This is a genomic window from Vibrio sp. D3, assembly GCF_043995865.1.
GTDB lineage: Bacteria > Pseudomonadota > Gammaproteobacteria > Enterobacterales > Vibrionaceae > Vibrio > Vibrio diabolicus.
In genome coordinates, this window is record NZ_CP171887.1 from 2652636 (window position 1) to 3114008 (window position 461373).

A 461373-nucleotide genomic window follows, 5' to 3' on the forward strand; every position below is an offset into this window, starting at 1 on the left:
CGGCTACAACAACGTACATGGCTTCTTTATTCAAGTGAGCCGTGGCCAGAGCCATTTGGTTCCACCGCACTATGTACGTCGCCAAACACTAAAAAATGCCGAACGCTATATCATCCCAGAGCTCAAAGAGCACGAAGACAAAGTACTTAACTCGAAATCGAAAGCGCTGGCACTTGAAAAGCAGCTGTGGGAAGAACTGTTTGATCTATTGATGCCAAATCTGGAGAAGCTGCAGAATTTAGCTTCTGCTCTGTCTCAACTCGATGTACTACAAAACCTAGCAGAGCGTGCAGATTCGTTGGATTACTGCCGACCAACGCTTGTGAAAGACGCTGGCATTCACATTCAAGCGGGTCGTCACCCAGTCGTAGAGCAAGTAACAACAGAACCGTTCATTGCTAACCCAATAGAGCTTAACCCAGCACGTAAAATGTTAATCATCACCGGTCCAAACATGGGTGGTAAATCCACTTACATGCGTCAAACTGCGCTGATTGCATTGATGGCACATATCGGCTCTTATGTACCTGCAGAATCTGCACAAATTGGTTCTTTAGATCGTATATTTACTCGTATTGGAGCGTCAGATGATCTCGCATCTGGTCGTTCTACCTTCATGGTAGAAATGACGGAAACCGCTAATATTCTGCACAATGCAACTAAAAACAGTTTAGTGCTAATGGATGAAATCGGTCGCGGTACCAGTACTTACGATGGCCTATCTTTAGCTTGGGCAAGTGCGGAATGGCTCGCAACACAAATTGGTGCGATGACACTATTTGCAACTCACTACTTCGAATTGACAGAGTTGCCAAACCAACTGCCAAACTTAGCGAACGTTCACTTGGATGCCGTAGAACATGGTGACAGCATTGCCTTTATGCACGCAGTTCAAGAAGGTGCGGCAAGTAAGTCTTACGGCCTAGCTGTTGCGGGCTTAGCCGGCGTACCAAAAACGGTCATCAAAAATGCGCGTAACAAACTATCTCAGCTAGAGCAACTAGGGCAAAACAGTGACGCACCACGTCCAAGTGCAGTAGATGTGGCTAACCAATTGAGTCTAATTCCAGAACCTAGCGAGATCGAACAAGCCTTATCTGGTATTGATCCTGATGATTTGACTCCACGCCAAGCACTTGAAGAGTTGTATCGTTTGAAGAAGATGCTTTAAATCGATTCACTTAAGCGAGCACAAAAGAAAAAAGGCTATGGATAACCATAGCCTTTTGCATATCTACTGAAGTACGGATTATTTAATCATCTTCGACGTTAAATAAGTTTTCCATATTCAAACCTTGCTTGATTAAAACCTCACGAAGACGACGTAAACCTTCTACTTGGATTTGACGTACACGCTCACGTGTCAAACCAATCTCTCGACCAACTTCTTCAAGCGTCGAAGGCTCATAGCCTAGAAGACCAAAACGTCGTGCAAGTACTTCTTTCTGTTTTGGATTCAACTCTTCTAACCAATGAATCAGCGATGATTTGATATCGTCATCTTGAGTCGAGACTTCTGGATCGGAGTTGTTTGCGTCGGGAATAATATCCAACAGCGCTTTTTCACCGTCACCACCGATTGGTGTGTCGACAGAACTGATACGCTCATTGAGACGTAGCATTTTGCTTACATCTTCGACTGGAATATCTAACTGAGCAGCAATTTCTTCTGCGGTAGGTTCGTGATCGAGCTTCTGAGAAAGTTCACGCGCAGTACGCAGATAAATGTTTAGCTCTTTCACGACATGAATAGGTAGACGGATCGTACGAGTTTGGTTCATCAACGCACGTTCGATCGTTTGTCGGATCCACCAGGTCGCATAAGTAGAGAAGCGGAAACCACGCTCTGGATCGAACTTCTCGACCGCACGGATCAAACCAAGGTTACCTTCTTCAATCAGATCGAGTAGTGCTAGGCCGCGATTACTATATCGACGAGAGATCTTGACCACCAAACGTAGGTTACTTTCGATCATACGTTTACGTGCCGCTTCGTCGCCACGCAGAGCTCGTCGAGCATAAAGCACTTCTTCTTCGGCAGTAAGTAGAGGTGAGAAGCCAATTTCACCTAGATACAACTGAGTTGCGTCTAAGCTTTTACTGCTCGCGTCAAATTCTTCACGCGCAGCCGTTTTGCTTTCTGTGGATGATGATTTTTCGAGTTCGTTATCAATGGTCTTCACTGACGCATTGTCAAATGCAAACTCTTCAACTTTGGTTACTGTGTTGCTGATACTCATAACGCCTCCCCCTGGCGAGTTAGCAAGACATGACAACTCAATATGTCGCTAAATGATGTCGCAAGTTGTTTTTCAAAGTTTTAAGGCAAATAGCGTTTTGGATTCACCGATTTACCTTGATAGCGAATTTCAAAGTGTAGCTTGACTGATTTTGCACCTGAACTACCCATGGTGGCGATTTTCTGTCCGCTTTTTACACTTTGTCCTTCTGATACCAGCAGTTTGTCATTATGTGCATAGGCGCTTAAATAATTGTCGTTATGCTTTACTATAATTAAGTTGCCATAACCTCGTAGCGCATTGCCTGAATAAACAACGGTGCCGGCTGCGGTTGAAACGATAGGTTGACCACGCTGTCCTGCGATGTCGATACCTTTATTTCCCTGTTCTCCCGCCGAAAAGCTCTTGATTACTCTCCCTTTTGTTGGCCACAACCACTTAGAAACTTTATCACTCTTCGCCGTAGTAACTGGCGCTTTTTGCTTCACTTTTTGGTTATCTTTTGAACCAACATACTCCTTTGTTTTCGATTGTTCAACCTTCTTTGGAGGCTGTTTTTGTACGACTTTAGGCTTAGTCTCTGTAGGTTTTTGACTAGAGTTTTTACTTGAAGTTTTCGGTTTAGAGGCTGTTGATGTTTTCGTCACTGGGGCTGGTGGCGTCGTAACAACAGGAACCACAACGGGTTCAACTTTTTGGCCATATTTAGGGGCGACATATTTCGGAGCCCAAAGTTTTAGCCTCTGTCCAGGGTAGATGGTGTAAGGCTGAGTTAACTCATTGTAACGGACAAGATCATTTACATCTTTATCTGTGACATAAGCTATGAAGTAAAGTGTATCGCCTTTTTTTACCTCATAATAACTCCCTCTGTAACTTCCTCTTTCAAGGCTTGAATAGTCTTTCTTTAAGCTAGAGACAGGTGCAGGAGAATGCGCTGCACAACCAACTAGTCCTGCAGCAAACACAAAGCTAATACCAATATGACGTAATAACTTACTCACCTATCCCTAACCCTTAAGCTAAATCACCCGCAACCAGAGGTACAAATCGAACCATCTCCACAACAGTAGAGAGATATTCATCTCCCTTACGTTCAATTTTTAGTAACTGTTGCTCCGTATCTCCAACAGGAATCACCATCTTACCGCCATCTTTTAATTGTGCGAGAAGTGCTTGGGGGATCACTTCTGCGGCTGCGGTAACAATGATGGCATCGAAAGGACCACGAGCTTCCCAGCCTTGCCACCCATCAGCATGCTTGGTTGAAACATTGTAGATATCCAATTGTTTCAGACGGCGTTTTGCTTCCCATTGCAACGATTTAATTCGCTCAACGGAGTATACATGGTCAACAATTTGCGCCAGTACTGCGGTTTGATAACCGGAACCCGTTCCGATTTCCAGTACGTGACTCGTTGGCTCTAGTTCGAGTAACTCGGTCATACGAGCAACAATATAAGGTTGAGAAATAGTTTGTCCCTGACCAATCGGTAACGCATTGTTATCGTAGGCTTGGTGCATCATCGCTTGAGAGACAAAGCTTTCTCGTGGTAAGCGTTGGATAGCATCCAGAACTCTTTGGTCTTTGATGCCACTGGAGATAAGAAACGCTATCAACCTGTCAGCATGTGGGTTACTCATTACTTCTCTTCCTTTAACCAACTATCCATTGCACGCAGCGACTCATGAGCAGTGAGATCAACTTGCAGAGGCGTCATTGAAACTCGACCATGTTCAATCGCATAAAAGTCGGTGCCCTCACCCGCATCTTGCTCTTTTCCTGGAGGCCCTAACCAATAAATATCATGACCTCGCGGATCTTTCTGCTTAATCATATTCTCTGCGTGATGACGCGCACCTAAACGCGTGACTTCGATTTCGCCCAGGTTTTCTGCTGGTAAGTCAGGCACGTTTACGTTCAATAACCGATTCGTTGGAATCGGAGACGCTAAATGCTGTTGCACAATTTGACGTGCAATTTTTGCGGCAGATTCGAAATGACGCTTACCCACCAGCGAAAAAGCAACCGACTGAACACCAAGGAAATGCCCTTCCATTGCTGCAGCTACCGTTCCTGAGTAAAGAACGTCATCACCCAAATTTGCACCATGATTGATGCCTGATAAAACAAGATCGGGCAAATCATCTTTCATCAGCTCATTCAGCGCGAAATGTACACAATCTGTAGGCGTTCCTTGCACTGAATAGATATTTGGGGCAATTTCAGTTACGCGCAATGGTTGCTCTAGTGTCAGTGAATTTGAAGCACCTGAACGATTTCGGTCGGGTGCGACAATGGTCACTTCAGCGATATCTCGCAACTCATCAGCAAGTGCATGAATCCCTTGCGCATGTACGCCATCGTCGTTGCTGATTAAGACTCTTAGGGGCTTCGCGTTTAGTGAATCCTGTTCCATTAGTATTCTCTTTCTACTTCAACCTCATTAACTAACTCACGAACGATAGAGGTTGCAAAAGATCCCGCATCCAGTGAGAAAGTCAGCGTAATGTTGTTACCTTCAACCGTCCAAGCTAAATCTTTTGGCTTCAGCGCAATATCGCGACGGTCGTGGCGCATGCGATTACCACGAATCAGCGCCATGAGATCAGGCTCTTCATCTAAGAACGGTTGTTCTAAAGTAAGCGCATCCGCTTGAGTTGGAAGCGCATTATCACCTGCTAGAGCCGCGGTAATTGCCACTTCACCTGCAGCAAATTGTGCTTGTAGATCTGCGATATTGCTTGCATCAACCAACTGAGTGCCAGAACTTGTCTGTGCAATATCACCATCGATGAATTTATCAAACACACCACTTTCTAGACGAGCAGAAACGATACGGTTGAAGATCCACGAACGCGCTGCTGATAAATACATGCTGCGCTTATTTTGATTACGGGTACGAACGTTTTCGCGTCCCCATCGACGTGCTTCTTCAAGGTTGTTGCCATCATTGCCAAAACGCTGACTACCAAAGTAGTTTGGCACACCAACTTGTTTCACTTTTTCAAGGCGTTGCTCTACATCTTCAACGTCAGTCACTTCAGACAAAGTGACAACAAACTCGTTCCCTATTAAGTCTCCAGGACGCAGTTTTTTGTTGTGTCGATCAGTCGCTAAGATCTCAATACTCGGATATTGAGCTAGGAATGCCGAGAAGTCCGGCGTTTCCCCTTTCGGTAAATGGACACTCAGCCATTGTTCCGTCACGGCATGGCGGTCTTTAAGGCCTGCCCAGCTAACGTCTTTCGACTTTACGCCACAAGCTTTCGCCAACTCATTCGCAACAAAACTGGTATTTTCTCCAGTTTTTCGAATGCGCACCATTAGGTGCTCGCCTTCGCCCGTAAAGGCAAAACCTAAATCCTCACGAACCTGAAAATGTTCTGGTTGCGCTTTGATTTTTGCCGATGCAACAGGCTTACCCGTTAGATAAGCCAATGAAGATAAAATATCTGACATGATGTTTTTCCGCTGTTTACACAGCATTAAGGAGCAAGTTGGTTAATTATTGCTTGAACAGAAGCACCACGGCTTCCGTTGCAATGCCTTCTTTGCGTCCAGTAAAACCGAGACGCTCTGTCGTCGTCGCTTTTACGTTAATGTTACTAATATCGGTTTCTAGGTCTTCCGCAATCGCCGCACACATCGCGTCAATATGAGGTGCCATCTTAGGTGCTTGTGCCATGATGGTGACATCGGCATTACCAAGGCGGTAGCCTTGCTCTTTGACACGACGATAAACGTCTTTCAACAATTCGCGGCTATTAGCCCCTTTCCATTTATCGTCGGTATCCGGGAAGTGACGACCAATATCACCCGCAGCAATCGCCCCGAGTAGCGCATCAGTCAAAGCATGAAGTGCAACATCACCATCTGAGTGGGCTACTAAGCCCTGCTCGTAAGGGATAGCAACACCACCGATAATGACCGGGCCTTCACCACCAAATTTATGCACGTCAAAACCGTGACCAATTCGAATCATTTTTTATCCTTTCTTTTTTAGCCGCGCTCACGGCTCAGATAAAACTCGGCTAACGCGAGATCTTCTGGCTGAGTAATTTTTATGTTATTCGCATTACCCTGGACTAAAGCAGGCGTTTCGCCCAACCACTCTAAAGCCGATGCTTCATCCGTGATGGCTATGCCTTGTTCTAATGCGTCAGCCAGTGCTCGAGTCAGTTGTTGAGTTTTAAACATTTGTGGAGTTAATGCATGCCACAATGCTTCTCTCTCTACCGTATGACCGATATCTTGTGCTACGTTTGCTCGCTTCATTGTGTCTCTCACTGGAGATGCGAGGATGCCACCCGTTGGGTGAGCGCAGCAAACATCAATCAAACGGTCAATGTCGGATGTTAATACACATGGCCTTGCAGCGTCGTGGACCAATACCCACTCGCTTTCCAGATGTTCATTGACATAGTTTAGCCCTGAAAGTACGGAATCAGCGCGCTCTTTGCCACCCGCGACTTGAATTACATCGGGATGGTTCGCGATGGTTAACTCAGGAAAATAAGGGTCACCTTCGGTAATGGCGACAACCACTTTCGAAATTCGTGGGTGCGACAGCAACTTTTCTACAGTGTGTTCTAGCACCGCTTTTCCGTCGATCAATAAATATTGCTTAGGGCGGTCAGCCTTCATTCGACTACCGACACCGGCAGCAGGAACAATTGCGACATGCGATGAGTTCACATCCAACATTTTAATGATTTTCCTCACCTATAATGCGGTAGAAAGTCTCGCCATCTTTAACTAAACCAAGCTCATGACGCGCACGTTCTTCAATCGCATCAAGACCTTGCCTTAAGTCATCAATCTCAGCAAACATTTCATTATTGCGAGCTTGTAGCTTGCTGTTCACTTGTTGCTGAACTTCAATTTCATCTTTTACTGTGTAGTAGTCAGACACTCCGTTTTTACCAAACCATAGAGTGTATTGAAGCAAGCCAAACAGTAGCGTAAGGGCTATAACAAAGATTCGCATATCGCTGCTAACATTCTGTACCGGAAGGAATTAGATAAGGTGACATATATAGCATAAATGCGAGGTTGCCTCTAGGGGAGAAAGGGAGACTCACACGCTCCTTACAAGAAATAAGCAGCAAAATGAAACAAAGACATATGAAGCTATTCTTAGCACTCACCAAAGTAAAACCAAGAAATACAAGCCTATAGATACGAAAACACCCCGCAAAATCAGGGTATTTCAAAGCTTCAATCTAAGCGGTTAATCCAATGAAGAACTAAGCTTGAACTTCTTTAAGACCGCTTCTTTGAAACATGGAGGAGCGTGCTCATCGCTCTTAAATAAAAAACGCCCCACCGAAGTGGAGCGTTTCTAGAAAGCTATTTAGCTAAACTTATTCAATTAAGAATTAAGCTTGACCTTTAACTTCTTTAAGACCGTTGAAAGGAGCGCGCTCACCTAGAGCTTCCTCGATACGGATTAGTTGGTTGTACTTAGCAACACGGTCAGAACGGCTCATAGAACCAGTTTTGATTTGACCTGCAGCAGTACCTACCGCTAGATCAGCGATAGTTGCATCTTCAGTTTCGCCAGAACGGTGAGAGATTACTGCTGTGTAACCTGCGTCTTTAGCCATCTTGATTGCAGCTAGAGTCTCAGTTAGAGAACCGATTTGGTTGAACTTGATAAGGATAGAGTTAGCTACGCCTTTCTCGATACCTTCAGCAAGGATCTTAGTGTTAGTAACGAATAGGTCGTCACCTACTAGTTGAAGCTTGTCACCTAGTAGTTCAGTTTGGTGCTTGAAGCCATCCCAGTCAGACTCGTCTAGACCGTCTTCGATAGAAACGATTGGGAATTGGTTAGCTAGCTCAGCTAGGTAGTGGTTGAACTCTTCAGAAGTGAAAGTTTTACCTTCGCCTTTCATGTTGTAGATGCCAGCTTCTTTGTCGAAGAACTCAGATGCTGCACAGTCCATCGCTAGAGTAACGTCTTTACCTAGTTCGTAACCAGCAGCTGCAACAGCTTCTGCGATAACTTCTAGAGCTTCAGCGTTAGATTTAAGGTTAGGAGCGAAACCACCTTCGTCACCAACTGCAGTGCTGTAGCCTTTAGACTTAAGAACTTTAGCTAGGTTGTGGAATACTTCTGCACCGATACGTAGACCTTCTTTAAGAGTCTTAGCACCAACTGGTTGGATCATGAACTCTTGGATGTCAACGTTGTTGTCTGCGTGCTCACCACCGTTGATGATGTTCATCATTGGTAGAGGCATAGAGAACTGACCAGCTGTACCGTTTAGTTCAGCGATGTGCTCGTATAGAGGCATGCCTTTAGCTGCAGCAGCAGCTTTAGCGTTTGCTAGAGAAACAGCTAGGATAGCGTTAGCACCGAATTTAGATTTGTTTTCAGTGCCGTCTAGTTCGATCATTACTGCGTCGATTGCAGCTTGGTCTTTAGCGTCTTTGCCAACTAGAGCTTCAGCGATTGGGCCGTTTACAGCTTCAACTGCTTTAAGAACACCTTTACCTAGGAAACGTGCTTTGTCACCGTCACGTAGCTCAAGAGCTTCGCGAGAACCAGTAGATGCGCCAGATGGAGCTGCCGCCATACCTACGAAACCGCCTTCTAGGTGTACTTCAGCTTCTACAGTTGGGTTACCACGTGAGTCGATGATTTCACGACCTAGAACTTTAACGATCTTAGACATTAATGTTTCCTCTCGTTTCAAATATAAATGTCAATTTTAAAGGGCAGCAGCACAACCTTCGCCGCCGCCCGTATCCTTTTACTTCTCGAATTCGCCGCGTGCGTTTTGGCCCGCAGCTTTAACGAAACCTGCAAACAATGGGTGGCCATCGCGAGGAGTCGATGTGAATTCTGGGTGGAACTGAGCCGCTACAAACCATGGGTGAGCTGGGTTCTCAATCATTTCCACTAACTTCTTGTCCGCTGATAGGCCAGAAACTTTCAGACCTGCTTTTTCGATTTGCGGACGAAGCACATTATTCACTTCGTAACGGTGACGGTGACGTTCATGGATCGTCGCGCTACCGTAAAGTTCACGAGCTTTCGTACCTTTCTCTAGGTGACATAGCTGTGAACCAAGACGCATCGTACCACCTAGGTCAGACTTTTCAGTACGCTCTTCTACGTTACCTGACTCGTCTACCCACTCTGTGATCAAACCTACCACAGGGTACTTAGTCTCTTTGTTAAATTCTGTTGAATGTGCACCTTCCATACCCGCAACGTTACGCGCGTATTCAATTAGTGCAACTTGCATACCCAAACAAATACCTAGGTAAGGCACATTGTTTTCACGTGCATATTGAGCCGCACGGATCTTGCCTTCAATACCACGATCGCCGAAGCCACCTGGAACTAGGATCGCGTCTAAGCCTTCTAGCAGCTCAACGCCTTTTGTTTCGATATCTTGTGAGTCTACATACTTAATTGTGACACTTAGACGGTTTTTCAAGCCAGCGTGTTTAAGCGCTTCGTTCACAGACTTGTATGCATCTGGCAATTCAGTGTATTTACCAACCATACCGATGGTTACTTCACCAGTAGGATTTGCTTCTTCGTAAATAACCTGTTCCCACTCAGAAAGATCAGCTTCAGGAGCTGTGATGCCAAAGCGAGCACACACAAGATCATCTAGACCTTGAGACTTGATCAATTGAGGAATCTTGTAGATAGAATCTACGTCCTTCATTGAAATTACTGCTTTTTCTGGAACATTACAGAATAGTGCGATTTTCTTACGTTCATTCGCTGGAATAACGCGGTCGCTACGGCAAACCAGGATATCTGGCTGAATACCGATAGATAGAAGTTCTTTTACAGAGTGTTGAGTTGGCTTAGTTTTCACTTCGCCCGCTGCCGCTAGGTAAGGAACAAGTGTTAGGTGCATGAACATTGCGCGCTCACGGCCTAGTTCAACGGCTAGCTGACGAATCGCTTCCATAAATGGTAGTGATTCGATATCACCAACGGTACCGCCAACTTCAACGATAGCCACATCATGGCCTTCAGAGCCAGCAATTACACGGTCTTTGATCGCGTTAGTGATGTGAGGGATAACTTGAATAGTTGCGCCTAGGTAGTCACCACGACGTTCTTTACGAAGTACGTCGGCATAAACACGACCTGCAGTGAAGTTGTTACGCTTGGTCATCTTGGTACGGATGAAACGCTCGTAGTGACCAAGGTCAAGGTCAGTCTCTGCGCCATCTTCTGTAACGAACACTTCACCGTGCTGAGTAGGGCTCATTGTGCCCGGGTCAACGTTGATGTAAGGGTCAAGCTTCATCATAGTCACTTTAAGACCACGAGCTTCTAGAATAGCCGCAAGAGATGCTGCTGCAATACCTTTACCTAGAGAGGATACAACCCCGCCAGTAACAAAAATGTAATTTGTCGTCATGTTTAACCTGAAATTGGTTGAATGAGGGAAATGGAGTGCTTCTGGACGGGAGATAAATATACCAGAAGCTCCTTACCGCCACAACGTGAAATCTATCACACCGTAATTTTTTATTTTTTGCTTCAAATCAAAGTGAGCAAAGACAAACCAAAGTCCGTTTTCGTGTTAAGAGGCAAACTGGCCTCATATTGTATATTCCGCTTATTTCCCCCCTATCTCGACTCTTCTCGCTTTACTTCATCCCAGAAATCGTCGAGCTCTGATAAAGAACAATCTGTAAGCGCTTTGCCTGACTGCTGGACCTTTACTTCAACTTGCTTAAAACGTCTCGCAAACTTTAAGTTTGCTTTACCTAGTGCGACTTCTGGATTTTTATCAAGATGGCGTGCCAAATTGACGGTCGCAAATAGCAAATCACCAAGTTCCAACTCCACTTTTTCTTCATCAGGCTGGACTTGTAGCGCTTCTTCCATGACTTCATCAATTTCTTCTCGCACCTTATCGACGACCGGGCCAAGAGATTCCCAGTCAAATCCATATTTCGCACATTTTTTCTGTATCTTTGTAGCACGAGAAAGTGCTGGCAAAGAGTTTGGTATTGAGTCTAGGATACTTTCTTCCGCTTTGCCCACCTGCGCTTTTTCTTTTGCTTTTTCGGCTTCCCAGTTGGCGTTGATTTCCTCGCCCGATTCAAACTCAACATCTGAAAAAACATGCGGATGACGGCGAGTCAATTTTTCATTCACGGTTTCGACGACATCCGAAAAGTCAAACAACCCTTGCTCTTTCGCTAATTGGCTATAAAAAATCACCTGAAACAACAAATCACCCAACTCTTCTTGCAAGTTCGGCCAATCACGGTTTTGAATCGCATCCACCACTTCGTAGGTTTCTTCGATTGTATGCGGAACGATGGTGTCAAAGGTTTGTTTTAAGTCCCAAGGGCAACCGTTTTCTGGGTCACGCAACTTCGCCATAATTTGTTCTAACTGTTCAATTGGATGACTCATTTTTTGTTCCTTTAAACCTTTCTACTAAAGAAAAAGGTGAGCAGCCAAAACCACTCACCTTAAGTTATTTCATTGGTCGGTTTTTACTAAACAGTTGGCTCTTTTAGCAAGGCAGCAAACTTATGAGACTCCTGAGCATGGTTCACCATGTGATGGAGCGAATAAGTGCAGCTAACGCAGATAAAAAGCCAAATGTGACGCAAAAATTAGCCGAGGCGTTTCACCGTCATCACATCCTTAATCTGCTCAACACGCTTCGAAACACGAGAAAGCACCTCAATATTGGTGACTTCTAGGTCAAAGTCCATGATGGCAAGTTGACGTCTGTAATCGACTCGGTTCTTCATACTGGTCACTTTGATCTTTTCGTTGGCGAACAGTGTCGTAATGTCTTTGAGTAGACCACCTCGCTCCATCGCTTCAACACGGACGGTGAGGATGTATGACCCGACGAAGCCGCTGCCCCAGACAGTATCGATGATACGCTCTGGCGCGTGATGGCGCAGTTCTTCTAGCTGTTCACAGTCACTACGGTGTACTGAAATCCCGCGACCTTGCGTGATGTAACCACAGATATCATCACCTGGAATCGGCTGACAGCAACGCGCTAGGTGCGTCATTAGATTATCGACACCTTCTACAACGACGGCGTCTTTTTTCGGTCGGCTTTGCGCTGGTGATTTGTGCTCTGCTTCTTGCAGTTTTTCCAGTGCTTGCTGGTCTTCTTCTTCTGCTGTTGGCTTGTTAACGAGCGCATTAATATGGTTAATGATTTGGTTGATACGCAAATCACCGCTACCAACACCAACGTAAAGCTCATCTGGTGTTTTGACGTTAAACCGTTTGAGAGCGTAATGCTCAGCATCTTTTAACGTTGCGCCAATTTTTGCTAACTCATGTTCAAGAATTTCACGACCCGCTTCGAGGTTCTTCTCACGGCTTTGCTTTCGGAACCAGGCGTTAATTTTGGCACGCGCGCGGCCAGAATGAACGAAGCCTAATGATGGGTTTAACCAGTCTCGCGATGGGTTAGGCTCTTTCTGAGTGATAATCTCAACCTGATCCCCCATATGTAGTTTATGAGTAAACGGTACTATGCGGCCTCCGACTTTGGCGCCAATACAACGGTGTCCCACTTCGGAGTGAATATGGTAGGCAAAATCTAGCGGCGTTGCCCCCATAGGTAAATCGACAACATCGCCACGAGGCGTAAACGCATAGACGCGGTCATCAAAGACTTGGCTACGTAGCTCATCAAGCATTTCGCCAGAATCTGACATTTCTTCTTGCCAATCCAGTAGCTTACGCAGCCACGTGATCTTCTCATCATAACCGCTTCGGCTGCTTGCCCCTTCTTTATATTTCCAGTGCGCTGCAACACCCAGCTCCGACTCTTCATGCATTTGCTTGGTACGAATCTGGATCTCGATGGTTTTGCCTTCTGGCCCTAGAATTACGGTGTGGATCGATTGATAACCGTTTGGTTTAGGGTTAGCAACGTAGTCATCAAACTCGCTCGGTAGGTGCTTGTATTTGGTGTGAACTACACCCAAAGCCGCGTAACAGTCTTGCAGTTTGTCTGCGATGATACGTACTGCTCGAACATCAAACAGCTCATCGAATGCCAAACTCTTCTTCTGCATTTTTCGCCAAATGCTGTAGATGTGCTTAGGTCGACCACTCACTTCGGCGTTAATACCTGACACTTCCATCTCGTGCGTGAGGTCTTCAACAAAGTCTTTGATGTACTGTTCACGAACGATGCGTCGCTCAGAAAGCTGCTTGGCAATTTGTTTGTAAGTTTCCGGCTGTTGGTAGCGGAAAGCGTAATCTTCAATTTCCCATTTCAGCTGACCGATGCCTAATCGGTTTGCTAGCGGCGCATAGATGTTGGCACACTCTTTTGCCGCCGCACGTCGAACTTCATCAGGCGCTTTTTTAACTTCAATAAGGTTACAAATTCGCTCCGCAAGCTTGATAACCACGCAGCGGAAGTCATCCACCATGGCAAGCAGCATGCGGCGTACGTTATCTACCTGAGATGACGCCGCACTGCCTTCCATGTTGACATTGAGTTGGCCAATAGCCGCCATCTCTTCAACGCCATCAATTAATTTTATGATTTCTTTGCTGTATTTCTCTTCCAGAATTTCTCTGTTAAAAGCACCACTTGAAACCAAAGGAAACAGTTGTGCAGCCACTAAGGTGGCCTGATCCATAGACAAGGTGATCAAAATTTCGATCATTTCTCGTCCACGCCACAACAACAGTTCCGCTTGCTCGTTATCGGCTAATACCGTCTGGCAATCTCGATATACTTCGATTAAGCGTGAGGCTGTGTTTTTCTCTTGTCCCAGGCTAGCCACCCAGTTTTCGAGTTCAAACTGTTCATCTTGGTTTAAATGCGCGCTTCTTACCGCAACCATCTCATCATCCTAATTATTATATTCGTGTGGTTTGACTAACACCGTCCAGGTTAGTTCTTTTACCTGCGCGTAAACGCTGGCTTTATGACCACCCACCACAAATAAGGGGCCAAAGTCCTAAAGTTAGGACTTTTCAAACAATGCCATCGATTCTAGATGACTGGTATGAGGGAACATGTCCAGCATACCTAATTTAGTTAATTTATAGCCTTGCTCCATCAAGCTTTGGCTGTCCCTAGCAAGGGTAGCAGGATTACAAGAAACATAAACTACACGCTGTGCGCCAAGCTCAGAAACTTGATCGATGATCCCACTTGCCCCCGCGCGTGCTGGGTCTAACAGCACTTTATCAAACCGTTCTGCCGCCCAGACCTGCCCTTCAAAATCTTGCTCAAGGTTAGCGTGATAAAATTGCGCATTATTGATTTGGTTCAAGGATGCATTATTTGTAGCTTTTTCGACCATCTCTGCAACACCCTCGACCCCAACTACGTGCTTAGCTAACTTCGCAATCGGTAAACTGAAGTTGCCTACGCCGCAGAACAAATCTAACACTCGGTCACTCTTTTGCGGGTCTAACCACTCAACCGCTTGCTTGACCATTTTTTTGTTTACGGCTTGGTTCACTTGAATGAAATTGTTTGGCGCAAAAGGAATTTTCACGCCAACCTCTTGATAAAAAGGCATATCACCTTCAACAAGGTTTAGCTGATCTGTTGCTGGCATTAAGTACAGCGATGCATGATGACGTTTTGCCAGCTCCGTTAGAGCGTTAGTTTCAACCGTTGTCAGAGCACTCAAGTGACGCAACGTAATACACGGCCCATTATCACCAAGTACCAGCTCTACATGGCCCAATTGTTCCGGCTTTTTAAACGCTTTTAGTGCTGAATAAATCTCTGGAAGCAGAACGTTCAGTTCCGGCGCCAACACTGGGCAGTCGGTCACTTGCGCGATTTGCTTACTCTGCTTTTTACGGAAACCAAAATGTAGCTGACGTGTTTTTTTATCGACAAATAAGCTCACTCGCGCACGACGACGATAGGCCAGTGAATCCCCTAATAATGGCGCATCAAGCTCGATATCATTGCCTGAAAATTTTCGCATCAGCTGACGCAGTGTTTGCTGTTTGTACGTCAATTGTTGGTCATAATCTAGATGTTGCAAATCACAGCCGCCACACTCGTGGTAATGCGGACAAAATGGCTCCACGCGAGTGTCACTCGGCTTGAGAATCTTAATCAGTTTACCGCGAGCAAATTTACTTTTTTCTTCCACTAATTGTGTGACGACTTCTTCTCCCGGCAATGCGCCATCAATAAACAGCGGTTTTTTCTTTAGGTAAGCAATACCTGCGCCGTGGTGATCTAAACGCTCCACTTGCACCGCTTGATGACGAGTATTGAGTTGGGTTTTCTTTTTCGGTTGAAAGATGCGTGCCATGCTCTATGCCTGATTTATGTCTAATTGCTCTTCGGCTTCACTATTCTTGATTGCAGCCGTTGTGTGATTCGAGTGACTTGATTATGCTTACCGTTTATTAGGTGACGTCACTTCTTTGCTCAACGCCTTATCGTGCGCTTGAGAAATAATGCGTTATTTTCCCATATCCAGACTCCGATGTAATTAGATAACATGACCAGATATGGCTTACGAGCACGTGTAATTACACTGACTCTCGCTCCCACTCTCATCATTGGTTTATTACTGAGCGGTTTTTTCTCATTTAATCGCTACCAAGACCTTGAGAAACAAGTTATCACCACTGGTAACAGCATCATTGAGCCGTTAGCAATTGCCAGTGAAACTCATCTACTATCAGAAAGCCGAGAGGCGGTACGTCGCTTGATAAGCTACGCCCATCGCAAAAACTCTAAACTGGTTCGTAGTATCGCGGTGTTTGATGAACATCATGAGCTCTTCGTGACATCTAACTTTCACCCTAATTTCGAAGCCTTGATGTTCCCCAAAGATAAACCGATCCCGCAACTGGGCAATTCGGAAATCTACGAAAACTCACTGATATTGCGCGTACCTATTTTGTCAGAGGGTCACTATTTAGCGGAGTTGTCGAACGAAAGCCAAGGAACCAAAGCAATTGGTTATATTGCCGTTGAGTTAGATCTCTCCTCTTTAAGGCTGCAACAGTATCAAGAAGTTTTCTCTGCTTTTTTAGTTCTTATACTTGGTCTTGGCTTGGCAAGTGTGTTTGCTTCACGTCTGATGCACGATGTTACCCAGCCTATCACCCACATGAAGAATGTCGTTGACCGCATTCGCCGTGGTCACCTAGACGTGCGTATCGAAGGTAAAATGCATGGTGAGTTAGACCAACTGAAAAACGGTATTAACGCCATGGCGGTATCGCTATCGGAATATCACGTGGAGATGCAGCACAGTATAGACCAAGCCACATCAGACTTGCGTGAAACGCTTGAGCAGCTAGAGATTCAGAACGTTGAGTTAGATATCGCGAAGAAACGTGCGCAAGAAGCGGCCAGGGTTAAATCTGAGTTCTTGGCGAACATGTCGCACGAACTGCGTACTCCGCTCAATGGGGTTATTGGCTTTACTCGTCAAATGCTTAAAACGCAGCTTTCTAACAGCCAAACTGATTACCTACAGACGATTGAGAAGTCGGCGAACAATCTACTGAACATCATCAATGACATTCTCGACTTCTCGAAACTTGAGGCGGGTAAGCTGGCGCTGGAAAACATTCCGTTTGATTTCCGAGAAAGTTTAGAAGAAGTGATTAACCTACAAGCCACAAGTGCACATGAGAAAGGGTTAGAAATCACCCTAAAAGTGGACCCTAAAATTCCACCGGGTTTAGTTGGGGACCCACTACGTATCCAGCAAATTTTGACGAACTTAGTCGGTAACTCCATCAAGTTTACCGAGCGAGGCAACATTGATGTTAGCGTTGAAATGCGCTCTCAATCTGGGGACTCCGTCGAACTGCAATTCATGGTGCGTGATACCGGCATTGGTATTTCTGAACGTCAGCAAGCGCAATTATTCCAAGCATTTAGCCAAGCGGATGCCAGCATTTCACGTCGCTACGGTGGCACTGGGTTAGGTTTGGTTATCACGCAGAAATTGGTAAGCCAGATGGGTGGCGAGATCAGCTTAACCAGCCGCCTACACCAAGGTTCGACGTTCTGGTTTACGGTGCGCTTGCACTCAACAGAGATGCCAATGAGCGAACTGATTGAAGTGGAGCTTCTAACGGGCAAACAGTTGCTGTTGATTGAACCAAACATGCAAGCCGCATCCGTAACCCAACAGATTCTAAGTCAAGAAGGTATCTTAGTAACCTACCGCTCTTCGCTACCGAAAAACGAAGAACAATATGACTATGTATTACTGAATTTAGCGGCGAATCAAACGCATGATGCAGACGTCATTACACCTTGGATAGAACAAGCGAAACGCATGGCTCCGAGTGTGATCCTAGGGACGCCGAGTACCGAACTGGCACTTGCCGACCAAATTATGACAGAGCATCACGTCCAATGCCTGACGAAGCCGTTGTCTCGCCGTAAACTGCTACAAAGCCTGATTAGCGAACATATCGAATCACCACCAACATTGAGTGCTCCAATTACGCCAAGCGAAGGGGAGCGTTTACCTCTGACGGTGTTAGCGGTGGATGATAACCCAGCGAACTTGAAGCTGATTTCCGCTCTGCTTCGCGAACGAGTAGAAACCGTCACCGCCTGTAGCAATGGCCAGCAAGCGGTGAACCTGGCGACGGAGAAAAAGTACGACTTAATCTTCATGGATATCCAAATGCCACAAATGGATGGTGTGACCGCTTGTCAGCACATTAAAGAGTTGGAGTTAAATAAAGACACGCCAGTGATTGCGGTAACGGCGCATGCCATGGCGGGTGAAAGAGATCGCTTGCTCTCGGCAGGAATGGATGACTACTTGACCAAACCTATTGAAGAGCATGTGCTACAACAGGTTTTGGTTCACTGGAACCCAAATGCTTGTACAGAGAGCATTGGCAAAGTCGCCCCTTCATACGTTGATGAGCCTGAAGGGAGCGCGCCACAATCCGTTTCTTCGCCTCAACAGGATGTGATTATTGATTGGCAAGCTGCCTTAAAACAGAGCGCGAATAAAGAGGATCTCGCCAAAGACATGCTGCGCATGTTGATTGAGTTCATCCCTGAAGTAGAAGCAGTCGTTGACCAAGCTCTGGAGCAAGAAGATATCTCCCGTGATGACCTAATTCATGTCATCCATAAGCTGCACGGCAGTAGCTCATATTGCGGAGTGCCTAGGCTGAAATCACTCTGTGCGACGCTTGAGCAAGCACTGCGCTCAGGGATCAGTCTTGAGGAGGTTGAGCCTGAAATGTTCGAGCTGCAAGATGAAATGATTAAAGTCACAACGACTGCAAAATTATACCTTGAACAGTAATCTGCTCGAGAGACAAGAAAGCCAGAGCATCTGCTCTGGCTTTTTAGTATTTTGTTTAAGACTTACAAGCTAGGATTCAAAAATGACCGTCGCCACAGCGTAATGACGCTCATCGGAAATGGACAGGTGAATGTGGTTAACGCCCATCGCATCCGCTATTTGCTTTGCTGTGCCCGTCAATGCGAGCACTGGTTTTCCAAGCGCATCGTTCGAGATGGAAAAATCGTGAAACGTGACCCCTTTTGCGATCCCTGTCCCCAATGCTTTTGAGGCCGCTTCTTTGACCGCAAAGCGCTTAGCAAGATAACGGCCTTGCAACTTAAGCTGTGAAAAATTCGCCATTTCTTCTTCTGAAAGAATACGCTGAGCAAAAGGCTCACCGCTACGAGCTAACGCTTTTTCAATACGCTCAATTTCTGCAATGTCGGTGCCTAACCCTATAATCGCCATCTAGATAGCCCTATGACTGGCGAGCCTCAATCATCAGTGCTTTCATGTCAGCAACCGCTTTATTTAAACCATCAAATACCGCGCGACCAATGATTGAGTGACCAATGTTGAGTTCGTAAATTTCTGGTAATGCAGCAATTGGGGCGACATTGTGATAAGTCAGGCCATGCCCGGCATTAACAATAATACCTAGATCATGTGCATAACTCGCACCAGCGGCAATCTTCTTCAGTTCAGCTTGTTGTTCGTCTTCTGTCGTCGCATCTGCATAATGGCCAGTATGTAGCTCAATAAACGGAGCACCACACTTTTTCGCAGCTTCAATCTGTTGACGGTCAGCATCAATAAAGAGCGAAACTTTAATGCCTGCATCTGTCAGCTTTTTCGTCGCAGCTTTAATTTTTTCAAGCTGCCCCACAACGTCCAAGCCACCTTCCGTCGTCAGTTCTTCACGTTTTTCAGGCACTAAGCACACAAACTCTGGTTTAGTTTGCAGCGCAATCTCAACCATTTCATCCGTCACTGCCATCTCTAGATTCATGCGCGTTTGAATGGTTTCACGCAGAATACGTACATCACGGTCCAAAATATGGCGACGGTCTTCACGTAAGTGAATTGTGATACCATCCGCGCCTGCACGCTCAGCAATTTCTGCAGCGTGAACAGGATCAGGGTATTTTGTACCACGTGCATTACGTAGAGTGGCAATATGGTCGATATTGACGCCTAAATAAATTGAGCTCATTTTCCGTTACTCCGTGCTCTGGGGGTCTGAATGAAAAATTCACGACTTTTTAAAGGTTTGCCGCCAAGATACGGCTTTAAGGCTATACGTGTAAAGCGTTTTGCCGCTTTTAGCTGCTCTTTAGTGACGAACCGCCGCTCACTGATAGCAATCAGCTCATTCCCTAAAAACGTAAGGTTATCGCGCCTAACCGAAGCTATGAAGCCTTTTTGTTCCCGGTAACGATACGTCATCTCTGGGTCGACGGGCTCGCCAGTACCTGCACAGTGCAAGAAATCCACGCCATACCCCATAGAAGAGAGCAATGCTAACTCAAAACGACGCAGTGCTGGCTCAGGGTTCTCGTTGTGTGCCAACTCTGTTAACGCATGCAAATAATCATGAAATAGCGCTGGCATCGGCACTTCAGCCATCAATATCCGACCAATCAGTTCATTAACGTACATGGCAGAGTAGAGATTAATGCCCGTTAGCGGTAAGCCTAGGCTTATCGGCTCAGCTTGACGCAAAGTCTTCATCGAACCTTTCCCCGACCATTTAAGTAACAGCGGAGTAAAAGGTTGCAATGCGCCTTTTAAGTTCGAACGCTTACTGCGCGCGCCTTTCGCCATTAAAGTCATTCGACCATATTCCTCACTGAATACATCAAGGATTAAGCTCGATTCACTGTAAGGGCGGCGATGTAATACAAAGCAGCGCTGTAAACCTTCGGAAGACAGATTACTCATCTAAGTCATTGTGCCTAAAAAGTGTGAAATAAAAAATAAGGAGCCGAGCGGCTCCTTATTTTAATCGATGTTGGAGCGAAGCATCTTCGCAGCCAAGATTATAAGTCGTCGATATAGCCCAACGAGCGCAGTGCTCGTTCGTCGTCTGCCCAGCCAGATTTCACTTTTACCCATGTTTCCAGGTAAACCTTACGACCGAACAACTCTTCCATATCTAAACGCGCTTCACGACCAATGGTCTTGATCTTCTCGCCACCTTTACCAATCACCATTTTCTTCTGGCCATTACGCTCCACAAGAATCAAGGCATTGATATGGAAACCGTCGGTTTCTGGGTTGTAATCAAAACGTTCAATCTCGACCGTTACCGAGTATGGCAATTCTTCACCCGTGAAACGCATTAACTTTTCACGCACAATTTCAGATGCCATAAAACGCTGGGAGCGATCAGTCACGTATTCTTCTGGGAAGTGGTGCGTTGCTTTAGGTAAGTGATTACGAACGTGCTTACGCAGTACATCAATGTTCTTCCCTTGCTTCGCAGAGATTGGCACAACGTCAACGAAGTCCATCTTCTTAGACATCTCAGCCATGTGTAGCATCACTTCGTTACGATCTTGCACGTTGTCGACTTTATTGACACAAAGCACAACTGGGAAGTTCGATTTTTGAAGCTTAGTCAGCACCATCTCATCGTCTTTAGTCCAATGCGTACCATCGACTAAGAAAAACACTAGGTTTACATCACTTAGAGATGAGTTAGCCGCACGGTTCATCAAACGGTTAATCGCACGCTTTTCTTCGATGTGAAGTCCTGGCGTGTCAACGTAAATCGCTTGGTAATCGCCGTCTGTGTCCACACCCATAATGCGGTGGCGTGTTGTTTGCGGCTTACGTGAGGTGATCGAAATCTTCTGACCCAAGATTTTGTTCAGAAGTGTCGACTTACCTACATTTGGGCGACCAACAATAGCAATAAAGCCACAGTGCTGGTTTTCTGGCGAGCTTGGCTCACCTTGTGATGCGAAAAACGCATCGATATCGAATTCGTTATCAGCCATTTGTTAATTGCTCAAGTGCTGTTTCAGCGGCCGCTTGTTCTGCCTTGCGGCGGCTGGTGCCTTTCCCGATTACAGGCTTGTCTACACCTGCTACTTCACACTCAACCGTAAACTCTTGGTTGTGCGCTTCACCTTTAATATTAGTCACTGTGTACACAGGCAGCGGTTTTCTTCTGCCTTGCAGGAACTCTTGTAGGCGAGTTTTCGGATCTTTTTGTGAGACGCCAGGTTTAATGGCTTCAAGGCGTGAGTTGTACCAACTCAGTACAATGCCTCGCACGACTTCAAGATCGCTGTCTAGGTAAATTGCGCCAATAATGGCTTCAACCGCATCGGCTAAAATAGAGTCTCGGCGGAAACCGCCACTCTTCAATTCACCTGGACCTAATTTTAAATAATCTCCTAGATCGAATTCACGACCCAGTTCCGCCAATGTATGTCCGCGAACCAAAGTAGCACGCATACGGCTCATGTCACCCTCGTTCACTTTCGGGAAACGATGGTACAGATCATCAGCGATGACAAAACTTAAAATTGAATCGCCCAGAAACTCAAGACGTTCATTATGCTTACTGTTGGCGCTGCGGTGAGTCAGCGCCAAGTTGATAAGCCCGGCATCTTGAAACTGGTAGCCGAGCTTTCTCTCTAGTTTATCAATTGGAGAATTCATACTCTCTCGATATAAAATGGTTAGTGAATACCACCGATGCGGTTAAAACGCACACCAGTTGGAATCCATGAAGGTAGAACGCTATCTGCGCCACGATCAAACTCGAAGCTGATCCAAATGGCGACAGCTTTGCCGACTAAGTTTGCTTCAGGAACGAAGCCCCAGTAACGGCTGTCAGCACTGTTGTCACGGTTATCACCCATCACAAAGTACTGACCTTGTGGTACAACCCACTCTGTCGTGCCGCTACGTGGGAAGTATTGCTCCACACGGTTACGAACAAGAGGGTTAACCAAAATATTGTGCTCCACGTTACCCAATTTTTCATCCAGTTGGATCATTGGAATACCGTTCGAGCTAAACTGACTTTCTTCAACATTGCTCAGTTTAACTGGTTTACACGCCGATTCACCTTGGCTTTGCACGCAAAGCTGCTTATCACTTGAATAACGCACTATATCACCAGGCAAACCAACAACACGCTTAATGTAATCCACACTTGGTTGTGGCGGATATTTGAATACCACGATATCACCACGCTCAGGTTTACCTGTTTCAACTAACTGCGTGCGCCATACCGGATCTTTCAAGCCATAGGCGTATTTTTCTACCAAGATAAAGTCACCCACCAACAAAGTCGGCATCATTGAGCCTGATGGGATTTGAAATGGTTCGTAGATAAAAGAACGTAATACTAAAACGAACGCAATCACAGGAAAAATTGAGACGCTATTTTCAACCCACCAAGGCTGACGCTCAACTTTTTGCAAGGTCACTGCATCCAAACCATTAGACGTCTGAGCTTGAATCTCCGCCAGTTTTTCCTGACGCTTTTTCGCGAAAACCAGCTTTTCCAATAGCCAAACCACGCCAGTTACCAAAGTCGCAATAACCAGCATCAGTGAGAATGTATTCGCCATTAAATTCCCTTATCTAAAAATACGAAAGTGAAAGAGCCGAAACCCTTTCACTTATTTTAATATCTAACGTCTTAAGACCGACAAGTGTGAGACAAAGTTCAACTTTAGTCTTTACCTACGTGAAGGATGGCTAGGAACGCTTCTTGAGGCAGCTCAACGTTACCGATCTGCTTCATGCGCTTCTTACCTTCTTTCTGTTTCTTCAGAAGTTTCTTCTTACGACTTACGTCACCGCCGTAACATTTCGCGATTACGTTCTTACGCAGCTGTTTTACAGTTGAACGTGCGATAATGTGGTTACCAATCGCTGCTTGGATTGCGATATCAAACATTTGGCGAGGGATAAATTCTTTCATCTTCTCTACCAGCTGACGACCGCGAGTCTGAGACTGGTCTTTGTGTGTGATCATCGCCAATGCATCAACGGTGTCACCGTTCAGAAGAACGTCTACACGTACCATATTCGAAGCTTCAAAACGCTGGAAGTTGTAATCCAAAGACGCATAACCACGAGATGTCGATTTCAGGCGGTCAAAGAAATCCAGTACCACTTCTGCCATTGGAATATCGTAAGTCACGGCAACCTGGTTACCGTGGTAAACCATATCGACCTGAGTACCACGCTTTTCAACACACAGCGTGATCACGTTACCTAGGTACTCTGAAGGTACCAGGATATTACAACGAGCGATCGGTTCACGAATTTCTTCAATATCATTGATCGCTGGTAGTTTGGCAGGGCTATCAACGTACAGCAGTTCACCATCGGTCTTTTCAACTTCGTAAACTACCGTTGGTGCCGTGGTGATAAGATCTAAGTCGTATTCACGCTCTAGACGCTCTTGGATAATTTCCATGTGCAGCATGCCAAGGAAACCACAACGGAAACCAAAGCCAAGTGCCGCTGAGTTTTCTGGCTCGTAGAATAGCGATGCATCGTTTAGGCTTAATTTGCCCAGCGCATCACGGAAGTTCTCGTAATCGTCAGAAGATACCGGGAACAGACCTGCGTAAACCTGAGGTTTTACTTTCTTAAAACCTGGTAGCGGTTTTTCACAGCCATTCTTAGCCATAGTCAGCGTATCACCAACTGGTGCACCAAGGATGTCTTTAATACCACAAACCACCCAACCTACTTCACCAGTACGAAGGATGTCGGTATCTACTTGTTTTGGCGTAAAAATACCAAGACGGTCTACACCCCAAACTTGACCCGTGCTCATCACTTTGATCTTGTCGTTCTTCTTCAGTTCGCCGTTTTTAATACGTACTAGAGAAACAACGCCAAGGTAGTTATCAAACCATGAGTCAATGATCAGCGCTTGTAGTGGCGCATCTGGATCACCTTCCGGTGCTGGAATCGCTGATACGATGTTCTCTAGAACGTCATCAACACCGATGCCTGTCTTCGCAGAACAGCGGGTTGCTTCCATTGCATCGATGCCAACGATTTCTTCAATTTCTTCTGCCACGCGCTCAGGATCGGCTGCTGGTAGGTCAATCTTGTTCAAGATTGGCACAACCTCTAGATCCATCTCGATCGCGGTGTAACAGTTAGCCAGTGTTTGAGCCTCAACACCTTGACCCGCATCTACAACCAATAACGCACCTTCACAAGCCGCTAGAGAACGTGATACTTCATATGCAAAGTCAACGTGCCCCGGAGTATCGATGAAGTTCAGCTGATACGTCTCACCGTCTTTAGCGGTGTAGTTTAGCGTCACACTCTGAGATTTAATGGTGATACCACGCTCACGTTCAAGATCCATAGAATCCAGAACCTGTGCGGCCATTTCACGATCGGTTAACCCGCCACAAACTTGGATTAGACGGTCTGATAGGGTCGACTTACCATGGTCGATGTGGGCGATAATCGAAAAGTTACGAATGTGCTTCATAGATTTAGGGTGACTAACTCTTTACAAATAGGGACAGTAAGAAACGCCATCTACTGACGGCATTTCAATCAAGTTGGCAGATTCTACCGAATTTCGTTAACGGGCGCACGTAATTTAAAGTACATACCCAAATAACCTTAAGTGGAGGGGGACAGCGCTTACTGGATTGGCTCTCCAAGTACCCTAACAAGGGTAACTTGGCGCTTGGATTCATCCTCTAACGGACGAGAAACACGTTTTGCGATCCACATTCCACCAGCTGCAAATAGTACTGATGCCAATATGATGATACCTTCTCCGCCCGCGGTCAGCGGCGCTAATAGGAAGTGACCAAACATCGCACCGATAATCAAACCAAACAACGGCAGTAAATAAACTGCCATTGCTGATTTTATCAGGCTCGACTCAGGAAAGCCTATCTCGACGACTTGACCTATCTTCACTGATTTATCCGTGCGCAGGTGCCAAGATAAACTCTTGTTACCAATGGCTTTAGTCACAACGCCCGTTCCACAGCTTTTCTGTGAAGAGCAACTACTGCAACTGGTCTGCTGTTCGCAGCTTAAATCAATTTCGTATTGTTTACCGCGACGATGTACGTCTGTCACAGTAGCCAAAGCGGTCATCATTGTTGTTTACTCTTTGTTACATTAAATGTGACAGATTGGGCGATACGTTGTGCTGTGGTCGGCGGAATGTCTCCTACAACGGAGATTTCATGTTGACCGCTCACAAAACTGTGTAGCGTTCTTCTGCCTTGGCGAACCAACTGCCCTTTTAACGAATGCTCATCTTTGTTTGCTACGTAAACAGAGAAGCTAAACAGACCATCAGAATACAGCTGGCTCTCCACCATTTGATTAGTAACGGCCATACGATAGCGGTTGAGCTCGTTCGGCTCGAAACCTTCAGGGATCCAACCTACCTGCCAATTACTGGTCCCAATATCGCCTTTTGGCATGGTGAGAACAGCTGGTAATTGAACATCTTGTAGGCCACTCATTAACTCTGCGATTTTTGGATTCACCGTGTAAGAAATAGTGCGATATTGTTCAAGCATCTCACCATCACGGTCCACAAGGTCGGCACGTAACGGCAATTTACTCTTTTCATCGATCCATAGTACGTATGAATAGCGCAGACCGTCTTTAGGGACGACACGCAGCACTTGTGTTGCTACACCTGCTTCACGAGCTCTACCCACTTTTACATAGTCGTAATACAAGTTTAGCTCATCGATATTGGTGTTGAGCATAGGCATGGTCGGAGCGACCATTTTACCTGACTCTATGGTGAATGGTTCTAAACCCGTTTCGATATAGCTTACTTCTGTGCCACGACGAATCACTTCGCGCACAGGGCCGCTTAAATAAACAAGATGAGCATATTGATCGTCACCATGCGTGGCATGACGATACAGCAACGGCTCAATGCTGTTCTTTTTGATAAGGATATAAGAGAGTTCGTAACTTAAATTCTTACTCGCCTCGCTCATTTGATGCAATAAAGCCTCCGCTGGCTTATCACCAGCAAAGGCTTGAGAAGACATCATACTGAACAGAGCGCAAGCGCTGATCAGAAATTTTTTCATTCAATATCCGGATTCAGATTTGCATCTTGTTGAGATGCATCACTGTTAATTCGTAACTGCAATTCGTAGTCTCGCAGCATAGCATGAACACGCTTACGTTGCTCTTGCATATTTGCTTCACTTACAGAACGCTCAACAGACTCACGAGTTAAACTCACAGGCTCTGCGCTGCCAGCAAACGGAACTGTCTGCAACACAGGCAATTGGTCTGTTTGCGGCGACATTGAATCGCTACCACCGTACTGCTGTACACCTAAAATAACGACAAGCGATACACATGCAGCAACTGCAACTTGACCAAACTGTGTCAACCAACCTGGCAACTGACGTTTTGCTTTTTGCGGTTCTGGTTGCGACTCTTTTGGCGTATCAGCGATTGAGATAACATTTGCACTGTGCGCATCAAACGCACGGTGTGCAGGTTCATCTTCTAACGCTAACGCCACGCTTTCAGCAATATTCCACTCAGGTTTTGCTGGCGCTTCGCCTCGCATCACATCACCGATCAGGTGATAGTTCTGCCAAGCATCACGGCTCTCTTGGTCTTGCTCTAACTCTTGAATTAAAGCCTTATCGACCAATTCTCCATCCATGAGAGCTGAAAGTTTTTCTTTGTCAGCCATTATTTTCACCATAGTTATTACTTGTACTAGCGTTGCAAAAGAGGTCTGATTTTCTTTTCCACCGCCTCACGAGCACGGAAGATACGCGATCGTACCGTTCCTACCGGGCAATCCATCACTTCTGCAATTTCTTCATAACTCAAGCCATCGAGCTCTCGTAAAGTCATTGCGGTTTTTAAATCTTCAGGTAAAGCTTCGATTGCACTGAACACCACCCGTTGCAATTCTTTGGACAACGTTAAGTTCTCAGGGTTCGATATTTCTTTAAGTGCACTACCTGTTTCGTAAAATTCAGCATCTTCAGCATCGACATCTGTCGCTGGAGGTCTACGCCCTTGAGCAACAATGTGATTTTTCGCAGTATTCACTGCAATGCGATACAGCCACGTATAAAACGCACTCTCCCCACGAAAGCTGGGAATAGCTCGGTAAGCTTTAATAAACGCTTCTTGTGCTACATCTGGTACATCGCCAGGATTACTAACGTATCTGGAAATAAGATTACATACCTTGTTCTGGTACTTCGTTACCAGCAGGTTGAATGCTTGCTTATCGCCATTCTGAACTCGCTCAATCAATACTTGATCGGTCAGCTGCTCGTTCATTCGAGCGGATACTCCTATTTGTTATGCCCCTACTCTTCTCAGATATGGGTACTAATTATGCAAAACGTAGTATTGACACCACTGCTTACTTGAGCACTATTGTGACCCTAACGTGAATGAGAAAGTTCCATGGTTTCTCAAGTTTTTTGTCATTGTTTTTTCACAGTGTGATGTCTATACCCAAATGACCACCGTTGCCTGACTTTAGTCTAAGTTTGACAAGCGAGCATCTTGAGGGGAATTGGGTATAATGAATGATCTCTGTCCCAGATTGTGCTGGGTCGAGCATGGAAAAGCAATGGCATTGACAAACTATTACTTTTCATTTGCATGGCTAATGGCTATCTGAACACCGCGTTACAAATATAACTTAGGAAGCATGCTCATGCTCTGCATGAAAAAGAAGAGTGGCTCAGTCACCGCAGTAACACGGATGTCGATAGGTCTCCCAACTTAGCCCTTAGCGACAGGTGTCGCGATAATGGAATGCACATGGTGTGCAAATAATACACAAGGTGACTTTGTTACCTTAGCTTGGGATTATAAAAGTTATATGAACACAAATCGTGAACATGAGTGTGATGTGTTAGTGGTAGGGAGTGGCGCGGCTGGTTTGTCGTTGGCTTTGCGCGTTGCTAACCACTGTAAAGTGATGGTGCTGAGTAAAGGGCCACGCAGCGAAGGGGCGACCTATTATGCCCAGGGTGGTATTGCTGCTGTATTTGATGAGTCAGACACCATTGAGTCACACGTTGAAGATACACAAATCGCCGGCGATGGTATTTGTGACGAAGATACTGTGAGGTTCATTGCTGAACATTCAAAAGAGTGCGTACAGTGGTTGATCGACGGTGGTGTCCCATTTGATCGTGAAGAGGATGATTCTGACGATGAGCCTCGTTACCACTTAACTCGTGAAGGTGGCCATAGCCGTCGTCGTATTCTTCACGCGGCAGATGCAACAGGTATGGCGATGCAAACCTCTCTGCAAGATAACGCTCACAACCATCCAAATATTCATGTTCTCGAACGTCACAATGCGCTGGACTTAATCACCGAAGACAAAATTGGCGGTGATAAAAACAAAGTTATCGGTGCTTATATTTGGAACCGCAACGAAGAGCATGTCGAAACCGTGCGGGCCAAATTTGTGGTTCTCGCTACAGGTGGCGCTTCAAAAGTTTATCAATACACCTCTAACCCAGATGTTTCGTCTGGTGATGGTATTGCCATTGCTTGGCGTGCAGGGTGCCGTGTGGCAAATATGGAGTTTAACCAGTTCCACCCGACGTGTTTATATCACCCAGAAGCACGTAACTTCTTGTTGACTGAAGCGTTACGTGGCGAAGGTGCTTACCTGCGTCGTCCCGATGGTTCTCGCTTTATGCCAGATTTCGATGAGCGTAAAGAGCTTGCTCCGCGTGACGTCGTGGCTCGTGCTATCGACTTCGAAATGAAGCGTTTGGGTGCCGACTGTATGTACCTCGACATTAGTCACAAACCTGCGGACTTTATTACGAAACACTTCCCAACCATTTACTCACGCTTGATGGACTTGGGCATTGATATGACCAAAGAGCCAATCCCAATCGTACCTGCTGCGCACTACACTTGTGGCGGTGTCATGGTGGATAGAAATGGCTGCACCGATCTTAAAAACTTGTATGCGATTGGCGAAGTCAGCTATACAGGGCTGCATGGGGCTAACCGCATGGCATCAAATTCACTTCTCGAATGCGTGGTTTATGCTTGGTCTGCGGCGAAAGATATTCTAAAACATCACACTAACGTGGAGCTTCCTTCACAGGTGCCATGTTGGGATGAAAGTAAAGTGACCAACAGTGATGAAGAAGTGATCATTCAGCACAACTGGCACGAGCTTCGTCTGTTTATGTGGGACTACATGGGCATTGTACGAACTGACAAGCGTTTAGAACGCGCCTTGCGCCGTATCCAACTGTTGCAACAAGAAACGCATGAGTACTACAGCAATTTCCGTGTCTCGAACAACTTATTAGAACTGCGTAACCTTTTACAAGTAGCAGAGCTGATGGTTCGTTGTGCGATGCAGCGTAAAGAGAGTCGAGGTTTGCACTACACGCTTGATTATCCGAACCAACTGGAAAACAGCGGACCAACGATTTTGGTTCCAGCTAAACAGCTTTAATTCGACAAAATAAACTATTACATCAACAGGGAGCATTGGCTCCCTGTTTCATTTCCCACTGGCGTAATACCAAAGATAATTGACGGTAATGCTGATCGTCACAGCTATCACGCCAAATCGTGACGCTACGGCCAGACTGCAATCGAAATGTTATCTTGAATGGCAATGTCGATGTATCGACTCGTTGTAACTGATCCTTTTCAGACTCAAGAGCCGCCGAACATTCACTATACTCAAGGGCCTCAAACCTAACCGAGCCATCGCAATGCACATACCAATAACCCTGACTTGTCGGTTTAACAAAGCCTTGGCTCAGTAGTGCCTTAACAATCATTAATAACAAATAAATCGATAATACGAGAGGGATGCTAGAGAGGGTAACGGCCCAAGTCATCAGTAAGAAAAGTATTACATTGAGAACTCGGGCAGTCAGAGAGGGAGAAGCGGTAAAATTAACGAACTTTGCTGAGGTTATGGGCGACAATTTTATCAACCATTGCAGCATGACCTAAGTTTTCGCTGCGGCCATGCCCCATTATCCAAGTAAACAGATCAGGATCATCGCATTCAAGTAAAGAAACAAAGTCACGCTGCTCTTGTTCACTCAGAGTATCAAAGCACTCTTCAAAAAACGGCATAATTACTACGTCAAGCTCAAGCATGCCTCGACGACAAGCCCATTTAATACGCGCTTTTTCTTCCGGAGTGTACATTCACTATTCCTTCATAGATGTCTTGTTGTTAGTGCGGAGTGTAACAAGGGATGTGCTACGTCACTAGTGTGCGGGTCACAATACGATAGTGAAAGCAGACAAATGTTGATTCGTAAATCGCTCCCCTAGTATCTCAAGGTTATTTGGGTATAACATAGCGGAAAAATATCTTCAAAAGGCATTGTAATTATGGAATGGCAAACTCGTTTTTCAGCACTACCTCTCTCAACTCAAGACGCACTTCCAGAGTTATCTATCTCGCTGCTGGACAATTTCGGCATGATCACCATGGTCGGTGACGATAAAAAATCATACTTACAAGGTCAGGTTACCTGCGATGTCGTTTCTTTAGAACAAGACCAATCAACATTAGGCGCACATTGTGATGCGAAAGGTAAAGTGTGGAGTGTGTTCCGCCTTTTCCATCACCACGATGGCTACGGCATGATCCAACCAAAATCGGCGATTGACGTAGAACTTAGCGAAATAAAAAAATACGCCATTTTCTCTAAAGTAACGATTGAAGCTTCTGATGAAGTTATCTTAGGTGTTGCAGGCGTCAAAGCCGACGAGCTTATTTCTTCAATGAGCAAAACGACTGGCAGCGTTCGCCCTGTTGAAGGCGGCACCGCGGTACAAGTTTCACAAAGCCGCTGGCTACTGATATTAAGTGCGTCAGCTGCGCAACAAGTCGTTGAAAATACAGATGCTGCCCTTACGACAAATGAACTTTGGAATCGTTTCGACATTGAAGCTGGTTTACCATTTGTCTCTGCATCCGCGCAGAATGCTCACATTCCACAAGCACTCAACGTGCAAGCTTTAGGAGGCATTAGCTTCACAAAGGGCTGCTACACAGGACAAGAAACGGTAGCACGAGCTAAGTATCGCGGTACAAATAAACGTGCGATGTACATCGTAAAAGGGGCAACTTCTGCTCCATTTAGTGACGAGCCAATTGAGCTCGAACGCAGCGTGGGTGAAAACTGGCGTTCAGTGGGTGCTTTATTAAACCACTACCAGTTCAGCGACAATCAAGCGATTGGCCTGATCGTACTGCCTAATAATCTCGATGAAGACACTCGTCTTCGTTTGGTTGCTCAACCAGAATGTGAATGGACAATCGAATCACTGCCTTACAGCCTTGATGATGAGTAATACAATCAATACTCCTTTGATGCAATTTCTCACAGACCAACACATTCCGTTTCGTCTGTTACCGCATCAAAGACCAGCAACCACTATTGAGGATGCCGCGCAACAACGCGGCATTCGCCCTTCTCAAATGGTAAAAGCGATCTTGCTACGAGACATGGGTAATCAATATGCTCTCGCCTGTGCGCCTGGTGATCGTAGTGTCGATCCCAAAAAAGTGCGATCGTTACTGCAATGCCGCCGGATGACTTGCGTTGATCAAGCCGACGTTGAGGCCATCACGGGTTACAAAATTGGTACTGTCACTCCACTATTACTCAAACGACACATGCCGATCGTGTTCGATCCTAGCTTACTAGAAGAACAGGAAGTCACGATCAGCAGTGGCGATCGTATGGCTGGACTGGCGCTTTCTATCCAAGATCTTATCCAATTGTGTCAGCCGACCGTAGCTGAGATCTGTCGTTAGTCGTCTAAAAATAATGTAATAGCACGTAGTTTTTCTATCACCACGTGATCTCGCTCATATCTATAAAAATAGACGAGAGAATTTTTAATCACATATAAAACATAAATAGTCACAAAGATAAAACTCGTATATGCTGAATTTGTTGGTTAAGTTTCAAACAAGCACTTAACCAACATAAAGTGAATCAGCTGACTGAATGACAGTATTCATGCCGTCAGCTGTCCACTTTTGTGTAATGCATCTGTGACTATTCGCCCGCTGAAGCGGGCTTTTTTTTGTGCGGAACTTTTTTCTCTTCCTCTTTCTCTAACCGTTATGACGTAAAGTTTGTTCTGTTGGATACCACCTCAATAGAAACAATTAGCAAACAATCATTTTCGTTCTATTCTTAATTCTGTAACAAAACTATTGCTTAATGCGTCACGTAAAAAGGAGTGTATTGTTGTAAGGGTTCCTTGAACGGTGATTTTTTGGGGTAATCCTCACGCTATTTAAGAGATGACACTGTCAAATTGTCTAAGACAACACAAATCTCTGACGCAACACCCTACATCTGTATTTAATACTATGGCTGTCACAATAATTTTCGCGTCCAAAACGTAGAATACCTAGGCTAGGTTAGATAAAAGGAAAGTAAATATGAGACTGTTTAAGCGCTATACACCAAGTATGATTGCTAAACATATAAGTCGTCTTTTTAAAGGAAGAATTTATATTTACGGGGTCGGTAGATTCGAGTTTGATAACGGCAAGTTAATACTGCCGGAGAAAGCAGAGCAACGCCATTTCCGAGCGGTCAAAGAGATCAACCAAGAAATAATGAAACTCCGATGCGCATATGCTTAGCAAAACGTTGATAAAACAAAGGCTGGATTAACCAGCCTTTTGTGTATTTGAAGTTCGCTTTACACCTACTGACGTGCCAGATCAGGCAGATGACCTTTTAGACCAAGCGCACGCTTCATGATCTCATCTTTCGCTCCCGGCAATTGACCCGCTAAACTCAAACCAATGCCACGAACCAGCTTCTTAGCAGGATTCTCTCCAGAGAACAGGTCTCGGAATCCTTGCATTGCAGCGATCATCTTTGCTGCTTCCGCTTTGCGCCAACGCTCATAACCTCTTAGATTGCGTTTGCTGCCAATATCTTGGCCTTGCTTCCATAGCGCTAACACCTCTTGAGCGAGGCTGGCTGCATCTAATAAACCTAAATTCACACCTTGCCCCGCTAGTGGGTGAATGGTATGGGCTGCATCGCCAACCAGCGCGACTCGCTCTACAACAAAATCTCGCGCATAGCGCATTTTCAAAGGAAACGCGGCACGCTCTCCCACAACTTCACATAGACCAAGTCGTGTATCAAATTCGCTCGTCAATGCTTTGTTGAAATCATGCTCACTCATTGCCAATAGCTGCTCTGCACGATTTGGCTCAGTGGACCAAACAATAGAGCACATATCTGGTTGCGACATTGGCAAAAACGCCAATGGCCCTTGAGGAGTAAAAATCTGTCGTGCAATGCTCTTGTGCGGAGCAGCGGTTTTAACATTCGCGACCAGAGCATGATGTCCATAATCCCAATGCGTTAACGGAATATCCATTTGATGACGAAGCCACGAGTTTGCCCCATCGGCTCCGACCACTAACTTAGCCGTCATGGCTTGACCATTGTCGAGCGTCAACCAACTTTCTTGTTCGCCCACCGCTAAGGTCGCGCAACGTGCAGGCATAAACATAGTGACGTTATCGAGCTTTTGGACTTGTTCGAGCAGTGCGAGTTGAATCACTCGATTCTCAACAATATGCCCTAAATCAGGTTGTGCCATGCTTTGTGCATTGAACTCAATACTAGCAAAGCTATCTTGCTCCCACACTTCCATACCGTAGTATGGTGAAGCTCGGCGTTGCTCTATCCCCTGCCAAGCGCCAAGCTTACGCAAGATAGTCTCACTAGAACGGCTCAACGCAGACACACGCACATCAGGTAACTCTTTCAACGACTCATCTGGCACCTTGCCTTCTATTACGGCGACACGCAGGTCACTGTCCTTGAACGCGGCAGCAAGTGCCAACCCAACCATCCCTCCGCCGATGATGGCGATATCTACACTTTGCATCATTGCTTTTTATTACCTAATTCAGTGCGGCCGTTCATCGTTTTACCAAACCAAGCGTATGGCGCAGTAGCGGCTGCTTAAAAATAGAAAGGTTATCCATCGCTGCTAAGGCCGTATTTCGCCCAATTCGCATCGCGGGTAAATCATTTGAAAAAATATGCACTAAGGCACTGGTTAGCCAGATCGTTTCGCTTCGATCTGCCTCTCTACGCTGACTAAAGCGCATCAAGCCTTGATAAAGACCAACATCATCGCTTTGCTGCACGATTTCTTCTGCTAGCGAGACAACGTCGCGAATACCAAGATTAAAACCTTGTCCAGCTATCGGATGCAGCGTTTGCGCCGCATTCCCAACAATCGCAAAACGATGAGAGATATTTTGCTTTCGATGTCGAAGAAGCAATGGGTAACTCGCACGTCGTCCCACTTTTTTCATCGCGCCCAAACGCCAGCCAAAATCTTGTTGTAAACGTTGGAGAAATGCTTGGTCAGATAACTCAAGAACTGCTTGGGCTTCCTCAGGGTGCAGACACCAAACTAAGGACATTCTATTGTCACTCATTGGCAATAAAGCAACAGGGCCATTTTCAGTAAAACGTTCAAAGGCTCGACCTTGATGAGGTTCTTGAGTCACAATATTGGCAATGACAGCCACTTGTTCAAAATCTTGCTCAGAAAGTTCTAGACCAATTTTCTGACAACAAGTCGAAACAGCACCATCGGCTGCCACCAGCAGTTTTGCTTCAAGCTTCCCACCGCTTTTCAACGTAATATGGGTACAGTGTTGCTCGCGCTCGATATCGGTAACAGAGTCAGGGCAAAACAGCGTAATGGATGCGCTGCTATCTAATAATTCTTGATATACGCGACCAACATCGGCTAATTCGACAACATACCCTAGTGCTTCAACGCCAATCTCTTGCTTGGTAATTTCCGTCATCCCAGCATGAGAGCGGTCAGAAACGTGGATATGTTCAATGGGTGTGACAAACGGCTCTATCGAGGTCCAGAGCTGTAGTTGACGCAACAGATTGACAGTACCGTAAGACAATGCGATTGAGCGAGAGTCAAAACCAGGGTGCATATCTGACTGCGCTTTAAAAGGCTCAACGACGGCAATGCGGAGCTTTCCCTGAGACAAATGGTCAATCGCTAATGCCAACGTTGCCCCTGCCATGGCACCACCAGCAATGACTACATCATATTGCTTCATGCTAACCTCTGGACCATCTACAATTAATGAATAGTAGGCTTTTTATCGCTACTTTCAGGGCGAACACCAAACTCAGCATGAATCGTTAGTACGCAAGCTTTGATGTGTTCAATCACTTGTTCTAGCAATTGCGCTTGTTCACCGAGGTCGTCATCTTCATCAATGCCTAATTTGGCAATCTCTTCTAGGTCAGCCAATGCTTCTTTAGCGTCATCTGACGCTTTATTTAGCGCAACACCTGCTAGACCTAACCCAGAAATAAAGTGGTTTACGAAATCGGACACGCTGTCAGCCAATGTGAATAAGCCTTCTTCTCCCGGCTCATCTGGCAATAATAAAGACAGCTCCATCGACGTGCCCGTGAGTTCATTGACAGTAACGGTAAATACGCTTTGAGCAAAAGCTAGCGCAGTAGAAGGCCAACCCATACCATCATTGGTGTAGTCAAACAGAATAGGCTGCCAAGTTTGATCATTAATCGCCAATCCACCACTTAACATGCCGACAAATAAGCCATGTAATTCCGCAGGTGTTACTGCTAGGCTTGCAGATTGCAGTTCAGCAGCAATAGATTGGTATTCAGGAAGGGTGATTTCACTCATAACTTGGCTCATTCTTGCATAATAATGTATTGGTATATCCTACCATCAAGGTTAGTGGTCTGAAACGGCTATCAAATTCAATTTTGAACAGCATTTGCTCAATTTGCCCAATTCCTGTGTGATCTCGTCATCATTTCTCTTTCTGTGATGGGAAATGCTTGAATCTTAATAGCGGTTTTCCTATAGTTTGCTCCTCGGTAGTTGTATGAAGCAACACCTTAGATAGCGCGAATATAGAGTTTATTCATCATGAGCAATCAAGCGATCGACGTTGAAATATTAGGCAAAGTTACACGAGTGAATTGTCCGACAGGACAAGAAGAGTCTCTTGTTGCAGCGGCAAAAGATCTGGATCGCCGATTGAAAGAAATGAGCGAACGTACTAAGGTAACCAATGAAATCCAACTGCTGACCTTCGCTGCATTGAATATTTGTTATGAGTTGCACACCAAGTCATACGAATCAAACGGTCAACAGCAAGAAATTACTGAGCGAATGGAAAAGCTCACTGCGTCTCTTGAGAACGCACTAAGCAAAGTTACGCAAGGACAGCAGTAAATACAAAATTTACCCTGGGGTGTGCGTCAGCAGGATTTAAGTCCCTGAGCCGATAAGCAATACCTAAGGGTTAGTATTTGGTAACTATTGAGCAAGCTCGGCATGCACCGAGAAGCCTACGGTTGTCATTGCTGATCCGCCTTGAACCAGCTGGTTCAAGGGCCACAATCCTCAACGGCACCCTGGGGTATTCTCTCTATGTCAGACCTCTCTCGACAAGACTTCCGCAAACTGATTCGTGAAAAGCGCAACGCATTGTGTAGCGACACGCAATTCCAAGCGGGGATCGACCTTGTCACTCAGTTCTCTCAACTTCCTGAAATCCAGCAAGCGCAGCATATTGCTATTTATCTTTCTGCTGACGGTGAACTTGATACCAAACCGCTCATTGAGTGGTTGTGGCAACAGGGAAAATCGGTTTATCTACCTGTCATCCATCCGTTTTCCAAAGGTCAGTTACTGTTTCTTCTGTACGTAAGTGATGATCAATTGGTCTACAACAAATACGGCATCTTAGAGCCCAAACTGGACATCCGCCACCTCAAGCCCGTTCGTCAACTTGATATCATTTGTACACCTTTGGTTGGATTCGACAGCATCGGCCACCGCTTAGGCATGGGCGGAGGGTATTATGACCGTACCCTGTCTCATTGGTTTATAACCGGAGAAGGTGCCAAGCCTGTTGGTATCGCTCACGACTGCCAACATGTAGAACGCTTACCAATTGAAAGCTGGGACATTCCATTACCTAAGATCGTGACCCCAAGCCGAACATGGCAATGGGAAAGTGGCAAGTAAGCCGCTATAATCACGCCCGCAAACGTTAACGAACATCTATTCAGGAGATTGGCATGACTCAAGATGAAATGAAAAAAGCGGCTGGTTGGGCAGCACTAAAATATGTTGAGAAAGGCAGCATTGTCGGTGTTGGTACTGGCTCTACCGTGAATCACTTCATCGATGCACTAGGCACTATCAAAGACGATATTAAAGGTGCAGTGTCTAGCTCTGTCGCTTCAACTGAGCGCCTTAAAGAGCTTGGTATTGAAGTATACGAGTGTAACGACGTAATGAAGCTGGATGTGTATGTTGATGGCGCAGACGAAATTAACCCAGCACGTGAAATGATCAAAGGCGGCGGCGCGGCTCTGACTCGTGAGAAAATTGTCGCAGCAATCTCTGATAAGTTTGTATGTATTGTTGACGGCACCAAAGCAGTTGACGTACTAGGTCAGTTCCCACTACCTGTAGAAGTGATCCCAATGGCACGCTCTTACGTTGCGCGCGAATTAGTCAAACTGGGCGGTGACCCGGCTTACCGTGAAGGCGTTGTGACTGACAACGGCAACGTAATTTTGGATGTACACAACATGCAGATTACTAACCCGAAAGAAATGGAAGACAAGATCAACGGTATCGCGGGTGTGGTGACTGTGGGTCTTTTTGCTCACCGTGGTGCTGACGTCGTAATCACAGGCACACCAGAAGGCGCAAAAATTGAAGAATAAATAACAGCTCAAATCGACCTATCTGGTTCACTTTTCTGTTATTTCATTACATACGGTGCTGCAAGGCACCGTTTTTTATTCCTTTCTCTAAGAAAATTATCTCTTATTCCGTAATTTTCTTACCCAAAGCAATTTTTTTTTGTTACTTTATTGAACAGAAGACGCACAAGGAAACGTTTGTCCTCCTACAAAACTATCAATTATCCCCTTTTTAATAGTTTTGCCCAATGTGCGCCACATTAGCCCACCTTTCCATTTTAAGGACGAGAAAAAATGGCCAAAGTTTCACTGGAAAAAGAAAAGATTAAGATCCTCTTGTTAGAGGGACTCCACCCTTCTTCAGTTGAAGTTCTTCAAGCAGCTGGTTATACCAACATTGAGTACCATAAAGGTTCCCTTCCGGAAGAAGAATTGATTGAAGCGGTTAAAGACGTGCACTTCATCGGTATTCGCTCCCGTACGAACCTATCCGAAGAGGTAATCAATGCGGCGAATAAACTGGTTGCAATTGGCTGTTTTTGTATCGGTACTAACCAAGTAAACCTAGACGCAGCAGCAAAACGCGGCATTCCAGTGTTTAATGCACCGTTCTCTAACACACGCAGTGTGGCGGAGCTGGTACTTGGTCAAATCCTACTACTTCTGCGTGGCATTCCTGAAAAGAATGCGCTTGCACATCGCGGTATTTGGAAGAAAAGTGCTGACAACTCTTACGAAGCACGTGGCAAACGTCTTGGCATTATCGGATACGGCCACATTGGTACGCAGCTAGGTATTATTGCCGAAAACTTAGGTATGCGCGTTTACTACTACGACATCGAGAACAAATTGTCCCTTGGTAATGCGACGCAAGTACATACCATGAGTGAACTACTAAACAAGTGTGACGTAATTTCTCTGCACGTTCCTGAAACGCCAGAAACAAAAAATATGATGGGTGAAGCTGAGTTTGCTCGCATGAAGCCAGGCTCAATCTTTATTAATGCAGCACGCGGCACTGTCGTGGATATTCCAGCGCTTTGCCATAGTTTAGAAGCGGGTCACATTGCAGGCGCTGCGATTGATGTATTCCCAACAGAACCAAAAACGAATGCCGACCCGTTCGAATCTCCTTTGCAGAAGTTCGATAATGTCATCCTCACTCCACACGTTGGTGGTTCAACGCAAGAAGCACAAGAGAACATCGGTGTTGAGGTCGCCGGAAAACTGGCGAAGTACTCTGACAACGGCTCTACGCTTTCAAGCGTAAACTTCCCAGAGGTGTCACTGCCAGAGCACGGTGGTGAATGCTCTCGCTTGCTTCACATCCATAAAAACCGTCCTGGTATTCTTACTCAGATCAACACCATCTTCGCGGAAGACGGTATTAACATTGCTGCACAGTACCTACAAACAGCCGCTGAAATCGGCTACGTAGTGATCGATGTTGAAACCGAGCGCTCAGAAGAAGCGCTAGCGAAACTGAAAAGTATTGAAGGCACTATCCGTGCTCGTATCCTTCACTAATTTGTGAAGCAGAAATAACAAAGGCAGGGAATACCCTGCCTTTTCTTTTTGCACCCAGTATTACTTCAGCTTGTAAATCACGTCAACTTGATCGCGAATAATCATGGTAGAATCCTGGTAGCTGTTTGCCCCTTCTTTACTGTCCATCGCCATCGAGCGCATTAGAACTGGCTGAACGTGCATCTGTCTGTAATTGATCTGCCAGACATCGCCCAATTTTTTCTCAAAGCCAGTAGCCAGTGACGCTGCTTTTTCTCGCGCATCTTGGATAGCCGCCATGCGTGCCTTTTGCTGATACTCAGCCTGGTTGCTTACCTTAAGTTGAATATTATCAACCTGATTAATCCCTGCTTCTAACGCCATATCGAGGTACTGGTTTAGGTTTTTTAGATCCGTAACCGTCACATCAATGCTACGAGAAGCGCGATAACCAACGAGCTCTGCTTTACCAGATTTAGGGTAGTGGTATTGAGGCGCAAGGTATAAATTCGAGCTGGTAACATTGTCTTTTGATAAGCCAGCATCAGACAGATTTTTCAGAAATTGCTCAACGGTTTTGTCTACTGACTGCTTGGCCTGTTCAGCAGTCATTGTCGTGTCTACCACTTTTACAGAAAACGTCGCCATATCTGGTGTAGCAATAACTTCACCATAACCTGTCGTCGTTACGTGAGCAAATTCAGGCGAGTTCGCCAACACTGAAGCACTAGTAAGGCTGAGTGCAGAAGCCAGCAAAAATGAATACAGTCTCATTCAATAAATCCATCCATACAAAAATAAAGTACTTACTCTCAGCAGAAAGGCTCAAGATTTAGACAAAACTATCACTACTGAGAAAGTGTATGGTTTCATAATAGAAACTTCTGTCGATTATCCAAGCACTCAGAATGACTTCTAACACAACTTTGACTATGTAACATTGGCGTAATTTTTCAACGAAACACTCTGTCGGCAATGAACCCATCGATGCGACAATGAACTTATTGAGGTAAGTGTCGCTGAGCATACCCGACTATCGCGTGTGAGATTTCTTGTAGAACCCCCGTTTCCAGTTGCCAATGATGCCAATAAATCCGATGCGACATTAAAAAACCGGGAGTAACATCAACCAACGCGCCACGCTCTAGCTCGTCGGTAATTTGCAAACGAGGGATTAAGCAATAGGCTACACCAGCTAACGCCACTTTTAGAAACGCTTCAGAGCTGCTGATGTTATGGTGAATGACGCTATCAGGGCTGACATTGAAATGCTCGGTAAGAAAGGTTTTATGTAGGTCATCATATTGATCATACGAAACGGCCGGCGCCTTGGCCAAAGTCTGGTTATTGACGCCTTGAGCAAAGTAACGCTGATAAAACTCCGGACTCGCGACACAAACGTAATCAACACGTCCCAAGTAATCCGCTCTACAGCCAGGTATCGGCTGGGATTCTAAGCTGATCGCCCCCGTCACTTCGCCACTTTTTAGCTTTTCGATGGAACGAGATTCACCGTAGATAGTGAGTTTGAGTTCAACTTGACGCTGCTTCATAACATCTTGCAGTGCAGGCAGTAGCCAAGTAGCAAGGCTATCAGCATTGGTCGCCAAAGAGAGTTGTACAGGTCGAGTACTGGTATCATTCTTGAGCTCGGGCAGAATTTCATGCTCGAGTAAGCGCACTCGACGATAAAGGCCTAATAACTTTTTACCAATCGGCGTTGGCTTGGGTGGTTGACTACGAACCAAAACGGGTTGTGCAAGAAACTTCTCTAATTGTTTAATACGTTGAGAAATCGCTGATTGCGAGACAAATAAATGCTCAGCTGCACGCTCAAAGCTCCCCTGATAAACCACGGCATCTAATGCCTCAATCCATTTATAGTCCAACCCTCTCATCCTGCTCTTCCTCTCCTGATAAAACATCAACCCTTAAATTAGCCTAGCTAATATAATATTAAAATCATTAATTATACTTATTTAGATAAACTCTTTATCTTTCACTCTTCTGAGAATTTATTGGTTATTTTGAAGTGAGGTGAAGTGTGAGCTTGTGGGTTCTATTGCAAGGGTTTGGTTTAGGGGCATCAATGATCATTCCGATCGGCGCACAAAATGCGTATGTCTTAAATCAAGGCATAAAGCGCAATCATCACCTGACGACTGCCACTATTTGTAGCATCCTAGATATGATCTTCATTTCTCTAGGTATCTTTGGTGGTGGTGCGATTCTGTCTCAAAACGAAATCTTACTAACATCGGTGACGCTTGGTGGTATTGCCTTCCTGAGCTTTTATGGATTACTGTCACTTAAGAGCGCGTTTAAGTCAGACAGTGAGTCAGAATCAAAAGGTGAAGTCGTCGCTCGTGGTCGTCGAACGGTCATATTAGGCGCGTTAGCCGTCACTGTACTTAACCCACATTTGTACTTAGATACAGTCGTTATTCTGGGCTCTATTGGTGGGCAGTTTGAAGGCCATGACCGAATTGCTTTTGCACTAGGTACGATGATGGCTTCCTTTGTTTGGTTCTATACCTTGTCGATAGGAGCCGCAAAACTAGGCCCTACCCTATCAAAGCCAAGAGTGAAAAAAGGCATCGACATCGCGGTCGCAGTAATGATGTTCACGATAGCGTATATTTTAGCTAGCGAACTTATTGAAAAGTACTGGTAATCAACAGGACAACATAGACATGGAGTCACTAAAGCGTATCTATGATATCAATAGAGAGCGACTCAACGCGCTCTCTATTCCTTTTAGGGAATGGCAGCATGAAGCCATCTTAGACTTTGACACGGATATAAGAGTTGCGTCCGAGCTTGGATGGACAGGCACGCACACCAAAAGCCTCTTCTTAAAACTTAAAGGACAAGGCTACGCAATTTATCTAACAGAAAAAGACTCTCGCCTCGATGCCAAACAAATAAAAGCCGTCACAGGTAAACGCCCCTCAATTTGTGACGACGATGAAATGGTCGAAGTGTTAGGTTGTTTGCCTGGAGCGGTATGTCCGATTGGCTTACCTGAATATGTCACGCTCATTGTTGATACAACCCTGTATCAACACGAAGAGTTGCTCTACACGCCAGGATTGCCTGAATTCACCTTTGGCTTTGCAGGTAAACATCTAAAACGTCTATTGCTTGCCGGTAATCACATCCTTTATGAGATATAAAAAAGCGAGGCCAATTGGCCTCGCTTTCGAATATCTGCCGCTTGTATTAAGCGTCGATTTTGTTCAGATGAACATCCATTTGTGGGAATGGAATCTCGATACCATTTTCATCCAATGCTTCTTTAATACCTTGCATTGCATCAAAGTATACGCCCCAGTAATCTGCAGTTTTCACCCATGGGCGAACCACAAAGTTTACTGAAGAGTCTGCCAACGTAAGTACGCCTATTGTGATATCAGGATCTTTCAAGATACGCGGATCTTTTTCTAGCGTCTCGCGAATTACTTTCTTCGTTAGTTTAAGATCCGCTTTGTATGACACACCAATCACTAAGTCGACACGTCGCGTTGCATGACGAGAGTAGTTAGTAATTGCACCACCGATTACTGACGAGTTAGGCACAACAACCATCTTGTTGTCTGGTGTTTTTAGAACAGTTTGGAAGATTTGAATTGCTTCAACACTACCCGCTACACCGCCAATTTCTACGTAGTCGCCAGATTTGAATGGACGGAACGCAACAATGAGTACACCAGCTGCAAAGTTTGATAGTGAACCTTGTAGCGCAAGACCAACAGCAAGACCTGCCGCACCGATTACAGCCACGACTGAAGCGGTTTGAACGCCTAATCGACCAAGAGCGGCGATAAGTACGATTACAAATAGCAAGTAACGAACAAGACCGTGAATAAATTCAACGACAGCCTTATCCATGTTTTTCTTTTCTAGTACTTTAGAAACACTACCAGCGACTGCTTTAACGATAATATTACCGATAAACAGAATAAGCAGCGCAGAGATAATGTTCACACCGTACTGAACCAGTAGATCTGAGTTGTTTGTCAGCCAAGTTTCAGCCTGAGTTAGACCATCCGTTAAAGTGGTATCGATACCCACCGATTCACCTGCCATAATTCTTATCCTCAAAAATAAAGATATATAAATCCAATTGCCGTTAATTTATGAACCTTGTTTTTTAAAGGCTCTTTTCTAAAACAACATCCCTATTGCCCCACTGAGCAGTGTCAGATTTTTGGCACAATATCCCAACTTTGACTTTTTTCAAAGTCAGAGTTTCGCAAAGATATGCAAAACAAGACTTTATCAGAGTTTTCTGATATTGGCTTGTTACAGGTTACGCAATGCACTCTTATTTCGCCACTCCTATGACTGATATTCCTATGTTTTTATTTAAAAACGTTAAAGGGGGAACATCCCACCAGAAAATACAACCTGACGCATAAAGATATCAATAGGAAAACAGGGAAAGAAACATAGGGGCAAAATGATAGACATAAAAAAACCCGCTCAAAAAGCGGGTTTTTAAGTAACTTAATCAGTAACGATTATAGTACGTCAACTGCGTTTAGGTCAGCAAATGCTTGCTCTAGACGAGCTACCATTGAAGCTTGACCAGCACGTAGCCATACGCGTGGATCGTAGTACTTCTTGTTTGGTGCATCTTCACCAGTTGGGTTACCGATTTGACCTTGTAGGTAATCGTGGTTTTCAGCTTCGAACTTACGGATACCATCCCAAGTTGCCCACTGTGTATCAGTATCGATGTTCATTTTGATAACACCGTAACCGATAGACTCACGGATTTCTTCTAGAGAAGAACCTGAACCACCGTGGAATACGAAGTTTAGAGAGTTCGCTGGAAGACCGAATTTCTCAGAAACGTGCGCTTGAGAATCACGTAGGATAGTTGGAGTTAGAACAACGTTACCTGGCTTGTACACGCCGTGTACGTTACCGAAAGATGCTGCGATAGTGAAACGGTGGCTGATTGCGCTTAGTTTCTCGTATGCGTATGCAACGTCTTCTGGAGAAGTGTATAGCTCAGACGCATCCATATCAGAGTTGTCAACGCCGTCTTCTTCACCACCAGTACAACCTAGTTCGATTTCTAGAGTCATGTTCATTTTAGCCATGCGCTCTAGGTACTTAGCAGAAATCTCGATGTTCTCTTCTAGAGACTCTTCAGAAAGGTCGATCATGTGAGAAGAGAACAGAGGCTTACCAGTTTGAGCGAAGTACTCTTCACCAGCGTCTAGTAGACCGTCAATCCAAGGAAGTAGTTTCTTAGCAGCGTGGTCAGTGTGTAGGATGACTGGAACACCGTAAGCTTCAGCTACAGCGTGAACGTATTTCGCACCAGCAACAGCACCTAGGATTTGAGCTTCTTGACCTTCAAGTTTTAGACCTTTACCAGCAAAGAAAGCAGCGCCACCGTTAGAGAATTGAACGATAACTGGAGCTTTAACTTTTGCAGCTGCTTCAAGTACTGCGTTTACAGAGTCAGTACCCACACAGTTTACTGCTGGAAGTGCAAAGCTGTTTTCTTTTGCAACTTCAAATACTTTCTGAACGTCATCGCCAGAGATAACACCTGGTTTTACGAAGTCGAAGATCTTAGACATGGATGTAATCCTATTTATCTGTCGTTTTTAAACAAAACTTGTTAAGTTGAAAATCTTGCAAACGTTTGCTCACAACTGAGGCTATTCTAGCAGAGTTCCTCACACGTTGCAGCAAACAAGAAAGCGGGAGAATCACTCCCCCGCTTTGCTTTAATTACTTAGCGCGTGCTTCTAGCATTTCTACTGCTGGAAGAACTTTACCTTCTACGAACTCAAGGAAAGCGCCACCACCTGTAGAGATGTAAGAAACGTCAGCTTTGATACCGAACTTGTCGATAGCTGCTAGCGTGTCACCACCACCTGCAACAGAGAAGCCTTCAGATGCTGCGATAGCTTCTGAGATACCTTTAGTACCTGCTTCGAAGTTCTTGAATTCGAATACGCCTACTGGACCGTTCCATAGGATAGTCTTCGCGTTCTTAAGGATTTCTGCTAGTTCAGCTGTTGAATCTGGGCCAAGGTCGAAGATCATGTCGTCGTCTTGTACTTCAGAAACGTGTTTAATTTCTGCTTCTGCGTTTTCGTCGAATGCTTTCGCACATGCAACGTCAGTTGCTACTGGAATTGCACACTCATCCATTAGCTTCTTAGCAGTGTCTACTAGATCCGCTTCGTATAGAGACTTACCAACGTTGTGGCCAGCAGCTGCGATAAATGTGTTAGCAATACCACCACCAACAACTAGTTGGTCAGCGATTTTAGATAGAGACTCAAGTACAGTTAGCTTAGTAGAAACTTTTGAACCACCTACGATAGCAACCATTGGACGAGCTGGGTTGTCCATTGCTTTACCTAGCGCTTCAAGCTCGTTTGCTAGAAGAGGGCCAGCACAAGCGATAGGTGCGTGCATACCAACACCATGAGTTGACGCTTGAGCGCGGTGAGCCGTACCGAATGCATCCATTACGAATACGTCACATAGTGCTGCGTATTTCTTAGATAGCTCTTCGTCGTTTTTCTTTTCGCCTTTGTTAAAGCGAACGTTTTCTAGAACAACAAGTTCACCAGCGTTTAGCTCTAGGCCATCTAGGTAGTCTTTTGCTAGCTTAACTTCACAATCTAGTGCGTCGTTTAGGTAGTTAACAACTGGTTGTAGAGAGAACTCTTCAGCGTATTCACCTTCAGTTGGGCGACCTAGGTGAGACGTAACCATTACTTTAGCGCCTGCTTCTAGGCAGTGCTTAATAGTTGGAAGAGATGCGATGATACGTGCATCTGAAGTTACTTTACCGTCTTTTACTGGCACGTTTAGGTCAGCACGGATAAATACACGTTTACCTGCAAGATCCAGGTCAGTCATCTTGATTACAGACATGATGTGTCCTCTCAAATATTGATAATTAAAGTTTTTGAAAACTCGGCAACCCTGCCAAGCCTGTTAATTCTTCAAACTGGTTATAGATGATATGGAGATATCATGGATTTATTTCAAGGCTTGAAATAAAAATTCTCCATCACTTCTTCGTCATTACTGCTCCACTTGAGAAGAAGCTTGCATTGCTAAGGCAGTATCCAGCATCCGGTTAGCAAAGCCCCATTCGTTGTCGCACCAAACGAGCATTTTTACGAGTTGCCCGTTACTCACTCTAGTCTGGCTTCCATCTACAATCGCACTATGGGGGTCGTGGTTAAAGTCGATGGAAACGAGTGGCGATTCAGTATAGTCAACAATGTTACGTAATGTACACTGAGATGCGTTAACAATGGTTTGATTTACGTCATTAACTTTCACATTTGTATTAATTGTGACACTTAAATCCATTGCGGTGACGTTAACGGTTGGGACACGAACAGAAATTGCTTCGAATTTGTTGGAAAATTTCGGGAAGATTCTTTCAATCCCCTTATGCAACTTGGTGTCAACCGGAATAATAGATTGGCTCGCTGCGCGGGTACGGCGTAGATCGTTATGGTACGCATCGATTACTTGCTGATCGTTCATGGAAGAGTGAATCGTGGTTATGGTACCGGACTCAATACCGAAGGCTTCGTCTAACACTTTAATGATGGGAACGATACAGTTGGTAGTACAAGAGCCATTGGAGACAACACGGTGCTCGTCTTTCAGAGTTTCGTGGTTCACACCATAGATAATCGTATTATCTATGTCGCTTGCGCCCGGGTGTGAAAACAGCACTTTCTTCGCGCCAGCTTCTATATGCGCTTGCCCATCGGCTTGTGAACCAAACACGCCAGTGCAATCCAAAACAATATCGACTTCTAGATCGCGCCAAGGAAGTAATTCGAGTTCAGAGAGGTGAAGAATGCGAATAGAATCATATTCGCCGCTGTCATGATGAACATGCAAGTGTTCTTGGTCGTGGGAGATTTTTTTACCGAAGCGACCATGACTAGTGTCATATTGCAGTAGGTGCGCCATCGCTTCTGGCTGCGCTAATTCGTTAACCGCCACAACCTTGATCTGCTGATGTTTTCCGCTTTCATACACGGCTCGCAGAACATTACGACCTATACGTCCAAATCCATTGATCGCAACCTTTAGCATTTATCCTTCGCCCTACCAAAAATTTCGTGTCACAGATACTACCTGATCAGGCTGAAAAACGCACCTGTTGAATCATAGTAAAGCAGGATTAAAAAAGGCCGAGACAATGCTCGGCCTTATTACAACAATAATTAAAATGCGACGTCTAAACCTAACCAGTAGCGACGACCATCTTCGACATATCCGTATTCTTCGTAACTGATTTCCTCATCCAGCAAGTTATAGATCGCGCCTTTAATACGAGTATTATCGGTTAACTGGTATGTCACACCAGCGTCCACAAAGGTATAAGCAGGCTCTACAATACTGTTTCTTGATGGGCCAGTAACCGGATCCATTTCTTTACCTCGGTAAGTGACTTTAGCCCAGCTTTCTAGATCTGTTGTTGTTTGCCAAGTTACATCCACATTAAACAAATGCTTTGGTAACTGCTGCAGCGGCATGCCTTTGTATTCACCTGTTTTTTGCTCTGAGTCGGTAAATGTGTAGCTCGAGCTGAGGTAAATGGTTTCCGTTAATGGCGATGCTAAAGTCGCTTCAATACCTTGTGTGACCGCTTCGTCCACGTTAATGCGGTACGTTGGATCTGCACCCCATTGGTTTGGTCCATCTGTACAGATGGTATCTGGACAAACAACACGTGTGATCTTGTCTTTGAACTCATTATGGAACGCAGTCAAAGAGACATCTAAACCAGAGTCACCTTGATACAAGACACTGATTTCTTTGTTTAGCGACGTTTCAGGGTCAAGGTCTGGGTTACCGTAGATATTACCGCCGCCACTGACTTGCGCCCAACCAGGAGTAATTTCACGTAATTGCGGAGAACGGAAACCTGTTGCCACGCCACCTTTCACAGTCCAAGACGGGTCAACTCGCCATACACCATAGACACGCGGACTAAAGTGCGCGCCATAGTTTTCGTCATGATCTAGACGACCACCAAGCGTAACGCTAAACGGATCGGCGATTCTCCATTCATCTTCAATGAAAACAGCCCACTGCGTATTCGATGTTTCGGTCTTCGATGATGCTTTATTGGAAGTAAAATCTTCAAGCTCGGCATGAGTAGCATCCACACCGGTCGTCAGCGTATGGTTTCCAATTCCAGTCACTAAGCTCGACTTGAATGTAGTGTTGGTGATCGTCATCTCGCGAGATTTGTTTTCGCTCTCTTCACGTTGTAAGTAGGTATCTGAGATGCCAACCGAGTCCCAGTCGCCATTGTGACTTAGCGTTACATAATTACGACGATATTCGTTGAGTGAATCCTCACAACCTCTTCGGCAACCCGTCGTTGGTACGGAAAGGCCAACGTTACCGCGACGACTTTGTGCCGATGTGCCACCCTCTAGCTGCACAGAATGGCGGTCATTAATCTGGTAGGTCAGTTTTGAAGAGATACTTTGCATATCTTTATCTTCATAACCGTATTCAATATCGTCTTCTTCTCTTGCGGTATACTGACCGTATACTTGGAGAGATAGATTTTCGGCTAGCGGCCCATTGACGAAGAAATTCGCGCTCTGCTCTCCGCCCGAGCGACTGTTTTCTTGCAGAACCGTGCCTAGCTGAACATTACCTGTCCACTCCATCGCGTCTTTTCGCGTGATCACGTTAATTACACCACCAATCGCATCAGAGCCATAAAGCGTCGACATTGGACCACGGATAACTTCAATTCGCTCAATCGCTTGAAGAGGGGGTAACCAGCCTTGTTCGATACCAGGGCCGTCACTATTTGGGCGAGTTTCACGTGTGCTTTGACGTTTACCATCGACCAGTATCAAAGTGTATTTAGAACCCATACCACGGATACTGATATCGGTAGTGTCACCACCACCTGTTACGACGACACCAGGCACGCTTTTTAGTGCATCAGTCACATCGCGGTAATAACGAGAGTCCAACTCCTCACGCGAAATCACACTAATACTTGCAGGCGCGTCCGCTTGAGATTGCTCATAACTTGATGCAGTTACAACCACTGTTTCCATTTTAGAAACCGCATCATTGGCAAACACATGAGGGACACTGACGAAGGCTAAAATACCAGTTGCAGTAATAACTGGCAGTCTAAGAGTAGACATCTACATCTCCATAATTGATAATGATTATTATTTTCGAAAGTGAATTATTCACAAATAGAATGAGATGCATAGTAAGAGTTATGGAACGGTTCTTCCCATTTATGGAACCCGTGCATAACGCAGTAAGGAGTTAATGAAATATGCACGACTTAGCATCAATTCGAGCCTTTGATGCGCTCAATCAGCATAAGAGTTTGACCGCCGCTGCCAAGGCCCTCAACCAGCCTAAATCAACGCTGAGTCGTCGCTTAGCACAATTAGAAGAAGATTTCGGTCAGGCTCTAACCGCAAGACAAGGTAACCGATTAATTCTGACAAGAGCGGGAGAAATTTTTGCCCACTACAGTCGCCAGATTCTTGAGCTAAGTGAAGAGAGTTATGACGCGCTTCAAGGTTTAACAAACCAAGTTTCAGGGCCGCTACATATTGTTTGTCACACAGCATTAGTTAGAAGTTGGCTAGGTGGTGTGCTCAACGGTTTTCTTGCCGATAATCCTGACGTTAGGGTTCAACTTACCAGTGACTTTTCTGAAGCGCACCATGACCCAGATTTGTTCATCTGGCTCGGTGAGCGTAAAGATCTCGATTGGCGCAAAGAGGTATTAGGCTCATTTCGTTACACGCCCTTTGCCTCTCCAGCTTATCTTGAACAACACGGTTCGATCCTGCACCCCAAAGAGCTTGAAGCGCATCCGTGGATCGATTTTGGCTCGGTACAAGAAAATGGATTGATGCTCACACACCCTCAACACGGTGAGTTCTTTTTAGAGCCATTTGTGAGTCGCTTATACAGCGACAACATCGCAATGCAGATCGACAGCATCGCGAATGGTCATGGTATTGGACTGCTGCCAACTTGGACAGCAAGCGGCTACGAGAAACATCATCCGGGTCGAATCACACCTTGCTTAGAAGGTTGGCTTTCAGAGCCCATCTCCATTAACTGCTATACGCCTGCAGGAAGACCACCACTGCGCTTATCCGTACTTTTAGACTGTATTCACCAAAGCATTCCACAAGGTTGGAAAACCTGACAAAAAACAAAAAAGGCCATCGCAATGATGGCCTTTCCAACTTTAGTATCTAACAGTCGTCCTTTACGTTCGGACTATTGAGACAATCTAGCAGTTACGCTAGCAATTCTTTTGCTGTGTTCACTACGTTTTCAGTCGTGAAGCCAAACATCTCGAATAGCTGACCAGCAGGTGCAGATTCACCAAATGAAGTCATACCGATGATGCGACCGTCGAAACCAACGTACTTGTACCAGAAGTCTGCGATGCCCGCTTCGATAGCGATGCGTGCTGTTACGTCTGATGGCAATACTGCTTCACGGTAAGCAGCGTCTTGCTTGTCAAATGCATCCGTTGATGGCATTGAAACAACGCGTACTTTCTTACCTTCTGCCGTTAGTTGAGTCGCAGCTTCTACTGCTAGCTCAACTTCAGAGCCTGTTGCGATAAGGATAAGCTCTGGCTTGCCTTCGCAATCTTTCAGGATGTAAGCACCTTTCGCGATGTCCGCTACTTGCTCAGCTGTACGATCTTGTTGCGCTAAGTTTTGACGAGAGAAGATAAGTGCTGTTGGTGCATCTTTACGTTCAATCGCTAGTTTCCATGCTACGGCAGACTCAACCTGGTCACACGGACGCCATGTGCTCATGTTTGGCGTTACGCGTAGAGATGCCATTTGCTCAACAGGTTGGTGAGTTGGGCCATCTTCGCCAAGACCGATCGAATCGTGCGTGTACACTTGGATATTCTGAATTTTCATCAGCGCAGCCATACGCATTGCGTTACGAGCGTATTCCATGAACATTAGGAATGTCGCACCGTAAGGAACGAAACCACCGTGCAATGCGATACCGTTGATGATAGCGGTCATACCGAATTCACGTACACCGTAGTGGATGTAGTTGCCAGAGAAGTCATCCGTTTCTAGAGACTTAGAACCAGACCACATGGTCAGGTTAGAAGGCGCTAGGTCAGCAGAACCACCCATAAACTCAGGAAGCATTTGACCAAACGCTTCTAGTGCATTTTGCGATGCTTTACGTGATGCAATATTCGCTGGGTTTGCTTGAAGATCAGCAATGATTTGGTTCGCTTTTTCTTCCCATTCCGCTGGAAGTTCGCCGTTTAGACGACGTTTAAGCTCTGCTGCTTCTGCAGGGTAAGCTGCTGCGTATGCTTCGAACTTTTCATTCCAAGCCGCTTCTTTCGCTGCACCTGTTTCTTTTGCGTCCCACTCAGCGTAAACATCTGCAGGGATTTCAAATGGACCGTACTCCCAACCTAGGTATTCGCGAGCCGCTTGAATCTCATCGTGACCTAATGGCGCACCGTGACAGTCGTGCGAACCAGACTTGTTAGGAGAACCGAAACCGATAATTGTTTTAGTACAGATTAGAGTCGGGCGAGGATCCGCTTTAGCCGCTTCAATCGCTGCGTTGATTGCTTCAGGATCGTGACCGTCTACCGCTGGGATTACGTGCCAGCCGTAAGCTTCGAAACGCTTAGGTGTATCGTCAGAGAACCAACCTTCAACGTGACCGTCGATAGAAATGCCGTTGTCATCCCAAAACGCGATCAGTTTGCCTAGACCTAGCGTACCTGCTAGAGAGCATGCTTCGTGCGAGATGCCTTCCATCAGACAGCCGTCACCCATGAACACATACGTAAAGTGGTCAACGATGTCGTGACCTTCTTTGTTGAACTGTGCCGCTAGTGCTTTCTCTGCGATAGCCATACCAACAGCATTAGTGATGCCTTGGCCAAGAGGACCCGTTGTTGTCTCGATACCAGGCGCGTAGCCGTACTCTGGGTGACCTGGGGTTTTTGAGTGCAATTGACGGAAGTTTTTCAGATCATCAATAGATAGCTCATAACCGCTTAAGTGCAGTAGAGAGTAAATAAGCATTGAGCCGTGACCGTTTGATAGCACGAAGCGGTCGCGGTCGGCCCACTCTGGGTTTGATGGGTTGTGGTTTAGGTGAGAGCGCCAAAGAACTTCAGCGATATCAGCCATACCCATTGGTGCGCCTGGGTGGCCTGAGTTAGCTTGTTGAACACCATCCATGCTTAGAGCACGAATTGCATTGGCAAGATGTTTACGAGACGACATGTCTGCTCCTGAGTACATTAAGCGAAACGAAAAGTAGGTCATAATTCTCTCAAAGCCCTGTTGGGTGTGCAAACGTTTTCCAGTCCAAAACCTCACAAATATTGCACCTTTCGCGCCAAATCGTTCGAAGTTCTTAAAATTATCAATAAATCAGGCAAACGTTTGGTTATAACAAAAACCAAAAAAGAGCTTGTAATTCGAGCAATCAAATTTAGAATAGACGTCTAGATGTAGATACACCTACAAAAATTAGTATTAATTTGCGCTGGAGAGTTTATCATTCCCCAGTTTTAAACCAGATATAGTGGAGCTAACATGGCTAAGCACCTGTTTACTTCTGAGTCAGTATCAGAAGGTCATCCAGATAAAATTGCAGACCAGATTTCTGATGCGGTTCTTGACGCGATTCTAGAGCAAGATCCAAAGGCTCGTGTTGCATGTGAGACTTACGTTAAAACCGGTATGGTAATGGTGGGTGGTGAAATCACGACTTCAGCATGGGTAGACATCGAAGAGTTAACTCGTGAAACCGTTCGTGAAATCGGCTACGTACATTCAGATATGGGCTTTGACGCAGATTCTTGTGCGGTACTAAACACAATCGGTAAACAGTCGCCAGATATCAACCAAGGTGTTGATAAAGCTGACCCTAAAGAACAAGGTGCAGGCGACCAAGGCATTATGTTTGGTTACGCTTGTAACGAAACTGAAGTACTAATGCCAGCGCCAATTACTTACTCTCACCGTCTTGTTCAAAAGCAAGCAGAAGTTCGTAAAAACGGCACACTACCTTGGTTGCGTCCTGATGCAAAATCTCAGGTAACGTTCCAATACGATCAAGGTAACATCGTTGGTATCGACGCGGTTGTTCTTTCAACTCAACACTGTGATTCAATCTCAACTTCAGACCTGCGTGAAGCGGTAATGGAAGAGATCATTAAGCCAGTGCTACCTTCTGAGTGGATCAACAAAGAAACAAACTTCTTCATCAACCCAACTGGTCGCTTCGTAATCGGTGGTCCTATGGGTGACTGTGGTCTAACAGGTCGTAAGATCATCGTAGATACTTACGGCGGCGCAGCTCGTCACGGTGGCGGTGCGTTCTCTGGTAAAGATCCATCAAAAGTTGACCGTAGTGCAGCATACGCAGCACGTTACGTAGCGAAAAACATCGTAGCGGCTGGCATGGCTGACCGTTGTGAGATCCAACTTTCTTACGCAATCGGTGTTGCTGATCCAACGTCTATCATGGTGGAAACGTTCGGTACTGAGAAAGTATCTCACGACATCATCATTGAAGCGGTTCGTCAATTCTTCGACCTACGTCCATACGGTCTACAAGAAATGCTTAACCTTCTTCAACCTATCTACAAGAAGACAGCGGCTTACGGTCACTTCGGTCGTGAAGAATTCCCGTGGGAAGCGACAGACAAAGCTGCACTTCTACGTGATTTCGCTGGCATCAAATAATCAAGCCAAGCAAGAATTAATCAAGCCCTCGCCTCTTGCGGGGGCTTTTTATTTTCAGCAACTTTTATCCAGCCATTTCGACTAATACCGCCCCGCCTCACGAAGTAGTCGTGTTTTTCCCTCACTTTTATACCGAATAAATTTTCAGCAATTATTTGTAAATTATCCCATCTCCGCCAATAGTTAAAATATTGTTAATTCCAATTTAAATAGAGACGTCGGATGCTGACGATGTGGCAGCAACACTTAATAAAGACACGAGTCAGGCATCTTTATGGCCGATACCAAACTAAGCCAATGCTCAGATGTAAACTTGAAAAAGTCGCTTCAAGTTTGACTGAACAAAAACCGCTGTCAGTTGGTATAAGCGGATAATGTGGGAATAAATCAAGGAGGAGTTATGCCTCGAACTGTTAATCCATCGGACTTCCACAACAAGCGAAAGGAAGTGCCAGATAACGAATACGCCAGAACCATACCGTGTAATACGGTCAATCTTTCTGCACCTTTTCATTGGCTCGCATTAGGTCTGCATGATTTCGTGCGAATGCCCCTCATCAGTGCTTTCTATGGCATCTGTTTTATGGCGGCTGCGATAGGTATTGTTTTGCTCGTACAATGGCAAGGCACACACTTGGTCGTCATGCCCAGTTTGATTGTTTACATGTTAATCGGTCCATTTCTCGCGCTCGGCTTGTATGATGCCAGTTGGGAGAGAGAGCGCGGACACAAAGCTAGCTTGTTCCATTCCATGAAAGCGATCGGTCGTAACTCAACATCTCAATGGGCATTCGCCGTGTTACTCGCAGTGTGTATGATATTTTGGATGCGCATTGCCGCTCTACTTCATGCGCTTTACCCTTCTGTTCAAGGGGCATCTTTAAGTGAGTTCCTACCCTTCCTTGTGATAGGATCTTTAGTTGGATTTGTTTTGGCTTGTGTGGTGTTTAGCATTTCAGCCTTTTCTATTCCGCTTATGATGGAGCGTCGCGTAGACATGATGACCGCTGTATTTACCAGCTTTAATGCGGTGAAATCCAACATTCCAGCGATGATTGTTTGGGCAGCGATCATCTGCGGCGGTATTCTTATCGGCTTTGCAACGTACGGGATCGGAATGTTGTTTACCATGCCAATTCTAGGCTACGGTACATGGCACGCTTACCATGCCACCATCAAGAAAAAACACACTCCGTAATTAACTGATGCTATGATCTGGCCCTCGCGAATGCGGGGGCTTTTTTATTTGATTTATCGAGGTGAGTTGTGGATATAGAACTAAGCTATAAAGCCAAGCAAGTGATGGCGGATTGCATCGCGATGGCAGAGCAAGCTTTCAAACGTTCTTTCCCTATTCCAACGGTCACCTTCAACGTCCGCGGGAAAGCGGCAGGAAAAGCCTACCTTCAATTAAATCAAGTTCGCCTAAATCCCGTTTTATTTCGCGAAAACACCCAAGCATTCTTAGATGAAGTCATTCCTCATGAGGTAGCACACCTAATTACCTATCAGGTTTACGGACGAGTTAGACCTCACGGCAAAGAATGGCAAGGTGTCATGGAAGCCGTATTTAAAGTGCCAGCCAAAACCACTCACAGCTTTGAAGTAAAATCCGTTCAAGGTAAAACCTTTGAGTATCGTTGTGGTTGTATGACCTACCCTCTATCGATTCGCCGTCATAATAAAGTGCTGCGCAAAGAGGCGACGTACTCTTGTCAAAAATGCCGCCAACCACTTAACTTCACGGGCGTTCAATTATCGTAATCTATATCTCATAGTGTTACTTGCGTTCCCAAAATAAAGATCGAGTTTATCAAAACCTTCCCTTCGCCATTTATTGTTAACTTACTCATCACTAAAGCTATTTTATGCGTGTTACTATGAATAAAGTCATACTTTATAAAGACTTTAATCATGAAATACCTATTCTCTTTGTTACTTATCGCGCTTTCTAGCACTGCGGTTGCCGCGCCACCAAGCTCATTCTCTGCCGCCAAACGTGAGGCGGTAAAAATTTATCAAGACCATCCAACGAGCTTTTACTGTGGCTGCAACATTCAATGGCAAGGCAAAAAAGGCTCCCCAGATTTAGCCTCTTGCGGTTACCAAGTCCGTAAACAGGAAAAGCGGGCCGCACGAATCGAATGGGAGCATGTGGTACCTGCGTGGCAATTTGGCCACCAGCGTCAATGCTGGCAAGATGGCGGACGTAAAAACTGCAAGAAAAAAGACAAAACCTTTCGCTTGATGGAAGCAGACCTGCACAACCTAACCCCTGCTATTGGTGAAGTAAACGGTGACCGTTCGAACTACAACTTTAGCCAATGGAACGGCGTCGATGGCGTGAGTTATGGTCGCTGTGAGATGCAAGTGAACTTTAAGCAGCGTAAAGTCATGCCACCAGACCGTGCTCGAGGTTCGATTGCTCGTACCTACCTATACATGAGCAAAGAGTACGGCTTTAAATTATCAAAACAGCAAACGCAGTTGATGAGTGCTTGGAACAAAACCTACCCAGTCGATAAATGGGAATGTGAGCGTGACGAGCGCATTGCCAAAGTACAAGGCAATCATAACCCATTTGTTCAAAAAGCCTGTCGCGCACTCTAGTGCTCCTCTACCTTGAAGCGTTTCAATAACTGATATTGAAACGCTTCTTGCCCCTTGTTTTTTCGGTTTAAAGCATCCATGTTAGGGTTTAAGTTTATTCTCTTGCTGGAAATCTCATGCGTATCCCTCGAATTTATCATCCAGAAACCATTCATCAACTTGGCTCACTTGCTTTAAGTGACGACGCAGCAGGCCATATCGGCCGTGTTCTGCGCATGAAAGAAGGCCAAGACGTTCTCCTATTTGACGGCAGCGGCGCAGAATTCCCAGCGGTTATCAGTGAAGTCAGCAAAAAGACGGTTTTGGTTAACATTACCGAGCGTGTAGAAAACAGTATTGAATCCCCTTTAGACCTGCACCTTGGTCAAGTTATTTCACGTGGCGATAAGATGGAGTTCACTATCCAAAAGTCAGTGGAACTTGGCGTCAATACCATCACACCTCTGATTTCCGAACGTTGTGGCGTCAAGCTTGACCAAAAGCGCTTTGAGAAAAAACTCGCGCAATGGCAAAAAATCGCCATCAGTGCCTGTGAGCAGTGTGGACGCAATGTCGTTCCAGAAATTCGTCCAATTATGAGCTTGGAAGAGTGGTGTAAAGAAGAGTACGATGGCTTAAAGCTCAATCTTCATCCTCGTGCTAACTACTCAATCAACACACTGCCAACACCGGTTGAAAAAGTGCGCCTACTAATCGGCCCTGAAGGCGGTTTATCGTCTGAAGAGATCGAGATGACTCGAGAATATCAATTTGAAGAAACGCTACTCGGCCCTCGCGTTCTGCGCACCGAAACAGCGGCTCTGACAGCAATTACAGCCTTACAAGTTCGTTTCGGCGATCTTGGTTAAACGGAGAAAAATAATGATCAAACTCGGCATTGTGATGGACCCAATTTCGTCCATTAACATCAAAAAAGACTCTAGCTTTGCCATGATGCTTGAAGCGCAACGACGCGGCTATGAAATCCACTACATGGAAATGAATGATCTGCATCTCGATCAAGGCGTTGCCATTGCAGATACTAAAGTGGTGGAGCTAAAAGAAGATCCAAACGGTTGGTACGAGTTCAAATCAGAGCAAACGATCGAACTGTCTGAGCTAGACGCTGTACTAATGCGTAAAGATCCTCCGTTTGACACAGAATACATCTACGCGACTTACATCCTTGAGCGTGCAGAAGAACAAGGTGCACTGATCGTTAACAAACCTCAAAGTCTACGTGATTGTAATGAAAAACTGTTTACAGCGTGGTTCCCTGAGCTGACACCAACGACAATCGTGACGCGAAAAGCAGAGAAAATTAAAGAGTTTCGTGAAAAACATGGTGATGTCATCCTAAAACCGCTTGATGGTATGGGCGGCGCATCTATCTTCCGCGTAAAAGAAAACGACCCTAACGTCTCTGTAATCATCGAGACACTTACCAACCACGGTCAAAACTACGCAATGGCGCAAACCTTCGTGCCAGATATCAGCAACGGTGACAAACGTATCTTAGTCGTAGATGGTGAACCAATACCTTACTGTCTAGCTCGTATTCCTGCAAAAGGTGAAACGCGCGGTAACCTTGCAGCTGGTGGCACAGGTGAGGCTCGACCACTAAGCGAGACCGATATTAAGATTGCTCAAACTGTGGCTCCTACACTGAAAGAAAAAGGCCTTATCTTTGTTGGCCTTGACGTAATTGGCGATAAGCTAACGGAAATCAACGTCACCAGCCCAACCTGTATTCGCGAAATTGAAGCGGCTTTTGACATCTCAATCACTGGCAAACTGATGGATGCGATTGAACGTCGAGTAAAAGGCGAATAACTCAAACTGTATTACAGTTAATAGAGAGCGTAGTACATTAACTTAAGCAAACTCATGCACATACCTAGGTGGTAAACTGTATGATTTTTGCTTAAGGGCATTTACGAGAGTTAAGGGTCAATATGAGTATGAATCTCACAAATCACTTTTTAGTTGCCATGCCTGGGATGAAAGATCCGTACTTTCAAAACAGCGTGATCTACGTTTGTGAGCACAACGAAGACGGCGCTATGGGGTTGATGATCAATGCTCCTGTTGATATCACCGTCGGCAACATGCTCAAGCAGGTGGAAGTTCAGCCAGTACACCCGCGCCTATTTGAAGCCAGCCTAGATAGACCAGTCTACAATGGCGGCCCAATCTCGGAAGATCGTGGTTTTATTCTGCATAAACCTAAAGATTACTACGAGTCCAGCGTCCAAATGACCGATGACCTCGCGGTAACCACTTCACGTGATATTCTTTCGGTGTTAGGAACAGAAGCAGAACCAAGTGATTACTTAGTGGCACTTGGCTACTCAGGTTGGAGTGCAGGCCAATTAGAAAATGAGCTGGTCGAAAACTCTTGGCTCACCATTGAAGCGACGCCTGAAATTATCTTTAATACACCAATCAACGAGCGTTGGAAGAAAGCGGTCGAAAAGCTGGGCATCGACCCCAGTCATCTTTCAGCAGACTCTGGGCATGCTTAGTCCGAAATACAGTTACATTAGATAGAGACACCTTATGTCACGCACAATTATGGCTTTTGACTTTGGAACCAAAAGCATTGGTAGCGCTATTGGCCAAGAAATTACTGGTACGGCTTCCCCATTAAAAGCCTTTAAAGCCAATGACGGTATTCCAAATTGGGACGATATCGAAAAGCAAATCAAAGAGTGGCAACCAGATTTGCTAGTGGTCGGTTTACCAACTGATCTTCATGGCAAAGACCTTGAGACCATAACCCCTCGTGCACGAAAATTTGCTAAGCGTCTGCAAGGCCGATACGGCTTACCTGTTGAACTGCATGATGAGCGATTATCTACAGCAGAAGCTCGTGCGGAGTTGTTCAGCATGGGCGGCTACAAAGCCCTATCGAAAGGGAATGTGGACTGCCAGTCAGCGGTGGTGATTCTAGAAAGCTGGTTTGAAGCCCTCTGGGGTGAATAAAACACAATACTCAAAACAAGAAAAGGTTGGCAAGTGCCAACCTTTTTTCGTCTAAACACGCTTAATCCATATAGATCTTAACGTTAGCAAGACTGCCCGTAGAGAATGCTTCGCCACGCTGTGTTTTCAACATCAAGCGCAAATCATTCGCCGAATCGGCACTGTGCAGCGCGTCCTCTTCGCTGATCTTACCTTGCATCACCAACTTATAAAGAGATTGATCGAACGTCAGCATACCAAACTCATTTGAGCGAGCCATGGTTGACTTCAACTCATGCAAATCTCCGCGACGGATCAAATCCGACACACGTGGGCTATTTAGCAAGATCTCAAACACACCATGACGCCCCTGCCCATTTTTATCTCGGATCAGCTGCTGACCAACCACGCCTTTTAGGTTCATCGACAAGTCGAACAAGAATTGTTCTTTTTGATCTTTCGGTACCAAGTGAAGAATGCGCTCTAAAGCTTGGTTGGCATTGTTGGCGTGCAACGTTGCCATACACAAATGGCCCGTTTCGGCGAAAGTCATCGCGTATTCCATTGTTTCACGGCTACGGATCTCGCCAATCAAAATCATATCTGGCGCTTGACGCAGCGAGTTTTTAAGCGCAACTTCATAGCTTTCCGTATCTAACCCAACTTCGCGTTGAGTCACGATACAGCGCTTGTGCTCATGCACGAATTCGATCGGATCTTCGACCGTCAAAATGTGTCCCGTCTTGTTGCTGTTTCGATAGCCCGTCATTGCCGCCATTGTGGTAGATTTACCTGACCCAGTAGCACCAACCACCAGCACCAAACCACGCTTGGCTATCGCTAAATCTTGCAACACTAACGGTAACTTTAATTGCTCAAAGGTGGGAATATTGGTTTCAATACGACGAATCACCGCACCCGGTAATTCCCGTTGAAAAAAGGCACTAACACGGAAGCGGCCACAATCTCTCACAATGGCAAAATTCGACTCACGACTTTTACGAAATTCCTGACGCCGATCTGGCTCCATAGCACTGTCGAGTAATGCCGCTACATCACTCTCGGTGAGTTTTTCACCTTGAGGTCGTAATTCGCCATCCACGCGAAACAAAATTGGCGCACCAACCGTGATGTAAAGATCCGACGCTTTCAGCGCCAGCATACCTTCGAGAAATTTATTTAGATCCATCTTCCGTGTTCACCTACGTATTACGAGAATTGCTGCACTTCTAACCCGATCTTACTATCGACCTCTTCACGAGCGACCATACCTTGTGCCATTAACTGACGAGCATTTTGCTCCATGGTTTGCATGCCGTGAGCCGCACCAGTTTGAATGATCGAATACATCTGCGCGACTTTGTCTTCGCGGATCAAGTTACGAATCGCAGGCGTTGCCATCATGATTTCATGGCATGCAATACGGCCACCACCATTACGTTTCAATAACTTTTGCGCGATAACCGAACGAAGGGATTCAGAAAGCATCGAGCGCACCATGTCTTTATCACTGCCAGGGAACACATCGATAATACGGTCAATGGTTTTTGCCGCTGAGCTAGTGTGTAACGTGCCGAACACTAAGTGCCCCGTTTCCGCCGCCGTTAACGCAAGGCTGATGGTTTCTTTGTCACGCATCTCACCAACCAGAATGACATCCGGGTCTTCACGCAATGCGCTGCGCAGTGCGTTTTGGAAACTATGCGTATCACGGTGTACTTCACGCTGGTTGATCAAACATTTATTGTTGTTGTGAACAAATTCAATCGGATCTTCAATTGTGAGTACGTGCTTGTTGTGATTACGATTAATGTAGTCAACAATGGCTGCTAAGGTCGTCGATTTACCAGAACCTGTTGGGCCAGTAACCAGAACTAAGCCTTTTTCAGCGTTCGCAATTTTTTTGAAGATCTCGGGAGCTTCCAGCTCTTCCAAAGTTGGAATGCTACTTGGAATGGTACGGAATACTGCCGCACAGCCACGAGATTGGTTGAAAGCGTTGACACGGAAACGACCAACGTTATGCAACTCAAAAGAGAAGTCGACTTCGAGTTTTTCTTCGAACTCACTGCGTTGGGCATCGTTCATGATTTCGAAAACCAAACGATGCACTTCTTGGTGTGTAAACGCTGGAATGCCTAGTTTTCTCACATCCCCATCAATACGAACCATTGGTGGGACACCTGCAGAAAGATGTAGATCTGAGGCATTATGTTTTACACTAAAATCCAGTAACTCAGTGATATCCATTTAAAATCCTTAAGTCTAAAGTACAGCTATGAGTAGTATTCAACAAAATATTGAACATATCACCTCTCAAATTCGATATGACGAGCAAAAATGTGGTCGAACTCCAGAGTCAGTGCAACTTCTAGCGGTAAGCAAAACTAAACCTGTCGAGGCAATTCTCGAAGCCCACCAAGCGGGACAAACCGCCTTTGGTGAAAACTACGTCCAAGAGGGCGTCAGTAAAGTTCAGCACTTTGCCGAGCATTATCCAGATAATCGAATCGAATGGCACTTCATTGGCCCGATTCAGTCGAATAAATCGCGACTTGTTGCCGAACATTTCGATTGGGTTCACACCATAGATCGAGCCAAGATTGCTCAACGCCTGAATGATCAGCGTCCAAGTGAACTTAAACCGCTACAAGTTCTGATTCAGGTTAACACCAGTGGTGAAGCATCTAAGTCTGGTGTCACCGAAGCGGAAGTATTCGAGCTGGCAGAGTTGATTTCTCGCCTACCCAACCTCACTTTAAGAGGGTTGATGTCGATTCCTGCCAACGTGTCTGACTACGAATCACAACTTCATGAATTTCATAAGTTGGCCACATTGAAGCAAACACTCGAAGCACAGTTCCCAGAAATCGATACATTATCAATGGGAATGAGTGGTGATATGACCGCTGCAATCGAAGCTGGTAGTACAATGGTTCGTATTGGAACCGCTATTTTCGGCGCGCGAGACTACAGCTAAATCAACAAAACGCTCACTAGCGACATAAATTCGTCGTTAAATTAAAGAGTAAATCGCGCGATCATCTTACTCGCCAATAGGAGCAGTAAGTAACAGCGGCGCCATTATACACCTGAGCGCACAATAAACTCTAAATATCATGATGGAAATCAGACAAATGGAACATAAAAAAATCGCCTTCATTGGTGCTGGCAACATGGTGAGAGCCATTGTTTCTGGCTTGGTTGCTAACGGATACCCAGCGCAAAACATTACCGCGACAGCTCCTTCAGAGGCACGCCGTCTTCCGCTAGAACAAGATTTTGGCATCCGTACCACCAGCGATAACATCCAAGCTGCGACCGAGGCGGATGTGGTGGTATTGTCTGTGAAACCGCAAATGATGGCTGATGTTTGTAAACCACTGCAAGCGATCGATTTCACTAATAAACTGGTGATTTCTATTGCCGCTGGCATCAACTGTTCACGATTGGATGATATGCTAGCCACCAAATTGAACTTGGTTCGTGTTATGCCAAATACGCCATCACAACTTGGGTTGGGCATGAGTGGTTTATTCGCACCAGCCCATGTAACTGAGCAAGACAAAGCTTTTGCCGCAGAGTTAATGGAAGCGGTCGGTAAAGTATGTTGGGTTGAGCAAGAGTCTGGCATCAATAATGTGATTGCCGCAGCTGGCAGTGCTCCGGCATACTTCTTCCTGTTTATGGAGGCGATGCAAGCAGAAGCGATTGCTCAAGGCTTTGATAAAGACACCGCTCGACTATTGGTTCAGCAAGCTGCATTGGGCGCGGCCAGTATGGTGGTTAGCAACCCAGAAACTGAGCTATCGACCCTGCGTGAGAACGTAACATCGAAAGGTGGGACAACGGCAGAAGCACTGCGTACATTCAACGAACATCAACTTTCAGATATTGTTGCTAAAGCCATGCAAGCTGCTGTGGCTCGCGCGGAAGAAATGGAAAAACTGTTTTAATTATTTGGATGAACTCCGTTTAGTATCATCCATCACTTGTTAAGGGTACCTTATGAATTCAATGAGTTTTCTCATCTCAACCCTATTTGACCTGTACATCATGGTCGTAATTTTGCGAATTTGGTTGCAAGCTGCACGCGCAGACTTCTACAACCCATTCTCGCAATTCATAGTAAAAGCGACTCAGCCGGTCATTGGTCCACTACGCCGCATTATCCCATCCGTGGGGAATATTGACCTAGCAACCGTGTTGTTTGCCTACGTGCTGTGTGTGCTTAAATTTGTCGTTCTGATCCTGATAGCCTCTAACGGTTCCGTCTCTTTCAGCGCTGATTTCTTGTTCTTGGGCTTGTTATCATTAATCAAAGCCGCTGGAGGTTTGCTGTTCTGGGTACTATTGATCCGTGCAATTTTGAGCTGGGTAAGCCAAGGTCGCAGCCCTATCGAGTACGTATTCCATCAATTAACCGAGCCAATGTGCGCACCAATCCGTCGTATTATTCCGGCTATTGGTGGTCTTGATTTGAGCGTACTGGTGCTGTTTATCGGCTTGCAGTTCGCGAACTTCTTGATGGGTGATATCATTGGTCCAATTTGGTTCCAATTATAATGTCAGCCGCAGTTTGGCAAGATGGCGAGGACATCATCCTAAAGCTCTATATTCAACCTAAAGCAAGCCGCGATAAAATCGTAGGCTTGCATGGTGAAGAGCTCAAAATCGCCATTACTGCTCCACCTGTCGATGGCAAAGCTAATGCGCACCTAACTAAGTTCTTAGCCAAGCAGTTTAAAATCGCTAAGGGTTTGGTTCACATAGAAAAAGGTGAATTAGGACGGCACAAACAAATTCGGATAGAATCACCTACCCAGATACCGACAGAAATTAAAGCCATCTTATGATGGCTTTTTATTTACAATTTTGTACCACACTTACTAGTACCAATGACTGAGTTCGCATTTTTACCCCGTGACCAAGGTAAAATTGCGGCTATGGTTGTTTTATAACAAGTGCTTTGAGGAAGTAACAATGAGCAAATGGATTACCGCATTACTGATCAGCCTATTGTCGTTACCAAGCTTCGCCGATCAGTTTAAAAATATGAAAGATATCGAAGTACACTATGTCGCGTTTAACTCGACATTCTTAACACCGAAAGTCGCACGTAGCTACGATATCAAGCGTAATGGATACCTCGCTGTGGTTAATATTAGCGTGCTAGATAGAGCTTCATTGGGTAAACCTGCATTAGAAGCAAAAATTGCTGGACGCGCGAAAAACCTCATCGGCCAAACTCAGACCTTGTCCTTTCGTGAAGTCAAAGAAGGCAATGCGATATACTATTTAGCCGAACTGCCAATTACCCACGAAGAAACTTTTACTTTCGATATTGACGTAAAAGCTGGAAACAAAGGCTCTGGTAAGCTTAAATTCACCCAGAAGTTTTATGTTGAAGAGTAATTGGGTTGTGATGATCCAAAAGCTTTTGGATCTAAGCAGGCTAAAAACCACTTATTAGTTAAAGAATATCTAGAGGAGAACGATTTGTTCTCCTCTATCACTATTAAAAGAGATTCCCATGAAAAAAATTGTGCTAGCAACCGGTAACCAAGGCAAAGTTCGTGAAATGGCAGATTTATTGTCTGACTTCGGTTTTGAAGTATTAGCGCAAAGTGAATTCAATGTATCGGAAGTAGCAGAAACGGGTACAACGTTCATTGAAAACGCAATAATTAAAGCTCGCCATGCCGCACAAGAAACAGGGCTTCCTGCGATTGCAGACGACTCTGGCTTAGAAGTCGATTTCTTAAAAGGCGCTCCGGGCATTTACTCTGCACGTTACGCAGGCGAGAACGCATCTGATCAAGAGAATCTAGAAAAATTGCTATCGGCAATGGAAGGCGTACCAGAAGCAGAACGTACAGCACGTTTCCACTGCGTATTAGTCCTCATGCGCCACGAGAACGACCCAACGCCTATCGTCTGCCACGGAAAATGGGAAGGCCGCATTCTAACTGAAGCGCACGGTGAAAATGGCTTTGGCTACGACCCAATCTTCTTTGTTCCTGAAAACAACTGTGCGTCAGCCGAACTTGAACCTGCACGTAAAAAACAACTGTCTCACCGCGGTAAAGCGCTCAAGTCGTTGTTTGCTCAACTGTCTGAGCAAGTGTCTCAGTAATCACGAGCGAATTAGACCATGTTAACGCCCCCAGCACTCAGCTTGTATGTACACATCCCTTGGTGTGTACAAAAGTGCCCGTATTGCGACTTTAACTCTCACGCGCTCAAAACCGAGATTCCAGAAGAAGAGTACATCAGTGCTCTTCTAGAAGATTTAGATACTGACATTCAGAAATACCGCCTTAACGAAGTGCCACGTCCACTGCATTCAATCTTCATTGGTGGTGGTACGCCGAGTTTGATTTCGGCAGAAGGCATCGAGCGTCTACTTAAGGGCATTGAAGCGCGTATTCCGTTTAAGCCAGAAATTGAGATCACCATGGAAGCGAACCCAGGCACCATCGAAGCAGAGCGTTTTGTTGGCTACCGCAAAGCTGGTGTAACGCGTATCTCTATCGGCGTGCAAAGCTTTGAGCAACAGAAGCTTGAGCGTTTGGGGCGCATTCACGGCCAAGACGAAGCCGTCAATGCTGCTAAATTAGCGCACCAAATCGGTTTGAACAGCTTTAACCTCGATCTCATGCACGGCTTACCTGATCAAAACATCGAACAAGCCTTGGCAGATTTGGACAAAGCGATTGAGTTGGCACCGCCGCACCTGTCTTGGTATCAGCTGACCATCGAACCAAACACCATGTTCTACTACAAGCCACCAACGCTACCTGATGATGATGACTTGTGGGATATTTTCGAGCTCGGACACCAAAAACTTGCAGCCGCGGGTTATGTGCAATATGAAATCTCGGGTTACAGTAAGCCGGGCTATCAGTGTCAGCACAACCTCAACTACTGGCGCTTTGGCGATTACCTTGGTATCGGTTGTGGCTCTCATGGCAAACTCAGTTTTACCGACGGACGTATTATTCGAACGACGAAGGTAAAACACCCGCGAGGCTATTTAGCGGCGTATCAAAATATGGTCAAACCTTATCTGCATACAGAACATGTCGTCGCGGATGAAGACCGTCCATTCGAGTTCTTTATGAACCGATTCCGCTTAATGGAAGCATGCCCGAAGCAAGATTACGTGGACACCACAGGCTTGCCGCTCAGTACGATTCAAGAAACCATCGATTGGGCGTTAGAAATGGGCTACTTGAGTGAAACCGCCACTCATTGGCAAATAACTGAAAAAGGGAAGCTCTTCCTTAATGATTTGCTCGAAGCCTTTATGGCCGAAGAAAGCGAAGAGTAAAGCAGCCCAAAAACAAAAAAGCCTCTCAATTGAGAGGCTTTTTATATAGAACATTCAACATTAGAAAATCGAACGGCCAATTCGCTCCGATAGCAATTCAAGCGCCTTAGTACCAGCAAGGGAGTTACCTGAAGGGTCAAGCTCTGGAGACCATACTGCAATGGTCATTTCGCCAGGTACTACCGCGATAATGCCACCACCGACACCAGACTTACCAGGCATGCCAACACGATAAGCAAATTCGCCCGCGCCATCATACAGGCCACACGTTGCTAACAGTGCATTAAGTTGTTTGGTTTGCACGGGAGAAACAACGGGCTTACCCGTTTGTACCGATGTGCCCTTATTTGCCAAATAGCTAAACGTTTTAGCCAAGTCGACACAGCTCATCTTCAGTGCACAAGCGTGGAAGTAGTTTTGCAGCACTGGAATTACTTCATTTTCGAAGTTACCAAACGAGCGCATGAGATAAGCAATCGCCGCATTACGATCACCATGCATCATTTCGGATGCCGCGACGACTTTGTCATACACAATATGAGTATCACCAGAAAGCTGACGTACAAATTCCAATAGGCGCTGACGAGGTGCAGATAAGCGAGTTTGCAACAGATCCGCCACAACTATCGCTCCAGCATTAATAAAAGGATTGCGAGGAATACCTTGCTCCATTTCTAGCTGGATTAGCGAATTAAATGCCTGCCCCGAAGGCTCTTTTCCCACTCGAGACCAAATTTCTTCTTGCTTGTACAAGCACATCGCTAACGTCAAGCTCAATGCTTTTGAAATAGATTGGATAGAGAAAGGTTCATCGGCATCGCCCGCCTTAATAACCTCACCTTCGTTGGTGTATACCGCAATACCTAACTTGTTGCTGGGTACTTTTGCCAGAGCAGGAATGTAATCAGCCACTTTGCCTTGGCCGATTAAAGGGCGCACTTCCGCCAAAATATCTGTCAAAATTTCCACTGTCGGTTTCATTCTCTACCTTCTATTTACAAGAGAACTCGTTGAGCTCAGAGGTAAAAAAAGCCAACGTGTCGTTGGCTTTTCCATAGGGTTCGTTCGACTCAAGTCGATTATGGTTTTACTGCCACAATAATATTGCGGTTGATAGATTGATCAACACGGTGAAGATAACCGATGTAAGGCTCTTCTGAAAGTACCTTCCAGCCTTGCTCTTCAAATAATGCCGCGACATCTTTCCATTTCAATGTAAATTCATTGAAAGACAACACCACTGAACCTTGTTTTTTCAATACCACTTTCCATGCAGGCAGAGCCTCGTTTAAAAGCTCTAGTGGGCTGCGGTTCAGTTTGCTGTCCTTGGCATTTTTGCTGCCGTGCTGCACACCATAAGGCAGATCAGACACCATCACATCAACTGAGTTCTTTTTCACGACTTGATCAGCGATACGAGTATCAGCCGAATACAGCTTCATAAACTGAAGATTGCCTTGGTTGTAATCTTCTTTATTTGCTGCAGCTTCAACCACGAAACCATCCGCCACTTTCTTGCCACCCGCAGTGCGCTTTTCTTTGCTCACTTTGTGCTTAAAGCGGCCATTCTTCATGAACTTAACGATAAAGGTCTGGATCTCTTGCACCCACTTGGCATTGATCTCTACCCCCACCACGTTCAAACCATGGATCAAGCCTTCAAACAAGGTTGTACCTTTACCACACATTGGATCCATTAAGGTCAGTTGTTTACTTCCCGTATTGGACGCACTAATGCCGATATTCACCATCAAGCGAGTAAACTGCTCGTTTGTTTTCCCGGTATAACGCAGAATCTGACTCATGCTTTCCGGGAAAGTATTGAACGCTGGCGCTTGAATTGGTCGAAGTAAACCATCTTCGCGCACTTCAAATAGTGCATAGTAAATCGAAGAGGCTGCGATTCTTCGCGTCTGCTCATCGCTTAGAGCTTCCTGACAAGAAAACACCAACGCTGCAGGTAAGCCAACCTCTTTACTACCAATTTCTGTCACATCCACGCCTTGTGAAGCTAAAATTGCTTTTAGCTCTGAACAGGCAATGGTCATTGCGCTATCAAAGTAAATTCGGTTATGACCCGGATTCGCTAATATCGCGTAATGGTACATCCCATGAACTCCTCTAGTTACGCGATACGCTTATATTTGATATCCCACACACCGTGACCAAGACGGTGACCACGAGCTTCAAACTTCGTTAAAGGACGGTCGTCTGGACGAGGAACGAAATCACCATCTTTAGCAATGTTTTCGAAACCTGGCGCTTGGTGCATAACTTCAATCATGTGCTCTGCGTAGTTTTCCCAGTCTGTCGCCATGTGGAAAATACCTTCATTAGGGATCAGCTTCTCACGAACCATTTCAGCAAAACCTAATTGAACGATGCGACGCTTGTGGTGACGTTTCTTGTGCCAAGGGTCTGGGAAGAACAACTGCAGTGTCGATAAGCTGCCGTTTGGAATCATATGCTCAAACACTTCCACTGCATCATGACACATCACACGCAGGTTAGTAACTCCCGCCTCACGCGCATCCGCAAGACAAGCACCAACACCCGGGCTGTGTACTTCGATACCAATGAAGTTCTTCTCTGGTGCATTCTTTGCCATTTCAACCAATGAAGCACCCATACCAAAACCGATCTCAAGCACTACTGGGTTATCGTTGCCAAACACTTCTTTCCAATCGAGAAGTTCAGCTTTGAAGTCAATACCCATCGTTGGCCAGCATTCATTCATCGCGCTCTCTTGACCTTTAGTCAAACGCCCTTCACGGCGCACAAAGCTGCGGATTTTGCGGATCAGCTTTCCGTCTTCGTTGTATTCGTTAGTGGTTACTTCACTCATTGATTTTGCCTGCACATTGATTAATCAAAGCGGGGATTATCCAAAGAATTTACTGAGGTGCAAGTATTTGTTGAGCTCTTGGCCTATGGCAGCCCAAAAGCAATAGCACACCTCTTTATATCCCTACTGTTTATCCGTTGTACTTCTTGCCCATTATGTGGTGCAATTTTGCACCTAACCAATAATAGAATACAGAGCAAGTCGTGACACCTTTCGCCAATGCCATCCTAGAATGGTATGACGCATATGGAAGAAAAGATCTTCCGTGGCAACAAAATAAGACCGCATACAGTGTCTGGTTGTCTGAAATCATGCTTCAGCAAACTCAGGTCACTACGGTTATTCCGTATTACCAACGTTTCTTAGAGCGTTTTCCAACCGTGCTCGATCTTGCCAATGCTGAGCAAGATGAAGTCCTGCACCTTTGGACTGGCTTAGGGTATTACGCCCGAGCCCGTAACCTTCACAAAGCAGCACAAGAGGTCGCCTCTACATACAATGGTGAGTTTCCTCTTGATATAGAGAAAATGAACGCCTTACCGGGGATTGGCCGCTCTACCGCAGCCGCCGTTTTATCGTCTGTGTATAAACAACCACATGCGATTCTTGATGGCAACGTGAAGCGCACCCTATCCCGCTGTTTCGCAGTCGAAGGATGGCCAGGACAAAAAAAGGTTGAAAACCAGCTGTGGGAAATTGCCGAAACGCATACCCCACAAACGGACGTAGATAAGTATAACCAGGCAATGATGGACATGGGCGCGATGGTCTGCACACGCAGCAAACCCAAATGTAGCCTCTGCCCTGTTGCGGATCTGTGTGTGGCAAAACAACAAGGCAATGTGCTCGACTACCCGGGTAAAAAACCGAAAAAAGACAAGCCAATCAAGCAAACTCGTTTTGTAATGCTTCATCACAACACCGAAAATGGTCATGAAGTGTGGTTAGAACAAAGACCACAAACAGGCATTTGGGGTGGCTTATTTTGCTTCCCACAAACCGAACATGTAGATGTAGAAAGCGACATTGAATTGCTACTGGATCAACGTGGCATTCAAGCCAGCAATATCAAGCAGCAGCAAACACTGATTACCTTTCGCCATACCTTTAGCCATTACCACCTCGATATCACGCCAATTTTGATTGATTTATCAAAGCAACCGGACGTGATAATGGAAGGCAACAAAGGTCTTTGGTATAACTTATCTAAACCTGAAGAAGTCGGTTTAGCCGCGCCAGTAAAACTATTGCTGGAAGCGCTACCCCACGAACTTCGTTAATTGAATACAAGGAGTCATTATGAGCCGCACTGTATTTTGTGCTCGACTAAAAAAAGAAGGCGAAGGTCTAGATTTTCAACTTTACCCTGGTGAACTAGGTAAACGCATTTTCGACAACATCTCGAAAGAAGCGTGGGCTCAGTGGCAACACAAACAAACCATGTTGATCAACGAAAAGAAACTCAACATGATGGATCCAGAGCACCGAAAACTGATCGAAACAGAAATGGTAAACTTCCTCTTTGAAGGAAAAGACGTTCATATCGAAGGTTACACACCGCCGAGCGAATAAAGTCGCTTGAGTTAAAACAATGACATCACAACCACTTGTGGTGTCATTTCTCTATTACCTTCAATAGCCCTGATACTTATGAAAAAAATTGTCTTTATTGCTGCCGCACTTTTAATGGCTGGCTGTAGCCGTGAATTCGTCGAAAAGATTTATGACGTCAACTACGAGCCCACAAACCGTTTTGCCAATAACTTAGCTGAGCTACCTGGACAATTTGAAAAAGATACCGCCGCGTTAGATGCCCTGATCAATAGTTTCTCTGGTAATATTCAAAAGCGCTGGGGTAAAAAAGAAATTAAGTACGCAGGCAAAAGTAATTACGTCAAATATATCGATAACTACCTTAGCCGTGCCGAGGTCGACTTTCGCAAAGGCGTGATCACGATTGAAACCGTATCACCGACCGAGCCCCAAAAGCACCTCAAAGAGGCGATTGTCACTACCTTACTCACGCCAGACGATCCAGCTCACGTCGACTTGTTCTCCTCAAAAGGAATCACGTTAGAAGGGCAACCATTTCTGTATAAACAAGTTGTCGATCAAGACAATAAGCCAATTCAGTGGTCTTGGCGGGCAAACCGATTTGCGGAGTATCTCATCGCAAACAAGATCAAGACCAAAGACGTTGATTTCAAGAAAGCGTATTACGTCGAAATCCCCATGGTTGAAGACCATTTTTCAACACGCAGCTACCAATACGCCGATATCGTGCGCCGAGCTTCTAAGAAATACGATATTCCAGAAGATTTGATATACGCCATTATTAAAACCGAGAGCAGCTTCAACCCGTACGCAGTAAGTTGGGCAAATGCGTATGGCTTAATGCAAGTTGTACCTAAAACCGCCGGTCGGGACGTATTCAAGCTCGTGAAAAAGCGCTCAGGCCAACCAAGCCCGGAATATTTGTTTAATCCAGAAAACAACATCGATACCGGTACTGCGTATTTCTACATCTTAAAAAATCGTTATTTAAGAGAAGTCCATCACCCAACCTCTCTCGAGTACAGTATGATTTCCGCTTACAATGGTGGTACTGGAGGTGTTTTAAACACATTCCATCGCAGCGATCGCAAACGCGCAATGCAAGATCTTAATTCGTTGCAACCCAACCAAGTTTATTGGGCACTAACTAAGAAACATCCGAACGCAGAAGCACGTCGTTACCTAGAAAAAGTTACAAATTTCAAAAAGGAATTTAACTCAAAGCAAACTTTGTAGTGACAGTTGAATAAAAAGCGTTCGAACAAGCACTTTTTTGAAATTATTTAAAAAAAGTGGTTGACGCAAAGCGGGAAAATCCGTTTAATAGCGCTCCGTCGCCCGGATAGCTCAGTCGGTAGAGCAGAGGATTGAAAATCCTCGTGTCGGTGGTTCGATTCCGCCTCCGGGCACCACAATTTGATTTGTTGGTGTCTTAACGAAATGTTATAACACGGACAAAAGCACAAAGAATAAAGCGTGCCGACTTAGCTCAGTAGGTAGAGCAACTGACTTGTAATCAGTAGGTCACCAGTTCGATTCCGGTAGTCGGCACCATTCTTTTGCCTCGATAGCTCAGTCGGTAGAGCAGAGGATTGAAAATCCTCGTGTCGGTGGTTCGATTCCGCCTCGAGGCACCATATTTGGTGCGCTTGCTTAATTTAAATCATTGGCAAGACACAAAACAGAATAGTTCCTCCTTAGCTCAGTTGGTAGAGCGACGGACTGTTAATCCGCAGGTCACTGGTTCGAGTCCAGTAGGAGGAGCCAACTTCAAGAATTTCATATGAATGAGATTCTTAAAACGAAGAGTTCATCTCTTCTAAAAAGAATAAAGTGTGCCGACTTAGCTCAGTAGGTAGAGCAACTGACTTGTAATCAGTAGGTCACCAGTTCGATTCCGGTAGTCGGCACCATTCTTTTGCCTCGATAGCTCAGTCGGTAGAGCAGAGGATTGAAAATCCTCGTGTCGGTGGTTCGATTCCGCCTCGAGGCACCATTATTTGGTGTCATTGCTAAACACGATACACGAATAATTCCTCCTTAGCTCAGTTGGTAGAGCGACGGACTGTTAATCCGCAGGTCACTGGTTCGAGTCCAGTAGGAGGAGCCATTTTTAAAAAGCCGCATCTTTTGATGCGGCTTTTTGGCATCTGCCCTACGCTCATTTCATTCCCCCAGTTTCTCTGTTTCTCTGTTTCTCTGTTTCTCTGTTTCTCTGTTTCTCTGTTTCTAGCATCGCAAAATATTAAGCCCAATCTCTAAAAAACACTTATTTTACGCTAAAAATTTAATCCTCATCATAATTTCAATACGCACTAGTATGCGCTCATATTCATCTTCACTAAGATGCCCGAGTTATTACATTTCTTCTTTTAGCTATGCCTTGCATAGTGATGACACTTTATTTGTGAGCCAAATATGAAACTAAAAACTCAAGCCTATTTATTATCTGCGATCATATTGCTAGCACTCCTAGCACTGACCGCAACGGGTTTATGGACACTTCGCGTCGCAAGTAACCTTGATAACAAAGCTCGGGTTACTGAGTTATTCAAAAGTGCGTACAGCATTCTTACCGAAGTAGAAAAAATGGCTATCGAAGGCAAAATGCCAGAGGACGAAGCGAAATCATTAGCCACTCGCCTACTTCGTAATAATATCTACAAAGACAACGAATACGTTTATGTCGCAGATGAGAACATGATTTTTGTTGCAGCTCCGCTTGACCCTCAATTACATGGCACAAGCTTTCACGACTTTCGTGATGGAGATGGCAACAGCGTCGGCCAACTTATCTTAGATGTTTTGGGGCGCAAAACAGGTCAAATCGTCGAATATACTTGGAGTCAAAAGCAGGCCGACGGAAGCATTGAAGAAAAACACTCTATTGCCGAGAAAACACCACATTGGGGCTGGGTTGTAGGTACAGGGATCGGCTTTAATGAGGTGAATGCTCGCTTCTGGGCTACCGCCCAATGGCAGCTTGTACTGTGTTTAGTTATCGCGGGGAGTATTCTCGGTGGTCTGATAATCTCGATTCGCAAGATGCTCAATCTACTTGGTGGAGAGCCAAACGATGTGCGCAAAGCCGTTCAAGCTGTTGCACAAGGCGACATTCAGACCAGTTTTGATGCAGTGGCGCCGAGAGGAAGTATCTATCGTGCGGTGCAAGATATGAGTCAATCACTAGCCACCATGGTGACAAACCTTGAGAAATCCATGCACGCACTGCGCGCTGAGTTATCTGCCGTAGAATCTCGCTCAAATACGATTGCCGATCTCACCGTATCCCAGCAGCAGTCAACAGCAATGATTGCCACTGCGATGACTGAAATGGCATCTTCAGCCAACCATGTTGCCAACTCGGCAAGTGATACAGCAAACAACACAGACGAAGCCGATAAACAAAGTCAGCATACTCAGAAGCTGATTCACAGTACTGTTGAAAACATTCAAGGTTTAGCTTCTCAATTAAATACTGCAAGTAAAGCGGTCGCCGATCTAGATCAGGATGTAAATAGTATAGTGAAAGTGCTCGATGTAATTGGCGATATTGCAGAGCAAACAAACTTACTCGCACTCAATGCAGCCATTGAAGCAGCACGTGCCGGAGAGCAAGGTCGAGGCTTTGCCGTTGTTGCCGACGAGGTGCGTAACCTGGCAGGCCGAACACAAGACAGCACTAAAGAGATTCAGCATATGATCTCCAACCTGCAAGAAGGTTCCCGTAACGCTATTCACACAATGGAAGTGTGTGCAGAAACCAGTGAGGGTACAGTAACAGAGTCTAAGAATGCCTCTGAAGCTCTGCAGCAAATTGTAACGGCGTTAGAATCTATCACCGCAATGAGTCAGCAGATCGCGACCGCAGCAGCCGAACAAACTCAGGTTAGCGATGATATTGCGCTTCGCGTCAATCTTATCGAGGAAAGCGGAAGCCAGCTCAACTCTGTGGTAACGGAGAGTCAATCAAGCACTCAAAGTTTAGCTTCGCTGGCGGATGAGCTAGAAGGTTGGGTAAACAAGTTCTCTGTAAAGCACTAGGTTAAAGTCAATTGTTTAGTATAAAGCACGTTTTCAAGCGTGCTTTTTTTGTTTTTATCCATTTACTCTACTTTCAAGCTCCTATTTCTCCATTAAAGAAAGCTTAGTTGATGGCGGATCTTTATCAAAAATGCATAAAAACAGCCCACTCCGAGCACATTTTCATCAAACGATATTTTATTTTAATTTTATGGTTGACCTAAGAGCCGAAAAACCGTTTAATACACCTCGTCGCCCGGATAGCTCAGTCGGTAGAGCAGAGGATTGAAAATCCTCGTGTCGGTGGTTCGATTCCGCCTCCGGGCACCACAATTTATTAATTGTTGGTGCTTAGCACGAACAATAGTTAAAGAATATAGTGTGCCGACTTAGCTCAGTAGGTAGAGCAACTGACTTGTAATCAGTAGGTCACCAGTTCGATTCCGGTAGTCGGCACCATTTATTCTTTTAAAAAGACAATTCCTCCTTAGCTCAGTTGGTAGAGCGACGGACTGTTAATCCGCAGGTCACTGGTTCGAGTCCAGTAGGAGGAGCCATTTTTCAGTTAGTAAGTCGATTACTTATTAACGAAAATGTGCCGACTTAGCTCAGTAGGTAGAGCAACTGACTTGTAATCAGTAGGTCACCAGTTCGATTCCGGTAGTCGGCACCACTTATTAAAATTTGTTCCTCCTTAGCTCAGTTGGTAGAGCGACGGACTGTTAATCCGCAGGTCACTGGTTCGAGTCCAGTAGGAGGAGCCATATTAGAAAAAGCCGTATCTCTTGATACGGCTTTTTTGCATTGGTTTAAAGTCAAACTCTTTTCTACTCATGTCACTCAGGAAAGAAAATCAGAGTTTAGATCATTACCTTGAAGGCATCGCTTAACTTAGAGTGGAATATCTGCTCACCAACAACTCTGCTTTCTATCGATAGTCCCACCATAAGCAATGTTCACCAATAAATAATAATCATAGTGATTGGCACACATCTCCCAGAACAAAAAAAGCCAGGTAAAACCCAGCTTTTTGCTTAAATCAACCAACTCAGCTTAAACCACCGAGACAAATATACTTTGTCTCCAAATATTCATCGAGCCCTTGTTTCGCACCTTCTCGGCCAACTCCTGACTCTTTCACTCCACCAAACGGGGCCACCTCAGTAGAAATAATCCCCTCATTGACACCAACCATGCCGTATTCCAGACCTTCGCTGAAAGCAACAATACGCTTGAAGTTATTCGTGTAGAAGTAACAAGCCAAACCATACTCTGTGTCATTCGCCATTCCGAGAACTTGTTCATCATTCTCAAAGGTAATAATAGGTAACACAGGCCCGAATAGCTCTTGCTGAACAATCGACATATGTTGCTTGACGCTATCCAAAAGAACGGGCTCCATAAAGCGCCCAGGGCGTCTCTGCGGAGAGTTGGCAATAGAAGCCCCTTCTTGTACAGCTTGATCGATCACCGCCTCTAGGCGATGTTTAGAAGCCATCGTAATAACAGGGCCTAATGTGACACCTTTCTCTAAACCATTACCAAGCTGTAATTTGCTTAACTTCGACAATACTTTTTCAATAAAAACTTGTTTTACACCTTCATGAACATACAGCCGATTGGTACAAACACATGTTTGCCCTGCATTACGAAACTTCGAAGCGACAAGCCCTTCCGCCGCCGCATCTAAATCTGCATCTTCAAAAACAATAAAAGGTGCATTACCACCTAACTCCATCGAAACCGCTTTGACAGAGTCACTGGCTTGTTTCATCAAAATCTTCCCGACTCGCGTAGAGCCCGTAAAAGAAACTTTCTTAATCCTAGGATCAGTACTTAGTACTAGGCCAAACTCAGCTGCCTGCTCTGATACCACCACAGGAAGCAGTTCTTTTGGGATTCCTGCCTGATAAGCTAATTCAACAACAGCAATTGCAGTAAGAGGGGTAAGCTCAGAGGGTTTAATCAGCATACCACAGCCTGCCGCCAGGGCTGGTGCTGCTTTTCTTGTAATCATCGCAATAGGGAAGTTCCACGGCGTAATTGCAGCGCATACCCCTACAGGCTGGCGAATAGCAGACAGACGTCGATCTGTCGTGGGGGCTGGTATAACTTCGCCATAAGCACGTTTGGCTTCTTCTGAAAACCACTCAACAAAAGAGGCGCCATACATCACCTCCCCTTTACTCTCGGTTAATGGTTTTCCCTGCTCTAAGGTAATAATTGTGGCAATGTCTTCTGCATTATCAAGGAGTAATTGATACCACTTTTTCAAGCGACGAGAGCGCTCTTTAGCACTTAACTTTGCCCAGCGAATTTGCTCGGTTTTACACTTACCAATAATGTCATCTAATTCCTCAAGAGCACTGGGCTTTAGTCGAACTAACTCTTGCTCAGTTGCAGGGTTGATGACCACAATTCCCTCTTCGGAAGACCATTGTTTAAATACGGATTTCAAGGTTTCATTTTTTATTTGTTGCATCATCAAACTTACTCCTACGAGAACTCCTCTTAGGTTAATCGTTACTAGCAAGATCAGCAAAGAAAACAAAGTTTTCTAAAAGACATGAATGTTCGAATGACTTTACTCTCTTAACAGTCTAGACGCTCATTCTCTTCCAATGACTAAATCAGACTAGCGGTAACAAACTCCAGCAATCCATTCTCCTAGGGACTATCCAGAACACTAGAACGATGAATATTTGCGAAGTAGCAGTAGAAAACTCTTATTAGAGAGGAGCGTTAACGAAATACGCAGTGGCAAGAATGCAGACTACGAGCTAGCTTATGCGAATTCTCTGGTCTAATGACCGGCATAACCCATCAGTCCCCAGCATTTACTATAGGCTCGAATCTGTAGAGAAATGGGCAAGATTACATTCAACTAGAATTGTGCAACTTGGTTACAGAGAAAGCTGGTCCTACAGATACCAAAAATCTTAGTCTTTCAAGTGAAGCTTAATATAAGTGGCAGCGGTTCCGGGCTACTAACAGGCCTTTCCGCAGGACTCATTCGATTGAAGGGAAAAATATACTCGCATTAACGAAAAAGCCCCAGTCTTTCGACTGAGGCTTAATATAAGTGGCGGAGTGGACGGGACTCGAACCCGCGACCCCCGGCGTGACAGGCCGGTATTCTAACCAACTGAACTACCACTCCGCAGTGGTATCACTCGCTTGTAATCAGCAAGTGTCCAAAATTTAAAGCCTGGCGATGTCCTACTCTCACATGGGGAAGCCCCACACTACCATCGGCGCTATTTCGTTTCACTTCTGAGTTCGGCATGGAAATCAGGTGGGTCCAAAACGCTATGGTCGCCAAGCAAATTCTTTACGTTTTGTTTTAGGCTTTAATTTAAAGTCTAAAACAAACAATAAATGGTGCTGATACCCAGAATCGAACTGGGGACCTCATCCTTACCAAGGATGCGCTCTACCGACTGAGCCATATCAGCACATTATTTGTGTCCGTAAGGACTAAAAAAGCCCGCTTTTACAAACGGGCTCTCTTAACTTTTGTCTTCAACTTTTTAAAAAGGAGAACACTAAATTTAAAGCCTGGCGATGTCCTACTCTCACATGGGGAAGCCCCACACTACCATCGGCGCTATTTCGTTTCACTTCTGAGTTCGGCATGGAAATCAGGTGGGTCCAAAACGCTATGGTCGCCAAGCAAATTCTTTAATTCGGAAAGCTGTTTCTTAATTCTCGTTCTTACACATTCAATGTTCTTTCATTGAGTCCATCAAAACCCCTTGGGTGTTGTATGGTTAAGCCTCACGGGCAATTAGTACAGGTTAGCTCAACGCCTCACAACGCTTACACACCCTGCCTATCAACGTCGTAGTCTACGACAACCCTTTAGGATACTTAAAGTATCAGGGAGAACTCATCTCAAGGCTCGCTTCCCGCTTAGATGCTTTCAGCGGTTATCGATCCCGAACTTAGCTACCGGGCAATGCGTCTGGCGACACAACCCGAACACCAGAGGTTCGTCCACTCCGGTCCTCTCGTACTAGGAGCAGCCCCTTTCAATTCTCCAACGCCCACGGCAGATAGGGACCGAACTGTCTCACGACGTTCTAAACCCAGCTCGCGTACCACTTTAAATGGCGAACAGCCATACCCTTGGGACCGACTTCAGCCCCAGGATGTGATGAGCCGACATCGAGGTGCCAAACACCGCCGTCGATATGAACTCTTGGGCGGTATCAGCCTGTTATCCCCGGAGTACCTTTTATCCGTTGAGCGATGGCCCTTCCATTCAGAACCACCGGATCACTATGACCTGCTTTCGCACCTGCTCGAATTGTCATTCTCGCAGTCAAGCGGGCTTATGCCATTGCACTAACCTCACGATGTCCAACCGTGATTAGCCCACCTTCGTGCTCCTCCGTTACGCTTTGGGAGGAGACCGCCCCAGTCAAACTACCCACCAGGCACTGTCCGCAACCCCGATGAGGGGTCGACGTTAGAACATCAACACTACAAGGGTGGTATTTCAAGGACGGCTCCACGCAATCTAGCGACTGCGCTTCAAAGCCTCCCACCTATCCTACACATGTAGGGTCAATGTTCAGTGCCAAGCTGTAGTAAAGGTTCACGGGGTCTTTCCGTCTAGCCGCGGGTACACTGCATCTTCACAGCGATTTCAATTTCACTGAGTCTCGGGTGGAGACAGCGTGGCCATCATTACGCCATTCGTGCAGGTCGGAACTTACCCGACAAGGAATTTCGCTACCTTAGGACCGTTATAGTTACGGCCGCCGTTTACCGGGGCTTCGATCAAGAGCTTCGACCGAAGTCTAACCCCATCAATTAACCTTCCGGCACCGGGCAGGCGTCACACCGTATACGTCATCTTGCGATTTTGCACAGTGCTGTGTTTTTAATAAACAGTTGCAGCCACCTGGTATCTGCGACTCTCAATAGCTCCATCCGCGAGGGACTTCACCGTCGAGAGCGTACCTTCTCCCGAAGTTACGGTACCATTTTGCCTAGTTCCTTCACCCGAGTTCTCTCAAGCGCCTTGGTATTCTCTACCCGACCACCTGTGTCGGTTTGGGGTACGATTCCTTACAATCTGAAGCTTAGAGGCTTTTCCTGGAAGCATGGCATCAATGACTTCACACCCGTAGGTGCTCGACGTCGTGTCTCAGCCTTAAAGAGAGCCGGATTTACCTAACTCTCAAGCCTACGCACTTGAACCTGGACAACCGTCGCCAGGCCCACCTAGCCTTCTCCGTCCCCCCATCGCAATTGTAAGAAGTACGGGAATATTAACCCGTTTCCCATCGACTACGCCTTTCGGCCTCGCCTTAGGGGTCGACTTACCCTGCCCCGATTAACGTTGGACAGGAACCCTTGGTCTTCCGGCGAGGAGGTTTTTCACCCCCTTTATCGTTACTCATGTCAGCATTCGCACTTCTGATACGTCCAGCATGCGTTACCACACACCTTCAACCGCTTACAGAACGCTCCCCTACCCAATACTCAAAGAGTATTGCCGCAGCTTCGGTTTACTACTTAGCCCCGTTACATCTTCCGCGCAGGCCGACTCGACCAGTGAGCTATTACGCTTTCTTTAAATGATGGCTGCTTCTAAGCCAACATCCTGGCTGTCTGAGCCTTCCCACATCGTTTCCCACTTAGTAGTAATTTGGGACCTTAGCTGGCGGTCTGGGTTGTTTCCCTCTCCACGACGGACGTTAGCACACCCGCCGTGTGTCTCCCGGATAGTACTTACTGGTATTCGGAGTTTGCAAAGGGTTGGTAAGTCGGGATGACCCCCTAGCCTTAACAGTGCTCTACCCCCAGTAGTATTCGTCCGAGGCGCTACCTAAATAGCTTTCGGGGAGAACCAGCTATCTCCAGGTTTGATTGGCCTTTCACCCCTAGCCACAAGTCATCCGCTAATTTTTCAACATTAGTCGGTTCGGTCCTCCAGTTGATGTTACTCAACCTTCAACCTGCCCATGGCTAGATCACCTGGTTTCGGGTCTATATCCAGAGACTGAACGCCCAGTTAAGACTCGGTTTCCCTACGGCTCCCCTAGATGGTTAACCTTGCCACTGAATATAAGTCGCTGACCCATTATACAAAAGGTACGCAGTCACAGGACAAAGCCTGCTCCTACTGCTTGTACGTACACGGTTTCAGGTTCTATTTCACTCCCCTCACAGGGGTTCTTTTCGCCTTTCCCTCACGGTACTGGTTCACTATCGGTCAGTCAGTAGTATTTAGCCTTGGAGGATGGTCCCCCCATATTCAGACAGGATATCACGTGTCCCGCCCTACTCGATTTCACTGAATGTGCGTTGTCAACTACGGGGCTATCACCCTGTATCGCCGGACTTTCCAGACCGTTCGTCTAACGCCTATAAAGCTTAAGGGCTAGTCCAATTTCGCTCGCCGCTACTTTCGGAATCTCGGTTGATTTCTTTTCCTCGAGGTACTTAGATGTTTCAGTTCCCCCGGTTCGCCTCGTTATGCTATGTATTCACATAACGATACTTACTTATGTAAGTGGGTTTCCCCATTCGGAAATCCCAGACTCAAGTGGTTTTTACTACCTAATCTGGGCTTATCGCAAGTTAATACGTCCTTCATCGCCTCTGACTGCCAAGGCATCCACCGTGTACGCTTAGTCACTTAACCATACAACCCGAAGGAGTTTCGAATTGATGTTAAACAACCAAAGTTGTCTCTCATTATTATTTGAATGAGCGAGAGACATTCGATTTTGCCGGACTCAAATTCCAAGAACACTTGAATGTGTTTTTAGTTGTATTCATAAATGAATACTTTGAGAACTTTACAAACAACAATAAATTGTTGTTTTGTCAGCTTTCCAAATTGTTAAAGAGCTAGATTTTCTGATGAAAACCATTTTTAAAGATTCTTTTTCAAGAACACTTAAAGATGGTGGAGCTATGCGGGATCGAACCGCAGACCTCCTGCGTGCAAGGCAGGCGCTCTCCCAGCTGAGCTATAGCCCCATCAAGGTGTGTCGATACTGTATGCCAATCCCTTAGTAAGGAAATTGGTGGGTCTGAGTGGACTCGAACCACCGACCTCTCGCTTATCAGGCGAACGCTCTAACCACCTGAGCTACAGACCCAGTATCGTCTCTTTACTTTATAAACCGTATCAATCTGTGTGAACACTCATCGCAATAATCATCGTTTAAGGAGGTGATCCAGCGCCAGGTTCCCCTAGCGCTACCTTGTTACGACTTCACCCCAGTCATGAACCACAAAGTGGTAAGCGTCCCCCCGAAGGTTAAACTACCTACTTCTTTTGCAGCCCACTCCCATGGTGTGACGGGCGGTGTGTACAAGGCCCGGGAACGTATTCACCGTGGCATTCTGATCCACGATTACTAGCGATTCCGACTTCATGGAGTCGAGTTGCAGACTCCAATCCGGACTACGACGCACTTTTTGGGATTCGCTCACTCTCGCAAGTTGGCCGCCCTCTGTATGCGCCATTGTAGCACGTGTGTAGCCCTACTCGTAAGGGCCATGATGACTTGACGTCGTCCCCACCTTCCTCCGGTTTATCACCGGCAGTCTCCCTGGAGTTCCCGACATTACTCGCTGGCAAACAAGGATAAGGGTTGCGCTCGTTGCGGGACTTAACCCAACATTTCACAACACGAGCTGACGACAGCCATGCAGCACCTGTCTCAGAGTTCCCGAAGGCACCAATCCATCTCTGGAAAGTTCTCTGGATGTCAAGAGTAGGTAAGGTTCTTCGCGTTGCATCGAATTAAACCACATGCTCCACCGCTTGTGCGGGCCCCCGTCAATTCATTTGAGTTTTAATCTTGCGACCGTACTCCCCAGGCGGTCTACTTAACGCGTTAGCTCCGAAAGCCACGGCTCAAGGCCACAACCTCCAAGTAGACATCGTTTACGGCGTGGACTACCAGGGTATCTAATCCTGTTTGCTCCCCACGCTTTCGCATCTGAGTGTCAGTATCTGTCCAGGGGGCCGCCTTCGCCACCGGTATTCCTTCAGATCTCTACGCATTTCACCGCTACACCTGAAATTCTACCCCCCTCTACAGTACTCTAGTCTGCCAGTTTCAAATGCTATTCCGAGGTTGAGCCCCGGGCTTTCACATCTGACTTAACAAACCACCTGCATGCGCTTTACGCCCAGTAATTCCGATTAACGCTCGCACCCTCCGTATTACCGCGGCTGCTGGCACGGAGTTAGCCGGTGCTTCTTCTGTCGCTAACGTCAAACAACGCCGCTATTAACGACGCCGCCTTCCTCACAACTGAAAGTACTTTACAACCCGAAGGCCTTCTTCATACACGCGGCATGGCTGCATCAGGCTTGCGCCCATTGTGCAATATTCCCCACTGCTGCCTCCCGTAGGAGTCTGGACCGTGTCTCAGTTCCAGTGTGGCTGATCATCCTCTCAGACCAGCTAGGGATCGTTGCCTTGGTGAGCCCTTACCTCACCAACTAGCTAATCCCACCTAGGCATATCCTGACGCGAGAGGCCCGAAGGTCCCCCTCTTTGGCCCGTAGGCATCATGCGGTATTAGCCATCGTTTCCAATGGTTATCCCCCACATCAGGGCAATTTCCTAGGCATTACTCACCCGTCCGCCGCTCGACGCCGTTATCGTCCCCCGAAGGTTCAGATAACTCGTTTCCGCTCGACTTGCATGTGTTAGGCCTGCCGCCAGCGTTCAATCTGAGCCATGATCAAACTCTTCAATTTAAGATTTTGTTCGGCTCAATGAATACTGAACATTACATAAGTAATGTTTGAATTGACTGTGCTGAATCTTTCGATTCAATGGTCACTTCGTTTCATTGAAACCTAATTTGAAACCGAAGTTTCTAATTGGATTATCATCAACGAGTGCCCACACAGATTGATAGGTCTATATTGTTAAAGAGCTTGCTTATCGAGAAGTTTTTCTCTCAAAGCGGAGGTGCATTCTAGCGAGATAATTGAGAGTGTCAAACACTTTTTCAACTAATTTTCGTAGAAGCTTTTCACCTCTTCGACCCTGCTGAAGCCTTGTGGCGTCTGCCGTGTCGATGGATGCGCATTATAGGGAGAAGATTTTCTTTGGCAATACTAAAAGTACATTTTTTCTAAAAAAACATGCCAAGTGGATACTTTCCATCCAACCCAAAAATTACCCCGAAATAACACTCAAGATTTCTACAGCTTACCCACAAAAACCTGTGGATAACTACTCATCACTATCGAAGAAGTAAGAAATGCGTGAACGCGGATTAAGATACTCTTTGATTTTCTCCGGCAATTTAGACGGATGAATCGCGTTAACTATCTTTATATCCTTTGATGCAAGATCAATGATTGGCGCCTGCGTCCTTGGCACTGATGGGTCGTAAACCAATACATTTGGGAATAATAGATGCGATGCATTCACTGAGATAACCAAGCCCACCATATTATTGGAAAGCTGAACCACAGTGCCTGGAGGAAACACGCCCATAAACTTAATCAGGATATTCAGGTTTTCTTCTTTATATAGGTGTTTACAGTTCTTATATAAATGAGAGAGTGCGGTATAAGGAATTTTTTGATCTGAGACTATAGGTGTATGACACAAGTTATCAAATGCGTTAGCTACAGCAATAATTTGAGCAAACTCGTTGATCTCATCTCCTTTCAGACCTTTGGGATAGCCAGACCCATCTCTTAGTTCATGGTGCTGTGCAATCACAACTCTTGCAACTTCGGGAAAACCTTCTATTTGGCTCGCAAGGTCTACTCCATATTTGGTGTGCAACTTTAAGTAGTTAGTTTCTGGTTCCGTCAGCGGTGCTTGCTTTCTTAATATTGCGGTAGGAATTTTTATTTTCCCGATATCGTGGAATAGCGCTGAGAATGAAAGCTCTTTCAACTGTGCAGCTGAGTACCCCTTAGCACGGCCAATCATCATGGCGATAACAGCAACGTTCAACGAATGGAAATAAATATCTTCAAACTCATTTTTACCGTTCATCAGGTGTAGAGTGACATTATCATCACACATTAACTTCTCGACGATATCTTCAATAAGAAGCTTCGCTTCATCAACGGCAGCTGTTGGACGATTACGAATTTTCGTCATGACCGAGCGCATACGCGCAAGAGAGCGCTCAAACTCTTTTTCGCACTGGATAACGCGTCGACGATACGCACTTAACTTTTCTATGCGGTTTTGTTTTTCTTGCCAAAGTTTTTGAGTTTCATGATCTAGCGACGCTTCATTCGTTACTCTATCAGCTTGTATCTGGTCGACTGGAAGTGGTGCCGCATCACTTTGCTCTGGATTAAAGTAAACGAACTTTACACCGAGGTGACGGATCATCTCGACTTGTTCTTGATCTTTAATCTTAAAACTATTGAGTAGAAAAGGGTGATCGTTCCACTTTAGCGGAAGACGGATATGTAATCCGGGTTGAATACGATCGACCGTAAGTTTAATGGCTGCCACTTATTCACTACTGATTTACGTTGCCTAAGAGAGTTAGAATACTAGTAAATTTTGTGAATAAATTCATCAGTAAGTATCAAAACATCAGATGGTCATTTCTAATGACTCATTTAATGAGCAAAAGCAAGCTACTTTAAGGTTCGATCTGCTTTGCGTATTTTAAGCAGAGCCTCGAACGTTGGCTTATCTATTATTTCTTGACCTTTGACTAATCCCATTAATGTTTGTACCGCTACACGGGCCATATCACTGATAGGAAAGTGCACTGCCGACACTGTAGGATAAAGGCTTTCACAAAGGTCGACACTGTCAAAGCTAGTTAAAGAGATTTGCTCCGGTACTGAAATATTGTGCTCGTGTAAGTACTGCATTGCACCGACCGTCATTTCCTCACTGCAAGAAAAGACTGCAGTAACTTCAGGGTGTCGTTGTAAAATTGCAGCCATTGCATCATAACCACTTTGCCGACCATAATTCCCTTCTTCACACCAGCTTTCGTCAATATCGATACCTGCGTCCTTCATCGCGTCAACGTACCCAAGCTTTCTTAATAAACTATTATGACGTTGGGATGGACCGGTAATACAGGCGATTTTTCTATGACCACCAGCTAAAAGATGCTCGACGGCAATACGGCTTGCATGATGATGATTAAAAGTAACGCAACGCTCTTCTATTCCTTCAACATAGCGATCCAGAAGAACGAAAGGCGTAGGCTGTTTTGCTAATTCACGTAAATCATCATCTGACAAATAACGACTATGGAGGACATAGCCATCACAACGCAGATCATTAAAACGCTGAATGGCTTCCTTTTCACCTTCTGCAGAATGATGTCCTTGAGCGGTAATCAGAAACTTTTTATGAATATCCAGCTCAGTCTGAACCTGCTCCATCATCTCTCCAAAGAAGCCCCCCGTATAGTAAGTCACCAATAAGCCAACCATATTACTGGATGAGGTTGCGAGTGAACGAGCAATCGCACTCGGGCGATAATTCAGTTGCGCCATAGCTTGCTCTACTTTTTTTCGAGTTTCTTCGCGAAACTTCCCCTCCCCATTAATGATTCGAGAAACGGTAGAGCGATTTACACCGGCGAGTTCGGCGACATCTTTAATCCTTGCCATAATGCTATTGGGTCCAACTGCAATTGTTATTAAATATCCGTTTGTGTAGAACGGCTGCCAGCAATTCGTAAGGTGCTTATAGGGGGCGAAGCTGGCAGCCTTTAATCATACACCGACCATTTGATTGGTAGAAACGAGCTCAGAGTAATCCGTGACAGCTATACCATGTTGAGCTAACTGTTCTTTTAAAATGGGAGAGGTTAGAACTTGTAACTCTAGCTCTCGCTGAAGTGCATAACCACTCTTTAAAATCAGCGCTTGATCGGCCTCTGCCGGGTGGCACATCACCTCAACCAAATCATAGTCTGTCTTTAGACTCAATAAATGCGCCATCAAACCATCCAAACTTACTTTTTGATCGTAAAACTCATCAGTAAAGACATACCTTGTTGTCATCGATTCTTGACACAAGCCAGTGCCCCGCAGTGGCACTCGGTATTCACTCGCTACCTCTTTAATAACGGGCAAAATTTGAGGGTGAGTATGCGCGTGATGATGGCTATCTAAGTGGCTTAGCTCTAACCCAAGCGATAAAAAATGTTCCACCTGAGCTTTTGCTTCGTCATAAATGACCTGAGTTTCGAAGTCCTGCTTACCCCACAGTTCGTCGTATTTGATAAAATGCGCTCGACCGTTGGTCAAATTAGGGTGCCCAGTTAGAGGCACTCCCGCTGTAAACCTAAGATGAACACCAATTCTCAAGTCTGGATTATGGCGAGCCAACTCTAAAGCATGCTTCTCAGCATCCATACCGACCATCATGGTGGTTGAATGAACAACACCTTGCTGATGAGCTTTTACGATGCCGTTATTTACACCTCTCGTTAAACCAAAATCATCAGCATTAAAAATGACTTTCATTGGCGCCCTTCCTTAGTACTACAACGTCGTTAGTTTAAATTGAGGTAAATACGGAGCGTTCACCGCTAGGATATCATCCAGAATTGACTTGGCACGACCAATGTCTGGCACCAATGGGTTGTTGGTTAATGCCATGAGCGCTTTGTCATAATTACCTTCAACAGCAGCGTCTATTGTCAACTGTTCATATGCTTTGACTTGATAGAGTAATCCTTTGATATTGTTTGACAGCTCACCAACCGCAAGAGGTTTCGCGCCCCAACTACCAATCACCGCGCTACACTCAATCACAGCATCGTCGGGGAGGCCGTTAATCGCTCCGTTATTTAAGACGTTAACAACATGAATACTATTACGATTGTTATAAATTGAATCAACCAAGTTTAGTGATGCATCTGAGTAATAAGCCCCACCCCGCTCTTCTAACTCTTTCGGCTTATGATCGAGATTAGGATCTTGATAGAGCTTGAATAGCGCATTTTCTGTTTCCATTACCTGCTCAGCACGAGTGCCCTTTTCACCCGCGCTTTGTTTCTCTTCAGCGAGCATAGCATCGGTTTGATAGAAATAACGATGGTAAGGACATGGTATCGCCCCTAGCGCTTTTAGAAATGCGGGATCCCACGGTTCTTCCCAGATGTTCTTCATGCTGAAGTTAGCACCATCACCGACTTTCTCTAATACTGTTTGAGTAATATCTTCTCCATTGAGCCATGCTTTGTGCACCCAAACGAGATGGTTTAATCCGGCAAACTCAAGTTGTAGCTCTTTTGGCTCGCACTCCATCATTTCTGCGATCATCATTTCCATCGAAACCGGCACATTACATAAACCAATACTCTTTACTTTGGTGTACTTACTGACGGCTTCAGAGACCAAACCCGCAGGGTTAGTGAAGTTGAGCATCCATGCATTGGGTGCCAACTCTTCAATATCTTTACATATATCAAGAATAACCGGGATGGTTCGCAGTGCTTTAGCAAACCCACCAGGGCCTGTTGTTTCTTGGCCAATGACGTCGTATTTAATTGGAATTCGCTCGTCATTAGCACGAGCAGCAAGGCCACCCACACGGAACTGCGTCATCACAAAGTCCGCATCTTTTATCGCAGCACGACGATCAAAGTCTGCTTTTATCTCAATCTTTGCACCTGCTTTATCAACCATTCGCTGCGCTAGACCTTTGATAATCTCAAGCTTCTCAGCTCCTGACTCAATGTCCACAAAATGAATCTTCTTAACGGGTAAATATTCTAAGCGCTTAATAACCCCTTCAACCAGTTCAGGGGTATAGCTACTACCACCGCCAATAATGGCAAGTTTGATCGCCTCTCTAGACATTTTTCTCCCCTTATTTGTTCGAGATTTTTTTGTTCAGTGCAACGATTTCTACAGCCATTTCTTGAGCCAAAATCGTGGTCATTAAGTGATCTTGAGCATGTACCATCACTAACGTCATCGGGACTTTCCCTTCCCCCTGATCTTCCTCAATCAACTGAGTCTGAATTAAGTGGGCTTTGTTAATGCACTCTCTTGCTTGAGAGAGCTTCTCCTCAGCCGCATCAAAATCTTGTTCTCTAGATAAACGCAACGCCTCGTAGCTCAAACTTCTGGCTTCGCCAGCATTACAGATGATCTCCATCACAACCAATTCTTGTTCCATCATTTTCTCTCCGAAAATCGGGCCGCGGTAATTGCGGCCCATTAAGCACCGTTAAGCAGTAACACCTTCACCTGAAGGTTGCGTCTCATCCTTAGTTTCTTTCGTCGTTGGTAGTTCTTGCTCCAACATTTGCTTCTCAAACATTTTGAAGAATGGGAAGTAGATAATTAGATCAAGAATCAATAAACCAATGACGAGCAATACTGGAGCAAAGGTCCAACCGCTACCCCACGAAGCACCTATCAGTGCTGGTGTTGTCCAAGGCGTTGTAGCGACCCCCATACCCACAAAGCCGACATGCACAGCAAAGTACGCTATCGTAGCGTTGATGACTGGAGCGAAGACGAACGGGATAAACAAGGTCGGGTTCATCACAACTGGGCTACCGAAGATCACAGGTTCATTGATTTGGAAGAAGCCAGGCACCGCACTCATTCGACCAATACTCTTAAGGTGAACAGAACGGCTAAATGACATCAGCATAACAAGAGCAAGTGTTGCACCAGAGCCACCGATAAAGATGTAAAAATCCCAGAAAGGCTGAGTAAATACGTTTGGAATCGGTTCACCTGCAACAAAGGCTTCGATGTTGGCACCAATGTTGGTCAAGAAAATTGGAGAAAGCAGCCCCACAACAATTGCAGCACCATGGATACCCGCAAACCAAAGTAGTTGGCAAAGCAATAGAGCGCCAATAATGGCAGGCAATGAGTTAGACGCACTAATTAAAGGCTTAAAAACTGCCATGACCGCATCTGGAATCAGCATGTCGTACTGGGTTTGCACGAAAAGGCTAAGTGGGTATAAGGTAATGAATATCGCTAAGACTGGTAACAGCACTTCAAATGATCGTGCAATCGCCGGTGGAACTTGCTCTGGCATGCGAATCGTAATATTGTGCTTTTTCATAAAACGGTAGAGCTCTACCGAGAAGAATGCACACATCACTGCGGTGAAGATCCCGGTTCCTCCCATGTGTGACATAGACAACGCGCCATCTTTAGCAGGGGCCGCGATGAGTAAAAAAGACATCAGCGACAATACAGCACTCGTGATCCCATCCATCTTGTAAGCCTTAGCTAAGCTATAAGCAACGCCGAGCGAAACAAAAATGGTCATGATCCCCATCGACATGTTGTAGGGCATCATTATGGTATCAAAATGTGTGGTGGCGAAATCGAGCCAAATTCGACCAAAAGTAAAGGTCGTGTCTTCGGCAAATGGTGGGAATGCAAAAATCAAAATGAAACTACCGACAATAATAAACGGCATTGCAACTATAAAACCGTCTCTCATTGCTCGAACATGGGGCTGATTCCCCACTTTTGCTGCTATAGGGGCTATATGCTTTTCGACTGCGCCTATAATTGCGTCATAAAGCTTCATAGAATCCATCCTTATTTTAGGCAAAAGAATCCCACATCAAATATTTATATTTGATGTACAGTTATCTTTTTTAAATTTAAAACTATGGTTTAGTTAATTAATTCTAATGCTTGCTCTAGTACTTCTTCTCCCTTCATCATTCCATAATGCTGAGGAGAAATCGCATCAATGTTTTTACCATGCTCTTGCGCCGTTTTTCTTAGCTCTTCTAGCTGAAAACGTACTTGAGGCCCGAGAAGACAAACATCGTACTCTTTAATTGCATCTTCAAATGCATTCACTGACATCGCATCAATTTTGCACTCAATTCCTTTACTTTCAGCAGCTTGCTCCATTTTTTTAACAAGCATACTAGTTGACATCCCTGCGCTACAGCATAAAAGGATCTTTTTCATAGCCTTACTCCCGTTGTGTAAATTTCAACCTGCAAAAACTGTAGCAAAAATAACCAAGACAAAAAAGCGCAACCGGTTGCATTATTCGTGAACACAATCCCAATTTAGAAAATACGACCTGTTTTTTAGTAATTATTTAGGTCTAGGATAAAAGTCAGGAAATAAATTAAGACACTACATTAGGTTTCAAATTATCAATATATTACTACTGACAACGTCGTTATTAATTTCTAAAAAGGAATAGAGAATGAAATTTAATAAATTGGCTATTGCAACGCTTGTAAGTGCCGCACTATCACAATACTCATTTGCTCAAACCGACTCTAAAGGCACCATTTATCTAACGTTTGATGATGGACCAATCAATGCTTCTATTGACGTTATTCAAGTACTTAACCAAGAAGATATCAAAGCGACGTTTTACTTTAATGCTTGGCACTTAGACGGAATTGGTGATGAGAATGAAGACCGTTCGCTAGAAGCCTTAAAGCTCGCATTAGACACTGGTCATATTGTCGCGAACCATAGTTACGATCATATGGTTCATAACTGCGTTGATGAGTTTGGACCTAATAGCGCAGCAGAATGTAATGCTACCGGCGACCACCAGCTTAACTCGTACCAAGATCCTGTTTACGATGCCTCAATGTTTACGGAAAACTTATCTGTGTTAGAGAAGTATTTGCCTAACATTACAAGCTACCCGAATTATAAGGCAACAGAGTTTGCTAGACTGCCCTACACCAACGGCTGGCGCGTGACTAAAGACTTCAAAGCAGATGGATTATGTGCAACGTCTGATGACTTTAAACCTTGGGAACCAGGCTACGTTTGTAATATCAACGACCCATCAAACAGTGTGAAAGCCTCAATTGCGGTACAAAACATTCTGGCTAATAAAGGCTATCAAACACATGGTTGGGATGTAGATTGGGCACCTGAAAACTGGGGGATAGCAATGCCAGCCAACAGTCTAACAGAGGCAGAACCTTTCCTAGGTTACGTAGATGCAGCATTGAACAACTGTGCTCCTACCACCATCAACCCGATCAACTCAAAAGCACAAGAGTTTCCATGTGGTACACCACTCCACGCAGACAAGGTCATTATTCTAACGCATGAGTTTTTGTTTGAAGATGGTAAGCGAGGAATGGGTGCAACCAAGAATTTACCTAAATTAGCGGAATTTATCCGACTAGCAAAACAAGCTGGCTATGTATTCGATACGATGGATAACTACACACCAAACTGGCAAGTTGGTCATAGCTACAACGCTGGCGACTACGTCCTACATTTAGGCACCGTTTACCAAGCAGTGACCAGCCATAACGCACAGCAGGACTGGGCACCTTCCCCAACCTCTAGCCTTTGGACCAATGCTGATCCGGCAACAAATTGGGAAGTGAATGTTTCATATAAAGAGGGAGATGTTGTGACGTACTCTGGCAAACGTTATCTCGTCAACGTCCCACACGTCTCTCAAGCCGATTGGACACCTGACTCACAGAACACCTTGTTCACAGCTCTATAAGCTGTTCCCTACTATTATCATGTAGTAGCTTGCGCGAGGTAATACCTCGCGCTTTTTTATTTTTAGAAAAGTAAAAATGGAAAGCAGTAAAGAGTGGACTGACTGGGCCTGGCATTCCTGACGCCACGCTGGATTTGAATTCACAAACCCTATATACAACAAAGCCCCGACTTACGTCGAGGCTTTATCATATGAATTATGGTACCGGTGGGCGGACTTGAACCGCCACGCCCGAAGGCAACGGATTTTGAATTCCTCTTAAGCACTTGTAATTACTTGCATTTAAGAGGATTTCTTTGGATATCAAGGACCATGAAATAGGATTTCATTGGATCTTTGTTGCACACGTAGAGTACAGATTTGAAAAACGCCGTACCGCTCCAATTCACTTTTAGACAGAAACAAGTTAGGTAAATAGATCTAACTTGCTTCATTCAAATTGGAAGAAAAAACTAAGTGAGTGAAATTTACCCCTTTACCGTCCAATGAAGAGATAAACTCATTGACAGACACCTCACCCAAAGTGTCCAACTGATTCAACATCTTATCAAATCTAATTACCTCAACTCCAAATTCCACGTCACGTGCTAGATCACTAGAGCAAAATGAAGTATCGAATGATTTAATTGATGAAAGGACAGTGGCGGCAGCTTTGACTGTTGCAGCTATAAACTGTAGCCAAGTCTGATTCTCATCTCTTTGACCTTCTACACCAAATTGCAAACACAGGTGATCTTCCAGCACAATCAAATCACCATCAATCGCAGCAAAAAGTGTTTCTGCTTTCATGACATCTTGACCACACCGACTTAGTTCAACTAACTCTGTACAGTGTTTTATGATATCTGAGCAAGACAGGAGTGCATCATTAACTACTCTGGTATCCCCCTTGTCTATTCCTTTAGTAAGACCATTACCGGGATATAGGTTTTGGTAGAGTTGCTTTCTATCAAATAATATAGTCCATGGCTTTCGTTTTAATGAATCGTATGACTTTGTAAACAAAACCAGTGTATTAAAGTGATCGACGAAGTGCTCATAGTGTGCGAGATACAACTTGGTTAGGTTATCTTGTTCTGCATTGCTTATCTGTTTTTGCGTATTAAGAAGTTGTTCCGCGGCTTGTTGCGCTCCATGTAATTTACCAATCAGCACTGCCAAAGGGATCGCCAATGATGTAATACCAAGTGGTAGCTTGCTTATTTCCAAAAATGTCGAATATGCTTCGGCAGTAAAGGTCAGTTCATAGTTAATCCAGACTGGAACACCTAAAGCCAGCGCAAATACTATGGGTATAAAAATACAAACCCAAAACAAAGGCTGTCGCTCTAGGCCAGTCTTGGGGTTGAGGGCTAGCCAACCTAACATTTTTTCTAACACGATATTTTCCCTTCTCTGTTAGCATTTGTGATAGTACTTATTGTGTAATGTGATTGGCAAATGAGTGCTAATCCCACATTCGTTAGATCACAAACTAGATATAACCAGGGCTTACCCCAATGTACACCGCGGTATAGTTGCAACTTTCTCCTATCACCTATAAAGACTTGAAATGTAGCACAATAATTACATTTTCTAGTTTTTCCAATTATCAGGAGATAGCATTTAACCTAGTGTACAAACATTGAGCCCAACATTAGGCTAGTGCCCTACAGAGGATGGGTTATTCATGGCAGCATAAAGTTCAGGATGCCTAACAAACTCGCTATCGCCACTCTCGACAGAATATGTCTTATAGTTCAAGCTTTCACTTCCTACCACCCAATACCTATGCAACCGCTCTTCCTGCACACGATGAATAGAGTTTGCTAAAAAACCTTTGTCCTCAACTTTTGATACTAAGCTTATACTGCGAAGAAAACCTAAAGCTCCATCAATCTCATCTAAAGGTATACCCGTCTGTTTTGCTATTGTACCTCGGCACAAATCCACAAAGGTGTTGCTGTTACTACGACTTGCAAGCAAGTACAAGAATAGCTTCAATGCATTACGCTCATGAGTATATCTGTTGTGGATAGCAGCTAGGGAAGGAATTTTCTCTTCATTTTTTACTATCGCTCTCTTGGGCAGCTTACACCACCCTTTGTAAGCACCACCTTCAAACGTATATGTTTTATTTCTAACTCCTGTAGACTTAAGTAAGCCAACAAGTTTTAACTTCTTTAAACCTCTAGATACAAGAGCACGACTTAAGGAACACATTTCGGTCAACTGGTCATATGTCGCTTTAGCTTCGAATACATCTGTAGATCTGTAACCATTATCGCGATTTACCTGCTTTGCAAAGAAGCACAACACTATAAAAACCTTGAGAGCAGCAATGTCATCACTGACTTTGTTACCACTACTGAAGTGCTCACGCATCTTACCCTCAGAAATCCATCGCGAAGGCATTTTCGACCAAAGCATTAAAGTCATAAGATTACTCTCATCAAGTTAACTAAAACAGACACCAGCTCATCTCCTAAAAACACTAACAATAAGATCAAAATCGTTAGTTGAGGTTGAACACTGGCAATTCTTTCCAAACCACTCAAAAATAACTCAAACATTACAATCTCCGATGTATAAGTACCTCGTGTACAGATACTTTTTACATCATGGTTGATTGTCTTTAAATACTTCGAAGTACGATCTTTCTAGAAAATACAGTGATGATTTTTGGCATAAACCATTATTATATAACAACAATTTAAACCTAAAAAAAGTCTCATTAGTTCATGGCAATACTCTATTAGTTCACAGAATACAACAAAACCAGCTCAAAAAACACACAACCAGTAAAGCCTTCAGGTAGTGGAAATACCAGCACAAAACGCAGACAACAAAAAAAAAAGGGAGCAGTCACTCAACGTAACTACTCCCTTCAAAACACCAATTCGGACTACTTCAGCTCATAGAACAGCTCGGTCAAAGCCACTTCACCAACTTGTTCCACTAACTGAGCAACAAAACCATCAAACTCATCAGAAAACCCAATTTTCGCCAAATCATACTCAGCGGAAACTTGATCCAGTGATAGATTACGAACCTTACCCTGATTCTTAGCTCGACGAGCCTTGTCATTCAACGAGGTTACGGCTTTACCTAAATCACTACCAGCAAGCAGTTCAGGATTAGCAAGCAACAAATGACGCGCAGATGGGTAAAGTTTGTCACCGTAGAACATCGGCTTAGATTGCCCCTTTAACTTCTCACGCTCGGTGTGCGCAGCAGACAGCGCTTCCTCTACAGATATGCCAGCCTTTATGCGGTTCATTAACGTACTTTGCGCCACACCTAGCTCTCTAGCCGCTTGGCGCATACTTGAGTACTCAGTGCCGTCTATAACAACTTTCTTGCGGTAGTCACCTTTAGGGCGTGCTTCCAGCTCAAGGGCTTGCTCCAACGTCCAGCCGAACTTGGTAATGCGCTCATTCACCAGTTTAGGATTCAAACCATAGTGACGCGCAGCAGCTGTTCGGGAAGGGAACTCAACTCCCTCAATTTCATAGATATTTTTCATATTGTTATCTCTTTTCAATTTGTTAAGCATAAAACGACACAGAGGCCGCCTGGAATAAGCCAGACGACCTCTGCATGGTTACTACTCGAAATAGGTCTTAAAACGGGGCATCATCGTCTACAGGCGCTTTTTGAGCTACACCCTCGCCGAAGCTGACCTTGGATTTAATCTGCTCATATAGCGCCAGCATATCGCGCACGAGTTCAGCGTTCGGTCTCGGCTGTCCATTGGGCTTCACCCAGTTCTGTTGCTTCCACTTCGGTGCCCATTCAGTAAGAGTGTTCACCACAGTGATGTTCAGACCCAACACTTCAACGGAACCGACACCATTATTAAGCTCTGCTTTAGCACGCTTTAGAGCATGAAAACCAAGTTGTAGTTGCATAGTGGCAGCAGTCCCCTTCAAAGCTTCGGTCACATGCGTTTCACCATTCACCACCGATATTGTTGACGCCTTACCACCTGTACCAAGATGGCAGTTAACAGTGACTTTTTTATCTCCCGATGAGGGCAGATACTTACTCAGATAACTCAAGTCCTCCTGAACTTTCGGCATACCGTTATTACGTGGTCGCTTCGGTGCTTTTCTCTTCAAGCGTTTATTGTTTGCTTTGCGGATTTTGGGAATTGCATCAACCGCCTCCTGATAGCTATTAAAACCTTTAACATTGCCGCCCGGTTTACCGTGAGATAAAGCGCGAGCCTCATCGAAGGTTTTAACAGGTACGATCGCTTCATCAGTAATCGCCAAATAATAATTACAATGTGACTTAGCCATAATAATGCTCCTTAGAATTTTATTGAGTTAGCCGCCGGAATGACGGCTGTGAATTTGAATAAATGTCATTGCGTGTGAGGTTGGCTTTCTTATATCCCCAACGGTGCAATGGTTGATATGTAAAAAAGCCCTTTGAGATAAGGGCTTTCGATAGGTCAATATTTACGATCTCAACGGGCGTTGAGAGCTTCTCGCAGTGAGGAACGAGATTCAGGGTTGAAGAGGATTTCAACTTCGAAGTCAGGAAACTTCGAGACTATTAAGCGAGCTAAACTGATGGTTAGCTCAGTCATCGGTACAGCGCCTTCAATCAATTTGGCGTTCTTAGCACTACGAACAGCGGTCGCTTTGGTTGGATAGCCAATATCGGTCATCCACTCAGCTAATGCTTTGGCGGTGATCTGTTTCTTACTCATACCGCTTTTTTCATGCGCGTAGAAACGCAAGAATAAGCGTGCCATCAAACTGTCAGAGGCCTCATTAGCCTTTAAACGCAAATTTTTATTACTAGCGGTTTCAGCCATTACCAAGCGGTCTTGCCAGTCATACCAATCCTCAGACGTTTTAAGACAATGCACCTTCCGCCAGTGATCAAAGCGCAATCTTGTAAACAGCATCTCATCCACCGACTTGTGTGGCTTGCTTTCAAGCGCAATATGCTTCCGTCCTTTCACGTCAACCATTACCGGATTTAGGAGCTGTCGCTTCTGATCGAACTCCATGTTCTGGTAGATAGACCGCTTCTCTAGCATCAAATCCTTATGCTCTAAGAAGCGCATTCGGTTCGGTGTCAGATAGCTACCATCAACTTTATCGCCGGGCTTACGGGTAAGATACTTGTTCACCATATAAGCACTTTGGTCAGTGACCATCGGATCAACCTTAACGCTACCTTTCGCAAGTATCGGCTCAAAACCTTCACTTTCGATAACGGTGTACTGAGCACGAGTCTTAGCACCGATCAGCTGCTTCGCTTGATGCTTGAGTTCCAGTACTTCACCACAAGTTGGGTCTATACGGTGGTAAAGATCACGGAACCGCCGACAAATAACACCATTAAGATCAATCTCATCCAACTCTGCATTGGTTAAGAATCCATCCGTTGTAACAGACACTACGACCTTATCATCGGGAATGCTGTGAAGCATTTCTCCAAGCAAAGCTCTGGCACTACCTGTCACCCACGCAGCAAAAAACGGATTAGTCAAAGTCGATGGTGGTAGTTGCGTAGAGTAACCAGCTTGGATATCGAACGACCTCTTTGGGCGCAACGATTGAGCTAGCTTTCCATAACAACTATTTAACATCTCCTTGGTCAACTTTTCATCAAAGCTATTTTTAACGAATGACTTACGGCGTTCTCGACCCCAACGCATGAAGTCTTCGAAGATTCGTTTATCATTCTTCCATGGCACTACAAACGCTTGCTTGATGGTAATTTCCGCACCTTGGTTATAAGCAACTTCAAGTTCATGACCAGTGCAGTGCGTCTCACCCGATAGCGGAAATATCAATCCATATTCAGAGCGCACGGCTAAGCTTGGAAATCGAGTATGTTCAGGGAACTTAAACTCCACCCACGCCAGAGCACACTTGTCTCCAAACAGATCATGTAGATCTCGAGTCATGTACATCTGATCGTAATCTAACTCGCGTAAACCAAGCGTAATCGCCGAATAACATGATGGAACATCATAATCTCGCCAAGTATCAATCGGAGTAGGACCAGCGATAAATGACTCGTTGCGACCACCGTGATAACACTGAGTCGCAAAGTTTTCCAACGTCATGCGAGCCGTTACAGGCACATCACGAGTTATCGTTAGCGGTTTACTTCGGTCAGAAGGCCACACTTCTTTAGTCACCTTCTCAAAACCAAACAAGCCACGATAACCGCGCTTATCCTCCAAACTATTCACAAAGGCTTTAACGGCGATACCACCGATGGTGAACGGAACCGAATTTAGACCGAGTGTATTTTGACAGAAGGAAGAAACCCGCTCGAAATGACGAGCACTGATAATTGAATCAGTTATCGCGTATTCGGCAAACTTTTCAGGTTCTGCTTCCAGAAACTCATCCATTCGAGAGATAGAGTACGGCGCTGGAATTTCTACCTTTGGAATCTTCAATAGCTCTCCGACAGAGGCTAGTGACGATCCATTGGGCGAAAGCAGCATGGTGTCGTAGAACGTGATATACAAGGTGTGTCGGTTGCGGGATTTGTCGTGAACATTGAGAGGCTCTTTATCGATACGTCGAGACATGACTTTATCAAGTTCCAGTCCGTATACGTCATCAAGACTCGCCACCGTCTTACGTAAACCTTTGACATGTGTCTTGAGTTGGTCAAAAGCTTGGCTGAAGTTAAACAAATCAGCCGATAGCCAATGAGCACACAAAATGATGTCAGTCGGCCACTTATCAAGTACTTCATCTTCCATCGCTTTTTCGATAGCCTGAACCAAGCATTTGTCCAGTGCCAGCCGTCCCGATTTTTTGGTCGATTCAGGAAACAAGATAATGGTTGATAACTTGCCCTTGAATAGAACAACAAATTGGTAACTCAAGATACGGTTGTAGGTTCCGCATTCAGACTCTACATACTCAGTATCCATCGCTATCACGGGGCGTTCAAAGAACGGTGTTACCTCTCGTCGCTTTCGCTTAGTTTGCTTCTTCTTTTTGGGCTTACGACCCACCAGTGGTTTAACTTTGCGCTTTACGCCATCAAAAGAAGTGGGCTCACTAGGTTGAGCTTCACCCCAAGCACTTACCGCTTCGTCCTCAGTCCAACCGGATGTTGCTAGGTTGTCCATGCTTAAGTCAGAAGACTGCTCTAACCAATCATATGTTTCGTTCATATAACTACTCTCCAGAAACGCAAAAAGACGCTCTAAGGCGTCTTTTTGCAAGGTTTACAATGATGATTATTTAAAGTCTGACCAAGCAATCTTAGGCAGATCATTGCCCTCGCTATACGTCAGCAAGGCTTCAGTAATCGCGTCACGCAAACCTTCGAGGTTGCTGAATTCTTCAGGCGTAAACATAGCAAGCAAATTGTCGCTGTTTACCACCGTCATCAACAATGCACCCGACTTAGGAGAGATGAAAGCACTACCAACCGTATCCGCATGGATCCAGCCACCGCTTTCCAACATGAAGCATTTATTCTTCTCAGGTTTCATCTTCTTCGATACCTGTTTAAAGAGTGCGTCAGCCTCTTCACCAGTTTCAGCAACGATTAGATTGCCTCTTGCACCCAGAATAAGCAGCAGATCTTCAGACGGAAGAACCGTTTTGCCACCAAACACATTCGCTACACCAGAGTTAGTACGCACAAAAATAGAGTTACTCATTTTGATACCTCAAATCATTTAAATTGTTAAAGAGCAATCTGGTTGGACGAACCAAACCAGTTGCCCTCCCGCCCCAAACTTGGGATGCCAATATTCTGCTTTTTTAAGGCATCGCATTTTTCTGGTACAAAAATGCGATTTTCAGGTAACGAATCGTTGCGCAATGAAAACTCCTGAAATAAACAAAGCCCAGAGTGCATAGCACTCTGGGCTTTGTTTTTAGTACGGTACAACTTAAGTTAGATTAACCAACGAGGAGCCAACTTCCGTTCTTGCTCTTCCAACAGTTTCTTCTGCTTCTCAGCCTGCTCATTTTCCCAAGCAATCACATCACTTAACCGGAAACGAATAGGGCTATTTCGGTTGGTCCCCAATTTAAAGAAAGGCGGTAACGAAGCTGGGTTACGGGAACAAGCTGTGGTAATGGACTCTAAGCTACGCTTTTGGCGCTCAGCAAGGTCTTGTTTAGTCAAGATAACATCATTCATTTTTCATTTTCCTTACAGACGTAATTCAGAATTGCCAGACAACAAAGACAAGGCGGTGCTTTGGCTCGCTTCAGCCAATTTAGATTGTTGATGAAAAGCATATCGCTCAGTCGTTGTAATACTCTGGTGAAACAAGCTGGACTGCACTAATCGAGCATCACCAGTGAGCATCAACTGTCTACTGGCGTATGTACGACGTAAGTCATGGATATTAAAAGACTCACTCCCTCCCGTAGACTGCAACACAACGTCGCGAATCTTCTCATGGCAACTACGAGGGTAAGCTATATGCGCACCCTCCTTCACAGCAGAAGGAAAAATCCACTCATTCCATGACAACTCTGCGCAGCTTTTTAATACTTCTCGAGCTGGCTCATTAAGCATCACACGGTACGACTTACCATTTTTAGTCATCGGCAGAGTCAACAATGTAAGGTCGTCACTCAGCATTTCTCGACGGATATCAATGACATTTCCGATGCGAAGTCCTGTAATCAAACTGAACAACAATGCCTTAGACTGAAAGCTGCTAATGCGAATCGCTTCCCGAATATAGATACGCAACTCATCGTCACTTAAAACTCGGTCACGTATATTGTTTTCAGGCCACTTCTTGATACCCTTACACGGGTTTACAACCAAAAGCTCCAGCTCTACAGCAAGTGAAAAAATGCGCGAGAGAAGGGACAAATGACGGTTTACCGTTGAACCTTTAACTTGAGTAGATAGCTCGGTAAGAAATTGCGTAATCTGCAACTTACTGACATCACCTAAAGCTTGATGTGCAAAGATTGGAGCCACTCGGCGCCAACGTGTTTTTACACTCTCGATATCTCGATTTCGGCTTTCCATCATTGGAAGAACATAATCAATGAAGAAGTCACCTATTAAAAGGGATGCAGCTTTGTTGTAATAGCCAAGCTCAATCTTCGAGACACGCTCTCTGGCAATCTTGTCAAAAGTAGAAATGCTCATCTCAGGCCAATGTCCAATCACCTCATTAAAACGCTGACCTTTAAACGTCTTAGAGATGCCTAGAGAGATCGTATTGGCATAGAATGTTACTTGCTGGTACTTCACACCTTCACGTCGCTTAACAATTGGACTCTGTCCAGGTTTAGGGCGAGGGTGTGACTCAAAAATAGATGCGGTAAAAGGAATGGCACGACTAACCACAATTTACTCCTGTGCATAGAAAGTCAAAAACATGCAAAGGATTTTACGGATTAGTCGTGTGTTATCTGGCAGTACAAAATGGCGATTTTCAGGGAGGACACTAAACTTCCTTCTCGATGATATTTCGCAAATACCTCAATAATCGGTCATCGTTAAAGAGCTCTTCCGATTTCTCGCCGTCATCTTTCAACTCATAAGAAACCAAGAACTCGTCTATCAACTCATAAACAAAATCAAATAGCGCATTCACATCCCGCTTAGCCTGTTTTAACAGCGTTGTATTTCTGTTTTTATAGTCACCACACCCCGCAGCTAAATGTTTATAGCGATCATCAACATACTGCTTTCTATCTTGAGGGGTAAACGCGTCCAAACATAGCCGTCTCACGGTTTCCTTTGAGATTGGAAGGTGATATTTGCCCATTTCCGATATCACCTTAGACACCAACTCCCGAACTTTACCTTGAAACTCCATAACTTCTTTCTGTATAGACGACTTCTTAGTCACAGATCTTCGAATCTCGGACACCTTTGCCGCTTTGTTTTCAGCGTCAGCTTTAAGCTTTAGTAACGGAGAAAGCGTCTTTTCACCGGAGAACTTTCGGCGACTTAAGGACATCATTTCGACAATCATTTCTACATCAGATAAAAGAGCATAAATCTTGGACAGAATGCCTTTAAGCTCAGCCGAAAGACCATCAACGTCAGACAAAGAGTCTCTAACTTTAGTCGAAATCTCATCAACTTCAGATAATGTAAAAATATTATCTTCGACAATTTTTTTAGTAGTTTTTAACTTATGGTGCGCTAGGGCTGGAAACAAAAGTTCAGGTAGATGAGGATCTTTTAGGAGCCTGTCATCAAAATCAGGGTATAACTCCGGAACAATCATCGACAAATACAGCGCTTGTACATCTGTATAACCCGCAGATTGTTTAGGTGACGGCAAACCGATACTAGAGCAAAAATCATCATCAACAAACTCGGCGGCATTACATCGAACGTCTTCTATAGCTGCTTTGACGTAATGCCAGACTCCACTACCAGTTAAAACGGTTTCTCGACCATTGATCAATGTGCTCTCTGTTTCAAATGCGCTAGCGTGATACTTCAATCCTTTCTCATCTAAAAGCGCTTTTAACTGTAACTCACACGCTTTGATTCGCTTCTTAAGAACATTAATTTCTTTCTTTTTTCTAGACATCGTTTTAGGCAGGTTCACAATACAACGACTGATAATCCTATCATAAGTCTTGGGTATGTTAGTCCGTGTTATTAATTCCCCAACGGACTAAATGAACACAGAGGAAAAAGCCCGACGAGATAAAGGGAAAGCACTTTCCATCAGTTACGATAAAGAAAAAAGTAGAAGCGATTGCACCTCTACTCGTTCATGTCACCATCTCTGGGTAATCCTAGTACCGAAAAACTCAGTGACCCGTTAGACTCATTAGTCTTAGACATTGACTTCAGTTCGATTTCTACCTTTCCTTTTCGCTTGATACAGTGCTGTATCAGCTTTTTGGATAGCCATATGAAGTGTCTCTCCACTTCCAGTCCAATGTGACACGCCAATTGAAACAGTTAAATTACCTATGCTTGCAAACTGGTGCTGTTCAACATGCTTTCTTAATCTTTCAGCCTTCTCAAATGCATTTTCTACACTCATTTCAGCAAGAAAAGTCATGAACTCTTCCCCACCAGTTCGACATAAAACATCTGTCTTACGCGATTGAGATTTAATCAGGTTAGAAAGTTCTTTTAGAACCTCATCTCCAACACTGTGTCCATAGGTATCATTCACTTTTTTAAAGAAATCAATATCAATAGCCATAATAGAAAGAGGTTTCTTACTTTCTTTAAACCTCTCAAGTGCTTCTTCAAAACCTCTACGATTAGTGAGTCCCGTCATGACATCAGTCAAACTATTGCAATGAAGTTTTTCTATCGTGTTAGAAACATCCTTGGAGGTTTTAACGACTGCTGACTTCAATAAAGACGCTTCAAAAAACCAAGGTTTTATCTTTTTGAAGTCGACAGGCTCAAAGTCTTCCATGTTTGTTCTATTAATAGAACGTGCAAGTTGCCATAGGGGTTTAGATATAGTGGCAGACGTTATCCAAATAAGGATAAAAGTAAAAAGGCTCAAAGGTATCGTACGTGCAAAAACAGAATGGATTTGAGACTCTAATAAGTCAAAGCTAAGAGACTTTGATTTCTCGACGACAACACCCCATCCTGTTGTTTGTACAGGTGCATACCCGGCAAGCACTTTTTCACCGAAATAGTCAACCACTTCAAGACCACCGTCTTTACCTTCAAGAGCCGAGTTAACTCCTTCATTGCCTTCAACAACCTTGCCTATCAAGGTACTGTCTGGGTGGTAGATTATCGTTTTGCTATTATCAACTACGTACAAATACGAACCATCGCTATGGCTATGATCATCAAGGAGAGATTTTAAGACATTGTTATCTTTAAGGTAGATCGTCCCCCCTAAGTACCCAAGATATTCTTTATTAGGAGAGAAAATAGGATAGGAAATGCATAACAAGTAGTTTCCTTTAGGTGAAAGGAATGGTTTGGTAATAAAAGGTTGCACTTTGTTAATGGAGTGTAAGATAGCTTCATCTTTAATTTGTATCCCCTCTGCTTTTGTTATGTTTTTTGAGGTTGAAACGATGAATCCTTCATTATCTACAAGCACTGTAGAGTTAAATAAGTTCGCCTGTTGTTGTAAGCGATTCAGTTCACGCTCTATATAGTCTTTGCTCGTGAAATGTCTTCCCAAAAGCTCAGCAGAGAACTCAACTTGTCGCATAGCAGACTCCGAAAAAACATCCGTAACTTCTGCCATCTTCTTGGCATAAGTATGGTTTGTCTCTAAAGTGTCACGGATAATATGATCGCGTTGAACCTGATAAATTGAGAAAAAAGCATTAATTAATGTTATGGAAACACTAAAAATACAAATGACAAGAATGAGCTTTCTGAGGTTCAGTGTTTCTTTATTGATTCCAAGCATGAATTTGGAGATCTCCTATGTGAGAATCCATTGTTATAGTTTATAAATTATTGCTACTTATAATCCTGACAATGGAAGCAAAATCAAGAAAAAGAAGTAGGTCTCCCTACTTCTTTTTTAATTACAGTTCAAGCTCGTCTAGAACACCTCCCACAAGAGCACCTGCAACAAACCCTATGGCTCCACCGAGAACGACGCCCTGTGGACCATAGCGGGTACCGAGTGTGGCACCGTACTTCGCGAATCGAACGCCTGTTGACGCGCTAGGCTTAAACCAGCGCTGTTGATGGTTAGAGTGAAAATGTGTCTTCGCCATAATGTTTTTTCCTTTCCTATAGATACAGAAAAGGGCGATACCTTTCGATACCGCCCTTGTTGATAAGCCAAATTTAGTGATGGGACTTAATCATCGTCATCATCAGCCATGAAGTCACCGCCGAGCCAACCATCGTCGCCCGGTTCCATGTCGAAGTCCTGACTGAAGCCAGAATCTTCTGTGCCATCATCATAGTCACCTTGGTCTTCTGTCCAACCGCCCATAACGAATACTCCTTCTTAACTGTAATCCATTGCGCCACACGTATCGCATGACCCACCCTTGGTGACCCAACCGGGACAACCTAAAGAGCGACATGAGTAACCTGATGCCATAAGTGGCTTAATGAATGTCACTTGCATTACTTGTTTCCTTTAATTGACGTTGTAGTAAATCTACGTTGTGTAGTATCCCACTGCGCTCGGACAGGATATGTCCAAGACCGCAGAATGAGTGTGAAAATAGTCATCGTCATTGCCCTGCCTTATCCAATGAAAGCTATGCCAAATCTCAGTGCGCGACGGTTTGAAACATTTAAAAATGTTTTGCCCTCAACCTGTCCAAGGGAAACCGTACGCTAGTAGCATGAGCGATAAGAGTGAAAAGCTAGCTTTAAGGCTAGGTGACATATTGACGAGATTGTTTATGGGAGAAGTGCTCTCCCCTGAGCAGTTGGTAGCGGACTATCAGGTAAGCGAGAAAACCCTGAGACGCGATTTCAATGAAAGGCTAGTCAACGCTCCGATTATCCGCACCAATGAGGGTTATCGGTTAGATCCAGTAACTCGAAATAATGGTAATGCGAATACCAACAAGGTACTGCACGATACGGGTTTGTCTGCGCTACTACCGAATCACTACAAGTTCAACGGTCACACTCCCGTTCTGTTTAAGAATCCACGCTCCGAACCCATTGAGAAGTTCGATGCGCAGTTTAGGCAGTTGACCGAAGTTATTACCACTCACTCTGTTATTGACCTTATTTACAATGGCAAAACGTTTGAATCTGTCCATCCCTATCGTTTGGTGAACGACCGTGGTATCTGGTTCCTCGCTGCGACCTACTGTGACCAGCTACATTCGTACCGATTACCGAATATTTCACGGATTCACCGCCGGGAAGATAAATACAAACCGAATCAAAAGGTCCACGAGGAGATACATAAACAAGGGATGGAGTGGCTAACTCCGGATGATGCTGAGGTGCTTGTACAGGTTGATAGGGAAGTAGCTCCACGCTTTCTTGAAGGTATGATTCTTCCCCACCAGCAACTATTGAAAGAACTGAGCGACGGTAGTTTGTTGGTTAGCAGTCGTGTATCAAGATTGAGCGATATCTTGCCCTTGTTGAAGTCTTGGATACCTCAAGTCGAGGTGCTTTCCCCTGTCAGCCTTAAGCTTGAACTTATACGCGATCTCCACGCCACATTGGATCGTTACAAGTAGTTGCCACGTTAATAAATGACGTCCCACCGCGCTATCTAGAAGCACAGCTCCAAGACAACAAAGAACCAAGACATAATGTCGTTTCACTACGCCGCGACCGACCGCCCAAACCATCAACTTGCCACTATGTACCGATTTTAAGCTTACCTATGTGAGATAAGCGAAAGAAACGATTTAGCGAAATCTCAAACCGATACCGCGCAAGGGAAAGCTCGAAATGATGCCGTTTTTGGTCGGGTTGAGACTAACTAATAAATAACTCCGCTAGGAGAAGTAATTTAATAGGGGTATAACCATGATGTCTGATGCACGAACTCTGCTCCAAATCACTCAGTCCAGTCCGTATCTTTACCTAGTTGATATCGCTAACTTGTTGAGCTTCACCGCCGTTGGCTATCTACTGGGTATGATGACTGGATAAACAGAGCCATAAATTGAACTTGTCACTATAGATTCCGGTGACAAGTTCCTTTTGTTACACCTAGCCTGTTTTAACTAGCTTCTGAAAATAGGTGAAAAATTTGAGTAAAAGTTCATTTGTGTCAATCCATTCACGAATATCGTTATAAATCTATCAGTTAGACTAGTGTTTTATAAGTGAAGCATGTTTAATCCGCGTATCGAAACCAAAACAAAATAGGTACAAAAACATGTCTATTTCATTCAATAAAACAGAGCATCTACTTAACGACTGTCAAAGTGAGAAAATTGCCAAGTGTGCGGCAGCAGCTTGGGGACATGAAGCAACAATGGGAACTCAAATGTTTTTCGCAGAGTCGGATCACTACTCGATTCAGATGGCAGAAGAGCATTTGGAAAACCCAGAAAGCCAAGAAGTTATCTTCATTGACTTTCTAGCTTACAGCGACCATGAAAAGTCACGCACATCTGCGGTTGTTTACGAGAAAGAAGACCTCGTAATGCTTTGTCATTGGTTTTCATTTGAGGATGATGAGGAAGAATATTTTGAGCCTGGATACCCTATGACCACTTCCGGATTCTTCAGCTACCTGAACTCTCTACCAAATATAAAGAGACATGTTCACCCATCTGCACTAGATGACAAGTATCAGCTAGGGTTGTCTCTACTGGACGAACTAAGCCAGTAAGTTATATCTAATTCTGTTTGTACTGGGGTAAATTGGATAAGTTGTCATTTCGTATGGCAACGTTGAAAATGACCAAGTTTTCGAGCCAAACTACGAACATAAGATTAAGGTGCGCTCTTGGCGCTGATATTAAGGGAAGCCTTTATCCCTAGTTGCAGAGATAGCATCAGACAAATCATTCTCTCGGTATTTTCTATAGGCTTCCCGTCCCTTACTGCTCCCATTGCTTCGACATAGCAATGGGAGCTTTTAATAACAAAACACCAGTGTAAACCAACCAAAGTCGTTAAAATTAAGACTCCCTTCCTTGGTTTTTCCACCGTCCATTGCAATCCAGCAACTTCATCCCCTCTGAATCCCTAAGGCAACGGATTGGGTAAACGTTGCTAAAACTTGCCCCAATGAAAAAGGCTTCCCATCACGCCATGATTAACATGGAGCAATAGGAAGCCTTAGTGTCACTAGGAAGTGAGTCAACTATTTTATGGTACATACATGGTGCTTTCTACTTGGTTTGTTGCCGATGGACTAATCCACAGTGACTTTTATCTCATCGAACACGCCCATTTCGACGTAGCTGAGAAAGTTGGATTCCCACATCGAGTAGAACTCCATTACCTCACTACTTGTTATCGGCAACTCCGGAACATAGGAAAAACTCGCTGTTCCAGATGAGAAGTTAAAGTCCACCTCTTTAACCAGTTCGGGATAAGGACCACCGCAATACGCAAAGTCAGTGATGTAATCAAAGATCCACTGGTCGTAGAGGCGAACAAGCCTGATTTCAACTGGGTGCCAACCGCCGTTTTCCGAACTGTAGGATGAATCTCGGAAGTTAAACACAACCGATTGGATCATGGGTGTCCATTTGCCTGATTCGCTGATCACTCGGTTTAAAGCATCTTGAAGATCGACACTAACAGGCAGCAGTAATCGCTCAACGTCAAAAGTTAAGTTCATAATAAAATCTCTTTTAGTTTGTCAGGAAAGCACTCTTGTTAAGTGCTCGGTATGAAAGCCTGAATTGGCTTAGTGGGTAAGGATTGATTTGGTTTTGGGGTTATTCAGCTTTGGCTTCAGCGTCCACGAGAGACAGCAACTCATCACGACGTTGCTCGTAGTCTGGCGCTAGAACGTGAAGAAACACTGATTTCTCCGACTGGATGATAAGACCAAGCCCCCTGCAACAAGCAGCCATAAAACCAGCGTTATTCGCTGACTGCCCGGAAAAGACACACTTCATCACAGAACTCTTGAACGGCTTATCACCCTGCACATCTAGTACAGCGGTGATATCTTTAAGTGGGATCCAACTTCGACAATAAAGACCACCTCCTTGATTACCCGATATACGGATATAAAGTTCCTTCTCCCCTTGATGAATAGCAATTTCATAGAACAAATGATTTTCCGTTTTCGGCGATAGCTTTTTCGCTTTGCCTTCGAGCACGATATGAGTGAAATGGTCAACTGGTAACTCTTCCACGACTGTTACTTGTTCATTACCCTCTACGATCTCAGGTTGAACCGTTTCTTGTTTATTGCTTGGTTTACGTGCCATAGGACACCTCCTTTAAGATGGAATAATTCAGGTTTAATTTGGTTTTAAGATTCAGCTTGATCAGCTAACTTGGCGACAGGGAACGTTGGACTGTTCATAGGAGCGCAACAGTACACACCACCACCTTCCATGGTCACTATGGCGACCGCTATAAGCCAAGGACAGTCAGGAGAGTTAAGAATTAGCACCCACTCGCTAAAGTTACTAAGGAACCTTAGAAAATGCTGGTCTTCCTCAGACTCTTCACTCAAGGTTTCGTCGGTATCGGACTCCTCAATCAAGTACAAGGTCGTACCGACCTCATCCCAGAATGCTTTTGTGTTTTCTTCATCACCGAATGGCTCAATCAAGTGTTCGAGCAGTTTTGCTTTCACACCATCAGGCATTGGCAGTGATTGAATGTCTTCAAACTTGTTTACTGTTTTCATCGTGAATTTCCTTATAACTAACGAAAACCAGCTTTCCACTCTCTATCGAGACGTGTCAGATGATTTTCCTTCTAATAATGAAAAAGCCCCTGTTTAGCGATGAGCTAAACAGGGGCTTTTCTAATGTCATTTCTAAATTAACTGGTTAAACCTAACTTCTTCATTCCCAACGTATCTCTGGCTTCGCAGTCACCATATCCGATAAGCGAGAGCCTGTCTCCCTCCGACGTCCAACAGTCAATTTCGAGTAGCGCCTTGTGGATGAAAGGTCAGCGTGATTCAACTGCTTGGCTATGTCGTGTAACGAGACTCCTTGTGACGCCAAAAGCGACCCAACTGTATGGCGAGCACTGTGCAGGGTTAGATTCGCTTTATCACCGGGTATGTCGGGCAGTCCCATCTTAGCTTTGATAGCCTTGAAAGCATGCCTAGGTTGCCCTACTGGTTTACCCTTTTTGCGTCCAGGAAAGAGATACGGATTATTCGCCACATGAGGCACCGACCTCAAAATATCAAGCATGTAGTCACTTAGGAATAAAACGTGACTAGTACCGTTTTTCGTATGTGGAATAGTGAGTGTTTTCTCCTCCCAATTCACATCGGATTTCAAGCGCAAACGCAGTTCCTTATCCCTTGCACCAGTCAAAAACAACAAAGCTAGGTATGCGCCAATACTTTTGTCTTCATGGTTCAGGGCATGACCGATGAACTCCTTTAGCTGTGATTCGGATAAGTACGCAGTTTTAACATTGTCCACTTTTGGTAAGCTAACTTTATCCGCCACCAACGGACAATCCATGAGACGGTATGCGTGTCGATTTAAAGACTTTAACAGTGCCAACACTCTGCAAATAGTGGCTGTCGCATAAGGCTTTCCAGTGGTCTTACTGATCGCTCCCTGCATTTCCATCTGAACTTTAACGATATGAGCAGCAGTGATCTGATTGATTGGAACATGATGTATCGACTTAGCATGGCGAAACCGAGCGACATCATCTTTCCATGTGCGGCGTTGTTTTTGAAGCGGAAGGTAAACAGTTTCGAAAAATCGCTCAAGAGTCATAGAAGAGTCAGCTTTTTCAGTATCACGTTCAATCTTCGGATCAATACCCTCAAGAATCTGCTGGCGATACTCTTTAGCTTTCTTGCGTAAGGTGATTAGGTCAGTGTCATTGAGTCGCCCTAGACCGATAGAGGCTTTGCGACCTGTCACTGGACTAGTGTATCGAAGAAGATAGCGAACTGAACCCTGTCGTTTTCCCACTAAGCAACGAACTCCTACAGGCAGACCAGAGTCTTTCATAGCAGATAGATTAACTTCGTAATCGGTGGATTTAGCGTTGGCAGGATTGGGCTTGAGATTGTTGAGGAAAGTGGTGGTGAGTCGTTGTGATTTGCTCATTCAAACCTCCATTAACTAGATATTCAATTAGTTAATATCTGTTTGAATAGTTGTTTGTTACGGCGACGCGATACGGTTAGAGATATCACAAAGTTACTCAAAACTTCCGTAAAAACAAACTAGAACCAAAACATACAAAGAAAACAGAGAGATTTATTTATGTAAAATTTACGCAGAATGGCATTTAAGCTCAATAACTCTCCTCTCATGCAAAAAAATCTCCCAAAAGTAACGAATGGCAAGGTGTCTTTCAGCCAAAAACACCTTAAAAACATCCAAAATTTCTTTATTAATTTCTTTAAAAAGAATAATTACCTTTTAATTTCAATTAATTACAAAATCACACTTCCGTAAATTTTCCTTTTATTTCATTCTTATATGCATTTATAGTCATTTCAAACTTAACCCAAAAAGAGGTGTCTATGTCAGAATCAATAACCCACAATCAAAAGCTTGATAAGGACTGCGCTAAAAGCATTGTCGAACAACTAGTATCTTTAAATATCCCTAGGTCAGAAATAGCCCGCAGATGTGGGGTCAATCAGTCCAGAATTAATGGATGGGAAAATGGAGAAAAAGCGGGTAGTGAAAATCTTCAAAAACTAAGAGCATTGTTAAACCTCCGCTTACCAAACCTTAAAGCGGAAACATTCCAGGTTTCCAAATGCGTGCGTTTAGCTTTAGCTAAAGAAGATCTAGACCTATTTCTAGTGAAGCAAATGAAAGCCTTTATAGGAGAGCTTCCTTCACTTCCCTTCGAGTTGCGTGAGAAATTCGACAGTGCAGAGTCATTAGAATCATTAAATGAGGTTATCGCGACTCAGTATCACTTGTATGTTTGCAAGGAGGTTGATTCCGACCTCTATTTCACTAAAAGACAAGAACATGTAGTTAACCAAATGGCGCCATACGTAAAACCATTTGGCGTATTACCATCAAGTTACCAAAATACCATGCACTCAGTACTCGAACAGCTTAAAAAAGCGATTCAAGAGGCAGAAGAACAGATAGCAAAGAAACAACATCGAGAACAAGAAAATCAAAAATTCTTCAGAAGCACCGTTGAACATTCGATTTCAAACACTCTACAGAGAAGTTTTGCACTTCATACCAACGCTGAAATAAACCTTGAAAATGTACAGAAAGAGCTTCTTACTCATATACATAAAGCACTAGAGGACTTTCACTTTCAATATTCAGGTTCATATTTCTCCCATCCGCTGTCTGAGCTTGTTCGTACTATGGAGAGAGTTGCCCAGTTTCTCGATGACAGTCAATTTGGACCTAAGTACGGCACAATGCGACTAGATGGTCAGAATATGTATTACTCTGACTCGATTAAAAAACCAGAAGGTTTTATCGAATTTGAAGATATCGAGTTCGCAATTGATTCTGCTAAAAAGCTTCAGGGTAATTTTGAAAAGTTCATCGAAGAACAGCAAGAACGCTACTCCGCTCTTTTCAAACTCAAAGAGAAAGAACTGGAACTCTGTTCCAAGCTGGATAGCGGCAAAGTATTCCGCCAAAAGGACTGTGAGGCTCTAGCATTTGGTAAAGAACTTGGTGTACAAGACGCTCGTCTGAGCAACCTAGCGGTATTTGCAGACAGCATTTTGAAATGTGACAAACTACCAATAGCTTTAAATGGGGAAAAACATGAATTAGAGCTATTAAACGGACTCCAAGAAATGCTCAATGATCTAACGCCAGAGCCAATCATCCATCCCGTTCAAATCGGTGGTCAATTAGTCTTCTCTAAAGAAAGAGAAACCAAAGGAAAGACTTTGATATATTCGTTAAATAATAATGATCTGGTTCTTCTACAAGAAGCTAGCATCTGCAACCAACAAATCTTAACAATACAACCCAAACTAGCAGCAGAAGAATTACTCACTCATATTGATGTCGATATAAGAGATTCAGTTAAACAATCCCTGCTAGAACATGGCTACATGTTCAGCGACGTCGAGGTTCTAGGGTAGAGGCGAAAGCTATAAGCACGCAACTTCACGCGTGCTTATCACTCTGGGAACAGACTCATGGAGTTGGATATCCGTGTAAAAATCCATACTGAACAAGCACTTTTCACATCAATGATGTTTTGAAATTCACAGCCAGACTCAAGAACATACCATTAATAATAACCAGTACAACAGCGGCCTACGGCAAGCTGTTGTACTGGTTATTATATATTTAATATCAAGATCCTATCCAAACCCTAGCTCTCAGTTCATTTCGCAACATTCGCACAATCACCAAATCACAGACCCCCGAAGCAAAGCGAGTCCCTATCTCTCGCATAGAAACTCAACCGCAATCATATAGTTCAGAGCACACCGAGAGCCGAACACTAATCTCGTACAATTACCGCCAGAAGGTACTCTAGTAGTCAATGAACGAGCTTAGAACAGCGATATTCACACCCTGATGATTAGTAGTAGCGATGGAGAATACTGCCATTTATTACACTTTAATGAGGTCGGTAAGTCAGCCTACTAACACCTAACCCATTTTTTCTTGGACTGAGGACTGCGCTTGATTTGATTATTCTTTGATAGCTCATGAATAGCTCTAGAAAAGTCAGACTTTGACAGCCCTAGTTGCTTTTGAAAGCTAGGATCTAAAGCACGAGGAGAGTTCAAAGCATGAAGAAGCTTGTCTTCAGGAGATTTTTGGGGTGTCTGTTGTGGCTTAACAATTGGAACAACGGTGTTCTCTCTAGTTCTGATGCTTTGACAAGGTGCGCCTAATTGCTTGCACTGAAACTCAAATGCTGAAATCAAACTTTCATCGTTACTGTATAGCTCAAAGTGAACAGAGCCCAGTTGCTTTTTATCTAAAGCAAGTAGCACCCTAGACAGATATGCAATGATATAGAAATCGGCTTGGTTCTGACCTGTCGGATAGTCAGATAAGAACAGATACAACGACTTTTCACAAACAAGCTTGACTGAATCTGACTTAGAAAAAACAAAGACTTTATCAACGACCGAAGCATTAATTTTTTCTAGCTCCTTCAGTCCTACATTTTCAGCATCGACGAAAATCATCTTCATAGTTGGTCAAGCTCCATTTGTTCACCACTATAAAGAAGATTACACAGTTGCATATCGATAGCAAATTGAGGTTAATTCATTTGTGTGATTGATTGTAGGTGTATTACCCCAACGCGCTTACAACACACACTGCAAAACCGCCTATCTCAAACCGACTTTTCGACTATCCATCAAAACGATCAGTTACCCCATAGAAACTAAACCAAAACCGCATAGCACCGTAAAGTCACCATGGTCGTACCATGGTTCTTCTCGCTCGAAGCTCTTGAAGATAATGGCTTGCGCGACGGCTGCTTTTAGCATTTGTTGGATTTACTGGGATTCCGTTGCGCACAGAATCGTCATGCGATGAACCATATATGGACCATGGGAGAAATTTTAAGGCAGATAAAGGGAGCTCAATGGTGCGAGAAAAGCGTCGATAACAAGAAAGGAAAACTGAGGTAAGCAACTGAAAAGTAGAACATTTTCAAGCACCTAAAACGACGAAAGGCCGCTATAAAAGCGACCTTTCTATGTATGGTACCGGTGGGCGGACTTGAACCGCCACGCCCGAAGGCAACGGATTTTGAATCCGTCGTGTATACCAATTTCACCACACCGGCATCTTTGGGCTATTGCCCTTTGATGGTTGGCATTATACGGAAGCTTTTGACCTGCGCAAGCAGAAATACCTTAAATAACTATCGTTTGCTGATAATTTCGCCACAAAGTGTGACAAAGCTGTACTGATAAGAAACGTACGCTCCATTTCCTACTACTGATCCAGATGAAAATGGGTATACGTAACTCTTTTTTAAACTCTATTCACTGTAATATCAGAAACATAACCATTCCCAATGCTCGACAAAGCCGTATGGACCATCTCGGCAGCATCTTCCGCTTGCATGAAGTGACTCGTGTCCATCGTGTTGCCGCTTGCCTTCCAGAATTCCGTATCCATTCCACCAGGATAAACCGCGATAATTTTCATTGGCTTTCCTTTTAACTCCAAACGAACCGACTCGATTAATCCTTTGACAGCCCACTTCACAGCACAATACGTAGACTCTTGCGCTTTAGGCTGTTGCGCAGCAGTAGACATAACCATGACCACTTTTATCGGTTGATCTTTGTAACGCTTTACTAACTCTCTTAACACATGAATCGCAGAATTCAGGTTATTATCAATCAGTTTTTGAATCTCTTCCGGCTCCTGCTCTTCCAGTTCGCCAAAATAACCACTTCCTGCACTATGAATGACCATTTCAGGCGGCTGTTTCATCCCATCAAATAGGTGTTTCACATCTTGATGTAATGAGAGGTTGCAAGCTTGATAGCCGACGTTATGAGAGAGTTGTTTAGCTAGTGCGGATAGTTTTTCTGTGTTTCTTCCTATGATATACGTCTCTTTGTCTTCCGCATCATAACGCTTTGCCAGCTCTGCCCCTAAACCGCTACTTGCACCTGTAATTACAATCATGGCTACCTCTTTTCAATCACATACTTTTAATGCATCTATCAATTAAGGTAACAGAATCTTGGTAATTCACACCTCAAGAACACCATTCTTTGAAGCAAGCGGCTTTCTTACTCTCATGATGCATGAAATTCCACGTAGAATGAGGAAGATTTAACCTATGCTTAAGCAAGAATAACTTTCTGAATTTTCTATCGACTTTCGAGTAAGAACCTCATAGGAGCATACGAATGACTGGGTCAAAATGGCAATGGTTACTGAAGCAAATGACGCGTAAACTGTGGGTTCGCACGTCACTTTATGCCTTACTTGCTGTCGCTACTGCCCTAATATCCATTGTTTTAAACCAGTTCATTACTCTGCCTCCTGCAATCAACGTCAGTAAGGATTTGCTTAACAACATATTAAATATCCTCGCGACTTCTATGCTTGCGGTGACCACATTCTCGCTCAATATAATGGTCTCAGCGTACAGTGCCGCTAGTGCAGGGGTAACGCCGCGAGCGACAAAACTGTTGATGGAAGACAGCACAACACAAAATGCTTTGGCGACCTTTCTTGGCTCTTTTCTATTTAGTTTGGTAGGCATTATCGCGCTAGGCATTGGCGCCTATCATCAACAAGCACAAATTTACCTATTCATCGTAACCATCGCCGTGATCGTGATGATCATACTCACCTTGCTACGTTGGATTCAGCACCTTTCCGTACTAGGGAGAGTCAGTGAAACTACCTCCTACGTGGAACAAGCTTTGTTAGATGCGATAAGAAAACGGGGCAAAGAGCGTTGGCTAGGCGCTCACCCATGGAGCCATCCAGAACATAAACCCAGAGGAAGCAAGCCTATTTTCAGCCAAGAAATTGGCTACTTACAGCATGTTGATATGCATCATCTCGATAGTATTGCTGAAGCAAACCAATGCACTATCTATCTTGAACGACAACCAGGAAGCTTTGTGTATGTGAGTCAACCATTGGCTTGGGTTTGTGGAGCGTTGCCAGACGAAAGCGAAGTAACGGCGGCCTTCACGATTCGAACGGAGCGTTCCTATGATCAAGATCCTCGTTTTGGATTAGTCGTTATGGCGGAGATCGCCTCACGAGCTCTCTCCCCTGCAGTGAATGATAACGGTACCGCGATTGACGTTCTTGGGCGTTCTGTACGAGCACTTTCATTATGGGGAGACCTACTCAGTGAGCCGCCTACCAAGACTCGATACCCTAGGCTATTTGTGCCCGCATTAAGCTGCCAAGATTTATTTGATGATGTCTTTTTGCCAATCGCGCACGATGGTGCAGCGCAACTCCAAATACAGATTCGCCTACAAAAAGCCTTGCTGGCTCTTTCTAGTATGCACCCCAAGTTGTTTTTATCACCTGCAACCAAGCTATCAGAAAAAGCTTTAGAGCTCGCCTTGAGCCAGCATTATACCGAAGATGAGAAACACCAACTCTCTCAGCTATCTAATCTAGTTACAGACCAAAAAGCTAATGGTTAAGCAAGTAAAATTCAGTTGAAATAGGTTACCGAAAGGCCTTGTACATCATGATATATATTCATAACACACAGCAGAAAAGTCACTTCGTTTATGCATAATTAAAGACTCTGTGCGTTAGGTCTCTTTTCTCTTGGTGAGGGAATCTATATTCTGACGCACAATTTTTAAGGTAAGTGATGGAATAATGACAACGTCTACAACTCTTCCACCTGCTGGTCTCTTTCGTCGACTTGCAGCGTTGATTTACGACACATTGATTATTATCGCAATTGAAATGATGGCCGCAGGTATTGTTATGGCCATTGTGTTTGCACTAAATGCTGCAGGGCTGTTGAGCTATGGCGAGTACGCAGATGCCGCTGATATGCTCGGGAAGCACCCTGTATTAAGCCCTCTATTTACACTGTATCTTGCGGTTGTGTGGATATACTTCTTTGTCTTCTTCTGGACGCGAGCAGGGCAAACACTTGGGATGCGCGCTTGGAAACTTCGAGTCCGCAATGCCAAAGACGGTGCGCCGATTACAGTCACTCAAGCCCTGATTCGCATTGCAACATCTGGCTTTGGTTTGGCAAACCTGACTGTGCCGATTGATCCCAAGAAACGTGGTTTCCACGACATTTGGGCAAAAACAGAGGTTGTTGTGTTGCCTAAGGCAAACTAACTTATCCGGGAATACAAAAAAGGAAGGCATAATGCCTTCCTTTTACATTTAGTCCGATGAAACATGGTTTATTCGGTGATACTTCAGCTACAGCTTTCTTCTCAGCAGCGCAATCGCAATAGCTAAGAACACCAGGCTCGGGGCCAATGCACCAAACACAGGGGATATGCCATACACCAAGCTTAATGGGCCAAAGAACTCACTGGATATATAAAAAGTAAACCCGGCAACCACGCCCGACAATACCCTTGCCCCCATGGTCACACTTCTGAGTGGACCGAAAACAAACGATAGCGCCATCAACATCATCACGGCAATTGAAAGCGGCTGTGTCAACTTACGCCAAAACGCCAATTCATAGCGAGACGCATCTTGCTCTGATGCTTTCAGATAGGTCACGTAATCATACAAACCGCTCAGTGATAACTCTTCAGGCTTTACCGTCACCACAGCTAGCTTATCTGGAGCCAATGACGTATGCCATTCCATCTGTTCGATGTCTTGCTTCGAAATCACGTTTTCATTTTTCATATCCGTGATTTGTACGTCTCGCATCAACCAATTGTTATCTTGTTGATAGTCGACCTCTTCAGCAAAGATAACCTTTTGTAGATTCTTATCATCATCAAAACGCCACATATTTAAAGCATAAAGCTTGTCGTCTTCAACTTTACCAATGAAGATAAAGTCGTTTGCGTCACGAGCCCAAACTCCAGAACGAACTGAGACAATACTACCTCCCGATATCGCAAACGCACGTAAGTCACGCGCCATCTTTTGTGCTTCTGGAGCGCCCCATTGCCCTAACGTCATGACGATAAGCATAAGTGGCACCGCCGTTTTGAGCACGGATAACCCGATATCCAACTTTGAGAAACCAGCAGCTTGCATCACCACCAGCTCAGAGCTTGACGCCAACATCCCCAAACCAATAAGGGCACCGAGTAATGCCGCCATTGGGAAGAACATTTCGATATCACGCGGCACACTGAGCAACACAAAGTACAACGCATGAGTGAGGTCATACACGCCTCGCCCTACTTTACGTAACTGTTCTACGTATTTGATGATGCCCGATAAGCCAACAAACGTCGCTAAAACCAAGGCAGTGGTAGAGATGATGGTTCTACCGATGTAAAGGTCTAAGATTTTGAACACAGCTTACGCGAGCCTCTTCTTACGGAATTTGTCTTTTATTCGTCGAGCAGCAACGCTGTCCATCATATTGGCCATGATTGCGACAATCAGTAACATCGCATTAATTGGCCACATGCCGATTGCCGCCGGAATGTCACCATCTTCTAATGCAGATTTTGTTGCACTGATCGCCAGGAAATACGCTAGATAAATAAGAATCGCGGGCCCCATTTTGGCAAATCGTCCCTGACGCGGATTCACCGCCGACAAAGGAATAACCAGCATCGTTAAGAGTGGAATACACACAAATAACGAAATTCGCCATTGCAGCTCTGCTTGCGCTTCTGGGTCTGGGTGTCCAATCAAGTCAACCGTTGGGTACGCTTCCCAATCTCGCCCTTTCTTTTTGACCTCACGCTGGCCGATAACGCCTTCGTATTCATCGAATTTTGTGATCATATATTCAACGCGAGTAGGCACACCTTCATAACGCGTGCCTTCTTTCATGGTGATGACCTGACGGCCGTCCGACAGTTCTTTTACTTCACCAGAAGACGAGAACATCACACTCGGCAATACTGAATCTCTCGGGCGCATCTGCGCGACAAAAACGTTGCTCAATGTATTGTCTTTAATGTCATCAATGAACACAACCGATGAACCATCTGGCGTGCCTTGGAATTGCCCTTTCTTTAGCAAGTCAACGCTGTTTTCTGCCGCCACTTGTTCATAAAGTTGCTCTACACGGTCTTGAGACCACGGCGATAACCACAATGCATTAAAAGCCGCCACAGCAGAAGTAATCAGTGCTAAGTACAAGGCCGCTTGTACCAGGAATTTGTTACCAATACCTGTCGCGTTCATCACGACAATTTCGCTCTCTGCATACAGGCGACCAAACGTGATCAATATGCCGATATACAGACTCAAAGGCAGCATTAACAACCCCATTGCTGGCATATTCAAACCAACAATCGAGAAAATCAATCCAGCAGGAATATCCCCATCAGAAGCATCAGCAAGAACACTTATGAATTTCTGGCTTACAAACACCAAAAAAAGTACGAAAAAAATCGCAAATTGGCTCTTGAGTGTTTCGCGGATCAAATATCTAACAATAATCACGCTGAAATTACCTATACAAAACTTGTTTTTTTGGTCGAATCACTATAGTTTCCCGTTGAACCATTTATTTTTTTAAAAATTATAAACTAGATGTTAGTCGCTTAATCAGCTCTGCATGTAAGCCTGGAGCTAAAATTCAACAAGTAAGCGATCATTATCTAACATTTAGAGCAATTTGTCTTCAGGATGTAGGAGTACGCATGGAGTTCAGTGTAAAAAGTGGCAGTCCAGAGAAACAACGTAGCGCATGTATCGTTGTTGGTGTGTTTGAACCACGTCGCCTTTCTCCAGTAGCCGAACAACTTGATAAAATCAGTGACGGTTACATCAGTTCACTACTTCGCCGTGGTGATCTAGAGGGTAAACCTGGTCAGATGCTGCTACTGCATCAAGTACCAGGTGTTTTGTCAGAGCGCGTTTTACTTGTCGGTTGCGGCAAAGAGCGTGAACTTGGCGAGCGCCAGTACAAGGAAATCATTCAAAAGACGATCAGCACACTTAACGAGACAGGCTCAATGGAAGCGGTATGTTTCCTAACTGAACTGCATGTTAAGGGTCGCGATACATACTGGAAAGTACGCCAGGCTGTAGAAGCGACTAAAGATGGTCTATACACATTTAATCAATTCAAGAGCGTGAAACCTGAAACTCGCCGCCCACTGCGCAAGCTTGTTTTCAACGTACCAACGCGTCGTGAATTAAACTTGGGTGAAAAAGCAATCACTCATGGTCTAGCTATCGCATCAGGTGTCAAAGCCTCAAAAGACCTTGGCAACATGCCGCCAAACGTAGCCAATCCAGCTTATCTTGCTTCTCAAGCTCGTCGTCTAGCGGACGATTACGAAACCGTAACCACCAAAATCATTGGTGAGCAAGAGATGGAAAAGCTGGGTATGACCTCTTACCTAGCAGTAGGCCGTGGTTCTAAAAACGAATCTATGATGTCTATCATCGAGTACAAAGGTAACCCTGACTCAGATGCAAAACCTATCGTGCTTGTAGGTAAAGGTCTAACCTTCGATTCAGGCGGTATCTCATTGAAACCGGGCGAAGGTATGGATGAGATGAAGTACGACATGTGTGGTGCGGCATCGGTATTCGGTACAATGAAAGCGCTAGCGAAGCTAAACCTACCAATCAATGTAATTGGTGTTCTAGCAGGCTGTGAAAACATGCCAGGCAGCAACGCTTACCGTCCAGGTGATATCCTAACGACAATGTCTGGTCAAACTGTAGAAGTTCTGAACACGGATGCGGAAGGTCGTCTTGTTCTTTGTGACGCACTGACTTACGTAGAGCGTTTCGAACCAGACTGTGTTGTTGATGTTGCAACGCTAACCGGCGCTTGTGTTATCGCACTAGGTCACCACATCAGTGGCGTTATCTCTAACCACAACCCTCTTTCTCATGAGCTAGTTAACGCTTCAGAGCAAGCAAGTGACCGTGCATGGCGTCTACCAATGGCAGATGAGTACCACGAGCAGTTGAAGAGCCCGTTTGCGGATATGGCAAACATTGGTGGCCGTCCTGCTGGTACTATCACTGCAGGTTGCTTCCTGTCTAAGTTTGCTAAAAAGTACAACTGGGCTCACGTCGATATCGCAGGTACTGCGTGGAAATCAGGCGCAGCGAAAGGCTCAACGGGCCGTCCTGTCTCAATGCTTGTCCAATTCCTTTTGAACCGCAGCGGCCAAGAGACAGAAGAGTAATTTCTGAACAAAATCTAAAAGGGCCGCAAGGCCCTTTTTTATTATCCTAATTTTCTAAAATGAAAATGGGATTTAAGATGGTCTTAGGAAGAGACCCAAGGCAAGTGAGAGAATGATGCAAACTGCAACCTTCTACATCATTAACGAAGAGAGCCCGCAAGCAACGGTGGCTGGCTTTGAAGAGTACATTGTGTTTTTGGCGCAGCACTTTGCCCGCCAAGGCGCTAAAGTGTATTTAAACTGCCAAGACAAACCACACGCCGAGCAGCTCGCTGAAGCCTTTTGGCAAGTTGATGCAGACAAGTTCATGGCACATAACCTCGTAGGCGAAGGACCGAAATACGCCACCAATATTGAGATCGGCCATAACGGTGTAAAGCCGTCTTGGAATCGTCAATTGGTAATTAATTTGGCGGAAAATGAGACAACCTTTGCGAACAAGTTTGCTCAAGTGGTAGACTTCGTGCCCTGCGAAGAAAAAGCTAAACAACTCGCAAGAGAAAGATATAAAATTTACCGTCAAGCAGGTTACCAGCTGCAAACGATCGAAATTCAATATCCTTAACGGTCAATCCTTATAGTTAAGGCGATCTTGTTAAGATCCCTCACTTATAAAGATTGACTAAGATTCAACCATCAACGTATCCATTAAAAGAGCGCTATGGAAAAGACATACAACCCAACTTCAATCGAACAAGCTCTGTATCAGACTTGGGAAGAGAAAGGCTACTTTAAGCCACACGGTGACACTACTAAAGAATCATACAGCATCATGATCCCGCCACCGAACGTCACTGGTAGCCTACACATGGGCCACGCGTTCCAAGATACGATCATGGATACGCTTATCCGTTGTGAACGTATGAAGGGTAAAAACACCCTTTGGCAAGTAGGTACTGACCACGCTGGTATCGCAACTCAGATGGTTGTTGAGCGTAAGATCGCTGCAGAAGAAGGCAAAACAAAACACGATTACGGTCGTGAAGCTTTCATCGACAAAATCTGGGAATGGAAAGGCGAATCTGGCGGCACTATCACTAAGCAGCTTCGTCGTCTTGGCGCATCTGTAGACTGGGACCGTGAGCGCTTTACGATGGACGATGGTCTATCTAACGCCGTTCAAGAAGTATTCGTACGTCTATACGAAGACGATCTAATCTACCGCGGTAAGCGTCTAGTTAACTGGGATCCAAAGCTACACACAGCGATTTCAGATCTAGAAGTAGAGAACAAAGACACTAAAGGCCACATGTGGCACTTCCGCTACCCACTAGCAGATGGTGCTAAAACAGCGGATGGCAAAGACTACATCGTTGTTGCAACGACTCGTCCAGAGACCATGCTAGGCGATACGGGTGTTGCAGTTAACCCAGAAGATCCACGTTACAAAGATCTTATCGGTAAAGAAATCATCCTTCCTATCGTTGATCGTCGCATCCCAATCGTGGGCGATGAGCACGCAGATATGGAAAAAGGTACTGGCTGTGTGAAAATCACACCTGCGCACGACTTCAACGACTACGAAGTTGGTAAGCGCCACCAGCTACCAATGATCAACATTCTGACTTTCGACGCGAACATCCGCGACGCAGCAGAAGTATTCAACACTAACGGCGAAGCAAGCGACGCTTACAGCACTGAGCTACCAGCTAAATACCACGGTATGGAGCGTTTTGCCGCGCGTAAAGCTATCGTTGCTGAATTCGACGAGCTAGGTCTACTTGAAGAAGTAAAAGATCACGATCTACAAGTGCCTTACGGCGACCGTGGTGGCGTGGTTATCGAACCAATGCTAACTGACCAATGGTACGTACGTACTGCGCCTCTAGCGAAAACAGCAGTTGAAGCAGTAGAAAACGGCGACATCCAATTCGTTCCTAAGCAATACGAAAACATGTACTTCTCTTGGATGCGTGACGTTCAAGACTGGTGTATCTCTCGTCAGCTATGGTGGGGTCACCGCATCCCAGCTTGGTACGACAACCAAGGTAATGTTTACGTAGGTCGCACTGAAGAAGAAGTTCGCAAGAACAACAACCTAGAGTCAGTCATTGAACTGCACCAAGACGAAGACGTACTGGATACATGGTTCTCTTCTGCGCTATGGACGTTCGGTACTCAAGGTTGGCCAGAGCAAACTGACGATCTGAAAGTATTCCACCCTTCAGACGTTCTAGTAACTGGTTTCGACATCATCTTCTTCTGGGTTGCCCGCATGATCATGATGACCATGCACTTCGTGAAAGACGAAAATGGAAAACCACAAGTACCATTTAAGACAGTTTACGTTACCGGCCTAATTCGTGACGAAAACGGCGACAAGATGTCGAAGTCGAAAGGTAACGTACTTGACCCAATCGACATGATCGATGGTATCGACCTAGAGTCTCTAGTAGAGAAGCGTTGTGGCAACATGATGCAGCCTCAGCTAGCGAAGAAGATTGAGAAGAACACGCGTAAGACGTTTGAAAACGGTATCGAAGCATACGGTACAGACGCACTGCGTTTCACTCTTGCAGCAATGGCATCAACAGGTCGCGATATCAACTGGGATATGAAGCGTCTTGAAGGTTACCGTAACTTCTGTAACAAACTATGGAACGCAAGCCGTTACGTAATGATGAACACAGAAGAGCAAGATTGTGGTTTTGGTGAAGGTGAGATCGAGTACTCACTAGCAGACAAGTGGATCGAATCTCAGTTTGAACTCGCAGCGAAAGCGTTCAACAACCATATCGACAACTTCCGTCTAGATATGGCTGCGAACACGCTATACGAATTCATCTGGAACCAATTCTGTGACTGGTACCTAGAGCTAACTAAACCCGTTCTATGGAAAGGTACTGAAGCGCAACAGCGTGGTACTCGCCGTACACTAATCACGGTACTTGAGAAGACGCTACGTCTAGCTCACCCTGTGATTCCTTACATCACAGAAACTATCTGGCAAAGCATCAAGCCACTAGTTGACGGTGTTGAGGGCGAGACAATCATGCTACAAACTCTGCCTCAGTTTGACGAAGCAAACTTCCACCAAGAAGCGCTAGACGATATCGAATGGGTGAAAGCGTTCATTACAAGCATCCGTAATCTACGTGCTGAATATGACATCAACCCAGGCAAGCCTCTAGACGTTATGCTGAAAGCAGCGAATGAGAAAGACGCCTCTCGTCTAGAAGCAAGCAAACAAGTATTGATGTCTCTAGCGAAGCTAGAAGCAGTACGCGTGCTTGAAGCTGGCGAAGAAACCCCAGCGTGTGCAACGGCACTGGTTGGTAAGTCTGAGCTGATGATCCCAATGGCGGGTTTGATCGACAAAGATGCAGAGCTTGCTCGTCTAGATGGCGAAATCAAGAAGACGCACGGCGAAATCAAGCGTATCGAAGGCAAACTGGGCAACGAAGGCTTTGTAGCGAAAGCACCTGAAGCGGTTGTTGCTAAAGAGCGTGAGAAGCTTGAAGGCTACAAAGAGACACTAGCTAAGCTAGAAGAGCAGAAGACAACGATCGCTGCACTTTAAGCCTCAGTGAAAGAGAAGAACTAACACTTCTCACTTTGAATCCAAAGGTTGGCCATCATGGTCAACCTTTTTTGTATATCTTTCACCAAAAACCATCATCAATAGCTTTCCCCTATCGCAACAATACTCATCATCCATTAGCATTAATGAGAATTATTATCGATAATGAACTCATCGAAACAAACACGATTGAGTAATTATCATGAAAAAGACACTAACTTTCGCAGCACTGCATTTTACTATCGCATTTAGTGTCGCTTACGTACTCACAGGCGACATTTTAATTGGTAGTTTAATTGCCATGATTGAGCCTTCAGTGAACACCGTAGCCTTCTACTTTCATGAAAAGGCATGGGCAAAAGTCCCAGCACTTAAAGCTCGTCAGTGGATGACCAAATTAAAAACCGCAAGCTTTGCGACCGTGCACTTCAGCGTCGCTTTTACCGTGGTTTACTTACTAACAGGTGATGCATTTGTCGGCGGCGTAATGGCGATGCTAGAGCCGAGTTTGAATACGGTGGCTTACTACTTCCACGAGAAAGTATGGATGCGTAAATCATCAGCAAAAACTCCAGCACCGCAGTTTTGTTTACATCACCACGCTTAAACATGGAGGCTCACTACATCTCCTAACGAGCCAAATGATATTTATCATTGACAAAGTTGCGCACCGCAATTAATTTAATTGCGGTGCGCAACTTTATTTTTAGAGGTAAGTGATAATGAACGCTCGTCAACTCCGACACTACTCCCGTCAAGCCGTCCGATTGCTTGGTATGCTCGATAAACAATGCGGCGATGTCGCTCTTACCCCGGTACAAGCGCACGCATTAGGTGAAATCCAATTGCAGCCATTGACCATCAACCAACTGGCGCAGCAGCTTAGTGTCGACAAGTCCAATGCAAGCCGCACCATTACTGGTTTGATTAAATTAGGTTTGGTTGAGAGCATCGAAAACCCGAAAGATAAACGAAGCCAACTCGTAGTGCTCACAATTCAAGGACAGCAGGCGTTAGCGCAACTAGACCAACAGCAAAACAGCTTTTTTGAGCAGTTGCTTACACAACTTGATGACTGTGAGCAAGAACAACTCAAACTTGGTCTAGAGACTTACCTAAAAGGGCTAACAAAAGTGTGTCAGGCAGAGGAATACACCCTTCGACCTCTTACCAAAGCAGACAATCCGCAAGTGGCAGACGTAATTCGTAAAGTCTCCGCAGAATACGGCTTAACCGCAGACAGAGGTTATGGTGTGGCCGATCCAACGCTTGATGATATGTATTCGGTTTACAATCAATGCGGGGCCGCCTATTGGGTCATTGAACATCGCGGAGAGATCGTTGGTGGCGGTGGCTTTGCCCCTTTAGCTGGCGAGCCAAATGTGTGTGAACTACAAAAGATGTACTTCTTACCTCAAACACGAGGACACGGTTTAGCCAAACGCATCGTCGCATTGAGCTTACAATTGGCGAAACAATTTGGGTATCAGCAGTGCTATTTAGAGACAACTGAATGTCTGAGAGAAGCGGTAAGCTTGTATGAAAAGCTAGGCTTTGAGCATCTCGATGCCCCGCTTGGACAAACTGGGCATGATGCATGTGAAGTCGTAATGCTTAAGATGCTGTAATAGATAATATTATTAGACGTTAAAGCACAACATGGGTAACACAAAGCTCCTGGCTCAAGGCAACAGTGAAGTTTTGGTGCTGCCCATCCAACTCAACAGACAACTGGTAGAGATCATTTGGATCAGGGTCATTAAGATCAGCATACTTTGGCGCTTCGATCTGGAATAAAGCGCTCGCATGCTCCGCTCGGACATCAATAGGAATATGGTAAGTCATGCCATTGAACTTAACCGATGCCGATACTAAACCCGGCGCAAAAGTTTGGTAGTACAAATCCACCTTAAACTCACAACCACCACCGTGGTGCCAAATCTGTTCGGTAGCCACGCGGTCTAAACGTACATTGCGAATGAACTGCAGATACGGTTCTTGCCATACCCCTAAGCGCTCATCACTTTTTTTATATTCATGATCGGACAGAGAGCACAGCTCAGGTTTATCTTCATCAAACAGAAGATCCTCTTCTTCCTCTAAGAACAAGATTTCAAAGCGGTTACGCCCCATTTGCATGAACGGACGAATGTCTTTCTTGTAGACATTTTGAGAACCGTCACAGTCGAACAATGCTACTCCGTTCAAACGCACTTCTGCATGGTAATCCACACCACCCAACACCATTTCTACCGCTGGGAATGCCATCATGGATTCGTCCACTTCAATGTCATGCATCAGGTGCCACTCTTGCTGACGAATTGCTTCTTCTGTCAGTTCAGCTGGCAATACCTGACTCAAAGGAGCAGGGAAAGTAATGTCATCCTGTGGGATAGAAAGGTCCGTCAGTGGAGAGACTTGCCATAAACCGGCGAGTGAGAGTTGCATATACACCTTGAGCTAGATCAATTTTCACGCATTATAGGGAGAAATCCCCTATAAACTCAATGTGAATTATTTATCGCCTCCACATTCGTCAGTTTTTCAAGGTATAAAAAAACCAGCGTTAAACGCTGGTTTTTCCAAAAGTAGTGAGCTTTGATTACTCGTCGTCTTCATCTTCTTCAGGGTAAAGCGCATCTTCGCCTTCGTAGTACGTACCCCAACCGTCGTAGATGATGTCGTATTTTTCTGCCAAGTGAATCAGTTTTTCAACTTGCGCATCAATGGCTTCTGCGTCTAATGCTGATTCCATGGTTGCGTCACAGCAAAGCAACTTGTTGCCATCTTCATCTTCAGTTTCTTCCGCTTCAAGCACTTCAAAGCCCATCTTGAATGCTTCAACTACCGCTTTTTCTAGCGTGTCAAAATCTTCTGCAAACAGGTGGTGCTCGATTTCGTATAGCGAATCTGGATCGCTGCCATCTTCTAGCAATGCTGCAATGATATCGCGAGTCTCTTCCTTTTGAATCTCAATTAATTCTTCTACTGATAGATATTCATCTTCGTGAGACATGTTTTGGCTCCAGATTAGTTACTTGATAGAAACACTATACCCGATACTGAGTATGCTGATCCGGTGAAATATGGCATGGATTGCGATGAAAAGCCACAAACAAACATCATACCACCGCAATTCTTATCGGTTATTTGAATATAAATATTAAACCGACCATGCAAAGAAACAAAAAATTAACAAAAAATGGCATTTTTTAATATTCAGAACATCCTAACTGACACTTAATGCGGTTATTTTCTCTTTCTGTGCGTGTTTATGGCGCTTTCTTGAATACACTCACGTGTAAAACGAAGAAGCATAACGAATAAATTCACTTCAATAATGCATAATTGAGAATAAAAATGCACATTTTATGCACTATGCATGTATTCTTTCTCAATGGGAAAATTAGAATAAAAACGCACGCTCTCCACGTTTCACAAAATAGAATTAAAACCCAAACCAAAACTTCATCATCAAAACAGACAAAACTAAAATCTAAAAAACAATAAAAATTCAGAATATAGGCAAAGCGTAGTGATTTGCATCTTTCTAGGAAGCTTGTCATAACTAACGGCTGGAAAATTTGTAAGGATACAAAATGAGCAAGCTGTACGTTGGATCAGAAGTTGGTCAACTTCGACGAGTTCTATTAAATCGCCCAGAGCGCGCCCTAACCCACTTAACTCCATCAAACTGTCATGAATTACTGTTTGATGATGTTCTTGCTGTAGAAGCGGCAGGTGAAGAGCACGATGCGTTCGCACGCACGCTACGCGATCAAGATGTAGAAGTGCTTCTCCTCCACGATTTACTGGTCGAAACCCTCGCCGTTCCAGAAGCAAAACAGTGGCTGCTAGATACTCAGATTTCTGACTTTCGTTACGGGCCAACCTTTGCGCGAGACCTACGCCAATATTTTTCAGAAATGGATGATGAACACCTTGCCAGCATATTTTTAGGTGGCTTAGCTTACTCAGAGCTGCCGATCACCTCATCTTCTATGCTGCCAAAAATGAAGCGTCCGCTGGATTTTGTTATTGAGCCACTACCTAACCACCTATTTACGCGTGATACCTCATGCTGGGTTTATGGTGGTGTATCGCTCAACCCAATGATGATGCCTGCACGCCAACGTGAGACAAACCACTTACGTGCGATTTATCGTTGGCACCCAATTTTTGCTGGCCAAGACTTTATCAAATACTTCGGTGATGATGATCTGCATTATGATAATGCGAATGTCGAAGGCGGTGATGTGTTGGTTATTGGTAAAGGTGCAGTTCTGATCGGTATGTCTGAGCGCACGACCGCGCAAGGTGTAGAAAACCTTGCAGCGAGCCTGTTTAAGGCAGGACAAGCAACCGAAGTGATTGCGATTGATCTGCCTAAACACCGTTCATGCATGCATTTAGACACCGTTATGACCCATATGGATGTGGACACGTTCTCTGTTTACCCAGAGATCATGCGCAAAGATCTCGACACATGGCGCTTAACACCAAAAGGCAATGGTGAAATGCATGTTGAAGCATCTCATAACTACCTACATGCGATTGAATCTGCTCTTGGCTTAGATCAGCTGAAAATCATTACCACGGGTGGTGACAGTTATGAAGCTGAGCGCGAACAATGGAATGACGCCAATAACGTTCTTACCGTAAAACCGGGCGTTGTGATTGGTTACGAACGCAATGTATACACCAACGAAAAATACGACAAAGCTGGTATCAAAGTACTGACAGTCCCAGGTAACGAGCTTGGCCGTGGCCGTGGTGGCGCCCGCTGCATGAGCTGTCCGATAGAGCGAGACGATATATAACCAATTCGTCCTTTTACATTAAATGAATAAAAACTAAGGTTGATGTGAATGCATCAACCTTTTTTAGTTTTACGTAAAAATAACAATTCACAAATAAAGCATTTATATGCTTTAATGCATTCTATTAATTCAATCACACGTACTAAGGGACGAGCTATGGCTTTCAATTTACGTAACCGCAACTTTTTGAAGCTATTGGATTTCTCAACCAAAGAAATCCAGTTCTTGCTCGAACTGTCTGCAGAGCTAAAAAAAGCAAAATATGCAGGAACAGAGCAGAAGACACTTCAAGGTAAAAACATTGCACTCATCTTTGAGAAATCTTCGACTCGTACCCGATGTGCGTTTGAAGTCGCAGCTTTTGATCAAGGCGCTCAAGTCTCTTACATCGGCCCTTCTGGTTCTCAGATTGGCCATAAAGAATCAATGAAAGACACCGCACGCGTCTTAGGTCGCATGTATGACGGCATCGAATATCGCGGTTTTGGCCAATCCATTGTTGAAGAGCTTGGCACTTATGCTGGTGTTCCAGTGTGGAATGGTTTGACTGATGAGTTCCACCCAACCCAAATCCTTGCCGATTTCCTTACCATGCAAGAGCACGGACGCGGTAAGCAGCTGCATGAAATGACCTTCGCTTACCTAGGCGATGCACGCAACAATATGGGCAACTCGCTCATGGTGGGTGCCGCTAAAATGGGCATGGATATTCGCCTTGTCGCGCCAAAAGCGTTCTGGCCTGAAGAAGATCTGGTGGCAACTTGCCAAACTATCGCGCAGCAAACTGGTGCAAAAATCACATTAACTGAAAGCGTGGAGGAAGGCGTGAAGGGTTGTGACTTCCTTTACACCGATGTTTGGGTATCTATGGGTGAATCCGCTGAGGCATGGGATGAACGTGTGGCTTTAATGACACCATATCAAATCAATATGGAAGTGATTAAACAAACGGGTAATCCACATGTGAAATTTATGCACTGTCTTCCGGCTTTCCACAATGATGAAACTACCGTTGGCAAAGAAGTCGCTGAAAAATACGGCATGAAAGGCCTTGAAGTAACAGAAGAGGTATTTGAGTCAGAATACTCCATCGTATTCGACGAAGCTGAAAACCGTATGCACACTATCAAAGCCGTGATGGTAGCAACATTAGGAAGCTAAACTAGCAAGCAAAAACAGCCGCTAAAAACCATGATGTAATCGCTTGCGCTCACGAAAGTTAAGCGTATAATGCTCGGCAATTTGTCTGAGGATTAAGAAATGACCAAGCTAATTGCCGACATGAAAACGCGATTTGCTCTAGCTAAGCGACTACGCTTACGTGGTGTTATTTTCGTTAATTCTATTGAATTTTAAAACCTCCCCATTTGGGGAGGTTTTTTTATGTCCAAAATTCCTTTCGGCAATTTGGATGTAGTCATCAATGTTATAGGGAAGAAGATCATGGCGAACTCGCTTTACCAGAAGCACATCATCTCTATTCCAGAGCTTTCACGTGAAGAGCTGGAACTTATCGTAGAAACAGCAGGCAGCCTTAAAAAAGCACCTCGACCAGAACTGATTAAAAACAAAGTCGTTGCCAGTTGTTTCTTTGAACCATCAACGCGTACTCGCTTGTCGTTTGAAACAGCGATTCAACGCATTGGTGGTGACGTGATTGGCTTTGATAATGATGGTAATACCTCTCTGGCGAAAAAAGGCGAAACACTCGCAGATTCAGTACAGGTCATCTCTTCTTACGTCGATGCCTTTGTGATGCGCCATCCACAAGAAGGCGCCGCTCGCTTGGCCTCTGAATTCTCAAATGGCGTGCCAGTGATCAACGCTGGTGACGGTGCAAACCAACACCCAACTCAAACGCTACTCGACCTATACACCATCGCGGAAACACAAGGTCGTCTAGACAACTTGAACGTCGCGTTCGTCGGTGACCTAAAATATGGCCGCACGGTGCACTCTCTGACTCAAGCATTAGCGAAGTTTAATAACATCCGCTTCTTCTTTGTTGCACCAGAAGCATTGGCAATGCCAGATTACATCTGCGAAGAGCTAGACGAAGCAGGCATTCAATATAGCCTGCACACAGACATGGAGAGTGTGATTCCTGAACTGGATATTCTGTACATGACGCGCGTACAGAAAGAACGCTTTGATGAATCGGAGTACGCGCACATTAAATCGGCGTATATTTTGACAGCGGCATTACTCGAAGGGGCGCGCGAAAATCTAAAAGTACTCCACCCCCTCCCTCGCGTGGATGAAATCACAACCGATGTTGATAAAACACCTCATGCTTACTTCTTCCAGCAAGCTCAAAATGGCGTATACGCTCGCCAAGCACTGTTGGCGCTTGTTCTAAACGAAACACTGTAATCGAGGAGAAAACCCATGGCTAAAGAAACTCAATTGCAGGTAGAAGCAATCAAAAATGGCACAGTCATCGACCACATCCCTGCGCAAATCGGCATCAAAGTATTAAGACTGTTCGATATGCACAATTCATCACAGCGCGTTACGATTGGTCTGAACTTGCCATCATCAGCACTCGGTCATAAAGATCTACTCAAAATCGAAAATGTGTTTATCAATGAAGAGCAAGCGAGCAAGTTGGCGCTGTATGCTCCTCACGCGACCGTGAATCAAATCGAGAATTATGAAGTGGTGAAAAAGCTCGCGTTAGAGCTTCCTGAGCGCATCAATGATGTCTTCGAATGCCCAAATTCAAACTGTATTTCTCACAATGAGCCAGTAGAAAGCAGCTTTAGCGTGTTCGAGAAGAAACAAGAAATCCGCCTAAAGTGTAAATACTGCGAGAAAGTGTTCTCACGCGAGATCGTAACCGAGCGATAAACACGCCGTACGACTAGGCTGTGATACGTTTAAAATACCCTGCAATGTCGGGGTATTTTGCTCTTTACCTACCACAGGTTTAGAGGCAAACTGAGAATCTTTATTCCCTACAACTGATGGAAAAAATCAAATGACGAAAGTACTTCACACTGAGTCTGCACCAGCAGCAATCGGTCCTTACGTTCAAGGCGTAGATCTAGGTAACATGGTTCTTACTTCAGGCCAAATCCCAGTAAACCCAGCGACAGGTGAAGTGTCTGCTGATATCGCAGAGCAAGCTCGTCAGTCTCTAGAAAACGTAAAGGCTGTGGTTGAATCTTCAGGCCTTAAAGTGTCAGATATCGTGAAGCTAACGGTTTTTGTTAAAGACCTAAACGACTTTGGCACGGTGAACGAAGTTTACGGCAAGTTCTTTGATGAGCACGGCGTAGCAAACTACCCTGCACGCTCTTGTGTAGAAGTGGCTCGCCTACCAAAAGATGTTGGCATCGAGATTGAAGCAATTGCAGTTCGCAAATAATTGCACTTGCTGACAAACATAAAAAAACGGGTAGCTCAGGCTACCCGTTTTTTATTGTCTTTTCGTGATGATATCGCAGTAAAACTTAAGCAGCATTACGCTGTTTGACTTCTTCATCTAACGATTCAAGTTTCTCTTTCATCTGTTCACGACAGATATTTGCTAGCTCGCGAATGCCCTCTTTACCATAGCCTTCAGTACTGATTGGAGGTAGCATTTCAACAATCACATGACCATTGTTCCAACGGTTCAGCTTAATTTTATTCGTCGAGCTACATACGATAGGAATGATTGGTACGCCTGCTCCAATTGCCGCATGAAAAGCACCTGTTTTGAATGGCAGCAAACCACGTCCACGAGAACGCGTGCCTTCAGGGAACATCCACACCGAAACATCACTTTCTTTCATGCTGCTCACTACCTGATCGATAGTACCTTTTGCTTTCGAGCGATTCGCTCTGTCAATCAGGATGTTACCCGTAAGCCAGTAAAGCTGACCAAACAGTGGCATCCAAGCCAAGCTCTTTTTACCTACTGTCACAACTTTCGGGGTCACAGCAGCAGAAACAGTAAACATGTCCCAGTTGTTCTGGTGGTTAGCAATGTAAACATGTTGTCCGCGTGAATACGCATCTTCAGGGATACGCAGCTCTAACTTAATCCCAAATACACGAGACATCTTGGCAAACAAGCGGCCAAAAGTGAAAACGTGCTTAGGGTTTCGGGGGCTTAACAGGCAGTAACCACAACCACCAATAAACATAACAATCGCAAAGATAGCGACAGCAAATACACGTAACAGTGCAATCATTCTTGTTCTCCAGGAACCGGCTTTTGCCAGATACAGCTATTAATTTCTCTCTTTCCATAAAGGATAACTATGGTCATGAGAGTGATATAAAAAAGCCGAAACTCAGGTTTCGGCTCTCTTGATATCCAAGTTACCTGCGGTGCAGTTTAACTTGCCTCGCTCACTCGCTCAATATTTGCGCCAAGTGCAGCCAGTTTATTTTCGATTTTGTCGTAACCGCGGTCGATATGGTAAATACGATCAACGATGGTTTCGCCTTTAGCAATACAGCCCGCAATTACCAAACTAGCCGAAGCTCGTAGGTCGGTTGCCATGACTTGCGCACCACTTAATGACTCAACATCACCACAGATAACGGTGTTGCCTTCAATCTCGGCTTTCGCGCCCATACGCATCAATTCTGGTACGTGCATAAAGCGGTTTTCAAAGATAGTCTCAGTGATCACGCCGCCGCCTTTCGCCATCATGTTTAGTAGCGTAAATTGCGCTTGCATATCGGTCGGGAAGCCTGGATGCGGCGCTGTACGTACACTCACTGCTTTCAGCTCGCGATCGGTCATATCTACTGAAATCCAATCTTCACCCGTTTCGACAAGCGCGCCAGCTTCTTCTAGCTTGGCTAAAACCGCTTCAAGCAAATGAGCGTTAGTGTTACGACATACTACTTTACCGCCAGATACCGCGGCAGCGACAAGGAATGTTCCCGTCTCAATACGGTCGGCAACCACGTTGTGTTTACAACCACCTAGGCGCTCAACACCTTCAATCGTAATCGTATCTGTGCCTGCACCAGAAATTTTTGCACCAAGCTTATTTAGGAAATCCGCGGTGTCTACAATTTCAGGTTCACGCGCCGCGTTGTCTAGCGTTGTAGTGCCTTCAGCAAGTGCTGCAGCACACATGATGGTGATCGTCGCGCCTACGCTGACTTTATCCATCACGATGTGCGCACCTTTTAGACGACCATCAACCTCAGCTTTAACGTAACCATCTTCAAGCGTAATCGTTGCGCCAAGCTGCTCTAGGCCAGAAATATGCAGATCAACAGGACGAGCACCGATAGCACAACCGCCAGGTAGAGAAACCTGACCTTGACCAAATCGCGCTACGAGCGGGCCCAAAGCCCAAATAGAAGCACGCATGGTTTTCACCAAATCATACGGTGCGCAGTATTCAGTAATGCTACTTGGATCGACGTGAACAGAACCATTACGGCTTACTTTCGCGCCTAAACGCTTAAGCAGTTCCATGGTTGTATCGATATCACGAAGGTGTGGCACGTTTGCCACTTCTACAGGCTCTTCCGCCAAGATAGACGCAAATAAAATCGGCAGTGCTGCGTTTTTTGCACCGGAAATGGTCACTTCACCAACGAGTGGTTTATCTGACCCAATAACTCGAAACTTTTCCATCAATAAACCTTAAAGCGACATCAGTTTCTTATCACGAGCCCACTCTTCTGGTGTGAACGCTTTAATTGATAATGCGTGAATGTCGTTACGCTGGATGTATTCCATCAGAGGACCATAAATTAACTGCTGCTTCTTAACGCGGCTCATTCCATCGAAACAAGCATCAACAGCAACCACCTCATAGTGGCTACCTTCACCTTTTACATGCACTTCTTGAAGGTTTAGTGCTTCTTCTAATAACTGTTGTACTTTTGCGCTGTCCACAATTTACCCCTGATAATTCTGTATGTGTTTGGCCACTAAAGATTCAACATTGCTCAGTTGAAACAAAGTGCGCAGTTGCGCCGGCACGAAACTGAGCATTATATGACAGTTTTGCTTTTTTGCATGCTCTAATAAGTGGATTAACATCACCATTCCTGCAGAGTCGACGCGCTCTATCTCTTTTAACGAGCATTCCAGCTCAGCTTGAGCTGGTTGCCATTGCTGAGCATACGCCCACAATGATGGCACTGTATCTCTATCAAGTGCCCCTGTTAGCTTAAGAATGTTTTGATCTAATTGCCACTGAGCGGGAGTCTGGGCCATTATTTCTTCGCCTCAAAGCGAACCGGTTCCGCAGCTAATTTTTCTAGATCTTTCGCGACAGATAAAATGCCTTCTTGACGAATTTTGCTATTCCATTCTGACTGTTTGCTAGAGAGTAAACTAATGCCTTCCGCAATCATATCGAATGCTTCCCACTCACCAGATTTGTTGTCTTTACGCAATTTGAACTCTAGCTTGATGTTTGGACGCGGCGTATCGATGATATCAACTTTAATACTGGTGATACGCTTAGAGTCATCAATGCTAGGCTCAGGACCAAATTCAATTTGTTGGTCACTGTATTGCGTTAGCACTTGGGCATAAGAAGCAATTAAGTACGCGCGAAATGCATCGATAAACTCAAGTACGTCTTCACGTTTCGCTCCTTTTAGGTTTGGACCTAGGAGCTTTAACCCAGCATAGCGGTAGTTGACGTAAGGCATTAGCTCTTCTTCAACAATCACCTTGAGTAAATCTGGGTCTTGTTTGATTTTCGGCTGCTCAGCTTTTAATCTTTCGAACGTGACTTCAGCCACTTGCTTCATCATCTTATAAGGTTCAGTTTTATCCACTTCTGCTGCACTTGTACCAAACGCGCTAAACACAGCACAAACTGAAAGTAATAATCTCGCTAACATAGTTATTCCTTACTTGAATCGTCTGAACCACCTACGCTGTAAAGCACTTGACCAATTAAGTCTTCAAGCACGAGCGCTGATTTGGTGTCTTCGATGGTATCGCCATCGACCAGCATGACTTCATCGTCAAAAACAAAGCCTGGTACTAAACCAATGTATTGCTCACCAATCAAGCCAGACGTCAAAATTTGTACGCTCGACGTTTCTGGGAATTGATTGTATTTGCTATTGATCGATAGAGTTACAACAGGTAATAAGTTATCTGGGTTAAGCGAAATATTGCTTACCCGGCCAATCACAACCCCACCCACTTTTACTGGCGAGCGAACTTTTAAACTACCAATATTATCGAACTCAGCTTTGAGGGTGTAAGTATCACCAGAGCCAATGCTTTTTACGTCAGCAACTTGAAAAATCATCACAAGAATCGCGCAAATTCCCGCTAATACAAAGCTGCCAACCCATAATTCAGTTTTACGTGTTTGTTGCATGATTAATTCCCAAACATCAATGCGGTCAGTACAAAGTCTAGTCCTAGTACTGCTAAAGAAGAATGCACAACAGTGCGCGTAGTTGCTCGGCTGATCCCTTCCGAAGTTGGAATAGCATCATAACCATTAAATAGAGCAACCCAAGTAACCGTAATTGCAAACGCAAAGCACTTGATCATACTGTTACCAATATCCTGTCCTAGTTCAACTGAGGACTGCATCGCTGACCAAAAACTGCCATGGTCAACACCTTTCCAGTCAACACCAACAAGCTGGGCGCCCCAAATACCCACCGCCATGAAAATCATAGCCAGTAATGGCATTGAAATAGCACCAGCCCAAAAACGTGGCGCGATCACTCTTTTCAAAGGATCTACCGCCATCATTTCAAGGCTAGAGAGTTGCTCCGTCGCTTTCATCAAACCTATCTCTGCAGTTAACGCAGAGCCTGCACGACCAGCAAACAGAAGTGCAGTGACAACGGGCCCTAATTCACGTAGCAATGAGAGCGCCACCATTTGACCCAAACTGCCCTCTGCGCCGTAATCCACCAGCACAACATAGCCTTGTAGGCTCAAGACCATACCAATGAACAACCCAGATACGACGATAATCGCCAGAGACTGGACGCCTACGGAATAAAGTTGTTTAACGAGCAGAGGAAAGCTTTTGAGCGGTTGTGGCTTAGTAAACAGTGCCCCAATCAGCATGAAAGTCGCACGACCAAATGCTCCGCAGATGGAGAGCGTTCGTCTACCTAGTGAGGCGACAAAATGCATAAAGTTATCGACCATCAAATAAGTCCTTTTCGATACTTTGAGAAGGGAAGCGAAACGGTACAGGACCATCTGCATCACCTTGTAAGAACTGCTGAACGCGAGGGTCAGGATTCTGATTAAGCTCTTCTGGTGTGCCAAAAGCGATAATTTTGCCATCGGCCATCAGATAAACCCAATCGGCAATACTCATCACTTCAGGCACGTCGTGAGAAACGACTATAGAAGTTAAACCTAACGCTTGATTTAGATTACTAATGAGCTCAACCAAGACACCCATGGTGATTGGGTCTTGTCCGACAAATGGTTCATCGTACATGATTAAATCAGGATCCAGGGCGATCGCACGCGCCAACGCAGCGCGTCTAGCCATGCCACCCGATAGCTCGCTTGGCATCAATTGTGCCGCGCCGCGTAAACCGACGGCTTCAAGCTTAAGCAGCACCATGGTACGAATTAGCTCTTCAGATAAATTCGTATGCTCTCGCAATGGGAAGGCAACGTTATCAAAGACATTCAAATCAGTGAATAAAGCTCCTGATTGAAACAACATGCTCATTTTCTTTCGAGCATGGTAGAGTTTTTTACGCGAGAGAGAGGGAATATTGTCGCCATCAAACCAGATCTCTCCTTGCTCGGGATACAACTGACCACCAATTAAACGCAGCAGTGTTGTTTTACCAATTCCCGATGGTCCCATAATGGCCGTCACTTTGCCCTCAGGAACATGCAGATCAATACCATCAAAGATCTTGCGCTCTCCCCGTGAAAAAGTGAGGTTGTTCACGGTGACTAAATCGTTGTTCGACATATCATCTCTTCTACTGTCGGAGCGTTGCAACTCACGGCATCATCAACCAGACACACAACGGAGTTGAATTTCACGTTTAATAAAGTAACGTCGGTACATTTATTAGGCTGCAATCATAAGCACATTGGCTTTGAATTTAAAGCACTGTTCAATTAAATAAAGTCGAGTATATACCTGCAATTTTTTGTGGATTACGATCAAATCAGCGCAAAGTGTTTAAATCCTAGACAAGAATTGCTGATTTAAATGAACGACATTTGCATACATTTTCGTTACTAACCTTTAATTTATTCGTCGTTTATCTTCCATTTTAGGCCGCAAAAGGTCAAAATTAGCGGTTATTCATTTTACTTATTTAATACTTAGGAATTCTCATGCTCGAAGCCGTAGCGTTGCTTATAGTCGGTCTTGTTTTGCTCGTATGGAGTGCAGATAAACTTGTTTTTGGTTCTGCAGCGATAGCCCGCAACGTCGGTATTTCACCTCTTGTCATCGGCATGACAATCCTTGCGATGGGCTCTTCTGCGCCAGAGATGATGGTTTCTGCAACCGCAGCCTGGGACGGAAAAACCGATACTGCCGTGGGTAACGTTTTAGGCTCAAACATCGCGAACATCGCGTTAATCCTAGGTATTACAGCACTCATCAAGCCTCTGTCGATTAGCTCCGCGGTCATCCGCCGGGAACTGCCATTAATGATTGCAGTAACAGTACTCGCCGGTATTCTGCTTTGGAATAGCCATCTCGGTTTTTATGAAGGTGTCTTATTGTTTGTACTCTTTGGGGCATTTTTATTTGCTATGTTGCAGATCAGCCGCAAAGAACAAAAATCAGGTGATGTTTTTCTTGATGACCAAGAGTCAGAGATCCCAGAAGGCGTCAGCAACCCTAAAGCGATCATGTGGGTGGTTATTGGCCTGATACTGCTTCCTTTGGCAGCAAGCATGCTAGTGGATAACGCGGTGATTATTGCGAAGTATTTTGGCATGAGCGATCTTGTCATCGGTCTGACTATCATTGCCATCGGCACTAGTCTACCTGAGCTCGCAGCATCGCTTGCTGGTGTTTTAAAAGGTGAAGACGACATGGCCGTCGGTAACATTATTGGCTCGAATGTGTTTAATATTCTGGCCGTAATGGGCATTCCTGGCATCATTAATCCATCGGTACTGAGTGAGTACGCGATGGGACGTGACTTCTGGGTCATGTTAGGCGTTTCACTGTTACTTGTCGCGATGTGTTTGGGTAAATCACGCAGTATTAACCGTATTGAAGGTGCAATCTTGTTTGCATGCTTCCTAGGTTATCAAGTGTACTTATTCGCAAACATGGCCGCTTAATTACCACGATAAATAAGTAGAGAACTGATATGTCCAATCAATTTGATTTTCGCGCTGCTGCTAAACAAGTTCTTGATATCGAAGTTGCTGCTCTGCAAGAGCTGGATACCTACTTTGATGATCAATTTGAGAAAGCGTGCGAACTGATCCTTTCCAACAGCGGCAAAGTAGTCGTTATGGGTATTGGCAAGTCAGGCCACATTGGTAACAAGATTGCTGCGACTCTGGCAAGCACGGGGACTTCTGCGTTTTTCGTTCACCCTGGCGAAGCAGCACATGGCGACTTGGGCATGATCAGCCCTGGAGATATTGTGCTCGCAATTTCTAACTCTGGTGAGTCAAACGAAATTCTGTCTCTATTTCCGGTATTAAAACGCCTGAACATCAAGATAATTAGTATGACAGGCAAGCCAGAATCCAATATGGCAAAACTGTCTGACTTGCACCTACAAATTACGGTACCTCAAGAAGCTTGCCCGCTAGGGTTGGCACCGACCAGCAGTACCACGGCCACATTAGTAATGGGAGACGCATTAGCCGTAGCCCTACTCCAAGCGCGTGGTTTTTCTGCCGAAGATTTTGCTCTATCTCATCCAGGTGGCGCGTTAGGGAGAAAACTGCTGCTTAAGTTGTCTGATATTATGCACTTTGGAGAAGCGTTACCTAAAGTTTCTCCAAACGCATTGATTCGCGATGCCCTGCTTGAAATTTCGGAAAAAGGGCTAGGCATGACCGCTATCGTCGATGAACACGATGCTATGCTTGGTATATTCACCGATGGTGATTTACGTCGCACCTTAGACAAACGCATTGATATTCATACGACCGCGATTGGCGAAGTCATGACGACAAATCCAACCACAGCGCACCCTGATATGCTAGCGGTTGAAGGTTTGAACTTGATGCAGAATAAAAATATTAACGCTCTGATTTTATGTAAAGACGAAAAAATTGTGGGTGCACTGAACATGCACGATTTACTAAAAGCTGGCGTGATGTAATATCAGCACAAACATTTAAATCATTTATTACACAAATAAAGGCAATGGTCAGGGAAGTACTGAGCTAAACGATAGGCCTTCATTATATGAGTTTTACTCGCCTTATTTATTTGCTCTTGATCTTCGTTGTCGCATGGTGCGGTTATTACCTACTGACCCCAAAAGGCAACGACGCAATTCAAGTAGCACCAGATTCTGAACTGCCCATGTTCAGTGGTACTGGACTGGAAAACATCACCTATGGTGAAGATGGTGTCCGCAGTTACATCATCCGCTCTACGAACTTAGACCATTATGCTAAGAGTGGAGATACCATTTTTAATAACCCGACTTTGATGGTTTACCGTGAAGGTAGCGTCATTGAATGGAAGGTGACGGCCACAAGAGCCGTGTTAGATGAAGACCAAGTCTTAACGTTATATGACAAGGTCTTAATGCAAAATCTTCTGCCTGGTGCGAGCTTTGATACCATGGCAACAGACAAGTTAGTCATTAATCTAACTAATCGTGATTTTAAAGCCGATCAACAGGTCATGTTGGTTGGGCCACAATTTGAAACTACTGGAGGCGCAATGCAAGGCAACTTAAAGCAGCATACCGCAACTCTGACAGACGAAGTTCAAGGTCGATATGAAACCGTTACACCTTAGCCTACTGGCACTGGTATTGGCGGCGCCTCAAGCGCTGGCACTTAAGTCGGATACTCAACAACCGGTTTACATTAACTCTGACACCCAACAGGTGGATATGAAGAGTAACCAGGTTATCTTTAAAGGCGATGTATCTCTTAAGCAAGGTAGCATCAATATCGATGCTGATAGAATCGTGGTAACGCGCGATCCTAAAACCGAAGCCATCAAACAGATTCAAGCATTTGGTAAACCTGCCAAGTTTTCTCAGCTGATGGACGATGGTAAGACACTGAGTGGTCAAGCTGTGGAGCTGGATTACCGTATTTCTACAGACGAACTGACCATGAAAGGTCAAGCGCAACTGGCACAAGACAACAACACCATTAAAGGTTCTTCGATTCGTTACCAAATTGGTAAACAAAAGCTAGTCGCTGATAGCTCTAAGGAAGAGCGCGTTACGACCATTTTGCAACCCAATCAGATAGAGAACTAATATGGCAGTACTGAGTGCGAAAAACTTGGCGAAAAGCTACAAAAAACGCAAAGTCGTAACCGATGTTAGCTTGGAAGTTGAATCTGGTCAGATTGTTGGGCTGCTAGGCCCAAACGGCGCAGGTAAAACCACCTCGTTTTATATGATTGTCGGCTTGGTGCCACGAGATGAAGGCACCATTACCATTGATGATAAAGACATCAGTATTCTGCCGATGCACAGTCGTTCGCGTCTCGGGATTGGCTACCTTCCGCAAGAAGCGTCGATTTTCCGTAAGCTGTCGGTGGAAGATAACATCATGGCCGTACTCGAAACTCGTCAAGAAATGACACGTGAAGAGCGCCAAGATAAGCTGGAAGATTTGTTGGAAGAATTCCACATTCAGCACATCAGAACCAGTGCGGGTATGGCACTATCGGGGGGTGAGCGACGCAGAGTGGAAATCGCTCGCGCTTTAGCAGCCAACCCTCAATTCATTTTGTTGGATGAACCTTTCGCTGGTGTTGACCCAATCTCGGTTAATGACATCAAGAAAATCATCGAGCATCTACGCGATCGCGGCCTCGGAGTGTTAATCACTGACCATAACGTGCGTGAAACACTGGACGTATGCGAAAAAGCCTATATCGTAAGCCAAGGGCACCTAATTGCATCGGGAACTCCGGCAGAAGTTCTCAATAATGAACAGGTGAAACAAGTTTATCTCGGCGAACAATTCCGTCTATGATTATATTAGGAACGGTAAGATTCTGAGCATTACAAGGTAAGTAACACTGAATGAAACCTTCATTACAACTCAAGCTAGGTCAACAGTTAGCCATGACGCCACAGTTGCAACAAGCGATTCGCTTACTGCAACTGTCGACACTCGATCTTCAACAGGAAATCCAAGAAGCCTTGGATTCAAACCCATTATTGGAAGTTGAAGAAGGCCAAGATGAGCCTCTAGCAAACGGTGAAGATAAATCAGCGGTCGAGACTGCTGATAGCAACAGTGCTAACGAACCAGCAGACATTGACGTTCCAGACAGTTCAGACGTAATTGAGAAATCAGAGATCAGCTCTGAACTTGAAATCGATACCACTTGGGATGACGTCTACAGCGCGAATACCGGTAGCACTGGCTTAGCTCTTGATGATGATATGCCCGTCTACCAAGGCGAAACCACGGAATCATTGCATGACTACCTAATGTGGCAGCTTGACCTGACACCATTCAGTGAAACCGATCGTACGATTGCATTAGCGATTATTGACGCTGTTGACGACTACGGTTACCTAACCCTATCGCCTGAAGAAATTCATGAGAGCTTCGATAACGAAGATATTGAGTTAGACGAAGTAGAAGCCGTTCGTAAACGTATTCAGCAGTTCGATCCGCTCGGTGTGGCATCACGCAACTTACAAGAGTGCCTACTGCTACAGCTAGCGACTTTCCCAGAAGACACACCGTGGCTTGCTGAAGCCAAAATGATTCTTGCGGATCATATTGATCACCTGGGGAACCGTGATTACAAGCTCGTTATTAAAGAGACTAAGCTGAAAGAAGCCGATCTCCGTGAAGTCCTCAAACTTATCCAGCAGTTAGATCCTCGTCCCGGTAGTCGTATCACACCGGATGATACCGAGTACGTAATTCCAGATGTGTCCGTTTTTAAAGACAACGGCAAATGGACCGTTTCTATCAACCCAGATAGCGTTCCAAAATTAAAAGTAAATCAACAATATGCTCAATTAGGCAAAGGCAATAGCGCGGATAGCCAGTACATCCGCAGCAATTTGCAAGAGGCAAAATGGTTAATTAAGAGCTTAGAGAGTAGAAACGAGACGCTACTCAAAGTTGCAAGATGTATTGTTGAACATCAACAAGATTTCTTCGAGTATGGTGAGGAAGCCATGAAGCCAATGGTACTAAATGATGTAGCCTTGGCAGTGGACATGCATGAATCCACGATTTCTCGTGTAACAACACAAAAATTTATGCATACACCACGTGGCATTTTTGAATTGAAGTACTTCTTCTCTAGCCATGTTAGTACTGACAACGGCGGAGAATGTTCGTCAACAGCAATTCGCGCACTCATTAAAAAACTGGTCGCAGCAGAGAATACTGCTAAGCCATTGAGTGATAGCAAGATTGCTGCTCTTCTGGCTGACCAAGGGATTCAGGTCGCGAGACGTACGATAGCCAAATATCGAGAATCCTTGGGAATTGCCCCTTCAAGTCAGCGTAAACGCCTATTATAAGGCACTAACTGAAAAGGAAAGTCTATGCAAATCAATATTCAAGGCCATCACGTTGATCTTACCGATTCAATGCAAGACTATGTAAATTCTAAGTTTCAGAAGCTCGAAAGGTTCTTCGACCATATCAATCAAGTACATGTTGTACTAAAAGTTGAAAAAATCACTCAAATCGCGGAAGCTACGCTTCATATAAATCAAGGCGAAATCCACGCATCAGCTGATGACGAAAATATGTATGCCGCGATCGATTCGCTGGTAGATAAATTGGTTCGCCAACTCAATAAGCACAAAGAAAAACTAAACAGTCATTAATCATGCAACTGAGCGAAATACTGTCATTGGACTGCACCAAGAGTGCGGTCCACTGCACGAGTAAAAAACGCGCCCTTGAAATGATCAGCCGCATCGTGGCTGATCAAACGGGCCAAGATTCTACCGAACTGTTCGAGTGCATGCTCAACAGAGAGAAAATGGGCAGTACTGGTATCGGAAACGGTATTGCGATCCCACACGCTAGAATGCAATCGAGCGACAAGGCTATTGCTGTCTTGCTGCAATGTGATGAAGCAATTGAATTCGATGCGATTGATAATCGACCTGTCGACCTTCTTTTTGCGCTCCTTGTACCAGAAGAACAGTGCAAAGAGCACCTCAAGACTCTATCCTCTATGGCAGAACGTCTGAGCGATAAGCAAGTATTGAAACTACTGCGCAATGCTCAGAGTGATGAAGAACTTTACGACATCATGATTCACCAATAAGCAGGACGGACATCATGCGACTAATCGTGGTTAGCGGGCACTCAGGTGCCGGTAAGAGTATTGCGCTGCGCGTACTGGAAGACTTAGGTTATTACTGTGTTGATAACCTCCCAGTGAATTTGCTGGACGCATTTGTTCACTCTGTTGCTGACAGCAAGCAGAATGTTGCGGTAAGCATTGATATTCGCAATATCCCTAAAAAGCTAAAAGAACTGACTGGTACACTGGAGCAGTTGAAAACAGAGCTTGATGTGACCGTGCTTTTCTTGGACGCCAATAAGGAAACGCTACTCAAACGCTACAGCGAAACACGCCGAATCCACCCTTTATCTTTAGGTGGCACCTCTCTCTCCCTTGACCAAGCCATCGAGCGTGAGAAAGAAATTTTAACGCCACTTAAAGCGCATGCCGATCTTGTACTGAACAGCAGTGGACAATCTTTGCATGAGTTGAGTGAAACCGTGCGTATGCGTGTTGAAGGCAGGGATCGCAAAGGGCTTGTTATGGTATTTGAGTCTTTTGGCTTCAAATATGGCCTGCCTTCCGATGCCGATTACGTATTCGACGTTCGCTTCTTGCCCAACCCACATTGGGAACCAGCGTTGCGCCCTCTTACGGGTTTGGATGCCCCTATCGCCGCATTTTTGGAGCAGCACCAATCGGTGTTAAGTTTGAAATACCAAATTGAAAACTTTATAGAGAATTGGTTACCTCTGCTCGAGAAAAACAACCGCAGCTATTTGACCGTTGCAATAGGTTGTACCGGTGGTAAACACCGTTCGGTGTACTTAACTCAGCAAATCGGTGAGTACTTCGCCAATAAAGGACACCAAGTGCAAATTCGCCATACCTCACTAGAGAAAAACACTAAGGAGTAGCTGTGGAGTTAAGTCGTAAAGTATTGATTCAAAATCGCCTTGGCTTACATGCTCGCGCAGCCGTCAAACTGGTCGAACTGGCCCAGAGCTTTGAAGCGGTCATCACTATCGACAATGAAGAAGACAAAACCGCCACAGCAGACAGCGTAATGGGTTTATTAATGCTTGAGTCTGCTCAAGGACAGTACGTCACAATCCACGCTGCGGGTGAGCAAGCAGAAGAAGCACTGGATGCCGTTTGCCACTTAATCGAAGATAAATTTGATGAAGGCGAGTAATTTACTCGCTTTTTTATTACCTCTCACTCTCCTTCCCCTCACTGCTCCAAGAAATAAATTTGCTTAGTATCATAAGTTGTTATTAAAAGGCGCCTAGAATTAAGTTATTATTCAACGCATTGTAAATATCAGGAATTGGGAGGAATGAATGGCAGAGCAAATTGAATTCGACCAAGCTCACCAAGCCCTCCAAGAAGTCACAGAAGCGCTAGAAAATGGCCGCTTCGTCCATGTTCGTCGTCAGTTACAGGACATGGAACCTGAGGATATCGCTCACCTTTTAGAAGCCTCTCCACGAAAAAGCCGTGAAGTTCTCTGGCAACTCACCGACCCTGAAGACTACGGTGAAATCCTCGACGAACTGAACGAAGACGTCAAAGATAGTCTCGTATCCAAAATGGCACCAGAAGCGCTTGCAGAAGCGACAGAAGGCATGGATACCGATGACGTGGCTTATGTACTGCGTAGCTTGCCAGACAACCTGTCACGCGAAGTCCTGTCGCAAATGGACTCCTCTGACCGTCTGCGTGTCGAAACCGCCCTGTCCTACCCAGAAGACACCGCAGGTGGGCTGATGAACACCGACGTTATCACGATTCGTGGTGACGTAGATGTGGACGTGGTTTTACGTTATCTGCGTATGAAAGGTGAACTACCAGAAGCAACGGATGCACTTTATGTCATTGATGAAGAAAGCAAACTGATTGGTGAACTACCCATTACTCTGCTGATCACGACCCAGCCTGATGTCAAAATTGTCGACATCATGGAAGATGCTGACGAAGCGATCACTGTCGATACCAGTGATTCAGATGTTGCTAGTCTGTTCGAACGTCGTAACTGGGTCTCTGCTCCTGTCGTAGACGAGAATCAGCATCTCGTTGGCCGTATCACTATCGATGACGTAGTTGACGTTATCCGTGAAGATGCCGAGCACTCGATGATGAGTATGGCAGGTATGGACGATGACGAAGATACCTTCGCACCCGTTGTAAAATCAGCTCGCAAACGTAGTATCTGGCTTGGGGCTAACGTGTTGGCCGCACTCGCTGCCGCTTCTGTTTCTAACATGTTTGAAGCCACGCTAGACCAGATGGCGGCCATTGCCGTATTGATGACGATTGTTCCTTCCATGGGTGGTGTCGCTGGTAACCAAACCGTCGCACTAGTGATTCGTGGTCTTGCTCTTGGTCATATCGGTGACTCGAACAAACGAGAACTGTTGATGAAAGAAGCCTCGATCGGTTTACTCAACGGCATCATGTGGGCGCTGATTATTGGCGGCATTGTTGTCGCTTGGAAAGGTAACTGGATGCTAGGGGGAATCATTTCCGCAGCGATGCTGACCAACTTATTGGTCGCTGGGGTTGCCGGAGTAACGATTCCAATCCTCTTAAAGAAAATGAACATCGATCCAGCTTTAGCTGGTGGTATGGCGTTAACGACCGTAACGGATGTAATTGGTTTATCAGTATTCTTAGGGCTTGCCACAATACTGATTACCTAACTGCAAAAACTAAAAAGCCTGATGAACACATCAGGCTTTTTTAATTCTGAATTAGGAAAGCTTACTCACCCGCAACTTTCATCGCATCCAGTAAGATTGAACCCGTTTGAATTTGCGAGCGCGTTTCAACGTCGCTACCTACGGCAACAATCTTATTGAACATGTCTTTTAGATTACCAGCAATGGTAATTTCCGATACTGGGTATTGGATTTCGCCGTTCTCAACCCAAAAGCCTGCAGCACCGCGAGAGTAATCACCTGTTACCACGTTCACGCCTTGTCCCATCACTTCTGTCACTAGAAGACCAGTACCGAGCTCTTTAAGCATTTGTTCGAAGTTTTGGCCTGTCGATTTCACGTACCAGTTGTGGATGCCACCAGCGTGACCTGTCGGCGCCATCTTCATTTTACGTGCGGCATAACTGGTTAACAGGTAAGTCGCTAGCACACCGTCAGTGATGATCTCACGATCTTGAGTGTACACGCCTTCGCTATCGAAGGGGCTTGACGCCAAACCACGTAATACATGTGGACGCTCCGAGATATTGAACCACTCAGGAAGCACTTGCTTACCAAGGTGATCAAGTAGAAAAGAAGATTTACGGTACAGGTTACCACCGCTGATCGCCATAACAAGGTGACCAATCAAGCCAGTTGCAACATCAGCGGCAAACATGATTGGGTATTTACCTGTCTTTAAGCGCTGCGCATCTAAGCGGTTAATCGTATTCTCTGCCGCCTTACGACCCACTGTTTCTGGTGTCCATAAGTCATCGCGATGACGTGCCACTGTGTAGCTGTAATCACGCTCCATTTCGCCATTTTGACCAACGCCAATCACACAACAGCTGGTACTGTGGCGGCTAGACGCATAGCTTGCTAATAAGCCATGGCTGTTACCATACACTTTTACACCGTAGTGGCTATCATAACTCGCGCCATCACTTTGCTTGATTGCACTGTCATAACTTAACGCTTCTTTCTCAGCGGCGATCGCCACATCGGCAGCATAATCGGGATCAGGGGCGTCTGGGTGGAAAAGATCAAGCTCAGGGATCTCTTGCACCATGTATTCTTTGGCTGCGGGCCCTGCAAATGGATCTTCAGATGTGTAATGTGCAATATCCAGCGCCGCAATAACGGTTTGCTCGATAGCAGCTTCACTTAAATCAGACGTGGAAGCACTGCCTTTACGTTGACCTCGGTAAACGGTAATGCCCAGCGCACCATCGCTGTTGAACTCGACATTTTCTACCTCGCCCATGCGAGTAGATACACTTAAACCAGTGCTTTTGGTAATTGCGACTTCGGCGGCGTCAGATTTTGCCGATGCAAGCTTTAAGGCTCTTGCGACGGCTTGCTCTAGCTCGGTACGTTGCTCAGCAACCTGCTGTTTAATATCCATTGTCTTTCACATCTTGTCTTTGATGAACAATAGGATAACAAGAATTTCGCTTTCTCCCCACGATTCTTGTTAAAATAGTCATAATATTAATCAAAACACAGGCAACTGAAATGGCACGTAAGAATCAAAAAGCGCCATGGGAACCAGAAGAAGAGATCATCTGGGTAAGCAAATCCGAGATGAAGCGAGACATGGAAGAACTGCAAAAGCTAGGTGAGGAGCTTGTCGGCCTCAAACCTGCAGTTCTAGAAAAGTTTCCATTGAGCGAAGACCTGCGAGAAGCAATTGCAGACGCACAACGCTTTAAAAACGAAGCACGTCGTCGCCAATTACAACGTATTGGTAAGTTGATGCGTTATGAAGATCCAGAGCCAATCCAAGCGGCGTTGGATAAGATTCGTAACAAGCACTCTCAATTAACAGCGGTATTCCACAAGCTTGAAGCATTGCGTGATCGCGTGGTGGAAGAAGGCGACAAAGCCATTGATGACGTAATGGAAATGTACCCAGAAGCGGATCGTCAGCGTCTACGCCAATTGGCTCGCCAAGCAGCCAAAGAGAAAAAAGCAGGGAAACCAGCAAAAGCGTACCGCGAAATCTTCCAGATCCTAAAAGGTCTCAACGAAGAAGAGTTTTAATTCGACGGCTCGATTCCAACGAGCATTCAATTAACGAAAAAAGCAGACATGATGTCTGCTTTTTTTATCTTTTACTTAAATGTCAGCGTTACACCAAGCGATTAATACGCTCTCCGCGCTCGAAAGCGTCAATGTTCTCAATCAAGATTTCCACTAAACGTTGAATCGAAGAGTCACTGCCCCATGCAACATGCGGTGTCAGTAACAAATTAGGTAAACCCATATTGGCAATCAGCGGATTGCTCTCATCAGCTGGTTCTTGGGTAAAAACATCAAAACCAGCCGCAGCAATTTCTCCCTGTTTTAGGGCATCCACCAGCGCTTGCTCATTCACCAAGCCTCCACGCCCCGTATTAATTAGAATGGCGTTGGGCTTCATTTGTTGCAACTCTGCTTGACCAATCAAATTCTGAGTATGCTTGTTGAGCGGACAGTGCAAAGTCAACGCATCAGAGCGTTTTAACACTTCCTCAAACGGCACATAACCAGGTCGGCATTCTGATGCACCTTTACGCTCAGCAAAGATCACCTGCATGCCTAGCGCATCAGCTAACTGTGCTGTCGCTTGCCCTAAAGCGCCGCTGCCAATAACACCTAGCGTGCTACCACCTATATCCCCGATTGGGTGCGTAAAAAAGCAAAACTGCTTATTACGCTGCCATTCGCCAGCGGCAATATCTTGATGGTAACCAAATAAATTTCGGCGTAAAGCAAACAGCATCGCAATCACGTGCTCGGGCACCGAACGCGTCGCGTAACCACGTACATTGGCAACCGCAATATTATGCTTAGCACAGTAGTCCACATCGACGTTGTTAAAACCAGTCGCGGCAACCGCGATCATCCGCAATTGTGGTAGTTGCTCTAATATATTTTGGTCAAGCAGGACTTTATTGCTAATCACGATATCTGCACCTGCTAACCTTTCTATTACCTGCTCTGGCGCGGTTAAGTCGTACTCACGCCAGTAGTGCTGAAAGCTAGGTCGTGGGATCTCAATATGTTCTGGGATGGTCGCACGGTCCAAAAATACGATGGTCGGCAAAGACATAACAACTCCTTGTTCACGGCTGAAAGACAGGATACATCAACCACAGTAACGAAATAGCGAACTAGAAAGAACCGTTGTTGACTGCGGTTGGCATTAAGGGTGTGGCAACGTTTTATAATCAGGCAATGTACGTTCTGGCGAAAAATAGTTAAAGATCGCCGCCTCGGCTTCAGGATAAAAGTCACAAGGTACAAAAATACTACTCAGCTGATCCGTGGCTGGGTGATAAAAACTTAGCTCCGCAGCGTGCAACTCTAAACGTTCTGAAAACTGATACGCCTCTTCGCTTGCATAAAACTCATCACCCACAATCGCATGACCAATCGCCATCAAATGCACGCGTAACTGATGCGATCGACCAGTAATGGGCAGTAGTCGCACAACGGTCGTATGGGTGCCATCTGGATGCACTTCACGCTTCACCACTTGGAATAAAGTTTGAGATGGCTTGCCGTCGTCGAAGCATACTTTTTGTCGCGGACGATTTGGCCAATCACAAATTAATGGAAGGTCAATATTCCCTTCTTGCGGCTCGACATGCCCCCAAACACGTGCGTAATACACCTTGTGGGTGAGACGATATTGGAACTGCTTTTTTAATGCTCGCTCCGAAGGTTTGTTTTTCGCCAGCAGCATCAACCCTGATGTCGACATATCCAAGCGATGCACTACTTGGATTTCTGGATGCACTTCCTTGAGGCGGCTCCACATGCTGTCGTAATGCTCTGCAAGTCGACCAGGAACAGACAGTAACCCAGATGGCTTATTCACTGCCAGAATGTCGTCATCCTCAAAAACGATATCGACCCAAGGATCGGTGGGAGGGGTATATTCAAGCATTGCCATGGGAGATCTCTACAAAATAAAAACGCCGCGATTATATACCCAAATAGCACCCAAATGCAGGGTGCTGAAGAAAAGTTCAAACCAATAAAACAAAGTCAATCCTTTAGCATAAAAACTAAAAATAGCACGTTGTAAATTTAGTTTGACAACAAGACGCATAACTGAATAGAGTGCTAGATGCACACAGCATGATATTCGCAAAGAATACTTAAAATAAATACATCAAAACACAGCATTTAAAAGATATTACCGTTGCGCAGTATAGGGCGAGCGCTCAGCTTGTCATGTACTGCGGTATGTATCTCTTTAGAAAGATACATAAGATAAAAAGGACAATAAGCAATGGACTCCGCCGTTATAGATAAACCCCAATCCAAACTTTCCTTATTTTTTCGTTCGCTAGGCCCCGGCATATTAATGGCATCTGCTGCGGTCGGTGGCTCTCACCTCGTCGCATCAACCAAAGCTGGTGCGATTTATGGCTGGCAACTGGCGGCGCTGATTCTGCTCGTAAACCTGTTTAAATACCCTTTTTTCCGAGCGGGCGTACAGTACACCATGGGGACAGGGCTCACCTTGGTTGAGGGCTACGCGAAATTAGGTCGGCCTTATCTATGGCTATTTCTATTTCTGAGCGTGGTCTCAGCCGTAATCAATACCGCCGCTTTGTTGATGTTTAGTGCTAGCTTGCTGGGCTACTTCATTCCGTTTTCACTATCAATGGCATCACTCAGTATCATTGTGATTGTCACCTGCCTGATCATATTATTTGCTGGCCATTACAAAGCGCTCGATAAGCTATCTAAGGTGATCATGTCGGTGTTAACCATCGCGACTTTACTCGCCGTTTCTATCGCCTTTGGTAACCCTGTTGAGCAAGTGGCCAACTTCGAGCCACCGTCACCTTGGTCGATTGCGGCAATTGGCTTTATCGTCGTAACAATGGGCTGGATGCCAGCACCGATAGAGATCTCCTGCTTGACCTCTGCGTGGTTAAAACGCCAATCAAGTCAGCAAGAAGTAACATACCGCTCTGCCCTATTTGACTTTAATGTCGGTTATATTGGCACGGCTTTTCTTGCCATTATCTTTGTATCGTTAGGTTCTTTGATGCTCTATGGTTCTGGCGTTGCACTTGAAAGCTCAGGCGTTGGCTTCTCCCATCAATTGGTTGGCTTATATGCGGCGACGATTGGCGAATGGTCTCGTTATTTGATCGCGGTAATTGCGTTTTTCTGTATCTTTGGCAGCACGATTACCGTTATTGATGGCTACTCACGCGTTATTTCTGACTCTCAACGTCTACTGCGCTCACAACCAGACACTAACCCTAAAGCCACATCAGCGATCATGCTGGTGGTCGCCTTACTTGCATTAGGTATTGTGGTTTTCTGGGCTTCTGCGTTATTGCCTATGCTGAACTTTGCGATGATCCTCGCCTTTATGACCACGCCATTCTTTGCTCTGCTAAATTACACATTAGTAAGCAAAACCGAGTTACCTGAGCCTCTGGCTGTTGGACCTAAACTGAAGTGGTTGTCGATTGCAGGCCTGATTTACTTGTTTGGCTTCTTGGCTGTGTTTATCTGGTGGAAGTGGTTGATGTAAATGAGGTAGCTATGAGTGAGTAATGCATTCCGCATAAAGAAACTAAACCGCAAATAAAGAAAAAGGTCTTCAACTGAAGACCTTTTTTTAATGAACAATAAATGCTTACTTAGTTGTGGCTCACCACAATCAAACGTAGCGAGTCGAGCTGCACTTGAGCTTGGTTGATGTAACCAGTGAGCTCCTTAATTTGCGCATCAATGGCTTCAATTTCTTCGTCACGAATATTTGGGTTTACCGCTTTCAGTGCTTGCAAACGCTCAAGTTCTGCATTCAAGCTATGCTGCATATCTTGATGAGCTTGCTTGCGTACTTCCTCAACCTTAGCTTCGATAAGATTGTCCCCCGCTTCGATCAAGCGGTGTACGTCTTTCTGTACCGACGTGACCAACTTGCTGCCTAAGTGACGGTTTACAGGGCTGAGCTGGCGGTTAAAGCTTTCAAATTCCACTTGAGCAGACAAATCATTACCACGCGAGTCCATCATCAAACGGATTGGCGTTTTCGGTAAGAAGCGCGCGATACCACTGCGTTTTGGCGCTTGCGCATCTACCGCGTAAATCAACTCAAGAAGAATAGTCCCGACTGGTAACGCTTTGTTTTTCAGTAGAGATACCGCAGACGTACCCACCCCTTCACTCATCAGAAGATCGATACCACCTTGGATCATTGGGTGCTCCCAACTGATAAAGTGCATGTCTTCACGAGATAAAGCCGTATCACGATCAAACGTGATCGTCGCTCCTTCGTATGGCAGACCTGGGTAGCTTGGTACCATCATGTGCTCAGATGGGGTCACAATCAGTGCGTTTTCACCTTTGTCGTCTTGGTTCAAGCCAATCGTATCAAAAAGAGAAAGTGCGAAGGTGACCAAATTGGTATCGCCGTCGGTTGATTCAATTTTCTCAACGATTTGTTGTGCTTTTTCTCCGCCATTTGAATGCATTTCTAACAGGCGATCACGGCCTTGCTCCAATTGGGATTTCAGCTCTTTATTCATTCTTGCTGACGCTTCAATGATCTCATCTAGCGTGCTGGTGTCACCAGAAGCAAGGATTTCAATCAGATCATCAGAGTACTTATCATAAACGGCACGGCCTGTTGGGCAAGTTTCTGCAAAAGCGTTTAAACCTTCATCAAACCAGCGAGCAAGAATGGCTTGCGAGGTACCTTTCAGGTAAGGAATATGAATGTCGATGTCGCGGTTTTGGCCGATACGGTCCAAACGACCGATACGTTGCTCAAGCAAGTCAGGATTGAACGGCAAGTCAAACATGACTAATTGGTTGGCAAACTGGAAGTTACGACCTTCAGAGCCGATTTCACTACAGATAAGAACCTGTGCACCACCTTCTTCTTGCGCAAAGTAAGCGGCTGCTTTGTCACGCTCAAGGATCGACATACCTTCATGGAAGACGGTCGCACGAATGCCTTCACGCTCACGCAGTGCTTGCTCCAATTGCAGAGCCGTACTTGCACGAGAGGCAATCACCAGAATTTTCTCGCTGCGCTTCTCCTTTACCTTTTCAAGTAACCAATTCACGCGCGAGTCAAACTGCCACCAGCTTGCGTCATCGCCTTCAAATTCTTGGAAAATTTCTTCCGGGTAAAGGTTCTTCATCGCACGTGCTTCCGAACTCATCTTACCGCCGATCATCCCAGCAACACGCATTGACGTGGTGTATTGCGGTGGAATATCCATTGGCATCAGGTGCACGTTACGCGCAGGGAAGCCTTTGATAGCCGCACGTGTGTTACGGAACAGAACTCGTCCCGTACCGTGACGATCCATCAAGTTGTCGATCAACTCTTGGCGCGCTGACGCTTTCGCTTCTTCGTCCGCTTCACTTTCGATAATGCGGAAAAGTGGTTCTACGTCTTGTTCAGACAACAACTCAGTAATCTGGTTTTTCGCTTCATCAGGCAGTTTTTCACCAGAGAAAAGTGAAGTAATCGCATCCGCTACAGGTGCGTATTGCTCTTCTTCCTCGACAAACGCTTCATAATCGTAGAAACGGTCAGGATCCAGCAAACGCAGACGAGCAAAGTGGCTCTCACGACCAAGCTGTTCTGGCGTTGCCGTCAGTAACAACACTCCAGGAGTACGTTCAGCTAAACCTTCTACCACTTGGTATTCACGGCTCGGTTTATCTTGGCTCCACTCAAGGTGATGCGCTTCATCGACAACTAATAGGTCCCATTCGCCTTCCAGTGCTTGTTCAAAACGCTTGCGGCTCTTGCGTAGGAAGTCTAAAGAACACAGCACGTATTGCTGGGTATCAAATGGGTTTTCTGCATCCGCAAAAGCTTCGATACAGCGCTCTTCGTCAAAGATAGAGAAATGCAGATTGAAACGACGCATCATCTCAACCAGCCATTGATGCTGCAGTGTTTCAGGCACCACAATCAAAATACGTTCTGCACGGCCAGACAGCACTTGCTGGTGAATGATCATGCCCGCTTCGATGGTTTTACCCAAACCAACTTCATCCGCCAGTAATACGCGTGGCGCGTGGCGACGGCCAACTTCGTGCGCGATGTAAAGCTGATGAGGGATCAAACCAGCACGCATACCACACAAGCCACGCATTGGGCTCTTATGCTGCTCAAACTGGTTGGTTAGCGCACGGTAACGCAGAACAAAGTTGTCCATTCGGTCGATTTGACCGGCGTACAACTTATCTTGAGGTTTATTAAAACGAATTTGGTTGCTCAGAAAAATCTCACGCAGAACAACGGCGGTTTCTTGCGTGTCTTCACGAGTACCGAAATAGGTGTATAGACCTTCGTCTTCCAGTACTTCTTCAACTTTTAGAGACCAACCTTCTTGGCAGTCGATGACATCACCAACATTAAAGGTGACTCGGGTAACAGGTGCATCGTTACGTGCGTAAACTCGGTTTTCCTCTGACGCTGCAAACATCAATGTCACAGTACGAGCATCCATTGCTACAACGGTACCTAAACCTAAATCGCTTTCCGTATCGCTAATCCAGCGCTGCCCCAAAGCAAATGTCATGAATTGACTACCTCGTTATTAGTTCTTGATTCGTGTTTCTTGTTGGTCTACTCATGCCCGTAGGCATGGATAATAGTTTAGATCTGATTCTGGCTTCTGCTATGCCGATAGCATTCGTCATTCCAGTATGAACTGAGTATTTTTAAGCCAGCTCAACATGATAAATCGGACGTAGCCTATACGCAGAAAAAGGTCGCTAATCTTACTTGAAGCTGTGATTTAGGTCACGCCGAAACCGCATCAAGCGGAAACTTTTTTTCCCAAACTATAAATGCAATCAAATTGTAAAATACTCATGCCAATTATTAAGTTGTAGAACGTAAATATTACGTATACTTCTAGTGAGGGGCGTTTAAAACCATTGCATATGATTTAAGCGCGTTAGTACACGATTAGGATCAACACGGGTTTGCAGTAAGTTGTCTTGCTACTCGGTTGCACACTAACCGACATCAGCCCGACAACCTCTATTGCAAGCAATCAGAGTTAGGCCGCTTCACACCTATTTGAGAACGACCTAACCACTCGCATGCAGAGCCGTATTACGGCAAGGAGACGCTATGGGCGATACCGATCGGAAACTGTTTGTACTTGATACCAACATTCTTCTTCATGAACCCTTTGCCATCTTCTCTTTCCAAGAACACGATGTCGTTATCCCCATGACCGTGTTGGAAGAACTCGACCGAATCAAAGACAGCAAACGCGATGTCGCAAGAGACGCTCGCGTGGCTATTCGCGCTTTGGAAGATTTGTTTAAAGAAGCAACGCCCGATGAAATTTCTGAAGGTATTCCTGTTTCTAAAGACAGCCCCGACCAAGGCACCATTTCCATTTTGGCGGATTTCGAACTGCAGGAAACCGTCAAAGCCTTCGCCGACAAAGCCGGTGACAACCGCATTCTCAATGCGGTGCTTTATCTGCAAAACAAACGAGCACCACGTGAAGTGGTACTGATCACGAAAGACATTAACATGCGTCTGCGCGCCAAAGGCGCTGGCGTACGTTTTGTTGAAGACTACCGAACCGATCAACTGATTGACGACATTCAATACCTCACCAAAGGTTTTCAACTGCGTGAGGGGGACTTCTGGAGTGATATTGAGGAAGTGGAAAGTTATGCGCTGGGCGGAAAAACCTATCACAAGCTCAGTCGTGAACCTTTTGAACCAACCTTTATTAACCAATATGTGATTGATGAAGACAGCGACTTTGCTGGCCGCGTGGAAACCATCAATGAAGACAAATTAACGCTACTCGACCTGAGCCGCGAACGCATGATGCACCGTAAGGCTTGGGACATCACACCAAAAAACATCTACCAAGGAATGGCGTTGGATGCCTTACTTGACCCGGATATTGACCTGGTGATTTTAACCGGTGCCGCTGGTAGTGGTAAAACGCTATTAGCCATGGCAGCAGCACTGGAGCAAACCATTGAAAAAGGCATGTTCGATAAAATTATCGTGACGCGTAACACGCCAGACATCGGTGAATCCATCGGCTTCCTACCCGGCTCAGAAGAGGAGAAAATGATGCCGTGGTTAGCGGCGGTGACCGACACCTTGGAAGCGCTACATAAACACGATCACTGCACTGAAGGCTCATTGAAGTACATCTGCGATAAAGCCAACATTCAGTTTAAATCGATCAACTTTATGCGTGGCCGTTCTATTCAAAATGCGTTTGTGCTGCTTGATGAGTGTCAAAACCTCACCGCTTCACAAATCAAAACCATCATCACCCGCTGCGGCGAAGGAACCAAAATCGTCTGCTCCGGTAACTTGGCGCAGATTGACTCCCATTACCTCACCCCTGTGACCTCTGGTTTGACCTACATGGTTGAACGCTTCAAGAACTTTGAAGGCAGCGCGAATATTCACCTTAACGGCGTGGTTCGTAGCCGCTTGGCAGAGTTTGCCGAAGAGAACCTTTAGTCGACATCGACTCACAAAAACAAAAGAGCGCTCTAATGAGCGCTCTTTTTAAGTCGGTTAGATACGGTTACTCAGTACCACCCACCGTCAGTGAATCCAATTTCAAGGTCGGCTGACCAACGCCAACTGGCACACTTTGTCCAGCTTTACCACATACGCCAACGCCCTTGTCGATACTTAAGTCGTTACCAACCATCGATACTTGCTGCATAGCTTCAATACCAGAGCCAATCAACGTCGCCCCTTTAACTGGGCGCGTAATTTTGCCATTTTCAATTAAGTACGCTTCCGATGCGGAGAACACAAACTTACCCGAAGTAATGTCCACCTGACCGCCACCAAAGTTTGGCGCATACAACCCTTTCTCGACCGTCGAGATGATTTCTTCTGGCGTATGTTCACCTGGTAGCATGTAGGTGTTGGTCATACGCGGCATTGGTAAATGTGCATAAGACTCACGACGACCGTTACCTGTTGGGTTCACACCCATTAACCGCGCGTTTAGCTTGTCTTGCATGTAACCTTTCAGCACGCCATTTTCGATGAGCGTGTTGTACTGGCCATTCACCCCTTCATCATCCACATTCAGTGAACCACGAAGGTCTTTTAATGTACCGTCATCAACAATGGTACACAGTGAAGACGTCACTTGTTGACCCATTTTGCCAGAGAAAACCGAAGATTCCTTACGGTTAAAGTCACCTTCTAAGCCATGACCTACCGCCTCATGTAGCAATACGCCTGGCCAACCTGAGCCCAATACCACTGGCATCATGCCTGCTGGCGCGGCTTCTGCTTCAAGGTTAACCAACGCCATGCGAATCGCTTCGTCTGCATAATGGAAAGCTTGTTTCACACCATTGCTTTCCGTTAAAAAGAAATCGTAACCAAAACGGCCACCGCCACCAGCACTACCTCGTTCACGTCGTTCACCTTTTTGAGCGAGCACGCTAATAGACAAACGTACCAAAGGACGAATATCGCCTGCATAAGTACCGTCTGTTGCCGCAACAAGCATCTGCTCATGCACACCGCTGATGCTGATCGAAACTTCTTTAATCAATGGTTCTTTGGTGCGGATGTAAGCATCTAGAGACTTAAGTAATTCTGTTTTTTGCTGCTTTTCCCATTCAGCTAGTGGATTCACAGCCGCGTAGTACGCTTGGTTCTCCGTACGTTTAAACGCATGAACTTTGCCATTCTGCCCTTGTTGAGCAATACCGCGTGCCGCCATTGCACTCTGCTTCAGACCTTCAGGCTGGATTTGATCAGAGTAGGCAAAGCCGGTTTTTTCACCAGTTACCGCACGGACACCAACACCACAATCAATGTTAAAAGAGCCATCTTTGATGATGCTGTCTTCTAGAACCAGAGACTCGTGCCAGCTGGACTGAAAGTAAATGTCCGCATAATCGATCTGGCGTGTCGCAATGCTGGCAAGCGTGTCAGCAATGTCTTGTTCTGTCAGACCATTTGGGGCAAGGAGTGCCTGTTCTATTTGGTTTGTGCTCATAGTTAGCTCTTTTATTTCCGTCTCAATTCATTTTGAAAGCGACTGTGTTGAGTCAGCGGCATATTCTGCCTTACTTGTTGGCTTTGTGACAAATCTATCTCTGTCACCAATAAGCCTACTTCATCCTGAAGCTGTTTATGGATACGTCCCCAAGGGTCAACGACCATTGAGTGTCCCCATGTTTTTCGTCCACATGGATGCGTTCCAGTTTGTCCGCTCGCCAAAATCCAACATTGTGTCTCAACCGCTCTAGCTCGCAATAGTACTTCCCAGTGAGCTTGCCCCGTCACAGCAGTAAACGCAGCAGGCACCACAATGATATCCGCGCCTTCTTGGCGTAATACTTTATAAAGCTCAGGAAAACGAAGATCGTAACAGATGCTCAATCCAACGCTGCCGATATCGGTTTCCGCCACTACAATTTGATTACCCGCCATAAACGTATCCGACTCACGATAACTACCATAACCATCGGCTACGTCGACATCAAACATATGCAGTTTGTCATAGTGAGCAATGCATTTACCGTGCGGCGGCAATACAAGTGTTGTGGTCGTGACACCTTTTGCGGTTTGAATAGGCATGCTTCCGACAATCAGTGTTAACTGGTTCTTTCTTGCGATTTCAGAGAGCCGCTGTTGTATCATGCCACTCCCAAGTGGCTCTGCATGCTGATGGTACGCTTCGCGGTTGGCAAACAACACCGTATTTTCAGGGGTAAGGACAAGCTTGGCACCTTGCTTACTCGCCAAAGCACACTGTTTTTCAATAAAGTCCAGATTCGCAGTGATATCTGGACCCGATGTCATTTGAATAATGCCAACACGTTCCATGTGTTTCCTCCCTATTCCATTTTAGTCGGTGAGTTATTTCGCCTGTTCACGCAGCTTTTCTGGTAGTTTGTATTCACCTTTACTTCGCGAAATTTCTTTTACCGTTGGTGAGTCTAGTGGGCCTTTCACTTCATAATTGACTTGAGTGAAGACCTCAACCACCGGAGAAATCACTGTTGAGATGGCTAAAACATACAACGCGGTTTGTGGCGCTACTGCAAACGCGGTCAGCATTGGTAGGCCTGATGTGATGTCTGGGGTGAACTTCACTTCCGCATCGACCATTCTGCTGTTCATATTGGCGATGCCGCGGATCTGCATTTCTCCTGCTAACGCATCCATCACGATATCGTTGGTGATAAATACGCCATCTTGGATTTTGCCCGTGCCAGTGATCGAGTTAAACGCCATGCCTTTGTCGAATACGTCGGTAAAGTCGAGCTGCATCTTACGGATGATAGAATCCAAACTGAACAGGCCTAACAAACGTGCCGCACCACTGACTTCACTGATCACGCCTTTACCAAATTCCGTTGAGACATTCCCTTGCAAGGTTTGTGTCTTCATCGACCAAGGCGCGCCGTCCCATTCCATATTGGCGTTGATCTCAAATGGTGCCTGCTGAATACCTGATGTGATACCAAAGCGCTCCATAAGATCCGTGTTGTTATCACCTTTCATTTTCATGGTTAAGTTGGAATGGCTACTCTCTTTTGTCAGATCCCACCAACCGCTCATATCAATGCGGTTTTTGCCGCTGCTAAAGGTGATATTTTTCCACTCCAAACGGTTCTCGCGACGCTGCAAATCAACATTCACCTTCCCCACTTTGTAACCTTGCAACCAAAAATCATCGATGTTCAAAGTTAAGTTTGGCATCTCAGCGTGAAACTGGCGATCAAAATTGGTAATCAAAGGCGCGTTTTGATCCTCACTGGCAAAGAGCGAGCTACGCTCTTTGGTCATCTCTTCAAACCCTGGAATATACAGGTGCAAGTGCTCCAAAGAGACCGATAAGTCATACGGTTTCAGATAGTTAGCCTTACCTTTAACCTCTTGACTGTCCACATCGAGTTGCCAGCTCAAATTCTTTTTGCTTGCGGAGAAGTCCACATCATGAAACTCAATCCCACCAAGCTGCAAGTTTGGCGTTTCAACATCAATCCGTGTCGGCAATGGAATACTCGGCGTCTTCATGCTTGCCAGAACAGATGAGGATTGCTTACCTTCCGAGCCCTGAAGCAGCTCTGCCCACTGGTCTAAATTAAGCTCACCGACACGCACTGATGCATCGTGTCCGACAATAGGGCTGATCCTGAAACCACCTTTGCCGACCATTAAATGAGTCGCCGTCAGAACAGGTACCTCGCCAGTTATATCTATCTCGGTTTGATACTTAGCATTTGGGATCTGTAGTCTTGCTGAAATACTTTCTTGGTTGCCGGATGCCTGCAGTTTTGCTTGCCCGGACTCGCCAACTTGTTTCGCTAGCGGATAGGGATATTGACTCGCTAAACGATTTAGCTGCGCCAACACATCAAGTTGATAGGTGAAGCCTACATCATTAAGTTGTAAGTCAATGTCCATTTGCCACGGCGCATGCCCAGAAACAAGCTTTAACCAACGCTCACCAACATAAGGTTTGAGAGGCTCAACGTCCCAATCCCCTAATGTATTAATCGTCACATTGTAGCCCTGTTCCGCACTCTCACCACGAAAATCGAGGGAGATAGGCTGGGTAAGCAACTCTGCAGACAAACCCGATGTGGTGACCACATCATTATCGAAGTGGATACGCCCTGTGGCTTTCTCCAGCGTCATTGGCGGCGCTTCAATATCGACACGATTTTCTGTTAAATCGGCATAACCCCAAGCACGGGACTCTTTTTCAAAATCAAACGGAATGTTGAGCTGGAACTCAGAGTAAACCGGACCACTCACTTGCAGCGCCGTCAACGCTGCCCCGACCGAGTCCACCAATGGCGTCGCCATCATGTAGTCACGAACTTCATTGCCCGGCGCGCTCGCTTTGGCTTCAATCTCAATGTGCCCACCTTCCGCCAACTCAGGGATTCGCCCAGTAATACGCTTGGCATGAACACCATTTAGCGTGGCGGACTTTGAATCCAAATACATGGCATCATTTTCAAACAGTAAGTCCAGCTGCAGATCCGTGATGGTTGGCCACGCCGTATCAAAGCTAAATTTCGCGTCTTTTAAACCGACCCACGCCTGAAACATGCCATTATGAGCTTTGTAAGGAAAATCCCCTAACTCGCCATACCACAGCAGCTTAGCCGTATTCACTTTACCGCCTTGAATCGCAGTCGATAGGTAATCCGTTAAGTCTTGTCCAAGTGCCAGAGTCGGCAGGTAACGCCATGTTTCACCTGCGTTATAGAGATCTGCTTCAGCATAAAACGATAAAAATGGGCTTTGTTCTTTTGGAAAATCAAGACGGAATGCTCCTAGTACTTGAAGATCTGGTGTCGCTGCCGTCACTTTATCAGACCACAAGCGCCAGCCACTCTCATCTTGTTGCCAGATAATATCGACTTCACCTTGTTTGATATTCAGCGGAGCTTGAAATACGTCACCGTACGGAAATACATCATCAATGACGGTTACTTTCGCTTTGGCTTGATCTAAATCACCAGATACACTGCCCTGTACATGATGGAATCCTGGTAGCAGTTCCCATTGCGTCATCGCAAGCTCATCCAGTTCCGCGGAGTAGCGTAACGTATCTAAGCCACCGTTCATGGACAAGCGAACATCTTCAACTCGGCCTTTCGGTGCCAGTTTGTTGATAAGATCACTGGTCGATTCCGACTCTGGAGCCAATTTGATGAGCGGAATAAGTGCTTCGATATCGAGTTGAGAAAGGTTGAGCGTCCAACCATTCGGTTGCCAATCAAACGCTGCGTCTAATTCCGGCCAAGGGGTGTTGTCGGTTCGGATCCGAAGTGAGTGACCATTTACTTTCCAACCTTGTTTATCTGGTCGAAGATTGAAAATACCTGACTCGATAAACAGCTCATGACGACCGTTTTCATTCCACACCAGCTCAGAAGGCAACAGTTCAACATACGCATCATTCGGTTGGCTGTGTTTCAGCGTCAGCCAAGTGTTTAAGCTGACCTTACCCGACTCAGCACCCGACTCTTCTTGCATGTAAGTGGTTAACCAAGGCGTCACTGAGACATCTTGGGCACTCACGTAAAACTCACCAGACACATCACGCAGCGAACCATGGTCTTTAAAGTTAGCGCTCACTAACAATGAATTCAGACGAACATCGGCAATGTTCACGGTGCCTTCGGCTAAGTGATGCTTGCCTTGGTTGCTCCAACGGAGCTGCTCGATATCTAAACGGCGAGTCTCACCAGATACCGATTTATACCAAATCCGTGAGTCGGTAATGGTGAAGTCTTCAAACTGACGTAAAAGAAGTGAGTCGAGTTGGTCGATGAGCTTCACTTCGCTCTTGTCCACACTCGGTTCCTGCTCTTGACGACTAGAGGTCGGCAGAATGTCTACGGTGTGAATATCCAGAGCAAGGTTATGGATGGTGAGGTCAGCAACCACCGGTTTGAGTTGCAAAAGAGATTGAATGAGATCGAATTCAATTTGGATTTCTTCAACGGCAAAGCGTGCATCCTGAATATTCGGCAGATTCGCTTCTAAACCGATTAGCGCGATCGAGGGGTGATTATTGCGCCACGTCCCTGCGACATTGGCGATAGAAAAGTCAAAACCTGTGTCCTGCTTGACCCAGGTTTTGATCTCATCTTGGAAGTGGTTAAGTTGTGGCAATGTGACGCGCAGTGTGGTTACTAATATGGCTAATAACACCAGTACAGTAACTAAACTCCACGCACAAAAACGCCCAAAACGGTTAACACCAGAATTCACAAATGTTCCAAATTACATCATTACGACGTCAAACTGTTCCTGAATGTACAGGGGCTCAGCCTGAACTCGCACTTGCTTGCCAATAAATACTTCGAGCTCAGCCAATGCATGAGACTCATCACCCAACAGCGCTTCAGCAACAAACGGCGATGCGTACACAACAAAATTATCGGCGTCGTAAGCACGGTTTACACGAGTAATCTCGCGTAATATCTCAAAGCACACGGTTTCAACCGTTTTCACGCTACCACGGCCCTCACAAGTAGGACAGCCAGAACACAAGATATGTTCAATACTTTCTCGTGTGCGCTTACGCGTCATCTCGACTAAGCCGAGCTGAGTAAAGCCGTTGATGTTGGTTTTTACTCGGTCTTTAGCCAGTGCGGTTTCCAATGAGGTAAGCACTCGCTGACGGTGCTCTTCGGATGCCATATCGATAAAGTCAATGATGATAATACCGCCGAGGTTACGTAAACGCAGCTGACGAGCAATAGCTTGCGTTGCCTCAATGTTGGTATTAAAAATGGTCTCTTCAAGATTACGACGACCAACAAATGCACCAGTGTTGATATCGATGGTTGTCATGGCTTCAGTTTGATCGATGATCAAGTAGCCACCCGACTTTAGTTCAACCTTGCGCTCTAAAGAACGCTGAATTTCATTCTCGGTGTCGTACATGTCAAAGATTGGCTTGTCACCTTCGTAAAGCTCAAGCTTGTCTGTTAACTCAGGTACATACTCAGAAGTGAATTCTTTCAGGTTTTCATATTCGAGGCGGGAGTCGACCATGATTTTATCGAGTTCTGTGCCGACAAAATCACGCAGAATGCGCTGGGCTAAACCAAGTTCACCGTAAAGCGTTGAACGCGTTTTGTATTTTGAACGACGCTCCATGACTTTTAGCCACAAGCGCTTAAGAAATGCCGCGTCTTGAGAAAGCTCTTTTTCATCTGCGCCTTCCGCTGCGGTACGAATGATAAAACCACCGTGCTCATCACAGTAATGGTTCACCACTTTTTTCAGACGCTCGCGCTCTTTCTCACTCTCAATACGCTGCGAGACACCAACATGGCTGGCACCCGGCATAAAAACAAGATAACGTGAAGGTAAGGTGATATCCGTCGTTAAACGCGCGCCTTTCGTGCCGAGCGGATCTTTGACCACTTGTACAACAATGTCTTGTCCCTGTCGTACCAGCTCAGAGATATCACGGACTTGAAACTGCTGTTTTTCGTTCTCTGCCACACATTCGGTATGCGGGACAATATCTGACGCATGTAAAAACGCCGCTTTATCTAAACCGATATCGACGAAAGCCGCTTGCATACCTGGCAGTACTCGGCTGACTTTGCCTTTGTATATATTGCCCACAATGCCGCGACGCGATTCGCGCTCGATATGTATTTCTTGTAGTACTCCACCTTCAATCATGGCCACACGAGTTTCACTCGGGGTCACGTTAAGCAGCAATTCTGCACTCATGTGCACACCTCAAAACAATTATAAAAATTCTTGAATTAGCTGATCGGTTTCGAACAAAGGTAAGCCTACTACAGCGTGATAACTGCCTTCGATTCGGGTGACAAATCGCCCTCCGAGTCCCTGAATACCATAACTTCCAGCTTTATCGCATGGCTCTCCTGACTGCCAATATTGTTCGATTTCTTCGTGAGTCAGTTGTTTGAACCACACGTCAGTGGTGACGACCACTGAATGTTGTTGTTCCGATGATACGACGCTCACCGCAGTCATCACTTGATGACGACGACCGGATAAGTCAGTAAGCATACGCTTTGAATCTTCAAAACTTTTTGGTTTTTCTAGCACACGGTCATCGCATACTACGACCGTGTCAGAGCCCAATACAACGGAATCAGGCTTAGCTAATGCTAAGCCTGCCTGAGCTTTTTCCAAAGAAAGACGCAGCACGTACTCTCGTGCCTGCTCATGAGCCTGTTTAGCTTCCTCAATATCAGGCAATACGATCTCAAAGTCATAACCTAGTTGAGCAAGCAGCTCTTTTCTTCTCGGAGAACCCGAAGCGAGAACGAGAGATAAGCTTTTCTTCACCGCTTTACCTTACGTGCCATGCACGACGAACTCGTCGCATTAATAAAAACATCCATGGCCAAAGTATACAGTTTATTGCCGCCGTCCACAGAGATAATGGATTAAATACTACGTCCTGGTTCAAATATTCCCCACAGAATATCAAAACTTCCAATAACGCAGTAAAAAAGGCAATTAAAATCGACTGTTGCCACAATGCCATGTTACGAATCAACAGGAAATTCAACGCCACCAGATAGATGACAATCGACATCATCATGCCGCGAATTCCAAGCGTTGAACCGATCAAGATATCCCATAATAAGCCCAGTACTAGCGCGGTTCCAACGTTCACTCGGTGCGGCAGTGCCAACACCCAATAACACGTTACAAGGAACAACCATGATGGACGTAAAACATCTAACACACCTGGCCACGGAATGGTTTGCAACACCAGCGCAACGAAGAAACTGACACCAATCACCATTCGGCTACTCACTACATTATTGGCCATCAGTTACCTCTTGTTCTTCTTGCTCTAACCCTTCTTCCACATTGGATCGCAGCACTTTGTGTTGACGATCTTCATTCGGCCAAATCAGCAAGAGGTAACGTAAACGATCAAACTCTACAACTGGCTCAGCCTTGATTGCCGCAAATTCTTGGCGCGTATCGTGATCCACATTGGTAACCGTCGCGACTGGGTACCCTTCTGGGTAAATCCCACCTAGGCCGGATGTCACCAGTAGATCGCCAACCTGAATATCAGTACTGGTTGGAATGTGCTCCAGTTGGATTTCATCCATTTCACCATTGCCCGACGCGATCACTCGAATATCGTTACGGATCACCTGGACAGGAATCGCATTTTTCGCATCCGTTAGCAACAGAACACGTGCGTTGTGCGCTGCGACAAACGTGACCTGACCAACAATGCCTTTTTCGTTGATCACTGGCTGTCCGACGTACACACCGTCTATTTGTCCTTTATCAATCACCACTTGATGACGATAAGGTGAAGTATCAACCGCCATCACTTCAGTTACGACTTTCTTTTCATCCCTAACAAATGAAGAACCTAACAATTTGCGTAGACGTTGGTTTTCTTCTTTATATTGATCGAGCAAGATCAGCTCGCTTTTCAGGCGTAGCACTTCTCGCTTTAAGTTGCGATTGCCTTCAACTAATGCCTGACGAGTATTAAAACGTTCAAATACGCCATCGAACATGCTGCGAGGCAAATTGGCTGCGTATTGAATGGGCGCAACCATACTGTTCAATAAGTATCGGACGTTGGAAAACGTATCTAGACGACTATCAGCCAGCATTAAGCTCGCCGACACGATGACAGCAAAAAACAGACGTAATTGCAGAGACGGACCTCTGCCAAAAATCGGTTTCATCTTGTTTTTGACCTGATTGCTTCCATGATTATTGAGCCTTACTTGGCAACCTAAAAATACTTAAATAAATACTTTTAGGTATGGAGCATGTTTGAATTACAGAGAGAGCAGAAATGAAGGTGAAGCCCGACATGAGCTTCACCTAAACCTTTATTCTTCAGAGAACAGATCGCCACCGTGCATGTCGATCATTTCTAGTGCTTTACCGCCACCACGCGCAACACACGTTAGTGGATCTTCCGCTATAACCACAGGGATACCGGTTTCTTCCATTAATAGACGATCGAGATCTTTCAGTAGCGCGCCACCACCAGTCAGAACCATGCCGTTTTCAGAAATGTCTGAAGCAAGCTCTGGTGGACACTGCTCTAGTGCAACCATGACTGCTGATACGATGCCAGATAGCGGCTCTTGAAGCGCTTCTAGGATCTCGTTTGAGTTCAGGCTAAAGCTGCGTGGCACACCCTCAGCAAGATTGCGACCGCGAACTTCAATCTCTTGAACTTCATCGCCAGGGTAAGCAGAACCGATTTCGTGTTTGATCTTTTCAGCCGTTGCTTCACCAATCAAGCTGCCGTAGTTACGACGTACGTAGTTGATCACGGCTTCATCAAAGCGGTCACCACCGATACGTACAGATGATGAGTAAACCACACCGTTTAGAGAGATAACGGCAACTTCAGTTGTACCACCACCGATATCGACCACCATTGAACCTGTCGGCTCAGACACGCGCAGACCAGCACCAATTGCTGCTGCCATTGGCTCGTCGATTAGGTAAACTTCACGCGCACCAGCACCGAGGGCTGATTCACGAATTGCGCGACGCTCAACTTGGGTAGAACCACAAGGAACACAAACAAGAACACGTGGGCTTGGCTTTAGGATGCTGTTATCGTGCACTTGCTTGATAAAGTGCTGAAGCATTTTTTCGGTTACATAGAAATCAGCAATTACGCCGTCTTTCATTGGGCGGATAGCGGAAATGTTGCCAGGTGTACGACCAAGCATCTGTTTTGCTGCGTGACCGACTGCAGCAACGCTTTTTGCAGAACCTACACGATCTTGACGAATAGCAACTACAGAAGGTTCATCAAGGACAATTCCTTGCCCTTTTACGTAAATTAGAGTGTTGGCTGTACCTAAATCGATAGATAGATCGTTAGAAAACATGCCACGAAGTTTCTTAAACATACTCTTCGCTCATCCTGCAAAAATATAGAAGACAAAAATTGCTCTAAATGTACCAATGCCTCGCTGTCACAGCAAGGTATTGGTACACAAACATGAGCAGAAAGCCTCAATTTCTTGCAGTTTCCTAACTTAAGGGCAAAAACCTAAGTTGTTACTGTCCGGTTAACCCTGGCTCACCACGGTAAATCACGCGATCGTTACCACGATGAATACCGAAGGTAACAACCGAGGAAGGGTTTTCTTCTCCCGCTTTGTCATTATCCCAGTTGTACTTGAGCCAAGGTAAACCATTTTTTGAATCATCAAGGTCTAACCAAACGCGCGTTTGCTGACGGTATGGTTCAGCTTGAGTTGCAGTAACAGAGCGAGAAGAACCAGAAGCAACTTCTCCACCAGCTCCTAACGTGACTGCTTTGGGAGTAGCACCAGCACCTGTTGGCCAAATATGCGTTTCAGCAGCTGTAACACCTTTAACCTCGGTTTGACTATCGTTCGGGTTAGCAATGAAACGGCTGACATTCCAGTATTCAACTCGAAGTGGTACTCGCAATGTCGTACCTTGGTTACCGCCTACATCATCTAGATCAACTCGACCAAAGCGGATGTCGGGTTGCGGAGCCAAAACTGAATCACTCTCGATTACCGTCACAGGATCCTTACTAGCACTTGAGCCTGTGATTGAAATTAATGTGTCCTTACCTTGCTCAAACAAGTTAAAAGGTCCATCAGGGTAATGGGCTCCATTTCCCTTAGCTACAAACAAACCATCACTACTTGAGCCCGTATAAATACCTACACTTCTAGAATCCGCGAGCGACTTACCAGAGCTTTCCTTCCATGTTCCGCTGTACGTCTTCACAGAAGAGAAACGAGACGTGTATGCCCCATTCTCATATAGGTTGAACTTAGCCAACAAAGAATCATCAAAATATGTGTAGTTAGTTAAAGCACCTTTACCCGCATTTAGAGCCTCAACATAAAACTTACTCACTCCAAACGGCTGATTCATATAAGCAAAGCTCTGCGCGTTGGGATAATCCCAGTCCACACTTTCATCTGGGTAAACTTTAAAGTATTTAGGGTAGAATCGACCAATGACGCCTTTCGCGGGCTCAATCACAAATGCTTTACTACCCAAGTAGACTTCTGGTGGCGTTACTGTAAACTCAAACGCCCCAACCTCGGAGACACTTTGCTCAATTGAATCTTTTGCATTTGTTGGCGTGTCATGATTATACACATCCTTACCTAAAACCCCGGTTGACAAAGCGCCAGCCGTTGGATAAGTCACTTTATGAGCGACAGATAGCCCTTCTTGCTGATAGTTTTTCGCCAATGCTCCGCCAAATTGATGAGCTGTTACGAACATATTGAAAGGTTCACCAGCAGCAACAAAACCTTGAGAACAAGAACCTGAGCTACATTGTCCCCCATCGGTTGACAGCGTCAGATATGCAGGGAAACTAACAAAGCTATTCTGGCCCAAGGAGTCACTTTCATCTTTAATTCTTGCCTTCAGCGCAACCTTGCCAGCTTCAGGGTATCTCAGGTTAAAGTACGCTTTACCTTGGTTATTAAAATAAACATCTGCGATATCAACATCAGTTGTTCCAACACTAACTTCATCACTGAACTTACCATCTCGTTTTTTGAAAGAAACGTAAGCTGGTACTGATACTGCGTTACTTGTCGGCTCTATTCTTTCGATAGACAGCTGAACATCTCGATTTTCGCCGTTACCACCTTGCTGACTTGGCAAGCTACAAAACTCTAAATATGGTGAGCTTTGGTTGCTATATAATGCATCTCCGTCATTGTTAAAGAATGGCTTACCTGCGACTTTATCCGGCACAGTGACCCCTAATGCAGCAGAGTTAAACAAGATATTACAGTTTTGTTCAGATAGCGGACCACCAGCGATACGACACTTCGCACCGTCAAAACCAAACTGCGGAACCGAGCTACTTGCAATCCCAAGTTTTGCGGAGCCTGATTGGAATGCTTGTAACTTCAATGACACTGAGTCAGAGAACGTAACATGATCGCCACCTTCCCATGCTACAAGAGAATCAGATTGAGGTAATAAGGAGACCGTCACTGGATCAACAACAGCTCCTGGATTCGCATTCAATATTGAAGAAGGATAAGTTTTTGAACAAGATTCATCCATGCAGGCACGAAGCGTAACTTCAGATGCCTGACAAATACTTCCTGTCCCTGCGTAATCAAACTCAAAGTGATGAATACCGTCCGTAATTTTTTGGTATTTATCAGCACAAACTTGGAAGTTATCCATGTCGTGAGTATTAGTATAATCACCAGTAGAGGCTGTAACCGATATACGGAAATTTTCCGGAGTATAATTAAAACCTCCCTCAGTTAAGACATCAAAGTCGCGAATAACCATACTCCACTGCCCATTCTTGATTTTTCGTTGAACAGAAAGTGTAATAACGCCAGATTTTCGTGAATTTAAAATAACTTTATAGCGATGGCGCTTATTTTTACGATTATCTAAATCACCATTAAATTGCTGACCTTTAATGTATTTATATCCGCGTAACCATTTCCCATCACTATCTTTTAAACCAGCGCCCCGAATACCAACATTGTTAGGAATACCATTGCGAGCTAGATTTTCTCCACCTTCTCGATAAAAGTTACCGTACTCATCGATACCAATACCCAACCAACCACCAGCAAAGCCCTCAACATCTTGTGAGACTTCGTGTGAGTGGTTTTTTCTCAATTTCATACCGTAGCCTAGTGGACCACCAAACGCTCCTGTTTGGGGAGGAACATTAGCATCAGAAATCACGAGAGCTACACCGTCGGCACCATTACGAGAGCTACCATACGCATAGTGATCAAACTCTATTTCTAGATAATTCTCTTTGGATGGGAACAAGTAATTGTATGCCGAAGCCGTAGCTTGACGAGCACGATTATCATTTAACCTGAAGCGCCCATTAATTACTTGTGGCTTAACACTGCTGCCGTAACCAATAACAGACCAGTTATCTACATTAGATGAGCTAAACGTTTCCATAGGTAATAGATTACACTGTTGGACTGGAGGCTGAACTGGACAAGAGTAATCTGGCTTCTTAATAACTACACCGTTTTTCATGGTTAGATGTCGAGACGTCACTGAGCCATGAACAGTTATTGGGTTCTCAAAACTAATGCGATTTGCTAATACAAAGCCATAAAAATCAGGGTTGCGAGTTTTGAAAATTATGTTCGCATCAGGAGCATAAATCGTTACATAGTAATGAGTAGTTATCGCAATAGGGTTATTGAAGATTACAGAATCCCCACTGACATTGATTTTCGACTGGTTGAAAAAAGTGTACTTACCATGCCCAGTATGACTCCATTGCCCGAGAGTTACCTCTGCATCTTCGGGAATCACTAGGCGCACATCATCATTTGTCCCGACCTCCATAACTAATTTCTTGATATTAGTTTGATTTGGAAGAATGACTTTCACTTGATCATAAGGTGAGTTGTATTGATTTACATCTAGCGTATCTAAATTCGATGTGACTTGAATTTCGATCCCTGTTTTTCCATCAACTGAATACGTATTAGCTCGACAAAGACTATTTTTAGAACAAATCTGTCCTATATTTTCAGCAGTAATACGTAATGAACCATCGCCAAAGTTGGTAGCCACGCCCAGTGGTTCATTCGCTTTTCGGCTTTCTAGGTAGCCATCTTTATTACCCACATCACAGCCAGCATCTGAGTCACACATTGGCTCCATATATAAGCGATCTTGAGCATCCAATTGACTCACCGTATCAAAGCCCGCCAGAATAAATTTTGATTGTCTCGGAGTTGGCATTGAGCTTGAGTAGCGAAATAGATCTTGTTTATCTGTAACGGTATAGTAAGTCTTGTAGTCTTCTGACCAACCTAACGCACGCGCAGATTTGTTTGGCACAACAAGAGTGTTATTTGTAACGCCTTTCATACCTTGAATCGGTTCTGGGAAATACTGACAGACATTATCAGGTATTTCAGGCTCAACAGGGTTAGGTTCGTCACCACCACCACAATCTACGTTGCTTGGGCTGCCAGAATGAACAAGGGAAAGTTTACCATTTTTCAAATCAACGCCAGATTGGGTTTCAATAAGTAGCCAGTGACTCTCACTAGCAAACTTGCGGTAATACTTCAGGGTCGCAGATGATACAGAGTAGTCAATACGAATATTATAACGCTGACCTTCTAACAAGTTTGGTTCATAAAAGTAATGATTTGAATTGGAAAGACGGTCCGTTGTGTACCAAAGAACTTCATCAGGGTGATTACCATTGTGTTCAAGAAGCACATAACTATTATGCGCAGGACCTACAACATCAAAAGTAACTTCAAAGCTTTTATTCCCCCAAAACTCACACGTCCCAGCGAAAGCAGGAAATACAAGTAAGCAAGCAATGGTAGCCACTACCAAATTAACCAGTTTTTTCATTATTATTTACTCCCTAACCCAAATCTCTTGTTGTCGCTGTACTTGTGCAACCCCGGAACCACAAATTGCTGTGGCTTGCACTCTAAATAGAGATTCAGCTTCAGAGGTACCTGCATTAAAGGTACCAATGTTTGAACATGTCATAGCACGTAATTGACAACTAGTGCCTTGTGTAACATTTGGTGTAGCGCCACTTACCGTATTGGCACAAAAATCGGCCACATCTGGAGTAGTGTCGTTTAAAGGATAGAGCTGGGTTAGTGCCCACTCATTGGCAGATTGCGCAATAAACCAAGCTTTCGTTCCTAAGAATTCTCTGGTTAACGTACTTTGGTTTGACCAACTCACCTTCATTAAAGATGCGGCTAGATAGCCCATCACAATGATGACGAACAATACGACGATCAGGACATTACCTTGCAGAGCTTTTTTACGGAACATTGAGCACCTGTACGTCTTGTTGGTAAACACTACGCTCCCCATTTTGAGTGAACTCTAAATTGATATGCACGATACCGCCACGTTGAAGTGTTGGCTCGAGGTAATGCATATCGCTAACGGAAGTATCTACACTGTCCGCGACCGTAATATCATTCCGTGTGATTCGACCATTGTCGAAGCAGTAACGTACTTCAGAGTTATCTTGATAGATATAATGACGGCTCGAAATGGAAGACCCGCCAATCGTACTAGCTGCACCACTGACAATAAAAACATCACCAGTTTTCGCTAGATTGCCAACCGCCAAACTCTGAGGAGAGGCAGATTGCAAATCTTCATAGCGACTTGGATTGATCACCATCCAACGATCCGCTGGAATAGGATTCAATGTAGAGTCATTGCCTAACAGAAACTCTAAATTGTTATTCGTCAGCGTGTAAAAACCAGAATATTCAATCGGCATAAACTCCAAGCAATTGGTAGTTCCGGTAGGGACATGAAAGCTGTTTGGGACTGCGTGACGAATTTCTCGCGACATTTTCTCTAGCACAAACTGCGCTTGCGTTTGCATTCGTTGGCGATCAATCGTGTCTGCGTATCCCTTCATACCTAGCTGTACGTAACCCGCAATACCAAGCATGATGAAGCTGCCGATTACGATGGTGACGATCATTTCCATTAAGGTGAAACCACGAACTTTCATCAGTAGTTACCTCTTATTGCAGTCAGTGTCAGGGGTTGAGTGTTACTAGCAAAAATCGTAATCGTGACTTTTTTATAGTTAGTGATTCCTGTCGGTGGTGTAGCAGTCAGATTGTCATATACCACGCCGACTTCAACTCGGAAGTTTCGATATTTATTCTCGCTGCTTCCCCCCAAAACATCTGAGATATTACCCCGGCTGGTCCCTTGGCATTGAGCAACTGTCGTTGGTGTACTCCAACAACCGATGTAATCATCAACATCGTCAAAGTTTTCGGGAATAGACTCACCAGAGTCAGGACCAAGATTGGCCGGTAGGGTGCAGGAAGTCGAGTTCTCCCCACAACGTAATAGGCCACCATCAAAGTCGCTGTTCTCATCAAAACCACGCGCCAAAATTTGCGACATAAAACTTTGTCCGAGCGCGGTTGCTCGGGTTTGGTAATGTGGCATTGCAGAGTCGCGAATTTGAGGTACAAGAAAGGAGGTAAACGCCACCATCGCAATACCCATTAAAACAATCGCGATGATCATTTCTATTAACGTCATGCCACTAGATTTCTTCATGAGCATGTACCTTTAGAAACATAACCTTGAGAATTAATTTCAACTTGGCAGCGGCTTCGACCATGTTTATCTTCAATCAGGATTGAAACCCCACCACTCGCTGAGTTTATTGGATTACCCAATAAATCAAACTCGATTGGATTAGTTACAGCATTGGTCAGTGAAAACTTTGCGGATTTATCAACAACTATGTCACTACGAGTGTCTCTTTCCTTGCTAGCCAGGCCGCATGCAGCACTAGACCCTATGCAAGTACTCGTAATCGACAAACAAAAGTTAGTGTAGCTAGAGTCCTCTCCAGCTTTATAGCTACTAGGTAGGCACCTTTCAGGATAAGACTTGTTTGGGATGCTGATATTCGACTGCATACGATTCACCTGTACTTGGCGAATCACAGAAATCACGCGTTCTTGTAATGCATATGCAGAGAAACTGCTAGAGCCCATAAAACGGCTGGCTGCAAAAAGTGAAAGGATAGAGAGGAGAACAATCACGAGGATTAACTCCATTAAAGTGAACCCTAATGCAGAGCTGCGAATTTTCATAACCCAACCTTAGGCTTAGAACAAGCGAAATAAGTATACGATGAAATTATGAGATTAATGATAGGTTTATAATTTTTCGATTCGAAATGTGAACAGACGAACAAATAACCAATATCTAGTTATTTTGCCCTTTTGAACGGCCAATCTCTTCTTCTATTCGATCGTAAGTTTCTTTGTTGCTTAGCGTCTCAGAAACATGCTCAGCGGTTTGCTTAGTTTGCTCCCACTTCGCTTCGTAAGTTTCTGGTTCAAAGCTGATAAATCTTGGCAATACCACATAACCGATCACACCCAAGATAATCAGCACAACCACAAACTCTATTGCACTAAGACCCGATGATTTACGCATATGAACTATTCCGAGATTAATCAAAATAAAGAGATAAAGGCCAGACTAGCTGGCCTTCTTCATCTATTGCGTACAGTGATCATCATTTTCTGTTAGCTCTGCTTTACCCGCAGTATTTTCATTTTCAGCTCCGTAGTACACAACACATGCTTTCGTGTAACCTGCAATGCCCACGGCAGCAGCAGACACTGCTTTACCACCATTTGATGGAGTGTAGCTATCGATAGCTTTAATAAACTCAAAATCTTCATTTGAGCCTTTATCACCTAGACCTTCAACCATTCTCGTTAAGTTATCTACAGTTGGTGTCGGGTAGCCGTTTGAAGTATCAACATTACCACCAGCGGCACTTACAGGGCCAGATGACGATTCAATACCTTCAATAGCAGCTTTACCATAAATAATACCAGACGCGCCATTAATCGCACCAGCAAGCCCTTCTAAAGTTGCGTTGCGAGCATCATCTTGCAGGTTAAGGAAACGTGGTGCTGCAGTGACCGCTAGAATACCTAGGATTACAATTACCACTACCAATTCGATAAGGGTGAAACCACCTTGTCTTTTCATTGTTTACTCTCTCTATGTAAGCATGCAGTACAACTGCAAAGTTTCGTTTAGGTCACGCGACCATTTTGGATATTGTCAAAACGGTTTGGGGCAGCAACGTTCACTAAAACTGACCGTGAAGTGGATACTGTATCTACCGCTTGAGCAGAATGACGATTCGCCATTATTCAGTTCATGCTGCAATGAGAAAAACACATTATTGTTTACCCTCTATTACAGCGTCTTACTTATGGTAATGATTGCATTATACCGACTTTCATTACCAATTATAGTGATTAGGTGTCAAAAAATTCACTCCGCCGACATTTCGACGTCTATTTTCAGTTGATTAGCTGTTGAAATAACTACAATCGACTGACCATTTTCATAAGTATAGTCACAGACATAACGATCAGTTTTGATGGCTCCACTGATATCTATTAACTTATTGGTCATTATTTTACGTTGTGGATAATGCACTGCTAGCCAATAACCACAATCTAAAACACCTTGTTGAGTAAAGGGAGATACTAGCCCGCCCTCAGTCATGGTGAGGTTAAAACCATCCATCAGCATATGTTCTGGCTCGCCTTTTACGAGCCAAGCTTGACGATAACGCTGAACACTATCTTGCATCCAAACTCTCGCCAACTTCGCTCCAGTAACTTGCGCCTGCTCGGCAACAGGACGTAATTTGACCGCCAAGCCAACAGCAATGATGGTAGCAATTACCCCAAAAACGATTAGCGTCGCTCGACTTTGATTTTCAACCACCTATTAGCCGCCTTTGATGATGTCTAGCATTCCCCACATTGGCAGGAAGATACCCAGTGCCAGCACCATGACCATGCCTGCGACAATCACCAAAAGTAGCGGTTCTATTCTTGCGGTCAGTGTTTTTAGATCGTAATCAACTTCTCTATCGTAAAAATCCGACACTTCCAGCAGCAGCTCATCAATACGACCAGTTTCTTCCCCTACTGCAATCATCTGAATCACCAAAGGGGTAAAGATTTTACTGTTGATAGCGGTAACCGAGATGGTGCTACCCGCTTCAATCGCGGATTTCATCTCAAGAATTCGATTTTCTAAAAAGCGGTTCCCCAGGGCTTCCCCGGCTAAAGCTAAAGACTGGTTAAGTGGAACGCCTGACTTAAGCATCAACGAGAAGGTTCTGGCAAAACGGGAAAGCTGCGCGCGATTAACGATATCGCCCACAATTGGCAGCCGAAGCCGAAACTTATCGAACTTTTCCCGACCATCAGCCGTCGCCACCCAGGCTCTGAAAACCGCAAACGCGCCAATCATTACCACAATCAACAACACCCAATAATTAACAAAGAAATTAGAAGTAGCGATCAAAATACGCGTCGGCAGTGGTAACTCAACACCAAAGCGCGTAAACATCGATGCAAACTCAGGGATCACCAAGATGTTCAATATAAACATGGCGATGGTAATAAAGATAATCACAAACGTCGGATAACGCATCGCCGCTTTGATACGTTTGCGAGTCTCGAGTTCCTGCTCGTAGTAATTCGCCAGTTGCAATAGTGCTTGATCGAGTCGACCCGTATTCTCACCTACGTTGATCATAGAAACGAACAGTGGGCTGAATACTTTGCTGTGTTGCTGCATCGCAGAAGACAAACCTCGGCCATTACTCAGTTCAGAAACGACATCTTCCAGTGCCTCTTTGAGCTGTTTGTTTTCACAATTTTGCAGCAGGCCACGCATAGAACGCAGCAACGGTACGCCCGCTTTAGTTAAGCTAAACAACTGGCGAGAGAAAAGAATGATCACTTCCAATGGAATGGCTGGCACAAATAGCTTAGACAAGCTCATTTGGCTTTTTGCCGACTCTTTCTCTAACCGCACATTGAGCGGGATGATCCCTTTGTTCATCAACGCTTCCGCTGCAGCTTCTGAGTTCACTGCCTCGATTTTGCCGTTAGTGGATGAGCCGTCTAGAGTACGACCTTGATAACGAAAAGTTGGCATTCACTTACCTATATGAAAATGGGTTCATTCTTACCAGAAGCGTCACCTTCACCTAGGGTCATCACTTCATCCAAGCTGACGGTGCCTTGCAGCGCCAGTTCCATCGCCGAGGCAAGCAGCGGCTTATAGTTTTCTGAGCGACGCGCGGCTTGGGCAAAGCCAACCGCATCATTGGCGCGCAATTTATCCATCATTTCTTGCTCAAGTTCGAGCATTTCAAACACACCAATTCGGCCTCGATAGCCAGTCAAGTTACAGTTTTGACAGCCTGCACCTTTATAAAAAGTGGTGCCCACTTGGTTTGGAAAACGCCCAGCTAGCCACTGTTGGCGTGACTCGTCTAGATGGTCTTCTGTTTTGCAATCTGGACAAACACGGCGAACAAGACGCTGCGCCACCACGGCTCTGACCGCACTGGCAACCAAGTAACCCGGTGCGCCCATATCAATCATGCGTAAGGCACTGTCAACCGCGTCGTTAGTGTGAAGAGTGCTCAATACTAAGTGACCCGTTAGTGCAGCTCGCAGACCAATTTCTACCGTCTCTTGGTCACGCATCTCACCGACGAGAATAATGTCCGGGTCTTGACGTAAAAAGGTTCGAAGCACACGCGAGAAAGTCAGATCGATCTTACTGTTTACCTGTACCTGAGTGATGCGAGGCAGACGGTATTCGACCGGATCCTCTGCTGTAATGATCTTTTTCCCTGGCTCGTTGAGCTCACTTAATGCGCCGTAAAGCGTGGTGGTTTTACCTGAACCTGTCGGCCCCGTCACCAAGATCATGCCGTGCGGACGAGCCAACTGTCGACGTAAACGAGCAAGCAAATCTGGCGGCAAACCTGACTCTTCTAATGGACGCAAACCAGCAGACTGGTTAAGCAGACGCATGACTACGGACTCCCCGTATTGCGTTGGTAGCGTCGACATACGAATATCGATTGATTGACCACGCACTTTGATATTGAATCGGCCATCTTGCGGCAAGCGCTTCTCAGAGATGTCTAGGTGCGCCATCAACTTCAATCGAAGAACCAAAGCCGATGCGATATTCACTTCATTCAGGATGGTTTCATGCAGTACACCATCAATACGCTGACGTAAGCGCAAAATCTGATCGTCTGGCTCAATATGAATATCCGATGCCCCGACTTGTACCGCATCTTCAAACATGGAATTAACCAGCTTTACAACGGTAACTTCCTCACTGTCGGTTCCATCAATACCGTAATCGAAGCTTTGCTCGTCTTTATGCTCTTCATGCAACTGTTCCGCGAAAGAAGCGATCTCTTTAGTGCGGCGATAATAGCGGTCAAAGCTTGAAATGAGTTGGCGCTCTGAAGCCACAATGAACTCAAGGTTGTATTCACCTAGCAAATTCATCAGTGACTCTTGGATGAACAAATCTGCAGGGTCACTCATAGCAACGCGCAACGTGTCCCCATTTCGAGCAACGACCATCGCACGTAAGCGACGTGCGTGTACCTCTGGTAGAATCTGTACCGCTTCCGCATCCACAGGGGCACGACCAAGATCGATCAATGGCAAACCAAGTTGTTGGGACAAGAAGTCCAACATTTGCTTCTCAGTAATAAAGCCGAGATCAATTAACGCATCGCCTAGCTTCTGCCCGGTACTACGTTGTGCGTTTAGTGCTTGCTGGATTTGCTCTTCAGAGACGATGCCTTCTTCAACCAGAAGATCGCCTAAGCGTTTTCTCAACTGAATTTTCATTGTGCATTCTCCAGCTGTTTCAAGATGCTCAAACGGTCGCGGATAAACGCTTGCGATTGATTCGAAATGCCAACTTTACCCAGAGCTTGGTTGTAAGAGTTGATCGCGGCGGTAAACGTCAGCGCGCGCTCTTGTTGAATCGCTAAACCTAGCCACCAGCGCGCATTTTCCGGCTCACGTTGAGTAAGGAGTTGATAACTCTCAAGCGCAATATCATTCTGCTTGTGTTTTTGTGCCAATGCCGCACGCATCGCCAAGTAATCTCGACTTGGTATTGGAGGCAAATGCACAAGCGGACTCAGCGCCGCTTCAGGTTGATTAGCTTTCACTAACAACTTAGACAAGGCCAAACGAAGTACTTGGTTGTTCGTGTCAAGGTTGATGCCTTCTTGGATAATCTCATACGCTTTACGCGTGTCGCCTTTGCCAAAGTACAACGCCGATAATTTTTGACGCGTGTCTGCATTCATTGGCTCATAACGTAACGCCTCAGCATAAGCGGACAACGCCGTTTGCATATCATTAGCATCCAGTGCTTTTTCCGCTCGGCTAACCGCTTTAAGAGATAATTGGCGGTGCGTCAGCTCAACCTGCTCAATACGCATTGAACTGTTTTCTGCTGTCGTGCGGGTTACGTGATTAGATTGCTCATCGCTTGGCATCGTTGCCACTTGCGCGAGTAGCAATGCATCTTCAGAGACCGCATTTACCTCCGCTCTTGGGGTGAACCTATCAGTATCTGGCATATGAAGCTGTTGTTGCGCAGCCGGTTGTGTCACTGGCTTCGTGTAAACCACATGGGCTGTTTCGGGCGTCATTTTACTCGTTGGCGAATGAGTACGCTCTGATGATGTGATTGACGAAGCATTCACTGACGACGATGGCATGGTTTCTGTTTGAACTGGTGAAAGCTCGCCTGAAGGGATAGGACCGCGAGAGACCGCCCAGCCGCCCACCGCAAGGCTTAACGAGAAACCGGCAACGAGCCAAAGCCAAGGTTTACTGCGTGAAACGTTGGGAATGTCCGCACGAGTAAGCTCTGACGGTGATGTTTTTTCAGCGAGTTCTGATAATGCTTTATTGATGGCACTCAAGGTTGACTCCATCCCCAAAATACGGGTGTTTTAAACTTAGGTTTACGGGCATCAAACGTATCGTGCATAGCTGCGTAAACGTGATGATTTTTTAATAGTGTGCAACGATCATTAAATGCCGCAAGCAACGACTTGTGGCTAATTTGGTTGATCAAACGTGGAATCCCCATGGATGAACGCCAAATCGCTTTTTTCTGCTCAATAGAAAAAATGTGCGCTCCATTGCCTGCCTTCTCTAAACGATTATTGATGTAAGCCACGCCTTCATCTATAGAAAGGGGACGCAGCTGACAACTAAACGTAATACGTTGACGAAACTGCCTTAGCTCGTGGCTGGCTAACCGCTCATCCAACTCAGGTTGCCCGAATAATACCAGTTGAATGAGTTTATCTTGTTCCGTTTCTAGGTTACCGAACAGACGCAATGTTTCTAACGCTTGTGGAGAAAGAGCTTGCGCTTCATCGACGATCAAGACGGTTTTCTTTCCCGCAGAATGCACTTGAATCAGGTGTTCTTGAATGAGAGAAACAATACGTAGCGGGTCATCGTTCTCGATGCCTAACTCTCTGGCGACAGCAAACTGCAACTGCTCTCCATTCAAAACTGGATTAGGTAAGTAAATCAGCTCGACTTCAGATTCAATCTGCTCAATTAACTTACGACACACCATGGTTTTTCCGGTGCCGACTTCTCCCGTCACCTTAATCACCCCTTCTCCCATTTGCACAGCGGCTAAAATGGTTTGGATCGCCTCATAGTGAGGGACTAACCCCAAGAACATTTCTGTGTTTGGGGTTAACGAAAAAGGCTGAACTCGAAATCCAAAATGTGACAAGTACATACTCGAATCACAAACTCATTGAAAAACGGAACCTTTCCCCGCGCTTATTGCGCATCTGGGAACCACTCTTGCAGCAGATCACGAGAGCGCTCTAGCTCTTTCTGCCAAGAGTTCACACCAACTACGGTCGGTTTTAGCAAGATGACCAATTCTGTTTTCTCAGTCACGTTATTTACGTTGCGGAACAAATGCCCCAATGCGGGCACATCGCCCAAGAACGGGACTTTAGAAACAAGCTCACGATTTTGCTGTTTCATCAAACCGCCGATAACCACAACATCGCCATCTTTAGCACGAATAACCGAGTCTGATTCACGAATAGAGCTTTTTGCCAATGGCAATTGGATGTTTTGGAACTCACCGCCCAAGTTCAATTTCTTCACTTCTTCCGAGACTTCAATAACCGCAGGGTGAACATGCAGGAACACATTGCCTTTGTTATCAATTTGCGGAGTCACATCGAGAGAGATACCTGAGAAGAATGGTGTTAATTCCACTTCTGGAACGGCATTTGAATTTTCACCGTTGCCTGCATTGCTCGATAGCTCGGTAACAAAGTACTCATCGGTACCCACTTTGATGACCGACTTTTGGTTGTTGGCAGCGGTAATACGAGGGCTCGAAAGAACGTTCAAGTCACCTTGTGTAGACATAAAACTCAACACAGCATTGAAGTTGCCATCAGAGATAGTCACGTTGGTTTGGCCGCCCAATAGCGTGCCAATCGCATCCAACGGTGGTAATGCCGACGCAGGGCGGTTCACTACGACACTACCCGAGTTACCAATTGACGCCGATAAGTTCGACCAGTTGATGCCTTGTTGGTAGCCATCATTCAACGTCACTTCTAGAATTTTAGCTTCAAGAATGACCTGACGCTGCATGCGCTCCTGCGATACACCTAAGAACTCACGGACTTCTCGAATATCATCTGGAAACGCTCGAACCGTAATCACTCCTGCTTGTGGTGTTACGACAACACTTTGTCCTTTGCCTGAACCAATTAGATTCGCAACGGCTTGCTGCAGCATAGGCCAGAAGTCACTTTCAGTGATGGTTTCGATGCGTGTACCGCCCGTAGAAGTCGTCGAGCTATCGCCGCTGTTACTTCCATTGTCAGAGTCTGATGAGTCAGAACTGTCTGAGCTACCGCCAGAATTAGACGTACCAGCCGAGGTCACTGAGCCCGTGACAATGCTCGTCAATGATCGACCAGAGCGTTTGAACTGGAGGTAATCAACAGGAATGGTTACCGTACGCATACCAGCAGGGTAGATTTGAATAACTTTGCCAGACTTCACCACATCATAGCCATACATGTTCTGTACAACGCTCAGGACTTCATCCAACGTAACATCTGACAAGTTGACGGTGATATTACCTTGTACCGCTGGATGAATCGCCACGCTGTACTCAGTGCCTTTGACTAGAGAGGCAAAAAAGCTTCGTGCATCGACCGCATTCGCTTGAATACGGAAACGCTTCGAGGTGCCTTGCTCTGAAGCAACATTCGAGTCTAAGTTAGGCATCAGGTCCGCTTCGACAGAAGAAGGAATTTCTTCTAACGTGCGGCTGTTCGCTTGATTGATAGATTCATTGAGCGCTTCTTTGACTTCCACTGGGTCACGGTGACCCATTGAACATCCCATTAAAGAAGCAATCGTTATTCCTACAACTAATTTGCGCATATCTGATCAGGCTCTGGTTATTATTTTTTTACGTTTAAACCAAAAAGCTCTAGGTCCCACTGACGGTTACCACGCTTTAAAGTTACAAATTCACTATTAATGCTCGCGACGCGATAACCCTTAAATAGCTCGCCTTTTTCAACAAGCTTGTTATCCATAATCGCGACACAAGCAGTACTTGGCTTACACACAATACTGTTGAGCGTAGGCAGTCGGTACTGTTTTGCTTTTGGTTTCGCTGACGTTTCAACCGCAGGCTTTTCCCAGCCAAGTGGTGCCGTTGGATCTTGGTTCGCCCAAGCGGTTCCTGCCGCAGCCATGACAAGTAATGAGATGATGAGTTTTTTAACCACCAATAAACTCCTCTCGAGATCCTAGTGTGTAGACTTCCAACACAAGCTTCGCTTTCGGGTACTCTTCGACTTTGTAACTAAAGCTGCGCCAATAATAACTGGCAGGAAGGCTCTCCAACTTATTTAGGTAATTGGCAATAGAAAAGTAGTCGCCAGTCAGCTCCATGCGTACAGGGTGTACGTAGTAACCAGAGTATTGCGATGCTTCTTTATCTTCCGTAATTGGCTCAGATGGCAAAGTTTGCAAAGACAAAAGGTGAATGCCACTTTGCTGCTCTAATACATTTTCCAGCAGCTCAGCCATTTGCGAAGGTGTAATAAGGTGTTCGATGATCTCCGCTAGCTGCATCGAAAGGTGCTGACTTTCTGTTAGCAGGTTAGATATCGAGCGATCAATCTCAGCGTTTGGATCTTTCTTCAGCTGCGCTTGAATACGTAGCGTGTCGATTTCAATCTTTTGATTGGCTTGCTTTAAATTGCTTAGTTGCCTCTCATTACTGATGATCTCGTTAAGCTTTGGTTCCAGTACCAGCGTAAAAAGCAACATGATCACGACAACTAAACCACACAGCGCGATAAGCACTTTTTCACGCGCGCTCATTTCGCCAAAGCGCTCTTCTAATGAGAGCCAGAATTCGTTCATTTCTCTTTATCCTCGCGCGTTTTTAGCTCAAACGTCACAATATCCTTATCATTTCGGCCAATTTTGACGTCGTCAAATGTCCGGCCAACCAAGCTAATCTCAGTTTTAAATTGGTTAACCCAACTTGGTACTGAGCTCGGCTTTTTCGCCAGTCCCTTCAGATCTAAGGTATGGTTATTGATTCGAATTTCGGACAAAGAAATTTCTTGGTTTCCTAGCTTAGCTAATGATTGCATCACGCCAGAGTAACCCGTGCGCTGCGAGTCATCGTATTTCCCGACGGCTTTAAGCGAGTCTCGCTTCGCCTTGACTTCACGCTCTAAGCGGGCTTTAGCTGCCAGCTTATTATTGTCGGGCTGATGCTTACGTAGCTTGACTTGATAGCGTTCAAGCTCTGACTTCATGATATCGCCTTTGCTTTTTACAATAGCAATTTCATCTTCTAAACCACTGCTCTGCCAAGTCACATAGCCGTAAGAGAGTAGAATGGCCGCAGCCGAGACACCCCAAGATAACGCGATATTTCTTAGTGTCAGGAGCTCTTTTTTCGGCTTTAAGTAATCAGGGTATAAGTTAACGCGTCGAGTATTAGAAGCCGCAGCAGCATCTGCTAAAACGTGTCCTGATAACTCATGTTCTGGTGGTAATAACGGAGAAACTTTAGTGCTTAAACGGTAGTTCAGAGACTGAACAAGCTCACTCTCATCCTCCTCATCACAACATACTTTCAATTGATGCAGCTGCACATGGCGCAACTGAGAAGAAAGATAATCAATCGAACGTTGCAGTTCTAACGAGAGGCTATCCATCTGTAACTCGCTAGACGGAACCCCCGTTAACGGTGGCGTCACACTGCGAATCGAACGATGGAACGCGATAGTATTTTCGACAAAAGCGCTAATACGGAAGTGACCACGCACACTGCGTTGTAATAATAGGAAGTTACCTAGTTCACCTGCGGTCTCTCCCCAAATGTCGTCTTCAGGAAGAATAGCTTCTAATGGCAACTGGGCGCGACTGGCCAGTAACACGATCTTATCCAACATTTTTCGTGATAAGACGTAAGCTTGCACTTTGGTTGAATTGGGTAACTCTACCGCATCTGCAATGATGTCAACGGCACGCTCAGAGATCAGTTCTTTCAACAAAAACGGTAATGCTGCAGGCCATTCTTGGCGCGGCATGACAGGTTTGTCAATTTGATACATCTGATAATAGTTATGAGAAAGGACAACCGTCAGAGAATCATACGCACTCGCAGCAACGCTCAATGCTTGCTCTACGGCTTTCTCCCAATTGGATTCAGAAATATCAAATTGGTATGGGCGGCCACTTTTTATTGAAGATGATAAATAAACGGCGTCTGGCTGAATAACCAAAAAGCAGGAACGACCACCACCAGATGATCGTTTGAGCTTGTCGAGTAGTGCTTTGAAATCCATGATTATTATCTTTATTTTTTACGCCAGCGATTTCGTCTTCCCAATTTCACTTGGGATTCTGATTGAGAACTTGGCAATGCTTGTGGACGAGGAAGAAACTGCTGCTCTGCAGAAAAGTAGCGCCCTTGCCCACCATAAACCCCGAGCTCAATTAACGTGTTGAGCTCGTTTTGATTCTCAATTCCCACTGCTATGATTTTAGTTTTACTGTTTGCCGCGGCACCTAGCATGCTGCGGACAAATAGCTGGTTCTCATGTCGCTGGTCGATTTTTGCTACTAAACTGCGATGAAGTTTAAGGTAACGAATATCCACTTCTTTTAAATAGTGAGTGCTGACGATGGTTCGTCCAGCCTGCCCAACCATTAAGTGGCACCCTAAACCGGCCAGCATTTTAGCGACTGGTCGCATAAAGTCTAAGTGTCTTACAAATTGTGCTTCAACAAACTCAAAACTGAGACACTTTCTCTGTTCACGTGACAACTGTAAGAGTTCATCACGAAACCATTTAAAGTACTCTCGGTTAGAAAAAGGCGTTACATTCAAATTGAGCGCATACGATCTTGAGTTATCAAAATTATCCTTAAATTCTCTTAAGAATTTATTAATAACTGACTTATCCATTTGCGCTTCATAACCAACCTGTCTGATCGCAGAAATAAACCGAGACGCTTTAACAATGCCATTCTCAGGATCGCGAATCCGACATGTTAACTCTTCATATAATGATTTTTTATGCGTTGCGTCACTTATTGGGTGCACAGATTGTGCGTAGAGTATCACATTTTCTGGTGTAAGTGCTGTGTCAAATAACGTTCTCCACCTCACACTTCCGCGAGCTTCTTCATCGTGGTTCCATTTTTTGAAGCGACTCCAATTATTGTTATTTTGTAGTTGCGCACTACGCAAAGCTGTCTCTGCCTCATCGATGATTTGGCTGTGTCGCTCACCCTCTTTATAAGTAGTGATGCCTATATGGCACCAGTTGTCTGGGTCGAGTGGCTCTGGCGGCATTAATTTTTCTAACTGGCGAATGCATTGTGATGCCAAATTAGCCACATCTTTAGCACTTTGATGCGGCAGAAATAACGCAAAATCAGCATCGTAATAACGAGAAAATACAACATCAGGGTATCGCTGAACTAAGTTGGATAATAAACTCCCAACTTCAACAATAAACTCATCCGTAATTTGCTTATCTTGCTCTTCTTCAACCAGTTTCCAGTCTTGAATACGTACTAGCAACACGGCGCCGCGAGCCCCACTTTCTAGTAACGCCGATTCCAGTTTGCTATCAAACAGCACTCGATTGGCGGTACCTGTTAACTTATCAAGGAAGGTTTGAGTTCGAATAAAGGTATCAAATCGGCTTCGCTCTTGACGCGCATCTTGTAACTCTTCAATTAATACATCGAGCGCTTCACTGGCAGTATAAGGCCATTCTTTTTTGTCACCTTTTGCATACTGCTCTACCCGACCAGCAAGGATCATCCTGCCTCGCTCTTCGAGCATTTCAGAGCCTTCTAATTGCTCCTTAAGCCACGCAACGCCGCGCATTAAACAGAAGATGATCAAGATAACGGCAAGCGTGATCGACCAAAGCGCCTGCATTGAGTAGCTGTAACCTAAGTAAGGCGGGATCGCTTTAAAATGAATCGTGTAATCTTGATTGTGAGTCAGTTGGTATTCTGTCTCAAACAAGACTGACGCTTCCATTTGATGAGAAGTATCTTTGAAGCGATAAACAACCGCATTGTTGGTCGACAATGTCATTTCGACAATATTGGAAGCCTGCAGCATTTTCGGCATCCAGCGCTGCATAGAATAAGCAGCGTCAGGATCTTCCATCTCCTTGTCGACCACCTCTACGATCCCTTCTAAATAATGGGTGAGATATTCCTGCCCAAGACGTTTAAAAGAGAGGGTGCCACCGACAAACAAGATAAACATGGCGCAGATGACGATCATGGTGACAAAAGCCACCAGCCGTGTGCTTAACTTAAGAGTTGGGGTATACCTCATGAATACCAAATTCCTTTTTTATTCATCATATACCTTATTGAAATATTTATACTTGATAAGAGTTCATCAAACAATCGGATTCGTCTGATAGTGAGAGGCTGGAGCATAAAGAACATCACACTCATTGATAAGTTTTATTGTTACGCCTAACCTTGCTGAGATAAGCCTTTGAGATCATTAGATAGCGACAATAAAAAAGACCGCGATATTCGCGGCCTTTTCGATTCAAGCATAAGCAGAATTTAGAACGGAATATCGTCGTCAAAATCCATTGGTGGCTCATTGTACTGCTGCTGTGGTTGCTGCGGAGCCTGCTGTTGTTGCTGTTGCTGAGGCGCATTGTACTGCTGCTGAGCTGGTTGTTGAGGCTGACCCCATCCACCTTGCTGCTGCTGTTGACCGCCCATTGGTGCGCCGCCACCTTGACCACGACCGCCAAGCATTTGCATCACGCCGTTGAAGCCTTGAACAACGACTTCAGTTGAGTAGCGATCTTGACCGCTTTGGTCTTGCCATTTACGAGTTTGCAGTTGGCCTTCAATGTATACTTGAGAACCTTTACGCAAGTACTCACCTGCTACTTCCGCAAGTTTGCCGAACAACACAACACGGTGCCATTCCGTTTTTTCGCGCTGTTCGCCAGTCGCTTTATCACGCCATGAATCAGAAGTCGCAATAGTAATGTTAGCTACTGCACCGCCGTTCGGCATGTAACGAATTTCAGGGTCGTTACCTAGATTCCCCACCAAAATAACTTTGTTAATTCCACGGCTGGCCATGATGTGCTCCGTTTCACTCTGGATATATAAAATTTTAGCGCATTAGAATAGCACGCTTTAATGTTTTGATTAAAGTCTAATACCATTGTGATCTAATGAGTCACCTACTAGAACCCAAATCGCATTTCAACTTACGCATGTAGCATTTTTGATTCGCTTTGCAGACATCGTTTCGTGAAGCTTTGAATTCGAACGCATTTATTCAGTAAAGCTATGGTTATAACCTCTCTTTAATGCCAACTTATGGCCTTTATTGAACACTGGGAGATTTGAACACGTGAGAAAGTCGGCTTACGCAAGAAAGCTATTTCTGATCAGTATGGAAGATAATGCGCAAAAAAAGGTGGCAGCACTCGAAAAGTACATTGATATGAGCATCCCGGTGATTTCAACCGAAGCACTCATGGAAGCTAAGCCACAGCATCGTAATAAAATCCTACTGATCGACTTCAGTGAACATAAATCACTCGTTCAATCGATCAAAAACTTACCGCTGGTATGGAAGAACTTTGAAACCGTTGTGTTCAATGTCCCTAAAAGGCTGACCACGGATGAGCTGCTTTCATTTGGTCAATTAAAGGGGCTGTTCTATTCCGAAGATACGCTAGAGCAAATTGGAGAAGGATTAAAAGGCATTGTTAACGGTCAAAACTGGCTGCCGCGTAATGTAACCAGTCAACTTTTACACTATTACCGTAACGTCATTAACACTCATACTGCCCCAGCCACGGTAGACCTAACCATTCGCGAGCTGCAAGTACTGCGTTGCTTGCAAGCTGGCGCTTCAAACAGCCAAATGGCCGAGGAATTATTTGTCAGTGAATTCACCATCAAATCGCACTTGTATCAGATATTCAAAAAGCTATCAGTGAAGAATCGCGTTCAGGCAATCGCGTGGGCAGATCAAAACTTAATGTCATAATGCGATGCCGCGACTCTTATGACTAAAATGACGAGTCGCTCATCTTTTTTCCGCACTAAGTCTCACACTTTTTCCTACTTTATTCATGATTCATTGACGGCTCTCGTGTTAAAGTTATGCGCAGATTCTTGATAATAACGAGATAGGATATTCCCCCAATGATTAAAAAATGTCTGTTCCCTGCTGCAGGCTATGGCACTCGCTTCTTACCGGCAACGAAATCTATGCCAAAAGAGATGATGCCAGTCGTGAATAAACCGCTTATTGAATACGGCGTTGAAGAAGCAATTCAAGCTGGTATGAACGGCATGTGTATTGTGACAGGTCGTGGCAAACACTCTATCATGGACCACTTTGATAAGAACTACGAACTGGAACACCAGATTAGCGGTACCAATAAAGAAGAGCTATTGGTAGATATCCGTGAAATCATTGAATCTGCAAACTTCACTTACATCCGTCAACGCGAGATGAAAGGCTTAGGCCACGCGATTTTGACCGGGCGTGAACTGGTGGGTGACGAACCATTTGCCGTCGTTCTTGCTGATGACCTTTGTGTCAACGAAGAAGAAGGCGTGCTAGCTCAAATGGTGGCGCTATTTAAACAGTTTCGTTGTTCTATCGTTGCCGTACAAGAAGTCCCAGAAGATGAGACTCACAAATACGGCGTTATCTCTGGTGAAATGATCAAAGATGACATCTACCGCGTAGACGACATGGTAGAAAAACCAGAGAAAGGCACGGCACCAAGCAACCTTGCGATCATTGGTCGCTACATTCTGACCCCTGATATTTTCGAACTGATTGAAAACACAGAGCCAGGTAAAGGTGGTGAAATTCAAATCACTGACGCGCTACTTAAACAAGCAAAAGCGGGCTGTGTCTTGGCTTACAAATTCAAAGGCAAACGCTTTGACTGTGGTAGTGTTGAAGGTTACATCGAAGCAACCAACTACTGTTTTAAAAACCTTTATCTAAAAGATGAAAAAGCCTCAGAGTTAGGTAAACACACAACACAAAAAGCGGTATAAAGCATCGTCGTAGTACGAAATTATTGTTTCTAAAGCCCAGCATTATGTTGGGCTTTTATTTTTACTGTTTTTTTATCCAGTAATTTTCTTTGCACATTTCTCACACTATGTAATACTTGCCCCACTTGGTTATACATAGAGCAAAAACGATGGATAAAATAGAAGTTCGCGGTGCCCGAACCCATAACCTCAAAGACATTAATCTTACAATCCCTCGCGATAAACTGATTGTCATTACTGGACTAAGTGGCTCCGGTAAATCCTCTCTCGCTTTCGATACATTGTATGCAGAAGGCCAACGACGCTACGTAGAGTCTCTCTCTGCCTACGCTCGTCAGTTTTTGTCTCTGATGGAAAAACCCGATGTCGACCATATTGAAGGGTTATCACCCGCTATTTCTATTGAACAGAAATCTACTTCTCATAACCCGCGTTCAACCGTCGGTACAATTACCGAAGTCTACGACTACTTGCGTCTGTTGTATGCTCGTGTAGGCGAACCACGCTGTCCAACGCACCATGCCCCTCTTGCCGCACAAACCATCAGTCAAATGGTGGACAAAGTTCTAGAGATGCCAGAAGGCAGCAAAATGATGCTGTTGGCACCCATTGTCAAAGAGCGTAAAGGTGAGCATGTTAAAACGCTTGAGAACCTGGCAGCTCAGGGCTTTATTCGTGCGCGTATTGATGGAGAAACTTGCGATCTATCTGATCCTCCAACGCTAGAGCTACATAAAAAGCACACCATTGAAGTCGTGGTCGACCGCTTTAAAGTTCGTCCCGATCTGCAACAGCGCTTAGCCGAATCTTTTGAGACAACGCTCGAGTTATCAGGCGGAATTGCGGTTGTCGCGCCAATGGATGGAGACGGTGAAGAGATTATTTTCTCCGCCAACTTCGCTTGTCCACAATGTGGTTACAGCATGCAAGAGTTAGAGCCGCGACTTTTCTCATTCAACAACCCTGCTGGTGCATGTGGCACTTGTGATGGTTTGGGTGTGCAGCAATACTTCGATCCAAGCCGAGTAATTCAAGATGATTCATTAAGCTTGGCACAAGGTGCGATTCGCGGTTGGGATCAAAAGAACTATTACTACTTCCAAATGCTCACGTCATTGGCTGATCATTATGGTTTTGATCTCCATGCCCCTTTTAATTCTCTGCCAAAGAAAACGCAAGATGTCATTCTAAAGGGCTCAGGTCGTACTGAGATTGAGTTTAAATACATCAACGATCGTGGCGATATTCGCGTTAAACGCCATCCATTCGAAGGTATTCTGAATACCCTAGAACGTCGCTATCGTGATACAGAATCCAACTCTGTCCGTGAAGAGCTTGCGAAGTACATCTCCACTAAATCTTGTTCAAGCTGTGGCGGTACTCGTCTACGCCTTGAAGCACGTAACGTGTTTATTGCTGATACGACACTGCCTGAGATTGTTGAACTCAGCATTGCTGACGCATTGGAATTCTTCCATTCCTTGAAACTGGAAGGTCAACGCGCCCAAATCGCTGAAAAAGTGATGAAGGAAATCAACGACCGCCTGCAATTCTTAGTTAACGTCGGTTTGAACTACCTAAACTTATCACGCAGTGCTGAAACTTTATCAGGCGGTGAAGCTCAACGTATTCGTTTAGCGAGCCAAATTGGTGCTGGTTTAGTAGGGGTGATGTACGTTCTGGATGAGCCATCGATTGGTCTCCACCAGCGTGATAATGAACGCTTATTAAAAACGCTCACTCATTTGCGTGATTTAGGTAACACCGTACTTGTGGTAGAGCACGATGAAGATGCGATTCGCTGTGCGGATCATGTCATAGATATCGGTCCTGGTGCTGGCGTACATGGTGGTAATGTTGTTGCGGAAGGCACCATGGAAGAGATAATCGCGAACCCGAATTCTCTGACAGGTCAGTACTTAAGTGGCGTTAAAGAAATCGCAGTACCGAAAGATCGCACGCCGCGAGATCCGAAAAAAACGGTTGAGCTCTTAGGCGCAACAGGTAATAACCTTAAAAACGTTAATCTTTCAATTCCTGTTGGGTTATTCAGCTGTATTACAGGGGTATCTGGCTCAGGTAAATCAACGCTGATTAATGATACTTTCTTTAAAATTGCGCATACCCAACTTAACGGAGCGACAACAGCTCAGCCTTCACCTTATAAATCAATTAAAGGTCTAGAGCACTTCGATAAAGTCATCGATATCGATCAAAGCCCAATTGGCCGTACACCTCGCTCTAACCCTGCAACCTATACGGGGATCTTTACCCCAATCCGTGAACTGTTTGCAGGCACACAGGAGTCGCGTTCTCGCGGTTACAAGCCTGGACGTTTTAGCTTTAACGTACGCGGTGGTCGTTGTGAGGCCTGTCAGGGTGATGGTGTCATTAAAGTTGAAATGCATTTCCTACCAGACGTTTATGTGCCATGTGATGTATGTAAAGGTAAGCGCTACAACCGTGAAACACTTGAAGTACGTTACAAAGGCAAAACCATTGATGAAGTGCTAGAAATGACGGTCGAAGACGCCCGAACGTTCTTTGAACCCGTACCTGCTATAGCACGTAAGCTACAGACTCTAATGGATGTTGGCTTGTCTTACATTCGCCTAGGTCAAGCGGCAACGACACTCTCCGGTGGTGAAGCTCAGCGTGTGAAACTAGCGAGAGAGCTATCCAAGCGTGATACAGGAAAAACCTTGTACATTTTGGATGAACCAACAACCGGCCTGCACTTCCATGATATCCAGCAGTTGCTCACTGTATTGCACAGACTTCGCGACCACGGAAATACTGTCGTGGTGATCGAGCATAACCTAGATGTCATTAAGACTGCGGACTGGATTATCGATCTAGGACCTGAAGGGGGACAGGGTGGAGGCGAGATAATCGCTCAAGGCACACCTGAAGATGTGTCGCAAATCGAGGGTTCGCACACAGCTCACTTCCTTAAGCCTATGTTGAAGTAGAAAAAACAGGTAAAGTACCGAGACCAGCAAGTGCTGGTCTTTTTTCATTCAAAACAACGCAATAACTATGGCTACTATACATGTAAGTGGAACAAAGCTTTCTCCCGAAAAAGTACAGGTTCCCCTCAATCGCAAGTTTCTCATTGCCTTGGCAACACTATTTGTGTTGGCAATGCACTTTTTCATGCCCAACCCCGGCGGTTCAGGACTTTCACTTTCCTTCAATGCGACAACTTGGATTGCTTTTAGCTTTGCATTAGGCATTGGGTGCTACCAACTCGCGAATAATCGAGCGCTACGTTACTCAAAATTAACCATCGGCTTGTTCATTAGTGCTCTTATCATGACGGTGCCCATTCTGTACCCAAATGCGAATAGCAGTTTGGCAGCCAACAAGCTCATTGGTCTGTGGTGTGGCGTCCTGTTTTTTATTGTCTTACAACAATTTCATTTCAGTAATAAACATCGCCAACGCCTGTTATGGTTCATTGTCCTTGCGGTTGTTATCGAAGCCATTTTTGGTCTGACACAATATCTGTATCTCAAACCAGGCAATCCGTTTGGCTACGACACGATGGCCAATCGTCCTTATGGTATTTTCCAACAGCCTAATGTAATGGCCAGTTTTCTTGCGACAGGATTGGTGATTGCCAGCTATTTACTTGCACGTCAGCCCTACAAATACGACCGTAAGTTAAGCGATGTTTATCTTCTCTATGCCGTGCCAGTTTTAACCTTACCACTAATTGTGGCGTTGGCTTCACGCACTGGTTGGTTAGCCTCGGTCATCGCCGTTTTGTTGGTCATCCCATACATGTATCGCTTTGCGACCAAAGGGCGCTTTATCCGCTGGGTTACGTCGCTTGTCACTGGGCTCGCACTCTCAGTCGTTGTCATGTATCTTGCCTTTCCTGATGGAAGTGGGTTAGCCGCAGAAAAAGTAAACATGGAGTCTCCTCGAGCGTATACTTTTCCGCAAACATTAGACATGGTGATTGAAAAGCCTTTTACTGGCTATGGATATGGCAAGTTTGAATCTGAGTACATGCTGTATACGGCTCGTCAACATGCCCTAAATGAGAATTACCCAGCTGGTTTGCCAGCCATGGATCATCCGCATAACGAGCTACTTTACTGGGGAGTAGAAGGTGGTTTGCTGCCAATACTCGGCATCTTCTTAGCGATGGCACTGGTACTGTATCGAATCTATCAAGCCAAACGCGGAACTCGTCTTGCGTTGCTGGCCTTGTTTATACCTATCGTATTGCACTCACAACTGGAATACCCTTTCTACCACTCTCTCGTACATTGGTTGATCTTCGTTATCCTGCTGTACTGGGTCGATCAGCGCGTCTCTCGTTATCGACAAGTCGGCTTTAGTAATGTGACCAAAAGCTTGCTGCGAGTCTTTAGTTTGGTACTTCCCGTTACGTTTACGTTTTACATGGTAAGCGCATTGCATACGAACTATGTATTGACGAAGTTTGAGACCACTAGGCCAACTAACCCTGATATTCTGAATCAAGTCAGTAACCCTGTAGTTTGGAAAGACAGGTTTGATTGGGATGTCTATAGCACGTTTTTAAACATTGGGCTGTACCAACAAGACGCAACCTTGATTCAGCCTTATATCGATTGGTCGCTAAAAATCATCAAAGATAAGCCTCGCCCTGCATTTTATAATAATTTGATTTTGGCCTACCAAGGCTTAGATGACTCAAGTAAAGCGGAGCAAATCAGAGCTGAAGCGCAGTTTTTGTTCCCGAAGATTGATTTCAGTGACGTCAATTACCGACCACCTTCTCAAGCAATCTCTGCCTCACCAGCACCCACTTCAGGTGCAGAGTAATAAGTACAAAAAAGCGAAGGGATGACCTTCGCTTTTCTTTATCTCATTGCGGTATAGCTTTATTCAGTGAGTGACTCTTCTAACGCTTTTAAGCACAGTGCAACGTTTTCAGGTCGAGCGCCGTAACCCATTAAGCCAATACGCCACGCTTTACCAGCTAATGCCCCGAGGCCTGCACCAATTTCTAGGTTATAGGTTTCTAGCAAGTGAGCACGAACTTTTGCTTCATCAATTCCTTCAGGCACGTAAATCGCATTTAATTGCGGCAAACGATGGGCTTCGTCCACAACAAATTCAAAACCTAGCTTTTGTAGGCCATTTTTGAGTTTTTCATGCATCAGTTGATGACGAGCCCAAGCGTTTTCTAATCCTTCATTTTTCAGTATCAATAAAGCTTCATGAAGCGCATACAAGCTATTAACTGGCGCCGTATGATGGTAACTACGCTTACCTTCTCCACTCCAATACCCCAATACTAAACTCTGATCGAGGAACCAACTCTGTACTGGTGTTGTTCTTGCTTGAATCTTCTCAATCGCGGCAGGAGAAAACGTCACTGGTGAGAGCCCTGGTACACATGACAAACATTTTTGACTGCCAGAGTAAACCGCATCCAGTTGCCATTCATCCACTTTTAACGGCACACCACCAAGTGACGTCACCGCATCAACAATAGATAATGCATTATGCTGTTTCGCCAGCTTACCCAATGCTTGAGCATCACTGACTGCACCAGTTGAGGTTTCCGCATGCACAAAAGCAAGAATTTTTGTATCTGGGTGCTGTTCGAGTGCTTGCTCGACTTTATCAATGGAAACAGGCGTCCCCCATTCATCATCGACGATAACAACTTCACCACCAGCACGGACGACATTTTCGCGCATGCGTTCACCAAATACACCGTTACGGCAGACGATCACTTTATCGCCTTCCTCGATTAAGTTTACAAAGCAGGTTTCCATCCCTGCACTACCTGGCGCTGAAACCGCAATAGTGAACTCATTGTCAGTTTGAAAGGCATACTTCAATAGCTGCTTGAGCTCATCCATCATACCGATAAACAGAGGATCAAGGTGACCTACGGTAGGACGGCTTAGCGCTTGTAACACTTGAGGATAAATATCAGAAGGACCAGGTCCCATTAAAATACGGTGAGGCGGAATAAAGCTTTGGATCGACATGTCAGCTCCTTGATTATCTTTTATCCTGAGCATTCTAAAAGTTCTATTCAATAACATGGCTCAGGTGTAGGGTTCTTCACCCTAATAGATTTTTCCTCTATCAGCAATTAGCCGTAAGTATGGAGGTCAAACCAGTGTCACAAAATCGTTAATAAAAAACACCATAAAGGTTGAAATATTGATTGACATTAAGGCCTCAAAACCGTTCAATGTTTGAGCTTTATGTAGAAGAGGAGCGCTACCCAGGTAGATGATTTGTGGAACCGCAATTCCAACACCAATCATTGAGGGGGAGTAGTGCCGAGGTAAGTCAAAGTTGCAGGATTTGACTTGTCGGTTGAATTGGGCTGAATCCCATCAACTGTCATCAGCGCAGTCTGATGAAGGGCTTCTGAGGGTAAATTTTTCAAATAGCATTCTAAATACCTCTCTTTTTGCTCTGTTCCTTTTCTCACTAAACATTGGATGTACAATTTTTTAGGAAGTCGTGGGAGAACGCAGTGAGCGCATTTAACGTAGCTAAATTCGGTGGAACCAGTGTTGCCAACTTTGAGGCAATGAGTCGTTGCGCCACCATTATCGAAAACAATCCAAATACTCGCCTGGTCGTGAGCAGCGCTTGCTCTGGCGTCACCAACCTATTGGTAGAACTCGCCAATGGTGTACAGGATCAAACGCACCGTACTGAGCTGCTGCAAAATCTGGCCAACATTCATGACGCCATTTTAACTCAGCTCGAAGACAGCACGAAAACTGCTGCCGAGGTGTATGGCATATTAGATACCGTAACCAGCCTGGCCGAGGCTGCATCTATCCAAGCTAGTGCGAAGTTAACCGATCATTTGGTCGCATGTGGCGAACTCATGTCGACGCATATTCTAACTCAGTTAATGTGTGAGCGAGGCATTCAAGCTGTGCGCTTTGATATCCGCGATGTGCTGCGTACTGATGACAACTTTGGTCGCGCGGAGCCAAACATTGAAGCAATTTCGACGCTTGCGCAAGATAAACTCATACCACTTTGCCAACAATCCGTTGTTGTTACTCAAGGCTTCATAGGATCTGACGAAGCCGGTAATACAACAACACTAGGTCGAGGAGGCAGCGATTATAGCGCCGCCTTAATTGCTGAGAGCGTCAAAGCGGCAGGGTTAGAAATCTGGACTGATGTTCCGGGCATCTACACAACAGACCCGCGAATTGCGCCAAAAGCCTCACCAATTCCCGAGATCAGCTTTAGTGAAGCTTCAGAAATGGCTAACTTTGGCGCTAAAATCCTTCACCCTTCTACGCTAGTACCCGCATTGCGCCACGACATTCCGGTATTTGTAGGGTCATCGAAAGAGCCAGAAAAAGGGGGAACTTGGATTCGCCACCAAGTCGAAAGCTCACCGTTGTTCCGTGCGCTAGCTTTGCGTTGTAACCAAACTATGGTAACGCTACGCAGCGCCAACATGTTCCACGCATACGGCTTCTTAGCAAAGGTCTTTGAGATCCTTGCAAAGCATAAGATCTCTGTCGATTTGATCACGACATCTGAAATCAGTGTATCGTTAACACTTGATCAAACCGATACATCCGGCGGCGCGCCGCAGCTGCCGCAAGCTGTACGAGAAGAGTTAGAAGAGCTATGTAAGGTAGAAGTTGAACATGACCTATGCCTCGTTGCTCTCATTGGTAACAACATGAGTGAGAGTAAAGGCTACGCGAAACAGGTTTTTGGCACGCTAGAAGACTTTAACCTACGCATGATTTGTTATGGCGCTAGCCCTCACAACTTATGCTTCTTGCTCCATGAATCGGTATCGAAACAAGCCATACAAAAACTCCACACTGAGTTGTTTGAGAAGTAAGTTCAACTCAATAAAACAAAGGGCTGCGTATCTGCAGCCCTTTGTCGTTTCATTAGTTGTTACATTTGGACGAGGTAAACATCAATTTAACCGTTAATGTTTGGCCCTAACCATTTTTCAGCCTCGATCCTATCCCACCCCTTACGATCGGCGTAACTCTCTAGCTGATCTTCTTGGATCTGTGCGATCGCAAAGTAACGTGAGTCAGGATGAGAGAAATACCAACCAGAGACTGACGCGCCCGGATACATTGCATAGCTGGAGGTTAGAGTCATGCCAATATTCTCTTCCACATTAAGTAGCTCCCAAAGCGGTCCTTTTTCAGTATGCTCAGGGCACGCTGGATAACCTGGTGCAGGGCGAATACCTTGGTATTTTTCACGAATGAGATCATCGTTAGATAAATCTTCATCCGCAGCATAACCCCAAATTTCTTTACGGACACGCTCATGCAGATACTCAGCAAACGCTTCGGCTAGGCGATCCGCCACCGCTTGAATCATAATTGCGTTGTAATCATCTCCCTGTGCTTTGTATTCATCAGCAAGCTCTCGTTCACCAATACCACCAGTGACAGCAAATGCCCCTATCCAATCATGTTTACCCGACTCTTTAGGTGCGATGTAGTCGGATAAACAATAGTTGAATCCTTTTGGTTTCTCGGTCTGTTGTCGCAAGTTACGTAATACTTTCACAACGTCGGTACGAGTTTCATCAGCATAAACTTCAATGTCGTCCCCCACGCTCGCAGCAGGGAATAAGCCACACATTCCACGCGCTTTTAACAGGCCTTCTCGCTCAACTCGATCAAGTAACTCGTTGGCATCTTCGAATAAACGTTTTGCTTCTTCACCAACTTCTTCATGTTGGAAAATTGTTGGATACTTACCCACAAGTGACCAAGTCATAAAGAATGGTGTCCAATCGATGTATTGACGTAATATAGCCACATCAAAATCATCGAAGATATGAATGCCAGGCTTAACAGGCACTGGAGGAGTGTAAGCTTCCCAATCGATCGCAACTTTATTCGCTCGAGCCGCTTCTAATGTCACTGGTTTGGTTCTCGGTTTCTTTCGATGATGTTGATCACGTACTCGTTCGTAATCAGCTTCAAGTTTTTCAACAAATTCAGGGCGACGTTCATCTGACAATAGAGAAGTACATACGCCCACCGCACGTGAGGCGTTATTCACGTAAACAACTGGATGCTTGTAATTTTGCTCAATCTTAACTGCTGTATGGGCTTTTGACGTTGTTGCGCCACCGATGAGAAGAGGTAAGTTAAAGTCGAGACGCTCCATCTCTTTTGCAACATGCACCATTTCGTCTAATGAAGGCGTGATCAACCCTGATAAACCAATAATATCGACGTTTTCTTCTTGCGCTACTTTTAAGATCTTTTCGCAAGGAACCATGACACCAAGATCGATGATTTCGTAGTTATTGCACTGCAATACAACGCCAACGATATTTTTCCCGATATCGTGTACATCACCTTTGACCGTCGCTAGTAAGATCTTACCGTTTGTTTGTCCCACCTGCTTTTCTGCATTGATGTAGGGCTCGAGATGCGCTACTGCTTGCTTCATCACTCGGGCAGATTTTACGACCTGAGGAAGGAACATTTTACCTTCACCAAACAAGTCTCCGACGACGTTCATCCCATCCATTAGTGGGCCTTCAATCACCTCTAATGGCTTTGAAGCATTGACACGAGCCTCTTCGGTATCATCAACGATAAACTCGGTTATTCCTTTCACTAACGCGTGTTCTAAACGCTTTTCAACAGGCCAAGTTCTCCACTCAAGTGCAGAGGCATCCTCCTCTTTACCTACCCCTTTGCCTGCGTATTCCGCCGCGATATCTAACAACCTCTCAGTGGCATCATCGCGACGGTTAAGAACGACATCTTCCACAGCCTCACGCAGCGTTTCCGGCACGTTATCGTAGATTTCTAACTGACCCGCATTCACGATCCCCATATCCATACCATTCTTAAAACAGTGGTAGAGGAATACCGCATGAATCGCCTCACGAACATAGTTATTCCCTCGGAAAGAGAACGAGACGTTAGAAACCCCACCCGAGATCATCGCGTGTGGTAAATCACGTTTGATATCGCCAACGGCTTCAATGAAATCCACCGCGTAGTTATTATGCTCATCGATACCCGTAGCAATGGCAAAAATGTTTGGGTCAAAGATGATGTCTTCTGGTGGAAAGCCCACTTCATCAACGAGAATTCGGTAAGCGTTGGTACAAATTTCTACTTTGCGCTCACGTGTATCTGCTTGCCCAATCTCATCAAACGCCATCACAATAACAGCCGCACCGTAACGGCGAATCAACTTAGCTTGTTCAACGAATTTCTCTTTACCTTCTTTGAGAGAGATCGAGTTAACAATGCCTTTGCCTTGGATGCACTTAAGACCGGCTTCAATAACCTCCCACTTGGAAGAGTCGACCATGATTGGTACTTTTGAGATTTCAGGTTCCGACGCACAAAGATTTAAAAATCGAACCATACAAGCTTGTGCATCCAACATGCCTTCGTCCATGTTGATATCGATAATTTGAGCGCCATTTTCAACTTGTTGACGAGCCACATCGAGCGCTTCGTCGTACAGCTCTTCTTTAATCAAGCGCTTAAAACGCGCAGAACCGGTTACATTCGTACGCTCACCGACATTGATAAATAAAGAGTCTTTATCAATAGCGAGTGGCTCCAGGCCAGACAAGCGACAAGCGACGGGAAGGTCAGGTAATTGACGAGGGACGATATTTTCAACCGCGAGTGCCATTTGGCGAATGTGCTCAGGAGTTGTACCACAGCACCCACCAATCAAGTTTAAAAAGCCACTTTGAGCCCACTCTTGAACATGCTTAGCCATATCTTCTGGTGATAAATCGTATTCGCCGAATGCATTCGGAAGCCCGGCATTTGGGTGAGCGGAAACAAAAGATTCTGATATACGCGAAAGCTCTTCAACATAAGGACGAAGCTCATCTGGGCCCAGCGCACAGTTCAAACCAAACGAAATCGGTTTAACATGACGTAATGAGTTGTAAAACGCTTCTGTAGTTTGACCTGATAATGTTCTACCGGAAGCATCAGTAATAGTCCCCGAGATCATCACAGGTAACTCAATACCAATCTCTTCAAACACACTTTCAACAGCAAATGAACAAGCCTTAGCGTTAAGAGTATCGAAGATAGTCTCGATAAGAATAAGGTCAGAACCACCTTTAATCAGCGCTCGAGTCGATTCAGAGTAAGCCTCAACTAACTCGTCGAAAGAGACATTTCGATATCCGGGGTCATTTACATCAGGAGAAATAGAACAAGTTCGGTTCGTCGGCCCTAAAACCCCTGCGACATAACGCGGTTTATCGGGTGTTTTTGCGGTCCATTCGTCTGCAACTTCACGTGCAAGCTTGGCAGCAGCAAAGTTAATTTCTTCACTTAGGCTTTCCATCTCGTAGTCAGCCATCGCAATGGTTGTTGCGTTAAACGTGTTGGTTTCGAGAATATCAGCACCCGCTTCTAAATATGCAGCGTGAATTTCCTTGATAAGTTGAGGCTGACTTAGAACCAACAGGTCGTTGTTACCTTTTAGATCACAATGCCAATCCGCAAAGCGCGTTCCTCGATAGTCTTGCTCTTCAAGTTTGTATCCCTGAATCATGGTTCCCATACCACCATCAATCAAAAGAATACGTTGCTTCAATTGAGCTTCAATCTGTTGTCTTACATTACTTCCCACAGTACAACCTCATTCCTTTAGTTATCATTCCATCCTATCACACAAATTTCAGGAGTCTAGACGTCTAAACGTGGAATTAATGATTATTTTATCTCCTTCTTAACTTACAAAATAATCGCGAAAAAATGTTTGCTATTTAAGCAGCATCAGTCGAGAATCCCATTCATAAAATGTTACAAATAGAGAGCTCTATGTCGGTCTATCATACTTTATGTTTTCTATCCGCAGCTGCGATGCTAATTGCTTTTGTAAACAGCAAGATAGGAAAGATGCAAACCACCATTGCGATTACCGCAGGTTCAATGGTGCTTTCACTTCTAATCTTAATTGCGGGCCAAAACAACTGGTTCCACCTCACCGAAATTGCGACAGAAACAGTCACAAGGATCAACTTTGAAGATTTCTTGCTCAAAGGCATTCTTGGCTTCTTACTATTTGCGGGTGGATTAGGCATCAAACTCCCGAACCTTAAGGATCAAAAATGGGAAATTACCGTTTTGGCTCTCGGAGCCACCCTGTTTTCCACTTTCTTTATCGGGTTTGCGCTCTACGGATTCTGTCAGTTAATTGGCATCCAATTTGATTTAGTCTACTGCTTACTTTTCGGTGCACTTATATCGCCAACTGACCCAATCGCTGTACTGGCTATAGTTAAAAAGCTCGACGCTCCCAAACGTATCTCCACCCAGATTGAAGGAGAGTCGCTCTTCAATGACGGCTTCGGTTTGGTTATCTTTGTCACTCTATTTACGATTGCATTTGGTACTGAGGCACCAACTGTAGGTAGTGTCACCTTACTCTTCATCCAAGAAGCTATCGGTGGTATCACTTATGGTTTCGTACTCGGTTTGCTATTCCACTACTTGATCAGTGCCACCGATGATCACTCAATGGAGTTATTACTTACCATTGGTGTCCCAACGGCAGGTTACGCATTTGCTGAATACATCCATGTATCAGGACCATTAGCGATGGTTGTATCTGGTATTATGATTGGCAACTGGACACGTTTTATTGGCTTTTCGAAAGAGAGTGAAGACCACCTTGACCACTTTTGGGAGCTTGTTGATGAGTTCTTGAATGGCGTGTTATTCCTACTGATCGGTATGTCGATGCTGCTATTTGAATTCCACAAAGAAGACTGGATCATGATGGCTATTTCAGTCCCTCTTGTACTAGCAGCTCGCTATCTAAGTGTATTTCTTTCTTACATAGGCTTTAAACGTTACAGAAAATATAATCCATGGTCAGTGCGTATTTTGACGTGGGGCGGTTTACGCGGAGGCCTGGCGCTAGCGATGGCACTTTCTATTCCATCTGGTATTTGGGTGATTCAAGATAAGTTAATCGATGTAAAAGAGATTATTCTTGTAATGACCTACTCCGTCGTTGTTTTCTCTATCCTCATTCAAGGCTCAACAATCACCCCAATGATTGAAAAAGCAAAAGATGAAGAGAAGAAAATGGAAGAGAACAACCAAGCAATAACTACTCCGGAGCATACGGAGCCAGTGGACTCTTAAAGACACGTAACTTAATAGATAAAAAAGCAGCTATCTAGCTGCTTTTTTCATATCTAGTCTTCGGACTCCCCTTCAAGAATAGAACGCTTGTTACTCTTTGATATACAGTTAAATATTCGAATAATCGTCACGCTACTGTTTCATAGATACTAACTATTACCGATAGATAATATTCATAGACGAATCTTTTAGTTTAAGCATTTTCATCTATATCACTTCTCTTCCCTTGGCAACATAGGCTCCTCGCAAACATCAAAGCTAAGCTTTCACAATACTTTGCAATGAGCGAGTTTGTATTTTTATGAGAAAGAGACATTTAGGATGATTGCGAATCACTATCCAAACGGACTAGAACCCCCACCAAACTAAGGTCTGAGCTGGTACTCAGATTGCTCAAAAAAGCCTTAACAGAAGTTTAGAGTCCTCATACTTGATCTCAGCGACACTGAACTTATATTCAAAGTTGTTCTGTTTTCGAGATAGAAACAAAGCGACACCTCGAACGACTAAGTTCTGTCACATAGCGAGAGAGGAGCCTGCCTCTCGATGCAAGGTTTCAATATGGAAATGGGGTTAAGGTAAGTCGGGTAACCAAAACGAAAAAAGCCCCAGTCTTTCGACTGAGGCTTAATATAAGTGGCGGAGTGGACGGGACTCGAACCCGCGACCCCCGGCGTGACAGGCCGGTATTCTAACCAACTGAACTACCACTCCGCAGTGGTATCACCCGCTTGCAATCAGCAAGTGTCCAAAATTTAAAGCCTGGCGATGTCCTACTCTCACATGGGGAAGCCCCACACTACCATCGGCGCTATTTCGTTTCACTTCTGAGTTCGGCATGGAAATCAGGTGGGTCCAAAACGCTATGGTCGCCAAGCAAATTCTTTAATTCGGAAAGCTGTTTCTTAATTCTCGTTCTTACACATTCAATGTTCTTTCATTGAGTCCATCAAAACCCCTTGGGTGTTGTATGGTTAAGCCTCACGGGCAATTAGTACAGGTTAGCTCAACGCCTCACAACGCTTACACACCCTGCCTATCAACGTCGTAGTCTACGACAACCCTTTAGGATACTTAAAGTATCAGGGAGAACTCATCTCAAGGCTCGCTTCCCGCTTAGATGCTTTCAGCGGTTATCGATCCCGAACTTAGCTACCGGGCAATGCGTCTGGCGACACAACCCGAACACCAGAGGTTCGTCCACTCCGGTCCTCTCGTACTAGGAGCAGCCCCTTTCAATTCTCCAACGCCCACGGCAGATAGGGACCGAACTGTCTCACGACGTTCTAAACCCAGCTCGCGTACCACTTTAAATGGCGAACAGCCATACCCTTGGGACCGACTTCAGCCCCAGGATGTGATGAGCCGACATCGAGGTGCCAAACACCGCCGTCGATATGAACTCTTGGGCGGTATCAGCCTGTTATCCCCGGAGTACCTTTTATCCGTTGAGCGATGGCCCTTCCATTCAGAACCACCGGATCACTATGACCTGCTTTCGCACCTGCTCGAATTGTCATTCTCGCAGTCAAGCGGGCTTATGCCATTGCACTAACCTCACGATGTCCAACCGTGATTAGCCCACCTTCGTGCTCCTCCGTTACGCTTTGGGAGGAGACCGCCCCAGTCAAACTACCCACCAGGCACTGTCCGCAACCCCGATAAGGGGTCGACGTTAGAACATCAACACTACAAGGGTGGTATTTCAAGGACGGCTCCACGCAATCTAGCGACTGCGCTTCAAAGCCTCCCACCTATCCTACACATGTAGGGTCAATGTTCAGTGCCAAGCTGTAGTAAAGGTTCACGGGGTCTTTCCGTCTAGCCGCGGGTACACTGCATCTTCACAGCGATTTCAATTTCACTGAGTCTCGGGTGGAGACAGCGTGGCCATCATTACGCCATTCGTGCAGGTCGGAACTTACCCGACAAGGAATTTCGCTACCTTAGGACCGTTATAGTTACGGCCGCCGTTTACCGGGGCTTCGATCAAGAGCTTCGACCGAAGTCTAACCCCATCAATTAACCTTCCGGCACCGGGCAGGCGTCACACCGTATACGTCATCTTGCGATTTTGCACAGTGCTGTGTTTTTAATAAACAGTTGCAGCCACCTGGTATCTGCGACTCTCAATAGCTCCATCCGCGAGGGACTTCACCGTCGAGAGCGTACCTTCTCCCGAAGTTACGGTACCATTTTGCCTAGTTCCTTCACCCGAGTTCTCTCAAGCGCCTTGGTATTCTCTACCCGACCACCTGTGTCGGTTTGGGGTACGATTCCTTACAATCTGAAGCTTAGAGGCTTTTCCTGGAAGCATGGCATCAATGACTTCACACCCGTAGGTGCTCGACGTCGTGTCTCAGCCTTAAAGAGAGCCGGATTTACCTAACTCTCAAGCCTACGCACTTGAACCTGGACAACCGTCGCCAGGCCCACCTAGCCTTCTCCGTCCCCCCATCGCAATTGTAAGAAGTACGGGAATATTAACCCGTTTCCCATCGACTACGCCTTTCGGCCTCGCCTTAGGGGTCGACTTACCCTGCCCCGATTAACGTTGGACAGGAACCCTTGGTCTTCCGGCGAGGAGGTTTTTCACCCCCTTTATCGTTACTCATGTCAGCATTCGCACTTCTGATACGTCCAGCATGCGTTACCACACACCTTCAACCGCTTACAGAACGCTCCCCTACCCAATACTCAAAGAGTATTGCCGCAGCTTCGGTTTACTACTTAGCCCCGTTACATCTTCCGCGCAGGCCGACTCGACCAGTGAGCTATTACGCTTTCTTTAAATGATGGCTGCTTCTAAGCCAACATCCTGGCTGTCTGAGCCTTCCCACATCGTTTCCCACTTAGTAGTAATTTGGGACCTTAGCTGGCGGTCTGGGTTGTTTCCCTCTCCACGACGGACGTTAGCACCGCCGTGTGTCTCCCGGATAGTACTTACTGGTATTCGGAGTTTGCAAAGGGTTGGTAAGTCGGGATGACCCCCTAGCCTTAACAGTGCTCTACCCCCAGTAGTATTCGTCCGAGGCGCTACCTAAATAGCTTTCGGGGAGAACCAGCTATCTCCAGGTTTGATTGGCCTTTCACCCCTAGCCACAAGTCATCCGCTAATTTTTCAACATTAGTCGGTTCGGTCCTCCAGTTGATGTTACTCAACCTTCAACCTGCCCATGGCTAGATCACCTGGTTTCGGGTCTATATCCAGAGACTGAACGCCCAGTTAAGACTCGGTTTCCCTACGGCTCCCCTAGATGGTTAACCTTGCCACTGAATATAAGTCGCTGACCCATTATACAAAAGGTACGCAGTCACAGGACAAAGCCTGCTCCTACTGCTTGTACGTACACGGTTTCAGGTTCTATTTCACTCCCCTCACAGGGGTTCTTTTCGCCTTTCCCTCACGGTACTGGTTCACTATCGGTCAGTCAGTAGTATTTAGCCTTGGAGGATGGTCCCCCCATATTCAGACAGGATATCACGTGTCCCGCCCTACTCGATTTCACTGAATATGCGTCGTCAGTTACGGGGCTATCACCCTGTATCGCCAAGCTTTCCAGCTTGTTCACCTGACGCCTATAAAGCTTAAGGGCTAGTCCAATTTCGCTCGCCGCTACTTTCGGAATCTCGGTTGATTTCTTTTCCTCGGGGTACTTAGATGTTTCAGTTCCCCCGGTTCGCCTCGTTATGCTATGTATTCACATAACGATACTTACTTATGTAAGTGGGTTTCCCCATTCGGAAATCCCAGACTCAAGTGGTTTTTACTACCTAATCTGGGCTTATCGCAAGTTAATACGTCCTTCATCGCCTCTGACTGCCAAGGCATCCACCGTGTACGCTTAGTCACTTAACCATACAACCCGAAGGAGTTTCGAGTTGATGTTCAAATCACCAAAGTTGTCTCTCATTATTTGAATGAGCGAGAGACATTCGATTTTGCCGGACTCAAATATGTTTTGCTTTCGCAAAACCCAAGAACACTTGAATGTGTTTTTAGTTGTATTCATAAATGAATACTTTGAGAACTTTACAAACAACAATAAATTGTTGTTTTGTCAGCTTTCCAAATTGTTAAAGAGCTAATCACTTCTAATGAAGTAACCATTTTTAAAAGCACTCATTGAATGCGCTTAAAGATGGTGGAGCTATGCGGGATCGAACCGCAGACCTCCTGCGTGCAAGGCAGGCGCTCTCCCAGCTGAGCTATAGCCCCATCAAGGTGTCGATACTGTAGCCAATCCCTTAGTAAGGAAATTGGTGGGTCTGAGTGGACTCGAACCACCGACCTCTCGCTTATCAGGCGAACGCTCTAACCACCTGAGCTACAGACCCAGTATCGTCTCTTTACTTTATAAACCGTATCAATCTGTGTGGACACTCATCGCAATAATCATCGTATAAGGAGGTGATCCAGCGCCAGGTTCCCCTAGCGCTACCTTGTTACGACTTCACCCCAGTCATGAACCACAAAGTGGTAAGCGTCCCCCCGAAGGTTAAACTACCTACTTCTTTTGCAGCCCACTCCCATGGTGTGACGGGCGGTGTGTACAAGGCCCGGGAACGTATTCACCGTGGCATTCTGATCCACGATTACTAGCGATTCCGACTTCATGGAGTCGAGTTGCAGACTCCAATCCGGACTACGACGCACTTTTTGGGATTCGCTCACTTTCGCAAGTTGGCCGCCCTCTGTATGCGCCATTGTAGCACGTGTGTAGCCCTACTCGTAAGGGCCATGATGACTTGACGTCGTCCCCACCTTCCTCCGGTTTATCACCGGCAGTCTCCCTGGAGTTCCCGACATTACTCGCTGGCAAACAAGGATAAGGGTTGCGCTCGTTGCGGGACTTAACCCAACATTTCACAACACGAGCTGACGACAGCCATGCAGCACCTGTCTCAGAGTTCCCGAAGGCACCAATCCATTTCTGGAAAGTTCTCTGGATGTCAAGAGTAGGTAAGGTTCTTCGCGTTGCATCGAATTAAACCACATGCTCCACCGCTTGTGCGGGCCCCCGTCAATTCATTTGAGTTTTAATCTTGCGACCGTACTCCCCAGGCGGTCTACTTAACGCGTTAGCTCCGAAAGCCACGGCTCAAGGCCACAACCTCCAAGTAGACATCGTTTACGGCGTGGACTACCAGGGTATCTAATCCTGTTTGCTCCCCACGCTTTCGCATCTGAGTGTCAGTATCTGTCCAGGGGGCCGCCTTCGCCACCGGTATTCCTTCAGATCTCTACGCATTTCACCGCTACACCTGAAATTCTACCCCCCTCTACAGTACTCTAGTCTGCCAGTTTCAAATGCTATTCCGAGGTTGAGCCCCGGGCTTTCACATCTGACTTAACAAACCACCTGCATGCGCTTTACGCCCAGTAATTCCGATTAACGCTCGCACCCTCCGTATTACCGCGGCTGCTGGCACGGAGTTAGCCGGTGCTTCTTCTGTCGCTAACGTCAAACAACGCCGCTATTAACGACGCCGCCTTCCTCACGACTGAAAGTACTTTACAACCCGAAGGCCTTCTTCATACACGCGGCATGGCTGCATCAGGCTTGCGCCCATTGTGCAATATTCCCCACTGCTGCCTCCCGTAGGAGTCTGGACCGTGTCTCAGTTCCAGTGTGGCTGATCATCCTCTCAGACCAGCTAGGGATCGTCGCCTTGGTGAGCCCTTACCTCACCAACTAGCTAATCCCACCTAGGCATATCCTGACGCGAGAGGCCCGAAGGTCCCCCTCTTTGGCCCGTAGGCATCATGCGGTATTAGCCATCGTTTCCAATGGTTATCCCCCACATCAGGGCAATTTCCTAGGCATTACTCACCCGTCCGCCGCTCGACGCCGTTATCGTTCCCCGAAGGTTCAGATAACTCGTTTCCGCTCGACTTGCATGTGTTAGGCCTGCCGCCAGCGTTCAATCTGAGCCATGATCAAACTCTTCAATTTAAAGTTTTGTTCGGCTCAATGAATACTGAACATTACATAAAGTAATGTTTGAATTGACTGTGCTGAATCCGAAGATTCAATGGTCACTTCGTATCATTGAAACCTAATTTGATACCGAAGTATCGAATTGGATTATCATCAACGAGTGCCCACACAGATTGATAGGTCTATATTGTTAAAGAGCTTGGCTTTCAGTACTTTAGCACTTAAGCGAGGTGCGTATAATACGCTTTCCACTTTGAAAGTCAACATAAAACTCTAAAAAGATTAGAACTTTATGGTGACTTGCTTAAATCTTAAGCAAGTGCAAAATAAAGCCTGGCGATGTCCTACTCTCACATGGGGAAGCCCCACACTACCATCGGCGCTATTTCGTTTCACTTCTGAGTTCGGCATGGAAGTCAGGTGGGTCCAAAACGCTATGGTCGCCAAGCAAATTCTTTAATTCGGAAAGCTGTGTTTCTTAATTCTCGTTCTTACACATTCAATGTTCTTTCATTGAGTCCATCAAAACCCCTTGGGTGTTGTATGGTTAAGCCTCACGGGCAATTAGTACAGGTTAGCTCAACGCCTCACAACGCTTACACACCCTGCCTATCAACGTCGTAGTCTACGACAACCCTTTAGGATACTTAAAGTATCAGGGAGAACTCATCTCAAGGCTCGCTTCCCGCTTAGATGCTTTCAGCGGTTATCGATCCCGAACTTAGCTACCGGGCAATGCGTCTGGCGACACAACCCGAACACCAGAGGTTCGTCCACTCCGGTCCTCTCGTACTAGGAGCAGCCCCTTTCAATTCTCCAACGCCCACGGCAGATAGGGACCGAACTGTCTCACGACGTTCTAAACCCAGCTCGCGTACCACTTTAAATGGCGAACAGCCATACCCTTGGGACCGACTTCAGCCCCAGGATGTGATGAGCCGACATCGAGGTGCCAAACACCGCCGTCGATATGAACTCTTGGGCGGTATCAGCCTGTTATCCCCGGAGTACCTTTTATCCGTTGAGCGATGGCCCTTCCATTCAGAACCACCGGATCACTATGACCTGCTTTCGCACCTGCTCGAATTGTCATTCTCGCAGTCAAGCGGGCTTATGCCATTGCACTAACCTCACGATGTCCAACCGTGATTAGCCCACCTTCGTGCTCCTCCGTTACGCTTTGGGAGGAGACCGCCCCAGTCAAACTACCCACCAGGCACTGTCCGCAACCCCGATAAGGGGTCGACGTTAGAACATCAACACTACAAGGGTGGTATTTCAAGGACGGCTCCACGCAATCTAGCGACTGCGCTTCAAAGCCTCCCACCTATCCTACACATGTAGGGTCAATGTTCAGTGCCAAGCTGTAGTAAAGGTTCACGGGGTCTTTCCGTCTAGCCGCGGGTACACTGCATCTTCACAGCGATTTCAATTTCACTGAGTCTCGGGTGGAGACAGCGTGGCCATCATTACGCCAGTGCAGGTCGGAACTTACCCGACAAGGAATTTCGCTACCTTAGGACCGTTATAGTTACGGCCGCCGTTTACCGGGGCTTCGATCAAGAGCTTCGACCGAAGTCTAACCCCATCAATTAACCTTCCGGCACCGGGCAGGCGTCACACCGTATACGTCATCTTGCGATTTTGCACAGTGCTGTGTTTTTAATAAACAGTTGCAGCCACCTGGTATCTGCGACTCTCAATAGCTCCATCCGCGAGGGACTTCACCGTCGAGAGCGTACCTTCTCCCGAAGTTACGGTACCATTTTGCCTAGTTCCTTCACCCGAGTTCTCTCAAGCGCCTTGGTATTCTCTACCCGACCACCTGTGTCGGTTTGGGGTACGATTCCTTACAATCTGAAGCTTAGAGGCTTTTCCTGGAAGCATGGCATCAATGACTTCACATCCGTAGATGCTCGACGTCGTGTCTCAGCCTTAAAGAGAGCCGGATTTACCTAACTCTCAAGCCTACGCACTTGAACCTGGACAACCGTCGCCAGGCCCACCTAGCCTTCTCCGTCCCCCCATCGCAATTGTAAGAAGTACGGGAATATTAACCCGTTTCCCATCGACTACGCCTTTCGGCCTCGCCTTAGGGGTCGACTTACCCTGCCCCGATTAACGTTGGACAGGAACCCTTGGTCTTCCGGCGAGGAGGTTTTTCACCCCCTTTATCGTTACTCATGTCAGCATTCGCACTTCTGATACGTCCAGCATGCGTTACCACACACCTTCAACCGCTTACAGAACGCTCCCCTACCCAATACTCAAAGAGTATTGCCGCAGCTTCGGTTTACTACTTAGCCCCGTTACATCTTCCGCGCAGGCCGACTCGACCAGTGAGCTATTACGCTTTCTTTAAATGATGGCTGCTTCTAAGCCAACATCCTGGCTGTCTGAGCCTTCCCACATCGTTTCCCACTTAGTAGTAATTTGGGACCTTAGCTGGCGGTCTGGGTTGTTTCCCTCTCCACGACGGACGTTAGCACCCGCCGTGTGTCTCCCGGATAGTACTTACTGGTATTCGGAGTTTGCAAAGGGTTGGTAAGTCGGGATGACCCCCTAGCCTTAACAGTGCTCTACCCCCAGTAGTATTCGTCCGAGGCGCTACCTAAATAGCTTTCGGGGAGAACCAGCTATCTCCAGGTTTGATTGGCCTTTCACCCCTAGCCACAAGTCATCCGCTAATTTTTCAACATTAGTCGGTTCGGTCCTCCAGTTGATGTTACTCAACCTTCAACCTGCCCATGGCTAGATCACCTGGTTTCGGGTCTATATCCAGAGACTGAACGCCCAGTTAAGACTCGGTTTCCCTACGGCTCCCCTAGATGGTTAACCTTGCCACTGAATATAAGTCGCTGACCCATTATACAAAAGGTACGCAGTCACAGGACAAAGCCTGCTCCTACTGCTTGTACGTACACGGTTTCAGGTTCTATTTCACTCCCCTCACAGGGGTTCTTTTCGCCTTTCCCTCACGGTACTGGTTCACTATCGGTCAGTCAGTAGTATTTAGCCTTGGAGGATGGTCCCCCCATATTCAGACAGGATATCACGTGTCCCGCCCTACTCGATTTCACTGAATATACGTCGTCAGTTACGGGGCTATCACCCTGTATCGCCAAGCTTTCCAGCTTGTTCACCTGACGCCTATAAAGCTTAAGGGCTAGTCCAATTTCGCTCGCCGCTACTTTCGGAATCTCGGTTGATTTCTTTTCCTCGGGGTACTTAGATGTTTCAGTTCCCCCGGTTCGCCTCGTTATGCTATGTATTCACATAACGATACTTACTTATGTAAGTGGGTTTCCCCATTCGGAAATCCCAGACTCAAGTGGTTTTTACTACCTAATCTGGGCTTATCGCAAGTTAATACGTCCTTCATCGCCTCTGACTGCCAAGGCATCCACCGTGTACGCTTAGTCACTTAACCATACAACCCGAAGGAGTTTCGAGTTGATGTTCAAATCACCAAAGTTGTCTCTCATTATTTGAATGAGCGAGAGACATTCGATTTTGCCGGACTCAAATATGTTTTGCTTTCGCAAAACCCAAGAACACTTGAATGTGTTTTTAGTTGTATTCATAAATGAATACTTTGAGAACTTTACAAACAACAATAAATTGTTGTTTTGTCAGCTTTCCAAATTGTTAAAGAGCTAATTACTTCAAAGAAGTAACCATTTTTAAAAGCACTCATTGAATGCACTTAAAGATGGTATCCCGTAGGGGAGTCGAACCCCTGTTACCGCCGTGAAAGGGCGGTGTCCTAGGCCTCTAGACGAACGGGACACTAAGTTGAACATCTTGGGGGATGTTCTATCTCTTAAACTTCATAAACCGTATCAATCTGTGTGAACACTCATCGCAATAATCATCGTATAAGGAGGTGATCCAGCGCCAGGTTCCCCTAGCGCTACCTTGTTACGACTTCACCCCAGTCATGAACCACAAAGTGGTAAGCGTCCCCCCGAAGGTTAAACTACCTACTTCTTTTGCAGCCCACTCCCATGGTGTGACGGGCGGTGTGTACAAGGCCCGGGAACGTATTCACCGTGGCATTCTGATCCACGATTACTAGCGATTCCGACTTCATGGAGTCGAGTTGCAGACTCCAATCCGGACTACGACGCACTTTTTGGGATTCGCTCACTTTCGCAAGTTGGCTGCCCTCTGTATGCGCCATTGTAGCACGTGTGTAGCCCTACTCGTAAGGGCCATGATGACTTGACGTCGTCCCCACCTTCCTCCGGTTTATCACCGGCAGTCTCCCTGGAGTTCCCGACATTACTCGCTGGCAAACAAGGATAAGGGTTGCGCTCGTTGCGGGACTTAACCCAACATTTCACAACACGAGCTGACGACAGCCATGCAGCACCTGTCTCAGAGTTCCCGAAGGCACCAATCCATTTCTGGAAAGTTCTCTGGATGTCAAGAGTAGGTAAGGTTCTTCGCGTTGCATCGAATTAAACCACATGCTCCACCGCTTGTGCGGGCCCCCGTCAATTCATTTGAGTTTTAATCTTGCGACCGTACTCCCCAGGCGGTCTACTTAACGCGTTAGCTCCGAAAGCCACGGCTCAAGGCCACAACCTCCAAGTAGACATCGTTTACGGCGTGGACTACCAGGGTATCTAATCCTGTTTGCTCCCCACGCTTTCGCATCTGAGTGTCAGTATCTGTCCAGGGGGCCGCCTTCGCCACCGGTATTCCTTCAGATCTCTACGCATTTCACCGCTACACCTGAAATTCTACCCCCCTCTACAGTACTCTAGTCTGCCAGTTTCAAATGCTATTCCGAGGTTGAGCCCCGGGCTTTCACATCTGACTTAACAAACCACCTGCATGCGCTTTACGCCCAGTAATTCCGATTAACGCTCGCACCCTCCGTATTACCGCGGCTGCTGGCACGGAGTTAGCCGGTGCTTCTTCTGTCGCTAACGTCAAACAACGCCGCTATTAACGACGCCGCCTTCCTCACGACTGAAAGTACTTTACAACCCGAAGGCCTTCTTCATACACGCGGCATGGCTGCATCAGGCTTGCGCCCATTGTGCAATATTCCCCACTGCTGCCTCCCGTAGGAGTCTGGACCGTGTCTCAGTTCCAGTGTGGCTGATCATCTTCTCAGACCAGCTAGGGATCGTCGCCTTGGTGAGCCCTTACCTCACCAACTAGCTAATCCCACCTAGGCATATCCTGACGCGAGAGGCCCGAAGGTCCCCCTCTTTGGCCCGTAGGCATCATGCGGTATTAGCCATCGTTTCCAATGGTTATCCCCCACATCAGGGCAATTTCCTAGGCATTACTCACCCGTCCGCCGCTCGACGCCGTTATCGTCCCCCGAAGGTTCAGATAACTCGTTTCCGCTCGACTTGCATGTGTTAGGCCTGCCGCCAGCGTTCAATCTGAGCCATGATCAAACTCTTCAATTTAAGATTTTGTTCGGCTCAATGAATACTGAACATTACATAACGTAATGTTTGAATTGACTGTGCTGAATCCGAAGATTCAATGGTCACTTCGTTTCATTGAAACCTAATTTGAAGCCGAAGCTTCTAATTGGATTATCATCAACGAGTGCCCACACAGATTGATAGGTCTATATTGTTAAAGAGCAACTCTTCTTTGTGATTGACATCACTTCGGAAGAGGCGACCATTCTAGCGAGATAATTTATTGTGTCAAACACTTTTTCAAATTATTTCGTTTTTCTTTTCAGCCTTGCCGACTTTGCTTAAACCCTTGTGAGCCCTTGCCCTGTCGACGAGGAGGCATTATAGAGATCGCGCTCACATTGGCAAGCGTTATTTTTCAAAAATTGCAAAAATAATGATTAAGCGATGAGTTTTCGATCAAAGCTTTATTTATTCAACTTTACCCCAAGAACTCGCACAACTTATCCACAGAGTTATTCTATAAAGCGTGTTTTTCAGGTGCTATAAATAAAGAAAGCTGCTTTATTGCAGCTTTCTTTATTTACTCTAAACTCTATTTAAAGAGCATTATGGCTATATGCCAGACCCATCTTGTTCAGAACCATCATCTTCGTGTAGGCCACATTCTCGCTTTAAGCCAAAGAATCGAGTTTCTTCCTCTGACATTCCCGGCTCCCATTTACGAGTGGTATGTGTATCACCAACTGAAAGGTAACCTTCATCCCACAATGGGTGGTATTTAAGGCCGTGTTGTTCTAAGTAGTAATGAACGTCTTTATTAGTCCAATCAATTACTGGTAGAAATTTAAACACACCGTTCTGAATTGATAGAATCGGTAAACCTGCACGAGATTTACTTTGCTCTCGACGCAGTCCAGAGAACCACGTTCCAACATTAAGCTCTTTTAGCGCTCGACGCATTGGCTCCACTTTATTGAGCTTGTTGTATTTTTCAATTCCCTCTACACCCTGCTCCCATAACTTTCCATATCGAGCCTCTTGCCAATTCGCACTTTCTTTCGCTCGATAAACTTTTAAGTTTAGGTTGAGAGCATCTGTCAGCTCATCAATGAATTGATAGGTTTCAGCAAACAGGTATCCTGTATCGGTTAGAATGACGGGGATATCCGCTTTGACTTGAGTCACTAAATGAAGCATAACCGCGGCTTGAATACCAAAACTAGAAGAAACCGCAAACTCGCCCTCTAGATTTTCTAAAGCCCACTTTACTCTATCTTGTGCCGAAAGCTTTTCGAGCTCGACATTAATTTGAGCAAGACGGAGGATTTGCTCCGTCTTTGTTAATGTCAATAACTCTGTAAGCTCAAGCCTGGATGCTACAGAATCAAGCATGAAAGTCCCTCTTTGATACGAGCACTTCTTGGATAATACCAGCACGAATTGTGAAATCGCCGAAGGCTTCGCCTTCTTCACGCTCTTTCGACCATCGAGCCACCAGCAGATCAATCTCTTCTAAGATTTGCTTATCCGTGATGTTCTCTTTGTACATTTTTGGTACTCGAGTACCAGCACGGTTACCACCTAAATGTAGGTTGTAACGACCTGGCGCTTTACCAACTAAACCAATTTCAGCCAACATGGCGCGACCACAACCGTTTGGACATCCAGTTACACGCAAAATGATGTTGTCATTTTCTGGTAGGTTGTGCTTTTCCAAAATCCCCTCCACATCAGTAACAAACTGAGGAAGAAAACGCTCTGCCTCTGCCATTGCTAACGGACACGTTGGAAAGGCAACACACGCCATTGAATTTTTGCGCTGCTCACTGATATTGTCATCCATCAAGCCATGTTCACGAGCGATCTTTTCGATCTTCGCTTTTTCGCTTTTAGGTACCCCCGCAACAATTAAGTTCTGGTTGGCAGTCATACGGAAATCGCCTTTATGGATTTTGGCAATTTCAGCAACCCCCGTCTTAAGTGGTTTACCTGGAAAGTCTAATAAGCGACCGTTTTCGATGAAAAGCGCTAAATGATATTTACCATCAATTCCTTCTACCCAACCAATACGGTCACCACGCTCAGTAAACTCGTACGGGCGGCTTGCTTCAAACTGAATGCCTGCTCGCTTTTCGACTTCGGCTTTAAAGACATCAGTACCTACACGGTCAAGTGTGTATTTGGTTTTGGCATTCTTACGGTTTGAGCGATTACCCCAATCACGCTGAGTGGTAACCACCGCCGCTGCAACATCAAGCGTTTTCTCTAATGGGATGAAACCTAAGTCGTCAGCGCGGCGCGGATAAGTTGACGTATCACCATGTGTCATCGCTAGGCCGCCGCCAACTAAAACGTTAAAGCCTACCAACTTGCCGTTATCCGCAATTGCTACGAAGTTAAGATCATTGGCATGCACGTCTACGTCATTTTGCGGTGGGATCACCACCGTCGTTTTAAACTTACGCGGTAAATAGTTTTTACCCAGAATAGGCTCATCTTCTTCAGTGCTTTCTACTTTCTCACCGTCCAGCCAAATCTCAGCGTAAGCACGTGTTTTTGGAAGCAGGTGTTCACTGATCTTCTTCGCCCATTCATAAGCTTCTTGATGAAGTTCTGATTCGACCGGGTTAGTGGTACACAACACGTTACGGTTTACATCACCCGCGGTTGCAATCGAATCAATGCCAATACTGTTGAGCGTTTGATGCATCAACTTAATATTCGGTTTTAATACCCCATGAAACTGGAACGTTTGGCGAGTCGTCAGACGAATACTTCCATATAAAGAGTGCTCCGTTGCGAACTTGTCGATCGCTAACCATTGCGTTGGCGTGATGATGCCTCCAGGCATACGAGCACGAAGCATCACATTATGTAATGGTTCCAGTTTTTGCTTTGTGCGTTCATTACGGATATCACGATCGTCTTGTTGATACATACCGTGGAAACGAATTAACTGGAAGTTGTCGGCAGTAAAGCCACCAGTAATACGGTCCTGTAAATCTTGCTCAATGGTGCCACGTAATAAGTTACTTTCTCGCTTCAGGCGCTCGTTATCAGATAGCGGCCCTAACTCTTCACCTAATACAACCTGCTTATTATTGTCCGTAGAAAAAGTCATTAGTACACATCCCTCTGATAACGTTTCGCTTTACGTAGGTCATTAATAAATTGTTCCGCATCGTCACGCGGCATCTTGCCTTCTTGTTCAGCAACGATAACCAGTGCGTCGTGCACATCTTTTGCCATACGAGTGGCATCACCGCAGACATAGATATAAGCGCCTTCTTGGATCCACTGCCACACTTGAGCGGCGTTTTCTAAGATGCGATGTTGTACGTAAACTTTTTCTACTTGGTCACGACTAAAAGCAACATCCAATCGGCTTAGTACTCCTGACTTGAGGTACTTTTGCCATTCAACTTGGTATAAGAAGTCTTGAGTGAAAGTACGATCACCAAAGAACAACCAGTTTTTGCCTTCAGCATCGCGGTTTTCACGTTCCTGAATAAAGCTACGGAATGGTGCGATCCCTGTGCCTGGACCAACCATGATAATTGGAGTGCTATCATCTTCCGGCAGTTTAAAGTTGTTGTTATGCTCAACAAATACTTTAACTTCATCTCCCTCTTCGAGACGCTGTGCTAAGAAACTAGACGCACCACCATATCGTTTTTCGTCGTTTTGTTCGTACTCAACCAAAGCAACCGTTAGGTGTACTTCTTCATCGACCTCTTCTTGGCTTGATGCAATAGAGTAAAGGCGAGGAGTAAGACGACGAAGCAAACTAATCAACTCATCTGCGGTTAACTTGGTTTTCTTCTCTGCCAATACATCAACAATTTGAGTATTTGCAGAGTACTCGCGAAGTTTATCTTTATCGTCAACCAGCTTTTGTAGCTTCTTGCTACCGGATAACTCGGCAAACTTTGTAATGAGCTGTGGGTTAGATGTTGTGATTTCATATTTACTCACGAGAGCACTATGGATTGACAAGCTTTCGCCATCAACATCAACGGTTTCAACCCCAGACAAACCGACCTTACCAAGAATGGCATTAGCAAGTTCTGAGCTATTTTCAAACCACACACCTAGCGCATCACCAGGCTGATACGTTAAGCCCGAGCCTTCTAAGTCGATTTCTATATGACGAACGTCTTTTCCAGAATCACGGCCCGTGATTTTTTGACTGGTCAGTAACGTCGTTGTGTATGGGTTTTGTTTATTGTAAGGAGAGTGCGCAGTCGCCGCCTGACCCACTGGAAGTTGAACCACATCCGCTTCAGTGCCAGAAGAAAGCGTATCTTTTACCTTACCTAACGCATTCTTACGCCATTCAGCTGCTGGTGCTTCATAATCCACATCGCAATCAAGACGATCGATAAATGGGGTCGCACCTAACTTTGATAGGTAAGCGTCGAAGTCTTTACCGGTTTGGCAGAAGAATTCGTAGCTCGAGTCACCCAGAGCAATAACGCCATATTGAAGGTTTGACAGCTTAGGAGCTTTCTTAGATTGCAAAAACTCGTGTAGCTCTATAGCGTTATCTGGTGCTTCGCCTTCGCCGTTCGTTGATGCCACAATAATGACATGCGTTTCTTTGGCTAAGTTTTTACCTTTGTAATCACTTGCATCAAAAAGTTCGACAGCAATTCCTTCTGCTTTTGCTTCCTGTTCTAGAGCTTCAGCAACGCCTTTAGCGTTGCCAGTTTGGGAAGCAAAAATAATACTCAACTTACCTGCAGGCTTCGCTGATACGGCTGCCGTCGCTTGTGCAATTGGCGTTACCGCTGTATTTGGTTGATTTTGAGCTAATCCCCAAAAATACCCACTGACCCAAGCAAGTTGCTGTGAAGACAACTCAGAGACAGTTTGTTGGAGTGAGCTAATTTGTTGGTCATTCAGAGGGCTTGCGATTGGAGGAGTTCCTCCTTGCCCATTATTATCTTCAGACACATTCTTGTGAGAATACTCATTCTTTTGAAAAGACATTATCACGACATCCCTATTCATTGCGTGACGATAGAGTACCCACTCTCCTTAATAACAAGAAAGAATAGAAGTGAATGTTTTATAACTTTTTGGAAGTAAGAACGACTTACTTTTTGCTCATCGATCTTCAATGCGGACTTGTTGAAAGCCTACTGCCATTGCCGATTTTGACGCTGCATCCAAATCTTCATAAAGACATTCTTCACCATGACTGTCCGTCAGAAAAACAAAACCACCGCGCGCATGTCTGAACTCCACAACCCAGCCACCCTCTTGGATTGCAGGTTCAATAATCGCTTCGACAAGCTGGTTTTCACGGAATAGATGTCTTAGTTCGTTTATTGTCATCGCTATCCCTGCTTTAACTTTCACATTGCTCCTAGGTAAGCATGGTCTAAGTCAGCAAAATAGGCAGAAAATTCGATTGGATATAATGAAGTGATATAAAAAAACGCCGCTTATAAAGCGACGTTTTAAAAAAATCGAGTATCTAATCTGGCTGCATTTAGAATGCGTATTCTGCACTCACAAAAAAGCCGTTAGCAAAAATAAACTCTTTCCCTAGATCCGACATGAATTTCTCGGACTCCAAATCAATCACGCGGTAACCACCACGAAAAGCCAGTTGAGCTTTTTCGAGCGGTACATGGTATTGAACACCGGCCATGAAATCAGTGCTTTTGATACCTTTGTTGTCACCAAAGTTTATCTCACCAATCACATCAAAATTTGTGTCCGGAACTTGAATCTCTGCGTAACCGTACCAAGCCCAAATCAGCTCATCAAACTCTTCTATACGCTTGTTTGAGCCAGCATCAATGTATTTAGTGTCACTTAAATTACTGAATGTAACACCCGCATCAAAATGCAATAAATCATGCTCCAGAACTTGGTAGTACATGGTGAAATCGAGCTTATCGAACCCCATGTAATCCGCATCAACACTTGAGTAGCGAAGGCGCGCATTAGGAACGTATTTAACATCATGTTCAATCGCCGCGTAAAATGCGCCTGTTGTGCTGCTATCTCGTCTTACTTCATTTACTTTAGTGTCAGCAGCCCAGATCTCTGCGCCGACTTTCGTCGATACAGAATAATCTGCAAAAACAGGAAAAGATACTGCCAACGATAATGCTGTTAAAGCGATGGTCGCTTTATTTGTCATGTAGTGTGTACTCCGAGATAGCTGATGTTCACGTTGAAGACGTGAGAGGAAATATACCATACTCTCACGTCTCTCTATCAACTAAATCATGTCACTCGTTATTTATAGCGGGGCTGGGCAACGTAATTCTTGAAGAACCAAACACCCAATGCAATCACGATTAACCATGGCAATAGTTTGAGTACCGCTCCGACCATTCCCAGTAAAAACATCACAACTAACGCAATACCGGTTGCTGCGAATACGGTCATCATTGTGATACCGGTAACCAATAGGGTCGCCGCAAAGACTAAAATAAAGATTAGCTCTAACATAATCACTTCTTCATTTGTTTTTAATAAACAGAGCAGTTTCCATACCAACTTACCAAGATGACGATAACACAATGATTTTTATTCAAAAATAAAGCCAGAGGCATTTCTGCACTCTGGCTTACTTGTTCTTTAGTTGGTGATTTTAGCCAACCACTGGTGAATTTTACACATTCAATTCTTTTGGAATCTTCGCTAACGCGTCTTGCAGCACTTCTAAACCAGAACCCGGCTTGTGCGCATTTTCACTGATATGACGACGCCATTGACGAGCACCTGGCATGCTTTGGAATAAACCTAACATATGACGGGTAATATGACCAAGGTACGCACCTTTCGCTAATTGCGCTTCAATGTATGGGTACATTTCTTCAACAATTTCGCTGCGTTTCTTCACTGGAGCATTAGAGCCAAATAACTCTTGATCTACCGATGCCAGCAGATATGGGCTTTGGTAAGCCTCACGACCAATCATCACACCATCAAGATGCTGAAGATGTTCTTTGGCTTCTTCTAGTGACTTTACACCACCGTTAATAGCAATGGTTAAGTGAGAAAAATCTTGCTTCAATTGGTAAGCTCGTGGGTAATCCAATGGTGGGATCTCACGGTTTTCTTTCGGACTAAGACCACTTAACCAAGCTTTACGCGCGTGGATAGTGAACTGCTCACAGCCCCCCTTTTCTGAGACAATAGAAACAAAATCCGTTAGGAACTCGTAAGAATCTTGATCATCAATACCAATACGAGTCTTGACTGTCACAGGAATATCAACCACGTCCTTCATTGCAGCGACACAATCCGAAACCAACTGTGGTTCCGCCATTAGGCAAGCACCAAAGCGACCGTTTTGTACACGGTCAGACGGGCAACCCACATTGAGGTTAACCTCATCGTAGCCACGCTCTTGAGCCAGTTTGGCACACTTTGCCAAGTCTTCTGGGTTTGAACCACCCAACTGAAGGGCCAACGGATGCTCTTCTTCGTTGTAAGCCAGGAAATCTCCTTTTCCATGAATGATCGCACCTGTCGTCACCATTTCAGTGTACAGCAGGGTTTCTTTGGTCATTAAGCGATGGAAGTAGCGACAATGACGATCGGTCCAGTCGAGCATTGGTGCTACGGAGAGCCTGCAAGAATGAGTCATGATATAAACACCCGTTTTTATGTTGCCAAGGTCGAGCGCAGCAGTACGCTCAAAAAATAAGTCGGGTATTGTATACCCAAGCACCTCTAGGTGCTAGTTTCAACGAGAATGATTTGGTTGGCTGGCTAGCCAAATGCTTAGGAATATGCAGCAGTAATACGAATTCGTCACTCGTTGATTCATTCTGTGATGACTATTCCGACTTCACACCACCACCGACTTGCTTTAATTCATGATTTTCGTTCTGATAGTGGGTAAAATGAAGCATTTCTAAACGAACTTCGTATAGAAATGATTTATCATAGAGCACGTCCGATAGTTATGGTGAAAGGTTTGAACCCAACAATCATTGAACAAATTGAAAGTATCTGCGCAGAGCGTGGAGTACGATTGACTCCGCAACGCCGACGCGTATTTGAACTCATTTGTTCTAATCGCCGCGCCTCAAGTGCGTATGAGCTATTGGAGCAACTAAAAGAGAGTGAGCCTCAGGCTAAGCCTCCCACTGTTTATCGAGCATTAGATTTTCTCCTAGAGCAAGGCTTCATCCACCGAGTGGAATCGACAAATAGCTTTATTACTTGTTGTTCTTTCAATACTCAGCAGCACTTTTTCCAATTACTAATTTGCGATAAATGTGGTGATGTCGTTGAACTCGAAGATGAGACGCTGATATCCTTGTTAGCCGAAAACGCCGAGAAGCATGGATTCAAACTGACCAACCAAGTTATTGAAACTCATGGTGAATGCCAGGCCTGTTCCTCCGAGACGAAAGAAAAAGTATAGAAGAACGTTATGCGCGCTGAATTTGTAAACCCGTTTTTAGCTTCTTTAATGAACGTGCTAAAAACCATGGCTTCTCTTGAGCTGAAGCCACAAAAACCGCGAATCAAAAAAGATGAGATCGCACGAGGTGACGTTTCTGGTCTGATTGGCATGGTAGGTCCACAAACTCGTGGTTCAATGTCGATTACCTTTGATGAAGCGCTAGCTCTAGAAATCATGCAGAACATGCTTGGTGAGCGTCCAAATGGACTCAATGAAGAGGTCACCGATATGGTGGGTGAGATCACCAACATGGTTACTGGTGGTGCGAAACGCATTCTGGCGGAAAGTGGTTTTGATTTTGATATGGCAACACCGGTAGTGGTTTCTGGCCGAGGCCATACGATTCGCCACAAGTGTGAGGGCTCAATCATCATCATGCCTTTCTCTTCCCAATGGGGAAATGCCTTTATCGAAATTTGCTTCGAATAAAAGAGAAAAAATAGGTTGGCACTGGCCAACCTATTTTGTTTTTGCCTCAGGCAATAAAAAAGGTCAGCATTTGCTGACCTTTTCTTTATCTATTCAAACCAAACATTAAGCTTTGAACGCTTTAAATGCGTTGATTAGACCATTTGTTGAGCTGTCATGCGAGCTGATTTGAGACTCGTCTGCAAGCTCAGGTAGGATTTGGTTAGCCAGTTGTTTACCTAGCTCTACGCCCCATTGGTCAAAGCTGAAGATATTCCAGATAACACCTTGTACGAAGATTTTGTGTTCGTACATTGCGATCAAGTTACCCAGCGTACGAGGCGTGATTTGCTTCACTAGGATAGAGTTTGTTGGACGGTTACCTTCAAACACTTTGAATGGCGCGATCGCTGCCACTTCTTCAGCGTTCTTACCTGCTTTCACCAACTCTTCTTTCACTGTTTCTTCATTCTTACCAAACGCTAGAGCTTCAGTTTGCGCGAAGAAGTTAGACATCAGTTTTTGGTGATGATCGCTAGCTGGGTTGTGGCTAATTGCAGGTGCAATGAAGTCACATGGGATCAGCTTAGTGCCTTGGTGAATTAGCTGGTAGAACGCGTGCTGACCGTTGGTACCTGGTTCCCCCCAAATAATAGGGCCCGTTTGGTAAGTCACGGCATTGCCTTCACGGTCAACGTATTTACCGTTTGATTCCATGTTACCTTGTTGGAAGTACGCCGCGAAACGGTGCATGTACTGATCGTAAGGTAAGATAGCTTCTGATTCCGCACCGTGGAAGTTGTTGTACCAAATACCGATAAGCGCAAGGATCACAGGGATGTTGCTTTCTAGGTCTGTTGATACGAAGTGCTTGTCCATCTCGTGAGCACCTTCAAGCAGCTCAACGAAGTTGTCGTAACCTACCGCTAATGCGATTGATAAACCGATTGCAGACCATAGTGAGTAACGGCCACCAACCCAGTCCCAGAATTCGAACATGTTCGCGGTATCGATACCGAATTCAGACACGGCTGTCGCGTTCGTTGAAAGCGCAGCAAAATGCTTAGCCACGTGCGCTTGATCACCCGCAGACTCTAGGAACCAATCACGAGCAGTGTGCGCGTTAGTCATGGTTTCTTGCGTTGTGAACGTCTTAGACGCGATCAAGAATAGCGTCGTTTCTGGGTTAACTTTCTTCAACGTTTCAACGATGTGAGTACCATCAACGTTAGATACGAAGTGAAGGTTTAGATGATTTTTGTATGGTGCTAGAGCTTCCGTCACCATGTAAGGACCAAGGTCAGAACCACCGATACCGATGTTCACGATATCTGTAATTGCTTTACCTGTGTAACCTTTCCACTCACCGCCGATAACGCGTTCAGTGAATGATTTCATTTTTTCTAGAACCGCGTTCACTGCTGGCATTACGTCTTCGCCGTCTACCATTACTGGTGTATTCGCGCGGTTACGTAGTGCAGTGTGAAGAACAGCGCGACCTTCTGTTTGGTTGATCGCTTCGCCACTGAACATCGCTTCAATTGCAGATTTCAGCTCAGTCTCGTTCGCAAGAGCGAACAGGTGCTTCAGAGTTTCCTCATTGATGAGGTTCTTTGAGTAATCGACTAGGATGTCTGAGCCGAAACGTGCAGAGTATTTGTCGAAACGCGCTGCGTCTTGAGCAAATAACTCTTTAAGATCCATATCTTGTGCAGATTCGAAATGCGCAGTTAGCGCTTTCCAAGCTTGTGTTTGCGTTGGATTGATATTTTTCAACATGGTCTTTATCCCGATGTTACAGTAGGTTCCATTCCTTACAGTCTAGCGAAAACTGTGGAATCCCCGATTTAGCAAATAGAATATTAATTAGATGTTTGGGCGAATTGCCACAAAACAAGTCTTTGTAATTTTTTTTCAGGTGCCAATTATGACTGAGAGTATTTACACTCACATTGAGTTAGGTCACGTTCCCTGCCCTGAAAATGAACAATTCATTTACGATGACAAGAATCATATCACTTACTAATGACAGGCTCTAATTGGAATAGGATAGACGCCAATTTATAAATTTCCAAAGGAACACGTATGTGGGCACAAAAAACACTGCAGTTAAAAGCGAGAAGCCGCGGTTTTCACCTAATAACTGATGAAATTGAACAACAATTACCACAAATAAACGAGCTTTCAGTAGGTTTATTACACCTATTTATTCAACATACCTCCGCCAGTTTGACCTTAAATGAGAATGCTGATCCAACCGTGCGTATGGATATGGAAGCGCACTTCAATAAGTTTGTGCCAGAGCGTGCTCCTTATTATCAGCATACCTATGAAGGTGATGACGACATGCCAGCACACATTAAAGCATCCCTACTTGGCAGTAGTGTGACGATACCAATCCAAAATGGTCGATTAGCTTTAGGAACATGGCAGGGCATTTACTTGGGTGAGCACCGAGACTTTGGCGGCGGCCGCCGCGTTATTGCTACGATTAACGGTGAGTAGATAAAACAAAGGCTAACCTTAGGTTAGCCTTTCGCTGTTTATTTTGAGTACTCCATCTCGACGCGAGGCGTTAGCTTAGTCACGAGTTCATACGCAATGGTACCAATGTGACCCGCCACTTCTTCTACTGGGAGCTCTTTCCCCCAAAGAATCGCTTCGTCGCTGACTTTATCCGTTGCATCTGGTCCCAAATCGACCGTCAGCATATCCATAGAAACTCGACCTGCGATAGGTACTTTACGACCATTTACCCAAACCGGAGTGCCGTTCGGGGCACTTCTTGGGTAACCGTCGCCATACCCTACTGCGATGACACCGACTTTTGTATCTCGCTTACTGGTCCACATACCGCCGTAGCCAACACTTTCGCCCTTCTTAACTACACGTACCGCAATAAGATGGGATTTAAGTGTCATCACGGGTTGATACCCCAGATCTTGTGCGGTCTTGTCATCAAATGGCGATACACCATACATGATGATGCCCGGACGAACCCAATCCAAATGGCTTTGAGGCCATGCCAACAACCCCGCAGATGCCGCAAGTGAACGCTCCCCCTGACAACCAGAGGTCAACGACTTAAACAGCTCAATCTGTTGGGGAGTGATATGGCTATCCAGCTCATCTGCACAGCCAAAGTGACTCATGTAACGTAACGGCTTGGCAACGTTTGGACACTCTTTCAACCGCGTGACAAACTCATCATATTGCTCAGGGCGAACGCCAAGACGGTGCATCCCACTGTCAATCTTAAGCCACACGACAACCGGAGTTTCAAGGTCGGCTTGCTCCAAAGCGATAAGCTGCTCTTCACAATGCACCACGGTTTGGATGTTGTTCGTCACAAGAACAGGTAAGTCACCTGGAGAGTAAAAACCTTCTAGCAATAGAATCGGCTTTACCACGCCACAAGCGCGCAGTTGCAACGCTTCTTCAATGCGCGCAACACCAAAGGCATCCGCATGGTTGGCATGTTTTGCAACGTGACGTAATCCGTGACCATAGCCATTGGCCTTCACTACAGCCATCACTTTACTTTGGGGCGCTTGCGCTTTCACGCGCTGTAAGTTGTGCTGCAACGCAGACAAATCAATGCACGCCTTGGCCGCTTTCATATAGCTCATGGGGTTACTCATCATCAATATCGAATGCAGGACCCGCGTAGTTGTCAAAGCGCGAGTGTTGACCTTGGAAGGTGAGACGCACAGAGCCGATAGGGCCGTTACGTTGCTTACCAATGATGATTTCTGCCGTGCCTTTGTATGGGCTATCTGGATGATACACCTCGTCACGGTAGATGAACATGATCAAGTCGGCATCCTGCTCGATAGAGCCCGACTCACGCAAGTCCGAGTTTACTGGGCGTTTATCTGAACGTTGCTCTAGGGAACGGTTAAGCTGAGACAGCGCCACGACGGGCACATTCAGCTCTTTTGCCAGCGCTTTCAGAGAGCGCGATATCTCCGCAATTTCCAGCGTACGGTTATCAGAGAGTGCAGGCACGCGCATAAGCTGAAGGTAGTCGACCATGATCATCGACAGACCGCCATGTTCACGTGCGATACGGCGAGCGCGTGAACGCACTTCGGTCGGAGTTAGACCGGAGCTGTCATCAATGTACATGTTTTTCTTCTGCATCAAGATACCCATAGTAGAAGAAATACGCGCCCAGTCTTCGTCATCCAACTGACCCGTACGGATCTTGGTTTGGTCAACGCGAGACAAAGAGGCCAACATACGCATCATCAACTGCTCGGCTGGCATCTCTAGCGAGAAAATAAGCACAGGTTTCTCTTGTTGCATGGCCGCATTTTCACACAAGTTCATCGCAAAGGTCGTTTTACCCATCGATGGACGCGCCGCGACAATCACCAAATCAGAACCTTGCAAACCTGCGGTTTTCTTATTGAGGTCAGTGAAACCTGTGTCGACACCCGTTACACCATCTTGCGGCGTTTTATATAACAACTCGATACGTTCTAACGTCTTTTCGAGGATGTTATCGACATTTTGTGGCCCTTCGTTTTCACTGGTTCGTGACTCAGCGATGGCGAAAACTTTACTCTCCGCCATATCAATCAGATCTTCCGAACTTCGACCTTGAGGATCGTAACCCGCATCCGCAATCTCATTCGCGACACCGATCAAACCACGGACGATCGCACGCTCGGCAACAATATCAGCGTACGCATTAATGTTAGCGGCACTTGGCGTGTTTTTCGCCAAATCTGCAAGGTAAGCAAAACCGCCCACATCTTCTAATTGCTCGTGACGTTCCAGGTATTCCGATAAAGTAATAAGATCGAGAGGCTTGCCCGCTTCAAGAATTGTTTTTACACCTTCAAAAATTAGGCGATGCGGACGACTATAGAAATCACTGCTTACAACACGTTCGGCAACGGTGTCCCAACGTTCATTGTCCAGTAAGAGACCACCAATTACTGATTGCTCGGCTTCTAGTGAGTGAGGTGGCACTTTGATTGCGTCGACCTGACTGTCTGAAGGTTTGCGATTTCTGTTTTCCGCCATGACTTTGCTCGATAACTACTATTGACCCACGATTATAACCTTAACCTAACTGAGATGCTTCCCCGAAGCGACAATTACTTGTTAAGAAATCAACATGCGAACCGCACAAGTAATAGCCTGGTTCTTCCGCCCAGCTCTAATAAAAATTAACCTACCATTGACCCAACAAAATATCTGTATCAGTATCATGCCCCTCCTTTTTAATTACGTTCGAGGTTGATGTGTCCCGATACTGGTTACTTAGCTTTAGCTTACTATGCGCTAGTGCATCGTATGCTGACGAATCAGTACAGCCAGAGCAAAATATTGATGTGCCCGACCCATTAAAAACCGAGGTGGAGTTCGGCTATCAAGCTCACACAGGTAACACGGACTCTCGTTCCCTGAATGCTCGTTTGAGTGCTGAATATACGTCAGGTCGACACCGTTCTAATGGTGAATGGAAGTACTACAACTTGTACAAAGACGGTGAAGAAGACAAACGCTCATCCACCTACGCCCTACAGAGTGACTACAAGTTAGGTCCTAAAACGTATTTGTATGGCAGCTTTAAAGGGGTGGATTCTCGTTACAGTGCCTATTTTAAAGACTACACCTTATCAGGTGGTTTGGGTTACCAGTTTTCCTACACTGAAAACTTCATTTTAGAGGTAGAAGTCGGTCCTGGTTTTCGTTATCAAGAACCAAATTTAGATGAGATAGATGATGACGACATTGTCTTTCCCGATATCGTTCGAGAAGGCATTTTTCGAGGGAATATCAATACGACTTGGCACGCATTAGATAATCTGAGTTTCGCGGCTGATATTACGTTGGTAACAGGTAAAAGTAACACTCGGGCCGATAGTGAACTCAGCGTGACCAATGATATTACTGAAGATATTGCACTGAAGCTGGCACACTCTCGTCAGTATCACGATAAAGTGCCTGAAGGCTTAAGCAAAGCGGATAGCGTATTTTCCGTTAATTTACTCTTCGCTTTTTAACCCGTTTTTTCTCCCAGTTTTAGAAATAAAAAAAGCACCTCCGAAGAGGTGCTTTTTAGTATTTCGTCTTGATACTGAATTACTCAGCAGCAACAACTTGTAGGTTCACAGTTGCGAAAACTTCAGAGTGAAGTTGAACGCTGATCTCGAACTCACCAGTTGTACGTAGAGCACCTTCAGGAAGGCGAACTTCGCTCTTAGCAACTTCAACGCCTGCAGCTGTGATAGCATCAGCGATGTCACGAGTACCGATAGAACCGAATAGTTTGCCTTCGTCACCTGCTTTAGAAGCGATAACTACAGCTTCTAGAGCGTTAACTTTCTCTGCGCGAGCTTCTGCAGCAGCTAGTTGCTCAGCAACTTTAGCTTCTAGTTCAGCACGACGAGCTTCAAACATTTCAACGTTAGCTTTAGTTGCCATAACTGCTTTACCTTGTGGGATAAGGAAGTTACGGGCGTAGCCAGATTTAACGTTTGCAGTATCGCCAAGACCACCTAGGTTACCAATTTTATCAAGTAGAATAACTTGCATTGCTTAATCCTCTTTCTTAATAAAATGAACCGATTACTGATGCTTGTCAGTGTACGGTAGTAGAGCTAGGTAGCGTGAACGCTTGATAGCACGTGCTAGTTGACGCTGGTACTTAGCGCTTGTACCAGTGATACGGCTAGGTACGATTTTACCAGCTTCAGTGATGTAGTTTTTAAGAGTTGCTACGTCTTTGTAATCAATCTCTTGTACGCCTTCTGCAGTGAAACGGCAGAATTTACGACGACGGAAGAAACGAGCCATGGGCTATCTCCTGATCTTAAATTTGAGTAATGTTGTCGGCGTGTAACACTAATTTTCCCACGCCATTTCGGCCGGTTTGATAAGTGACAAAACCACTTACCTTAATGTTACTGCCTTGAACTAAATTCTGAGTTAGTGCTTGTGACCCAAGCCCGCTGACGACTACCGGCATACGACAATAAACTTGTCGAGGTAAGTCAGCTTCGATAATAGTAGAGCGATGCTCCAGCCAAAACCGACAGTGTTCAATGCCACCAGGGCTTTTACTACGAATGGGCGGTTTGGCTATGGTGCCGCTCAGCTCCATTCGATTGGCCATAAGAAAACTTACTCAGCAGCTTCTGACTTAGCTTCAGGCTTAGCTTCAGAACGCTCTTCACGACGTGGAGCACGCTCTTCTTTTTGCTTAAGCATGATAGATTGCTCAGTGATCGCTGCTTTAGTACGCATGATCATGTTACGTAGAACTGCATCGTTGAAACGGAAAGCAGTTTCTAGCTCATCAATTACAGCTTGGTCAGCTTCAACGTTCATAAGAACGTAGTGAGCTTTGTGAAGCTTGTTGATTGGGTAAGCCAGTTGACGACGGCCCCAGTCTTCTAGACGGTGGATTTTACCGCCAGCTTCAGTGATTGAACCAGTGTAACGCTCGATCATGCCAGCAACTTGCTCGCTTTGATCTGGGTGCACCATGAATACGATTTCGTAATGACGCATTGGTTGCTCCTTACGGATTATTCAGCTTCCACAAATGGCTCAGTCGTCCAGAGGAAGCAAGGAACTAAAGATAATTGACTGAGTTTAAGGAGCACGAATAGTACAGAAAGGGCGCAAAATAGGCAAGTGATTATTTGCTCAACGCAGGGGATATTTTATTTCATCCAACGCTAGAAATAACAAAGGCTGCCAATAAAGTGACAGCCTTTAAAATCAGGGCATTATCGCGCGTATATCAGAACTTATTTTACTTCAGCCAGTTCCGTGCGCATTTGGTCGATCACTTGTTTGTAATCTGGCTGACCGAAAATCGCCGAGCCTGCAACAAACATGTCTGCGCCCGCTTCTGCGATTTCACGAATGTTGTCAACCTTCACACCGCCATCAATTTCTAAACGGATATCGCGACCAGACTCATCGATCATCTTACGAACTGCACGCAGTTTATCTAGCGTGTGAGGAATGAATGATTGACCACCAAAGCCAGGGTTTACCGACATCAGTAGAATCATGTCGACTTTGTCCATGATGAACTCAAGGCTCGCAAGTGGCGTTGCTGGGTTTAGTACCACGCCAGCCTGACAGCCGTGCTCTTTAATTAACTGCAGTGTACGGTCTACATGATCGGAAGCTTCCACATGGAATGTAATCATCGACGCACCCGCTTTTGCGAAATCAGGAATAATGCGATCAACCGGTTTCACCATTAGGTGAACATCGATTGGCGCTGTGATGCCGTAATCGCGTAGTGCTTTGCACACAGGCGCACCAAAAGTCAGGTTTGGTACATAGTGGTTATCCATAACGTCGAAATGCACCACATCCGCACCCGCTGCGAGTACTTTCTCCACATCTTCACCGAGACGAGCAAAATCTGCCGATAAAATGGATGGAGCAATAAGAAAATCTTTCATACCTGACCTCAGTAGTAATGAGCAAACAATCTGCGCGCAATTCTACCGAAGCTAGTGGGGAGATCCACTATTTAGATTTAATAGTGTGAGAACTAAGAGCTTGGTTGATCCATCTCAGGGGCATGAAAAAGCGCAAGCAGCTCATCGACTTTATTACGACCACTGCCATTACGGCTAATGGTGCGCTTCACTTTTACTACATTGAGATCCGCACCGTGATACAACCGACGCGTCAGCGTAGTGTCGTGGTTAGAAATCAAAACCGGAATACCACGCTCAGTCGCCGTTCTTTCAGCAATGTCGGCTAATGCAGCCTGGTCATCCAACGTGAAACCATTACCTGCGTATGAGGTGAAATTTGCCGTGTTTGAAAGCGGTGCATAAGGAGGATCGCAATAGACCACACTCCCCTTACGTGCTCGGCGAAAAGTTTCTGGATAACCTTCACAAACGAACGTGGCTTTCTTGGCTTTTTCGGCAAAAAACTCCAATTCCGCCTCTGGGAAGTAAGGCTTTTTATATGAACCGAACGGAACGTTAAAACCGCCTTTTTTGTTGTAACGGCATAAACCATTAAAACCAAAGCGGTTCATGTACAAAAACGCTAAAGAGCGGTACATCACGTCATCGGTTTTATTAAACTCAGCGCGAATGTGTAAGTAGGCTTCTTTACGGTTATTCTCGGCAACAAACCAACGCTTCGCTTCAGAGATGTACTCTTCCGGGCGCTCTTTTAGTAGGTTGTACAGATTGATCAAATCTGGATTGATATCTGCCAGTAGGTAATGGTCATAGTCGGTATTCAGAAACACTGAGCCCGCACCAACAAAAGGTTCAACTAGCTTTCGAGCCGGTGGTAAATGACGTTGGATGTCTTCAACCAGTCCGTATTTTCCTCCTGCCCATTTAAGAAAGGCTCGTTGCTTTTTCATCTACTGCTCTATCTATCGACCAAAAATTAAGGCTGCGGAATGTAACATATTTTTCAGCGAAGCTCAGGTTTATTTCACGCGATCAATTTCGCGATGAACCTGACGGAGTGATTTTGCCCAAGGACTCACCGACTTAACCGAATCAGGCAAGCTTGCAACGGCATCGCGAGCCATTTGAATTGTCGGATAATCTTGGTATGTGATGATATACCACTCGGTGTCATTGCGAACGGTAGGATAAATTCGTACTTGATTATTCAGCTGATGCTCATCGAGGAAGGCTTGTACATCCTCCAGTGACGTCATAGCAGCAAGCTGCAGTGTATAGGCTCTTGGTGATAGTGCTTTTAATTCTTCGCGAGCAAATGAAAACTTAACCACAGGCTGCTTCGCACCGTCTTCTCCTGACCGAGCAGAAGTTTGCGTCATACCTTGATTTGGTTTTACGACTTTTATTAGGGGTGAGCTGGTTTCATCAGTGGCGTCTTGCTTCTCAACGCCTATGACATCATCAATCGCTTTTGTGTCTGCTGAATCAGCTTTACCTTCAAGCAATGCATCGACCACATTCGACTCAATCACCACTCTCTGTTGATTATCATCACTGCCAACGCTCGCCACTTCTTCCGTTACTGCTGGCGGTAATGAATCAGAATCATCAATCGCGCCAGAGCCATCAAGGCTACTGCTAGTGTCATCAGTCACAGATTGTAGTGAAGACTGCGCAGCACTGATTCCTGAATCTTCAAAAGTTGGAATAGCCGTTTGCTCTAAACTACCAGCAATTTGCTGCGCTTTATCATCAGGGCTTGGTTGATTATACATCCACCAATAGCCACCAGCAGCAAGCAACAGTAATGCTAATACCACTAACGCAATATTCAGCGGTGAACCGACAATCGAGCGGATAATGATCCTTTTTTCCACTTTCATCTCTCCTAACGCCATGATGTCACCCGGTACTGGGTCAACTTTTTTAAATGCATCTCGAACCCGCTTCTCCGCCTCATCATCAACATAGCGCGCAACAAGTGATTCAAAGAAACGACGGGCTTCCACTTCGGACAACATATCAATATCAAGCTCAACAGGCTTTATCTCTTGTCCGTAACTGAGACGTGACAGCAATCCTTCTAAGCGCCCAGACTGCGTAAATAATAAGACATTGATGGTCCAATTCGGCTTATGATGCGCCTCTAAAACCAGCATCCAAAGCTCAGAAACGAGCGTCTCACTTAATAAATGCGCATCATCAACCACAATCGCGATATCACAAGGCTCATCACCCAATAGTCTTTCGAGGCTATCAAGTAAAGGTTCTTGCTGATTAAACAATGCGTCCGAAACCAGTTGACTCAAAATAAGGATGCGGCGCTGCACATCATCTTGATTAGAATGACAAAGTAACAAACATTGATTCTTGTTACTGGCACCCACTTCAAGGTATCGCTGCGCTAACCAAGATTTTCCATAACCATCATGACCATTAATCGCAATGAAATTGGAACCAAAATTAGTCAGCAATCCCAACCTATCAAGCAACTCGATTTGAGAATCTAGTTCCAGAACGTGAGCAACACTCATCTAATAACCTTAATACACTACAAGAATGACGCCCAAAGGCGCCATTACAAGGTTAAATATCGCGACCGAAGTCTATCGCCTGTTTGAGTACGTCTTGTGTCGTATCAGCAATGACCTCGGCACTGCCAATGCCTGTAGGCAAAACCAATCGTAATTGACCAGAGAGGACTTTTTTATCTCGCATCATATGTTTGAGGAAGTCATCGAAGCTCATACTTTCTGGAGTATGAACAGGCAGTTTGGCACGACGCAAAATCGCAACAATACGCTCAAATTGCTCTGCTGAGATAAGACCGCGCAGATGCGAAGTTTTGGCCGCCATAACCGTGCCAGCAGAAACCGCTTCACCATGCAGCCAATTGCCGTAGCCAAGCTCAGCTTCAATCGCATGACCAAAGGTGTGACCTAAGTTGAGCAGAGCGCGGATGCCCGATTCTTTCTCATCCAGAGCCACCACTTCCGCTTTTATTTCACAGCAACGTGCAATGGCATAAGTTAGCGCTTCTTCATCCAACGCGTACAAGCGTTCAAGGTTTTCTTCCAACCATACAAAAAAGTCTGCATCGTAAATGATGCCGTACTTAATGACTTCTGCGATACCTGCTGCGAATTCACGCTCAGGCAACGTCGATAAACAGTTGGTATCGATGATCACGGCTTTAGGTTGGTAAAACGCACCTATCATGTTCTTACCCAACGGATGGTTAACCGCGGTTTTTCCACCCACCGAAGAATCCACTTGAGATAGTAATGTCGTTGGTATTTGAATAAAGTCGACCCCACGCTGGTAACAGGCAGAAGCAAAACCCACAAGGTCGCCAATAACGCCACCACCTAACGCGATGATCACAACATCACGAGCGTAATTCCCCTCGAGGAGGAAGTTCATCACTTGGTTAAACACATCCAAGTTTTTGTACTGTTCGCCGTCAGGCAATTCTAACAAGGATGCACTACAACCGAGCTGCTCGAGTTGCTTTAAAATTTTGTCAGCATACAAAGGCGCCACTGTGACATTACTGATCACAACAACTTTTTGTTTTGCATTTTTGTTTGAGAGAACTTGAGAGAGGTACGCCGGGTCCTCAAATAACCCGGCGCCAATAGAGATTGGGTAGCTACGCTCAGCTAGGTTGACCGTAATCCGTTCCATCGGTTTGCTCCAATTAAAAAAAAGATAAAAACTTATCTCTCTTCTAGCATTTTTACGATCTGGTTGGCTACCACTTTTGCACTCTGATCGTCAGTGCGAACAGTGTAATCCGCTACTTCTTCATACAGAGGATTACGTTCTTCAGCTAATTGCTCCAATACTTCGCGAGGGTTGTCCGTTTGAAGTAGAGGACGCTTCTTGTCACGGTTTGTGCGCGCAAGTTGCTTTTCAATCGTCGTTTCTAAGTAAACAACAACACCACGTGCCGAAAGACGATTACGGTTTTCTTTGCTCTTAACAGAGCCACCGCCAGTCGCAAGCACGATGCCTTGCTCTTGTGTTAGGTCTTCAAGTACCGCTTCTTCACGCTTGCGGAAGCCTTCTTCACCTTCTACATCAAAAACCCAAGAGATGTCTGCACCAGTGCGTTCTTCGATCACTGTATCGGAGTCAACAAACTCCATATGCAGTTGCTGTGCTAGATGTCTACCAATTGTACTTTTGCCGGCGCCCATTGGGCCAACAAGGAAAATATTACGTTTCTCAGCCATGTTTAGCAGTAATTTACAACATTGATTCAATAAGATCGCCACAAGAAAACACAGCTAAATCGCTGTTCTACAAGGCTTGTGGCACCAGTTCCTCACAGATAATTCGTGATAAGACCCGAAATTATCCAAGCATGGTGCCACTATTGCAACTTTATTTTTGATTTAATCAGTTTTTCACGAGGTAGAACTACTGAATCACCACCTTAGGGGTGACGAAAATTAACAGCTCACTTTTGCCAACATTTTCATAACTTCGACGGAAAAGCGCACCTAATAGTGGCAGATCGCCTAACAAAGGCACTTTGTCCACCGAGTTAGTAATGCTGTGCTGGAAAATACCACCAAGAACGACGGTTTCACCGTTATTTACTAACACTTGCGTCCCGATACGCTGAGTATCAATCGCAACGGCTTCACCAGTGCCTGTTTTCACGACTTGTCCAGGTCTATCTTGCGTAACGCTTAAGTCCAACACAAGACGGTTATCCGGTGTAATTTGTGGCGTCACCTTCAAACTCAATACTGCTTTTTTGAACGTTACCGTCGTGGCACCACTTGATGAGGACTCTAGATAAGGTATCTCGGTACCTTGCTCAATATAGGCAGGCTTCTTATTAGTAGTGATCAAACGTGGGCTTGAGATAATCTCAGCTTTGGACTCTTGTTGCAGCGCAGAAAGCTCGAGGTCTAACAAGGTGTCTGAGCCTAATTTTGCAACCTGAAAAGCAATGCTGGTCGCGTTTGGACTGGTTGCAGCTAAGTTTACGTTTAGGAAGTCATCGATACCTACTCCATCACCGTCACCACCGTCTTCTCCTTCACCACCACCGTTATATAAACCGATCGTGGCAAGGTTGTTTTCGATAGAACCACCAACCGTGTTATTGCCATTAATAGAGGTAAAGCCCCAGCGAATTCCCAACTCGTCCATGTTGCCTTCATTGATGGTCACAATACGCGCTTCAATTTGAACCTGCTTCACCGGGATATCCAAAGATTCAATAATTTCTCGAATCACTTCAATGTTTTCAGGTAGCTCACGAATCAATAACGAGTTAGTCCGCTCATCAATGGTCATACTGCCTCGCTCAGACAACATACTGATGTTCCCTTCTCCGTTGATCATCTCTGCAATATCTGATGCTTTAGCGAAGTTTACCTTGATGATTTCAGACGAAAGCTCTCCCATCGTTTGTTCTAGCTGCTGCTTTTCGAGTTGCTGTTTTTCGCGCAGATCAAGCTCATCTGTTGGAGCAACCAGAATCACGTTGCCATCAACACGCTTATCTAACCCCTTAACTTGCAAAATAATATCCAGCACTTGCTGCCACGGAACACCATCAAGACGAAGTGTGAGGTTACCTTCTACGGAGTCTGAAACAACCAAGTTGAACTGGTTGTAGTCGGCAATCAGCTGTAACACGTTACGTACAGGAATATCTTGGAAGTTAATCGAAATGAGCTTGCCTTCTTTTTCTAGAATGCTTTTATCCGGAGCTTTCTCATTGGGTTTGATCTTAGCCACTTTGATTTCCAAGAATCGCCCCGTTAAACGGTAATCATGCGTATATTCTTCATTGATGTGCGCAACCAAGCGCGTAGTTGAGGTATCGCGAAACACCTCTACGCTTTCAACCACAGTCGAGAAATCTTTTACGTCTAGGAGATACAGTTGCTCGTCTTTTACCGAAGTATTAAGCAAATCGATACTTAACCCTTCCTGTACGCGTTTGACATCAACAATCGCGGCAGGTGACGCCAGTTCAACGACAATAACGGCGTCTTTATCTTTATTAGTGCGAAAATCGATACTCTTTAAGGCATTAGACGATACTTCTTCTGCTGCCACTAAAGGGGCTAAAAATACAAACAACCATAAGGAGAAGAGCCCAGTTAGTATCCTTGGTGTACGTGTTAATCCTTGTCTCATTTTCATTACTCAATATCAAAAATAAATGGGGCTATCTCAAAGCCAACTTAACTTTACGCTTCTGCCAACACCCTAAGCCGTCGGGCAACGTTTCATTAATTAACAAATAGGAATGGCTGACATGGGTCACTTTGCCATTGTTGCGTCCGAGGTATTGCCCCGGCTTCACTTTATAAACGGTGCCATTGGGTGCCTGAACGAGACCAGAAACCGTATTACCCATGCCCATAACTCCTTTCAAACGTAATTGGCTTAATGGGAATTTTTCTAATTTGCCAGTGCGCCTTCTTGAAGGCGGTTGCCAGCAATCTTTTCTTGCAACGGGCTGAGTGGCGATCGTGGCTTCTTTTGGTAACTCAAAGGGCGCACGCTGTACTTCAGGTGCGTACGTGACGGCAACATACTTATCTGCAGGCTTAAGTTTCTCGACATCTTGACGCGCCTGACTCTCCACCCCTCGAATAAAATCCGTTAATGACTCATCATTCGCCTGACATCCAAGGAGCAGAGACCCCATCAGCACCAACAACAAATGCTTACTTGTCATTGTTCGTCTCCTCTGGCTTAAACTGATAGGTATTGGCTCGTACCCTAAAGTGCAGAGTTTCACTTTCTTGGCTGACACGCTGCCAAGTCACATCTTTAAACGTGATGATTCGAGGTAGCGTTGCTATCGCCTGAGAAAAATGTCCGATGTCATGAAAATCTCCCGTTAACTCAATGTTTAAAGGAAGACGATAGAGGAAATGCTCTGATTGCTTTTCACCCCAGTCGATACGGGTAAAGGTCAACTTATTGTCGATACCGAGTTCATTCACCGAAGCGAGCATCGTAGCCAACTCTTTTTGCGCGGGCAGTTGTTGTAGCAATAACTCGTAACGCGTGGTGAGTTCATCCAATTGAGATTGAAGCTGAGGCAATGCAGCTACTTTGTTCGCTTTGATCTTCAGTGCTACCTTGAGCGTCTGCTCCTGCTGGACCAAGTTATTCAATTGCTCTTCTTTTGGCTTAAGGTAAAACCAATAGCCAAAACCTTGAATGAGGAAAATCAGCAGCGCGATAACCACAAGCTGAGGCAACAATGGCCACTCTGCCATTTCATCTATTTCGAGATCCTGCCAATCAACCATGCTGGGCCTCCACTTTCTTCTCCGGCACTTTGAACATGAAAGACACTTTGAACGTTTGGAACTCTTTTCCAAAACGCGCTTTTCCGTGAACGATGGAGTGCATTTCTACATCATTCAACTTGGCCGAACGCTCCATGTTGTCCAGCATCGTGGCAAGTTTTGGAGTGCTATCAGAGATCCCTGAGATCTCAATTTCCAGATCATTCATTTTGATCTTGTCGACATATACACCTTCAGGAATGACGGCTGGCATCAAGTTCATAAACTCGGTCGTTTTGTTTCTACCGTTTTGTAACCCTTCAACCACTTTTAAACGTTCGAGGATTTTGCTGTGCTCTTGCTCGGCGATTTTCATTGCTTCAATACGCTGGTCGAGCTCAGCAATGTAGTGAGTAAGGTAATCAAGCCGCTCCTGCTGCTGATCTTGTTGGTACTCAAAAAACTTTCCAATACCCCATTGAATACCAATGGCGACCAACATGCCTAACGCGACCAAGCTAATGAAACGACGTCGGTGCTCTTCTCTTTGGTTCTCTCGCCAAGGAAGTAAATTAATGCGATAAAGCACGCGCACCTCCTAGCCAATGAATGCCACGAATCGCGAGTCCTGCGGCTGTAGAGAAATGCTGCCAATCCGCGGCACGACGCTTACGTTTGGACACCTTCATCTCAAATAGCCCTAGCGGGTTTAGCAATTCACACTCTAGTGACAGTTGCTGAGATAACTCTTCCGCGAGCATTGGTGTCGAAGCTCCTTCCCCTGATAACCAGATACCTTTGATATTTTGCGAGCCATTAATTGAAGTGTAGAGCTGCATCTGACGTTTCACCCGTTCCACAATTTGGCGATTAAACAGCTCTGTTTTCTCCTGAGCATCATCGGACATCAAATCATCTTGAACAGGGCTGTTTGCTCCGCGTGTGCCGCAAGCAAACTCTTTGTGAAACAGCTCACCTTGTTCGGTAAACATGGTAAAGGAGCTCGATGAGGTGCCAATATCGAGTAAGCAGTACTTATTTTTGTCAGGAAAGCGATCGGCAGTGAGCTTCCAGATATGACCAAGACTTTGTGAATGCACGTCCACTAAAACGGGTTTTAGTCCGGATTTTTGTAATGCATCCACGCGACTATCGACCACATCTTTTCTTGTCGCAAACACTTGATAGTTATCAGTCCCACGCAACCCATCTTCGGCACGAAGACGGACAAAGTCTAAACTCAGCTCTTCGACAGGGAATGGCGATTGATGAGAAAATGCCTGAATCACAGCAAACTCAACTTCGCTATCTTCAAGGTTTTGTTCTATTTGCAGCTTTTTACTGATCACCGAATTATCAGGCACTGAAATTGCGACCTTTTTAGCACCAAAAGGCAGTCCTTTTTTAATCAGCTTTAGGGTCTTTACAATTTCTTGATGATTTATAGTGTTATTTTCAGCGACAATACCTTCCTTTAGTAATATTTCTTTGTAACCCAACAGAGCGTAATTGTTGCCTGTGGGTTTAAGTACTACGGCTTTGAGGCTGTTATGGCCTATGTCGATGCCGGTAACGATTAGCTTATCCATCTCTTACTCTCGCTCCGAAATTTCTTCGTGCAAAGGTTGTTATTAGCACCCAAATAAGAGTTAATATCTCTATGTGCTAAATTTTTGACCTAAGAGTACAAGGGTTTGCCGTTACACAGCCTCAACCAATCAGGGATTCTCCGGTGAAGTTCATAAAGCGTTTATTATTTTTAACATTGATTTGCATAATTCTTGGAGTCACCACAATATTTGGCTTCTATCAGTACGTGAAGCCTGAATTGCCAGATGTTGCAACTCTAAAAGACGTTGAATTACAAACACCTATGCAGGTGTTTAGTCAAGACGGGAAGCTGATCGCACAGTTCGGTGAAAAGCGTCGTATTCCTGTTACTTATGATGAAATTCCTCAAGACTTAATTCATGCGCTGATCGCAACCGAAGATAGCCGTTTTTACGAACACCCAGGTATCGATCCTATCGGCATCACTCGTGCAGCCGTTGTAGTTGCGATTTCAGGTTCCGCTAAGCAGGGCGCAAGTACCATTACGCAACAGCTAGCGCGTAACTTCTTCTTATCTAATGAGAAGAAGATCATGCGTAAGATTAAAGAGATTTTCATTGCTATCCACATTGAGCAGCTTCTGAGTAAGCAAGAAATCATGGAACTTTATGTCAATAAAATCTTCCTTGGTTACCGCTCATATGGTTTTGGTGCGGCCGCTCAAGTTTACTTTGGTAAGAGCCTTGATGAATTGACGTTAAGCGAACTTGCGACACTCGCAGGGATGCCAAAAGCGCCATCAACGATGAACCCAATTTACTCTCTTGAGCGTGCGACAAAACGCCGTAACGTCGTGTTAATGCGAATGCTTGATGAAAAATACATCACGCAAGAACAGTATGACGAAGCACGCAACGAACCTATCGTGGCGCGTTACCACAGTGCTGAAATTGAACTTTCCGCTCCTTATGTGGCGGAACTAGCTCGTGCATGGGCCGTGAAAGAGTACGGTGAAGAAGAAGCTTATACCTCTGGCTTGAATATCTACATGACGGTGGACTCTAAACTGCAAGATGCCGCGAATACATCCGTGGTAAATAATCTGCTGTCATACGATGAACGTCACGGCTACCGCGGTGCGGAGAAAGTGCTTTGGAAAGAAGGTGAAACCGCTTGGAACAGCGAGCAAATAGAAAAGCACCTTAAGAAGCAACCAACTTATGGTGACCTTTACCCTGCCGTCGTGACAAAAGTCGATGATAAAACTGCGCAAGTTTGGGTTAAAAACCATGAAGAGCAGACTATTCCTTGGACTGGAATGCATTGGGCACGTAAATACATCACCGAAAACCGCCAAGGCTCAACGCCAAAATCAGCGCATGATGTGCTAGCGACGGGTCAACAAGTTTGGGTTCGCGAAGTGAGCGAACCCAATGAAGATGACAACACGACACAAAGCTGGAAACTGAGCCAAGTGCCAACAGCGAACACCGCGTTTGTCGCGATGAACCCGGAAAATGGTGCGATATTATCGTTAGTGGGTGGTTTTAACTTTGTTCATAGTAAGTTTAACCGTGCCACTATGTCAGTGCGTCAGGTTGGCTCAAGTATCAAACCATTTATCTACTCAGCAGCAATTGACAAGGGACTTACCCTAGCCACTCTGATCAACGATGCGCCGATTAACAAATGGGACGCAGGTTCTGGTTCGGCTTGGCGACCTAAAAACTCACCACCAACCTATGGCGGTCCAACTCGCCTTCGCCTCGGCTTAGCTCAGTCAAAGAACGTGATGGCAGTGCGTACGCTGCGTGAAGTAGGCCTTGATGAAACTCGTCAGTACCTTACTCGTTTTGGTTTTGATATTAACCAAGTACCACGTTCAGAGACCATCGCGCTCGGTGCTGGTAGCTTAACACCAATGAAAGTGGCACAAGGCTACTCTGTATTTGCGAACGGAGGTTATTACGTCGAACCGTTCTACGTAGAACGCGTGGAAGATGCATTCGGTGAAGTGCTGTTTAAAGCGAATCCAAAGATCGTTTGTCATAAGGATTGCCCACAAATGAGCGCTCAGCCAGACAATCGCTATGCCGATGAGTTTGGCGAACAAGACGTCGCGATTGATGGTTTGGCAACAGACAACGCACTGGAAAATGATGAACCTCAATATGCTCCACAAGTTATCTCTGAGCAAAACGCATTCTTGATGCGTGAGATGATGTACAGCAACATTTGGGGTGGTGGTAACTGGCGTGAAGGTACGGGGTGGAACGGTACTGGCTGGCGTGCACAAAAACTGGGGCGTCGTGATATCGGTGGTAAAACGGGTACAACGAATGACTCCAAAGATGCTTGGTACAACGGCTATGGTCCTGGTGTTGTTGCCATTGCTTGGGTTGGTTTTGATGATCACTCACGCGCCCTTGGTCGCACAACGGTTAATAGCAACCTAGGCAAAGGCCAAATTTCCGGTGCTGAATCGGGTGCGAAAACCGCAGAACCCGCTTGGATTGACTTTATGCGCGTTGCACTAGAAGAAACACCTGAGCAAAGTAAAAATATTCCAGATAACATCATTCGTGTTCGTATTGATCGCAACACTGGCATGCTAACGCACAAAGTAGACAGCACATCGATGTTCGAATACTTTGAAAAAGGCACTGAGCCTACCGAATACGCTGGAGACCGTTTGGAAGACAGTATTTATTCTTCCGGCTCTGGCGCAGAAGAGCTGTTCTAAATCACTAAAGCAAAAGGGAGAGCATTCGCTCTCCCTTTTTTATGTCGGCTTTTACGCCGCGGCGTTCAATGAAGGATAAGAAGCCAATACTTCTTTAATCTTCGCCGCCAAAGCTTCAAACCTTGCACGCAGTGGTGAACCCGGGCGATATACAAGGACTATATTGCGCGAAGGCGTAGGGTTAACGGCTGGTACATAGCACACGCCATCTTTTTGCTTCTCATTGGGGATAGAAAGCTGAGGCAATAACGTAATTCCAGCACCAGCAGCGACCATATTCCGCAGTGTCTCCAAACTGGTTGCCTTAAAGCGTTCATCGTCTTTCGCTCCGGCAGCAAAACAGAAACCTAACGCTTGATCACGCAGACAGTGACCGTCTCCTAGCGCTAAAACGGTTTTACCATTCAACTCCAACATATCAACATGGTCGAGAGAGGCCCACTCATGATCACATGGCACCGCAACGCTTAACGGCTCGTTATACACTTCGATTTCTTTAAAAGGTGCCGTTTCATCAACCGAAGCCAAGACCAAGCAGTCCAATTTACCCTCTTCTAATTGACGCACCAACTGATGTGTTTGAGCTTCGTGCAGGAACAGCTCCAGTTCAGGAAATGCTTCTTTTATCTGCGGCAGAATTTTGGGTAGTAGATACGGACCTACCGTCGGGATGAAACCGATATGCATAGGCCCAGTCATTGCTCCGCTCTGACCACTCGCCATATCTTTAAAAGTTTTCACTTCACTTAAGATACGCTTAGCTTGCTCCACCAACTGCAACCCTGAATCGGTAAACAAAACGCGACGGCTGCTTCGCTCTAAAAGCGTGGTACCGAGTTCATCCTCTAGCTTACGAATTTGTCCACTCAATGTTGGTTGGCTAACAAAACATGCTTCTGCCGCTTTGCGAAAGTGCTTATGTTCCGCAAGTGCAACTAAGTACTCAAAATCTCGAATATTCATAACTCACAATTCGCTTCTTTTAACAATAGCTAATACCTATCAAAACCATAACACCAAACGATTAGAGCTATCAAAGGATTTTTACAATAATGGGCTCAACAGAACGAAACAGAGCAAAGAAAAACGCTAAGCTCTATACGCATAATTTAAAATAGTTAAAGGAAATCATTATGTTTGTATCTAAAGAAGGTCAACAAGTCCCTCAAGTTACTTTTCCAGTTCGTCAAGGTGACTCTTGGATGAATGTAACGACTGATGAGCTATTTAAAGGTAAGACCGTTATCGTATTTAGCTTACCGGGTGCATTTACTCCAACCTGTTCATCAAGCCATCTACCTCGTTACAACGAATTGTTCCCTGTATTTAAAGAGCACGGAGTGGATGAGATTATTTGTGTCTCGGTCAATGATACGTTCGTGATGAATGCATGGAAACAAGACCAAGAAGCAGAAAACATTACCTTCATCCCGGATGGTAATGGTGAATTCACCGATGGCATGGGTATGTTAGTGGATAAAAACGACATCGGCTTTGGCAAACGTTCATGGCGTTACAGCATGCTAGTAAAAGATGGCGTAGTGGAAAAAATGTTCATTGAGCCAAACGAACCAGGCGACCCATTCAAAGTGTCAGACGCAGACACCATGCTGAACTACATTGCGCCAGACTACAAAACGCAAGAGTCCATCACGGTATTCACTAAGCCAGGCTGCCCTTTCTGTATGAAAGCGAAACAAAACCTGATTGACCACGGTCTTCAATATGAAGAAGTGATTCTGGGTAAAGACGCAACGACAGTTAGTCTACGAGCTATATCTGGTCGCACGACTGTTCCACAAGTCTTTATCGGTGGCAAGCACATCGGCGGTAGCGAAGAGCTAGAAGCGTATCTAGGCTAAGCTGTCCATAGCCTACACCCTCGGTCTCCGGTGCCTTTGGCTCGGAGGCCAACCCTAACTCACTTCTTCTACTAGTCTAGATAAGTAGTCGTCTACCGATAAGGTGACTCCTTATACAGATTCAACGACCCAATTCACTCTCCAAGCTCAATGTAGCTAGCTTGGCTTAAAAACAAAAAGCGAGAGTTCACGATGAAACAAGTTAATGTCGACGTAGCGATTATTGGTGGTGGTACTGCTGGTCTTGGCGCTTATCGAGCAGCAAAAGCTCATACTAATAGCGTAGTAATGATTGAAGGCGGCCCTTACGGAACAACCTGTGCTCGCGTCGGTTGCATGCCCTCTAAGCTGTTGATTGCGGCCGCAGAAAGTGCCCACCAAATCGAAAAAGCGCCTGGATTTGGGATCCATCCGCAAGGTGAAATACGCATTAACGGACAAGAAGTTATGGATCGTGTAAAACGCGAACGTGATCGTTTTGTTGGCTTTGTGCTTGAAAGCGTCGATGATATTCCCGCAGAAGACAAACTATCGGGCTACGCGAAGTTTGCCGATGACCATACGCTTATCATAGATGACCATACTCAGGTCACCGCAAAACGGATTGTGATCGCGACGGGCTCTCGTCCTGCTTATCCAGCAGCTTGGAATGAGTTGGGTGACCGTCTCGTAATTAATGATGATGTCTTTGGTTGGGATGATTTGCCTGAGTCCGTTGCGGTATTTGGCCCCGGAGTGATCGGACTTGAACTCGGTCAAGCATTGCACCGCCTAGGGGTGAAAGTGAAGCTCTTTGGTCTTGGTGGTCAAGTTGGTCCACTGACAGATCCAGAGGTGATGGCTTACGCAGATAAAACTTTTAAAGAAGAGTTCTATCTTGATGCCGATGTAAAAGTAGAAAGCATGAAGCGCATACCATCATCGAATGCAGCAGGCGCAGACAAAGTTGAAATCCAATTCATTAACCACGACGGTGAATTAGAAACCTTTATTGTTGATTACGTTTTAGCAGCCACTGGACGACGTCCTAACGTAGATAAGCTAGCGTTCGAGAACACCAATATTGCCCTCGATGAACGCGGTGTACCAACCGCAGATCACTACACATTGCAAACCTCCGTAGAGAGTATTTTTATTGCGGGTGATGCAAGTAACCAAGTTCCATTGCTGCACGAGGCCGCTGATCAAGGTCGCATTGCTGGTGATAATGCAGGTCGCTTCCCGGATATTCGTGCAGGTCTGCGTCGTTCGCCAATTTCAGCTGTATTCTCCGATCCGCAAATAGCTATGGTCGGTGAAACTTTCAAACAACTGGAAACTCGCTTAGGAAGCTGTGGTTGTTTTGTTACTGGTGAAGTCTCGTTTGAGAATCAAGGACGTTCGCGTGTCATGCTACGAAACAAAGGGATGTTACATGTCTATGGCGAGCAAGGTACTGGACGCTTTTTAGGTGCAGAGATGATGGGGCCTAACGCAGAACACCTCGCGCATCTTTTGGCTTGGGCACACCAAAATAGAATGACGGTTTCTGAGATGCTAGATATGCCCTTCTATCATCCAGTGATCGAAGAGGGTGTCCGCACCGCTCTACGTGATTTGAATGCAAAACTACACTTAGGGCCAGAAATGGTGAAACATTGCCTTGACTGTGGGCCTGGTTGCTAACTCTTTCATGCTCAATCGAGCCAGTCTTTACATACCAAGCAAAACAGAAAGCCTCGTGATTAACGAGGCTTTCTGCTGACTACTTTGAGGCGATTACATAAGTACTACACAGCCATCATTGCGTAACGACTTACCATGATGATCGCGACTACACCGATCGTAAAAAAACCACCAGCGATACTCAGTGCAAATTTCAATTCTGTCGACATGATTATTTTTCCTATTAAAGACTGACAGCGCACCATACATCAATCACGTGCCACATAAGCTCTACGAAGCTAACTTTCCATTTTTGGTTGTGTTCCTGCGCTCTAAGCTGCGACAAAAAACGCTTTCTCTCTTTGTGTTGGGTATATAATCTGAAGCAACACTGATGCCTTGGAAAACACTATGACTTGTCGCCGCTGCGAGGAACATTGGTTTTGGAAAAAGCTTGGGCGTTGCCAACGATGCTTGGATCAGTTAACGGTGCTTTCGGTACTGTGCTGGATTGTGTGGTGGTTTGCGTTCAAAGATGATCCACAAAGCATCGAGTCGATCGCTTTGATCTTTGCTGGTTTCGCTTTCAATATTTTATTGTTTTTGCATTTATGGATGCGTTTTGTCATCTTGCCGTGGCAACGTCGGCGAGGACGAAAAGAGACGGATAAAAAAGAGTAAAGTGGCAGATAGAAAAAAGCCCCAAAACCAATATCAGTTCTGGGGCTCTCTTAGATTCTTCTAAGAAAAAGCAGTGGTACTTTAATAGACCGAGCTTCCTCTCAAAGGTTCCAAATTTTTTCGATTTTTTTAGCAAATACTGATGTAAGTGAATCAGAAAATAACTATGTCATTGAATGCTAATAAAATCACTCCGAAATTTCAGCTCATGCCACATACGATTTTTGGATCACTTGCTCCATTAAATTGATCTCTAGCGCCACTTCATCACACGCGTGCTGACGTGGACACTGATCGCAATCTTTCAAGACTTTTTCTGGCAACAGCGACTTCGATGTTGGTAAGAAGCTCTGCTTCATAAAGAACTCTGGCGTTCGAGTGAGGACAAAGACCTTCTTGATCGCCATTTGACGTGCTTTCTCAACCAAGTGATTTACGATTGCACTACCCTGCCCTTGACCTTGCCAGCCTGCTTCGATACCAAGAGAGCGTATTTCAGCCAACCCTGAGTCATACACATATAGAGAAGCGCAACCTGTCACTTCACCATGATGCTCTGCCACCGCGAAGGAGCCAATATCTCTCACGAGCTCATTACGAGAGCGGGGTAGATTCTCACCGAGGTTCGCCCAATAAGCCACCATGCCCTCTAGTGTTTCAATGTCCGTCAAACGTGCAGGACGCACTTTCACTGCCGAGCTGTCACGCTGGCTCAGACGTTTATCCGCTTGCTCTACCGCATAAGCGACTTGGTGAGGCGAAACGCCACCCAGCGCACAACGTTTTTCCAAACAAGACTCTATCGTCAGAATGTCATACACATCATCTTCAATCACCTCAGAGAAGGCTTTTAGCTCTTGCAGAGACAATTCTTCCAGCGCACAGCCTTTGTCAATTGCCCCTACCACCGCTACGCCCACAATATGGTGCGCCTCACGGAATGGGATGCCTTTCGCCACTAAGTAATCAGCTAACTCAGTCGCATTCGCATACCCTTGCTTCGCAGCTTCAAGCGTACGCTCACCATTCACTTTAATGCCATCAAAACACAGCGCTGCCATTTCCATGCAATCATTCCATGTGTCTAACGCATCAAACAACCCTTCTTTATCTTCTTGCATGTCTTTGTTGTACGCCAATGGTAAGGCTTTCACTGTCATCATCATGCTCGATAATGCGCCATAGACACGCCCTGTCTTACCACGGATCAACTCAAGTGCATCCGGATTTTTCTTCTGTGGCATCAATGACGAACCAGACGTCACCGTATCCGCTAACTCAATAAAGTTAGACTCCCCTGAGTTGTAGAAGATCATATCTTCTGCAAGACGAGAAAGGTGCAACATAGAAATCGAGGCCACCGACATCAGTTCCATCACATGATCACGATCCGAAACCGAATCGAGTGAATTACGCGTAGCGCGGTGGAAACCAAGGTTATGAGCTAATTGTTCACGATCAATCGGATAAGCCGTGCCAGCTAAAGCACCCGAGCCAAGTGGACAAGTGTCGAGGCGCTGTAAGGCATCATTCAGACGAGAGTAGTCACGCTCGAACATTTCAACATAAGCCAAACACCAGTGAGCAAAGGTGACAGGTTGAGCGCGCTGAAGATGAGTATAGCCAGGCAATACAGTGCCTTGGTGCTGCTTAGCAACATGAACCATTTGCGATTGCAGACGATCTAAAGCAATCAACAGTTGCTGGCCTTGCTGACGACACCAAAGTTTTAGGTCTGTCGCTACTTGGTCATTACGAGAACGCCCAGTGTGGAGTTTTTTACCTAAATCTCCCACTTTACTAATCAGCTGCTGTTCAACCCACGAGTGGATATCTTCTGCATCTGAGCGAAGAATTTGATGAGGATCTTCCATCACTTCTAACTTCAGCTCGTTTAAAGCAAGTTCCAGCTTTTGCTGTTCTTCTGCCGATAGAACATCTACAGAAAGCAGAGCTTTAGACCATGCGATTGAACCTACGATGTCTTGCTCAGCCAATCGGTAGTCAAAACGCAACGAATCGTTAAACTCTTTAAATCTAGTGTCTGCCGCTTGGGTAAATCTTCCGCCCCATAATGCCATTGCGTTTCTCCTGATGACTATTGCTTACTCTAACGTTCTCGAATGAGTAGTAACCAATTTGATGGTCATTTGCTCACTTTTTCTTATGGGTCAACGTTACGGCAATTTCGACAAAAAATAAAGTATAAATTCAATATTTTTACATATATATTCAAACGAAATATATTTGTATCTTTGTGCTCATAGACGTAAGCCAACAAAAAAGACCTGCTATCCAATAGCAGGTCTTTACTCAATCCGAGATGTGGAGAGATTATTTTTTCTGGCTGTTCAACGCACGGATACGGCTTGATAGCGAGTAAAGACGGATGAAACCACCCGCATGGCTTTGGTCGTAAACCTCATCTTCACCAAACGTAGCGAACTCTTCTGAGTACAAGCTGTTGTCAGAACGTTTTTGCGTTACCGTGGCTTGGCCTTTGTAGAGCTTAACAACCACTTCGCCATTCACGTCTTGCGCTAGCTCTTCTGAAGCGGCAAGGATCGACTTACATAGTGGCGTAAACCAACGGCCATCGTACACAAGGTGAGACGCTTTTAGACCCAGCTCTTCACGGAATTCGAATGATGATTTGTCTAGCACGAGCTGTTCAACGGCACGCAGCGCTTCCATCATGATGGTGCCTCCCGGTGTTTCGTAGCAGCCACGAGATTTCATTCCTACTAGACGGTTTTCAACGATATCGATACGACCAACACCGTGCTTCGCACCTTTTTCGTTTAGATAAACCAACGCGTTGTATGGTGTCATCGCTTCGCCATCAACTTCGACCACCTCACCTTTTTCTACTTTCAGCGTGACGTATTCCGCTTCGTTTGGTGCTTGCTCTGGGTCTACAGTCCATACCCAGCAATCTTCGTTTGGTGCGTTCCACGTATCTTCTAGGACGCCACCTTCAGTAGAAATGTGCCATGCGTTTGCATCACGTGAGTAGATCTTAGTAAGAGACGCTGAACAAGGAATGTTACGCTCAGCTAGGTAATCCAAACATTCTTCACGGCTCACTAGGTCCCATTCACGCCAAGGGGCAATCACTTGTAGATCTGGTGCTAGTGCTGCGAATGCGCCTTCGAAACGAACTTGGTCATTACCTTTACCTGTACAGCCGTGACACAATGCGTCCGCGCCCACTTTACGTGCGACTTCAACCTGTGCTTTAGCAATAATTGGACGCGCCATTGATGTACCCAGCAGGTACTTACCTTCATAGTACGCGCCGGTTTTTAGCGTTGGGTAAATGTAGTCTGCGACCATTTCTTCTTTCAAGTCAGCGATGTAACACTCAGAAGCACCAGAGGCTTTTGCTTTCGCTTCAATGCCTTCTAGCTCTTCTGCGCCTTGACCAACATCGGCAACGAAAGCAACGACTTCACAATCGTAGTTCTCTTTTAGCCACGGGATAATTACTGAGGTATCTAGACCGCCTGAGTATGCGACTACCACTTTATTTACGTTCACTTTGCTCATCTTTCTTCTCCAAACTTAACTGGCGCTGCGCTCGGCGGTCAGTGCCAACTACTACTTCCTAATATTGAATTCTTTTGCTGATGCTTATTGAGGCAAAAATTGCGTTCCAATACTTTCACCAGCGAATAGCTGTACTAATTTTTCTGGGTAACGCCAGGTCGCGACTTCGATAGGGCGACCAAGATCATTGGCCGCCTCCAAAGCAGCTTTAACTTTGACGATCATGCCGTCTGTGATCACTTGCCCTTTGATCAATGCATCGGCTTCTTGCTCAGATAGCGTTTTGATCAAATGCCCTTTGCCATCGAGTACGCCACTCACATCTGACAACAGGACTAATTCAGCATCGAGAGCACCTGCCACCGCGACTGCGGCTTGGTCAGCATTCACATTCATCATCTGGCCATCTGTGGTTAAGCCAATTGAACTGATGATCGGCAGTGCGCCTGTGTTTAGTACCGCTTGTAATAGCGTTGAATCACCCGGTGATGCTTTACCTACCGCGCCGAGTTCTGGGTCAAGTTCTTCAACAAGACACAAACCACCATCCGCAAGGCTAAGACCCACAGCGTTAAGACCGTCCGCAATCGCTTGACCTTGAAGCAGCTTGTTTGCGGTACCTGCAAGCGCGCCTGCAATCACCGGAATTTGATCGTAAGGCGTTACGCGTAAACCGTTTTTCTTTACGGTTTCAAGCTGAAGCTTTGCCATCAACTCATCAACTAGGTAGCCACCGCCATGAACGATGGCGATTTGTCGCTGTGCCGATTTTTGGTAAGCCGCAATGGCACCAAAAAGTTGGCTTAAGGTTTGAGTGCAAGATAGAGCTGCACCGCCTAGCTTAATGACTAAAGGAGCTTGATTGGTTTGCGTCATCGCATTTCCCTCTTTCAACGACTACAGCAACGCTGTCAGTTCTGGGTAACCATAATGAATATTGAGACATTGCATCGCTTGACTTGATGCACCTTTGAGTAGATTGTCGATGGCTGAAATCACAATGATGTGTTCGCCTTGTACCTTCCAGCCGATATCGCAGAAAGGGGTATTTTCGACATCCTGAATACGTGGAATGCCATCGCCTTTTAAACGCACGGCTGGCTTTCCTAGATAAGCTTGTTCAAATGCTTGAGCGACTTGTTGCTCTGTAACGCCTGATGCTAGCTTCATCGTGATCGTGGCAAGAATGCCGCGTTTAAAGTTGCCTAGGTGCGGAGTAAAAATCACATCGCAACCTAAGTGCTGAGCAATTTCTGGTTGGTGACGATGAGTAAATACACCATAAGGTTGCAAGCTCACTTCACAGAAACTGTTCACCATAGAAGCTTTACGCCCAGCTCCGGACACACCGCTGGTCGCGTTAATGACAGGCCATTGATTGGTATCCACTAATGCATTTTCGAGTAGAGGTTTGATGGCTAACTGCGAAGCAGTCGGGTAGCAACCTGCTACAGCAACTAAGGGAGCAGTTTGAATTGATTCCTGGTTCCACTCTGCTAAGCCGTATGCAGCTTTATCTAGCCAGTTATTATGTTGATGCTCGAAGCCATAAAAGGTGTTGTAAAAACCTTCACTTTGGACGCGGAATGCCCCCGATAAATCGAATACCTGACAGCCTGCCTCCAAGAAAGTTGGGGCTAGATCGTGGCTCACCTCATGAGCCGTTGCTAAAAACACCACATCCGATTCTTGAGCGATTTGCAGTGGATCCGTTAGTGGCGAGACCGGCATATCAATGATGCCTGCTAACTTACCGTGCAGCTGCGCAATATTCTTTCCTGCATCAACACTGTTGGCGGAGACGTATAAACCTGATAGCGTGAGTTGTGGGTGTTTATTAACCATTAACGCTAACTCTGCGCCGGTGTAACCGCTGGCTCCAATAATCGTGGTTTTTAGCATTGTGTGACATCCATATACTTAAAGGCTTAAATGACTATTCATATTTAATTTTTGCTTTATTTTGATTTTTTATTCATTAAATATGATTTAATATGTGTTTTACATTTTTGTGGTCTGTCTGTCAACAGGAGATTTGAAGAATCCATGCAATTACCAACTTTTCTAGAGGTCTATGAAGGACTCATCAGCACCTCTTCTATCAGCTCCACGGATCCGAGCTGGGATCAGGGCAATGCAAAAGTCATCGAAAAACTCGCATCTTGGTTTAAAGATCTGGGTTTTAGCGTTGAAGTGATCGAGGTCGAGCCAGGCAAGCACAATATGATTGCACGTATGGGTGAGGGTGAAGGCGGCCTTTTACTTGCGGGCCATAGTGATACCGTGCCATTCGATCAAGGACGATGGAATTTTGATCCACATAAACTGACTGAAAAAGACAACCGCTTTTACGGTTTAGGCACGGCAGACATGAAGGGCTTTTTTGCCTTTATTTACGAAGCCGTCAAAAAAGTCGACTGGAGTAAGCAAACCAAGCCGCTATACGTATTAGCCACTTGTGACGAAGAAACCACCATGTTGGGTGCACGACATTTCACCGTAAACGCCCCTTTTAAGCCGGATTACTGCATTATTGGTGAGCCCACCAGCCTCGTTCCTATTCGCGGCCACAAAGGTCATGTGGCGAATGCAATTCGGGTCACGGGTAAGTCAGGCCATTCATCCGATCCTGCCTTAGGCGTTAACGCGATTGAGATCATGCATGAAGTGATGTTTGCCATGATGCAACTGCGCGATAAATTGGTGAAAGAATACCACCATCCGGGTTTTGCCATTCCAAGCCCTACCCTAAACCTTGGACACATTCACGGTGGTGACAGCGCTAACCGTATTTGTGGTTGCTGTGAGCTGCACTATGATGTTCGCCCACTACCAGGGATCAGCCTGGATGGCCTAGAAAATATGCTGCGCGGAGCATTAAAAGAAGTCGAAGCAAAGTGGCCTGGACGCTTGGAGATAATTCCCTTACATGAACCAATTCCGGGTTACGAATGCCAACATGACCACCCATTTATCGGTGGTGTTGAAGAGATCTGCCAAACCAGTTCAGAAACCGTGAACTACTGTACTGAGGCGCCCTTCTTACAACAGCTCTGTCCAACCTTAGTTCTCGGCCCCGGTTCAATTGACCAAGCGCACCAACCGGATGAGTTTCTCTCATTTGATTTTATCGATCCCACAATTGATGTGCTTTCAAAGGCAATGGTCAAGTATTGCTGTTAATACACGAATAAACTCAAAAGTCAGTGCAGCTCGATTGAGCTGCATCTTTTTATCTTCACAATTTAGCGCTAGCCTTAACACTTCTTTAACTTGTTATTTTGTAATTAATTTTCACTTCTTATTCTACAGCTGCCGTAAATTTGCTCTAAATCAGGAGACAGCGGAATAATTGCAAACTTAGTCTGCTTTATTTGACTATAACTGGTGCTTTTCGCTAGATTGGAGTCTTAACAAGGACAATGGATGTAGTTTTTTTACGAGGCAGGACGACAATGAACGAGAAATACGCCGCACTCAAAAGTAATGTGCGCATGTTAGGCCACTTATTGGGTAACACCATTCGCGATGCCCATGGCGAAGAAATCTTCGAGAAAGTGGAAACCATTCGTAAATTATCCAAATCAGCTCAAGCAGGAAATCAAGCAGACAGGGACAGCTTGATCGAAGAAATCAAACATTTACCTGATGAGCAACTAACGCCCGTTACCCGTGCGTTTAACCAATTTCTAAATCTCACCAATATTGCTGAGCAATACCACACGATTTCACGCCACTGTGAAGAACACATCTGTGAACCAGACGCGATTAACTCGCTGTTTTCTAAACTGGTACAAAACGATGTGAGCAAACTGGACACTGCGCAAGCGGTTCGTGATCTGAATATTGAATTGGTATTGACGGCTCACCCAACGGAAATCACGCGTCGCACGATGATCAACAAATTGGTCAAGATCAACGAGTGCTTATCAAAGTTGGAACTGAGTGATCTTTCTTCTAAAGAGCGCAAGAAAACCGAGCGTCGTTTAGAGCAACTGATCGCGCAAAGCTGGCATTCAGACGTAATTCGACAACAGCGCCCTACTCCGCTGGATGAAGCAAAATGGGGTTTTGCGGTCGTTGAAAACTCACTGTGGGAAGCAGTGCCAGACTTCTTACGTGAAATGCACGATCGCTTGAAATCTTACTTGGGTGAAGGTTTACCAATTGATGCTCGCCCTGTGCACTTCTCTTCTTGGATGGGGGGTGACCGCGACGGTAACCCGTTTGTCACTCATAGCGTGACACGTGAAGTATTGCTTCTGTCTCGTTGGAAAGCCGCAGATCTTTATCTCAATGACATCAACGAGTTGATCAGTGAACTGTCTATGACGGTTTCAAACGATCAAGTTCGTGAACTTGCTGGCGAAGATCAGCACGAACCATATCGTGCGATCCTGAAACAACTTCGCTCACTATTGAACGAAACCAAAGATATTCTCGATGCTAAAATCCATGGTCAAAAACTGGCCGTTAAAGCTCCGTTGCAAAAAGTCGAGCAACTTTGGGAACCTCTGTATGCCTGTTACCAGTCGCTAAATGAATGTGGCATGGGTGTGATCGCAAATGGCTCTCTACTAGATACATTGCGCCGCGTAAAAGCATTTGGTATTCATCTTGTTCGCCTTGATATCCGCCAAGAGAGCACGCGTCATTCAGACGTATTGTCTGAATTAACCCGCTACTTAGGCATTGGTGATTACGAACAATGGAGCGAGCAAGATAAGATTGCTTTCCTAACCAACGAACTCGCATCTAAGCGTCCTCTTCTGCCTCGTGATTGGGAACCATCAGAACCTGTCAAAGAGGTTTTGGACACCTGTAAGATTATTGCAGCACAACCGCGTGAAGCATTCGGTGCCTACGTTATTTCTATGGCACGCACTGCATCGGATGTGTTAGCAGTCCACCTACTTCTGCAAGAAGCTGGCTGCCCATATCGTATGGATGTTTGCCCATTATTCGAGACGCTAGACGACTTGAACAATGCAGAATCGGTCATCAAACAGCTGATGGGTATCGACCTATACCGTGGCTTTATCCAAAACCACCAAATGGTCATGATTGGTTACTCTGACTCAGCGAAAGATGCGGGTGTCATGTCTGCAGGCTGGGCTCAGTACCATGCGATGGAATCGTTAGTAAAAGTGGCGGAAGAAGAAGGTGTTGAACTGACTCTATTCCACGGTCGTGGCGGTACAGTAGGCCGCGGTGGCGCGCCAGCACACGCTGCACTTCTGTCTCAACCACCAAAAAGCTTGAAAGGTGGTTTGCGCGTAACAGAACAGGGCGAGATGATCCGCTTTAAACTCGGTCTCCCAGACGTCGCCGTAAACAGTTTTAACCTTTACGCGAGCGCGATTCTAGAAGCCAACCTATTGCCACCACCAGAGCCAAAACAAGAATGGCGCGACTTAATGGAAGTGCTATCAGAAGTTAGCTGCGAGTCTTATCGCAACGTAGTTCGCGGCGAGCCTGATTTTGTGCCTTACTTCCGTCAAGCGACACCAGAACTCGAGCTCGGTAAGTTGCCACTTGGCTCTCGTCCTGCAAAACGTAATCCGAAGGGCGGAGTGGAAAGCTTACGTGCAATCCCATGGATCTTCTCGTGGAGCCAAAATCGTTTGGTACTTCCAGCATGGTTAGGTGCGGGTGAAGCGATTCAATACTCCATCGATAAAGGTCACCAAGCGCTGCTCGAAGAGATGTGTCGTGAATGGCCGTTCTTCTCGACTCGCCTTGGCATGCTAGAAATGGTGTACTCGAAGTGTAATATCGATATTTCTCGCTATTACGATGAGCGATTGGTGGATGAATCACTCCGTCCACTCGGTGAAAAGCTTCGCGCTCAGCTTCAAGAAGATATCAAAGCAGTACTGAATGTAGAGAACAACGAAAACTTGATGCAGCATGACCCTTGGGGACTCGAATCGATTCGCTTGCGCAACATCTACGTTGAGCCATTGAACATGCTACAAGCCGAGTTGCTATACCGTACACGCCAAACCGAAGAAGCATCTGCAAACCTAGAAGAAGCGCTAATGGTGACAATTGCTGGTATTGCAGCTGGCATGCGCAACACAGGCTAATCGCTTCATTTGTAATAAAAAAGCTGAGCAAGTGCTCAGCTTTTTTTTGGCGCTGGATAATTGCGCAACCAAAAGGCAGTTTAATAAACTATAAAAAACCCAAAAATTACCACACAAAAAGAATAAAAAACCACAAGTTAACACTATTGATTATTATGTTAGTTTTTTAGGGTAATTTTGTCCTACTATTCCACTTCATGCTTATTATTTATATACTACTTGCCTGCTGAGAGCTCATAAATCCAATCATACCAGCTCCAGCCATGATGGGACTCCCCATCTCTCTAGGTGATAAACGGCTTTAAGGTGACAGGACCAACATTGTTGGTGCTACTTATACATTAAAAAACTCAAGTGCCAGAAAGAGCACAGCTGAAAGTATAAGTAGCTTGTTTACAAGTTTATTGACCATTTGGATTGAAGACATGTCATTACCACACGTAATCTTAACTGTTCTTAGCACTCGCGACGCAACCGGTTACGATATCACTAAAGAATTCTCTGCTAGCATCGGTTACTTCTGGAAAGCAAGCCACCAACAAGTGTACCGTGAACTCAATAAAATGGCCGAGAAAGAGCTGGTTACTTGCGTATTAGAACCCCAAGAAGGCAAACCAGACCGTAAGGTTTACTCCATCACAGATGCTGGTCGCAGCGCTTTAGGAGAATGGTTTGATCAACCAACTGCACACCCGACTGTTCGTGATGAATTTTCAGCGAAATTGATGGCATGTGCCGTTCAACCATCAACACCTTTCCGTGATCAACTCGCCGAACTGGTTGAAGAGTCTCGCAAACTGGTTTCTCACTACAAAGAAATTGAAGCGGCTTACTACGCAACGCCGTCAACTTTAGACAAACAAGCTCGCCTAGAGCGTTTAACGCTTCGTCGTAACCTACTGTTACGTGAAACGTGGATCACGTGGGCTGAAGAAGTCCTAACAGAACTTGAAGTGATTGGTTAATTTCCTTTTACTTTGATACAACGAAAAAGGCTTGCCACTCGGCAAGCCTTTTGTCTTTTTGAAACCCGGTCGATTTATGCACCTACTGCAACGCGAGGACGAACGCCTAGCGTATGACATAAAGCGTAAGTCATCTCTGCACGGTTTAGGGTGTAGAAGTGGAAATCCTTAACGCCTTCACGACTAAGTACGCGCACCATATCAATAGCTTGGCTAGCTCCTACAAGCTGACGAGTCACCGGATCATCATCCAAGCCTTCGAACTGTTTACTCATCCAGCCTGGTACTTTCACATTGTTCTGCGCAGCAAAGCGAGAGGCTTGCTTAAAGTTCGACACTGGCAAAATACCAGGAACAATTTCCACATCAATTCCTGCCGCCACACAGCGATCGCGGAAACGAAGGTAAGACTCAACATCAAAAAAGAACTGAGTAATTGCACGGTTTGCGCCTGCATCAACCTTACGTTTTAGGTTCAATAAGTCAGACTGCGCACTTTTAGCTTCAGGGTGAACCTCAGGAAACGCGGCTACTGAGATATCAAAATCGTGACGTGATTTCAGCAGCTCAACCAGATCCGAGGCATACATGTCAGGCGCACCGCCACCAGGAGGAATATCACCACGCAGAGCAACGATATTTTCAATACCATTATTCCAGTAATCATCGGCAATATTAATTAACTCTTCGCGAGTCGCATCAATACAAGTGAGGTGAGGAGCAGCAACCAATCCGGTTGTTGCTTTGATTTCTTTAATGATGGAGTGCGTTCTGTCACGCTCGCCAGAGTTAGCGCCGTAAGTCACAGAAACAAATTTAGGTTGGAGCGTTTTAAGACGGTGCACTGAATTCCAGAGTGTCTCTTCCATCTTCGCGCTGCTTGGTGGAAAAAACTCAAATGATACATTGATGTTGTCTGACAACTCAGCAATATTCTGGTTCAAGGCGTCAATATGGCCTGCGTGCGTGTATCCCATCTTACTCTCCCTGTGGCACTCCGCCACGAAAACAAATTCCTTAAATCGACGTTTAGACGTCTATATGTCTACAGAATGTATTGAATACGATTTAATGTCAACCTTGTAATTATGAATTTTTCTCAAGTTAATAATGAGGATAGTTCAAGTTATTACTTGAACGTTATTTCACCACTTATCACAAGCCGATACTTCAGTATGGCACTGAAGGAAAAATAAAAAACCCTGGTCGGGTTCCAGGGTTTTAGGTATCTCGCAACTTTAGAATAAACCGGCTAATCGGTTGAGGTCGGATTGAATCGCGCCGGCTGTCACTTCTCTTCCTGCGCCAGGCCCTCGAATAACGAGTGGGTTATCTTTGTACCACTTACTTTCAATGGCAAAAATGTTGTCGCACGGCAGTAGGTTGGCGAGCGCATGTTCACGAGATAACGCTTCTACTCCCACCGTCGCTTTACCATTTTTTTCTAAACGAGCAACGTAGCGAAGCACTTGGTCGTTTCTCTGTGCTTTTGTCAGGCGCTCTTGCAGTATTTCACTCAACAGCCCTCCGTTATCGAAGAAGTCATCGATGCTAAGTTCTCTTAATTCTTCTGGTACCAGAGATTCAACCTTAACGCTGCCCGGCTCAATATCGAGACCAGACTCTCGAGCCAAGATAACCAGCTTACGCATCACATCTGAACCATCTAAATCAGAACGAGGATCAGGCTCTGTTAAACCTTGCTGCCAAGCGAGGTCGACTAAATCATTAAATGGTACTGAGCCGTCAAATTGTTGGAATAACCATGATAACGTCCCTGAGAAAATACCCGATAGAGCAACGATCTCATCACCACTTTCACGTAGATCTCGCACGGTATGGTTTATTGGTAACCCCGCACCAACCGTCGCGTTGTACAGCCAGTAACGACCAATTTTAGCGAATGCATCTTGAACCTGATGGTAATACTGGCTATCTGCCGAACCCGCCACTTTGTTAGCGGAAATCAAATGAATGCCCTGCTGCGCAATTTCTACATAGCGCTGAGCTAAGTCTTTACTCGCTGTCACATCAAGCACTACGGCTTCATCGTAATTTTTTAGCGCTCCTAATTGAGTCAACCAAGACCCATCGTTTGCTAGGCTTTCATCATCAAATCGTTCAGCAACACTTGCTGCATCAATACCTTGTTCATCGAACCAGTAGGTTTGACTATCCACGACTGCGACAAGGTCAAAGCTCATGCCATGACGTTTTTCGAGTTCACCTTTTTGAGTTGCAAATAGATTTAACCAACTAGAACCAATGTTGCCCTTGCCACATAAAGCCACCGCCACGCGCTTTTGCGCTTGGAACAACTGGCTATGAATCGTTTGAACCAACACTTCGGTATCAGTACGACGCAAAACGGCGACTAAACTCAGCCCCGACTCAGTTTCAGAAATAAATTCAACCGGAGAGTGTTTTAACTTCTGATAAAAACCAAAACAATGGTTGGCGTTTTTCGTAACGCCAGCGCCTACCGCCGCTAAGAGAGAGTAGCCTTCTTTGAGCTTAATCTCCGCTTCAACCGCAAGCTCTTGTAAGTGTTTCAGTGCGCCACCGGCAATTTCTGCGGTATACGCCAAGCGCAACGTGTGTTGATCGGGCTGTGCCTCAAATGCCAATGGCTCCAATTGCGCTCGCTGCAACGCTTGTAATACATCATTCTGTGTTTTTTCGAAGTCGTGCCCATGCATGAAAGACAGCTGCACCAATAAAACATCATCCAGCGAGGTAATAATTTTAGCGCCACGGCCAGACGCTAAGACACGCTCAATACGAGTAGAGCCCGATTCCGGCAGATAGCTACACTTGAGGTTGAGATCCATAGTACTTTGCGCCACAGGCTGAAGTGTACGACTGTGTAGGACTGGGGCGGCTAAACGGGCGAGTTCGCTGGCTTCATCCAATCGAAGTAACGGTAACAGACACGCGTCTGCCACCAAACGCGGATCGGCACTATAGACACCGGCAACGTCACTCCAAATGGTGACTGTGCTCACTTCAGCCAGAGCACCAATGACAGTTGCAGAATAGTCAGAGCCATTACGACCAAGTAAAATGGTTTCGCCCGCCTCGTTCTGAGCCATAAAGCCAGTAATTACCACACGTTTATGATTGTGTTGCGCGAGAACTTCTTTTATCAAAGGATATGAACGAGCGCGATCAACTTCAGGTTGAGTCCCGGCTTCCGCACGTAAAAACGCTCGTGCATCTTGTGCGACAGCGGGGATAGAACGTTGAGATAATAACGCGGCCAATAGGCGAGCAGACCAAACTTCTCCGTGTCCTAGTACCGCGGCTTTTTGCGCGCCAGTGAGTGGTGCTGTCAGCTCAGATAAGGTACTGAACTCATCATGCAGTAACGCTAATAGCTCTTCTTGTACTTCATTTTCCAACAAGTTTTCTATTAGCTCAGTTTGGAACTGTCTTAGGCTTTGAAGTGCTTCATGCGCGATTCGGCCATCTTTGTCTAACCCTTCTAGGAACTCAATCAAGCGGTTAGTGGTTTTTCCTGCCGCCGAAACGACCACAAGATCATTTTCCGTCGAATACTCCTTAAGAATATCCACAACGCGTAAATAGCATTCTGGGTTTGCTAAGCTACTGCCACCAAACTTATGCAGCTGACGTTGTACAGTCATTATTCTCGTCTCCTATTATTGGGCAGCTTTAGCGAATGCTTGCTCTAAATCCGTGATGAGATCTTGTGCATCTTCCAAGCCGACAGACAAACGCAATAGTTGATGTGACACCCCCGCTTCTGCCAGTGCTTCCTCTCCCATAGCTCGATGCGTCATGGATGCCGGATGACAAATCAAGCTTTCTACACCACCTAATGACTCGGCCAATGAAAACAGTTGGAGCTCTTTAACGAACACTTTTAACTGCTCAAACGAACCGGCAAACTCAAAGCTCAGCATAGAGCCAAAACCAGTTTGCTGCTTTTTAGCAATGTCATGACCCGGGTGCTCCGGCAGGCTTGGATGATAAATGGTTTTAACTAACGCTTGCTTCTGGAGATAAGCCAGTACCTGCTGTGAACTCTCTTCATGCACTCGCATGCGAGCACCAAGTGTACGAATGCCTCGCAACGTCATATAACTATCGAAAGGTGTGCCAGTCGCACCAATGCAATTGCCCCACCATGCAAGCTCTTCTGCATGCGCTTCTGTTTTGGTGATGATCACGCCACCAATCACGTCTGAATGACCGTTGATATACTTCGTTGTGGAGTGAATGACGAAATCTGCGCCCAAGTTCAAAGGCTTTTGGTACACGGGTGTCAAAAAGGTATTGTCCACCGCAACCAACGCGCCGACTTGTTTCGCTTTTTCACAGGTAGCTGCAATATCCACTACGCGAACCAGAGGGTTTGACGGAGTTTCTAGCAAAATGAGTTTTGGTTTTTGTGCTAATGCTGCATCCAAAGCTTGCTCGTCTGATTGATCGACAAACTGAACCTTAAAATCGCCTTTGTTGGCTCGGGTATTAAAAAGACGATAGGTGCCGCCATAACAATCGTGAGGAGCAATAATGAGATCATCAGGGCCAAGAAAAGCGGACACCCATAAATTTAATGCCGACGTACCGCAGTTCGTGACAACCGCTCCTTTTCCAGACTCGAGTTCAGATAACGCACTTTCCAACAGTCCGCGGTTTGGATTTCCAGATCGCGTGTAATCATACTTAGGTACTTCACCAAAAGCAGGAAAACCATAGTTAGTGGAAAGATAAATAGGTGGAACGACAGCGTGATATTGGCTGTCTGATTCAATACCAGTGCGTACTGCAATGGTCGCAGGTTTGCAAGAGCTCATGGGTGTATCCTTTCACGGGTAATGACTTCTAAATAGGAATGCGCTATATCTAATGAGTAAAATAAAGTGATCAACACGCTTCCTTTGCTGTTCTGTTCACTTTACTCGTCAAAAAATGAGACGTCAACACTTCTAGACGTCTATATGTCTTTGCTTATGGCGGTAAATGCAGCTAAAATCAGCACCTAAATTATTTTTAACCGATTACATAAATGAAGGTGTGCAATGGCTGACTGGAATGGCGAATACATTAGCCCATATGCAGAGCACGGCAAAAAAAGCGAACAAGTAAAAAAAATTACCGTCTCTATCCCGCTAAAAGTTTTAAAAGTGCTAACTGATGAGCGTACTCGCCGTCAGATCAATAACTTACGCCATGCAACCAATAGTGAATTACTATGCGAAGCATTTTTGCACGCGTACACAGGTCAGCCACTTCCAACAGATGAAGACCTTCGTAAAGACCGTCCAGATGATATTCCAACAGAAGTAAAAGCACTGATGACGGAAATGGGCATCGAATTTGAGTCGTTTGACGAAGAGTAAAAAAGCGAGACTGGAGGCTTCAGATAGCAATTCTTACCTCGAGCCAAAAGAATGATATAAAAAATGGGACGCAATTGCGTCCCATTTTTTGTACATCACATCTAATAGATATATTACTCTGCCATGTAGTTTTCAGGCATCTCGATACGAGCAACACCTGAATCAACTGCCGCCTGAGCCACAGCTTTTGCAACACGTGGTAGTAAACGTGAATCCATTGGTTTTGGAATGATGTAGTCTGCACCAAACTCAAGCTTATCGACGCCTGCGGCCTTCAATACAGTTTCAGGTACAGGCTCTTTTGCTAGCTCACGAATCGCCTCAACGGCTGCAAGTTTCATTTCATCATTGATTTCACTTGCGCGCACATCAAGAGCACCACGGAAGATGAATGGGAAACACAATACGTTGTTTACTTGGTTCGGGTAATCACTACGGCCAGTCCCCATGATCAAATCATCACGAACAGCGTGGGCAAGTTCCGGCTTAATTTCAGGATCTGGATTCGAACATGCAAATACGATTGGCTTATCTGCCATCAGCTTCAACGCTTCCGCTGGCAATAGGTTTGGACCAGATACACCTAGGAACAGATCCGCGCCTTCAATCACGTCTTCTAATGTGCGTTTGTCCGTGTTGTTTGCGAATAGCTGCTTGTATTCATTAAGATCATCACGACGAGTGTGGATCACACCTTTACGATCCAGCATGTAAATTTTTTCGCGCATTGCACCACATTTAATCAGCAGCTCCATACACGCAACGGCTGCAGCGCCAGCGCCAAGACAAACGATCGTTGAGTCTTCAAGCTTCTTACCTTGAAGTTCGATCGCGTTCAGCATGCCTGCCGCCGTTACAATCGCAGTACCGTGCTGATCATCGTGGAATACTGGTACATCACAACGCTCAATTAGACGCTTTTCAATCTCAAAACAATCTGGTGCTTTAATATCTTCAAGGTTGATACCACCAAAAGTGTCTGCAATGCTTGCAACAGTATCAACAAATTCATCGATCGTGCGGTGCTTAACTTCAATATCAATCGAGTCAAGGCCAGCAAAACGTTTAAACAGTAACGCTTTACCTTCCATCACTGGCTTAGATGCAAGTGGACCTAGGTTACCTAGACCTAAAATAGCGGTACCGTTAGAAATAACAGCAACCATGTTGCCTTTCGCTGTGTACTTGTACACGTTATCAGGGTTTTGTGCGATTTCACGCACTGGTTCTGCAACACCTGGGCTGTAAGCAAGGGCAAGATCACCCGCCGTTTCCGCAGGTTTTGTCAATTCGACAGCAATCTTCCCTGGAGTTGGATAAGCATGGTAATCCAATGCTTTTTGGCGATGTTCTTCTTCTGGAGTGGCTGCTTGGCGATTGTCTTCAGACATGGACGTTTCTCTTTTTTATTTTTAGGTAAGGGGGCATAAATTCTATCGGATAGAAATCAAACTTCATAGGCAAGATTGCGAGCAATATCCTTAAAAAGCCGATAATAAAAGAGATTAGACCAGATAGCGGGGATAAGCACCTGATTTTCGAGTCAGGTGCTCTTTTCTTCTTACAATTGAAGTGCGCAAAATCCTGGACGTTATTACTCTTCGTCTACGTATTGCGCTTGGAGGTAGTTCTCAATGCCAGACATTTCAATCAAGCCAAGTTGCGTCTCTAGCCAATCAACATGCTCTTCTTCATCTTCAAGAATATCTTGAAACAGATCGCGAGACACATAGTCTCGAATGTCTTCAGCATAGGCAATCGCATCTTTTAAATCTGGAATGGCGGCCATTTCAAGCTTTAAGTCACACTCGATCATTTCTTTAGTGTCTTCACCTATCATCAACTTGCCTAAATCTTGTAGATTCGGTAAGCCCTCAAGAAACAAAATACGCTCAATCAGATGATCGGCATGTTTCATCTCATCGATAGATTCGTGATATTCCTTATCTGCTAGGTGCTTTAACCCCCAGTCCTTATACATTCGAGCATGAAGAAAATACTGATTAATAGCGATGAGCTCATTTCCGAGCACTTTATTGAGATGTTGGATGATGATTGGATCGCCTTTCATGACAAAAACCTCCTCTTTAGCTTCATTTAAATGTAGAAGTAAATGAGAAGGTGTCAAAACGCTAGGCAAATAATTACTTAATTACCGCATGCTCACAGTAATTAGCTAGCTTGTTTGAATACCGTGTAACTGGTTTCCGTTAAAATATCCTTGGCCTGTCTGATGCACTTACCACATCGGCTACCCAATGCTGTGCATTTTTTGATTCCTTTAATATCCGTTACGCCTTCATCTATCGCCAACTTCCTAATTTTCTTGTCGGAGACCCCATGGCAAAGACAAACGTACATACTCAAAAACCTATTAAATTAACCTGTGGCAACCAATATAAACAAGAATAGTTCTTGTTACCAGTCGCATTGATAGGCCTGTTCAGAATATTTTGTTATATAGATTTGGTGACAGTAGGCAAAGATCAGAGGGTTAGGTGTTACGACTAAAGGTGTTGAAAAATAGAGCCGGTAATATTCTGTTTTTAAATTAAAAAATTAACGTATTTCCTACGAACACTTATAACCAAATATAATTTAGATATAAAAAAGGGAAGCCTAAGCTTCCCTTTCTCGATGCGCTTTCTTCATAAAGAAGAAGAATGCAAGATTTCGTTTAATTCGTTATGAATTAGTCGAAGATCTTAGCAACAACACCAGCACCTACTGTACGGCCACCTTCACGGATCGCGAAACGTAGACCTTCGTCCATTGCGATTGGTGCGATTAGCTCAACAGTCATCTGTACGTTGTCACCTGGCATTACCATTTCTACGCCTTCTGGTAGCTGGATGTCACCAGTTACGTCAGTTGTACGGAAGTAGAACTGTGGACGGTAGCCTTTGAAGAATGGAGTGTGACGACCACCTTCATCTTTAGACAGTACGTATACTTCTGATTCGAACTTAGTGTGTGGAGTGATTGAACCAGGCTTCGCTAGTACTTGACCACGTTCAACTTCGTCACGCTTAGTACCACGTAGAAGTGCACCAACGTTCTCACCTGCACGGCCTTCGTCTAGAAGCTTACGGAACATCTCAACACCAGTACATGTAGTAGTAGTAGTGTCTTTGATACCTACGATAGCAACTTCGTCACCTACAGTTAGGATACCACGCTCGATACGGCCAGTTACTACTGTACCACGACCTTGGATTGAGAATACGTCTTCGATAGGCATTAGGAATGGCTGATCTACCGCACGCTCTGGCTCAGGGATGTAAGTATCTAGAGCTTCAGCTAGTTCAACGATTTTCGCTTCCCACTGCTCTTCGCCGTTTAGTGCGCCTAGTGCAGAACCTTGGATAACTGGTAGGTCATCACCTGGGAAATCGTATTCAGATAGAAGTTCACGAACTTCCATTTCTACTAGTTCTAGTAGCTCTTCATCGTCAACCATGTCACATTTGTTCATGAATACGATGATGTATGGGATACCAACCTGACGGCCTAGTAGGATGTGCTCACGAGTTTGTGGCATTGGGCCATCTGTCGCAGCAACAACTAGGATACCACCGTCCATCTGTGCAGCACCAGTGATCATGTTCTTAACGTAGTCCGCGTGTCCTGGACAGTCAACGTGTGCGTAGTGACGAGTTGGAGTGTCGTACTCAACGTGAGAAGTTGCGATTGTGATACCGCGCTCACGCTCTTCTGGAGCGTTATCGATAGATGCGAAGTCTTTAGCTACACCGCCGTAAACTTTAGCAAGAGTAGTACAGATAGCTGCAGTTAGAGTTGTTTTACCGTGGTCAACGTGGCCGATAGTACCAACGTTAACGTGCGGTTTCGTACGTTCAAATTTTTCTTTAGACACGATCGTGTTCCTTCCTAGTTATGATTCGTCGTGATCATTATTGATCGACGACGCGCCAGAAATTGTTATTTTATGCGCCAACGCCCGTTAGCGCAATATTTGGACGCCCTGATCTCGCAAAAAGTCGTAAACTTTTTGTAGTTCAATCGTCAATTAGTAACCACGCTCTGCAATAATTTTATCTGCGAAGTTTTTCGGCACTTCAGCGTACTCGTGAAACTCCATAGAGTAAGACGCACGGCCTTGAGTTGCAGAACGTAGATCAGTTGCGTAACCGAACATTTCAGATAGTGGTACTTGAGCACGGATGATCTTAAGACCAGCCACACCTTCGTCCATGCCTTCAATGATACCGCGACGACGGTTTAGGTCACCAACAACGTCACCCATCCAGTCTTCCGGAGTGGTTACTTCGACATTCATCATTGGTTCTAGAATCACAGGTTGTGCTTCTAGTGCACCTTTCTTGAATGCCATCGAGCCAGCGATCTTAAACGCCATCTCGCTTGAGTCTACATCGTGGTAAGAACCATCAAATAGTGTAGCTTTAATATCTAGTACAGGGTAACCCGCTAGAACACCACTATTCATTTGTTCCTCGATACCTTTCGATACCGAACTGATGTATTCCTTAGGAATCACACCACCCACGATTTCGTCTACGAATACGAAACCTTCGCCAGGTTCAGAAGGCTCAAGTTTGACCCACACATGACCGTATTGACCACGACCACCTGATTGACGAACAAACTTACCTTCAACTTCCGCTTTACCACGAATGGTTTCACGGTAAGCAACCTGAGGTTTACCAACGTTACAATCAACGCTGAATTCACGCTTCATACGATCAACGATAATGTCTAGGTGAAGTTCACCCATACCTGAGATCAGAGTCTGACCTGATTCGTCGTCCGTTTCCACGCGGAATGATGGATCTTCCGCAGCCAGTTTACCTAGCGCGATAGCCATTTTCTCTTGGTCTGCCTTAGAACGAGGTTCTACAGCAATCTGAATAACTGGTTCAGGGAACTCCATGCGCTCTAGAATCACTTTGTGGTTCTGATCACACAATGTGTCACCTGTTGTTACGTCTTTCAGACCGATAGCAGCAGCGATATCACCAGCGCGAACTTCTTTCACTTCTTCACGCTTATTCGCATGCATCTGAACGATACGACCGAAACGCTCTTTCTTCTCTTTTACAGAGTTGTAAACAGCGTCGCCGGAGTTTACAACACCAGAGTAAACACGCATGAACGTTAGCGTACCCACGAATGGGTCAGTCGCGATCTTAAATGCTAGCGCAGAGAATGGTTCGTTGTCGTCAGCGTGACGCTCAACTTCATTTTCTCTTTCGTCAACACCTTTAATTGCAGGTACGTCAACTGGCGATGGCAAGAACTCGATCACTGCATCTAGTACCGCTTGAACACCTTTGTTCTTAAACGCACTACCACAAGTGGCCAATACGATTTCGTTGTTTAGTGTACGAGTACGTAGAGCTTGTTTGAGCTCAGCTTCAGTCAATTCACCTTCTTCAAGGTACTTGTCCATCAGCTCTTCGCTAGCTTCAGCAGCGGATTCAACCATGTGGTTGCGCCACTCTTCAGCAAGTTCGATCATGTCAGCTGGGATGTCTTCGTAAGTAAACGAAGTGCCTTGATCGGCTTCATTCCAGTTGATCATCTTCATCTTGATAAGGTCGATGACACCTCTGAACTCATCTTCTGCACCAACGTTCAGTTGGATTGGAACAGGGTTCGCACCAAGACGATTTTTAATTTGGTCCACAACGCGTAGGAAGTCTGCGCCCGCACGGTCCATCTTGTTTACAAATACCAAACGTGGAACGTGGTATTTGTCTGCTTGACGCCATACAGTTTCAGACTGAGGTTCAACACCAGATGAGCCACAGAACACAACCACAGCACCATCAAGTACACGAAGAGAACGCTCTACTTCGATAGTAAAGTCAACGTGTCCAGGGGTATCAATGATGTTTACGCGATGCTCAGGGAACTGTGCTTCCATACCACGCCAGAATGTAGTAGTCGCAGCGGATGTGATAGTGATACCACGTTCCTGCTCCTGCTCCATCCAGTCCATGGTTGCTGCACCATCGTGAACTTCGCCGATTTTGTGAGAAAGGCCAGTGTAGAACAGAATACGCTCAGTTGTGGTTGTTTTTCCTGCATCTACGTGAGCACAGATACCGATATTACGGTAGCGCTCAATAGGAGTTTTACGAGCCACGATTGTATCCTCTTACTAAGGTGTACCTTAGAGTATAGAAAAGTGCTGCGAGAGAACCTCGCAGCACAGAAGGTATTACCAGCGGTAATGAGCGAACGCTTTGTTTGCGTCAGCCATGCGGTGAACGTCTTCACGTTTCTTAACCGCAGTACCTTTGTTCTCAGACGCGTCTAGCATTTCAGCTGCTAGGCGTTGAGCCATAGATTTTTCACCACGCTTGCGCGCAGCTTCAACCAACCAACGCATAGCAAGTGCGTTACGGCGAACCGGACGTACTTCTACAGGTACTTGGTAAGTTGAACCACCAACACGGCGAGATTTAACCTCTACCGCAGGGCGTACGTTTTCAAGAGCTTCTTCAAAAATAGCTAAGTGGTCTTTACCAGACTTTTCAGCCATAGCATCTAGTGCAGTGTAAACGATTTTCTCTGCAGTAGATTTTTTACCGTCAACCATTAGGATGTTAACGAATTTTGCCAGCAATTCAGATTTGAATTTTGGATCTGGAAGGATCTTACGCTGACCAATGACGCGACGACGTGGCATGGATTTATCTCCGTTGTCTTCTTCAGGTTTTATCCAAAACTTTTCAGTTTTTTCAAAAAATTAAAAATAATTTAGTGTTTGGCCTTACTTAACGGAATCCATTAAGACTTAGGACGCTTCACACCGTACTTAGAACGACCTTGTTTACGGTCGTTAACGCCAGCACAGTCAAGTGCACCGCGAACAGTGTGGTAACGTACACCCGGAAGGTCTTTTACACGACCGCCACGGATTAGTACAACACTGTGCTCTTGAAGGTTGTGACCTTCACCGCCGATGTACGATGTAACTTCGAAGCCGTTTGTCAGACGTACACGACAAACTTTACGAAGTGCTGAGTTAGGTTTTTTAGGTGTAGTAGTGTAAACACGAGTACATACACCACGTTTTTGTGGGCACGCTTCTAGTGCAGGCACGTTGCTTTTAACAACTTGCTTTGCACGAGGCTTACGTACCAACTGGTTAATAGTTGCCATTAACTAGCTCCTGATTTACTTGAAAGTAAGCTTTGTGAAAAATCTATCCCCAACTACCATTGCAGTTAGGGACGCAAAATTCTATGCAGCAGTGAGAGGTGTGTCAAGAAATATACGGATCTTTTTTGTTCAATTAGGACAATTCATCCGTAAAGCTTTAGCGACAGTAAATCACGTTCAATCCCAAGTAAGCGATTTATCCTGTTTAACTGTGAGCTCAACGAAGCCTGAGTAATTCACGATCGTCAGTGATGGACTGATACGATTCGCAATACCGCGAGCGTGAATATCGCTCTCTAGCACAAATACACTGCGGTTTTTTAGGTGGGAAAACGCTTTATGCTGCGAGTTAGCAGCGTACACGGCATCTTCTATAAGTAAGATGTCATCCTGTACATTACATAAGGGCATGGCGTCTTCTAGAGCGGAGACCGTTTTTATAATATGTAGCATAACTTCCTCAGAACGACAGTAGCTTGCCAGCGTGTTGCAACTTATCTTTGAGCTGCTCTGAGCTTAACGCTTGAGCTTCAATGACTAAATCCGCTTGAGCCAAACCTCGCTGAGCTAATGACTCTGAGCACACAAAGACTTGTTCGATATCGTATAAATCGAAAAGCTTCAGCATCGGCGCATAATCTTTGCTCAAGATCTTACTCGGTTCTTGCCCTAGTAGAAGCTGGTAAACCCCATCTCCCATGAAAATGACGCTGATATCTTCACAGTAAGCCGACGCGGCTAACAGTGCATCCACACCTTCACGACCAGCCGCACTGCCATGCGGTGCGCTACGAAATAGATAAGTTAGCTGACTCAAAACTGTACCACTCTGTCTTGGGTTAACATCGCTTCGGCTAAGCTACCTAAGCCGGCTTGCTCGAAACCTTCCGCTAGATTGCTCTGGACCAAACCATGTTGATTCGCTTCTTCTTCACTTACGATCCCGCGACGCAAAGCCGCAGCAACACAAGTTTCTAGACGAACACCATGCTCTTTTGCCAAAGATTGCCATGCCTTATTGAGATCAAATTCGTCGTTGGCAGGCACACTCAAAGCAGTACCATTGGTCACGCCCTCTTGATAAAAGAAAACGCTCACTAACTGATGGCCTTGCTCAATCACCGCCTTGGCGAACTGATAAGCACTGCGTGCTGACTGGCTACCGTAAACAGGACCGTTCACCACCAACGTGTAAGTCAGTTTACTCACTTTTCATCGTCCTCGGTTTTACGTTGACGAATGTATAAGTAGACGGTGTGCTTTGAAATGTTAAGACGATCTGCAACGCGGTTGATGGCATCTTTAATATCGAAGATGCCTTTGTCGTATAATTCCATCACGATTTGGCGATTCTTGGTGTTGTTCGATACGGATTTATCCGCATTGATCTCTTCGATGGTGCGTTCAACAGTTTGGTCCACCAGCTCTTCTACGTCACTAGCAAAGTTAACCGAGGAAGCCGCTTCTTTTGCTTCTTGCGTTGGCATGAAAGATTGAAGGACTTGCGAGAAGGGTGCGTCCAAGTTGACGTTGATACACAACAAACCAATCACGCGATTTTCACCATTACGAATGGCAACAGTGATCGACTTCATCAACACGCCACCTTTTGCACGGGTAAAGTACGAACGTGAGAAGTTGCGCTCCGAGCCTTCGATGTCTTTTAGCATTTTAAGCGCTAAATCAGTGATCGGTGAGCCGACTTGGCGACCCGTGTTTTCACCGTTAGCGATTTTAATTGCAGAGGTATTTAAGTCTTCTAGCGAGTGAAGAACGATTTCACAAAAGGGACCTATCAAGCTGGCAATACCATCAACGACCGCCTCATAAGATCTTAAAATGATTTTGTCGTGCTCGGTAAACGGCATCACGTTAACGGATTCCATTTCGAGCAACATCTCCGCGTTTATTGTTTCTGTAGTTGTCATAAGCCTTCGAGCGAAAAATCAACAAATTGGTGTAAGTTTATCAGAAAATTTGAAAATCAACCTAGCAAACTCACCAACTAGTGACCTAGAACAAAAAAGGCCCGTTAAACGGACCTTTTTCAATAACTTATCGCGGCTTATTGTTATTGCTCTGCGTTGTCGTTCTCGACTTTTAGCAGCTCAACTTCAAATACTAGCGTTGAGTTAGCAGGAATGCTTGGTGTGTCTTGATCACCGTATGCTAGCTCTGGCGGGATAACGAATTTGAATTTAGAACCCACAGGCATTAGCTGAACACCTTCTGTCCAACCTGGGATTACACGGTTAAGTGGGAATGTTGCAGGTTCACCACGATCGTAAGAGCTATCAAATTGCGTACCATCGATTAGCGTACCTTTGTAGTGTACTTGAACCGTATCAGTGTCTTTTGGCTTCTCGCCTTCAGCTGGAGTAATAACTTGGTATAGAAGACCTGTATCTGTCTTCACTACGCCTTCTTGCTTCTCGAACTCAGCACGGAAATCATCGCCAGCTTTTTTTGCTTCAGCTGCTTTCTCAGCTGCTTGTGCTTGCATCTTTTCAGCAACACGCTTATCTAGAGATTCTAGTGCTGCACGTGTTTCTTCTTCATTCAATTCAGCATTGCCTTTGAAGACGTCTTCGATACCTTTTAGTACCAAGTCTTTGTTAAGATTAATGCCGATTTCGCTTGGCTTGTCGATGCTTGTGCTTAGGTAGTTAGCAAATGAAACACCGATTGCGTATGCCGCTTTATCGTCGTCGGTTTTAAAGTGAACCGCTTTACCGGTTTCTGCTTGAACTTGTTCTGCTTGAGGTGCGGCTTCTGTTTTAGTTTCTTCTTTCTGACAACCTACCGCTAGCATAACTGTTGCAGCAAGTAGCGACACTTTTAAAACTGATTTCATTAAATTCTCCCAATAATGGCTTTGCCATTGGTTGTTGTGCACAAATCTTCTATGAGACTAGTGAAGACAATCGTTATACCAATATACTAGCTATATGTCTTAAGACACAAACCGGATTATTAGATGTGATGCAAAGAATTTCTCATTTATTCCTATATTTAATTGTCATCACCACGTTAAATGGTTGCTTTTTCGCCGAGCGTGAAGTGCAGCGTTGGCCGATAGAGCCTCAGGGTGCGACGAGCTTCGCACTTAGCAGAGATGGACGATTTGCTCTGCTCTATTCTCAGCAACACCATTTGATGTTGTGGGACCTAGAGCAAAATGAACAACTAGCCAACCTGGGTGAGCTCGATGCCGATGCCAACGTGGTATCCCATATTCGTATCTCAGACAATGGTCGCTATGCAGTCACAGCGAGCCAAATGAACTTCGCAGTTTGGGACTTAGGCTGGACGCAATCCAAAGGCCTTTGGTCTATTTCTGATGCGCTCATTCGCGACGTTGATATCACCAGTAACGGTGAACAAGTTCTGCTCGGGTTATCCAACGGTAAAGCAATTTACGTCAACTTAGTCACCGGACGTCGCTTGGAGTTCCTTGCGCACCGTGAAAAAGTCAATTCCGTCGCCATTTCTCCTAATGGCCGCTTCGCACTGACTGGTGGTAATGACTACAAAGCGTATTTGTGGGACACCGAAACCGGACAAGTGCTGCGGACCTTCGAACATGAACAACGGGTTGTTCGTGTTGCCCTGCAACGAGATGGCAAGTTAGCAATGACATCCGATGGCGGAAACCAAGCGGTAATTTGGGATTTAAAAACTGGACAAGAAGTCACACAGTTGAGCAGTTGGTCGCGCCAATTGATCTTCTCCACTGCGCGATTTTCTGATGACGGAACTCAGTTAGTGACAGGAACGCCTTCTGGCCGCGTTTCAATATGGGATACTCAAACCGGAAAACGGATTGGCGGATTTGAAGTTGAGCCAAAAAAAGACACTCGCCCTCCCCGTGCGGTCGTGTATGATGCAGCCTTTGATTCAAAACAACGCGTAATTACTGCTACTTCAGCAGGTATTGCCCAAGCTTGGCAGTTAGAGAACGGATCATGACAGAAAAAATCATTCAGCAATTGGAAGCACGCATTAATGACTTAGAATGTCAGCTTGCGTTCCAAGAACAGACTATTGAAGATCTGAACGGTGCCTTATCGCAGCAGCAACTGCAAATTACCAAGATGCTCGATCAGATGAAATATGTGGTAGGTAAAGTAAAAAATATGGACTCGTCGAATTTAGCCGATCCGTCAGAAGAAACCCCACCACCGCATTATTAAAATGCAGGCTCAAATAGCATAAAGCCCAGAACGTGTTCTGGGCTTTGTTGTATTGATTACTTAAGAGGCACTCAAGAGGAAGCTATTCGTCAGCGTAGATTTTGACGCTCAACTCGCCTTGAGTGTTGATGCCAGCTCGGTACATACCAGAGCTGTTCATCGCAAAGTGCAGCTCACCTTGCGCGTCAATTGCGATTAAACCGCCTTCGCCGCCCATCTCTTTCAGTTCCCCCTGAATAATATGCTCACAAGCAGTATGAATATCTTCTTGTAAGTAACGCATCCGCGCGGCGACGTCTTCTGCGACACGTTTACGGATAAAAAACTCACCGACACCCGTAGTCGAGACCGCGACGACGCCATTTTCGGCCACCGTGCCGCAGCCTATCAAAGCCGAATCCCCAACTCGATTGTATTGCTTATTCGTCACGCCACCCGTACTGGTAGCAGCGGCTAAGTTGCCTTGTTGGTCCAATGCCACCGCACCAACCGTACCGTGCTTACGATCATCTGGGTAACGAGATTCCGACAAAGCAAACTGTCCTTTCTCACGCATCGAAAGCAGTTGCTCATAACGGCGATCAGTAAAGAAGTAATCTTGCTCGGTATACTCATGGCCTTGTTCAAAAGCAAACTTCTCTGCGCCCTCACCCATCAACAACACGTGATTGCTGTTTCGCATCACGTCACGAGCGAGCTCAATTGGATTCTTGATATGACGAACACCAGCGACCGCGCCTGCGGCTTGGTTTCGACCATCCATGACAGAGGCGTCCATTTCGACCATTTCGTTATTGGTCAGCACCGAGCCTTTACCAGCATTAAAGTTAGGCGAGTCTTCCAACACTTTTACTGCAGCAACAACCGCATCCAAAGCGTCGCCGCCTTCCTCAAGAATTTGATGGCCGGCTTTTACCGACGCTTCCAAATCAGCCAAGATGGATTGCTGAAGTTCATTGCTCATCTGATCACGTAAAATGGTGCCTGCGCCACCATGAATCGCAATCGAGAAAGGTTTTGTCATCGCTTTTTCCATGAGTTGTTCTTTTCTTCTATGCACTACACCTTAGATAAACAAAAAGCGCAAGTTGAAACCTCAACTTGCGCTTTTCAAAGCTTTACTAGATAAGATTATCTAGTGAAGGAGCTTGTGATTAGTGAGAACCACAGCTACCGCCGCCACAGCAGCCTTCATCGTCGTGATCATGGTCATGGCCACAACCACCAGCTTGATGGATATGACCGTGTTCGATCTCTTCTGCTGTTGCTTCACGTGTAGACATAACTTCTACTTCGAAAGTTAGTGTTTGACCAGCTAGCATATGGTTACCGTCAACAACCACTTCGTTGCCGTCAACTTCTGTTACTTCTACAGGAATTGGACCTTGGTCAGTGTCAGCTAGGAAGCGCATGCCCACTTCGATTTGGTCAACGCCTTGGAATACATCCGCAGGAACGCGTTGTACTAGCGCATCGTTGTGCTCGCCGTAAGCTTCTTCAGGAGCTACCGTTACTGAGAACTTGTCGCCAGCCACTTTACCTTCAAGCTCTTTTTCAAGACCAGTGATTAGGTTGTTGTGACCGTGAAGGTAATCTAGAGGCGCTTCTGCAGTTGATTGATCAACAACGACACCGTCTTCCATCATTACTTTGTATGCAAGGCTTGCAACAACGTTCTTTTCAATTTTCATACTAACTCCAGGGAGATTAATTGACTTAACCTGAATGGGGTTAAGTACTGAGATATCTGGGTGTATTATGGGGATCAATTATCGAAGTTCAATTATTCCGGCTTAAAAATTCCGATCATTTCCTGATCTGAGTGTTTATTTTTCTCTACAGATTGCGGTTTACGCTGCTCAGTAAACTCACACTCGACACACTCAACTAACTCGATATTATTTTCAATCCACCAGCGCAGGGTATCTTGCTGGCTGCAATTTGGGCAGCTAGCGCTGGCAATAAAACGTTTCTTGATTTTCACGCTATTTCCTTAGCTTGAGTCTTGGCTCAAGTACTACTTCCAATGATTAGGTGACTGATGGTCGCTCTCCATCTCACGACCAAAAATTTCTTCTAGCTCTTTGCGTGCCTCTTTCGCTCTCTGAGCCAATTTCTTATCTTCATTGTGCTGAGGCAATAAGTCCTTAAGCATAGCATTATCTAACTTACGAAAATGTGCTTCTGCCCGCTTTGCTTGATAAGGGTGCATACCAAGTTCTACGAGCGCTTGACGACCGAGATCCAATGCCCCTAAAAATGTTTCACGAGAGTAATTCTCAACACCGTGGCTCATTAACTGATACGCCTCGACACGGCTTCTTGCTCGAGCTAGCAACTTAAGTTTCGGGAAGTGCACGCGGCAGATATCAACGATGGCCATCACCTCATCAGGTGAATCGGTACAAATGACCAATGCTTCTGCTTTATCTGCGCCAGCAGCCCGCAAAAGATCAATTTGGGTAGCATCGCCATAAAACACTTTGTAACCATACTTGCGCAGTAGGTGAATTTGGCTGGCATCACTTTCTAATACCGTCACTTTGATTTTATTGGCATACATTAAACGTCCGACGATCTGACCGAAACGTCCAAAGCCTGCAATGATCACACGTGGCCGACGATCCACTACTTTCGTGGTCATGCCCTCTTCTTCTTGATTCAGGGTATGAGCAAACCATTTTTTTTGTCCCATCAGCAAAAGTGGTGTCGTCACCATGGATAGACTGACCACCACCAACAAAAACGCCACTTGCTCTTTGGATAAAATGCCCTCTTGGCTCGCTGCGGTAAATATGACAAAGGCAAACTCACCACCTTGGCTTAAAATCGCGGCCATACGGCTTCTCGCTTTGGCTCCGACACGGGCAGCTCTCGCCAATGCATACAAAACCAAGCCCTTAACCACGACCAAAGCCACCACCGCGCCCAGAATCTCTAAAGGGTGTAATGCCAATAACCCCAAATTTACCGCCATGCCAACCGCGATGAAGAACAACCCCAACAACAAACCTTTAAAAGGCTCGATAGCGATTTCCAATTCATGTCGATACTCACTCTCAGCCAGCAGAACGCCGGCTAAGAAAGTCCCTAGAGCCATAGAAAGCCCGAGCTTTTGCATCACGACAGAAATCCCAAGCACGACCAATAGTGCGGCGACGGTAAAGAGCTCACGAACGCCGCTCATCACAACAAAACGAAACAGTGGACGTAACAAGAAATGGCCACCAATCAACAGGGCCACCACACTGCCTAATACCGTGAAGACATCCAACCAACTACCGCCACTCTGCCCGCCAGCAAGCAAGGGCAACATTGCCAACATTGGGATCACGGCAATATCTTGAAAGAGCAATACTGCAAAACCAGACTGACCCGTTTCGGTGCCATTGAGCCCTTGCTCTTCAATCACTTTAAGAGCAATTGCCGTCGAGGACAGCGCCAACCCCATCCCAATCACCAAACTCACTTGCATGCTTACGCCGAACATACTGACGACACTGCCGAGCACGGCGGTCGTAACCACCACCTGCGCGCCGCCTAAACCTAGAATCGGTCCTCGCATTTGCCACAGTTTTTTAGGATTTAGTTCAAGGCCGATCAAGAACAGTAACAACACGACCCCAAGTTCAGCAAAGTGCAAAATAGCATCAACATCACTGATTAAGCCAAGACCCCAAGGACCAATCAACACACCGGCAAGTAAATAACCTAAAACCGAGCCAAGTCCGAGACGCTGAGCAATCGGCACCGCGATAACCGCAGCCGAGAGAAAGACCACGCTACTTTGAAGAAACTCACTGGTTATCGCCATACTGACCTCCTTGGTCTGTTGCTTCCCAGTTTTCAAGTGGGTTGTTCAACCACCGACGATACAATTCGGCGTGCTCATACCGCTCAATATCCGAGACATTACGCGACCAATACAACACCAAAGGTTCAATCCAGTGCATTTGACACAAGGCGGCCGTCAGTTCAAACGGTTGTAAGATTTGCTCTAATGGATATTTGTTGTACCCCTTCGCGCTAAAGGCCTCTTCTTTCCCCCCCGTTGTAATCACACTGCGCCAGTATTTTCCCTCTAGTGCCGCCCCCCCGCCAAAAGCAAAACCTTTGCCCAGCACTCGGTCCAACCACTCTTTTAACAGGGCTGGGCATGAATACATATAAAGCGGGTGATGAAACACGATCACATCATGCGTGAGCAACAACTCATGTTCGTAATTCACATCAATAAAGAAGTCAGGGTAAACACCGTAAAGATCGTGCACAGTGACGTGTTCAAGCGACTGAGCTTTTTTAATCATCACTTGATTAGCAATCGAGTTATGTGGCTCTGGATGAGCATAAATGACCAGAACTCTTGGGAGAATAGACGGTGCAACAGCCAAATGGTCGTCCTTGTGGTTATTTTTATCCGTTATCAAATTGTTATACTTTTTTGTACAGCATAATGCAATTAAAGCGAATCAATCGACTTTTCCGGCCAATACCCCTACTATTCACCGCTAGATATATACCCAAGTGGCTTTAAAAACGATTGAAACCACTTCGCTATGTAACCAAGCAACGCGCACTGCGCAAAGTGAATGAAAACTTTATGATTACCTTCTCTGATATTCAGTTACTGCGTGGCGGTAAACCTCTTTTAGATCAAGCTTCAGCGACTATCCATCCTGGCGATAAAGTCGGCCTTGTGGGCAAAAACGGCTGCGGTAAATCAACGCTATTTGCATTGCTGAAAGATGAACTGTCGATTGATGCAGGCTCATTTAGCCAACCTCAACATTGGGAGTTGGCCTGGGTCGCACAGGAAACGCCTGCGCTAGAGCGCACTGCACTGGAATACGTCATTGATGGTGATCGCGAGTACCGAGCGCTCGAAAAGCAGTTGGCTGAAGCGGAAGCACAAGACAACGGCACCTTGGTTGCCGAGATCCACGGTAAAATTGAAACCATCGGCGGTTATAGCATTCGCGCTCGCGCGGCAGAATTGCTCGACGGTTTAGGTTTCAGCCAAGAGCAAATGAGTTGGAGTTTGACTCAATTCTCAGGTGGTTGGCGTATGCGCCTTAACTTAGCCCAGGCGCTATTGTGCCGTTCTGACTTATTGCTACTCGATGAGCCAACCAACCACTTGGACTTAGACGCAGTGATGTGGCTTGAACGTTGGCTACAAAACTACCCAGGCACACTGATCCTGATCTCGCACGACCGTGATTTCCTTGACCCCATTGTTGGCCGTATTATTCACATCGAAAACCAACAATTGAACGAATACACGGGTAACTATTCGTCGTTCGAAAACCAACGAGCGCAAAAAATGATGCTGCAGCAAGCGATGTTCGAGAAGCAACAGAAACAGATGTCGCACATGCAAAGCTACATCGACCGTTTCCGTTATAAAGCCTCTAAAGCACGCCAGGCTCAAAGCCGTATTAAAGCTTTGGAGCGCATGGAGAAAGTGTTACCCGCTCAATTCGATAACCCATTTAGCTTCCAATTCCGTGAGCCCGCGGCGCTGCCAAACCCAATCATGATGATGGATGAAGTATCGGCAGGCTACGGTGACAACCTGATCTTAGAGAAGATCCGCTTGAACTTGGTTCCTGGCAGTCGCATTGGTCTACTCGGCCGTAATGGCGCGGGTAAATCGACCTTGATCAAATTACTCTCTGGTGAGCTTAACGCGCAAGGTGGCGATCTGACTTACTCACAAGGCGTAAAAATAGGTTACTTTGCCCAGCATCAATTAGAAACGTTGCACCCAGAGGAAACGCCGCTGCAACACATGATGCAGATCGCGCCGGATCAAACCGAACAACAGCTACGTGATTACCTAGGCAGCTTTGGCTTCCAAGGAGACAAAGCACTGGAGAGCGTCGCGCCGTTTTCGGGTGGTGAAAAAGCCCGTTTAGTACTGGCCTTAATTGTGTGGCAAAAGCCAAACCTGTTGCTACTTGATGAACCAACCAACCACTTGGATTTGGACATGCGTCAGGCATTGACGATGGCACTGCAAACGTTCGAAGGTGCAATGGTGATTGTTTCGCACGACCGTTACCTATTGCGTGCTACAACCGATGACTTGTACTTGGTGCACGATCGTCAAGTTGCGCCGTTCGATGGTGACTTAAACGACTACTACAAGTGGTTAACCGAGCAACAAAGAGCGGAACGCAAAGAGGCACAAGCCGCACAGCCAGCCAAAGATAGCGCCAACAGCGCTGCAGCGAAAAAAGAGCAGAAACGTCGCGATGCAGAATTTCGTAAGCAGACGGCGCCAATTCGCAAAACGCTGACACAATTAGAAAATAAAATGGATAAGTTAGGTGCTGCACTGGCCGAAGCTGAAGAACAATTGGCAGATAACTCACTGTATGAAGCCGAAAATAAAGCTAAACTTAACCAAGTGCTGGCTCTTCAAGCTTCTAGTAAGGCAGAGCTCGAAGAAATTGAAATGGAATGGATGTCTGCTCAGGAAGAACTGGAGCAGATGGAGCTAGAGTTTAATCAATGAGTAATCAACACGCTGAATACACACTCACCCTAGAACACCTTTGGCAGTTCAGTCTGGAGTTTTATGGTGTGCGAGAAGTGAAAGAAGCGTGTTTATCATTGCAGAACAATTATCACGGCAACGTGAACCTACTCCTGCTGCTCAGATGGCTCGATGAGCAGCAACTCATTTTCCAAGAAAAAGACTGGCCTCTGGTACAAAGCTGTCTGGGCCGAAGCGAAACCTTACTGCACTCTTTTCGCGACTTACGTCGCCATCTTAAGTCTCAAGTCAATGACGCTTTATATCGTGAAACCTTGCAGTTTGAGCTGCAACTAGAAAAGCAGCAACAAGCGGATTTGGTGAACTGCATTAACTCGCTCACGCTGGTCAAAAATGATGGCGCCCCACTCACGCTGAGATACTGTCGTCAACTTGGTGGTGAGCATTTGCAACAGGCCTTTGCTATTCCGGTGCCAAACATTCACCCACCAAAACGCCCATAAATCTGTAGAATACCTATAATCTTTATAAAGGATTATATTAATAAGTTCTTCAACTGACACCGAAGAACCGCATAAGAGCAGTTAGGTATGACACAATTTTTCGCAGCCGCCGGGATCAAAAACCCGCATCTTCAAACGCTTTTACCGCGTTTTATTCGCAAAAAAGCGTTGTTTACGCCGATTTGGCAAACCCTCGATACATCCGATGGCGACTTTCTCGATCTCGCATGGAGCGAGGACCCAACCCAAGAACCTGCGCAAAAAAAGCCGATTTTTGTTTTATTTCATGGACTAGAAGGCTGCTTCTATAGCCCTTACGCCAATGGCCTAATGAATGCATTTGCTCAATCCGGATGGCTGTCGGTGATGATGCATTTCCGCGGTTGTAGCGGTAAGCCAAACAAGAAAGCTCGCGCCTATCATTCTGGTGAAGTGACTGACGCCCGCCACTTCTTAGAGCACCTTGAGCAACGCTTTCCTGATAACCCCAAAGTTGCGGTTGGTATTTCTCTTGGCGGTAACATGTTGGCGAATTATTTAGCCCAATACAAAGACCACCCCATTTTGAATGCGGCGACCATTATCTCAGCGCCTTTAGACCTAGCAGCGTGTGCGAACCGTATTGAACAAGGCTTTTCGAAAGTGTATCGCCGTTACCTGCTCTCTTCGCTCAAACGCAACGCGTTGCAAAAACATCACTTGTTGCATGGCGAGCTCGCTTTGTCCTACAACTCAATAAAACGTGTCACACGATTGTATGAATTCGATGATTTGATCACGGCACCACTGCACGGTTTTAAAGACGCACAAGATTATTACGATCAATGTTCTGGCTTAAGTAAATTACAACAGATCACGCTACCGACACTGATCATTCACGCCAAAGACGATCCATTCATGACCGACGATGTGATCCCGAAATTTGTTCTGCCAGATAATATTGATTACCGTCTCTTTGAGCACGGTGGGCATGTTGGTTTCCTTACAGGTTCAGCGCTCAAGCCGAAATTTTGGTTGGAAGAAGCGCTGCCAGCGTATTACGAAAGTATTGCCGCAGATTACCTTTCTGCTGTATCCAAGCAGCGAAAGCAGTAAACTAGCCGCTCATCATAAAAGTTCGAGGTATTTATGATCATTCCATGGCAAGACATTGCGCCAGAAACATTGGAAAACTTAATTCGTGAGTTCGTCTTACGCGAAGGCACGGATTACGGAACCGTCGAGGTTTCTTTGCAAGACAAAGTGGATCAAGTAAAAACTCAATTAGAAAAAGGCGAAGCGGTTATCGTGTTCTCTGAACTGCACGAAACCGTCGATATTCAGGTAAAAACAAAATTTTAGACCCTTCACATTTTACCGAACCCCACTCAATGACAAGGCATTGTTACGTGCTATAGTGGGTTATCGACCGTGCAGTAGCAGCCTACTGCACATTACAGGTAAGTAATTTTCGACAAGGTTTGTCATGTCAGCTAAACACCCAATTATTGCGGTTACTGGTTCATCCGGTGCCGGCACGACCACTACATCTGAAGCCTTCCGTAAGATGTTCAATATGATGAACGTTAAACCCGCATGGGTTGAAGGCGACAGCTTCCATCGCTTTACTCGCCCTGAAATGGATATAGAAATCCGTAAAGCGCGCGAGCAAGGTCGACACATTAGCTACTTTGGCCCTCAAGCTAATGACTTTCCAGGATTGGAAGAGTTTTTCCGTAAATATGGTCACGATGGCGCAGGCAGCGTACGTCGCTACCTACACACCTTTGACGAGGCCGTACCTTATAATCAAATGCCTGGTACCTTCACACCATGGCAGGACTTACCGGAGAACAGTGACGTTCTCTTCTATGAAGGCTTGCACGGCGGTGTTGTGGATGGCGATGTTAATGTTGCGCAGCATGTGGATTTCTTGATTGGTATGGTACCAATCGTAAACTTAGAGTGGATCCAAAAGTTTGTGCGTGATACTCGTGACCGCGGTCATTCACGAGAAGCAGTAATGGATTCTATCGTGCGCTCGATGGACGATTATCTTAACTACATCACTCCGCAATTTTCTCGCACTCATATTAACTTTCAGCGCGTCCCAACGGTCGATACCTCCAACCCACTTAACGCGAAAGGTATCCCAAGTCTAGATGAGAGCTTTGTCGTGATTCGCTTGCGTGGGATAAAGAAAGTCGACTTCCCATATCTCCTGGCTATGATTGATGGCTCATTCATGTCACGCCACAACACGATTGTCGTGCCAGGCGGTAAGATGAGCTTTGCAATGGAGCTCATAGTTCGGCCTATCCTACAACAGCTCATCGAAACAGGGAAAATTGGCTAAAAACCTGCCTGCGAAGATGTTTACTTTTCATACCGTGATCATGTGCACAGTTTTGCTTACAAAATCTCAATCATGGCACGATTAAAATCAAGAAATCGTTTTCGAAAAAGGATACTATTTCTTACCGAAACACAAGAGAGCTTGCAGCATATAAAAAGTGCTCTTATTCTAGTAGGCCTAATTCAGGCTTAGCTAAAATATGGATAGCGCAAGCGTACCCTGCAGAGGAAGTGAGATATTATGGTTCTAGGTAAACCTCAAACCGACCCAACATTAGAGTGGTTTCTTTCACACTGTCATATTCATAAGTACCCTTCAAAGAGCACGCTAATTCACGCGGGCGAAAAGGCAGAAACTTTGTACTACATCGTTAAAGGTTCTGTTGCGGTTCTTATCAAAGACGAAGAAGGTAAGGAGATGATCCTTTCTTACCTAAACCAAGGAGACTTTATTGGTGAACTTGGTCTATTCGAGGAAGACCAAGAGCGCACAGCTTGGGTTCGTGCTAAATCTCCTTGTGAAGTTGCTGAAATTTCTTTCAAGAAATTCCGTCAGCTTATCCAAGTAAACCCAGACATCCTAATGCGCCTTTCTGCGCAGATGGCTCGTCGTCTTCAAGTAACTAGCCAAAAAGTGGGTGACCTGGCGTTCCTAGACGTAACTGGTCGTATCGCTCAGACGCTTCTGAACCTTGCAAAACAACCAGACGCAATGACTCACCCAGACGGCATGCAAATCAAGATCACTCGTCAAGAAATCGGTCAAATCGTTGGCTGTTCTCGTGAGACAGTAGGTCGTATCTTGAAAATGTTAGAAGAGCAGAACTTAATCTCTGCGCACGGTAAAACTATCGTGGTTTACGGTACTCGTTAATCTCAAACCAGAGTGACGCGAACAAAATTATAAAAGCCACCAATGGCGACATTGGTGGCTTTTTATTTGTCTTGTAACCACATTAAGCTCAGAGCAACAAAAGACTAATGAGCAAGTTGGTTAGCCGAAAGGTTAACCCTAAAAGTTAGCCATTCGTACTTTCAAAGATTTTGTCCGCTGAAGCCGCCACAAAACCTGGGTACAGCTCACCGTTTTCCATCGGGTAGCGCTTAGCAAACTCGTAAAAGCCACCAGGGATAATTTCAGTGCCTTCGCTAAAGCGAACCGCCACTTTATCCGCCATGGTCGATGATTGTTCTAGCAGCACCTCAGGAGTGCCCTTCACTTCCCCGCCGTTTTCATTAATGGTAAATCCGGCCGTACGTAAGTGATCGTTTACTTGCTTCACTTCTTCGTATTCATTGAGCTGGTTAACGCTCACCGTGAAGTGGTTTGCGCCGTAACCATGCGCAGCCAACCAAGATGCATACTCACTTTCTTTAGCCAACGTTTGGTAGTCAGCAAAGCTTAAATCCCACAAGCGTCCATCATGTAAGAATGCGCTATCGTTCAGCTTGCCTGCATCGACTTGTGCCACCAGCTTTTTCACAATCTCTTGCAGCTCAGGTGAACACTCCTCAACTTTTAGCTCACTAATAAAGACTTTAGGTTGCTTCGGATCAGGGTGCTCATAGTGTTTAGCAACCAGCTTTTTACTTTCGAAAACGTAGTCACCACATGCCTGATAGCCAATGGCTACAAATGGTTTAGCTAAGGTTTCGATACCAAGAGGCGCAATATTGAAGGTACGTAAAGCTATATGATCATTAATCAGAGGCTCATCTTCTTGAAGCAGCTGATGTACTTTCGCAGCAGAAGGGCAAAGACGTTGAATGTAATCTTGCCATAGCGATTCAAATAACACATCGGGCGTCATAACGACTCCTTGTTACGAGATGTAGAGTTAAAAGGTAAGCGGAAGTTGACTGCTCGTTCACAACGAAAAGTTGTCCAGAATAATGAACGAGCAGCCATCAACCTGTGACGGTAAATGCCAGTCAGTCAACACGCTTTTCCGAGTCTTTGCTCACTTTCCGTGTTCTGCCAACGATCACTACAACCCATACCTAAATGATTCGCCGGCAAGGTGAGCCGCAATACATGGTTGCGACTCTGTTATTAAAACTTATAGCGCCACACCTGGGCTTAATGTTGCAGGCAAGATAGTCTCTTGACCTTCCATTGATGCCATCGGGTACGCACAGTAGTCTGCTGCGTAATAAGCGCTTGGACGTAGGTTACCTGACGCACCAGGACCACCAAATGGCGCATCACCGCTTGCACCAGTGAGCTGGCGGTTACGGTTCACGATCCCTGCACGAATATGGTCAACGAAGTATTCCCATTCTTGGTCGTCAGTTGAAACTAAACCAGCAGAGAGACCAAAGCGCGTGTCGTTCGCCAGTTCTACGGCTTTTTCTAGCCCTTCGTAACGCACCACTTGCAGAAGTGGACCGAAGTACTCTTCATCTGGTAGCTCAGCAATGTTCGTTACATCAATAATGCCCGGAGAAACAAACGCCGCCTCTCCTGCTTTAGCTTCAATCAAGCTTTCACCACCAAGTGATTGAAGGTTCGCTTGTGCATCGAGAATGAACTTGGCTGCGGCAACGGAGATTTGCGGCCCCATAAATGGCGCAGGCTCTGCAAATGGTTGGTCTACGCGAATATTCTTCGTCGCTTCAACCAGTTTCGTGATGAGCGCATCACCTTTCTCACCCAATGGCACGTACAAACGACGAGCACACGTACAACGTTGACCAGCACTGATAAACGCTGACTGGATGATGGTGTACACCGTGGCATCCAAATCACCGTATTTATTAGAGATCACCATCGGGTTATTACCACCCATTTCTAGTGCTAACATCTTGCCTGGTTGACCCGCAAATTGACGGTGCAATACATGCCCTGTGTTCGCGCTGCCCGTGAACAGTACGCCATCAATGCCTTTTGCGTCAGCAAGCGCAATACCGGTTTCTTTCGCACCTTGGACAAGGTTGATCACTCCTTTCGGCAGACCTGCTTCTTCCCAAAGTTTCATAGCTAGCTCGCCAGTCCAAGGCGTTTGCTCGGATGGCTTGAACACAACGGTGTTACCCGCTAGTAACGCAGGCACAATGTGACCATTTGGTAGGTGACCAGGGAAGTTATATGGGCCAAATACCGCCATCACGCCCAGTGGGCGATGACGTAACACAATTTGGTTGCCCGCCGCTTCACGGCTCGCTTCACCAGTGCGGTCATGGTAAGCACGAATAGAGATTGCAATTTTACCTGCCATTGCCGCTGCTTCAGTGCGCGTTTCCCAAATTGGCTTACCAGTTTCTTTGGCAATGACTTCAGCGATTTTCTCGCTGTTCTCTTTTACTTTCTCAGCAAAAGCCAACACGATCGCTTCACGCTCTGCAAATGGGCGTTTTTTCCAGTCAATAAACGCTTCACGCGCTGCAGATACCGCTTGATTCACCTGCTCTGCCGTTGCACCGTTGCCTTGCCAGATCACTTCTTGGTTGTAAGGTGACAGAGACGTAAATGCTTCACCCTGACCTTGTACCCATTCACCTGCAATCCAATGTGTCATTGTTTCTATCCTTAAATTCTGTCGTCTGTTACTGCGGAAGAAGGCGAACAAAATCCCCTTCCTCAACCAAAAGTGCATCCGCAACGTCTGGTGCGATCATGACGCTTTGTGTTTCAGGGTCATACGCCGCTTTGGTGACTGCTGCGCGGAAGTTTTCGAACGATGAGTTGCACATCAAGAAGTCTTGCGTACTGCTATGTTGTGCAATTTTCACTTGCGCACGGAACGAGTGACGTACCGATTCAATATTGCGTAAGTCACATTCAACGGTTGGACCCGCATCGAAAATATCCACGTAGCCACGGTTAGTGAAGCCTTCACGCTCAAGCAGCTTTAATGCTGGGCGAGTATTGTCATGCACTTGACCAATCACGGCTTGCGCTTCTGGACTCAACAGGTTGATGTAAATAGGCAGCTTCGGCATTAAGTCAGCAATAAAGCCTTTCTTGCCGATACCTGTGAGGTAATCCGCAAGCGTGAAATCGATGGAGAAGAAATGCTCTTGTAACCATTGCCAGAACGGCGAGTTGCCTTCGTCGTCTGAAACACCACGCATCTCCGCAAAGATCGTTTCAGAGAAACGCTCTGGGTGCTCAGCCATCATGAGGAAACGACACTTCGACATTAGACGACCATTCAGACCTTGGCGGAATTTCTCACGCAAGAACAAGGTACAAATTTCGCTGTTACCCGTGTAGTTATTACCAAAAGTAAGCAGTTTGACGACATTATTGACGCCAAGCTTTGGTGACGAGTGCACCACTTTACTAATGTGATACGAGTAAAATGGGACATCCCAGCCGATAGATGCTTCGATTCCGGTGGTACCCGCAACCTCACCCGTTTCAGAGTCAAAGCCGACCATCAGGTAGCCTTCATCACCTGGTTCTGCCACATCTGGCTTACCAAAGCTGTACTCTGAGTGTTTGATTCGATTGGTTAACAGTTCTTCGTTAACCGGTAGAGATGTAAATCCGTGACCAGACTCCACCGCACAAGTGTGCAGCGCGTCATAATCCGACATCGCGATAGGGCGAACTACTAGCATCAATACTCCCTCCAGATGCAAGAAGATCCTAACTATATTGTAGGAACAATTCCCCCATCAGAGATCCTTGACGGGGGTGTCTGCGTTGACGTTGAAACTGATATCGCGCTTAAACTAAAGTCGCGATCGCTTTATCCAGTTTCGCCAAGCCTTCTTCAATTTCTTGTTGTGTGATAACGAGTGATGGTGTGAAACGTACGACATTGGCACCCGCAACCAATACCATTAGACCTTGTTTGCCTGCAGCGACGAGAACATCACGTGCGCGGCCTTGCCATTCTTCATTCAGTGCAGCGCCAAGCAATAGGCCTTGACCACGAACTTCTGAGAAGATGTTGTACTTCGCGTTGATCTTCTCTAGACCTTCGCGGAACATCGCTTCGCGTTCTAGCACACCAGCCAACACTTCAGGCTTAGTAACTTCGTTCACAACTGCTTCTGCTACAGCACACGCGAGTGGGTTACCGCCGTAAGTTGAACCGTGCGTACCGACTTTCATGTGCTCTGCTAATTTTGCAGTAGTAAGCATTGCACCGATTGGGAAACCGCCACCAAGTGATTTCGCGGTGCTTAGAATATCAGGTGTAATACCTAAACCTTGGTAAGCGTAGAAGTTACCTGTACGACCATTACCGGTTTGCACTTCATCGAAGATCAGTAGCGCGTTGTGTTTGTCACACAGCTCACGTACTGCTTGAGCAAACTCAGGCGTTGGTGGCACGATACCGCCTTCACCTTGTAGCGGCTCCATCATCACCGCACATGTGCGATCAGACATGTGTGCCTGTAGTGCTTCGATATCATTGTAAGGTAAGTGGGTAACGTCACCAGGCTTAGGACCAAAACCGTCAGAGTAAGCCGCTTGACCACCAACCGTTACGGTAAAGAACGTACGACCGTGGAAACCTTGTTTGAATGCGATGATTTCTGATTTCTCAGCACCATGTACGTCAGCAGCGTAACGACGTGCCAGCTTAAGTGCCGCTTCGTTCGCTTCTGCGCCAGAGTTAGCAAAGAATACGCGCTCAGCAAAGCTCACTTCTGTTAGCTTTTTCGCCAGACGAAGTGCTGGTTCGTTCGTCATCACGTTACTTAAGTGCCAAAGCTTGTTAGCTTGCTCTGTTAATGCGTTTACCATTACTGGATGACAATGGCCAAGACAGCTCACTGCAATACCACCAGCAAAGTCGATATATTCATTACCTTCCTGATCCCAAACACGTGAACCTTCACCTTTAACAGGGATCATTTCCATCGGGTTATAGCAAGGTACCATTACCTCATCGAATAAACCGCGCTCTACTTTAATTTCCGTTGTCATTGCACATTCCTTCTTGATACCGCATGCGTAGCAGATAAGCGAATTTAACCGGCGCTCTTTGCCAGCAAATAATGTTTTGCATTTAAGCTATTGCGGCATTGTATTTACATTTAATTAACCATTTCAATAGTGATTTATTCTTTTCGTTCTCGAAAGCAACTTCCATTAATCACTGCTTATGACTATTTATGCATCAAGAAAGTAAAATAGAGAAGCGATTTTTTATAAATGTTATGTAATACAGGGGATAGAAGGTTTAAAAAGACATGAATAGACAAAGAGGCCAGAATGAACCGCATAGTTTTGCAATCCACTCACCTCGGCAAAAAGATGAATGATTTGTTAAGAAAAGTGATCGCGATCAGATCGCCTTACGTGCTAAAAAGTTCGCAAGCAACTCGTGACCTTGCTCTGTTTTGATCGATTCTGGGTGAAACTGCACTGCGTCAATTGGCAGGGTTTTATGTTGGTAACCCATGATTTCGTCCATACTTCCATCCGGCAGCTCAGTCCATGCGGTCAGTTCAAACACATCGGGTAACGTACCGTTTTTCACCACGAGAGAGTGATAACGGGTTACCGTGAGTGGGTTATTCAGATTTTTAAACACACTACGACCATTGTGACGAATAGGTGACGTTTTCCCATGCATTACTTGTCGAGCGCGCACGACTTCCCCACCAAAAACTTGCGCTATCGCTTGATGACCAAGGCAAACACCCAATATTGGAAGCTTACCAGCGAAGTATTCGATAGCTTGTAGAGAGATACCTGCCTCGTTTGGCGTACACGGTCCAGGTGAGATCACCAAGTGAGTTGGGTTCAACGCTTCAATCCCTTGAATGTCGATTTCATCGTTACGCACGACTTTTACACTAGCGCCAAGCTCGCAAAAGTATTGGTAGAGGTTGTAAGTGAAAGAATCGTAGTTATCGATGATCAACAACATAGAGTGTCAGCTGCTCCAATCCGTTTAGGCAAGACTTAAGAGATGATTGTCTGGTTTGCGACAATTAAGGGCGGTATTTTGCAACACCAAACTAGAAAGGCAAGTCTTTGTGCAATAAAAAGGCCAGCATCGGCTGGCCTTTGGTCTTTACAGCTGTATTTTAGGAGATAAAGGCTTAGTTGCGGCGACGTACTAAGCCAAGTCCAAGCATCGCGAGTAGCGCGCCAAAACCAAACGAACCACCATCTGAGTCCTTCGAACCTTCTGCACCCGTTTCAGTTTGCGTCATTGAGACATCACGAACAGAGCTAAACTTAACGACGTTGCCTGTCGAGTCTGTCACTTTCTCTTCTAACTGGTAATTACCTTGTTCTGGCGCTTGTTCAAACTCAATATTCACTCTGCGTGCGTCAATGTCAGTTTGAGTCAAGGTTTGGCTAGCCGAGTAAACTTTTGCATCACTGCTTGTCGCGGCCGCTTGTGTGGATGCTGTTAAGTTCACTGTCACAATATCGCCCGCAACCGCAGTTGGTGGTAGACGTACATCAATAGCTAAGTTTTCACCCGTTTTCGGTAAATCGATATCATCATCTGGCAAATCAATAGCAATAATCACTGGATCATGATCAGACGCTGAGAACGCATCTTTGTACTTCGGCATGTCACCCGTGTATTTGCTGCTGTATTCAAACAAGTTACTTTCTAGGGAGTTGATGTGCCAATCTTCAATCGCCACCACTTTTTGCGCTAAACTGCTGCTTGCCAATGCATGGTCCAAGTTCCCCAATTCACCTGAATAGGTGTACGAGAACGTATCAGCGCCATGCAGCAAGGTGTTTAAATTGTGCAGACCGTAGCCTTTTTCAATCTTGGTTTTCTCTACTTGAAGCTCACCGCCACCAATGGTTGTGTAAGCGGCAGTGTAGATATCACGGCCGTATTTCTCTTGTGAGTAATCAGTGAGGGTAAGTAACGGATCTTCTTTGCCGTAAGCGTTCAAATCGCCCATAACGAGCACATCGCCATCAATATCTTTCAGCGCTTCACCAACGACTTTCGCAGCAGAAACACGGAAGTTGTTGCAGTTACCTTGCAGATCCGCGGGTTCTGAGTCTTCTACACCAGCAATCCACTCTTCAATACATTCAGAACCTTTCGATTTAAAGTGGTTCACGACCACTGAAAGATCTTCGCCAGTCTCTTTCACTGTAAAGGTCTGTAATAAGCTATGGCGTTGATATTTGTCGTATGCCGGGTTACTTTCAGTGCCCTCTTTACGAGTAATGGTGTTCTCTGCAATGTGTTGCTCCGGCGTCACAATGACTTTTGCTGCTTCTTTTGGTGTTACTGCGTTAGCACGATATAAGATCGCAACCATGATCGCATCACTGCCAAAGTATTCCTCTTGGTATTTGTCTTGCTCTTCGATTTCGACATACGTGTAATGATCTTCCACGTCATCAATCTCAGCGTTTAAAGCATCAACCAAGTTTTGGATAGCACTACCATCACCAAAGCCGTTGTTTTCTACTTCCATCAAGCCAATGATGTCCGCGTCCATCTTATTCATTGCTGAAACGATTTTCGCTTGCTGGATCAAGAACTCATCAAGGTTTGTCGCGCCACGATTTTGCCCGGTTGGGTTGTCGTGACCGCTGTCAGCAACCGAAGTGAAGTAGTTAAGAACGTTAAAGCTCGCTACTCGTAAATCAGAATCGGCTATGGCTGGCGCCGCTTTACGCGCAACGTCAAAGTCATCACCTGACGTGACAAAGTTTCTGCTATCGACTTCATTGGTCGCAATTAGGCGGTACTCGTTGTAGCTGTAATTCACTACACCTTGCAGGCCTTCGACGCGAGAGCCTAGGCGAATGTGCTGCTCTGAAGAGCCATTTTGATCTAGGTCTTGTGCAAACGTTGGGAAATATGGGATTTGACCATTTGGCGCTTTGCTATCCGATTCCAAGTAAATACGGTTGGCCGCATTCTCTTTGGCAAGGGCAACCGCAGCGTCACTCTCTGCTGCATGCAATTGAGTCGGCTTAAACAACGGTGCTTCATGAGACAACATCATGTTGTTGCGTCGAGAGTCATAATCGTAAGAAAAGTTACGAGTAACGAAAAGTTCGCTAGCCGAGCTGAGCTCAACTTGCATACCTTCATGACGCTCTAGTGCATCACGTAGTGTTTCTCCTTCCTTAATCGTTAACGGAGTAACCAAAGAGGCGTTTGATGTGCCTGTTTTTACATAACTGTTTGCATCAGAAGAAAGCTGAGTGTTGCTGTAGTACTCTTGTACTTTCCCTTTCACACAAACAACATCACCAGCTTTCAGCTCTGTATCGGCAACATCAGTGTGAATAAACAAACCTTCAGATGTCTTGTCGTTGCCATCATTCTCAAGTGCTTGCAGGTAGAAGCCTTTAGTTAAGCCTGTTGTTACAGCACTGACCACACCAGTTACGAAGTGATCTTCGGTCGTGATGTAAGGGTAGCCATCAATAAATGGAGAAGAAGCACCTTCACCTTGAATCTCTTGGATGGTGGTAAAGGCTGGTTCTTGTCCATCTACTTCACAAGCAAATGGCGCAGGTGGCTCAGTTGTATTTAATTCCCCTAAACCATCAATATTATCTTTAGGTAAGGCTGTCCACTGAGTGGATTGGTAGGTAGTTGAAGGTGTAAGCGCATCACTGTTACGAACTAACGTGGTGTCTTTAGCGAAATCCACGTCCCCCATCACACCTAATATATCGTGCACTTCCCCATCTTTAAGAAGTGCCAACGGATCGTCGCCGTTAAAGTTCGCTACATTTTTATCAGTGTAATCCGCAACCGCCTTTATTGCTTCGCTCGCATCGCCATGAGCAAGCACATACACTTGCTTCGCTTGTAACGTTACGTCACTAAGATCAAGAGTGCTGCCCCACGAGCCGCCACCATTCGAAGATTTTGCTAATTCATAGCCTGTGAGTGTCACCGCCGTATCACCTGTATTGGCGATCTCGACCGCTTTATTATAAGCGCCGCCTTCCACATACTGGGAAATAATAATCTCTGCGTTCGCGTTTGCGCTAAGTGCACTGGCGATGGTTAGTGCGAGTATTGAGGGTTTGATTAACGTGTCCATTGTCATACCTGATATTTATGTAAATGCAAACTTAGCTCTGATCAGAGCCTACCATTTGCGTCTACTATCAGGTTTATTTATGAAATAAATAAGAATGAGCAATTAAAGCCGTGAAATGAATCACATGTGAATGTAAGAAAATATGCCAGAACATCCCATTCAAACATTTTTTGTAATAAATACAGAACGCTATTGATAAACAAATCAAAATTTAGATTAATTACTCAGTTTATTTTTTCACTTCATGTTAAGGAGTAGAAAATACATCGCTCGTGAAGTGGCTTATTAACCAAGCTCACTTTGTTATAAATGAAAATATAATTAATCACTAATTTAGAAAGCTGTGATTTTCATTTTTATAGCCATGTCTAAACTTAAGTCACCTATTATTCGCTTGGCTTTTTCTTACACATGACCCTTATACTTCAAAATTTTCATCATTTGCTCAATAACTTCTCCTTATTCACTAGCCAAATTCATACACAAAAGATATAACACCTGCGCGAGACATTAAGATCTCATTAGCAGTAAACCCAGGAACGATAAATGAAAAAAATTCAACGCAGTGTGCTAGCTCTCTTCTTACTTGGCTTGATAACGGGATGTCAATTGACCGCCAGTGAGCCACTTCAACCTACCGCGAATCAAAACATCATCGAATCAGCCAAAAATGAGCTGGATGGAATTGAAGAGTTAGAGGTCAGTGACGAGGGTGTTATTACTTTTACCCAGCGTCTAAGAACACCAGGAACCTACTGGATCCCAGCAAGAATTAAAGAACTTAGCTACGATATATCATGCGTGCAGCTCAGTTACTTCATTGATAGAGGCATGGTGGTGAAGTCCGCCTTTTTAGGTGCTCGAGGACGTGTTGAATATTACGATATGGAACGTTGCATGAAAGACACGCCATTCCAGTAAAAAGTATAAAAAAGCTCCACCAACGTGGAGCTTTTTGTAATCTATTCTTAGCGACTATGGGCGAGCGACAAAGCCTACCGCTTTGTATGCTTTCTTCAGCGTTTCAGCAGCGCGAGCCGAGGCTTTTTCAGCACCTTGCTGCATTACCTCATCCATGTAAGCACGATCAGCGCGAATACGATGGTATTCTGCTTGAATTGGCTCAAGCATTGCTACAACCGCCTCGCCAACATCTTTCTTAAATGGACCATACATTTCTACGCCTTTGTACTTGGCTTCGATCTCTTCAAAGCTCATTCCTGTCGCCGCAGAGTAAAGTCCCATTAGGTTCGCGATACCCGCTTTGTTCTCGATATCATGGCGAATGCTTGGTGGGGTTTCAGTGTCTGTTTGCGCCTTGTTGATCTTCTTGATGATCGACTTTGGCTCTTCAAGCAGAGTAATCACGTTCTTACGGTTATCATCTGACTTCGACATTTTCTTCGTCGCGTCTTGAAGACTCATCACACGTGCATTGACTGTTGGAATGTACGGCTCAGGAACGGTAAAAATCGGACTCTCTGGTGAGTAGATGTTGTTAAAACGCGTTGCGATATCACGTGCTAACTCAAGATGCTGTTTCTGGTCGCTACCAACTGGCACTTGGTGTGCGCCGTAAAGCAAAATATCTGCTGCCATCAACACAGGGTAATCAAACAGACCCACGTTTACGTCATTCGCGTAACGTGCCGATTTGTCTTTAAACTGAGTCATACGGCTCAGCTCACCCATTTGCGTGTAACAGTTAAGAAGCCAACCAAGTTGAGCATGCTCTGGTACGTGTGACTGAACAAATAGCGTGCTCTTCTTCGGATCAACACCAACTGCCAGACAAATTGCCAGTGCATCTAATGTCGCTTCATGCAGTGCTTTAGGATCCTGACGAACCGTAATCGCATGAAGGTCTACTACACAGTATTGGCAATCATAATCGTCTTGCATCTGCTGCCATTGACGTAGAGCACCCAAGTAGTTACCGATACTTAGTTCACCTGACGGTTGAACACCACTCAATACAATGGGTTTGCTCATTAGAATGATTCCTTTGACTTCTTAATCTAATTAAAATGAAAAACCGTGCGGCTTTTAGCGCACGGTTTACTCAGTGTACTCATTAACAAGTATTTTGGAAGATCTTTTGTTGCCGTTATGCAGAAACAGCGACGACTTCCAGTAATTCCGCGAGGCGGTTCGCCACTACGTCAGGGTTCGAAGCTGAAATGGGCTCGCCATGGTTATAACCGTAAGTTAAACCAAATGAAGCACAACCCGCATTTTTCGCCGCCAAGATATCGTTTTTCGAATCCCCAACCATCAGCATCTCTGCTGGTTTTACCTGGTGCTTTTCCATTAGCCAGTTCAGCGCCACCGGGTTTGGTTTTTTCTCTGGAAACGCGTCACCACCTAATACGTCTACGAAGTACTTGGCGATGTCATGCTGCTCTAGAATTTCTGGTACGAATTTCGAGGGCTTGTTCGTCACAATCGCCATCGTAAAACCAGCTTGGTGTAGCTCTTCAAGCGTCTCTTTTACTGTTGGGTAAAGGTGACTTAGCTTATGGCCGCTTTGCTTGTAGTATTCATCAAACAGCTCACGCGCTTTAGCACGCAGCTCATCACTCAAATCACTGCTGATGGTCATGCTTTGGCTTAATGCACGTCCAATCAATATATCAGCACCATTACCAACGTAATCACGCACCTGCTCTTCTGATACAGAAGGATAGCCTAACGCCTGAACTGCTTGATCGGCCGCTACGGCAAGATCTGGCACGCTATCAAGCAGTGTTCCATCCAGATCAAAAGCAATCAATTTAATATCTTGTTGGGTCATAAATTCCCTAGCTAAAATAACACAGGATGGTTCCCCATCCTGTGTGCTTAATCTTGATGTCACTCAGTGTCACACTCAGCGACGCTTAGTGTGCTCGCCTTATTTTTGGGCAGCCAAACGCTGACGAACCGCTTCAAACAAACAGATACCAGAAGCCACTGATACGTTCAAGCTTGATACACTGCCCGCCATAGGAATCTTAATTAAATCATCGCAGGTTTCGCGAGTCAGACGACGCATACCATCACCTTCAGCACCCATCACGATAGCAAGAGGACCAGTAAGCTTAGCTTGATAAATGTCGTGCGTAGCTTCACCAGCCGTACCCACAAACCAAATACCTTTTTCCTGTAGCGTACGCATTGTACGTGCAAGGTTGGTTACACGAATCAAAGGCACAACCTCTGCAGCGCCACATGCTACTTTACTTACCGTTGCATTCATTGGTGCAGAACGATCTTTCGGTACGATGATCGCCGCAGCGCCTGCCGCATCTGCGTTACGCAAACACGCACCAAGGTTGTGCGGGTCCGTCACACCATCCAGCACTAACAGTAGCGGTGATTCATGCTGCGCTAAGATGTCATCAATGTCGTTCTCGTTCAGTTGTTTTGCTGGTTTTACGCGAGCAATGATGCCTTGGTGATTTGCACCACGCGCTTTATCATCCAGAGTTTTACGCGTCATTTGTTGAATAGAGACACCACAAACCTGAAGATCATTTAGGATTGGCATTAGGCGATCATCTTGACGACCTTTTAAAACGTATGCCTCGATAAAACGCTCTGGTTCGCGCTCCAATACCGCTTTCACTGCGTGAATGCCGTAGATAAATTCGTTACTCATTGTTTAACCTGTTGTTCGGGTCGCATTGCCTGCGCCAGCCGAGTTTGAACTGAGCTGGCGCTTCAGCCTACTACGCTTCTTTTTTAGTGCGCTTGGTTTTCTTCGGCTTACTGTGTGGCTTTTTTTTACGTGCTTTTTTCACTTTAGGCTTCTTTTTGCCTTCGGCGTCATCACGTTTGGGGCCATTGCGCTTACTCACTGCGCCCGTTTCTTCTGGACGCTTAGTTGGCTCTATCGCAGGAACTGCGCGAGGCGCGCCACCTTCTTTCGATGAAGAGCGAGTCGCAGCGCGTTTTTTATCTTTCGCTTTGCGTTTTGCTTCCGCTGCGCGTTTCTTCGCAGTCTTACCTTCACCGCGTAGCTTACGACTTGTTTCGACCAATTCAAAGTCAATTTGCTTATCATCGAGGTTAACAGCCAGTACTTTTACTTTTACTGCATCACCTAAGCGATAGATGTTACCGAAACTTTCACCAATAAGTCGTTGACCAATCGGGTCAAATTGATAGTAGTCGTTCGCAAGGGTAGAAATATGCACCAAACCATCGATGTGCAAATCCGTTAAACGTACAAAGAAGCCAAAGCTAGTGACATTAGCAATCACGCCGTCTAGTTCGTCACCGACGTGGTCTTGCATGTATTCACACTTCAACCAATCCGCAACATCACGTGTGGCATCATCAGCACGGCGCTCTGTCATCGAACATTGTTCACCGTAAAAGTCCATATCATCGAACGAGTAATGGTAGCCACCCGTTGGTGTCCACCGGTCTTGATTACGACCTTCTTCTTTCGCAATCAGATACTTGATTGCACGGTGAAGTAACAGGTCAGGGTAACGACGAATTGGCGACGTAAAGTGCGCATAGCGTTTCAGTGCCAATCCAAAGTGCCCCGCGTTATCTGCGTTGTATACCGCTTGCTTCATTGAACGCAGCAGCATGGTTTGAATCAACTCTTGATCTTGACGCCCAGAGATTTGACGTGCGAGATCAGCATAGTCCGTTGGTGAAGGCTCTAGACCACCTTTTAGCTCAAGACCAAGTTCACTTAAGAAGTCACGGAAACCTTGCAGGCGTAATTCACCTGGAGATTCGTGGATACGATAGAGCGCAGGCTCTTTCGCTTTTTCTACCAGCGATGCCGAAGCAATGTTGGCTAAAATCATACATTCTTCGATGATCTTGTGCGCGTCATTACGAATCACTGGTTCAATGCTTTCGATTTTACGTTCCGCATTGAAGATAAATTTGGTTTCAACGGTTTCAAATTCGATTGCACCGCGTTGATCTCGTGCTTCTTTCAGCACTTTGTACATCTTGTGCAGCTCTTCTAGGTGAGAAACAAGCGGCCGGTAACGCTCACGTAGTTCCTCATCCCCTTCTAGAATCGCGCTCACTTTGCTATATGTGAGACGAGCGTGCGAGTTCATCACGGCTTCGTAGTGCTTGTAGCCCGATAGTTTACCCGTCTCTGAGATGGTCATTTCACACACCATACACAGACGATCAACTTGTGGATTAAGTGAACACAAACCATTTGATAGCACTTCCGGTAGCATTGGCACTACTTGCGATGGGAAGTACACCGAGTTACCACGGTTGATGGCTTCTTTATCCAGCGCAGAGTCAGGACGAACGTAGTAACTGACGTCAGCAATCGCTACCCATAAACGCCAACCACCTTCTTTGTTCTTCTCACAGTAAACAGCATCATCAAAGTCTCGTGCGTCTTCGCCGTCAATGGTCACAAGTGGTAACTCACGTAGATCCACACGACCAACTTTGGCTTCTTCTGGTACTTCTTCGCCCAAGTTTTCGATTTGTTTATCGACGGCCTCTGGCCACTCGTGAGGAATTTGGTGTGTACGAATCGCAATTTGCGTTTCCATACCTGGTGCCATATTTTCACCAAGTACTTCAACCACTTTCCCCATCATGCCACGTGAGCGTGAGCCACGATCAGTAATTTCAATCACGACCACGTTACCCATGCGTGCACCCGCTTTGTGCTCATTTGGGATCAGAATATCTTGGCTGATACGCGAGTCATCAGGGACAACATAGGAATAACCATATTCGAGGAAGAAACGACCGACGATTTGATCATTACGCTCCTCTAACACTCGAACCAAGCGCCCTTCACGACGACCGCGCTTGCTGTTGTCTGTAGGTTGCACTAAAACAAAGTCACCGTGGATGATGTTCTTCATTTGATGGTGCGGTAACAGAATATCATCATCCTTGCCGACGCTGCCTTCTGGACGCACCCAACCGTGGCCATCACGATGACCAATCACGTAACCTTTCACCATTTCAAGTTTTTCAGGCAATGCGTAGCACTGACGGCGGGTAAACACCAGTTGACCATCTCGCTCCATCGCACGTAGCCGACGACGCAACCCTTCGTATTGCTCTTCGCCCTCAAGCTTTAGTGCCTCAAACAAGTCGTTGCGATTCATTGGAACGCCCGCTTGCTCTAGAAACTCGATGATAAACTCTCGGCTTGGAATTGGATTTTCGTAATTTTTGGATTCACGATCTGCAAAAGGATCGTTTGGAATATTGTCTGACATAGGCACGCCTATCTAGCAAGGAAGGTATATGGCTAGTATATCTGAGTCTCTCGATAAGCTACAGAATTGCTTTGAAAAAAGAATGATCGAGATCGACTCTAGACGTGCAAATGAGTTAAGGACGAGCCAGTAAGATCAACAACTCAGAATTGTCGCTAAGCAAGGATTCGATCGTGCAATCATCCAGCTCCGCCAAAAAGGCACTTTTTGCTTTTGCCAATTTATCTTTGAGGCGACAGGCAGGGGTAATATGGCAAAAATCTACGCCGCAATTGACCAAATCTAACGGCTCTAAATCTCGCACGACACCACCTACTGTGATTTCAGAAGCAGGTTTCATCAGCCGAATACCACCGTTTTTTCCACGCACGGTGTGGACATAACCTAGTTGCCCTAAACGGTTGATAACTTTGACCATATGGTTACGTGACACACCAAATAAATCCGTCACTTCAGTGATATTAGTTAACTCATCTTCCGGCAACGAAGCCAAGAAAATTAAGGTTCTCAACGCATAATCAGTAAAGCTCGTTAACTGCATATTCTCTCCCAAAGTGCGACTCAATAACTCGCTGGTGACACTAAAACGCCAAACTTGAGCTATCGATAAAAGTGTAAATCTTTTCTTGATCGAAAGATACATTTGAGATACAACTTTAAACATGCATTATAAATACAACTTAAAGTAGGAAGCCCTTATGCTCAGCAATCAAACCATCGAGATCGTCAAAGCGACCGCACCACTTATCGCCGAAACGGGACCAAAACTGACCGCGCACTTTTATGAACGTATGTTTACTCATAACCCAGAGTTGAAAGATATTTTTAACATGAGTAACCAGCGTAACGGCGATCAGCGTGAAGCGCTATTCAACGCCATCTGCGCCTATGCTGCCAATATTGAAAATTTGCCAGCCTTACTTGGCGCAGTAGAAAAAATTGCGCATAAACACACAAGCTTTTTGATCACAGAAGATCAGTACCAAATCGTTGGTAAACACTTACTTGCGACGATTGATGAGTTGTTTAATCCAGGTCAGGAAGTATTGAATGCTTGGGCTGAGGCTTACGGCGTACTTGCGAATGTATTTATTCAGCGCGAAGAACAAATTTACCAACAAAATGAAGCTCTAGAAGGCGGTTGGCGCGGTCTACGCGAATTTGAGTTAGTTGATAAACAAATAGAGAGCGAACACATTTGCAGCTTTGTGTTCAAGCCAACCGATGGCCAAAAAGTGGCACCGTATAAACCGGGACAATATCTTGGCATCTATATCAACAGTGACCAGTTAGAAAACCAAGAAATTCGCCAATATAGCCTATCTTCTGCGGTCCAAGAGAACACTTACCGTATCTCGGTAAAACGTGAAGAAGGCGGAAAAGTATCGAACTTCCTGCACGATAGCCTGAACATTGGCGAAAAAGTGCAGCTTGCCGCCCCTGCCGGTGATTTCTTTATGGATGCCGAACCACAAACACCCGTTGTTCTAATTTCTGCAGGTGTAGGACTTACGCCAACGCTGTCCATGCTAGAAAGTCTCTCAGCACATCAAGCACCTGTAACTTGGGTTCATGCAACAGAAAATGGTCAACAGCATGCTTTCAAGCAACACGTGAACCAGCTCGTTGCAGAAAAAGAAAACATGAACGCGCTCGTTTGGTATAACCACCCAACGGCAGAAGACAAGCTAGGTGAAGACTTCCACTTCACGGGTTTTGTCAATCTGTATGAAATTGAAGCCGCATTAAAGCAAGATAACGTGCAGGTGTACTTCTGTGGCCCTGTCGGGTTCATGCAGCACGTAGCGAAACAACTATTAGAACTTGGCGTACCACAAGAGCAACTCCATTACGAATGCTTCGGTCCACACAAAGTCGTTTAATCGCTCAAGATTACTCTTCGGGAAACAACAAAGCCCACATTATGTGGGCTTTGTTGTATGAAGTTGTTTGCCTTGATAAGACGTTACCAAAAGGTATCTCGCCGTTTAGCTCGAGCAATAACGTTTTGTGGCATGCGCTGCTCGAGGCCATTTCTCAATACAGTGATGCGCTTATGCTGCCGCTTATCTGCTGTGACAGAGTTATATAGCCAACGATACGCATCTTCGTAATCAAGTGGGCTGCCGTAATCACGCAGGAGTAATTCGGCTAAATGAATACGCGCATTTAGGTTTCCCATTGAGGCGGCTTCTCGCAAGTAAGGAATCGCTCGCTCTTTATCTTGCTGCACTAAAGTGCCACGCGAATAGTATCGACCAATCTGCTCTAGCGCGGCAGGTAATCCTTGATGTGCTGCATTTTCGATGTAGTAAAGACCCAGTTCGACATCTTGCTCAACACACACACCCCAAGCCAACATATCTCCGTATAGAAATTCATAAGCGGGTAAGTTAATTCGAGTCGCACGAGCAACGATATCCTCCACCAGCTGGCAGTTATCAGCGCGCACACGTTGTAAGTGCTTATTTTGCTCAATAAGCTTTATCAGCTCTGCTTCGGTGTAGATAGGAACTGGCGCCCCCACATCAGCAACATTGGCTTTCGCTGTGGTAGCTACCAAGGTCAATAACAGTGAAGCAGCCACTGTTCGTAACTTCATAAACGTACTCTTTAAGGTATCTAAGAAACCAAAGATCGATGAAGGATCTCCTCTGCTTGATAACCTTATCGGCAAAAACCAGCTAAGCTTTAGACAATTTTTGCCTCTGATTTAGACTCAACGGCAAAAATTTGCCATATGAGAATCACTGCCGTTTTTTGTTCAGATACAAAAAAGCCGACCAGAAGGTCGGCTTTTGCAATCTTTAACGACTATCAATTAAGCTTCGAATGGATGAACCTTGATGATAGTTTCGTTACGGTCAGGACCTGTTGAAATGATATCTACAGGCACACCTGTTAGCTCTTCAATACGCTTGATGTAGTTAAGAGCCGCTTGTGGTAGATCTTCTAGCGCTTTAGCACCGAATGTGTTCTCAGACCAACCAGGCATAGTTTCGTAGATTGGCGTCGCTTTTTCGAATGCTTCAGCAGCCATCGGAGAAACTTCTAGCACAGAGCCATCTTCCATCTTGTAACCAGTACAGATTTTTAGCTCTTCTAGACCATCTAGTACGTCTAGTTTAGTTAGACAGAAACCAGATACAGAGTTGATTTGGATTGCACGACGCATAGCAACAGCATCGAACCAACCAGTACGACGTAGACGACCAGTTGTCGCACCGAACTCGTGGCCAACTTCACCTAAATGCTTACCAATTGGATCTTGCTTATCTAGACCGTCGTATAGTTCAGTCGGGAATGGACCTGCACCAACGCGAGTACAGTACGCTTTCGCGATACCCAAGATGTAACCGATGTGACGAGGACCAAAACCTGAACCTGCAGCAACACCACCAGCAGTCGTGTTAGAAGACGTTACGTATGGGTAAGTACCGTGGTCGATATCAAGTAGCGTACCTTGTGCACCTTCGAACATGATCTTATCGCCGCGCTTACGTGCTGCGTCTAGTTCGTCAGTTACGTCGATAACCATTGAAGTAAGTAGATCTGCGTAGCCTTTTGCTTCTTCAAGCACAGCTTCGTAGCTTACTGGTTCAGCTTTGTAGAAGTTAACGAGTTGGAAGTTATGGAACTCCATGACTTCTTTTAGCTTCTCAGCGAACGATTCCATATCGAATAGGTCGCCAACGCGTAGACCGCGACGAGCAACTTTATCTTCGTATGCTGGACCGATACCACGACCTGTTGTACCGATAGCTTTTTTACCGCGAGCGATTTCGCGAGCTTGGTCCATTGCAACGTGGTAAGGAAGAATTAGCGGACATGCTTCAGAAATGAAAAGACGCTCGCGTACTGGAATACCGCGCTCTTCAAGAGGTTTCATTTCTTTAAGTAGAGCTTCAGGTGATAGTACAACACCGTTACCGATAACACATTTTACGTTATCGCGAAGGATACCTGATGGAATTAAGTGAAGAACGGTTTTTTCACCGTCAATTACGAGAGTATGACCTGCGTTGTGACCGCCTTGGTAGCGTACCACGTATTTTGCATCTTCAGTTAAAAGGTCTACGATTTTACCTTTACCTTCGTCACCCCATTGGGTGCCTAGAACGACTACGTTATTTCCCATCTTTCCAAGTCTGATTGCTAGTTAAAAATGGATTCTAGCACCGAATCACGCTTCTTGCAGTCATTTTTTGTTCACAGAGTTGCTACCAGAATGTCATCTTGCTGCTTTGCTCATTTTGAAATCAGCATATCACTGATAGTATTTAGTTTTCTTTATTCGACTGGAAAGCGGTATGTCTGAATCCATATGGTTGGCGATTGGGCTCGTCTTGATCGTGGAAGGCATTGGACCACTCATTGCTCCAAACGGTTGGCGGAATATGGTGGCTCAATTAAGTGAACAGCCCAACAATCAGCTACGACGCATCGGTGGCTGCCTAGTAGTTGCTGGAGCCGTAATCGCCATAATGATGAGCTAGCACTTAGCATCAGATACAAAAAAGGCTCCCTAAGGAGCCTTTTGTTTCATTTGACGCTGAGATTATTTCTCCATGCCGCCCTTCGACTGGTTCATGTATTGGAAGAACTCACTCTTCGGATCAAGTACCAGGATATCGCTCTTAGAGCTGAAGGACTTCTCATACGCACGTAGCGAACGTAGGAAGCTAAAGAATTCAGGGTCTTTGTTGTATGCTTCAGCATAAATCTTCGCTGCTTCTGCATCCGCTTCACCTCGTGTTACACGAGCAGTCTTATCAGCTTCAGCTAGAATGGTTGCCACTTCTAGCTCAGCTTGAGCACGAATAACTTCTGCTTTCTCACGACCTTGAGAACGGTGCTTACGAGCTACAGACTCACGCTCTGCACGCATACGGCGGTAGATAGACTCACTGATTTCATCAGGCAGGTTGATTTTCTTCATGCGGAAATCAACAACACGAACACCCAAGTCTTTCATCGCGCTTTCACGCGTGTCTTTCAATACTTCAGACATGATTAGGTCACGTTCACCATCAATCTCAAGCGCTTCACGTGCCGCTTCAGTTGCGACAACATCTGCACTTGCATCTTCTGGTAGTACATCATCGTTACGTGGACCAGATACAATCTGTTTGATTTCACGAGCACCGATTTCAGAACGAAGCACATCCGTTACTTTACGCTCAAGTAGTGCCTCCGCCGTTAGCGAATTACCACCGCCTGTCGCTAGGTAGTAACGACCAAAGTCTTCAATACGCCACTTCACGTAGGTATCAATAATAACGTCTTTTTTCTCAGACGTTACGAAACGGTCTGCACGGCCATCCATCGTTTGGATACGTGCATCAAGTTGTTTCACACGGTCAAACAGAGGCATCTTGAAATGCAAACCAGGCTCGTAAATTCGAGTGATGTCGTTGTTGTCTTTAAGAACACGACCAAATCGAACCACGATACCGCGCTCACCTTCAGGAATCACAAACAAAGACATCAACATTAATGCCAATGCGATTACCAATACAGGGATCATTAACTTACGCATTCTTAGTATCTCCCTTGACGTGAACCTGTTGAACGAGACTGCGTGTTCGAAGTGTCTTCTTGTGTACGCTCAGACTCCAGTTGAATTTGATCGTAGGTTGAAGATGACTTCGATTTACGTTTTGTGTCTGCCTGACCTTCTTGGCCCGCCAACTTATCGATTGGAAGGTACAGAAGATTGCCGCTTGATTCCGAGTCAATCAACACTTTCGAAGTGCTTGAGTACACTTCTTCCATTGCGTCAATGTACAGACGGTCACGCGTTACACCTGGTGCCGCTTGGTATTCTGGTAGTAGTTTTTCGAACTGTGCTACCTGACCAAGAGCCTCGTTAGTGACACGTTCATTGTAACCTTGTGCTTCTTTCTTCAAACGTTCAGCACGACCCGTTGCCTTCGGCAAGATTTCGTTCTTGTATGCTTCAGCTTCACGGATGAAACGCTCTTCATCCTCACGAGCTGCGATTGCATCATCAAACGCATCTTTCACTTGCTCTGGTGGACGCGCAGACTGGAAGTTTACGTCAACAAGTACCAGGCCCATATCATAGCTATCAATGATTTGGTTCAGTGTTTCTTGCGTAGTTTGACGAATTTGCTGACGACCACTGGTTAGAATGCTATCCATCAATGAGTCACCAATTACCGCACGTAGTGCAGAATCCGTTGCTTGACGCAAGCTATCGTCCGCATTGGTTACACGGTACAAGTATTTGTACGGGTCAGTCACTCGGTACTGAACATCCATCGCAACTGTTACAACGTTTTCATCTTTAGTCAGCATTAGACCAGATGCACGTAGTGAACGAATTGCTTGTACGTTTACCGCTTCGTATTCATCAATAAAACGAGGGCGCCAGTTAAGGCCTGGGTCTACGATACGATCGTATTTACCTAAACGCAGCACAACACCACGCTCTGCTTCACCGATGGTGTAAAAACCAGCGAAGAACCAAACTGCAACAGCAATAAGAGCAATCACGCCAAAGCCAATTGCACTACCACCACCGCCGATTGGAGAACCACCGCCGCCTTTTTTACCAAACTTGCCACCCAGTTTTTGACTCAGTTTATTGAACACTTCATCTAAATCTGGCGGACCTTGATCTCGGCCACCAGGACGCTGGCCACCACGATTATTATTACCCCAAGGGTCATTATCGCGGCCATTGTTGCCGTTGTTATTTCCAGGCTCATTCCACGCCATTAGAAAGCTCCATCATTTGATATGACGTTATACTGTAGCAGTCCTTTAAGTGACTATAAAGCCAGTCAAAACTGCCCCTTCTCTTTTTTCAAGTCTAGACCAATCTACTTGCTGCATTCGAATATCGATCAACAAGTTACCATCCTGGTCATATTCCTCACGTTGAATACACTTCATTTGGAAGAAGGTACTACGGAATCGTCCTTGATACTGTGGAGGAATTCGCAACTGATGCTCGACCATTTGTGACGCCAGACGTTCCGTCAGTGCCTCAAACAGGACATCAATGCCCAACCCATCCATTGCTGAAACCCAAACTGCGCGAGGTACGCCTTCCTCGTCTCGTTCTATACGTGGTTTCTGCGAATCTAGATTGTCGATTTTGTTCATGACAACCAGAGTCGGCACTTCATGTGCATCGATCTCTTCTAGTACTTCATGAACAGCTTGAATATTCTCACGAAAACGCTCATCACTGGCATCAACAACATGTAACAAAATGTCAGCTTCTTGCGTTTCCTGCAAGGTTGCCTTGAAGGCCGCAACCAAGTCGTGTGGCAAATGTCGAATAAAACCAACCGTGTCAGCCAAAATGGCAGGCCCAACATCTGCTAACTCTATCTTACGTAAAGTCGGGTCCAAAGTAGCAAATAGTTGATCAGCGGCATACACGCCAGCTTCTGTAATACGGTTGAAGAGTGTCGACTTACCCGCGTTGGTGTAACCCACAAGTGAAACCGTTGGGATTTCAGCTCGATTTCGGGCGCGGCGCCCTTGTTCACGCTGCTTCGCTACTTTGTCTAAGCGTCGCAGGATGGCTTTGATTCTGTCACGCAATAAGCGACGGTCGGTTTCCAGCTGGGTTTCACCCGGGCCACGTAAACCGATACCCCCTTTCTGCCTTTCAAGGTGCGTCCAACCACGAATCAAACGAGTAGAGATATGACGAAGTTGAGCCAGCTCTACCTGTAGCTTACCTTCGTGTGTTCGAGCTCGTTGAGCAAAGATATCGAGAATAAGACCAGTGCGGTCGAGAACTCGACATTGGCACAGTGCTTCGAGGTTACGTTCTTGGGCAGGAGAGAGGGCGTGATTAAAAATCACAATTTCGGCACCTGTCGACTGTACCGCAGTAGCAATCTCTTGGGCCTTACCCTCTCCGACATAGTATTTCGGGTGTGGGGATTGACGACTACCAGTTACCACTTGTAGCGCCTCTACCCCAGCAGAAGAAACCAGCATTTCGAACTCAGCCAGATCTTCCCATTCACCTTCTTGCGTGAAGTTGATATGAACAAGTACGGCTCGCTCACCGGATTCATAACGGTCAAACAAGCAATCAACTCCTTATTTTAAAAATACTCGATGAAGAATTAATCTTCTGATTTCTCTTGTGGACGCTCACCTTGTGGACGCTCACCGCTGTGATGGCTCACTGGACGAGCCGGCACAACTGTTGAGATCGCGTGCTTGTACACCATTTGGTTAACAGTATTCTTCAGCAGGATCACAAATTGATCGAACGATTCGATCTGACCTTGTAGTTTAATACCATTCACAAGGTAGATAGATACCGGGATACGCTCACGACGTAGCGCGTTTAGAAATGGGTCTTGTAGAGATTGCCCCTTAGCCATTTTATTTTCCTTATTTAATTTGTAGTTGTAATTATTTAGCTAGTGGTGCAATGCAAAAGATACTGCTTTTGCATCTGAGCTAAACGAATCAAAAATGCACTCTAAGTAATTAGCAGCATAGTATAAAAACCGCCAACAACAGATCCTTTGAGAGTGCGTTCACGCAAAAACGATCACATTATACACAGCTATGTCAATCAGATGCTATTGCTTCCGACATCGTTTCTAATGCCTGTTCAATGTTCTCGCTATCCAACCAAGTTAAGTCATCCCAGCTGCGTAACCAGGTGATTTGACGCTTGGCCAATTGACGAGTCGCGCATACGCCACGAAATACTGCTTCGTCACGTGTACACTCCCCATCTAAATACTCCCACATCTGTCGGTAACCGACGCATCGTATGGAAGGAAGATCGGGGTGAAGATCTTTTCGCGAATGTAGCGCTTTCATTTCTTCTTCAAAGCCCGCTTCCATCATCTTTTCGAAACGAAGTTCAATTCGACGGTGAAGTTCTGCCCTATCCTTGGGAGCTATTGCAAACTGCTTGACTCGGTATGGCAGGCTTTCACCTTTCGTTTGAGTCAATTCAGTCAAAGTTTTACCTGAAATACGAAAAACTTCCAATGCCCGAGATAAACGTTGGGGATCATTGGGATGAATTCTCGCTGCTGACACAGGATCAACCTCTTTGAGTTCATCGTGCAACACTGACCAACCTTTAGTCAATGCTTCTTGTTCAATTTGCTGACGAATTTCAGGATTTGCAGCAGGAAGTGGGGATAAACCTTCAAGTAGCGCCTTATAATACAGCATTGTCCCACCCACTAAGAGTGGAATTTTTCCTTCTGCAACAATATCATCCATCGCTTTCAATGCATCACGACGAAAGTCGGCTACAGAGTAAGATTCGCTCGGATCCAAAATATCAATCAAGCGATGAGGCGCTAAACTTAACTCTTTTTCATCCGGTTTCGCCGTACCGATATCCATCCCTTTATAGATCAAAGCAGAATCAACACTGATGATCTCAATCGGGAACTTTTGACGAAGACGAATCGCCAACTCAGTTTTGCCTGATGCAGTTGGCCCCATTAAAAATAGCGCCAAAGGTAGTTTATCTGTCATGGTTTTAATTTGGCTATCGTGGCAGAGAAATCAACAGCGGATACAAATTTTGTATCTTCTAATGGCAATTGACCATCTCTTAGCTGTTCAAGTTCCGCAATAATTTGAATTGCTTCAGAAAAAGTATAATGACTCTTCACTGTCGTGACCTGCAATGCGAGCCAATCTATCAACTCAGACAGCATCTGAGCCGTTGCTATACCTTCCTTCACACAAGATTGCGCGTAAGATAACAGATCTGGTACTAGATTTTGTAAGTTTTGTTGACGTAGCGGCGCGGGAACGCCCATCACCATTAAGGCTTGCTCATTTCTCGCTTTCAATTGAATGCCAAGTAACGCCAAATCTTGTTGATAATCTTGAGCCAGCTTCACTAACTCGGCCTCTAACTTAATAGATAGAGGAACGAGTAGAGGTTGTGCTTTAAGCGCGCCATCGCTTGGAGTGAGCTGCCCTTTTACACGATAAAATTCCGCTCTAGGTAACGAGACTAACGCCGCCCCACTGTCACTGCTCATCAAAACAAATTGCTCATCGACCATCACTAGCGCTTTGCCTAATGCATTAATCGATGGAAGTGATGCATGCGAAGTTGCCTTTTGGGGCACTATCGGCGTTACGGGTTGAGACTCAAACTCGGGCGTTTTCAACAACTCGTGATAAGCGCGCACTTCTTGCTTGCTTGGTGCTGGCTCAACATGGCGCTCTTTATTGTGATTCGGCTTTGGTGCGGGTTTGGACTCCACCCAATCATTACGTTTGAATGACTCAACTACGCGCGCCTCTCGCACGGAGGTTTCACAAGGACCGCTATTACGAGGCTTCACTTCATAATCACTGCGTCCAGGATAAGCCGGTGCACTTTCTATCGCTTGATAAACACGCTCTGGAACTGCTGAAGATGCTGGCCTTTGCACTTTTTCAGGCTCAGGCGAATGCTCAACCTCTTCGGACTCAGTCGGTTCCACACGATGAAATGCGGATTCATTAACCTGTGGTTTATCAATCACGGCGCTTTGCGCAAGTGCATCCGCCAAAGCTTGATAGATGAAATCATGCACTAAGCGAGCTTGGTGAAAGCGCACTTCATGCTTAGCGGGGTGAACATTCACATCCACTTGGTGCGGGTCTAACTCAATAAAGAGCACATAGGCAGCGAACTGATCTGGCTTTAAGCTCATTTCATAGCTTTGACGAATCGCGTGATTGATTAATTTGTCACGCATCATTCGGCCATTCACATAGCAATACTGTAAATCGCTTTGCTGCCTTGCTCCCTCTGGAGTGGTAATCCAACCATGTAGCTTTAACCCTTGATGCTCAAGCTCGATTCTGAGCATATGCCGCACAAACGCATTACCGCAGACAGCTGCAATACGTTTTTCGGTTTGAAGCTGATTTTTCGCCGCGCGATATTGACGGATGATCTTGCCGTTATGACGCACATTGATGGTGACATCAAAGCGACTTAACGCAATGCGTTTCAATAACTCATCAATATGAGCAAATTCGGTTTTCTCCGTACGAAGAAATTTGCGACGCGCTGGAGTATTAAAAAATAAATCCAACACCTCAACAGTCGTACCAATCGGGTGCGCTGCAGGCTTAAGCTTCACCTGCATATCACGCCCTTCGGAGTAGGCACTCCAGGCTTCTTCTTGTGCCGCAGGACGCGATGTGAGCGTCAAACGCGAGACTGAGCTAATACTGGCTAACGCTTCACCGCGAAAACCTAGACTCATGATGGCTTCAAGATCATCCAAGGTATGTATCTTCGATGTAGCATGACGACTGAGCGCCAAGCCGAGTTCATCTTTCGCGATACCTTTGCCGTTATCACGAACACGAATCAGCTTTGCGCCTCCTTTCTCGATATCAATATCGATTCGAGTTGCGCCAGAATCAAGACTATTTTCAACCAGTTCTTTAATCACAGAGGCGGGTCTTTCGACCACTTCCCCTGCTGCGATTTGGTTTGCAAGTCTAGCTGGCAAAATTTTAATCGTCATAATGAGTTAAAAGCTCACCTACTTGTTTGGAATGATAAGAACTTGCCCAACCGCCAGCTGATCAGAGCGTAAGTTGTTCGCTTTACGAATGCTCGAAACGCTGACGCCGTATTTGGACGCTATTTTACCAAGGTATTCACCTCGAGAAACTTTGTGCTTACGGATCGGCTTATCTTTGACAGCGACGGTTATCTTCAACTTTTGTCCTACCCACAAGGTATCTGACTTCAAGTTGTTCTCACGGCGGATATCTGAAACCTTCACTTTATAGTGACTCGCGATCTTACCTAAGAACTCACCTGACTTAACCTTGTGAATAATGGTTTCTGTCTCAACAGTAATCGGTTTACTTGGCACTTTAATCGTGCCAGCAGAAGGGATTTTGAGCTTCTGACCAATTGCCAACCCAGTCGACTTCAAGTTGTTTGCCGACATCAGCGCTTTAGAGCTAAGCCCATATTTATTCGCAATCACCGATAACGACTCGCCACGTTTTACGGTATGCACTATTGGCTTCGCTGAAGGCGAGAATACCGTACCCTCTGGTGGATTATCTTTTAAGTACTTAACGACCGCCTTGGTGATCGCCTGAGCTAACTTATCTTGGTGCGCTCGTTGAAACAGCAACCGCTCTTCTGTTGGGTTAGAAATAAAGCCCGTTTCCACTAATACAGACGGAATCTGCGGAGAGCGTAAAACAGCAAGGCTAGTATTAATCGGTTTGGTGTTATGCAGGTGCGCAACACGCCCCATCTCACCAAGGATTTCTGTTGCCAGCTTATATCCTTCTTTTTGTGAATGACTAAACTGCAAGTCCAACAAAGTTTGGTTCACGTTACGATCTTTGGTCTTAGTGAAGAACGCATTACCCGAACCACCTAATATTTCAGATTGTTTCTCATGGTTCTCAACCCAGCGAGCAATTTCAGTATTTGCACGACGGGTATTCAGTACGAAAACCGAACCTCCGCGAGGCTTCGGTGAGGTAAACGCATCAGCGTGAATGGAAATCAGTAAGTGCGCATCATTTTCACGGGCAATAGCCACACGACGGTTTAGATTCACAAAGTAATCTCCGGTACGTGTCATACGCGTTTTAATCCCAGGCGTAGCATCAAGCTGAGCGGCGATTTTTCGTGAAATACTTAATACTGCATCTTTTTCATACTTACGGCGTGAAGGGCCAATAGAGCCAGGATCTTCACCACCGTGACCAGGGTCGATAACGATCAAGACTTCTTGAGCTCGTTGTACTGAACTCATGTCTTTACTGGTCGCCGCTGGCTTGCTCGGTTTAGAAGCTGAAGTCGATGCTTTCTTACCGTGCGGCAGGTCAATCACCAAACGGTGACCATATTGCCCGCCAGGTGTTGGGCTTAATTTAAACAATTCCGCTTGAACGCTCTTTTTCAGTTCAAACACCAAACGGTAGGTGCCCTTCTCTGGCGGAGAGCTTTTTCGAACTAGCTTTAAAACCGGGCTGTCCGTAACAGTAACAGGCAGTTTGGCCTGCATGGTCGTGCTTTTTAAATCCACGACAAGACGATCCGGTCCGGATAAAGAGAAATAGGAATAGTCAGCTTCCGAGCCTAAATCGATGACAACACGCGTTTCATCAGGAGAAGGCCAAACTCGAAAACTCTTAACGACGTTAGCAAATGCTAAATTGGGGATGAGAAGGAGAAAAGTGGCGACAAACGTCGCCACTACTCTAAAATTTGAAAAACTCAACATAGCTCCAATCGACTGAGTAACTGCACACCATAATCATTATTAGCTGTTAGTTCGGCTACACGCTGCTCACCTTGGTAGCGAATGTTCACATCAAGATCCGGTTGTGGCAACAAACCATGCCCTTTTTCAGGCCATTCAACCAAGCAAATTGCATCATCTGTGAAGTAATCTCGAATCCCCATGAACTCAAGCTCTTCAGGATCCGCAAGACGATAAAGATCGAAATGGTACACTTGCCACTGATCCAACTGATACGGTTCGACTAGAGTATAAGTTGGGCTTTTCACGTTACCTTGATGGCCAAGAGCACGGACAAAACCACGACTAAAGGTTGTTTTACCTGCACCCAAATCACCATGCAGATAAATTGTGGTTTGTTGCGAACAAAGGTGAGCCAGAGCGGTACCTAGTGCAACCGTTTCGTGCTCATCTTTTAAATTGAATTGTTTCGTGCTCATTGATGCTTCTCTAACTAATGATCGTTGACTATATAAAAATCAAAAGAACAGGAATAGTAAACCGTGTTGGTTTTGAGAGACAAGCTTTCAAATGTCATATGTGCGAAAAAAGTATCCAAGGAACGGTATCTTAATCACCTTAGTATCGACCTAGATTTAGAATATATGCAAATGACTTCAATAAGCAGTATTCACAGCATCAAAAACGTCCCTAACTGGGTAGCACCAAAGCCAGAGATCCGTTAAGATCCGCCCCCTTTTATTCCGGTGGTTAGCATGAACTACGAACAACTCGCACAACAAATCAAAATTTGGGGAAAAGAGCTCGGCTTCCAAAAAGTTGGGATCTGCGACGTTGATCTGAGTGAGCATGAAGCCGCACTGCAAAAGTGGCTCGATGCAGGCTATCACGGCTCAATGGACTGGATGGCTCGTCACGGTATGATGCGAGCTAGACCCCATGAGCTACTCCCGGGAACCGTTCGTGTGATCAGCGTTCGGATGGACTACCTACCACCAGAAGCACAATTCGCTTCGAACCTAGCGAATAAAAATCATGCCTATATTAGTCGCTATGCATTAGGGCGTGATTATCACAAGCTCGTCAGAAAACAACTGAATAAACTTGGCAAACTTATTGAACAAGAAGTTGGTCAGTATGGTTACCGACCTTTCGTCGACTCCGCACCAATATTGGAGCGACCACTCGCCCAAAAAGCAGGCTTAGGCTGGACAGGGAAACATTCCCTGATTTTAGATCAAGACTGTGGCTCGTGGTTCTTTTTAGGCGAGTTACTTATCGACTTGCCACTTCCCGTTGACGAGCCAAGCGTTGATCAGTGCGGTAAATGCAAAGCATGCATTACCTCATGCCCAACACAAGCCATCGTTGAAGACAAAGTTGTTGATGCTAGACGCTGCATCTCTTACCTCACCATCGAGTTCGATGGCGTGATCCCTGAAGAGTTTCGCAAGCCAATGGGTAACCGCATTTATGGCTGTGATGACTGCCAATTGGTTTGCCCATGGAATCGCTACGCCGACATAACGGAGCAGAGTGATTTCCATCGTCGCGATAGTTTCAAAAACCCGGATCTCGTAGACATGTTTAACTGGGATGAAGCGACTTTTCTAAAAAATATGGAAGGCTCCGCTATTCGTCGCATTGGTCATATACAGTGGCTGCGTAATATTGCTGTCGCACTTGGTAATGCAGAATACAGTCAACGAGTCATTGATGCGTTAGAAAGTCGACAAGGTGAAAATAAATTACTTGATGAACACATCAAATGGGCTTTGGCCGAGCAACTGAATCAACTCCCCATTGAGAATAAAGCATCTACAGAGACGAAAAAGCAGCGCTTAATAAGAATCGTCGAGAAGGGGCTACCAAGAGACGCATAGTGCGTAGTCTATATGCAAGAGATTGAAAGCACTTTTACATGTTCAATTCATGACCTTGTTCTCAATTTTGTAATGTGGAAAAAAATTTGAGATTCAAGAAAAACAAGCTAGCAGAAAAAAGTTAAACACAGCTTGGAGAAATGACTAGGATCAAAAAAATACCAGTTAATGATCGTATTTTAACGTATCCGATCCGACAAAAAACTTATTTTTCTCTTATTTAACAAAGACTTAATCAATATTTCGTTATTGTTTCGACTTTCCTTCAGCGAAAAGATCTTTCTTCTCCATCGCAAAAAGTCAAGCTAAAAACACTTTATCAACCAACTTATCCACAGAACGACGTATGTGGATAACTCTGTTAATTAAAGTAGATAAAACATGCAGAACCTCATCATGCTTGTACGCCAGCCGATTCATATCGTGTTTTAAACACAAACGAAATCGTCCGACATCATATGATGCGGATAAAATTTAGTTTTTGGGGATTCATGCTTCGCAGCATTATGAAAAGAGCGATGTGATTGGTTGCGAGAAGCAGGAATTGAATCAAGCGGCGCATCCGTCGACGACTTAGGATTGTGCTAATAAATAAGCATTCAATCTATCGTCTTGTATTTGGTTGCGGGGGCCGGATTTGAACCGACGACCTTCGGGTTATGAGCCCGACGAGCTACCAAGCTGCTCCACCCCGCGTCCGAGTGCTTCATCTTTGTTGATGATGAAGGCTTTGCTTTCATTTATAAAAAGAAACTGGAGCGACACACGAGGTTCGAACTCGTGACCTCAACCTTGGCAAGGTTGCGCTCTACCAACTGAGCTAGTGTCGCTTTTGTCACCGTTAAGCACGATGAAGGCTATATATTGGAGCGACACACGAGGTTCGAACTCGTGACCTCAACCTTGGCAAGGTTGCGCTCTACCAACTGAGCTAGTGTCGCATTTCGTCACCGTTAAGCACGATGAGGGCTATATATTGGAGCGACACACGAGGTTCGAACTCGTGACCTCAACCTTGGCAAGGTTGCGCTCTACCAACTGAGCTAGTGTCGCATATTAACAGCAGTCGCTATTAATGGAATTTGGTTGCGGGGGCCGGATTTGAACCGACGACCTTCGGGTTATGAGCCCGACGAGCTACCAAGCTGCTCCACCCCGCGTCCGTATTGTGTCACCGTTAAGTACCGTGAGAACTATAAAACTGGAGCGACACACGAGGTTCGAACTCGTGACCTCAACCTTGGCAAGGTTGCGCTCTACCAACTGAGCTAGTGTCGCATATTAACAGCAGTCGCTATTAATGGAATTTGGTTGCGGGGGCCGGATTTGAACCGACGACCTTCGGGTTATGAGCCCGACGAGCTACCAAGCTGCTCCACCCCGCGTCCGTATTGTGTCACCGTTAAGTACCGTGAGAACTATGAAACTGGAGCGACACACGAGGTTCGAACTCGTGACCTCAACCTTGGCAAGGTTGCGCTCTACCAACTGAGCTAGTGTCGCATATCAACAGCAGTCGCTATTGATAGAATTTGGTTGCGGGGGCCGGATTTGAACCGACGACCTTCGGGTTATGAGCCCGACGAGCTACCAAGCTGCTCCACCCCGCGTCCGTATTGTGTCACCGTTAAGTACCGTGAGAACTATAAAACTGGAGCGACACACGAGGTTCGAACTCGTGACCTCAACCTTGGCAAGGTTGCGCTCTACCAACTGAGCTAGTGTCGCATATTAACAGCAGTCGCTATTAATAGAATTTGGTTGCGGGGGCCGGATTTGAACCGACGACCTTCGGGTTATGAGCCCGACGAGCTACCAAGCTGCTCCACCCCGCGTCCGTATTGTGTCACCGTTAAGTACCGTGAGAACTATGAAACTGGAGCGACACACGAGGTTCGAACTCGTGACCTCAACCTTGGCAAGGTTGCGCTCTACCAACTGAGCTAGTGTCGCATCAACAACGTTTCCGCTGTTTAGGGCTGCGAATTATAAGAGCATTTTTTTGTGATGCAAGTCCTTCCTTCAAAAAAACTTTATTTTTTTACTGAACGATGAAAAAGCAATCAAAAGCGATATAAATTACAACAATTTGGATCGCAACCTTAACAGTTAAATCTTGAAAATAGTACCACGATAGTACTTAAGTTCTGCAATCGACTCGCGAATGTCGTCCAAGGCCAAATGTGTTCCCTGTTTTGTGAACCCATTTAATACTTCAGGTTGCCAACGACGCGCCAATTCTTTAAGAGTGCTGACGTCAACATATCGGTAATGAAAGAACTCTTCTAATTCCGGCATGTGTTTGTACAAGAAGCGACGATCCTGCCCAATGCTGTTACCACATATTGGCGACGCCCCTTTCGGCACCCATTTTTCTAAGAATTCAATGGTTTGTGCGACCGCATCTTGTTCTGAGATTTTACTGTTGCGAACGCGTTCCACCAAGCCGCTTGCCGTATGCGTATTGGTGCACCAATCGTCCATTTTTGCTAGCTCTTCTTCCGGCTGATGAATCGCTAATACTGGACCTTCAGCCAAAATATTTAGCTCACTATCCGTGACAATAGAAGCAATTTCAATGATTTTGTGCGTTTCAGGATCAAGCCCTGTCATCTCTAAATCAACCCAAATTAGGTTTTGATCGCTAAAGGACATGGTTACGCCGCCTATTTGTTTATCGATAAAAGAGGTACTATACCTCAAAATACGGGAAACACGATACTCACGCAGAGCCAAGATCACGGCTCAACCATTTGAGTAAATTCACATAAAGTACAGAATTGTGGCAAAGAAGAAAAAGTTAACCAAAGGTCAAGTGCGACGCGTACGCAGCAACCAACAAAAGCGTTTAAAAAAGCAAGAAGAGTCCATCCAGTGGGATGAAAACATGCTAGGCGCAAGCAAACAAGGTCTCGTGATCACTCGTTTTGGCCAGCACGCGGATATTGAAGACCTTGAAACAGGCGAGATTCAACGCTGTAACCTTCGCCGTGGTATCGAATCTTTAGTATCTGGCGATCGAGTTTTATGGCGCGAAGGCTTGGAGTCTATGGCTGGCATTTCTGGCGTTGTTGAAGCGGTAGAACCCCGTTCTTCAGTGCTCACTCGTCCAGATTACTACGATGGCCTAAAGCCCGTAGCTGCCAATATTGATCAAATGGTCATTGTCTCCTCGGTACTGCCCGAGCTATCACTGAATATTATTGACCGTTACCTCGTAGCATCAGAAACACTGAATATCGCACCATTGCTGGTCTTAAACAAAGTCGATCTTCTAGAAGCCGATGATCGTGCAATGTATGAAGAATGGCTCAAAGAATATGAACGCATTGGCTATAAAGTGCTTCTGGTCAGCAAGAAATCTGGAGAAGGCATTGCTGAACTAGAAACCCTGCTGCGTGACCGCATTAATATCTTTGTTGGTCAATCAGGCGTAGGGAAATCCAGCTTAGTCAATGCGTTAATGCCAGAGCTAGAGAGCGAAGTGGAAGAAGGCGAAGTTTCCGAGAACTCTGGTTTAGGCCAACACACCACGACAGCAGCGCGCTTGTATCATATTCCGACGGGTGGCGACTTGATCGACTCTCCTGGAGTGCGTGAATTTGGGCTTTGGCATTTGGAAGCAGAAGAAGTAACGAAAGCATTCGTTGAATTCCGACCATACTTAGGCGGTTGTAAGTTCCGAGATTGTAAGCACAATGACGACCCTGGCTGCCTTCTACGTGAAGCTGTTGAGAAAGGGGAAATCAACGAAACTCGCTTTGAAAACTACCACCGCATTTTGGAAAGCATGGTTGAAAACAAAGCAAACCGTCAGTATTCACGCAATAAGAAAGCCGATCTGTAATTAAGTTAAGACTGCAACTGTGTAAAAAGTCTTCACCTAATACTGACAAGCAAATTAAATTTCAGTAACATCACGCGCCCTAAAGCGCGAATCTAACAGAAGTATCGGAATTAAAGATGGACAAGTTTAAAGTTGGACTGCAGTACTGGATCCCACAACACGGCCTCACTCGCCTAATGGGTAAACTGGCTTCAGCAAAAGCTGGCGGTCTAACAACAGCAGTTATTCGTTGGTTTATCAAACAATACAATGTGAACATGGATGAGGCGAAGCACTCAGATCCTAAGCATTTTAAAACGTTCAACGAGTTTTTCGTTCGTGAGCTAAAAGAGGGCGCACGCCCAATTTATGAAGGCGAAAACGTCATCACTCACCCAGCCGACGCTTGTGTTAGCCAATTTGGCCCTATTGAAGATGGTCAACTTATCCAAGCAAAAGGTCATCACTTCTCAGCGCAAGAACTGCTGGGCGGTGACGCGAATTTAGCAAACGAATTTAAAGATGGATCTTTTGCCACGCTGTACCTGTCTCCGCGCGATTACCATCGTGTACACATGCCGTGTGACGGCACACTGCGCCAAATGATTTACGTGCCTGGTGACCTGTTCTCGGTAAACCCACTTACGGCAGAAAACGTTCCAAATCTATTCGCACGTAACGAGCGTGTGGTGTGTATCTTTGACACTGAGTTTGGTCCAATGGCACAAGTGCTTGTTGGTGCGACAATTGTTGGCAGCATTGAGCAAGTGTGGGCTGGCACGATCACTCCGCCTCGTGGCAATACTGTCTACAAATGGGATTACCCAGCTGAGGGTGACAAGGCCGTGATCTTGAAAAAAGGCGAAGAGATGGGCCGCTTCAAACTGGGTTCTACTGTTATTAACCTGTTTGCCAAAGACGCGATTGAGTTTGACGCAAGCATGGAAAACGGTAAGCCAACCGTAATGGGCACACCTTACGCCTTGAAAAAATAAGCAAAACCCCGTTAAAAGAGCCCTTTCTCAAGGGCTCTTTTTATTGATAAAAAGCAAAATTCCGTTCAAAATTTAGCCTCTATTTCTCAAACTCATACCTGCCTCTAAGACCTTCATTCCACAATCAATTATCCTGCGCTTAGGATGAATATTTAGAGGGGCAGCCAATGCCAAAGATGAGTGTAAACACGCTGGCGAAATTGCTGGTGTGCTTTTTAATTCCGCTCGGTGTTTTGATGATGCCGATTGATGCTATTCCTATTGATGATCTTACTTTAATTCAGCATCGCCTGTTGGCTATTTTTCTTCTTGCTGCCCTACTTTGGGTTCTTGAGCCGGTCCCCGTTTTTGCTACGTCCATTCTTATTATCGCTCTTGAACTGATCATGATATCGGATAAAGGTTTGCATCTATTTCGCAATCCACCAGCGGGGCATGATTTGGGAGAGTTAATTGCTTACACCGATATTTTCTCTGCCTTCTCTTCACCGATCATTATTCTTTTTATGGGTGGGTTTGCCCTCGCCATCGCGGCTTCCAAATACGAACTCGACAACAATCTCGCCCGAGTGCTACTAAAACCATTCGGCACACAACCTAAGTTCATCATGCTGGGTTTGATGCTCATTACCGCCGTTTTTTCAATGTTCATGTCCAACACTGCCACGACGGTCATGATGTTGGCGCTGCTTGGTCCAATCGTCGCTTCTGCACCTAAAGGGGATTTAGGGATTAAAGCGCTGGTGCTGTGCATTCCAATTGCCGCGAATACTGGCGGCATTGCAACTCCGATAGGCACGCCACCTAACGCAATAGCGCTCCAATACCTCACCGGAGAAAACGCCATAGACTTCCTATCCTGGATGACAATGGGCCTACCATTTGTGCTGATACAACTCACTGTTGCTTGGTTTTTGTTGCAGAAGCTGTTTCCGTCCAGCGAACCAGAAATGAAACTAAAGCTGGATGGTACGTTCAAAAAGAGCTGGCGCGCGATCGTCGTCTACATCACTTTTTCACTAACCATTGTGTTTTGGATGACGACAAAAGTGCACGGCATGAACACGTATGTTGTTGCAATTATCCCTCTTGCGGTGTTCACCTTAACGGGCATTATGGGCAAAGAAGAACTCAAGCTGATTAACTGGGATGTTTTATGGCTGGTTGCTGGTGGTATCGCAATTGGTATTGCCTTAGACAAAACGGGCTTAGCCGAAGCATTAGCGCACGCCATTGATTACAGCTTACTATCACCATTTGCCGTTGTTTTTGCCCTATCGGTCGTATGTTGGTTAATGGCGAACTTTATGTCTAATACCGCAACGGCAAACTTATTAATGCCTATTGCTGCCGCTATTGGTACATCCATGCCAAGCCTTATTGCGGTTGGTGGCCTACAAGGTTTACTGGTTGTCGTCGCATTCTCCGCATCACTTGGCATGATCTTACCGGTTTCCACGCCACCAAACTCTTTGGCTTATTCAACAGGCCTAATCGAGAGCAAAGACATGGCGAAAGTGGGGCTGATTCTTGGTTTGATTGGTCTATTTATCGTGTATGGCGCAGTTTTGGTGCTGTTTTAATCGATAAGCTCCGTGACAGAGCTTGTTGTCATGGAGCTGCTCTCCATCTACTGCCCTCACAGAGCGGCTTTTACATCCCATAAATTTCGTGCATATTAAGACTCCTCAAATCTACAAGGACGTCGACACATCATGGGTTACGAATGGCTCGCTTTATGCGCCGCTTTTCTGTGGGCAGTTTCTAGCCTAATTTCGGTCATACCTGCACAACACCTAGGCGCATTTTCTTACAGCCGCTGGCGCATGGGCTGTACGGCCGTAATCTTATCAACAATGGCCTGGATAACTGACGGCTGGTTAACGGTTTCTTGGGAACATGTAACGCCAATGATGGCGTCGGGTCTGATTGGAATTTTCATCGGTGATACCGCTCTGTTTGCGTGCTTGAATCGTATGGGGCCAAGACAAGCCGGACTACTGTTTTCCTGCCATGCGGTATTCTCGGCCATTTTGGGCTACTTCTTATTTAGTGAAGTCATGACCACAATAGAACTACTGGGCGCATCATTGGTATTTAGCGGCGTGGTGATGGCGATATTCTTTGGTCGAAGAGGCCAAGTGAATAACGTCTTGGAAGACATTAAAGGTAACATCTGGGTGGGCATTGGACTTGGCTTAACCGCAGCAATGTGCCAAGCATTGGGCGGCATCATCGCCAAGCCAGTAATGCAAACCAGCATTGACCCCGTTGCGGCTTCTGCTATTCGAATGATCAGTGCATTTTTCGCCCACAGCATGTTGTTAGTTCTGGGGGTCAAAATCGCTCGCTCGACACAACACATTACTTGGCGAATATTTGGTATTACTGCGCTTAACGGTTTCTTGGCGATGGCCGTCGGCATGACGCTGATCTTATACGCACTGCAAGAAGGAAATGTAGGTATGGTTGCACTGCTATCTTCAACCACGCCAATTATGTTGCTACCGCTACTCTGGATTTACACTAAACGCCGACCAAACCGATTTGCATGGTTGGGCGCAGCCCTAGCTGTGATTGGTGCTGGCATTTTGGTTCAATAACCTTACAGACCAGCCCTTGTTGCCAGATACAAAAAAGCCCGAGTTTAAACTCGGGCTTTTGTCATTCTGAGCAGTTAGTTAATTATTTAACTAGCACTTCACCCGTCATTTCTGCTGGGATTTCTAGACCTGCTAGAGAAAGCATGGTTGGTGCAAGGTCAGACAGTTTTCCGCCTTCTTTGAACTCAACCGCTTTATCACCTACGTAAATAAGAGGAACCGGTAGGTTAGTGTGCGCTGTGTGAGTACCACCCGTTTCTGGGTCAACCATCATTTCTGCGTTACCGTGGTCCGCAGTGATCAGTAGCTGACCGCCAACTTCTTTGATTGCTTCAACTACTTTGCCAACACTTTCATCTAGCGCTTCGATTGCTTTCTCAGCTGCTTCGTAAACGCCAGTGTGACCAACCATATCTGCGTTCGGGTAGTTACAGATGATAGTGTCGAACTTACCAGACTTGATCGCCGCAACCAGTTTCTCTGTAAGCTCAGGGGAGCTCATTTCTGGCTGAAGGTCGTAAGTGGCTACTTTTGGAGAAGCAACAAGCTGGCGCTCTTCGCCTTCAAATTCGTTTTCAACACCGCCGTTGAAGAAGAAAGTCACGTGTGCGTATTTCTCTGTTTCAGAGATACGTAGCTGAGTTTGACCTTGCTTAGACAGCCACTCACCGTACGTGTTTTCTAGAGACGCTGGTGGGAATGCGATTGCTAGAGGGATATCTGCCGCGTATTGAGTCAACATAACGAAGTTAACTGCCGGGAATACCGCACGCTCAAAACCATCAAAGTCAGGCACGAATGCGCGAGTGATTTGACGAGCACGGTCAGCACGGTAGTTCATGAAGATAACCGCATCACCGTCTTGCATGATTGCGTCTTCTTCGCCTTCCGCTTTAATTGCTGTCGCTTTCACGAACTCATCGTTCTCTTCACGAGCGTAAGCGGCTTCTAGACCAGCAACGGCGGTTTCTGCTGTAAACTCAGCTTTCGCTTGAGTCAGAAGATCGTAAGCCACTTGAACGCGATCCCAGTTGTTGTCACGGTCCATAGCGTAGTAGCGACCTACTAGAGAAGCAACACGACCTTTACCTAGTTTCGCGAATAGATCTTGGAAACGTTGTAGCGAGTTTTCAGCACTACGTGGTGGCGTGTCACGACCGTCTAGGAAACAGTGTAGGTAGATTTTCTCAGCGCCACGAGCCGCTGCCATTTCAACCGCTGCGTAGATATGGTCTTCATGAGAGTGTACGCCACCTGGAGACATCAGACCCATGATGTGTACCGCTTTCTCTGCTTTAACAGCAGCATCAACTGCTTCAACAAGCGCTGGCGTTTCAGCGAACTCACCGTCAGCGATCGATTTAGTGATACGAGTTAGATCTTGGTATACAACGCGACCTGCGCCAATGTTAGTGTGACCAACTTCTGAGTTACCCATTTGACCATCAGGAAGGCCAACATCCATGCCTGAAGCAGAGATTAGAGTGTGTGGGTTATTCGCAATCAGAGCATCCATTACTGGTGTTTTCGCATTCGCAATTGCGTTACTTGCTGTGTCTTCACGGTAACCGTAACCGTCAAGGATAACTAGAGCCAGTGGCTTCTTAGCTGACATAGTGATGACCTCATCAAATTTAAGTAACTTTTGGCGTAGGGCCTCGCTGCCCTATCTAACCTTGAAACAAAACTAGCGTAATTTTACTACACTTTTTAACCAAAACTGTAGGTTAAGATCAAATAATGTTTGCGATTTATTGTTGCTATCTTACAAGTTAAGAGAACAACGAGTCAGTGCCGACAAACGTGTTCCACAAGCATAGTCATTCCTAATACGCTTTGTACACCCCAGTCTAGGTTCGGTTTTCTTACGCTTCTGATTCTTGTTTTTGCACCCGAAACAGCGCTTATTTAACGCATTATCGAACAAGATTGGTTAGTACCTATTGTTCGCTTTTTTTGGTAAAACAAAAGTCACTTAAGTCGATAAATCCAATAGGCAAAAACAATCAAGCTACCATAGTCCAATGCACGGATGGCAATAACATAAAGGGTTTATAGAGATCTCAATTATTCGTTAGAAAATTTTAACCCTCTCGCCTAAGAGGCTTAACCCCGCTATACTCCTGCTTTATTTTTCCGCCAACAGCGTAAGAGCTCAAGACATGCAAGAGTACATTGAATTTTTCCAACAGAACATGATTCTATCTTTGGTTTGGGTAGGTCTTCTTGTCGCCTTTATCATGAACATCGTGAAGTCAGCGACGGCCGCATACAAAGAAATCAACGTAAACCAACTGACTCATCTTATGAACCGTGAAAACGGCGTTGTAGTGGATATCCGCACAAAGGACGAGTTCAAAAAAGGTCATATCACCGACTCACTTCACATTTTACCGTCAGATATCAAAGCGGGTAACTTTGGTAGCCTTGAAAACCACAAATCAGACCCAATCATTGTGGTATGCAAGACAGGGCAAAACGCTCAAGAAAGCGCGAACCTATTAGTAAAAGCAGGCTTTGAAAAAGTAAGCCTACTGAAGAACGGCTTGATTGCATGGAACGAAGCGAACCTGCCTTTAGTTCGTGGTAAAAAGTAATACCCGGCAGCTTCGATAACGGGGCAGAGGCAAAAGATAAGGTACGCATTCCAGCGTGTTTTTGCCAAGCTTCGTGGATAATAAACTGAGCAAATTGAAAGCAGTTGAAGCATTAAGTTGTGACGCTTTGCACGTAATACACGCTTCATCTAGTCAAGGTAGATTGGCTCAGTTAGTCTCGGGACATACCAGTTTTCTGAGTTTAGACGTTTCTAGGCTCTACAAATATTTATTTAAGGATTAAAAAATGGCTGAAGCAGCACCTCAAGAAGCACAACAAAACTTCGCAATTCAACGCATCTTCCTAAAAGACGTTTCTTTCGAAGCGCCAAACTCTCCAGTAATCTTCCAAAAAGAATGGAACCCAGACGTTAAACTAGACCTAGACACTCAAAGCCGTGAGCTTGGTGAAGGCGTTTACGAAGTGGTTCTACGTCTAACTGTAACTGTGAAGAACGAAGAAGAAACAGCGTTCCTATGTGAAGTTCAACAAGGTGGTATCTTCACTGCTGAGCAAATGGAAGCAGGCCAACTTGCACATTGCCTAGGCGCATTCTGCCCGAACATCCTATTCCCATACGCTCGTGAAACTATCTCAAGCCTAGTGGTTAAAGGTACGTTCCCTCAACTGAACCTAGCGCCAGTTAACTTCGACGCGCTATTCATGAACTACCTACAACAGCAAGCTCAACAAGGCGAAGCTGAAGCGTAATTCACGTTTTGTAAGTGACGAATAGCCTGAGTGCTGACGTCACCGACTCTAATAAAATGCACAGAGCGTCTACCATCCGATGCAATGTGCATTTTTTATTTCTGACAAAAGTTCCTAGTTCCTAATCGCCAGAAGGCGTAAAATTTGACGATTAGGAACTAGATTCTACTAGTAGAAAGACAATTAGGCGGTAGCATGACACAAGCAAATACAAACAATGCTTACGGTAAAGACATCGCAATGACGGTGATTGGCGCAGGTTCATACGGTACCTCTCTGGCGATCTCACTCGCTCGTAACGGCGCGAACGTAGTCCTTTGGGGACACGAGCCTGAGCACATGGCACGTTTAGAAGCGGATCGCGCGAACCATGCCTTCTTACCTGATGTTGATTTCCCTGAAAGCTTGATCATTGAATCGGATTTAGAAAAAGCCGTACAAGCAAGCCGAGATTTATTGGTTGTGGTTCCAAGCCATGTTTTTGGCATCGTACTGAACAGCTGTAAGCCTTTCTTACGTGAAGACTCTCGTATCTGCTGGGCAACCAAAGGTCTTGAGCCAGAAACGGGTCGTCTGCTGAAAGACGTCGCTTATGACATTATCGGTGAAAACTACTCACTGGCTGTATTGTCTGGCCCAACGTTCGCCAAAGAGCTCGCGATGGGCATGCCTACTGCAATTTCAGTTGCTTCTCCAGATGCTGAATTTGTCGCTGACCTACAAGAAAAAATCCACTGCAGCAAAACCTTCCGCGTGTACGCCAATAGTGACTTTATCGGCATGCAATTGGGCGGTGCGGTGAAAAACGTTATCGCAATTGGTGCGGGTATGTCTGACGGCATCGGTTTTGGAGCCAACGCGCGTACTGCATTGATTACTCGTGGTTTGGCCGAAATGAGCCGTCTTGGTGCTGCGCTTGGTGCAAAACCAGAAACCTTCATGGGTATGGCTGGTTTGGGCGACCTTGTCCTAACGTGTACCGACAATCAATCACGCAACCGCCGCTTTGGTTTAGCGCTAGGTCAAGGTAAAGACGTCGACACGGCACAAGAAGAAATTGGCCAAGTCGTAGAAGGCTACCGCAACACGAAAGAAGTATGGATGCTCTCTCAACGCATGGGTGTTGAGATGCCAATTGTTGATCAAATTTATCAAGTATTGTATCAAGGGAAGGATGCACGCCTGGCAGCGCAAGATTTACTTGCTCGTGACAAAAAAGCCGAAGGAAAGTAGCACTCTACGCCCCTTCGCACCTCATCTGAGAAGAATAGAAGTTGTCGGGTCACGGAAGAACCACTCAGGATATTGAGAATGAAACACTGCGAAAAACAAAAAGTCTGGAACAGAATTGTCTCAGAAGCCCGCGAAATGTCAGAGCAAGAGCCAATGCTGGCCAGCTTTTACCATGCCACCATCATCAAGCATGAAAGTTTCTGTGCCGCGCTCAGCTACATTTTGGCAAACAAGTTAAACACGGCATCGATGCCAGCAATGGCAGTACGTGAAGTGGTAGAAGAAGCGTTCTCTGCCGACCCAACCATTACCGATTGTGCCGCTTGTGACATTTGTGCCACGGTTAATCGCGACCCTGCAGTTTCGATGTACTCTATGCCGCTGCTGTACTTAAAGGGCTACCACGCTCTGCAAGGCTACCGCGTGGCAAACTGGCTATGGAAACAAGGGCGCCATGCACTGGCAACCTACCTGCAAAACCAAATTTCGGTTGCGTGTCAGGTAGACATTCACCCAGCAGCACGCATTGGTAGTGGCATCATGCTCGACCACGCAACGGGGATCGTCATCGGTGAAACTGCAGTTATCGATAATGACGTCTCAATTCTACAAGACGTTACCTTAGGCGGTACGGGTAAAGAGTGCGGCGATCGTCACCCGAAAATCCGTGAAGGTGTGATGATTGGTGCAGGTGCAAAAATTCTTGGCAATATCGAAGTGGGCGAAGGCGCAAAAATCGGCTCTTGCTCTGTGGTATTGCAAGCAGTGCCACCACACACAACTGTGGCGGGGGTTCCTGCGAAAATCGTCGGTCGTCCAAAAACGGACAAACCTTCTCTCGATATGGATCAAGGCTTTAATGGTAAATCACAAAGCTTTATCCATGGAGATGGTATTTAATCGTCAACAAACCTTTTGACAACAACGTGGTAGGTAAATCTCAAGTGCGAAAACAAAATCACCCTGTTCTACGCTCGGCTATTTTATTAACTTGTGCTTTATCTGCCACATATCCCCTCGCCTCTTCTGCCGCTAGTCAACAAGAGCTCAAAGGCGTATCAAGTGAGATAAGCCGTCAACGCAAATCTCTCTCGTCCCAAGAAAAGCAACTCAATGAGCTACAAAAATCGCTCAAAGAGCAAGAACTTGGCATTTCTAAACTTGAACGCGAAATAAGACAAACCAAATCTGAGCTGGCACAAGCAGACAAAAACATAGACAAGCTAGAAGAGAAAATTGCCTTGCAAGAAGCGCAGCGCCAAGAGCAAGAGGAAGAGCTCAAACAGTTACTGCAAACGTATTACGTGACCGAACGAGCGAAAGCCAATGGTCACTTGTTGAATCAAGGTGTGGAAGAAGACCGCATGAGTCAATACTTCCAGCACTTAGCCAAAGCGCGTGCGGAAGTGATTGATGCTATCACCAAAACCACTCAAGAATTGGCACACAACAAAAACCAGCTTGAGCTAGAAAAAGAGCAAATCGAGACGTTACTCAAACAGCAATCTGAGAAACGTACGGCGCTGGCAAGTACACAATCCAAACGTAAGCAAACCCTGAATAAAATTCAGAGCAGTATCAAGAACGATAAACGCTACCTTGCTGAACTGCAGCGCAACGAAACACGCCTAAAAGCCGAGATCGCCAAAGCGGCTAAGCGTAATGCCGTGCCAATGGACGGACTGGGCAAACAGCGTGGTAAACTGCCATGGCCACTCAAAGGTCGTGTATTACACAACTTCGGTACTCGCCAAACCGGGCAAGTAAACTGGAAGGGAATGGTGCTTGCGGCCAATTATGGTCAACAAGTGAAAGCCGTTTACCCGGGCACTGTCGTATTTGCGGAGTATTTACGCGGTTATGGCTTAGTGGTGTTGCTTGACCACGGCAAAGGTGATATGACGCTCTACGGCTACAACCAAGCGTTGACGAAAAAAGAAGGCGATCGCGTGACCGCTGGCGAAGTGATCGCTCTTGCGGGTGATACTGGCGGGCAAGATCGCGCATCACTCTACTTCGAAATTCGCCGCAACAGTGAAGCGCAAAACCCGAAATCTTGGTTGAAGCGCTGATTATCTGACTCATCGACTTATAATAAAAAAGGAGCCACTCGGCTCCTTTTTTGTATTCATATTTTGGCAAATGCTATGCGTAGTACGTTTCTACCGCATCAATAAAAGCACTTACATCATCTTTGCTTAATGCGTTGATGCCTGCCGCCGCTTCTCGGCCGCCACCAGTTGGAAACTGCCCACACACGGCAACGGCGCCTTGTTTGTTGTTCAACGGGGCACGGAGTGAAACCGTATAAGTCCCATCTGAATTTTCAGTAAGTACCGCATGCGCAGAGTCAGGGGTCTGGTTTGCTAGCCAGTTGCCATAAACACCACTGATTCGGCGTGATGCCGCCGTGTTTGGTAACTCAAACAACTTCAGCTTACCGCTCTCATGCATGGCAGGCACTGAGAGAGCCGCCTCCATGTCTTGTTGGTAAGCCGATTGCAATTGGTAGTATGGCGAGGCCTTATCTTCAATAGCTTCAAATGGCGACGTGTACTTCAGCAAAGCTCGGTACAGCTCCGCAGGGTGAAAGTGTAAATCTTCGACTTTCGATCCGTAGCCGTTGTAGTTAATTAAAGTACCCAGCTCTTTTAGCTGCTCTTTCTGTTGCCGCGACAAGCCCGCGTTATTCGCTAACTCATCGGCTTTAGCAATCATGTTATCGCCATAAGCCGCCGTAATCGCCCAGTCATGAAAACGCCCATCAAGCAACTTATCGACAATCAACGCCGTGCACATGTTGGCATCGAGATCGATGTGCGCATCCAAGTTGCCATGCTGAGGAATATCACCCGCCTTATGATGATCGGCGTAAAACACGTGCGCGCCTTGAGCCAATGCTTGCTCTAGACCGACCATGTTCTTTTCCATCGAAATGTCTAACACCGTTAGCTCATCACCCGCTTGCACGTCTACTTTTTCCACCAGCTTGATGTCGCGCTTTACACCAGTAATTAACTGAGCCTCGATAGGATCAGCCAAGCGTAATTGTAGAAGCGCAATGATGCCATCAGCATCGCCATTAAAAATGTCGTAATTCATGGAGCGATAGTTCCTTTATCGAGAGTCATATCCCAGAGAGGGCTGAACGGTATGAGGACTATTGTGCGTGGCATATTTGACAAGTCAACTCGAGCCACGACTCGAAAATGAGAGTGACTCTCGAAATATTAAGCAGTTTGACGATTAACTGTGTAGATTGCTGACTGCATCTTCCAGTAACAGTAGCTGCTCTAACCCCTGCTCAGTTGCTAATGGCTTAACGACATTAAGCATCTGCAACATCCCTTGCTTCACCATTTGCTCAGTGATGCTGGTTTTCGAAGCCATTGCAGATTGATACGCCAACCAGCTACACGCAATCAAATGCAATGTACACACCAGTGACTTCAACTGCTGTTGATCAACATTAAGCAGCTTTAGCGATACAAACTCCTGCATGATCGCAATGAGGTTCGCTTGCAGCTTTTCTTGCACATCGATGTACTGCTCATGCAACTGTTCATCTCGTGACAAGATTTCTGGTAGGTTCGCGTAGAAAAAGCGGTATTTCCACATTAGCGTAAAGATGGAGTCTAGGTAGCTCTTCAGCATAGTCAGGCTTTCTTGTGAGCCTTGAATAGGGGTAAATCTTTCTAAAAGTTCTGCTGAATAAAGCGCAAAGATCTCACGAACGATTTCTTGCTTATTACGGAAGTGGTAATACAGATTACCTGGGCTAATTTCGATGTGATCGGCAATGTGATTGGTGGTGATGTTGCGTTCACCATGTTGGTTGAACAACTCCAGTGCCGCGTAGACGATTTTGTCGCGCGTTTTCATTGTTATCGTGTTCCCTCTTCATTAACGAATCGAGTATAGCGACTTCACCAACCTAGGTCGATAGAGGCTCCAAATACGGTAACATAACAGACCAGTTAGAATACCCGTTGAGTTGGCGACAAGGTCTAACCAAGAAGTTTGTCTTCCAACATACCCTTGTAGCCATTCGATGGCAGCACTAAATAATAAGATACCAATCGCCACCGCCCAACGTTGACGCCAACGCCACACGCAAAAGCAACCTAAAAACGCAAATCCGCTGTACGCCATGGCGTGCTGCATTTTATCAAGATACGCAATGTTGCCCCAATCTTGCAACTCTCCCGAGCTCAACGATAAGTAAGCGATCAGTATTGCGTAGCTGAGAATGACCAAACGTGCAGCAGCCAAGTTCATTGAATATCCTTATGCGATTGGGAATGGAAAAGCCGTCACTTGATCAATGTGGTCACAGCCGAGCGCTAGCATGATCAAACGATCGATGCCTAACGCAACACCCGCACAATCTGGCAACCCTGCCTCCAATGCGGAGATCAAATGATAGTCGATTGGCTGCGGTTTTAAACCCATGTCGAGACGCTTCGCGTTATCTTGTTCAAAACGCGCCAGTTGCTCTTTCGGGTTATCGAGTTCATGGAACCCATTTGCCAGCTCAATTCCCTTAAAATACACCTCAAAGCGATCCGCAACACGATGGTCTTGAGGATTGATTTTCGCAAGCGCCGCCTGTGATGCCGGGAAGTCGTACACGAAAGCAGGCACATCCTGCCCAATTTTGTGTTCGACTCCCACGCTAAATAGCAATTGCAGTAACGTATCGCGATCTTCTTCAGGCTCTGCAATGTCACTTAAACCCAGCTTGCTTGCCGCTGTTTTCAGCTCCGTCATCGAGCCTTCTAGTGGACACACACCCAACACATCAATGAAGGCTTGTTGATACGTCATGCGCTGCGCTGCACCACACTTCAATACCAACTGCAACAGATCATCCATTTCATCCATCAGCTTGTGATGGTCAAAGCCAACGCGATACCACTCCAACATCGTGAATTCTGGATTGTGGTAACGACCATTTTCTTCGTTACGAAATGCTTTGTTGATTTGATAAATACAACCGCTACCCGCTGCCAAAAGACGCTTCATGTGGAATTCAGGGCTGGTCATAAAGAACAGCTTACTGCCATCGGCGTAACCCGGACCAACAAACTCGGTTTGGAAAGTATGCAAATGAATGTCGGTCACGGTTGCGTGACTCATGGCTGGCGTGTCGACTTCCATCACCTGTCGATCAGCGAAGAATTGGCGAATCGACGCGATTAACGTCGCACGTTGACGAAGTTGGTCAATGGAAGCAGTAGGTTGCCAGTTGGTTTGCATAACAAGTCTCTCAAACTTTAATTCAGCGAGGAAAGTCTCATTCTACATGCTTTTTACTCTTCAAGAAGAGAGGAATATCCCTTCTTCTTTTTACTAACGTGCTCGCCTATTTGAGGCAAGTATTACTCGTGCCGCAGCACAAAAAACACTCAGTTAAAATCCTATTATCCATGCGGTTAATGTCACGCAACACAGGTTTAACATCCCTAATGTTAATGCTTGAGGGCCAAAACCTCGATGCCGTGATAGCAGTCACATAACCTATAAATTCTATGCCCTTAAGTGCATTACCGAAGCAAAAACCCAATTACATCAATTTTTCTGCTATGTGGCTCATCTACACTAACCCTACTACTTTTGGGGAGTTCTTTTTAAAGAGCGCCTCGTAATGACAATAACAAGCGGATTTCCGCAATCACACACTGGAGGATAACTGTGCAAATTATCACCACAGATATCGCAGTCATCGGCGCAGGCGGCGCTGGTCTTCGTACTGCTATTGCAGCGGCTGAAGCAAACCCAGACTTAGAAGTCGCTCTGATTTCTAAAGTTTATCCAATGCGCTCCCACACGGTCGCTGCAGAGGGTGGCTCAGCAGCAGTTATCAAGGATGAAGATAGCTTAGACAACCACTTCAACGACACTGTTGGCGGTGGTGACTGGCTATGTGAACAGGACGTTGTTGAATACTTTGTAGAGAACGCGACTCGCGAAATGATCCAAATGGAGCAATGGGGTTGCCCATGGAGTCGTAAAGAGAACGGTGAAGTCAACGTACGCCGCTTTGGTGGTATGAAGGTTGAACGTACTTGGTTCGCTGCAGATAAAACTGGCTTCCACATGCTTCATACGCTATTCCAGACATCCATGAAGTACAGCAACATCAAACGCTTTGATGAGTACTTTGTGGTGGATCTGCTTGTTGATGAAGGCGAAGTTCAAGGTCTGATTGCTATTCACATGTCTGAAGGCGAGCTTGTTACTATCAAAGCAAAATCTGTTGTTCTAGCAACAGGTGGCGCGGGCCGAGTTTACCACTGTAACACCAACGGCGGTATCGTAACGGGCGATGGTATGGCAATGGCTTACCGTCACGGCGTTCCTCTACGTGATATGGAATTCGTTCAATACCATCCAACCGGTCTTCCTGGCACAGGTATCCTGATGACGGAAGGTTGTCGTGGTGAAGGCGGTATCATCGTTAACAAGAACGGCTACCGTTACCTACAAGATTACGGCATGGGCCCTGAAACTCCAGTTGGCCAACCGAAGAACAAATACATGGAACTGGGTCCTCGTGACAAAGTTTCTCAAGCTTTCTGGCACGAACAACAGAAAGGCAACACCATCAAACACCCACTGGGTGACGTGGTGCACCTAGACCTTCGCCACCTTGGTGAAGAGTACCTACAAGAGCGTCTACCATTCATCTGTGAGCTAGCAAAAGCTTACGTAAACGTAGACCCTGCAAAAGAGCCAATTCCAATTCGTCCAACGGTTCACTACACCATGGGTGGTATCGAGACAAACGGCGGCTGTGAAACTCGCATTAAAGGTCTATTCGCGGTTGGTGAATGTGCGTCTGTTGGTCTTCACGGTGCAAACCGTCTAGGTTCTAACTCACTGGCTGAGTTTGTGGTATTTGGTCGCGTAGCGGGTGAAAACGCAGTGAAACGCGCTGAAGAATTCAAAGGTTGGAACGAGTCTGCAATCGATGCTCAAGTGAAAGCAGTTGAAGAGCGCATCGCCAAACTGATGAACCAAGAAGGTGATGAGAACTGGGCAAACATCCGTACTGAAATGGGTCATACCATGGAAGCGGGTTGTGGTATCTACCGTCAAGAAGATTTGATGCAAGAAACCATTAACAAGATCACCGAACTAAAAGAACGCTACAAACGCATCAGCATTAAAGACAAAGGCAAAGTGTTTAACACTGATCTTCTGTACGCAATTGAAGTGGGTTACGGCCTAGAAGTCGCAGAAGCGATGGTTCACTCTGCGATTCTACGTAAAGAATCTCGCGGTGCGCACCAACGTCTGGACGACGGTTGTACAGAACGTGATGACGTGAACTTCCTAAAACACTCACTTGCTTTCTACAAACCAGATTCAGCGCCAAGTATCGATTACAGCAATGTGACTATCACTAAGTCACAACCAAAAGCTCGTCTATACGGTGAAGCAGCAGAAAAAGCAGCGGCTGAAGAGAAGAACGCAGAGGAGCAAGCATAATGTCAGCAAATCGCATTCAAAAAGTAGACATTCTGCGTTATGACCCAGAAAAAGATGCAGAACCATACAAGCAAACATTCGAAGTGCCATTCGATGAAACCATGTCTGTGCTTGACGCACTGGGCTACATTAAAGATCACCTAGACAAAGATCTGTCTTACCGTTGGTCTTGCCGTATGGCGATCTGTGGTTCTTGCGGCATCATGGTGAACAACGTACCGAAACTTGCTTGTAAGAGCTTCCTACGTGATTACCCAGACGGTGTGACTATCGAGCCTCTAGCGAACTTCCCAATCGAGAAAGACTTGATTGTTGATATGACGCCGTTCATCGAACGTCTTGAAGCAATCAAACCGTACATCATTGGTAACGACCGTAAACCAGAAGAAGGTACGAACTTGCAAACGCCAGAGCAAATGGCGAAATACAAGCAGTTCGCTGGTTGTATCAACTGCGGTCTGTGCTACGCGGCGTGTCCTCAGTTTGGTCTAAACCCTGAGTTCATCGGTCCTGCGGCACTAACGCTAGCACACCGCTACAACCTAGACAGCCGTGACAACGGTAAAGATGAGCGCATGAAGCTTATCAACGGTGAAAACGGTGCTTGGGGTTGTACGTTTGTTGGTTACTGTTCTGAAGTTTGTCCGAAGAACGTTGACCCAGCAGCGGCAGTAAACCAAGGCAAAGTGGAGTCTTCTATGGACTTCGTGATTGCTATGTTGAAACCTGATGGTTCACCAAAGAAAGTGGAGGCATAAGGATGAGCAATCGTAAACCTTACGTTCGTGAAGTAAAACGCACTTGGTGGAAGAACCATCCTTTCTACCGCTTCTACATGCTACGTGAAGCGACTGTGCTGCCTTTGATCCTATTCACTCTGTTCCTAACTTTCGGTTTAGGTTGCTTGGTGAAAGGCCCTGATGCATGGCAAGGTTGGTTGGATTTTATGGCAAACCCAATCGTAGTCGCAATCAACATCGTTGCACTACTAGGTAGCCTATTCCACGCTCAAACTTTCTTCAGCATGATGCCGCAAGTAATGCCAATTCGTTTGAAAGGCAAACTGGTGGACAAGAAAATCATCGTATTGACTCAGTGGGCCGCGGTTGCGTTCATCTCACTGATCGTTCTCATCGTGGTGTAAGGAGCTGAGCATGAAACCGAATTATAGTGTAAACACATCACCAAAACGTTCTGATGAGCCAATCTGGTGGGGTCTATTTGGTGCTGGCGGTACTTGGTTCGCGATGATCACGCCAATCACGGTATTGGTGCTGGGCATCTTGGTCCCACTAGGCGTGATTGATGCAGAAGCGATGAGCTACGAGCGTGTCTCCGAATTCGCAACCAGTATCATCGGTGCGCTATTCATCATTGGCACCCTAGCTCTACCAATGTGGCATGCGATGCACCGTGTACACCACGGCATGCACGACCTTAAATTCCACACTGGTGTGATAGGTAAAATTGCATGCTATGCATTTGCAGGCCTCATTACTGCACTAGCCGTTATCTTTATCTTCATGATTTAAGATACTGACTAAAAAGAAAAAGCTGGCTCTATGCCAGCTTTTTTATTGCTTTGGGTTACCCATGATCTTTTTGCTTTTTAAGCTTTTGACCACCCATGATCTTATTGCTGTATGACCTTCTTCGTTTGGTCCATAAGACCCAGGGCACCAAAGCCAGTAATCACATCTAGGTTTGTTTTCAAGCCCGTTTCTTCGCTACCACCAATGTAGTTTTGTGGCATCTGAACTTGGAAGTTTTGCAAGTTGTTGTACAACGAGTTCGCTACGTCTCGATTCAACTCTGCCAAATAAACTTCACGGTTTGCCCCTAACGCCGAGTACTTCGCTTTTAGGACCTCAGATTCTGCACGACCTTTCGCTAATATCGCTTTCGCTTCAAACTCAGCAGAAAGTGCGTTCGCCTTTTGAATGGCTAAGTTAGCCTCTGCGATAGCTAGCTCTTTCTCCTTCTCGACTTCAGCAAGTCGTTTGGTTTTTTCCACTTCAACGATTTCACGCTCTGCAATCTGACGTGCAACTTCCACTTCTTTTTGCTGAGCAATAATAGCGAGTTCTTTACCACGCTGAGCGTCTTGCACTTCACGTGTTCGTTGAATCTCTTTACGTAACTGCTCGGTCTCAGCCTGTGCTTTCGACGTTTCTTGTTCCTGAATCGCACGAATACGATCCGCCACTAAACGCTTTTTATCCGCCAATAGCTGATCCAATTGCTTTTCTGGCTGTGGATCACCAATGGTCACCTGCGTCACTTGAATGCCGTATTGTTGTAACGGGTTGTCTTGACGAATTGGTTGCCCGGTTTTATCTACAACTGGCACCGTTTTCCAAACCAGTTGATTGGTGCGCTGTAGTTGGTTCGCATTGGCCTGATTCGCCCCAACAGGCGCAAGATCCAACTCTTCCACTTCAACCTGACGTCGCTCTGTTAGATAAATCCCCTCTCGCAACTGATCGCCAAGTTTCGATTTGAACTGGTTCAAACCACCTTGGAAAAACTCTTCACCCGTGTATTGGGTAGCAGTAATCACCGTCACGTTACGTGCGTTCTTTACAAGCAGCGCATCAATCAAGTTACTGTTGTTACGGAACTCTTTGTGCATCTTCTTCACCGCTTCAGGGTCATTACTGAGCTTAAAGCGGAATGTTACGGGGATCTGACCAATGTAGGTGTCGGCAAACCGAACCTGAATCGCATCAAGACGTTGATAAAAATCTTCGCCCTTGCTATTACCGAATGACACGGTGATCACTTGGTCATACTTGGTGATTTTGGACAGAAATGGCATACGAAAATGAATGCCAGGTTCAGTAAATACATCCAACTCACCAGTGATATTGTTCTGATGCACGTAGCTGTAACCTGCATCGGTCATCAGCACAGAGCTATTAATCGTTAAGCCTATTGCCAACAGCGGTACGCCAAACACCGCAGCTTTCAATCCTTTGTGTAGTAACTGACGTCTTTCTTCCACCTTTAAACCCCTTCCTAAGCCTCTGCTTTCCATTTTGTTCTCCTTTTTGGATTGTTACTGAGTTAAATCGATAAAAATCAGATTGCTATGCAACTCAACAACAAGAACTAATGTATCAAAATGTTACATTAAGGAATAATCGACAGATTCATGAAATAAATAAGATTTTTACGAATAATACAAAATCATCGAAAATTTGCGGAGGATATCGATTTTCTATGCAGGAACATTCAAGAGAGAATTACAGGCAATAAAAAAGGCCGCCGAAGCGACCTTTCAAACAATCAATCTAAAGTACTTACTTCACACGGCCTACGTATTCAGCCGTACGAGTATCAACGCGAATCACTTCACCAATTGAGATGAACAGAGGAACACGAACAACAGCGCCAGTTGATAGCGTAGCTGGTTTACCACCAGTACCTTGAGTATCACCTTTCAGGCCTGGATCTGTGTCTACCACTTCTAGCTCAACGAAGTTTGGTGGAGTAACAGTAATTGGGTTACCGTTCCAAAGTGTGATCATACAAGTGTTGTTTTCTACCAACCACTTAGCGTTGTCACCTACCGCTTTTGCGTCTGCTGCGATCTGTTCAAACGTTTCACTGTTCATAAAGTGGTAGAATTCGCCGTCTGAATATAGATAATCTAGGTCGATATCCATTACGTCTGCCACTTCACAAGTGTCACCAGACTTGAATGTTTTCTCTAGCACTTTACCAGAAAGAAGTTTACGAATTTTAACGCGGTTGAACGCTTGGCCTTTACCTGGTTTAACGTATTCGTTTTCCAGAATTACACAAGGCTCGTTATCAAGCATTAACTTAAGACCGCCTTTAAATTCATTGGTGCTAACTGTAGCCATTTTTTCCTCTTACATTCTTAGAGCTAAATTCAATGCCGCACATAATAACCCGAAAAGTCGAATCTGTTGAGCAAAACTGGCTCAAACAGTTGGCGAATGGGATCTCTGATCCTGCAAAATTGCTCGAAATACTGGAAATTGATCCTTCACCGTGGCAAGACGGGTTTGCCGCGCGCAAGCTGTTTGCACAGCGTGTACCGCAAAGTTTTGTCGATAGGATGGAGAAAGGCAACCCTAAAGACCCTCTTTTACGTCAGGTTTTACCATTAAGTGATGAATTTGAAGTACATCTGGGCTATTCCAACGATCCGTTAGAAGAGCAGGATAATGAAGTCCCTGGTCTGCTACACAAGTATCGCAACCGCGCCTTAATGATCGTCAAAGGTGGCTGCGCGGTAAATTGCCGTTACTGTTTTCGTCGTCACTTCCCATATCAAGAAAATAAAAGCGGCAAGCAGGCATGGACAAAGTGCTTAGAGTACATGGCGCAGCAACCAGAGTTGAACGAAGTCATCTTCTCAGGTGGTGATCCATTAATGGCAAAAGACGATGAAATTCATTGGCTTTTAGAGCACATTGCTCACATACCTCACATCAAACGTCTGCGTATTCATAGCCGTTTACCTGTGGTGATTCCCGCTCGAGTCACTGATGAACTATGCCAACTGCTGCAAGCATCAAGGTTGCAAATCATCCTCGTGACTCACATCAACCATGCCAACGAAATCAATGACGAATTTGCTGAACAGATGTTCAAGCTCAAAAGAGCAGGCGTTACGCTTCTAAACCAAGGCGTTCTGCTGAAAGGCGTGAATGATTCGGTAGAAGCTCAAGTGGCGTTAAGTGAAGCCTTATTTGACGCGGGTATCTTGCCTTATTACCTCCACGTTCTTGATAAGGTGCAAGGCGCGGCGCACTACTTTATTTCGGACGAAGAAGCAAAAGCCATTATGCGCGGACTCATCACACGTGTATCGGGTTATCTGGTACCAAAACTCACACGAGAAATTGGTGGCAGGCCAAGTAAAACGCCGTTGGATTTGCATTTAGAATAGGTCCTGACGCTCAATTAAATTTGTCGTCACGACCGTTCCTTTTTGTTCGCTTTGCACGGTAAGTCTATGCATACTCCGCTCTTTTGGAGGTCAAGATGCATACAGCACTCGAACAAATTTTCGATCTTGGCCCATTCAGCTGGCCTGCCCTACTATGCTGTGCCATTAATGGGCTAATGATCGGTATCGAACGCCAAACTCGTGGTAAACCTGTTGGCATTCGCACGGCAATTCTTATTATTTCAGGCACTTACCTGTTTATGTCGATGGCAGTATCGTTATCGCCAAATACGCTCGATCAAGCACGCGTGCTTGGTCAGATTATTACTGGCGTCGGCTTCTTGGGCGCAGGCGTGATGATGACACTCGATGGAAAAATCCACGGCGTAACATCCGCAGCGGTTATTTGGGTACTGGCAGGATTAGGGTTGATGATCGGTTTGGGTTATTTAACGCAGTCGGTGGTCATTACCCTACTGGCTTTAACGGTGTTACTGGGCGTGGATAAAGCAGAAAACCACATCAAAGCATTGCGCCGAGGGGTTCACCAAAGAATTCAACAACGCAAAACCTCATCCCGCTTAATTAAATAGTTAACGCGCCGATAAACTCGCTTCACCCCATCAGTAATTAAAAAGCCCTCGACGAATATCGAGGGCTTTCGGTATCTAAAGATTCTGACTTGCTCAGGGATTATTTAGCGAAGTTGATGAGTGGGAAACACTTGAAGAAACCGTTATCCGCACAGTTCAAAAGACCAATTTGTACGCCATCAATTTGATCGGTCATGTTGAAGAAACCAAACTGGAAATTAGACTTTTTAGAGATACTCGCTAAGCCCACATCCGCCATGGTGTAGCCTTCAGAATAGTTCACCGCGCTCCAGTTCAAGCCTTTTACATTGTTCGTAATGTTGACAGCACCCAAGTTAACACCCGTCGTCTGACCTTGGTTCCAGTTAACTAAGCCTAAAGACGCACCTTTCATTTCTTGGTTTACCTTTGCTGCACCAAAAAACAGACCGAAGTTCACACCTGTCGTACGATCCGTTTCTGACATACCAAGCAGTGAAAAGTCGACACCTTTAACCTCATTCACCTGTCCATGCAACACGGCTAAACGAACACCACCAACCGACGAGTTAGAAGGTGCGTTTGTGTTGTCGATAGTAGAGAACATCACAGGTGTACTGTCAGCAAGAGCAACTGGTGATGCGATAGCGGCTGCAACCGCCAATGACGTCATAAGCTTTTTCATTTTCATCTCCATGATGGGAAGCAACAATTTACAACATAGTGTAATGTTCAGATTTTGCGCTATCCACGTTCAAAAAGTGTTAGCGGTAGGTCAGATTTAACCATCTGACTCAAAAGAAAAAATTTTATCGCTTCTATTTTCATGTTTTTCCACTGACATTTCTTGAACTCGCCTCTCACAATCGAAGCCACATCAGAATGCTATATTTCTCGGATAACGCACATAAAAAAGTCGAGGCAAATGCCTCGACTTTTAAAGGTTTGGTCGGTTATCTTTCCGCTATAAGGATTCCCTTAGAGCAAAGAGATAAGCAGGCTTACATCATGCCACCCATACCGCCCATGCCACCCATGCCGCCCATGTCAGGCATCGCTGGTGCGTCTTTTTGCGGTAGGTCAGTAACCATTGCTTCAGTCGTGATCATCAGACCCGCAACCGATGCTGCGAACTGTAGCGCAGAACGAGTTACTTTCGTTGGGTCTAGGATACCCATTTCTAGCATGTCGCCGTATTCGCCTGTTGCCGCGTTGTAACCGTAAGAGCCTTCACCCGCTTTCACGTTGTTCGCAACCACTGAGTCTTCCTCACCTGCGTTCTTCGTGATTTGACGGATTGGCGCTTCCATTGCACGTAGTGCAACGCGGATACCAACGTTTTGCTCTTCGTTGTCACCCGTTAGGTGAGCAATCTTAGATGCCGCGCGGATAAGTGCAACACCACCACCAGCAACAACACCTTCTTCAACCGCTGCACGAGTCGCGGCTAGCGCATCTTCTACACGGTCTTTCTTCTCTTTCATTTCAACTTCAGTTGCTGCACCAACTTTGATTACTGCAACACCGCCAGCCAGTTTCGCTACGCGCTCTTGTAGTTTCTCTTTGTCGTAGTCTGAAGTTGCGTCTTCGATTTGTTGACGAATTTGAGCTACGCGACCAGAGATCATCTCTTCTTCACCGATACCATCGATGATAGTCGTGTTTTCTTTCGTGATAGAAACACGCTTCGCTTGACCTAGATCTTCTAGTGCTACTTTTTCAAGCTCTAGACCGATTTCTTCAGAAATCACAGTACCGCCAGTTAGGATCGCGATGTCTTGTAGCATTGCTTTACGACGGTCACCGAAGCCAGGTGCTTTCACTGCTGCAACTTTCACGATGCCACGCATGTTGTTGACAACCAATGTTGCTAGCGCTTCGCCTTCTACATCTTCTGCGATGATAAGCAGTGGACGAGACGCTTTCGCTACAGCTTCTAGCGTTGGAAGAAGTTCACGAATGTTTGAGATCTTCTTATCAACTAGCAAGATGAATGGGTTTTCTAGATCAACACTGCCTGACTCTTGGTTGTTGATGAAGTAAGGAGATAGGTAACCGCGGTCGAACTGCATACCTTCTACTACGTCTAGCTCATCTTGTAGCGCCTGACCTTCTTCAACAGTGATAACGCCATCACGGCCCACACGCTCCATTGCTTCAGCAATGATGTTACCTACGCTTGCGTCTGAGTTTGCAGAGATAGTACCAACCTGTGCGATCGCTTTCGTGTCGTTACATTCAACAGAAAGCTCTTTTAGTTGCTCTACTGCTGCAGCTACTGCTTTGTCGATACCACGCTTAAGGTCCATTGGGTTCATACCCGCTGCGACTGCTTTTAGACCTTCGTTTACGATAGATTGTGCTAGTACTGTTGCTGTTGTTGTACCGTCACCTGCCGCGTCGTTTGCTTTAGACGCAACTTCTTTAACCATTTGTGCGCCCATGTTCTGGAATTTATCTTCCAGTTCAATTTCACGCGCTACTGATACACCATCTTTCGTGATAGTCGGTGCACCAAAAGATTTGTCTAGAACGACATTACGCCCTTTAGGACCCAGTGTTACTTTTACTGCGTCAGCCAGAACGTTTACACCTTCTAGCATTTTAACTCGTGCGTCATTACCAAATTTAACGTCTTTAGCAGCCATCTTTGATTTCCTTTCTAAAATTCTTTGTGTGTAATTTCGTAATTGAATCTGAGTAAAAAATTACTCAATGATTGCTATTATTCAACGATCGCCATGATGTCGTTTTCAGACATGACAAGCACTTCTTTACCGTCGATTTTTTCAGTTTTTGTACCGTAACCTTCAGCGAAGATAACAGTATCACCAACTTTAACGTCCAGCGGCAGTACTGTGCCGTTTTCTAGGATGCGGCCTTTACCCACAGCTAGAACAACACCGCGAGTTGATTTTTCTGCAGCAGAACCAGTCAGAACGATGCCACCAGCAGACTTAGATTCAACTTCTTTACGTTCAACGATAACTCGGTCATGTAATGGACGAATGTTCATCGGTCGTCTCTCCTGAAAATATCCATGTTTATTTGATAATTGTCCTTAGGGACTGTAGCCCCAGACACGTGATCCCTATATAAGGGGTCGAAGCAGCGATCCCAAGGGGGTGGCACAAAATTTTTGTGACTTAGTTAAAATAACGAACAACTAAGCAACGGTTTGCGTTCGAAATGCTCACTCGCCCAGCATCTCGCTTTCTTGTATCCTTGCAGTTTGCTCACCACATAGTTGTCATACATGCAGGAAAATAACAAGCTGGAACCCCAAGCGACCGATAAGCATGGTTTGTTGACCGCACCCATTCCTGAAACGCTGCGGAAAATGACCGTCCCCATGACCATGGGCATGATCGCGATTTTGATGTTTAACTTGGTGGACACGTTTTTTATCTCGTTGCTTGGTACTCAAGCACTAGCGGCGATCAGCTATACCTTCCCTGTAACCTTTGCGGTTAACTGCATCACGATGGGAATAGGGATGGGTCTATCGACCAATATTGGTCGCTTACTTGGACAAGGTCACGCCCCACAAGCCGCTCGGTTTACCACTCACGGTTTGTTGTTAGCGGTGTTACTCGTGGCTATCGCCTCTTCGATTGGCTTTGCCACTATTGCACCACTGTTCCGCTTTCTTGGCGCAGCCGACGACCTAATTCCACTCATCGAAGAGTACATGCAGGTGTGGTATCTCACCATTCCATTGTTGGTGATCCCAATGGCGGGCAATAGCGCGATACGAGCATCTGGGGATACAAAAACACCTGCCAAAATCATGATGTTGGCGGGCTTGATTAACGGCATGCTCGATCCACTACTGATCTTCGGACTTGGCCCATGCCCCGAGCTTGGCATCCAAGGGGCAGCAATAGCCAGTGCTTTTAGCTGGTTAGGTGCACTATGTGGCTCATTCTATGTGCTAGTTAAACGCGAAAAGTTGCTCGCTCAACCCCAATGGTCCTTGCTGAAACAAGATTGGCAGCAAACTTTAAAAATCGGCACTCCTGCCGCACTGTCGAACGCGATGAATCCATTGTCAGGTGCCATTCTGATGATGCTGTTATCCAACCACGGTACGGCAGCAGTTGCGGCTTACGGTGCGGCGCAGCGTATTGAGTCTATTTTGATCCTAGTCTTGATGTCTCTGACCTCAGCACTCACGCCATTCATGGCACAAAACTTAGGGGCGAAAAACCCTCAACGCGCCTTTTCCGGCTTATTTATCAGCATGCGTTTTGCGGTGGTGTTCCAAGGGTTTATCTTCTTGATGATGGTGCCATTGAGTATTCCTCTAGCGGCATTGTTCTCGCAGGAAGAAGCGGTAAAAAATCTGCTGTGGCATTACCTGCTTGTGGTGCCGTTCAGTTATGGTTTTCAAGGCATTGTGATGATGTTAATCAGTGGTTTGAATGCGATGCACAAACCATTACGAGCATTCCAATGGAGCTTTATGCGTCTGTTCGTGTTTACCCTGCCATCAGCATGGATCGGAAGCCAGATTTACAGTATTGAAGGCTTGTTTATAGGTATCGCTGTGGGGAATACGTTAGGTGGCCTACTGGGCTATATGTTTGCACTGCGCGAACGTAAATTGACGCTCATTGAACAGAGCGGCGCTTCGTAAGATTCTGTCCGATCCCTCAGCTTCCTTTGGCTGATACTCAAATACAAAAAAACCGCGGAAAGCCGCGGTTTTTCTTTATCTATTTCAAACTTGCTTAGAACAGTTCTTCAGCAACTTTGTATAGATCGTTGCGTACTGGACGCTTCATGTTTTCGATCGCGTCGATGATGTCGTGGTGAACAAGTTGCTCTTTCACGATACCGACACAACGACCACCATGACCTTCGATCAATAGGTGAACAGCGTAGTTACCCATGCGAGATGCTAGAACACGGTCAAATGCCGTTGGACGACCACCACGTTGGATGTGACCAAGTACTGTTGCACGAGTTTCACGACCTGTCGCCGCTTCGATGTCACGTGCTAGTTCATTAGCATCCATCATTAGCTCAGTCAACGCGATGATTGCGTGTTTCTTACCTTTTGCAATGCCGTCTTGGATGTTGCTGATCAGCTTGTCTTTGTCTAGACCAGTTTCTGGAGTGATGATGTACTCACAACCACCCGCGATTGCAGACATCAGAGTTAGGTCACCACAGTGACGACCCATGATTTCTACAATTGAAATACGTTGGTGAGATGAAGAAGTATCACGTAGACGGTCGATTGCATCGATAACTGTGTTTAGTGCACTTAGGTAGCCCACTGTGTAGTCAGTACCAGCGATATCGTTATCGATTGTGCCTGGAAGACCGATACATGGGTAACCCATTTCAGTCAGTTTCTTCGCACCCATGTACGAACCGTCACCACCGATCACGACTAGCGCATCGATACCATGTTTTTTCAGGTTCTCAATCGCTTTTTCACGCACTTCCACTTCTTTGAATTCAGGGAAACGTGCAGAACCTAGGAACGTACCACCTTTGTTGATCACATCTGAAACGCTAGAACGATCTAGCTTCTCGATGCGGCCTTCGTATAGGCCTAGGTAGCCGTCGTACACACCGAATACTTCCAATCCCTCGGATAGTGCTGTACGTACTACGCCGCGTATCGCCGCGTTCATACCAGGTGCGTCACCGCCACTTGTTAAAACACCGATCTTCTTAATCATGCTCACCCTCGATCTTTGGCAATCAATTATTTAATTTTCTTTTAGGCCCCTTGTTACCAAGCAACCTGCATAATCCAGAACTGTGCGTTATGTTACATTTCCTCTACAGGATTACCAATGAAAACGCACTTTTTTATGTAACTTTTCTACTTATGTAAGAGTATTACAGTTTCTCTATGAAACTTTGTTGATTCACATCAGGATCACGAATCTTAATAAGTATTGATGGAAAGATAGTCAATAAGTGCCTGTTTGTCGTCAGGCACTTATGGATTTTTCGAGCCCTACCAATCTTGCGCTTTTTGCTCTTTCTCTGGCCCAAAAACGACAGACAATGGATCTTGATGGATCAAAACATCCGCATCAGGAAACAAAGCTAAAAGGTTTTCTTCAACTTTATCGGCAATATAGTGCGCTTCGATTAAACGTAAGTTATCGTCTAGCTCCAAGTGCAACTGAATAAAGCGTGTCGGTCCTGACATACGGGTGCGCAGTTGATGAACCCCAAGAACCCCTTTCACATTCAAACATTCATTGCGGATTTGCTCCAATTCGGAATCCGGCAGCTTTCGGTCTAATAACGTCTGAATCGCTTCGCTGACCATTTTGAAGGCGCTGTAAAGAATGAAGACACCAATGCCAATCGCAAACACCGCATCCGCTTGCGTCACGCCAAAGTAGCTGAGTCCCAGAGCCACCATGATCGCAGCGTTCATATACAAATCAGTCTGATAATGCAGAGAATCCGCCGCGATTGCTTGACTCCCTGTCACGCGTACCACATGTTTTTGGAACATCACCAAGCCAAGTGTGACCACAATCGCAAACAGCGATACATAAACACCGAGCTCCGGCGCATGCAGTGCGTGTGGACGGAAAAATCGGTCAATCCCGTTCAGGATCAAAAATACCGCCGACCCCGAAATAAACATCGCCTGAGCCAAGGCCGCTAGAGACTCAGCTTTACCATGCCCAAACGTATGTTCGCGGTCTGCTGGTTGTAAGGCATAACGGACAACAACGAGATTTACCACCGACGCGGCGATATCCAACATTGAGTCGATCAGTGATGCCAATAGGCTAACTGAGCCGGTTACCCACCACGTGATGACTTTTACAATCAAGAGAAGAGTCGCCACAATAGTTGCAGTCCAAGCTGCGGTCGTCACTAAACGTGCATATTGCTGTTTCATAATCAAAGAGTTAACTCAAACCATACGTTGAGTATATTGAATGCCCATGAAATAACCAGATCAAAAAGAGGCAACCAATGGCTGCCTCTTTATATAACATCAATTCATGACTTAATTATTGCGGTATTTTTCCATGCGCTTATGCATTCTATCGCCGCACTCTTGCATGCGTTCATTTTGCAACTTCACAAACTCTGCTTTTTGTTCTGGCGTTAATACGCTCAGCATTTGGTGCTTTCTTTCTAGCATTTGCACACGGTGCTCAGTTTGACGTTCAACCATTTCTTTTGCTAATGCGGTCGCTTGTGCTTCATCAAAACTATCCGCTAGTAAGAGTGACTGCATTTTTGCATGGTGTGCTTGTCGCTCAGCCATACGAGCTTCGCGATTTTCAGAATATTTGCCTTTCATCTGTGCGCGGTTTGCTTCACGGAAAGACTTAAGCTGATCTTTTTGAGCATCCGTCAAATTCAAATCACGCATAATGCCACGGTCCATTCCCATGCCACATTCATCACGCGGGCCTTGATGATGGTTTTTACCACCGTAAGCGAATGCGCTTGCTGCGCCGAGAGTAAGAGGTAGAACAACAGCAGCTAACACAAGTTTTTTTGCAGATTTCATAATTTGATTCCTTACACAGGTGAGTGATTCTTCTGAGCTGTTCTCACAGCGCTTGAGTATAGAATACGACCCACTAGGTAAAGCGACGTATAGGGAGCGTAAAGAATCGTAAAGAGTGATTTTTACCCTCTTCGCAGCACATCATTCCAATGTAATATTAAGCTATCGGTAACTTACTATAGGTGCCCCCATGGCAAACATTCTTTTAATTGATGACGATATCGAGCTAACCAGCTTATTAAAAGAAGTACTCAGTTTCGAAGGATTTGACGTCAGCGAAGCAAATGATGGCGAAGCAGGCTTAGCTGCGGTCAATGATAAGATTGATTTGATTTTGTTGGATGTCATGATGCCGAAGCTAAATGGCATGGAAACCCTTAAACGCTTGCGTGAAAACTGGGAAACTCCTGTCTTGATGCTGACCGCTAAAGGGGAAGAAATTGACCGCGTGATCGGTTTAGAGCTAGGCGCGGATGATTATTTACCGAAACCTTTTAGCGACCGTGAACTGTTAGCACGTATTCGTGCGATCTTACGCCGTACCAGCAGCACACAGAAAAACACCAAAAACAGCGATTGCATTGAGTATCAAGAGCTCCGTCTTTACCCAGGTAAACAAGAAGCATACTGCGATCAACAGTTGCTCGATCTCACAGCAACCGAGTTTGCTCTGTTGACCCACTTTGTGCAAAACCCAGGACAAGTGCTAACTAAAGAAACATTGAGCTTAGATGTGCTTGGTAAACGACTCGCCGCTTTTGATCGCGCGATCGATATGCATGTTTCGAACTTACGTAAAAAATTACCAGATCAGAGCAATGGCAAGCCGCGCATCAAAACCCTGCGTGGTCGTGGCTATATGCTGCTTGAGGAGGATTAATGCGCCTATCACGCATCAAACTGCCAAACATCAATAGCTTGTATGGACGCATCTTTGCCATTTTTTGGTTCACTATGTTATTGGTGTTGATAGCCGTGCTATCACTGCCACATTTGGACCCTCGCAAAGCTCGCGACATTCCAGAAGAGCACTATAAACGTATGGTAGAAACGCGTGACGCAATCCAACAAAAATACAGCCAGCAAACTGATTTAGGACGAATACTATTTCGTATCGAGGGTAACCGTCACGGTAAGCATGACCCTCGTCCGCGCGTATTTTTTTCTGACTACAGCGGTAATGTTCTTACGACAGAAAAACGCAGTAACTTCCAATTGCGTGCCATGCAAAACTTTGTCACCAGTATCGAAGATTACAACCAGCCAAAGCAGAAACTGTATGGTCGATACATGATTGCAGGTCCAATCCCAATTACTTTGGCTGGCTCCGATATCTTGATGTATGTGGGCTTCAAGTGGAATGAGCCACCACCACTACTCTTGCGTCTGTTTGATCACCCATTCCAGCTATTGCTCGCGGTCATGCTGGTTAGTACACCACTGTTGTTATGGCTTGCCTGGGCACTAAGTCAGCCAGCGCGCCGTCTTGAAGCCGCCGCTCAACGTGTCGCGAAAGGCGAATTTGTCACAGACCCAAATTTAGAAAAAGGCACGGCAGAGTTTCGTCAGGCTGGCAGCAGCTTCAACCAGATGGTCGAGGCGGTCAATCAGATGATTTCAGGACAACAACGCCTGCTATCCGACATCTCTCACGAGTTACGCTCACCTTTAACTCGCCTACGTATGGCGAGCGCATTAGCGACGCGTAAGCAGGGTGAAAGCCCAGAACTGACTCGTATCGATACCGAAGCGCAGCGCCTGGAACAGATGATCAGCGAATTGCTTGAACTGTCTCGCATGCAGGCGAACAGCCATATGACTCGCGAAACGCAGCCACTGGAAAGTTTGTGGGAAGAGATCATTAAAGATGCGCAGTTTGAAGCTGAGCAAATGGGCAAGCACCTACACTATTCTGAACTGCCAAAACGAAGTATCTCCGGCAATCCTAAATTGCTGATGAGTGCGGTGGAAAACATCGTTCGTAACGCCATTTATTACGGGAAAGATGAGGTACAAATCGACATCAAGGCCGATGATGATACGCTGCATATCACGGTTGATGACAATGGCGAGGGCGTTCCAGAAGAAGAATTAGCCGCGATTTTTCGCCCGTTTTATCGCGTTTCGACTGCCCGCGATCGCCACTCCGGCGGCACGGGTCTCGGCCTAACCATTACCGAAAGTGCCATCCGCCAGCACAGTGGAACGATCGTCGCCAGTCGAAGTCCGTTAGGCGGATTGCGCATGAGTATCACCTTACCTATCAATCGTTAACTTCAAGCCGATGAGCTAACAGTAAGCCACACCCTATTTTTAGAGTGAGAGATTCACGGCTTCATCTTCACTTTAGAAATTGGGTGGGAACGCCTTCGAATACCCTTACAAAGATCAAAGTTGATAATAATTATCGTTAGCATTAAAGTGAATTTTCCAATTAAGGAGGATTTACTATGTCACATACATTTCCCGCTCTGCCTTACCCGTACGATTCACTAGAGCCGTACATCGACGCGAAAACCATGGAAGTGCATTACAGCAAACATCACAAGACTTATTTCGATAAGTTCGTAAGTGCCGTTGAAGGGAGCGAGCTCGAAACTCAGTCATTAGACGAGATCTTTGACAATATCTCTAAGCTCAGCCCTGCAGTGCGTAATAATGGCGGCGGCTACTACAACCACATCATTTATTGGAATTGCATGTCACCAAACGGTGGCGGTGAGCCTCAAGGCGCACTTGCTCAGGCAATTAACGATAAATTTGGTAGCTTTGCGCAATTTAAAGAAGCGTTTGCCCAAGCCGCGATTAATACCTTTGGGTCTGGCTTTGCATGGCTGATCGTAAAAGATGGTGAGATTCACATTACGTCCACCAGCAATCAAGATAACCCTCTGATGGACGTAGTGGATGTACGCGGCGAGCCAATTCTCGCTCTTGACGTGTGGGAGCACGCGTATTACATCAGCTACCAAAACCGTCGCCCAGAATACATTGATGCATGGTGGAACGTCGTTAATTGGCGAGCGGTTGAAGAAAATTACGCTCACGCTCTATTATAAAGAGCATCGATAGTTACGGTATTAGCGTCCGCGCTAATGCCTGCTTTCATACCCAGGTCAATCTTGCTGAATCTCGCATCTCTCGGTGACTTGGGTATATACTGCCCTTCTCTTTGACCAACTCTATTTCAATACCATGTTTGATATCGCTTTATACGAACCAGAAATCGCGCCGAACACCGGCAACATCATTCGACTTTGTGCCAACTGCGGTGCAAACCTTCACTTAATTGAACCTCTAGGTTTCGATCTTGAAGAGAAGAAAGTTCGCCGCGCTGGTTTGGATTACCATGATTTAGCTCGCGTAACGCGTCATAAGAACTATCAAGCATTCTTAGAATATTTAGAGAAAGAGAAGCAAGGCAACTACCGATTGTTTGCCTGCACCACCAAAACCACAGGTCACCACGTTGATGCGCAATACCAAGCAGGCGACGTATTGATGTTTGGTCCAGAAACTCGTGGCTTGCCTGCTGAAATCATCGATAGCTTGCCAATGGAGCAGCGTATCCGCATTCCAATGATGCCAGATGCGCGTAGCCTAAACCTTTCGAACGCCGTTGCGATCATTGCTTTTGAAGCATGGCGTCAAATGGGATTTGAAGGCGCGTTGTAAGCCCCACGAATTCCAAACACAAAAAAGGGCGCTCGTGCGCCCTTTTGTTTTCTTTACTCTCTGACTCAATCAGTTGAGCTTGTTGCGATCATCATCGTCTTTACGCTCGTATTCCCCTTCAAAGGTATTGCCATCGTCTGACTGGGAATTAAATGGGTCACGGCGGAACGGGTCTTGCTCAAATGGCCCTTGGTTAGAGAAACCACCTTGGAAGCCACCACCATGCATGGTTTTCACCACCATTTTACTCATCAAGTATTTGGCAATCGCGGCGCGTGGCGCAGGAAGCAACACCAGCATACCAAGAGCATCGGTCATAAAGCCCGGTGTTAACAGCAGCACGCCAGCCACCGCTAGCATTACGCCTTCAAAAATTTGCTGGGCTGGAATTTCACCTTGTTCCAGACGCCCCTGCACCGACATCAGAGTTTGGATGCCTTGGCTGCGCACCAACGATGCACCGACAAATGCCGTGATTAATACTAATGCGATAGTCGGCCACAAACCTAAAAAGCCGCCCACCTGAATAAATAAGCCGATTTCAATGATCGGGACAAAAATAAACGCCAATAATAAGATAGGAAACACACGCCCTCCTTTGTTTAATTCAGTGTAATGGTAAAAGCGGACTAAGCTCAAACGAATCGTTGTAAAAAAGCGTGTTCATACTGGTCTCTTCCTACTCAGAAAAAGTGGTAGTGGAGTGTTTCATTCAATTGCATACCGATTTTTTCGTGCTTTTAAAGTGCTAATTTCGAACTCTAAAAACCCATGTTTGTCGAGGAAAATCGAGTACCCATAAAGGGTTATTAATAACCCGTTCATACTTTGCAAATTATTGACTCATGAAAAACGAAAAAGGTGATCTAGTTACTATTTTTATGCGCTAGGTGCAGTATCATGTGCCACATAAGTCAGGACGGATTTTCCAGCCAAAAATTCTGATGAATGGATTCTAGATTGCAGAAATGGCTAATAAATAACTTTATTATCAGAATTATCATCTAAGGATCCTGCTATGGCTACCCTATCTGATGCTCCAAAAACAGCAAACCCAGCCACTCGTATTGAAGAAGATCTATTAGGTCAACGTCATGTCCCTGCAGATGCGTACTACGGTATTCATACGCTACGTGCGATCGAGAACTTCAACATCTCTAATATGACCATCTCTGACGTACCAGAATTTGTACGCGGTATGGTAATGACCAAAAAAGCAGCGGCGTTGGCAAACAAAGAACTTGGTGCGATTCCAAAAGACGTTGCAAACTACATCATCGAAGCGTGTGATTTGATCCTAGAAACTGGCAAGTGCATGGATCAGTTCCCATCAGACGTATTCCAAGGTGGTGCGGGCACTTCCGTGAACATGAACACGAACGAAGTGATCGCAAACGTTGCGCTTGAGCTAATGGGTAAAGAGAAAGGTCAATACGAATTTGTTAACCCAAATGACCACGTAAACAAGAGCCAATCAACCAACTGTGCGTACCCAACGGGTTTCCGTATCGCGGTTTACAACAGCGTACACAAACTAATGGAAGCAATTGAGTACCTAAAAGGCGCATTCGAACTTAAAGCAATTGAGTTTAAAGATGTACTGAAAATGGGTCGTACTCAGCTACAAGACGCGGTACCAATGACTGTAGGTCAAGAGTTCCACGCTTGGGCAGTAACACTAAACGAAGAGATTCGTGCTCTAGATTACACCTCTAAACTACTCCTAGAAATCAACCTAGGCGCAACCGCAATCGGTACAGGTCTAAATACACCGACTGGCTACCAAGCCCTTGCAGTAAAACACCTAGCGGAAGTAACAGGCCTTGACGTTGTAGCGGCAGAAGACCTTATCGAAGCGACTTCTGACTGTGGCGCATACGTAATGACGCACAGTGCACTAAAACGTCTAGCGGTGAAACTATCGAAGATCTGTAACGACCTTCGTCTACTTTCTTCTGGCCCACGCGCTGGTCTAAATGAATTGAACCTACCTGAAATGCAAGCAGGTTCTTCAATCATGCCAGCAAAAGTAAACCCAGTTATCCCAGAAGTAGTAAACCAAGTTTGCTTCAAAGTTCTAGGTAACGACAACACGGTTTCTTTCGCAGCAGAAGGCGGTCAGCTACAGCTAAACGTAATGGAACCAGTTATCGCACAAAGCATGTTTGAGTCTATCTCTCTACTACACAATGCGTGTGTGAACCTACGTGATAAATGTATCGACGGCATCACAGTCAATAAAGAGACTTGTGAAAACTACGTTTACAACTCAATCGGTATCGTCACTTACCTAAACCCATACATCGGCCACCACGAAGGTGACATCGTAGGTAAGATTTGTGCGGAAACCGGTAAGAGTGTTCGCGAAGTTGTGCTAGAGCGCGGTCTGCTAACCGCAGAAGAGCTTGATGAAATCTTGTCAGTAGAAAACTTCATGCATCCAACTTACAAAGCGAAACGCTACGAGTAATAACTAATTCGAAGGGGGCCACTCAGGCCCCTTTTTTAGGCTCTCATACGGTTAACCACATTTTTTATATGCTTTTATTGCCATTAGGCCACTGGGTTCTAATTCTCTGAGCATTTACTCCTGTTCCTGAGTGTTCAAAAAATCAGAATCAATAAAAAACTAAAGAGGTATCAATATGGTCATGGTCGAACTCTTCGTGGTTCTGCTCTTCATCTATTTGGGGGCTAGAATCGGCGGTATCGGCATTGGTTTTGCTGGTGGTGCTGGGGTCATTGCGTTGTCTTTGATCTTAGGCGTGCCAACAAGCCAAGCTTACATTCCAGTTGACGTAATTTTGATCATCATGTCTGTCATCACGGCTATCGCAGCAATGCAAGTGGCAGGTGGTTTAGACTGGATGGTGCAAGTTGCTGAAAACTTTTTGCGCAAGCACCCTGAGCGCATCACCTTTTATGCGCCTATCGTAACTTACCTAATGACGCTGATGGCTGGTACCGGCCACACAGCATTCTCTACTTTGCCAGTGATTGCAGAAGTAGCGAAGGGCCAAGGCGTGCGTCCTTCTCGTCCACTGTCTATCGCGGTCGTGGCATCACAAATCGCTATCACCGCATCACCAATCTCAGCGGCAGTAGTGGCGTTCGCGGCAATGCTGCATCCATTCGGCGTTGACTACCTAACACTATTAGCAATCTGTATCCCAACCACGTTCATCGCTTGTATGATCGGTGCGTTCGTTGCGAACTTCATGGGCTGTGAGCTAAAAGACGATTCTGAATACCAAGAGCGTCTAGAAAAAGGCCTAATCAAACTCAACACAGAAGCAAAACGCGAAATCCTGCCAACAGCGAAAAAAGCAACCTTCATCTTCCTAGGCGCGATCGCCTTTGTTGTGTGCTACGCAGCGGCTATCTCTGGTTCAGTAGGCCTAATCGAGAACCCTGCACTTGGCCGTAACGAAGCAATTATGACGGTAATGCTAGCAGCCGCGGCAGCTATCGTAATGAGCTGTAAAATCGACGCTGGCAAAATCCCAGCAGCAGCAACATTCCGCTCTGGTATGACAGCGTGTGTGTGTGTTCTTGGTGTGGCATGGCTAGGTTCTACGTTCGTTAACGCGCACGTTGACGGCATCAAAGAAGTGGCTGGTGCGCTACTAGCAGACTACCCATGGATGCTAGCACTTGTTCTATTCTTCGCGTCTATGCTGCTTTACTCTCAAGGTGCAACCACGGTTGCGCTAATGCCAGCAGCACTTGCTATCGGTGTAGCACCACTAACCGCCGTTGCGTCTTTCGCAGCAGTAAGTGCGCTATTCGTACTGCCAACTTACCCAACGCTACTTGCGGCGGTTGAGATGGACGACACGGGTTCAACGCGTATCGGTAAGTACGTATTCAACCACCCATTCTTTGTACCTGGTGTGGTAACCATTGCTTCTGCGGTAGCACTTGGCTTCGCATTCGGTGGTCTACTGATCTAGTAGAAACAGAGTCTTACTCGGGGAGCTTCGGCTCCCTTTTTTATTGCCTGTTGTCTTGATTTATGCTCAATAAATCTTCATTTTCATGAAACTTATTGACTCGCCTCCGGGTCTGATTGAGTTACACTAACGGCAATTATCTAAGATGAATTGACTCTTTTATGCGCGCATTACTTTCCGTTTTACTCTTAGGGCTCATTACCTTTTCCACTCCGTCTTTAGCTTTATTTGGCAAAGACCAGTTTACCAATAGCCAGAACAACAGTTTTGGTAGCAGCAGCGACAGCTTTGTTCCGGTCGATCAGGCGTTTCCGTTTAATTTCTACCAGCAAGACGACAAATTGATGCTCGATTGGCAGGTACGCGATGGTTATTACCTGTATCAAGAGCGTTTATCTGTGTCTGGTGAGAACATCTCACTGGGCGAACTGCAAATGGAAAACGGCACGCCACATAAAGATGAGTTCTTTGGTGATGTGCATATCTATACCACACCACTATTTGTCAATATCCCACTGAGTAATTGGCAAGAGGGCGCACGTGTCATTGTGCAATATCAAGGCTGTGCGAAAGCGGGCTTCTGCTATCCACCAGAAACACGTGAGATTCCAATCAGCGCGTTTTCTTCATCCAATTCCGACACCGTAGCACCGACTGCCAAGGCACCGGCGACAGAACAAGCACAGCCAGCAACAAAACCAACCTCCACTTCAGTACCAGTCAGTGAGCAAGATAGCTTAGCCGCGAATCTAGCCGACAAGTGGTGGACGCCGTTGTTGTTTTTGGCACTTGGTGTGGGTCTAGCATTTACCCCTTGTGTGCTGCCGATGTATCCCATTCTCACCAGCATCGTGCTTGGCAGTGGCAAACTGAGCCAACGTCGTGCGCTTGGTTTGTCCTTTGTTTACGTACAAGGCATGGCGCTAACTTACACACTGCTCGGCCTTGTAGTGGCGTCTGCGGGTATGCAGTTCCAAGCGGCGATGCAACATCCGTATGTGCTGATTGGTTTGAGTGTACTGTTCATCGCATTAGCTATGTCGATGTTTGGTCTGTATTCATTGCAGTTACCAAGCAGCGTGCAAACGTGGCTGAATAACTTAAGTAACAAGCAGCAAGGTGGTAGCAGTGCTGGCGTGTTTGCAATGGGGGCAATATCTGGCTTGGTTTGTTCTCCGTGTACTACCGCCCCACTCTCTGGTGCGCTGCTTTACGTCGCACAAAGTGGCGACTTACTCACTGGTGGGGTCGCCCTTTACGCGCTGGCGATGGGCATGGGTATTCCGTTGATCCTTGTAGCGGTATTTGGCAACAAGTTGCTACCAAAAGCCGGCGGTTGGATGGACCGCGTGAAAACGCTGTTCGGCTTTATTCTGCTTGCTGCGCCTATCTTCTTATTGGAACGCATCATGCCAGAAATGTGGTCAACAATTCTGTGGTCAACACTGGGCATCGCTGCCTTTGGTTGGCTGTATCATGTGAAAAACAGCTTGGAGTTTGGTGGCTGGAAACAAAGCGCCGTTGGCATCATCGCCGTATTGGGTTTGCTCGCGTCAGCACAGCCAGTATTAAATTACTGGTTTGGTAATAACGCAACGCAAGCTCAACAAACTTCCGTAAGCTTTACACGCATTGCCAATGTTGCAGAGTTGGAAGAACAACTAGCGCTAGCCAAAGCAGCTGGCAAACCTGTGATGCTCGACTTCTACGCCGATTGGTGTGTGGCGTGTAAAGAGTTTGAGAAGTACACCTTCCATGATCCAAGCGTCGAAGCCAAGCTAAAAGACTTTGTTCTTCTGCAAGCTGATGTAACCAAGAACCAAGTGCAAGATATTGAGTTACTCAAACACATGAACGTACTTGGCTTGCCAACCATCGAGTTCTGGGATGCGAATGGCGAACACGTTTCAAACGCGCGTTTAACCGGTTTTATGCAAGCCGAGCCTTTCTTAGAGCACATCCAACAATTCTGATCATCAGATATTCAAACGCCAGTGATGACCACTGGCGTTTTTTATTACCCAGATTTGAATGAGAAAATTGCGCTTATATGCAATTTTCCTAATAAAAGTCGATTTGGTTCAGACTTTTAGCGAATAAATATTGTCCACTCTCTCAAAGCTGGACAATAATAAATTTAACGAAATAGTCAAAAGTGTTTAACGTCATGGATTCGACCTACACCATCATCATTGCAGACGATCACCCACTCTTCCGTAATGCCTTGTTTCAATCTATCCACATGGCAATCAGTGGGGCAAATTTGCTGGAAGCGGACTCACTCGACGCACTGCTGGCTTTGTTAGAGCGAGAAGAAGAGCCAGATTTGGTGCTATTGGATCTCAAAATGCCAGGAGCAAATGGTATGTCTGGCTTGATTCACTTGCGAGCAGAACACCCAGACTTACCAATCGTCGTCGTCTCGGCTAGTGAAGAGCCAGCGATCGTGACACAAGTGAAAAGCCATGGTGCGTTTGGTTTTATTCCTAAATCGAGCGATATGCGCGAATTGGTGAATGCGCTCAATCAAGTGCTCAATGGCGACCCGTATTTTCCTGAAGGGCTGATCACCAATAACGCGGCATGTAATGACTTAGCGGAGAAGATTGCCGCGCTAACGCCACAGCAATATAAGGTGTTGGGGATGTTGTCAGATGGCTTACTGAACAAACAAATCGCCTACGAATTGAATGTTTCAGAAGCCACCATCAAAGCGCATATGACGGCGATTTTCCGCAAGCTCGGCGTAAAAAACCGCACACAAGCCGTCATCATGCTAACGGAGATGAACGACTAGGTTCACTCCTCGTCAGCGAGCAGGCTTTGCTCGCTTGGCAAACGGATACCCACTTTGGTGACTTGTTGGTCAACGACATCGGCAATGATCCATTGCAAGCCTTGCCACTCGAATTGGTCCCCTAACACTGGTGTAGTCCCCAGTTGTTCTTCTACAAGGTTTCTTAAGCTTTTATCGAGTGACTCATCGCCCAAGTTCAGGCCATACATCATCGCAATATCGGCAAGGTTCACTTCAATATCTAGGAAGAAATCACCAAAGAATCGTGCCAATGACGCTTTCTCAGGCGCTTCACTAAATAGCAAGCTCAGAGCATCCAAATCCTTTTCTTGCGCCAACACACACAAGGTATCGTCTTCTTCGAGGCGCGTACTACCTGACGGATGCAATAACGCTTTATTGCGAAATACTGCGGCGATGCGCGTTCCATCCGGCATCGAAAGACTACGCAATGGTTCACCAATACACCATTTATCCGCTTTAAGCTTATAGATAAACAGTTCCCACTCACTAGTTGGGTAAATCTCCACACCAGTTCGTGAAATTGGCTCAGGTTTAGAAGGCAGCTCTACCTTCGCCAGAGACATCGCTTTAGTCAATGTACCACCTTGCACAATCAAAGAGACCATTACCACGAAAAACGCCAAATTGAAGTACAACTGCGCATCTGGCAATCCTGCCATCATTGGAAATACCGCGAGAATGATTGGGACAGCACCGCGCAAGCCCACCCAAGAAACAAACCACTTTTCACGTGGTGTGAAACTCTTGAATGGCAGTAAACCGATCCAAACCGAGATTGGACGGGCAAATAAAATCATCCCAAAGGCCAACGCCAAACCAGGCAACGCAATAGAAAGCAAGTTGGAAGGCGTAACCAATAAACCAAGCACGAGGAACATACCGATTTGAGCTAGCCACGTCATGCCATCTAGAACATGAAGAATGGAATGGCGGCTACGTGTTGGACGATTACCTAACAGTAAACCAACCAGATAAATTGACAGAATACCGCTGCCACCTAATGCATTAGATAAAGCGAAAATCAGCAAGCCACCACTGACGGTTAAAATCGAATATAAGCCATCCGGCAGTTGATTACGATTGATGACCTTCCACAAAATCCAGCCACCAGCAAAACCGAGTAAAGCACCAATACCAAACTGCTTAAGAAAACTGAGCGCCAAAAAGCCCACACTCAAATCTGCATCTGGGTTCGCTAAAATAGCAATCAGAGTAACAGTCAGAAACACCGCCATAGGGTCATTGGTGCCAGATTCAATTTCCAGCGTTGAGCCAACACGTTCGTTAAGACTACGACCTTTGAGTAGAGAAAAAACCGCGGCGGCATCAGTGGAGCCGACAATCGCACCAACTAATATACCTTGCAGCAAGTCTAAGTCGAATAACCACGTTGCCATCAGCCCGGTCAAAATAGTGGTGATTGCAACCCCAAACGTTGCTAAAGACACCGAAGGCCATAACGCCACCCTAAAGCTGGCAACCCGTGTTCTCATACCACCATCAAGCAAAATGATGGCTAATGCGAGGTTACTGACCAAGTAAGCGATCGAAAAATTATCAAATAAAATACCGCCTAAACCGTCTTCCCCCGCCAGCATTCCAACGGCTAAAAATACCAAAAGAATTGGGATTCCCAACTTAGAGGAAACTGGGCTTAAAAGAACGCTAAGTGCGATTAACAACGCACCTATAAGAAAAAAACTGTTAATGGTGTCTGCGTCCATTCTCACCCTCCCTTAATGAAAAACGATATGCTTGTGATGAGCTAAGGCGACTTCGTTAATAAGTTAATGCCTTAATCTGCCTCCTCCTTAAACCGTCCCAAAGCGCGAGGTTGTACGAGAATGACTCAGTTATATTACTTTATTGTGCGCTAAAACGGTGATTTGGTACGAAAACTTTATGTAAATAAATTACTTGTGAAGTTTTCACGCCAGTTTTTTCGCTGATTGATAAAAAGAAGAACGCAGAATGTTTCTGTTAAGGATCGCTAAAATCAATGAAGAAAAAATTAATCACGTCTCTTATTCGTGCTTTTTATCATTTCTCTCCTTAGACCTTTGGCTAATTTAACAGCTTTTTAACATTAACAAATAACCCTAACTCTTCTCTAAGCGCCCATATCACGGGAGTTTTTTATTTTTCATACCCCGACTAAAGTTGAAAAGAGTTCTTGCCAACACCTTGCTAATGTACATGTTGAAACATTTTTTTAACAACAATACCAATCGTAAGGAGACGGCAATGGCATTTGAAAGCGAAGAAACAGCCAAAGCCTATTGGGACAAAAACGTGAAGCTCATGATTGGCCTTATGGTCATCTGGTTCGTAGTGTCTTTCGGCTGCGGCATTTTATTTGTCGACGTACTTAATCAATTTCAATTAGGTGGATACAAACTTGGTTTCTGGTTTGCTCAGCAAGGCTCCATCTACACCTTCCTAGGTATTATTTTCTATTACGCATGGAAGATGCGCCAAATCGACCGTGAATTCGGCGTAGATGAGTAAGGAGTAATTCAGATGGATTTGAAAACTATTACCTACCTGGTTGTTGGTGCAACCTTCGTCCTCTACATCGGTATTGCGATCTGGGCGCGTGCGGGGTCAACCAAAGAGTTCTATGTCGCAGGTGGCGGGGTAAACCCAATCGCTAACGGTATGGCAACCGCTGCTGACTGGATGTCGGCGGCATCGTTCATCTCAATGGCGGGTCTGATTGCCTTTATGGGTTACGGCGGCTCCGTATTCCTAATGGGTTGGACGGGCGGTTACGTACTGCTTGCACTGTTACTCGCCCCTTATCTACGTAAGTTTGGTAAGTTTACGGTGCCAGAGTTTGTTGGTGAACGCTTCTACTCGAACACAGCACGTATCGTGGCGGTTATCTGTCTTATCATCGCATCGGTCACTTATGTTATCGGCCAGATGAAAGGCGTTGGCGTTGCCTTCGGTCGCTTCCTAGAAGTCGATTACTCAACTGGCCTGTTGATTGGTATGTGTATCGTATTCATGTACGCCGTACTTGGCGGCATGAAAGGCATCACTTACACGCAGATTGCTCAATATTGCGTACTCATTCTTGCTTACACTATCCCTGCAATCTTTATCTCTCTGCAACTTACAGGTAACCCGCTACCTCAGATTGGCCTCGGGAGTACCATTCAAGGCACCGATGTTTATCTGCTCGATAGGCTCGACCAAGTGGTGACCGAACTCGGCTTTAGTGAGTACACCACACAGGTTCGCGGTAGCACACTAAACATGTTCGTCTACACCATGTCATTGATGATCGGTACTGCGGGTCTACCACACGTTATCATCCGTTTCTTTACGGTACCTAAGGTACGTGATGCGCGTACTTCTGCTGGCTGGGCACTTGTGTTCATCGCGATTCTATACACAACAGCGCCAGCAGTTTCAGCAATGGCTCGTCTAAACCTAATGGATACCGTTAACCCAGCTCCGGGCCAACACCTTGCGTATGATGAGCGCCCTGATTGGTTCAAAAACTGGGAAACAACAGGTCTATTAGGCTTTGATGATAAGAATGGCGATGGCCTGATCGAGTACACCTCAAACCCTGACACCAATGAGTTGCGAGTTGACCGTGACATCATGGTACTAGCAAACCCAGAAATCGCTAAGCTACCAAACTGGGTCATTGCACTCGTAGCCGCTGGTGGCCTCGCTGCAGCGCTATCCACAGCAGCGGGTCTGTTGCTTGCTATTTCGTCGGCGATTTCCCATGACTTAATTAAAGGGGTTATAAATCCGAACATATCCGAGAAGAAGGAGCTGCTTGCCAGCCGAATCTCGATGGCGGTGGCAATCGCAGCCGCAGGCTATCTCGGATTGAATCCTCCTGGCTTTGCAGCTGGTACGGTGGCGCTCGCCTTTGGTCTTGCTGCGTCATCCATCTTCCCTGCGTTGATGATGGGTATCTTCAGTAAAGGCATCAATAAAGAAGGCGCAATCGCCGGTATGATTGCCGGTATCAGTATCACGCTGTTCTACGTATTCCAGCACAAAGGCATCCTATTCGTTGCTGACTGGAAATATCTAGAAAGCTGGGGAACCAACTGGTTCCTAGGTATTGAGCCAAACGCGTTTGGTGCTATCGGCGCACTATTTAACTTCATCGTGGCATTCGCGGTATCGAAAGTTACGGCGGAAACACCTCAAGAAGTTAAAGATCTTGTTGAACACGTTCGTGTCCCTGTTGGTGCAGGCGATGCCGTGGACCACTAAAATATAACGCAAGCCACAAAAGCCCCACTTGGGGCTTTTTTATTCACCTAACTTATTCTAATAATTAGATTCCCTGAGCCGTAGCAAGGAAGCACACGAATGGCATTGGTTATATGTTCGGGGAACGCAGAAACCATTGTTTAGAACAAGGCAAAGATTGCAGCAAGCTAGTTGCTCTACCTTCAAAATCATTAACGAAGTTATTAGTGATTTTAGCCAGTTAAAATGAACAGATAATTGATGGAATTAGTATTTTATGTTCAAAAACAAGCACTTTATTCTCGCTCTGCTGATTGCGCCGATTCTTTCTTTGATCGCCTACTTCGGCACCGATATGGCACTCAGCGAGAAACCCCACGCGGCACAAGAAGGGGAAACTTACAAACTCGCGAGTAAGTCTAACTGTCGTTACACCAGTGGACTGTGTGACATGGAAAATGGCGACTTTAAAGTGAAGTTTCGCTCAGAACAGCTCACGAAAAATGGCTTAGAATTGTCACTCAATGCCGCTTATCCACTCGAAGGGGTCAAAGTTTCGATCGTTAATGACGAAGATAAAAATGCTCAGCCGGTTGATATGAAGCCCGCCGATCAGGCTGGAAAAAGTTGGTACATTACCTTACCAAGACCAGCATCCGCAGAAAGTTGGTTAAGAGTCGTCATTCAATCTGGAGGCACACTTTATTACGGCGAAACACAAACCGCGTTTGTGAAGTACGAAACCTTATTTACAGAGTAATGGCCACAGATAAAGACACCGATATCCAAAACGTCGATACCTCATTGTCACCTCAGGACTAAATAATTCCCTCTCTGCCGACGCTTTTACGTCGGCTTTTGTTTCCGTAAGTCTTTCTTCAACAACCTCTTACTCTAAAAAGGGTTGCCAACCCACCACTTAACTGATAATAATTATCATTACATTAAACGAGAGGTGGTTATGGACAACAAACGGGACATCTTCAACGCATTTTTTAAAGCACAAGATAGATTCCTTCTCGCCGCACCACACGGCTTTGAGCCAGACGTAATTCATGACTATATTCATTGGGGAATGGTGTTGTCTTCCTGCTATGAACACGGTGCCGATGAAGAAAATCTATTGTTGTGTGAGCTGTTTTTGCGTCAGGTTTATTTCCATCTACTAGACGCAATTCAAGACTCCACTCGCAGTCGCATCTTCCGTCGTGTCTGTCTCGATTCTATCCATACGCCATTATTCTGTCTCAAACGCTATTACTATCAGTTTGAACAAGGCGACGTGAAATTTCTCGCATTACAACAACAATTACGCCTGATTCAAATCTCACTCGATTAACCAAAAGGATCCCTACCATGAGCACCGAATTCCGCATAGAAACTGACAGTATGGGCGAAGTGAAAGTCCCAGCAGATGCACTCTACCAAGCCCAAACTCAGCGCGCCGTCGATAACTTCTCATTCAGTCAACATAAGATGCCATCTGGCTTCATCCAAGCGTTGGCACACATCAAGCAGACTGCGGCACTCACCAACGCACAATTGGGGCTGCTTGAAGGTGATATCGCTAATGCGATTGCTGACGCAGCTCAGGCGATTATCGAGGGCAATCATATTGAGCAATTTCCAATTGACGTATTTCAAACCGGATCAGGCACCAGCTCAAATATGAATGCGAATGAAGTGATTGCAACACTGGCCTCCCAGCATCTAGGCGGTACCGTCAGTCCTAATGATCACGTCAACATGGGACAAAGCAGCAACGATGTGGTGCCAACCGCAATTCAAGTTAGCGCAGCATTAGCCATTGAAAAACAGCTCTTTCCGGCCCTGTCACACCTCAGCCAAGCACTAGAGTCTAAGCAGCAAGCACTGAAAGATGTTGTAAAAACCGGGCGCACTCACTTAATGGACGCGATGCCTATAACCTTTGCTCAAGAGCTTGGCGGTTGGCAGTTCCAAATCGACCATGCTAAGCAAGCGATTGAGCAAGCACTGCCAGCGGTAAAAGCCTTAGCCCAGGGTGGTACGGCAGTTGGAACGGGGATCAATGCCGATCCACGCTTTGCAGACTTATTCGCTAGCAACCTAACCCAGTCAACTCGTATTCAGTTCACGGCCAGTGATAACTTCTTTTTCAATTTAAGCAGTCAAGATGCGATCGTCGCCCTATCGGGACAGCTCAAAACAGCAGCAGTTGCGATCATGAAGATCGCAAACGATCTTCGCTGGATGAACTCAGGCCCATTGGCTGGTTTAGGGGAGATTGAATTACAGGGCTTGCAACCGGGTTCTTCCATCATGCCTGGCAAAGTAAATCCTGTGATCCCAGAAGCCGCAGCTATGGCATCAGCGCAAGTCATTGGTAATGACACCACTATTACCGTCGCGGGCCAAGCAGGTAACTTCCAACTAAACGTCATGCTACCTGTCATTGCTCATAATATATTGGAGAGCATCGAGTTGCTCGCTAACAGCGCAACCGCTTTAGCCGATAAAGCCATTGCAACATTCGAAGTTCGTCAAGATAACTTGGATGTAGCGCTCGCCAAAAATCCAATTTTGGTCACGGCCCTCAACCCGGTCATTGGCTACCTAAAAGCGGCAGAAATCGCGAAAAAAGCCTACAAACAGGGACGCGCGATTATTGATGTCGCGGAAGAAGAAACTGATTTAGATAGAGCCACGTTAGAACGATTGCTTAATCCCGCAAAACTCACCCAAGGTGGTGTTGCGGAATAAGCGGCAAACTCAGCCTACAAACCAAAATAAGATTACAAACACAGAGACCTCCATTCGGAGGTCTCTTTTATAGCAACGCTAAAACACTCTAAATCTATGCGACGCGGTTGAGCACCGAACGCAATTTAAGCGGCTTAACTGGCTTCGCAATAAAGCTGAACCCATTTGCCTTGATGCCATCAAGCATATCATCGGTGCGATCCGCGCTGATGATGACACCTTCAAAGCAGCTGCCTAGTCTCAAGCGACATTGCTGTAGCACTTCCAAGCCAGTACGACCATCATCAAGTCGGTAATCGGAGAAAATCACGTCCGGAATCCAACCATCCTCAAGCGCTTGTAGACTTTCAACTAAATCAATTGCAACTCGTGTATCGCAGCCCCATCGAGACAGTAAGTTTTCCATGCCGACTAGAATGTCAGGCTCATTATCGACACATAGGATTCTCAGATGACCAAGTTCAGATTGCTTACTCATTGCCACGTGAACTGGATGAGGCTGAACATGATCAGCTTTATCTAGGGTGATGGAAAAAACACTGCCTTTTCCAACCCAAGAGCGCATCGAAATTTCATGCCCAAGTACCTGAGCAATTCCCTTGGAAATCGCCAAACCAAGCCCGAGACCTTGGTCGGAACGAACTTGAGTTCCGCGATTAAACTCTTCAAAGATCTCTTGCTGCTTCTCTTCTTCAATACCTACACCGTTGTCCCACACATCAATACGCACTCGCCCTTTTACCCGGCGAACACCGAGCGCCACTTTGCCATTCGGGTTATAACGAAACGCATTGGTCAGGAAGTTTTGCACCACACGGCGCAGCAGTTTGGGATCCGATTTCACCATGAGTGAGGATGGAATCATGGTGAATGCTATGCCTTGTTGCTTGGCTAATGCGCTGAACTCCGCATTCAAATTCGACAACACATCGTTTAACGCAAAACCGTGCACATTGACTTCCAGCTTGCCCGACTCCAAGCGCGAAATATCCAGCAAATCTCCTATCAGGTCTTCGGCCGCCTCTAAAGCACTCTCAATGTGTGCCGACAGCTTTTTGGCTTCGCTGTCTTTGGCAACTTCCGACAGTGAAGAAGCGAACAGGCGCGCCGCGTTGAGTGGCTGCATCAAGTCATGGCTTACTGCCGCCAAGAACCGTGATTTGGACTTCGATTCCAAATCGGAGCGTTGCGTCGCTGCCACCAGCTGCTTGTTAAGTTGTTCTAATTCCCGAGTCCGCAGACGCACCCTTTCTTCCAATGTCTCGTTGGCGTCTTTCAGCGCTTGCTCTGCATCACGGAATACGGTGATGTCGGTAAAGCTCATCACAAAGCCACCACCTGGCATTGGGTTACCTTGTACCTCAATCACGCGACCATCAGGACGAACCCGAGAAGAGGTGTGCCGAGTCCCTTGCTCAAGGTGATAAACGCGACGACGGACGTGGTCATCAGGATCGCCTGGTCCACATAAACCTTGCTCTGCATTGTGCCGAATCACATCCGCAATCGGTCGCCCAACTTGGATCAAGCCTGGCGGAAATTCAAAGAGTTCTAAGTAGCGTTGGTTCCAAGCCACCAAGCGTAATTGCTTGTCGACCACCGCAATACCTTGGCCGATATGTTCAATCGCCCCCTGAAGTAGGCCTCGGCTAAAATCGTACAGTTCAGAGGCTTCATCGACGATAGTCGCCACCTCTTCAAGCTGCATGTTTCTTCCTTGCAGGGCAGAAGTAAGTACTAACTTAGCAGAAGAAGCACCGAATACCCCGGCTAATACACGTTCGGTATGTCGAATCAGAGAAGATGGCGCTTGCTGATTCGGCATTAGCTCTTCTCGTTGCTGGCTCCAATACGCTTGAAAAGCCGCTTTTACTCGCGTTCGCCCAACAAACCTAGACGCTAGCATTTCTAGTTCAGCAACCGTAACACGACTCTGGTATAGGCTCATGTTTTCGCTTTCAGGCAGTGGCGTACCAACGAATGATGCCGATTGTAAGCGCTCACTTAGGCTTGGTCGTGTAGTCATAGAAACCACGACAAAACACACTGCATTGGCGACCACGCTGAGGATCATCCCCCAATCTGAAATCGCAATGTCAAAGCCAGCCAATACCTCTGGTGGGGTGATCAACCAAATCAAAAAGTTGTTACTGGCATTCCCGGCAAGCATGTCCGTTTGGCTCATTAACGTAATCAGCCAAATGGTAAAGCCTACAGCCAAGCCAACATACACACCCTTCTTATTCCCTTGACGCCAGTACATACCGCCCACCAGCGCAGGCGCGAATTGCGTGATCGCCGCAAATGAGAGAAAGCCGATCGCTGAGAGTGAGTGAATGGTATCTAACGCTTGATAAAAACCCCAAGCGCCAATTAGTAGGACTAAAATCAGACCACGGCGGATCCGCAGTAATAATTCAGAGAAGTGATGATGGTTACGCTGCGTCAATCGCATGCGACGCAATAGTAGTGGCATAACCAAGTCGTTCGATACCATGATCGCTAAGGCAATCGTCGACACGATAACCATGCCACTGGCCGCCGAAGTGCCACCTAAAAATGCAAGCAAAGCGATTTCACTCGCCCCTACCGACATCGGCACACTGATCACATAAGTATCAGGCGAAGCACCACTCAACAAACCTTGCCCTACCCACGCAATAGGTAAAACAAAAATCCCCATCAAGATCAGATAAATGGGAAACAACCAACGAGCAACATGCAAATCTTGCGCGCGCTCATTTTCCACTACCATCGTATGGAATTGTCGTGGAAGACAAACAATCGCCAGCATCGTGAGTACGGTATGAATCAATATGGTCGGGATGTTTGGTGACTGATACGTCTGTGCGGCAACATCAACTAAGCTCAAATTCTCGGTGTTCATCGCCAACCAAACAATGAATACACCGACTACTAAAAACGCCAACAGTTTGATAATCGATTCGAAGGCAATCGCCATCATCATCCCACGATGGTGTTCCGTGTTATCAATGTGCCGGGTACCAAATAGCATGGTAAAAATTGCCAGTGCGACCACGACAAACCACGACACGCTATCGTTTTGATAACCAAAATCGGTAGCCAGTTCTGGGGCAATGATTTCTAGCCCCATGGTGATACCACGCAACTGCAAAGCGATGTACGGCAAAATTCCCGCAACTGCAATGAGTGTAACAACTACGGCCAAACCTTGAGATTTGCCGTAACGAGCTCCGATAAAATCAGCAATCGACGTGATGTGTTCCCGTTTAGCAATCAAAATAAGCCGAGCTAAAACGCGCCATCCGATGGTAAACACTAAAATGGGGGCAATATAGATGGGCAAGAAAGACCAAGGGTTACTGCTGGCCTGCCCGACCGTGCCGTAGAAGGTCCACGATGTACAGTACACCGCAATGGAAAGGCTATAAATCCACGGCCGCCAGCGTGCTAACCACCTTTTCTGAATGTCGCCGTACCACGCGATGATAAATAAGGCTCCCAAATACGCCAAAGAAACGGGAACCACCAGCCATCCTTGCATCCGATATCCTTTCTTGCCTTTCTTGCCTTTCTTGCCGTTTTAAAGCAAGAGAATAAAAAAACCTCTCCATTAGGGAGAGGTTTCATTTAACACTGCTTTCACAACGGAGACAAAGCTTAGTTTTTAACCTTTGTCACAGAAGTCTAATTCTGTGTTTCCAGTGACTTGTCTGATACATCGACCACATGATGTGGCTCTTGTGGTTCGAGCTTGATGAACAATGCCAATAAACCCATCGCGGCCATGCCCCAGAACACAAGTGGTCCCCAGTGCTCATAACCCCAACCGCTCAACACGGTCATCAGTGCGATGAATGCGCCTAGCGGAATCGCGTTATACAATGCTTGCAGCGCCACTATCTTATTCTCTTCCGAGTTTTGGATATATTGAATCGCAGCAATGTGTGCCGTTGCGAAGGTCACACCATGCAATAATTGAACAATCACCAAAGCAACAATCGACGTTGTCGATGCCGTAATGCCCCAACGCATCATCACACCAACGGCAGCAACAACAAATAACGCGCGCATTGACCAACCGACAAATAAACGTTTGCTCAGCGCAAACACTGCCACTTCGGCTGCAACACCCAAGCTCCACAGATAGCCAATCACATCTTCCGAATGACCTGCGGCTTTCCAGTGAATAGCGCTAAAACCGTAGTAAGCCGCATGACTGCCCTGAATTAATGACACCAACACTAAGAATTTAAGTATCGGCTTGTCTGTCAAAAGAGCACTCAGTTTTGGACGCTCCGCGCTTTGCCCACCAAGCGTAACGGGCATCGGGTTAGTCATACGCATTGAAAATAGCAACGAAACTAATACCCCGGCCATCGCCGTGTACAAGATCATATCAGAGCCAAATTCAGCCACCAGATAACCCACGGCCGTCGAACCCGCGATAAAGGCGATCGAGCCCCATAAGCGCGTACGGCCGTAGTCGAGCATTTTCAGACGAGCGTAGTAGTTTGCCATCGCGTCCGATAATGGAACAATCGGCCCACAACAGAGGTTAAATAGCACCGTCGCTAACGCCATTAACCAAAAACTGCCACCTGTAAAAAAGTGAAATCCAACAAATAGGAGGGCAGCGAAACTCAACCAACGTAAAGCAGGCATAAGGTGTTCAACTTTGTGCACTCGTGGGGTGATCACGATATTGGCAACACAACGTGTCGCAAGACCTAACCCAACTAGCAAACCGATGTCGGTCGAAGAGACACCTTGCTCCTTAAACCAAAGTGACCAAAATGGCAGATATACGCCATACGCAAAGAAGAATCCGAGAAAGTACTGGGAAATCCAGCCATACGGAGAAGGTTTCAACATTACTAATATCCTAAAACGGGAACATCAACGTTCGAACCGGGAATTATGGATCGCTATGCGTATTATAAAAAGGGAAGAATAGGCAACTTATCGTTTCCTCGATGGAATACTAACTTTGCGACATTGGCCATCTTAAAGCGAAATCATCGTGATTTAGACCAAAGTCGTCTGGCTTCCGGTAGGAAATTTGTCAGACTTAGAGAGTGTTCCTTCCATCATTGGGTGTTCTCATGCCTGACAAATTTAACATGCAATCTCCACCATTCGACCGCTTAACCGAAGCACAACAGACACGACTGCGCTCGTCTCTGGACGTTGCCTACTATCGAGCTCGAGATGTAATTTTATCTTGCGGACAGAAGAACCCTCACTTGCATATTCTGATCAAAGGCGCGGTAGAAGAGCGCTCCCAAGATCAGCAGGAAGTGTTCGCGCATTATGCCAACGACGATATGTTTGATGTGCGCTCGTTACTTGAAGACAACGTACGTCATCAATACATCGCACTTGAAGACACGCTCTCCTATCTGCTACCGAAAGACGTCTTTCTGGCGCTTTACAACGAGAATGGTCAGTTTGCGGCCTATTTCGATAACAATTTATCAAAGCGACAAGAACTCATCGAAGCCGCTCACCAACAACAAAACTTGGCAGAGTTTATCCTCACCAAAGTTGACCGCAGCATTTATCACCCACCGATGATCCTTGAGCCAAATACGCCGATTAACGAGGTGACGCACACCCTAAAAGCAAATGGGATCGATGCAGCACTTGTCAAACTCAATGATGACGATCCGAGATTAGAAAAATGGCCCTCGGCTCATCCATACGCCATCGTGACGCGAACCAACATGCTGCACTCCGTGATGTTAGATGGCAGCGCACTCAATACCCCTGTTGGTGATATCGCCACCTTTCCTGTCTATCACGTTGATGATGGTGATTTTTTATTCAATGCCATGATCACCATGACCCGAAATCGAATGAAACGTCTCATGGTATGTGATGGCAACCAAGCCGTCGGCATGCTGGATATGACCCAAATTCTCAGCGCGTTCTCCACCCACTCTCACGTGTTAACGCTCAGTATTGCCAGAGCAAGCAGTGTGGAAGAGCTCACATTGGCCTCAAACCGCCAACGTCAATTGGTCGAGAGCTTATTGAGAAACGGCATCCGCACTCGCTTTATCATGGAGTTAATTTCCGCCGTGAACGAGCAAATTATCGAAAAAGCGTTCGAGTTAGTGGTTCCACCGGCCTTGCACGATCATTGCTGCTTAATCGTACTCGGCTCAGAAGGTCGAGGAGAACAAATTCTCAAGACAGACCAAGACAATGCTCTAATTATTCAAGATGGTTTGGAATGGCCTCATTGCGAACAAGTGATGCAATCCTTCACGCACACTCTACAACAGCTCGGCTACCCACTCTGTCCGGGTAAAGTCATGGTCAACAACCCGAAATGGGTCAAAACGCAGCAAGAATGGATAAACACCTTAGACCGCTGGATAGCCAAAGCCGAACCACAACAAATCATGGACTTAGCCATTTTCAGTGACGCCCATGCTGTTGCAGGGAATCGCGAGCTGCTGGCTCCAATCGCGGCCCATCTTCGCGACACAATGAAAGATCGCATGTTGATACTGTCTGATTTTACTCGCCCTGCCTTGCAGTTTTCTGTGCCCCTAACTCTGTTTGGCAACGTAAAAAGTGCTAAGGACGGATTAGATATTAAACGCGGCGGCATTTTCCCAATTGTGCACGGCATTCGCACCTTGTCTTTGGAATATGCCATTGAGGAGAAGAACACGTTTGAGCGCATTGAAGCACTTCGAAAAAAACGCATCTTAGAGCCTGAAACGGCAGATAACCTCAACGAAGCACTGAAATTGTTCTTTAAGGTTCGCCTTAATCAACAACTCAAAAAGCAAGAAGCATTGAATAACATTGATATTAAACAACTGGATAGAACCGAGCGTGATTTACTTCGCCACAGCTTACATGTAGTGAAAAAATTTAAGCAATTTTTAGGCTTCCACTATCAAATTCGTGATTAACCATGATTTTCATAAATCATACAGAGGCGTAGGCAATGAACTGGTTACAACGCAAATACTGGCACTACAAACTGAAAGGCTCTCCTTATCAGTCGCTTTTTTGCACGCCCGACAAAACGGAATACGTCTCTCTCGACTGCGAAACCACCAGCCTTGATCCAAATCGTGCCGAGTTGGTGACCATTGCGGCCACGAAGATCATCGACAACCGCATCATCACTAGTCAGCCATTTGAAGTCCGCTTACGCGCGCCGCAATCGCTCGATTCTGGCTCAGTCAAAATTCATCGAATTCGCCACCAAGACTTAGTCGACGGAATTAGCGAAAAAGAGGCGCTGCTCGAGCTGCTCGACTTTATCGGCAACCGACCACTTGTCGGCTATCACATTCGTTACGATAAAAAGATCTTAGATCTTGCTTGTCTGAGGCAACTTGGCTTTCCTCTTCCTAACCCGCTCATAGAGGTCAGTCAGATTTATCACGACAAGTTGGAAAGACATTTGCCCAATGCCTATTTCGACTTAAGTCTGGATGCCATTTGTAAACACCTCGAACTTCCTATCCAAGATAAACACGACGCTTTACAAGATGCGATTTCTGCCGCTTTGGTCTTTGTTCGCTTAACGAAAGGCGATTTGCCCAACCTAACCGCGCCGTATACATAAAAATCAGTTGACCTAGCTCCCAGAAATACTTTTGTTTCAGCGATTTCACGGCGCTTCCTTCACTCTCATCCTAAAGTCTAATTGTGGAAATACGCGCAGTGACTGACAGTTATAAGCACAACGTCGTCATTACCACGACCAAGTTATTTAGAACCAAAAAGCAGCCCTACAAAAACATATTCAAAATCTTATCTAGATTGGTGTAAGGCCGAGAAATAAGGCACAAGGAGAGAAGCCATGAGCGAAGCCCACGTTTATCCGGTAAAAGAAAATATTAAAACTCATACACACGCGGATAATGATACTTACTTAGCCATGTATCAGCAGTCGGTAACCGATCCAGAGGGCTTCTGGAACGAACACGGCAAAATCGTTGATTGGATCAAACCTTTCACCAAAGTAAAAAGCACCTCTTTCGATACTGGTCATGTCGACATTCGTTGGTTTGAAGACGGCACGCTGAACGTCTCGGCGAACTGTATTGACCGTCATCTCGCAGAACACGGGGATGACGTCGCAATCATCTGGGAAGGCGATGATCCAGCCGACGACAAAACACTCACTTTCAACGAACTGCACAAAGAAGTATGTAAGTTCTCCAACGCATTGAAAGAGCAAGGCGTACGTAAAGGCGACGTGGTGTGTTTATACATGCCAATGGTGCCAGAAGCCGCAGTGGCTATGCTCGCTTGTACCCGCATCGGTGCGGTTCATACCGTTGTATTTGGTGGTTTCTCACCAGAAGCTCTCTCTGGCCGTATCATCGACTCTGACGCTAAAGTCGTGATCACCGCTGATGAAGGCGTGCGTGGCGGGCGTGCCGTTCCACTGAAAAAGAACGTGGACGAAGCACTAACTAACCCAGACGTAAAAACCATCAATAAAGTGTTGGTGCTTAAACGTACAGGTGGTGATGTCGAATGGCATGAACATCGTGATGTTTGGTGGCACGAAGCAACAGCTAACGTTTCTGACGTTTGCCCACCAGAAGAGATGAAAGCCGAAGATCCGCTCTTCATCCTTTACACTTCAGGTTCAACAGGCAAACCTAAAGGCGTACTACACACAACAGGCGGTTACCTCGTTTACGCGGCGATGACCTTCAAATATGTGTTCGATTACCAACCAGGCGAAACCTTCTGGTGTACCGCGGACGTGGGTTGGATTACCGGTCACACTTACCTAATCTACGGTCCACTAGCAAATGGGGCGAAGACCATCTTATTCGAAGGTGTACCAAACTACCCAAGCACAAGCCGTATGAGCGAAGTGGTTGATAAACACCAAGTCAACATTCTATACACCGCCCCAACCGCGATTCGTGCGCTAATGGCAAAAGGTGATGAAGCGGTTGCAGGCACATCTCGTTCAAGCCTGCGCATCATGGGCTCAGTGGGCGAACCAATCAACCCAGAAGCGTGGGAGTGGTACTACAAAACGATTGGTAACGAGAACTCACCTATCGTCGATACTTGGTGGCAAACGGAAACTGGCGGCATCTTGATTGCGCCACTACCGGGGGCAACCGATCTAAAACCAGGCTCTGCGACTCGCCCATTCTTCGGCGTCCAGCCTGCTCTTGTCGATAACATGGGCAATATTCTTGAAGATACTGTTGCTGAAGGTAACTTGGTTATCCTTGATTCTTGGCCAGGCCAGATGCGCACGGTTTACGGCGACCATGAGCGCTTTGAACAGACCTACTTCTCAACCTTTAAGGGTATGTACTTCACCAGTGATGGTGCGCGTCGTGACGAAGACGGCTACTACTGGATCACTGGCCGTGTTGATGACGTACTAAACGTGTCGGGCCACCGTATGGGTACCGCTGAAATTGAATCAGCGCTAGTGGCGCACCACAAGATTGCAGAAGCGGCGATTGTTGGTATTCCACATGACATCAAGGGCCAAGCTATCTACGCTTACATTACATTGAACGATGGTGAATTCCCGTCAGCAGAGCTGCACAAAGAAGTTAAAGATTGGGTGCGTAAAGAGATTGGTCCAATCGCGACACCAGATGTACTGCACTGGACGGATTCCTTACCGAAGACTCGCTCTGGTAAGATCATGCGTCGAATCCTGCGTAAGATTGCAACGGGCGATACAAGCAACCTCGGAGACACATCAACGCTTGCCGATCCGAGCGTGGTAGACAAACTTATCGCAGAGAAAGCAGAATTGGCATAAATTCAACCAACTGTTTTAAAAGCACTTTAAAAACCGCCATCACTCATGGCGGTTTTTTGCTTTTGCGCACAAATTAGCCACACAAAGAACATGGCAATTATGTTGTTTTTGTTAACTTGGTTACAGAAACGAAGGTGGCTATTAGGAGATTAGACCAGTAAATTGCTGCTAATTGCTATGAATTAGCTATAATCTTGGTCGATTTTTTAAAATTTGCTCGGTTTTAACAAAAAAATCGTGCTGAACTATCGTATATTTGGGAATATAAACGTTCCACTCACGATAAGGGAAGATAGCAACATAATGTCTGCAAAGTCACGGATTCTTGTTCTAAACGGACCAAATCTTAACCTATTGGGTCTGCGCGAACCGACACACTATGGTCACAGCACCTTAGCACAAGTTGTGGATGCTCTTACGAAGCAAGCTCATAACGCTGGGGTGGAACTGGAACACCTACAATCAAATCGTGAGTACGAACTGATTGAAGCCATTCATGCTGCTTATGGCAAGATTGACTTCATCATCATCAATCCAGCGGCTTTCACTCATACCAGTGTGGCACTGCGAGATGCATTACTTGGCGTCGCCATCCCATTTATTGAGGTGCACTTATCAAATGTGCACGCACGCGAACCATTTCGTCATCACTCTTATCTGTCAGATAAAGCAGAAGGCGTGATTTGCGGTTTAGGCGCACAAGGTTATGAATTCGCTCTGTCTGCCGCGATTAATAAGCTACAGGCAAAGTAACCCTAACACTCTGCAACCCCACGAGGGTTGTCTTAATCACAAGATAAAAGAGAAAGAAAAGATGGATATTCGTAAAATCAAGAAGCTAATTGAGTTAGTTGAAGAGTCTGGCATTGCTGAGCTAGAGATTTCTGAAGGTGAAGAGTCAGTACGCATCAGTCGTCACGGCACTGCAGCCCCTCAAGCACCAGTTCACTACGCAGCAGCTCCAGTAGCGGCACCTGCTCCAGCAGCAGCGGCACCAGTAGCAGAAGCGCCAGCAGCAGAAGCTCCAGCAGCTGCAACGCCTGCAGGTCACCAAGTTCTTTCTCCAATGGTTGGTACTTTCTACCGTTCTCCAAGCCCAGACTCTAAAGCATTCGTAGAAGTGGGTCAGAAAGTAAATGCTGGCGATACGCTATGTATTGTTGAAGCAATGAAAATGATGAACCAAATCGAAGCGGACAAATCTGGCGTTGTTACAGCGATCCTAGCTGAAGACGGCCAACCAGTTGAATTCGACCAACCTCTTGTTGTAATCGAATAAGCGGGGCTTGCCTTATGCTAGACAAAGTAGTCATCGCGAACCGAGGTGAAATTGCACTTCGTATTCTTCGCGCTTGTAAAGAGTTAGGTATTAAGACCGTCGCTGTTCACTCGACAGCTGACCGCGATCTTAAGCACGTACTACTCGCAGACGAAACCGTATGTATCGGCCCTGCTCGTGGTATCGACAGCTACCTAAATATCCCACGAATTATTTCTGCAGCAGAAGTAACAGGGGCCGTTGCCATTCACCCTGGTTACGGCTTCTTGTCAGAAAACGCAGACTTCGCTGAGCAAGTTGAGCGCAGTGGTTTCATCTTCGTTGGTCCAAAAGCAGACACTATCCGCCTGATGGGTGACAAAGTGTCGGCTATCAACGCAATGAAGAAAGCTGGCGTTCCTTGTGTACCTGGCTCTGACGGTCCTCTGGACAACGACGAAGAGAAAAACAAGGCGTTTGCTAAACGCATTGGTTATCCAGTCATCATCAAAGCGTCTGGTGGCGGCGGTGGCCGTGGTATGCGTGTCGTTCGCGCAGAAAAAGACCTAATTCAAGCGATTGCAATGACGCGTGCTGAAGCAAAAGCAGCGTTCAACAACGACATGGTTTACATGGAGAAATTCCTAGAAAACCCTCGTCACGTTGAAGTGCAAGTTATCGCTGACGGTCAAGGCGGCGCAATCCACCTTGGTGAGCGTGATTGTTCAATGCAACGTCGTCACCAAAAAGTAGTGGAAGAGGCGCCAGCACCAGGTATCACTGAAGAGATGCGTAAGTACATCGGTGAACGTTGTACTCGTGCATGTATCGAAATTGGTTACCGCGGCGCAGGTACGTTCGAATTCCTATACGAGAACGGTGAATTCTACTTCATCGAAATGAACACTCGTATTCAGGTAGAACACCCAGTAACAGAAATGGTTACCGGCATCGACCTAATCAAAGAACAGCTTCGCGTTGCAGCGGGTCAACCTCTGTCATTCACTCAAGATGACATTAAGATCCGTGGCCATGCGATTGAGTGCCGTATCAACGCAGAAGACCCAGAACGCTTCCTACCATCTCCAGGTAAGATCGAGCGTTTCCACGCGCCTGGCGGTATGGGTGTGCGTTGGGAATCACACATCTATTCTGGTTACACAGTACCACCTCATTACGATTCAATGATTGGTAAGCTAATCACGTACGGTGAAAACCGTGATGTGGCGATTGCGCGCATGAAGAATGCTCTGGGTGAGATGATCATCGAAGGCATCAAAACCAACGTGCCACTGCAATTCTCCATTATGAATGACGAAAACTTCCAGCATGGTGGTGCAAACATCCACTACCTAGAGAAGAAGCTCGGCTTACAATAAGCCTTAGCTAACGTCTTAAAAAATGCCCACATCCGTGGGCATTTTTGTTTTGTATGTACTCTAAGCATTCAACAAATACGTAGGCTTATTTGGGTATATACTCAAACAAATCGTAGAGTTCTGGTAAACTCTGCGCCACTTCATTCACTTTAAGAGCAAAAACCAATGCCTTGGATTCAAATCAAACTCAACGCGACCAATGAAAACGCTGAGCAAATCGGCGATATGCTAATGGAAGAGACTGGCGCGCTGTCTGTTACATTCTTAGACGCGCAGGATACACCTGTATTCGAACCTCTACCTGGCGAAACTCGCTTATGGGGCGATACTGACATTCTGGCACTGTACGATGCAGAAGCAGACACCAACTTCATCATCAATCAAATTAAAGCGAGCAATATGCTGGCTGACAATTTTGCTTACAAAGTAGAACAGCTTGAAGATAAAGACTGGGAACGCGAATGGATGGAAAACTTCCACCCAATGAAATTTGGTGAACGCCTATGGATTTGTCCAAGCTGGCGCGACATTCCAGATCCTGACGCTGTTAATGTTATGTTGGATCCTGGCCTTGCATTCGGTACGGGTACGCACCCTACAACAGCACTTTGTCTTGAGTGGCTAGAAAGCATGGATCTGAGCGGTAAAACCGTTATCGACTTCGGTTGTGGCTCAGGCATTCTGGCGATCGCGGCGATCAAACTAGGCGCTGAAAAAGTGATAGGGATCGACATTGATCCTCAAGCACTGCTTGCTTCGAAAGACAACGCAGAGCGTAACGGCGTTGCCGACAAACTAGAAGTTTACCTTCCTCAAAACCAACCAGAAGGTCTGATTGCAGACGTGGTTGTTGCTAACATTCTTGCTGGCCCACTGCGTGAACTTGCACCAATCATTAAAGGGCTAGTTAAGCCACATGGCGACCTCGCTATGTCTGGCGTATTAGACACTCAAGCCGAAGATGTTGCGAACTATTACCGTGACGAGCTTCACATTGACCCGATTGTTGAGCAAAGTGAATGGTGTCGTATCTCTGGTCGTAAGCAAGGCTAGACAAGGTTTTCAGAGCTAATTGTTTGAAATTCATACAATTTACAAAAACAATTTGTAAATGCTCAAATATTAGTCTTTTCACGCAGTGAAAAAATGCGTAAAATGCGCGCCCTTGCTGGTACAGAACTGTGATGACGTTTTGAAAATCGGAAACTATCAACTTAAGAACAATCTAATCGTAGCCCCTATGGCTGGTGTAACGGATAGACCGTTTCGCGAGTTGTGTCTTCGTTATGGTGCGGGAATGGCCGTCAGTGAAATGATGTCTGCTAACCCAAAACTATGGGGAACGTCAAAGTCGAAACAGCGCATGGTACACGAGGGCGAATCGGGCATTCGCTCTGTACAGATTGCGGGTTCCGATCCACAGCTTATGGCGGACGCAGCTCAATTCAGTGTTGAGAACGGTGCACAAATCATCGACATCAACATGGGCTGCCCGGCAAAAAAAGTGAATAAGAAGCTAGCGGGCTCTGCTCTGCTTCAATACCCAAACATTATCGAAGAGATTTTGAAAGCGGTCGTGAATGCAGTGGACGTTCCTGTAACGTTAAAGACTCGAACTGGCTGGGATACAGACAACAAGAACTGTGTCCAGATCGCTAAATTAGCCGAAAACTGCGGCATACAAGCTCTTGCTCTGCATGGCAGAACGAAAGCATGTATGTACAAAGGTGAGGCCGAATACGACAGCATTAAAGCGGTAAAAGAGGCGATTTCAATTCCGGTTATCGCGAACGGTGATATCGATAGCCCGGAGAAAGCCAAATTTGTACTGGAGTACACCGGTGCGGACGCTTTAATGATTGGACGCCCTGCCCAGGGTCGTCCTTGGATTTTCCAGGAAATCCATCACTATTTGGAAAACGGCACCACAATGGGTGAGCTTCCTACTGAGGAAGTGAAAACCATTATGCTTGGTCATGTGAATGCTCTACATGAATTTTATGGAGAGTACTTAGGCCCACGTATCGCGCGTAAGCACGTAGGGTGGTACCTAAAAGAGCATGAACAGGCAAGTGAGTTTCGCCGTACCTTCAACGCTATCGACGCAGCTCCGCTGCAAATTGAGGCGTTAGAAGGTTATTTTGATAACGTTGCATCATAATTAAGAGAAGAGCTAGACCGAATATGTTCGAACAAAATCTGACTTCAGAAGCATTAACAGTAACTACAGTAACGTCACAAGACCAGATTACTCAGAAGCCTTTACGTGACTCTGTTAAAGCGTCTCTTAAAAACTACCTTGCTCAACTAAACGGCCAGGAAGTAACAGAACTATACGAATTAGTTCTAGCTGAAGTTGAACAGCCACTATTAGATACTATCATGCAGTACACTCGCGGTAACCAAACTCGCGCGGCAACTATGATGGGTATCAACCGCGGTACTCTTCGCAAAAAACTTAAGAAATACGGCATGAACTAAGACCGGCTTTCAAAAAGTATTTGGAACAAGCCGTTACCTTTTTAGGTAACGGCTTTTCTTTATCTACAAAAATACTACGAATAACGCTCACTTTGTTCAGCATTACCAACTGGCTTTAATATAACTACCGCTGAGCCAAACAATAACAAAGCCACGACAGCGACCCATTCATGACCTACAGAATAAGCAAAGCCCGCCAAGGCAGACCAAATCGCGACACCAAAGTGCATCATACTCATTCCAGAAGACATCAGCACACCTCGATGTTCATCAGATAAGCTTACTATATGTGCTTGTAACGCCGGAGAGCCTACCCCTCCAGCAAGAGACCAGAGCACTAGAGCTGGAAGATAAGCGGTCACCGTACTCATCTCATTTGAGAACACCCATGCACTACAAGGTATGCACACCATTAAAGCCACTCGCATAACGGCTCGAGAGCTACCAAGCCAACGGCAAGCTCTCCCCACGCACATATTTCCAACCACACTCACGATCCCTAGAGCAGCATAAATAGCGCCCACCCAACCGAGCGCCAACTCGCTGGTATCTCGAATATGAAGGCCTATCAGGTTAAATACACCAATACCTCCCCCTAGGCCTAAACACATCGCTAAAATCGCCCTCAAAGCGCCTGGAAGATGAATGACGTCTGTGATAGGCGGCAGAGTATCTAATGCCTTGGACTCATCATGCTTGTTGTTCATGAACACTACGCTCATGGCACCGACAAGAAGAGCCGCAACGCCCAAAATAATAAAAGCGGCACGCCATGATAAAAGCTGGGTCAGCAATGCTCCGATCGCCGGGCTGGTTATCATACCCAGCGTTAATCCCGCCTGAACCATCACAATTTGACGCATCGCTCTATTACCCTTCGCGTCTCCCGCCAACGCGAATGCAATTGGCAACATGCCTGCACTTGCAATACCAGTGATCACTCGACTTGCAATCGCAAGTTCAAAATCATGAACTATGCCCGTCGTAATAGACGCAACCCCAAATACGAAGCAAGCAGGCAACATGATACGAATACGCCCAACCCGGTCTGATAAACGTCCCAGGTAAGGAGCACAAATTGCTATAGCTAAACTATATGCCGTAATAAATAACGTAACCTGACTCGGTTGAACACTTAAATCATTTCCGATAGGTTCAAGAATAGATCCAAGCATCAACTCATCAGCACCAACAAGAAAAGCAACAAGAAATAGGATCATGGACTGCATCATAGCTCCACCTCCTGTTCTGTTTCCGATTCAGCATAAGTGAGCAACGAAATATCTAAAACTCTATCAGGCCAAGATTGTAAAAACGCCTTCTCATGAGATACCACAATCACACTACCAGAAAAGCGCTGGAGAGCCTCTTTAAGCGCATTTTTACTGCTGCTATCCAAATGTGTCGTTGGCTCGTCCAACAGCAAAACATTGCATTTCTGGACTGATAAACAACAAAGTTTCACGCGAGTTTGCTCACCTCCACTTAATGTATCTAGGTGGCGCTGCGTCTTATCTCCGGTGACCCCAAAGCGAGCTAATATCTTGCGTGATTCTTTGCTTGATATCGTTGGATCACAAGAGCATAGCTCCTGCTCAGGCGTGTGCTGAGGGTGACGCCAAGACAAATCTTGAGAAAAATACCCAATCATTGCACCTTTTGCCAATACCACCTCACCAGAGATCGGCTCGATCTCCCCCATAAGGGTTTTAAGCAAAGTCGACTTACCTACGCCGTTAAAACCAGAAACGACCAACTTCTCCCCGCGCGCTAACGTGATATCAAGCGCAGGAAGCAGAGGCTGCTGATAACCTATCTTCAACGCTTTTGCGTCAATCACATACTGTTGCCCAATAGGCTGGTGAGCAAAGTCAAACATCGATACTTTCTCTATATGATTCAGTTGAATACGTTCGATTTTATTCAGTTTTTCTTGCGTCCCTTAGCAAGACTCGCGTTAACTCCAGCGCCATTTTTGGCAATAAATTGCTCTAACTTTCGAATTTCATTTTGCTGAGCCTTATATTGCTTTTCTAACAAAGCACCGTCGTGATTCTTTTGCTGCATTGCTTTGACATAAGTGCCGCTGTATTTTCGGACCGTTTGATAATCAATATCACAAATACTGGTCGCTACTTGATTAAGGAAGTCAATATCATGAGAAACCAGTAAAACAGTGCCAGTGTACTCGTTGAGAAACGTGACCAACCATTCAATGTGCAGAGCATCAAGATAGTTTGTCGGCTCATCGAGAATTAACACATCGGGGTTGCGGAGTAACAACCTCCCTAAAAGGACCTTGTGTCTTTGACCACCACTTAGCGAGACAAGCGGTGTATCTAAGCCAAATTGATAAATGCCAAGACCTACAGCAACTTGTTCAATTTTGGTATCAATTGCATAGAAGTCTTCATCTTCTAAATATGCCTGTAGTCGTGCGACTTGGCTTAAAAGAGATGTAGAGTGAGACTCGGTCATCGCCTGATACAAAGTCCAAAGCTTCTGCTCGGCAGCGTATAAGTTCTCAAAAGCACTCTTTAAGCATTCATAAACCGTCAGCGCATTATCCATCTTAAAATGTTGCTCTAAATACCCCACCTCAAGGTTTGGTAACCAGTCAATGCAGCCCTTATCTGCAGATAATTCACCGACAAGCAGTTTTAATAAGGTGCTTTTTCCAACGCCATTCGCTCCAGTGATACCTATTTTCTCTCCCACGTTAATTCGAAATGTCGCGTTGTTATATAAACTCTTATCAGCGATCTGATAAGACAAATTTTTAACTTGTAAAATACTCATGTTTTTAACCAAATAAAAAGGGCCGGTGATCAATACCGGCCCTTATTTCAATACTGGATAATGCTTTGTAGCTGCTTAACAGATACAAAAAGGCCGATGATGAAATATCACCGGCCATCTCTTCTCTTTTATCAGGTGTACAAACGCCTGCGTATAACTTCAGCGAAGTTACTCACGCATAAAACACCTGATGAAGATTAATTTAAGACTCCGAGCAACACTTCATCGCGTTTTTTGCACGGAGTTCAGCCTTCTTACAAAGCTTTTAAACAAGAGATATAACATGGTTTACTGTCGAAAAAACATTCGATGTGAAGCGTACACCTTTAGAATAAAAAGTGCCAGATAATTATTAAAACTATCGTGACTTACACGAAGGTCCACTGAAAGAAGACCTTTCCTCAGTCAATGTGCCAGGTGAACGACTTACTTAGCAAACACAGCTATGAGAGCACCTATACCGCTCACGTTATACGTACGTAGTGGTGGCTTCATCGGTTGGAGACGATTAGAGGGGAAGAAGTAGCAAATATCCTTTAAGGCAGGCACTGGCTTAAATAGATCTACAAACAAAATCCATGTTCGGAAAGTTTTAAATGCGCTGAGTTTATTTTAATGAGCGCCTGTGGCTAAATCAAAACATCTAAAGCAGAGAAATCTCCCCCGAAAATAACATAACCTAGTGAATTAACTTTCTAGGTAATAATAAAGGAAGCTTTGGTAAGTTAAGCACAGGGGCTCAAAACTAGCGCTCGAAACTGCAGAAACCACACAGAACTGCGCATCAACTCGTTCATGACAGGGCTTAGAAAGCATAGCGAGAGAGGAGTCTGCCTCTCGATGCAAGGTTTCAATATGGAAATGAGGTTAAGGTAAGTCGGGTAACCAAAACGAAAAAAGCCCCAGTCTTTCGACTGGGGCTTAATATAAGTGGCGGAGTGGACGGGACTCGAACCCGCGACCCCCGGCGTGACAGGCCGGTATTCTAACCAACTGAACTACCACTCCGCAGTGGTATCACTCGCTTGTAATCAGCAAGTGTCCAAAATTTAAAGCCTGGCGATGTCCTACTCTCACATGGGGAAGCCCCACACTACCATCGGCGCTATTTCGTTTCACTTCTGAGTTCGGCATGGAAGTCAGGTGGGTCCAAAACGCTATGGTCGCCAAGCAAATTCTTTATCAATTTGCTCGCAAATTCAAACGCACTTTAGTGCGGCCCTTTAGGGTGAGATTTGCTTGCAAATCGAATAATCCGGAAAGCTGTTTTTTAATTCTCGTTACTACACATTCAACGTTCTTTCATTGAGTCCATCAAAACCCCTTGGGTGTTGTATGGTTAAGCCTCACGGGCAATTAGTACAGGTTAGCTCAACGCCTCACAACGCTTACACACCCTGCCTATCAACGTCGTAGTCTACGACAACCCTTTAGGATACTTAAAGTATCAGGGAGAACTCATCTCAAGGCTCGCTTCCCGCTTAGATGCTTTCAGCGGTTATCGATCCCGAACTTAGCTACCGGGCAATGCGTCTGGCGACACAACCCGAACACCAGAGGTTCGTCCACTCCGGTCCTCTCGTACTAGGAGCAGCCCCTTTCAATTCTCCAACGCCCACGGCAGATAGGGACCGAACTGTCTCACGACGTTCTAAACCCAGCTCGCGTACCACTTTAAATGGCGAACAGCCATACCCTTGGGACCGACTTCAGCCCCAGGATGTGATGAGCCGACATCGAGGTGCCAAACACCGCCGTCGATATGAACTCTTGGGCGGTATCAGCCTGTTATCCCCGGAGTACCTTTTATCCGTTGAGCGATGGCCCTTCCATTCAGAACCACCGGATCACTATGACCTGCTTTCGCACCTGCTCGAATTGTCATTCTCGCAGTCAAGCGGGCTTATGCCATTGCACTAACCTCACGATGTCCAACCGTGATTAGCCCACCTTCGTGCTCCTCCGTTACGCTTTGGGAGGAGACCGCCCCAGTCAAACTACCCACCAGGCACTGTCCGCAACCCCGATAAGGGGTCGACGTTAGAACATCAACACTACAAGGGTGGTATTTCAAGGACGGCTCCACGCAATCTAGCGACTGCGCTTCAAAGCCTCCCACCTATCCTACACATGTAGGGTCAATGTTCAGTGCCAAGCTGTAGTAAAGGTTCACGGGGTCTTTCCGTCTAGCCGCGGGTACACTGCATCTTCACAGCGATTTCAATTTCACTGAGTCTCGGGTGGAGACAGCGTGGCCATCATTACGCCATTCGTGCAGGTCGGAACTTACCCGACAAGGAATTTCGCTACCTTAGGACCGTTATAGTTACGGCCGCCGTTTACCGGGGCTTCGATCAAGAGCTTCGACCGAAGTCTAACCCCATCAATTAACCTTCCGGCACCGGGCAGGCGTCACACCGTATACGTCATCTTGCGATTTTGCACAGTGCTGTGTTTTTAATAAACAGTTGCAGCCACCTGGTATCTGCGACTCTCAATAGCTCCATCCGCGAGGGACTTCACCGTCGAGAGCGTACCTTCTCCCGAAGTTACGGTACCATTTTGCCTAGTTCCTTCACCCGAGTTCTCTCAAGCGCCTTGGTATTCTCTACCCGACCACCTGTGTCGGTTTGGGGTACGATTCCTTACAATCTGAAGCTTAGAGGCTTTTCCTGGAAGCATGGCATCAATGACTTCACATCCGTAGATGCTCGACGTCGTGTCTCAGCCTTAAAGAGAGCCGGATTTACCTAACTCTCAAGCCTACGCACTTGAACCTGGACAACCGTCGCCAGGCCCACCTAGCCTTCTCCGTCCCCCCATCGCAATTGTAAGAAGTACGGGAATATTAACCCGTTTCCCATCGACTACGCCTTTCGGCCTCGCCTTAGGGGTCGACTTACCCTGCCCCGATTAACGTTGGACAGGAACCCTTGGTCTTCCGGCGAGGAGGTTTTTCACCCCCTTTATCGTTACTCATGTCAGCATTCGCACTTCTGATACGTCCAGCATGCGTTACCACACACCTTCAACCGCTTACAGAACGCTCCCCTACCCAATACTCAAAGAGTATTGCCGCAGCTTCGGTTTACTACTTAGCCCCGTTACATCTTCCGCGCAGGCCGACTCGACCAGTGAGCTATTACGCTTTCTTTAAATGATGGCTGCTTCTAAGCCAACATCCTGGCTGTCTGAGCCTTCCCACATCGTTTCCCACTTAGTAGTAATTTGGGACCTTAGCTGGCGGTCTGGGTTGTTTCCCTCTCCACGACGGACGTTAGCACCCGCCGTGTGTCTCCCGGATAGTACTTACTGGTATTCGGAGTTTGCAAAGGGTTGGTAAGTCGGGATGACCCCCTAGCCTTAACAGTGCTCTACCCCCAGTAGTATTCGTCCGAGGCGCTACCTAAATAGCTTTCGGGGAGAACCAGCTATCTCCAGGTTTGATTGGCCTTTCACCCCTAGCCACAAGTCATCCGCTAATTTTTCAACATTAGTCGGTTCGGTCCTCCAGTTGATGTTACTCAACCTTCAACCTGCCCATGGCTAGATCACCTGGTTTCGGGTCTATATCCAGAGACTGAACGCCCAGTTAAGACTCGGTTTCCCTACGGCTCCCCTAGATGGTTAACCTTGCCACTGAATATAAGTCGCTGACCCATTATACAAAAGGTACGCAGTCACAGGACAAAGCCTGCTCCTACTGCTTGTACGTACACGGTTTCAGGTTCTATTTCACTCCCCTCACAGGGGTTCTTTTCGCCTTTCCCTCACGGTACTGGTTCACTATCGGTCAGTCAGTAGTATTTAGCCTTGGAGGATGGTCCCCCCATATTCAGACAGGATATCACGTGTCCCGCCCTACTCGATTTCACTGAATATGCGTCGTCAGTTACGGGGCTATCACCCTGTATCGCCAAGCTTTCCAGCTTGTTCACCTGACGCCTATAAAGCTTAAGGGCTAGTCCAATTTCGCTCCGCTACTTTCGGAATCTCGGTTGATTTCTTTTCCTCGGGGTACTTAGATGTTTCAGTTCCCCCGGTTCGCCTCGTTATGCTATGTATTCACATAACGATACTTGCTTATGCAAGTGGGTTTCCCCATTCGGAAATCCCAGACTCAAGTGGTTTTTACTACCTAATCTGGGCTTATCGCAAGTTAATACGTCCTTCATCGCCTCTGACTGCCAAGGCATCCACCGTGTACGCTTAGTCACTTAACCATACAACCCGAAGGAGTTTCGAGTTGATAATCAAATCACCAAAGTTGTCTCTCATTATTTGAATGAGCGAGAGACATTCGATTTTGCCGGACTCAAATTCCAAGAACACTTGAATGTGTTTTCAGTTGTATTCATAAATGAATACTTTGAGAACTTTACAAACAACAATAAATTGTTGTTTTGTCAGCTTTCCAAATTGTTAAAGAGCTAATCACTTCTAATGAAGTAACCATTTTTAAAAGCACTCATTGAATGCGCTTAAAGATGGTGGAGCTATGCGGGATCGAACCGCAGACCTCCTGCGTGCAAGGCAGGCGCTCTCCCAGCTGAGCTATAGCCCCATCAAGGTGTCGATACTGTAGCCAATCCCTTAGTAAGGAAATTGGTGGGTCTGAGTGGACTCGAACCACCGACCTCTCGCTTATCAGGCGAACGCTCTAACCACCTGAGCTACAGACCCAGTATCGTCTCTTTACTTTATAAACCGTATCAATCTGTGTGGACACTCATCGCAATAATCATCGTATAAGGAGGTGATCCAGCGCCAGGTTCCCCTAGCGCTACCTTGTTACGACTTCACCCCAGTCATGAACCACAAAGTGGTAAGCGTCCCCCCGAAGGTTAAACTACCTACTTCTTTTGCAGCCCACTCCCATGGTGTGACGGGCGGTGTGTACAAGGCCCGGGAACGTATTCACCGTGGCATTCTGATCCACGATTACTAGCGATTCCGACTTCATGGAGTCGAGTTGCAGACTCCAATCCGGACTACGACGCACTTTTTGGGATTCGCTCACTTTCGCAAGTTGGCCGCCCTCTGTATGCGCCATTGTAGCACGTGTGTAGCCCTACTCGTAAGGGCCATGATGACTTGACGTCGTCCCCACCTTCCTCCGGTTTATCACCGGCAGTCTCCCTGGAGTTCCCGACATTACTCGCTGGCAAACAAGGATAAGGGTTGCGCTCGTTGCGGGACTTAACCCAACATTTCACAACACGAGCTGACGACAGCCATGCAGCACCTGTCTCAGAGTTCCCGAAGGCACCAATCCATCTCTGGAAAGTTCTCTGGATGTCAAGAGTAGGTAAGGTTCTTCGCGTTGCATCGAATTAAACCACATGCTCCACCGCTTGTGCGGGCCCCCGTCAATTCATTTGAGTTTTAATCTTGCGACCGTACTCCCCAGGCGGTCTACTTAACGCGTTAGCTCCGAAAGCCACGGCTCAAGGCCACAACCTCCAAGTAGACATCGTTTACGGCGTGGACTACCAGGGTATCTAATCCTGTTTGCTCCCCACGCTTTCGCATCTGAGTGTCAGTATCTGTCCAGGGGGCCGCCTTCGCCACCGGTATTCCTTCAGATCTCTACGCATTTCACCGCTACACCTGAAATTCTACCCCCCTCTACAGTACTCTAGTCTGCCAGTTTCAAATGCTATTCCGAGGTTGAGCCCCGGGCTTTCACATCTGACTTAACAAACCACCTGCATGCGCTTTACGCCCAGTAATTCCGATTAACGCTCGCACCCTCCGTATTACCGCGGCTGCTGGCACGGAGTTAGCCGGTGCTTCTTCTGTCGCTAACGTCAAACAACGCCGCTATTAACGACGCCGCCTTCCTCACGACTGAAAGTACTTTACAACCCGAAGGCCTTCTTCATACACGCGGCATGGCTGCATCAGGCTTGCGCCCATTGTGCAATATTCCCCACTGCTGCCTCCCGTAGGAGTCTGGACCGTGTCTCAGTTCCAGTGTGGCTGATCATCCTCTCAGACCAGCTAGGGATCGTCGCCTTGGTGAGCCCTTACCTCACCAACTAGCTAATCCCACCTAGGCATATCCTGACGCGAGAGGCCCGAAGGTCCCCCTCTTTGGCCCGTAGGCATCATGCGGTATTAGCCATCGTTTCCAATGGTTATCCCCCACATCAGGGCAATTTCCTAGGCATTACTCACCCGTCCGCCGCTCGACGCCGTTATCGTTCCCCGAAGGTTCAGATAACTCGTTTCCGCTCGACTTGCATGTGTTAGGCCTGCCGCCAGCGTTCAATCTGAGCCATGATCAAACTCTTCAATTTAAAGTTTTGTTCGGCTCAATGAATACTGAACATTACATAAAGTAATGTTTGAATTGACTGTGCTGAATCCGAAGATTCAATGGTCACTTCGTATCATTGAAACCTAATTTGATACCGAAGTATCGAATTGGATTATCATCAACGAGTGCCCACACAGATTGATAGGTCTATATTGTTAAAGAGCTTGGCTTTCAGTACTTTAGCACTTAAGCGAGGTGCGTATAATACGCTTTCCACTTTGAAAGTCAACATAAAACTCTAAAAAGATTAGAACTTTATGGTGACTTGCTTAAATCTTAAGCAAGTGCAAAATAAAGCCTGGCGATGTCCTACTCTCACATGGGGAAGCCCCACACTACCATCGGCGCTATTTCGTTTCACTTCTGAGTTCGGCATGGAAGTCAGGTGGGTCCAAAACGCTATGGTCGCCAAGCAAATTCTTTAATTCGGAAAGCTGTTTCTTAATTCTCGTTCTTACACATTCAATGTTCTTTCATTGAGTCCATCAAAACCCCTTGGGTGTTGTATGGTTAAGCCTCACGGGCAATTAGTACAGGTTAGCTCAACGCCTCACAACGCTTACACACCCTGCCTATCAACGTCGTAGTCTACGACAACCCTTTAGGATACTTAAAGTATCAGGGAGAACTCATCTCAAGGCTCGCTTCCCGCTTAGATGCTTTCAGCGGTTATCGATCCCGAACTTAGCTACCGGGCAATGCGTCTGGCGACACAACCCGAACACCAGAGGTTCGTCCACTCCGGTCCTCTCGTACTAGGAGCAGCCCCTTTCAATTCTCCAACGCCCACGGCAGATAGGGACCGAACTGTCTCACGACGTTCTAAACCCAGCTCGCGTACCACTTTAAATGGCGAACAGCCATACCCTTGGGACCGACTTCAGCCCCAGGATGTGATGAGCCGACATCGAGGTGCCAAACACCGCCGTCGATATGAACTCTTGGGCGGTATCAGCCTGTTATCCCCGGAGTACCTTTTATCCGTTGAGCGATGGCCCTTCCATTCAGAACCACCGGATCACTATGACCTGCTTTCGCACCTGCTCGAATTGTCATTCTCGCAGTCAAGCGGGCTTATGCCATTGCACTAACCTCACGATGTCCAACCGTGATTAGCCCACCTTCGTGCTCCTCCGTTACGCTTTGGGAGGAGACCGCCCCAGTCAAACTACCCACCAGGCACTGTCCGCAACCCCGATAAGGGGTCGACGTTAGAACATCAACACTACAAGGGTGGTATTTCAAGGACGGCTCCACGCAATCTAGCGACTGCGCTTCAAAGCCTCCCACCTATCCTACACATGTAGGGTCAATGTTCAGTGCCAAGCTGTAGTAAAGGTTCACGGGGTCTTTCCGTCTAGCCGCGGGTACACTGCATCTTCACAGCGATTTCAATTTCACTGAGTCTCGGGTGGAGACAGCGTGGCCATCATTACGCCATTCGTGCAGGTCGGAACTTACCCGACAAGGAATTTCGCTACCTTAGGACCGTTATAGTTACGGCCGCCGTTTACCGGGGCTTCGATCAAGAGCTTCGACCGAAGTCTAACCCCATCAATTAACCTTCCGGCACCGGGCAGGCGTCACACCGTATACGTCATCTTGCGATTTTGCACAGTGCTGTGTTTTTAATAAACAGTTGCAGCCACCTGGTATCTGCGACTCTCAATAGCTCCATCCGCGAGGGACTTCACCGTCGAGAGCGTACCTTCTCCCGAAGTTACGGTACCATTTTGCCTAGTTCCTTCACCCGAGTTCTCTCAAGCGCCTTGGTATTCTCTACCCGACCACCTGTGTCGGTTTGGGGTACGATTCCTTACAATCTGAAGCTTAGAGGCTTTTCCTGGAAGCATGGCATCAATGACTTCACATCCGTAGATGCTCGACGTCGTGTCTCAGCCTTAAAGAGAGCCGGATTTACCTAACTCTCAAGCCTACGCACTTGAACCTGGACAACCGTCGCCAGGCCCACCTAGCCTTCTCCGTCCCCCCATCGCAATTGTAAGAAGTACGGGAATATTAACCCGTTTCCCATCGACTACGCCTTTCGGCCTCGCCTTAGGGGTCGACTTACCCTGCCCCGATTAACGTTGGACAGGAACCCTTGGTCTTCCGGCGAGGAGGTTTTTCACCCCCTTTATCGTTACTCATGTCAGCATTCGCACTTCTGATACGTCCAGCATGCGTTACCACACACCTTCAACCGCTTACAGAACGCTCCCCTACCCAATACTCAAAGAGTATTGCCGCAGCTTCGGTTTACTACTTAGCCCCGTTACATCTTCCGCGCAGGCCGACTCGACCAGTGAGCTATTACGCTTTCTTTAAATGATGGCTGCTTCTAAGCCAACATCCTGGCTGTCTGAGCCTTCCCACATCGTTTCCCACTTAGTAGTAATTTGGGACCTTAGCTGGCGGTCTGGGTTGTTTCCCTCTCCACGACGGACGTTAGCACCCGCCGTGTGTCTCCCGGATAGTACTTACTGGTATTCGGAGTTTGCAAAGGGTTGGTAAGTCGGGATGACCCCCTAGCCTTAACAGTGCTCTACCCCCAGTAGTATTCGTCCGAGGCGCTACCTAAATAGCTTTCGGGGAGAACCAGCTATCTCCAGGTTTGATTGGCCTTTCACCCCTAGCCACAAGTCATCCGCTAATTTTTCAACATTAGTCGGTTCGGTCCTCCAGTTGATGTTACTCAACCTTCAACCTGCCCATGGCTAGATCACCTGGTTTCGGGTCTATATCCAGAGACTGAACGCCCAGTTAAGACTCGGTTTCCCTACGGCTCCCCTAGATGGTTAACCTTGCCACTGAATATAAGTCGCTGACCCATTATACAAAAGGTACGCAGTCACAGGACAAAGCCTGCTCCTACTGCTTGTACGTACACGGTTTCAGGTTCTATTTCACTCCCCTCACAGGGGTTCTTTTCGCCTTTCCCTCACGGTACTGGTTCACTATCGGTCAGTCAGTAGTATTTAGCCTTGGAGGATGGTCCCCCCATATTCAGACAGGATATCACGTGTCCCGCCCTACTCGATTTCACTGAATATGCGTCGTCAGTTACGGGGCTATCACCCTGTATCGCCAAGCTTTCCAGCTTGTTCACCTGACGCCTATAAAGCTTAAGGGCTAGTCCAATTTCGCTCGCCGCTACTTTCGGAATCTCGGTTGATTTCTTTTCCTCGGGGTACTTAGATGTTTCAGTTCCCCCGGTTCGCCTCGTTATGCTATGTATTCACATAACGATACTTACTTATGTAAGTGGGTTTCCCCATTCGGAAATCCCAGACTCAAGTGGTTTTTACTACCTAATCTGGGCTTATCGCAAGTTAATACGTCCTTCATCGCCTCTGACTGCCAAGGCATCCACCGTGTACGCTTAGTCACTTAACCATACAACCCGAAGGAGTTTCGAGTTGATGTTCAAATCACCAAAGTTGTCTCTCATTATTTGAATGAGCGAGAGACATTCGATTTTGCCGGACTCAAATATGTTTTGCTTTCGCAAAACCCAAGAACACTTGAATGTGTTTTTAGTTGTATTCAATAAATGAATACTTTGAGAACTTTACAAACAAAGCTTTGTTAAAAACAAAGTTTGTTTTGTCAGCTTTCCAAATTGTTAAAGAGCTATGTTTCTTCCTAAGGAAGTACATTTTCTAAAGACTTTCAGAGTCGAACATGCCAACCAGTATCAATTGCTTGCTCTGGTTTGGATGTTTATTCCAAAAATACTTAGAGAATGGTGGGCGATACCGGGCTCGAACCAGTGACCCCCTGCTTGTAAGGCAGGTGCTCTCCCAACTGAGCTAATCGCCCACATTATTTTGATTTCCGTGGAAGGAAATGGTGGGTCGTGCAGGATTCGAACCTGCGACCAATTGATTAAAAGTCAACTGCTCTACCAACTGAGCTAACGACCCAATGGTATCCCGTAGGGGAGTCGAACCCCTGTTACCGCCGTGAAAGGGCGGTGTCCTAGGCCTCTAGACGAACGGGACACTAAGTTGAACATCTTGGGGGGATGTTCTATCTCTTAAACTTCATAAACCATATCAATCTGTGTGAACACTCATCGCAATAATCATCGTTTAAGGAGGTGATCCAGCGCCAGGTTCCCCTAGCGCTACCTTGTTACGACTTCACCCCAGTCATGAACCACAAAGTGGTAAGCGTCCCCCCGAAGGTTAAACTACCTACTTCTTTTGCAGCCCACTCCCATGGTGTGACGGGCGGTGTGTACAAGGCCCGGGAACGTATTCACCGTGGCATTCTGATCCACGATTACTAGCGATTCCGACTTCATGGAGTCGAGTTGCAGACTCCAATCCGGACTACGACGCACTTTTTGGGATTCGCTCACTTTCGCAAGTTGGCCGCCCTCTGTATGCGCCATTGTAGCACGTGTGTAGCCCTACTCGTAAGGGCCATGATGACTTGACGTCGTCCCCACCTTCCTCCGGTTTATCACCGGCAGTCTCCCTGGAGTTCCCGACATTACTCGCTGGCAAACAAGGATAAGGGTTGCGCTCGTTGCGGGACTTAACCCAACATTTCACAACACGAGCTGACGACAGCCATGCAGCACCTGTCTCAGAGTTCCCGAAGGCACCAATCCATCTCTGGAAAGTTCTCTGGATGTCAAGAGTAGGTAAGGTTCTTCGCGTTGCATCGAATTAAACCACATGCTCCACCGCTTGTGCGGGCCCCCGTCAATTCATTTGAGTTTTAATCTTGCGACCGTACTCCCCAGGCGGTCTACTTAACGCGTTAGCTCCGAAAGCCACGGCTCAAGGCCACAACCTCCAAGTAGACATCGTTTACGGCGTGGACTACCAGGGTATCTAATCCTGTTTGCTCCCCACGCTTTCGCATCTGAGTGTCAGTATCTGTCCAGGGGGCCGCCTTCGCCACCGGTATTCCTTCAGATCTCTACGCATTTCACCGCTACACCTGAAATTCTACCCCCCTCTACAGTACTCTAGTCTGCCAGTTTCAAATGCTATTCCGAGGTTGAGCCCCGGGCTTTCACATCTGACTTAACAAACCACCTGCATGCGCTTTACGCCCAGTAATTCCGATTAACGCTCGCACCCTCCGTATTACCGCGGCTGCTGGCACGGAGTTAGCCGGTGCTTCTTCTGTCGCTAACGTCAAACAACGCCGCTATTAACGACGCCGCCTTCCTCACGACTGAAAGTGCTTTACAACCCGAAGGCCTTCTTCACACACGCGGCATGGCTGCATCAGGCTTGCGCCCATTGTGCAATATTCCCCACTGCTGCCTCCCGTAGGAGTCTGGACCGTGTCTCAGTTCCAGTGTGGCTGATCATCCTCTCAGACCAGCTAGGGATCGTCGCCTTGGTGAGCCCTTACCTCACCAACTAGCTAATCCCACCTAGGCATATCCTGACGCGAGAGGCCCGAAGGTCCCCCTCTTTGGCCCGTAGGCATCATGCGGTATTAGCCATCGTTTCCAATGGTTATCCCCCACATCAGGGCAATTTCCTAGGCATTACTCACCCGTCCGCCGCTCGACGCCGTTATCGTCCCCCGAAGGTTCAGATAACTCGTTTCCGCTCGACTTGCATGTGTTAGGCCTGCCGCCAGCGTTCAATCTGAGCCATGATCAAACTCTTCAATTTAAGATTTTGTTCGGCTCAATGAATACTGAACATTACATAAAGTAATGTTTGAATTGACTGTGCTGAATCCGAAGATTCAATGGTCACTTCGTTTCATTGAAACCTAATTTGAAGCCGAGGCTTCTAATTGGATTATCATCAACGAGTGCCCACACAGATTGATAGGTCTATATTGTTAAAGAGCTTGGCTTTCAGTGCCTTAGCACGTAAGCGAGGTGCGTATAATACGCTTTCCACTTTGAAAGTCAACATAAAACTCTAAAAAGATTAGAACTTTATGGTGACTTGCTTAAATCTTAAGCAAGTGTCCAATATTTAAAGCCTGGCGATGTCCTACTCTCACATGGGGAAGCCCCACACTACCATCGGCGCTATTTCGTTTCACTTCTGAGTTCGGCATGGAAGTCAGGTGGGTCCAAAACGCTATGGTCGCCAAGCAAATTCTTTATCAATTTGCTCGCAAATTCAAACGCACTTTAGTGCGGCCCTTTAGGGTGAGATTTGCTTGCAAATCGAATAATCCGGAAAGCTGTTTCTTAATTCTCGTTCTTACACATTCAATGTTCTTTCATTGAGTCCATCAAAACCCCTTGGGTGTTGTATGGTTAAGCCTCACGGGCAATTAGTACAGGTTAGCTCAACGCCTCACAACGCTTACACACCCTGCCTATCAACGTCGTAGTCTACGACAACCCTTTAGGATACTTAAAGTATCAGGGAGAACTCATCTCAAGGCTCGCTTCCCGCTTAGATGCTTTCAGCGGTTATCGATCCCGAACTTAGCTACCGGGCAATGCGTCTGGCGACACAACCCGAACACCAGAGGTTCGTCCACTCCGGTCCTCTCGTACTAGGAGCAGCCCCTTTCAATTCTCCAACGCCCACGGCAGATAGGGACCGAACTGTCTCACGACGTTCTAAACCCAGCTCGCGTACCACTTTAAATGGCGAACAGCCATACCCTTGGGACCGACTTCAGCCCCAGGATGTGATGAGCCGACATCGAGGTGCCAAACACCGCCGTCGATATGAACTCTTGGGCGGTATCAGCCTGTTATCCCCGGAGTACCTTTTATCCGTTGAGCGATGGCCCTTCCATTCAGAACCACCGGATCACTATGACCTGCTTTCGCACCTGCTCGAATTGTCATTCTCGCAGTCAAGCGGGCTTATGCCATTGCACTAACCTCACGATGTCCAACCGTGATTAGCCCACCTTCGTGCTCCTCCGTTACGCTTTGGGAGGAGACCGCCCCAGTCAAACTACCCACCAGGCACTGTCCGCAACCCCGATGAGGGGTCGACGTTAGAACATCAACACTACAAGGGTGGTATTTCAAGGACGGCTCCACGCAATCTAGCGACTGCGCTTCAAAGCCTCCCACCTATCCTACACATGTAGGGTCAATGTTCAGTGCCAAGCTGTAGTAAAGGTTCACGGGGTCTTTCCGTCTAGCCGCGGGTACACTGCATCTTCACAGCGATTTCAATTTCACTGAGTCTCGGGGAGACAGCGTGGCCATCATTACGCCATTCGTGCAGGTCGGAACTTACCCGACAAGGAATTTCGCTACCTTAGGACCGTTATAGTTACGGCCGCCGTTTACCGGGGCTTCGATCAAGAGCTTCGACCGAAGTCTAACCCCATCAATTAACCTTCCGGCACCGGGCAGGCGTCACACCGTATACGTCATCTTGCGATTTTGCACAGTGCTGTGTTTTTAATAAACAGTTGCAGCCACCTGGTATCTGCGACTCTCAATAGCTCCATCCGCGAGGGACTTCACCGTCGAGAGCGTACCTTCTCCCGAAGTTACGGTACCATTTTGCCTAGTTCCTTCACCCGAGTTCTCTCAAGCGCCTTGGTATTCTCTACCCGACCACCTGTGTCGGTTTGGGGTACGATTCCTTACAATCTGAAGCTTAGAGGCTTTTCCTGGAAGCATGGCATCAATGACTTCACATCCGTAGATGCTCGACGTCGTGTCTCAGCCTTAAAGAGAGCCGGATTTACCTAACTCTCAAGCCTACGCACTTGAACCTGGACAACCGTCGCCAGGCCCACCTAGCCTTCTCCGTCCCCCCATCGCAATTGTAAGAAGTACGGGAATATTAACCCGTTTCCCATCGACTACGCCTTTCGGCCTCGCCTTAGGGGTCGACTTACCCTGCCCCGATTAACGTTGGACAGGAACCCTTGGTCTTCCGGCGAGGAGGTTTTTCACCCCCTTTATCGTTACTCATGTCAGCATTCGCACTTCTGATACGTCCAGCATGCGTTACCACACACCTTCAACCGCTTACAGAACGCTCCCCTACCCAATACTCAAAGAGTATTGCCGCAGCTTCGGTTTACTACTTAGCCCCGTTACATCTTCCGCGCAGGCCGACTCGACCAGTGAGCTATTACGCTTTCTTTAAATGATGGCTGCTTCTAAGCCAACATCCTGGCTGTCTGAGCCTTCCCACATCGTTTCCCACTTAGTAGTAATTTGGGACCTTAGCTGGCGGTCTGGGTTGTTTCCCTCTCCACGACGGACGTTAGCACCCGCCGTGTGTCTCCCGGATAGTACTTACTGGTATTCGGAGTTTGCAAAGGGTTGGTAAGTCGGGATGACCCCCTAGCCTTAACAGTGCTCTACCCCCAGTAGTATTCGTCCGAGGCGCTACCTAAATAGCTTTCGGGGAGAACCAGCTATCTCCAGGTTTGATTGGCCTTTCACCCCTAGCCACAAGTCATCCGCTAATTTTTCAACATTAGTCGGTTCGGTCCTCCAGTTGATGTTACTCAACCTTCAACCTGCCCATGGCTAGATCACCTGGTTTCGGGTCTATATCCAGAGACTGAACGCCCAGTTAAGACTCGGTTTCCCTACGGCTCCCCTAGATGGTTAACCTTGCCACTGAATATAAGTCGCTGACCCATTATACAAAAGGTACGCAGTCACAGGACAAAGCCTGCTCCTACTGCTTGTACGTACACGGTTTCAGGTTCTATTTCACTCCCCTCACAGGGGTTCTTTTCGCCTTTCCCTCACGGTACTGGTTCACTATCGGTCAGTCAGTAGTATTTAGCCTTGGAGGATGGTCCCCCCATATTCAGACAGGATATCACGTGTCCCGCCCTACTCGATTTCACTGAATATGCGTCGTCAGTTACGGGGCTATCACCCTGTATCGCCAAGCTTTCCAGCTTGTTCACCTGACGCCTATAAAGCTTAAGGGCTAGTCCAATTTCGCTCGCCGCTACTTTCGGAATCTCGGTTGATTTCTTTTCCTCGGGGTACTTAGATGTTTCAGTTCCCCCGGTTCGCCTCGTTATGCTATGTATTCACATAACGATACTTACTTATGTAAGTGGGTTTCCCCATTCGGAAATCCCAGACTCAAGTGGTTTTTACTACCTAATCTGGGCTTATCGCAAGTTAATACGTCCTTCATCGCCTCTGACTGCCAAGGCATCCACCGTGTACGCTTAGTCACTTAACCATACAACCCGAAGGAGTTTCGAGTTGATAATCAAATCACCAAAGTTGTCTCTCATTATTTGAATGAGCGAGAGACATATCGATTTTGCCGGACTCAAATTCCAAGAACACTTGAATGTGTTTTTAGTTGTATTCATAAATGAATACTTTGAGAACTTTACAAACAACAATAAATTGTTGTTTTGTCAGCTTTCCAAATTGTTAAAGAGCAATAATAGCTCGAAGCTTTCGCTTCAAAACCATCAATCTGTGTGAACACTCATCGCAATAATCATCGTTTAAGGAGGTGATCCAGCGCCAGGTTCCCCTAGCGCTACCTTGTTACGACTTCACCCCAGTCATGAACCACAAAGTGGTAAGCGTCCCCCCGAAGGTTAAACTACCTACTTCTTTTGCAGCCCACTCCCATGGTGTGACGGGCGGTGTGTACAAGGCCCGGGAACGTATTCACCGTGGCATTCTGATCCACGATTACTAGCGATTCCGACTTCATGGAGTCGAGTTGCAGACTCCAATCCGGACTACGACGCACTTTTTGGGATTCGCTCACTTTCGCAAGTTGGCCGCCCTCTGTATGCGCCATTGTAGCACGTGTGTAGCCCTACTCGTAAGGGCCATGATGACTTGACGTCGTCCCCACCTTCCTCCGGTTTATCACCGGCAGTCTCCCTGGAGTTCCCGACATTACTCGCTGGCAAACAAGGATAAGGGTTGCGCTCGTTGCGGGACTTAACCCAACATTTCACAACACGAGCTGACGACAGCCATGCAGCACCTGTCTCAGAGTTCCCGAAGGCACCAATCCATCTCTGGAAAGTTCTCTGGATGTCAAGAGTAGGTAAGGTTCTTCGCGTTGCATCGAATTAAACCACATGCTCCACCGCTTGTGCGGGCCCCCGTCAATTCATTTGAGTTTTAATCTTGCGACCGTACTCCCCAGGCGGTCTACTTAACGCGTTAGCTCCGAAAGCCACGGCTCAAGGCCACAACCTCCAAGTAGACATCGTTTACGGCGTGGGACTACCAGGGTATCTAATCCTGTTTGCTCCCCACGCTTTCGCATCTGAGTGTCAGTATCTGTCCAGGGGGCCGCCTTCGCCACCGGTATTCCTTCAGATCTCTACGCATTTCACCGCTACACCTGAAATTCTACCCCCCTCTACAGTACTCTAGTCTGCCAGTTTCAAATGCTATTCCGAGGTTGAGCCCCGGGCTTTCACATCTGACTTAACAAACCACCTGCATGCGCTTTACGCCCAGTAATTCCGATTAACGCTCGCACCCTCCGTATTACCGCGGCTGCTGGCACGGAGTTAGCCGGTGCTTCTTCTGTCGCTAACGTCAAATAATGCAGCTATTAACTACACCACCTTCCTCACGACTGAAAGTACTTTACAACCCGAAGGCCTTCTTCATACACGCGGCATGGCTGCATCAGGCTTGCGCCCATTGTGCAATATTCCCCACTGCTGCCTCCCGTAGGAGTCTGGACCGTGTCTCAGTTCCAGTGTGGCTGATCATCCTCTCAGACCAGCTAGGGATCGTTGCCTTGGTGAGCCCTTACCTCACCAACTAGCTAATCCCACCTAGGCATATCCTGACGCGAGAGGCCCGAAGGTCCCCCTCTTTGGCCCGTAGGCATCATGCGGTATTAGCCATCGTTTCCAATGGTTATCCCCCACATCAGGGCAATTTCCTAGGCATTACTCACCCGTCCGCCGCTCGACGCCGTTATCGTTCCCCGAAGGTTCAGATAACTCGTTTCCGCTCGACTTGCATGTGTTAGGCCTGCCGCCAGCGTTCAATCTGAGCCATGATCAAACTCTTCAATTTAAGATTTTGTTCGGCTCAATGAATACTGAACATTACATAACGTAATGTTTGAATTGACTGTGCTGAATCCGAAGATTCAATGGTCACTTCGTATCATTGAAACCTAATTTGAAACCGAAGTTTCTAATTGGATTATCATCAACGAGTGCCCACACAGATTGATAGGTTTATATTTTTAAAGAGCTTTCTAACTTATCCAGCAACTTAGTTGCTCGTCGTTAGGGGTGCGTATCTTACTCCGCACCGTGAGAGAGTCAAGCATTTTTTCAAATTTCTTTTTCTCTCACTTCCGACTCGCTGTGTGACTTTCGTCTCACTCCGTGTCGGTGGATGCGCAGTATAGGGAGTTGAGAAATTAGTACAAGCGTTTTTTGCAAAAAAACTTTCAACCGAACAAATAGCAATCACTTTGTGTATATACCAAGCGATCTTGGCTATTTTTCTCATTTAAAAGGATCTTTCCTCAAGAAAAAGGGCGTTTCTACCTGAATTAGGATTTTCAAATTTGATGCAATTGACGCAAATGATCTTCGCTCAACGCGCTTTTTCTTTTCGGCCTGCTGTATAAAAGATAAAAAAGAGCAGAACGATAACGAACTGCTCTTTGGTCTTTGCTTTTTACTTGGGGTACTTCAGGTGAAGTCTTGGAAATTGCTTCTTCTATATAGAAGAAAAGATCAGAGCATCCTTGCCCTTCTCTTTTACGACAGATTAGCTAGGGGTATATCTAAATGTCGTGGTTGTTCGATGACGCATTGAGCTCGTAAGAGTGGAGCATGCTTGCATTCCCAATGACGTCATCTTCGAGAGGAACTTAGTTCTTCAATACTTTTACGGTGTAGCTACCATCTTTTTGTTGGTATAGACCGTGGATGTCGGTTTCGAAACCTGGGTAATGCGCACCGATCTCACAAAGCATCTCTAGGAAGTCCAGCACAGGACGAGACTCTTGAGTCACCATTTCACCAGGAAGTACTAGTGGCACACCTGGAGGGTAAGGAAGGATCATGTTCGCACTTACGCGGCCAACCATTTCTTCCAGTTTGATCTCTTCGATGTTGCCACGAAGCTCTTCTTGCCACGCTGCGTGTGGTGTTACTTTCATTTCTGGAAGTACATCGAACGCTTTGTACATTAGCTCTGGTAAGTTGTATTTCTTAGTTAGGTCATGAATTGCTTGTGTGCTAGTTCTTGAACGCGCATGCCTTCATAGAAGCTTGGGTCTTCGTTGTATAGCGAAGGTAGGAAGCTCTTGATGGTTAGGTTCAAGTCGTAGCCACGTTTAAATTCAGTTAGACCGCGTAGCAATTGCATTGCTTTTGATTTGTCGATACCGATTGAGAATAGGAACAACAAGTTGTATGGACCTGTTTTCTCTACCACGATACCGCGCTCGTCTAGGAATTTAGCCACCAGCGAAGCAGGAATACCTGATTCTTCTAGTTCGCCTTCTTTATTCATCCCTGGAGTCAGTAGCGTTACTTTGATTGGGTCAAGATACATGTGGTTGTCATCCATGTTCTTGAAGCCGTGCCATGTGTCGCTAGGGTCTAGTTTCCAACATTCTGTGGTATCGATGTTTTCTGGTTGCCATACATCGAAGAACCAGCTGTCGCTTTCTGCTTCTAGACGTTTGATCTCTTTACGGAAGCGGATTGCGCGATCGATAGAGTCTTGCATCAACTTCTACCAGTGTTGCCGCGCATCATTGCCGCTGCAGTTTCAGTAGAAGCAACAATGCCGTACTGAGGTGAAGTTGAAGTGTGCATCATGAATGCTTCGTTGAAAGATTCTTTATCAAAGTCGCCTTTCACGTGAATCATTGAAGCTTGTGAGAATGCTGCCAACAGTTTGTGTGTTGATTGTGTTTCGTAGAACACTTTGCCTGGCATCGCTTCACCACTCATACCACATTTACCTTCGTAAATTGGGTTGAAGTTAGTGTAAGGCACCCAAGCACTGTCGAAGTGGATGTGTTTACAATCTAGCGACTCTTTGATGAATTGTGTGTTATACAACAGACCATCGTAAGTTGAGTTAGTAACTACTGCGTAAGTTGGTGCTGTTGCACCTGGTGTTTTCGCCACTTTCTCTGCAATGACATCGCGGCTGAATTCGCTTTGTGGAATACCACCAAGGATGCCGTATGCGTTACGGGTTGGGCGGAAGTAGATTGGAGTAACGTCACTCATCATCATTAGGTGAGTCAGAGATTTGTGACAGTTACGGTCAATCAGTACTGTGCTACCCGCAGGTGCTGAGTACATACCAACGATTTTGTTCGATGTAGACGTACCGTTAGTTACGATGTACGAGCTGTCTGCATTGAATGTACGTGCAATGTATTCTTCTGCATCTTTATGTGGGCCTGAGTGGTCTAGTAGAGAACCTAGCTCAGGCATTGAGATTGATACGTCCGCTTTAAATGTGTTTGGACCGTAAAAATCGTAGAAGATGCTACCTGCAGGGCTTTTCTGGAATGCAGTACCGCCCATGTGACCTGGAGTACAGAAGGTGTATTTACCTTCTTCTACGTATTTGAATAACGCTTTAGTGAATGGAGGCATGATGGCATCTTTGTATGCCTCAGTCGCTTGGTTGATTTTGATAGCGATGTCGTCAGCCATACCTAAAGCGTATTCGAAGAAGCTCACGTTTAGACGTAGGTCTGTTAGTGAAATATCTAGAGTAGACTGTTCATTAGCAAATGCGTGAACAGGCAGTTTTTCGTTGATTTGGCTGATACGTTCACATAGCTCTAGTGAGTATTTATCCCAGTCGAACAGCACACCGCAAATGCGTGGGTTCATCTCAATCATTTTGATCAAGTCTTTATCATCTACTGGGTAAACCACTTCGTAGCCCGCTTTCTCAAGAGCAGCGTGAAGTTGACGAACTGGCTCTTCTTTAAAGAACACACCCATGTGGTTCAAGATAGCGAATATATTCATTTGGACATCTCCAAGGCGAATGAAGGCGCTCTTTGCCATTTACAGGCAATGAGTAAGGTGAGCGCCGCGTGAATTTGGGTTTTATGGGCTGGCACCGTAGTGCCAGCGTTTTGGGGATTAGTTGCTTGCTTGGGCAGGCATGTCGTCAGCGTGTAGCTTCATGTACTGAGCTAAGCCGGCTTTTTTGCTGTAGAACATCAAGATAACGAGAGACACGATGAAGGTTGCTGTTAGCGTACCGCCTTCTGCACCAGCAAGGGCAATGAAGCAGAACAGACAAGCTACACCAGAGAACAGCATTACGAAGCCGTTACGTGTTGTCATACCTTCGAAGCGAATCAAGTTAATGCTTGAGTAGAAGTAAGGCAGCATAGTTAGTAGAACTGCATCAGTCGTTAGCTGGTTGAACAGGTCTGATGCGTGTGCTGTTTTAGAGCTGAAGAACATCAGTACAACCATTAATGCTGTCATCTTGATTGACGCAAGGATTAGACCTTTCTTAGGCACACCGTTTTTGTCAGTTTCGCCGTAGATTTTAGGGAAGTTGCCATCGCTTGCTGCACGTTTACCAGCTTCGCCCACCAGCATCATCCAAGAGCCTAGCGAAGTGAAACATGCTAGTGCTGTGAATGCTGATACGAATGGTGCTGTCCAGCTACCGAATAGCTCAGTGGTTGCCAATGCAAATGGCGCACCTGATGCCGCAACTTCAGAAGCAGGGAACATGCCGCTGATCATTTGAGTTGATAAGATGTAAATCACACCTGCGATACCAGTACCCAGCATGGTTGCTAGCGGTACAGTACGTTTAGGATTTTCTACCATACCTGTCGATACTGCTGCTGATTCCACACCAACGAATGACCATAGACAGATAAGAACCGCTGTCACGATCGCATGGCTATCCGTACCCGCAGATACGTTCCAGTTTTGGCTGTATAGCGCAGTGTCGAAGTGCGTCCAACCAAACGCCGCTGTACCAACAACTGGAATGAGGATTAGAACAAGACCAAGCGTACATAGACGGCTTACCCAGCTACCACCAAGTAGGTTGACGAAAGTGAAGATCCATACCGATGCAATCGTCGCAATACCTGCTGGGATTGGGTCATTAAGCACAGGGAAGAATACTGAAAGGTAAGAAACACCTGTAATAGCAATAGCTAGGTTACCAATCCAGTTCGCGTGGTAATACAGCACGCCCGTTTGGAAACCAAAGACTGGGGAAACTTCGCCCGCATAAGCGATAGGACCACCTTCTTGAGGGTTTTTGGTTGCCAGACGAGCGTAAACAAACGCAAGGCTCAGTGCACCGATCAAACAGATCAGCCAACTGAAAATTGAAACAGAGCCTACTGAAGCTAGGCTAGAAGGTAACAGTGCAATACCACTACCCATCATGTTACCGGCGACTACACCCGTACAGGCAATTAAGCCGATTTTTTTCGTATTCGATGACATAACATCTCCAAATCTATTCTACTCAAGTCAACGTGACTCAAACTGAACGGTTATTAGCGAGATGCTATGAAGTAGATACCTGCTCGACCTCGCTAAATTTCGAAGTGAAGACTACGCCCAAAAATCGGGAAAAAAATAAACTTGGCGTTATCAATAAAATGATTAGTTAATCAACATCAAGTTGAGATAAACATGATAAACACAAAAACATAAAGCCATATTATTCATACAGTTATAGGAAAAACATCAAACCTTCTACCGATAGATAAACTATCATCAACTCGTTGGTAATCGCGGCAAAAGTTATCAACCTCTATCAACTTCCCCGCCCCGAAGGGTTGATTCCCTGAGCCTGTTGATTCCATAAATCTCTCCCTGATCGCGCTTTTTGACCCACATCAATATTCATCTCGCCTGCAAGAAAGCATCAGAATCATTCTCGCCACATAACTCAGCCAGACACTCCATACAATCAATAGAGATAGAGATAGAGATAGAGATAGAGATAGAGATAGAGATAGAGATAGAGATAGAGATAGAGATAGAGATAGAGATAGAGAAGAAAACCGGATATGTCTTCCCGTTGCAAGCTTGCGTTACTGGCTCCTTCGTAAGTCATTACCCCACCGCCCACCCTTTTCACTTTTCGACAGCTACAAAAAAGCCCCTCACCGAAATGAGGGGCTAGTATTAAACTGACGTAGAGTGCGAGAGAATTAAAGCATTCGAACGACAGAAGGGTGAACAGCGCGATACATGGCGTAATCAATCGCCTTCATGTTACTTGGGAAGACCAAGTTTTCGCACAGCAGGTACGTCTCAACCGACGTATCAATATAGAAAGCTTCGCTGTAAGACTCACTGGCCAAATCCAGATCACCATCCAATTCAGCGTGTTTACCACGAATCACATAAGAAAGCACCGAATCACGTAACCTCAAAGCCTGCCCAAGATGCTGCTTGGCTGAAGCCATGTCACCAATAATGGTTTCGTGCAAGGCTAAAGCTTCATAAATTCGCGGTTGAATTGGCCCAACCATCATTTTTACGTTAGTTTCTAGTGCGTCACTCAACTGCTGCACTCGCCCTTTCTTCAACTCCTGTGAAAAATCGAGCACCTTCTGCACGTGGTAAGCAATTAATAACTCTGCCTGAACGTAAGCGTTATCTGGCTCAATTTCTAAAATGTTTTCCATCAAGTTGACGCCTTGGCGAAACTGCTTGGCATCCGAGACATTGAGATAATGGTTAGCTTGAACAAACAGCTCCAAAGCATCTGGGTTAATTGGCATTCCCACCACCAGCATCGTGGATTTCAGCTTGGCATCCGGTACTTTGAGGACTTGCATCAAGTCTAACGACGCTTGTTGAAGCACTGTCTTTAAATGGCTGCTGGTTAACGCGTATTGACGACTAAACAACACCTTTTCAGATGAGTTATTGCGATATTCCACCTCTAAAAAGCTACCACCATCATTTTCACGAACCCGCACCACAACCGATTTGCCCGGCACAATACCCGAGGTAAACGACGCCTTCTTTAGCATGACTCGGTAATCGCTCACTTGAGCAATGTCGGACATCAACTTTTGGGCAAACCCGTCTGCCAAGTCGTAGCTTAACCCTTCGCTCGTGAAGTTATCTTGAAACTTGAATTCGATAAGGTGAGTATCGATGGCTTGAGTAATACGCACTTCCGATTGCTTGTAGGTAAACACGCCCATCACCACAACCAAGACACTGATCCAGATGAAGTTCACGATCCCCAGGCGCCACGGACTGATTTTATTTTTTTTCTGAGGGGCCTTTTTCTCTTTAGACATCTCACAGACCGCGCGAGTCAGAGGGCCTGCAGGAAAAGTGACGGCAGGTGCGATAGGTAGAGTCTCTTCTTCTGACTCTTCAACAATAGGAGGAAGAGTTTCTGAATCACAATGACGACTTGCGAGGAATTCCTCGAGTGTCATTGGGGTCACATTCGCCACCAGCTTGTAACCACGTTTCGGCACTGTAATGACGTAGCTGGTATTTTCTTCCCGACCGTCCCGCAGTAATTTACGCAACTCAAAAATGGACTGAGTCACCACTTGATCGGTCACAATCGCCCCTGCCCAAACGTATTGGATCAATTCCTCACGATTGAACACCTCATTCGCATGCTCCGCTAGGAAATGCAGAAGATTAATTAAGCGTGGCTCAACAGTAACTTCCCTATCTTGTCGATACAGCTTATTTTCATCAACGCTTAAAACCCAGTCATTGATTTGAAAATAGACTCCAACCATGTATGAAAACTCTCGTATCTACAGACAGCGCTACGGCAGGAATCAAACAATGGTCAATTCCTACTGGTAACTAAAGGCGAGATTATAGGTGGGAAAACGGCGTGCACCTAGAAAAGCAAGCCGCCAAAAATGCAAACTTAAGTTAAGTGATGCAGAAATGAGACTACTCAAGTGCTGCAAGGATAGAACAATGAGTAGCATCATCGTCCGTATGACCGCAGCAAGCATCATTGATCTTCTTCAAAGCTCGACGAATTTTCGTTAGCTCGTTAATTTTTCCATCAATCAGCTCTAACTTAGCAGAAGTAATAGCTTTAACCTCTGCACAGCTGTGTTCTGTTGCTTCTAGTTTGATTTCTAGTAGCTCTTTAATCTCATCCAAGCTCAGGCCCAGCTCTTTACCTTTAAGGATGAAGTGTACCTGCTTTTGATTCTCTTCATTGTAGAGACGATAACCTGATTCACTTCGACCTGCGGGCTTTATCAGCGCGTTTTTCTCATAAAAACGCAGCGTATCTGCCGTCACACCACAACGTTTTGCCAGTTCACCTATCTGAAACATAACTTTCCCTATTAACTATCTCGTTACTTTTAAAGCTAAAGAACCTCTTTTTCACAATTATTTTTGAGATGCCAAACGATTGCGCGAGCTTTTTTGTAATAAATTGGTTAGAATACGCGCCATCAAATGTGGAGACTGTTTTCTAACCAGAAAACATCCGGCAAAGGTCTTTACCAAAACTGGCCAATATTTTACCCCAAGAGGTAAAAACAAGTTCATTTTTGGCAAACATCTTTAACTCCGTGAATTTGAGGAAAATGGAAGCATGAATAACGCTCGTCCTATTCGCCGTGCGCTTATCAGCGTATCAGACAAAACAGGTATTGTTGAGTTTGCACAAGCTCTTGCTGAGCGCGGTGTCGATATCCTATCTACTGGTGGTACAGCACGCCTACTTGCCGAACAAGGCATCGCAGTAACAGAAGTCTCTGACTACACAGGTTTCCCAGAAATGATGGACGGCCGCGTTAAAACGCTTCACCCGAAAGTTCACGGTGGTGTGCTTGGTCGTCGTGGTCAAGATGACGACGTGATGGCAAAACATGGCATCAATCCAATCGACATGGTCGTTGTTAACCTATACCCATTCGCAGAAACCGTTGCAAAAGAAAGCTGTACACTAGCTGACGCGGTTGAAAACATCGATATCGGCGGCCCAACGATGGTTCGCTCTGCAGCGAAAAACCACAAAGACGTGACTATCATTGTGAACGCTCATGATTACGACCGCGTTATCGCTGAAATGGACGAGAACGAGAAATCTCTAACACTAGAGACTCGTTTCGACCTTGCTATCGCAGCATTTGAACACACTGCGGCTTACGATGGCATGATCGCAAACTACTTCGGCACCATGGTTCCATCTTACGGTGAGAACAAAGAAGGTGATGAAGAGTCTAAATTCCCACGTACTTTCAATCAGCAATTCGAGAAGAAGCAAGACATGCGCTACGGTGAGAACAGCCACCAAGCCGCAGCTTTCTACGTGGAAGCCAATCCACAAGAAGCGTCTGTTTCTACTGCTCGCCAAATCCAAGGTAAAGCTCTTTCTTACAACAACATCGCAGACACGGACGCCGCACTTGAGTGTGTGAAAGAGTTCAACGAGCCAGCATGTGTGATCGTAAAACACGCGAACCCATGTGGTGTAGCTCTAGGTAAGGACATTCTAGAAGCGTACAACCGCGCTTACCAAACTGACCCAACATCTGCATTCGGCGGCATCATTGCATTCAACCAAGAGCTAGATGCTGAAACAGCAGCCGCTATTGTTGAGCGTCAATTCGTTGAAGTGATCATCGCACCTTCTGTTTCTGCTGAAGCAATTGAAGTGGTTGCAGCGAAAAAGAACGTCCGTCTACTAGAGTGTGGCGAGTGGTCAACGAAGACAACGGGCTTTGACGTGAAACGCGTCAACGGTGGTCTACTGGTTCAAGACCGCGACCAAGGCATGGTAAGCCTAGACGATCTTAAAGTCGTGTCTAAGCGTCAGCCGACAGAAGAAGAGCTCAAAGATGCCCTATTCTGCTGGAAAGTAGCGAAATACGTGAAATCTAACGCGATCGTTTACGCGAAAGGCGACATGACTATCGGTGTAGGCGCAGGCCAAATGAGCCGCGTTTACTCAGCGAAGATTGCCGGCATCAAAGCCGCAGATGAAGGCTTAGAAGTTGCCGGTAGCGTAATGGCATCTGACGCTTTCTTCCCATTCCGCGACGGTATCGATGCCGCAGCAGAAGCCGGCATTAAGTGCGTAATTCAGCCAGGTGGCTCAATGCGTGACGACGAAGTTATCGCAGCAGCAGATGAGCACGGCATGGCGATGATCTTTACCGGTATGCGTCACTTCCGCCACTAATCCTCTCGTCTTCACTGGGACGATAACTGCGTTGACGGCGTTCACTTATCCTAATCACATAGCATACTACTATGCTCATAGGAATAAGTTCACTTGTCGCCTTGTCCTCGTCCCATTGAATTAGAGAGGCCATACTCAGGTCTTTGCGAAATATCTGAGTTTGAGCAAACGGTATTTATAAGATTAAGGATTTTCATATGCGAGTTTTAATCATTGGTTCAGGCGGTCGTGAACATGCGCTAGGCTGGAAAGCAGCGCAAAACCCAAATGTTGAGACTATTTTCATTGCTCCAGGCAACGCAGGTACGGCACTAGAGCCAAAACTAGAGAACGTAAACATTGATGTGGAAGACATCGATAGTCTGGTTGCTTTTGCAAAAGAGAAGGCGATTGAATTGACTATCGTTGGCCCAGAAGCACCATTGGTTATTGGTGTGGTTGATGCGTTCCGCGAAGCGGGCTTACCAATCTTTGGCCCTACCCAAGCCGCAGCGCAGCTTGAAGGCTCCAAAGCGTTTACTAAAGACTTCCTTGCTCGTCACCAAATCCCAACCGGTGCATACGCAAACTTCACAGAAATTGAACCAGCGCTTGCTTACGTGCGTGAGCAAGGGGCGCCGATTGTGGTGAAAGCCGACGGCCTTGCGGCTGGTAAAGGCGTGATTGTGGCAATGACGCTAGAAGAAGCCGAAGACGCAATCAAAGACATGCTAGCAGGCAACGCATTTGGTGACGCAGGCAGCCGCGTGGTTATCGAAGAGTTCCTAGATGGCGAAGAAGCAAGCTTCATCGTGATGGTGGATGGTGAGAACGTTCTGCCAATGGCCACCAGCCAAGATCACAAACGCGTAGGTGACAAAGATACAGGTCCTAACACTGGTGGCATGGGCGCGTACTCGCCAGCTCCTGTGGTAACACCAGAAATTCACAACCGCATCATGGAAGAAGTCATTTACCCAACGGTACGTGGCATGGCGTCTGAAGGTAACCCATACACAGGTTTCCTATACGCGGGTCTTATGATCGACAAAGACGGCACTCCGAAAGTAATCGAGTACAACTGCCGCTTCGGTGATCCTGAGACGCAACCTATCATGATGCGCATGGAATCGGATCTTGTTGATCTGTGCCTAGCGGCAATCGACGAGAAACTGGATCAAGCGGAATCGAAGTGGGATCCACAAGCATCGATTGGTATCGTGCTAGCAGCCGGTGGTTACCCAGCAGCGTACAACAAAGGCGACGTAATTTCGGGTCTGCCACAAGTTGAAATTGAAGGCGAAAAAGTCTTCCATGCTGGTACAGATAACAAAGACGGCGACATCGTGACAAACGGTGGTCGCGTTCTTTGTGCAACGGCACTTGGCAACAGCGTATCAGAAGCGCAGCAACGCGCTTACGAGCTTGCAAAACAGATCAGTTGGGACGGCATGTTCCATCGCAGTGACATCGGCTACCGTGCGATTGCACGTGAGCAAGAAAAATAAAAACAACTTAAGTTGGCTAAAAAAACAAAAGGCGCATTCAGCGCCTTTTTTATTACTCTGTCAGCAATTAAGTCTCACCAAGCTTACTCAGCGAGTAATGCTGGGCGTGGTACACAATCAAAGTCATCATCATTGAGCATCAACAGTTCATCAACCGTTGCTTTAGTTCGTGACTGCTTGCCGACAAAAGCCACGTAACTGTCTACAGATGAGAGACGCTCGATAATAAATTTTGGCAACGTCTGATTAAACTCGAGTGTCGAGAACGCTTTACCTTTGCAGGTTTCAAACGATTGGCCATTCCAATAACCTTGAATGAGGCTCTGACTGTTACGAGACTGCGCCTTAACCGACGCCACTACATCATTCGCTTCTGTCTTGTAACGTTCTAATTGTTCATGCTGAAGTGGTAAGACTTTACGATTAACGCGATATTGTTGGTAAACCGCTTCGCCATCTTTATTAAAACGGATGTGGATTTGAAAAGGCACCAACTCTTGCTTGGTATCAACTTGCTCACCTTTTCGAATCAACTCTCGAAGCTCACCTTCATCCCAACGGTAGTCACTTTGAAACCAGCCATTATCCCCCATCGTTACGTAATCCGCAGCCGTACTCACGCGAGTGAGTTTCTCGGTCATCCAGTACAAGCTACTTGCGTCTCCAGCAACTTTGCCGCCAGAGAAGTGAGTAAATTGTTCTAAATTAGGAGTTTCAACCGACGAACAGCCAAAAAGGGTAAAGCTAGATAAGAGAAGTGAAGCGAGTAGATGTTTTTTCATGAAGTTGCACCGAGGCAGGATACCTCGGTGCATTCTAACTTAGTTTACTGATTCTTTCAGCGCTTTACCTGCTACGAATGCAGGTACGTTAGCTGCTGCGATTTGAATCTCGTCACCAGTCTTAGGGTTACGACCAGTACGTGCAGCGCGGTGGTTTACTTTGAATGTACCAAAACCAATTAGTTGAACTTGGTCACCCTCTTTAAGTGCACCAGTTACACCATCAAGAGTCGCTTCAAGAGCAGCTTTTGCTTGTGCTTTTGATAGGTCTGCTTTCTCTGCGATAAAGTCGATTAATTGGGTCTTGTTCATTAGGTTTCCCTTCTCATAGGTTATCGAATTCGTCTCACTCTAAAACATAAATGCCCCATCTGGCAAAGGTTTGTAAGCGATCTTTCGATTTTCTGACGTACTTTTAGCCATAATATGAGTAATAACTCACAATTTGTTACCACATACCCCCTGAAAACCCTTGCTTTCCAAGGTATTTGGACCAATTTATAAGGCACTTTTGCGGTTATAATAGCTGCAAATAACCACTATCAAACTACATTCAAGGGCAACTATGCTGCTGTTATCCATTTATATCTCTATTGCAATCGGCATTTCGTTTATCTGTTCGGTGCTGGAGGCGGTACTGCTGAGTATCAGTCCGAGCTACATTGCGCAGCTCAATCAACAGGGGCATCCCGCTGCTGGGCAACTGGCTAAGCTAAAATCAGATATCGACCGACCATTGGCATCCATTCTGACTCTAAATACCATCGCTCATACCATCGGCGCGGCCACTGCTGGTGCACAAGCTGCGGTTGTATTTGGTAGCGAAGCGTTAGGTATCTTTTCGGCTGTGCTCACACTGGCGATCTTGGTGCTTTCAGAAATCGTACCGAAAACAATTGGCGCAACTTACTGGCGTCAATTGGCGCCAACCGCGGCAGTCGCATTACGTTGGATGGTATGGGCGCTAACGCCATTCGTATGGTTTTCAGAGCAAATCACCAAGCGTCTTGCTCGTAACCACGAAGCTCCGAAAATGCGTGATGAACTGTCTGCAATGGCGATTCTGGCACGTGAAAGCGGTGAATTTGCCGAGGGTGAATCAAAAATATTAAGCAACTTGCTTGGCATCCAAGATGTACCTGTAACGCAGGTTATGACGCCACGTCCTGTGGTATTCCGTATCGATGCCACGATGACCATCAATGAGTTCCTAGAAAAACACAAGGATACACCTTTCTCCCGCCCATTGGTTTATAGCGAGCAGAAAGACAACATCATTGGTTTTGTGCACCGCCTTGAGTTGTTCAAACTGCAACAATCAGGTTGTGGACAGAAACAACTGGGAGCAATCATGCGCCCGATTCAAGTGGTGCTAAACAACACGACTTTACCGAAAGTGTTTGACCAGATGATGACTCATCGCCTACAGCTGGCACTTGTCGTTGACGAATACGGTACTGTGCAAGGCTTGGTGACGTTGGAGGATATCTTTGAACACCTCGTGGGTGAAGAAATCATCGATGAAGCGGATAAAAGTACCGACATGCAAGAGCTGGCTTACCAACGCTGGGAAAGTTGGAAAGAGATGCACGGCGTAATCGAAAGCCGCGATGACGATGAAGAAGAGGAAGAACTGGAGAAGCATCACAAGGAGCCAGAAACTCAAGAAGTGACAAAACCAGACTCTAAAGAATCGTAATCAGCATTGGGCATAACCGCTCAAACGCCGCAAACAAAAAGGCATCCATTTAGGATGCCTTTTTTCTATCTATTCAACGATTAAAGTGCGATACCGATATTGCTCACGCCTTCTTCACGTAACTCTTCACGTAAATCTTTAATCAAGCTGATGTCACGCTCTACCGCTTCACGCAGTGGACGGAAAATAGCCCACTGCACGTCCCATTCTTCACATACGGCTTCATTTTCTTTCTGGTTGTCGTTGGTGATTGGCTCTGCACCTTGCGCTTGCTCTAGATCAGCAACGGTTTGTACCGACTGTTGGCTCACTTTAAGCATTGAATCGAAAAGGTAGTCGCGGTCCAATAGACCATGCAGTAACGTAGACAAACCCTGACACGCGTCCATCGCTGGGTAAACGCCGTAAAAATCGAACTCATCCGCACTTGGGAACAACTCTTCTAACTTCTCTAATTGACGTTCGAAGTTAATTTTCGCGTTCTTAACTGTCAAAATTTCCCATACACTATCAAGAATCGCTCGGTAAGCACGCGGGTCAGCAAATTCTGTGTTCTCACAAAACATCGCATAGTTTGGATACATGCGTTCACATAGACACGCCATAAAGGTAATTTGTTGCCAAGGTTCTAGTTTTTCTAAACGAACCTGAAGAGGATTCTTAAGCATAGTCACTCAATCATTGAAGAAAAAAACAGCGAAAGTGTACTTGATTCATCACAGGGAAAAAAGTTAATGCCGCATTCAAATCAGATTTTCCTGCTCTCAGAGCATCGCGACACCTACAAAACGTTACTGGCAGAGAAAAATCTGCCCGATCTTTGCCTCACCGACGAACCAGAAGCCGCTCAGATCGTACTAGCGGACCCACCCTTACTATCACAAAGCTTAGACGAATTTTCACAGCTTGAATGGGTGCAATCCACGTTTGCTGGTGTCAACGCCTTAACATCCCCTAGCCTTCGTCAGGACTATACTCTAACTAACGTTCGAGGCATCTTTGGTCCACTGATTGCTGAATATGTTTTGGGTTACAGTATTGCCCATTACCGCCACTTCAACCGATACCACCAGCAACAACAAAACAAACGATGGCAGCCTCACCTCTATACATCATTACAAAGTAAAACCATGGTAATTCTTGGTACCGGTAGCATTGGGGGCTATCTGGGCAACGCCGCTAAAGCAATGGGGATAAAAACTATCGGTATGAACCGCACAGGTATTCCGACCTCAGGTGGTGAGTTTCATCAGACCTTTCATATCAGTGAACTAAGTAAGGCATTTGAACAAGCCGACATTGTTGTGAATACCCTACCAAGTACACCGGAGACGCAACAGTTACTTAATCGTCAAACACTCAGCTATCTAAACAAGGCGTTATTATTCAACGTGGGTCGCGGCGACGTACTGGATGAGGCAGGGTTGCTCTTCGCTCTGAAAAACCGTTGGGTAGAACACGCCTTCTTAGATGTGTTTGAGCAAGAACCGTTATCGGTAGAGCATCCGTTTTGGAAACTACCGCAAGTCACCATCACTCCACACATTGCTGCGCTGAGTTTTCCCGAGCAAGTCATCGAGATTTTTTCTGACAACTATCTACGCTGGCGCGATGGGTTCTCATTAAATTATCAAGTGGATTTCGAAAAGGGTTACTGAGAATGTCGTTAGACGAGCTATTGCAACAAGTGAGGGCCTGCCAGATCTGCGCGGATAATTTACCTTTGGGCGCAAACCCTGTCGTACAAGCAGCAAAAGGGGCACGCATCCTAATCATCGGTCAGGCCCCAGGCACACGTGTACACAAAACCTCGATACCTTGGAATGACCCAAGTGGTGATCGATTACGCCAATGGCTCGATATCGACAAAGACGTTTTCTACGACCCAAATAAAATTGCCATTGTCCCAATGGGATTCTGTTATCCAGGCAAAGGGAACTCTGGTGATTTACCGCCTCGTAAAGAATGTGCGCCCACTTGGCATAAAAAGATTCTTGAGCAGCTGCCCAATATAGAGCTCACTCTACTAATTGGTCAGTACTCGCAGCAGTACTACCTGGCCAATAAGCCCAAAACACTCACGCAAACTGTTCAGCGATGGCAGGATTGGGAACCGGATTTTATCCCGCTTCCTCATCCTTCTCCACGCAATACATTGTGGTTAAAGAAGAATCCTTGGTTTGAATCTGAAGTCGTGCCATACCTTAAAAAACGCGTTCACTCGATGCTTTAGGTTACCCATGATCTAATTGCTTTTTTATCTGTACAAGAAAATGAGCACACAAACACAAACCGATAAGCTGTTGTTTATAATAAGATTAAACAATAAGCGTACAGACTAAATAGTAATTAGATCATAGCAGGCCAAATACTACTAGAGCTGTACAGCCTTGAGTCTCAGATAGAAAAACTGAATTTTAGGTAAAAAAATACCGGCACTGAATGCCGGCATTTGATTTCAAAACATCTAACTTACTTGTGGTATGGCTTAGATAACTCGTGTACCGCTTCCACAAATACGCCCGCATTTTCTGGCGGTACATCCAAGTGGATACCGTGACCTAGGTTGAACACATGACCAGTCCCCGTATCACCAAATCCTTCTAGGATATCCGCTACTTCTTCACGGATGCGCTCTGGCGAAGCGTAAAGCATTGATGGGTCCATGTTACCTTGCAGCGCCACCTTATCACCGATACGTGCTTTCGCGTCTGCAATGTTGATTGTCCAGTCTAGACCAACCGCATCACAGCCCGTTGCTGCGATTTGCTCAAGCCACATGCCGCCATTCTTAGTAAACAGTGTGACTGGCACGCGACGACCGTCGTTTTCACGAATCAGACCATCAACGATCTTGTGCATGTATTGCAGTGAGAACAGGTTGTAGTCACGAGGCGTCAGTACGCCACCCCATGTGTCAAATACCATTACCGACTGCGCGCCTGCTTTAATTTGCGCGTTTAGGTACTCGATAACGCTGTCTGCCAGCTTATCTAGAAGTAAGTGCAGAGTTTGTGGTTCCGCGTACATCATTTTCTTGATCTTGGTGAAGGCTTTAGAACTGCCACCTTCGATCATGTACGTAGCAAGAGTCCACGGGCTACCAGAGAAGCCAATTAACGGCACTTCACCCTTAAGGTCTTTACGGATCTGACGTACTGCATTCATTACATATTGCAGTTCACCTTCTGGATCTGGCAAACCAATTTTTTCCACGTCAGCTTTGCATGTAATTGGGTTATCAAAAACAGGTCCTTCGCCCGCAGCAAAACGTAAACCAAGCCCCATTGCATCTGGAATCGTTAAGATGTCCGAGAATAAGATCGCAGCATCAAGAGGAAAACGGCGTAATGGTTGAAGTGTCACTTCGGATGCTAATTCTGCATTTCGACACAAAGACATGAAATCACCCGCTTCTGCACGAGTCGCTTTGTATTCTGGTAGGTAACGACCTGCCTGGCGCATCATCCATACTGGCGTGTAATCTACCGGCTCTTTTAAAAGCGCACGCAGATAACGATCATTTTTTAATTCAGTCATTCCGTAATTCCAACTGTTAGGCTTTCTGTGAAAGGGGGTATTCTATCACTGATTTAAGTCCAATAGCTGTGTGCTTTGCAACCTGGATCAAGTTATTAACTTTTAAATCAATGCTTAATTTGCACCCAATCGGTATCAGTGTTAAAAATTTGTTCGCTAGCGAAAACTACAATTATAAACTGAGTACCCAGTACTCAGCATCTCATAACGACATCTTACTTACCCCCTCCCTCTCGGAGGGTTTTTTTTATCTATTTATCAGATAATTAGAATCAATATCTTGTAGCGTTTGTTCGATAAGCGCTCTTGCAATCGTTCCTTTAGGCGCAACAGGCGGCATCTCGTCAATACCAAACCATTGTGCATCAGACAGCTCAGTGTAGTCTGGACTTAACTCTCCCGATTCATAGTCAGCTAAAAACCCCATCATCATACTCGATGGGAAAGCCCAAGGCTGGCTGCCAAAGTAACGAATATTTTTAACGAGAATTCCCGTTTCTTCATGAATTTCTCGAGCCACACACTCTTCTAATGTCTCACCAACTTCTAGAAAACCCGCAATGACGGTATACATACCATTTCGATGCCTAGGATGTTGGGCCAATAAGATCTGGTTCTCTTTACGCACAGCAACGATAATACACGGAAATATTCGAGGATAATGGAGAGTACGGCATTCGCCACACTGCATAGCTAACTGATTATTATTAAGAAAGTTTCTTCCACCGCACTGTGGGCAAAAACGCAGACTTTGCGTCATGTGCCCATACTGAACCGCTTTACTTAACAACATAAATAATGGCTCAGGAAAATGCAGGCAGTCGCGCAGTGAGACTAATGGTAGATCATGCTCCAAATCAGACAAATTAAGCCACATGACAGGCGAACCAGAATACTCACCAATGGGCCTTGCACTCACTTCAGGCAGTGATAACTGCTCTGCAGACCCGAAAGGCACAGCACCATCCACCAGCCAAATTTCACTTCCTGCAACAACACACCAGTATGCATTTATCGCGCGGTTAACATCACCTTTTCTTAACATTACACCATCCCTTTGCTTGAAGTTCGTTCATTTTACTGGCAATCTAATTTCATACTAGAGTTTGTCGTTAAGTAAATTCGCACTCTAAATTCTAGTAAGGACAAGAGTTTGTAATAACTTTACTAACTTTGCTTTGCAAAGGATACGTTCGCCAACAGGCGATCAGATCATGAGGGCATGGTCATGCTAAAAAAATTCAAACAAACACAAGACCAGTGGGGTGGCTCAAGTGATGTCATTGATCACTGGTTAGAGACACGACAATCCCTGATTGTTGAATATTGTAAGCTTGCAGCACTGCAACCTTGTTCGAAAACCAATGTTATTGAACTCCCATCTCCTTCCGAATTGCAGGATTTCTGTCAGCATCTCGTTGATTACATCTCCGAGGGCCATTTTAAAATCTATGACATGGTTATGGATCGCTGGAAAGCGACTGGCTTTGTCGTGACCAATGAAATCAATCAAACTTATGGTCAAATAGTCCTGACAACTGAACCACTATTGAACTTTAACGATAAGTACTCAGAAGTTACTGAAGATGATGAATTAGATGATTTCGATTCTGATATGTGTCTCATTGGCGAAATTCTTGAGACTCGATTTGAAGTCGAGGACTATCTGATACAGCAGATCGCAGAAAGTCTGTCTATGCCCCCAGGGGCTTAGTGTTTGCGAACATTCAGAGACTGAAGGATAGAAAAGACTGACGATCATCGTCGGTCTTTTTTGTTTCTAGCCTTATCACTATTACCTTCTCTAAGAACCCTCTCGAAGAAAAAGGCAGGATAAAAACTAAAAAGGCACCCGAAGGTGCCTTTTTTCTTAAGCTTCTAACGATTACTCGTTAAATGGCTTACTCTTCAGAAGAGAAACCAGCGTTTAGAAGTGCCGCTAGGTTGTCCGTTGCTTGCTCAGCAGAAGGACCATCTTGCGCTTCAGAACGTTTAGCTTGACGCTCTTGGTGGTATGCGAAACCAGTACCAGCTGGGATCAGACGACCAACAATTACGTTCTCTTTCAGACCACGTAGGTCATCACGCTTACCAGAAACCGCTGCTTCTGTTAGTACGCGAGTTGTCTCCTGGAACGATGCCGCAGAGATGAACGACTCAGTCGCTAGAGATGCTTTAGTGATACCTAGTAGTTCACGTTCGAAACGTGCAGGCTCTTTGCCTTCAGCTTCTAGGTTACGGTTAGCAATCTTAACTTGTGAGTACTCAATCTGCTCACCAGGTAGGAACTCAGAGTCACCAGAGTGAGTAATAGTACACTTACGTAGCATCTGACGAACGATAGTTTCAATGTGCTTATCGTTAATCTTAACGCCTTGTAGACGGTAAACTTCCTGTACTTCGTTAGCAATGTACTGCGTTACCGCGTGTACGCCACGTAGACGTAGGATGTCGTGTGGAGACTCTGGACCATCTGCGATCACGTCACCACGTTCAACTTTTTCACCTTCGAATACGTTCAACTGACGATGCTTAGGAATCATCTCTTCGTAAGCTTCACCGCTTTCACGTGTGATCACTAAGCGACGTTTACCTTTGGTCTCTTTACCGAAGCTCACAGTACCTGTGTGCTCAGCAAGGATTGCAGGCTCTTTCGGCTTACGTGCTTCAAATAGGTCAGCAACTCGTGGAAGACCACCGGTGATATCTTTGTTACCGCCAGACTTCTGAGGAATACGTGCTAGTGTCGCACCAACACCTACTGCTGCGCCATCTTCGATGTTTACAATCGCTTTACCAGGTAGGAAGTAGTGAGCTGGCATATCAGTACCAGGGATCATTACATCGTTACCTTGCTCGTCAACAAGTTTGATAGCTGGACGCATATCTTTACCTGCTGAAGGGCGAGCTGCTGGGTCAGTTACTTCGCTTGAAGATAGACCAGTTAGGTCATCAGTTTGACGAGATACTGTTACGCCGTCGATCATATCTACGAACTGGATGCGACCTGCTACCTCAGTAATGATAGGTAGTGTGTGCGCTTCCCAGTTTGCAACTGTTTCGCCAGCTTGAACTGTATCGCCATCGCCTTTGCTTAGTAGCGTACCGTAAGGCAGTTTGTGTTTCTCTTTCGTACGACCAAACTCATCAATAATAGTTAGCTCTGTCGCACGAGAAGTGATAACGATCTTACCGTCATCTGCTAGTACAGATTTAGCGTTGTGTAGCTTGATAGAACCGTTGTTCTTAACTTGAACACTGTTCTCTGCCGCTGCTGTCGATGCCGCACCACCGATGTGGAACGTACGCATGGTAAGCTGTGTACCTGGTTCACCGATAGACTGAGCAGCGATAACACCTACTGCTTCACCTTGGTTCACTAGGTGGCCACGTGCTAGGTCACGACCGTAACACTGTGCACAACAACCGAAGTCAGAATCACACGTTACTACAGAGCGCACTTTCATGCTGTCTACTGAGTTCTCTTCCATGATTTGACACCACTTCTCATCGATCAGGGTGTTACGTGGAATAAGAACGTCTTCAGTGCCAGGTTTTAGTACGTCTTCAGCAACAACACGACCAAGAGCAAGCTCAGAAAGTGCAACTTTAACATCACCACCCTCGATGTGAGGCATCATGTCGACACCTTCATGAGTGCCACAGTCATGTTCAGTTACAACAACGTCTTGAGCAACGTCTACTAGACGACGAGTTAGGTAACCCGAGTTCGCTGTTTTCAGTGCCGTATCCGCAAGACCCTTACGAGCACCGTGCGTTGAGATAAAGTACTGAAGTACGTTTAGACCTTCTTTAAAGTTCGCAGTGATCGGTGTCTCGATGATTGAGCCATCTGGACGTGCCATCAGACCACGCATACCCGCTAGCTGACGAATCTGAGCTGCAGAACCACGAGCGCCCGAGTCCGCCATCATGTAGATGCTGTTGAATGACTCTTGCTGTTCCTCTTCACCGTCACGGTTAACTACCGTTTCAGATGAAAGGTTTTCCATCATTGCTTTCGCAACACGGTCGTTGGTCGATGCCCAGATATCGATAACTTTGTTGTAGCGTTCGCCCGCAGTAACAAGACCTGATTGGTACTGTTCCTGGATTTCACGTACTTCTTCTTCCGCTTCTGCGATTTCAGTGTACTTAGCTGCTGGTACAACCATATCGTCGATACCAACAGATACACCAGAAAGTGCCGCGTATGCGAAACCGGTGTACATGATTTGGTCAGCGAAGATTACAGTGTCTTTCAGACCTAGTTTACGGTACGCCTCGTTAAGTAGGTTAGAGATTTGCTTCTTACCTAGCTTTTGGTTAACGATGCTGTACGGTAGACCAGCTGGCACGATTTGCCATAGCATTGCACGACCAACAGTGGTGTCTACCATCTTGGTTTCTGTAGTGCTGTTGCCGTCTTCGTCTACAACGGTTTCTGTAATACGTACTTTAACGCGTGCGTGAAGCTCAGCTTGTTTAGTGCGGTATGCTTTCTCAGCCTCTTCTGGGCCAGAAAGGTACATGCCTTCACCTTTCACGTTGATCTTTTCACGAGTCATGTAGTACAGACCCAATACAACGTCCTGAGAAGGTACGATGATCGGATCACCTGACGCTGGCGACAGAATGTTGTTTGTCGACATCATCAGAGTACGAGCTTCAAGCTGTGCCTCTAGAGTTAGAGGTACGTGAACCGCCATTTGGTCACCATCGAAGTCCGCGTTGTACGCCGCACATACAAGTGGGTGTAGCTGAATCGCTTTACCTTCGATTAGTACTGGTTCGAACGCCTGGATACCGAGACGGTGAAGTGTCGGTGCACGGTTCAATAGTACTGGGTGTTCACGGATTACTTCGTCTAGGATATCCCAAACGACCGCTTCTTCACGCTCTACCATTTTCTTAGCAGCTTTGATTGTAGTCGCAAGACCACGAGTCTCTAGCTTGCTGTAGATGAATGGTTTGAATAGCTCAAGTGCCATCTTCTTAGGAAGACCACACTGGTGTAGACGAAGGTATGGACCTACTGTGATTACAGAACGGCCAGAGTAGTCTACACGTTTACCTAGAAGGTTCTGACGGAAACGACCTTGTTTACCCTTGATCATATCAGCAAGAGATTTCAGAGGACGCTTGTTAGAACCTGTGATCGCACGACCACGACGACCGTTATCTAGTAGCGCATCAACAGACTCTTGCAGCATACGTTTTTCGTTACGTACGATGATGTCCGGAGCAGCTAGCTCTAGAAGACGCTTCAAACGGTTGTTACGGTTGATCACACGACGGTATAGATCGTTAAGATCAGAAGTCGCAAAGCGACCGCCATCTAGAGGTACTAGAGGACGTAGATCTGGCGGAAGTACTGGAAGTACTGTTAGGATCATCCACTCTGGGTTGTTACCCGATGCGATGAACGCTTCTACCAGCTTAAGACGCTTAGTTACTTTCTTACGCTTAGTTTCAGAGTTTGTTGTCTCTAACTCTTCACGCATTTGTTCTGCTTCAGCGTGCATATCCATAGAACCTAGTAGGTCCTTGATAGCTTCTGCACCCATCTTAGCAGTGAACTCGTCACCCCACTCTTCTAGACGATCTAGATACTCTTCTTCAGTAAGCATCTGACCTTTTTCTAGATCAGTCATACCTGGTTCTGTTACTACGTACATTTCGAAGTAAAGAACACGTTCGATATCACGTAGAGGGATATCCATCAGTAGACCGATACGAGACGGTAGCGATTTTAGGAACCAGATGTGAGCTACTGGTGAAGCCAGTTCAATGTGGCCCATACGGTCACGACGAACTTTAGTTTGTGTAACTTCTACACCACACTTCTCACAGATAACACCACGGTGCTTCAGGCGCTTGTACTTACCACAAAGACATTCGTAGTCTTTAACTGGACCAAAGATACGCGCACAGAACAGACCATCGCGTTCAGGTTTGAACGTACGATAGTTGATCGTTTCAGGTTTTTTAACTTCACCAAAAGACCATGAACGGATCATGTCTGGTGAAGATAGACCGATTTTGATTGCATCAAATTCTTCGGTCTTATGCTGTGCTTTTAGAAAGTTTAATAAGTCTTTCACAATCAGCTCCTGTAAGGAGTTAAAAGGAGCTCACTCGCTAAAGTGAGCACCTTCTTCCAAATAATCGCTTTGATTCTCTCGACTTTCATCAAGAGAGAAAGGATTACTCTTCGTCTTCTAGCTCGATGTTGATACCTAGCGAGCGGATCTCTTTCAACAGTACGTTGAACGATTCTGGCATGCCAGGTTCCATGCTGTGGTTACCGTCTACGATGTTCTTGTACATCTTAGTACGGCCGTTAACGTCATCCGACTTAACCGTTAGCATTTCTTGTAGCGTGTAAGCAGCACCGTATGCTTCTAGTGCCCATACTTCCATCTCACCGAAACGCTGACCACCGAACTGAGCTTTACCACCTAGTGGCTGCTGAGTTACTAGGCTGTACGAACCAGTTGAACGAGCGTGCATCTTGTCATCAACAAGGTGGTTCAGTTTCAGCATGTACATGTAACCAACAGTTACAGGACGCTCAAACGCATCACCTGTGCGACCATCAAATAGCGTTAGCTGACCTGATGTTGGTAGATCTGCTAGCTCAAGAAGTGCTTTGATTGACTCTTCTGGAGCACCATCAAATACAGGAGTCGCGATTGGTAGACCGCCACGCAAGTTCTTGATCAGAGTACGTACTTCATCATCAGATAGAGAAGCAATGTCTACTTTCTGGCGAGTGTCGCCTAGGTCGTAAACTTTTTGTAGGAACTCACGGAATTTCGCTAGTTCTTGCTGCTCTTTAACCATCTGGTTGATCTTGTCACCGATACCTTTCGCTGCCAGACCTAAGTGTACTTCTAGGATCTGACCGATGTTCATACGCGAAGGTACACCCAGTGGGTTAAGTACGATGTCTACAGGCTGACCTTTTTCATCGTATGGCATGTCTTCAACAGGGTTGATCTTAGAGATTACACCCTTGTTACCGTGACGACCCGCCATCTTATCACCAGGCTGAATGCGACGTTTAACCGCTAGGTAAACCTTAACGATCTTCAGTACGCCAGGTGCTAAATCATCACCTTGAGTGATCTTACGACGTTTAGTTTCGAACTTCTTATCGAAGTCAGCTTTTAGCTCGTCCCACTGCTCAGCAAGTTGCTCAAGCTGAGTTTGTAGTGCGTCATCTTCTAGCGTTAGCTCTAGCCACTTCTTACGATCAGTCGTGTCTAGTTTCGCTTCAGAGTAACCGCCTTCAATCAATACAGCTTTAACACGGTTTAGAAGGCCACCCTCAAGAATCTGGAATTCTTCAGTTAGGTCTTTCTTCGCTTCTTTAAGCTGCATCTGTTCGATTTCAAGCGCACGCTTGTCTTTCTCTACGCCATCGCGAGTGAAGACTTGAACATCGATGATCGTACCTGATACAGAGTTAGGTACACGTAGTGAAGTATCTTTAACATCAGATGCTTTTTCACCGAAGATAGCACGTAGTAGCTTCTCTTCAGGCGTTAGCTGAGTTTCACCTTTAGGTGTTACTTTACCAACTAGGATGTCGCCACCCTTAACTTCAGCACCGATGTAAACGATACCTGACTCGTCTAGTTTAGACAGAGCAGATTCACCTACGTTTGGAATATCAGCTGTGATCTCTTCAGAACCAAGCTTAGTATCACGCGCCACACAAGTAAGTTCTTGAATATGGATTGTCGTGAAGCGGTCTTCTTGAACTACGCGCTCAGATACTAAGATCGAGTCTTCGAAGTTGTAACCGTTCCAAGGCATGAACGCGATACGCATGTTTTGACCAAGCGCTAGCTCACCTAGGTCTGTCGAAGGACCATCAGCAAGCACGTCACCGCGTGATACAGGTTCACCTGGCATCACACATGGGCGTTGGTTAATACATGTGTTCTGGTTAGAACGTGTGTATTTAGTTAGGTTGTAGATATCGATACCAGCTTCACCTGGTACTAGCTCTTCTTCGTTTACTTTAACAACGATACGAGAAGCATCTACTGACTGGATTACACCACCACGTTTCGCAACTGCAGTTACACCTGAGTCAACGGCTACGTTACGTTCAATACCAGTACCAACAAGCGGTTTGTCAGCTTTCAGTGTCGGAACTGCCTGACGTTGCATGTTCGCACCCATCAATGCACGGTTCGCATCATCGTGTTCTAGGAACGGGATAAGCGATGCAGCGATAGATACAACCTGGTTTGTCGCAACGTCCATGTACTGAGCGTGCTCACGAGGGTGTAGTCCAGATTCACCTTTCTGACGAGCTGTGATCAGCTCATCTGCAAAAGTACCATCTTCGTTTAGCTTAGCGTTCGCCTGTGCGATAACGAATTGGCCTTCTTCGATTGCAGATAGGTAATCTACTTCGTCTGTTACTACGCCATCTACAACGCGACGGTATGGTGTCTCTAGGAAACCGTACTCGTTACAACGCGCAAACGCAGATAGAGAGTTGATCAGACCGATGTTTGGACCTTCAGGCGTTTCGATAGGACATAGACGACCATAGTGCGTTACGTGTACGTCACGTACTTCGAAGCCAGCACGTTCACGAGTTAGACCGCCAGGACCCAATGCAGAAATACGACGCTTGTGCGTTACTTCTGATAGCGGGTTGTTTTGGTCCATGAACTGTGAAAGCTGTGAAGAGCCAAAGAACTCTTTAACTGCCGCAGAAATTGGCTTCGCGTTGATCAAGTCTTGAGGCATGATTGCGTCAAGATCGCCTAGGCTTAGACGCTCTTTAACTGCACGCTCAACACGTACTAGACCTACACGGAACTGGTTCTCAGCCATTTCGCCTACAGAACGGATACGACGGTTGCCTAGGTGGTCGATATCGTCCACTTCGCCCTTACCGTTACGGATCGCGATCAGCTTCTTCATCACTTCGATGATATCAGTTTCATCAAGTGTGCCTTGCTCTTGAGCATCTTCACGGCCGATAGAGCTGTTGAACTTCATACGACCAACAGTCGATAGATCGTAACGCTCTTCAGAGAAGAATAGGCTTTCGAATAGAGCTTCTGCAGCTTCTTTTGTTGGCGGCTCACCAGGGCGCATCATGCGGTAGATTTCTACCAATGCAGAAATACGATCAACCGTGCTGTCGATACGTAGTGTTTCTGACATGAATGGACCGTGGTCTAGATCGTTCGTAAATAGAACTTCTAGCGCTTTGTGGCCAGCCTGAGATAGGTTCGCTAGTGCTTCCAGGCTGATTTCCTGGTTAGCGTTAACAATGATCTCGCCAGTTGCTTCATTGATGTAATCTTTTGATGCAACTTTACCTACGATGTACTCAACTGGTACTTCGATGTGATCAACACCATCTTTTTCTAATTGGCGGATATGACGAGCTGTTACGCGACGACCTTGCTCAACGTAAACTTTACCATTCGCTTCGATGTCGAATGACGCAGTTTCACCACGTAGACGATCTGGAACCAACTCCATCAATAGAGTTTGGTCTTTCACTTCGAAGTTCACTTTCTCGAAGAAGAGATCTAGGATTTCTTCTGTCGACTTACCTAGTGCACGAAGAATGATCGATGCTGGTAGCTTACGACGGCGGTCGATACGAACGTACAAGTTATCCTTAGGATCAAACTCGAAATCAAGCCATGAACCACGGTAAGGAATAACACGTGCGTTGTATAAAACTTTACCTGAAGAGTGGGTCTTACCCTTATCGCTGTCGAAGAACACGCCTGGGCTTCGGTGCAGCTGGGATACGATAACCCTCTCGGTACCGTTAATAACGAAGGTACCATTGTCTGTCATGAGTGGAATTTCACCCATGTAGACTTCTTGTTCTTTAATGTCTTTTACAGTACCTGCTGGCGCGTCTTTATCAAAGATAACTAGGCGTAGTTTTACACGTAGTGGCTTTGAGTAAGTTACACCGCGGATTTGACATTCTTTAACGTCAAAAACTGGCTCACCAAGACGGTAGCTAACGTATTGCAGCTCAGAATTGCCGTTGTAGCTCTGAATCGGGAATACAGAACGGAAAGCGGCTTCAAGACCGTATTGACCTTCAGGATCCTGTTCGATGAATTTGTCGAACGAATCGAGCTGGATCGATAGCAGGTATGGAATGTCCAAAACTTGTGGACGAGTACCAAAGTCCTTACGGATGCGCTTTTTCTCGGTATAAGAGTAAACCATGGGGTTCCTCAGCTCGCTGATAAGTGACCCAAACTGTCCGCCCGCTCCTAGTTACTTAAGGGGGGTAAGGGACAGTGACTAATATAGCTGTTTACTGTAGTGACATTTCATTTCGTAAGAATGAAATGTTTTTTGCATGGATATCAGGCGCTTAAACAGCGGGAAAATTCGCCTATACCCTACAGCGCAAAAAGGCCGGTGGTTAAAAAACCACCAGCCAATTAGCCGTTAGGCTAAGAAACTATGCAATAATTACTTAACAGCAACAGTTGCACCAGCTTCTTCTAGCTGAGCTTTAAGAGCTTCAGCTTCTGCTTTCTCAACACCTTCTTTAAGAGGTGCTGGAGCGCCGTCTACAAGAGCTTTAGCTTCTTTAAGACCTAGGCCAGTTGCGCCACGTACTGCTTTGATTACAGCAACTTTGTTACCGCCAGCAGCTTCTAGGATTACGTCGAATTCAGTTTGCTCAGCAGCAGCTTCGCCGCCAGCAGCGCCGCCAGCTACAACAGCAGCAGCAGCAGAAACACCGAATTTCTCTTCCATTGCTTCGATTAGTTCAACAACTTGCATTACAGACATTTCTGCAACTGCGTCTAGGATTTGCTCGTTAGTAATAGACATAACAATTCTCTTTTAAGTCAACAATAAGTTTATTAAGCAACCAGTAAAAAGCAAGGCTTATGCCGCTGCTTCTTGTTTTTGATCGCGGATAGCTGCGATAGTACGCGCCAGCTTGCCAGCCGAAGCTTCTTTCATGCACATCATTAGGCGTGCAATTGCTTCGTCGTAAGTTGGTAGTGTTGCTAGTACTTCAGCGTCAGTTAAAGCGCCTTCATAAGCAGCAGCTTTGATCTCGAAATCTTTGTTCTCTTTAGCGAAGTCTTTGAAAAGACGCGCTGCAGCACCTGGGTGCTCATTAGAGAATGCGATTAGTGTAGGACCAGTGAAAGTGTCAGTTAGACACTCGTACTCAGTACCTTCAACCGCACGACGAGCAAGAGTGTTACGAACAACTCTCATGTAAACGCCAGCTTCACGAGCTTGTTTACGTAGAGAAGTCATCGCGCCAACTTGAACGCCACGAGAATCAGCTACAACTGCAGAAAGTGCACCACTGGCAGCTTCGTTGACTTCAGCAACAATTGCTTTTTTGTCTTGAAGGTTTAAAGCCATCTTGGATTTACTCCTGGTTGTCGTTACACCACTCACTATCATCACGACAGTGAGAGCTATTGAGGTGCTTCCCCAGAAGAAAGTTAACTATATTACATAGAGCTTTCTGTCAGTTCGGGCACCATCTACGTAGGATAATTAAGTTTGCTTTTACACAAACACCTACGGTCTTGGACGGAGACTGGGTCTTAATTCATTTCGAACTAGGAGACAGTTCAAAGAACCAAAGTTCAGCCCCAACCACAAATATTAGGCGCAAAATTATACACTAATTTTGCGCCTAAGCAAATAAATTATGCTTGAGTGTTCAGGCTAGCCTGATCAACAGCAACACCAGCACCCATAGTAGTAGAGATGCTTACTTTCTTCAGGAAAGTACCTTTCGCTGAAGATGGCTTAGCTTTCTTCAGAGCAACTAGAAGTGCTTCTAGGTTCTCTTTGATCTGCTCAGCAGAGAAGTTTGCTTTACCGATAGTAGTGTGGATGATGCCGTTTTTGTCGTTACGGTAACGAACCTGACCAGCTTTAGCGTTTTTAACCGCTTCAGCAACGTTAGGAGTTACAGTACCAACTTTAGGGTTTGGCATAAGACCGCGAGGACCTAGGATAGTACCTAGTTGACCTACAACGCGCATTGCATCTGGAGAAGCAACAACTACGTCAAAGTTCATTTCGCCTTTCTTAACTTGCTCAGCAAGATCTTCCATACCTACGATGTCTGCGCCAGCTTCTTTAGCTGCTTCAGCGTTAGCACCTTGAGTGAACACTGCAACGCGGATTTCGCGGCCAGTACCGTGAGGTAGTACAGTTGCACCACGTACGTTCTGGTCAGATTTACGAGCATCAATGCCTAGGTTAACAGCAACGTCTACAGACTCAACGAATTTCGCAGTCGCTAGTTCTTGAAGAAGAGCTACAGCTTCGTTGATTTCGTATTCTTTAGTTACGTCAACTTTTTCGCGGATTACGCGCATGCGCTTAGTTAGTTTTGCCATCTTATTAACCCTCTACCACTAGGCCCATTGAACGAGCAGTACCAGCGATAGAACGCTTCATCGCTTCGATGTCAGCACCAGTCATATCAGCAGCTTTAGTTTCTGCGATTTCTTGGATTTGAGCGTCAGTTACAGTACCAACTTTTTCAGTGTTTGGACGACCTGAACCAGACTTAACGCCAGCAGCTTTCTTAAGAAGAACAGCAGCAGGTGGAGTCTTAGTTACGAACGTGAAAGAACGGTCGCTGTATACTGTGATAACTACTGGAGTTGGTAGACCTTTCTCAATAGATTCTGTTTTTGCGTTGAACGCTTTACAGAATTCCATGATGTTCACACCGTGTTGACCTAGTGCAGGACCTACTGGTGGACTAGGGTTAGCCATACCAGCAGCAACTTGTAGCTTGATGTAAGCTTCAACTTTCTTAGCCATGATAATTCCTAAGTTTGGGTACAAACGCTAATCGCGGATCAGCTCCCCGTTTGTGTAAGAAACTTTTTACTTCACTTGAAGTAAAAAGGCGCGAAATTATAGTCATAATCCGCGCCTTATACAACCCTAAAAAGGTGATTTTTTATACTCTTTAACGAAGAGTCTTAGTCCAGCTTTTCAACCTGACCAAATTCAAGCTCAACTGGTGTCGCACGACCAAAGATCGAGACAGACACTTTCAGGCGGCTCTTCTCGTAATCCACTTCTTCAACAGTACCGTTGAAGTCAGCAAATGGACCTTCGTTAACACGTACCACTTCACCCGCTTCGTACATTGTACGCGGACGAGGCGCTTCACTCGCTTTCTCAAGACGATTAAGAATCGCGTCAGCCTCTTTATCCGTGATAGGTGCCGGACGGTCTGAGGTACCACCAATGAAGCCCATGACACGCGGCACACTGCGTACTAGGTGCCATGATTCATCGTTCATAATCATCTGAACAAGGACGTAACCTGGGAAGAACTTACGCTCAGATTTGCGACGCTGACCCGCGCGCATTTCTACTACTTCTTCAGTAGGAACAAGTACTTCACCGAATAGCTCTTCCATGCCGTGCATTTTGATATGCTCGCGCAGAGATTGAGCTACACGACCTTCAAATCCAGAGAAGGCTTGAACCACATACCAGCGTTTTTTTGGAGCTTCACTCATGAATAAAAACCCTCTATACCCCAGTTGCTAGAGCTACTAGACGAACCATAATTCCGTCAATACCCCATAGCACTAGAGCCATTACAATACTTACAGCTAAAACGATCAGTGTTGTTTGCATGGTTTCTTGGCGAGTAGGCCAAACAACTTTACGTACTTCCATACGCGATTCTTTTGCAAAACTGATCGCTGCTTTACCTTTAGTCGTTGTTGCTGCAACGCCTAAGGCAGCTGCAATAAGAACAACAACGCCTGCAGCACGAACCACTACAGACATTTCACCATACAGGTAATTACCCACAACAGCGGCAGCTGCCAATACGAAAGCGGCTAACCACTTAAACGTATCTGCTGCGTTTGAGCTATCAGGAGTTTCAGCATTATTTGCTTTCATAAAACCAACCTGTTACAAGTCTTAATATAGACGACAACAACCCCGCTGTTGCAGGGCAAACTCCATATCGCTGAAAAAATCAGCGTACTCTTCTTAAGATTAAGCATCTTTGCTTAATCTTGCTCTGCGCCCAACCCACTTCTGAACAAGAAAACAGCAAAAATAATGTTGAGTGCAGAAAAAGGGCATCAAATGATGCCCTTTTTGCTACTGGTTCGTCAAATCTAATTCAAGATTTTCCGAAAGCATCGCTAATTCGCTATGAATTAGTCGAAGATCTTAGCAACAACACCAGCACCTACTGTACGGCCACCTTCACGGATCGCGAAACGTAGACCTTCGTCCATTGCGATTGGTGCGATTAGCTCAACAGTCATCTGTACGTTGTCACCTGGCATTACCATTTCTACGCCTTCTGGTAGCTGGATGTCACCAGTTACGTCAGTTGTACGGAAGTAGAACTGTGGACGGTAGCCTTTGAAGAATGGAGTGTGACGACCACCTTCATCTTTAGACAGTACGTATACTTCTGATTCGAACTTAGTGTGTGGGGTGATTGAACCAGGCTTAGCTAGTACTTGACCACGTTCAACTTCGTCACGCTTAGTACCACGTAGAAGTGCACCAACGTTCTCACCTGCACGGCCTTCGTCTAGAAGCTTACGGAACATCTCTACACCAGTACATGTTGTAGTAGTTGTTTCCTTGATACCTACGATAGCAACTTCGTCACCTACAGTTAGGATACCACGCTCGATACGACCAGTTACTACTGTACCACGACCTTGGATTGAGAATACGTCTTCGATAGGCATTAGGAATGGCTGATCTACCGCACGCTCTGGCTCAGGGATGTAAGTATCTAGAGCTTCAGCTAGTTCAACGATTTTCGCTTCCCACTGCTCTTCGCCGTTTAGTGCGCCTAGTGCAGAACCTTGGATAACTGGTAGGTCATCACCAGGGAAATCGTATTCAGATAGAAGTTCACGAACTTCCATTTCTACTAGTTCTAGTAGCTCTTCATCGTCAACCATGTCACATTTGTTCATGAATACGATGATGTATGGGATACCAACCTGACGGCCTAGTAGGATGTGCTCACGAGTTTGTGGCATTGGGCCATCTGTCGCAGCAACAACTAGGATACCACCGTCCATCTGTGCAGCACCAGTGATCATGTTTTTAACGTAGTCCGCGTGTCCTGGACAGTCAACGTGTGCGTAGTGACGAGTTGGAGTGTCGTACTCAACGTGAGAAGTTGCGATTGTGATACCGCGCTCACGCTCTTCTGGAGCGTTATCGATAGATGCGAAGTCTTTAGCTACACCGCCGTAAACTTTAGCAAGAGTAGTACAGATAGCTGCAGTTAGAGTTGTTTTACCGTGGTCAACGTGGCCGATAGTACCAACGTTAACGTGCGGTTTCGTACGTTCAAATTTTTCTTTAGACATGAGTGGTCCCTCTAGGTACGGATTTAGGTGGCCCAAATTGACCACGCAACCAAAAAAGATAATTGGTAAATCTAATATCAAAAGGAAATAAACTTGAGAGCTGGTGCTGATAGGCAGACTCGAACTGCCGACCTCATCCTTACCAAGGATGCGCTCTACCACCTGAGCTATATCAGCACTCAAATTAGAGTGGAGCGGGCAGCGGGAATCGAACCCGCATCATCAGCTTGGAAGGCTGAGGTAATAGCCATTATACGATGCCCGCAACACGTAACTCTGAGAGCTATTTCCTAAAGAATATGGTGGAGGGGGACGGATTCGAACCATCGAAGGCAGTGCCGGCAGATTTACAGTCTGCTCCCTTTGGCCACTCGGGAACCCCTCCAAATTTTCAAGCCATTCAGACTACTAAAGGAAAGAATGGTGCCGACTACCGGAATCGAACTGGTGACCTACTGATTACAAGTCAGTTGCTCTACCTACTGAGCTAAGTCGGCATAAGTGGTGCGCATTCTATTGAATGATTTTCGAGGTTGCAATAGTAATTTTAAAAAAAATCATAAAATTCGATTTTTTAGATTCGTTTGCTGCAAATTCGTACAAACTTGGCTTTTTTAAAGTAAACTTCGACCTTTGTCGTTTGCTTTGAAGTTCGCTTGATGTATGTTCTTGCTTCTACTAAACCAAGGATAAAAGAGACCCATGAGTCCATTTTTGTCATTTGACCGTGCAAACTGGGCCGAGTTAAGAAACTCTGTACCGATGACACTTTCTGAAGACGACTTGACTGCGCTTCAGGGCATTAATGAAAACCTAACCATGGAGGAAGCGGTAGAAATCTACCTTCCTTTGTCTCGTCTTTTGAATCTGTACGTCCAAGCCCGTCAAAGCCGCAACTCTGTATTACAACAATTCTTGAATACGGAAGAACATGCCCCTCCTTTTGTGATTGGTATCGCCGGCAGTGTCGCTGTAGGCAAAAGTACGACAGCTCGTATTCTGACCGCATTGCTTTCTCGTTGGGAGAATCATCCCAAAGTGTCCTTGGTCACTACAGATGGCTTTCTATATCCGAAAAAGGTACTAGAAGAACGCGGTATCATGCATCGTAAAGGGTTTCCTGAGTCCTATGATATCAAACGTTTAGTTGAGTTTATGTCTGACGTTAAAGCGGGTAAGCCGGATCTTGAAGTACCTATTTACTCCCACATCACGTATGACATTACGGACGAACTAAGAAAAGTTGATAGACCGGATGTTCTTATCATTGAAGGTTTAAACGTTCTACAAAGTGGAATGGATTATCCGCATGATCCACATCGCGTCTTTGTCTCTGATTTTTTGGATTTTTCGATCTATGTCGATGCTGAAACAGAGACAATTGAACAGTGGTATGTGGAACGATTTTTAAAGTTTCGCCAAGGGGCTTTTACTAAACCCGGTTCTTATTTTAGTCACTACACGCAACTGTCAGTCGATGAAGCAAAGCAAAAAGCGAAACAAATTTGGCATGATATTAATGGGCTCAACTTGGAGCTAAATATTCTTCCCACCCGAGAAAGAGCCCATTTGATTCTACACAAAGGCGTCAACCACTTGGTTGATAAGGTGTCTTTGCGAAAGTAATTGAACGTCAATCGCTTTTACGCAACGAGATTTCGCCACCAATGTAAGTCTCTAGCCCTTGCGAGGTTTCGAGTAATATCCCGCCTTGATGATCGATGCCGCGTACGACGCCGTGCACCTCTCTAGGTCCGATGAGCAGCTTGACTTGACGATTGAGAAAGTTATCTAATCGATTCCAACGTTCGACAAAGCTGGTAAGTCCTTTCAGTTCATACTCGATAAGTGCGGAATTCCAATGCTTGATAAGCGTCGTCGCTAGGACATTTCTATCGATCACGAGACTCTCGTTTGCCTGATTCAATGTTGTCCATGGTTGATCAATCTCAGGTTGCGCATCAGGCATTCCAATATTGAGCCCCATCCCAATCACAAGATGAGCAGCACCACCGGCCTGCCCTGACATCTCCACTAAGATTCCTGCCAGTTTTTTATCTTGATAATACAGGTCATTTGGCCACTTGAGCTTAACGCCTTGTATGCCCATTTCTTCTAGTGCTTCCACTGCGGCAATACCAATAACAAGGCTTAAGCCCATTGCTGCGGCCATTCCCGCATCTAATCGCCAGTACATGGATAGGTATAAGTTAGAGCCAAATGGAGAGATCCATTGTCTACCGCGGCGACCACGTCCTTGTGCTTGATACTCAGCTATACAAACACGGCCCTTTTCTGACTCTGCGACTCTATCAAGCAAATACTGGTTGGTTGAGTCAATCACAGGAACAAGCTCAATAAGTGACTCCGCACTAGCAGTAAGGAGAGCTTCATCTAGCAACTGCAATGGTGATGCCAACTGGTAACCGCGCCCTTGCACTCGATAAATATCAATGCCCCACTCACTAAGACCTTTAATATGCTTAGCTATTGCCGCTCTGGATACATTCAGGGCTTCGCCCAGCGCCTCTCCAGAATGAAACTCGCCGTTACTTAATGACTTTAAGATATGAAGTTTCGTAGAGTGATCTTTTCTCATCTTAACGCCTCGATCTGAGCCAGGTTGGTTTCCCCGGTACGGTTCAGAAATCGAACTTCATGCTCAAGTTCTATTCGGTATTTATCCCACACTGCCTGCTTCACTAGGGAAGCAAGTGCGACAACATCATCGGCACTGCAGTTGTCCATGTTGGTCAAAACCAAGGCTTGCATAGGGTTGACCTGTGCACCATGCACAGACTTCCCCTTTAATCCGCACTGATCAATCAGCCAACCAGCCGCGACTTTCATTCCGCCAGGAGTTGGATAGGCCACGATATTAGTATGTTGCTTCATGAGCCGATCATAATGATCTTGAGTGATCACCGGGTTTTTAAAGAAACTCCCTGCGTTACCTACTTTGGCTGGATCCGGCAGTTTCTCCGTTCGCACTTGGCAAACTCGCTCGAAGATTGTTGCTGGGCTAAGTTGTTCTTCCGGAATATCTTTTAAAGGACCATATTGATTAATCGGTTGCCATTGCTTAGCCAACTTAAGCCCTAATGCGGTAATAAAGCACTTTTCATGCAAAGCGTGTTTAAAAATGGAGTCTCGGTAGCCAAAGTCACAGTCTCTGGCGCTCATTCTTCTATTTTCAAACGTAGTTAGATCAAGAACATCCACGTAGTCACAAATGTCTTTTAGCTCTAGCCCATAGGCTCCAATGTTTTGAATAGGAGCCGAGCCTGCACAGCCAGGGATCAGGGCTAGGTTTTCTAACCCACCAATTCCCTGACTCACACACCAGGAAACCAACTCAGGCCAGTCTTCACCACCTGCAATATGCAACAGGTATTGGTCATCCGTTTCCGTCACATGTTTACCCATGATTCGATTAACGATCACTAACCCGTCAAAATGCTCAGTGAAAAGAACATTACTTCCTTTACCTAAAAAAAGTTTCGGTAAATGGGTGAATCTCGGGTCTTGAAATAGTTGGGTAACCTCCTCGAGCGACTCGATGGTCGCTAAATAGGAACACGACTGTTCAATCCCAAAAGTATGGTAAGCCTTAAGGCTTGCATTTGTTTTAATTTGCATAGTAGGTTTGCAACGTCAGATAAGATTCTCTTAAACTGTCGACATTCTACATTAGTTATCTTTTAACCGCAGTGACAATACCTGACTCATTAATCATAGAAGTGTTAAATCCTATCAAGCTCCCTCTCATTAAGAGGTTGTACAAAGCGCATTACCCTTCGGGTCGAGCCAAAAAGGATGAACTGATCATTACAGCGAGCCATAAAGGTGAAATCGTTGCGTTACTACGCTTAAAAACCGTAGATAGATCTCGATTGCTGACGGGAATGCTGGTCATTCCAACACTTAGGGGAACTGGCATTGGAAAAGAACTACTAACTCATTGTAAAAACAATGTTTTCACTGATGGCGATTATTGCTTCGCGTTTACACATCTCGAATCCTATTATTCCAAGCATGGATTCAAAACCATTGATTGCTCTGAGCTACCACACCCGTTAAAAATGGCATTTCAACGCTATGTAGATAGCGGTAAAGATCTCATTCCAATGCAATTCATCTCTTCAACGACATCAAAACGCGCGCTTTTGTAGCCAGGTAAATCATATCTTTGATAAAATGGCAGGTTCGCAATATTGCACTAAACTAAGGTACTCATACCGATATGATAGTAAGTAGGAATCCATTCGAACAGTTGCCAAGTCTCGCTGTCAATCCGGAAGACTTTGATGTTCTGTATTCAGCAGAATCATTCAGGACTCGTCTTTTGGATGCAATCAGCAAAGCAACGTCGCGAATTTACCTAGTCGCTCTATATCTGGAAGATGATGAAGCTGGACGTGAAATTCTCACTGCGCTTTATGAAGCGAAACAGCGCAATCCTGGGTTGGACATCAATATCTGTGTCGACTGGCATCGGGCGCAGCGTGGCCTTATTGGTGCTGAAACATCTGAGGGTAATTCTGCGCTTTACAAAGCGTATGCCAATAAGTACCAACACCCGATCCCTGTCTATGGTATACCTGTGCGTGGCAGAGAGGTTTTTGGGGTACTGCATTTAAAAGGCTTCATTGTCGATGATACTGTCATCTACAGTGGGGCAAGCTTAAATAACGTTTACCTGCACTATCACGAACGCTATCGCTTTGATCGTTACCATGTGATTCGACATGAGTCTTTAGCTAATTCAATGGTGCAATTCATTCAGGAAGAGATGATTGCTCACCCAGCTGTCAATGATCTTGCTGGAAAAGATAAGCCAGAAACCAAAGAAATTAAGTCGGCGATTCGTCAACTGAGAGCTTCACTTGCTCAAGCTAATTATCAGTTTGAAGACCAACCTGCAACAGAGGAAAGTGTAAAAATCACCCCACTAGTTGGTCTAGGCAAACGCCGCAATCTGCTCAATCAACAGATTGTAAAGTTACTAGCGGCCGCCCAAAACGAAATCTTTATCTGTACGCCTTACTTTAACTTCCCTAAAGCGCTGCATCGTGAAGTGAAGCGAGCCATGAAACGCGGTGTGAAAGTAACTATTGTTGTGGGCGACAAGACAGCAAACGACTTTTATATTGCCCCTGAGGAAGACTTTAAAACCATTGGCGGACTTCCATATCTGTATGAAGTAAACCTACGCCGCTTTGCGAAAGCAAATGAAGCGAATATCGCTGCGCGTAAACTGTCAATTCACCTCTGGAAGCATGACAATAATAGCTTCCATCTCAAAGGCATTTGGGTTGATAAACGCTATATGCTACTGACGGGGAATAACTTAAATCCTCGGGCTTGGTCACTTGATCTAGAAAATGGACTTCTCATCCAAGACAATTATGCGAAACTCACTGAGAAGTTCGAAGATGAAGTTTCGCGTATCCTTGAGCATACCCATCTTATCTGTACTTATAAACAGTTAGAAAAAGTGGAAGATTATCCGATAGGGGTGCAGCGGTTGGTAAGAAAAATAACCCGCCTAAAAGCAGATGGGGTTTTAAAACGCATCCTATAAGCATAATTAACTTCAAAGCTCAGCATTTTCATGCTGGGCTTTTTTATTATTCCTAGATCCAACAGCTTAATACTCTATTAGACCTCTGTTAGTAGACTTCAGTAAATAAACTTGCGAGACACAACTGAACCCAAAACGCAACAACCTGGAATCTAGAAAGGTAATACATTCGTAAGTGGCTAGGTGCTTAATAACTCAGCCTTCCGCTCTTACTCTTTCCCACACTACACTAGTGAATAACCTTTCTAACACGTAATAAAGGGGAGCTTTAATGAGTCAGCATAGGGGATAAAAACTAGCGCTCGAAACTGCAGAAACCACACAGAACTGCGCATCAACTCGTTCATGACAGGGCTTAGAAAGCATAGCGAGAGAGGAGCCTGCCTCTCGATGCAAGGTTTCAATATGGAAATGCGGTTAAGGTAAGTCGGGGAACCAAAACGAAAAAAGCCCCAGTCTTTCGACTGAGGCTTAATATAAGTGGCGGAGTGGACGGGACTCGAACCCGCGACCCCCGGCGTGACAGGCCGGTATTCTAACCAACTGAACTACCACTCCGCAGTGGTATCACCCGCTTGTAATTAGCAAGTGTCCAAAATTTAAAGCCTGGCGATGTCCTACTCTCACATGGGGAAGCCCCACACTACCATCGGCGCTATTTCGTTTCACTTCTGAGTTCGGCATGGAAATCAGGTGGGTCCAAAACGCTATGGTCGCCAAGCAAATTCTTTAATTCGGAAAGCTGTTTCTTAATTCTCGTTCTTACACATTCAATGTTCTTTCATTGAGTCCATCAAAACCCCTTGGGTGTTGTATGGTTAAGCCTCACGGGCAATTAGTACAGGTTAGCTCAACGCCTCACAACGCTTACACACCCTGCCTATCAACGTCGTAGTCTACGACAACCCTTTAGGATACTTAAAGTATCAGGGAGAACTCATCTCAAGGCTCGCTTCCCGCTTAGATGCTTTCAGCGGTTATCGATCCCGAACTTAGCTACCGGGCAATGCGTCTGGCGACACAACCCGAACACCAGAGGTTCGTCCACTCCGGTCCTCTCGTACTAGGAGCAGCCCCTTTCAATTCTCCAACGCCCACGGCAGATAGGGACCGAACTGTCTCACGACGTTCTAAACCCAGCTCGCGTACCACTTTAAATGGCGAACAGCCATACCCTTGGGACCGACTTCAGCCCCAGGATGTGATGAGCCGACATCGAGGTGCCAAACACCGCCGTCGATATGAACTCTTGGGCGGTATCAGCCTGTTATCCCCGGAGTACCTTTTATCCGTTGAGCGATGGCCCTTCCATTCAGAACCACCGGATCACTATGACCTGCTTTCGCACCTGCTCGAATTGTCATTCTCGCAGTCAAGCGGGCTTATGCCATTGCACTAACCTCACGATGTCCAACCGTGATTAGCCCACCTTCGTGCTCCTCCGTTACGCTTTGGGAGGAGACCGCCCCAGTCAAACTACCCACCAGGCACTGTCCGCAACCCCGATGAGGGGTCGACGTTAGAACATCAACACTACAAGGGTGGTATTTCAAGGACGGCTCCACGCAATCTAGCGACTGCGCTTCAAAGCCTCCCACCTATCCTACACATGTAGGGTCAATGTTCAGTGCCAAGCTGTAGTAAAGGTTCACGGGGTCTTTCCGTCTAGCCGCGGGTACACTGCATCTTCACAGCGATTTCAATTTCACTGAGTCTCGGGTGGAGACAGCGTGGCCATCATTACGCCATTCGTGCAGGTCGGAACTTACCCGACAAGGAATTTCGCTACCTTAGGACCGTTATAGTTACGGCCGCCGTTTACCGGGGCTTCGATCAAGAGCTTCGACCGAAGTCTAACCCCATCAATTAACCTTCCGGCACCGGGCAGGCGTCACACCGTATACGTCATCTTGCGATTTTGCACAGTGCTGTGTTTTTAATAAACAGTTGCAGCCACCTGGTATCTGCGACTCTCAATAGCTCCATCCGCGAGGGACTTCACCGTCGAGAGCGTACCTTCTCCCGAAGTTACGGTACCATTTTGCCTAGTTCCTTCACCCGAGTTCTCTCAAGCGCCTTGGTATTCTCTACCCGACCACCTGTGTCGGTTTGGGGTACGATTCCTTACAATCTGAAGCTTAGAGGCTTTTCCTGGAAGCATGGCATCAATGACTTCACATCCGTAGATGCTCGACGTCGTGTCTCAGCCTTAAAGAGAGCCGGATTTACCTAACTCTCAAGCCTACGCACTTGAACCTGGACAACCGTCGCCAGGCCCACCTAGCCTTCTCCGTCCCCCCATCGCAATTGTAAGAAGTACGGGAATATTAACCCGTTTCCCATCGACTACGCCTTTCGGCCTCGCCTTAGGGGTCGACTTACCCTGCCCCGATTAACGTTGGACAGGAACCCTTGGTCTTCCGGCGAGGAGGTTTTTCACCCCCTTTATCGTTACTCATGTCAGCATTCGCACTTCTGATACGTCCAGCATGCGTTACCACACACCTTCAACCGCTTACAGAACGCTCCCCTACCCAATACTCAAAGAGTATTGCCGCAGCTTCGGTTTACTACTTAGCCCCGTTACATCTTCCGCGCAGGCCGACTCGACCAGTGAGCTATTACGCTTTCTTTAAATGATGGCTGCTTCTAAGCCAACATCCTGGCTGTCTGAGCCTTCCCACATCGTTTCCCACTTAGTAGTAATTTGGGACCTTAGCTGGCGGTCTGGGTTGTTTCCCTCTCCACGACGGACGTTAGCACCCGCCGTGTGTCTCCCGGATAGTACTTACTGGTATTCGGAGTTTGCAAAGGGTTGGTAAGTCGGGATGACCCCCTAGCCTTAACAGTGCTCTACCCCCAGTAGTATTCGTCCGAGGCGCTACCTAAATAGCTTTCGGGGAGAACCAGCTATCTCCAGGTTTGATTGGCCTTTCACCCCTAGCCACAAGTCATCCGCTAATTTTTCAACATTAGTCGGTTCGGTCCTCCAGTTGATGTTACTCAACCTTCAACCTGCCCATGGCTAGATCACCTGGTTTCGGGTCTATATCCAGAGACTGAACGCCCAGTTAAGACTCGGTTTCCCTACGGCTCCCCTAGATGGTTAACCTTGCCACTGAATATAAGTCGCTGACCCATTATACAAAAGGTACGCAGTCACAGGACAAAGCCTGCTCCTACTGCTTGTACGTACACGGTTTCAGGTTCTATTTCACTCCCCTCACAGGGGTTCTTTTCGCCTTTCCCTCACGGTACTGGTTCACTATCGGTCAGTCAGTAGTATTTAGCCTTGGAGGATGGTCCCCCCATATTCAGACAGGATATCACGTGTCCCGCCCTACTCGATTTCACTGAATATGCGTCGTCAGTTACGGGGCTATCACCCTGTATCGCCAAGCTTTCCAGCTTGTTCACCTGACGCCTATAAAGCTTAAGGGCTAGTCCAATTTCGCTCGCCGCTACTTTCGGAATCTCGGTTGATTTCTTTTCCTCGGGGTACTTAGATGTTTCAGTTCCCCCGGTTCGCCTCGTTATGCTATGTATTCACATAACGATACTTACTTATGTAAGTGGGTGGTTCCCCATTCGGAAATCCCAGACTCAAGTGGTTTTTACTACCTAATCTGGGCTTATCGCAAGTTAATACGTCCTTCATCGCCTCTGACTGCCAAGGCATCCACCGTGTACGCTTAGTCACTTAACCATACAACCCGAAGGAGTTTCGAGTTGATAATCAAATCACCAAAGTTGTCTCTCATTATTTGAATGAGCGAGAGACATATCGATTTTGCCGGACTCAAATTCCAAGAACACTTGAATGTGTTTTTAGTTGTATTCATAAATGAATACTTTGAGAACTTTACAAACAACAATAAATTGTTGTTTTGTCAGCTTTCCAAATTGTTAAAGAGCAATAATAGCTCGAAGCTTTCGCTTCAAAACCATCAATCTGTGTGAACACTCATCGCAATAATCATCGTTTAAGGAGGTGATCCAGCGCCAGGTTCCCCTAGCGCTACCTTGTTACGACTTCACCCCAGTCATGAACCACAAAGTGGTAAGCGTCCCCCCGAAGGTTAAACTACCTACTTCTTTTGCAGCCCACTCCCATGGTGTGACGGGCGGTGTGTACAAGGCCCGGGAACGTATTCACCGTGGCATTCTGATCCACGATTACTAGCGATTCCGACTTCATGGAGTCGAGTTGCAGACTCCAATCCGGACTACGACGCACTTTTTGGGATTCGCTCACTTTCGCAAGTTGGCCGCCCTCTGTATGCGCCATTGTAGCACGTGTGTAGCCCTACTCGTAAGGGCCATGATGACTTGACGTCGTCCCCACCTTCCTCCGGTTTATCACCGGCAGTCTCCCTGGAGTTCCCGACATTACTCGCTGGCAAACAAGGATAAGGGTTGCGCTCGTTGCGGGACTTAACCCAACATTTCACAACACGAGCTGACGACAGCCATGCAGCACCTGTCTCAGAGTTCCCGAAGGCACCAATCCATCTCTGGAAAGTTCTCTGGATGTCAAGAGTAGGTAAGGTTCTTCGCGTTGCATCGAATTAAACCACATGCTCCACCGCTTGTGCGGGCCCCCGTCAATTCATTTGAGTTTTAATCTTGCGACCGTACTCCCCAGGCGGTCTACTTAACGCGTTAGCTCCGAAAGCCACGGCTCAAGGCCACAACCTCCAAGTAGACATCGTTTACGGCGTGGACTACCAGGGTATCTAATCCTGTTTGCTCCCCACGCTTTCGCATCTGAGTGTCAGTATCTGTCCAGGGGGCCGCCTTCGCCACCGGTATTCCTTCAGATCTCTACGCATTTCACCGCTACACCTGAAATTCTACCCCCCTCTACAGTACTCTAGTCTGCCAGTTTCAAATGCTATTCCGAGGTTGAGCCCCGGGCTTTCACATCTGACTTAACAAACCACCTGCATGCGCTTTACGCCCAGTAATTCCGATTAACGCTCGCACCCTCCGTATTACCGCGGCTGCTGGCACGGAGTTAGCCGGTGCTTCTTCTGTCGCTAACGTCAAATAATGCAGCTATTAACTACACTACTACCTTCCTCACGACTGAAAGTACTTTACAACCCGAAGGCCTTCTTCATACACGCGGCATGGCTGCATCAGGCTTGCGCCCATTGTGCAATATTCCCCACTGCTGCCTCCCGTAGGAGTCTGGACCGTGTCTCAGTTCCAGTGTGGCTGATCATCCTCTCAGACCAGCTAGGGATCGTTGCCTTGGTGAGCCCTTACCTCACCAACTAGCTAATCCCACCTAGGCATATCCTGACGCGAGAGGCCCGAAGGTCCCCCTCTTTGGCCCGTAGGCATCATGCGGTATTAGCCATCGTTTCCAATGGTTATCCCCCACATCAGGGCAATTCCCTAGGCATTACTCACCCGTCCGCCGCTCGACGCCGTTATCGTTCCCCGAAGGTTCAGATAACTCGTTTCCGCTCGACTTGCATGTGTTAGGCCTGCCGCCAGCGTTCAATCTGAGCCATGATCAAACTCTTCAATTTAAGATTTTGTTCGGCTCAATGAATACTGAACATTACATAACGTAATGTTTGAATTGACTGTGCTGAATCCGAAGATTCAATGGTCACTTCGTATCATTGAAACCTAATTTGAAACCGAAGTTTCTAATTGGATTATCATCAACGAGTGCCCACACAGATTGATAGGTTTATATTTTTAAAGAGCTTTTCTAACTTATCCAGCAACTTAGTTGCTCGTCGTTAGGGGTGCGTATCTTACTCCGCACCGTGAGAGAGTCAAGCATTTTTTCAAATTTCTTTTTCTCTCACTTCCGACTCGCTGTGTGACTTTCGTCTCACTCCGTGTCGGTGGATGCGCAGTATAGGGAGTTGAGAAATTAGTACAAGCGTTTTTTGCAAAAAAACTTTCAACAGGTCATTAGTTAGCCAAAAGCGTGATATTTGCATATTTCTTCGTCACATTTGAGACATATCACAGCAATTGGTTGGAAAAACACCAACCATATACGTAAGATTCATGTGTCTATTCTGTTAATGGACAATCGATCTCTTTATCACTATGTGTAGTAATTAAAATGACGTCTAAAAAAAATCTGATTTTATGTGCTGGGCTGGCCGTCGTTGGGGGAATCGTCTTCTCTCAAGTCACCATCCCACCAGCCTTGAGTTTTCTCATTGGTGTTATCGCTACTGCTTTTTTATTTTCATTTTCTAGCCAGACACCTTCTATTCAATCAACGGACTCGGATCCATCGACTAAAACTCTGTATGTCGGCAACCTTCCTTATAAGGCCAATGAGAGTCACGTTCGCGATTTGTTTGCTGAATATGGACAGGTCTATGCAGTACGCTTAATGAAAGATAAGCGCACTGGAAAAAGAAGAGGGTTTGGTTTTGTCGTGATGGCTGCGGCAGATGCCAAGCCAGCTATCGCTAAACTTAATGAAAAGGAATATATGGAAAGAACGCTAAAAGTGAGAATTGCGAACGATCCTAAACACCCGGATGGTGGTAAACCAGAACAGGATTAAAACCTAGCTTCTTTAAACAAATGTTCAGTGCATCTTCCTGCCAAGGAGTTGCACTGGCATAAATCGACTTACTTCCCTCTTCCGTATCCTCAATTTCATCACTTAATAGTAATGCTTTTACTCGACGTGCAATGGCTGCACCCGAATCAATTAAAGTAACGTCCCCACCCAAAGCTTGATGAATTTCCTCTTTGATTAAAGGGAAGTGAGTACAACCGAGCACCGCAACGTCTACTTTATCGCGAAGCGGAAGCAGGATTTTTGTCAGTTCGTCTAGAGAAACACTGTTGCCTCGCAACTTCTCTTCGGCCATATCCACCAAGCGAGTTGATCCCAACAGCTCAACTGGTTTGCCTTGCGCAAAGTCTCGTATTAACTCGTGAGTATATTGGCGTGTTACTGTCGCCGGAGTGGCGATCAGCCCTACCCCTTTTGATGCCAAAAGCGATGCGGGTTTAATCGCAGGGACAACACCAACAACGGGAATCGATAGATTTTCACGTAAGGAAGGAAGCACTATGGTGCTTGCCGTATTACAAGCAATGACAACAATGTCGACTTGGTGTTCTTCGACTAATGAAGAGACCAGTTGGTTAACTCGTGAAATGAGTACCGCCTGATCGAGTTCACCATAAGGGTAAGCCTGATTATCGAATAAGTATAAGTAGTCAAGCTGCGGCAATAGGCGATGTATCTCTTGGAATACAGAAAGACCACCAACACCGGAGTCAAAAACTAGGACTTTTTTCTTACTTGCTACTCGCACGAGCCTTACCTAAAGAACAGAAACGTTGCGATCATACTGCTTAGATTTGTTTTGGCAATGCTTTAGCATGGTATCTTTGATGGCTGAATCTATCTCCAGATTCTACATCTCGCTTCGTTAGCTCGATATGCCCTTGAAAAGACGGCGAAGACGTGACCAATGTGTGAAATTCACCATTTTCCCCACAGGGATCAATTTGACTTGGTAATGACTCTATTAGGACTTTGTCATACCAGCTACCACACCACTCTGGAGGGAGAACACTTCCGTCGATGGTGATCAACATAGTTTGAATACCACGCTCTATGATTTCCATCGCTAGCTTTTCGCTGCTCTCCCCTAATAGAGGAAAGACGCACTCCCAACCAGCAGGTTCAATATAGCTGCGTCGATACTCGGCAATGCCATTGCAAAACATATCGCCAAATGCGACAGCTTCTATATTCAGACCACTACTTTGTAATGCATTAACGATGGTCGATTGATAAATGTCGTTACTTGGAAAGACTTCAGGTAGCTCGATAGTAATGAGCGGAAGCGCAAGTAAGTCGGCTTGCATTTGTACGACTTCAAGCGGAGTTGCTTGGAAAGGGACTTCTTTCCCTACGTAAGTCGTGTACAAACCGACAACTTGATAATTTGGATTCTCGTTAAGGCGCTCAAGCGTTAATGTCGAATCTTTACCGCTGGACCAACTGATCACCACTTGCTTGGGTTTCTTCATTCGATTTTCCACCACAAAATATTAAAAACCGCCCGAAGGCGGTTTGTGTTCATTCACGATTAGAATTCGTAGCCAACGTTTAGATAGTACGCTCGCTCAGCGGCAGGGTAACCTTTTGCCATCTCATACTCTTCATCAAATAGATTATCGATACGAGCGCTAATAGAGGTCGACTCATTCGGATAGTAAGTCACAGCCGTATCAACCAACGAGTAAGAAGAAAGCGTGATATCTTGTGAAGGCCAAGTGCTGTAATCCACATCTGGACGCTTACCTACGTACTGATAGCTAACCGACCAGTCCACTTTATCGAAGCTCACTAAAGCGTTCCACTTATACATTTCTTTAGCGCGGCGCTGCAACTGATGCCCTTTATCGTCTTCAGCATCTTTGTAATCTGCACTCAACTGGTGCTGCACAATCCCTGTATCAAACTCAGCAACAAGCTCCACACCTTGGATATGTGTTTCACCATCGACATTCAAATATTTATATGTGGTTGGATGGTAATCGATAAGATTCGTGATTTTATAGTCATAACCCGTTACGGACCAAAAAACGCCTTGGACATCACCGCTGAATGCTAGCTCCCAAGCATCTGACTCTTCCGGCTTAAGATCTTTCTCACCGTACGTTGGGTCATACTGTTGATATAGGTTTGGAGCCTTAAACGCAGTACCAAAAGAAGCTTTAACCCCAAACTCTGGCACAAATTGGTAACCAGCCGCTAAACTGTAAGTGAACTCACTACCGTATTCTTCGTTATCATCAAGGCGAGCACTGCCCTCAAGCATTGCTTTATCAATACTAGTGGTTGCCATACCAAACAGAGCGCCATTGGTACGATCAAACGTTTTATTCGCACTCTTGTCTTTATAAGACTCATTACGCCAATCAATACCACCAGCAAACGTCGTATTATTGTTTAGCAAGTAACTGTTGGTCCACTGGACATTTTGCTGCTCAAGTTCATCTTCAGTACCTGAGTGTTTGCCTTTTGCTTGCTCATAGTTCCAAGACTTCTGTTTCTGTGCCGTTACTTGTAGTTCTGACATCACATTATCAGACTGATACTTACCGCCCAGAGTGGCAGAAAGGTCGTCTTTTTCTGCTTCGTAATAACCGCGACTGCCGTAGCTGCTGTCATATTGATAAACATTTTCGTAAGCACGTAGGTTACCAAATACAGACCACTGGTCATTGAAGTTATGCACGTAACCTAGCAGACCATTCTTTGTATCAAAGCCATGGCGATCGCCGTCATTAACTCCCGGTACAGGACGAACGTTATAACCATCATCACTTTCACTACCAAGCGCGATATTCAGCTGGCCGCTCTCTGTGACTTTAATGCCAGATGCCACACTCAATTCTTGGTAATCTAAGCTACCTAAACCTGCGCTTAACTTCGTTTCTTCTTCGTCAGCACGTGCAATGGTGATGATATTGATCACGCCACCAATCGCTTCTGAACCATAAAGTGACGCACGCGCACCACGCACGTACTCAATCCTTTGAACGTAAGTAAGTGGGATTTGGTTGAAGTCCACAGCGCTCTTAGCTGCACGCGCAAAACGTACGCCATCAACCAGTACTAGAACTTGGTCGGAACTGGTACCACGAACAAATAAAGACGCTAACTGACCACGACCACCATTTTGTGAAACTTGAATCCCCGTAAGACGGCGCAACACATCTGGTAGGGTTTTCGCTTGAATGCGATCAATGTCTTGTCGAGTAACCACTTCGACATCTGCCAACGTACGGCTTTCGGCTTGCTCAAAACGGTTTGCAGTCACAACGATGGTTTCGTCAGTGGAGGTTTCTTGGGCCTGTAGATAAGAGACAGGTGAAAGCAGCGATGCCAAAGTGATCGCCAGTGCGGATTTTCTCATTGTATTGTCCTAAATCGCGTAATTCCTTCCGAGCCCTGTCGTCATGACAGTCCAGTGCTGTGGCTCAGTTGTTGGCAGGTATTCGGACTCAAGAGCACGGGTGTACCGCCTACTTGCTCGACTTCCCACATAAACTAATGCAGTGTCTGATGAGCGTTCGTTCTCTTTTACCGCTGCGCGTCAGTTCTGGATTCACACCAGATTCCCATTTCAGCCATCTAGATTGCTAGATAGCACCAACTTGAGGCAAATATTATTCAGCTATTGATTATTTGTCCAGCCAATATTGCCCTTACAAGTTGTAACGTTTTGATTGATTTTGCTTTCTACTCTGTCTGTACGCACTATCTTTAAATCAATTCCAGTACAAAACTGGACATCCTATTGAGATTGAATAAAATCTGCGCTCTTAAATTGAATGCACCATAAAAGGTAAGATCATGGCTACTCTTGATGTAAACCCACAACGCTACCAAGAACAACTGGCTGAAAAAGTCGAACGTCTCACGGATATGTTCGCGCCATACAACATGCCAGAACTGGAAGTGTTTGAATCACCAGAGCAGCACTACCGCATGCGTGCTGAGTTCCGTGTTTGGCATGAAGGCGAAGATCTTTACTACATCATGTTCAACCAAGAAACTCGTGAGAAATACCGTGTTGACCAATTTCCTGCAGCAAGCCGTCTGATCAACGACCTGATGCCGCTATTGGTTGAAGCGATGAAAGACAACGACTCGCTACGTCGTAAACTGTTCCAGGTGGATTTCCTATCGACGCTAAGTGGTGAGATTCTGGTTTCACTCCTTTACCATCGCCAACTTGATGAAGAGTGGATTGAAAACGCGAAAGCCCTTAAACAGCGCTTAAATGATGAAGGCTTCAACCTAAACATCATTGGTCGTGCTCGTAAGATGAAGATTGTCCTAGACCGCGACTACGTGATCGAGAAGCTCGATGTAAATGGTCAAAGCTACATCTACCAACAAGTAGAGAACAGCTTCACTCAGCCGAACGGCAAAGTCGCAGAGAAGATGCTGGAATGGGCGGTCGACTGTACCCAAGAAAGCACTGGCGACCTACTAGAGCTTTACTGTGGTAACGGTAACTTCTCGCTGGCGCTGGCACAGAATTTCGACCGCGTCCTGGCAACTGAGCTAGCCAAACCATCGGTTGTATCTGCACAGTACAACATCGCCGCCAATAAGATTGATAACGTACAAATCTTACGTCTATCAGCAGAGGAATTTACTCAAGCGATCGAAGGTAAACGTGAATTCCGTCGTCTACAAGATGCAGGCGTAGATCTGAAGAGCTACAACTGCAACACGATTTTTGTCGACCCACCACGTGCTGGGATGGATGTCGATACTTGTAAAATGGTGCAAGGTTACGAGCGCATCATGTACATCTCTTGTAACCCTGAGACTCTAAAAGAGAACTTGGACATTCTATGCGAAACACACAACGTAACGCGTTTTGCTCTGTTTGACCAATTCCCTTATACCCACCATATGGAAGCGGGCGTGCTATTGGAACGCAAAGTGTAACCCACGGCGTCAAATACAAAAAAAGCGAGCTCAATGGCTCGCTTTTTTTGTATTTGATTCGTTTTGCTTATTCCGCAGAAGTCTTCTTGCTGACAAACCCTAGCTTCTTACCAATCCATGCGAGTAAGATCATTGAAACCATGATCGCGAAGAAGTTTGAGCCTGCTTCTGGGTATTGCGCTTTAATAAACGCAGAGTGACCAAACGCACCTACGAAGAAACACGCCAAGCCAACTAATGGGATATCTTCTGATACCGGATTATTTAGGTACTCTTGGTAAAGAGCTTGTACAGCCAGTACGAGTGCAATCAATGGGAAGATTGAAAACGATACTTCACTCATGGTCAACCATGACAACAAAGCATCACCACACATACCTGCAACCAGTGCCAAAATCAGCGTTTTCTTTTCAGATTTATTTCCATTCGACATTATTCTATCCCGCCTTTTAATCGGTTACGTTCACGTTCTTTGCGATACCAATAGGCCCCTTTGGCTATCATTCGCAATTGCATGATCAATCGCTCGGCGAGTTCATCGCGCTCACGTCGATCTAAATCTAAAGCTTCAGCCCCCGAACTGAAAACCAAAGTTACAGACGCTTCTGCTTGAGTATACGCCTCTTCTCTGGTCACGCCGGTGCTCATTAAATACTCGGTTAATTCTGCCGCAAAATGCTGGATTTCTCGAGCAACAGCGGTACGAAATTCAGCAGAAGTGCCGGAGCGCTCACGCAACAACAAACGAAAGACGTTCGGACTACTTTCAATGAATTCCATAAAGGTTTCGACCGAGGTACGAATTACGCTACCTTCTTTCACAATACGTTGACGCGCCTGACGCATCAGTTGACGTAGTAGCAAACCGCCTTCATCGACCATAGTTAAGCCTAGCTCATCCATATCTTTGAAGTGGCGGTAAAAAGAAGTCGGTGCAATCCCTGCCTCTCGGGCGACTTCTCGCAAGCTAAGGCTGGAAAAGCTGCGATCCGCACTTAATTGACTAAATGCCGCATCGATCAATGATCGACGTGTCTTCTCTTTTTGCTGTGCGCGGATTCCCATCGATTTCATTCTTAACTTGCTCTTTTTCTGTAGGGTACAAGAGCCTCAATATAACGCAATTTGCTCCTACGGAGAAAGATATGTTGCTTCGCTCGCTCTGAGCGCCGAGAACGTTACTATTGGCATGCATCTAATTGCAATGTTCTCGATGCAATTTATAGACATACAACATACCAAATCATCCTTTTGGTCGATTCTGCGTGATCACTTCCACTCTCTAACAGGCATGACGTGTACCAATAGAGTAAATGAGTTAAAATCGCGCTAAAGCAATGTTAAGCAAATATAACAAGGAAGGCATCATGGCGCATGTTAATCACTATGACGTGATCGTAATCGGTAGTGGCCCTGGCGGAGAAGGGGCTGCAATGGGATTAACCAAAGCGGGACTGAATGTTGCCATTGTCGAGAAAGAAAGCAGTGTCGGCGGCGGTTGTACTCACTGGGGTACTATTCCATCAAAAGCGCTGCGTCATGCCGTCAGCCGCATCATCGAATTTAATAGCAACCCGTTATTTTGTCGAAACAACACCAGCGTTCATGCAACATTTTCTGACATTTTAGGTCATGCTAAATCGGTAATTGATAAGCAAACTCGACTTCGTCAGGGCTTTTATGACCGTAACTCATGCACACTTTTGTTCGGAACCGCGCGATTTATCGATAACTACTCAATTGCAGTAATGCAAAGCGACGGCACAGAAGAAATCTATTCAGCGGATAAGTTTGTCATCGCGACTGGTTCTCGTCCGTATCAGCCTAACGACGTTGATTTCTTGCATGAGCGCATCTACGACAGTGATTCCATTTTGAGCCTGAAACACGACCCTCGCCATATCATCATTTACGGTGCAGGCGTTATCGGTTGTGAATACGCTTCTATCTTCCGCGGACTTGGAGTGAAAACCGACCTTATCAATACCCGAGACCGCTTGTTGGAGTTTTTGGATAACGAAGTGTCAGATGCGCTGTCTTACCACTTCTGGAACAGCGGTGTGGTAATTCGTAATGATGAGACCTATGAAAAAATCGAAGGCACAGAAGATGGCGTGATTATTCACCTACAATCTGGCAAGAAGATGAAGGCGGACTGTTTGTTGTATGCGAATGGTCGAACAGGTAACACCGATAAGTTGAATTTGGGTGCAGTGGGTCTGGAAGCGGATTCTCGCGGACAACTAAAAGTAAACCGTAACTACCAAACCGATATTGAGCACATTTACGCTGTAGGCGATGTCATCGGTTACCCTAGCCTTGCAAGCGCCGCTTATGACCAAGGGCGATTTGTCGCACAAGCCATTACGAAAGGTCAGGCAGAAAACTATCTGATTGATGATATTCCAACAGGTATCTACACCATCCCAGAGATTAGCTCTGTGGGTAAAACCGAGCAAGAGCTAACAGCTGCGAAAGTACCGTATGAAGTAGGACGCTCTTCGTTCAAGCATCTAGCTCGTGCACAGATCGCAGGGAAAGACATCGGCAGCTTGAAGATATTGTTCCATCGTGAAACCAAAGAAATTTTAGGGATTCACTGCTTTGGCGAACGTGCCGCGGAAATTATCCACATCGGTCAAGCCATTATGGAGCAAAAAGGCTCAGCGAATACCATCGAGTATTTCGTCAATACCACCTTCAACTATCCGACGATGGCCGAAGCGTATCGTGTCGCTGCATTGAATGGTTTGAACCGCTTGTTCTAATCTATGCTTCTTGATAGCAAACAGAAAAACAGCAGGCTTGGACCTGCTGTTTTTATATCAACATTGTGCGAGGAAGGTATCCTTACGCCATTGGTAGAGAAAGATAACCCCTAAACCAATACCCCGCATCAACATAAAGCTCGTCATTGCAAACCACAGCGCGTGATTTTCCCACTCGGCGAACAAGTAAAAGACAACGAAGAAACTGCTGGTCGCGACAAACATACTATTGCGCATGTCTTTGCCTTTGGTTGCACCGACAAAAATGCCATCCAATAGAAAGCACCACATCGACGCAAGTGGCATCACCACCAGCCAAGGTAGATACACCGCTGCTTGCTGTTGTACAGCCTCAATTGAAGTGATCATGGCGATCAACTGCGATCCCGCCAAACCAAAGAGCGCGGTCAGTCCTAAGCAAATAGCCAAACTCCAAAAAAAAGTACCGACAAGCGATGCACTCAATTGTTGCCTATCTTTGGCGCCAATCGCCTTCCCGACCATGGCCTCCATTGCATAAGCAAAGCCATCCATGCCATACGAGATAATCATCAGGAAGCTCATCAGTACCGCATTTGCAGCGACAACCTCATCACCAAAGCTTGCGCCTTGGAACGTCATAAAGCTAAAAGCCGCTTGCAGACACAAAGAGCGCAAGAAAATATCGCGATTCAATTTCACGAAGCGCCCTAAACCGTGATGAGTGCTGGTTAGCAACTTTTGAGGTGATGGTAATTGCCTCTCTCGCCAGGTTTTCCAGACACACATGAGACCAAAAACCATGCCTGAGTAGTCAGCAATCACCGATGCCAGCGCAGCGCCTTCTACTTTCCACCCCAAACCCATCACAAACAACAAATCGAGGGCAATATTAGTCACGTTGGTGATGATCACCATCCACATTGGGGCTTTGGAATTTTGCGTTCCGAGCAACCACCCCAACAACACAAAGTTCATTAGCGCAGCGGGGGCACTCCACACTCGGATAGAGAAATATTGCATACCGTAGTGCTTCACTTCAGCACTGGCGTCACTCCAACCAAAGATCAAATCAGCAATCGGGTTATGGGCAATAAGGAAGACTAACGCAAAGAGCAGTGCCATGAGTGAGCCTTGCATAAACACCAAGGCAAGTTGCTTTCGGTCTTCACCGCCATAGGACTGCGCTGCCAACCCAGTAGTCGACATACGCAAAAAACCAAGCAGCCAAAATGTCACGCTGATCATGGTACTGCCCAACGCAACACCGCCCAAATACCAAGCGTGGTCTAGATGACCAATCACCGCAGCATCGACCAAACCGAGCAATGGAACAGTAATATTCGACAGCACCATAGGTATCGCTAAAGCTAAGACCTGGCGATGAACTTGTGGGTTAGATAAAGGAGAGAAGATTGAATTTGTCACAGGCACCTCATCAGTAAGATCGACGAGTGTACCTGAGCGTTTAACGACTAGCCAATTACCACTTGATGTGAACGAGGACTGGCGTGAGGCGATGCTTCAACATTGGAATCTTATTAAGCCAACGCTGCCAAGCTTTCCAACGAGAACAGAATCGATCGAATGGCGAAAAAGCTTTCACCCACTGTGCCCATGGTAACCATTGCAATATCTGTTCTGCGGGCGCTTCAAAGCCATGTGCATAACGATCAGAGCCAAGCTTTTGTCCCCACTTGGTTTCCGTTAAATCTCCTGCCAGCACCATACACAGTTCAGCCGAAACAAAATGTCGACCCAAGGTTTGAATAAATTTCGCGACTTGACGCTCTGTGCAATCGAGCAGTGCCATTTCACATAAAATGAGCACCGGTGCTTGCTCTGGAATGGCTAACGTCTCTAGCCACGACATTTCATCCACACTGCCACAGCGATGTTCATAACGTTCATTTTTGTGGAACAAGCGCTGACGCCATACCAAATTTTCCGTCACATCCAGCTCTATCCAATGGCAGCGTCCATTATCCAAACGATAAAAGCGGGTATCCAGCCCAGCTCCGACATTGATAATCCAAGCATCGGGATACTGCTGTAAGAAGTGACTAACCTGCTGGTCACAAAGCTGGGTCAGCGTCACGTGCAGCAATTGCTTCTGCGCAATATCACCACTCAAACAATCCGGCGCCATCTTACAACTCAAACACGCTTTAGCAGCTATCGGATCGTACACCAAGCCATTGTCGACCATGCTTTCACGGCTACGCAATAACAGTGGCTTTAATAAATGGTTAGGAACTTGATGTTTAGACTGAGACATGGGCATTTCCTGCGCCAGAGAGAAAACATAGACATTAATAAAGATGATAATGAATATCAATTACATTATCAAGTTTATAAATTGCTCAAAACAAACAAGGTCAAGATGATAAGCAAGCTTTTGGAGGAAGTAGAAAAAGAGAAAAGAAGAGAAGATAAAAGACAAAACAGCCCAGATGAACTGGGCTGCTTAAACACACTTACATCCAATCGGTATTACGAATAATACCAACGGCTAAGCCTTCAATCGTAAGGTGCTGAGACGTTAAGTCCACTTGAATTGGGGCAAACTCTTCATTCTCAGCATGCAGTAATATGGTTGAACCTTTGCGCTCCAAACGCTTCACAGTCACATCATCATCAACACGCGCAACGACAACTTGACCATCTCTCACGTCTTGGGTCTTATGCACCGCGAGCAAGTCACCATCCATAATCCCGATGTCTTTCATACTTTCGCCATTTACACGAAGTAAGAAATCCGCTTGCGGCTTAAACATCGCAGGGTCGACTTGGTAGTGCGCTTCTACGTGTTCCTGAGCCAATATGGGCTCACCCGCAGCAACTTGACCAATCAAAGGCAAGCCCTGTTCGTCATTAGCGGCAGAGTCATCAAGTAGGATACGAATCCCACGCGATGCACCTGGGATAATTTCAATTGCTTGCTTACGAGCAAGCGCTTTTAGGTGTTCCTCTGCGGCATTCGCAGAGCGGAAGCCAAGCTCACGCGCAATCTCTGCACGAGTTGGTGGCATTCCGGTGTCATCGATTTTACTTTTGATCAAATCGAAGACTTGTTGTTGGCGTGGCGTTAACGGCTTCATGTCTCACCTGTCTTTTTATACAGTTAACTGTGAGTATATCCAGTAAATGCTCAAATGAAAACCCAATTGGTTGTTTTTTAATTTATTTGTGGAGTGCACTTCGTTTGCTGCCCAAGTTCATTATTCATGCGTTTAAAACACCGCCTTTTCAGTTAATCAAAGTAAAGCAACAACTTAGGAGTTCGACTAATTTACAGCCAATAAAATTAAAAGGTTTGACCAGTTTCTGGTATCCTTGCTGCGCTTAAATTTTATCGCCTAGGCTTATTTCTTTTGCCGTACTCATTTCTTTTTCTATAGAAGACATGCAAAGCGGACACTGAAATAAGGTTAGGCCTGTTTGAATACCTATTGAGGCTGTGAACTTTATGTCTTCTGGACAATCATTTTCACGTTCATTACTAAAACTACCTTTATCGGTACTGGTAAAGGGCACCACAATCCCGTCGAACCCGATTGAAGATCTGAATATCGACCTCGCTAAGCCGATTGTATATGCCCTACCGTTCCGCTCGAACGTGGATTTGCTGACACTGCAAAAACAAGCCATGAGCCTTGGTCTACCCGACCCGCTCAGTCCGCTGGAAATCAATGGCAAAACGCTGAACCGTTTCGTCTTTATCGCTGCGCGTCCAACTGTGATGAACAACGATAATGATGTCCCAACCGACTCTGTCTCTCTGTTCACAGACTTGCTGGAACTGCATAAACTGGACAGTGAATTGGACGTTCAAATGATCCCTGCAACCGTGCTTTGGGGTCGTAAACCAGGTAAAGAAGAAAACCAAAAGCCTTACCTTCAGCCAATGAATGGCCCGCAAAAGGCGAAAGCGGTAATGGCGGCAGGACGCGACTGCTTGGTTCGCTTTAGTCCCGTGGTATCTCTGCGTTATATGGCAGACTCTCACGGTACCGACAGCGCAATTGCGCACAAATTGGCTCGCGTGGCGCGTATCCACTTCTCTCGCCAAAAACTTGCTGCTTCAGGCCCAAACCTGCCACAACGCCAAGTGTTGTTTGCTCGTTTACTAAAATCTCCAGCTATTGAACTGGCGATCGCTGACGAAGCCAAGAGCAAAAACATCTCGATTGATAAGGCACGTAAAGAAGCACATGACATCATGGATGAAATCGCCGCCGACTTCTCCTATGGTCTAGTGAAAAACGGCGACCGCATACTGAGTTGGCTATGGACAAAGCTATACCAAGGGTTGCACATCAATAACGCCTCGACTGTGCGTCGTTTAGCGCAAGACGGCCACGAAATTGTGTACGTTCCGTGTCACCGTAGTCACATGGACTACCTACTGTTGTCTTACGTTCTATACCATGAAGGCATGGTGCCTCCGCACATTGCGGCAGGCATTAACCTGAACTTCTTCCCGGCCGGTCCTCTTTTCCGTCGCGGTGGGGCGTTCTTTATTCGTCGTAGCTTTAAAGGTAACAAACTGTACTCAACCATTTTCCGCGAGTATCTAGCTGAGCTGTTTGCCAAAGGCTATTCAGTCGAGTACTTCAGTGAGGGTGGTCGTTCACGTACAGGTCGCTTACTGCAAGCGAAAACGGGTATGCTGGCTATGACCATCCAAGCAATGCTACGTGGTCTAAACCGCCCAGTAACACTAGTGCCGGTCTACATCGGTTACGAGCACGTAATGGAAGTGGGCACTTACGCGAAAGAGCTACGTGGCAAACGCAAAGAGAAAGAAAACGCAGGGCTTGTACTACGTACTCTGCGTAAACTGCGTAACTTTGGTTTGGGCTATGTGAACTTCGGTGAACCAATTCAGCTCAACCAATACTTGAACGAGCATGCTCCTGAGTGGACGAAAGACATCGACAGCATGGGTGGTAACAAACCACAGTGGATGAATCCTGTGGTGAACGACCTTGCTAATAAGATGATGACGCACATCAACGATGCGGCGGCAGCAAACGCGTTGACCTTGTGTGCAACCGCACTGCTTGCCTCTCGTCAACGTGCACTTTCTCGTGACTCGCTGATCAACCAGATTGAGTGTTACTTAAAGCTACTCAAAAACAATCCTTACTCAAGCACCTCCACTATCCCTACCGAAAGTGCCGGGGAGTTGGTCGAACATGCGATTTCACTTGATAAGTTCGTGATTGAAACCGATAGCATGGGTGACATCATTTCGCTGGATCGTAGCCAGTCAATCCTGATGACCTACTACCGCAACAACATCATCCACTTGTTTGCTCTGCCATCATTAATTGCTCAGATGATCATTCGTCAGCGCAACCTTTCGGTAGAAAAGATTCAAGCGAATGTCGCGCAAATCTACCCATTCTTGAAGAAAGAGTTGTTCTTAAGCTATCAAGAAGACGAGTTGGATGAATTGGTCGTTAAAACACTGCATGAGTTTGCCGAGCAGAAAATGATTAGCCTCGATGGTGATAAGCTGGAGATCAATCAGTCGAACAACCAGCCTTTGGTTCTGCTAGGTCGTACAATCACGGAAACACTGCAGCGCTACTCTATCGCGATGAACTTGCTTGTTGCTTACCCCGAGCTCGGTAAATCGGACCTAGAACAGAAGAGCCAAGATATTGCTCAACGTTTAGGACGCTTACACGGTATTAATGCGCCAGAATTCTTCGATAAAGGTGTGTTTACCGCTATGTTCAATACGCTCAAACAGCAAAAATACCTCGATAACGATGGTAACTGTGACACGAAGAAAACGCAGCAATTTGCACGATTACTATTCACTCTGCTTTATCCAGAAGTGAAACTGACGATCGAAGAGAGTATTCATCAACTTCAGTCGTAACCGTTTTACCTTCTTCCAAAATAAGAAAAAAGGCATCCAATCGGATGCCTTTTTGCTATTTCTTCGCTTACCAAAATGCGACCAATAACCCTATCGCTATCACCATGCCAACATAGTTGTTGTTGAGGAAAGCCTTAAAGCACAACTCCCGCTCACGGTGACGAATTAAGTGCTGCTGATAAACAAACAACGACGCTGCAATCAAAAGGGTCCAGTAGTAACTTTGTCCCAATTGGTAGAACTGCCCTAACCAAACCAACATCGCGAGCGTAATCAGTTGCAACACACCAATAATAAGCTTGTCATGACGACCAAACAAAATTGCCGTCGATTTAATACCAATCTTTAAATCATCATCGCGATCGACCATCGCATATTGAGTATCATAAGCAATGGTCCATAAAGCGTTAATCAGAAACACAAACCAAACTATCAGTGGTAGCTCCCCGGTTTGTGCAGCCCACGCCATTGGAATTGCCCAGCTAAACGCCAAGCCTAAAAAGAGCTGTGGAATATGAGTGTAACGCTTCATAAATGGATAAATGAACGCCAACACGATGCCAGCGAAGGATAGCTGAATCGTCAACGGGTTCATGGTCAGCACTAACAAGAATGAGCTGATACCCAAAACCAAAAATAATCCAATCGCTTCTTTTGCTGTCACTTTCCCTGATGGCAGTGGGCGTTGCTTGGTACGTTTTACATGGCCGTCGACTTTGCGGTCAGCAAAATCATTAATCACGCACCCCGCGCTACGCATTAGGAATACACCCAA

Annotated in this window: 376 protein-coding genes, 44 tRNA genes, 22 rRNA genes, 1 other RNA gene, 2 pseudogenes and 2 riboswitches (2 of these 447 running past the window's edge); of the genes and pseudogenes, 158 read left to right on the forward strand and 287 right to left on the reverse strand. The window is 45.8% G+C overall.

The genetic code is table 11. The features are described 5' to 3' along the window. Positions 1–1171: the final stretch of a DNA mismatch repair protein MutS gene (gene mutS, locus ACHFJ9_RS20200; RefSeq protein WP_006743294.1), read on the forward strand. The gene continues 1391 nt to the left of window position 1, outside the view; the window shows 1171 of its 2562 coding nt (coding positions 1392–2562); its start codon lies off the left edge, out of view; the stop codon is at positions 1169–1171. Between the two features lie 82 nt (positions 1172–1253). On the opposite strand, the gene rpoS is transcribed toward mutS, so the two are convergent. The 13 genes from rpoS to rlmD all read right to left on the reverse strand — a co-directional run bounded on the left by rpoS (position 1254) and on the right by rlmD (position 15522). Further along, positions 1254–2240: an RNA polymerase sigma factor RpoS gene (gene rpoS / locus ACHFJ9_RS20205; RefSeq protein WP_005393877.1), complete on the reverse strand. Its 987-nt coding sequence runs from the start codon at positions 2238–2240 to the stop codon at positions 1254–1256. A gap of 80 nt (positions 2241–2320) precedes the next feature. Further along, the gene (locus tag ACHFJ9_RS20210) at positions 2321–3244 is read right to left on the reverse strand and encodes a peptidoglycan DD-metalloendopeptidase family protein (RefSeq protein WP_182020030.1); all 924 of its coding nucleotides are present in this window, start codon (positions 3242–3244) and stop codon (positions 2321–2323) included. Between the two features lie 13 nt (positions 3245–3257). Then, complete coding sequence (locus ACHFJ9_RS20215) at positions 3258–3884, reverse strand: protein-L-isoaspartate(D-aspartate) O-methyltransferase (protein WP_006743296.1); 627 nt, start codon at positions 3882–3884, stop codon at positions 3258–3260. Then, positions 3884–4660 carry a 5'/3'-nucleotidase SurE gene (surE, locus tag ACHFJ9_RS20220; RefSeq protein WP_005393882.1) on the reverse strand — a complete coding sequence of 259 codons (777 nt, stop codon included), beginning with the start codon at positions 4658–4660 and terminating at the stop codon, positions 3884–3886. The genes ACHFJ9_RS20215 and surE overlap by 1 nt, the downstream gene beginning before the upstream one ends. Next, positions 4660–5703, reverse strand: coding sequence for a tRNA pseudouridine(13) synthase TruD (gene truD, locus ACHFJ9_RS20225; protein ID WP_104969794.1), 1044 nt, complete (start codon positions 5701–5703; stop codon positions 4660–4662). Before truD ends, surE begins: the two co-directional genes overlap by 1 nt. A gap of 46 nt (positions 5704–5749) precedes the next feature. Further along, complete coding sequence (ispF, locus tag ACHFJ9_RS20230; protein WP_005393886.1) at positions 5750–6226, reverse strand: 2-C-methyl-D-erythritol 2,4-cyclodiphosphate synthase; 477 nt, start codon at positions 6224–6226, stop codon at positions 5750–5752. Positions 6227–6243: 17 nt separating this feature from the next. Next, on the reverse strand, positions 6244–6948 hold the full coding sequence (ispD, locus tag ACHFJ9_RS20235) for a 2-C-methyl-D-erythritol 4-phosphate cytidylyltransferase (protein WP_395356110.1): 705 nt from the start codon (positions 6946–6948) through the stop codon (positions 6244–6246). A gap of 1 nt (position 6949) precedes the next feature. Beyond that, positions 6950–7231, reverse strand: coding sequence for a cell division protein FtsB (gene ftsB, locus ACHFJ9_RS20240; protein ID WP_005380907.1), 282 nt, complete (start codon positions 7229–7231; stop codon positions 6950–6952). A 391-nt stretch (positions 7232–7622) separates the two neighbouring features. Continuing rightward, complete coding sequence (gene eno, locus ACHFJ9_RS20245) at positions 7623–8924, reverse strand: phosphopyruvate hydratase (RefSeq protein ID WP_005383785.1); 1302 nt, start codon at positions 8922–8924, stop codon at positions 7623–7625. 78 nt (positions 8925–9002) lie between these two features. Continuing rightward, positions 9003–10643, reverse strand: coding sequence for a CTP synthase (locus ACHFJ9_RS20250; RefSeq protein ID WP_005393892.1), 1641 nt, complete (start codon positions 10641–10643; stop codon positions 9003–9005). Positions 10644–10855: 212 nt separating this feature from the next. Then, on the reverse strand, positions 10856–11653 hold the full coding sequence (gene mazG / locus ACHFJ9_RS20255) for a nucleoside triphosphate pyrophosphohydrolase (protein ID WP_395356113.1): 798 nt from the start codon (positions 11651–11653) through the stop codon (positions 10856–10858). A gap of 206 nt (positions 11654–11859) precedes the next feature. Beyond that, positions 11860–14079, reverse strand: coding sequence for a GTP diphosphokinase (gene relA / locus ACHFJ9_RS20260; protein ID WP_005393896.1), 2220 nt, complete (start codon positions 14077–14079; stop codon positions 11860–11862). Between the two features lie 123 nt (positions 14080–14202). Further along, a complete protein-coding gene (rlmD, locus tag ACHFJ9_RS20265; RefSeq protein ID WP_006743312.1) occupies positions 14203–15522 on the reverse strand; it encodes a 23S rRNA (uracil(1939)-C(5))-methyltransferase RlmD in 1320 nt (439 codons plus the stop codon). Between the two features lie 192 nt (positions 15523–15714). Between rlmD and barA the strand changes: the two genes are divergently transcribed. Then, on the forward strand, positions 15715–18513 hold the full coding sequence (gene barA / locus ACHFJ9_RS20270) for a two-component sensor histidine kinase BarA (RefSeq protein WP_395356116.1): 2799 nt from the start codon (positions 15715–15717) through the stop codon (positions 18511–18513). 69 nt (positions 18514–18582) lie between these two features. Here the strand turns inward: barA and acpS are convergent, their stop codons facing one another. The 11 genes from acpS to rpoE form a co-directional block, all read right to left on the reverse strand. After that, the gene (gene acpS, locus ACHFJ9_RS20275) at positions 18583–18963 is read right to left on the reverse strand and encodes a holo-ACP synthase (protein ID WP_395356118.1); all 381 of its coding nucleotides are present in this window, start codon (positions 18961–18963) and stop codon (positions 18583–18585) included. 10 nt (positions 18964–18973) lie between these two features. After that, entirely contained in the window at positions 18974–19708 is a 735-nt protein-coding gene (gene pdxJ, locus ACHFJ9_RS20280; protein WP_005384579.1) for a pyridoxine 5'-phosphate synthase, read from the reverse strand. Continuing rightward, on the reverse strand, positions 19705–20436 hold the full coding sequence (recO, locus tag ACHFJ9_RS20285; protein WP_006743310.1) for a DNA repair protein RecO: 732 nt from the start codon (positions 20434–20436) through the stop codon (positions 19705–19707). Before recO ends, pdxJ begins: the two co-directional genes overlap by 4 nt. Positions 20437–20534: 98 nt before the next feature. Beyond that, positions 20535–21497: a GTPase Era gene (era, locus tag ACHFJ9_RS20290; RefSeq protein ID WP_006743309.1), complete on the reverse strand. Its 963-nt coding sequence runs from the start codon at positions 21495–21497 to the stop codon at positions 20535–20537. Continuing rightward, the gene (gene rnc, locus ACHFJ9_RS20295; RefSeq protein WP_005393907.1) at positions 21490–22167 is read right to left on the reverse strand and encodes a ribonuclease III; all 678 of its coding nucleotides are present in this window, start codon (positions 22165–22167) and stop codon (positions 21490–21492) included. Before rnc ends, era begins: the two co-directional genes overlap by 8 nt. Positions 22168–22187: 20 nt before the next feature. After that, complete coding sequence (gene lepB / locus ACHFJ9_RS20300; protein ID WP_005380933.1) at positions 22188–23087, reverse strand: signal peptidase I; 900 nt, start codon at positions 23085–23087, stop codon at positions 22188–22190. Between the two features lie 104 nt (positions 23088–23191). Beyond that, positions 23192–24985, reverse strand: a complete 1794-nt coding sequence (gene lepA, locus ACHFJ9_RS20305; protein ID WP_005393909.1) for a translation elongation factor 4 — start codon at positions 24983–24985, stop codon at positions 23192–23194. 158 nt (positions 24986–25143) lie between these two features. Further along, entirely contained in the window at positions 25144–25614 is a 471-nt protein-coding gene (locus ACHFJ9_RS20310; protein ID WP_005384575.1) for a SoxR reducing system RseC family protein, read from the reverse strand. Then, positions 25611–26576 (reverse strand): sigma-E factor regulatory protein RseB, encoded by a 966-nt coding sequence (rseB, locus tag ACHFJ9_RS20315; protein ID WP_005393918.1) that lies wholly within the window; start codon positions 26574–26576, stop codon positions 25611–25613. Before rseB ends, ACHFJ9_RS20310 begins: the two co-directional genes overlap by 4 nt. Then, positions 26573–27199: an RseA family anti-sigma factor gene (locus ACHFJ9_RS20320; protein ID WP_395356123.1), complete on the reverse strand. Its 627-nt coding sequence runs from the start codon at positions 27197–27199 to the stop codon at positions 26573–26575. Before ACHFJ9_RS20320 ends, rseB begins: the two co-directional genes overlap by 4 nt. Positions 27200–27225: 26 nt before the next feature. Then, a complete protein-coding gene (gene rpoE, locus ACHFJ9_RS20325) occupies positions 27226–27804 on the reverse strand; it encodes an RNA polymerase sigma factor RpoE (RefSeq protein WP_005380946.1) in 579 nt (192 codons plus the stop codon). Between the two features lie 553 nt (positions 27805–28357). Here rpoE and nadB point away from each other — a divergent pair. Then, on the forward strand, positions 28358–29971 hold the full coding sequence (nadB, locus tag ACHFJ9_RS20330) for an L-aspartate oxidase (RefSeq protein WP_041853018.1): 1614 nt from the start codon (positions 28358–28360) through the stop codon (positions 29969–29971). Positions 29972–29993: 22 nt separating this feature from the next. Here the strand turns inward: nadB and ACHFJ9_RS20335 are convergent, their stop codons facing one another. Beyond that, entirely contained in the window at positions 29994–30476 is a 483-nt protein-coding gene (locus ACHFJ9_RS20335) for a protein YgfX (protein WP_308384594.1), read from the reverse strand. Next, the gene (locus ACHFJ9_RS20340) at positions 30424–30684 is read right to left on the reverse strand and encodes a succinate dehydrogenase assembly factor 2 (protein WP_005393925.1); all 261 of its coding nucleotides are present in this window, start codon (positions 30682–30684) and stop codon (positions 30424–30426) included. Before ACHFJ9_RS20340 ends, ACHFJ9_RS20335 begins: the two co-directional genes overlap by 53 nt. 189 nt (positions 30685–30873) lie before the next feature. Here ACHFJ9_RS20340 and ygfZ point away from each other — a divergent pair, with 189 nt between their 5' ends. The 3 genes from ygfZ to ACHFJ9_RS20355 all read left to right on the forward strand — a co-directional run bounded on the left by ygfZ (position 30874) and on the right by ACHFJ9_RS20355 (position 33154). Further along, positions 30874–31842, forward strand: a complete 969-nt coding sequence (gene ygfZ, locus ACHFJ9_RS20345; RefSeq protein ID WP_104974800.1) for a tRNA-modifying protein YgfZ — start codon at positions 30874–30876, stop codon at positions 31840–31842. Further along, on the forward strand, positions 31835–32308 hold the full coding sequence (locus ACHFJ9_RS20350; protein ID WP_031780369.1) for an aminoacyl-tRNA deacylase: 474 nt from the start codon (positions 31835–31837) through the stop codon (positions 32306–32308). Before ygfZ ends, ACHFJ9_RS20350 begins: the two co-directional genes overlap by 8 nt. Positions 32309–32947: 639 nt before the next feature. Continuing rightward, entirely contained in the window at positions 32948–33154 is a 207-nt protein-coding gene (locus tag ACHFJ9_RS20355; RefSeq protein WP_005380970.1) for a DUF1107 domain-containing protein, read from the forward strand. Positions 33155–33219: 65 nt separating this feature from the next. On the opposite strand, the gene ACHFJ9_RS20360 is transcribed toward ACHFJ9_RS20355, so the two are convergent. The 3 genes from ACHFJ9_RS20360 to ACHFJ9_RS20370 are packed head-to-tail and all read right to left on the reverse strand — an operon-like array spanning position 33220 to position 36240. Next, entirely contained in the window at positions 33220–34428 is a 1209-nt protein-coding gene (locus tag ACHFJ9_RS20360; protein ID WP_046875102.1) for an FAD-dependent 2-octaprenylphenol hydroxylase, read from the reverse strand. A 31-nt stretch (positions 34429–34459) separates the two neighbouring features. After that, positions 34460–35638, reverse strand: coding sequence for a 2-octaprenyl-6-methoxyphenyl hydroxylase (gene ubiH / locus ACHFJ9_RS20365; RefSeq protein WP_134648175.1), 1179 nt, complete (start codon positions 35636–35638; stop codon positions 34460–34462). Positions 35639–35661: 23 nt separating this feature from the next. Then, the gene (locus tag ACHFJ9_RS20370; RefSeq protein WP_005393931.1) at positions 35662–36240 is read right to left on the reverse strand and encodes a YecA family protein; all 579 of its coding nucleotides are present in this window, start codon (positions 36238–36240) and stop codon (positions 35662–35664) included. Between the two features lie 249 nt (positions 36241–36489). On the opposite strand from ACHFJ9_RS20370, the gene ACHFJ9_RS20375 reads away from it, so the two are divergent. The 5 genes from ACHFJ9_RS20375 (at position 36490) to serA (ending at position 39812) form a co-directional block, all read left to right on the forward strand. Next, positions 36490–36798 (forward strand): cell division protein ZapA, encoded by a 309-nt coding sequence (locus ACHFJ9_RS20375; RefSeq protein WP_005393932.1) that lies wholly within the window; start codon positions 36490–36492, stop codon positions 36796–36798. An 8-nt stretch (positions 36799–36806) separates the two neighbouring features. After that, a non-coding RNA gene (ssrS, locus tag ACHFJ9_RS20380) (6S RNA) lies at positions 36807–36991 on the forward strand. 5 nt (positions 36992–36996) lie between these two features. Then, positions 36997–37596, forward strand: a complete 600-nt coding sequence (locus ACHFJ9_RS20385; RefSeq protein ID WP_395356129.1) for a 5-formyltetrahydrofolate cyclo-ligase — start codon at positions 36997–36999, stop codon at positions 37594–37596. Positions 37597–37649: 53 nt separating this feature from the next. Beyond that, positions 37650–38306, forward strand: coding sequence for a ribose-5-phosphate isomerase RpiA (gene rpiA / locus ACHFJ9_RS20390; RefSeq protein WP_005380982.1), 657 nt, complete (start codon positions 37650–37652; stop codon positions 38304–38306). A gap of 273 nt (positions 38307–38579) precedes the next feature. Beyond that, complete coding sequence (serA, locus tag ACHFJ9_RS20395; protein ID WP_005393937.1) at positions 38580–39812, forward strand: phosphoglycerate dehydrogenase; 1233 nt, start codon at positions 38580–38582, stop codon at positions 39810–39812. A 60-nt stretch (positions 39813–39872) separates the two neighbouring features. Here serA and ACHFJ9_RS20400 read toward each other — a convergent pair whose 3' ends face one another. After that, positions 39873–40565, reverse strand: coding sequence for an oxidative stress defense protein (locus tag ACHFJ9_RS20400; RefSeq protein ID WP_005393939.1), 693 nt, complete (start codon positions 40563–40565; stop codon positions 39873–39875). Positions 40566–40792: 227 nt separating this feature from the next. Next, positions 40793–41689, reverse strand: a complete 897-nt coding sequence (locus ACHFJ9_RS20405; protein ID WP_046875104.1) for a LysR family transcriptional regulator ArgP — start codon at positions 41687–41689, stop codon at positions 40793–40795. Positions 41690–41835: 146 nt separating this feature from the next. Here ACHFJ9_RS20405 and ACHFJ9_RS20410 point away from each other — a divergent pair, with 146 nt between their 5' ends. Together ACHFJ9_RS20410 and ACHFJ9_RS20415 are read left to right on the forward strand one after the other, a co-directional pair. Further along, positions 41836–42465, forward strand: coding sequence for a LysE/ArgO family amino acid transporter (locus ACHFJ9_RS20410; RefSeq protein ID WP_012841398.1), 630 nt, complete (start codon positions 41836–41838; stop codon positions 42463–42465). 19 nt (positions 42466–42484) lie between these two features. Then, on the forward strand, positions 42485–42967 hold the full coding sequence (locus ACHFJ9_RS20415; RefSeq protein ID WP_046875105.1) for a YbaK/EbsC family protein: 483 nt from the start codon (positions 42485–42487) through the stop codon (positions 42965–42967). A 46-nt stretch (positions 42968–43013) separates the two neighbouring features. Here ACHFJ9_RS20415 and mscS read toward each other — a convergent pair whose 3' ends face one another. From mscS to ACHFJ9_RS20440, 5 genes are all read right to left on the reverse strand, one after another. Further along, positions 43014–43880 (reverse strand): small-conductance mechanosensitive channel MscS, encoded by an 867-nt coding sequence (gene mscS, locus ACHFJ9_RS20420; protein WP_005393946.1) that lies wholly within the window; start codon positions 43878–43880, stop codon positions 43014–43016. A 434-nt stretch (positions 43881–44314) separates the two neighbouring features. Then, positions 44315–45391: a class II fructose-bisphosphate aldolase gene (fbaA, locus tag ACHFJ9_RS20425; protein WP_005393947.1), complete on the reverse strand. Its 1077-nt coding sequence runs from the start codon at positions 45389–45391 to the stop codon at positions 44315–44317. 154 nt (positions 45392–45545) lie between these two features. After that, positions 45546–46706 carry a phosphoglycerate kinase gene (locus ACHFJ9_RS20430; protein WP_005393948.1) on the reverse strand — a complete coding sequence of 387 codons (1161 nt, stop codon included), beginning with the start codon at positions 46704–46706 and terminating at the stop codon, positions 45546–45548. Positions 46707–46859: 153 nt separating this feature from the next. Then, positions 46860–47897, reverse strand: coding sequence for an erythrose-4-phosphate dehydrogenase (gene epd / locus ACHFJ9_RS20435; RefSeq protein WP_046875106.1), 1038 nt, complete (start codon positions 47895–47897; stop codon positions 46860–46862). Between the two features lie 131 nt (positions 47898–48028). Next, positions 48029–49987, reverse strand: coding sequence for a ligand-gated channel protein (locus ACHFJ9_RS20440; protein ID WP_005393952.1), 1959 nt, complete (start codon positions 49985–49987; stop codon positions 48029–48031). Positions 49988–50127: 140 nt separating this feature from the next. On the opposite strand from ACHFJ9_RS20440, the gene ACHFJ9_RS20445 reads away from it, so the two are divergent. Beyond that, complete coding sequence (locus ACHFJ9_RS20445) at positions 50128–51021, forward strand: LysR family transcriptional regulator (RefSeq protein ID WP_395356135.1); 894 nt, start codon at positions 50128–50130, stop codon at positions 51019–51021. Positions 51022–51115: 94 nt separating this feature from the next. Here ACHFJ9_RS20445 and tkt read toward each other — a convergent pair whose 3' ends face one another. After that, positions 51116–53110, reverse strand: a complete 1995-nt coding sequence (tkt, locus tag ACHFJ9_RS20450; protein WP_395356137.1) for a transketolase — start codon at positions 53108–53110, stop codon at positions 51116–51118. 315 nt (positions 53111–53425) lie between these two features. Between tkt and metK the strand changes: the two genes are divergently transcribed. The 8 genes from metK (at position 53426) to ruvX (ending at position 60154) form a co-directional block, all read left to right on the forward strand. After that, complete coding sequence (metK, locus tag ACHFJ9_RS20455) at positions 53426–54580, forward strand: methionine adenosyltransferase (protein WP_005381027.1); 1155 nt, start codon at positions 53426–53428, stop codon at positions 54578–54580. 400 nt (positions 54581–54980) lie between these two features. After that, the gene (locus ACHFJ9_RS20460) at positions 54981–55778 is read left to right on the forward strand and encodes a DUF2189 domain-containing protein (RefSeq protein ID WP_005393959.1); all 798 of its coding nucleotides are present in this window, start codon (positions 54981–54983) and stop codon (positions 55776–55778) included. 68 nt (positions 55779–55846) lie between these two features. After that, positions 55847–56344, forward strand: a complete 498-nt coding sequence (locus ACHFJ9_RS20465; protein WP_012841396.1) for a SprT family zinc-dependent metalloprotease — start codon at positions 55847–55849, stop codon at positions 56342–56344. Between the two features lie 150 nt (positions 56345–56494). Further along, a complete protein-coding gene (endA, locus tag ACHFJ9_RS20470) occupies positions 56495–57190 on the forward strand; it encodes a deoxyribonuclease I (protein WP_005393967.1) in 696 nt (231 codons plus the stop codon). Between the two features lie 116 nt (positions 57191–57306). Next, on the forward strand, positions 57307–58038 hold the full coding sequence (gene rsmE, locus ACHFJ9_RS20475) for a 16S rRNA (uracil(1498)-N(3))-methyltransferase (protein WP_005393970.1): 732 nt from the start codon (positions 57307–57309) through the stop codon (positions 58036–58038). Positions 58039–58051: 13 nt separating this feature from the next. Beyond that, entirely contained in the window at positions 58052–59002 is a 951-nt protein-coding gene (gshB, locus tag ACHFJ9_RS20480) for a glutathione synthase (RefSeq protein ID WP_395356141.1), read from the forward strand. 128 nt (positions 59003–59130) lie between these two features. After that, positions 59131–59694: a YqgE/AlgH family protein gene (locus ACHFJ9_RS20485; protein ID WP_005393973.1), complete on the forward strand. Its 564-nt coding sequence runs from the start codon at positions 59131–59133 to the stop codon at positions 59692–59694. A 34-nt stretch (positions 59695–59728) separates the two neighbouring features. After that, positions 59729–60154 (forward strand): Holliday junction resolvase RuvX, encoded by a 426-nt coding sequence (gene ruvX, locus ACHFJ9_RS20490; RefSeq protein ID WP_005381017.1) that lies wholly within the window; start codon positions 59729–59731, stop codon positions 60152–60154. Between the two features lie 61 nt (positions 60155–60215). Here ruvX and ACHFJ9_RS20495 read toward each other — a convergent pair whose 3' ends face one another. Both ACHFJ9_RS20495 and ACHFJ9_RS20500 read right to left on the reverse strand, forming a co-directional pair. After that, on the reverse strand, positions 60216–61322 hold the full coding sequence (locus ACHFJ9_RS20495; RefSeq protein WP_395356144.1) for a PilT/PilU family type 4a pilus ATPase: 1107 nt from the start codon (positions 61320–61322) through the stop codon (positions 60216–60218). 20 nt (positions 61323–61342) lie between these two features. Next, a complete protein-coding gene (locus tag ACHFJ9_RS20500) occupies positions 61343–62383 on the reverse strand; it encodes a type IV pilus twitching motility protein PilT (protein ID WP_005381015.1) in 1041 nt (346 codons plus the stop codon). Between the two features lie 28 nt (positions 62384–62411). Here ACHFJ9_RS20500 and ACHFJ9_RS20505 point away from each other — a divergent pair, with 28 nt between their 5' ends. From ACHFJ9_RS20505 to hemW, 7 genes are all read left to right on the forward strand, one after another. Further along, positions 62412–63113 carry a YggS family pyridoxal phosphate-dependent enzyme gene (locus ACHFJ9_RS20505; RefSeq protein ID WP_258661906.1) on the forward strand — a complete coding sequence of 234 codons (702 nt, stop codon included), beginning with the start codon at positions 62412–62414 and terminating at the stop codon, positions 63111–63113. Between the two features lie 157 nt (positions 63114–63270). After that, a complete protein-coding gene (gene proC / locus ACHFJ9_RS20510) occupies positions 63271–64089 on the forward strand; it encodes a pyrroline-5-carboxylate reductase (RefSeq protein WP_047008834.1) in 819 nt (272 codons plus the stop codon). A 52-nt stretch (positions 64090–64141) separates the two neighbouring features. After that, the gene (locus ACHFJ9_RS20515; RefSeq protein ID WP_012841393.1) at positions 64142–64699 is read left to right on the forward strand and encodes a YggT family protein; all 558 of its coding nucleotides are present in this window, start codon (positions 64142–64144) and stop codon (positions 64697–64699) included. Beyond that, complete coding sequence (yggU, locus tag ACHFJ9_RS20520; RefSeq protein ID WP_005393980.1) at positions 64699–64989, forward strand: DUF167 family protein YggU; 291 nt, start codon at positions 64699–64701, stop codon at positions 64987–64989. The genes ACHFJ9_RS20515 and yggU overlap by 1 nt, the downstream gene beginning before the upstream one ends. 127 nt (positions 64990–65116) lie before the next feature. Then, positions 65117–65548 (forward strand): DUF4426 domain-containing protein, encoded by a 432-nt coding sequence (locus ACHFJ9_RS20525; RefSeq protein WP_005393982.1) that lies wholly within the window; start codon positions 65117–65119, stop codon positions 65546–65548. 118 nt (positions 65549–65666) lie between these two features. After that, entirely contained in the window at positions 65667–66269 is a 603-nt protein-coding gene (locus tag ACHFJ9_RS20530; protein WP_046875112.1) for an XTP/dITP diphosphatase, read from the forward strand. An 18-nt stretch (positions 66270–66287) separates the two neighbouring features. Further along, positions 66288–67466, forward strand: a complete 1179-nt coding sequence (hemW, locus tag ACHFJ9_RS20535; protein WP_395356148.1) for a radical SAM family heme chaperone HemW — start codon at positions 66288–66290, stop codon at positions 67464–67466. Positions 67467–67526: 60 nt separating this feature from the next. Here hemW and glsB read toward each other — a convergent pair whose 3' ends face one another. The 3 genes from glsB to trmB form a co-directional block, all read right to left on the reverse strand. Then, positions 67527–68447, reverse strand: coding sequence for a glutaminase B (gene glsB, locus ACHFJ9_RS20540; RefSeq protein ID WP_005393987.1), 921 nt, complete (start codon positions 68445–68447; stop codon positions 67527–67529). Positions 68448–68545: 98 nt separating this feature from the next. Next, positions 68546–69574, reverse strand: a complete 1029-nt coding sequence (locus ACHFJ9_RS20545; RefSeq protein ID WP_150919473.1) for a TRM11 family methyltransferase — start codon at positions 69572–69574, stop codon at positions 68546–68548. A gap of 17 nt (positions 69575–69591) precedes the next feature. Next, positions 69592–70311 carry a tRNA (guanosine(46)-N7)-methyltransferase TrmB gene (trmB, locus tag ACHFJ9_RS20550; RefSeq protein ID WP_395356150.1) on the reverse strand — a complete coding sequence of 240 codons (720 nt, stop codon included), beginning with the start codon at positions 70309–70311 and terminating at the stop codon, positions 69592–69594. A gap of 203 nt (positions 70312–70514) precedes the next feature. Here trmB and mutY point away from each other — a divergent pair, with 203 nt between their 5' ends. From mutY to ACHFJ9_RS20630, 16 genes are all read left to right on the forward strand, one after another. Continuing rightward, positions 70515–71591 (forward strand): A/G-specific adenine glycosylase, encoded by a 1077-nt coding sequence (gene mutY / locus ACHFJ9_RS20555; RefSeq protein WP_114323654.1) that lies wholly within the window; start codon positions 70515–70517, stop codon positions 71589–71591. Positions 71592–71610: 19 nt separating this feature from the next. Then, complete coding sequence (locus ACHFJ9_RS20560) at positions 71611–71883, forward strand: oxidative damage protection protein (RefSeq protein ID WP_005381002.1); 273 nt, start codon at positions 71611–71613, stop codon at positions 71881–71883. A 78-nt stretch (positions 71884–71961) separates the two neighbouring features. After that, a complete protein-coding gene (gene mltC, locus ACHFJ9_RS20565) occupies positions 71962–73101 on the forward strand; it encodes a membrane-bound lytic murein transglycosylase MltC (RefSeq protein ID WP_005393998.1) in 1140 nt (379 codons plus the stop codon). 100 nt (positions 73102–73201) lie between these two features. After that, positions 73202–73277: transfer RNA gene (locus tag ACHFJ9_RS20570), tRNA-Phe, on the forward strand. A gap of 66 nt (positions 73278–73343) precedes the next feature. Then, a tRNA-Thr gene (locus ACHFJ9_RS20575) sits at positions 73344–73419 on the forward strand. Positions 73420–73426: 7 nt separating this feature from the next. Beyond that, positions 73427–73502, forward strand: a tRNA-Phe gene (locus ACHFJ9_RS20580). Positions 73503–73556: 54 nt separating this feature from the next. Continuing rightward, a tRNA-Asn gene (locus ACHFJ9_RS20585) sits at positions 73557–73632 on the forward strand. A 70-nt stretch (positions 73633–73702) separates the two neighbouring features. Further along, positions 73703–73778: transfer RNA gene (locus ACHFJ9_RS20590), tRNA-Thr, on the forward strand. 7 nt (positions 73779–73785) lie between these two features. Further along, positions 73786–73861: transfer RNA gene (locus ACHFJ9_RS20595), tRNA-Phe, on the forward strand. Between the two features lie 38 nt (positions 73862–73899). Continuing rightward, a tRNA-Asn gene (locus ACHFJ9_RS20600) sits at positions 73900–73975 on the forward strand. A 308-nt stretch (positions 73976–74283) separates the two neighbouring features. Further along, entirely contained in the window at positions 74284–75909 is a 1626-nt protein-coding gene (locus ACHFJ9_RS20605; protein ID WP_046875116.1) for a methyl-accepting chemotaxis protein, read from the forward strand. Between the two features lie 233 nt (positions 75910–76142). Beyond that, a tRNA-Phe gene (locus ACHFJ9_RS20610) sits at positions 76143–76218 on the forward strand. Positions 76219–76271: 53 nt separating this feature from the next. Next, positions 76272–76347, forward strand: a tRNA-Thr gene (locus ACHFJ9_RS20615). Between the two features lie 22 nt (positions 76348–76369). Next, positions 76370–76445 (forward strand) — tRNA-Asn (locus tag ACHFJ9_RS20620). 40 nt (positions 76446–76485) lie between these two features. Beyond that, positions 76486–76561: transfer RNA gene (locus ACHFJ9_RS20625), tRNA-Thr, on the forward strand. A gap of 15 nt (positions 76562–76576) precedes the next feature. Next, positions 76577–76652 (forward strand) — tRNA-Asn (locus tag ACHFJ9_RS20630). Between the two features lie 284 nt (positions 76653–76936). On the opposite strand, the gene ACHFJ9_RS20635 is transcribed toward ACHFJ9_RS20630, so the two are convergent. The 16 genes from ACHFJ9_RS20635 to ACHFJ9_RS20710 all read right to left on the reverse strand — a co-directional run bounded on the left by ACHFJ9_RS20635 (position 76937) and on the right by ACHFJ9_RS20710 (position 91798). Then, positions 76937–78373 (reverse strand): NAD-dependent succinate-semialdehyde dehydrogenase, encoded by a 1437-nt coding sequence (locus tag ACHFJ9_RS20635; RefSeq protein WP_258661903.1) that lies wholly within the window; start codon positions 78371–78373, stop codon positions 76937–76939. Positions 78374–78971: 598 nt separating this feature from the next. After that, a tRNA-Asp gene (locus tag ACHFJ9_RS20640) sits at positions 78972–79048 on the reverse strand. Positions 79049–79094: 46 nt separating this feature from the next. Continuing rightward, a 5S ribosomal RNA gene (rrf, locus tag ACHFJ9_RS20645) occupies positions 79095–79211 on the reverse strand. 56 nt (positions 79212–79267) lie between these two features. Beyond that, a tRNA-Thr gene (locus tag ACHFJ9_RS20650) sits at positions 79268–79343 on the reverse strand. Between the two features lie 101 nt (positions 79344–79444). Beyond that, positions 79445–79561, reverse strand: a 5S ribosomal RNA gene (gene rrf, locus ACHFJ9_RS20655). Between the two features lie 93 nt (positions 79562–79654). Continuing rightward, a 23S ribosomal RNA gene (locus ACHFJ9_RS20660) occupies positions 79655–82546 on the reverse strand. Positions 82547–82811: 265 nt separating this feature from the next. Further along, positions 82812–82887, reverse strand: a tRNA-Ala gene (locus ACHFJ9_RS20665). A gap of 45 nt (positions 82888–82932) precedes the next feature. Further along, positions 82933–83009: transfer RNA gene (locus ACHFJ9_RS20670), tRNA-Ile, on the reverse strand. 66 nt (positions 83010–83075) lie between these two features. After that, positions 83076–84628: ribosomal RNA gene (locus ACHFJ9_RS20675) — 16S ribosomal RNA — on the reverse strand. Together the 16S, 23S and 5S rRNA genes with 4 tRNA genes alongside form the textbook arrangement of a ribosomal RNA operon. Before the next feature lie 484 nt (positions 84629–85112). After that, the gene (locus ACHFJ9_RS20680) at positions 85113–86366 is read right to left on the reverse strand and encodes an HD-GYP domain-containing protein (RefSeq protein WP_054868202.1); all 1254 of its coding nucleotides are present in this window, start codon (positions 86364–86366) and stop codon (positions 85113–85115) included. A 128-nt stretch (positions 86367–86494) separates the two neighbouring features. Next, complete coding sequence (locus ACHFJ9_RS20685; protein ID WP_395222542.1) at positions 86495–87493, reverse strand: LacI family DNA-binding transcriptional regulator; 999 nt, start codon at positions 87491–87493, stop codon at positions 86495–86497. Positions 87494–87598: 105 nt separating this feature from the next. After that, the gene (gene chbG, locus ACHFJ9_RS20690; RefSeq protein WP_134648085.1) at positions 87599–88354 is read right to left on the reverse strand and encodes a chitin disaccharide deacetylase; all 756 of its coding nucleotides are present in this window, start codon (positions 88352–88354) and stop codon (positions 87599–87601) included. 18 nt (positions 88355–88372) lie between these two features. Then, a complete protein-coding gene (locus ACHFJ9_RS20695; RefSeq protein ID WP_005397437.1) occupies positions 88373–89695 on the reverse strand; it encodes a 6-phospho-beta-glucosidase in 1323 nt (440 codons plus the stop codon). A 10-nt stretch (positions 89696–89705) separates the two neighbouring features. After that, on the reverse strand, positions 89706–90017 hold the full coding sequence (locus ACHFJ9_RS20700) for a PTS lactose/cellobiose transporter subunit IIA (RefSeq protein WP_031780628.1): 312 nt from the start codon (positions 90015–90017) through the stop codon (positions 89706–89708). Positions 90018–90068: 51 nt separating this feature from the next. Beyond that, the gene (locus ACHFJ9_RS20705) at positions 90069–91403 is read right to left on the reverse strand and encodes a PTS sugar transporter subunit IIC (RefSeq protein WP_167713413.1); all 1335 of its coding nucleotides are present in this window, start codon (positions 91401–91403) and stop codon (positions 90069–90071) included. Positions 91404–91492: 89 nt separating this feature from the next. Beyond that, positions 91493–91798, reverse strand: a complete 306-nt coding sequence (locus tag ACHFJ9_RS20710; RefSeq protein WP_041852887.1) for a PTS sugar transporter subunit IIB — start codon at positions 91796–91798, stop codon at positions 91493–91495. 247 nt (positions 91799–92045) lie between these two features. Between ACHFJ9_RS20710 and ACHFJ9_RS20715 the strand changes: the two genes are divergently transcribed. Next, positions 92046–93329, forward strand: a complete 1284-nt coding sequence (locus ACHFJ9_RS20715; protein WP_046873617.1) for a carbohydrate-binding protein — start codon at positions 92046–92048, stop codon at positions 93327–93329. A gap of 420 nt (positions 93330–93749) precedes the next feature. Here the strand turns inward: ACHFJ9_RS20715 and ACHFJ9_RS20720 are convergent, their stop codons facing one another. The 14 genes from ACHFJ9_RS20720 to ACHFJ9_RS20785 all read right to left on the reverse strand — a co-directional run bounded on the left by ACHFJ9_RS20720 (position 93750) and on the right by ACHFJ9_RS20785 (position 106338). After that, positions 93750–94709 carry a hypothetical protein gene (locus ACHFJ9_RS20720; protein ID WP_395356157.1) on the reverse strand — a complete coding sequence of 320 codons (960 nt, stop codon included), beginning with the start codon at positions 94707–94709 and terminating at the stop codon, positions 93750–93752. Between the two features lie 261 nt (positions 94710–94970). Next, positions 94971–95747, reverse strand: a complete 777-nt coding sequence (locus ACHFJ9_RS20725; protein WP_042780844.1) for a hypothetical protein — start codon at positions 95745–95747, stop codon at positions 94971–94973. 466 nt (positions 95748–96213) lie between these two features. Beyond that, positions 96214–96834 carry a hypothetical protein gene (locus ACHFJ9_RS20730; protein WP_395356159.1) on the reverse strand — a complete coding sequence of 207 codons (621 nt, stop codon included), beginning with the start codon at positions 96832–96834 and terminating at the stop codon, positions 96214–96216. Between the two features lie 97 nt (positions 96835–96931). Continuing rightward, on the reverse strand, positions 96932–97612 hold the full coding sequence (locus tag ACHFJ9_RS20735; protein WP_395356161.1) for a hypothetical protein: 681 nt from the start codon (positions 97610–97612) through the stop codon (positions 96932–96934). Positions 97613–97782: 170 nt separating this feature from the next. Beyond that, entirely contained in the window at positions 97783–100476 is a 2694-nt protein-coding gene (locus tag ACHFJ9_RS20740; protein WP_395356163.1) for a hypothetical protein, read from the reverse strand. 66 nt (positions 100477–100542) lie between these two features. Then, positions 100543–100971: a hypothetical protein gene (locus ACHFJ9_RS20745; protein WP_395356165.1), complete on the reverse strand. Its 429-nt coding sequence runs from the start codon at positions 100969–100971 to the stop codon at positions 100543–100545. A gap of 26 nt (positions 100972–100997) precedes the next feature. Continuing rightward, on the reverse strand, positions 100998–101135 hold the full coding sequence (locus ACHFJ9_RS20750) for a hypothetical protein (protein ID WP_395356167.1): 138 nt from the start codon (positions 101133–101135) through the stop codon (positions 100998–101000). A gap of 75 nt (positions 101136–101210) precedes the next feature. Then, positions 101211–101459, reverse strand: a complete 249-nt coding sequence (locus ACHFJ9_RS20755) for a hypothetical protein (protein WP_395356169.1) — start codon at positions 101457–101459, stop codon at positions 101211–101213. Between the two features lie 12 nt (positions 101460–101471). Further along, positions 101472–102635, reverse strand: coding sequence for a site-specific integrase (locus tag ACHFJ9_RS20760; RefSeq protein WP_161608632.1), 1164 nt, complete (start codon positions 102633–102635; stop codon positions 101472–101474). A gap of 100 nt (positions 102636–102735) precedes the next feature. After that, the gene (locus ACHFJ9_RS20765; protein ID WP_395356172.1) at positions 102736–103857 is read right to left on the reverse strand and encodes a hypothetical protein; all 1122 of its coding nucleotides are present in this window, start codon (positions 103855–103857) and stop codon (positions 102736–102738) included. 234 nt (positions 103858–104091) lie between these two features. Further along, on the reverse strand, positions 104092–105660 hold the full coding sequence (locus ACHFJ9_RS20770; RefSeq protein ID WP_395356174.1) for a diguanylate cyclase: 1569 nt from the start codon (positions 105658–105660) through the stop codon (positions 104092–104094). A gap of 121 nt (positions 105661–105781) precedes the next feature. Then, a complete protein-coding gene (locus ACHFJ9_RS20775) occupies positions 105782–105976 on the reverse strand; it encodes a hypothetical protein (protein WP_136977353.1) in 195 nt (64 codons plus the stop codon). 86 nt (positions 105977–106062) lie between these two features. After that, entirely contained in the window at positions 106063–106200 is a 138-nt protein-coding gene (locus ACHFJ9_RS20780; RefSeq protein ID WP_023585706.1) for a hypothetical protein, read from the reverse strand. A gap of 15 nt (positions 106201–106215) precedes the next feature. Then, positions 106216–106338: a hypothetical protein gene (locus tag ACHFJ9_RS20785; RefSeq protein ID WP_254901957.1), complete on the reverse strand. Its 123-nt coding sequence runs from the start codon at positions 106336–106338 to the stop codon at positions 106216–106218. A 223-nt stretch (positions 106339–106561) separates the two neighbouring features. Here ACHFJ9_RS20785 and ACHFJ9_RS20790 point away from each other — a divergent pair, with 223 nt between their 5' ends. The 3 genes from ACHFJ9_RS20790 to ACHFJ9_RS20800 all read left to right on the forward strand — a co-directional run bounded on the left by ACHFJ9_RS20790 (position 106562) and on the right by ACHFJ9_RS20800 (position 108531). Beyond that, on the forward strand, positions 106562–107422 hold the full coding sequence (locus ACHFJ9_RS20790) for a helix-turn-helix transcriptional regulator (protein WP_395356177.1): 861 nt from the start codon (positions 106562–106564) through the stop codon (positions 107420–107422). A gap of 295 nt (positions 107423–107717) precedes the next feature. Continuing rightward, complete coding sequence (locus tag ACHFJ9_RS20795; protein ID WP_005484867.1) at positions 107718–107843, forward strand: hypothetical protein; 126 nt, start codon at positions 107718–107720, stop codon at positions 107841–107843. A gap of 229 nt (positions 107844–108072) precedes the next feature. Next, positions 108073–108531, forward strand: a complete 459-nt coding sequence (locus ACHFJ9_RS20800; protein ID WP_318136746.1) for a hypothetical protein — start codon at positions 108073–108075, stop codon at positions 108529–108531. Positions 108532–109059: 528 nt separating this feature from the next. On the opposite strand, the gene ACHFJ9_RS20805 is transcribed toward ACHFJ9_RS20800, so the two are convergent. The 4 genes from ACHFJ9_RS20805 to ACHFJ9_RS20820 form a co-directional block, all read right to left on the reverse strand. Continuing rightward, positions 109060–109491: a DUF2787 domain-containing protein gene (locus tag ACHFJ9_RS20805; RefSeq protein ID WP_061894857.1), complete on the reverse strand. Its 432-nt coding sequence runs from the start codon at positions 109489–109491 to the stop codon at positions 109060–109062. Between the two features lie 100 nt (positions 109492–109591). After that, positions 109592–110092, reverse strand: a complete 501-nt coding sequence (locus tag ACHFJ9_RS20810; protein WP_053300897.1) for a hypothetical protein — start codon at positions 110090–110092, stop codon at positions 109592–109594. A 44-nt stretch (positions 110093–110136) separates the two neighbouring features. Next, positions 110137–110520, reverse strand: a complete 384-nt coding sequence (locus ACHFJ9_RS20815; protein ID WP_053809382.1) for a hypothetical protein — start codon at positions 110518–110520, stop codon at positions 110137–110139. A gap of 160 nt (positions 110521–110680) precedes the next feature. Continuing rightward, positions 110681–111922 (reverse strand): tyrosine-type recombinase/integrase, encoded by a 1242-nt coding sequence (locus ACHFJ9_RS20820; RefSeq protein WP_395356180.1) that lies wholly within the window; start codon positions 111920–111922, stop codon positions 110681–110683. A 422-nt stretch (positions 111923–112344) separates the two neighbouring features. Here ACHFJ9_RS20820 and ACHFJ9_RS20825 point away from each other — a divergent pair, with 422 nt between their 5' ends. Continuing rightward, complete coding sequence (locus tag ACHFJ9_RS20825) at positions 112345–113904, forward strand: helix-turn-helix domain-containing protein (RefSeq protein WP_318136744.1); 1560 nt, start codon at positions 112345–112347, stop codon at positions 113902–113904. Between the two features lie 513 nt (positions 113905–114417). Here the strand turns inward: ACHFJ9_RS20825 and ACHFJ9_RS20830 are convergent. The 3 genes from ACHFJ9_RS20830 to ACHFJ9_RS20840 form a co-directional block, all read right to left on the reverse strand. After that, on the reverse strand, positions 114418–114978 hold the full coding sequence (locus ACHFJ9_RS20830) for a hypothetical protein (RefSeq protein ID WP_318136743.1): 561 nt from the start codon (positions 114976–114978) through the stop codon (positions 114418–114420). 520 nt (positions 114979–115498) lie between these two features. Then, positions 115499–115583: transfer RNA gene (locus tag ACHFJ9_RS20835), tRNA-Leu, on the reverse strand. 191 nt (positions 115584–115774) lie between these two features. Then, positions 115775–116440, reverse strand: coding sequence for an SDR family NAD(P)-dependent oxidoreductase (locus tag ACHFJ9_RS20840; protein ID WP_301611010.1), 666 nt, complete (start codon positions 116438–116440; stop codon positions 115775–115777). A 227-nt stretch (positions 116441–116667) separates the two neighbouring features. Between ACHFJ9_RS20840 and ACHFJ9_RS20845 the strand changes: the two genes are divergently transcribed. Together ACHFJ9_RS20845 and ACHFJ9_RS20850 are read left to right on the forward strand one after the other, a co-directional pair. Beyond that, positions 116668–117936, forward strand: a complete 1269-nt coding sequence (locus ACHFJ9_RS20845; protein WP_139060699.1) for a DUF2254 domain-containing protein — start codon at positions 116668–116670, stop codon at positions 117934–117936. Positions 117937–118120: 184 nt separating this feature from the next. Further along, positions 118121–118600 (forward strand): RDD family protein, encoded by a 480-nt coding sequence (locus tag ACHFJ9_RS20850; RefSeq protein WP_046873615.1) that lies wholly within the window; start codon positions 118121–118123, stop codon positions 118598–118600. An 87-nt stretch (positions 118601–118687) separates the two neighbouring features. On the opposite strand, the gene lptG is transcribed toward ACHFJ9_RS20850, so the two are convergent. Beyond that, positions 118688–119758 carry an LPS export ABC transporter permease LptG gene (gene lptG, locus ACHFJ9_RS20855; protein ID WP_046873614.1) on the reverse strand — a complete coding sequence of 357 codons (1071 nt, stop codon included), beginning with the start codon at positions 119756–119758 and terminating at the stop codon, positions 118688–118690. A 3-nt stretch (positions 119759–119761) separates the two neighbouring features. Next, complete coding sequence (lptF, locus tag ACHFJ9_RS20860; protein WP_006742363.1) at positions 119762–120862, reverse strand: LPS export ABC transporter permease LptF; 1101 nt, start codon at positions 120860–120862, stop codon at positions 119762–119764. Positions 120863–121062: 200 nt separating this feature from the next. Between lptF and pepA the strand changes: the two genes are divergently transcribed. The 5 genes from pepA to ACHFJ9_RS20885 all read left to right on the forward strand — a co-directional run bounded on the left by pepA (position 121063) and on the right by ACHFJ9_RS20885 (position 127719). After that, a complete protein-coding gene (gene pepA, locus ACHFJ9_RS20865) occupies positions 121063–122571 on the forward strand; it encodes a leucyl aminopeptidase (protein WP_005397459.1) in 1509 nt (502 codons plus the stop codon). Positions 122572–122686: 115 nt separating this feature from the next. Next, entirely contained in the window at positions 122687–123136 is a 450-nt protein-coding gene (locus ACHFJ9_RS20870; protein ID WP_046873623.1) for a DNA polymerase III subunit chi, read from the forward strand. 96 nt (positions 123137–123232) lie between these two features. Then, positions 123233–126091, forward strand: a complete 2859-nt coding sequence (locus ACHFJ9_RS20875; RefSeq protein ID WP_046873613.1) for a valine--tRNA ligase — start codon at positions 123233–123235, stop codon at positions 126089–126091. A 202-nt stretch (positions 126092–126293) separates the two neighbouring features. Next, a complete protein-coding gene (locus ACHFJ9_RS20880) occupies positions 126294–126698 on the forward strand; it encodes a DUF2061 domain-containing protein (RefSeq protein ID WP_005397464.1) in 405 nt (134 codons plus the stop codon). Between the two features lie 115 nt (positions 126699–126813). Continuing rightward, complete coding sequence (locus ACHFJ9_RS20885) at positions 126814–127719, forward strand: GNAT family N-acetyltransferase (protein WP_395356186.1); 906 nt, start codon at positions 126814–126816, stop codon at positions 127717–127719. A 19-nt stretch (positions 127720–127738) separates the two neighbouring features. Here ACHFJ9_RS20885 and ACHFJ9_RS20890 read toward each other — a convergent pair whose 3' ends face one another. Together ACHFJ9_RS20890 and rraB are read right to left on the reverse strand one after the other, a co-directional pair. Beyond that, complete coding sequence (locus tag ACHFJ9_RS20890) at positions 127739–128539, reverse strand: glycosyl hydrolase 2 galactose-binding domain-containing protein (protein ID WP_395356188.1); 801 nt, start codon at positions 128537–128539, stop codon at positions 127739–127741. A 154-nt stretch (positions 128540–128693) separates the two neighbouring features. Then, positions 128694–129107, reverse strand: coding sequence for a ribonuclease E inhibitor RraB (rraB, locus tag ACHFJ9_RS20895; RefSeq protein WP_005381081.1), 414 nt, complete (start codon positions 129105–129107; stop codon positions 128694–128696). Positions 129108–129690: 583 nt separating this feature from the next. On the opposite strand from rraB, the gene arcA reads away from it, so the two are divergent. From arcA to ACHFJ9_RS20925, 6 genes are all read left to right on the forward strand, one after another. Further along, complete coding sequence (gene arcA, locus ACHFJ9_RS20900; protein WP_006742359.1) at positions 129691–130911, forward strand: arginine deiminase; 1221 nt, start codon at positions 129691–129693, stop codon at positions 130909–130911. A 156-nt stretch (positions 130912–131067) separates the two neighbouring features. Then, positions 131068–132072: an ornithine carbamoyltransferase gene (locus tag ACHFJ9_RS20905; RefSeq protein WP_047009140.1), complete on the forward strand. Its 1005-nt coding sequence runs from the start codon at positions 131068–131070 to the stop codon at positions 132070–132072. 99 nt (positions 132073–132171) lie between these two features. Then, the gene (locus ACHFJ9_RS20910) at positions 132172–132267 is read left to right on the forward strand and encodes a hypothetical protein (RefSeq protein WP_031780631.1); all 96 of its coding nucleotides are present in this window, start codon (positions 132172–132174) and stop codon (positions 132265–132267) included. Between the two features lie 87 nt (positions 132268–132354). After that, positions 132355–133284 carry an aspartate carbamoyltransferase gene (gene pyrB / locus ACHFJ9_RS20915; protein WP_005397473.1) on the forward strand — a complete coding sequence of 310 codons (930 nt, stop codon included), beginning with the start codon at positions 132355–132357 and terminating at the stop codon, positions 133282–133284. Positions 133285–133299: 15 nt separating this feature from the next. Next, positions 133300–133761: an aspartate carbamoyltransferase regulatory subunit gene (gene pyrI, locus ACHFJ9_RS20920; protein ID WP_005381086.1), complete on the forward strand. Its 462-nt coding sequence runs from the start codon at positions 133300–133302 to the stop codon at positions 133759–133761. A 130-nt stretch (positions 133762–133891) separates the two neighbouring features. Then, positions 133892–134281, forward strand: a complete 390-nt coding sequence (locus tag ACHFJ9_RS20925; protein ID WP_005381087.1) for a RidA family protein — start codon at positions 133892–133894, stop codon at positions 134279–134281. Between the two features lie 85 nt (positions 134282–134366). Here the strand turns inward: ACHFJ9_RS20925 and ACHFJ9_RS20930 are convergent, their stop codons facing one another. From ACHFJ9_RS20930 to mlaF, 8 genes are all read right to left on the reverse strand, one after another. Continuing rightward, positions 134367–135092, reverse strand: coding sequence for a 1-acylglycerol-3-phosphate O-acyltransferase (locus tag ACHFJ9_RS20930; RefSeq protein WP_005381088.1), 726 nt, complete (start codon positions 135090–135092; stop codon positions 134367–134369). Positions 135093–135238: 146 nt separating this feature from the next. After that, entirely contained in the window at positions 135239–136504 is a 1266-nt protein-coding gene (gene murA / locus ACHFJ9_RS20935) for a UDP-N-acetylglucosamine 1-carboxyvinyltransferase (RefSeq protein WP_046873610.1), read from the reverse strand. Between the two features lie 9 nt (positions 136505–136513). Then, positions 136514–136768, reverse strand: coding sequence for a BolA family iron metabolism protein IbaG (gene ibaG, locus ACHFJ9_RS20940; RefSeq protein WP_005396230.1), 255 nt, complete (start codon positions 136766–136768; stop codon positions 136514–136516). A 3-nt stretch (positions 136769–136771) separates the two neighbouring features. After that, the gene (locus ACHFJ9_RS20945; RefSeq protein ID WP_005396231.1) at positions 136772–137092 is read right to left on the reverse strand and encodes a lipid asymmetry maintenance protein MlaB; all 321 of its coding nucleotides are present in this window, start codon (positions 137090–137092) and stop codon (positions 136772–136774) included. Beyond that, on the reverse strand, positions 137092–137730 hold the full coding sequence (gene mlaC / locus ACHFJ9_RS20950; protein ID WP_005396232.1) for a phospholipid-binding protein MlaC: 639 nt from the start codon (positions 137728–137730) through the stop codon (positions 137092–137094). The genes ACHFJ9_RS20945 and mlaC overlap by 1 nt, the downstream gene beginning before the upstream one ends. Positions 137731–137732: 2 nt before the next feature. Continuing rightward, entirely contained in the window at positions 137733–138221 is a 489-nt protein-coding gene (gene mlaD / locus ACHFJ9_RS20955; protein ID WP_012841383.1) for an outer membrane lipid asymmetry maintenance protein MlaD, read from the reverse strand. 2 nt (positions 138222–138223) lie between these two features. After that, positions 138224–139015, reverse strand: coding sequence for a lipid asymmetry maintenance ABC transporter permease subunit MlaE (gene mlaE / locus ACHFJ9_RS20960; protein ID WP_005396234.1), 792 nt, complete (start codon positions 139013–139015; stop codon positions 138224–138226). After that, entirely contained in the window at positions 139005–139808 is an 804-nt protein-coding gene (gene mlaF / locus ACHFJ9_RS20965) for a phospholipid ABC transporter ATP-binding protein MlaF (protein ID WP_005396235.1), read from the reverse strand. The genes mlaE and mlaF overlap by 11 nt, the downstream gene beginning before the upstream one ends. Before the next feature lie 374 nt (positions 139809–140182). On the opposite strand from mlaF, the gene ACHFJ9_RS20970 reads away from it, so the two are divergent. From ACHFJ9_RS20970 to mgtE, 11 genes are all read left to right on the forward strand, one after another. Further along, complete coding sequence (locus tag ACHFJ9_RS20970) at positions 140183–141148, forward strand: calcium/sodium antiporter (protein ID WP_005396236.1); 966 nt, start codon at positions 140183–140185, stop codon at positions 141146–141148. A gap of 29 nt (positions 141149–141177) precedes the next feature. After that, the gene (kdsD, locus tag ACHFJ9_RS20975) at positions 141178–142149 is read left to right on the forward strand and encodes an arabinose-5-phosphate isomerase KdsD (RefSeq protein ID WP_005396237.1); all 972 of its coding nucleotides are present in this window, start codon (positions 141178–141180) and stop codon (positions 142147–142149) included. A gap of 86 nt (positions 142150–142235) precedes the next feature. Continuing rightward, positions 142236–142799, forward strand: coding sequence for an LPS export ABC transporter periplasmic protein LptC (gene lptC, locus ACHFJ9_RS20980; RefSeq protein ID WP_005396238.1), 564 nt, complete (start codon positions 142236–142238; stop codon positions 142797–142799). Next, positions 142780–143274 (forward strand): lipopolysaccharide transport periplasmic protein LptA, encoded by a 495-nt coding sequence (gene lptA, locus ACHFJ9_RS20985; protein ID WP_005396239.1) that lies wholly within the window; start codon positions 142780–142782, stop codon positions 143272–143274. The genes lptC and lptA overlap by 20 nt, the downstream gene beginning before the upstream one ends. 1 nt (position 143275) lies before the next feature. Continuing rightward, positions 143276–144001 carry an LPS export ABC transporter ATP-binding protein gene (lptB, locus tag ACHFJ9_RS20990; protein ID WP_005396240.1) on the forward strand — a complete coding sequence of 242 codons (726 nt, stop codon included), beginning with the start codon at positions 143276–143278 and terminating at the stop codon, positions 143999–144001. Positions 144002–144051: 50 nt separating this feature from the next. Next, on the forward strand, positions 144052–145521 hold the full coding sequence (locus tag ACHFJ9_RS20995; RefSeq protein WP_395356196.1) for an RNA polymerase factor sigma-54: 1470 nt from the start codon (positions 144052–144054) through the stop codon (positions 145519–145521). Positions 145522–145545: 24 nt separating this feature from the next. Further along, a complete protein-coding gene (gene hpf, locus ACHFJ9_RS21000; RefSeq protein WP_005381114.1) occupies positions 145546–145833 on the forward strand; it encodes a ribosome hibernation promoting factor in 288 nt (95 codons plus the stop codon). A 2-nt stretch (positions 145834–145835) separates the two neighbouring features. Beyond that, positions 145836–146282: a PTS IIA-like nitrogen regulatory protein PtsN gene (gene ptsN, locus ACHFJ9_RS21005; protein WP_005381116.1), complete on the forward strand. Its 447-nt coding sequence runs from the start codon at positions 145836–145838 to the stop codon at positions 146280–146282. A 14-nt stretch (positions 146283–146296) separates the two neighbouring features. Continuing rightward, entirely contained in the window at positions 146297–147160 is an 864-nt protein-coding gene (rapZ, locus tag ACHFJ9_RS21010; RefSeq protein ID WP_006742353.1) for an RNase adapter RapZ, read from the forward strand. A 2-nt stretch (positions 147161–147162) separates the two neighbouring features. Then, the gene (locus ACHFJ9_RS21015; protein ID WP_005396244.1) at positions 147163–147438 is read left to right on the forward strand and encodes an HPr family phosphocarrier protein; all 276 of its coding nucleotides are present in this window, start codon (positions 147163–147165) and stop codon (positions 147436–147438) included. A gap of 148 nt (positions 147439–147586) precedes the next feature. Beyond that, complete coding sequence (mgtE, locus tag ACHFJ9_RS21020; protein ID WP_006742352.1) at positions 147587–148945, forward strand: magnesium transporter; 1359 nt, start codon at positions 147587–147589, stop codon at positions 148943–148945. A gap of 61 nt (positions 148946–149006) precedes the next feature. Here mgtE and pmbA read toward each other — a convergent pair whose 3' ends face one another. Then, complete coding sequence (pmbA, locus tag ACHFJ9_RS21025; RefSeq protein WP_005396252.1) at positions 149007–150350, reverse strand: metalloprotease PmbA; 1344 nt, start codon at positions 150348–150350, stop codon at positions 149007–149009. Between the two features lie 110 nt (positions 150351–150460). Between pmbA and yjgA the strand changes: the two genes are divergently transcribed. Beyond that, positions 150461–150988, forward strand: coding sequence for a ribosome biogenesis factor YjgA (gene yjgA / locus ACHFJ9_RS21030; RefSeq protein ID WP_005396253.1), 528 nt, complete (start codon positions 150461–150463; stop codon positions 150986–150988). Between the two features lie 88 nt (positions 150989–151076). Here yjgA and ACHFJ9_RS21035 read toward each other — a convergent pair whose 3' ends face one another. Further along, the gene (locus ACHFJ9_RS21035) at positions 151077–152039 is read right to left on the reverse strand and encodes a D-2-hydroxyacid dehydrogenase (protein ID WP_256955514.1); all 963 of its coding nucleotides are present in this window, start codon (positions 152037–152039) and stop codon (positions 151077–151079) included. Between the two features lie 93 nt (positions 152040–152132). Beyond that, entirely contained in the window at positions 152133–152885 is a 753-nt protein-coding gene (locus tag ACHFJ9_RS21040; protein ID WP_104969831.1) for a pseudouridine synthase, read from the reverse strand. 342 nt (positions 152886–153227) lie between these two features. Here ACHFJ9_RS21040 and ACHFJ9_RS21045 point away from each other — a divergent pair, with 342 nt between their 5' ends. Beyond that, positions 153228–154493 (forward strand): NRAMP family divalent metal transporter, encoded by a 1266-nt coding sequence (locus ACHFJ9_RS21045; RefSeq protein ID WP_395356201.1) that lies wholly within the window; start codon positions 153228–153230, stop codon positions 154491–154493. Between the two features lie 109 nt (positions 154494–154602). On the opposite strand, the gene rapA is transcribed toward ACHFJ9_RS21045, so the two are convergent. Beyond that, on the reverse strand, positions 154603–157512 hold the full coding sequence (rapA, locus tag ACHFJ9_RS21050) for an RNA polymerase-associated protein RapA (protein WP_104970984.1): 2910 nt from the start codon (positions 157510–157512) through the stop codon (positions 154603–154605). A gap of 560 nt (positions 157513–158072) precedes the next feature. Between rapA and ACHFJ9_RS21055 the strand changes: the two genes are divergently transcribed. Next, the gene (locus ACHFJ9_RS21055; RefSeq protein ID WP_006742346.1) at positions 158073–159449 is read left to right on the forward strand and encodes a PhoH family protein; all 1377 of its coding nucleotides are present in this window, start codon (positions 158073–158075) and stop codon (positions 159447–159449) included. Positions 159450–159516: 67 nt separating this feature from the next. Here ACHFJ9_RS21055 and tldD read toward each other — a convergent pair whose 3' ends face one another. From tldD to ACHFJ9_RS21185, 26 genes are all read right to left on the reverse strand, one after another. After that, entirely contained in the window at positions 159517–160962 is a 1446-nt protein-coding gene (gene tldD, locus ACHFJ9_RS21060; RefSeq protein WP_047009150.1) for a metalloprotease TldD, read from the reverse strand. Positions 160963–160973: 11 nt separating this feature from the next. Continuing rightward, a complete protein-coding gene (locus ACHFJ9_RS21065) occupies positions 160974–161795 on the reverse strand; it encodes a carbon-nitrogen hydrolase family protein (RefSeq protein WP_048626849.1) in 822 nt (273 codons plus the stop codon). A 33-nt stretch (positions 161796–161828) separates the two neighbouring features. Beyond that, positions 161829–165710, reverse strand: coding sequence for a YhdP family protein (locus ACHFJ9_RS21070; RefSeq protein WP_395356205.1), 3882 nt, complete (start codon positions 165708–165710; stop codon positions 161829–161831). A 12-nt stretch (positions 165711–165722) separates the two neighbouring features. Then, positions 165723–167192, reverse strand: a complete 1470-nt coding sequence (gene rng, locus ACHFJ9_RS21075; protein ID WP_005381138.1) for a ribonuclease G — start codon at positions 167190–167192, stop codon at positions 165723–165725. 18 nt (positions 167193–167210) lie between these two features. Then, entirely contained in the window at positions 167211–167780 is a 570-nt protein-coding gene (locus ACHFJ9_RS21080) for a Maf family protein (protein WP_048626847.1), read from the reverse strand. A 4-nt stretch (positions 167781–167784) separates the two neighbouring features. Beyond that, the gene (mreD, locus tag ACHFJ9_RS21085) at positions 167785–168273 is read right to left on the reverse strand and encodes a rod shape-determining protein MreD (RefSeq protein ID WP_012841380.1); all 489 of its coding nucleotides are present in this window, start codon (positions 168271–168273) and stop codon (positions 167785–167787) included. After that, the gene (gene mreC, locus ACHFJ9_RS21090) at positions 168263–169162 is read right to left on the reverse strand and encodes a rod shape-determining protein MreC (RefSeq protein ID WP_053809360.1); all 900 of its coding nucleotides are present in this window, start codon (positions 169160–169162) and stop codon (positions 168263–168265) included. Before mreC ends, mreD begins: the two co-directional genes overlap by 11 nt. A 150-nt stretch (positions 169163–169312) precedes the next feature. Continuing rightward, positions 169313–170356, reverse strand: coding sequence for a rod shape-determining protein (locus ACHFJ9_RS21095; protein WP_005381144.1), 1044 nt, complete (start codon positions 170354–170356; stop codon positions 169313–169315). 151 nt (positions 170357–170507) lie between these two features. Further along, positions 170508–174836, reverse strand: a complete 4329-nt coding sequence (locus tag ACHFJ9_RS21100) for a DUF6701 domain-containing protein (protein WP_395356209.1) — start codon at positions 174834–174836, stop codon at positions 170508–170510. A gap of 6 nt (positions 174837–174842) precedes the next feature. After that, positions 174843–175277 carry a hypothetical protein gene (locus tag ACHFJ9_RS21105; RefSeq protein WP_053809344.1) on the reverse strand — a complete coding sequence of 145 codons (435 nt, stop codon included), beginning with the start codon at positions 175275–175277 and terminating at the stop codon, positions 174843–174845. Then, positions 175267–175980: a PilW family protein gene (locus tag ACHFJ9_RS21110; protein ID WP_256964569.1), complete on the reverse strand. Its 714-nt coding sequence runs from the start codon at positions 175978–175980 to the stop codon at positions 175267–175269. Before ACHFJ9_RS21110 ends, ACHFJ9_RS21105 begins: the two co-directional genes overlap by 11 nt. Then, the gene (locus ACHFJ9_RS21115) at positions 175980–176546 is read right to left on the reverse strand and encodes a prepilin-type N-terminal cleavage/methylation domain-containing protein (protein ID WP_282174963.1); all 567 of its coding nucleotides are present in this window, start codon (positions 176544–176546) and stop codon (positions 175980–175982) included. The genes ACHFJ9_RS21110 and ACHFJ9_RS21115 overlap by 1 nt, the downstream gene beginning before the upstream one ends. After that, on the reverse strand, positions 176543–177091 hold the full coding sequence (locus tag ACHFJ9_RS21120) for a type II secretion system protein (protein ID WP_253652241.1): 549 nt from the start codon (positions 177089–177091) through the stop codon (positions 176543–176545). Before ACHFJ9_RS21120 ends, ACHFJ9_RS21115 begins: the two co-directional genes overlap by 4 nt. A gap of 115 nt (positions 177092–177206) precedes the next feature. Further along, positions 177207–177440, reverse strand: coding sequence for a type II secretion system protein (locus ACHFJ9_RS21125; RefSeq protein WP_005388453.1), 234 nt, complete (start codon positions 177438–177440; stop codon positions 177207–177209). A gap of 63 nt (positions 177441–177503) precedes the next feature. Next, entirely contained in the window at positions 177504–178007 is a 504-nt protein-coding gene (locus ACHFJ9_RS21130; RefSeq protein ID WP_253652240.1) for a type II secretion system protein, read from the reverse strand. A gap of 291 nt (positions 178008–178298) precedes the next feature. Further along, positions 178299–178760 (reverse strand): MSHA biogenesis protein MshF, encoded by a 462-nt coding sequence (locus ACHFJ9_RS21135; RefSeq protein WP_253652239.1) that lies wholly within the window; start codon positions 178758–178760, stop codon positions 178299–178301. A 3-nt stretch (positions 178761–178763) separates the two neighbouring features. Further along, positions 178764–179987 (reverse strand): type II secretion system F family protein, encoded by a 1224-nt coding sequence (locus ACHFJ9_RS21140; protein ID WP_253652238.1) that lies wholly within the window; start codon positions 179985–179987, stop codon positions 178764–178766. A gap of 8 nt (positions 179988–179995) precedes the next feature. Continuing rightward, positions 179996–181720, reverse strand: a complete 1725-nt coding sequence (locus ACHFJ9_RS21145; RefSeq protein WP_253652237.1) for a GspE/PulE family protein — start codon at positions 181718–181720, stop codon at positions 179996–179998. Further along, positions 181717–182814: a lipopolysaccharide assembly protein LapB gene (locus tag ACHFJ9_RS21150; RefSeq protein WP_207546010.1), complete on the reverse strand. Its 1098-nt coding sequence runs from the start codon at positions 182812–182814 to the stop codon at positions 181717–181719. Before ACHFJ9_RS21150 ends, ACHFJ9_RS21145 begins: the two co-directional genes overlap by 4 nt. After that, positions 182811–183656 (reverse strand): ExeA family protein, encoded by an 846-nt coding sequence (locus ACHFJ9_RS21155; protein WP_124009113.1) that lies wholly within the window; start codon positions 183654–183656, stop codon positions 182811–182813. The genes ACHFJ9_RS21150 and ACHFJ9_RS21155 overlap by 4 nt, the downstream gene beginning before the upstream one ends. Before the next feature lie 44 nt (positions 183657–183700). Beyond that, positions 183701–185344, reverse strand: coding sequence for a pilus (MSHA type) biogenesis protein MshL (mshL, locus tag ACHFJ9_RS21160; RefSeq protein WP_046873589.1), 1644 nt, complete (start codon positions 185342–185344; stop codon positions 183701–183703). 20 nt (positions 185345–185364) lie between these two features. Next, a complete protein-coding gene (locus ACHFJ9_RS21165) occupies positions 185365–185697 on the reverse strand; it encodes a hypothetical protein (protein ID WP_046873588.1) in 333 nt (110 codons plus the stop codon). Further along, positions 185690–186340, reverse strand: coding sequence for a type II secretion system protein GspM (gene gspM / locus ACHFJ9_RS21170; protein ID WP_104970993.1), 651 nt, complete (start codon positions 186338–186340; stop codon positions 185690–185692). Before gspM ends, ACHFJ9_RS21165 begins: the two co-directional genes overlap by 8 nt. After that, on the reverse strand, positions 186337–187782 hold the full coding sequence (locus ACHFJ9_RS21175; RefSeq protein WP_395356216.1) for an MSHA biogenesis protein MshI: 1446 nt from the start codon (positions 187780–187782) through the stop codon (positions 186337–186339). Before ACHFJ9_RS21175 ends, gspM begins: the two co-directional genes overlap by 4 nt. 11 nt (positions 187783–187793) lie before the next feature. Then, the gene (gene csrD / locus ACHFJ9_RS21180) at positions 187794–189803 is read right to left on the reverse strand and encodes an RNase E specificity factor CsrD (protein WP_375223799.1); all 2010 of its coding nucleotides are present in this window, start codon (positions 189801–189803) and stop codon (positions 187794–187796) included. A gap of 242 nt (positions 189804–190045) precedes the next feature. Further along, positions 190046–190582 (reverse strand): single-stranded DNA-binding protein, encoded by a 537-nt coding sequence (locus ACHFJ9_RS21185; protein ID WP_012841367.1) that lies wholly within the window; start codon positions 190580–190582, stop codon positions 190046–190048. 277 nt (positions 190583–190859) lie between these two features. On the opposite strand from ACHFJ9_RS21185, the gene ACHFJ9_RS21190 reads away from it, so the two are divergent. From ACHFJ9_RS21190 to ACHFJ9_RS21205, 4 genes are all read left to right on the forward strand, one after another. Further along, positions 190860–191504 carry a LuxR C-terminal-related transcriptional regulator gene (locus ACHFJ9_RS21190; RefSeq protein ID WP_005397417.1) on the forward strand — a complete coding sequence of 215 codons (645 nt, stop codon included), beginning with the start codon at positions 190860–190862 and terminating at the stop codon, positions 191502–191504. A gap of 158 nt (positions 191505–191662) precedes the next feature. Next, positions 191663–192535 carry a UTP--glucose-1-phosphate uridylyltransferase GalU gene (galU, locus tag ACHFJ9_RS21195; protein WP_395356219.1) on the forward strand — a complete coding sequence of 291 codons (873 nt, stop codon included), beginning with the start codon at positions 191663–191665 and terminating at the stop codon, positions 192533–192535. A 149-nt stretch (positions 192536–192684) separates the two neighbouring features. Beyond that, a complete protein-coding gene (gene uvrA / locus ACHFJ9_RS21200) occupies positions 192685–195507 on the forward strand; it encodes an excinuclease ABC subunit UvrA (protein ID WP_053809097.1) in 2823 nt (940 codons plus the stop codon). A gap of 67 nt (positions 195508–195574) precedes the next feature. Beyond that, positions 195575–197356 carry a PglL family O-oligosaccharyltransferase gene (locus tag ACHFJ9_RS21205; protein WP_395356221.1) on the forward strand — a complete coding sequence of 594 codons (1782 nt, stop codon included), beginning with the start codon at positions 195575–195577 and terminating at the stop codon, positions 197354–197356. Positions 197357–197415: 59 nt separating this feature from the next. Here ACHFJ9_RS21205 and ACHFJ9_RS21210 read toward each other — a convergent pair whose 3' ends face one another. Beyond that, positions 197416–198537 (reverse strand): pyridoxal-phosphate-dependent aminotransferase family protein, encoded by a 1122-nt coding sequence (locus ACHFJ9_RS21210; protein ID WP_047009173.1) that lies wholly within the window; start codon positions 198535–198537, stop codon positions 197416–197418. A gap of 220 nt (positions 198538–198757) precedes the next feature. Continuing rightward, positions 198758–198936: riboswitch (Lysine riboswitch) on the forward strand. A gap of 101 nt (positions 198937–199037) precedes the next feature. On the opposite strand from ACHFJ9_RS21210, the gene lysC reads away from it, so the two are divergent. Beyond that, complete coding sequence (gene lysC / locus ACHFJ9_RS21215) at positions 199038–200390, forward strand: lysine-sensitive aspartokinase 3 (protein ID WP_012841364.1); 1353 nt, start codon at positions 199038–199040, stop codon at positions 200388–200390. Positions 200391–200476: 86 nt separating this feature from the next. Here lysC and metH read toward each other — a convergent pair whose 3' ends face one another. Further along, on the reverse strand, positions 200477–204157 hold the full coding sequence (gene metH, locus ACHFJ9_RS21220) for a methionine synthase (RefSeq protein ID WP_395356224.1): 3681 nt from the start codon (positions 204155–204157) through the stop codon (positions 200477–200479). 191 nt (positions 204158–204348) lie between these two features. Between metH and ACHFJ9_RS21225 the strand changes: the two genes are divergently transcribed. Further along, on the forward strand, positions 204349–205680 hold the full coding sequence (locus tag ACHFJ9_RS21225; protein WP_041852885.1) for a cation:proton antiporter: 1332 nt from the start codon (positions 204349–204351) through the stop codon (positions 205678–205680). 637 nt (positions 205681–206317) lie between these two features. On the opposite strand, the gene ACHFJ9_RS21230 is transcribed toward ACHFJ9_RS21225, so the two are convergent. From ACHFJ9_RS21230 to dusA, 17 genes are all read right to left on the reverse strand, one after another. Next, positions 206318–206394 (reverse strand) — tRNA-Asp (locus ACHFJ9_RS21230). Positions 206395–206440: 46 nt separating this feature from the next. After that, a 5S ribosomal RNA gene (gene rrf / locus ACHFJ9_RS21235) occupies positions 206441–206557 on the reverse strand. A 93-nt stretch (positions 206558–206650) separates the two neighbouring features. After that, positions 206651–209539 (reverse strand): 23S ribosomal RNA (locus ACHFJ9_RS21240). Between the two features lie 284 nt (positions 209540–209823). Further along, positions 209824–209899, reverse strand: a tRNA-Ala gene (locus ACHFJ9_RS21245). Positions 209900–209941: 42 nt separating this feature from the next. After that, positions 209942–210018: transfer RNA gene (locus ACHFJ9_RS21250), tRNA-Ile, on the reverse strand. Between the two features lie 66 nt (positions 210019–210084). Beyond that, positions 210085–211637, reverse strand: a 16S ribosomal RNA gene (locus tag ACHFJ9_RS21255). Between the two features lie 316 nt (positions 211638–211953). Further along, positions 211954–212070 (reverse strand): 5S ribosomal RNA (gene rrf / locus ACHFJ9_RS21260). Positions 212071–212165: 95 nt separating this feature from the next. Further along, a 23S ribosomal RNA gene (locus ACHFJ9_RS21265) occupies positions 212166–215052 on the reverse strand. A 283-nt stretch (positions 215053–215335) separates the two neighbouring features. Then, positions 215336–215411, reverse strand: a tRNA-Glu gene (locus ACHFJ9_RS21270). 90 nt (positions 215412–215501) lie between these two features. Then, positions 215502–217054, reverse strand: a 16S ribosomal RNA gene (locus tag ACHFJ9_RS21275). Positions 217055–217630: 576 nt separating this feature from the next. Beyond that, positions 217631–218410 carry a phosphoadenylyl-sulfate reductase gene (locus ACHFJ9_RS21280; protein WP_006743230.1) on the reverse strand — a complete coding sequence of 260 codons (780 nt, stop codon included), beginning with the start codon at positions 218408–218410 and terminating at the stop codon, positions 217631–217633. Continuing rightward, positions 218403–220139, reverse strand: a complete 1737-nt coding sequence (gene cysI / locus ACHFJ9_RS21285) for an assimilatory sulfite reductase (NADPH) hemoprotein subunit (RefSeq protein WP_006743229.1) — start codon at positions 220137–220139, stop codon at positions 218403–218405. Before cysI ends, ACHFJ9_RS21280 begins: the two co-directional genes overlap by 8 nt. Beyond that, positions 220139–222010, reverse strand: coding sequence for an assimilatory sulfite reductase (NADPH) flavoprotein subunit (locus ACHFJ9_RS21290; protein WP_395356228.1), 1872 nt, complete (start codon positions 222008–222010; stop codon positions 220139–220141). Before ACHFJ9_RS21290 ends, cysI begins: the two co-directional genes overlap by 1 nt. A 117-nt stretch (positions 222011–222127) precedes the next feature. Next, positions 222128–222358: a hypothetical protein gene (locus ACHFJ9_RS21295; protein WP_005455817.1), complete on the reverse strand. Its 231-nt coding sequence runs from the start codon at positions 222356–222358 to the stop codon at positions 222128–222130. A 157-nt stretch (positions 222359–222515) separates the two neighbouring features. Then, complete coding sequence (locus ACHFJ9_RS21300) at positions 222516–223175, reverse strand: TIGR04219 family outer membrane beta-barrel protein (protein WP_193448365.1); 660 nt, start codon at positions 223173–223175, stop codon at positions 222516–222518. A gap of 98 nt (positions 223176–223273) precedes the next feature. After that, positions 223274–223489: an envelope stress response protein PspG gene (gene pspG / locus ACHFJ9_RS21305; RefSeq protein ID WP_005398086.1), complete on the reverse strand. Its 216-nt coding sequence runs from the start codon at positions 223487–223489 to the stop codon at positions 223274–223276. A 163-nt stretch (positions 223490–223652) separates the two neighbouring features. Further along, positions 223653–224633 (reverse strand): tRNA dihydrouridine(20/20a) synthase DusA, encoded by a 981-nt coding sequence (gene dusA / locus ACHFJ9_RS21310; RefSeq protein WP_395356231.1) that lies wholly within the window; start codon positions 224631–224633, stop codon positions 223653–223655. Between the two features lie 321 nt (positions 224634–224954). Here dusA and zur point away from each other — a divergent pair, with 321 nt between their 5' ends. Next, a complete protein-coding gene (gene zur / locus ACHFJ9_RS21315; RefSeq protein WP_005381268.1) occupies positions 224955–225419 on the forward strand; it encodes a zinc uptake transcriptional repressor Zur in 465 nt (154 codons plus the stop codon). A gap of 9 nt (positions 225420–225428) precedes the next feature. Then, positions 225429–225890 (forward strand): chemotaxis protein CheX, encoded by a 462-nt coding sequence (locus ACHFJ9_RS21320; protein ID WP_005381269.1) that lies wholly within the window; start codon positions 225429–225431, stop codon positions 225888–225890. A gap of 105 nt (positions 225891–225995) precedes the next feature. Here the strand turns inward: ACHFJ9_RS21320 and pgi are convergent, their stop codons facing one another. Next, on the reverse strand, positions 225996–227648 hold the full coding sequence (gene pgi, locus ACHFJ9_RS21325; protein ID WP_395356234.1) for a glucose-6-phosphate isomerase: 1653 nt from the start codon (positions 227646–227648) through the stop codon (positions 225996–225998). A 306-nt stretch (positions 227649–227954) separates the two neighbouring features. Here pgi and ACHFJ9_RS21330 point away from each other — a divergent pair, with 306 nt between their 5' ends. Then, on the forward strand, positions 227955–228374 hold the full coding sequence (locus ACHFJ9_RS21330; RefSeq protein WP_046874640.1) for a secondary thiamine-phosphate synthase enzyme YjbQ: 420 nt from the start codon (positions 227955–227957) through the stop codon (positions 228372–228374). Positions 228375–228412: 38 nt separating this feature from the next. On the opposite strand, the gene alr is transcribed toward ACHFJ9_RS21330, so the two are convergent. Together alr and ACHFJ9_RS21340 are read right to left on the reverse strand one after the other, a co-directional pair. Continuing rightward, a complete protein-coding gene (alr, locus tag ACHFJ9_RS21335) occupies positions 228413–229489 on the reverse strand; it encodes an alanine racemase (RefSeq protein WP_395357481.1) in 1077 nt (358 codons plus the stop codon). 13 nt (positions 229490–229502) lie between these two features. Next, complete coding sequence (locus tag ACHFJ9_RS21340; protein ID WP_005395704.1) at positions 229503–230903, reverse strand: replicative DNA helicase; 1401 nt, start codon at positions 230901–230903, stop codon at positions 229503–229505. Positions 230904–231124: 221 nt separating this feature from the next. Here ACHFJ9_RS21340 and ACHFJ9_RS21345 point away from each other — a divergent pair, with 221 nt between their 5' ends. Continuing rightward, positions 231125–231889: a DUF481 domain-containing protein gene (locus ACHFJ9_RS21345; RefSeq protein ID WP_006743223.1), complete on the forward strand. Its 765-nt coding sequence runs from the start codon at positions 231125–231127 to the stop codon at positions 231887–231889. A 79-nt stretch (positions 231890–231968) separates the two neighbouring features. Here ACHFJ9_RS21345 and rplI read toward each other — a convergent pair whose 3' ends face one another. From rplI to pilM, 14 genes are all read right to left on the reverse strand, one after another. Continuing rightward, on the reverse strand, positions 231969–232421 hold the full coding sequence (gene rplI / locus ACHFJ9_RS21350) for a 50S ribosomal protein L9 (protein ID WP_005381278.1): 453 nt from the start codon (positions 232419–232421) through the stop codon (positions 231969–231971). A gap of 33 nt (positions 232422–232454) precedes the next feature. Then, on the reverse strand, positions 232455–232682 hold the full coding sequence (gene rpsR, locus ACHFJ9_RS21355; RefSeq protein ID WP_000090472.1) for a 30S ribosomal protein S18: 228 nt from the start codon (positions 232680–232682) through the stop codon (positions 232455–232457). A 16-nt stretch (positions 232683–232698) separates the two neighbouring features. Further along, entirely contained in the window at positions 232699–233001 is a 303-nt protein-coding gene (priB, locus tag ACHFJ9_RS21360; protein WP_005381298.1) for a primosomal replication protein N, read from the reverse strand. An 8-nt stretch (positions 233002–233009) separates the two neighbouring features. Further along, on the reverse strand, positions 233010–233399 hold the full coding sequence (rpsF, locus tag ACHFJ9_RS21365; RefSeq protein WP_005381299.1) for a 30S ribosomal protein S6: 390 nt from the start codon (positions 233397–233399) through the stop codon (positions 233010–233012). Positions 233400–233641: 242 nt separating this feature from the next. Further along, on the reverse strand, positions 233642–234313 hold the full coding sequence (gene rpe / locus ACHFJ9_RS21370) for a ribulose-phosphate 3-epimerase (RefSeq protein ID WP_005395709.1): 672 nt from the start codon (positions 234311–234313) through the stop codon (positions 233642–233644). Positions 234314–234405: 92 nt separating this feature from the next. Beyond that, a complete protein-coding gene (locus ACHFJ9_RS21375; protein ID WP_005395710.1) occupies positions 234406–235245 on the reverse strand; it encodes a Dam family site-specific DNA-(adenine-N6)-methyltransferase in 840 nt (279 codons plus the stop codon). A gap of 69 nt (positions 235246–235314) precedes the next feature. Then, entirely contained in the window at positions 235315–236829 is a 1515-nt protein-coding gene (locus ACHFJ9_RS21380) for an SPOR domain-containing protein (protein WP_258623047.1), read from the reverse strand. 52 nt (positions 236830–236881) lie between these two features. Next, a complete protein-coding gene (gene aroB / locus ACHFJ9_RS21385; RefSeq protein ID WP_005395712.1) occupies positions 236882–237982 on the reverse strand; it encodes a 3-dehydroquinate synthase in 1101 nt (366 codons plus the stop codon). 32 nt (positions 237983–238014) lie between these two features. Further along, positions 238015–238533, reverse strand: coding sequence for a shikimate kinase AroK (aroK, locus tag ACHFJ9_RS21390; protein WP_005381319.1), 519 nt, complete (start codon positions 238531–238533; stop codon positions 238015–238017). A 187-nt stretch (positions 238534–238720) separates the two neighbouring features. Then, positions 238721–240469, reverse strand: a complete 1749-nt coding sequence (locus ACHFJ9_RS21395; protein WP_006742777.1) for a type IV pilus secretin PilQ — start codon at positions 240467–240469, stop codon at positions 238721–238723. Between the two features lie 25 nt (positions 240470–240494). After that, positions 240495–241010, reverse strand: coding sequence for a pilus assembly protein PilP (locus tag ACHFJ9_RS21400; protein ID WP_237312731.1), 516 nt, complete (start codon positions 241008–241010; stop codon positions 240495–240497). Next, on the reverse strand, positions 241000–241593 hold the full coding sequence (locus tag ACHFJ9_RS21405) for a type 4a pilus biogenesis protein PilO (protein WP_012841351.1): 594 nt from the start codon (positions 241591–241593) through the stop codon (positions 241000–241002). Before ACHFJ9_RS21405 ends, ACHFJ9_RS21400 begins: the two co-directional genes overlap by 11 nt. Then, positions 241586–242161: a PilN domain-containing protein gene (locus ACHFJ9_RS21410; RefSeq protein ID WP_046874634.1), complete on the reverse strand. Its 576-nt coding sequence runs from the start codon at positions 242159–242161 to the stop codon at positions 241586–241588. The genes ACHFJ9_RS21405 and ACHFJ9_RS21410 overlap by 8 nt, the downstream gene beginning before the upstream one ends. Continuing rightward, complete coding sequence (gene pilM / locus ACHFJ9_RS21415; RefSeq protein ID WP_301610125.1) at positions 242145–243161, reverse strand: type IV pilus biogenesis protein PilM; 1017 nt, start codon at positions 243159–243161, stop codon at positions 242145–242147. Before pilM ends, ACHFJ9_RS21410 begins: the two co-directional genes overlap by 17 nt. Positions 243162–243304: 143 nt before the next feature. On the opposite strand from pilM, the gene ACHFJ9_RS21420 reads away from it, so the two are divergent. Further along, the gene (locus ACHFJ9_RS21420) at positions 243305–245866 is read left to right on the forward strand and encodes a penicillin-binding protein 1A (protein WP_395356240.1); all 2562 of its coding nucleotides are present in this window, start codon (positions 243305–243307) and stop codon (positions 245864–245866) included. 51 nt (positions 245867–245917) lie between these two features. Here ACHFJ9_RS21420 and oxyR read toward each other — a convergent pair whose 3' ends face one another. Next, positions 245918–246829, reverse strand: coding sequence for a DNA-binding transcriptional regulator OxyR (gene oxyR, locus ACHFJ9_RS21425; RefSeq protein WP_005395720.1), 912 nt, complete (start codon positions 246827–246829; stop codon positions 245918–245920). A 170-nt stretch (positions 246830–246999) separates the two neighbouring features. Between oxyR and ACHFJ9_RS21430 the strand changes: the two genes are divergently transcribed. The 3 genes from ACHFJ9_RS21430 (at position 247000) to ACHFJ9_RS21440 (ending at position 250053) form a co-directional block, all read left to right on the forward strand. Beyond that, complete coding sequence (locus ACHFJ9_RS21430; protein WP_005395721.1) at positions 247000–247728, forward strand: redoxin family protein; 729 nt, start codon at positions 247000–247002, stop codon at positions 247726–247728. 192 nt (positions 247729–247920) lie between these two features. Then, positions 247921–249393: a dihydrolipoyl dehydrogenase gene (locus ACHFJ9_RS21435; RefSeq protein ID WP_395356243.1), complete on the forward strand. Its 1473-nt coding sequence runs from the start codon at positions 247921–247923 to the stop codon at positions 249391–249393. 390 nt (positions 249394–249783) lie between these two features. After that, positions 249784–250053, forward strand: coding sequence for a DUF3624 domain-containing protein (locus ACHFJ9_RS21440; protein WP_012841349.1), 270 nt, complete (start codon positions 249784–249786; stop codon positions 250051–250053). A gap of 206 nt (positions 250054–250259) precedes the next feature. Here the strand turns inward: ACHFJ9_RS21440 and argH are convergent, their stop codons facing one another. The 4 genes from argH to argC form a co-directional block, all read right to left on the reverse strand. Next, complete coding sequence (gene argH, locus ACHFJ9_RS21445; protein ID WP_005395725.1) at positions 250260–252134, reverse strand: argininosuccinate lyase; 1875 nt, start codon at positions 252132–252134, stop codon at positions 250260–250262. 253 nt (positions 252135–252387) lie between these two features. Next, positions 252388–253602, reverse strand: coding sequence for an argininosuccinate synthase (locus ACHFJ9_RS21450; RefSeq protein WP_017821738.1), 1215 nt, complete (start codon positions 253600–253602; stop codon positions 252388–252390). Between the two features lie 84 nt (positions 253603–253686). Continuing rightward, positions 253687–254478, reverse strand: coding sequence for an acetylglutamate kinase (gene argB / locus ACHFJ9_RS21455; RefSeq protein ID WP_046874627.1), 792 nt, complete (start codon positions 254476–254478; stop codon positions 253687–253689). Between the two features lie 21 nt (positions 254479–254499). Next, entirely contained in the window at positions 254500–255504 is a 1005-nt protein-coding gene (gene argC, locus ACHFJ9_RS21460; RefSeq protein ID WP_104969866.1) for an N-acetyl-gamma-glutamyl-phosphate reductase, read from the reverse strand. Between the two features lie 144 nt (positions 255505–255648). Between argC and argE the strand changes: the two genes are divergently transcribed. From argE to ACHFJ9_RS21475, 3 genes are all read left to right on the forward strand, one after another. Next, on the forward strand, positions 255649–256785 hold the full coding sequence (argE, locus tag ACHFJ9_RS21465) for an acetylornithine deacetylase (protein ID WP_012841347.1): 1137 nt from the start codon (positions 255649–255651) through the stop codon (positions 256783–256785). Between the two features lie 272 nt (positions 256786–257057). Next, a complete protein-coding gene (ppc, locus tag ACHFJ9_RS21470) occupies positions 257058–259691 on the forward strand; it encodes a phosphoenolpyruvate carboxylase (protein WP_005395732.1) in 2634 nt (877 codons plus the stop codon). Between the two features lie 425 nt (positions 259692–260116). Then, on the forward strand, positions 260117–260656 hold the full coding sequence (locus ACHFJ9_RS21475; protein WP_005395734.1) for a PadR family transcriptional regulator: 540 nt from the start codon (positions 260117–260119) through the stop codon (positions 260654–260656). A gap of 74 nt (positions 260657–260730) precedes the next feature. Here the strand turns inward: ACHFJ9_RS21475 and metF are convergent, their stop codons facing one another. The 3 genes from metF to ACHFJ9_RS21490 form a co-directional block, all read right to left on the reverse strand. Then, positions 260731–261633, reverse strand: coding sequence for a methylenetetrahydrofolate reductase (gene metF / locus ACHFJ9_RS21480; protein ID WP_012841345.1), 903 nt, complete (start codon positions 261631–261633; stop codon positions 260731–260733). Positions 261634–261894: 261 nt separating this feature from the next. After that, positions 261895–264303: a bifunctional aspartate kinase/homoserine dehydrogenase II gene (locus ACHFJ9_RS21485; RefSeq protein WP_176320552.1), complete on the reverse strand. Its 2409-nt coding sequence runs from the start codon at positions 264301–264303 to the stop codon at positions 261895–261897. A 15-nt stretch (positions 264304–264318) separates the two neighbouring features. Further along, positions 264319–265479: an O-succinylhomoserine (thiol)-lyase gene (locus tag ACHFJ9_RS21490; RefSeq protein ID WP_395356249.1), complete on the reverse strand. Its 1161-nt coding sequence runs from the start codon at positions 265477–265479 to the stop codon at positions 264319–264321. Positions 265480–265704: 225 nt separating this feature from the next. Between ACHFJ9_RS21490 and metJ the strand changes: the two genes are divergently transcribed. Further along, positions 265705–266025 (forward strand): met regulon transcriptional regulator MetJ, encoded by a 321-nt coding sequence (metJ, locus tag ACHFJ9_RS21495; RefSeq protein ID WP_005381353.1) that lies wholly within the window; start codon positions 265705–265707, stop codon positions 266023–266025. A gap of 113 nt (positions 266026–266138) precedes the next feature. Here the strand turns inward: metJ and ACHFJ9_RS21500 are convergent, their stop codons facing one another. From ACHFJ9_RS21500 to fkpA, 12 genes are all read right to left on the reverse strand, one after another. Beyond that, positions 266139–267416, reverse strand: a complete 1278-nt coding sequence (locus ACHFJ9_RS21500; RefSeq protein ID WP_006742766.1) for a malic enzyme-like NAD(P)-binding protein — start codon at positions 267414–267416, stop codon at positions 266139–266141. Positions 267417–267619: 203 nt separating this feature from the next. After that, on the reverse strand, positions 267620–268096 hold the full coding sequence (bfr, locus tag ACHFJ9_RS21505; RefSeq protein WP_248382130.1) for a bacterioferritin: 477 nt from the start codon (positions 268094–268096) through the stop codon (positions 267620–267622). 101 nt (positions 268097–268197) lie between these two features. Continuing rightward, a complete protein-coding gene (locus ACHFJ9_RS21510) occupies positions 268198–268386 on the reverse strand; it encodes a (2Fe-2S)-binding protein (RefSeq protein WP_395356252.1) in 189 nt (62 codons plus the stop codon). 331 nt (positions 268387–268717) lie between these two features. After that, positions 268718–269902: an elongation factor Tu gene (gene tuf / locus ACHFJ9_RS21515; protein ID WP_012841343.1), complete on the reverse strand. Its 1185-nt coding sequence runs from the start codon at positions 269900–269902 to the stop codon at positions 268718–268720. 153 nt (positions 269903–270055) lie between these two features. Beyond that, on the reverse strand, positions 270056–272155 hold the full coding sequence (gene fusA, locus ACHFJ9_RS21520) for an elongation factor G (protein WP_005397643.1): 2100 nt from the start codon (positions 272153–272155) through the stop codon (positions 270056–270058). Positions 272156–272230: 75 nt separating this feature from the next. After that, on the reverse strand, positions 272231–272701 hold the full coding sequence (rpsG, locus tag ACHFJ9_RS21525) for a 30S ribosomal protein S7 (protein WP_005382796.1): 471 nt from the start codon (positions 272699–272701) through the stop codon (positions 272231–272233). Positions 272702–272802: 101 nt separating this feature from the next. Continuing rightward, positions 272803–273177 (reverse strand): 30S ribosomal protein S12, encoded by a 375-nt coding sequence (gene rpsL, locus ACHFJ9_RS21530; RefSeq protein ID WP_004399892.1) that lies wholly within the window; start codon positions 273175–273177, stop codon positions 272803–272805. Positions 273178–273354: 177 nt separating this feature from the next. After that, positions 273355–273630 carry a sulfurtransferase complex subunit TusB gene (tusB, locus tag ACHFJ9_RS21535; protein ID WP_047010412.1) on the reverse strand — a complete coding sequence of 92 codons (276 nt, stop codon included), beginning with the start codon at positions 273628–273630 and terminating at the stop codon, positions 273355–273357. Between the two features lie 7 nt (positions 273631–273637). Then, on the reverse strand, positions 273638–273994 hold the full coding sequence (gene tusC / locus ACHFJ9_RS21540) for a sulfurtransferase complex subunit TusC (protein WP_005397648.1): 357 nt from the start codon (positions 273992–273994) through the stop codon (positions 273638–273640). Then, positions 273991–274386, reverse strand: a complete 396-nt coding sequence (tusD, locus tag ACHFJ9_RS21545; RefSeq protein ID WP_046874531.1) for a sulfurtransferase complex subunit TusD — start codon at positions 274384–274386, stop codon at positions 273991–273993. The genes tusC and tusD overlap by 4 nt, the downstream gene beginning before the upstream one ends. Beyond that, complete coding sequence (locus ACHFJ9_RS21550; protein WP_031780643.1) at positions 274383–275105, reverse strand: transcriptional regulator; 723 nt, start codon at positions 275103–275105, stop codon at positions 274383–274385. The genes tusD and ACHFJ9_RS21550 overlap by 4 nt, the downstream gene beginning before the upstream one ends. Positions 275106–275248: 143 nt before the next feature. Further along, positions 275249–276031 carry an FKBP-type peptidyl-prolyl cis-trans isomerase gene (fkpA, locus tag ACHFJ9_RS21555; RefSeq protein ID WP_005397659.1) on the reverse strand — a complete coding sequence of 261 codons (783 nt, stop codon included), beginning with the start codon at positions 276029–276031 and terminating at the stop codon, positions 275249–275251. A gap of 128 nt (positions 276032–276159) precedes the next feature. On the opposite strand from fkpA, the gene ACHFJ9_RS21560 reads away from it, so the two are divergent. After that, positions 276160–277146, forward strand: coding sequence for a WD40 repeat domain-containing protein (locus tag ACHFJ9_RS21560; RefSeq protein ID WP_012841340.1), 987 nt, complete (start codon positions 276160–276162; stop codon positions 277144–277146). Continuing rightward, the gene (locus tag ACHFJ9_RS21565; protein ID WP_005381455.1) at positions 277143–277370 is read left to right on the forward strand and encodes a SlyX family protein; all 228 of its coding nucleotides are present in this window, start codon (positions 277143–277145) and stop codon (positions 277368–277370) included. Before ACHFJ9_RS21560 ends, ACHFJ9_RS21565 begins: the two co-directional genes overlap by 4 nt. Positions 277371–277452: 82 nt before the next feature. On the opposite strand, the gene ACHFJ9_RS21570 is transcribed toward ACHFJ9_RS21565, so the two are convergent. The 5 genes from ACHFJ9_RS21570 to kefG all read right to left on the reverse strand — a co-directional run bounded on the left by ACHFJ9_RS21570 (position 277453) and on the right by kefG (position 281761). Continuing rightward, positions 277453–278394, reverse strand: coding sequence for an isoaspartyl peptidase/L-asparaginase family protein (locus ACHFJ9_RS21570; protein WP_395356261.1), 942 nt, complete (start codon positions 278392–278394; stop codon positions 277453–277455). A gap of 130 nt (positions 278395–278524) precedes the next feature. Continuing rightward, positions 278525–279061, reverse strand: a complete 537-nt coding sequence (gene slyD / locus ACHFJ9_RS21575; protein ID WP_005397664.1) for a peptidylprolyl isomerase — start codon at positions 279059–279061, stop codon at positions 278525–278527. A gap of 92 nt (positions 279062–279153) precedes the next feature. Continuing rightward, positions 279154–279354: a YheV family putative zinc ribbon protein gene (locus ACHFJ9_RS21580; RefSeq protein ID WP_213962164.1), complete on the reverse strand. Its 201-nt coding sequence runs from the start codon at positions 279352–279354 to the stop codon at positions 279154–279156. 33 nt (positions 279355–279387) lie between these two features. Continuing rightward, positions 279388–281184, reverse strand: coding sequence for a glutathione-regulated potassium-efflux system protein KefB (gene kefB, locus ACHFJ9_RS21585; RefSeq protein WP_046874533.1), 1797 nt, complete (start codon positions 281182–281184; stop codon positions 279388–279390). Beyond that, the gene (gene kefG, locus ACHFJ9_RS21590; protein ID WP_257888962.1) at positions 281168–281761 is read right to left on the reverse strand and encodes a glutathione-regulated potassium-efflux system ancillary protein KefG; all 594 of its coding nucleotides are present in this window, start codon (positions 281759–281761) and stop codon (positions 281168–281170) included. Before kefG ends, kefB begins: the two co-directional genes overlap by 17 nt. Positions 281762–281970: 209 nt before the next feature. On the opposite strand from kefG, the gene ACHFJ9_RS21595 reads away from it, so the two are divergent. The 6 genes from ACHFJ9_RS21595 to crp all read left to right on the forward strand — a co-directional run bounded on the left by ACHFJ9_RS21595 (position 281971) and on the right by crp (position 287583). Then, positions 281971–283890: an ABC transporter ATP-binding protein gene (locus ACHFJ9_RS21595; protein ID WP_395357483.1), complete on the forward strand. Its 1920-nt coding sequence runs from the start codon at positions 281971–281973 to the stop codon at positions 283888–283890. Further along, a complete protein-coding gene (locus tag ACHFJ9_RS21600; RefSeq protein WP_395356264.1) occupies positions 283887–284375 on the forward strand; it encodes a TIGR02444 family protein in 489 nt (162 codons plus the stop codon). The genes ACHFJ9_RS21595 and ACHFJ9_RS21600 overlap by 4 nt, the downstream gene beginning before the upstream one ends. Positions 284376–284462: 87 nt before the next feature. Further along, complete coding sequence (locus ACHFJ9_RS21605; RefSeq protein WP_046874535.1) at positions 284463–285470, forward strand: hydrolase; 1008 nt, start codon at positions 284463–284465, stop codon at positions 285468–285470. 33 nt (positions 285471–285503) lie between these two features. Beyond that, a complete protein-coding gene (locus tag ACHFJ9_RS21610; protein WP_005397677.1) occupies positions 285504–285716 on the forward strand; it encodes a YheU family protein in 213 nt (70 codons plus the stop codon). Between the two features lie 124 nt (positions 285717–285840). Next, entirely contained in the window at positions 285841–286710 is an 870-nt protein-coding gene (locus ACHFJ9_RS21615; protein WP_005397679.1) for a phosphoribulokinase, read from the forward strand. 240 nt (positions 286711–286950) lie between these two features. Then, positions 286951–287583 carry a cAMP-activated global transcriptional regulator CRP gene (crp, locus tag ACHFJ9_RS21620; protein WP_005381432.1) on the forward strand — a complete coding sequence of 211 codons (633 nt, stop codon included), beginning with the start codon at positions 286951–286953 and terminating at the stop codon, positions 287581–287583. 145 nt (positions 287584–287728) lie between these two features. On the opposite strand, the gene ACHFJ9_RS21625 is transcribed toward crp, so the two are convergent. The 6 genes from ACHFJ9_RS21625 to ACHFJ9_RS21650 all read right to left on the reverse strand — a co-directional run bounded on the left by ACHFJ9_RS21625 (position 287729) and on the right by ACHFJ9_RS21650 (position 296675). After that, on the reverse strand, positions 287729–288520 hold the full coding sequence (locus tag ACHFJ9_RS21625; RefSeq protein ID WP_395198200.1) for a DUF1338 domain-containing protein: 792 nt from the start codon (positions 288518–288520) through the stop codon (positions 287729–287731). A 249-nt stretch (positions 288521–288769) separates the two neighbouring features. Continuing rightward, on the reverse strand, positions 288770–290227 hold the full coding sequence (gene astD, locus ACHFJ9_RS21630; RefSeq protein ID WP_395356269.1) for a succinylglutamate-semialdehyde dehydrogenase: 1458 nt from the start codon (positions 290225–290227) through the stop codon (positions 288770–288772). A gap of 28 nt (positions 290228–290255) precedes the next feature. After that, positions 290256–291275, reverse strand: a complete 1020-nt coding sequence (gene astA / locus ACHFJ9_RS21635; RefSeq protein WP_085344615.1) for an arginine N-succinyltransferase — start codon at positions 291273–291275, stop codon at positions 290256–290258. Positions 291276–291384: 109 nt separating this feature from the next. Next, the gene (locus ACHFJ9_RS21640; protein ID WP_005397689.1) at positions 291385–292596 is read right to left on the reverse strand and encodes an aspartate aminotransferase family protein; all 1212 of its coding nucleotides are present in this window, start codon (positions 292594–292596) and stop codon (positions 291385–291387) included. A gap of 361 nt (positions 292597–292957) precedes the next feature. Continuing rightward, a complete protein-coding gene (locus tag ACHFJ9_RS21645) occupies positions 292958–293545 on the reverse strand; it encodes an aminodeoxychorismate/anthranilate synthase component II (protein WP_005397690.1) in 588 nt (195 codons plus the stop codon). Between the two features lie 175 nt (positions 293546–293720). Beyond that, on the reverse strand, positions 293721–296675 hold the full coding sequence (locus ACHFJ9_RS21650) for an ExeM/NucH family extracellular endonuclease (protein WP_395356272.1): 2955 nt from the start codon (positions 296673–296675) through the stop codon (positions 293721–293723). Positions 296676–297221: 546 nt separating this feature from the next. On the opposite strand from ACHFJ9_RS21650, the gene ACHFJ9_RS21655 reads away from it, so the two are divergent. Beyond that, entirely contained in the window at positions 297222–297596 is a 375-nt protein-coding gene (locus ACHFJ9_RS21655) for a hypothetical protein (protein ID WP_005395366.1), read from the forward strand. Positions 297597–297650: 54 nt separating this feature from the next. Here ACHFJ9_RS21655 and trpS read toward each other — a convergent pair whose 3' ends face one another. The 5 genes from trpS to nsrR form a co-directional block, all read right to left on the reverse strand. Next, a complete protein-coding gene (gene trpS, locus ACHFJ9_RS21660; RefSeq protein ID WP_053807770.1) occupies positions 297651–298667 on the reverse strand; it encodes a tryptophan--tRNA ligase in 1017 nt (338 codons plus the stop codon). Positions 298668–298782: 115 nt separating this feature from the next. Continuing rightward, positions 298783–299469 (reverse strand): phosphoglycolate phosphatase, encoded by a 687-nt coding sequence (locus ACHFJ9_RS21665; protein WP_005395368.1) that lies wholly within the window; start codon positions 299467–299469, stop codon positions 298783–298785. A gap of 99 nt (positions 299470–299568) precedes the next feature. Then, positions 299569–300315, reverse strand: coding sequence for a 23S rRNA (guanosine(2251)-2'-O)-methyltransferase RlmB (rlmB, locus tag ACHFJ9_RS21670; protein WP_005395369.1), 747 nt, complete (start codon positions 300313–300315; stop codon positions 299569–299571). Positions 300316–300385: 70 nt separating this feature from the next. Continuing rightward, the gene (gene rnr, locus ACHFJ9_RS21675; protein ID WP_395198197.1) at positions 300386–302890 is read right to left on the reverse strand and encodes a ribonuclease R; all 2505 of its coding nucleotides are present in this window, start codon (positions 302888–302890) and stop codon (positions 300386–300388) included. 115 nt (positions 302891–303005) lie between these two features. Further along, positions 303006–303431: a nitric oxide-sensing transcriptional repressor NsrR gene (gene nsrR, locus ACHFJ9_RS21680; protein ID WP_005387939.1), complete on the reverse strand. Its 426-nt coding sequence runs from the start codon at positions 303429–303431 to the stop codon at positions 303006–303008. A gap of 157 nt (positions 303432–303588) precedes the next feature. On the opposite strand from nsrR, the gene hmpA reads away from it, so the two are divergent. Next, on the forward strand, positions 303589–304773 hold the full coding sequence (hmpA, locus tag ACHFJ9_RS21685; protein WP_395356276.1) for an NO-inducible flavohemoprotein: 1185 nt from the start codon (positions 303589–303591) through the stop codon (positions 304771–304773). Between the two features lie 83 nt (positions 304774–304856). Here the strand turns inward: hmpA and motX are convergent, their stop codons facing one another. Both motX and ACHFJ9_RS21695 read right to left on the reverse strand, forming a co-directional pair. Next, positions 304857–305492, reverse strand: coding sequence for a flagellar protein MotX (gene motX, locus ACHFJ9_RS21690; protein ID WP_005387944.1), 636 nt, complete (start codon positions 305490–305492; stop codon positions 304857–304859). A 219-nt stretch (positions 305493–305711) separates the two neighbouring features. After that, positions 305712–307028, reverse strand: coding sequence for an adenylosuccinate synthase (locus tag ACHFJ9_RS21695; RefSeq protein ID WP_047010424.1), 1317 nt, complete (start codon positions 307026–307028; stop codon positions 305712–305714). A 172-nt stretch (positions 307029–307200) separates the two neighbouring features. Here ACHFJ9_RS21695 and ACHFJ9_RS21700 point away from each other — a divergent pair, with 172 nt between their 5' ends. After that, positions 307201–307386, forward strand: coding sequence for a DUF2065 domain-containing protein (locus ACHFJ9_RS21700; protein ID WP_005381383.1), 186 nt, complete (start codon positions 307201–307203; stop codon positions 307384–307386). A gap of 62 nt (positions 307387–307448) precedes the next feature. Here the strand turns inward: ACHFJ9_RS21700 and hflC are convergent, their stop codons facing one another. The 8 genes from hflC to tsaE form a co-directional block, all read right to left on the reverse strand. Continuing rightward, positions 307449–308429, reverse strand: a complete 981-nt coding sequence (gene hflC, locus ACHFJ9_RS21705; protein WP_005395373.1) for a protease modulator HflC — start codon at positions 308427–308429, stop codon at positions 307449–307451. Between the two features lie 2 nt (positions 308430–308431). Then, positions 308432–309634 (reverse strand): FtsH protease activity modulator HflK, encoded by a 1203-nt coding sequence (gene hflK / locus ACHFJ9_RS21710; protein ID WP_047010425.1) that lies wholly within the window; start codon positions 309632–309634, stop codon positions 308432–308434. Between the two features lie 45 nt (positions 309635–309679). Next, on the reverse strand, positions 309680–310969 hold the full coding sequence (hflX, locus tag ACHFJ9_RS21715) for a ribosome rescue GTPase HflX (RefSeq protein ID WP_005381380.1): 1290 nt from the start codon (positions 310967–310969) through the stop codon (positions 309680–309682). A 38-nt stretch (positions 310970–311007) separates the two neighbouring features. Continuing rightward, positions 311008–311271: an RNA chaperone Hfq gene (gene hfq, locus ACHFJ9_RS21720; RefSeq protein ID WP_005381379.1), complete on the reverse strand. Its 264-nt coding sequence runs from the start codon at positions 311269–311271 to the stop codon at positions 311008–311010. 193 nt (positions 311272–311464) lie between these two features. Further along, a complete protein-coding gene (gene miaA / locus ACHFJ9_RS21725; RefSeq protein ID WP_005381378.1) occupies positions 311465–312397 on the reverse strand; it encodes a tRNA (adenosine(37)-N6)-dimethylallyltransferase MiaA in 933 nt (310 codons plus the stop codon). Continuing rightward, the gene (gene mutL / locus ACHFJ9_RS21730; protein ID WP_065644996.1) at positions 312394–314406 is read right to left on the reverse strand and encodes a DNA mismatch repair endonuclease MutL; all 2013 of its coding nucleotides are present in this window, start codon (positions 314404–314406) and stop codon (positions 312394–312396) included. Before mutL ends, miaA begins: the two co-directional genes overlap by 4 nt. 18 nt (positions 314407–314424) lie before the next feature. Then, positions 314425–316140 (reverse strand): LysM peptidoglycan-binding domain-containing protein, encoded by a 1716-nt coding sequence (locus tag ACHFJ9_RS21735; RefSeq protein WP_005395379.1) that lies wholly within the window; start codon positions 316138–316140, stop codon positions 314425–314427. Then, the gene (gene tsaE, locus ACHFJ9_RS21740; RefSeq protein WP_005395381.1) at positions 316134–316598 is read right to left on the reverse strand and encodes a tRNA (adenosine(37)-N6)-threonylcarbamoyltransferase complex ATPase subunit type 1 TsaE; all 465 of its coding nucleotides are present in this window, start codon (positions 316596–316598) and stop codon (positions 316134–316136) included. The genes ACHFJ9_RS21735 and tsaE overlap by 7 nt, the downstream gene beginning before the upstream one ends. Positions 316599–316874: 276 nt before the next feature. Here tsaE and queG point away from each other — a divergent pair, with 276 nt between their 5' ends. Beyond that, positions 316875–318002 (forward strand): tRNA epoxyqueuosine(34) reductase QueG, encoded by a 1128-nt coding sequence (gene queG, locus ACHFJ9_RS21745; protein ID WP_114324015.1) that lies wholly within the window; start codon positions 316875–316877, stop codon positions 318000–318002. A 619-nt stretch (positions 318003–318621) separates the two neighbouring features. Here the strand turns inward: queG and ACHFJ9_RS21750 are convergent. The 13 genes from ACHFJ9_RS21750 to orn all read right to left on the reverse strand — a co-directional run bounded on the left by ACHFJ9_RS21750 (position 318622) and on the right by orn (position 320657). Continuing rightward, a tRNA-Met gene (locus ACHFJ9_RS21750) sits at positions 318622–318698 on the reverse strand. A 58-nt stretch (positions 318699–318756) separates the two neighbouring features. Beyond that, positions 318757–318832, reverse strand: a tRNA-Gly gene (locus ACHFJ9_RS21755). 35 nt (positions 318833–318867) lie between these two features. Beyond that, a tRNA-Gly gene (locus ACHFJ9_RS21760) sits at positions 318868–318943 on the reverse strand. A 36-nt stretch (positions 318944–318979) separates the two neighbouring features. Continuing rightward, a tRNA-Gly gene (locus ACHFJ9_RS21765) sits at positions 318980–319055 on the reverse strand. Between the two features lie 30 nt (positions 319056–319085). Continuing rightward, positions 319086–319162, reverse strand: a tRNA-Met gene (locus ACHFJ9_RS21770). Between the two features lie 42 nt (positions 319163–319204). Next, positions 319205–319280: transfer RNA gene (locus tag ACHFJ9_RS21775), tRNA-Gly, on the reverse strand. Positions 319281–319310: 30 nt separating this feature from the next. After that, positions 319311–319387, reverse strand: a tRNA-Met gene (locus ACHFJ9_RS21780). Positions 319388–319429: 42 nt separating this feature from the next. Continuing rightward, a tRNA-Gly gene (locus tag ACHFJ9_RS21785) sits at positions 319430–319505 on the reverse strand. Between the two features lie 30 nt (positions 319506–319535). After that, positions 319536–319612, reverse strand: a tRNA-Met gene (locus ACHFJ9_RS21790). Between the two features lie 42 nt (positions 319613–319654). Further along, a tRNA-Gly gene (locus ACHFJ9_RS21795) sits at positions 319655–319730 on the reverse strand. A 30-nt stretch (positions 319731–319760) separates the two neighbouring features. Then, a tRNA-Met gene (locus tag ACHFJ9_RS21800) sits at positions 319761–319837 on the reverse strand. Positions 319838–319879: 42 nt separating this feature from the next. Next, positions 319880–319955 (reverse strand) — tRNA-Gly (locus tag ACHFJ9_RS21805). A gap of 156 nt (positions 319956–320111) precedes the next feature. Next, positions 320112–320657, reverse strand: a complete 546-nt coding sequence (orn, locus tag ACHFJ9_RS21810; RefSeq protein WP_005395387.1) for an oligoribonuclease — start codon at positions 320655–320657, stop codon at positions 320112–320114. Between the two features lie 127 nt (positions 320658–320784). On the opposite strand from orn, the gene rsgA reads away from it, so the two are divergent. The 4 genes from rsgA (at position 320785) to ACHFJ9_RS21830 (ending at position 325426) form a co-directional block, all read left to right on the forward strand. Beyond that, positions 320785–321849, forward strand: a complete 1065-nt coding sequence (rsgA, locus tag ACHFJ9_RS21815) for a small ribosomal subunit biogenesis GTPase RsgA (RefSeq protein ID WP_005395388.1) — start codon at positions 320785–320787, stop codon at positions 321847–321849. Positions 321850–321965: 116 nt separating this feature from the next. After that, positions 321966–322823 carry an archaetidylserine decarboxylase gene (gene asd, locus ACHFJ9_RS21820; RefSeq protein ID WP_268854048.1) on the forward strand — a complete coding sequence of 286 codons (858 nt, stop codon included), beginning with the start codon at positions 321966–321968 and terminating at the stop codon, positions 322821–322823. 167 nt (positions 322824–322990) lie between these two features. After that, positions 322991–324406, forward strand: a complete 1416-nt coding sequence (locus ACHFJ9_RS21825) for an SLC13 family permease (RefSeq protein ID WP_395356284.1) — start codon at positions 322991–322993, stop codon at positions 324404–324406. A gap of 132 nt (positions 324407–324538) precedes the next feature. Beyond that, positions 324539–325426 (forward strand): DMT family transporter, encoded by an 888-nt coding sequence (locus ACHFJ9_RS21830; protein ID WP_395356286.1) that lies wholly within the window; start codon positions 324539–324541, stop codon positions 325424–325426. Positions 325427–325508: 82 nt separating this feature from the next. On the opposite strand, the gene gpmM is transcribed toward ACHFJ9_RS21830, so the two are convergent. Next, positions 325509–327041, reverse strand: coding sequence for a 2,3-bisphosphoglycerate-independent phosphoglycerate mutase (gpmM, locus tag ACHFJ9_RS21835; protein ID WP_005395398.1), 1533 nt, complete (start codon positions 327039–327041; stop codon positions 325509–325511). 547 nt (positions 327042–327588) lie between these two features. On the opposite strand from gpmM, the gene ACHFJ9_RS21840 reads away from it, so the two are divergent. From ACHFJ9_RS21840 to ACHFJ9_RS21860, 5 genes are all read left to right on the forward strand, one after another. Next, positions 327589–328023 (forward strand): rhodanese-like domain-containing protein, encoded by a 435-nt coding sequence (locus ACHFJ9_RS21840; protein WP_005395399.1) that lies wholly within the window; start codon positions 327589–327591, stop codon positions 328021–328023. 247 nt (positions 328024–328270) lie between these two features. Beyond that, positions 328271–328735 (forward strand): protein-export chaperone SecB, encoded by a 465-nt coding sequence (gene secB, locus ACHFJ9_RS21845; protein ID WP_005395400.1) that lies wholly within the window; start codon positions 328271–328273, stop codon positions 328733–328735. A 195-nt stretch (positions 328736–328930) separates the two neighbouring features. Continuing rightward, positions 328931–329968, forward strand: coding sequence for an NAD(P)H-dependent glycerol-3-phosphate dehydrogenase (gene gpsA, locus ACHFJ9_RS21850; protein WP_005395404.1), 1038 nt, complete (start codon positions 328931–328933; stop codon positions 329966–329968). Between the two features lie 78 nt (positions 329969–330046). Continuing rightward, complete coding sequence (gene cysE / locus ACHFJ9_RS21855) at positions 330047–330868, forward strand: serine O-acetyltransferase (protein WP_005395410.1); 822 nt, start codon at positions 330047–330049, stop codon at positions 330866–330868. A gap of 26 nt (positions 330869–330894) precedes the next feature. Next, a complete protein-coding gene (locus ACHFJ9_RS21860; protein WP_048626686.1) occupies positions 330895–332040 on the forward strand; it encodes a murein hydrolase activator EnvC family protein in 1146 nt (381 codons plus the stop codon). Between the two features lie 73 nt (positions 332041–332113). Here ACHFJ9_RS21860 and ACHFJ9_RS21865 read toward each other — a convergent pair whose 3' ends face one another. From ACHFJ9_RS21865 to epmA, 4 genes are all read right to left on the reverse strand, one after another. Continuing rightward, positions 332114–333070 carry a DHH family phosphoesterase gene (locus ACHFJ9_RS21865; RefSeq protein ID WP_176320533.1) on the reverse strand — a complete coding sequence of 319 codons (957 nt, stop codon included), beginning with the start codon at positions 333068–333070 and terminating at the stop codon, positions 332114–332116. A gap of 144 nt (positions 333071–333214) precedes the next feature. Continuing rightward, on the reverse strand, positions 333215–333850 hold the full coding sequence (locus ACHFJ9_RS21870; RefSeq protein WP_005395413.1) for a TetR/AcrR family transcriptional regulator: 636 nt from the start codon (positions 333848–333850) through the stop codon (positions 333215–333217). 21 nt (positions 333851–333871) lie between these two features. After that, a complete protein-coding gene (locus tag ACHFJ9_RS21875) occupies positions 333872–334246 on the reverse strand; it encodes a VanZ family protein (RefSeq protein WP_005395414.1) in 375 nt (124 codons plus the stop codon). Between the two features lie 9 nt (positions 334247–334255). Continuing rightward, the gene (gene epmA, locus ACHFJ9_RS21880) at positions 334256–335227 is read right to left on the reverse strand and encodes an elongation factor P--(R)-beta-lysine ligase (RefSeq protein WP_054868158.1); all 972 of its coding nucleotides are present in this window, start codon (positions 335225–335227) and stop codon (positions 334256–334258) included. A gap of 435 nt (positions 335228–335662) precedes the next feature. Between epmA and frdA the strand changes: the two genes are divergently transcribed. The 4 genes from frdA to frdD are packed head-to-tail and all read left to right on the forward strand — an operon-like array spanning position 335663 to position 338994. Beyond that, on the forward strand, positions 335663–337462 hold the full coding sequence (gene frdA, locus ACHFJ9_RS21885) for a fumarate reductase (quinol) flavoprotein subunit (RefSeq protein WP_047010259.1): 1800 nt from the start codon (positions 335663–335665) through the stop codon (positions 337460–337462). Continuing rightward, positions 337462–338220 (forward strand): succinate dehydrogenase/fumarate reductase iron-sulfur subunit, encoded by a 759-nt coding sequence (locus ACHFJ9_RS21890; protein WP_258459433.1) that lies wholly within the window; start codon positions 337462–337464, stop codon positions 338218–338220. The genes frdA and ACHFJ9_RS21890 overlap by 1 nt, the downstream gene beginning before the upstream one ends. Before the next feature lie 2 nt (positions 338221–338222). Then, complete coding sequence (gene frdC, locus ACHFJ9_RS21895) at positions 338223–338606, forward strand: fumarate reductase subunit FrdC (RefSeq protein WP_109170182.1); 384 nt, start codon at positions 338223–338225, stop codon at positions 338604–338606. A 10-nt stretch (positions 338607–338616) separates the two neighbouring features. Further along, positions 338617–338994, forward strand: coding sequence for a fumarate reductase subunit FrdD (gene frdD, locus ACHFJ9_RS21900; RefSeq protein ID WP_005395421.1), 378 nt, complete (start codon positions 338617–338619; stop codon positions 338992–338994). A gap of 101 nt (positions 338995–339095) precedes the next feature. Here frdD and ACHFJ9_RS21905 read toward each other — a convergent pair whose 3' ends face one another. Beyond that, positions 339096–340499, reverse strand: coding sequence for an SPFH domain-containing protein (locus ACHFJ9_RS21905; protein WP_005395423.1), 1404 nt, complete (start codon positions 340497–340499; stop codon positions 339096–339098). A gap of 265 nt (positions 340500–340764) precedes the next feature. Then, entirely contained in the window at positions 340765–341331 is a 567-nt protein-coding gene (gene efp / locus ACHFJ9_RS21910; RefSeq protein ID WP_005395425.1) for an elongation factor P, read from the reverse strand. 32 nt (positions 341332–341363) lie between these two features. Here efp and epmB point away from each other — a divergent pair, with 32 nt between their 5' ends. Both epmB and ACHFJ9_RS21920 read left to right on the forward strand, forming a co-directional pair. Further along, the gene (gene epmB / locus ACHFJ9_RS21915) at positions 341364–342386 is read left to right on the forward strand and encodes an EF-P beta-lysylation protein EpmB (RefSeq protein ID WP_395356294.1); all 1023 of its coding nucleotides are present in this window, start codon (positions 341364–341366) and stop codon (positions 342384–342386) included. A gap of 95 nt (positions 342387–342481) precedes the next feature. Beyond that, a complete protein-coding gene (locus ACHFJ9_RS21920) occupies positions 342482–342979 on the forward strand; it encodes an MgtC/SapB family protein (protein WP_005395427.1) in 498 nt (165 codons plus the stop codon). 100 nt (positions 342980–343079) lie between these two features. Here the strand turns inward: ACHFJ9_RS21920 and ACHFJ9_RS21925 are convergent, their stop codons facing one another. The 3 genes from ACHFJ9_RS21925 to ACHFJ9_RS21935 all read right to left on the reverse strand — a co-directional run bounded on the left by ACHFJ9_RS21925 (position 343080) and on the right by ACHFJ9_RS21935 (position 345974). Then, positions 343080–343643 carry a VC2662 family protein gene (locus ACHFJ9_RS21925; RefSeq protein ID WP_005395435.1) on the reverse strand — a complete coding sequence of 188 codons (564 nt, stop codon included), beginning with the start codon at positions 343641–343643 and terminating at the stop codon, positions 343080–343082. Between the two features lie 316 nt (positions 343644–343959). Further along, complete coding sequence (gene groL, locus ACHFJ9_RS21930) at positions 343960–345606, reverse strand: chaperonin GroEL (RefSeq protein ID WP_005381509.1); 1647 nt, start codon at positions 345604–345606, stop codon at positions 343960–343962. 77 nt (positions 345607–345683) lie between these two features. After that, the gene (locus ACHFJ9_RS21935; protein WP_005381516.1) at positions 345684–345974 is read right to left on the reverse strand and encodes a co-chaperone GroES; all 291 of its coding nucleotides are present in this window, start codon (positions 345972–345974) and stop codon (positions 345684–345686) included. Between the two features lie 240 nt (positions 345975–346214). Between ACHFJ9_RS21935 and ACHFJ9_RS21940 the strand changes: the two genes are divergently transcribed. Further along, on the forward strand, positions 346215–347597 hold the full coding sequence (locus tag ACHFJ9_RS21940; protein WP_395356298.1) for an MATE family efflux transporter: 1383 nt from the start codon (positions 346215–346217) through the stop codon (positions 347595–347597). Between the two features lie 94 nt (positions 347598–347691). Here ACHFJ9_RS21940 and pfkA read toward each other — a convergent pair whose 3' ends face one another. The 3 genes from pfkA to ACHFJ9_RS21955 all read right to left on the reverse strand — a co-directional run bounded on the left by pfkA (position 347692) and on the right by ACHFJ9_RS21955 (position 350471). Continuing rightward, complete coding sequence (gene pfkA, locus ACHFJ9_RS21945) at positions 347692–348654, reverse strand: 6-phosphofructokinase (RefSeq protein WP_005397529.1); 963 nt, start codon at positions 348652–348654, stop codon at positions 347692–347694. A gap of 284 nt (positions 348655–348938) precedes the next feature. Next, positions 348939–349847 (reverse strand): CDF family cation-efflux transporter FieF, encoded by a 909-nt coding sequence (gene fieF, locus ACHFJ9_RS21950; RefSeq protein ID WP_005397530.1) that lies wholly within the window; start codon positions 349845–349847, stop codon positions 348939–348941. A 111-nt stretch (positions 349848–349958) separates the two neighbouring features. Next, positions 349959–350471: a CpxP family protein gene (locus ACHFJ9_RS21955; RefSeq protein ID WP_005397532.1), complete on the reverse strand. Its 513-nt coding sequence runs from the start codon at positions 350469–350471 to the stop codon at positions 349959–349961. Positions 350472–350661: 190 nt separating this feature from the next. On the opposite strand from ACHFJ9_RS21955, the gene ACHFJ9_RS21960 reads away from it, so the two are divergent. From ACHFJ9_RS21960 to trmL, 4 genes are all read left to right on the forward strand, one after another. Then, entirely contained in the window at positions 350662–351351 is a 690-nt protein-coding gene (locus ACHFJ9_RS21960; protein WP_005397534.1) for a response regulator, read from the forward strand. After that, positions 351351–352745, forward strand: coding sequence for an envelope stress sensor histidine kinase CpxA (gene cpxA / locus ACHFJ9_RS21965; RefSeq protein WP_047010255.1), 1395 nt, complete (start codon positions 351351–351353; stop codon positions 352743–352745). The genes ACHFJ9_RS21960 and cpxA overlap by 1 nt, the downstream gene beginning before the upstream one ends. Before the next feature lie 176 nt (positions 352746–352921). After that, positions 352922–353530 (forward strand): superoxide dismutase, encoded by a 609-nt coding sequence (locus tag ACHFJ9_RS21970; protein WP_005397537.1) that lies wholly within the window; start codon positions 352922–352924, stop codon positions 353528–353530. Between the two features lie 136 nt (positions 353531–353666). Beyond that, positions 353667–354146, forward strand: coding sequence for a tRNA (uridine(34)/cytosine(34)/5-carboxymethylaminomethyluridine(34)-2'-O)-methyltransferase TrmL (gene trmL / locus ACHFJ9_RS21975; protein WP_005382381.1), 480 nt, complete (start codon positions 353667–353669; stop codon positions 354144–354146). 69 nt (positions 354147–354215) lie between these two features. On the opposite strand, the gene ACHFJ9_RS21980 is transcribed toward trmL, so the two are convergent. Further along, a complete protein-coding gene (locus tag ACHFJ9_RS21980) occupies positions 354216–354734 on the reverse strand; it encodes an FxsA family protein (protein ID WP_053807754.1) in 519 nt (172 codons plus the stop codon). A 430-nt stretch (positions 354735–355164) separates the two neighbouring features. On the opposite strand from ACHFJ9_RS21980, the gene aspA reads away from it, so the two are divergent. The 4 genes from aspA (at position 355165) to ACHFJ9_RS22000 (ending at position 360896) form a co-directional block, all read left to right on the forward strand. Further along, positions 355165–356616 (forward strand): aspartate ammonia-lyase, encoded by a 1452-nt coding sequence (aspA, locus tag ACHFJ9_RS21985; protein WP_005397540.1) that lies wholly within the window; start codon positions 355165–355167, stop codon positions 356614–356616. A gap of 175 nt (positions 356617–356791) precedes the next feature. Next, positions 356792–358099 carry an anaerobic C4-dicarboxylate transporter gene (locus ACHFJ9_RS21990; protein WP_065646964.1) on the forward strand — a complete coding sequence of 436 codons (1308 nt, stop codon included), beginning with the start codon at positions 356792–356794 and terminating at the stop codon, positions 358097–358099. 161 nt (positions 358100–358260) lie between these two features. Then, on the forward strand, positions 358261–360072 hold the full coding sequence (locus ACHFJ9_RS21995) for a protein-disulfide reductase DsbD (RefSeq protein WP_395356304.1): 1812 nt from the start codon (positions 358261–358263) through the stop codon (positions 360070–360072). Positions 360073–360266: 194 nt separating this feature from the next. After that, positions 360267–360896 carry a response regulator gene (locus ACHFJ9_RS22000; protein ID WP_005397542.1) on the forward strand — a complete coding sequence of 210 codons (630 nt, stop codon included), beginning with the start codon at positions 360267–360269 and terminating at the stop codon, positions 360894–360896. A 2-nt stretch (positions 360897–360898) separates the two neighbouring features. Here the strand turns inward: ACHFJ9_RS22000 and ACHFJ9_RS22005 are convergent, their stop codons facing one another. Beyond that, complete coding sequence (locus ACHFJ9_RS22005) at positions 360899–362644, reverse strand: potassium/proton antiporter (protein WP_005397543.1); 1746 nt, start codon at positions 362642–362644, stop codon at positions 360899–360901. Between the two features lie 520 nt (positions 362645–363164). On the opposite strand from ACHFJ9_RS22005, the gene ACHFJ9_RS22010 reads away from it, so the two are divergent. From ACHFJ9_RS22010 to ACHFJ9_RS22030, 5 genes are all read left to right on the forward strand, one after another. Then, positions 363165–363428 carry a DUF4212 domain-containing protein gene (locus tag ACHFJ9_RS22010; RefSeq protein ID WP_395356307.1) on the forward strand — a complete coding sequence of 88 codons (264 nt, stop codon included), beginning with the start codon at positions 363165–363167 and terminating at the stop codon, positions 363426–363428. 12 nt (positions 363429–363440) lie between these two features. After that, complete coding sequence (locus ACHFJ9_RS22015; RefSeq protein ID WP_005397550.1) at positions 363441–365168, forward strand: sodium:solute symporter family protein; 1728 nt, start codon at positions 363441–363443, stop codon at positions 365166–365168. 256 nt (positions 365169–365424) lie between these two features. Beyond that, positions 365425–365907 (forward strand): hypothetical protein, encoded by a 483-nt coding sequence (locus ACHFJ9_RS22020; protein ID WP_139059577.1) that lies wholly within the window; start codon positions 365425–365427, stop codon positions 365905–365907. Between the two features lie 201 nt (positions 365908–366108). Next, positions 366109–366486, forward strand: coding sequence for a hypothetical protein (locus ACHFJ9_RS22025; protein WP_012841320.1), 378 nt, complete (start codon positions 366109–366111; stop codon positions 366484–366486). Positions 366487–366503: 17 nt separating this feature from the next. Continuing rightward, positions 366504–367889 carry a class II fumarate hydratase gene (locus tag ACHFJ9_RS22030; RefSeq protein ID WP_282150628.1) on the forward strand — a complete coding sequence of 462 codons (1386 nt, stop codon included), beginning with the start codon at positions 366504–366506 and terminating at the stop codon, positions 367887–367889. 94 nt (positions 367890–367983) lie between these two features. On the opposite strand, the gene ACHFJ9_RS22035 is transcribed toward ACHFJ9_RS22030, so the two are convergent. Together ACHFJ9_RS22035 and ACHFJ9_RS22040 are read right to left on the reverse strand one after the other, a co-directional pair. Then, on the reverse strand, positions 367984–371415 hold the full coding sequence (locus tag ACHFJ9_RS22035; RefSeq protein WP_395356310.1) for a PAS-domain containing protein: 3432 nt from the start codon (positions 371413–371415) through the stop codon (positions 367984–367986). Between the two features lie 143 nt (positions 371416–371558). Next, positions 371559–372746, reverse strand: coding sequence for a 3-phenylpropionate MFS transporter (locus ACHFJ9_RS22040; protein ID WP_005397849.1), 1188 nt, complete (start codon positions 372744–372746; stop codon positions 371559–371561). A gap of 230 nt (positions 372747–372976) precedes the next feature. On the opposite strand from ACHFJ9_RS22040, the gene ACHFJ9_RS22045 reads away from it, so the two are divergent. The 9 genes from ACHFJ9_RS22045 (at position 372977) to fis (ending at position 382776) form a co-directional block, all read left to right on the forward strand. Next, positions 372977–374803: a DUF294 nucleotidyltransferase-like domain-containing protein gene (locus ACHFJ9_RS22045; protein WP_225462216.1), complete on the forward strand. Its 1827-nt coding sequence runs from the start codon at positions 372977–372979 to the stop codon at positions 374801–374803. A 35-nt stretch (positions 374804–374838) separates the two neighbouring features. Then, a complete protein-coding gene (locus ACHFJ9_RS22050; RefSeq protein WP_005382363.1) occupies positions 374839–375468 on the forward strand; it encodes a 3'-5' exonuclease in 630 nt (209 codons plus the stop codon). A 237-nt stretch (positions 375469–375705) separates the two neighbouring features. Further along, positions 375706–377658, forward strand: a complete 1953-nt coding sequence (gene acs / locus ACHFJ9_RS22055) for an acetate--CoA ligase (RefSeq protein WP_006742998.1) — start codon at positions 375706–375708, stop codon at positions 377656–377658. A 303-nt stretch (positions 377659–377961) separates the two neighbouring features. Continuing rightward, entirely contained in the window at positions 377962–378411 is a 450-nt protein-coding gene (gene aroQ, locus ACHFJ9_RS22060; RefSeq protein ID WP_005397842.1) for a type II 3-dehydroquinate dehydratase, read from the forward strand. 61 nt (positions 378412–378472) lie between these two features. Then, on the forward strand, positions 378473–378937 hold the full coding sequence (gene accB, locus ACHFJ9_RS22065; RefSeq protein ID WP_005397840.1) for an acetyl-CoA carboxylase biotin carboxyl carrier protein: 465 nt from the start codon (positions 378473–378475) through the stop codon (positions 378935–378937). A gap of 14 nt (positions 378938–378951) precedes the next feature. Further along, positions 378952–380295: an acetyl-CoA carboxylase biotin carboxylase subunit gene (gene accC, locus ACHFJ9_RS22070; RefSeq protein ID WP_005397839.1), complete on the forward strand. Its 1344-nt coding sequence runs from the start codon at positions 378952–378954 to the stop codon at positions 380293–380295. Between the two features lie 165 nt (positions 380296–380460). Further along, positions 380461–381348: a 50S ribosomal protein L11 methyltransferase gene (gene prmA / locus ACHFJ9_RS22075; protein ID WP_164667064.1), complete on the forward strand. Its 888-nt coding sequence runs from the start codon at positions 380461–380463 to the stop codon at positions 381346–381348. A 139-nt stretch (positions 381349–381487) separates the two neighbouring features. Next, entirely contained in the window at positions 381488–382456 is a 969-nt protein-coding gene (dusB, locus tag ACHFJ9_RS22080) for a tRNA dihydrouridine synthase DusB (RefSeq protein WP_164667065.1), read from the forward strand. A 23-nt stretch (positions 382457–382479) separates the two neighbouring features. Next, positions 382480–382776, forward strand: coding sequence for a DNA-binding transcriptional regulator Fis (gene fis / locus ACHFJ9_RS22085; RefSeq protein WP_000462885.1), 297 nt, complete (start codon positions 382480–382482; stop codon positions 382774–382776). A 74-nt stretch (positions 382777–382850) separates the two neighbouring features. Here fis and ACHFJ9_RS22090 read toward each other — a convergent pair whose 3' ends face one another. The 21 genes and pseudogenes from ACHFJ9_RS22090 to zntR all read right to left on the reverse strand — a co-directional run bounded on the left by ACHFJ9_RS22090 (position 382851) and on the right by zntR (position 410125). Next, positions 382851–384008 carry an MFS transporter gene (locus tag ACHFJ9_RS22090; protein ID WP_395356315.1) on the reverse strand — a complete coding sequence of 386 codons (1158 nt, stop codon included), beginning with the start codon at positions 384006–384008 and terminating at the stop codon, positions 382851–382853. Beyond that, positions 384005–385575: pseudogene (locus ACHFJ9_RS22095) on the reverse strand (ABC-F family ATP-binding cassette domain-containing protein). Before ACHFJ9_RS22095 ends, ACHFJ9_RS22090 begins: the two are co-directional and overlap by 4 nt. A 931-nt stretch (positions 385576–386506) precedes the next feature. Then, positions 386507–386583, reverse strand: a tRNA-Asp gene (locus tag ACHFJ9_RS22100). 46 nt (positions 386584–386629) lie between these two features. Further along, positions 386630–386746, reverse strand: a 5S ribosomal RNA gene (rrf, locus tag ACHFJ9_RS22105). Positions 386747–386910: 164 nt separating this feature from the next. Continuing rightward, a 23S ribosomal RNA gene (locus ACHFJ9_RS22110) occupies positions 386911–389798 on the reverse strand. Positions 389799–390063: 265 nt separating this feature from the next. Then, positions 390064–390139: transfer RNA gene (locus ACHFJ9_RS22115), tRNA-Ala, on the reverse strand. Between the two features lie 42 nt (positions 390140–390181). Next, positions 390182–390258 (reverse strand) — tRNA-Ile (locus ACHFJ9_RS22120). Positions 390259–390324: 66 nt separating this feature from the next. Beyond that, positions 390325–391877, reverse strand: a 16S ribosomal RNA gene (locus tag ACHFJ9_RS22125). A 316-nt stretch (positions 391878–392193) separates the two neighbouring features. Beyond that, positions 392194–392310 (reverse strand): 5S ribosomal RNA (rrf, locus tag ACHFJ9_RS22130). A 93-nt stretch (positions 392311–392403) separates the two neighbouring features. Further along, a 23S ribosomal RNA gene (locus ACHFJ9_RS22135) occupies positions 392404–395293 on the reverse strand. 350 nt (positions 395294–395643) lie between these two features. Beyond that, positions 395644–395719, reverse strand: a tRNA-Val gene (locus ACHFJ9_RS22140). A gap of 28 nt (positions 395720–395747) precedes the next feature. After that, positions 395748–395823: transfer RNA gene (locus ACHFJ9_RS22145), tRNA-Lys, on the reverse strand. Positions 395824–395825: 2 nt separating this feature from the next. After that, positions 395826–395901: transfer RNA gene (locus ACHFJ9_RS22150), tRNA-Glu, on the reverse strand. 91 nt (positions 395902–395992) lie between these two features. After that, a 16S ribosomal RNA gene (locus ACHFJ9_RS22155) occupies positions 395993–397545 on the reverse strand. Positions 397546–397865: 320 nt separating this feature from the next. After that, positions 397866–397982, reverse strand: a 5S ribosomal RNA gene (gene rrf / locus ACHFJ9_RS22160). Between the two features lie 164 nt (positions 397983–398146). Next, positions 398147–401034: ribosomal RNA gene (locus ACHFJ9_RS22165) — 23S ribosomal RNA — on the reverse strand. Positions 401035–401312: 278 nt separating this feature from the next. Further along, positions 401313–402866, reverse strand: a 16S ribosomal RNA gene (locus tag ACHFJ9_RS22170). Positions 402867–403680: 814 nt separating this feature from the next. Continuing rightward, positions 403681–405817: pseudogene (locus ACHFJ9_RS22175) on the reverse strand (lysine decarboxylase CadA). A 117-nt stretch (positions 405818–405934) separates the two neighbouring features. Continuing rightward, entirely contained in the window at positions 405935–407278 is a 1344-nt protein-coding gene (cadB, locus tag ACHFJ9_RS22180; RefSeq protein WP_005397292.1) for a cadaverine/lysine antiporter, read from the reverse strand. A 716-nt stretch (positions 407279–407994) separates the two neighbouring features. Continuing rightward, positions 407995–409563, reverse strand: coding sequence for a lysine decarboxylation/transport transcriptional activator CadC (gene cadC / locus ACHFJ9_RS22185; protein ID WP_395356318.1), 1569 nt, complete (start codon positions 409561–409563; stop codon positions 407995–407997). A 163-nt stretch (positions 409564–409726) separates the two neighbouring features. Continuing rightward, positions 409727–410125, reverse strand: a complete 399-nt coding sequence (gene zntR / locus ACHFJ9_RS22190) for a Zn(2+)-responsive transcriptional regulator (RefSeq protein ID WP_005397290.1) — start codon at positions 410123–410125, stop codon at positions 409727–409729. A gap of 265 nt (positions 410126–410390) precedes the next feature. Here zntR and purH point away from each other — a divergent pair, with 265 nt between their 5' ends. Beyond that, complete coding sequence (gene purH, locus ACHFJ9_RS22195; RefSeq protein WP_395356321.1) at positions 410391–411983, forward strand: bifunctional phosphoribosylaminoimidazolecarboxamide formyltransferase/IMP cyclohydrolase; 1593 nt, start codon at positions 410391–410393, stop codon at positions 411981–411983. Between the two features lie 197 nt (positions 411984–412180). Beyond that, positions 412181–413470, forward strand: a complete 1290-nt coding sequence (gene purD / locus ACHFJ9_RS22200) for a phosphoribosylamine--glycine ligase (RefSeq protein ID WP_395356323.1) — start codon at positions 412181–412183, stop codon at positions 413468–413470. Positions 413471–413553: 83 nt separating this feature from the next. Here purD and ACHFJ9_RS22205 read toward each other — a convergent pair whose 3' ends face one another. Further along, positions 413554–414252 carry a DUF1481 domain-containing protein gene (locus tag ACHFJ9_RS22205; protein WP_203343861.1) on the reverse strand — a complete coding sequence of 233 codons (699 nt, stop codon included), beginning with the start codon at positions 414250–414252 and terminating at the stop codon, positions 413554–413556. 39 nt (positions 414253–414291) lie between these two features. Then, positions 414292–414564 carry a nucleoid-associated protein HU-alpha gene (gene hupA, locus ACHFJ9_RS22210; protein ID WP_005382524.1) on the reverse strand — a complete coding sequence of 91 codons (273 nt, stop codon included), beginning with the start codon at positions 414562–414564 and terminating at the stop codon, positions 414292–414294. A gap of 253 nt (positions 414565–414817) precedes the next feature. On the opposite strand from hupA, the gene ACHFJ9_RS22215 reads away from it, so the two are divergent. Beyond that, a complete protein-coding gene (locus ACHFJ9_RS22215) occupies positions 414818–415951 on the forward strand; it encodes a hemolysin family protein (protein ID WP_048625620.1) in 1134 nt (377 codons plus the stop codon). Positions 415952–416031: 80 nt separating this feature from the next. Here the strand turns inward: ACHFJ9_RS22215 and ACHFJ9_RS22220 are convergent, their stop codons facing one another. Continuing rightward, complete coding sequence (locus ACHFJ9_RS22220) at positions 416032–416619, reverse strand: YjaG family protein (RefSeq protein WP_005382520.1); 588 nt, start codon at positions 416617–416619, stop codon at positions 416032–416034. A gap of 66 nt (positions 416620–416685) precedes the next feature. Between ACHFJ9_RS22220 and ACHFJ9_RS22225 the strand changes: the two genes are divergently transcribed. After that, the gene (locus ACHFJ9_RS22225) at positions 416686–417609 is read left to right on the forward strand and encodes a D-2-hydroxyacid dehydrogenase (RefSeq protein WP_395356327.1); all 924 of its coding nucleotides are present in this window, start codon (positions 416686–416688) and stop codon (positions 417607–417609) included. A gap of 2 nt (positions 417610–417611) precedes the next feature. After that, positions 417612–418184, forward strand: coding sequence for a uracil-DNA glycosylase family protein (locus ACHFJ9_RS22230; RefSeq protein WP_104974710.1), 573 nt, complete (start codon positions 417612–417614; stop codon positions 418182–418184). Between the two features lie 239 nt (positions 418185–418423). Here the strand turns inward: ACHFJ9_RS22230 and hemE are convergent, their stop codons facing one another. Beyond that, positions 418424–419491, reverse strand: coding sequence for a uroporphyrinogen decarboxylase (gene hemE, locus ACHFJ9_RS22235; protein WP_006743188.1), 1068 nt, complete (start codon positions 419489–419491; stop codon positions 418424–418426). 247 nt (positions 419492–419738) lie between these two features. Further along, entirely contained in the window at positions 419739–420536 is a 798-nt protein-coding gene (gene nudC / locus ACHFJ9_RS22240) for an NAD(+) diphosphatase (RefSeq protein WP_006743187.1), read from the reverse strand. 177 nt (positions 420537–420713) lie between these two features. On the opposite strand from nudC, the gene ACHFJ9_RS22245 reads away from it, so the two are divergent. Then, the gene (locus tag ACHFJ9_RS22245) at positions 420714–421205 is read left to right on the forward strand and encodes an Rsd/AlgQ family anti-sigma factor (protein WP_031780615.1); all 492 of its coding nucleotides are present in this window, start codon (positions 420714–420716) and stop codon (positions 421203–421205) included. A gap of 187 nt (positions 421206–421392) precedes the next feature. Here the strand turns inward: ACHFJ9_RS22245 and rpoC are convergent, their stop codons facing one another. The 13 genes from rpoC to ACHFJ9_RS22310 form a co-directional block, all read right to left on the reverse strand. After that, entirely contained in the window at positions 421393–425595 is a 4203-nt protein-coding gene (rpoC, locus tag ACHFJ9_RS22250) for a DNA-directed RNA polymerase subunit beta' (protein ID WP_005397277.1), read from the reverse strand. Positions 425596–425698: 103 nt separating this feature from the next. Continuing rightward, positions 425699–429727, reverse strand: coding sequence for a DNA-directed RNA polymerase subunit beta (rpoB, locus tag ACHFJ9_RS22255; RefSeq protein WP_005397275.1), 4029 nt, complete (start codon positions 429725–429727; stop codon positions 425699–425701). 252 nt (positions 429728–429979) lie between these two features. Beyond that, the gene (gene rplL, locus ACHFJ9_RS22260; protein WP_005397273.1) at positions 429980–430348 is read right to left on the reverse strand and encodes a 50S ribosomal protein L7/L12; all 369 of its coding nucleotides are present in this window, start codon (positions 430346–430348) and stop codon (positions 429980–429982) included. 57 nt (positions 430349–430405) lie between these two features. After that, complete coding sequence (gene rplJ / locus ACHFJ9_RS22265) at positions 430406–430900, reverse strand: 50S ribosomal protein L10 (protein WP_005397270.1); 495 nt, start codon at positions 430898–430900, stop codon at positions 430406–430408. 293 nt (positions 430901–431193) lie between these two features. Continuing rightward, positions 431194–431895 (reverse strand): 50S ribosomal protein L1, encoded by a 702-nt coding sequence (rplA, locus tag ACHFJ9_RS22270; protein ID WP_005384683.1) that lies wholly within the window; start codon positions 431893–431895, stop codon positions 431194–431196. A gap of 4 nt (positions 431896–431899) precedes the next feature. Continuing rightward, positions 431900–432328 carry a 50S ribosomal protein L11 gene (gene rplK / locus ACHFJ9_RS22275; RefSeq protein ID WP_005384682.1) on the reverse strand — a complete coding sequence of 143 codons (429 nt, stop codon included), beginning with the start codon at positions 432326–432328 and terminating at the stop codon, positions 431900–431902. 164 nt (positions 432329–432492) lie between these two features. Continuing rightward, on the reverse strand, positions 432493–433041 hold the full coding sequence (gene nusG / locus ACHFJ9_RS22280; RefSeq protein WP_005384681.1) for a transcription termination/antitermination protein NusG: 549 nt from the start codon (positions 433039–433041) through the stop codon (positions 432493–432495). A gap of 13 nt (positions 433042–433054) precedes the next feature. Further along, positions 433055–433435, reverse strand: a complete 381-nt coding sequence (secE, locus tag ACHFJ9_RS22285) for a preprotein translocase subunit SecE (protein WP_005397258.1) — start codon at positions 433433–433435, stop codon at positions 433055–433057. Between the two features lie 266 nt (positions 433436–433701). Further along, positions 433702–434886, reverse strand: a complete 1185-nt coding sequence (gene tuf / locus ACHFJ9_RS22290; protein ID WP_012841309.1) for an elongation factor Tu — start codon at positions 434884–434886, stop codon at positions 433702–433704. Positions 434887–434987: 101 nt separating this feature from the next. Beyond that, positions 434988–435063 (reverse strand) — tRNA-Thr (locus ACHFJ9_RS22295). Positions 435064–435076: 13 nt separating this feature from the next. After that, positions 435077–435151, reverse strand: a tRNA-Gly gene (locus ACHFJ9_RS22300). 35 nt (positions 435152–435186) lie between these two features. After that, positions 435187–435271: transfer RNA gene (locus ACHFJ9_RS22305), tRNA-Tyr, on the reverse strand. A gap of 36 nt (positions 435272–435307) precedes the next feature. Further along, positions 435308–435383 (reverse strand) — tRNA-Thr (locus tag ACHFJ9_RS22310). 205 nt (positions 435384–435588) lie between these two features. On the opposite strand from ACHFJ9_RS22310, the gene coaA reads away from it, so the two are divergent. After that, a complete protein-coding gene (coaA, locus tag ACHFJ9_RS22315; RefSeq protein WP_005398335.1) occupies positions 435589–436512 on the forward strand; it encodes a type I pantothenate kinase in 924 nt (307 codons plus the stop codon). Between the two features lie 7 nt (positions 436513–436519). On the opposite strand, the gene birA is transcribed toward coaA, so the two are convergent. Both birA and murB read right to left on the reverse strand, forming a co-directional pair. Beyond that, positions 436520–437485: a bifunctional biotin--[acetyl-CoA-carboxylase] ligase/biotin operon repressor BirA gene (birA, locus tag ACHFJ9_RS22320; RefSeq protein WP_139059419.1), complete on the reverse strand. Its 966-nt coding sequence runs from the start codon at positions 437483–437485 to the stop codon at positions 436520–436522. Beyond that, positions 437482–438525, reverse strand: coding sequence for a UDP-N-acetylmuramate dehydrogenase (murB, locus tag ACHFJ9_RS22325; protein WP_256899914.1), 1044 nt, complete (start codon positions 438523–438525; stop codon positions 437482–437484). The genes birA and murB overlap by 4 nt, the downstream gene beginning before the upstream one ends. A 101-nt stretch (positions 438526–438626) precedes the next feature. On the opposite strand from murB, the gene ACHFJ9_RS22330 reads away from it, so the two are divergent. Then, positions 438627–439058, forward strand: coding sequence for a GNAT family N-acetyltransferase (locus ACHFJ9_RS22330; protein ID WP_031780708.1), 432 nt, complete (start codon positions 438627–438629; stop codon positions 439056–439058). A 71-nt stretch (positions 439059–439129) separates the two neighbouring features. Further along, the gene (pssA, locus tag ACHFJ9_RS22335; RefSeq protein WP_046874695.1) at positions 439130–440470 is read left to right on the forward strand and encodes a CDP-diacylglycerol--serine O-phosphatidyltransferase; all 1341 of its coding nucleotides are present in this window, start codon (positions 439130–439132) and stop codon (positions 440468–440470) included. Positions 440471–440951: 481 nt separating this feature from the next. Here pssA and ACHFJ9_RS22340 read toward each other — a convergent pair. The 4 genes from ACHFJ9_RS22340 to ACHFJ9_RS22355 all read right to left on the reverse strand — a co-directional run bounded on the left by ACHFJ9_RS22340 (position 440952) and on the right by ACHFJ9_RS22355 (position 446010). Beyond that, positions 440952–441028, reverse strand: a tRNA-Asp gene (locus ACHFJ9_RS22340). Positions 441029–441074: 46 nt separating this feature from the next. After that, a 5S ribosomal RNA gene (gene rrf, locus ACHFJ9_RS22345) occupies positions 441075–441191 on the reverse strand. Between the two features lie 93 nt (positions 441192–441284). After that, a 23S ribosomal RNA gene (locus tag ACHFJ9_RS22350) occupies positions 441285–444176 on the reverse strand. 278 nt (positions 444177–444454) lie between these two features. Further along, positions 444455–446010: ribosomal RNA gene (locus ACHFJ9_RS22355) — 16S ribosomal RNA — on the reverse strand. Positions 446011–446564: 554 nt separating this feature from the next. On the opposite strand from ACHFJ9_RS22355, the gene ACHFJ9_RS22360 reads away from it, so the two are divergent. Then, positions 446565–447020 carry an RNA-binding protein gene (locus ACHFJ9_RS22360; protein WP_031780357.1) on the forward strand — a complete coding sequence of 152 codons (456 nt, stop codon included), beginning with the start codon at positions 446565–446567 and terminating at the stop codon, positions 447018–447020. Here the strand turns inward: ACHFJ9_RS22360 and murI are convergent. The 3 genes from murI to btuB are packed head-to-tail and all read right to left on the reverse strand — an operon-like array spanning position 446983 to position 450405. Further along, positions 446983–447786, reverse strand: coding sequence for a glutamate racemase (gene murI / locus ACHFJ9_RS22365; protein WP_109170351.1), 804 nt, complete (start codon positions 447784–447786; stop codon positions 446983–446985). The genes ACHFJ9_RS22360 and murI overlap by 38 nt on opposite strands. A gap of 40 nt (positions 447787–447826) precedes the next feature. Beyond that, positions 447827–448510 carry an ATPase gene (locus ACHFJ9_RS22370; protein WP_005393709.1) on the reverse strand — a complete coding sequence of 228 codons (684 nt, stop codon included), beginning with the start codon at positions 448508–448510 and terminating at the stop codon, positions 447827–447829. Between the two features lie 59 nt (positions 448511–448569). Continuing rightward, positions 448570–450405 carry a TonB-dependent vitamin B12 receptor gene (btuB, locus tag ACHFJ9_RS22375; protein ID WP_395356337.1) on the reverse strand — a complete coding sequence of 612 codons (1836 nt, stop codon included), beginning with the start codon at positions 450403–450405 and terminating at the stop codon, positions 448570–448572. 55 nt (positions 450406–450460) lie between these two features. Then, positions 450461–450661, reverse strand: a riboswitch (cobalamin riboswitch). A 184-nt stretch (positions 450662–450845) separates the two neighbouring features. Here btuB and trmA point away from each other — a divergent pair. Then, positions 450846–451955: a tRNA (uridine(54)-C5)-methyltransferase TrmA gene (trmA, locus tag ACHFJ9_RS22380; protein ID WP_053304467.1), complete on the forward strand. Its 1110-nt coding sequence runs from the start codon at positions 450846–450848 to the stop codon at positions 451953–451955. Positions 451956–452022: 67 nt separating this feature from the next. On the opposite strand, the gene ACHFJ9_RS22385 is transcribed toward trmA, so the two are convergent. Together ACHFJ9_RS22385 and fabR are read right to left on the reverse strand one after the other, a co-directional pair. Further along, positions 452023–452388, reverse strand: coding sequence for a YijD family membrane protein (locus ACHFJ9_RS22385; RefSeq protein WP_005378634.1), 366 nt, complete (start codon positions 452386–452388; stop codon positions 452023–452025). Further along, entirely contained in the window at positions 452388–453029 is a 642-nt protein-coding gene (gene fabR, locus ACHFJ9_RS22390) for an HTH-type transcriptional repressor FabR (protein ID WP_005378632.1), read from the reverse strand. Before fabR ends, ACHFJ9_RS22385 begins: the two co-directional genes overlap by 1 nt. A gap of 263 nt (positions 453030–453292) precedes the next feature. Between fabR and sthA the strand changes: the two genes are divergently transcribed. Further along, positions 453293–454723, forward strand: a complete 1431-nt coding sequence (sthA, locus tag ACHFJ9_RS22395; RefSeq protein WP_005389689.1) for a Si-specific NAD(P)(+) transhydrogenase — start codon at positions 453293–453295, stop codon at positions 454721–454723. Positions 454724–454780: 57 nt separating this feature from the next. Here sthA and dinF read toward each other — a convergent pair whose 3' ends face one another. From dinF to lexA, 3 genes are all read right to left on the reverse strand, one after another. Next, on the reverse strand, positions 454781–456130 hold the full coding sequence (dinF, locus tag ACHFJ9_RS22400; RefSeq protein ID WP_243326845.1) for an MATE family efflux transporter DinF: 1350 nt from the start codon (positions 456128–456130) through the stop codon (positions 454781–454783). A 55-nt stretch (positions 456131–456185) separates the two neighbouring features. Then, entirely contained in the window at positions 456186–456980 is a 795-nt protein-coding gene (locus ACHFJ9_RS22405; RefSeq protein ID WP_005393777.1) for a class I SAM-dependent methyltransferase, read from the reverse strand. A 199-nt stretch (positions 456981–457179) separates the two neighbouring features. Then, the gene (gene lexA / locus ACHFJ9_RS22410) at positions 457180–457803 is read right to left on the reverse strand and encodes a transcriptional repressor LexA (protein ID WP_005393778.1); all 624 of its coding nucleotides are present in this window, start codon (positions 457801–457803) and stop codon (positions 457180–457182) included. Between the two features lie 368 nt (positions 457804–458171). Here lexA and plsB point away from each other — a divergent pair, with 368 nt between their 5' ends. After that, positions 458172–460598, forward strand: coding sequence for a glycerol-3-phosphate 1-O-acyltransferase PlsB (plsB, locus tag ACHFJ9_RS22415; RefSeq protein ID WP_301606269.1), 2427 nt, complete (start codon positions 458172–458174; stop codon positions 460596–460598). A gap of 67 nt (positions 460599–460665) precedes the next feature. On the opposite strand, the gene ubiA is transcribed toward plsB, so the two are convergent. Beyond that, positions 460666–461373, reverse strand: partial view of a 4-hydroxybenzoate octaprenyltransferase gene (ubiA, locus tag ACHFJ9_RS22420; RefSeq protein WP_005393780.1) — the 3' portion only. 147 nt of this gene lie beyond the right edge of the window; 708 of the gene's 855 nt are visible here — the last part of the coding sequence; its start codon lies beyond the right edge, outside the window; its stop codon occupies positions 460666–460668.

Bases quoted from the DNA above. Each gene is read 5' to 3' on its own strand.
- rpoS (WP_005393877.1), bottom strand. From the start codon at position 2,240: ATGAGTATCAGCAACACAGTAACCAAAGTTGAAGAGTTTGCATTTGAC.
- ACHFJ9_RS20215 (WP_006743296.1), bottom strand. From the start codon at position 3,884: ATGAGTAACCCACATGCTGACAGGTTGATAGCGTTTCTTATCTCCAGT.
- surE (WP_005393882.1), bottom strand. From the start codon at position 4,660: ATGGAACAGGATTCACTAAACGCGAAGCCCCTAAGAGTCTTAATCAGC.
- truD (WP_104969794.1), bottom strand. From the start codon at position 5,703: ATGTCAGATATTTTATCTTCATTGGCTTATCTAACGGGTAAGCCTGTT.
- ispF (WP_005393886.1), bottom strand. From the start codon at position 6,226: ATGATTCGAATTGGTCACGGTTTTGACGTGCATAAATTTGGTGGTGAA.
- ispD (WP_395356110.1), bottom strand. From the start codon at position 6,948: ATGTTGGATGTGAACTCATCGCATGTCGCAATTGTTCCTGCTGCCGGT.
- ftsB (WP_005380907.1), bottom strand. From the start codon at position 7,231: ATGCGAATCTTTGTTATAGCCCTTACGCTACTGTTTGGCTTGCTTCAA.
- eno (WP_005383785.1), bottom strand. From the start codon at position 8,924: ATGTCTAAGATCGTTAAAGTTCTAGGTCGTGAAATCATCGACTCACGT.
- ACHFJ9_RS20250 (WP_005393892.1), bottom strand. From the start codon at position 10,643: ATGACGACAAATTACATTTTTGTTACTGGCGGGGTTGTATCCTCTCTA.
- mazG (WP_395356113.1), bottom strand. From the start codon at position 11,653: ATGAGTCATCCAATTGAACAGTTAGAACAAATTATGGCGAAGTTGCGT.
- relA (WP_005393896.1), bottom strand. From the start codon at position 14,079: ATGGTTGCGGTAAGAAGCGCGCATTTAAACCAAGATGAACAGTTTGAA.
- rlmD (WP_006743312.1), bottom strand. From the start codon at position 15,522: ATGGCACGCATCTTTCAACCGAAAAAGAAAACCCAACTCAATACTCGT.
- barA (WP_395356116.1), top strand. From the start codon at position 15,715: ATGACCAGATATGGCTTACGAGCACGTGTAATTACACTGACTCTCGCT.
- acpS (WP_395356118.1), bottom strand. From the start codon at position 18,963: ATGGCGATTATAGGGTTAGGCACCGACATTGCAGAAATTGAGCGTATT.
- pdxJ (WP_005384579.1), bottom strand. From the start codon at position 19,708: ATGAGCTCAATTTATTTAGGCGTCAATATCGACCATATTGCCACTCTA.
- recO (WP_006743310.1), bottom strand. From the start codon at position 20,436: ATGAGTAATCTGTCTTCCGAAGGTTTACAGCGCTGCTTTGTATTACAT.
- era (WP_006743309.1), bottom strand. From the start codon at position 21,497: ATGGCTGATAACGAATTCGATATCGATGCGTTTTTCGCATCACAAGGT.
- rnc (WP_005393907.1), bottom strand. From the start codon at position 22,167: ATGAATTCTCCAATTGATAAACTAGAGAGAAAGCTCGGCTACCAGTTT.
- lepB (WP_005380933.1), bottom strand. From the start codon at position 23,087: ATGGCGAATACATTCTCACTGATGCTGGTTATTGCGACTTTGGTAACT.
- lepA (WP_005393909.1), bottom strand. From the start codon at position 24,985: ATGAAGCACATTCGTAACTTTTCGATTATCGCCCACATCGACCATGGT.
- ACHFJ9_RS20310 (WP_005384575.1), bottom strand. From the start codon at position 25,614: ATGATGACCGCTTTGGCTACTGTGACAGACGTACATCGTCGCGGTAAA.
- rseB (WP_005393918.1), bottom strand. From the start codon at position 26,576: ATGAAAAAATTTCTGATCAGCGCTTGCGCTCTGTTCAGTATGATGTCT.
- ACHFJ9_RS20320 (WP_395356123.1), bottom strand. From the start codon at position 27,199: ATGGCTGACAAAGAAAAACTTTCAGCTCTCATGGATGGAGAATTGGTC.
- rpoE (WP_005380946.1), bottom strand. From the start codon at position 27,804: ATGAACGAGCAGCTGACCGATCAAGTATTGATTGAGCGAGTTCAGAAT.
- nadB (WP_041853018.1), top strand. From the start codon at position 28,358: ATGAACACAAATCGTGAACATGAGTGTGATGTGTTAGTGGTAGGGAGT.
- ACHFJ9_RS20335 (WP_308384594.1), bottom strand. From the start codon at position 30,476: ATGCTGCAATGGTTGATAAAATTGTCGCCCATAACCTCAGCAAAGTTC.
- ACHFJ9_RS20340 (WP_005393925.1), bottom strand. From the start codon at position 30,684: ATGTACACTCCGGAAGAAAAAGCGCGTATTAAATGGGCTTGTCGTCGA.
- ygfZ (WP_104974800.1), top strand. From the start codon at position 30,874: ATGGAATGGCAAACTCGTTTTTCAGCACTACCTCTCTCAACTCAAGAC.
- ACHFJ9_RS20350 (WP_031780369.1), top strand. From the start codon at position 31,835: ATGAGTAATACAATCAATACTCCTTTGATGCAATTTCTCACAGACCAA.
- ACHFJ9_RS20355 (WP_005380970.1), top strand. From the start codon at position 32,948: ATGAGACTGTTTAAGCGCTATACACCAAGTATGATTGCTAAACATATA.
- ACHFJ9_RS20360 (WP_046875102.1), bottom strand. From the start codon at position 34,428: ATGATGCAAAGTGTAGATATCGCCATCATCGGCGGAGGGATGGTTGGG.
- ubiH (WP_134648175.1), bottom strand. From the start codon at position 35,638: ATGAAGCAATATGATGTAGTCATTGCTGGTGGTGCCATGGCAGGGGCA.
- ACHFJ9_RS20370 (WP_005393931.1), bottom strand. From the start codon at position 36,240: ATGAGTGAAATCACCCTTCCTGAATACCAATCTATTGCTGCTGAACTG.
- ACHFJ9_RS20375 (WP_005393932.1), top strand. From the start codon at position 36,490: ATGAGCAATCAAGCGATCGACGTTGAAATATTAGGCAAAGTTACACGA.
- ACHFJ9_RS20385 (WP_395356129.1), top strand. From the start codon at position 36,997: ATGTCAGACCTCTCTCGACAAGACTTCCGCAAACTGATTCGTGAAAAG.
- rpiA (WP_005380982.1), top strand. From the start codon at position 37,650: ATGACTCAAGATGAAATGAAAAAAGCGGCTGGTTGGGCAGCACTAAAA.
- serA (WP_005393937.1), top strand. From the start codon at position 38,580: ATGGCCAAAGTTTCACTGGAAAAAGAAAAGATTAAGATCCTCTTGTTA.
- ACHFJ9_RS20400 (WP_005393939.1), bottom strand. From the start codon at position 40,565: ATGAGACTGTATTCATTTTTGCTGGCTTCTGCACTCAGCCTTACTAGT.
- ACHFJ9_RS20405 (WP_046875104.1), bottom strand. From the start codon at position 41,689: ATGAGAGGGTTGGACTATAAATGGATTGAGGCATTAGATGCCGTGGTT.
- ACHFJ9_RS20415 (WP_046875105.1), top strand. From the start codon at position 42,485: ATGGAGTCACTAAAGCGTATCTATGATATCAATAGAGAGCGACTCAAC.
- mscS (WP_005393946.1), bottom strand. From the start codon at position 43,880: ATGGCAGGTGAATCGGTGGGTATCGATACCACTTTAACGGATGGTCTA.
- fbaA (WP_005393947.1), bottom strand. From the start codon at position 45,391: ATGTCTAAGATCTTCGACTTCGTAAAACCAGGTGTTATCTCTGGCGAT.
- ACHFJ9_RS20430 (WP_005393948.1), bottom strand. From the start codon at position 46,706: ATGTCTGTAATCAAGATGACTGACCTGGATCTTGCAGGTAAACGTGTA.
- epd (WP_046875106.1), bottom strand. From the start codon at position 47,897: ATGCTAAAGGTTGCGATCAATGGATTTGGACGTATAGGTCGTAATGTT.
- ACHFJ9_RS20440 (WP_005393952.1), bottom strand. From the start codon at position 49,987: ATGTCTACTCTTAGACTGCCAGTTATTACTGCAACTGGTATTTTAGCC.
- ACHFJ9_RS20445 (WP_395356135.1), top strand. From the start codon at position 50,128: ATGCACGACTTAGCATCAATTCGAGCCTTTGATGCGCTCAATCAGCAT.
- tkt (WP_395356137.1), bottom strand. From the start codon at position 53,110: ATGTCGTCTCGTAAACATCTTGCCAATGCAATTCGTGCTCTAAGCATG.
- metK (WP_005381027.1), top strand. From the start codon at position 53,426: ATGGCTAAGCACCTGTTTACTTCTGAGTCAGTATCAGAAGGTCATCCA.
- ACHFJ9_RS20460 (WP_005393959.1), top strand. From the start codon at position 54,981: ATGCCTCGAACTGTTAATCCATCGGACTTCCACAACAAGCGAAAGGAA.
- endA (WP_005393967.1), top strand. From the start codon at position 56,495: ATGAAATACCTATTCTCTTTGTTACTTATCGCGCTTTCTAGCACTGCG.
- rsmE (WP_005393970.1), top strand. From the start codon at position 57,307: ATGCGTATCCCTCGAATTTATCATCCAGAAACCATTCATCAACTTGGC.
- gshB (WP_395356141.1), top strand. From the start codon at position 58,052: ATGATCAAACTCGGCATTGTGATGGACCCAATTTCGTCCATTAACATC.
- ACHFJ9_RS20485 (WP_005393973.1), top strand. From the start codon at position 59,131: ATGAATCTCACAAATCACTTTTTAGTTGCCATGCCTGGGATGAAAGAT.
- ruvX (WP_005381017.1), top strand. From the start codon at position 59,729: ATGTCACGCACAATTATGGCTTTTGACTTTGGAACCAAAAGCATTGGT.
- ACHFJ9_RS20495 (WP_395356144.1), bottom strand. From the start codon at position 61,322: ATGGATCTAAATAAATTTCTCGAAGGTATGCTGGCGCTGAAAGCGTCG.
- ACHFJ9_RS20500 (WP_005381015.1), bottom strand. From the start codon at position 62,383: ATGGATATCACTGAGTTACTGGATTTTAGTGTAAAACATAATGCCTCA.
- ACHFJ9_RS20505 (WP_258661906.1), top strand. From the start codon at position 62,412: ATGAGTAGTATTCAACAAAATATTGAACATATCACCTCTCAAATTCGA.
- proC (WP_047008834.1), top strand. From the start codon at position 63,271: ATGGAACATAAAAAAATCGCCTTCATTGGTGCTGGCAACATGGTGAGA.
- ACHFJ9_RS20515 (WP_012841393.1), top strand. From the start codon at position 64,142: ATGAATTCAATGAGTTTTCTCATCTCAACCCTATTTGACCTGTACATC.
- yggU (WP_005393980.1), top strand. From the start codon at position 64,699: ATGTCAGCCGCAGTTTGGCAAGATGGCGAGGACATCATCCTAAAGCTC.
- ACHFJ9_RS20525 (WP_005393982.1), top strand. From the start codon at position 65,117: ATGAGCAAATGGATTACCGCATTACTGATCAGCCTATTGTCGTTACCA.
- ACHFJ9_RS20530 (WP_046875112.1), top strand. From the start codon at position 65,667: ATGAAAAAAATTGTGCTAGCAACCGGTAACCAAGGCAAAGTTCGTGAA.
- hemW (WP_395356148.1), top strand. From the start codon at position 66,288: ATGTTAACGCCCCCAGCACTCAGCTTGTATGTACACATCCCTTGGTGT.
- glsB (WP_005393987.1), bottom strand. From the start codon at position 68,447: ATGAAACCGACAGTGGAAATTTTGACAGATATTTTGGCGGAAGTGCGC.
- ACHFJ9_RS20545 (WP_150919473.1), bottom strand. From the start codon at position 69,574: ATGTACCATTACGCGATATTAGCGAATCCGGGTCATAACCGAATTTAC.
- trmB (WP_395356150.1), bottom strand. From the start codon at position 70,311: ATGAGTGAAGTAACCACTAACGAATACAACGAAGACGGAAAGCTGATC.
- ACHFJ9_RS20560 (WP_005381002.1), top strand. From the start codon at position 71,611: ATGAGCCGCACTGTATTTTGTGCTCGACTAAAAAAAGAAGGCGAAGGT.
- mltC (WP_005393998.1), top strand. From the start codon at position 71,962: ATGAAAAAAATTGTCTTTATTGCTGCCGCACTTTTAATGGCTGGCTGT.
- ACHFJ9_RS20605 (WP_046875116.1), top strand. From the start codon at position 74,284: ATGAAACTAAAAACTCAAGCCTATTTATTATCTGCGATCATATTGCTA.
- ACHFJ9_RS20635 (WP_258661903.1), bottom strand. From the start codon at position 78,373: ATGATGCAACAAATAAAAAATGAAACCTTGAAATCCGTATTTAAACAA.
- ACHFJ9_RS20685 (WP_395222542.1), bottom strand. From the start codon at position 87,493: ATGGCAAGGATTAAAGATGTCGCCGAACTCGCCGGTGTAAATCGCTCT.
- chbG (WP_134648085.1), bottom strand. From the start codon at position 88,354: ATGAAAGTCATTTTTAATGCTGATGATTTTGGTTTAACGAGAGGTGTA.
- ACHFJ9_RS20695 (WP_005397437.1), bottom strand. From the start codon at position 89,695: ATGTCTAGAGAGGCGATCAAACTTGCCATTATTGGCGGTGGTAGTAGC.
- ACHFJ9_RS20700 (WP_031780628.1), bottom strand. From the start codon at position 90,017: ATGGAACAAGAATTGGTTGTGATGGAGATCATCTGTAATGCTGGCGAA.
- ACHFJ9_RS20705 (WP_167713413.1), bottom strand. From the start codon at position 91,403: ATGAAGCTTTATGACGCAATTATAGGCGCAGTCGAAAAGCATATAGCC.
- ACHFJ9_RS20710 (WP_041852887.1), bottom strand. From the start codon at position 91,798: ATGAAAAAGATCCTTTTATGCTGTAGCGCAGGGATGTCAACTAGTATG.
- ACHFJ9_RS20715 (WP_046873617.1), top strand. From the start codon at position 92,046: ATGAAATTTAATAAATTGGCTATTGCAACGCTTGTAAGTGCCGCACTA.
- ACHFJ9_RS20725 (WP_042780844.1), bottom strand. From the start codon at position 95,747: ATGACTTTAATGCTTTGGTCGAAAATGCCTTCGCGATGGATTTCTGAG.
- ACHFJ9_RS20730 (WP_395356159.1), bottom strand. From the start codon at position 96,834: ATGAAAAATATCTATGAAATTGAGGGAGTTGAGTTCCCTTCCCGAACA.
- ACHFJ9_RS20735 (WP_395356161.1), bottom strand. From the start codon at position 97,612: ATGGCTAAGTCACATTGTAATTATTATTTGGCGATTACTGATGAAGCG.
- ACHFJ9_RS20740 (WP_395356163.1), bottom strand. From the start codon at position 100,476: ATGAACGAAACATATGATTGGTTAGAGCAGTCTTCTGACTTAAGCATG.
- ACHFJ9_RS20745 (WP_395356165.1), bottom strand. From the start codon at position 100,971: ATGAGTAACTCTATTTTTGTGCGTACTAACTCTGGTGTAGCGAATGTG.
- ACHFJ9_RS20755 (WP_395356169.1), bottom strand. From the start codon at position 101,459: ATGAATGATGTTATCTTGACTAAACAAGACCTTGCTGAGCGCCAAAAG.
- ACHFJ9_RS20770 (WP_395356174.1), bottom strand. From the start codon at position 105,660: ATGCTTGGAATCAATAAAGAAACACTGAACCTCAGAAAGCTCATTCTT.
- ACHFJ9_RS20775 (WP_136977353.1), bottom strand. From the start codon at position 105,976: ATGGCGAAGACACATTTTCACTCTAACCATCAACAGCGCTGGTTTAAG.
- ACHFJ9_RS20780 (WP_023585706.1), bottom strand. From the start codon at position 106,200: ATGGGCGGTTGGACAGAAGACCAAGGTGACTATGATGATGGCACAGAA.
- ACHFJ9_RS20785 (WP_254901957.1), bottom strand. From the start codon at position 106,338: ATGCAAGTGACATTCATTAAGCCACTTATGGCATCAGGTTACTCATGT.
- ACHFJ9_RS20790 (WP_395356177.1), top strand. From the start codon at position 106,562: ATGAGCGATAAGAGTGAAAAGCTAGCTTTAAGGCTAGGTGACATATTG.
- ACHFJ9_RS20795 (WP_005484867.1), top strand. From the start codon at position 107,718: ATGATGTCTGATGCACGAACTCTGCTCCAAATCACTCAGTCCAGTCCG.
- ACHFJ9_RS20800 (WP_318136746.1), top strand. From the start codon at position 108,073: ATGTCTATTTCATTCAATAAAACAGAGCATCTACTTAACGACTGTCAA.
- ACHFJ9_RS20805 (WP_061894857.1), bottom strand. From the start codon at position 109,491: ATGAACTTAACTTTTGACGTTGAGCGATTACTGCTGCCTGTTAGTGTC.
- ACHFJ9_RS20810 (WP_053300897.1), bottom strand. From the start codon at position 110,092: ATGGCACGTAAACCAAGCAATAAACAAGAAACGGTTCAACCTGAGATC.
- ACHFJ9_RS20815 (WP_053809382.1), bottom strand. From the start codon at position 110,520: ATGAAAACAGTAAACAAGTTTGAAGACATTCAATCACTGCCAATGCCT.
- ACHFJ9_RS20820 (WP_395356180.1), bottom strand. From the start codon at position 111,922: ATGAGCAAATCACAACGACTCACCACCACTTTCCTCAACAATCTCAAG.
- ACHFJ9_RS20825 (WP_318136744.1), top strand. From the start codon at position 112,345: ATGTCAGAATCAATAACCCACAATCAAAAGCTTGATAAGGACTGCGCT.
- ACHFJ9_RS20830 (WP_318136743.1), bottom strand. From the start codon at position 114,978: ATGAAGATGATTTTCGTCGATGCTGAAAATGTAGGACTGAAGGAGCTA.
- ACHFJ9_RS20840 (WP_301611010.1), bottom strand. From the start codon at position 116,440: ATGATTGTAATTACAGGTGCAAGTAGCGGTTTAGGGGCAGAGCTGGCA.
- ACHFJ9_RS20845 (WP_139060699.1), top strand. From the start codon at position 116,668: ATGACTGGGTCAAAATGGCAATGGTTACTGAAGCAAATGACGCGTAAA.
- ACHFJ9_RS20850 (WP_046873615.1), top strand. From the start codon at position 118,121: ATGACAACGTCTACAACTCTTCCACCTGCTGGTCTCTTTCGTCGACTT.
- pepA (WP_005397459.1), top strand. From the start codon at position 121,063: ATGGAGTTCAGTGTAAAAAGTGGCAGTCCAGAGAAACAACGTAGCGCA.
- ACHFJ9_RS20870 (WP_046873623.1), top strand. From the start codon at position 122,687: ATGCAAACTGCAACCTTCTACATCATTAACGAAGAGAGCCCGCAAGCA.
- ACHFJ9_RS20875 (WP_046873613.1), top strand. From the start codon at position 123,233: ATGGAAAAGACATACAACCCAACTTCAATCGAACAAGCTCTGTATCAG.
- ACHFJ9_RS20880 (WP_005397464.1), top strand. From the start codon at position 126,294: ATGAAAAAGACACTAACTTTCGCAGCACTGCATTTTACTATCGCATTT.
- ACHFJ9_RS20885 (WP_395356186.1), top strand. From the start codon at position 126,814: ATGAACGCTCGTCAACTCCGACACTACTCCCGTCAAGCCGTCCGATTG.
- ACHFJ9_RS20890 (WP_395356188.1), bottom strand. From the start codon at position 128,539: ATGCAACTCTCACTCGCCGGTTTATGGCAAGTCTCTCCACTGACGGAC.
- rraB (WP_005381081.1), bottom strand. From the start codon at position 129,107: ATGTCTCACGAAGATGAATATCTATCAGTAGAAGAATTAATTGAGATT.
- arcA (WP_006742359.1), top strand. From the start codon at position 129,691: ATGAGCAAGCTGTACGTTGGATCAGAAGTTGGTCAACTTCGACGAGTT.
- ACHFJ9_RS20905 (WP_047009140.1), top strand. From the start codon at position 131,068: ATGGCTTTCAATTTACGTAACCGCAACTTTTTGAAGCTATTGGATTTC.
- ACHFJ9_RS20910 (WP_031780631.1), top strand. From the start codon at position 132,172: ATGACCAAGCTAATTGCCGACATGAAAACGCGATTTGCTCTAGCTAAG.
- pyrB (WP_005397473.1), top strand. From the start codon at position 132,355: ATGGCGAACTCGCTTTACCAGAAGCACATCATCTCTATTCCAGAGCTT.
- pyrI (WP_005381086.1), top strand. From the start codon at position 133,300: ATGGCTAAAGAAACTCAATTGCAGGTAGAAGCAATCAAAAATGGCACA.
- ACHFJ9_RS20925 (WP_005381087.1), top strand. From the start codon at position 133,892: ATGACGAAAGTACTTCACACTGAGTCTGCACCAGCAGCAATCGGTCCT.
- ACHFJ9_RS20930 (WP_005381088.1), bottom strand. From the start codon at position 135,092: ATGATTGCACTGTTACGTGTATTTGCTGTCGCTATCTTTGCGATTGTT.
- murA (WP_046873610.1), bottom strand. From the start codon at position 136,504: ATGGAAAAGTTTCGAGTTATTGGGTCAGATAAACCACTCGTTGGTGAA.
- ACHFJ9_RS20945 (WP_005396231.1), bottom strand. From the start codon at position 137,092: ATGGCCCAGACTCCCGCTCAGTGGCAATTAGATCAAAACATTCTTAAG.
- mlaC (WP_005396232.1), bottom strand. From the start codon at position 137,730: ATGTTAGCGAGATTATTACTTTCAGTTTGTGCTGTGTTTAGCGCGTTT.
- mlaD (WP_012841383.1), bottom strand. From the start codon at position 138,221: ATGCAACAAACACGTAAAACTGAATTATGGGTTGGCAGCTTTGTATTA.
- mlaE (WP_005396234.1), bottom strand. From the start codon at position 139,015: ATGGTCGATAACTTTATGCATTTTGTCGCCTCACTAGGTAGACGAACG.
- mlaF (WP_005396235.1), bottom strand. From the start codon at position 139,808: ATGTCGAACAACGATTTAGTCACCGTGAACAACCTCACTTTTTCACGG.
- ACHFJ9_RS20970 (WP_005396236.1), top strand. From the start codon at position 140,183: ATGCTCGAAGCCGTAGCGTTGCTTATAGTCGGTCTTGTTTTGCTCGTA.
- kdsD (WP_005396237.1), top strand. From the start codon at position 141,178: ATGTCCAATCAATTTGATTTTCGCGCTGCTGCTAAACAAGTTCTTGAT.
- lptC (WP_005396238.1), top strand. From the start codon at position 142,236: ATGAGTTTTACTCGCCTTATTTATTTGCTCTTGATCTTCGTTGTCGCA.
- lptA (WP_005396239.1), top strand. From the start codon at position 142,780: ATGAAACCGTTACACCTTAGCCTACTGGCACTGGTATTGGCGGCGCCT.
- lptB (WP_005396240.1), top strand. From the start codon at position 143,276: ATGGCAGTACTGAGTGCGAAAAACTTGGCGAAAAGCTACAAAAAACGC.
- ACHFJ9_RS20995 (WP_395356196.1), top strand. From the start codon at position 144,052: ATGAAACCTTCATTACAACTCAAGCTAGGTCAACAGTTAGCCATGACG.
- hpf (WP_005381114.1), top strand. From the start codon at position 145,546: ATGCAAATCAATATTCAAGGCCATCACGTTGATCTTACCGATTCAATG.
- ptsN (WP_005381116.1), top strand. From the start codon at position 145,836: ATGCAACTGAGCGAAATACTGTCATTGGACTGCACCAAGAGTGCGGTC.
- rapZ (WP_006742353.1), top strand. From the start codon at position 146,297: ATGCGACTAATCGTGGTTAGCGGGCACTCAGGTGCCGGTAAGAGTATT.
- mgtE (WP_006742352.1), top strand. From the start codon at position 147,587: ATGGCAGAGCAAATTGAATTCGACCAAGCTCACCAAGCCCTCCAAGAA.
- pmbA (WP_005396252.1), bottom strand. From the start codon at position 150,350: ATGGATATTAAACAGCAGGTTGCTGAGCAACGTACCGAGCTAGAGCAA.
- yjgA (WP_005396253.1), top strand. From the start codon at position 150,461: ATGGCACGTAAGAATCAAAAAGCGCCATGGGAACCAGAAGAAGAGATC.
- ACHFJ9_RS21035 (WP_256955514.1), bottom strand. From the start codon at position 152,039: ATGTCTTTGCCGACCATCGTATTTTTGGACCGTGCGACCATCCCAGAA.
- ACHFJ9_RS21040 (WP_104969831.1), bottom strand. From the start codon at position 152,885: ATGGCAATGCTTGAATATACCCCTCCCACCGATCCTTGGGTCGATATC.
- ACHFJ9_RS21045 (WP_395356201.1), top strand. From the start codon at position 153,228: ATGGACTCCGCCGTTATAGATAAACCCCAATCCAAACTTTCCTTATTT.
- rapA (WP_104970984.1), bottom strand. From the start codon at position 157,512: ATGACATTTGCTTTGGGGCAGCGCTGGATTAGCGATACGGAAAGCGAT.
- ACHFJ9_RS21055 (WP_006742346.1), top strand. From the start codon at position 158,073: ATGGGCGATACCGATCGGAAACTGTTTGTACTTGATACCAACATTCTT.
- tldD (WP_047009150.1), bottom strand. From the start codon at position 160,962: ATGAGCACAAACCAAATAGAACAGGCACTCCTTGCCCCAAATGGTCTG.
- ACHFJ9_RS21065 (WP_048626849.1), bottom strand. From the start codon at position 161,795: ATGGAACGTGTTGGCATTATTCAAATGACATCGGGTCCAGATATCACT.
- rng (WP_005381138.1), bottom strand. From the start codon at position 167,192: ATGAGTGCAGAATTGCTGCTTAACGTGACCCCGAGTGAAACTCGTGTG.
- mreD (WP_012841380.1), bottom strand. From the start codon at position 168,273: ATGGCCAATAATGTAGTGAGTAGCCGAATGGTGATTGGTGTCAGTTTC.
- mreC (WP_053809360.1), bottom strand. From the start codon at position 169,162: ATGAAACCGATTTTTGGCAGAGGTCCGTCTCTGCAATTACGTCTGTTT.
- ACHFJ9_RS21095 (WP_005381144.1), bottom strand. From the start codon at position 170,356: ATGTTTAAGAAACTTCGTGGCATGTTTTCTAACGATCTATCTATCGAT.
- ACHFJ9_RS21100 (WP_395356209.1), bottom strand. From the start codon at position 174,836: ATGAAAAAACTGGTTAATTTGGTAGTGGCTACCATTGCTTGCTTACTT.
- ACHFJ9_RS21105 (WP_053809344.1), bottom strand. From the start codon at position 175,277: ATGTTCCGTAAAAAAGCTCTGCAAGGTAATGTCCTGATCGTCGTATTG.
- ACHFJ9_RS21110 (WP_256964569.1), bottom strand. From the start codon at position 175,980: ATGAAAGTTCGTGGTTTCACCTTAATGGAAATGATCGTCACCATCGTA.
- ACHFJ9_RS21115 (WP_282174963.1), bottom strand. From the start codon at position 176,546: ATGAAGAAATCTAGTGGCATGACGTTAATAGAAATGATCATCGCGATT.
- ACHFJ9_RS21120 (WP_253652241.1), bottom strand. From the start codon at position 177,091: ATGAAAATTCGCAGCTCTGCATTAGGGTTCACTTTAATGGAGTTAATC.
- ACHFJ9_RS21125 (WP_005388453.1), bottom strand. From the start codon at position 177,440: ATGCGTAAATCATCGGGTCTTAGTGCAATAGAGTTTGTGGTTGTGCTG.
- ACHFJ9_RS21130 (WP_253652240.1), bottom strand. From the start codon at position 178,007: ATGAAAAGACAAGGTGGTTTCACCCTTATCGAATTGGTAGTGGTAATT.
- ACHFJ9_RS21140 (WP_253652238.1), bottom strand. From the start codon at position 179,987: ATGCCAACTTTTCGTTATCAAGGTCGTACTCTAGACGGCTCATCCACT.
- ACHFJ9_RS21145 (WP_253652237.1), bottom strand. From the start codon at position 181,720: ATGAAAATTCAGTTGAGAAAACGCTTAGGCGATCTTCTGGTTGAAGAA.
- ACHFJ9_RS21155 (WP_124009113.1), bottom strand. From the start codon at position 183,656: ATGTACTTGTCACATTTTGGATTTCGAGTTCAGCCTTTTTCGTTAACC.
- mshL (WP_046873589.1), bottom strand. From the start codon at position 185,344: ATGCGCAAATTAGTTGTAGGAATAACGATTGCTTCTTTAATGGGATGT.
- gspM (WP_104970993.1), bottom strand. From the start codon at position 186,340: ATGAACGAATTCTGGCTCTCATTAGAAGAGCGCTTTGGCGAAATGAGC.
- ACHFJ9_RS21175 (WP_395356216.1), bottom strand. From the start codon at position 187,782: ATGGATTTCAAAGCACTACTCGACAAGCTCAAACGATCATCTGGTGGT.
- csrD (WP_375223799.1), bottom strand. From the start codon at position 189,803: ATGAGGTATACCCCAACTCTTAAGTTAAGCACACGGCTGGTGGCTTTT.
- ACHFJ9_RS21185 (WP_012841367.1), bottom strand. From the start codon at position 190,582: ATGGCCAGCCGTGGAATTAACAAAGTTATTTTGGTGGGGAATCTAGGT.
- galU (WP_395356219.1), top strand. From the start codon at position 191,663: ATGATTAAAAAATGTCTGTTCCCTGCTGCAGGCTATGGCACTCGCTTC.
- uvrA (WP_053809097.1), top strand. From the start codon at position 192,685: ATGGATAAAATAGAAGTTCGCGGTGCCCGAACCCATAACCTCAAAGAC.
- ACHFJ9_RS21205 (WP_395356221.1), top strand. From the start codon at position 195,575: ATGGCTACTATACATGTAAGTGGAACAAAGCTTTCTCCCGAAAAAGTA.
- ACHFJ9_RS21210 (WP_047009173.1), bottom strand. From the start codon at position 198,537: ATGTCGATCCAAAGCTTTATTCCGCCTCACCGTATTTTAATGGGACCT.
- ACHFJ9_RS21225 (WP_041852885.1), top strand. From the start codon at position 204,349: ATGTCGGTCTATCATACTTTATGTTTTCTATCCGCAGCTGCGATGCTA.
- ACHFJ9_RS21280 (WP_006743230.1), bottom strand. From the start codon at position 218,410: ATGCTTGATTCTGTAGCATCCAGGCTTGAGCTTACAGAGTTATTGACA.
- cysI (WP_006743229.1), bottom strand. From the start codon at position 220,139: ATGACTTTTTCTACGGACAATAATAAGCAGGTTGTATTAGGTGAAGAG.
- ACHFJ9_RS21290 (WP_395356228.1), bottom strand. From the start codon at position 222,010: ATGTCTTTTCAAAAGAATGAGTATTCTCACAAGAATGTGTCTGAAGAT.
- ACHFJ9_RS21295 (WP_005455817.1), bottom strand. From the start codon at position 222,358: ATGACAATAAACGAACTAAGACATCTATTCCGTGAAAACCAGCTTGTC.
- ACHFJ9_RS21300 (WP_193448365.1), bottom strand. From the start codon at position 223,175: ATGACAAATAAAGCGACCATCGCTTTAACAGCATTATCGTTGGCAGTA.
- pspG (WP_005398086.1), bottom strand. From the start codon at position 223,489: ATGTTAGAGCTAATCTTTATTTTAGTCTTTGCGGCGACCCTATTGGTT.
- dusA (WP_395356231.1), bottom strand. From the start codon at position 224,633: ATGACTCATTCTTGCAGGCTCTCCGTAGCACCAATGCTCGACTGGACC.
- zur (WP_005381268.1), top strand. From the start codon at position 224,955: ATGGTGAAAGGTTTGAACCCAACAATCATTGAACAAATTGAAAGTATC.
- ACHFJ9_RS21320 (WP_005381269.1), top strand. From the start codon at position 225,429: ATGCGCGCTGAATTTGTAAACCCGTTTTTAGCTTCTTTAATGAACGTG.
- pgi (WP_395356234.1), bottom strand. From the start codon at position 227,648: ATGTTGAAAAATATCAATCCAACGCAAACACAAGCTTGGAAAGCGCTA.
- ACHFJ9_RS21330 (WP_046874640.1), top strand. From the start codon at position 227,955: ATGTGGGCACAAAAAACACTGCAGTTAAAAGCGAGAAGCCGCGGTTTT.
- alr (WP_395357481.1), bottom strand. From the start codon at position 229,489: ATGAAAGCGGCCAAGGCGTGCATTGATTTGTCTGCGTTGCAGCACAAC.
- ACHFJ9_RS21340 (WP_005395704.1), bottom strand. From the start codon at position 230,903: ATGGCGGAAAACAGAAATCGCAAACCTTCAGACAGTCAGGTCGACGCA.
- rplI (WP_005381278.1), bottom strand. From the start codon at position 232,421: ATGCAAGTTATTCTACTTGATAAAATTGGTAACCTAGGTGGTCTTGGC.
- rpsR (WP_000090472.1), bottom strand. From the start codon at position 232,682: ATGGCTCGTTTCTTCCGTCGTCGTAAATTCTGCCGTTTCACTGCAGAA.
- priB (WP_005381298.1), bottom strand. From the start codon at position 233,001: ATGGCCAATCGAATGGAGCTGAGCGGCACCATAGCCAAACCGCCCATT.
- rpsF (WP_005381299.1), bottom strand. From the start codon at position 233,399: ATGCGTCATTACGAAATCGTATTCATGGTGCACCCAGATCAAAGCGAG.
- rpe (WP_005395709.1), bottom strand. From the start codon at position 234,313: ATGAAAGATTTTCTTATTGCTCCATCCATTTTATCGGCAGATTTTGCT.
- ACHFJ9_RS21375 (WP_005395710.1), bottom strand. From the start codon at position 235,245: ATGAAAAAGCAACGAGCCTTTCTTAAATGGGCAGGAGGAAAATACGGA.
- ACHFJ9_RS21380 (WP_258623047.1), bottom strand. From the start codon at position 236,829: ATGAGTGTTGCTCACGTTCTGGAACTAGATTCTCAAATCGAGTTGCTT.
- aroB (WP_005395712.1), bottom strand. From the start codon at position 237,982: ATGGAACGGATTACGGTCAACCTAGCTGAGCGTAGCTACCCAATCTCT.
- aroK (WP_005381319.1), bottom strand. From the start codon at position 238,533: ATGGCTGAGAAACGTAATATTTTCCTTGTTGGCCCAATGGGCGCCGGC.
- ACHFJ9_RS21395 (WP_006742777.1), bottom strand. From the start codon at position 240,469: ATGAAAATGAGACAAGGATTAACACGTACACCAAGGATACTAACTGGG.
- ACHFJ9_RS21400 (WP_237312731.1), bottom strand. From the start codon at position 241,010: ATGACAAGTAAGCATTTGTTGTTGGTGCTGATGGGGTCTCTGCTCCTT.
- ACHFJ9_RS21405 (WP_012841351.1), bottom strand. From the start codon at position 241,593: ATGGTTGATTGGCAGGATCTCGAAATAGATGAAATGGCAGAGTGGCCA.
- pilM (WP_301610125.1), bottom strand. From the start codon at position 243,161: ATGGATAAGCTAATCGTTACCGGCATCGACATAGGCCATAACAGCCTC.
- oxyR (WP_005395720.1), bottom strand. From the start codon at position 246,829: ATGAATATTCGAGATTTTGAGTACTTAGTTGCACTTGCGGAACATAAG.
- ACHFJ9_RS21430 (WP_005395721.1), top strand. From the start codon at position 247,000: ATGTTTGTATCTAAAGAAGGTCAACAAGTCCCTCAAGTTACTTTTCCA.
- ACHFJ9_RS21435 (WP_395356243.1), top strand. From the start codon at position 247,921: ATGAAACAAGTTAATGTCGACGTAGCGATTATTGGTGGTGGTACTGCT.
- ACHFJ9_RS21440 (WP_012841349.1), top strand. From the start codon at position 249,784: ATGACTTGTCGCCGCTGCGAGGAACATTGGTTTTGGAAAAAGCTTGGG.
- argH (WP_005395725.1), bottom strand. From the start codon at position 252,134: ATGGCATTATGGGGCGGAAGATTTACCCAAGCGGCAGACACTAGATTT.
- ACHFJ9_RS21450 (WP_017821738.1), bottom strand. From the start codon at position 253,602: ATGAGCAAAGTGAACGTAAATAAAGTGGTAGTCGCATACTCAGGCGGT.
- argB (WP_046874627.1), bottom strand. From the start codon at position 254,478: ATGACGCAAACCAATCAAGCTCCTTTAGTCATTAAGCTAGGCGGTGCA.
- argC (WP_104969866.1), bottom strand. From the start codon at position 255,504: ATGCTAAAAACCACGATTATTGGAGCCAGCGGTTACACCGGCGCAGAG.
- argE (WP_012841347.1), top strand. From the start codon at position 255,649: ATGCAATTACCAACTTTTCTAGAGGTCTATGAAGGACTCATCAGCACC.
- ppc (WP_005395732.1), top strand. From the start codon at position 257,058: ATGAACGAGAAATACGCCGCACTCAAAAGTAATGTGCGCATGTTAGGC.
- ACHFJ9_RS21475 (WP_005395734.1), top strand. From the start codon at position 260,117: ATGTCATTACCACACGTAATCTTAACTGTTCTTAGCACTCGCGACGCA.
- metF (WP_012841345.1), bottom strand. From the start codon at position 261,633: ATGGGATACACGCACGCAGGCCATATTGACGCCTTGAACCAGAATATT.
- ACHFJ9_RS21485 (WP_176320552.1), bottom strand. From the start codon at position 264,303: ATGACTGTACAACGTCAGCTGCATAAGTTTGGTGGCAGTAGCTTAGCA.
- ACHFJ9_RS21490 (WP_395356249.1), bottom strand. From the start codon at position 265,479: ATGAGCTCTTGCAAACCTGCGACCATTGCAGTACGCACTGGTATTGAA.
- metJ (WP_005381353.1), top strand. From the start codon at position 265,705: ATGGCTGACTGGAATGGCGAATACATTAGCCCATATGCAGAGCACGGC.
- ACHFJ9_RS21500 (WP_006742766.1), bottom strand. From the start codon at position 267,416: ATGTCTGAAGACAATCGCCAAGCAGCCACTCCAGAAGAAGAACATCGC.
- bfr (WP_248382130.1), bottom strand. From the start codon at position 268,096: ATGAAAGGCGATCCAATCATCATCCAACATCTCAATAAAGTGCTCGGA.
- ACHFJ9_RS21510 (WP_395356252.1), bottom strand. From the start codon at position 268,386: ATGTACGTTTGTCTTTGCCATGGGGTCTCCGACAAGAAAATTAGGAAG.
- rpsG (WP_005382796.1), bottom strand. From the start codon at position 272,701: ATGCCACGTCGTCGCGTCATTGGTCAGCGTAAGATCCTTCCAGATCCA.
- rpsL (WP_004399892.1), bottom strand. From the start codon at position 273,177: ATGGCAACTATTAACCAGTTGGTACGTAAGCCTCGTGCAAAGCAAGTT.
- tusB (WP_047010412.1), bottom strand. From the start codon at position 273,630: ATGCTACATATTATAAAAACGGTCTCCGCTCTAGAAGACGCCATGCCC.
- ACHFJ9_RS21550 (WP_031780643.1), bottom strand. From the start codon at position 275,105: ATGACAACTACAGAAACAATAAACGCGGAGATGTTGCTCGAAATGGAA.
- fkpA (WP_005397659.1), bottom strand. From the start codon at position 276,031: ATGAAATCAGTTTTAAAAGTGTCGCTACTTGCTGCAACAGTTATGCTA.
- ACHFJ9_RS21560 (WP_012841340.1), top strand. From the start codon at position 276,160: ATGCAAAGAATTTCTCATTTATTCCTATATTTAATTGTCATCACCACG.
- ACHFJ9_RS21565 (WP_005381455.1), top strand. From the start codon at position 277,143: ATGACAGAAAAAATCATTCAGCAATTGGAAGCACGCATTAATGACTTA.
- ACHFJ9_RS21570 (WP_395356261.1), bottom strand. From the start codon at position 278,394: ATGACAAAACCTTTCTCGATTGCGATTCATGGTGGCGCAGGCACCATT.
- slyD (WP_005397664.1), bottom strand. From the start codon at position 279,061: ATGAAAATTGAAAAGAACGTTGTTGCAAGCCTTGCATACAAAGTAATG.
- kefB (WP_046874533.1), bottom strand. From the start codon at position 281,184: ATGGCGATAACCAGTGAGTTTCTTCAAAGTAGCGTGGTCTTTCTCTCG.
- ACHFJ9_RS21595 (WP_395357483.1), top strand. From the start codon at position 281,971: ATGATTACCTTCTCTGATATTCAGTTACTGCGTGGCGGTAAACCTCTT.
- ACHFJ9_RS21600 (WP_395356264.1), top strand. From the start codon at position 283,887: ATGAGTAATCAACACGCTGAATACACACTCACCCTAGAACACCTTTGG.
- ACHFJ9_RS21605 (WP_046874535.1), top strand. From the start codon at position 284,463: ATGACACAATTTTTCGCAGCCGCCGGGATCAAAAACCCGCATCTTCAA.
- ACHFJ9_RS21610 (WP_005397677.1), top strand. From the start codon at position 285,504: ATGATCATTCCATGGCAAGACATTGCGCCAGAAACATTGGAAAACTTA.
- ACHFJ9_RS21615 (WP_005397679.1), top strand. From the start codon at position 285,841: ATGTCAGCTAAACACCCAATTATTGCGGTTACTGGTTCATCCGGTGCC.
- crp (WP_005381432.1), top strand. From the start codon at position 286,951: ATGGTTCTAGGTAAACCTCAAACCGACCCAACATTAGAGTGGTTTCTT.
- ACHFJ9_RS21625 (WP_395198200.1), bottom strand. From the start codon at position 288,520: ATGACGCCCGATGTGTTATTTGAATCGCTATGGCAAGATTACATTCAA.
- astD (WP_395356269.1), bottom strand. From the start codon at position 290,227: ATGACACATTGGATTGCAGGTGAATGGGTACAAGGTCAGGGTGAAGCA.
- astA (WP_085344615.1), bottom strand. From the start codon at position 291,275: ATGCTAGTAGTTCGCCCTATCGCGATGTCGGATTATGACGCGCTGCAC.
- ACHFJ9_RS21640 (WP_005397689.1), bottom strand. From the start codon at position 292,596: ATGACAACGGAAATTAAAGTAGAGCGCGGTTTATTCGATGAGGTAATG.
- ACHFJ9_RS21645 (WP_005397690.1), bottom strand. From the start codon at position 293,545: ATGTTGTTGATCATCGATAACTACGATTCTTTCACTTACAACCTCTAC.
- ACHFJ9_RS21650 (WP_395356272.1), bottom strand. From the start codon at position 296,675: ATGGACACGTTAATCAAACCCTCAATACTCGCACTAACCATCGCCAGT.
- ACHFJ9_RS21655 (WP_005395366.1), top strand. From the start codon at position 297,222: ATGAAAAAAATTCAACGCAGTGTGCTAGCTCTCTTCTTACTTGGCTTG.
- trpS (WP_053807770.1), bottom strand. From the start codon at position 298,667: ATGAGCAAACCCATTGTATTGAGTGGTGTTCAACCGTCAGGTGAACTA.
- ACHFJ9_RS21665 (WP_005395368.1), bottom strand. From the start codon at position 299,469: ATGACCCAACAAGATATTAAATTGATTGCTTTTGATCTGGATGGAACA.
- rlmB (WP_005395369.1), bottom strand. From the start codon at position 300,315: ATGAGTAACGAATTTATCTACGGCATTCACGCAGTGAAAGCGGTATTG.
- rnr (WP_395198197.1), bottom strand. From the start codon at position 302,890: ATGTCAGACAATATTCCAAACGATCCTTTTGCAGATCGTGAATCCAAA.
- nsrR (WP_005387939.1), bottom strand. From the start codon at position 303,431: ATGCAGTTAACGAGCTTTACTGATTATGCGTTGAGAACCTTAATTTTC.
- hmpA (WP_395356276.1), top strand. From the start codon at position 303,589: ATGCTCAGCAATCAAACCATCGAGATCGTCAAAGCGACCGCACCACTT.
- motX (WP_005387944.1), bottom strand. From the start codon at position 305,492: ATGAAGTTACGAACAGTGGCTGCTTCACTGTTATTGACCTTGGTAGCT.
- ACHFJ9_RS21695 (WP_047010424.1), bottom strand. From the start codon at position 307,028: ATGGGAAATAACGTAGTCGTTCTAGGCACCCAATGGGGTGACGAAGGT.
- ACHFJ9_RS21700 (WP_005381383.1), top strand. From the start codon at position 307,201: ATGTCTGAATCCATATGGTTGGCGATTGGGCTCGTCTTGATCGTGGAA.
- hflC (WP_005395373.1), bottom strand. From the start codon at position 308,429: ATGCGTAAGTTAATGATCCCTGTATTGGTAATCGCATTGGCATTAATG.
- hflK (WP_047010425.1), bottom strand. From the start codon at position 309,634: ATGGCGTGGAATGAGCCTGGAAATAACAACGGCAACAATGGCCGCGAT.
- hfq (WP_005381379.1), bottom strand. From the start codon at position 311,271: ATGGCTAAGGGGCAATCTCTACAAGACCCATTTCTAAACGCGCTACGT.
- miaA (WP_005381378.1), bottom strand. From the start codon at position 312,397: ATGACAGATAAACTACCTTTGGCGCTATTTTTAATGGGGCCAACTGCA.
- mutL (WP_065644996.1), bottom strand. From the start codon at position 314,406: ATGACGATTAAAATTTTGCCAGCTAGACTTGCAAACCAAATCGCAGCA.
- ACHFJ9_RS21735 (WP_005395379.1), bottom strand. From the start codon at position 316,140: ATGTTGAGTTTTTCAAATTTTAGAGTAGTGGCGACGTTTGTCGCCACT.
- tsaE (WP_005395381.1), bottom strand. From the start codon at position 316,598: ATGAGCACGAAACAATTCAATTTAAAAGATGAGCACGAAACGGTTGCA.
- queG (WP_114324015.1), top strand. From the start codon at position 316,875: ATGAACTACGAACAACTCGCACAACAAATCAAAATTTGGGGAAAAGAG.
- orn (WP_005395387.1), bottom strand. From the start codon at position 320,657: ATGTCCTTTAGCGATCAAAACCTAATTTGGGTTGATTTAGAGATGACA.
- asd (WP_268854048.1), top strand. From the start codon at position 321,966: ATGGACAAGTTTAAAGTTGGACTGCAGTACTGGATCCCACAACACGGC.
- ACHFJ9_RS21825 (WP_395356284.1), top strand. From the start codon at position 322,991: ATGCCAAAGATGAGTGTAAACACGCTGGCGAAATTGCTGGTGTGCTTT.
- ACHFJ9_RS21830 (WP_395356286.1), top strand. From the start codon at position 324,539: ATGGGTTACGAATGGCTCGCTTTATGCGCCGCTTTTCTGTGGGCAGTT.
- gpmM (WP_005395398.1), bottom strand. From the start codon at position 327,041: ATGTCAGCTAAGAAGCCACTGGCTCTAGTTATCCTTGACGGTTACGGT.
- ACHFJ9_RS21840 (WP_005395399.1), top strand. From the start codon at position 327,589: ATGCAAGAGTACATTGAATTTTTCCAACAGAACATGATTCTATCTTTG.
- secB (WP_005395400.1), top strand. From the start codon at position 328,271: ATGGCTGAAGCAGCACCTCAAGAAGCACAACAAAACTTCGCAATTCAA.
- gpsA (WP_005395404.1), top strand. From the start codon at position 328,931: ATGACACAAGCAAATACAAACAATGCTTACGGTAAAGACATCGCAATG.
- cysE (WP_005395410.1), top strand. From the start codon at position 330,047: ATGAAACACTGCGAAAAACAAAAAGTCTGGAACAGAATTGTCTCAGAA.
- ACHFJ9_RS21865 (WP_176320533.1), bottom strand. From the start codon at position 333,070: ATGAATTACGACATTTTTAATGGCGATGCTGATGGCATCATTGCGCTT.
- ACHFJ9_RS21870 (WP_005395413.1), bottom strand. From the start codon at position 333,850: ATGAAAACGCGCGACAAAATCGTCTACGCGGCACTGGAGTTGTTCAAC.
- ACHFJ9_RS21875 (WP_005395414.1), bottom strand. From the start codon at position 334,246: ATGAACTTGGCTGCTGCACGTTTGGTCATTCTCAGCTACGCAATACTG.
- epmA (WP_054868158.1), bottom strand. From the start codon at position 335,227: ATGCAAACCAACTGGCAACCTACTGCTTCCATTGACCAACTTCGTCAA.
- ACHFJ9_RS21890 (WP_258459433.1), top strand. From the start codon at position 337,462: ATGTCAGCAAATCGCATTCAAAAAGTAGACATTCTGCGTTATGACCCA.
- frdC (WP_109170182.1), top strand. From the start codon at position 338,223: ATGAGCAATCGTAAACCTTACGTTCGTGAAGTAAAACGCACTTGGTGG.
- frdD (WP_005395421.1), top strand. From the start codon at position 338,617: ATGAAACCGAATTATAGTGTAAACACATCACCAAAACGTTCTGATGAG.
- ACHFJ9_RS21905 (WP_005395423.1), bottom strand. From the start codon at position 340,499: ATGGAAAGCAGAGGCTTAGGAAGGGGTTTAAAGGTGGAAGAAAGACGT.
- efp (WP_005395425.1), bottom strand. From the start codon at position 341,331: ATGGCTACAGTTAGCACCAATGAATTTAAAGGCGGTCTTAAGTTAATG.
- epmB (WP_395356294.1), top strand. From the start codon at position 341,364: ATGCCGCACATAATAACCCGAAAAGTCGAATCTGTTGAGCAAAACTGG.
- ACHFJ9_RS21920 (WP_005395427.1), top strand. From the start codon at position 342,482: ATGCATACAGCACTCGAACAAATTTTCGATCTTGGCCCATTCAGCTGG.
- ACHFJ9_RS21925 (WP_005395435.1), bottom strand. From the start codon at position 343,643: ATGAAAAAGCTTATGACGTCATTGGCGGTTGCAGCCGCTATCGCATCA.
- groL (WP_005381509.1), bottom strand. From the start codon at position 345,606: ATGGCTGCTAAAGACGTTAAATTTGGTAATGACGCACGAGTTAAAATG.
- ACHFJ9_RS21935 (WP_005381516.1), bottom strand. From the start codon at position 345,974: ATGAACATTCGTCCATTACATGACCGAGTTATCGTTGAACGTAAAGAA.
- ACHFJ9_RS21940 (WP_395356298.1), top strand. From the start codon at position 346,215: ATGCAGGAAAATAACAAGCTGGAACCCCAAGCGACCGATAAGCATGGT.
- pfkA (WP_005397529.1), bottom strand. From the start codon at position 348,654: ATGATTAAGAAGATCGGTGTTTTAACAAGTGGCGGTGACGCACCTGGT.
- fieF (WP_005397530.1), bottom strand. From the start codon at position 349,847: ATGAAACAGCAATATGCACGTTTAGTGACGACCGCAGCTTGGACTGCA.
- ACHFJ9_RS21955 (WP_005397532.1), bottom strand. From the start codon at position 350,471: ATGAAATCTGCAAAAAAACTTGTGTTAGCTGCTGTTGTTCTACCTCTT.
- ACHFJ9_RS21960 (WP_005397534.1), top strand. From the start codon at position 350,662: ATGGCAAACATTCTTTTAATTGATGACGATATCGAGCTAACCAGCTTA.
- cpxA (WP_047010255.1), top strand. From the start codon at position 351,351: ATGCGCCTATCACGCATCAAACTGCCAAACATCAATAGCTTGTATGGA.
- ACHFJ9_RS21970 (WP_005397537.1), top strand. From the start codon at position 352,922: ATGTCACATACATTTCCCGCTCTGCCTTACCCGTACGATTCACTAGAG.
- trmL (WP_005382381.1), top strand. From the start codon at position 353,667: ATGTTTGATATCGCTTTATACGAACCAGAAATCGCGCCGAACACCGGC.
- aspA (WP_005397540.1), top strand. From the start codon at position 355,165: ATGGCTACCCTATCTGATGCTCCAAAAACAGCAAACCCAGCCACTCGT.
- ACHFJ9_RS21990 (WP_065646964.1), top strand. From the start codon at position 356,792: ATGGTCATGGTCGAACTCTTCGTGGTTCTGCTCTTCATCTATTTGGGG.
- ACHFJ9_RS21995 (WP_395356304.1), top strand. From the start codon at position 358,261: ATGCGCGCATTACTTTCCGTTTTACTCTTAGGGCTCATTACCTTTTCC.
- ACHFJ9_RS22000 (WP_005397542.1), top strand. From the start codon at position 360,267: ATGGATTCGACCTACACCATCATCATTGCAGACGATCACCCACTCTTC.
- ACHFJ9_RS22005 (WP_005397543.1), bottom strand. From the start codon at position 362,644: ATGGACGCAGACACCATTAACAGTTTTTTTCTTATAGGTGCGTTGTTA.
- ACHFJ9_RS22010 (WP_395356307.1), top strand. From the start codon at position 363,165: ATGGCATTTGAAAGCGAAGAAACAGCCAAAGCCTATTGGGACAAAAAC.
- ACHFJ9_RS22015 (WP_005397550.1), top strand. From the start codon at position 363,441: ATGGATTTGAAAACTATTACCTACCTGGTTGTTGGTGCAACCTTCGTC.
- ACHFJ9_RS22020 (WP_139059577.1), top strand. From the start codon at position 365,425: ATGTTCAAAAACAAGCACTTTATTCTCGCTCTGCTGATTGCGCCGATT.
- ACHFJ9_RS22025 (WP_012841320.1), top strand. From the start codon at position 366,109: ATGGACAACAAACGGGACATCTTCAACGCATTTTTTAAAGCACAAGAT.
- ACHFJ9_RS22030 (WP_282150628.1), top strand. From the start codon at position 366,504: ATGAGCACCGAATTCCGCATAGAAACTGACAGTATGGGCGAAGTGAAA.
- ACHFJ9_RS22035 (WP_395356310.1), bottom strand. From the start codon at position 371,415: ATGCAAGGATGGCTGGTGGTTCCCGTTTCTTTGGCGTATTTGGGAGCC.
- ACHFJ9_RS22040 (WP_005397849.1), bottom strand. From the start codon at position 372,746: ATGTTGAAACCTTCTCCGTATGGCTGGATTTCCCAGTACTTTCTCGGA.
- ACHFJ9_RS22045 (WP_225462216.1), top strand. From the start codon at position 372,977: ATGCCTGACAAATTTAACATGCAATCTCCACCATTCGACCGCTTAACC.
- ACHFJ9_RS22050 (WP_005382363.1), top strand. From the start codon at position 374,839: ATGAACTGGTTACAACGCAAATACTGGCACTACAAACTGAAAGGCTCT.
- acs (WP_006742998.1), top strand. From the start codon at position 375,706: ATGAGCGAAGCCCACGTTTATCCGGTAAAAGAAAATATTAAAACTCAT.
- aroQ (WP_005397842.1), top strand. From the start codon at position 377,962: ATGTCTGCAAAGTCACGGATTCTTGTTCTAAACGGACCAAATCTTAAC.
- accB (WP_005397840.1), top strand. From the start codon at position 378,473: ATGGATATTCGTAAAATCAAGAAGCTAATTGAGTTAGTTGAAGAGTCT.
- accC (WP_005397839.1), top strand. From the start codon at position 378,952: ATGCTAGACAAAGTAGTCATCGCGAACCGAGGTGAAATTGCACTTCGT.
- prmA (WP_164667064.1), top strand. From the start codon at position 380,461: ATGCCTTGGATTCAAATCAAACTCAACGCGACCAATGAAAACGCTGAG.
- fis (WP_000462885.1), top strand. From the start codon at position 382,480: ATGTTCGAACAAAATCTGACTTCAGAAGCATTAACAGTAACTACAGTA.
- ACHFJ9_RS22090 (WP_395356315.1), bottom strand. From the start codon at position 384,008: ATGATGCAGTCCATGATCCTATTTCTTGTTGCTTTTCTTGTTGGTGCT.
- cadB (WP_005397292.1), bottom strand. From the start codon at position 407,278: ATGTCATCGAATACGAAAAAAATCGGCTTAATTGCCTGTACGGGTGTA.
- cadC (WP_395356318.1), bottom strand. From the start codon at position 409,563: ATGGTTGGAGTCTATTTTCAAATCAATGACTGGGTTTTAAGCGTTGAT.
- zntR (WP_005397290.1), bottom strand. From the start codon at position 410,125: ATGTTTCAGATAGGTGAACTGGCAAAACGTTGTGGTGTGACGGCAGAT.
- purH (WP_395356321.1), top strand. From the start codon at position 410,391: ATGAATAACGCTCGTCCTATTCGCCGTGCGCTTATCAGCGTATCAGAC.
- purD (WP_395356323.1), top strand. From the start codon at position 412,181: ATGCGAGTTTTAATCATTGGTTCAGGCGGTCGTGAACATGCGCTAGGC.
- ACHFJ9_RS22205 (WP_203343861.1), bottom strand. From the start codon at position 414,252: ATGAAAAAACATCTACTCGCTTCACTTCTCTTATCTAGCTTTACCCTT.
- hupA (WP_005382524.1), bottom strand. From the start codon at position 414,564: ATGAACAAGACCCAATTAATCGACTTTATCGCAGAGAAAGCAGACCTA.
- ACHFJ9_RS22215 (WP_048625620.1), top strand. From the start codon at position 414,818: ATGCTGCTGTTATCCATTTATATCTCTATTGCAATCGGCATTTCGTTT.
- ACHFJ9_RS22220 (WP_005382520.1), bottom strand. From the start codon at position 416,619: ATGCTTAAGAATCCTCTTCAGGTTCGTTTAGAAAAACTAGAACCTTGG.
- ACHFJ9_RS22225 (WP_395356327.1), top strand. From the start codon at position 416,686: ATGCCGCATTCAAATCAGATTTTCCTGCTCTCAGAGCATCGCGACACC.
- ACHFJ9_RS22230 (WP_104974710.1), top strand. From the start codon at position 417,612: ATGTCGTTAGACGAGCTATTGCAACAAGTGAGGGCCTGCCAGATCTGC.
- hemE (WP_006743188.1), bottom strand. From the start codon at position 419,491: ATGACTGAATTAAAAAATGATCGTTATCTGCGTGCGCTTTTAAAAGAG.
- nudC (WP_006743187.1), bottom strand. From the start codon at position 420,536: ATGTTAAGAAAAGGTGATGTTAACCGCGCGATAAATGCATACTGGTGT.
- ACHFJ9_RS22245 (WP_031780615.1), top strand. From the start codon at position 420,714: ATGGTCATGCTAAAAAAATTCAAACAAACACAAGACCAGTGGGGTGGC.
- rpoB (WP_005397275.1), bottom strand. From the start codon at position 429,727: ATGGTTTACTCTTATACCGAGAAAAAGCGCATCCGTAAGGACTTTGGT.
- rplL (WP_005397273.1), bottom strand. From the start codon at position 430,348: ATGTCTATTACTAACGAGCAAATCCTAGACGCAGTTGCAGAAATGTCT.
- rplJ (WP_005397270.1), bottom strand. From the start codon at position 430,900: ATGGCTTTAAACCTTCAAGACAAAAAAGCAATTGTTGCTGAAGTCAAC.
- rplA (WP_005384683.1), bottom strand. From the start codon at position 431,895: ATGGCAAAACTAACTAAGCGCATGCGCGTAATCCGCGAAAAAGTTGAC.
- rplK (WP_005384682.1), bottom strand. From the start codon at position 432,328: ATGGCTAAGAAAGTTGAAGCTTACATCAAGCTACAAGTTGCTGCTGGT.
- nusG (WP_005384681.1), bottom strand. From the start codon at position 433,041: ATGAGTGAAGCTCCAAAAAAACGCTGGTATGTGGTTCAAGCCTTCTCT.
- secE (WP_005397258.1), bottom strand. From the start codon at position 433,435: ATGAAAGCAAATAATGCTGAAACTCCTGATAGCTCAAACGCAGCAGAT.
- tuf (WP_012841309.1), bottom strand. From the start codon at position 434,886: ATGTCTAAAGAAAAATTTGAACGTACGAAACCGCACGTTAACGTTGGT.
- coaA (WP_005398335.1), top strand. From the start codon at position 435,589: ATGAGTCCATTTTTGTCATTTGACCGTGCAAACTGGGCCGAGTTAAGA.
- birA (WP_139059419.1), bottom strand. From the start codon at position 437,485: ATGAGAAAAGATCACTCTACGAAACTTCATATCTTAAAGTCATTAAGT.
- murB (WP_256899914.1), bottom strand. From the start codon at position 438,525: ATGCAAATTAAAACAAATGCAAGCCTTAAGGCTTACCATACTTTTGGG.
- pssA (WP_046874695.1), top strand. From the start codon at position 439,130: ATGATAGTAAGTAGGAATCCATTCGAACAGTTGCCAAGTCTCGCTGTC.
- ACHFJ9_RS22360 (WP_031780357.1), top strand. From the start codon at position 446,565: ATGACGTCTAAAAAAAATCTGATTTTATGTGCTGGGCTGGCCGTCGTT.
- ACHFJ9_RS22370 (WP_005393709.1), bottom strand. From the start codon at position 448,510: ATGAAGAAACCCAAGCAAGTGGTGATCAGTTGGTCCAGCGGTAAAGAT.
- btuB (WP_395356337.1), bottom strand. From the start codon at position 450,405: ATGAGAAAATCCGCACTGGCGATCACTTTGGCATCGCTGCTTTCACCT.
- trmA (WP_053304467.1), top strand. From the start codon at position 450,846: ATGGCTACTCTTGATGTAAACCCACAACGCTACCAAGAACAACTGGCT.
- ACHFJ9_RS22385 (WP_005378634.1), bottom strand. From the start codon at position 452,388: ATGTCGAATGGAAATAAATCTGAAAAGAAAACGCTGATTTTGGCACTG.
- fabR (WP_005378632.1), bottom strand. From the start codon at position 453,029: ATGAAATCGATGGGAATCCGCGCACAGCAAAAAGAGAAGACACGTCGA.
- sthA (WP_005389689.1), top strand. From the start codon at position 453,293: ATGTTAAGCAAATATAACAAGGAAGGCATCATGGCGCATGTTAATCAC.
- ACHFJ9_RS22405 (WP_005393777.1), bottom strand. From the start codon at position 456,980: ATGTCTCAGTCTAAACATCAAGTTCCTAACCATTTATTAAAGCCACTG.
- lexA (WP_005393778.1), bottom strand. From the start codon at position 457,803: ATGAAGCCGTTAACGCCACGCCAACAACAAGTCTTCGATTTGATCAAA.
- plsB (WP_301606269.1), top strand. From the start codon at position 458,172: ATGTCTTCTGGACAATCATTTTCACGTTCATTACTAAAACTACCTTTA.